Source organism: Bariatricus massiliensis (genome assembly GCF_900086725.1).
GTDB lineage: Bacteria > Bacillota > Clostridia > Lachnospirales > Lachnospiraceae > Allocoprococcus > Allocoprococcus massiliensis.
Map to the genome: position 1 here is coordinate 374,986 of NZ_LT574838.1, position 449,873 is coordinate 824,858.

The following is a 449,873-nucleotide window of genomic DNA, read 5'->3' on the forward strand; positions in this document are numbered from 1 at the left end:
CGTCCGAAAGTCCATAGTACCGAAGCTTTTCCCCCAGCATCCGGCCGCAGTCCTCCCCGCCAAGGAGCAGAAAGGTCTTTTCACTGTGGGCAATGGTGTGGATAAAGTTCTGTGTCCTGCCATGGGCGCTGACAAGGGCCGCATCCTCCCACGCGATTCCAAGCTTCGCCGCCAGATAAGCTACCGAAGAAATCCCCGGAAATGTCCCGGCCACATATTCCTTCAGCGCCTCTCTAAGTAACTTCGCCCCACTGTAGAAGCCCACATCTCCCGACAGCGCCACCACAATCCGCCGATACTGTGGATTGGCTTTTACAAATGCCAGAATCTCATCCGGCTTGTACGCGCAGAACACAGGCTTTTTAAATGCCCCAAGAGACTCGATTATCCGCTTTGCGCCTACGATACAGTCGCAGCGCTCCAGAAGCTCCTGTACCTCCACGGTGAGAGAAGCTTTGCTGCCCATGCCGATTCCCACCAAATATAATGCTGTTGTCTTATTTTCCTCGTTCCACATCCCGATACCCTCTCGGCGTCACCATCTTGCCGCCTATCTCTCTCGTCTGCTCGTTTCCAATAAATACCGTGGTGAACATATCCACCTCCGTCTCCCGCAATTCCCTGAGCGGCAGCACCCTTGCATACTGGCCGTCTCTACCGATATTGCGGACAATCCCGCACACCGTGTCCTCTTTTTTATAAGAAAGCAGCAAATCACACGCCCTTCTCAGATAATCCCGTCTCTTTTTGCTGGAAGGATTATAAAGGCAGATGACAAAATCAGCCATGGCCGCCCCCAGAAGCCGCTTCTCTATCTTCTCCCACGGTGTCAGCAGGTCGCTTAGGCTGATGACCGCAAAATCATGCATCAAAGGCGCTCCCAGCACCGCCGCGCCGCCTGTGGCGGCTGTAATTCCGGGTATGATTTCCAATTCCACTTCCGGGTATGCCTGTCCCACCTCATACATCAGTCCGGCCATGCCGTAGACCCCGGCGTCGCCGCTGCATATCATGGCAACGTCCACGCCCTTTTTTGCCTCCTCGAAGGCCATGCGGCATCGGTCCGTCTCCTTCGTCATAGGCGTCGTCAGATACCGTTTCTCCGGAAATGTTTCCCGAATCAAATCCACGTAAACCGTATAGCCTACCATCACCGGGCAGCGGGAAAGCGCCTCCCTTGCCTCCGCCGTCAGCTGACTCCTTGCTCCCGGCCCAAGTCCTACCACATAGATTTTACTCATCCCTGCCTCCTTTTGACGCCTGACGGAATTCCGTGGAAAAGGACGGATGATACAGCGCAGAGCGTTGGTATTCTCCTTCCAGCACCCGGCCTACCACAATCAACGCCGTCTTTTTGATTCCTTCATGCTCCGCCGTATGGGCCAGACTGTCCACCGTACAGCGGCACACCTTCTCATCCGGCCATGTGGCTTTGTATACAATGGCTGCCGGGGTATCTCCCGGATAGCCCCCCGCCAGAAGCTCCTCCTGAAGAGCGGGAAGCATCCCCGTACTCAGGAAGATGACCATGGTAGCCTGATGCCCGGCAAAGCTGCGGATAGATTCTGCCTCCGGCACGGGAGTCCGCCCTGCCATTCGTGTGATGACTACCGACTGGGAGATGCCCGGAAGGGTATATTCTGCCCCAAGCGCAGCCGCCGCCCCGCAAAAGGAGCTGACTCCGGGGCATACCTCATAGGCAATGCCCGCTGCTTCCAGCGCGTCCATCTGCTCCCGGATGGCGCCGTACAGGCAGGGGTCTCCGGTGTGAAGCCGTACAACCCGCTTCCCGCTCCGTTCCCCCTCTGTCATCACTTCCAGTACCTCCTCCAGCGTCATAAACGCACTGTTATATACCGCACAGCCTTCCTTCTTTTCCTCCAAAAGCCGTGGATTCACAAGGGAGCCCGCATACACGATGATATCCGCTTCCCGCAGATACCGCTGCCCCCTCACCGTAATCAAATCCTCCGCGCCGGAGCCTGCTCCTACAAATACAACCATCTGCCGCCTCCTACTCTCCGCCTTCCCCGGCGGGACTTCCTTGTTCCTTCACGATAATCAGCGAGTAATATCCCGCATCCTCGGGTATCTCCTCTGCCTTACGGCAGATTCTTTCCCCGGCCATTCCACAGTTTTCCACCATCCGCACTGCAAGCTTTTTTTCCGTCACCGCCTGCTTCACGAGCGGCATCTTCTTGCCCGCCTTCATCAGCACCTTCGTGCCCGGAAGCTCCAGACTCTCCTCCACTCCGTAGGAGGCCGGAATCACATGCAATTCTTCCCGGTTTTCCACAAGTCCCATATCCAGCGCCGCTGCCGCCGCGCAGAAGGAGGGAATCCCCGGTATCAGGCAAGTCTTCATCCCCCGCCGCTTCAGCCGCTTGTGCACATACAGGCAGGTAGAGTACACCGTGGGGTCTCCCAGTGTGAGAAAGGCAATTTGTTTCCCTTCCCGCAGCAGGCGCTCTGTCCGCTCCGCACACGCATCGTGAATCTGCCGAAGCGCCTCCTTGTCCTTTCGCATGGGCATGGGCAGATAGAGCTTCGGCTTTTTCTCAATCTCGGGCACAGCCGGAAGCACAATCTGCCACGCCACACAGTTTGCAAGATATGCGGGGCAGAAGCTCTCTTTGGCCTCCTCGTATACCGGCTCCGTAAGCTCCGGTGACGACACGGCAAATGCCACCACGTCGCAGTCCCTTATCACCCGCGCCGCCTTCAAGGTCAGAAGCTCCGGGTCCCCCGGCCCTACCCCCACGCCATAAAATATTCCTTCCATCTATGTCTCTCCTTTTTGTATCTGTATGCGAATCTCCTCCGCCAGCGGGGTAGCCCCCAGTATCCCCTCCTCTTGGGAAAATACAAGGGCTCCGATTTGCAGGCTTGTGCCTGCCCGCTGCCGCAGATAATACTCAATCCGCTCCATCACCGTCTCCATGACCGCAGAAAGCAGCCCTTCTTGCTTCAAGATATGGATGGCCTCCGCCGTGGTCACACATTTCATCAGACTTGCCGCCGTCCGGCTTGAGGCCCCCGCAAGTGCCGCGTGGGCGGTCAATACTTCCAAGCGGCAGTCCGCTTGGCGGGAATGGGTATTCATGACCCCCGCCGCAAGCTTAATCAGCTTGCCCACGTGCCCGATCAGGAGGATTCCCTGCATCCCCAGCGTGACCGCGTCGTCGATGGTCTCGCCGATATAGTTGCTGCATTTCACCGCCAGACCCCCATCATAGCCCAGCGTATGCGTGAGAAAATCGCTGCCGTAGTTCCCCGGCACCACATAGCACCAGTTGTGGCCGTTCTCCTTCAGCACCTTCATCTCCAGATAAATGGTATCCGTCAGCGCTTTTTCGCTCATTGGCTCCACGATTCCACTTGTCCCGAGAACGGAGATGCCGCCTGCAATCCCCAGTCTCGGATTGAAGGTCTTCTCTGCCAGCGCCTTGCCCTCCGGTATGGAGATAAGGATACGAAGTCCCCCCTCGTAGTGAAACTTCCTGCGCTGCTCCTCCACGGCTTCCAGAATCATCCTGCGGGGCACCTTGTTGATAGCCGCCTCGCCCACCGCCTGCTCCAGTCCCTTCTTCGTAACTCTGCCGATGCCCTCTCCGCCGTCCAGCCAAAGCCCGCCGCCCTCAGCAAAACTAACCTTCGCATAGACAAGGACTCCGTTTGTCACATCCGGGTCATCTCCGCTGTCCTTGCGGACGGCGCAGCATACCTCCTCAGACCCGTATTGTATCTCTTCCACATCCAGATACAGCCGCACCCCTTTGGGTGTGAGCAGGGATATTTGTGTCACCGTCTCCCTTGCCAGCAGCATATGAGCCGCCGCCTTGGCTGCCGCCGCGGCACAGCTCCCGGTGGTATACCCCGTCCTGAGCCGCTTCTGATTCTTCCATACCATGTTCTGCTCTTCCATGGGCCTACCGCTCCTTCGCCGCCTGCATATGTTCCATATAAAGCGCCCGGATGCCCGCAAGCTCTCCCAGCCCCTTTACTATCGTCTTCACCTCATATCCTGCCTCCAAAAGGATGGCCTTCCAAGAATCTTCCTCGCCCGCCATGTCATTCTTCGCATGGTCTCCGGCCACCACCATAAAGGGCAGCAGGGTCACCTTGCGCACGCCTGCAGTCTGAAGCTTTTTCATCACCTCCGCCAAGTCCGGGGAACCCTCCACCGTTCCCACCAGCACTTGAGCGTAGCCCAGATAATGGAACATATATTCCAGCACCGGGTAAGCCGCATTGGCCGGATGCTCCGTGCCATGTCCCATAAGTACCAGCGCTTCCCCCTCCGAAAGGGTAATCTCCTCCATAACCGCACGCACGCACCTTTTGTAGTCTTCCCCGCTCATAAGCAGCGGCTCTCCTACCGTAATCCTCCGGAAATCTTCCCCATAAGCCTTCACATCCGCAAGCATCTTCTCGTACTCCAGCCCGGGAATGATATGCGTCGGTTGTACGAGCACCTCCGTCACCTGCTCCGTGCGCATCTGCTCCATGGCCTCCCGCACCGTGCAGATGTGCAGGTTTTGCGTCCGCTGAAGCTTTCTCAGAATCATCCCGCTTGTAAAAGCCCGATAGACCGTATAGTCCGGAAACGTCTCCGCCGCCTGCCGCTCTATCACCGCAATATTTTTTTCCAATGTATCCAGATGGCTTGTGCCGAAGCTGACCATCAGGATTGCCTTCTTATCCCTGCTCCTGTTCATCGATATACCTCCCTAGCTGTGCCAGACTGCGCGGCACGTTTCCCTCTTGCTTCAATACACCCTTTTCTACCAGCTTCTTATAAAGCGTCAATACCGCCGGAGGCTCCTGATTGGCCATCTGAAGCGCCTCCTGATTCCGGCATACGGTGACCGGGTCTCCCTGCAAGAGTACACGCCCCTCCTGCATCAGCACTATCTCATCCGCCCATTCCAGCGCATAGTCTATATTGTGGGTCGCCATCAAAACGGTAATTCCCTCCGCCGCCATCTTATCCACGATCTCACGCACTATCTTGGCATGCTTTGCGTCCAAAGCGGCCGCCGGCTCATCCAAAATCACCACCTCCGGGTGCATGACCAGCACATCGGCGATGGACACCTGCTTCTTCTGGCCGCCGCTCAAGGCGTGGGCGGGACGCTCACGAAAGGGCGTGATTTCCAGCTTTTCTATGACCTGCTCCACTTCCCGTTTCACGTCCTCCTCCCGCATCCCCAGATTCATGGGGCCGAAGGAGATTTCCTGATACACACTGGCTAAAAAGAGCTGATTGTCCGGGTCCTGAAAGACGATTCCCACCCGCCTTCTCAAGTCCAGCAGACCCTGTTTCGTATACTCCACCGGCCTGCCGTCAAATAACAGAGTGCCGCTCTCGGGCCTGAAGATTCCATTACAGCATAAAAAGAACGTGGACTTTCCCGAACCGTTGGCCCCCATAAAAGCCACCTTGCGGCCTCTTTCAATCTTTAAGTTCACGTAATTCAGCGCCCGCTCTCCCCCTTCCTCATAGGAATAGCAGAGGTCTCTCGCCTCAATAATCACATCCTTCTCCCCTGATTTCATCACAGTTTCCTCCCTATCGTCATACCGAGAAGCAGCAATTCAAAGCATACGATAGCCCCCACCTCGCCGGGTTTCACGGAGCGCTGCTCTCTCAAGACACGGATGCTCCCAGCATAGCACCGGGATTCCATGGCATCATAAAGTGCGTTGGAGCGCTGAAATGCCTTCATCAAAAGTCCGGCTCCCATCCACCCGAAGGAACGAATAGAAGTCTTGAAGTTCCGGTGGCCAAGCCTTGCCTTCTGCGATATCAGGATGGCAGAAGCCGTATCCATGAGCACGAAAATAAAGCGGTAAATCAAGAGCATCAGCTCCGTCAACAGCCGGGGACAGTGGAGCCCCTCCAGCACGCCCAGTATATCGGTCATGGTCGTATGCAAAGAAAGAAAATACAGACAGGATACGGACGCCATCGCCGTCCCGATTAATTGCATGCCGAACAACAACGATTCCCTGCTCCCCGTAATATAAAAGGCGCCCACCGGTACCGCATACGCATCCAGCGGAACCTTTGACACATTCACGACCACCGCAAGTGTACTTAATATTAGAAACACAAGAGGCACGGACAGCAGACGCAGATACGACCCGAGTCCGATTCCTCCATTTTTCACTGTAAGAAGCCCATTTACCAAGAGCACAAGTACTGCCATGGACAGAGAACGGCTGAGAATAAGGAACAGCATAGTCAAGACAGAAAACCAGAACTTTTCCCCCGCATTTACATATCTGAGTTTGGAGCGATAGCAAAGCTTATCTGCCGCAATCATACCTCGTCCTCATCCTTCTGCCACTTCTTACGCTCTACAAAGCGTCCCATGAAAAAAGCGATAACCCCGACTCCGATTCCGGTCTGCAGGCAGAATATCAGGCTTTCCACCTCTCCGGGAATCTCCCCGCCAAGCACCGTCTCAAGCACCGGGGTGAACCAAGGCTCGTATTCTCCATGAACCTCTTCCACCATCACACTTCCCGCGTCATCCGATCCGCCGAACTCCGCCCCCTTTTTTACAAACAGCGGAATCACGGCAATCAGTACGGCAGCAATCAGTAGCACAATCACAGTCTTTTTATTTTTACTCATCTTACTTCGCCCCCTTCAAAAAACCGATGGCCTTAAGCTCCGGCTTCGCATACGTCTCCAGACCAATCACAATGACCACCGTCAAGATACCTTCGATAACCGCGAGGGGCAGCTGGGTCGGCGCAAACACTCCGAGAAACTTCACCGCAGAGGCCGCCACGCCGCCCGCTTCGGACGGGTAAGCCACGGCAAGCTGGATGCTCGTCACACAATAGGTAAACAAGTCTCCCAAAAATGCCGCCAGAAATACCGCTGTCTTTCTATTCACCTTGCATTTACTACAGAGCTTGTAGATACCAAAAGACAAAAGCGGCCCCGCAACTGCCATGGAAAAGGTGTTCGCTCCCAGCGTAGTAAGCCCTCCGTGGGCAAGCAGCACCGCCTGAAACAGCAGCACAATGATTCCCAGCACGCTGACAGCCGCCGGCCCGAACAGAATCGCGCCAAGCCCCGTCCCGGTCATATGGGAACAGCTTCCCGTCACCGACGGAATCTTTAGGGATGAAATCACGAAAATAAACGCTCCCGACATGGCGATCAGCGTAATGGATTTTCTGTTTTCATTTAACTTTTTCTTTAGGGAAATAAAGCCAGTCACCAAAAATGGCAGGCAGACTACACCCCATGCAACACAAAACGCAGCAGGAAGATACCCCTCCATAATGTGCATCGCGTTGGCAACGGGTGCTAAGGCGAACATCGCAGCAAATGCGATTGTCGCCCTCAGTAAGATTTTTTCTTTTTTAGACATGTTTTCTCTCCTTCTTTTGTGATAGTTTCTGAAATACTTCAGGCTCACCACAAAATCAAAAGAGATTTGCAGCAAACACCTGATCATATTCCCGTAATCATCCAGTTTCCTTTAAAAGTGAATATTCTGACTTAGGCATCAACACGATATTCCGCCTTCCCATAAGCACGCTTACAGTGACCTAATGGAATACCATTCCTCCAATACAGCAACGGGTATTGTGCAGGATTCTCACCTGACTTCCTCTGCCGCCTGTAAAGACGGCTTTCTTTTAAATTGTCTGCTGAAACTGAATCTACTTATATGTGAAAGGGCTGTCGTCCCTTTTACACCACAATCGTGTGGGACAGAAGCTAGTATTCAATCCCCTTTCTGGCCGTCACACCCCCGTCGAAAGGATGCTTTATCTTCCTGATATCAGAAACATAATCGGCCTGTTCCAGAATCTCTTCTGACGGGTCTCTGCCGGTCAGAACGACTTCCAGCTGCCCCGGCTTGTGCCGCAGAAAGGCAATCGCCTCTTCCTGTTCTATCAATCCATAACGGTATGCGGCCATAAACTCATCCATGACAAGCATGGAATAGGATTCCTTCTTAACCTTCTCAAGAATCGTGCGCCAGAGCTTCCTGTACATGCCGCGCACGGCCTCCTTCTCCTCTTCCTTGAGCGTCCAATAAAATCCATAGGATTTGTCAAGGTGAATCACCTCAATCTCCGGGATGGCGTCCAGAATCCGTAACTCCCCGGAATCTTCATTTTTTAAAAATCTTGCAAAGAGAACCTTCATGCCGCAGCCGGCAGCACGCACCGCAAGGCCTATGGCCGCCGTTGTCTTTCCCTTTCCTTCTCCGCAGTAAATATGAATCAGTCCTGTATCCATCTCTTCCACCTCGCAAATCAACTGAGTAGAATTTTATCACAACTCATACAATTATGCAATCAGAGAAGTCCTTTGATATATTCCACCGTCCCGTCGACGCTCATCCCCGTCTCCTCTGGCCTTCCAATCACAACAAGAACCGCCCCTGTGGCATTTGCCGCCTCTGCTTTTTCCAGAAATCCCCCGGCCTTTCCGCTCTCCTTTGTGACAAAGTATTTGGCCTTCGTCTCCCGCAGCATAAGCGTATTCATTTCCTTTGAGAAGGGCCCCTGCATGGCAATCAGATGGGCGCCCTGAAATCCCAGCGCCACACTGGCCTCCACCGCCTCTTTCGTGGACAGCACCCTCGCATAGCACCTCTCCCGGTAGTCCGGTATCTCCGTGTAACGCCTCAGCTCCTTACTCCCGGTAGATAGGAAGATATTGCCCTCCGTCGCCTTCAAATACTCCACCGCCTCGCCCACAGATTTTTTCCAGACCATGCGCTCCCGGGCTTTTCCGCCGATGCCGCCCTGTTCCCTCAGGCAGCGCAAATACGCCGTCCCGCAGGCCGTACAGGCGGCGCTGATATTTTTCGTCACCTCACAGGCATAGGGGTGGGTGGCGTCCACTACAAGGTGGATGTCCTGCTCTCTTATGAAGCTCTCTATCGCCTGCTCATCCATTCTGCCCGCGGTCACATGGATTGCCTCCGGCGAAGCGCCGGACAGGATACATTCCTTTCCGTATTCCGTGGCCGTGCTCACCCAGATATCCACCGGCAGTCCTGCCAGCTTTTCGCTCACAAGCCTGCCCTCCGTCGTGCCCGCGAAAATCAAAATGCGCAGACATTTTTTCACGAGCGCAAATGCAGCGCCTTCCGTGCACAGTTTCGGCTGTATCAGACGCCCCCGTGGGCAGGCAAGCCGCGCAGCTCTCTCGCACACATTGTCCACGCCCACCGTCTGACGCACGAACTTTGAGCGGCTGCTGACTTCCTTTACGGCCTGCAGTTCCTCCGCCGAATAGGTATAAAAGGGTATGCCATACTTGTCCACAAGCTCCAGAATTCCCGCCTCATCCCTTTTTAAGTCAATGCTGGCAAAGGCAGCCACGTCCTTTATCCCGGCGCCATTGGCTTCTAGCACCTTCCAAAGCCCGGCTTCCAGCAGTTCCTTCTTGGCGCCCCTGCGGCAGCCTATTCCCACGACGATTCCGGACGGACTTTGAGGCAGCTCATCTGATGCCAAAGTGTTCTCGCCTTCCTTCCACAAGAAAAGGATTCTTCTCGTACCTCCTTTTTCTTGAAGCGCTCTCGCAGTGTGGTAATCTGCCACAGCGATTCCGTACACATAATGCTCCAGCTCCTTCAGGGAACTGCAGATATACACTCCCTCTGCTCCCCAAGTCAAAAACTGCTCCTTCAAATCTCTGAATGGCTCTTCCTCATGGAAGAATATGCCCACCTCACTCCCATCCAGAATAGAGGCGGATATCTCTCTTGCAATCTTTCTATCGCTGATTGTCAGTCCATTCTTTGTGGCAAAAACGTCGACCGCGAATTTTTCCTGTACGTCTGTAGCTGTCGTGATTACAGGCACAGCCCCTGTACATTCCGCCGCTTTTCTTGCAATTTCCACCGCACCACCAACATGGCCTGACAGGAGTGGGATTGCAAACGAGCCTTTTTCATCCATCACGACCACCGGGGAATCCGTGAACTTATCCCGCACCCACGGTGCCGTATAGCGCACGGCAATCCCTGCGGCACCGATGAAAAGGAACGCTGCCCGTCCCCATAAACTGCCAATCCACGTACTTACATCCTCGGGAAGTTTCAAAAGCCCGTGTTTCTCCGCCAAACGCTCTATACAGTACCCTTCGCAGGCGTTTCCCCCACCGGCAAGCTTCCTGCACAATGTCTCGTTCAGCCGGCTGCCGGACTCTGTAAAGCTAATTATGATTATCGTTTTATCCACTTATCCACTTCCTTCATCCCATCCCCGCCAGATATTAAATATCCGGCTGCTGTCAGTCTATCCAGTGCCTAAGCACCTCGAGAAGCCTCTTAATATCCAAAGGCTTGGCTACATGCTCGTTCATTCCCGCCTGTCTGCTGCGATAGGCGTCATCCGCAAAGGCATTTGCAGTAAGCGCAATAATCGGAATGTCAGACGCGTCGGGTCGCTTCCCATCCTGTCCCATTTTCCGGATTGCCATAGACGCTTCGTACCCATTCATGACCGGCATCTGAATATCCATCAATATCAATGAATAAGTCCCCGGAGGATTGTCCCTGAACCGCTCTACCGCCTCTTTACCGTCTGACGCGCACACCGTTTGAAGTCCCGCTATCCCCAGCAGTTCCTGTGCAATTTCTCTGTTGATGTCGTTGTCCTCCACCAACAGGATGCAAGTATCAGGCTTAAATTCCGTTTTCTTGGTACTGCTGTTCCACTCTGTTTCTTCCTGTGCAGGCTTCTCCTCTCCCACAAGTTTTAAGAAAATAGTCACACGGAATTTAGAGCCACAGTCTATTTTGCTCTCGACTTCTATCGTGCCATTCATCATCTGAACCAGATTGGAAGTGATTGCCATGCCAAGCCCGGTTCCCTGTACTTGAGCCACACGGGAGTCCTCTGCCCGCTCAAAAGGAACGAACAAATTGTCTAAAAATTCGGGCGGCATGCCGATACCATTATCCTCCACCACAATCTCAAAACAACCGACTCCATTTCTGGCCGAGGTCTTCTCTGCCGCACTCAGCGTAATATATCCCCCATCCTGTGTATACTTCATAGCATTGGATAGAAGATTCAGGAGAATCTGCTGGACTCTCATCGTATCCCCGTACACCAAATCATTCTTTATATCAATCTTCACCGTAAGCTGCTGCTCTTTCGCTTCCATGTCAGGGCGCATAATCTGCTCTACTGTATGCACCATGTCACTGAAATAAAAACGATTCTCGGCTAAGCTGACATTGCCCGACTCAATCTTTGACATATCCAGAACTTCGTTAATCAACCCTAGCAGATGCTGTCCTGATACATGTATCTTACCGAGACAGTCCATAAGCTTCTCTCTGTTATCTAAATAATTTTCCGCGATAGTGGCCATCCCCATAATCGCGTTCATCGGCGTGCGGATATCGTGGCTCATTCTGGAGAGAAATTCCGACTTGGCAAGGTTGGCGTGCCTCGCCCCCTCATAGGCTTCCTCCAGCGCGCGCTTGGCAGCCCTCTCTTCTTCCCGGTACTCCAGCTCCAGTTTCTTTTCTTCACTGACATTGCGAAGCGTGATAATGGCCGTTCTAATGTCAGAATTTTCTATATTGATAGGTTGAATCTCCAGACGAAGCCATGACGTGCTGAGTCCGTCTTTGGCATCTTGCCTGAACTCCATCTGCATATCTCCGCTTATATCAGAAAACTGCCCAAGCAGACGTTCCCTGCCGCAGAGCTCCGCCATTTTTTCTCTTTTATCTTCCTCCGTATAATACAAAAGACGGCTGCATAAATCGGCAGAATACTTGCCTACCCTCGGAAATTCCATGCTGTCGCCGGCCTGAGGAAGTCTCACAGCATAATATTGGTCTTTATTCAAATCCACATAGAAGATACTGACAAACACTCCGCTGATTGCCTGAAGAGCCGATTGGCTCATATGCAGCCGCTCACTATTTTCAGAAAGTGTTTCCTTCATGCTGTGAATATTGCGGATTGTCCCCACCACACGGCCCGGCCTGTGCCCGTCGGCGATAAGCCGTCCGCTCACCCGGTGCCAGCGATAATCGCCCACGTCACTTTCCGGACGCTGAAGCCGGACCTCGAACATCTCAGCCCTGCCGTTACATATATTGTCCACCACTATCTGGACATCTTCAGGATGTATGATCACGCCCTGCGCTAATACATGGGTATATCCGGGAATCTCCCTCTGGATGACCCCCTGCCCCGGCTGGGGTTCATAAGCGATGAACCGGTCCTCATCCATCAGGTACTCAAACATGACGTCAGAGCTGGACTCCATTGCCACACGGTACATTTCCTGCTCCCTGTCCAACTGCTGTTGAAGCGTTTTCCGCTCAGTTATATCAATGATTGTCCGTTGGATAACCGCCTCTCCACTCTCGGTAAAATCCACGATCATATTTGTACATTCCAGCCAATGCAGCGAACCGTCACGCCACCTCGCCCTGTACTCTCTGTCCTGCCGGTCCCCCTCTTCGTGAAGCATATTATAAGTCTGCCTCAGCATATCCTGATCTTCCTCCAGAACGTTGCCCATCACCCCGCCATTCCAGTCTTTCATTCCCTCTTCACGGCTGCTGTACCCCAGCAGTGACAGAGCGGCACGGTTGATAGAAATCAATCTGTACTCTCCGTTATGGCCATGAACAAACCGGATAATACCACAAGGGATGGAATTGTAAATACTGTTAAGAAGCTGTGTCTGCTCCCTTAGACGCTGGGCGTCATTTTCGGCCTGTGTCACGTCCAGATACAGACTGTTGACCATCCAATTACCTTCCGAATCCTGTGCTTTTTTGCCGCTGTCAATAATCCATTTCAGACTGCCGTCCTTACAACGGATGCGGTAGCGCGTGGCATAGGAAAGGCCGCCGTCCCGGAAAGCCTCTTCACAGTCGGCAAGGGCATGTTCCAGATCCGGCGGATACACTGCCCCCACTGCCGTCCCGCCGGTAACCTCCATGAATTCTTCCACGGTATACCCGAACAGTGCCGCGGCTTCCTTGCTAACAAAAGCAAAGGAATAGGTGTCGTCATCGTTGCTGATTTTAAGCCCGCCCGCTATAGATGACATGATGACTTCCAGCTGACGGTTCTGCTGTATCGTTTCTGCCTCCAGCACCTTCAGCCGTTCTTGAACATAGTCGTAAGACTGTTTCCCTATTTTGTCAGGAAACGCTTCCCCGCCTATCATCTCCTGATACGGATTGGAACAGTGGATATGGGAGCACAACAGTCCCTCCTCAAATTCCTTAAATACAAAGGTCACTCTCTGATGTACCTTCAGGTACATTTCGACCCCCGGCGCCGTAGCAATCCACATACGTCCCGACACGACATAGATTCCCCGCTCCAACTCAATGGCCTCGTATTCCTCATCCCAGATAACACATTCCGGGATAGCCCCTTCAAATCCCGAGAAAGCTTCAACGGCATTATCACGCCCTGCTATATACTGTTCCTCTCCCGCGCCAATCCAAGTGAACTGAGGCGCAAATAACTCCGCCACACTATTAAAATCTCTGTCACAATAATGCAAATGCATCAAACGGCTGGCAAGTATTTTCACTTCCTCCGATTGTTGTATAGCTGTACTCTCGCTCCCTTTTACCAACTTGTCGCCCGCCTTTCTCCCATAACTTTATCTTTCACAGCCCAACTATTTCTGCTATTTCACAGTATAACAAACCACAATCAAAATATCAATTTTCCCAATCAAAAAAGCAGGAAACTGCCGCGCGAGCCGCCACAAAGTTTCCTGCTTGATAATAATCATATTGCTAGACCAATACATGAGCCATGTACAGTAGCCAGTACACCGTTTAAAACTTAAGTATCCGCCGGCTCCCCAGATAGGTGGTGATGAAATACACCAGATATACTATCCCAACAAGCAGTGCGCCCGCTCCTATGATAATCGCCATGGCGCGGATGGGAAACCCTTCAAAATATCGGAAGACAAGAGCTATCACTACCGCAGAATTGATGATTGCCACGAACATAGGCATCCCGAAGTGAACCCTAAGCTGCTTTGAAAGTGAACGCTTCATGTCTTTTGAAGAAACTCCTAATTTCCTCAGCAGACCGTACCGCTCTTCATTATCTGAAGAGTGTGTCAACTGCTGCAGCGCCAGAACCGCGCCGGACGTAATAAGGAATGTAATTCCTAGATACAAACCTAGGTAAGTCATTAGCAGATTGTCAGCTGTTATGGATACCGTCACTTCCTCTGCCGACATCAGATGGAAAGAATCCGAATTTGCTTTATACCACTTGTCATACAGCAATTCATTGCCAGTCTTCGTATCTCCTGAAAAATTGAAATTCAAAACCCAGTTCCTCGGCGTAAGGCCTTCTGTCAATTCCTGCGGCACTATGATAGTTCCCTGATCCACAAGTACATTCTTGTTTTCCAACGCCCGATGGTAAATTCCATTCTCTTTCAGAGACAGGCTTCTCTCTCCCAATATTAAAGCCCGAGGATTTTTTGCAAAGGCTTTAACGGCCTCCTCAATTGGCGGAAATGCATAAACTACTGCAAAGTTATCATTTTCCAGTTCAACCGGTTCCACGCCCTGCAACGCCATAATGCGGTTATAATCGTCCACCCCGATTATCGCAAGTGGATAATCCATAGGTTCATCTTCCATATTTTGCTTTCTATCCGGAGCTTCCTCTTTATCCCCTGTCAAAAAACTGGAAGTAACGGCAGGCGTTTGGTATATCCAGCTGGATTCGTAAGATTCAGACACATCTTCAATCTCAAACCCAGTGTTCCTAAGCGCCTCCATGGGATTACTATAAAGTGTTTCTGATTCTCCCAACGCATAATAAATCGTTCCGTCATACGGAGTGGCATTTTCAATACCATTCATAACATATTTTCCCAATCCCGGACCCAGAATCGTGAGAGACAGCGACAAGAACAAAAGTATAGAAATCATTGCCCCCGAGCGTCCCTCGGATTTTATGCGGGAAGCAAACTGGCTTGTGGTAAAAATATTGATTCCCTTGAAATAAGAGAATTTATTTTTCTTCATTATCACGACCATTACACTGAGCGCTGATGAAAAAAAGAATATAGTACCGACAATCAGCATAAGTCCACCCACGCCCAAAGCCGACGCCAAAGCTTGATCAGCCTTGATATAGATATAGGCATAACCCCCTAAAATCAACGCGGCAGCGAGGACTGCAGTCATAAATTTCCTCAAATATTTTCCTTCTTGATTGGTTTCATTTTTCCGTTCCGCATAGAGCATATCCAGCAGGCTCATTTTCTTCAATTCCCGCACGTTAAAAAGGTGGACGAAGAAAAATAGAACTCCAAAAAAGACTACGCTCAGTATAATTGCTTTGAATGATATCATAAACCGGTACGATTCAAGACTCAATCCAGCCAGTTTTGCCGTGATAAGCGATAAAACCTGTGCCGCGAACACCCCCATGACCAGCCCTGCAGCCAACGACATCACCCCTATCCGCAATGTCTCTTTCATGAGCAGCTTGTTCAACATACTGCGCTCCATCCCCAAAGTAGCGTAGATGCCCATCTCCTTTTTACGTCTTTTCAGCAGAAAACGATTGGCATATACTACAAGTGCTCCCATGATACAGCATACGATCAGAGAGAAGGCTGTCAATATACTGGAAGAAAAAGCGAGATAACTCAATCTGTCCTCCAGCCCCAATGAGGCGAACTGCGTACTGACGGAATTAAAACTGTAGAACAGACAGACGGAAAGCATCAGCGTAAAAAAGTAAATATTATAGTTTTTTGCGCTTTTTCTTACATTTCTCGCTGCTAATTCATCGAATATCGAAGAAGATACTGTATGTTTCACTTTCTTAGAAGGCATGACCTTTGTCACCTCCTAGAAATGAAATTACCTGCATGATTTCATCAAAAAATAATTTGCGGCTTTTAGCACCCCGCACAATTTCATTAAATATCTTTCCGTCTTTAATAAACAAGATTCTTTTACAATGACTTGCCGTAAACGCGTCATGCGTCACCATGAGAATCGTCGCTTCCTTTTTCTCATTCATCAGGCTCAGGCTATCCAGCAGCATTCCCGCCGACTTAGAATCCAACGCGCCGGTAGGCTCATCTGCCAAAATCAAAGACGGTTTGGTCACAATGGCACGGGCACACGCAATACGCTGCTGCTGCCCTCCCGACATCTCATATGGATATTTGTCCAGAATCGCGCTAATCTCTAGATCCGCCGCCACCTGCTCAATGAGCCTTGGTATGTTTCTTACCTCCACGCCATTTATGGCAAGCGCCAACGCAATATTATCTCTGCCGTTCAAGGTGTCAAGCAAATTAAAATTTTGAAAAATAAATCCTAATTCTTCTCTCCTAAAACGTGCCAGCTTCTTCTCATTCAAAGATGTCACATCACGGCTATTGATAAATATTCGTCCTGCCGTGGCGTGGTCGATTGTGGAAATACAGTTGAGAAGCGTTGTCTTTCCGCTTCCTGACGCCCCCATGATACCTATATATTCTCCGCGCTGGACTTCAAAGCTGATATTGTCCACAGCCTTTGTGACAGCGCCCTTTGTTTTATAATATTTTTGTAAATTTTCAACTTTTAAAACAGGATTCATTTACGTTTCCCTCCTTCATTTGATGGGTACATTCTATCACGTCAATAAATCCGTTTCCACGTCACATCCTAACAGAAATATTACAATTATGAAATATTACTATTGATTTCTTCCGGTGCCACCGCTAAACGAAGGGAGACTACCGTTCCCTCGCCTACTTTTGAGGAGACGATAAGTTCTGTTCCTAATTTACGGCATAACGTATCACAGATGTATAAACCCATCCCCGTGGATTTGCCGTACTTCCTGCCATTTTCCCCGGTAAATCCTTTACGTCTCACCCTTTCTATGTCTTCCGGCGGTATCCCAATCCCATTATCTGCTATGGATAAAGTAATGGTTTTACCGGTGCGTGACGCAGAAAAGACAAGTTCTGCTTTCCTTTCATCTGTATGATATTTTATCCCGTTCGCTATAATTTGATTCAAAATAAAGTGTATCCATCTGGAATCCGTAAGAACCTCATAATCTAAATTTTCAAATCTGGGCGTCACTTTTTCCGCAATCATATACTTAGCCTGTCCCTTGATTGCTTTCATTACTAAGTCTTTGAGTGGAATAACACGCATTCTATAATCACCGTTCAGACTGCTCCCCTTACTGTAATACAACATCTGCTCCACGAAGCCTTCCAATTTATCCATCTCTTCAGCAAGGCTCCTCGTTGTGTCGTCCCGGTTGTTTTCCATAATTAACCTGGATACCGCAATAGGAGTCTTTATCTCATGGGCCCAAGTCTCCACATAGTCCTTATATTCCTGAAGCTCCTGCTCATTAGCGGCAAGCCTGTCATTCATATATTTTTCATCTTTTTTTAATATCCGGCAGAGCAGCCGCCCCTCCAGAAAATTAGGCTCCTCCAGAAACTCCGATAGATAGGATATCTCTTCCACTCCTTCCGTCGCTTCTAAAAGCCTGTCGTAGAAGCCTCTTCTTGCTGCATAGTCCTGAATAAGGATAAGAAAAAAGCCTGCAGCGTAGAATCCCTCTACCACGCAGGCAACAGCAAAAGGAGTTTCTATCAGCATCAAGAGCCCTCCTCCGCATATAAACACAATCACAAATATGACAACGGACACCCACTTATCAGCAACATACTCTATAAATCTCATACCATATACCCCTGTCCTCTTTTTGTTGTCAGATAATCAGAAATTCCCACATCCGCAAGCTTTTTCCGCAGGCGGTTTATATTGACCGTCAGCGTAGAGTCCTCAACGAACTCTTCCATCTCCCACAGTTCCTGAATAAGTTCATCCCTCGATACGATAGTTCCTTTATGCTCCATGAGACACCGCAGAATCCCCAATTCATTTTTAGTCAAATCCACACTCTGCTCTTTATGGACCGCTCTGCTTTTTCCAATATCCAAAGTCAGGCCTTTGTGCGTCATCATCAGGCTTCCCTTGCGCCCATGGCTCCGAACGAGGACCGCGGCTATATGCGCCAGAAGGATGTGGATATTATAGGGCTTCGTTATAAAATCATCCGCCCCTAGATTGAGACTCATCAGCTCATCCATATCACTGTCCGAACTGGTCACTACTATCACCGGGACTTCTGATACCTGCCTGAGCTTCCTGCAGATATAAAAACCATCATAGACCGGCAGGCCAAGATCCAGCAATACCAAATCCGGCGCTGCCTTGACAATATCTTCTGTTATCTGCTCAAACTGTTCTGCGAGTATACATTCATAGCCATTCTTCTCCAGTACGCTGCCCAGCTCTTCCCGCAGCCGTGGTTCATCCTCGACAATAAATATACGTTCCATGTCACTCCTCCTGTCAGCTTTGCATTTAGGTCATGCCTGCAGAGCCCTGTCTCTCAAAAACCCCTCCAGAATCTGATACAGCCGCTCTGGATCAATAGGTTTACACAGATACCCGTTCATCCCACTGTCCATGGCCTTGTCAACATCCTCCCTGAATGCGTTGGCCGACAGGCCAATAATCAGCACCTTCTCCGCATCCGGGCGATTCAGCGCACGGATAGCACGGGCTGCCTCCATTCCATCCATGACCGGCATCTGTATATCCATCAATATCATCGTATAAGTTCCCTCTGGCGATTCCGCGAACTTTTCTACGGCAATCTCTCCATTGCAGGCCTGTTCTACGGCCGCCTTGCTCTCCTGAAGAAGTTCTGTCACAATTTCTGCATTGATTTCATTGTCCTCCGCCAGAAGGATTCGAACGCCGCTCAACTCATGCTGCTCCTCTTCTCTCTCGCTCTTATTACAGTTATATTCTCCGATTCTCTGTTGTTCATCCTCAATTACACGCGGAAAAGCAAGGTTTACCGTGAATTTGGTCCCTTCCCCCAGCCTACTCTCAACAGAAATCTGCCCTCCCATCATATTGACAAAACTACTGCTGATCGATAATCCCAGTCCCGTTCCGCCATATTGTCTGGCCGTATACTTCTCTTCCTGTTCAAAAGGCTCAAATATGCGGGCCTGAAATGCTTCACTAATACCAATGCCGGTATCGGTGACGGTGAATTCAAGCTCTACCTGCGTATCGGTCATGTTTTTCTGTCCCGCCTCCAAAGTAACGGTTCCGCCGGCCGGCGTAAATTTGATAGCATTTGAGACAAGGTTCACAAGAACCTGACTGAGCCTGAGTTTATCACCGACAATTTGGGCCGCCGACACACTGTCATACTTTATCACCAGTTTCACGCCGCTTTCCTCTGCTTTTCCTCTGAACATCACAGAAATCTGTTCAAACATTTCCTTTAATTCAAAGGCTTGGAATTCCAATTCCATCTTGCCGCTCTCTATCCGGGACATATCTAGCACATCATTGAGCAGCATCATCAGGTATGACGCCGACAGCTCGATCTTCTCCAGACAATCCGTAACTTTCTCTGAGTCTTGCGTGGACTTTTTTGCAATGGCAGTCATACCGATAATCCCATTCATGGGTGTGCGAATCTCATGGGACATTCTTGAGAAAAATTCACTTTTAGCGTGATTGGCACTCTCAGCGCGCTCCAAAGCTCCCTGAACCTTACTCTGTCTCCTTCTGGCCGCCCAATATAATATCCCTAACACAATAAAACCTACGTTCAGCCATATTAAAATACCGATGGAGTCGTTGACGGACTGCTCCGAATACCGCTCCGCGGCAGATACTGCCTGATCGGCCAGATTGAAATATTCCTCGCTCAGTTCAAACAGTCTTTGTTTATCTCCATCCTGACGTACATTTCTGATTTCTTCCTTTATATTCGTCCATGCTTCCTGCATCTGCGCTACAGTACTTTGGAATACTTCATCCGGAAGACGTGTAAGCTGGTTCTCTCCGTCCCCCGTAGACAGCTCCACCAAAAGGCTGTCCAGATAATCCACAAGTTCTTCATTGTCATATCCATACAGCTCCTGCTTGACAAGGCGCTGCGTAGCTCCCCGGACAATTCCTGTATAGTTGACGACCCGGGCATTCCCCTGCATATGAATCATGGAGATTAGTGCCACAATACTGATGAGACAAAACAAAATACTTAAAAATGCAGGAGCCAGTATTCCCAGCCATTTCTTCTTGATTTTCATTTGTGCTTTTGCGCCTCCTATATGCATTTTAAAGTTAATTTGTAGATACCTTAATGTAATTCTATATCAGAAAGGTAAATGTAGCAACAAATATCCTTATTTATTTTCAACAAAAAAGATGCCGCATCTGACATCGTCAGGCAGCATCTTATTAGGGCTCTATGAGCAATTATTTTAAAACTTGACAGTACTCCTCATCAAATAATCAAACAGGCGTCGCCAAAGCTAAAAAATCTATACTTTTCTTTGACTGCCTCTTCATAAGCCGCAAGCACATGTTCTCTTCCGGCCAGCGCGCTCACGAGCATAATCAAAGTGGATTCCGGCAGGTGGAAATTGGTAATCAAGCCGTCCAGTATTTTAAATTCATACCCCGGATAAATAAAAATCTCCGTCCATCCGCTGCACTCCTTAAGTCTGCCGTCATCCCCCGCCGCCGACTCCACCGTTCGGCAGCTGGTAGTTCCCACACAGATTACCCTGTGCCCGCTGTCCTTGGCATGATTGATTTTTTCAGCTTCTGAAGCCTCTATACGGTAGAATTCGGAATGCATATGATGCTCCAGAATGTCATCCGCCTTCACCGGGCGGAATGTCCCAAGTCCTACATGCAGTGTAACATGGGCAATCTCCACTCCCTTTTCCTTAATCTTCTCCAATAGTTCCGGCGTAAAATGGAGCCCCGCCGTAGGCGCCGCGGCAGATCCGGAGTGCTTTGCGTACACGGTCTGATAACGGTTCTTATCCTCGAGCTGATGCGTAATGTAAGGCGGAAGAGGCATCTGTCCAAGCTGATCCAATATTTCCTCAAAGATTCCTTGGTAAGAAAAACGAATCAGACGGTTGCCTTCTTCTACTACCTCCAGCACTTCCCCTGTCAAAAGCCCGTCGCCAAAACTGAGCCTCGCTCCCGGCTTCATCTTCCTGCCCGGTTTCACAAGTGTCTCCCACACATCGTTCTCTTTACGTTTTAGCAGGAGAACCTCCACCTTTGCCCCGGTTCCTTCTTTATTGCCGATGAGGCGGGCCGGAATCACCTTTGTATCATTGATGACAAGGCAGTCTCCCGGATTCAGATATTCTGTAATCTCACGAAAAACGTGATGCGTCACCTCTCCTGTATGTTTATCTAGGACAAGTAGCCGGGAACTGGAGCGGTCCTCCAGAGGATCCTGCGCAATCAGTTCCTCCGGCAATTCAAAATAAAAGTCCTGTCGTTTCATAGTCTATCCCTTCTTTATTTTTCTTGGGGCGCGCCTTTCGGCTCTGCCACATTGTAAGGTCCTGTCGGAACGCCCTGCCCAAATCCCGGACCATACGGAACCGGATTCTGATACTGAGGATATACTTTTATCTTTTTGGCATATATCACCCGTGTATCACAAAGAATATCATGCAGGCCCCGCTTTTCCCTGTCAAGGCCTGCCAGCAGATAACCGGTTCCTACCACGAATCCGCTTAAGAACCTTCCAACTGTTTCCCGATAAAGCACTTGAAAAAATGTGAGCTTCCCGTCATTTGTGGCACTGGCCACACGGAGGTTCATCAGCCTTTTTCCCACTGTTGTCCCCGTATAATATGTACAGAGAATAAAATACAAGACCCCACATATATACACAATAATGTCCTTCAGTGTAAAAGAGAACAGCAGCGCACCTCCTAAAAAGGTCCTATCCACAAGTGTCATAATCCCGGACATCACAATCTTCACGACCGCAAGCCCCAGCGCCACGATTATGCTGTCGATGGCATATGCGCCCAGACGCACCCAGAATCCGGCATATTCAGCCGGCTCTCTATTGTAGTCCCTCTGCATAATACTGCAACCCTCCATGCTTTTTCTCTGCCAGTTCCGACAGAATCTGTGCCTCAGATTTGGGGACAGCTTTTTTAATCTGGCTGAAAAGAGACGCAAATACAGACTCATTTGATTTCAGCTCAAAAAATGTACTGGTTCCCGCCTCGCCGGACACCACACTTTTTACTTGTTCATAGGACGCAATTTCATCCACCAGACCATTTTCGACCGCCTGTTTTGCCGTGTAGGTTCTCCCGTCGGCCAGTGCCCTGACGGAGTCGATATCCATTCCCCGGCCTTCTGAAACAACGTTCAAAAACTCTTCATACGTCTCGTTTACCTGCGTCTGGTAAATAGCGATTTGTTCTTCCGTAAGCTGGGAGGAGTCTTTATTTTCTCCACTTGTAATGCTTACATATTTAATTCCAAGCTTTTCGTAAAGGCCCGTCATGTCGTAGCCTGACATAATCACGCCGATAGAGCCGGTAACCGTGTTAGCGTTGGCATAAATAGTATCGGCAGCAGCAGAAATGTAATAACCTCCGGACGCCGCATAATGTGCCATATATCCCCAAATATGACGCCCGGTGATTTCCTTATACTCCGCCAGCTTTCGGTACATTTCGTCGGACTCATAGACGGTCCCTCCCGGTGAGTCCACATACAGCAGAATCCCCACATTATAAGGGTCATTTATCAAATGCTCCACGTACTCCATTGTAGTATTATGCTGGTACCCGGACGCGGTCTCAAAAATTCCTGTCTCTGTCTGCTCCTGAATGGTTCCCTCGACCTTCACCACCGCTACATAGTCCCTGTGAGGCGTATTCATGGAGTATCCTCCGGCGATTACCCGCTGAGCCGCATCCAGCACTCTCTGGTCTGCCAGCCGGTTGCTGAACACGCTGCTTATCCCCGTAAGGATAAACAGCACAGCAGCGACGGCCAGACCTATGATTTGTTTTTTATTCATATGCACCTCTACTTACGCAGCTCGATTCCCATAGCTTCCAGCGCCGTTAAAATATTCGTCATAGCGGCTGTCACGTCCGCTTCCTCCAATGTCTTATCGTTTGCCCGGAAAGTGATGGAATAAGCGACGGATTTGAATCCCTCTTTAATCTGTTCGCCCTCGTATAAGTCAAACAACTGATAGCTCTCCAGATAAGAACCGCCATTTTTCTCGATAATCTCTTCTACCTGACCTACCAGTATCTCTTTTGACATCACCATACTGATATCACGGCTCACTGCGGGATATTTGGCAATCCCTTTATATTTCCTGTCGAAAGTAGCCAGTTCCACAACCTCAGGCATATCGATCACTGCCACATAGGCACGCTCACCAATTCCATAGTTATCTGCCACAGCCGGATGAACCTCTCCAAGATATCCTACAACTTTACCACCGTAGATGATATTCGCCTGACGTCCCGGATGAAGGAAATTCTTTCCTGCTTTGGGGTCATAAGTTTCCTTTTCCCGAAGGCCGATTTTTTCGAAAAATTCTTCAATTACACCTTTCATGCTGAAGAAATCTCCGTCCCCGTACATTCCTAATGTAAACTGCATCCGCTCCTCCGGAAGCTCTGTAAGCGGAAGTGCTTTCGGCAGGTAAATGTTGCCCAGCTCATAAAGGCGTACATTTTTGTTTCTTCTGTTATAGTTTGTAGCAAGGGAAGTCAGCATACCGTTCAAAGATACCGTTCTCATGATACTGTAATCTTCTCCCAGTGGATTCATAATCTGTACCGTCTGTCTCGCCGGGTCATCTTTATCCAATAAGAGCTTGTCAAATACCTTTGGACTCTCGAAAGAGTATGTCATTCCCTGACTGAATCCACAGAACTCCGCGATGTCTCTCGCCACTTCTTCTATGCGGAGTTTGAAAGAAAGTTTACCGGTCGTTGCCTCTCCTCTTGGGAGTGTGGTTGGTATATTATCATATCCGTAGAATCTCGCCACTTCTTCTGCCAGATCCGCAAGACAGAACAAATCATGACGGAATGTCGGGGCAATGACTTCCTTGGACTCAGCATCGTAGGAAAGACCTATTTTTTCAAAATATCCAAGCATTTCCGCTTCCGGTATGTGGGTTCCTAAAAGAGCATTGATCTTGTCAGCGTCAAATGGCACTCTCACTGGTTCTTTCTTTTTGCCATAGACATCGACCGTGCCTCCAACTACCTCGCCTGCTCCCAGTTCTTCAACGAGCTGGCAGGCCCTGTCGATAGCCGCCTGTGCATTATTGGGGTCAAGACCCTTTTCAAACTTTCCGGACGCGTCGGTACGGAGTCCCACTTTCTTGCTTGATTTACGGATATTTGTTCCGTCAAAACATGCAGCTTCGAACAACATCGTCTTCACATCATCGGTAATCATAGAATTTTCGCCGCCCATGATTCCGGCGATTCCCACTGCTTTCTCTCCGTCGCAGATCATCAGGACAGTCTCATCCATCTCACGCTCCTGACCGTCCAGTGTGACAAATTTCTCCCCCTTCTCGGCTGTACGCACGACTATCTGATGTCCCGCAATGGTATCCAAGTCATATGCATGCATAGGCTGGCCATATTCTTCCATTACATAGTTGGTGATATCTACAAGATTGTTGATTGGGCGGATTCCTACGGAGGCAAGTCGTCTCTGCATCCATTTCGGGGAAGGTCCCACTTTGATGTTCTTCACGACCCGCGCGCAGTAGCGGGAACATAAATCCGCATTCTCCACTCTCACCTTAATATAATCGTTGACATCCTCGGTATTTCCCGTCTCCTTCACGACAGGAGGCACAAATTCTTTTCCAAAGGTAGCTGCCGCTTCCCGCGCGATTCCAATCACACTGTAACAGTCGACCCGGTTAGACGTCACTTCGTATTCAAACACCACGTCGTCCAACCCCAGCGCTTTCACCGCGCTCTCTCCTTCGACCGCGTCATCTTCGAAAATGTATATCCCATTGTCCGGTGACTCCGGGTACATTTCCTTCGTGGAGCCGAGCTCTTCGATAGAGCACATCATTCCACAACTGTCCACCCCACGGAGTTTTCCTTTTTTAATCTTGATTCCTCCCGCAACTTTCTGCCCCGGCTCATGTCCGCCTGCCACTCGTCCTCCGTCCAGAACTACAGGCACTTTGTCCCCCTCTTTCACATTCGGCGCGCCAGTTACAATCTGTACCGTCTCAGGGCCTACATTCACCTGACACACAATCAGTTTGTCTGCATCGGGATGCTTTTCAATCTTTTCAATCTGTCCAATTACTATATTTTCTAAATCTTTGTCCAGCTCAACATAGCCTTCCACCTTCGTGCCGGAAAGTGTCATTGCGTCTGTATATTCCTGTGCCGTCACATTCAAATCAGGAACATACGCTTTAATCCATGATAATGAAGTATTCATCGTTTTTCTCCTTCTATTTATATCTCATTAGAATTGCTTCAGGAATCTTATATCGTTCTCGTATAATAATCTCATGTCGTCAATCTCATATTTCAAAAGTGCAATACGCTCGAGACCAACTCCAAATGCAAATCCGGTATATTCCTCCGGGTCTATCCCGCACATTTCTAAAACATGGGGATGAACCATGCCACATCCTAAAATCTCAATCCAGCCTGAACCCTTGCAGAACCGGCATCCTTTGCCTCCGCATTTGAAGCACGTCACATCAACTTCCGCGCTCGGCTCGGTGAATGGGAAATGATGCGGGCGGAACTTTGTCTTCGTCTCTGGCCCGAACAGTTCTTTGGCAAATACTTCCAGTGTTCCCTTCAAATCCGCAAATGATATGTTTTTATCGATTACAAGTCCCTCTATCTGATGGAAGGACGGAGAATGTGTCGCGTCCACTTCGTCGGAGCGGAATACACGTCCCGGCGCGATCATACGGATTGGAAGTTTCCCTTCCTCCATGACACGGGCCTGAACCGGTGAAGTCTGAGTGCGCAGCACGATTTCTTTATTAATATAGAAGGTATCCTGCTCGTCCTTCGCCGGATGGTCCGCCGGAATATTCAACTTCTCGAAATTGTACATATCGTACTCTACTTCCGGTCCCTCTACCACCTCATATCCCATACCTACAAATATGCGCTCGACTTCTTCCAACGCAATTATATTCGGGTGACGGTGTCCTACCATATTTTTTTTGGCCGGGAGCGTGACGTCAATAACTTCCGCTTTCAGTCTGCCCTCGCGGATTGCGGCTTCCATCTTTTTCTTCGTGTCTTCCAGAATCTCCTCAATCGCTGCCCTTGTCTCATTGACAAGCTGCCCTACCTTCGGCCTCTCCTCGGGAGCCACGTCCTTCATACCCTTTAATACTGCGGTCAATTCCCCCTTCTTTCCAAGAAATTTGACACGTACGTCATTTAACTTTTCCGGAACATCCGAAGCCTCAATCTGACGTATCGCTTCCTCTTTGATGCTTTGAAGTTTTTCTTTCATGATTTCCTCCTTAAATTATAACCTTTTGTGATATCTTTACTGACTGCCAATGTACCACAGGATTCCCCTGTAATACAGCATTCTGCACACGAAGAAAGAGCACCTTATCCCTGAAAGGGACGAGATGCTCGCGGTACCACCCTAATTCCTGTTTTTGAACAGGCTCTTGATTCTGCGTAACGTGCAGTCTACGTCGTTTCTTACTCTGTGAAATATTTCGGAAACGCGGCTGGCGTGGGAAATTCGATTCCTGCCTGAACCTAAGGGAACTTTCAGCCCGGTGATTCCCTCTCTCTAATGGAAAGCAGTTCTCTACTGACACGGTCATTGCCTTTGCTGTATACCTATCCATTTTAAACAGAAGTTTCGGTAATGTCAAGCTATTTTATGCCTAATTTTTTTATATGTTGACTATAAAGAATAAAACGGATATAATATAGCAAACCACACCATTGATTAAAAATTTAGGTGTACTTAAGTAGAGGTGAGAGAATGATTCGAGATAAAGACATTGAGATATTGAGAAAGCTGTTTAGCCAGCATAACTATATTATGACTACCGCTGAACTTACAGCTTCAAAGTTATATTATGCAGATATAAAATTACTTATGGATAAAGGATTGATTGAAAAAGTGAAGCGTGGATATTATCATTGGCTTGACGACTTCGGAGAAAGTGAGATTGTAATTATCAATCGTCTATTCCCCGATGCAGTGCTTTGTATGGAAACAGCGCTCTTTTATTACAAATACAGTGATAGAAATCCTGCTGAATGGAATTTGGCTATTGATAAGAATGCTTCCAGACAGCGTACTAAAATTGATTATCCCTTTATTAAGGCATACCGTGTTGAGCCCACATTGATTACACTTGGAGAAACCTCAGGAAAGATTGATTCTATTGATGTTCGTATTTATGACCGTGACCGTACCCTTTGTGATGTGCTGCGAAATATGAGCAAGATGGATAAAGAGATTTTTAACAAAGCAATACAAGGATATATAAAAGACCAGCAAAAAAACATCCCTAATCTAATGGCATATGCAAAAACGCTGCGGGTACAAAGACGAGTTAAGGATTTGATTGGAGTGTGGTTGTAATGGCAGATATAGCAGCTTCTGTTCTTGCGAAACTTAAAAATAAAGCAAAGGCTTCTGGTATTAGTTATCAGCAGTGCTTACAGCTTTTTGTGCAGGAGGAATTCCTGCGAAGGCTTTCAAAATCGGGATATGAGGATAACCTCATCCTCAAAGGCGGCCTGTTTATTTACACACTTACCAATTTTGAAAGTCGAGCCACGATTGATGTGGATTTTCTTCTTCGGTCAGTGTCCAATTCGATGGAGGATGTAACAGAACTGATTAACAGTGTAATTAATACGCCAACGGGCAATGACTATATTTTTATGACTGCAAAAGGTTTTGAAGAAATCTCTCCACAGAGAAAGTATCACGGCATTAGTGCACAGATTATTGCTCAGATAAAGAATGTCCGTGTTCCGTTTAATGTGGATATAGGTGTGGGTGATGTCATCGTGCCTTCTGCTCAGGCACGAAGTATTAATACACAACTTCCTGACTTTGAAGCACCTGTTATCAAAACTTACTCTATCGAAAGCACTATCGCAGAAAAATTCGATGCAATCCTACAACGCTTTGAGCTGACGGGAAGAATGAAAGATTTTTACGATATTTACTATCTGGCTAGGACTTTTGATTTTGACGGTTCAAAATTGCAGACGGCAGTTTTTGAAACCTTGCAGCGACGTGGCACTCCCTATGATAGAGATAGTTTCAAACGTATTGTTGCCCTTTCCGAAGATGTGGATATGCAGAAACGGTGGGAATATTTCTTGAAGAATATTAAAGCTGATACGCTTGAGTTCACTGTTGTGATTGATAAGATACAGAAATTCCTTGAGCCCGTGTTTGATGCGATAGTGAATGAAGATGAATGGCAGACTGTTTGGAAAAGTAATGTAAAAAAATGGTCAAATCTGAATGGAGGTCTCAACGGTGACGATTAAGAATGCAAAAGCAGATGTTCCTTCAAAAAAGTTACTTCACTTAACCAATCACCATTACAAATACCTATAGACGCCGTAAGGGACACTTCCTTATCTGAAGTGTCCCTCGTGGAATTCTTTTTATTAATTCATTATTATTCTTATAACTGAGGGCCTGCGGAAACCAATGCTTTTCCTGCTTCATTTCCCTCATATTTAGCAAAGTTCTTCACAAAACGCTGTGCCAGATCTTTCGCTTTTTCTTCCCATTCAGATACTTCTGCGTATGTATCGCGAGGATCGAGAATCTTTGGATCTACGCCCGGAAGTTCTGTCGGAATCTCAAAGTTAAAGTAAGGCAGTTCTTTTGTCGGAGCCTCTGCAATAGAACCGTCCAGAATCGCGTCGATGATACCGCGTGTGTCTTTGATAGAAATACGTTTTCCTGAACCATTCCATCCAGTGTTCACAAGGTATGCCTTGGCGCCGCTCTGCTCCATCTTCTTAACAAGCTCTTCTGCATATTTTGTCGGGTGCAGTTCCAAGAATGCCTGACCGAAGCATGCGGAGAATGTAGGTGTCGGTTCCGTAATACCACGCTCTGTTCCGGCAAGCTTAGCAGTAAATCCTGACAGGAAGTAATACTGTGTCTGTTCCGGAGTCAGAACTGATACCGGAGGAAGAACACCGAACGCGTCCGCGGAAAGGAAGATGACATCCTTCGCCGCCGGAGCTGCTGAAACCGGACGCACGATTTTTTCAATATGGTCGATTGGGTAAGATACACGTGTATTCTCTGTAACGCTCTTATCGTTAAAATCAATCTTGCCTTCTTCGTCAAGTGTGACATTCTCTAAAAGGGCATTGCGCTTGATCGCGTTGTAAATATCCGGTTCAGATTCTTTGTCAAGATTGATAACCTTCGCGTAACATCCACCCTCAAAGTTAAAGATACCATTGTCATCCCAGCCATGCTCGTCATCTCCGATAAGAAGACGCTTTGGATCGGTAGACAATGTGGTCTTTCCTGTTCCTGAAAGTCCGAAGAAGATGGCGGTATTCTCGCCGTTCAAATCCGTGTTGGCAGAGCAGTGCATAGAAGCGATGCCCTTCAGCGGCAGGTAGTAGTTCATCATAGAGAACATACCCTTCTTCATCTCACCGCCGTACCATGTATTTACGATAACCTGCTCACGGCTTGTGATGTTGAACATTGCAGCCGTCTCAGAATTAAGGCCTAACTCTTTATAGTTTTCCACTTTTGCCTTTGAGGCATTATAAACAACGAAGTCCGGCTCAAAGTTCTCAAGCTCTTCAGCAGTCGGCCTGATGAACATATTCGTTACGAAATGAGCCTGCCATGCAACTTCCACGATAAAACGGATTGCCATGCGGGTATCTTTATTCGCTCCGCAGAATAAATCCACTACAAAAAGTCTCTTATTGCTAAGCTCTTTGAGTGCGATATCCTTTACCACATCCCAAGCTTCCTGAGTAGCAGGATGGTTGTCATTCTTATACTCATCGGATGTCCACCATACAGTATCTTTTGAATTTTCATCCATAACAATGAACTTGTCCTTAGGTGAACGTCCTGTGTAGATACCAGTCATAACATTAACTGCGCCGAGCTCACTTACCTGACCCTTTTCAAATCCTTCCAAGCCCGGTTTTGTCTCTTCTTCAAACAACATCTCATAAGAAGGATTGTGAATAATCTCTGTGGTTCCGGTAATACCATATTGGCTCAAATCAACATTTGCCATCTTTCATCAACCTCACTTTCATTTTTTCGAAATCTATTCTATTATCTCACTTTGTGAATAAAAAGTCAATGTCTTGAAACACTAAATTTATCTTCCTTTTCCTCCTGCCACAAGTTGTTTATTAGTCCTCCGACCAACATCACATACATGCAGAAATAAAGCCAGAGCATAACCATTACAATGGCCGCCATACTTCCGTACAATACGGTAAATCCTCTGAAAATCGTCAAATACATAGAGAATATAAACGAGATAAAGAGCCATCCTACTGAAGTAAATACAGCTCCCGGCAGCTGATTGCGTATACTGTCTCTTCTATTCGGAAGAAAACGGTATATCAAAAGCGAGAAGCCAAGCAGAACAATAAAGGAAATCATTGTCCTCATCTGCAGGATAAAGTCAATGGTTTCTTTCAATAAAGGAATACGTTCATTCACAAATATACTGATGCTGTTTCCGAATACAGACAGCACAAGTCCTAAAACAATAGAAACAATAAATATAACCGTGTAAATAGAGGCACGTATGCGGATAAAAATATAGTTCCTTGTCTCCCTGATTCCATATACGCAGTTCAGTCCATTGCTCATCGCAAGTACACCCTTGCCTGCCGACCACATGGCTATCACAGCCGTAATCGGAATGACGGTTCTTGACTGGTTATACACCTGATTCACAATCCCGACCATGAAGCCCTTCATGGATTCCTCCGGGAATACCTGTACGACCGCTGACATCACATCCCCTTTTGTGACAGGGGTATACTGCACAATTGTTAAAAGCAGTAAAATGATGGGAATCATGCTCAACATAAAAAAGTAGGCCGACTGTGCCGCGTATGCACCGGCGTGATTGTCTGCCAGCTGCCCTGTAAATCCCATGATTTTATTAATCAATTTTTTCATAATATGTCTCCGCGAATTTTTATTAGTATGTAGTTTACCATAAATTTACACATTTTTAAACTCTTTCTTATATTGCCGTAATCATTAGCCAATCCCCGAAATGTAAAAGGGCAGCTGCTTACGCAACTGCCTCTTATCATTGGTAACTTCCCCGGGATGCCGTTTTCCGTATTTTGACTCCTAGCCACAGCTAGGTGGGCGACCGCATCTGCTTTTCTGCCTTCCCCTGCGATACGGGGGCCTGACATATTACAGAGATATAGGAATCCCGTTTAAAGTTTTGTAGGTTCAAAATAACGGAATTATCGAGCACTCCAGGTTTCCTACACTTATTATAGCCTATAGTCTACCATTTTTCAACATTTATTATTCATATTAGCAGACTGGTATTATAATCCATGGACGGCTGGTCCTAACACATTGAGGGGCAGTACTCAATGAGCGGAGCCATTCATCGGCATTTTACACTTTTGCGACATTTTTCCTATTCAACCGCCTCCTCTTCTCATTCAAAATTTGGTCCTATTATGCCATTTTCACCAGTGAAAGTCAATACGTTTTTGAAAGTTATTCCATTTCCCCAATTCATTTATTCTGATTTTCCAAATTTTTTTATGCTGTTGCCGCAAAAAAGTGCAGGATTTCAATTCAAATCCTGCACTTCTTTCATCTCATCTCTAAAAATATGTTTTATTCAGCTTAGACACTGTTACAGAAAACCAAATCAATACCACGAACACAAGCACCAGTACAATCCAGAAAAAATTGCCCGTGGACATCACAAAAGTCTCACATAAATCCATCAGGCCATAGATTATCGTTGAAATACCGAGTATGGCCATCTTTGGCGCGACCGCCTTGATATATCCGTCCTTGTCTTTACATGTTTTCGGATTCACATCCTTCGGAAGAAGGATAGAACTAGTGATATCTCCGGTACTTTTCAGCTTATACAATGCATAGAAAATATACAGACCGCAGCCAACACCCAATATTCCGAATATTCCACCCATATTTTGCATCTTACTTTTCTCCTATGTTTTTATTTACTCCGAGGATCGCTTTTACCGTCTCCTCCATCTTATCCACATCACATTCTTCACAGTGGCATACCTTGGCGCTCCGAATCTCATCTATCGCCTTCGGTATCTCCGTTCCCGATATCCTGCTCAGCTCATCGAGCAATTCCAATTCATCCATGCCTTTATACTTATCGTCTATGGCCGACATCACGCTGCCCACAAACTTATACGGGCTGGCAGTCGAAGCGATGACCGTCTTTCTTGAATCTCCACTGTCTTCGGCATATGCTTTATAGACCCGTGAAGCAACCGCCGTATGCGTATCCACCACGTATCCTGTATTCTTGTATATATCATGAATCGTCTGTTTCACTTCCTCCTCTGTGGCGTACCCCGCCGCAAAATCTGATAGCTCCGCTTTCATCTCGCCGCTGACCTTATAGATTCCTTCCGTCTTCAGCTCTTGCATAAATCCCGAATTCCTCCGGGCGTCCTGACCGGAAATCAGATAAATCAGCCGCTCCAAATTGCTGGATATCAAGATATCCATGGAAGGCGATGTAGTGAGGATAAAATCTCTGTTCTTATCATAAACCCCTGTCTGGAAGAAATCAAATAATACTTTATTCTCATTAGAAGCACAGATTAATTTAGCTATGGGTATCCCCATCTGTTTGGCATAATAAGCCGCCAGAATATTGCCAAAGTTTCCGGTAGGTACCACTACGTTAATCTCTTCCCCTTCCGTAATCTCCTCATTCAGCAAAAGCTTTGCGTATGCGTACACGTAATATACAATCTGAGGCACGAGCCGCCCGATGTTGATCGAATTGGCGGAGGACAACTGATAACCAGCCTGCCCCAATTCTTCCGCAAGCTTTTTGTTCTCAAACATCTCCTTCACACCGCTCTGGGCATTGTCAAAATTCCCGTGAATCGCTACCACCGATGTATTGCTTCCCTTCTGTGTCACCATCTGCAGCTCCTGCACCCGGCTGACACCGTCCTTCGGATAAAATACAATAATCTTTGTTCCCTCTACGTCAGCGAATCCCGCCAGCGCGGCCTTCCCTGTATCCCCGGAAGTGGCCGTCAATATAACAATTTCTTTCTCTGCCTGATTCTTTTTTGCCGATGTGGTGAGTAGATGAGGCAATATAGAGAGCGCCATATCTTTAAACGCTATCGTTGCCCCGTGGAATAATTCCAAATAGTAGGCATCTTCCACTTTTGCCAGCGGAGCAATCTCTTCTGTGTCGAACTTATCATCATAAGCCTTTGCGATACAAGCCTTTAATTCCGCCTCCGTAAAGTCCGTAAAGAACTCTTTCATCACAGCGTAGGCAGTTTCTTGATAGGTCATATTTTTAAGGGTATCCAAAGACACTGAAAGCTTCGGTATCGCTGTCGGTACGAAGAGCCCTCCGTCGTCGGCAAGACCTTTTAGGATGGCCTCGGAAGCAGTCACAGTCTTTTCTGAGTTTCTTGTGCTTTTGTAAAGTAGATTCATGATTTCTCACCCTTCTCAAGTTTTTTCATTTACTTATCTAGCGATTATAGCATACCTTGTACCGTTACGCAATTTCATTTTCCCCATTCACAGACATTTGTCCACTTGTCACAGACATTACGCCTTTTCCTTCCGGAAAATTATAAATAATAATGCACTGGCCCCCATCAGGAAAGGATAATACAGATAGGGCATGACTGCAAAGGGCGTAAGGCCGGACAGCGATGCCGCCGCCAGAAGCTGCGCCCCGTAAGGTATCACTCCCTGCCCTACCGATGTAAATATGTCCAGAAGTGAGGCTGTCCTCCGCTTAGAAATCCCGAATTCACTGCTTATCTCCTTCGCGATAGGGCCGGCCATCACAATAGCCACCGTGTTGTTCGCCGTGCAGCAGTCCACCAGCAGGGACAACCCTGCGATACCTGCCTGCGCTCCCCTTGGCCCCTTGATTTTGCTGCGGATCAGATTGAGAATAAACTGAATTCCGCCGTATTCTTTCACCAGAGATACGATACAGGCCACTACAATAGAAATCACAGTAATGTCATACATCCCTGTCACGCCGCCTATATTTTCTCCGTTCACCACTCCTCCGCCTACCGCGAGGAAGATTTGGCTTACGGACAAGCTTCCGGCAGCTACCCCGACAATAAGCGAAACGACGGTCCCGCCAATCAGCACTACAAATACATTGATACCGGCTAATGCGCCGATCAATACGAGAATATAAGGTACTACCTTCCATATATTATAAGGAAGCGCCTCCGTAATCTGATAACTTCCGCCCCGGGTAACAAAGAGCAGCAGCACAATGGTGAGAATCGCTGCCGGGAGCACAATCAAAAAGTTCTCCCTGAATTTGTCTCTCATCTCACAGCCCTGTGTCTTCACTGCAGCGATGGTAGTGTCCGATATCATGGAAAGGTTGTCCCCAAACATGGCGCCGCAGACCACCGCCCCCACACAGACTGCCATGGCATATCCGCTCTTCTCGCTGATCTGTACTGCTATAGGTGACAACGCCGCTATCGTGCCGACAGAAGTACCCATGGACACCGAAATAAAACAGCCGATAATAAACAGTCCCACTACAGCGATATTGGACGGTAAAATGGACAGTCCTAGATTCACGGTACTCTCTGCGCCTCCCGCCGCCGTTACCGCGCCGGAAAATCCGCCGGCACACAGGAAAATGAGACACATAGTAATAATGTTGTCATCCCCGGTCCCTTTCGCGATAATCTTTATCTTCTCGTCAAAAGAAACCTCTCTGTTCTGTAGAAACGCAGTCAAAAGCGCTATCAAAAACGCCACGATTGCCGGCATCGCATAAAAATCCCCTGTCACGATTCCCGCGCCCAAAAATATAACCAAAAACACTCCTATCGGAAGCAGCGCAGCCGCCCTTCCTTTCTCTCTATCCTTTCCCATCCTACTCCTCCTCGAAAATATGTCTGACACCGCTGAAGTCGCTTCCCAGTTCTTTCTGCATCTCTTCCTTAAAGATACCCGCACTCTTATAGAAGTAGAAGTCATGCCGCACGCACTCGGCCGCCATCGCTATCATAGGTTTTGACTTCGTCCAGATAACTTCAGCCGTATGTTCCTCCACGATCTGTCCGAAGACGACCTCTGTATCATCCGACACAAGGGTGACGAACCTGCCCCCCATCTCTTCCTTTTTATCTTTTAACATACCATGCCGGCAGTACTTTTTAAATGGCAGAGTTCTGTCATTTTCACTAAAATATACCAGCCCGAGACGCCCCCCGCGCCCTTCAAGTTCCGTCAGTTCCTCTCTTATCTGCTCTAAATCTTCCTCCCATATCTGGACAAGAAGCTCTTTTTTTGTCTTCCTGATAATCTCCCTGCACTTGGCAAACACATTGTTATATTCCCGTATATGCCAGATATAATCCAAATCCGTTTTGGCTTCATAGCCCTCCAATTCCTTGTCCAGCTCTTTTAAATTCTCCTCCGTCTCATGCTGGATACGGACAGACACTTCTTTTATAGGAACCGGCGCATACCGATTACCGGAGTCCCCCTCCGTAAAAAGCACAAATCCCTTCGTGGTAAGATTCTCAAGAATATTATAAATCTTAGAACGGGGCACTCCCGCAAGCTTGCTGGCCTCATAACCGGAACAGCTTCCGTTTTTCAACAGAGCAAGATACACCTTCCCCTCCGCATCCGTAAGGCCTGCTTTATTCAGCAAATTAATAATGTACTCAGACATCTTCCTTCTTCTCCTCATTTTTATTTCTGTTCATTATAGCATGGGAAAACCGGAAAAGCCATGGGCAACCCCTCACCCACGGCTTTTCTATCCTAAAGTCATATCATATTGTCATTCTCAAGACCGCACTACCACGGCTGCATCGCTCCGCCTTCTTCTGCCGGACGGCAGTTCTTCGCAAAGAGGGTCAGGCACCCTTTCTGCTCTTTCAGCGGCGGGCACACCCAGTTTTTGCGGCGTTCTTCCAGTTCTTCTTCCGCTACGCACAGTGTGGCTTCTCCCTTAACTGTATCCAGAATAATCTCATCGCCCTCTTCCACCAGTGCGATAGGGCCTCCATCGTAAGCTTCCGGGGAAACATGTCCCACAATCGCTCCGAAGTTAAATCCGGAAAATCTTGCGTCTGTAATCAATCCCACGCTAGTGTGAAGTCCAAGTCCAATCAGTGCGTCGATGCTGAGCATCAGTTCCTTCATTCCCGGCGCACCCTTACAGCCTTCATAGCGGATAACGATAATATCACCCGGCACGATATTGCCTGATTCTATTGCCTCAAAGGCAGCTCTGTCCCCGTCAAACACCTTGGCTTTACCCCGCATGACTTTCACGCTCTCCGGCACTCCTGTCGGTCTGACAATGGCTCCGTTAGGCGCCAGATTTCCTCTCAGCACACGCAGTCCCGGCTCATGGAACAGCGGTTTTTCCAGTGAATGGATGACCTCGTTGGGCCGTGCTGTCAATTTGCCCAGATAGTCTCCCAGCTTAATGCCTGTCATCATCGGCACATCGGTGAACAGCTTGTCTTCCAGCATCTTCAGTACATTCGGTACCCCTCCCGCATAATGGAAGTCTACCACCGTATACGGCCCGCTTGGGATGACCGCATTGATACACGGAATTTCTTCTGCGTATTTTTCAAAATCTTTTAACGTAATATCAATCCCTAATTCATATGCCATTGTTAAGATGTGGAGTACCGCATTGGTAGAACCTGCCACAGCCATATCAAACATAATAGAATTCAAGAGTACTTCTTTCGTAATCAAATCAGAGGGCTTTCTTCCTGATTTCACCAATTCCACCGCATATTTCCCTGCGGCTCTTGCCTGTCTCAGCTTTTTATTGTCCGATGCGGGCACTGTGGCAGTCCCCGGCATGACGAGATTAAATACCTCGCCCAGCATCTGCATCGTGTTGGCCGTCCCCATGGATGGGCAGGCGCCAAAGGATGGGCAGACACACTCTTCCAGCTCGTCCAGATAAGCATCTCCCGCACCGGAGAAACGGGCAACATCAAGGTCTGCCTCCACCACGGCCTTACCGCAGTGATGCCCCGGCTGCATAGAGCCGCCGGTCACGACCATAGAAGGAATATCAAGCCTTGCCGCCGCCAGATAGCATCCTGCAATAATATTGTCACAGGACGCGACCATCACAAGCCCGTCAAAATTATGTACTTTCGTGACAAATTCTACAGACATAGCCACGATATCCCTGCCCACCTGTTCGTATTTTAATTCTTCCGCACCATTTGCGATATTTCCACAGGTCGCAGGAATTCCGAATTCCACCGGCACACCGCCTGCTTCCCATATTCCCTGCTTCACAGCCTCTGCTATCTGTCTCAGATGCGCGCTTCCGGGCGACCCTTCCATAAAGGAATTGGGCACGCCGATATGCGGCTTCTTCTTGATATCTTCGTCTGAGTAGCCTGCTGCTTTCATCATAACACGGCGATGAGCCGCTTCCGGTCCGTTCCAGTATGATTCCATAATTCCAATCCTCCTAATTCCACTTTGTTCCGACGCCCGCCGCGTCTGCTTTCTCATATATCGCCTTCGCCGTCAGCAGATCCTGTGTTCCGATTCCTACCGTCTTGAATACGATAATCTCTTCGTCATTCTCTCTTGCGCCGACTTTTCCAAGAATCACATCGCCCAAATCCCCGGTAAAATCTTCCTTGGTAATCGTGCCGTCCGCCAGAGGTATCAGGATATCCCCCGCCTCGGAGAGAACCGCCTCTTCGGAGTCAAAATATATCTTGGATGCCCGCTCAAGAACAGCCGGGCTCATCTCCTGCATATGCGGCTGATAAGAACCGACACAGCTCACCGTTGCCCCTGCTTTCACCTTCGTCCCGTCGAATACCGGTCTTGTAGACGGTGTCACACAGACAAGGAGATCCGCCTCCTCCACCGCATCATCAGAGCTGTCTGCGGCAAGAACCTTTGTCCCATACGCTTTCAGTTCTTCGTTCATCTGAGCCACAAAGGCCTCCAGACGTTCCCGGTTCAAATCGAACACCTTCACCGACTCCAGACTGCGTGCCACCATCATAGCCTCAAGCTGGGTAGCCGCCTGTCCTCCCGTTCCAATCAGAGCACCTTTCTTACATTCCTTTTTTGCCAGTAGATCGAATGCCGCCCCCGTCGCGGCGCCGGTGCGAAGCTGGGTCACATATGCCCCGTCCAATATGGAACATACGCTTCCGTCTGTCCCGTCTATGAGCATCATCTGTGACATCGTAGTTGGAAGTCCCTTATCAATGTTCTTCGGGAAAATATTGACCACCTTCATCGCCGCCATATCCAATTCTGCAACATAAGACGGCATAAATAGAAATGCACCGTCATGTGCAGGCGCCTGAATATTCGTACGGATAGGCGCGTCGCTCTTTCCCTCAGAGAACAACCGGAACGCTTCCTTCACAACCTCGATTGTCTCCTTCATTGTTATAACTTGCTTTATATCTTTCCTTGATAGTAACAGCATGATTCATCCTCCTTCGATATGCGTATACCCCTTTGGTAACTAATATAGCATCTGCCCATTGAAAAATCAAGACTTTTCTTACAACTGCCCGGCTGCTTTTAGGATAAACTGAAACAGTACTTCCACAGCGCCGCAGAGCACCATCACCCATACCGGATTAAGCTTCGTCTTTCTAAGTAAGAGAAAGCCTGCGGCAAAGTAGACTGCCGAGCGTATCCTTACTCCGTCGAATCCCAAAGACGGCGTACCCGATATCCACACTGCCGCTATAAGAATGGACAGGCCCGCCGTCGCTATCATAGATACTACAGCCGGTCTCAGGCTTCCTAAGACCCCCTGCATCATCTTTAAATTGCGGTACTTAAAATAAAGTTTTGCCAGCAGAGTAACCAGAATGCAGGACGGAAGCACGCACCCCGCCGTCGCCGCAAGCGCTCCGGGAAGTCCCGCAATCTGCGTCCCCACAAAAGTGGCGGCATTAATGGCAATGGGCCCCGGAGTCATCTGCGAAATCGTAATCAAATCCGTGAATTCGCCCACCGTCATCCAATGATGCAGTCCTACGACCTGCTGCTGAATCAAAGGCATAGCGGCATAACCGCCGCCAAAACTGAAAGCACCGATTTGCAGGAAACTTAAAAATAATTGCAGATAGATCATTTGCGCCCCTCCTTCCGTCCGGTCCAAAGAGTGCGGATAACGCCAAGCGCCGCGCACAGCAAAATAATATAGACTACATTGACATTCCAGACATAATTAGCCAGAAACGCGCCCAGCATAATCAGGCAGGAAAGTACGCTCTTACTCTTTAGCTCTGCTTTGCCCATATCGTAGACTACCGAGGCGATTACTGCCGCCACACCGGACTGCATCCCCAAGAGCATGGCGCTGACAATCTGATTATCCTTCATAACTTCGTAAACGCCGGATATCAGTGTAAGTATTACAAAAGGCGGAATCACAGCGCCCAGTACGGCCGCTCCGGCCCCTATGATTCCGCACAGTTTATATCCGATGACAATCGCCCCGTTCACCGCAATGGGTCCCGGTGAAGACTGGGCAATCGCCACCATGTCCAACATCTCTTTTTCCTCTATCCAGCCGAGCTCATCCACAAATTTATTTTTCATCAGTGTTACAATCACATATCCCCCGCCAAAAGTGAATGTACTGAGATAGAGTGTAGATACAAATAATTTCCATAGTATATGCTTTTTATCCTTCATCGGCGCTACCTCCTGTTTTTCAGTATAGTATGCCTTGATTTGGAATGCAATCCCTCCAAACAATTATGGCCCGGAAGGAAAGAATTCTCAGTTCTTTCCCGCCGGGCCTACCAACAGCTCATTTATTTAAGCGGAATCGTGACAACCGTATCTAATTTTTCTCTGGACGGCCCTTCCTGCCCATCGACACGTTTGTAAACAGCTGCCTCCAGTTCCCACTTATCAAAAGTTCCGACCTCCGCAAGCATGTTCCCGGTCAGAGGAATAAAAACGACTTCTTTATCAGATATTGGATATTCTTCAAAGAATTCCGTATGACCGTTTACCTCCCGGCTCCTGAGCGCGATCCGCCAGCCGTCCTCCTCAAGATGGCGCCAAGTTTTCTTATATTCTGCAAATATTTTCATGCCTAACGAATTATAAGTAAAGCGTTTGATAGTAAGCGTCTCCCCGTCGGGAAGCTCCAGCAGCGTATCCATCTGTATATCCTTTTCATTGGGAATTATCATATCCTCCTCCAGAACAAATTCAAATACCGCTCCCGGATGCTCCTGCTTGATATCCCGATAGACCTCCACCTTCACTTCTGCCGGAAATGTCAGATCAGAGACCGGAAAATTATATCGCGCCACATCCTGAATGACTCCTTTTTGAGTGGCAGTCCCCTCCCCCGTCACATCACACTTTAGTTCTTCGCCGTTAATCCAAACCCTTTGCACCGGAATACAGTCATCTTCATACTGCCATTCCTTATACTGGGGGCGCTCCGAAGTTCCCGTCTTCACCGGGACTGCTAAATTAGAACCTGTCTCCTTGAATTCATCGTTATATGCTCTTCCCCAGCTTGCCATAGAAAGTCTGGGGACTTTTCCCGCATCATCAAACACCTGTGTTGTATAGATTACAAGTTCTTCGTCATCCGCCGCCACTGTATTGAGTGTCACCGAAAGATCTTGAAGCCTCTGTATCTCGCCGATATGGAGCACCTGCTCCTCCAGTTCACCCGAGACCCCCAGCATGGCGCTGAGAGAATAGGTCACCGTACTTGTCGACGCCCTCATCCTCTGCGCCATCGGCCGAAAGTACACAAGCGTTATGGCAAGCGCGGCACATGCAGCCAATGCCAGCGCTGTACAAACAATCTTCCTGCGTTTATTTCCCATTCTTTTTTTCAGATTCTGCCGGTATCTATGTAACTCAGCCTCTGTCAATTTTGTGTCCGGATAGGAGGCGGTGTCAGTGGATACATCGTTCAGTAACATATAAATATTCTTCTTCATATCAATGCTCCTCCCCCTTTTCATTCCAAATCTGAATCTTCCGTTTCCCCCGGGAGACCCGGTTATAGATGATTTCCTTCTTAAGCCCCAGCTCTTGGCTGATTTCTTCCACATCTTTCTCTTCATAAAACAGTTTTAAAAAAATACCTCTGTCTTCCTGATTCAGGCAGGATAAAATAGACTCCACTTCCTCGGATATTTCCTCCTCCATGAGCTTCACGAGCTGTTCATCCTCTTTTCCTGCTTCTATGTCGTCCAGATTCATCTGCTCCAAATCCCTTATATGTTTCCTCAAATAGTCAATCGCCTGATATCTGGCTATTCCGGCAATCCAGTTTTTAAAGGAGCTTCTGTTTTCATCAAACTGGCCAATGTGTTTCCATATCTTAAACAGCACATCATTCATGCATTCTTCCTGAAGGCCCGGCAGGCAGAAGAGGTGCTTACGGATAATTGAGAGCAGCAGCCCGCCATATTCCTCCAGCACGAACTCCAGCGCTTTTTCGTTATGCCTGCGGAGCTGTGTAATATAATTTTCTTTGTTGATCCGCATCTTCCCCGCCTCCGTTCAAAAATGCCCCATCACCTTGTATTTTTATCTTAAATGTCATGCCTCATCTTTGCAAGCAGTTCCATCGGCTCTTCTCTTAAATTTCCGCTGACCATAATATACGCAGTCAGCCATGCCATGGCAAGAACCGCTGCGGCGGCAGACACCGGTATGGCAAACCGCGCCAATCCGCCTGTCAGGACCTCCGGAGAAGACGCTATTTCCTCTATTACAGCTTTTCCTGTACTGTACAACGAAGAGTATGTGGTACTTTTTTCTAAACTTCTAGCAACTGTGCCGGTAAGCAGCGAACCGGCACCCGCGCCCACGGCACACCCAATCGCCGCAGTCACCAGCATGCCGCTTAGGAGTGACGTCCTGCACTGCTTCTTTGTCATGCCAAGTGAACGCTCCACCGCAGTGCGGAGCTTCTGTTTTGCGATGAACATGTGGCAAAAAAACAATAAAATCAATATCGTAGTTCCTATGCCCGCACTCAAAAGGATTGCTGACATTTTACGGGTATTCTGAAAACTCTGTTCCAGCGCAGAGTACCCTTTATCATAAAAAGTGATTTTCAACTGGCTGCTTCCCTGCTTGTTCCAAACATCCCAGAAAGCATCTATCCTGCCGTTTTCAAGCTGAAAAACGGTATTGTAATCTTTCATGGGCCCATAGCCCAGAATATTATCCTCATCGCTCTCCGTCACGGATGCTGCGGGGATAATCACGCCGTTTTTGGCCGCCTCATGTCCGGTGTAAGTGTCCGTTCCGGCATACACTTTATAAATGCCGGCCACTTCATATTCTTCATCCCAGAACGGCGCGTACAATTCCCCTTCCGCATTGATCAGCTTAGCGGCTGCCGTCTGCGTGGACCACATGGGATAACTGAAGCTGGCACTCGCTGAATAGTCGGCATAATATAAAGGCAGCTCCAGTTTGTCTCCAATTTCCAGATGATTACTGGCCGCGAATTCTTCCTGCACCAGACATACTCTTTTTCCTTCCCTATATTCCTCGTCAGTTATATCCCTTCCCTCGACGATGCCTGCATCCTGATTATAAAAGTACATCAACAGATTCGTGGCGTCTGTAGGAATAACCGGGATACTATAGTCAGCTATCCGAAACCCCTCAATCATGTTAAGCCAGCGTTTTCCTTCCGCCGTCTCATAAAATCCGTCTGTGACCTCACTGTAAAACTGATTTTCATGTTGAGAATCGTCAATCTCTATCCCTTCCTTTGTGTATTGATATCCCTTGATGTCAATCCACGGCGTCCACACAGCGCTTACATCCGGATATTTATCTTTGTCAAGCACTCCCTGATATTCCAGACTAACATTATTAAATAACGCCATAATATACGTTTTACCCGCATACAGCGGCTGGGGCTCCGGATTCGTATAATCCCAGAACCAAATCCGGTTCAGCATACGGTCCGTTATTTTACCATAGAGAGTCTTCTTAAAATGCAGCTTTACCGGATGGTCGGGAACACAGTCTTCGAACGGCTCGACTTCTACAATGACGGAATCGCCGCCTATTCCCAGCCATGACTCATCTACTTCGCTGTGGGTATCCCTCACCACATATCCTTCCTTGAACGCGCCATAAAAAGGGCGCTGCTTTGGCTTGTGTACATACGGGATTCCTTCTAAGTCTAAAACCTCGTCCGATATCGGAGCGTCATACATCTTATTAGAATAATATGCATAATCCTGTGTCGCCGGATCCCAATATTTTTCCATGGATGTGCTGGACACCTTCTGCTCCACTGTTCCGATAGTAGAGAACGCTCCCTCAGCCGCTTCCCTTGTCTTGGAGCTCACATAGAATAGATTTGCCCCCATTGTCAAAAGAAACGCCGCACCCCCGATCAGGAGGAAAAACAATACCGCTTTTACCGGTGTCCGCCATAACTGTCTGATACTGTTTTTCATGACACTCCCACCTCCTGTGCGGTATTTCCAATCAGGCGTCCGTCACGCATGGTAAGTATCACGTCTGCCTGCGCTGCCACCTCCGGATTGTGGGTAATGACAATCACCGCATATCCACGCTCATGGGCAGATTCCCGCAGCAGTTTCACAATATTCTCTTCATTCTCCGAATCCAGATTTCCGGTCGGCTCGTCTGCCAGAATAATCTGCCCTCCCGCAGCAAAAGCCCTTGCTATAGCGACTCTCTGTTGTTCACCGCCGCTCATCATCTGAGGAAATTGCCTATAGCTCTGTTCAGCAAGGCCCACTTCCGCTATCAATTGCTTTGCTTTTTCCTCTGCCTGTTTCTTGGGAATGCCCTTTAGCTCCATGGGAAACATGATATTCTCCACCGTGTTTAAAAGGGGAAATAGATGAAAAGCCTGATAGACGACCGAAGCCTGCTCTCTCCGGTATTTGTCCCGGTCGATCTCCGCCATATCCTCCCCCTTTACAAGAATTCTCCCGTTCAAGGGCAGATCAAGGCCAGCCAGCAGCGACAGCAACGTACTTTTCCCGCTGCCCGACTCCCCTGTTATGGCATACAGATTTCCCGCTTCAAATTCGCAGGAAACGTCCTTCACCGCTTCAATCGTCTGATACTTTGTTCTATAAGAATAACTTACATGTTCTACTTTCAATATACACATCACTTCCACCCCCTAATCTGCCTTTGCCAGCACTTCTATTACACTCGTCCTTCCCAGCATGATAACCGCCACGAAGGTACCTGCCAGAAAACAGAAGAAAAATGCCGTAAATCCAATGGCCGACCATAGGAACTTCATCCTGACGATCCATACAGACAGTGCAGTGCCCAGCATTCCCCCCACAAGCTCAGAGACACCCTGCTCCAGCAGATAGATTCCTGTACAAGCCCGCTTCGCCACACCGAGAGACCTCATTGTCGCATATTCCTGCCTGCGCCCATTCGTCAGCAGATAGGCAGTGATAAAGCCCGTGCCTGCCAGAACAATACAGGTGACCGGCAGGAAATTTTTCATGGCACGGTATCCCTCTTCCAAGCTTCCCGATGCTTTGATGAACGTCTCATCCCTCACGACGAGCGCATGTCCTTCCAGCGCCGGCTGTGCCTGTGAAACTACTTCCATAAAACCGATTTCTTTCATCTCCTCTTTGAAATCATTTAATTTCAGCGGATTTTTTACATGGAACCTACCCGAATCTACATAAAACTTTACACCTTGATTGTGATAACTTTCCCTCAGCGTTTCCATTGGCACGACTACCTGCGGCAGGGCAGCCTCCTCTGAACCTCCCGCCGCCTCTTCCTCCAGCGTCCCTGTTATTGTTAAGTCCACGCGCTCCAAAGGACGCGCATAAATATCAACGTGGTCCACCAATTCAAAATACTGCAAATCTAATGTAATCTTGTCTCCAGCCTTTAACTGATGCTCCTCCATAAAATCTGTCCTCACAAGACATTCCTTGGCGTCGGATGAAAAAAATGACTCCGCATCCCCGGCGCTAAAGTGCAGCATCCTATCATGGATTCCCGTAATCGCTTTCCATGTATTTGCGGCAAGTACAGAGCACTCCGCCCCATTCATCCCGCCGATGACAGATAATGTAAACCTCGGCTCCTTTACCTCCTTAGCTTTCATTACCCCCTCATAATATGCCTCTTTGATAAAGATACCCGATTCCCTTCCCCCCTGAAGATTGGTAATCGTCGCTTCCACCGGTATCTTCTCCGGAAGGCTCTCAAGCTGTTCTCGGCTTTTTGACAAATTGCCCAAATACAAATTCAAAAGCAGTACTGTCAAAATACAAATCAGAATATTTAAAACACTTTTATGCCTATAACGCCATATGTTCGCAAACGCTGACCTCACATAAAACATGACACTCCCCCCTCCAAACATCACTCTTATCCGTTATTACGAAATTCAAAGGGGATTTCTATCCAAAAGTTTAAAAATTTAGATTTATTTTAAGCCGGAAGCAAAAAGCAGAAGAGAAAGCACCCTTCACTCCATAGCACTTTCTCCTCTGCTTTACCACATTGCTCAAAACATAAATCCTTCAACATTTTTTAAAATTCCAACTATCTTTTTAGCCCTTTCTTCTATCGTTCCATCCGTTGTAGTGAAATCATCTATTTCTTCGTAAGTTGAAACTATATGCTCCCACAAATCGTCACTCATTTCTTTCTTCGTGTCGTACCACCCCAATTCCACTTCCCGAATAGAGCATTTCAATCCTTTTATATAATGTCCCAACGCATCCACATATTGATTCTGCCAATTCTCATTTCCCATGTTCTTTTCTAACTCTCCAAGTTCAACCTCCGTGTTGCCTAAATCTTTTAAATTTGCAGCTACCTTACTTGAAATGTTCGCCTCTTTCCGCTTAACCTTAGATTGATATAAAGCATTATGCTGAACCGCCAAAGCATACCCCTCATCTACGGCATGAAGATATTGTTTATAATACTGATTCGCAAGTGCGGTCTCATCTTCATACGTTCTGTTATACATGCCATCCTCATCCTGATTTTCAAAATATTCCTTCAGAAGCTCTAATATATACTTGTCTTCCTCTTCCTCATTTATAGTTCCATCATAATATTTTGATATATCCTCTATAAAAACATCGTCTTCCCACACAAAATCATTATCATTTCTTTTCGGAGTGACCATTTGTGCTTTATCTTCATCTTCCCTTTCTTGTTTTTTCTTATCTTCTTCATTTGCTTCCGCATGCATGACATTCCATGCCGCTGCCCCCATTACCAAGCTCCCGTTTAGCAACATCAAAACTGCCGTCCACAGACAAAAAGAAGAAATAAGAATCCTGAATACGTCACTGAATTTACTGCACTTCAACAATGTCTTAATTTTTACCAATATTATCGTTCCCGATACCGCAATCGGCGCACCGGCTGCCCATTTTATGAACTCCACAGCTTTTGTGTCTTTTATATAAAACGTAGAAGCCGCAATACACAACATAACAAAGACGGAAATAATTCCTGTAACAATGCGTCTTTTATAATCCTGTCTCGTAAGTTTACCCGATTGTCCCCCTTTCTTCTTTCTGCGCATTGCTACTACCTCCACCCATATCTTTCACATACCCTCATCTATAACCCAAGCAATTCTCTTTTAAATTCCTTCACTCTTGTGCTGTTCCACTTTTTAAAGAGCACGGCATCCACATATTTCAACGTTCTGCAAAGGAAATCCTGCCGTCCATTTTCTTCCTCTGCATCTCCTCCTTCAACCAGCAAATATAAATGCATTTCAAGATTATTTATATTTCCGCCGTCTTCCTCATAGAAAACAGTCAGTAATATCGTACCGCTCCCCCAATCAGCCTTGTACGCTTTACATATCTGGCCGCTCCCGCATCTAAAACTTACCGCCGCTTTTTCAAATTGTATCTTTTCCTCAGGAGCTATCTGTTTCCATATTAGTTGCTTATTCTCCGTAATGTCATATATCTTTTCAAATATGCCCTTCTCTTCCAGGTTGGAATCCTCAGCGGCCCTGACAGTCCCCAATAACTCATCCAAGCTCACTTCCAGCTGGCTTGCCACAGTGAAAATCTTATCAATAGACGGACTTACTTTCGCCCATCTGCCTATGACTCCGTTACTCCATCCAAGTTCTCTCTCCAGACCAGATATCGTAATTCCCCGTTTTTTGCATATCTTTTTTATTTGTTCTGAAACATTAATGTCTGTATACATTCTACATTTCCCCTTATGCTATATGCATATTTGCCTATTTTCTTTAGACATATATGTAGAATTATATCATAAGCAAATACTATTTCAAGTATATATCATCAATATTTGGCACGAAATGATTTTTTACTGATTTCACATGTTTTTTACATGTAAATCAAGACATTTTTCTACATAATTAGATATTTTTAGACTTTATATATTAAAAAAAGACAGGAATCTCAACCAGATAATAATCTGGATTGAGATTCCTGTCTTATAAATTACTATGATAAATAAACATATTTGTTAAACTACGATATAAATAGCGTATACTGCGTATTACGGCCTTTTTTTAGATTCTGGCACAAATTCTAACTTCAATCTCATGCCCAATCCTTTTGCCAGCCGCTTCATCATATCCAGACTAGGATTCCTGCTTCCGTTCTCAATTCGGCTGATATCCGCCTGTGTAATCCCGGTTCTTTCCGATAATTCCTTTTGCGTGATATTCTGTTCCTTCCTCGCCTTAATCATAGTCCGGATAATATCAAATTCCGGTTCGAGAGCATCATACTCTGCTTTCACTTCTGGATCCTGTAACAACGTTTGCTTGAATTGACCGTATTCATTCATTCTATATATCTCCTCTCATAATCCAAACGGTATTTTATCAGTTCCTTGCTTTGCTCTGATTTCATAAATACCCTCACCCAAAGATTCTGAATACGAAAGACTAGCTAATGGCCCATATACCTCTCAATATATATTCATCATATGTTGTATTCAACATATTGTCAATGTCTTTTAACAATGGCTTAATAAAATTTATCTAAATCACAGGAGCCGCAGACCAGCACATTGTCTGGGTTGCGGCTCCTTTTGTCAAATCTCTCTTTTTGACTTTTTATTTTTTCTTACTATTTGTATAATTCACCAGACCGCCCGCTTTGATGAGCTTCTGCATGAATTCTGGGAACGGCTGTCCCTGAAACTCTGTTCCCTTCGTGCGGTTATAAATCTTTCCGCTGTCAAAGTCAACTTCTACCTCATCTCCTGCCTCGATTCCTCTTGCCGCTTCCGGACACTCGATAATCGGTAGTCCGATATTGATTGCATTGCGGTAGAAAATTCTTGCAAAGGTCTCGGCAATGACGCAGCTTACGCCCGCCGTCTTGAGGCAGAGCGGCGCGTGTTCTCTGGAAGAGCCGCATCCAAAGTTCTTGTTGGCTACAATCATGTCGCCCGGCTGTACTTTCGTGGCAAATTCCGGATCAATATCCACCATCGCATGGCTTGCCAGCTCCTGCGCGTCGAAGGAATTCAGATATCTTGCCGGGATGATTACATCGGTATCAACATTGTCACCATATTTAAACACATGTCCCATCGCTTTCATTACTTGTCACCTACTTTCTCAGGATTGGCTATGCAGCCTGCAATGGCGCTTGCGGCCGCCACCTCCGGGGATGCCAGATATATGAGAGAATCCACATGTCCCATTCTTCCCACGAAGTTCCGGTTGGTCGTAGACACGCACTTCTCGCCTGCCGCCATAACTCCCATATGTCCGCCCATGCATGGCCCGCAGCTCGGCGTATTGAACGCACATCCAGCGTCAATAAAAATGTCGACCAGCCCTTCTTTGATACATTCTTTGTAAATCTTCTGAGTCGCCGGCACCACCATGACACGCACATCCGGGTGTACCGTATGTCCCTTCAGTATGGCCGCGGCCCTTCTCAGGTCGGATATTCTTCCGTTGGTGCAGGAGCCGATTACAACCTGATCGATCTTAATGGGCTCCATAGCCTCTATCTCGTCAATCGTCTTGGCATTGCCCGGCAGATGCGGGAATGCCACCGTCGGACGTACCTCCGCCAGATTGATTTCTATCACTTCGTCATATTCGGCGTCTTCGTCCGCCTCATATATCTGATAAGACTTCTGGGTATGCTCCTTCATGTATGTCTCAGCCTGTTCGTCGACCGGGAAGATACCGTTCTTCGCCCCCGCCTCGATGGCCATATTCGCCATCGTGAAGCGGTCGTCCATGGTCAGGTTCGCGATTCCATCCCCCACGAACTCCATCGATTTATACAGAGCGCCGTCCACGCCAATCTTACCGATGATATGCAGTATCACGTCTTTTCCACTTACATACGGTCCCGGCTTGCCTGTCAACACAAACTTGACTGCAGAGGGCACCTTGAACCAAAGTTCTCCCGTGGCCATCCCCGTCGCAATATCCGTCGTCCCCACACCCGTGGAAAATGCGCCCAGCGCGCCATATGTACATGTATGGGAGTCTGCGCCGATAATACATTCCCCGGCTGCCACAACCCCTGCCTCCGGCAGAATCGCATGCTCTACGCCTGATTTCCCCTGCTCAAAGTACCACTTAAGTCCCTGTTCCTTTGCAAACTCCCGAATTGCTTTTGAGTTCTCCGCGGACTTAATATCTTTATTCGGTGTAAAATGGTCAGGCACCAGCACTACCTTCTCCTTGTCGTATACCTTGTCTGCCATCTGACTAAAAATCGGCAGTGCCATAGGTCCGGTAATATCATTTGCCATAACTACATCCAGCTTTGCTTCAATCAACTGTCCCGCTTCTACAGACTCTAACCCTGCATGCGCGGCAAGAATTTTCTGCGTCATCGTCATTCCCATGATGAAATCCTCCTTCATACTGCGTTTACTTTCTGTGTGATATTCTACCATATTTCGCGATCACAGCGCAAGAAAGAATCAGACAGAGGATAAGAACTATCAAGTTTGCGTTATCTCCGGTGGGGACTGACTCTGTTTTTACCGTCTTTTCCGGCTTCGGCTCATCAGGCGCCGGCTCCTTTGGCTTTTCAATCTCCACCTCCTCATCGTCAGACTCTTCGGGAGCGTTGCTGCCTCTTACCTTGGCGGTATTTTCTACCACTTCCATCTCATCGGAGATGACCAGAACCTGATATTCCACATAAAGCCTGTGCCCGTTTTCCACATATTCCAGAAAATCAAGCCCCTTACCGCCCGCAATATGAAAATCATTTCCCTGCACGGTAATCTCTGCATCCTGTATCACTTTCTTATCCTGATCAAGCAGGACGACAGAATTCTTCTGAAGTTTCACGCCTTCCGTGAGGATACTGTCCTCAATCACCAGATTCTTTGCCACCGCCTTTGGAATCTCCTGCGTAATCTCCAGATTATAAGTTATGAGCTCCCCCTTCTTATAAACTTTAGTCTCTCTGTCCGCATTTTTCACAATTCGAAGCTTAGGCGCCGGAAGCCAGCTTACCGCCAAAGATACCGGGACTGTCTGGGCGGGATAGAGCACTCCCATCCCCATATCCTGTTTATCCCCTCCGGTCTTAACAATAAGTGTAGCCCAGCTGTTGGTGATGGTACCGTACATCTCCCCGCTTTCGTATGTCTGGCCATTCAGCTCCGCCGCATCTGCCTTAAAATAGAAAGAATCCCCTCCATTGATAATTCCCCGCTCCATGCTCTCAGTTTTCTTCGTCTCATTGACAAGGACCATCCCTTCGGCCAGCGGTATCTCAATTTGGTTTCTGGCATCGCCGGCCAATGTCTGTCTCCGCGTCCTCTGCACGCCAAGACTGTTGTCAAAGTAGGCCTCCACAGACGGCGCGGCAATCGAAAGTCCGGGGTCGGGGACTCCCGCCTCCCCCTCCAGCCGTCTGATTGTTTCCGATATATAATTCTGCCACCAAGGCACCCAAGAGGTATCCTTTACTTCCCGATCCAGCGTATTGGCCGCGTCATAAATGTAACTCAGCACAAGGTGGGAGCGCAGGTATGCCCGTTCTGTATCCTGCGGGCAGTCCGGCACCCACAGTTCTGCCCGGTATCCCGGATTGCCATACGCATAATACATGGCCTTGCTCAAAAAAGAGTCCCTTGCATCCAGTTCCTGTTGAATCTCATAGACTGCATCCGCCGGTGTATCCTTGGAAGACTGCAGGCAGTAACCGATACCGCCATTGATGGTGAACCCTGTGTAGTAGATCCCATCTAGTTTTCTTCCTTCGGTGGCTGTGATTTCAGCCGATTCCACCCCGGAACTCTGCCCTATCGCCCGGACCGTGCCGCTCCACGCTTCCTGCTGCCGTTCAGGCTCCTGCATATCTTCTGTTTCCACGCTGCTTTCTTCTGTGGTTATTTCCGCTGATTCTGCGCAGACTGCCGCCATGCCGTTCGTACACAGGCACAGCGCCAAGCTGATAATGATTATGGTCTTTCTCCATAATTTTGAATTGTATTTCATAAGGTATTCTCCTCTCGCTATCTCACTTGCGAAAGAGAATACATAAGACGAGTACCCATATCATAAGATACGGGTACTTAAATGTCAATTCCTTAAAACCTTATTTTTTTCTTAAACGGCCTCCAGTACAAGCACACTTCTCGGGCCAGCCAGCACCGTATCACTGCTCAGTCTCACAGGCTTCCTGCATATCTCTCCGTCCTCTACCCCTGTATTGGCGGACGCATGCCAGTGGAGCGGCTGCGGCAGGGCAGGCAGTGTCACTTCCAGCGCTTCCCAATATGCATTGACAAGAAGGTACACGATATCTTCCCTGCCCTCCTTCTCATGGTATCCGGCAAACATCACTCCCACCACGGAAGCTCCTTCCTGTACCTGTTCCTGCCATGGCTGTATTCCATGAAAACTGACCTCCGGAAACCCTGTACGGCTCACCGAATCACTGCCCCAGATGCACGGATGTTTCTTTCGGAAACCTATCATGTGCTGGAAAAACCGGAACATATCGCTGTGCTCCTTCATCCTTCCCCAATCAATCCACGAAATTTCATTATCCTGACAATAGGCGTTGTTATTTCCATACTGTGTGTTGCACAGCTCATCTCCCGCATAGAACATAGGCGTTCCCCTGCTACACATCAGCACGGCACAGGCATTTTTCATCATTCGCTTTCTGAGCTTCATCACTTCGACGTCCTGTGTCTCCCCCTCCGCTCCACAGTTCCAACTGCGGTTGTCGTCGGATCCGTCCTGATTATTCCAGCCGTTCGCCTCATTATGTTTCCTATTATAAGCATACAAATCATACAGGGTGAATCCGTCATGGCAGGTAATAAAATTCACAGAGGCACTTTTCCCGCGTACATTGACGTCATAGATATCCGGTGAGCCCGCTATGCGCAGCGCCGCCCCGGCAGAAGCTCCAAGCCCGCCTTTTAAATATTCTCTCAAGTCATCTCTGTACCGCCCATTCCATTCCGCCCACCGCTTGAACGCCGGAAAGCGCCCGACCTGATATAACCCGCCCGCATCCCATGCTTCCGCAATCAATTTCGTGTCACTCAACAACGGGTCATATGCAAGCATTTTCACAAGGGGCGGATTCTCCATCGGTGAACCATCCTCATTGCGCCCCAGTATCGAAGCCAGATCGAAGCGGAAACCATCGATTCGATAATCGGTCACCCAGTATTTCAGGCACTCTACTATCATCTGCATCACTACCGGGTGATTGCAGTTCATTGTATTGCCGCAGCCACTGAAATTGTAGTAATATCCGTCAGGAGTGAGCAGGTAATAAACATTGTTGTCGAACCCTTTAAAGGAAATAAATGGCCCATTCTCATCCCCTTCTGCGGTATGATTAAATACTACATCCAGTATCACCTCTATATCGTTTTCATGAAGCGCCTTTACCAGCTCCTTGAGCTCCATTCCTTCCCGGTTGTATTCTTTGGAGGCGGCGTAGCTTGTATTCGGCGCAAAAAAGCTGACGGTATTATAGCCCCAGTAATTGATGACCTGCTTTCCGTCCACCACCCGCCGGTCCCGCAATTCATCAAATTCAAAAATAGGCATCAATTCTATCGCGTTCACGCCCAAGGACTTCAGGTAAGGTATCTTCTCCTTAATTCCGTCAAATGTCCCCGGACGTTTCACATCGTCGGAGAGTTTCGTGAAACCACGCACATGCATCTCATAGATAATCAGCTCATCCATAGGAATCTTTACCTGCTTTTCGTTGCCCCATAGAAAATCATTTCTCACCACTCTCGCCCGATAGCCGTCGTCATTGACCTTAATTCCCCAGACGCTCTGTCCGGTTACCGCTTTGGCATAGGGGTCCAGCAGCACATGGTTCTTGTCGAACAGCAGGCCTTTCTTCTTATCATAAGGGCCGTCCAGCCGGTATGCATATTCAAACTCCTCAATATTCAGCCCGAATACCATCATGGAAAACACATCCCCGATGCGATAATTATCAGGAAATGGGATGGACGCATAAGGCTCACTTTCTGTCCGGTGATACAACAGCAGTTCACATGTCCGTGCCCCCGCCGAATGCACGGTAAAGTTCACAGATTTATGAAACGCCGTAGCTCCGTTGTACCCGAATAACCCGGGACAAATATCAAAGCCCGACACCTTATCTGTCGGACTCCAGTTTCTCACCAATTCCTCTACCATATCAAACCTCCGTTTCTCATCTAATTATAACCTTTACCCATAGCAGGCGCAAGGATAATTGCCCTCGGCATTCGGCACACTTTCTGTAAAAATACACAAACTTCGGCTGTTCTCATTTACAGAATGGATTCTTGCCGTTATAATGAAACATATTTGATTTTTAAGGAGTGGGAAGTAAATATGGCTGTATACTATTTTATTTTATATTTTTTCGTCTATGGTATTCTGGGCTGGTGCACTGAAGTCGCCTTTGCCGCTTGGAAGGAACACCGCTTTGTTAACCGGGGATTCTTAAACGGTCCTATCTGTCCGATTTATGGGATTGGTGTCGGTGTTGTAGTACAATTTTTAAGTCCATACAAGGACAATCTTTTCCTGTTGTACATAACGAGCGTCATACTCGTGACTGCGCTGGAATGGCTGACAGGATTTATTCTGGAAAAGGTCTTTCACAATAAATGGTGGGATTATTCCAATATGCCCCTCAATTTGAATGGTTATGTATGCCTCCTTTTTTCTTTGATATGGGGCGTTGCCTGTGTTATCATTGTAGATTTCATCCATCCACTGATACACACTGGTCTGACCCACATCCCATTCATAATCGGCATTATTCTGATAGTAATCTTCGGAGGCGTCACATTTGCCGACCTGTATGTAACTGCGTCAGGTATCCTGAAGCTGAACAAGCGTCTGGCTAAAATGCAGGAGATTGCGGATGAGCTTCACGAAATTTCAGACAAACTAGGAACGAATATCTATAAGGGTACCATCACTGCCATGGAAAAGCAGGAAGAAATCAGCTCATCCTTGTCTGAAAAACAGGAAGAGGTGAAGAAGAACGTATCTGAAGCGGTAGAAACTGTAACCGTGGCCATGGAAAATGTGTCTCAGGAATTGAAAGAGCATATAGAAGAGTTGAAGAAATATTACAAAGAAACCGGGGAAAATACAACCCGGATACAGAAGCGGCTCTTCAAAGCCTTTCCTAAAATGGAAAGCCGGAAATACTCAGAGTCATTCAATGATCTCCGCGCAAAGCTGAAAGAGCTTGACAAAAATAGGCGAAAAAAATAAATAAAAGCAAGAGGTTCTGTCACGGAGTGATACCGCCCAGAACCTCTTTTTGATTACATAAATTTTTTAATCCATTTTAAATTTGAATCTTTAAAAGGAGCATACCTGAACGGTATATCAATCAGACAGGACTTCTTCATAATGCTTTTGTAATGAGTGAACGTATCAAAACTATCCTTGCCGTGATAAGCCCCCATACCGCTGCTGCCGACACCGCCGAAAGGCATATAGGATGTGGCAAGATGCGCCACTGTATCATTGATGCACCCGCCTCCGTAAGATACACTGCGAAGGAGCTTCGCCTCTCTGGCCCTATCCTTGGTGAAGTAATAAAGCGCCAGCGGTTTTGGCCGCGCATTGACCATCCGAATGGCCTCCTGAAGATCATAAAATGTGAGCACCGGAAGAAGAGGCCCGAATATTTCCTCCTGCATGACGGGGCTTTCCCAAGTCACATCCTCAAGTATCGTCGGCGCTATCTGCAGCGCCGCTCTATTGGCGCCTCCGCCACAGACCTTCCTGCCGCTTTCCATCAGCCCCAAAAGACGCTGGAAATGCTTTTCATTGATTATTCTGGGGTAATCTTCACTGAGAAGAGGTTCTTTCCCATACATTTTCTCAATCTGGTGTACCATCTGCTTGAGCAGCTTATCCTTCACACTCTTCTGCACAAGAATATAATCAGGGGCAACACAGGTCTGCCCTGAATTCAGCATCTTTCCCCATATGATTCTCTTCGCCGCAAGCCGGATATCCGCAGTCTCGTCCACAATACAGGGGCTCTTGCCGCCAAGTTCCAGACTGACGGGCGTCAGGTGGGCAGAAGCCTTCTCCATTACGAGCTTCCCTACTGTCACGCTCCCGGTGAAAAATATATAGTCAAACTTTTCAGAAAGCAGCGATTCGTTTTCTTTTCTTCCGCCCTCGATAACCGCCACATACTTCTCTTCAAATAGTTCCCCCAGCATACGTTTTAAAAGCGCCGATGTCTTTCCGGAGTAAGCCGACGGCTTGACTACGGCACAGTTTCCCGCACATATAGCTCCCACAAGAGGCGCAACGGTCAGCTGGAACGGGTAATTCCAAGGTGACATAATGAGCACGACCCCGTACGGCTCCGGATACCGGAAGGATTTTGCCGGAAACTGCGCTAACGGCGTCGGCACCATTTTCGGCCGTGCCCACTTCCGCAGATGCTTTATGGTATATCGAATTTCTTCCTTAACTATGCCGATTTCCGTCGCATAAGACTCCAGACGGGATTTATGCAAGTCGGCCCGAAGTGCTTCTGTTATCTCATCCTCGTGCCCGCTTATCCAGTCGTTCAGCCTCGTGAGCTGTCTTATCCGGAACGCAGTACTCCTCGTCGCGCCGGAATGATAAAATGCTCTCTGCGCATGAATCAAAGCCTTATACTCCATCTGCCCAGCACCTCCCAAATTAGTGTTTTCTTTTTATATTTTTCAGATAAGGAATCTCAATCGGGTCGATTGGATCTATCGGCTGTTCCGCCTGAATCTTATTTTTCCTGCGGTGCTTTCTCAGCAGCGCTCCACCCTTATTATAGAACCAGAAAGAATAGACCAGAAGTTTATTCACTTTTCCTATCTTATCCTTCGTCGTCTTCGTATAGAACTCGCCTTCCGCACGCGTACATGCCTTATTGCGAATCTGCATAATCAGATCAAGCTCCGTCTTGATCGGCTCCGGGAACACGGTGTATCCCATCCCCACGCACTCCAGCTTATGCGCGTCGCTTCCCCCTGTCTGAGGCTTATCATACTTTTCCGCCAGCAGTCTCGCCCCGCCGTTGGACTGGGCTGATTCGCAGGCATTGAATGTCTCCACAAAGTCAAATTTTGCCAGAAGATCCGGTGATTTCTGGAATCTCTTTGTATTTGTAAAGCTCATATACTTTTCTCCACACGGATGAGCGGGTCCGCAGATTCCTCCGTGGTGATGCACAAAATCAATCAGGAGCGAAATCGGAAGCCCTCTCAGCTCCAGCAGACGCATCTTCACCCCTTGAGGCATGATTATAAGAATATGTCCCGCATCCAGAGTGTCGTATTCTATCCCCTTCAGAACGACAAAATCCTCATGCTTCTTCCCCTTTATTGATTCCTTCCAATAACGGTATCCATTATACGTGTCGTGGTCGGTGACCAGCATACCGTCAATTCCCTTTTCTTTCAATTTTAAAATAAATTCTTCTATGGAGACCTTGCTGTCTATGGACCCTTCTTTCACGTGGCAGTGCATATCTATCTTCATAATTCCATCCCCACACTTTCCGAAATTAAATTCTATACAAGTATTATAACCTCTTTTTTCAAAACCCGCAATGTACAACCTTTCATTTCCATATCCACTGTTGTATATATTTTCCATTATCGGTAAAAAAAGGAGCATACCTCGTAGATATGCTCCTCTTATTATCCGTAATAATGATAGTCCTATTCCTCTTCATCATCCAAAAGCGCCCGCAGATGTTCTACTTCCTGCTCTTTCGATATCTCATCTTTTATCGCCTCTGCGTGACGTACTTCCTTTTTAGCTATTTCTCGATAACGCACCGAAAACTGAATCCCCATACCAACCAGCACCGCAGCCAGTGTTATGGCTAAAATGATATATATGTTAGTAATGTTCAAAAGTGATGCGGCGGCAGTACCCAATCCAGTCCCACCATTTATCGATGACACAATAATTACCAGCGGCTCAAAGATAAGCATCGCTATAATAGCGATAATCAAACCGATTCCACCGCACACTGCCACAAAAATCCAATCTTTTGGCTGTATGATAGTAACAGCCACCGAGAAAATACTCACGAGGCAGTAGACAAATACACCAAACTTTTTGAAAATCCCCCCCAGAATGGCCAGTATGAGCGCTGCCGCCACCGTGACAATGACAGCGGTCATATTTTCCAAATTCATCACCCAAGAAACCGCCAGCCCTGCTGCCGCGCCGGTAAGAAGCCCAATCAGTATATTCCAAATTCGAATCAACTTCAATCCCAGCACACACATAAGCACAGAAAGCACTATAGTCACAATCAACGCGGCAGTCACCGGTGTCGTTCTATCCTGCATCATTGCCGCCGGGTCCAGATTCAGCAGACTGTCTACAATATCTCCTACGTTTATCTCCATATTGTTTCCTCCTATTGTAATTTATACCTCTCCCACGGCTATGATTATAGCACAAAAATAAACACCCCTGCAATACTTTCCGGCTTCTGTCAAACTGCTTACACACACTTTTTACAAATTGTTCACAATTAAAGAGGAGTATCAAGCATACGTCTTAGCTGATACTCCTCTTTATATCACTTCTTCCATCATAAAACTTTACCTTTCTGGTGGTCTGTACCTTCCTTTCATAATAATTTAAGATATTTCACTTATGTTTTCGGTGGTCCGTACCTCCATTTCTTAGATTTTCGATAACTCAGTAAAATCAGACTTAATATTTATCTGTTTTTTTACTTTGTTCATCTTTCTTGTCATTATATTATCATACGTCACCAGTTATGTCAATATATTTAATTAGATTTTTTTAATATTCTGTTAATTTATTTCTACTGATACTAAACTACGTTAGAAAAAAGAGAATATCCCGGCACTTGCTTAACATGACCGTGACATTCTCTTTACATGTCTTACTTAGATTCCTCAGAACCGGTATCTTTGATTGTGACACCCTGTTTTACGAAATTAATCTTCTTCCACACGCTCTTATGAACAGTAACCTTCTCCTCATCGAGCCATTTTTCAATCTGTTCATTGAACATCGTCTGCTTTCTCTCAGATATGATACTCTCTTTCTTCGTGTCCGTGGCCTCTCTGTCCAGCAGGCTTGTAACCTTGGCTACATAATAACCTGACGGTCCTTCCACAACATCTGTAAGTTCTCCTTCCGCCAATGCGTCTGCTGCCTTGATTAATTCCTGAGCGGGAGACGTTGTACTGGAATCGAAGGTAAGATTGGCGGCCTCATATCCCTTTTCTGTCGCGTAAGCAGGAAAGTCCTCGGCATCCTCAGCGCCCTGCCTAAATGCCTCTGCATCCTTTTTCAGCGCTTCTTTTTCTTCATCTGTCATCTGCGTTGTGTTGCCGTCGTCGCCTGTTTTATTAAATGAAAAATATACATATTTCATGCTCTTCTGAGCCGCTTCTTCATCGGAGACTTCCGTATCCACATCTGCGGTTATTGCTTCCCTCATCTTTTCTTGAACAGTCAGCAGCCGCAATACCTCTTCTACCGTATCCGAGTCACCGGAAATCAATTCTTTGTCCTCCAGTGTATTGGCCTCTCCAAATGCGTCTGCCGCCTTTTTGATTGCAGCCTCGTCTTCTTCGGTGAGCGTGATATCATAATCTTTTTTATGCATATCCAGTACATACATGGACTGCAGGTTATTCATAATCGTCTCTTTTACACTGTCTTCATAGGTCTTGCCCTCTTCAGCCTCCCCTGACCACATGTCATTTCCAAGGAAGCTGCTGTAGTATGTCTCATACTGGGACTGCTGGAACCTTGCATAAAAATTCGCAACGCCTGCGGTAATCTTTGTACCTCCCACTTCCGCCACCACATCATCATTATCTAATTTACTGCAGCCGGTCACCGACACTGCCCCTATAACGGCAGCCAGTACCAGCCCAACTAACTTTCTCTTCATCTCAGAACTGTTCCTCCTTCTTGTATCCCTTAGCCATGCGTCTTCAAATTGGCCGCATGCACTTTTATAGTATAGCGTTTTTTTATCACACTGGCAATGATTTTCACAAAAATTGCACACATTGTTGAAGCTATTCAGTCAACGAGTGTATTTCCCCGATGACCTGTCTAACCAATTCCAATACTTGGGCATCCTTTACCTTCTGATTCTTCCTGAGCCTCCGGTATATAAAGTATGGGTTGGCGTCAGCCTTGAATGTCAGTGCCCCTCTATGTTTTTCTAAAAGGTCCGGAATTCTTTCTGCTCTTACCTTGGCACGCTCGTACATCGTAAAACGGTATTCCTCTTCTTTCTGCTCGATTGAAATGATATACGCTTTGTTTGCCGCCGCCTTTAATTCTGCGATCACCAAAAGCTGCTGTACCTTTTTAGGCGGTTCTCCAAAACGGTCGATCAATTCTTCCAGCATATCGTCCCGCTCTTCCTCCGTCTCTATGGCGGCAATTCTCTTATAAATATCGAGTTTTTGATATTCATTCGGAATGTAGGAAGCTGGAATGTAGGCGTCGATATTCAAGTCAATCGTAGTCGTATAGACATCTTCTGTGAGTTCCCCTTTTAGATGTTTGACCGCTTCATTCAGCATCTTGCAGTACAAGTCATAGCCAACTGCCTCCATGTGGCCATGCTGTTCTTCCCCAAGAAGGTTTCCTGCCCCACGGATTTCCAAATCTCGCATGGCAATCTTTACCCCTGAACCCAAATCAGTAAATTCTCTGATTGCGGCAAGGCGCTTTTCCGCCACTTCTTTTAGCAGTTTATCCCTTCGATACAGAAGAAACGCGTAGGCCATCCTGTTGGAGCGGCCCACTCTTCCCCGTAGCTGGTAGAGCTGGGAGAGGCCCATCTTATCGGAGTCATGTATGATAATCGTATTCACATTGGAGATGTCAAGCCCTGTCTCTATTATAGTAGTAGACACCAGAACATCGATTTCCCCGCTGATAAAGTCATACATAATCCTCTCTAACTGATGTTCCCGCATCTGACCGTGGGCAAATGCCACATTGGCCTGCGGAACAAGCTTTTGAATCTTTGCCGCCATCTCGGCAATATCTTTGACCCTATTGTATACATAGTAGACTTGGCCTTGACGTGAGAGTTCTCTCTCAATGGCTTCCCGCACCATTTCTTCATTGAATTCCATAACATACGTCTGTATCGGCATTCTGTCCATGGGCGCTTCCTCCAGCACACTCATATCACGGATGCCTATCAGACTCATATGGAGCGTTCTCGGTATTGGGGTCGCCGTGAGCGTCAGTACATCAATATTGTCCCTTAGCTTCTTTATCTTTTCTTTATGCTGAACACCAAATCGCTGCTCTTCATCTATGATCAGCAGCCCTAAGTCCTTAAATGCCACGTCCTTGCTCAGCACACGGTGGGTTCCGATTACAATATCCACCTGCCCTTTTTTCAAGTCTTCGATCGTCTTCTTCTGCTCTGAAGGCGTCCTGAACCTGCAGAGCAGGTCTACACGCACAGGGAACTCTTTCATCCGCTGGACAAAGGTATTGTAATGCTGCTGGGCTAAAATGGTCGTCGGAACAAGATAGACAACTTGTTTGTTCTCCTGAACAGCCTTGAACGCCGCACGTATAGCAATCTCAGTCTTCCCGAACCCGACATCGCCGCAGATCAGCCTATCCATGATTTTATGGCTCTCCATGTCTCTCTTGACCGATTCGATTGCCAGCATCTGATCGTCCGTCTCTTCAAAGGGAAACATCTCCTCGAACTCTTTCTGCCAGACAGTATCCTTATCGTAGACAAATCCTTCCTTTTCCTGACGCACCGCGTACAGCTCTACCAAATCCTTGGCAATCTCCCAGACTGCCCCTCTTACCTTTGTTTTCGTCCGGTTCCATTCTTGGCCTCCCAGCTTATTAAGCTTCGGCCTCTTTGCGTCCGCGCTTGCATACTTTTGTATCAAGTCAAGCTGTGTCGCCAGAATATAGAGATTCCCTCCATCCGCGTAGGAAATCTTCATATAGTCTTTTGTCACCTTGTCAACTTCAATCTTTTCAATTCCCCGGTAAATGCCAAGACCGTGATTCTCGTGAACTACATAGTCTCCCGGTTTCAAGTCGGAGAAGCTCTGTATCTTCTGCCCCTCGTAGGACCTTCTTTTCCTTTTCTTTCTCGACTTCCCAAAAATATCCGTCTCCGATATTACAATGAACTTTATCATCGGATATTCGTAGCCAACTTCTACATGGCCATAGGAAACCATGATTTCCCCGGGGGCCACTTCCCGTTCCATGTCTTCGCTGTAAAAACTGAATAAATTATAGTCCCTCAAGTCCTCGGCCAGACGCTTCGCCCTTGTTCTTGAGCCGGAAAGCAGGACAGCCCGGTATCCGCTCCTCTTCAAACGCTTCAAATCCGCGGTCAGCATATCAAAGCTGTTATTGTATGGGTTCACGCTTTTCGCCTGCAGATGCCATGTCTTAATGACATTGAACGGCCTGCATTTTGTCTCCAACGCAGAAAACCCAACGGAGGAAAATCTGTTGAGCTTCTTCACCACTTCCTCAGTAGTGTAAAATCTCGGCTCCGGCTTTAAATCAACATGTTCCTCAGTCTCCTTCGCCCGGTTCTCTCTGGCCTTCACTACTTCCGTCTCTATATCCTGCCCTTTTTCTAACATCCTTGCAGGCTCATCCAGAAACAAAATAGTATTTTCAGCATCAAAATAGTCGATGAAAGAAACTCTTTCTTTTTCTTCCGGGAACTCATCTGCAGGATATATCACGACTTCCTCTAAATTTTCGATGGAGCGCTGGCTGTCTACATCAAAAGTTCTGACCGAATCAATCTCATCTCCCCAAAATTCTATTCTTATGGGGGTCTCCTCGGTCAACGGATAAATATCAAGAATACCTCCCCGCACGGCAAACTGCCCCGGTCCTTCTATCTGTACTTCTCTGTCATATCCCAGCATGGCAATCTGCTTTTTTAATTCCTCGAAGTCAAGTGCGTCCCCGCTTTTCAGTGTGAGTATCCGTTCTCTTATTTTTTCCAGCGGCACAAGAGAATCCATGAAACCATCCATTGTCGTAATGACAGTGACGCCCTCGCCCTGCCTGTTATCCGACGATTCCAGCAATAACTGCAATACTTCCATCCGCTCTTTCACCAGCAGCTTGCCCCGGATGTCGGCCTGATAGAACAATAGATCCTTTGCGGGATAATAACACACATTGTCGCTCAGAAAACGGTACTCCTCATACATTTTTCTGGCTTTCTCCTCACTGGAAAGAGCGATGACTGTATAGGGACAGCCATCGCTTAACGCATACGCCATATGTGTCTTCTGGGAAACTACGCACCCGGACAGCAGCAGTGTGCCCGGCTTCTTATGCAGACTCCTTTTTATCTCTTCAAATTCAGCCAGCTCCCTCAAGGGAGCAGTGAATGATTCCATTTCTATTGTCTCCTTTATAGTTACTCTTTCTTTTTCTTATTAAACTCATTCATAGCCTGTTCTATTTCTCCGCAGACAATCTTCCCTGCGGCAGCCGCAGCTTCCAGATAGCAGTCCTGCATCAGTTCGCGCTCTGCCTTGCCGAATCTCCCCAGCACATAATCCGCCAAATCATATCCTTTGGGCTTCTCACCGACTCCTACCTTGATCCGTGGAAATACGCTCGTCCCCAGATGGGCAATAATGCTCTTAATTCCGTTATGCCCCCCTGCGCTTCCCTTTTTCCTGATGCGAAGCTGTCCAACGTCTAAACTGACATCGTCGTAGATGATGAGGATTTCCGTCTCTGGATCCACCTTGTAATAGTCCGTCAGACTCCGTATACTTTCCCCGCTCAGATTCATATATGTCTGAGGCTTTGCAAGTATGACCTTCTGTCCCGCAATCACGCCTTTTCCGATATAGGCCCTGTGTTTTCTAGTATCTACAGATATATTATATTTGTCTGCTATCACATCTATCACATCAAATCCCACATTATGTCTTGTCCCTTGATATCTTTCATCCGGATTCCCTAATCCCGCTATTATAAACATTGACTTCACCTCTTTATCGCCTGCCAGCTAAAGTTCTGGTCAGAATATCTTTTTTTATTCTACTAGAACTGCCCCCATTTGTCACGCAAAAGGGGGAATATTTTTACTTTTGAATTCATATATTATGATAAACAGCATCGATACTAAATCGAATTAACGCTGAATTCGGGAGGTTCTCATGAGTTCCAAAACAAAAATCGTAGTCCTGCATATGAAGGAAATCATCTATACAGTCGTGTTTGCCGTGCTCGGCATTCTCCTTATCTGTCTGCTATTTTTTATGTTTTCCTCCGGAAGCAAAAAGCATACTGGCTCGGAGAAGAAATATACTCCGGGAATCTACACCTCGACCGTAACGTTAAATAATACGGCTCTGGAAGTGGAAGTGTCTGTGGATGAATCCAGTATCCAATCCATACGGCTGAGCAATCTGGATGAAACTGTAACAACTATGTATCCTCTGATTCAGCCCACCATCGAAAATCTGGCGGAACAGATCTGTGAAAATCAATCTCTTGACAATGTAGAGCTGTCTGCCGACAACCCGTATACGTCTCAGATTCTCCTCAACACCATCGAAGAGGCATTAAAAAAAGCCGCGGCCAAATAGCCGCGGCTTTCTTCAATCTCTATCCTTCTACGATCAGATACTGACCATTGGGCAGGGGGAATACTTCGGATGCTTCTTCAAGCTCTTCATTACTCATACCTTCAACATCAGCACCACTTTCCTCGAAATATTCTCTCACTTCCTCAATGGATTCGACAACGACTGCCATGCAGTCCTCCAGAAATGCTTCCGCTTCTTCTAATGTCTCTGCCACAGGCTCATCAAACAATTGTGACTGCATTTTCAAAAACGTCCGCAAGCACTCCTCATCATACTCATACATATCGACAACCTCCCTTTGTCTATATTTGTGGTATTTGTTTCGCATATGCTATGCGTTAACATTATAGGAATCTTAACAATTCTTGTGCGTGGTCTATTGTTATGTCAGCCCCAGTCTCAACGAGAAGCTCTTTAGAACGGAATCCCCATGTTACGCCTACTGTAAATAGACCTGCGGCCTTGCCTGTCTTCATGTCGACATCAGAGTCTCCTACATAAATGCTTTCAGAAGGTTCGATTCCAAGCCCTTCCAGTATCTGAAAGACTCCTGCCGGATCCGGCTTTCGCGGAATCCCGTCGCACTGTCCCTGAACCACATCAAAAGTGTCTTTCCCAAATACAGACGTCACTACATCTACCGACTGCTGATGCGGTTTATTTGACAGTACCGCCAGTCTCAGCCCTTGCTCTTTCAAACTTTTAAGCATGGCAGTAATCCCATCATATGGCCCTACATGGTAAGTACAATTCTCCGCGAACACTCTGCCGTAGACTTCCATTCCTTCATCGATCCGGTTAAGCTCTGCGTCTCCGGCGGCGGCTAGCGCCTTCTCCATCAGACGTCTGGCTCCGTTTCCCACGAAGCTGCGGCACTGTTCACTGCTAATGGAGGGCATATCCATCTCCTCCAATGTCTTATTTACCGATACGGTCAGTGATTCCAATGTATCTGTCAAAGTTCCGTCTAAGTCAAATATACACGCCTTATACATTGCTGCCTCCTTTTCTATAGACTATCATAGTATGAACCTTGACAAATTTCAACTGCTAAAAGAATTTTTTTCACTCTTTATTCTGTTTTTAAATATTGGCGCATCATACGGAGCGCATTTTTTTCCAGCCTGCTCACCTGAGCCTGTGATATTTGGATTTCCTCCGCAACCTCCATCTGCGTCTTACCTTCAAAAAAACGCAGATTAATGATATAGCGTTCCCGCTCTCCCAGCCTTTCCATGGCTGCCTGCAGCGATAAGTCTTCCACCCATTTCTCTTCTTTATTCTTCTTGTCGCTGATTTGATCCATCACATAGAGCGCGTCCCCGCTGTCGTTATATACCGGTTCGTTCAGGCTCACCGGTATCTGGATAGCGTCCAGCGCATAGACGATGTCTTCCTTTGCAATACCTATCTCTTCCGCAATTTCCTGCACGGTAGGCTCCTTGAGATGCTGTTTTACATAATTTTCTTTTGCGTAGATTGCTTTGTAAGCAGTATCCCTCAGCGACCGGCTTACACGAATAGAATTATTGTCTCTCATATAACGCCGTATTTCTCCGATGATCATGGGTACTGCATAAGTAGAAAATTTCACTTCTAAATCCGGATTGAAATTATTGATTGCCTTTATCAAGCCGATGCACCCTATCTGAAATAAATCATCCGGATTCTCATTGCTGCTCCCGAATCTCTTGATAACACTCAGCACAAGCCGTAAATTTCCTTTGATATACTCTTCCTTCGCCGTCTCATCTCCGGCCTTTATGCGTGCAAACAAAGCCTCCTTCTCTTCATCTTTCAAGAGCGGAAGCTTTGCCGTATTTACTCCACATATTTCTACTTTATTCAATGCCATTACAAGAACCCTCCTAATAGAAATTTTCCTACTAGGAAGAATTCTCATAATCACTTCTTAATATTCTTATCTATGAAAAATTTAATAAACTTTTGCCCCTTGACAATAGCCTCTTATTTTTTATCAACCAGTTCATAACGGATTTCTTTCATTGAGGGACTGTATTTTCGGAATGTACCTTTTCCACTCATTTTTGATGTGAACAAAGCTACGTCCGCATTTCTGTACAGCTCATCAAACTCCTCGCCCTGCTCCGGTATCATAGCATAACCTGCAGAAGCCGTAAATATAATCTCTCGTCCTCCTTTCTTACAGGAAATTTTCATGGCCTTTATGACCTCGCCCAGCTTTCGCTCAATATCTTCTTCCCGTATATTTTTACACAGGACAAGAAATTCGTCTCCTCCTATCCTGCACACAATGTCATTTTCCCGAAAGAATCCTTTGAGCTTTTCCGCGCTTTTAGAGATTATGGCATCACCGTAAGCATGTCCGAACACGTCGTTGGCCATTTTGAAGTCATCCATATCAAACATTATCATAGCTGCCTGACTTTCTCTCTGTTCTTTCAGATACCGCTTGATTTTAGGAATAGCCGCCTGCCTGTTATATAGACCTGTCAATGCATCTCTCTGAAGTATTTTAATATCCTCTTTACTCCTCAAATACTCCTTCTTCTGCTCTGTGATGTCCATGTAATATCCTACGGCTCTCACAGGCCTGCCTTGTTCATTACAGATAGTCTCACAGGCTGCGCGAATCCATATCGGCTCTCCGTTCTTCCCGTTGATAGGAAACTCACATTGATGGCTTTCATGGTTTCCAGCACTGTAAATATCCTGTATGAATTTGACAATTCTTGGCCGGTATTTATCAGGTATCCGTAAGTTATCGATGCTGATTCCACCCTCATCCCCGACAGTGATATACCCATCTTTCATCATTGGAAAGAGCTCCTCTGCCAGCTCATTCTTAGCCGCATCAGAAAGAGTTATCGTCCGCTGCTCAATGTTCCAATCCCAGCAATTTATAGAAGCCTGCCTAAGAATACTTTCCAATTTTTCACTAGCGATCCACAGCTCCTGCTCCTTTTTCTTTATATTGGTGACATCGCCATAAACACATAAATATGTGACTGTATCTGAACTCTCGGATATGAACTTTGCCCTCATATTTAACCAGCTCACACTGCCATCCGGCATCTCCTTCTGAAAAACAGTATGGTAATCCTCTCTTCCCGCTATCGCTGCCTTAAGCCCTTGATCCATGCGCTCATAATCCTGTCCGCAGATGAATTCAATATACTGCCTCTCCGTCATCATACGCTGATATTCCGCTTCAGACCAGCCCCATTTCCGGTATAGCCCCGAGGCAAGCACGACAAATTCCACAGAAGATTTGCCCAAATTCAAAATCACAATATTCTCCGGCGCATACTCCCGCAAAAGCTTCATCTGGTTACGGAATTGGACCGTCTCTGTGACATCCATCACCACGCCTTGAATACATTTTGTTCCTTGTGTTTCCATGTATTTGCTCTGGTCAAATACCCAGATATAACCATTTTTGCCCCGCATGCGGTATTCCAGATTGTGTGCTTCTTTCCCCTCCACAATTTTAACACTGCTGGAGCCCACCTTCTCCCGGTCGTCAGGATGTACCATATTCATAAATTTGTCGTCAAACAACTCCTTTATCTCTTCCCGGGTATAGCCGAATATATCGAGAAACCGATTGCTTAAGTAACTAAACGGATAACCGGGTAATGGAAGACAGCGGTGATAGCCGCCCGGCATGTCATTGTTCAGATAATGAAGCTCTTCGTTCTGTTTCAACAGTTCTGCGTTGTCTTCTTTCAGCCTCCTCTGGATTTCCATCGGCTCTGAGATATCTGTACAGGCGCTAATAATAGCAAGCCTGCCGTCTTCTGCCCTGATGACCTTGCCCTTATCCAGAGTCCAGAACCAAGTTCCATCCTTCTTCGGCATCCGGTAAGAGGTAGTATATTCCATGCCGTCAAAATACTCCGGCCCAATGTCCTCGGCAACCTTGGCTCTGTCATCCGGATGAATCGTATTCTCCACTTTCCATTCAATCGCTTCCGCAAACTCTTCATAGGTGTCATAGCCAAGAAGCCTGACCATCTCATAATTGGCAAAATAAAGCGGAAATCCCTCCTCGCAATATCCGCCGATCATACCTCCCGGTGTCATCTGTGCAAATATCGACTCTGCCGTTCTTCGGTTATCCTGTGTAAGTCCCATAAAAGCAATATCATTATCGGCAATCTCGGCGACAGCCGCCAATGCTTTTTGGGAGGCTTCAAGCCGTTGCTTTTCATATGTTATCCGCCCGTAGCTCTTCCATTCGATTCCAGCAAATTCTACATTATTTTCATCCGCCAGCAGTGTTTCAAGAAGTGAAACCGGCATCGGGCGGTAAAAATGATATCCCTGCCCGTAAGCGCACCCTATATCAAGGAGCATATCCACCTGCTCCTTTGTTTCTACACCTTCCGCAATCATCCGCATTTTCATCAGATGCGCCATTCTTATGATTGCCTCCAGAATCTCCATTCCCTTGTTTTCGCTGCTCTTATCCGCCTCTAGAAACTTCATGTCTATCTTCAGGATATCTACATTTACATCTTTCAGCATATTGAGGGAGGAATACCCGCTCCCAAAATCATCCATCAGCACAGTAAAACCGGCCCTTTTCAGCTCGCTCACGACCTCTGATATCGCCTTGTGCTCCTCCGCATAGGCGCTCTCTGTAATCTCAACTTCAAGCAATCTCGGCTCAAGACCATACTTCTCCGTCAGCCCTTTAAAAACCGCGACTACATCCATCGTATACAAGTCAATTCTCGAAACATTCACTGAGATTGGTATTGCTTTATGCCCTGTGTCTATCCATCCTTTTATGCGTTTGCAGACTTCCTCCCAGATATACAGATCTAAATTGGTTATAAATCCATTGCTCTCTAAAAGTGGAATAAAGTCCCCCGGAGATATGATTCCCCGCTCTGGATGAACCCATCTGACAAGAGATTCAAGTCCTACAATCTTCCCTGTCTTCATATCACATTTAGGCTGCGCATAAAAGGTAAACTGCCCCTTATCAAGCGCCTGCTGGATTTCGGTCAAAAGCTTGTGGTCTTGCTCCATCTTTTGCATCATTCCTGAATCATACCAGCAGACACGCTGCGCAAAATTCCCTTTTATGGACGCCAGAGCCACCACGGCCCGATCATACATCATACTGACCGACAATTCCTTATCGTCTATCTCATATAATCCAAAAGCCGGCAGGAATCCCGCATTACCGGCATATTGTTTCACATACCCTAGAATTTGGTTCTGCAGATTTACAATTACAGCTTTATCGTCCGGAAGAATAATACAAAAATCGTCATCTCCCATATAACCGGCTATCCCCTGATGCCTCTCCTGCGCCGCTTTGAGATGCGCGCCTATATTTGCAAGAAATTTATCCCCCGCCGCTCTTCCATACCACTCGTTAAAAAGTTTAAAATGCTCAATGTCTATAGCCATCAGGCAGTATCGCCGCCCGTCGGCTCTTTTCAAAAATTCTTCAGCCCTTTCCAAAAATTCTGAGCGCCGGCAGAGACCAGCACCAAGTCCCAGATATAGTTCTCTTGTATTTTTCTCCTTTTTCACCTCATTCTCTTTCCGCTTCTTCTGATCAATATCCTGAATAAAACACATGATAATTTTATCATCACTGTCCCCTTGAAGCAGCGGCACTGCCCTTTGATCTACCCAGCAATAGCCTCCTGAGACAAGCTTCTTCCTGAACTGTCCGCTCAGTCCCTGCCCGTCAGTCTGGCTCTTTAGCCTTTCCAGTATTTTATCCAAGTCCCAGAACTCCAAAAATATTTCCCTGTCATCCGGGTGAATCATATGCTCCGACACATCAGCAAGCAACTCTGACAGACAACCCTCATATGCAGGAATTTCATATTTCCCATCCACATGACATAATATCTTATATGTATTATTCGTCAAATTAATCTCATACAGCTCATCATATGCAGTCACACTTGTAAGATTATAAAAAAGGTTTTTATTTTCTTCCTGCACCGCTCTGCAAAACACGATATTGGCGTTCCCTATCTCCGGCCATTCTATGACCCCCGTATTGACTTCCACCCAGCGCTGTACTACCTTATTATAAAACATCGTACTGACATTGTTGTTCTTTTGCAAAGGACAGTCCCTGCACGGCTCATTCTCCCCGCACAAAGCTTCATAACAGAAATCTCCTTTCCTTACATTGGGAAAGACCCTCTTAAGAGCTTTATTAAAATGAAGAATATGATATTTATTATCTGTGATATATACGGCAGCTTCCATGTTCCCTTTAATTTTATCCATATTTCAACCCACCTACAATTCAAATTACACTAGCTTATTTTATAGTATAGTACTATTTTGACGAATCAGTCAATGCAATTACCATTTATACTATGCACATTTCTGAATTTAACTTGATACAAGGTAAAATTTATATTAAAAATGCCGAAATCCTCCCACTATTTCAGACGAATATAGTATAATGAAATATATTAATCTATTGAAAAGGGGCTGACTATATGAAATTGTCATTTATCGGCGCTGCCCACGAAGTAACGGGAAGCTGCCATTACCTCGAAGCCTGCGGAAAACGTATTCTTATTGACTGCGGCATGGAGCAAGGACCTGACCTTTATGAAAATCAGGCTATACCCGTACCTCCGTCAGATATTGATTATGTCCTTCTGACACACGCCCACATTGATCATTCCGGTAATCTGCCGCTGCTGGCTAAGCAGGGATTTACGGGGGAAATCATCTCCACCTTTGCCACTTCCGATTTGTGCAGCATCATGCTGCGGGACAGTGCGCACATTCAAATGTTTGAGGCAGAATGGAGAAACAGAAAAGCCCGGCGCTCTGGCGCTCCATTGTACGAGCCAATCTATAACATGGAAGACGCAGTGGCGGCCATCTCACTTCTTGCCCCTGTTGAATACAATACCATGATAGATTTGTGCGACGGTATCCAAATCCGCTTCACTGACGTGGGGCATCTCCTTGGTTCCGCGTGCATCGAAGTCTGGATTAACGAAAATGGAATTGAAAAGAAAGTTGTTTTTTCTGGAGATGTAGGAAACACGAATCAGCCTATTATCAAAGATCCTCAGACCGTGGAGGAAGCCGATTACGTCGTGATCGAATCCACCTACGGAGATCGAATTCATGCTTCCGAAAGACCGGATTACATCAAAGATTTGGTACGGATTCTGCATTCCACCTTCGCCAAAGGGGGAAACGTCGTCATTCCTTCCTTCGCGGTAGGACGTACACAGGAACTTCTTTATTTTTTCAGGGAAATCAAAGATAAGAATTTGATACCAGAATATGCGGATTTTGAGGTGTATGTTGACAGTCCGCTGGCTATTGACGCCACCAGCGTATTCCAAAAGAATACTTATTCTTGTTTTGACGATGATGCTCTGGCACTGATCGAGCAAGGAATAAACCCACTCCTGTTCCGTGGATTGAAGACGACTATTACAAGCGATGAATCAAAATTGATCAATTTCGACGACAAGCCTAAGGTTATTATTTCCGCCTCAGGCATGTGTGAGGCCGGGCGCATCCGGCATCACTTAAAGCACAATCTATGGCGCAGAGAAAGCACCATTCTATTTGTAGGTTATCAGGCCATGGGCACTCTGGGGCGTAAGCTTATAGAGGGCGCCGACTGTGTGAAGCTTTTTGGAGAGAATGTGGAGGTTAACGCAAATATCGAAATCCTTCAAGGAATCAGCGGGCATGCCGATATGAACGGCCTGCTGAACTGGCTTGACGGGTTTAAGAAAAAGCCGTGTCATGTCTTCGTGGTACACGGGGAAGATACCGTGACCGACTCCTTCGCCCAGCTTGTGACAGAACACTTTGCAGTCCCTGCCTTCGCCCCCTATTCCGGCGGATGCGTGGACCTTACGACAAACACTATCTTGAGTGCCGGCGTTAAAGTGCCCAAAAGAGCCGTGGAAAAGCCTGCCCGCATGCGTGCTTCCAACGCTTTCAACCGAGTGGTCGCAGCGGCCAAACGGCTTATGGATGTAGTGCTTAAAAATGAAGGACTCGCCAATAAAGATTTGGCTAAATTCGAGACACAGATACAAAACCTCGCAGATAAATGGGATAGGAATTAGGAAGATTTGGATTGAGTTGTGTGGGGGGTATGGGGGAAGTACCCGGTCAGAAAAGAGAGGCGCAGGCGGAAAGTTTCCTATCACGGCACGTTCACGAGCTGCTAATCCCGGCCACGAATTGCTAAGTGCCTCGGTGACATCGTCCAATGGGACTCCGTCGCCGGTTCACTAAGCACTTCGGACAGTGTATCAGCGGCTCTCCACTTAACGCCGTGTACGGAATCTTTCCGCCTGCGCCTCTCTTTCCTGACCGGGCACTTCCCCCCTTCTATCCCTCTACACTCCTCAAGAGGGAAATCTTTGGAAATTGTATGTTTTATGTATGGATATACATAAACTTTTTGGTATAGGACGCTCTCGAACCGGCTTTGCCGGTTATGAATTGCTGTCTGTTGTTAGTAGTTTGCGTTTCATATAAGCACACATATTCAAATCACGTATTGTCTTGAGCAGCGTAGTGGGACGAGAGGGGAGGAGACGGGTTGCAGGGGGAGGGCGGCAGGGGAAAGCTTCCGTGCACGGCGTTAAGTGGAGAGCTGCTGATACACTGCCCGAAGTGCTTGGTGAATCGGCGACGGAGTCCCATTGGACGATGTCACCGAGGCGCTTAGCAATTCGTGGCCGGGATTAGCAGCTCGAGAACGTGCCGTGACAGGAAACTTTCCCCTGCCGTCCTCCCCCTGCAACCTGTCTCCCTCAATCTCCCTACCAACTCACACTATTCATACCTCACCATCTCCCGCCGAAGTCTCTGCATAATTTTCTTCTCGAGTCTGGATATGTAGGATTGGGAGATTCCGAGGAGGTCTGCGACTTCTTTCTGGGTCTTTTCTTCTCCGTCGGGGCTGCCTAATCCGAAGCGCATGTTGACGATGGTGCGTTCTCTGCTGGAAAGGCGGCTGATGGCTTTGATTAAGAGTTTCCGCTCTGCTTCGTTTTCCATATCCCGGTAGATTGTGTCTTCTTCCGTTCCCAATATATCGGAGAGAAGGAGTTCGTTGCCGTCCCAGTCTACATTCAAAGGCTCATCTATGGATACTTCCATTTTCGTTTTGTTATTGCGCCTGAGATACATGAGAATTTCATTTTCGATGCATCGGGACGCGTAAGTTGCAAGTTTGATTTTTTTATCAGGCTTAAAGGTATTGATGGCTTTAATCAGTCCTATGGTGCCGATTGATATCAGGTCTTCTACCCCGACGCCGGTATTGTCGAATTTTTTAGCGATATATACCACCAAACGAAGGTTATGTTCTATGAGAACTTTTTTAGCTTTTTCGTCATATTCTGTTCCAAGCCCGGCTATGGCCTCTGATTCCTGTTCTGCTTCCAGAGGGGCTGGAAGTACATCGGAACCGCCTATGTAATGGATATCCTTCTTCTCCGGGAAAAATATAGTGCGGAAAGTGGGCATCACTTTTAATTTGAATTGGTTGGGTACTGCTATTTTTATCATCATCTATAATCCTCCTAATAATTGTGCGGATGTAATATCAATTCATATGTTCCATCTAAAAACCCGTGCTGGCCGGAAATGCCAATCAGAGGTGATATCACTTCTTTCTCTTTCTTTCCGTGTATGCACATTCTGTCGATTGTGATTACCGGCAATACTCCTTCTCCTTTCTCAACCGTGCGAAAAGGAATATAGCGGACCTTCTGTATTTTTTCTGTTTCAGTTAATTTTTCCATTGCTTTCTTGTCAATAATATTTACAGGCTTACCCGTCAGAGTATCGTAAAGCCCATTTCCACTGTCTATTACAGCCTTTAGCCTCAGGGAATGTTCTCCAATATAAAGCGTAGCTTCACATTGGAATTCCTTCAGTTTCCATAAAGATTCTAAAAACCGCATTCCTCCGGTAACCAGAAACCAGCAGCCAATCAGTACCCCAAAAAACAGACATCCTATCCTAAAATATCCCCCTGTGTACTGGGCAATCCAATTCATTGCGCCTCCAAGCAGAAAACTTGTCAGGTAAAGCAAAATCATGGATTTCCAAAAGATACGATTTTTTATGGCTTTCAGGCCTATTATCACCATTAATGTATTTATCAAGGTGTGTAGACATATGATTTTTATAAACGAGGGCATGGGAATCATAATGACAGCACAAGTGCACACAGCCCCTGTCAGAGCTCCCAGCGCGACATTTCCATGTGTGGCAGAACATGAAAGCGCACGCCTGATAATCAAGAGCACCAGATAGTCCATCAAAAAATTCACAAGAAAAAATACGTCTATATATAATTCATATTGCACATGCGTCCTTCTTTCTCTTCAGATACTAAATCGATTTGGTACTTAAGCAAGACCTATTATAATCAACCTCTGTCTTATTTTTTGTCATATGTTGCGAATGAACCTTTTTTTCATTCGACACCGCTGTTTATGGGGAATCTCTGTGCTTTTGTCGAAATACGAATAGATATCTTCTGGAAATTGCTCGTGATTTGTCAGATAGATGAGAATAAAAATGTTTCTTATAACAAAAAAACAGAGACATGGAAACATGTCTCTGCTCTTTTTATTATATGCTATAGATATTTTTTTATTTCTTGAAGAAATCCGGAATCTTAATAGACTGCTCTTTTACCTTGCTGGATGGTGTTCTCGGCGTCTGAAGCGGAGGTACTGCCCCCTGCTGCTGGCTGGCCCGTGTACCATAGGCCGGACGTTCTGTCCCGAAATCCAGCTTTGGAGCGGACTGCGCATCCCCAAATCTTCCTGCACCGGCAACCATATTGCTCTTATGCTCCAGTCTGTTCTGAAGCTTCGATGCTGTGCCTCCTACATTGTGAAGACCGGTAGCGATAACCGTAATTGTCGCTTCATCGGACTTGCTGTCGTCATACATCGCACCAAAGATAATATTCGCCTCTTCTCCGGCAAGATCCTGTACATATTCCGCCGCGTCGCTCGCGTCCATAAGAGTGATATCACCGGAAATATTGATAATAACATGAGACGCGCCGGCAATCGTAGTCTCCAAAAGCGGGCTGGCAACAGCCTGTTTAACTGCTTCAAGCGCCTTGTCATCTCCCTTGCCCTGACCGATACCGATATGGGCAATTCCTTTGTCTGTCATTACTGTCTGAACATCTGCAAAATCAAGGTTGATCAAAGAAGGAACGTTAATCAAATCAGTGATACCCTGAATACCCTGCTGAAGAACCTCATCCGCCTTCTTCAACGCTTCCGGCATCGTAGTTCTTCTGTCTACAATCTCAAGAAGCTTATCATTCGGGATAACAATCAGTGTATCTACATTTTCTTTCAACTTTTCAATTCCTGAAAGAGCGTTATTCATTCTTGTCTTGGATTCAAAACGGAAAGGCTTGGTTACGACACCAACCGTCAAGGCTCCCTGCTCTTTGGCGATACGTGCCACCACAGGTGTCGCACCTGTACCGGTACCTCCACCCATACCACATGTCACAAAGACCATGTCGGCGCCTTTTAATGCCGCGGAGATTTCTTCTGCACTCTCCTCTGCCGCCTTCTCACCAATCTCAGGCTTTGCCCCCGCCCCAAGTCCTTTGGTAAGCTTGTCCCCTATCTGCATAAGCGTAGGAGCTTTACATAACTGCAATGCCTGTTTATCTGTATTAATAGCAATAAATTCAACACCTGCGATTTGTTCGTCGATCATTCGGTTTACCGCGTTATTTCCGCCTCCACCGACACCAATTACGATTATTTTCGCTGCTGATTCTGATTCGTTTGTTTTAATTTCTAACAAGAGTTTCTCCTCCTTTGTCACCTTATTATATTATACACCCTTTATGTCCAATATGCGTTTAGCTATATATAAGACTATAATATAGTCTTTTTCCCAAAATATCAATAGAATTTTCTATATTTTCTTATTTTTTTATTCACTTTATACAGCTTTAAGAGCCAAACGACAACAAATTGACAGGGCATTATAGTCCATCCTCATTTTCATCGGTCTGTCCACCCTCAGACGTCTCACCGTTCTCCTCCTGCGATTGTTCTTCCTCCTGCGTCTCATCCCCTTCTTCTGCCGGTTCCTGTGCGGCAGGTAATTCCGGAAGCACGTCTTTGTCGAAACTGACGGTTGTGTTCGTCTCACTGTAATTTTCCAGATGAAGTGTTCCGCCCTGTTCTCCAAGCTTCGCAAGAATCGGCGGTATCTGCGCAATCTTATCACCAAAATTATTATCGCCGAGGATGGCACATACCTTGCCCAAGAACAGATACAGCCCTTCTTCATTGCACACGATTCTGTCCGGCGTCAATTCATATTTCTTCAGCGACTGGCTCATCTCCAAAAGGTTCTCGAACACCTTTTTATTTTCCTTGCTGACCGGAAGTTCTTCATAAAGAGTGACCTTGTCCACGGCAAGCCCCTCGATACAGGGGACATCATCCCACCACTCTGTGGTCTGTGCCAGTACGATCCCGTCTTTATCGAAATAGACGCAGTCATCCCCGAACTCTATGTAACCAACGATCCGTTTCTCCGACACCGTCACCTTCATGGTCCAAGGATTCTTCATGCTTACCTTGACCCCTTCCATCGCCGGCAAAAGCTTATAGTCCGTCAGGTGGTATTTAATCATCAGATAGATGCTGTTGGTAGACAGCTCGTCCTCCTCCATCCAATCCGCTATTTCCTGATTGGACAAATAGCGGTTTCCTTGTATTTCTATTTTTCTCACTTGAAACAAAAGTAAAAAACCAATCATGAAAAGGCTTAGCAGCATAATAATCAGAATGACTGCATAAATCGTGCGCTTCCTGATGCGTCTTCTTCCTTTGTTCTTCTTATCGCTCATCCAATGCCTCCTGCTCGCCGTCTAAATCTCCCGTTGACACGGCGGCCAATCGGGGAAACAGGGCCACCCGGTGACCCTACTTCATTCTACCAGACTTGATACGTTTAGTACAAGCCCCATTTCTATAAGAAGGAACATGACCGACGTTCCTCCATAACTGATAAATGGCAGTGTGATTCCTGTGTTGGGAATTGTATTTGTAACTACCGCTATGTTCAATATTACCTGAATCATCATATGTGCCATCGCCCCCGCCGCAATGAGAGACCCGAACAAGTCCCTGCAGTGGGTCGCCACCAAAAAGAAACGCCAGATTAGAAGCAAGAACAGGAGTACGATGAAAGAGGCTCCCACCAGTCCCAGTTCCTCACATATAATAGAAAAAATCATATCATTCTGCGCTTCCGGGACAAACCCCAGCTTCTGTACACTATTGCCAAGCCCTGTGCCAAAGAGGCCTCCCGAGCCTATGGCATATAGTCCCTGCAGCGTCTGATAGCCCTTTTCGAACTTCTCTGGATTCCGCCATATGGCGAGACGCTCAAGACGGTAACTCTCAAGCGCAAGGAATACTCCCATAAAACTGATGCCCAATCCGGCCATCCCAATGAACTGTGCATATTTAGGGCTGGCCACAAAAATCAGGACTACACCGATTCCAAGGATAATGATGGCAGTACTCAAATTACTGGCTCCCACAAGCCCCACTATTGGTAAAATCCATATCATAATCCTGAGCATAGTTTTCATCTTGCCGATTGTTTTCGCATTGCGCATCACGAGCCAAGCCAGAAAGATAATCAAGGCAACTTTACAAAATTCTGAAGGCTGAAAAGAAAAAGGCCCCAAAGACAACCATCTTTTGGACCCGTTAATCTCTTTCCCGAACAGCATAACCGCAACCGAAAGTGCAATTGCAGCCACATATCCCCACACAGCGGCCTTCTGCCACACATGGTAATCTATATTCGCAACAAAAAGCATCATCACAAGCCCTAGTATTGTTGCAAACAATTGCTTTTTCAGGTAGTAAAAAGAATCATGAAATTTGACCTGACCGTTGTAAGCACTTGTACTGTAAAGAATGACAAGGCCGACTCCGACCAAAAGAAGTACGATTATAAGCAGCGTGTAATCCATCCCATGCCGCTTGTTTTTTTCTGACAATCTATCAACATCCTTCCTGCAAAGTTACAGTGCTAACACATATTTCTTGAATTCTTCTCCTCGTACTTCGTAGTTGCTGAACATTCCCCAGCTCGCGCAGGCCGGAGATAACAGAACCGCGTCTCCAGGACGCGCCAGCTCTACGCAGGCTGCCATCGCCTCCTCAAAGCTGTCCTTTAATATACAATCTGTAAAACCACATTCAGCAGCTTCTTTTTGAATCTGTTCTTTAGTAGCTCCGATCAGCACCAGATAGCGCACCTTGCCGTCAAAGCTCTGTATCCATTCATGGAAGTCGGACTTCTTATCATAGCCGCCTCCCAGCAGGACGGTGGGACGATTCATCGCTTGAATCCCCTTGATCGCTGCATCCGGATTCGTTCCTTTGGAGTCGTTGTAATAGACAACCCCGTTCTTCTCAGCCACAAATTCAATGCGGTGTTCTACACCCTGAAATTCTTTCACCGTTCTTCTGATAATCTCTATATCCACGCCATAGGCTGCCGCCATAGCCGCAGCCGCCATCACATTCTCATAATTGTGGACACCCAGAATCTTCAGTTCGTCTGTTTTACAGATTTCGATACCCGGCTCTCCCTTATGCGGTTTATAGACAATGCATCCTTCATCCAGATATATCCCTTGTTCCAGTTTATGCCGGCTGCTGAAATATAGAACGGACGCCCTCATTTTTTCTGCCATTGCCCTACAGGCCTCGTCTTCATAGTTCAGCACACAAGTATCTTCTTCCGTCTGGTTCTTTGTGATATCAAATTTTGCCCGCGTGTAGGCTTCCATCGTGTGATGTCTGTTGAGATGGTCGGGCGTAATATTCAAAATGGCACTGACTTTGGGGCGGAAAGTAATAACACTCTCAAGCTGAAAGCTGGACAGCTCAGCTACGATCACCGAATCCGCTCTTGTCTCAGCCGCCGCCTGTGTATAAGGGCTGCCTATATTTCCAACCACGAACGTACTCGCGAACGCATGCTTCATAATCTCTCCCAGCAAGGTGGTAGTAGTCGTCTTACCGTTGGTTCCCGTGATGCCCAGCACTTCTCCTTTTCCGCAGACGTAGGCAAGCTCAATCTCACCCCATATCGGAATTCCGGCTGCCTTCATACGTTCGATTACCGCAAGATCCGTGGGGATTCCCGGGCTTAACACTACCAAATCAAGCGAATTGACCGCCGTCTCCGGGAAATCTCCCAGACAGATCTCCACCCGGCTTTCCTCTCCCAGTTCTTCCTTCATCTTCCCCATATCCAGTTTGTCGTTGCCGTCGTGCAGTATCACACTTGCTCCTTTTGCCTCCAAAAGCCTGCAGGAACCAATGCCGCTGATTCCGGCGCCAAATACCAGCGCCTTCTTTCCATTCAAAACCATTTCCATTTCCTTCTTTCCTCTATCTGCCTGACGCTATTTTACAATGCCAGAAGCGCAATCAGACACAGAATAGCCGTAATTATCGCAAATACCGCGACGACCTTCGTCTCGCTCCATCCACACAGTTCAAAGTGATGGTGGATGGGAGCCATTTTAAAGATACGTTTCCCGCCAGTCTTCTTAAAGTAAGTGACCTGTATGATGACCGACAGTACTTCTACCAGATAAATCAGTCCCACTATCAAAATGAAGAGGGGCATCTGGAGCACGTACGCCGCAGAGGCCACAAAGCCGCCCAGCGCGAGAGACCCCGTGTCTCCCATAAATACACTCGCCGGATAGACATTGAACAACAGGAACCCCAGCAGCGCTCCTACGACCGCACAAGTAATAGGCTCAATGCCGCTTTTCGTGCCTATGGCTACCACCGTAAAAAATGTAGCGACAAGCACCGTCACGCTGGATGCCAGTCCGTCCAGTCCGTCGGTGAAATTCACACCGTTCACCGTACCGATAACGGCAATAAAAAGCACCGGTATCGCTACCCATCCAATATCCCAATATTTCCCTCCCGAGAAGGGAATTAACAGTGTAAGTGGAATCTTAGCCACCTTTACCATGTAAAAAGCAAACACAGCCGTCAGAAGGAACTGCAGCCCAAATTTCTGTGCGGGCATCAAACCGTCAGAACGCTTCAGGACAACCTTCAAGTAATCATCTAAAAATCCAATCAGTCCAAATCCCAGTGTGACAAAGAGTACCGGTATCACCTTGGGATACTCTCTTACATAGATCAATGATGTGACAACGATAGCAAGCAGGATAATGACACCGCCCATTGTAGGCGTTCCTGCCTTCTTCAGGTGGGACTTGACTCCCTCCTCCCGCTCTGTCTGCCCCATCTTAAGTCTTCTGAGAATCGGGATTATAATAGGTCCCATAACTACACTTATCCCGAATGCAATCAGCACCGGTATTACCATATTAAAGTCCATAATGCACCTCTTACCTTCTTTTGTTCTACGAAATAGTATAATGTATATGCTCCTTTTTGTAAAGCGGGTTACTCTGCGTTTTCCTCCGTATTTTCTTCTGTTTCGGGCACCGCCGCCTTCTCTATTCCCATATATGGCAGAACATTGTCGAATATATCCCGGATGACCGGAGCCGCGATCGTTCCTCCATAATAGACTCCCTGAGGATTGTATATAATACACATACCGATAATCTTGGGGTCGTCCGCCGGCGCAAAGCCGATAAAGGATGAAATGTATTTGTTGGCGCTTCTGGGAAGCGTCTGGCTTGTGGCTGTTTTCCCCCCAATACGGTATCCTTCGATATAGGCGTTTTTACCGCCCCCCTCAGAGACAACCGTTTCCAGAACTGCCCGCATGGTCGCAGAGGTCTCTGACGATACAATCTGCTCATCGCCGCCATAATCAAAAGTTTCTACTTTCTGTCCTTCCGCGTTGTAGGCACAGACGCCAAAATGGGGCGTAATCCTGCGGCCTCCGTTTATCAGCGAACTGACTGTGGCAGCCATCTGCATAGGAGTTATCTGAAACGATTGTCCGAAAGACATCGTAGCCAGTTCCACAAGTCCCACATTTTCCTTTTTATGCATAATCGTAGCCGCTTCCCCCGGCAGATCCACCCCGGTCTTTTCCAGCAGCTTGAATTGCTTCATATATTTATAAAAATTATCTACCCCTAACCGAAGGCCGACTTCAATAAACACCGGGTTGCATGAGTTCTGTACACCCTGCACGAATGTCTCCGAGCCATGGCCGCCCACCTTTGCACATCGTATTTTTCTGTCCTCCACAATCTTATAACCCGGACAGTGGAATTGATCGTTGAGGGACACCACCCCCTCTTCGAGCGCCGCCGACGCCGTGAAAACTTTAAATATAGAGCCCGGCTCATAGGTGTCGTTGATGCACCGGTTCCTCCACATCTGGTTCAAAAGCTCCTGCTTCTTCTCCTCATCCATCCCCGTTGTATCTGTCCCCGTATTTAACGTAAAGGGCTCGTTCAGATTAAATTCCGGCACATTCACGCAGGCATAGACTTCTCCGTTCTGGGGGTTCATAAGTAATATGGCCACCCCGTCGGCCTGCTTTTCTTCCATCACTTTTTCTGCCGCCTGCTGGGCATACGCCTGCAAGTTATAATCAATACTCAGCTGAAGCGTATCTCCAGCCACCGGCTCCACACGGTCTTCCGCTATACCGTCAAGCTCGACCCCTCTGGCGTCCGTGGTCGTCAATATCATACCGTTCTCTCCTTTGAGTATATCCTCATATTTGACTTCCAGACCGATAATTCCTTGATTATCCCCGCCGGTAAAGCCGAGGACCTTGGAAGCCAGTTCTTCATATGGATAGTAGCGCTTAAAATCCTCGTCCACCTTTACCCCGTCAAACTCATATTCACGGATGCGGTCCCCCACCTCTTTGGCCACATTAGTTTTGATGCGCTCCATCGAAGATACCTTTTCCACCCTCTTCCGCACCTCCGCCTCTGAGAGGCCGAGTTCTTTTACGAGCATGGAAATGACTGCCTCTTTATCCTTCACTTGATTATGTATTACAGAGATTGTACATACAGTTTTATTTGTTGCCAGAACCTCTCCGTTTCTGTCAACAATCTCTCCTCTGGCCGCCTTGATATCCCGCTCCCGCTCATGAAGATCCTCTGCTTTTTTCTGATAGTATTCGGCATCGAAGACCATCAGATAAATCAGGCGTCCGATCAGCCCAAGTATAAGAACCAGTGCACACAGAAAGACTACCAGCGTTTTTTTCTTATTATATGTTTTATTGCGCATAAAAACCTCGGGAAATGATAATTATTATACCTTATTATCATTCACCTGAGGTTATACCCTAAATCTTATATTTCCCCATTATTCCGAAGGAGTAGTTTTTGTTATATTCAAATAAGGAAAAGCCTCTGCCATAATATCTGCGGACAGCTGTGTAATCAAATTGCTGGATCTCCCCTGATTAGGTACGTTGGGTTCATCCACAACCACATAAATCATAATCTCAGGATTCTCCTGCGGTGCATAGCCGATAAACGACACAACGTTCTTGTTTTCCCCACGGGGGAGTTTTTCTGCTGTACCGGTCTTACCGCCGATATCATATCCTTCTACCTGTGCATAGCGGCCACTGCCGTTTTGCACGACGCTGTACATATAACTCTTTAATGTATCCGATGTCTTTTTGGATATTGTCTTCTTCTGCAGAATAGGATCCTTCGTCTCAATTACGTTTCCATTCTGATCCTGAATTTCCTTCACGATATGTGGTTTATAATAGTTTCCTCCGTTTATTAAGGAGCAGAATCCCGATGCCAGCTGTGTCATGGTGACATTGAAGTTCTGGCCAAATGAATTCGTGGCAAGATCTGTCTCTCCCATATTATCTACTTTATAGAGCAGTGCAGAGGTCGCCGCGTCGCCGGGCAGATCGATTCCGGTAAATTCACCAAATCCAAAAATATGCTGATATTTTGAAAATTCTTCTGCTCCGATGCCAAGGCCAATCTGCATCAAGGCAACGTTACAGGAGTTCTCCATGACCTGTGTCAGATTCTGCGTTCCATGGCCGCCCTCGTCGTAGGCGATACACTTGATATCGTAATCACCGACATGAAGCGAACCTCCGCAGTAATATGTCTCGTCCCCCTTTAAAGCGCCTGTCTCAAGACCCGTGGCTATCGTAAAGGGCTTGATAGTAGAACCCGGCTCAAAAGTGTCCGATACACAGAAATTTCTCCAGAGCTCGTTCAGCTTATTCAGCTTATCCTCCGAGGAAAGCGCGTTGATTTCCTCTTCCGTATAATATTGGGATAAATCCCTTGGATTGTTCAAATCAAAATTGGGATAAGACGCCATTGCAAGAATCTCTCCCGTATTGGGCCGCATCATGATGACTGCCGTATTCTTGCTGCCCAGCCCTTCCTCCGCCCCGTTTTTATGCTCTTCGTTAAACGCAAGGATATGTTTCTCTACGATAGACTGTAGATTCGTATCGATGGTACTTACGATAGAACTGCCATTCACCGGCTCTTTTACAGTCTGCTCCACTGCGGATTCCGCGTTCTGATATCCGTACTCTCTTCCGTCGGTTCCATTTAAAAGAGCATTATAGGATGCCTCCAGCCCCACTGTGCCAACGTTGCCGTCCGATGTAAATCCCAGAACATCTGAGGCCAATGTGCTGTATGGATAAGTCCGTACATAATCTTCCTCCAGCCATATACCCACTACATTGGCATCCTCCTTGGCCGCGGCCTCGTAAGCCTTGGCCGTATCGTAGTCTACACCCTTTTTCAAGACCGCATATCTACTGTCCGGCTTCTCGTCCAGCACGCCCTCCACCGTAGACGGTTCTATTTGAAAATACGTCTGCAGGGCCTCAATCGTTGCCTTTGTATACTTCTCCGCTTTCTTCTCATCGCTCAACAGCACTTTGGCGTCCAGTATCACATTGTACACTCTTTCGCTGGTGGCAAGCTTGGTGCCATTCGTATCTATGATGTCGCCGCGCTTGAACGGTATGGTCCTGCTGCTGTACTGCTGCTGGTCCAATACATTTTTCGTATAAGTTTCACCCTCTGATGCGTTGATATAGGTTATCCGGCCTATAAGAAAAACAAAAGCTAGTAAAATTGCCATAAAGAGCATTACTAGCTTTTTCTGCATTTTCTTTGTAAATCTTTGTTTTAAAGCCGGAACCTTTCTCTTTCTTCTTCCTGCCATTTGATTCACCTTTTACTTACTTGCTTTATCGGACTTTGCGAGAACCCCGCTCTCCGGAATGTCCTCGTATTGTTTCACATAATCATTTACCGGATTCTGATAGGTTATAATTTGATCCTGATTTGCGTAGACCATCCCCATCTCGTTAATCGCTTTGTCTCTCACCGTCTCCAGATTAATAGAATCCACTACCGCATTATATCTGGTATTATTTTCTTCTTTAGCCTGCGCCAGCTGCTGCTGAAGTAATGTAATATTCTCAGAGCGGCTTGTCAGTTCTGCTCTCACCTGCAAATACCATACACAGACTCCCAGCGCCAATACTGCCGCGATTGTAAGAAATGCGACATAAGCCGGATTCATATGAAGCGCTTTTTTGCGGTTCTTCTGAACCTGCTGGCTGACTTTCTTCTGCCTTTCAGGAGCCTCTTGTTCCCATTCCCGTCTTCTCGGCATTACCTCTGCCTGACGGACTGTGTTTCCATATATGTATGTGCTGCGTGCTGACTGGCGACCTGATGTACGGACTGTTGTGCTGCGCCTTGCTGCCATGCGGCTCACCCCTTTTGGTTTTATACTTCCCTACATAGTTCCATTTGCCAACCCACTCAAAACAAATTTTCAGCTAGCTCCGTTCAAATATACGAAGCTTTGCACTTTTTGAGCGGCTGTTGGTCTCCAATTCTTCCGCACTTGGAAGAATCGGTTTTCTTGTGATAACTCTCCCCTTTGAGACTTTTCCGCATACACATACCGGAAAAGTACTCGGACACGTACAAGGGTTTTCATTTTTCTTGAAAATCCCTTTTACAATTCTATCTTCCAGCGAGTGGAATGTAATAATACAAATCCTTCCGCCTGTATTCAACATATCAATCATCTCATCAAGTGAATCCCTGAGAACTTCCAGCTCCCTATTCAATTCAATTCGAATTGCCTGAAAAGTTCTCTTTGCAGGATGCCCTGATGTTTTTTGAATCTTCATCGGGATTGACTGTCTGATTATCTCAGACAACTGGGCCGTAGTTTCGATGGGACCCTTCCCGCGCGCCGCTACGATATGTTTGGCAATGTTCTTCGCGAACTTGTCCTCACCGTAGTCGCGTATAATGCGGAAAAGGTCCATCTCACTGTAGCCATTGACGATGTCCTTTGCTGTCATACTCTGACGTGTATCCATTCTCATATCCAAAGGTGCATCTGCCCGATAGGAGAATCCCCGGTCTGCCGTATCCAACTGATAAGATGATACGCCCAGATCGAGCACGATCCCATCTACTTTGTCAATGCCGATTTCATGGAGCCTTGACTTCATATCACAATAATTGCTCCTGATTATTGTAACTCTCTCCCCGAAGTCAAGTAGTCGGGCGCCTGCGGCCTCAATCGCCGCCGCGTCCTGGTCTATTCCAATAAAACTCCCCTTGTTGCTTAAACGTTGACATACTTCATACGCATGTCCGCCTCCGCCAAGTGTACCGTCGACGTAAATGCCGTCCGGCTTAATAGAAAGGCCCTCTATTGTTTCACTCAGCAATACTGATTTGTGTTCAAATGTCATAGTCTCCTCCTGAAATTTAGCTGCTAGATACAGGAACTCATACTTTCCTGTTGATATTAAATGCTAAGTCCCAAATCCTCCATGTCATTTGCAATATCTTCGATATTTTCCTCAACATCAGCAGTACGTGCTTCCCACGCTTCTTTGCTCCAGATTTCTACTTTGTCCAATACTCCTGCGAGCACGACTTCTTTTTCCAAATCTGCATAAGCACGAAGTGAAGAAGAAATCAAAACTCTCCCTTGTTTATCGAGTTCTCCTTCTACTGCGCTTCCTAAAAAGAAACGTTTGAAATCTCTGGCCTTTTTGTTAGTGAGTGGTAAGGTTCTTAGCTTTTCTTCAAAGGCTTCCCATTCGTTGTCAGGATACAGAAATAAGCAGCCGTCCATTCCCTTCGTAATTACAAAATGTTCTCCCAGACTATCACGTAATTTTGAAGGAATGATTAACCTGCCTTTTGAATCAATACTATGATTAAATTCACCTGTCAACATAGGAATCACCTTCTTTCAAAGTGGTCTGCCACTTCTCTACCACTTTGCACCACTATTCACCACTTTCTACCACTTGAAACCATTGTAACCCACTTAAGCCCCCTTTTCAACCCCTTTTTTGTATTTTTTTATTTTTACTTATATTGCAATTTTTCCTACCGTTGACGTTACGAATTTCTTACTTTTTCGTTAAAAACCGCGGTTTTTGGCCATTTCCGCGCACAGCCATGGAACCATTTTTACATGAAATATACTTTGTAGTGGTAAATTTTACCATTCTGATCAAAGTGGGGGATTTTCCCACTTTATTTCACGATATATAAAAAAGTGGGGAATCATGCATGCCGCATTCCCCACTTTTGAGCAAAAAAAATAGAATCCGTAAATATAATATTTACGGATTCCCCACTTCTTTATTATTACATAAGCTGGATTCTTATTCTGAAGCAGTCAGCGTGCCCAGATACGTATTCACTGCAGTATAATCTATCTCGGCCATCTTGCGAGGCTGCTTTGACTCATAAGAATCATATGCCGAATACCCAAGCCAGCCAATCAGAGCAACAGCAACGACTATCATCAAAGTACTTCTGACAGCGTGCATCATCTTCTGCTTTCTCATAATCTGCTTGCGGTTTGCTTTATTCTTCTTATACTGATCCACTTTTTCCTGACTCATATGCCCGACTCCTTTTCTTTGCGATAGTCATATTTTAGCATACTTCTAACCACAGTACAAGTATTTATCTGAAGGAACAGCAGCACGGCTTATACAACCACAATGATGCCGCCGTCATTAGCATACATACTTGAAATTCCTCTGGTATCTAAAATTATGATGTCTTTTAACTTCATTTTTTCTTCCAGCATTTTCTTCACACTGAGCGCTCTATCCGGGCAGTTACAATGGGAAATCGCCAAAGTCTTATGCTCACTGTCCTTTATGTCCTCCGCAATAAAACCTGCCATCTTCTGAAGCGCCTTGTTCACCCCCCGCGCCTGACTTAGCTGGCATATCTCACCTTTTAGGGTAGCACCCATGACAGGCTTAATGTTGAGCACCGTCGCCGCAATTGCCTTCAATCCGGTAAGCCGGCCGTTCTTCCGCAATGTCTCCAGCGATTCCAGCACAAAATAAGTATGCTGTCCGCGGATATACTCTTCCACCGCATTAATCACTTCCGGAAATGTCATTCCGGCTTTTTCACATTCCACAATCTTTTGGGCAATCAAAGTCTCTCCCACCGACGCCGAGCGTGAATTGAAAATATAAATGTCTTTATCTCCATATTCTTCGTGATACAAATTCTTGCCTAAAACGGCGCTATTGTAAGAACCGCTCAGCTCTGCCGACAGTGTCACGGCATATACATGTTCTGCCTCACAATTGAATCCTTCCATGTAAGTCTCAGGAGAAGGACAGCTTGACTTCGGACAATTAGGACTTGCCGCTACCTTCTTCAAAAAATCTTCTTGATCAAATGTTTCATCATCTATAATATGATAATCGTCCACCTGAATTTCCAGTGATGCAGTCGCAAAGCATCCTGACGCTTTCATTTCCTCTGTCAGCTCCCCACAGCTGTCTACGATTATTTTATAGCTCATAATCTTACCTCCCGAAATATGTCATCTATTTCTATAATATGTAGTTTTTAATACTACTTTGTTTATCATACCATATAACCGTTGGAAATAAAAGTCTTTTTTATGTCTATTCTTCCAGTTTTATCGTGCGGGAAACTCCCAGCGCGATTCCCATCTCAATCATCAAAAACACTATCGAGGTTCCCCCATAGCTGATAAATGGAAGCGTGATTCCCGTTGTAGGTATAAGGTTTATAACAACTGCCACATTTAGGATGACCTGAATCGCAATGTGGGAAAATATCCCTGTGACCACCAGTGAACCGTACATATCCGGAGCGTTCTGGGCTATGAACAGCAGCCGGTACAGCAAAAGCCCAAAGAGGACCAAGACCATAATCGCACCGAACACACCAAGCTCTTCACATATAATAGTAAGAATCATATCGTTCTGTACTTCCGGTATTATCATTTTCTGGGCGCTGTTTCCCAATCCCTTTCCAAAAAAGCCGCCGGAACCGATTGCGTAAAGTCCCTGCACCGTCTGAAACGCGCCCGAGGACATATACTTTTCAGGGTTCAGCCAGGCAAGAATACGGCGAAGGCGGAAATTCGTACTGCTTTCCAGGACCCTGCTCAAAATAACGGACGCGGCTACCAGTACTCCTATCCCGCCCCCAGCCGCTATCAAAAAGGGCTTTGTCTTCGGATGAACTACGAATACGATAAAGCAGCAGATTCCCATAACAATGATACCCGTACTCAGGTTGTCCGTCAGCTTATATACCCCCAGCGCGGCCACAGCTCCCCACGCCAGCACAATCAACGTACCCTTCAGAGTATTGACGCTTTTTCCTATCTTACACACCAGATACGGTATAAAGAGAATCACCGCGATCTTCATCACCTCGGACGGCTGAAGCCGCTGCCCCGCAGGCATGCGCAACCATCGCCTCGCTCCATATACTTCAATTCCCAGAGGTGTAAAGTAAACAAGAGCCATCAAAAACATGGCGAACCAATACAACGCCATCGAAAACTTTGCATAAATATGATAGTCAATTCTGGACACGAACAGCATGATTCCCAAACCGGCCGCACTGAAAACAGCCTGACGTTTGAAAAAGTACATCCCGTCTCCGAACTTTGTCAGTCCTTCATAAGAGCTGGTACTATATAGCATAACCAGTCCAAAACAAATCAAAAACACCATAACGGCAAGCAGGCTGTAATCAAAATACCTGATTGCCACTTTCTTTTTTTTTCTAACTTTCCGTGCTGCCATCTGTCTACACTCCCACCTGCGCGGACGAACCGCCTTGTCAATACTTGAAAAGTATACCATATCTTTCTTCAAAGGTACAAGGTCAGATAAAGAAAAATGAAGATTTGCTTATTTTATGTTATATTAGAAGAAAGGAGGGTCTGCTATGACAAGAGAAGAACTATATCAGTCTATTTTTACCCATGATACTATTTATATACCTCCTCACGAGGAAGGCAGCGCACCGCTGGAAGTGGCGCTGGGATGCAGCTGGCACAAATGTACTTTCTGCGATTTCGCCAAAGACAAGTTTCTAATTCATCCTTTGGAGCGCATCGAACAAAACATGAAGATTCTAGGCATGCTTCGTCCAGATGCCGAACAGCTTTTTCTGCTGGGCGAGAATGCTTTTGTTATGAGTACAGACTATCTATGCCGGATACTGGAATTGAAAGAACAATATATGCCCCGGATAAGGCAGTTCGCCATGTATTCCCGCATCGATGACATTCTTCATAAGACCGACGGCGAGCTGCGCCTGCTGCACAGCAAAGGTCTCCGCGCCCTCCATATCGGTGTGGAGAGTGGAAGTGATTCTATATTAGACGCCAGAAACAAAGGAATTACCTCCGCCCAGACAATAACAGCGCTCCGCCGTCTTGACGCTGCCGGAATCGACTATTACCTAACTGTCATTCTTGGTCTCGGAGGGCGCACCTTCTCCCGCCTCCACGCGTTGGAAACCGCCTCCATGCTCAATAAGGTGCATCCAAAAAACATCTGGTGTCTCAAGTTAAAGCTCTGGGAGGACACTATTTTATATAGGGAAGAAAAGCAAGGCCTCTTTGACATGATGTCCGCAAAAGAGATGCTGGCCGAAGAATATCTCCTGCTGAAAAATTTGGCCGTAGAAAACTGTCTCTTTGAAGATACTACCGTGCTCGACAAGTATACGCTTCGAGGCATCTTGCCACAGCAGAAGCAGCAGCTTTTAGACGCTGCGAGTTATCTGTTCCATAATGAATAATTATGTCGAAAACTATATTGCAATTTAAAATGCCCAACAGTATAATATAGACAGAATTCACACGGGAGGATACACAATATGGCGACAACTTATCTGGTCGGTGAGCAGACGAAACGTAAAATTTTCAAAATCAGCCGGCAGTTATTTTACAAAAAGGGATATGACGAGACTACATACGATGACATCAGCAAGCTGGCCAAGGTAAATCGTGCTTTGATTCCATATTATTTTAAGAACAAGAAGAATCTGGCCTTGCTTGTGTTTCAAAAATTTATAGAAGACTACTATGCGGTATGTGATAAGACTATGGAGGGGCTCGACATGAGCGGTGAAGTGCGCACCGCTGTCTATATGTTTGGTTACTATCGCCTGCTCCGCAACCGGAATCTCGCCAAGTTCCTTATCCAGTTCCACAGCGATGTGGATTTCAACGAGCGTATGGTCACCAGCCAGAAGAAGTTTTTTGACGCTATTAATATGAATTTCTGTAAAGTTCCGGAATACGATTACGGCGTGCTGTCTCAGATGGATTATGGAATTGAAAAAGAGCTCATCCGCATGGCCTACTACGACGAAAATGTAGACATCGACCGTCTTTCTTCGATTGAATTTCATTTAATTCTTGGATACTTCGGGTATTCGAAAGAAAAAATTGACGAAATTATTACCGAAACCATGAAACATCTTGACAAATTCCAAATCATTTTAAAAGATCGTTTTAACTTTGAACTCACCGAAAAATAAAGCTTTTACGATAAGGGGAATTTCCCATAAGGGATTTTCTCCTTTTTTATGAACCATTCCGTTTTTGTGCATTATGTACAATCTATTTTTTCTACATCTTTTATCATTGACACTTTCCACAATTTTTGTTATTTTGACAATAGACCATGGTTTAGACTTTAGTCTACTATCGCCTGGGAACGATAGTAGGCTTAATGGCTGGGGAGCCATTATTTTGATATGATATGACTTTAATAACTTGGAGGAACTAAAAATGACAAACACAACTACAGTCTCGGCAAAGCAGCCGAAGGCCTTATATTTTTGCGGCTCAATTTTCACTTTCACTAACTTTTCCTACTATGGAATGAAGTTAGTGCTACTCTTATTTATCGCGGAAAAGACGTCCCGCGGTGGTTTAGGCTTAAGTAACTCAGAGGCCACCGCGCTTCTGGCAACTTTTATGGCGTTTTCTTATCTCTCTCCCGTGATTGGCGGCTGGATAAGCGACCGTTTCTTAGGCCCCAAACTCTGCGTGATTTTAGGAATGATTACTTCCGGCGCAGGGTATTTTCTGGCCTTCTCCGCGCACAGTAAGAGCGCGATTCAATTGACAATCCTTCTCTGCGTAATTGGGGGAGGACTTTACAAAAGCACTTCACAGACGCTGGTAGGCAACCTGTACGCTAACGACGACCCGCGAAAAGACGGTGCTTTCTCTATGACGTATACCTTCACCAACATCGGTGTTTTATTTGGTCCATTTCTCTGCGGCCTTGTGGCTAATCAATGGTTCGCAGTCAAAAAGGGCGGGGAGATTCTGGAATATGGTTACCGTACCGTTTTCCTTGTCGCCGCAATCGTTATCTGGATTGGGGCAGCATTCTTTGCCCTTGGACAGAAATTTTTCTTAAAAGATGTAAAAACCGCGGATAATGTTTCTGCAAAGGAAAACCTGAAAGTGAAAAAGGAGCTGGCAGCACAGCCGCTCACGAAGTCTCAGAAGCGCAGAATGGGCGTCATCCTGATTCTGGCCTTTTTTACAATATTCTTCTGGATTGCATACAATCAGGCTTCCATGTCAATCGCACTCTATATGCAGGAATTTATTAATCTTAAAATCGGGGGCTTCCAGATTCCGACAGCCTGGATTGACTCTTACAACGGCCTGCTCTGCGTTATCTTAGGGCCGGTGATGGCAGCCGTGTGGATGAAGCTCTCCCGCACAAAGGGCGGTGACTGGAATATTTCTAAAAAAATGAGCCTTGGATTCGTTTTCCTTGCAGCCGCTTTTGCTTTTATGATTGTGGCTGTTATGAAGACCGGCACGGTACCGGGCGAAGGCTCCAAAGCAAGTGTATTATTTATCATCGCTTTTATTACTTTCCAGAGTATCGGTGAGATGTGCTTCGCTCCGGTAGGATATGGTATGGTAAACAAACTGGCGCCTGCTAAATATGCTTCTCTTTTAATGGGTGTATGGTTTGCGAGTATGTTTGTGGCAAATAAGTTGTCCGGTTATGTGGAACTTGTAATCTCTAAGCTGGGAATGCTTCAGGTATTTATCATCATTCCTGCGTGCCTGCTGGTTATCGGATTTTTACTGTTTGCCCTCAATAAGAAATTAGAAAACATGGCAGCGGATGAACCGCAGAAAGGAGTATCACATGAACAAAGTGGAAAAATTATTGGATATACTGAAGGCTCAGAAGCTTGATGGTATCTACATCACAAAGGAATCAAACGTAAAGTATACGACTGGTTATCCGGACGAACTGGCATACGCAGTTATATGTCCGCAGGGTCAATATGTCATCACAGACAGCCGTTTTACAGAGCTTGCGGAGAGCTCTTGTCCCGGATTCGAGATTGTGAACTGGCATTTATTTGACAGAAGTATTCCCAAAGCAATTGAAAATATCTGCTCTAAGGCCGGCATCAAACGGCTCGGCTTCGAGGAGTGTTTTACAACTTATGACAAATATGCCGATTTAGAAAAGCGGCTCGGCGCCTATGGCATTGAACTTGTTCCTACCCAGAACATTATCGAAGAGCTGCGCTATGCAAAATCAGAAGAAGAAGTCGCCAATACCCGTATCGCCTGCGAAATCGCAGACAAAGCTCTGGAGGAGCTTATCCCATATATTAAACCCGGAGTTACCGAGCGTGAACTGTGCGCCCGCCTTGAGTTCAGCATGAAAATGCACGGCGCACATGATTTAGGATTCGAAACCATCCTTATATCAGGAGCAAAAACTTCTCTTCTCCACGGGAAACCGTCCGATAAGAAGATTGAAGAGGGAGATTTTGTATTAATTGACTTCGGCGCTAAATACAACGGTTATATTTCTGACATGACACGTACCTTCGTTGTCGGAGAGCCCAGCCAAAAGCAGCTTGAGGTCTACAATCTCGTGAAAGAGGGGCAGGAAACGGGACTTGAATACATGGGCCCCGGTATTCACGCCACAAAACCGGACGCAGAAATCCGCAAAAAAGTGGGCAGCTATGAAGAGTATTATTACGCCGGTATCGGACACGGGGTAGGGCTTGACCTTCACGAAGAACCGTTCCTTGGAAATTACGGCACGAAGACAATGGTTCCGGGATGTGTAATCACGATGGAACCGGGGATTTACATTCCCGGCTGGGGAGGGGTCCGCATCGAGGATACTGTCCTGATTACTGAAAATGGCAAAGAAGTGTTGACACATTTCCCAAAGGAGCTTATGATTCTTAAATAAAGGAAATGAAAAGGAGTTATGACTATGAACACAAAGTACACTGATTACATGCTGGAACAACTGCAGAATCTTCTGGCAATCGACAGCCCCTCTGGCTTCACGGCCAAAGCTGCCCAGTACCTTCTCGATGAATATACTCGTCTGGGATACGAGCCATATCAGGCAGTGAAGGGCGGCGTTATCGTAGACTTAGGCGGAAGCGACATGGATCACGCTGTCTTCATGGAAGCGCACGTTGACACTCTCGGGGCCATGGTTCAGGATATCAAGTCCAACGGACGCCTTGTCCTGTCCCCTGTAGGTGGATTGTCCCCCCTTAACGCATCCGGGGAGAACTGCCGCATCTATACCCGCACAGGAAAGAGCTACACAGGAACCCTGCAGCTCAACAATGCTTCTCTACATGTAAACGATGATTTTGAAAAAGCATCCCGCGCCTACAACAACATGGAAGTAGTAATCGACGCAGACACCTCTTCTAAAGAAGAGACAAAGGCTCTGGAGATTGAAAACGGAGATTTTGTGTGCTTCGATCCCCGCACGGTCATCACTGAGACAGGCTATATAAAAAGCCGTTACCTCGATGACAAGCTGAGCGCGGCCATCCTGCTCGGATACGCAAAATACTTAAAAGATAACCACATTGTCCCGGCAAGACAAGTATATCAGCATTTCACCGTCTACGAAGAAGTAGGACACGGTGGAGCCGCATCCATTCCGAGAAACGTGACCGAGGTTCTCTCTGTAGATATGGGATGCGTGGGCGATACGATTCAGTGTACAGAACGCCAAGTGTCCATCTGCGCAAAAGACAGCCGCGGGCCTTACACCTATCAAGTAGTGTCTAACCTGATCGAAGCTGCCAAAGCTGCGGACGTCGATTATTCCGTAGATGTATATCCACATTACGGATCCGATGCCGATGTCGCTTTGACCGCAGGTTACGATGTAAGCCATGGACTTATCGGAGCCGGGGTATACGCTTCCCACGGATACGAAAGAAGCCATGTGGACGGCATGAATAACACCTTCACCCTGCTGACAGAATATCTGAAATAGCCAATAGGGACAGGTCCCAACGCGTTGGGACCTGTCCCTCTCTACAATTCTCGCATAATTTTAATCATTTTCTGATATTTCTTGTATTTGTCTGTATAATTTTTTTGGGGTTGATACACTCTTCCCATCTTGGCAAATGTTTTTCCTGCATGTGATAAATCTGGGAAGGCTTTATCCTCAGCCGCACATAATGCGGCGAGTCCTAAAATACCTGCTTCTGGGCTTTCGAGAATCTGTATGGGCCGTTCCAGCATATCTGCCTTCATCTGCATGAACACATGGGATTGGGCGCATCCTCCGGTGGCGGTCAAATCGTTCATTTTTAATTCCAGCCTGCGCAGAACGTCGATGGCTGATTTTGTCTCAAAGCAGAGTCCTTCTAAAAGGGCCCGGTACATCATTCCTTTGTCACATGTCAAATCCAGCCCTGTAAAACATCCTTTTACTTGATTATATGCATCTCTGGTCTGGACGCTGGACAAATAGGGAATGCACATTAAATCGCCGCAGTCCTCGGGACATCCAAAATCTGCCTTTTCATATCTGTTCTCCTTTTCTTCCTGCCCCGGCACTCCAAAGTCTGCACCAAACTTATCCAAAAACCAGCGGATGCTTGTACCGTGTGCAAGGAAACCGATGGGAACCATGTACTGTCCGTCACGGATAAACGGCTCTGCGCACAAGCATGCTTCATAAAAGGAGTCTTTATAATCATTCTCGTCAATCAACAGGTTAATACTCTCTGAAGACCCTTCGCTGATGACGATATCCCCTCTTTCTGCACATCCCGCGCCAACCATTGCGCTGCATTGGTCATGGCACCCGAGAATGACCTCCACCTCCGGCGGCAGTCCAGTCCTTTCGGCTATCTCGGGCAAAATCTTACCCATATTAGTACCGGTAGGCCTGATCTCGGAAAATTTGTTTATCGGCACCGCAAATAAATCCGCAATTTTTTCTGACCACCGTCTGTTCTCAACATCCATAAAAAGTGTTCTGGAAGCGCTGGACGGGTCTATCATACGCTTTCCTGTGAGCTTGTAATTAATAAAATCTCCAAACAAAAAGTATTTGTCCGCATTCCGCTCAATCTCAGGGCAGTTTTTCCTTAACCAGAGCAGATTGTTAAGCGAGTATATATGGCTCAATGGCGCCCGTGTAATCTTATACAACTCTTCGGCAGAAATCAAGCCTAGGATTTCTCCCAGCGTGTCTTTTCCTCTCTCGTCCAGATAAACAATGCCATTCGTGAGAACACTTCCCTCTTCATCGAGGATGACCATCGTCTCTCCAATCGAGGATACCGCTATCTTTGTGATTTCTGTCCCGGCTGCCGCAAGCTCCGCCAACACCTCTTCCACCTGCTCCCAAACCTCGTTCGGATTCAGTTCTACATATCCCGTCCGGGGACTGTGCAGCCGGTATTCCCTGTGAGCCATATGTCTCATCGTCCCGTCCCGCTCCACGATGGCGGCTTTACATCCCGATGTCCCCACATCTAATCCAATATACGCCATAGCTGCACCTACACTCTGAATCTTGTCAATATATCAAGCTTCGCATCGGCCGTTACCCTGACCGCATCTCTGGCCGCCCTCATCATATCTATAATATCCGGCCGGCTATCCCCTTTCGTCATCTCCTTCACCGCATCTATATATGCTGTGAAAAATTCTGTGCCGACATTCAGCTTGGCAATCCCCAATCTGACCATCTTTTCCACATCTTCATCAGGAGTGCCTGAGCCCCCATGCACTACAATCGGGCATTCCACCGTATCCACCAGCTCTTTCAGCAAATCAAATTGAATCTTCGGCGCATATTTATACGCGCCGTGTGCTGTGCCAACAGAAACCGCAAGACAGTCTATTCCCGTATCTTTGACAAATCTGCGCGCCATCACAGGATCCGTGCATCCCTCCGCGATTACCTCCGGAGTTTCATCGGCCGTCACTATAGTTCCAAGCTCAGCCTCAACAGAAACCCCCACTTTGTGCGCAAGCTCTACCACACGCTTCGTCTCTCTTACATTCAGCTCATAATCCTCAGAGGCCAAATCAATCATTACCCCGGAGTATCCGCTCTCTATACATTTCTTCGCCTGCTCATAAGACCTGCCATGATCCAATCCCAGCGCAATTTTCACGTTGGAACGCTCCGCCGCAGTCTGGGCGATTGCCCGTATATAATCTGGCCCCGCATAATCCACATGTGCATGGTAAGTTTGTATAATCAATGGAGTCCGCTTATTTTCTGCGGCCGCCGCAACAGCCTGAACTGTCTCCATATTCATAGAATTAAACGCGCCTACCGTTATTTTGTGCTCCTTCGCATATTGCAGCACCTCTCTATAATTTACCAGTCCCATGATAATCCTCCTCATTCTACTCTTTTACTCTATGCTTACGCATGACATCAAAAAATACCGCAATTAAAATAATCAAACCTTTTGTAATATTCTGGATATACCAAGGTATCTGAAGCATACTCATGCCATTGGCAAGAACTCCCAGAACAATCGCTCCAAGCAGCGTACTTCCCATTCGGCCTTCGCCTCCAAGGTAACTGATACCGCCCAGATAACAGGCAGCCACCGCGTCGAACTCCATGGCATTTCCGGTGGTCGGCTGTCCAGTCGTCACCCTAGAACAGGATATAATACCACAGATAGCGGCCATCAGCCCAGAATACGCATATACAATCCATGTTACCTTTCGGATATTGATGCCGGAAAATCTGGCAGCCTCTTTGTTGCCGCCGATCGCGTATACATCCCGTCCAAACTTGCTCTTACTCAAAAGCAGCATACTGATCAAGAATAAGACAAGAAGGATAATTACCGGAATCGGTATAACATTGAGGAAATATCCATTCCCCAGCGCGCCAAAAGAAGCATCTACATTAATCATGTTTCCTCTTGTAATTACATAACACAACCCTCGGCCAATCAACTGTGTCGCCAAAGTCACTACAAAGGGCGGCAGTGGAAAACAGGAAAGGAAAAAGCCATTGAACACTCCGACCAGAAGGCCGGCTGCCAGACTTATCACGATCGCAGCTCCAAAAGGAAGCCCCGCGTTGGTGATGCTCCACGCACATAGGCAGGAGGTAAATCCCACCACGGAGCCCTGCGCCAAGTCAATTCCATTGATTATGATACACATCGTCATCCCAAAACCTAAGATACCAGTAATGGAAATAGATCTCATAATGTTGAACATATTCTTTACTGTACGGAAATTCGGCTGGAGTAAAGATATCAGTATACATATCGCTATCAGACCAATCAGCATGCCAAGATTATTGCGTATATAAATCATCACAGGATTTTGAGATTTTGTCTGCACGCGTTCCTTATTCATTCTCATTTCCTCCTATCGTATATTTCATAATCGCAGTCTCTGAGATTTCATCTCTGGAAATCTCCCCGTTTATTTTCCCTTCATATACCATATAAATCCTGTCGCACAGGTTGATAACTTCCGGCATCTCTGAAGAAATAAAAATAACGCCCACTCCCATATTCACAATCTCATAAACAAGCTTATATATCTCCTGCTTCGCTCCGACGTCAATCCCCTTGGTCGGTTCGTCCAGAATAAGAATCTTCGGGTTAGTAGCCATCCACTTGGCCAGTACCACCTTCTGCTGGTTGCCGCCCGACAGATTCCCGACTTTATTGTCGTAGGAAGAGGTTTTTATCCTGAGACGCTTTGCATATGTATCAAGAATCTCATCCTTTTTCTTTCTGTTCATCCTGATACCTTTGATCAGTTCTCCCAGAATCGGCAGTGTTATATTAAAATCTACCGTCTGTTTCAAAATCAGCCCCTCATGTCTTCTGTCCTCCGGGGCCAGAACAATACCCTCTTTCATGGCATCCTTCGGTGAGTTGATTTGAATTTTCCTGCCATCCAGAATCACATCACCCTTTTGGGCCTTATCGATTCCAAGAAGCGCCCTCATAATCTCAGAACGCCCGGCGCCCATAAGCCCGTAAAACCCGAGGATTTCCCCCTTCTTCAAGTGGAAGCTCACATCGTGCACCCGGTCGGAAGAAATATGGTTCGCCTCAAAAAATGTCTCTTGAATGTTGGTTTCATGGGGAGGATAAATATCCTGAATCTCCCTCCCCACCATCATACTGATCAGCTTGTCAGTCGTCATCTCGGCCGTCTTTTCAGTCGCCACATACTGCCCGTCCCTCAACACCGTTATGTTGTCACTGATTTCAAAAATCTCGTTTAATTTGTGGGAGACGAAAATAATCGCCACACCTTTACTCTTCAGCGTCCTCATAATCTCCATAAGACGCTCAACTTCCTCTGCAATGAGTGAGGTCGTCGGTTCATCCAAGACAAGAATTCTGTTCTCCCCCGCCAGTGAACGGCATATTTCTACCATCTGCTGCTGGGCAATACTTAGGCTGGCAACCTTTCTGTCGGGCGGAAAATGTTCCATCCCTATCATTGCAAGATATTTGGCCGCCTCCTCATTCATCCTTTTATCGTCTACCGCAAATCCCTTTTTAAGAGGATAACTGCCCAGAAATATATTTTCTGCAATGGTCATATTTTTGGCCAGACTAAGTTCTTGATGGATGATACTGATTCCCAGTTTCTTAGAAGACGCCACATCATCAATAACGACTTTCTCGTCATTTATATATATTTCTCCGCTGTCAGGCCGGTATATACCGGCCAGCACTTTGATCAATGTAGATTTCCCCGCACCATTTTCCCCGATTAATGCGTGAATCTCACCTTTTTTTAAATTTAAGTGGATATTGTCGAGCGCTTTGACTCCGGGGAACTCTTTGCTGATGCCCTGCATCCGTAAAACATAGTCACTCATTCTTGTTCAGCCCCTTTAGAATCCTTCATAGGTGGATACATTATCTTTGTTGATTTCTTTACATTCAAGCTTCACTGTTTTTTCCACTTCATCACCGTTCAGGTAAGAGAGCGCTTTCTCTACTCCCTGATATCCCAGTTCGTGGGGCAGCTGTGCCGCCGTTGCCAGCAGATATCCGCTCTCAATCAGCTCGCTTGCATTCTTTGTTCCGTCTACACTTGTAACTTTAACTTCGCCCGCCTCATATCCATTGGACTTTAAAGAGGAACAGATACCGATAGCAAATACATCGCCTGTTGTAAATACGCCGTTAACATCGGGATGGCTCTGCAGGATGTTGTCCATCAATGTAAGCGCTTCATCTGTCGTGGCATTCTGTACAATATCCTCTTCGACGATTTCTACATCCGGATATTCTTTCATCAAATCATAGAGCGCCTGTTTTCTGTCGTTTACTGCATCGCTTCCTGTCGTAGTGATAGTCGCTATCTTTCCTTTTCCACCAATTCCTTCCAACAGTGCTTTTCCGGCAATCTCCCCGGCGCTGTAGTTGTCTGAAATGACAGTGGACACTACCCCTGTGCTCTCGTCGGCGGGTGTATCGATACATACTACCGGAATTCCTGCTTCTTCCGCGTCAGATATTGCTGACAGCACCGCATTGGAATCGATAGGAATAAGTACAATCGCTTTTACCTTCTGGGCGATTAAATCAGCAAGCTGATCCAGCTGTTTTTGTGAATCCCCTGAAGCGTCTGATATGACAACAGAAGCATCTGCATCTAATTTCTTCACAGCGTCTTCCACACCGGAAACGCAGGTGGAATAATAAGAGTTAGCTACATTGGGCACGGAACATCCCCATGTGGATTTGCCCCCTTCAGCCTCCTCGCTGGTCTTTGTCTCCTCTTTCTTCTTGTCCTCTCCTTCCGACGCACCCTTTCCGCAGCCCGCCGCTAACGCACAAATCATCATGACACTCATCAACACCGCTAATACTCTTTTTTTCATTTTCTACCTCCTGAATGTGTTCCGAACATTTTTGTTCGTTTATGTTTGTTTGTTTCTTTATGTGTTTTATATTAACATATATTTTGTTTTAAATCAACTATTTTTGTTGATTTTTCTTCCAAATACACTTTTCCAATCTTTTCCGCACAAAAATAGCAGTTGATTTTTTAGTAAAAATCATTTACACTATACTAAAATGTAAGTTTTTGTTCTTTTTAGTTCTATTAAGGAGGCCATATTTTGTTAAAAGATAAAAGACGTGAAGAGATTTACAGTTTATTGTTAGAAAATGGACAGGTTCAGACAAAAGAGCTGTCAGAATTATTTCATACATCCGAGATGACTATACGGAGAGATTTGGACGACCTTTGTACCCGTGACGAAGTAATACGCACCCACGGCGGCGCTCTTCTCTCCCAAGAGTCTGATTCAGAAACCACTTCTGAACATGCGCCCAGCAGTACATTCGAACCTATGAAAGAAGCGATAGCTAAAAGCGCTTTAAAATTCACATCCGACGCACAGACTATCTATATTGATTCCGGCACTACGACCAGCTATATTGCCAAGCATCTGCCAAAAAACAGCCACAATGTGGTCGTGTCAAATAATCTCCGCATTGTACAGGAAGTTGCCTTAAGGCCCCATGTCTCCGCATTGATTATCGGCGGCACACTCCGGCCGGACCGCCTTTCCTGTTACGGCACACAGACCGAAGAACAGATTCGCCAGTACAAGGTAGATATCGCATTCCTTGGCGCTTCCTCCGTCGGTGAGGACGGTTATTTTTATGACAGTTATACCCCTGAGGCCGGTGTCAAAAAAGCTATCATCCAGTCCGCACGGGAAACGTATGTACTTGTGGATTCCTCAAAGTTCGAAAAATACAGTCTGATTGCCTACAGCCATGTAGCCGATGTAACCGGCCTTATTGTGGACAGTGGAATATCCCCCAAGATTCTGGAAAAATTCAGAGGCATGGGCGCCAATATAATTGTGGTGCCTTAAAATGCAAAAGGGGAATTGCAAAGGGGACAGGTCCCAACGCGTTGGGACCCGTCCCTCTCTACAATTCTCGCACAATTATATCATTTGTCTCACACATAAAAGTCTGCCTGCATATGAAACAGTTCTGCATAATATCCATCGATGTTCAAAAGTTCTTCATGAGTACCATATTCTCTTACTCGGCCGTTCTCAAATACCACAACTTTATCGCAAAACTTGGAGCTGGCAAGCCTATGTGAAACAAAAACCGCTGTCTTTCCCTCTACCATTTTATGAAATCGCTTATAAATCTCATATTCGGCCCTAGGATCAAGCGCTGCTGTAGGTTCGTCCAAAATAACAAATGGCGCATCCTTATACAGCGCTCTGGACAAAGCAATTTTTTGCCCTTCCCCTCCAGAAGGCTCAAACCCTTTTTCCTCAAAATTCTTATGTACATATGTATGTATGCCATCCTCAAGATTTTCCAGTTTGTCGCCAAATCCATTTTCTTTCAGAAGTCTTTCCACTTGTTCATCTGTCACTTCACCTGCACGGTCAAATACAATGTTCTCCTTTATCGTAAAAGATAATAAACGATAATCTTGAGATACGGTCGCCAGTAATTTTTGGTATTCATCATAGTCAAATCTGCGAATATCTATATTATTCAAAAGAATCGTCCCCTGCGTCGGATCATAATATCGGCACAACAATTTTATAAATGTAGTCTTCCCCGCACCATTTTTGCAGCACATCATTCATCGCAGCCGCAAACTGCGCCACCGCCCCGACATACATGGAAAAATCCCCGATAGAAATCGCCCCTTTTACCACATTATAAATTAAATATGCGTAAGAACCTCCTTCCCGAATCAGTGCAGTTGCCGTACTGAAATATACGGCCTTATTGTTCTCCAGCACTTGCTTTGTATAAAATTGGTTCGATTCGTCCAATGTTTTCCCAGTTCTCTGTAAAATCCAATTTTTCAATCCAAAAGTACGAATCTCTTTCCCATATGACGGATCTTCAATTATTCCCAACAAATATGCGGTACGTCTTTCTATCGGCACCTGTTCCATCTGCCATTCCACTGTCCTCTTGCGAACTCTCCCCTCCATCACCGCATTGAGCAAAATCAACCCAATAAAAATAAGCACAATCCAGATTCTAAACGTAGCGATAATCGCTATGAGTCCCGCAAATACAAATATTTTTCCAATTATATTCACGGCGCTGTCTAAAACGACACCGAATCCTTGGCCATTCGCAAATATAAATTTTTTAGCTCTCTCTTTTGTATCTAAGAATTCAGAACTTTCCAATCTCTCAAAATCACAGTCAGCCAGCTTTTCCGCCACCATTATCTGAAACTTATTAAATACCTCGCCCTTACATATAAGACTCCTGCCTCTAAAAAAAGCCGCCAGCATGTTGCCGAACATATTGACTCCAATAAGTATTATCGTAAAAACAAACAGGTAACTCCCTCGCTGCTCCCCCATCAATTCATCAATAATAAATTTAGGAAAGATAACGGCCACCAACGGAATCAACGCATAAACCACCTGATAAGCAAATACATAAAATACATATGACTTTTTAAATTTCCAACAATAATGAAGCAAAAACTTTAAACTTTTAAACACTATACATTCACCCCCTTTCCAGAGTATAACACACACACAAATACAAGTGAATGACATTACACGCATTTCTTCAAGCAACAGTTCATATTTTCTGTCTTGAGATTGTCGTATGTCTGCAGTAAAATATAGTTAACAAAAAAGACAAATCAAATGCGCTCTTGTTCGACTACAATCTTCTGAAAAAGGAACCACTTATGGCGATATACGAAATCTAATCTGCTTACTTTCTCATGTGGCCCGGGTATTTCCCGTGAGGAATACAGAATGACCGGGATGAATAGAAAACTGCAGATAAAGTAATCCCTTACATATCTAAAAAACGGCGAACTTTTGACCAGCCTGATGAAATGGGTCAAATGACGGATGTGTTCGCATTTGATTCTGTATTGCAAAAACTACCTGATAGGTGAATTGCACATGATGACGAGTTTGCCAGTGAGCTTCTGGAGGAATACATTTTTGCTAACAATGATGTGTGGCACATCTTACGGAGGAAATAAAATGAAAAACCAAATCACCAACAGAAATCTAAGACTAAAAAGAATTACCTGCGATACTGACAGAGTAAATATCACAAGGTCAATACTGGAATCATTGCCAGATTGGTTCGGCATCCCCGAAGCAACAGAAGCGTACATCTCAGGCAGCAAGGGCCAACCATTTTTCTGTGCATTTAAGGATGAAAAGCCCATGGGCTTTCTCTATCTAAAGGAAACAGGCAAGCACACGGTGGAGCTGGCTGTTATGGGCGTATTGCAGGAATATCACAGAACCGGGATTGGGAAAGCACTTTTCTGTGCAGCGCAGGAAGAAGCAAAACGACAAGGATACGCATTTATTCAAGTAAAAACCGTGCAGATGGGAAGGTATGAAATCTATAATGCCACAAATCAATTTTATCTTTCCTTGGGTTTTAAGGAGCTGGAAGTATTTCCGACTTTGTGGGACGAATGGAATCCCTGCCAGATTTACATCATGGCGCTATGATCTACCCTGCCCTGACTTCATCTATTGAAAGATGATGTTGGTGGGATTACTTTTTGCCTATCCTGTTCATAGTGGACGTGCTGCTTTTCAGTGAAAAAGCCGCTTTGCTGATTTCATTCAGCAAAACGGCCAATAAATCCTATTATTCCATAAACAGCTTTTTAATGAATCTTACTTAGAAATCGCTGCTGCTTTAATCTGCTTTGTAAGTTCCGGCACAATCTTATTCAAATCGCCTACGATTCCATAATCAGCCACGTCGAAAATCGGCGCTGTCTCATCCTTGTTGATCGCGATGATGACATCTGCCTCTTCCATACCTGCCACATGCTGAATCGCCCCGGAGATACCGATTGCGAAGTACACCTGTGGGCGCACCGTCTTACCGGTCTGACCTACCTGAAGATCTTTCGGTTTCCAGCCGTTATCTACTACCGCACGGGAGCAGCTCACTTCTCCGCCGAGAGCCTCTGCCAATTCCTCGAGTATACGGAAATTCTCCGGACTTCCCACTCCACGGCCTCCGGATACAAGAATCTTTGCATCCATGATATCCACCGTCTCAGAAACAGCCTTCACGACATCCATAATCTCCACATACTTATTATCTGGTGTAAACCCCGGATTGAATTCTTCCACCTCAGCTTTTGCGCCTTCGATTTTATCAATCTTCTGCATAACACCCGGGCGTACAGTCGCCATCTGCGGACGGTTATCCGGGCATGCGATGGTCGCGATTGTATTTCCACCGAACGCAGGACGTGTCATCAACAGCTGGTTATGCTTCTGCTCTTTGCCGGCCACAGGATTGATCGGGAAATCTCCGATTTCAAGCTGCGTACAGTCTGCCGTGAGCCCTGTCGCTACCCTTGCAGACACTCTCGGGCCTAAGTCACGGCCGATAGCTGTCGCGCCAACTAACATGATTTCCGGTTTGTATTTATTGATAACCTCGGACAGCGCATGCGCATATGGCTCTGTACGGTACACTTTCAGCTCCGGATCATCTACAACAATTACTTTCTCAGCTCCGTGTGCAGCCAGCTCATCTGCGAGCCCTTTGATTTCAGAACCGATTACCACTGCCGCCACATATGTATCCAAATCCCCGGCAAGATCCTTTGCTTTTCCAAGAAGCTCAAAAGCGATTCCACTCAGCTTATTATCTACCTGTTCAGCAAAGACATATACTCCTTTATATTCTTCTAAATTCATCCTATTCACCACTTTTCCTTTATATTAAATGATATGTTTTTCCGCCAACTTGCCCATAAGGTACACAACAGACTCTTCCGGGTCAAGAGTAACCTTCTCTCCGGCACCCTTTCTCACCTTGTCAGAAGCCTTTGCAATCTTAGTCGGAGAACCCGCAAGACCAATATTGGCATCGTCAAGGTCCTTTAGATCTGCTCTCCCCCATGTTGTAATCTCAGCTTCACAAGCATCAAAAATACCGCCCGGCGTCATATAACGTGGTTCATTTAATTCAGAAAGAGCAGTGATCAGACAAGGCATCTGAGCCTTCAATACATGGTATCTGTCTTCAAACTGGCGCTCTACGATAACATGGCCGTCTTCAATCTTAATATCCTGCGCATAGGAAATGACCGGAATATCAAGATGCTCTGAAATCTGAGGCCCAACCTGTGCAGTGTCTCCGTCAATAGCCTGACGTCCTGTAATAATCAAATCATACTCCAGATTGCGGATAGCGGCCGCCAGCGTACTGGATGTAGCCCAAGTGTCGGCTCCTCCAAGCACCCTGTCCGTCACAAGGATTGCCTTGTCAGCCCCCATAGCCAGCGCCTCACGAAGGACATCAGAAGCCTTTGGAAGCCCCATTGTCACAACCGTAACCTCTGCACCGTACTGGTCTTTTAATCTAAGCGCCGCCTCAAGGCCTGCCTTGTCATCCGGGTTCATGATTGCAAGCATTGCAGCCCTGTTAAGTGTTCCATCCGGATTGAACTGAACCCCGCCCTTAGTATCCGGTACCTGTTTTACACAAACAACTATCTTCACGATTCGTACCTCCTATTTCAATAAGTCGCCAGAAATGACCATACGCTGAACCTCAGAAGTTCCCTCGTAGATCTCTGTAATCTTTGCGTCGCGCATCATACGTTCTATCTCATACTCTCTGATATATCCGTATCCGCCATGTAACTGTACAGCCTTTGTCGTCACTTCCATAGCAACCTCAGCCGCATATAATTTGGCTTTCGCAGCTTCCACACTGTAGGATCTCTGCGTCGCCTTAGCCATAGCAGCCTTGTACACCAGAAGTCTGGCAGCCTCTACTTTTGTAGCCATATCGGCAAGCTGGAACTGTGTATTCTGGAATTGGGCGATAGAACGTCCGAATTGCTTTCTCTCTTTTACATAGGCAACCGTTCTCTCCAGTGCGCCCTCCGCAATACCAAGAGCCTGCGCCGCGATACCAATACGTCCTCCGTCCAGCGTATGCATGGCAATACCAAATCCTTTGCCCTGTGCGCCAAGGATATTTTCCTTCGGGATACGGCAGTCTTCAAAAATAAGTTCATAAGTAGATGAACCACGGATACCCATCTTCTTCTCTTTTGTGCCGAACGAGAAGCCCGGTGTACCTTTTTCTACGATAAATGAAGAAATCTCTTTCATTTTTCTTCCACGTTTTTCAATGATGCCCGTAACCGCGATGATAATATAGACATCAGCCACCTTACCGTTTGTGATAAAGCATTTGGAGCCATTCAATACCCACTCGTCCCCGTCAAGAACCGCCTTTGTCTGCTGCCCCTGCGCGTCGGTACCTGCTCCCGGCTCTGTCAGTCCGAAAGCGCCAAGCTTTCTCCCTGACGCAAGGTCCGGAACATATTTCTGTTTCTGTTCTTCTGTACCATATGTCATAATCGGGTCGATACAAAGAGATGTATGTGCCGAAACGATAACTGCAGTAGTACCGCATACCTTAGCAAGCTCTTCTACGCACATCGTATAGGTAAGCGGATCACAGCCCTGTCCGCCGTACTCTTTCGGTACAGGAATTCCGAGAAAACCGTATTTTGCCATTTTTGCCACAGTCTCTGCCGGAAATTCTTCTGTCTCATCCACATCTTGTGCAAGAGGCTTTACTTCGTTTTCGGCAAATTCTTTGAAAAGAGCTCTCGCCATTTCATGTTTCTTATCTAATGCGAAATCCATTTATTCTTCCTCCATCTTCCATATTGAAAGCCGGGAATGCCGAAGCATCCCAGGCTTTATCTGCATTATTTATTTGCTGTAGTCATAGAAACCTACACCTGTCTTCATACCAAGCTTTCCGCCTCGTACCATCTTCTTAAGCAGTGGATGTGGACGGTACTTCGGATCGCCCGTCTCCGCCTGAAGTACTTCCATAATTGCCAGCACGATATCGAGTCCAACCAAATCGCCCAGCGCAAGCGGCCCCATCGGGTGGTTCGCTCCCAGCTTCATGGCAGCGTCGATGCCTTCTACTGAAGCAACACCGTCTGCGTAGATACCGATTGCCTCATTAATCATCGGGATAAGGATTCTGTTTACTACGAACCCTGCAGCTTCCTCTACCTGTACAGGAGTCTTACCGATTTCTTCGGAAATAGCTTTAATCTTAGCCACTACCTCGTCCGGTGTGTTAAGTCCCGCAATGACTTCTACCAGCTTCATGACCGGAGCCGGATTGAAAAAGTGCATGCCGACAACCGGTCTGTCAAGTCCAGCGCCGATTTCTGTGATAGACAGAGAGGATGTATTTGTCGCAAAGATACAATCCGCCTTACAAATGTCCTGCAGTTCTTTGAAGGTCTGCTTTTTGATTTCCATGTTTTCAATCGCTGCTTCTACCACCAAATCACAGTCTGTGCAAATATCCTTCACGCCTGTTGTGATTTTCCCAAGCACGGCGTCAGCCGCTTCCTGTGTCATCTTGCCCTTGGCAATTCTTTTTTCAAATCCCTTGGCAATTTTTTTCTTTCCGTTTGCCGCAAATTCTTCATTAATGTCACAAAGGACTACTTCATATCCTTCTGTCTGTGCAAATGCCTGCGCAATACCGGAACCCATGGTTCCCGCTCCAATAATTCCAACTTTCATTTGTCCTACCTCCTGAATTTTACTGGTTTTTATTTATTTAAGAATGCTTCTACTTTCCTTTTTTCAAGAAATGCCGCCATGCCTTCCTTCTGATCATAGGACTCGAAACAATCTCCAAAAAGCTTTTCTTCAAGTACGATTGCCTCATCCATAGTTACTTCCAGTCCGTCATTGATAGCCTTTTTACAGTTCCGCACTGCTATCGGTGCATTCTTCGCGATTCCCGCCGCCATCTTCTTTGCGGCCGGCATCAGCTCTTCCTGTGTATAAACAGCATTTACAAGGCCGATTCTCAGCGCCTCATCGGACTTGATATTTCTTGCGGTATAAATCATCTGCTTAGCCATACCCGGGCCTACCAGTCTCGCCAGTCTCTGTGTCCCGCCGAATCCCGGCGTAATGCCAAGGCCCACTTCCGGCTGGCCGAACACGGCGTTATCTGAACAGATCCTGATATCACAGCTCATGGATATCTCGCATCCACCGCCCAGCGCAAAGCCGTTCACAGCCGCGATGACCGGAATCGGAAGTGTCTCAAGCTTACGGAAGATATCATTTCCTTTCTTTCCAAATGCTTCCCCCTCCGCTTTCGTGAGCGTGCTCATCTCACCGATATCCGCACCTGCAACAAAAGATTTCTCTCCTGCGCCTGTTAAAATCAAACATCTCACCGCGTCAGTATCCACACTGTCAATCACTTCGTTCAAATCATCCAAAACTTGGCTGTTCAATGCGTTCAAAGCCTTTGGGCGGTTAATTGTAACGATTCCTACCTGCCCTTCTATTTCATATGTAACAAATTCCATAATCATTCTCCCTTCCGTCGAGCTATGTGCCCCGGTTTTAGCGTTCTACTATTGTCGCGCATCCCATTCCGCCGCCGATGCAAAGAGTGGCAAGACCCTTTTTCGCGTCTTTTTTCTGCATTTCATGAAGCAGTGTGACAAGGATACGGCAGCCTGATGCACCTACCGGATGTCCGAGCGCGATAGCTCCTCCGTTGACATTTACTTTACTCATATCGAATTCCAAATCCTTGGCCACTGCAAGGGACTGCGCCGCAAATGCCTCGTTTGCCTCGATAAGATCCATATCAGCCACAGAAAGTCCCGTTTTAGCCATGACCTTCTTCGTAGCCGCAACAGGGCCTACCCCCATGATTGTCGGGTCAACCCCGGCCAGCGCTCCTCCTACCCATGTAGCCATCGGCGTCACGCCAAGCTCTTTCGCTTTTTCTTCACTCATTACTACAATTGCCGCAGCACCGTCATTGATGCTGGATGCATTCGCTGCAGTAACAATACCATCCTTCTTAAATGCCGGACGGAGTTTTGCGATGCCTTCCGCTGTCGTCCCCGGACGCGGTCCTTCATCTGTATCAAATACAACGGTTTCTTTTTTCTTCTTGATTTCGACCGGAACAATTTCGTCTTTAAATCTGCCGGCTTCAATTGCGGCGCACGCCTTCTGCTGGCTGGCTGCCGCGAATTCATCTAACTGCTCACGTGTGAGCCCCCACTGCTCTGCCACATTTTCAGCTGTGATTCCCATATGATAGTCGTTGAACGCATCCCACAGCGCGTCATTTACCATGGTATCTACCATCGGTGCATTTCCCATTCTATATCCATAACGAGCATTCTTTAACGCGTAGGGTGCCATTGACATGTTCTCCATTCCACCTGCAACAACAATGTCAGCATCCCCTGCCTGAATCATCTGCGCAGCCATATTGACACAGTTCAGACCGGAACCACACACTACATTGATAGTTACCGCCGGCGTCTCTACCGGAAGTCCTGCCTTGATGGAAGACTGACGTGCAACGTTCTGACCCAGACCAGCCTGAATAACACAGCCCATGTATACATGGTCAACCTGTTCCGGTGCGACCCCCGCTCTGTTCAATGCTTCTTTAATAACGATAGCACCCAATTCCGGAGCCGGTGTTGTACTGAGTGATCCCCCCATGCTTCCGATTGCTGTGCGGCATGCGCCCGCTAACACGATTTTTTTTGACATAATCAATTTCCTCCTTTTCATGTCGTTATTGTTAAGTGTCACTTTATTCAAATGCTTTTACTTTCTTTAATATACTCCCGCAGGAACCTTTTGTCAAATAATTATCAATCCTGTATTTGCTAAAATACAATTTTTGTTATTTTGCCCAAACTCCCATGTGTATCAACAATATCCTTCGTCACTTTTACCTTGTGCTTTCTATATTGACCTTTTAAATATTCAGTGTTAAACTTAAGATTGTTAAAAAACTGTTTATCAAAAATAAGAAGGTGTGAATATGAGTAAAAGTTTCGATGAATTAATCTCAAAGGCAAGTGGATGTACATTAAAAAAGGTATCTGTCTCCAACGCGCAGGATGCGCCCGTCTTGGAGGCAGTCAAAGCCGCAAGAGAACAGAACATAGCAACGGCAGTCCTTGTCGGAGACGAAGGGAAAATACGTGAAATAGCGGAATCCATCGGCATGGATCTGAATGAGTTCGAAATCATTCATGAACCGGACACCGAGAAAGCTGCGTTGAAAGCGGTAGAGCTCGTACATAATGGGGATGCAGATATTCTTCTCAAGGGGATGCTCGAGACGAAAACGTTCTTAAAAAGTGTCCTTAATAAAGAAGTCGGCCTTCGTACCGGTAAGATGATGTCTCATGTCTGTGTTTTTGAGATAGAAGGAATCGACCGTCTCCTCTTCCTGACTGATGTCGCATTCAATACTTACCCCACGTTGGAGGAAAAAGCAAACATTATTAAAAATACCGTGGAGGTGGCACATGCCTGCGGAATCGCCTGTCCCAAAGTCGCACCGCTCTGTGCGGTGGAAACAGTGAACCCCAAGATGCCTCCCACAATGGATGCGGACGCGCTCACCAAGATGTCCGAAGCCGGTGAACTCCCGGGATGCGAAGTGTTCGGGCCGCTGTCCATGGATCTTGCGATCGACGAGGAGGCCGCTGTCCATAAGGGTGTGTCCAACCCCGTAGCCGGCCACGCAGACGTGCTTTTGTTCCCAGATATCGATGCCGGGAACATCACCTACAAGACACTGGTGCGGACGGCAAAGGTAAAAAACGGGAATGTCCTAATCGGAACAAGCGCCCCAGTCGTATTGACATCACGCTCAGATGACTTCGAGACTAAATTATATTCCATCGCGCTTGCAGCCGTAATCGCAGGCTCCATTACCAATTAAAGGAGGAACAGGAAAATGAGTTATAAGATTCTAGTGATTAATCCGGGCTCCACTTCCACCAAAATAGGTGTATATGAAGACGAAATTTTATTGTTCGAGGAAACGCTCAGACATTCAACGGAAGAGATTTCCAAATACCCGTCCATCGTTGCGCAAAAGGATTTCCGAAAGAAACTGATTGTCGATATTCTTGCTGCCAATGATTTTGATATTAAGACACTGGACGTGGCAGTCGGCCGGGGCGGCCTCCTAAAACCTATTCCCGGAGGGACTTATCCCGTCTCCGACGCTCTTTTGGCAGATTTAAAAGTTGGTGTTCAGGGACAGCACGCCTCTAATCTCGGTGGGATTTTAGCACGTGAAATCGGAGACGAAATCGGCATTCCCTCTTACATCGTTGACCCGGTCGTTGTCGATGAACTGGCCCCCGTGGCAAGGTACTCCGGCGTGCCGGAACTGCCCCGCATCAGCATCTTTCATGCACTGAACCAGAAAGCAGTGGCCAAGCGCTATGCCAAAGAGCACGACACTCCCTATGATTCTCTTAGCCTTATCGTAGTGCATATGGGCGGTGGTGTTTCTGTCGGCGCACACAAGAACGGTAAAGTAATCGATGTAAACAATACGCTGGATGGCGACGGGCCATTTTCACCGGAGCGCTCCGGCGGCGTGCCCGCCGGCCAGTTGGTTAAACTATGCTTTTCCGGAGAGTATACTCAGGATGAAATCTATAAAAAAATTAACGGCAAGGGCGGCCTCAACGCATACTTAGGAACCAATGATATGCGTGAAGTGACAAAAATGGCCTTTGAGGAAGGTCACAAAGAAGCCGAGGCCGTATTCCACGCCTTCACCTATCAGGTCGCCAAAGAAGTCGGCGCTATGGCCGCCGTACTCGACGGAAAGGTTGACCAGATTATTCTCACCGGAGGGATTGCCTACAGCGAACAGGTAGTTGATGAAATCAAGTCAAAAATCGGCTTCATCGCCCCCCTTACCATCTATGCCGGAGAAGACGAACTGCTGGCCTTGACGCAAGGCGCGCTCCGTGTGATGACCGGCGAAGAAAAAGCTCTGGAATATTAATCCACAAAAAAAGAAGACGTTTAGGCGTCTTCTTTTTCTATTCCAAATATCTTATTCTCCGCGTCTTCGGCCAGTTTCAGCCTATATTCTCTCTGAGGCTTTGACAGCCCTTCCAGCTTCTTTGAGGCCTCTATCACTTTCTCATAGCGCAGATAGGTGAAATCCGCAAACAGCTCATATAACCGCTGCATACTCTCTTTATTTTTCCCCTTTAATCGCAAAATGGCCTGTTCGAATCTGCCCAGCGCTTCGATGCATCCCCCTCTGTCAACCATTCCTTCCCTGCAGATCCACTCATATTGGATGAAATATGCCTCCATTTTCGCTGGCCGCCTCAATGTACGCAGCAGCTCCTCCGCCTGCCGGTACGCCCCCTGATGACAAAGAGCGGGAACCACGTTCAGCAGTATCAAGGAGTCTACACTGTCGGCTTTACAATTTGCACACGCATAATAGGCCGCAAAGAATCCCAATAAACTTTTATCTTTTCCCTCTTTTATAAGCGTTACCACTTTTCCTGCTGTTTTTATGGCGAGCCAGAGCTTTAAAAGATACATGCACACCAGCGCTATCACAACAATTACAACCGTCATGAAGCGAAGCCGGGAGATATTTAAAAGGGCCGACATACACAGGGCGAAGATAAATCCTGCACTCGTCTGTATGCTGTTCTTACACTCCAGAACATAGGCATCGAGCTTCACGGAATCCTCGTCATAGACTATATAGCCTTCCCAGTCTCCGGCCGCCGTTTGCGCCTGCAGCCGTTTCTGAAATTCCTGCTCTTGCAGGTGCGTAAAGGACGAGACTCCCCGGATGGCCCACAGCAGAAGCATTTGGAGTGCGAACATGCCCCCGGCGCAAATCACCGTCGTTGTCAGACTGTAGAACCGCATCTGATATGACACAATTCCAGCCAGCCCAAGGCCAAACGCCACATATGCAATGACTGCGTCTCTCACTTGCGTCCTGCGTCTCTTTTCCAGCTTCTCTTCCGTGTCCGGCAATGTCCGCAGGCTCTCGCAAAAGCTCCACAAGAAAGAACAGCCCGCCGCGATTCCCGCCGCCGATATCAGCAGTCCCATCCTGCGGTCACGATACACGAAAAGCAGTTTCCCACCCTCGTATAAAAAAAGTCCAGCAGTCAAAGACATCCCTATACTTGCCGCAATCCAAAGTTTTTTCAACATAATCTTCCTGCCTCCTAGCCCGCTTCTTCCGGCGTGTTGTCAACCTCCGACACAAAGGTGAAATTGACGCCGTCCTGTGATTGGTACAGCCCCTTCACAAGCTTCCCGTCTTTCGCGTAATCTCCGTCGTCCCCCTGACCGACAATCATGTAAGTCAAACCGTCCGCCTCATATATCTGCTCCACTGCATCAAAGGGATTATACCCGAGCGCCGCCACCGTTTCCTGTGCCTCAGGGAAAGAAAGCGGCACAAAGGTTCCGCCGCCATCCTCGGTTAGATACAGGCTCTCCCCTTTTGCGTAGTACCCTTTGCCGCCGGCCGTCCAGTAAGCACATCCCAGATTCGACCAAAACATATCCGGCAGGGTCATCTGGGACCATTCCTGCAAATCCGCCGAGTAGAAGGTGGCATAATAATCACTTCCCAGCGACCGGTCTACGGCAACGGTAACGTAACACTGATTCTCCGTTTTCGACAAAAATGTATTTGCCCGGAAGCCGCCTTTGTATATGAGGCTCTCCTGCCATGTTCTTCCCTCATCCGTACTGTACAGTAAGTTGGTTCCTTCACCGTATGCCACGAAGGCGGTGAATGCCGGAGTCACGATATAGCTGCCGCCCGCGAGGAGCTCATCATACCGCCCATTGCTGTCCTTACAGACCTTCTCATACCCGTCAGGTACTTCCAAATAAGTATTCCCGGAATCGTAGGTCACATAGAGCGTCTCGTCCGCAACATAGTACGTCATCGTCTTATCCTGCTCCAATTTGTAATGCTTTGTCTGGGGCTCCTTGATTTCTTTCTGCATCTCCGGCGTGCGAAGCTGATACTGGACAGGGCTGAGCTTCTCTGCCAAAACCCATTCATTCTCAGCTTTTTCCTCCCATCTGAGAACCATCTGTCCTTGATAGATGTAAGAATACCCGGTGTCGATCAGCTCCAGATTCCTGACAATCTCCGCATTATCACTGGCGGGATAGATTACATAATCAAGCTGTACATATGGCTGTTCCAAATCCGTCAATAGCTGTGTCCCGGTAATCTTCGCTCCCCGGATTTGGTAGCCATAAGGCACCCGCCAATCCTCCAGCTTCTCCGTATACTTCTCGAACCACTCCCTGCTCAGGGCCTCCATATCCCCCTCCCTGCTTTGTATGACATCCCCTACGACTTGAGGCTGCTCGAATGCATGCCATATGTATTCCTTCACAGCTCCCGCTATCACAATGGCAGCAATCAGTCCTGCCGCTCCCATCCATATTTTTTTCATAACGGCCTCCTCTCTGCCCTGCAAATATACGGCTCGTTCTTCTTTTCTTACATTTGTAAGAATTATTTTATCACATGGAAAATAATATAACAAGCCTAACCAGCTTTTTTACAATAACATTTAGAGGAGGGTATGGCCGATATCGGTCACACCCTCCCCTCATTTAAGTCTGTCACTATTTTCTCTTTGCCTACATTTCTGCATTCTCTTTGGCAATCTTCTCCTTCAGTTCCAAAAGCCGCACCTGTGTCCCGGTCAAAGTCTCGGTCTCATCCTGCGTATATGCCAAAGGCCGCCTCACATAGCGAAAGCCCGCCTGATACGCAGAATCCACAGTGACTCCATTCTTCCCTGCATTACAGTGAACTGCAACAAGAGAGCCGTCATCATTGCGCCCAACCACAATGCCTACATGGTTGATGCCTGCTGCGCCGGGCTGCTGCAAAAATACCAAATCTCCCGGCAGCGCTTCCTCTTCCTTGATTTCTTCCGACATCGCCCACTGCGCAGCCGTGCCGTGTCCAATCAAAGAAGCCGCCGCCGCATTCTCATATCCGTTCACAAAAGACCATGTGACAAATCCACTGCAGTCCAGCCCATAGTTCTGTATAGTACCGCTGGAGCTTATCCCTGATGCCGTCACTTCCATCGGGCTGCCCCATCGCTCGTCCCAGCCTACCACAGAGGACTTTCCGCCCCAAAAATACGGAATCCTGCCCACCAGACTATAACCCGCCGCTACCACCTGTGCTCTCTCCGCAGAAATATCCCCGCCAAGGCTCTCAAGTATAAATCCCTCTGCTCCGGTAGCTGCCGCACACAAGAGCGAAAAACCTGATGATGAATATTTATTCAGAAATGCAGCCTCACTCTCCGTAAGCGCTTCCCGGTTACGCTCAATGTAGTCATCTATATACTGCGGTTCACAGACAATCGCATCCGCAGTAACCGTCGGTGTATTCATCTCGCCGAGAAGCTCCACCAGCCGCCCCTTGGCAGAATCGCCAAGGCGAAACTCTGCCACGCCCGCGCGGCTCTGCTCCAAAAGATAAACTGCAAGCACATCCTGCCAGTTCTTAACAGTCGCTTTCAGCTCATCCGGCTGAGTCTCCTCTGGCTTAACCTCCGCAAAGACCGCCGCCGCATACTCACGTTCAATCTCAGTAAGCATCTCCGCAAAATCATCCGCAAATCTGAGGTGATAGACAGCTTCCAGCTCATCCACATAGAATCCAATCCCCGCTTTAAGGGCAGGTGCGGCAACGTTGAAAGCCGGCGTCCTGTCCGCATCTTCCTCCGAACGGAAGACATCCGGTGTCTCAGAAGGCACAGGCACTGCTATTGTCCCGCCGGAGGTATCTGCCTCCCCGGCGCCATCCTCTTCGGGACTCTCCGTCCCTGCAGCCTCATCTTCCTTGGGACTCTCCGTCCCCGCAGCCTCATCTTCCTTGGGACTCTCCGTCCCCGCGGCCTCATCCTCCTTAGGGCTCTCCGTCCCCGCAGCCTCATCCTCCTTGGGGCTCTCCGTCCCCGCGGCCTCATCCTCCTTGGGGCTCTCCGTCCCCGCAACCTCATCCGCTTTCGGAACCTCCGCCTCCCCGGCGCCACCCTCTTTTGGCGGCGCTGTCTCCGGAACCGTCTCTAAAACCGGCGTCTGCTCCGGTTCCGTCAGAATTTGGCAGTCACGGAGGGAGATTATCTGCCCATCCGGGAGAATCACCTGCTCCCCGTTGACCGTCACTGTCACCTGTTCCCCTTTATATACGGCAATGCGCGTCTCCCCGGCTTCACCCGCTGCCAACACCCCCGTATTTGACACGAGCATGGCTGAGACTATACAAACACACAGTACCCTTATTCCACCTTTTCGCCTCATCTTTTTCCTCCAACGCAAAATACGTCTATTTAGTCTTTCTATCTTAGTCTTTCTCTTTTGTACTTCCTTTCACCAAAGGAATGCTCATCTGTTTCAGTTCCTCCTTCAGCCTCCCGTATCTGCTGCGGCTGACCGCCACTACAGTCCCGTCATCCAGCACGGCTTCATAGGTCTGCCCAAACTTTCCGGAACCCACCTCCCTGATATTATCAAGGGGAATAAGGAAGGACTGATGGCAGCGGAAGAAACGGTAGCCTGAAAAAATACGCTCAAGCTCTTCTAACGTAAAGGAGGTCTGATAGCATACCCCATCCCTCATATGTATCAATATCTTTCGCTTTTCCTTGCATATATAAAGAATCTCTCCCACCGTAAGAAATATATAGTCCGCTCCCGTCCGCACCGCGATTTTCTCTTCCTTGCCTGAATCTGCCTTCCTTTCCAGCCTCTCGAAAGTGCGGCCCATCCTCTTGATATCCACTGGCTTTGTCAAAAAATCCAACGGCTCGTACTCATAGCTTTCCAGCGCAAAATCTGCGTGCCCGGTGAGGAAGACGTAAGGTAATCCATTATAGTGTTCCTCAATATAGGAAGCCAGCCAAAATCCGCCCTCGTCAGGCATCTCTATATCAAGAAATGCAAGCTGTACAGGCCGGGTACGAAGTATCTCCCGGGCCGTCTCCACATTCTCCGCAAACAGAACCTGCTCCGGCTTCACATAACAGGAAAGCGCCGCAACGGAGTCCTCCGCCGCTATTGGCTGGTCGTCCACCAACAGTACATATCCCTCAAACATTATGATTTCTCCTTAACTACTCTCAATGGAATCTTTGCAACAAAATAGATAATATTTCCCTCCATCCTCGAATAGACCACGCCCCCATACCGGGATGCAAGAGCCTGTATGGACGCGATTCCAATTCCCTCATGCCCGATTTTGGATGACGTCCCTGCCTTGTACCCTTCCATAGGATTCTCCCGGACCGTTTCATTAGATACACTGATGAGGGCAAACTCGCCTCTTTTAAGAATCGTCAGATGGATTCCGTAAGACTTATCCGGCAGTGTTTCCGCCTCGTCCAAAGCATTCTGCAGCAGATTCCCGATAATCTTATTTGTCTCATATACTTTAGTCGCAATCTGCGACAGATTATTCTCGATAGATACCGTCAGGCCAATGCCCTCCTGAGCCGCCTTTCTTTGGAAGGAAAGAATCAGTGCACTTACCGCCGCGTCCTCAATAGTAAGCAGACTGTTGACAGCCACCGAGTCTTCCAGCAGCTCATCCAAATACCGCTCACAGCCGGCATAATCCTTTTTCAGCAGAAGGCCATGGAGCGTCTGCACATGAAAATTGTAATCATGGCGCTGGGAGCGTATCACACTCATATACGTCTGCATCTCATCCCGGTATTGTTTTTCCGTCGAAATAAGCACCTCGCCCTTGTAATTGCGAATCATCAGGCTGAACAGGCTGAGTCCGGCAAAAAGAGCGAATACCTCCAAAAGCGCAGCCGGCAGTGTGCAGTCACCAAACATCGGCAGGCTAAGGCTGACGCCAAAAACGGGAAACATCCACATCTTTCTCTCCGGCTCCATAAAAGCCTTCTCCCAGCCTGCGCCGGGCAGATTTTTCAGTATCTTCCCGGCAAAGGCGGCCACCCCGGAATACGCGGCAACCGTCAGCATCACGCGGAAAAACAAAGAGAGTACGCTCAGCCCTATAAACGCACCGGCCAAGACACGGAGTACGCCAAAACAGGCGCATGCTATACATATCACCGCTGTTGTATCGGCTCTTGTCCCCTCCGGCCGCATAATATACTGCATCACAACCAATATGTACACGATAAGAAAAAGGACGCATGCTCCCTCCGTCAGCACAAGGTCTACATTCAGACACCATGACAAGCCGCAGACAACACCGGCAATCAGGGAAAACACCACGCTGGGCCGCAGCCGTTTCTCCTCCCAGCCAAAAGCAACAAGGCAGGCAATGGCCCCACCCAATCCAAGAAATACATAATCGGCAATCAGCATGGTGTCTTCCTCCATTCAACTCATTTTTAATTTCTAAAGTATAGCACTCTCCCCTCTATTTTTCAACCTCTACGTCATGATATAAGAGCTCTGCAAGGTTCGCATATATCTGCTCCGCCTCCATTCCGCCCACAGACTCATGTACCAATTTTCCGTTGTGAAAATACTTAAACGCCGGAATTCCAAAAATTTTATACTCTCTGGCAAGCTTACGAAAATTGGATGTATTGACCTGCACAAAACGAATGAACGCCATATCATCCGCCACTTCCCGGTAATAAGGGGCAGTCGCCACGCAGGCGCCGCAGCTGTCGCCGTAAAAATCCACCATTACATACTCTGCTCCCTGCACTAACTCATCAAAATTACTCTCTGTCGCTTCTATTACTGCCATCCCTACACCTCCAAATATTTCTCAGCCTCTTTCATCAGGATATGAAACGTATGCTCCTGATACCGCTGTCCCTTATATAGTTCAAAGTCGCCCTGTTTCCTTAAGTTCTCTACACTTTCACTTCTCTGCGCCGCCATCTGCTCCAAAAGCTTCTCATAATCCTCCTCCGTCACAGCGAAGCCGTCCTTCTCACAGAAATAACAGTATATCACATTGGGGATATAATACCGCTCCTGCTCCAGCGCCATTTTTTCCAATGCCCCCTCCTTTGTCAAAACTGTCCCGTCCTGCTGCTTTCCCGGGTCTACGCCTGCCGCCTCAAATCCAAGGTACATCATTTTTGCACGGCTCTCGCACCATTCCTTCTTCTCCGCCTCATCCACGTAAAACCTGCTCTTTTCCATAATTTCTTCCAGCCAAAACTGGCAGATACGGATGCTGGCCTTATCTCTGTATTCCTTGTCATGCTCCTTGTGATACCAGCGTCTGTAATCTTCTTCCGTCCTCACATCCGGCAGATTCAGCATTGCGAAGAGCTTCTCATCCCCTGCCTCCACCACATTCTTCTTCAGGACCAGCTCCACCCTGAGGCGAAGCTTTTTTCCCCGGATTACACAGTCGAACTCCTCTCCTTTTTTCCTTCCCAAAACAGCTTTTTCCGCTTCTTCTGCTCCCGGCAGGGATCTTCCGGGAAAGAGAAGCACCGTCCGGCCTTCCCGGCTTCCATCCTGATTCGTCACGCAGACGCACCGGACACTGTATCCGTTCTCTATGCCGTCCTCTGTCTCCTCCTCGGTAGAATAGTCTCTCGCCAACGCCTCCAGTTCCCTGTCAATGTCACTCTCCGGAAACCGCCAATGCCTCAATTCCTCCGGCACCTCAAGCTGCGTATAATCATAGCATTCCGTCATTTTTGATTTCATCTTCTACTCTTCTCCTTCTCTTTTACCTTCCGCCCGTCCGGGCAAAAGTTCTATAGTATGCGCTCGTCCGGAGTAATTCCTCCGGCGGACCGCAAGCCTGAATATTTCCGTCTGTCAGGACAATCACCTGATCGGCGAATACTGTCGCAGAATAATTGTGCGCGATAAGGATCGTTGTCCTGCCCTGCATCAGATTACTGAGCGCCTCTGTCACCGCCTTTTCACTCTTTACATCCAGATTGCTGGTGGCCTCGTCCAAAAGAAGATAATCGGGATTGCGCATCATGGCTCTGGCAATGGCGATACACTGCTGCTGGCCGCCCGAGAAGTTGGAGCCTCCCGGACCCACCTGCGCGTCAAACTGTCCCGGCGTGGCCATGACAAAGTCATAGACATTTGCCATCTTCGCCACATGAATCAGTTCCTCCTCCGTCACATTCCGCTCCACGCCATACAAGATATTTTCCCGGACAGTTCCCGACAGAAGCGGCTTATCCTGAGACACGATAGCAAAACTTTTCCGCCATGCAGAAAGCTTAAATTCTCTTATGTCCCTGCCTCCAAAGTAAATACTTCCCTCAGTCGGGTCATACATCCGCTCCAAAAGCTTGAAGACCGTTGACTTTCCGGCCCCGTTTGTTCCAACAACAGCCGTAATCTTCCCTTTGGGAATCGTGCAGCTCAAATCATGCAGCACCGGTGTACTCTTATAGGCGAAGTCCACATGAGAAAGGATAATATCCGCATCCGCCACATCCATCTCCCGGCCGTCCTCCTTCTCCTCCTGTGCCTCCAAAATCTGCCCGATTTTTTTAACGATACCTGCATTCTGTAAAAAACTCCCGATGCTTGTACACAGAGCGCCAAGTCTCCCTACTGCCAGACCACAAAGTGTGTAAAATCCAATCAGCTTTCCTGTTGTCAGCTCACCGGCGGCAAGCAGCCGGCTTCCCAGCACGAAGGAAATCACAATCGTGATACAACCCATGATCTCCATGCCCGAAAGCTGAATCATGGAGGTGTAGCTTAAGAGAATGTCCGCTTTGCACTGCTTTCCAAGGAGTCCGCCCGCCTTCTTTTCCTCCCTGTCTTCCATGCGGAAGGCACGCATCAGCTTCATCCCCCGCACATGCTCCGCCAAATAGCCCATCACGGCGGCCAGTCTCGTTCTGGCTCCCGCTCCGGCAATGTACGTCAGCTTTCCATAAAGCCATGTGAAGAGTATCAGAAGCGGAATCACTCCCAAGCTGGCCAGCGCCATCTTGGACTGGAAGCTGAACAGCTTTTGGTAAGCCACAATCCCTGCATAAACGGATGTGAAGATTTCAATCAAGACTTGAAAATAACTGCCCGCACTGTCCACATCTGTCGTCACACGGGTTACCAGCTCATTTGCATTATCTGTATCGTAATAGCTGGTGGGAAGATGCATCATCTTATTCCATACCCTCAGCCGCACCTCTAAATTCACCTTCTGCAGGAGCAGCCCTGTAAGATAGGTGAATGCAATGGTGATTGCTCCGGTAATGACCTGAAATTCAATATAACGAATCAGCTCGTCTGTCTTAATGGCGTTTTGCGTGCCGTCAATAATAGACGCGGTGATCGTGATGGCTTCCACCTCCACATGCGATTTGATCATAGAGATCACAAGCACCAGCGAAATAAGAAACCATGGCATCTTTATTCCCTTAAAGATTTTTGTATATCCTTTAATCTGTTTTATCATTGTGCCGCCTCCTTCTCTGACTGACAGACAGCAATAAGTTCCATGAAGGCCTCACACTTTCCATACAGCTCCCTGTAATTTCCGCAGCCCTCCAGCACGCCATTATGCAGCACCAAAATCTGATCCACTCTCTCCAAAAGGGACAAATCATGAGTGACGATAATCTTCGTCTTATCCGGAAATGTCTCAAAAATCGTATCCTGTACCATCTGAGCAGCCGCTGCGTCAAGCGCCGAGGTAGGTTCATCGAAAAGAATAATATCCGCCCCACGCATAAATTCCCTTGTAAGCACCAGCTTTTGTCTCTGTCCTCCCGACATGGAGGTTCCCCCGGGCGCCACAAGTGTGTCTAAACCCGCATCCCATTTTCTCAGAATATCCGCAAATCCTGTTTTTTCGGCTGCTTTCCAAATGTCCGCATCGGATACCGCATCGTGCAGTCCATAGGTGATTGCTTCCCGCACCGTACCGCTGAAAATATCGGCCCCCTGCTGCACGTACCCTATCTGTCCTCTCAGCCCGCCGAGCGCGAGCTGTGACGCCGGAATTCCCCCCACAGTCACCGTCCCGCCCTGCGGCTCATAAAACCGCTCCAAAAGGCTTAAGGTTGTGCTTTTCCCACTTCCGCAAAGTCCGATGACTGCCGTGGTCTTCCCTTCCGGTATCTTAAAGCTTATATCTGTCAGTGCCTTCTTGTCTCCATAAGAGAAAGATACCTGTTCAAAACAAATCTCCGTTCCCTGTATATCCGTCCTCCCTTTCCCGGGATCATCCTCTTCGGGCGCGCGTAAAAGCTTCGCCGTACGGACCAGTATACCTTGAATTGTCTTTAGCTGCATCCAGTAATCGATCACATTGGAAAATGCGGTGGACAGCGTCCCCGAGAACATATAGAATGCCACCCACTGCTGGATAGTTATCGTTCCTTTTTTCAAAAGAACAACGCCAAACACCATGACAATGATTGTCTGCGCCATTCCAATCAGTGTGCCCAATCCTGTAATCACACAATTCAGCTTATTCACCTTCATATTGGCATCAAACAAATGGTGGGACGCTCTTTCTCCGTTTTCCAGCTCATTTTCTTCATTCGTATAGGTCTTAATCAGCGTCAGGTTTCTTACTCTCTCCGCCAAGTAGGCCGTCAAGCCGCCAATCCGCTGAAACACGCCGAACTGTGTCTTATACTGCCACTTTCCAATAAAGACTGCATAAAGAATCTTTACCGGAAGAAGGAGAAATACGGACAGCATCAGCCAAATATTGTAGGAGGAAATCGTCCGCAAGGCCACCACCATATAATAGATGGTAGGCAGAAATCCTACCAAAAACCCTACCAAATATTCTGACGCTAGCGTTGCGTCGTTCGTTATTGTACTCATCAGATTGGAAGGGTCGTTTTGGTCGTAATACTCCATCCGCACATGGAGCATTTTCTTCCATATAACCCGCCTCACATTCCGCGCCGCCACGTGCCTTGCCGGAGAGCGCAGCGCCACATCCGCACAGAGCACTATGGTAAACAATACGTAAAACATAAGGGCATCCCACAGAACCTTGTTGTCCGTACTTCCGCTCATAAGCCCTGCCGTCACCGTGGGAAGAGTCAGCATGACCTTGTTATACAAAAAATTGCAGGCGAATGCGATGACAATCCAATGCCAGGGCAGACGCATTTTCCTGATCACATAAATAAAATCCTTCCAAACTCCCTTCCCTGACTTCTCTTTTTTTACTTTCTCACTCACTCGTGTCTCCTCTCTTCGCTATGTTGCTTCCCCGATTTCGTTATAGTTTTGGAGTCCTTTTGAAACAAAGTGGACAAGTCCACTTCAACTCCCTATATCCCTCACTCATGAGGGACTTGTACACTGTGTGCATCCCCGGAGGGTTTTCCTGTATAACAGGGAAAAGGCAGACAGAACAGTCTCTGCCTGCCTTTTCCGTAAAATACTAATAATCTGTCAAGCCATTCGAATCTTTCATCGTCTTGGCATAAGAGTCTATTGTCTCATCCGGCATCGCCCCATTTGATGCAAGGGAGATGAGCGTCGCCTGAAGCTGGTCCCCGTCCACGACAGAGAACAGCACGTTCCCTTCCTGAGTCACCTCTAATCCCTGTGAGGTATAGAACTCGGCCAGCGACTGCGCCATCGCTTCGTCGGGCGCAACGTAATAGTCATACTCTCTTGCCGCTTCCCCGTCCTTTGCGTAAATAATCATGTAAACCTTTGTAGCCTCATACCCAAAATTCTTCATATCGGTAAGCAGCTTACAGCCTTCCTCTCCTACCAGCACAAAGCGCTGGTCGAAGTCCAAATCCTCCGGGTCTGCGAAGGTGTAGTTTTCCGTCATTGCAAGGCTGAAATTCTTATCGACCGTTTCCTTCTTTTCCCCGGAACCATCCTCTTTCGTCCCCAGCCCGCAGGCCGTCATGGAAAGGCAGAGTCCCAGACAGAGAACCGCCGCTATGATCTTTTTCTTCATTATTTTGTCTCTCCTTCTTTTTCATTTTCATCGTTCAGCTGATATTTCTTCTTAGCCAATTCGATATACTCTGTTATAGACATCTCCGTCTCCGGCTGACTGCCTATTTGGCTGCCCATCAGTCTCAGACGCTCCTCCGGCTTCATCTCCCGGCAGATTACCTGTCCCTCTGCGACAGCACAATAATACTCTGTCACCATTTTATCTTCTTTGACGTAGATTATCAAATAAATCTCCGATATCTGTTTCTGCTCCTGTTCAGACAGCGCTTTCGCCAGCTCGCCTGCGCCATCGCCCTTTAGTATCACCCGACGGTCAAACTCCAGTTTCTCCGGGTTTTTGTAAAGGTACTCCGGAGTAATTTGAATCTCACAGAACGGATCGTCTGTGGACGGGTCGGTTTCCGTCAGACTGGTGTCTCCGGCCGTGGACGGGTCAAACGCTTCCTCTGCTTCTGTCTCCTTCGTTTCCCCGCTGTCTGCTGCCGCCTGATCCACGGAAGGAATCCCGTCATCCGGCGTTATCTCCGTCTCGTCCTTTATCTCTTCCTCCGCCACGGCTCCTGCCTGTGCCGGATCAAAACTCTCGTTCCCGCCGCAGTCCTCTTCTGTATCCACTTCAGGCGACTCCGCCTCAGCATTCTTTATCGTCTCTGTCAGTCCCTTTGCGTCAAAGAACAGTACGTCCGTGTACAGCCTCGTGCCAAATGTGGCTGCCCCTTCCCTGCCGTTCTTTGTCACCTCTGTCATGCTCATAGCCAAAAACATATCTTTTAAATATCCTTTTGGAGTAGGCTCCGACAGGAACGCTGCATACTGGTCAATCGTTGTCTGTATATCTGCATTCTTCAGCAATACCACATTTCCTTTGGCTTCACCCCCGGCGGCTGCTGCAAAGGCTTCGGCCTTTTCCTCATCCTCCATCACATAGGCCTTGACTTCATAGACAGCCGTCTCTCCTGCACAGTACATGATCTCGTAGAAATCTGTCACTTTATTTCCCGCTCCGCCCTGAGCTGCCCACATACAGTTCTCGTCTCCATAGAGAACGTAGCGCTTATCATAGGTCAATCCTCCGGGCAGTTCCTGTGCTTCCTCGTATGTATAACTGTCGCTCATCGTTACCGGGAACGCCCTCGCCTGTGAGGTGCCCGCAAGTGCACTTGGATTCGGATTCTTAAAGAAACGATAGCCTTCCAGCGTTCCAAGCGCCTCCATATACTCTTCGGGGGTTCCTGTCTCCGGCGCATAATACGGAATCATTTGATTCAGCATATTCATGTCCATTTTCATGACTGCGACTCTGCCCGTCACCGTAACCGTCCCCATCATAGAATCGTAGGTACTTTTAATGCTCTCTGCATTCTTTGTGTCAGCCGCATCATAGCAGCGGTAAGCTTCTGCAATCTGATCTCCTGAGAGATAATAGACATCATAGATCGCATTGGCCTGAATCCCGGCCATGCCGAGTCCCATGACAGCCCCACTATTCTTATCGGCATAGAGCACATATCTTTCATCATAGTCCAGTCCTTCAGGCTCCTCAAAGCTGTACAGATTGGTAATGGCAACCGGGAATACTGCCTCCGGATCTGTCTTTGCCTGTGCTATGTCACCTGTAAGCTGTTCCGCCTTCACCTCTGCGCTGATTTCTTCCACCGGTTCCTCCGGGGGATTGGGATTCTTGAAGAAACGATAGCCTTCCGTCGATATTATCGCCTTCATATATGCTTCTGGCGTCCCTTCCGGCGCATAAAACGGAATCATTTCGTTCAGCATATCCATATTCAGCTTCAGAACCGCGACTCTGCCCGTCACGGCAGCCGTCCCCATCATAGGGTCGTAAGTGTTCTTAACCTGCTTTGCATCTGCCTCGCCTGCCGCATCATAACAGCGGTACGCCTCCACAATCTTTCCCTCTGAAAGATAATAGATGTCGTACACTGCATTCAGTGTAGCTCCTATCTGTGAGCCCGCCTGAACCACTCCGCTGTCCGCCCCGCCGTATAATACATATCTTTCCTCATACGCCAGTCCTTCAGGATCTGTAAAGGTGTACTTATCCGTGAGGGAAACAGGAAACGTCGTTTTAACCGTCGCTTTTGCTTCCTCTGCTTTGTCTGTCAGCTGCTCCGCCGTAACCGGCGTGCTTTTCTCTGTCTGTACAGGCGGTGTATCCGGCGTGTCCGGTGTGTCCGGTGTATCCGGTGTACTCGGCGTGTCCGGCGTGCTCGGCGTGTCCGGCGTGCTCGGCGTATTTCCGCCGTTGTTTCCACTACTGCTGCCGGAGGAGGATGGCTTATACTCACTCATCCCGCCGAAGTAGAACTGCATTCCCAAATAGGCCTCCGCTGTTTCCGATTTGATGACCCCGCTTTTATAGTATGTAGAGATGGACTTCTGCACATAGCTTCCTGAGGAATATACATATGCCACATCGCCCCATCGTCCACAGCTTAAGCCGCCTCCGTTATAAGCTGACGCCCATTTGGACACCAGCCCCTGCGCATCCGATTCGCTGGACATCACATAGCATTCATACTGTCCGGCGGCCTTTCCGCCCTTGGTATACAGTACCACATATGCGCCCTTACAACTGCCGCCTGCCGCAGCCGCCTTTTTGGCCGGGATGCAGTCAGAGCCGCCATAGAGGACGTACCGCTTGTCAAAGCTCAGTCCCGACGGATCGGAGAAGGTACACAAATCACTCATCTTAATACTGTAGCTGTTTGAGGCGCTGGTGCCGCTCACCTGTGCGCCGCCAGAATCCACATACCCATTGGTTTGGGTTGCTCCGGCTCCGCCGTTGTCTCCGTCTGCACCGTCTTCTCCGCCTGTACCGCCTGCGTCCGCTGCAAATTCGTCCTCGTCGTCCGAGAGCCCGTCTACAATGTCGGCCAGCGGAGTCTTTTCCAGTAATTCCTTCAGTCCGCCATTTTTGGCAGTCAGCAGAACTACCGCCACAATTACGCACACAGCCAAAGCTCCTGTGACGCCTATTATTATCTTAGTTCGTTTCTTCATTTTGGGCCTCCCTTTTCCTCATACTTCTAAAACTCGCGCCATTTCATCTTTGTGATTCTACCACGAAGACATTTGTCCGTACAATACGGTATGTCTATTCCGCTGTTTTGGATGTCTGTTTGGCATTTCAGAGGGATTCTCTCTCATCCGGAAGGATATGCGCAGCGTCCAGCGCCTCCGCTCCTGCCAGTACGCACACTGCCGCTTCCGCACATATTTTATCCAATAGTATACTTGCCTGTTCCAGCTCCTCTTTCGTCGTATGAAGAATTTCCTTCTTTTCCTTTTGCCGCATCCCCTCTGTCACCCCGGCAAGATAATTTTCTGCAGCCTGCATTCCCTTTTGGCGGAGGCTGAGAAGGGGTTCTATGGAGGCAACGGCGCTGATAAGATAACGCTCTATTTTTTCGCCGCTTTCACACAGCTTCCGCAACGCCGCCCCGGCTCCGTCATAGACGTTCAGGGACGCTGCCGCATCCGGATCCCGGAAGCTGGTAAACATCACCTCTCCGGTTTGAGATACAGAAAGCCTTGTCCCATATGCCCCTCCTCTTATCCGGATGTTATCCCACAGATAACCATAGGACAGTATCTTTGCCGCAACCAGCATGGCGCCGTTTCTTTTGGCTCCCAGCATGCCCAGATGGCCTCCCTTAACGGCAAAACCAATCTGTGCCGGAATTAACAGCCCCCGTTTTGCCGGCCCGGACAGCGCGTATTCCGGTCTCTGTCCCGGAGCTTTTCCGTCAGGCAGCACAGAGAGTAATTTGGATGTCCACTGCCCGGATATGTGGCCCGTGACGGACAGCGTGACCCTTGCCTTTACAAACACTCTCCGGCAGAGCCGTTCCAGCTCCTGCACCAATTCTTCCCCCTCCTCTGCAAAATTCTTCTCCTTTTGTTTCAACCACCGCAGCATGCTGATTCCCCGCATTGCCTCTTTTGCTGCGCCCGGGGCAGAAAAACCGGCGGCCGCCTGCATACTTCCATAGCTGTCTCCGTACATCAGCACATGATTCTCCATGCTGATTGCAAACTGCCGTATCCGGTTATATATATAAGAAGAATTATGGAAAACCGAGTGATTCAGTACTTCGTCCGTCATCCTTACTGCGTCCTCCAGCTTTTCCTGTAAGACGGATACATACACGGCAAAATACGGATTGCACAGATTCAGATTCCCTTTTACGTCGAACACATCCGTACCCGTTTGGAACCGTCCAAGGTTTGCGTCCAATTCTGCCTGAAGGGAGAGGGTGTCAAAGTGCTCCGTCTCCGTCTGCCCCAGCAGTGTCTGCAAAAAGGTCAGGGCATGCAGCTCCTCCGGCGTCATATCTTCCAGCGAAAAATAATATGCAATATGCACAATCCCTTCTGTCTCCAAAGGGTGGTAAAGTACCTTTCTTCCCTCCATTTCTTTCACGATCTGTGGTATTGTGTCTCTCTCCTCCGGTATATCTGAAAGAGACAACGTCGGGAGTGTCGCCAGTTTCTCCCCGGCGTCGGGCGTCATCTGCTTTTGTCTCAGCCGGACGAGTTCCTGAATCACCTGCTCCTTCTCCCTGTCCGTCCAGCCTTTTTTCACTTCCTCCAAACGGCGCCTCTCTCTTTCCCTGTTTTCTTTTCCCACCATTGCGGAGGGTTCCAGCGCAACGCTTGCACAGTGATTATTTTCCAGCAGGTTTTCCCTGATGAATTTTTCAAAGTACCCTTCCTCCACCTTATGAATCAGGTCAGAAACCGGCTGTTCCAAACAGAGCTGCTGCGCCGGGTCTCCGCCATAGAGACAGCTGTCCAGCATTTTCAGCACATTACTGATGCCCGGTGTGAATCCTCCTGCTTCTTTTTCCTTTTCCATGAACCTCATGCGCTGCAGAACCGCTTTCAGCCTTTCATGCTCCAAACCACCTTCTGCCAGCTCCTCCAGCGTCCGCTGCACAGTATCCCATACCTCTTTCTCTTTTTCCGGTGTGGTGTTCCTGACAACCAAAAATGCACAGGGCTGAAGGATGCTTCCTCTCTCGGAAAATTCCACGTCTGCGGCCAACCCATTCTCCAACAGAGCTTTTTTTAATGGTGCGTCGTTTGAAGAGCAAAGCATCTGTCCAAGCGCGCGGCAGGCCAGCACCTTCTCCGGTTCGTCAAAACGCCCGTACACCCAGCCCTTAGCCAGCAGCATGCGGGAAACACCGTCTTCTCCCTCCCCAATCTCATAAGTGATTCTCTGTATGCCGGGGCTTACCGGGCTCTGCATGGGAATGCCGGCGTCTGTCTCCTGCCTGTCATAGCCGGAGACCGCGCCGCCTATTTTTTCAAGTACGGCCTCTATATCCACATCACCGTCCAAAATAAACCATGCATTGGACGGATGATAAAACTTCCGGTGCGCCGCCGTATACTGCTCATAGGATAATTGGGGAATCGCCTCCGGCGCCCCGCCTGACTGGAAGCGGTAACAGTTGTCCGGGAACAATCGTTTATTCAGCTCACTGTCAATTAATGTGTCCGGCGAGGCGTATACCCCTTTCATTTCATTGTACACGACACCGTTCAGGGTGAGCTCCTCTGCGCCCTCCGTCAGTTCATAATGCCAGCCCTCCTGCCGGAAGATTTCTTCTTTGGATACGCACAGTGGATGCAGCACCGCATCCAAATATACATCCATCAGATTCAGAAAATCCTGACGGTTCCTGCTGCTTACCGGATAAACGGTTTTATCCGGGAATGTAAATGCATTGATAAATGTCTGAAGGGAACTTTTTATCAACTCCACAAAGGGTTTACTTACCGGATATTTTTCTGACCCACACAGGACGGAGTGCTCCAAAATGTGAAAAACTCCCGTATCGTCGCATGGAATTGTTTTAAAGGCCGCCGCAAAGGTCTGATTTTCCTCCTCCCTCTCTAACCATAAAACGCGGGCTCCATTCTTTTCATAACACATCTCCCATAGAATGGCCTTTAGCTCCGTCAACTCTCTTCTCTTCTCCACGGTAAAACCATATTTGGCTGCCGCCTGTTCTGCCTGTTGTTTTTTCGTGCTTATACTCATGTCACATCTCCTTATGGTACATTCTTAATTGTAAGCATAAAAAAAAGGGAGCGCATGGTCAATATGCTCTGTTTATTCGACATATTTCTATGTCTGTTTGGCAGTTTCAACTAATCTTGCTTTTAGCTGCTTGACTTTTCAAAAAAATATGCTATATTAGTTGTATTCATACGACTGACGGAAGTGGAATTGACCACAGGAAGTATGAGATGATTATTTAGCCGACCGTCTGGGCATACTAAGCTCAGATGACGGCTTTTTTTATTCTTTTTTTATCATAGAAAGCAAAAGCCGCCTGAGCCCAAGAGTTACTGACAATGTACATGAACATTCCGACTCAGGAAATGTTCCACCCACTTAAGGAGGAAAAATAATATGATGCAGAAAGAACAATGGCAGGGTTTTGCAGGACGTCTTTGGAAGGAGGAAATCAATTTACGTGACTTCATTCAGAACAATTATGTCCCTTACGAAGGTGACGCTTCTTTCCTCGCCGGGCCTACGGAATCGACCAATCAGTTATGGGAGAAGCTTCAAGAGCTGCAGAAAGAGGAACGCGCCAAAGGCGGCGTACTTGACATGGACACGGAGATTGTCTCCACTCTCACCTCGCATAAGCCCGGATATATCAGCGAAGAGCTGAAGGACAAGGAAGCCGTGGTAGGCCTTCAGACAGACAAACCACTGAAGCGTGCTTTTATGCCTTTCGGCGGAATCAAGATGGCGGAGGATGCCTGCAAGACTTATGGCTATACCCCCAATCCGGATTTTCATAAAATTTTTACAGAATATCATACGACCCACAATCAAGGTGTGTTCGACGCCTATACACCAGAGATGAAAAAGGCGCGCCATAACAAAATCATCACAGGCCTTCCGGATACTTACGGACGAGGCCGTATCGTAGGTGATTACCGTCGTGTAGCCCTCTATGGAATTGACTTGTTAATGGAGATGAAAAAGGAAGATTTAACTAACTGCGGCTATGGCTCCATGCGTGACAGCGTCATCCGCCAGCGGGAAGAACTCTCCATGCAGCTCCGTGCACTTCAGGGAATGAAGGACATGGCCGCAGGCTATGGTTTCGATATCTCAGAACCCGCATCCAACGCAAAGGAAGCCGCACAATGGCTGTATTTCGGTTATTTGGCCGCAATCAAGACGCAGAACGGCGCCGCCATGAGCGTGGGACGTATCTCTACTTTCCTCGACATTTACATTCAAAGAGATATGCAGAAAGGCATCCTGACCGAATCCGAGGCACAGGAGCTGATCGATCATATGACCATGAAGTTCCGCATGGTCAAATTCGCCCGCATTCCTTCCTACAACCAGCTCTTCTCCGGCGACCCGGTATGGGCGACACTGGAAGTGGGCGGCCTCGGACAAGACGGACGGTCTATGGTCACAAAGACTGATTACCGCTTCCTTCACACACTGGAAAATATGGGGCCTTCGCCGGAGCCGAATCTGACCGTGCTGTACTCCGAGCGCCTTCCTGAGAATTTCAAGGATTACGCCGCCTATATTTCCATTGAGACCAGCTCTATCCAGTACGAAAACGACGATGTGATGCGTCCAATCTGGGGGGACGACTACTCTATCTGCTGCTGTGTGTCAGCCACACAGACAGGAAAAGAGATGCAGTTCTTCGGAGCCCGCGCAAATCTCGCAAAATGCCTGCTCTACGCAATCAACGGCGGAATCGACGAAAAATCAAAAGAGCAGGTGGGCCCGGATTATAGACCGATTTCTTCCGAGTATCTGGACTACGATGAAGTGATGAAAAAATACGATAAGATGATGGACTGGCTGGCCGGATTGTATGTGAACATTCTGAATCTTATTCAATATATGCATGATAAGTACTACTACGAATCAGCCTTGATGGCGCTCATCGACACAGACGTGAGACGTACCTTCGCCACCGGAATCGCGGGCTTCTCACACGTAGTTGACTCCCTGAGCGCAATCAAATATGCCAAGGTTAAAACGATTCGCGATGAGAACGGTCTGGTAGTTGACTATGAGACCATCGGAGATTTTCCAAAGTACGGAAACGATGACGACCGGGCGGATGATATCGCAGTATGGCTCTTACAAACTTTTATGAAAAAACTGAAAAAGCATCATACCTATCGGGATTCTGAACCTACTACTTCTATCCTGACTATCACTTCCAATGTGGTATACGGAAAGGCTACCGGCGCCCTCCCCGATGGAAGAAAGGCAGGAGCACCGCTGGCGCCAGGCGCGAACCCAAGCTATGGCGCAGAGCAGAACGGACTGCTCGCCTCTTTGAATTCTGTGGCGAAACTGCCTTATGAATGGGCCCTCGACGGAATCTCCAATACCCAGACTATCAATCCGGATGCAATCGGCCACTCAGAGGAAGAGCGGATACAGAATCTGGTACACATTATGGACGGTTATTTTAAACAGGGCGCCCATCACCTGAACGTCAATGTGTTTGGTGTAGAAAAGCTGATCGACGCCATGGAGCATCCTGAAAAAGAGGAATATGCCAACTTTACTATCCGCGTCTCTGGTTACGCCGTAAAATTCATCGACTTGACCCGGGAACAGCAGCTGGACGTTATTGCCAGAACCTGCCACACTACCGTCTAAGATGAGAGGGGCACTATGATGCAGTCAAATCAACTAAGTCACAAAAAGGGACTTGTCCATTCCACGGAAAGCTTCGGCTCCGTGGATGGGCCCGGTGTAAGATTTCTTATCTTTTTACAGGGCTGTGGCATGCGCTGCCAATTCTGCCACAATCCCGACACATGGAAGGCCACGGCGCCCGGCAGTGAACCGTCTCCTTCTACACTCTGCTCAAACTCCGGCTCCACATGGATGAGCGCGGATGAGCTCTTGTCAAAGGCACTGCGCTACCGCTCTTATTGGGGGCAAAAGGGTGGGATTACCGTAAGCGGAGGCGAGCCTCTCCTGCAGATTGATTTTCTTCTGGAGTTATTTCAAAAGGCGAAAGCTTCCGGCATCCATACCACCTTGGACACCTCCGGCGGCCCGTTCACAAAGAGTGAACCCTTTTTTTCAAAATTCCAAGAGCTGATGCAATACACGGATTTGCTTCTCTTGGATATCAAGCATATTGACGAGGAGCAGCACCGCATTCTCACCGGGCACAGCAATCAAAACATTCTGGAGCTGGCTTCCTATTTATCCGACATCGGAAAACCCGTGTGGATCCGCCATGTGTTGGTGCCTGAGCGAAGTGATTATGATAAATATCTGACACGTCTGGACGCTTTTATCCGTACGCTCAACAATGTACAGCGTGTGGAAGTTCTGCCTTATCACACACTGGGCGCTTACAAATGGAAAGAGCTGGGGTACGACTACCCGCTGGACGGTATCGCTCCCCCAACGGAAGAAAGGGTGGCAAATGCATGCCGCCTGCTTCATACAGAAACATACAAGGGATATCTGGACTAAGTCCGATATCCCTTGTATTGTTTATGCATGATTTTTATTTTTTATAACTTGACACATCCTTGCATGTGAGCATACACGCCGACTTTTCATTCCATGTAATCATAGAGCCGTCAATCAGCGTCCATAAATCAAAAATAGGATTATAGAACTCCATGCTGGTACTGCCTTTTTCCAGAACATTTCTCATTGGGCATATATCACACGGTGAGTTTCTATTCAAGGTCATCTCATAGCATTTACGTCCGATACACTCATGCTTTATCAAATCCTTCATTTTTTGATTCACATATTTCAACTCATAAGTGTCAGGATCGATTACATAGACCCACGAGTTTTGGTTATCCAGCATTTTCTCAAGATTAGTGAGCGCCTCCTGACTCTTCTGAGTGACCCTCCACTTCATTATAAAAACGGAAAGCATCTCAGATAAGAATCTCAACGTATCAATCTGTTCCTGTGTCCAAAGCCTCCGCCTTATGCAATCATCAAAACCAATAAATCCTTTGAATTGCTCTCCGTCCCTGATTGCGCACTGGAGAAGTGATTTGATATTCTGCTTTTCAAGCATCTCTCTGTGTGATCTTGGCAGTTCCGAGACATCGGGACAATAAAAAATATCTTTTTCTTTAAAATTGTCCTTGTAGTTGTCACCGTTGTTGATATACGGCATACTTTGAAGTTCACCTTTCTCTGCTTCGATTCCTTCTCCACACCATTCATATGTATTATTCACGTAGTCCCCGTCGGGGCTATCCTCGAAAATATAGACTCGGCTGACTTCAAACTGTTTTCCCACTGTCTCAAGAATAGAGTTGACCGCCTGATCAAAATCCGTTGTTCCGTATAATATATCAAAGGAGCAGCGTATCAAATCTGTTGTATCACACTCGTTTCTTTCATTGGATTCAATCCGGGTATTGGCGGCAAACATTTCTTCTTGATTGTCCTCCATGCTTGCCTTGTCATAAAATGCGTACTGGTTCTTGCCCAGTGATTTTGCCTGATACAGAGCCCGGTCGGCCAGCATGAATAATGACTTATAATCCACGCCGTCCTCAGGATACATCGCTATGCCGATACTGCAGGAGAATCCCTGAATCTGAAGATTCTCGTACATCATACGCTTGAAATCCTCGATAATGCGCTCTGCACGTACCGCTACATTTCTGCCATCCTGAACCTGACACATGTAGACCATAAATTCATCCCCGCCAATGCGTGCCACAGCATCACTTGAACGGAACATTCCCTTTATGATTCTGGCGAACTCCGTAAGGACCGCGTCCCCGAACATATGGCCATACCGATCATTGACCAGTTTGAAATCATCTACATCGATAATTAAGAGGGCCGAGTGCTCTGTCCTGTCTTCTTGTCTAAGGTACTCCTCAATCTTCCAGCGGGCCGCATTTTTATTCAGCAGTTTCGTCAAGCTGTCTGTTTCAGCCTTTTCCAAAAGTGCCTGAGTCTTTCTCTTGGCCTCATCGATATCAAGAATGACTCCGACGGATTTGATGGCTTTTCCCGATGTGTCAAACTGTGCCGTAGCCCGCACCCTGCACCACTTGTATGTCCCCTTATCGTCCGCCAGCCTGATTTCTGCCTCATCGTAGGGCGTCCCCGATGAAATCTCATTCATAAGCCTCATAAACTCTGGCATATCGTCGGGATAAATATGGGACGCTCTTGGTATTTCTACGCTGACTCGCTCACGAATCGGCTGATATCCGTACTTCTTCTCCCAATTAGAAGAGAACGTGAGTGTGTCCTTCAAAATATCCCACTCGAATATAATGTCATTTGTCTGATTCATGATAATCTGGTGCTTTTCAAGCGATAATCTCAGCTCCTCCTGCACCCTCTTACTGGAAGAAATGTCTGTCAGACTGCAGTATAAATACTCTTGCCCGTCTTCCTCCGTCACTACCTTGCTGCGGTCCAGAACCCAAATAATGTTTCCGTTTCTGGATATCAGCCGGTACTCGGCTTCTATGATATTTCCCTGATTCATCTGCCTCATGACGTCCGTGGCCAGTGCTTTGCGGTCCATAGGATGGACTAATTCAATAAAATGGTTATTGAATTTTTCTTCCAATTCTTCTTCTGTGTAATTGACCAGATGAAGAAATTCTCTGTTAATCTGGACAAGGGTGAACCACCGGTCAACACGGCATTTGTGCAGGCCGCCCACAATCCCGTTAAGGTCTTCGCGTTCTGCCTGCAGTCCGGCATTTTGTCCGCCTTCATATTCTCCTTTTCCCGGGGCCCAGACAATCATTACCTTGTGCTGATGAGGATACCCCACGTCAATACGCAACACAGTGACCCGCCAAGGGATATATTCTCCGTCGTAGCTGTCCCTTATCCGAAATGTCCACTGCTGTTTCGTCAAACCGTTTTTGAAAAAACTTTGCAGGCCCTCACCGAAGGCCAAGCGCATCCCCTCTTTATCCTCCGGATGAACCGACCTTTCCACGAACTGTTCAATCGCTACATCGAACTTTTCATCAAGATTGAAAAGCTGGAATCTTCCGTCCGGCATATAAATCAAATGAAAGATTCCCGTGTCCGCGTCCAATTCCATGATTCCCGCGTGAACATAGCGGAGCAGTGTAAAATATTTCATCTGGCCATATTCAAGGGTGCTCAGTTCTTCATCTCTGCTTTTTTTGCCTACCAGTTCCCCTGTATAGAAGTCCTTTTTAGGTGAGCGGCCGTCAGCATATTCCTGTGACAATTCCGCAAACTGCTCCTTCACATTCTTAAAACATTCCAGCAGTTTTGGGGAAAATTCACCACACTCGCCATTTAAAATCATAATATATGCCTGCTCCGGAGGAAGGGCTTTTTTATAGACCCGGTCCGATGTCAGTGCATCATATACATCCGCCAGCCCTACGACCTGCGCGCAGATGGGAATACTGTCCCCCTTAAGTCCTTCGGGATATCCCAGCCCATCCCAGCGTTCGTGGTGGTATCTGCAGATGTTATATACATATTTTTGATATTCTTTATCTTCCAGCCTGCCAAGCCCGGAGAGTATCTCACACCCCTTTTCCGAGTGCATCTTAATTATTTCAAACTCTTCTGCCGTAAGGGGGCCCGGCTTGTTGAGAATCGCATCAGGAACCGCTATCTTTCCGATATCGTGCATGGCAGAAGCGCTGACAATCATTTCGATTGTCTTCTCATCAAGACCGTACTCCTGATAGCTCCTGCTTACATCTTCCAGCAGAATTTTGGTGAACATCCTGATTCTCAAAATGTGCTGTCCAGATTCCACACTGCGGTACTCTATGACAGACGAAAGCGTGTCAATCATCACTTCATTAGACTTCAAAAGCTTGATTGACTGCTCTTCCACCAATTCTTCTAGATTTTGCTTGTATCGGTACAGCTCTATGATATTTTCCACTCTGCGTTTTACCACATATGGCTCAAAGGGCTTCCCGATAATATCGGAAGCCCCCAGATCAAACGCCTTTAATTCGCTGTCGGCTTCGTTATCCGCTGTGATGATGACAACTGGAAAATCAGAAAGCATTCCCTGCTTTCCCATTTCCTCCATCACTTGATATCCATCTTTGACCGGCATGATAATATCGAGCAGCACCGCCACAATATTCTCCCGGTAATTATTGGCAAGCATCAGTGCCTGCTCTCCATTCTCTGCCTCCAGAATACGGTATTCTTTCCTGAAAACTTCCCTGAGAATAATCCGGTTAATCTCCATATCATCTACAAGCAGCAGGATGTTTCTCTCTTTCATATCTTATGACTCCGTCCTTACTTTTTAGCTTTGTATAACGCTTCCAGAGCATCAACAGCCCCATCTATGCCCATGGCACTGACATTCAGAAGCATATCGTGGGACTCAATACTGCCCCAGTCTTTGCCTGTGTGCAGTTCATAATAATAGCGGCGCTCTCTATCTATCTTCTTAATACGTTCAGCCGCCTTGCGCTCCGTCAGTCCGTACTTTTCTACTATTCTCTTCACACGGTCTTCCTTAGATGCAGTGATAAATACATTGATAAGATTCGGCTCATCTGCCAGCAGGCTGTCAGCGCATCTTCCGACAATTACACAGGAGCTTCTCCCTGCAAGTCTCTTGATAATCTCCGACTGCACTTGGTAGAGCTGCTCGCTCAAAGGTTGTCCCATCTCAATATTTGTCATATAGTAAGAGCTATAATCTACTGGGGCCGACGCGTAGTATGCAAGGAACCGGCTCAATCCGGTCTCATCCACTTCCTCGGCCGCGTCGGGGCTGATTTTCATCTGTTCTGCCGCCATATTTACCAGATTCCGGTCATAGAGCGGAATATCAAGCCTTTCTGCCAGCTTATTGCCAATCTCATGGCCGCCGCTGCCAAACTGCCGTCCAATCGTTACGATAATATGATTCGTCATATGAATCAACTCCTCTCTTTAATTGAGAAAGACCTGTTTGCTTCTTATTTTCATTATAACTCTTTTATCGGACAATTTATATATATTTAAGGTTAAACATGAAATTTTTTCTCCATCTCCTCCCGGAATTCTCTCCCTTTAAAAATTATGAGAGCAGCCAGAAGTATTACTGAAAAACCAATGCATATCACAGTGGGCACAGCCACCTTCACCGCCCCCGTGAGCAGGAGGATAAAGGGGAGTATAATACTGTATCCCGCAGCCATTATGAAGTAAATCATATAGTCTTTCGCCAGACGGTAGAATATTCTTGATATAATCACCATGGATACTTGAATGATAACGCCGACTATGGGGAGTACAAAATCAACAGACCAGCCCCGCCAGCCGGTGGCCCCATCCCATATGAAGCAGCCTATCGTTATGATCAACAGCTGCCACATGGCATTTTTCAGGAGATTATGCCTTTTGTAGAAGCCCATGGCCAAAGCCAGCCACATACTAAGCACCCCGCCGCTTACCAGTAACGAGAGATGAATTGGCTCCGAAGCATTGAGATAGTCGACGGAAACGGCTGCCACCACCGCCACAATACAGAGGAAGGAGAATATCTTGAATACTCTGAGCCCCAGATTTGCCTCCTTGGCCTCATCCGGGAACTCCGGCTCCAGTCTTTTAACAGGAACTCCCAGCTCCTCTAGGATACGGAAGAAATTCCGTTTGATATTAGTGCTGTCGTACCGTGAAGTAAATCCCAGATATACCATATCCTCAAATGAGCACATGCAGAGCTCTACCTTCGGTGTACTAGTATATACGCCGAACCGCTGAATGTAGGGTACATATTCTTCCGGCATATGGATGATTCCCATGTTGGAAAAAATTGCCGTCACATCCTTCTCGGAGAACCTTGCCCCTGCCGAAATGCAGAGGTTCTTGAATTCCAGCGGTGTGAAACGTAAAATAGGATTCATTTCAAAACGAATATAATCGTTCATTGTCCTCGTCATATTTTCTTTTGTCAAGTCTCTTTGGAAGATTTCGGCAGTCTTGGCAACTACATCTTTCAAAGTATCTTCTTTGTCTCCGAACTTATATCCCGGCTCTATCCAGCTAAAAAAATTGAGCAGCGAATCTGAGGGGAAATATTTGCGGAGATTGACAGGCACCATAAGAACCACAGGTTTCTCTTCCTGTCTCTTCGTCATCTTCTCGTGAATTGCGCAGAGGAATATAGCCGTCAACAAGACTGTCATGGATACCCCATACTCTTTTGCTTTGGCAGAAAGCGCTTTCACAGGGATTTCCGCCTCCGTCACTTCAAGGCTTCCCATCTGCCCCCGTGAGCGGCGGATTTGATAGGCTTTCGGTTTCTTTTTCTTTTCTCCCTTTTTTCTTAGGAACTGCTCCGAATAATATTTGGAAAAACTGTCGTCCTCCTGATCATCCACCGTGATTGTTTCTTTTGACAAAACAACGTCCTTCAGTCCTTCTTTTTCGTGGACGAGCAGCAGATAATTTTTTACCAGCTCCCTCACGAACTCCGAGGCGCCGGTCCCGTCGGTCAACGCGTGGAATACTTCAAAGTTTATTCTTCTTTTGTAATAAGTGACTTCAAATAGAAGCTCTTTTTTATCTCTCACATAAAGCATGCTGCATGGCTCTCTGTATTCCCGGCGCACTATAGGCCGCAGAGAGCTTTTCTCCAAATAATGCCAGAACAATCCTTTTCTCATGACAGAGAGGAAGATAGGATATTTTTCCAGCGTTATGTCTAAAGCCTGCTGTAATTTTTCTTCAATGACTTCTTCCTTCAATTCACAGTAAAACCGGAAAACCCGGGTATCTCTTTTATTGCTGGCAGCTGAAAACAGCTTCGCCGCATTGTCCAGTTTTCTCCAGTATGCTCCTTTTGACTGCTGCACTGCTTATGCCCCCTTTAAGAACTGATTAATATACTCAAAACTCTCCTGCACATAGAAGCTCTTGATTCCCAATGCAAAGAATCCATGGAGAGCGTCCCGGATCCGGTGGACTTCCGCCCGGGTGCCTGCCTCCATGAGTCTCCGCCCGTATTCTTCCCCTTCGTCTCGCAGAGGATCGAACTCGGCGGTAATAATGAGCGTTTCCGGCTGTCCGGTCAAATCTTTTGCCAAGATCGGCGCAAAATAGGGATTCTTCTTATCTTCTTCATTTGCCGCATATAAGTCTATATAATCCTGCAGTTTGCCTCTCGTAAGAAGGTAGTCCGTCCCATTCTCTCTTACCGACGGATAAGGGGAATCTTCCGAGTAGTCACCGCTCACTGCGGGATAGATCAATATCTGTCGCTTCGGCATGAACTCTCCCCGCGCCTTCGCCATAAGCGATAACGCCGCCGTAAGGTTTCCCCCGGCGCTGTCGCCTATCACGGTAATATTTTCCGGTTCCACATCAAAAATAAAACGGTTCGTAAACATAGCTCTGGCTACAGCATAGCAATCTTCAAGCCCCACAGGGAACTTATGCTCCGGGGCAAGCCGGTACTCTACCGCCGCCACTACATTTCCCGTGGCACTGGCCATCCGCGCACATACCCTTTCATAATTGTCGACATGTTCAGTCACCCAGCCACCCCCATGAATGAAGAGCATCATTTTCCGGCCGCCTTCCAACTTTCCCTGATAAGATTCCTCATCGGGAAAAAATAGTCTTACCGGTATCTCGTGTTCCCCGTTATATATCTTCTCATCCATCGTTTTATAAAATATCTTCATCGGATCCAGTCTCTTCAAATCTGCCAGATTCCGGGACGCCTCCACATCAATTCCCCCAAAAGACAACGCTTTCAGAATCGCTCTTGTCGCCTTACTAATCGCCATACAATTTCCCCTTTCCAAATAAGCTGTTGTCTCATTATACTCTATAACACAGCATAATGCAAAGGGTGCAAATAATTGAAAAAACGTTGAAGGGGACAGGTCCCGATGAGTTGGGACCTGTCCCCTTCGTAGTTTACTCGTTATGGAGTAGTTTGTGTTCTTTCCCTTTCAGCAATCCTTGATACAGGTTTTGTATAATTGGGTTTTCATTTGAAAGTTTAATCTGTGCCATATTGTCAATCTTATACAGTCCTTCCAACCTGGCTTTTTTGGTCCTTGGCCCAATGGGAACGGGCTGTCCGCCGCCGGTAATGCAGCCGCGTTTGCAGGCCATGACCTCCACAAAATCGTAGTGTGCTTCGCCTGTTTTTATGCGCTCCATCAATTCTCCGGCAGTCTTCAGGCCATTGACAACGGCAATCTTCACTTCTCGTTCACCCACCAAGACGGTGGCTTCTTTCAGGCCGTCCACACCGCGCACTCCTGTGTAGCTGATTTCTTCCAGAACTTCCACATTGCTGCTGTTCATCAGCCTTCTCAGCACTGCTTCTGTCACACCGCCGGTGACGCCGAAGATAGCTCCTGCGCCGGAGGAAATCCCGAAGGGCATATCCAGAGCTTCCGGCTCGATAACGGCTAGATCGATTCCTGTCTCTTGAATCATTCTCGTTACTTCCGTCGTTGTGAGTACATAGTCCACATCCTGCTCACCCTCGGTCATATGCTCCGGCCGGAGAATTTCCGCCTTCTTAGCTGTACAAGGCATGATAGATACCACAACTGTTCTCCGCTTATCCGCCTCATTCATTCTTGCTTCCTCTTTGAGCAGCGCGCCAAACATCTGCTGTGGGGAACGGCAGGTGGAGATATGCCCGCGGAGTTCCGGAAAACGATTCTCACAGAATTTGACCCAGCCCGGACAGCAGGATGTAAACAGCGGCAGATTCTGCCCGCTCTCCAGACGCTCCAGAAGTTCCTTGGATTCTTCCATAACTGTCAAATCTGCTCCAAAGTTTGTATCATATATCTCATCAAAGCCCATCCTTCTAAGCGCGGCAACCAGTTTGCCCAGAGAGTTCTCCCCCTTTGGTATCCCGAATTTATCCCCGATGGCAACCCGGACAGCCGGCGCAATCTGCACCACGACCCTCGTGTTCGGATCTGCCACTTCTCTCCATACAGGGCTGACATTGTACTTAATCGTAATCGCACCGGTAGGACAGACAGAACGGCACTGCCCGCAGCCCACACAGTCCGTCTCCGCCATTCTCCGGTTAAATGCCGGAGTCACCTGCATCTTAGAACCACGGAACGCAAAATCCAGCACACCGATTCCCTGAATCTCCTCACAGGTACGGACACAGTCACCACATAAAATGCATTTGTTCGAATCCAGAACAATACAGTCTGAAGTCTCATCTATAGGCAGCTGCGGCTTCGTATTCTCAAAACGCACATAATTGATTCCAAGCTGTCTCGCCAGCTTCTGCAGAACGCAGACGCCATTTTCCCGGCAGGTCGTACAATCCCGGCAGTGGGAGGCCAGCAGCAATTCCAAAATCATCTTTCTGTGATGCTGCAGCCTAGGGGTATTTGTATAAATCACCATGCCGTCTCTAGGTGTCTCGGAGCAGGACGCGAACACCCTCCCCCGGTCATCCTCCACCACGCACATCCGGCACGCACCGTAGGTAGATAATTCTGAATGGTAGCAGAAAGTCGGGAGGTCGATCCCTGATTTCCGGATTACGGAAAGTACATTCTTCTCATCAGTAAATGCCACCCGTCTATTATTAATCGTCATATAACTCATAATCAGCTTACCTCCTACCCTTCTATATGAATCGCACCAAACGCACAGGCACTCTCACAGGCGCCGCACTTGATACATTTTTCCGTGTCAATTGTAAACGGCTCTTTAATCTTGCCGCTAATCGCTCCAACAGGGCAGTTCCTGGCACACTTCGAACAACCCTTACACCGCTCCGGACTAATAATAAATTTCCGGAATGCAGTACAAGTATGTGAAACACACTTCTTATCCACAACGTGCTCTACATACTCGTCCCGGAAAAGCTTCAGAGTACTCATGACCGGAAGAGCCGCGCTCTTGCCAAGCCCGCAGAGCGCAGTTTCCGTTATCGTCTGCGCCAGCTCATCCAGTATATCCAAGTCCTCCAGTGTACCGTTGCCTGCCACAATCCGCTCCAGAATTTCAAGCATCCGCTTCGTCCCCTCACGGCAGGGCACACATTTGCCGCAGCTCTCATTCTGCGTAAAATTCATAAAGAAACGCGCCACTTCCACCATACAGGTATTCGTGTCCATGACGACCAGACCGCCGGAGCCAATCATCGCTCCCATTTTCTTCAAAGAATCAAAATCCAGACTTATATCCAGATGGGGCGTGACCAGACAGCCGCCGGAAGGCCCTCCAATCTGCACGGCCTTGAATTCTCCGTCATCCTTGATGCCGCCTCCGATATCGTAAATAACCTCCCGGAGAGTCGTGCCCATGGGAACTTCGATGAGCCCTGTATTTTTCACGCTTCCCGTCAAGGCAAATGCCTTTGTCCCCGGACTCTTCTCCGGTCCGATGCTCTTATACCACTGTGCCCCTTCCGTGATAATCATAGGCACATTGGCAAATGTCTCCACATTATTCAGCACCGTAGGCTTTCCGAACAGTCCCTGCTCCACCGTACGAGGCGGCTTCACACGGGGCATTCCCCTGTTCCCTTCAATCGACGCCGTCAAGGCACTGCCTTCTCCGCACACAAACGCGCCTGCTCCCCGGTTAATGTGCAGTCGGAAGGAAAATCCCGAATCCATAATGTTATCTCCCAGAAGGCCACATTCTTCTGCCTGTGCGATTGCCGTACGCAGACGGCTGATAGCCAAAGGATATTCCGCGCGCACGTAAATATATCCCTCCTGCGCCCCAACAGCATAGGCAGCGATCATCATCCCTTCAATCATCTTGTGTGGGTCGCCTTCCATGATACTCCTGTCCATGAACGCCCCCGGGTCGCCCTCATCCCCGTTGCAGACAACATAGCGGGCCGTCTCCTTCTGCCTCGCCACCTGTGACCACTTGTATCCGGTAGTAAAGCCGCCGCCCCCTCGTCCCCGTAGATTGGAATCCATGATTTCCTGCACCACTTCCTCCGGTTTCATGGTAAACAATACCTTCTCCAACGCGGAGTATCCGCCTGTGGATATGTACTCATTAATATGTTCCGCATCAATATGTCCGCAGTTTTTAAGCACCAGACGAGTCTGCTTTTTATAAAACGGAATCTCATCCTGCTTCTGGTATTCTAGACCGTCCTGCTTATATAACAGATGACGGATAATGTCTCCCTTTACTATCGTGCGCTGGAATATGGCCTCACAGTCCTCCGGCTGTACCTTTGTATACAGTATTCCCTGAGGTTCTATTCTCATTAACGGCCCCATCTCACAGAAACCGTGGCATCCACTTTTTTTCACCTCAACAGGGCCGTGTGCCACTTCCGGCGCAAATTCAACTTCCACGTCGGGATTGTCTTTTACAAGTTCACACATCCTTTGATATATCTCACCGGAGCCTCCCGCAAGGCATCCAGTCCCTGCACAAATCAATATTCTACAGCGGCTGTTCTTGATTGCTTCCTTCGCTTCTTCCCGGACTCTGTCCAGCACCTGTGCATTCCTTATTCTCTCCATATTACGCACCTCTCAATTCCCGAATCAACTCCGCTGCAGCATCCGGCGTCATAGCCGGATATACCTTATCATTCACCGTAAGTACCGGTGCCAGACCACATGCTCCAAGACAGGATACTGTCTCCAAAGTAAAGAGCATATCGTCTGTTGTCACCTTAGCCTTCGAGAGTCCCAGCTCACTGTACAGCCGCTCAAGAATGGGGATGGACTTCCTGACATGACAAGCCGTTCCGTCACATACCTTTATTATGTACTTTCCTTTCGGCTCAAAAGAAAAATTCTCATAAAAGGTCGCAACACTGTAAGCCTTGGCCTCGCTAATTCCCAGCTTCCCGGCTACATAGCTTAAAAGTTCCGGCGGCAGATAACGGTATTCACTCTGAATATCCTGAATAATCGGAATCAATGCCGCCTGCTCGGTTCCGTGAGACCCAATAATTTCATCGGTCTTGTCGTAGTAACTCTGTTCCAGCATAAAGTACCTCCTTTGGCAGTTTGATATTGTTAAATTTTTGTCATTTTCCTTATTATATATGGTTTTTATGCACTTTTCAACTTTGTACTTAAATTTATACATTATTTTCAGTAAAAAAGCTGGAACGCGAAAGCATCACTCTCACATTCCAGCTCTTTAAACCTGATTTCTCTTTTTATTCGAACTCTTTGGCTACATCCTTGAGCCATCCGGTTATTTCCAAATGCTGCGGGCAGATTCTCTCACACTTCCGGCAGCTGATACAGTCAGATGCCTTGCCATTCTCCTCCGTCAGTTTAGCGTATTCACTTCCCGCCATATCATTCCCCTGCTTAGCCGCATTATACAAAGAAAAATATTCAGGAATAGCTATATGATTGGGGCATCCGTCCACACAATAGCGGCATCCCGTACACGGAATCGTAACTGAGCCGTTGATAATCTTGACAGCCTGTTCAACAATCGTAGACTCCTTCTCTGTAAGCGGTTTGAAATCCTGCATGAACTCCGTGTTATCCAATAGCTGCTCCATATTAGACATACCGCTCAGCACCATCCCCACATGCTCATGACTTGCTGCAAAACGGACCGCCCATGACGCCACCGACATCTCAGGGTTTTCCCCTTTGAACATCTTTTCCACCGTCTCCGGCACCTTGGCAAGAGTACCACCCTTGACCGGCTCCATCACAATCACCGGCTTATGATGACGGACAGCCGTCTCATAGCATTTGCCTGACTGAATACTCTCACTGTCCCAATCCAGATAATTTAACTGTAACTGGACAAACTCGGTCTCCGGATGAGCGCTCAGGATTTCCTCCAGCAGTTCTGCACTGTCATGGAAAGAAAAACCGATATGCTTGATTTTCCCCTCTGCCTGCTTCTTCTTCACAAATCCAAAGGCGTCAAATTCCTCTACCGTTTTATAATATTCAGCGTTCAGGCTATGCAGCAAATAATAATCAAAGTAACCCGCTCCGGTCTTCTCAAGCTGCTCGTTGAAAATCCGCTCCATATCTTCCGCCTTCTTCAAATGTGAGATAGGAAGCTTTGTGGCGACGGTGAAGCTTTCTCTTGGGTGACGTTCCACCACAGCGCTTTTCAGCACTCTTTCGCTGATAAAATTATGATACATATAGGCGGTATCAAAATATGTAAACCCACGCTCCATGAACGTATCTACCATTTGATTCACCTGCTCATAATCGATGCTTTTCTGATCTTCCCCGTCAAAAAGAGGCAATCTCATCATACCGAATCCCAACTTTTTTTCTCCAAACATCACATTTCCTCCTTCTATACTGCCTATACGAACTTCACGGCAGTCCCATACGCCATGACCTCAGCCGCTCCCGCCATGACCGCCGCGGACGCATACCTGATGTTCACAATGGCATCGGCCCCCATGCCTTCCGCCTCTTCCACCATACGCTTTGTCGCCAGCGCTCTGGCGTCATTCATCATCTCATTGTAAGCCTTCAGCTCTCCTCCCACCAAGGTCTTGAACCCCTGCGTGATGTCTCTGCCGACATTTTTGGACTGTATCGTACTTCCCTTTACCATCCCAAGCATCTCCAGATTTTTACCGGAAATATAATCAGTATTTACTAAGATCATCCTCTTCACCGCTCCTTATCTCTTTAATTCTTTGAATACATACTCCCACAATCACGCCGGCTAAAGCTAAGGGAATCACAATTCCCAGCACACACACTGCCGCGGACGGGCTGAGCTTCCACACCACCACGCCGAACACAGCATAATATGCAATCATAATAACCGTAACAATTATGGGGGCCGCCATTTTCCTGCCATTTTTTTTCATGATTTTTACCTCTATCTTAAATTCTATCACACACATGGGAAAAAATATACTATTCTTTTCTCTCAGACTATTGTAAAATAAATATTGTTAGGAGATGATGATTATGTTGACTTCCGAAGATAAAACATTGATAGGCTCAGCCTTTCCTTTTTGGGAAAAACTGAGCCATATAGAAAAAGAGGAGTTTCTCCACCACGCTTCGCTGAATACTTACGCAAAGAACTCGCCCATTCACAATGCGGACTTGGAGTGTATCGGAATCCTTTATGTCAAAAAGGGCTCGCTGCGGGTATATATGATGTCCGAAGATGGACGGGAAATCACTTTATACCGCATAGGCAGCGGAGAAATCTGTGCGCTGTCCGCCTCCTGTGTCCTCAATTCCATTACCTTCGACGTATACGTGGATGCCGTAAGTGACTGTGAGCTGATCCAGATATGCTCCTCCTACTTTTCCAAATTGATGGAGCAGAATGTATACGTCGAAGTATTTACCTACAAATTGATCGCCGAACATTTTTCTGAGGTCATGTGGACGATGCAGCAAATTCTTTTCATGAGCTTTGACCGCCGTCTGGCAATTTTTCTTCTGGATGAATCCGCTTCGTCCAAAAAAAGTGAACTGAAGATGACACACGAAGAGATTGCCCGTCTGATGGGCAGCGCCCGGGAGGTCGTCACAAGGATGCTGAAATACTTTTCATCCGAAGGCTGGGTGGAGCTTGGCCGCGGCAGTGTAAAGATTGTGGACCGCAGTGCCTTGAGCGGCCTGATATAGCTTTACTGCAGATCACCCAGTCCGCCCATGACAGCCGCCATGACTTTAATCTCATCGACCCATGACTGTATATGCTGGTGTTCGTTGGGCGCATGGATTCCCGCCGTCTCGCTGGAACATCCAAAGGTTGCCACCGGAATATTCTGCTCCTTGCAGAAAACAGGCATCGGCGTTGTCCCGGTCATCATATTATGTACAACCGGTTCTTCGAACATTTCTGTCAGGACATTTTTTACAATCCCAAAGAAGGGAGAATCCTGACTGGTGCTGTAAGCCGGCATGACAGACAGCTTTTCAACCTCTACGTCCGAAAATCCGTGTCTGTCAAGATGCGCTCTCAACAATTCGAAAATCCGGTCCGGTTCCTGCCCCGGGACGAGACGGAAGTCCATCTTGGCGTCCGCGCGGCAGGGGACAATCGCTTTCTGTCCCTTCTCCGTATATCCGGAAGACATGCCGCAGATGTTGGCGGTCGGGGTAAAATAATATTTTTTCAGCATTTCTTCACCGGTGAGCCCGTTGATGAACCGGTCAACCCCAAACAGGTTTTTAACGTCTTCTTCTTTCAAGTTATCGTTTTTCAGATTTGCCAGTACATCTTCCCCCGGCTCTTTCACACCGTCATAGAACCCTTCAATCAAAATATGGTCATTTTCATCTTTGATTGTCGCCAAGGCCCGCAGAAGCCTCCATGCCGCGTTTTCCAAAATAGGGGCAAAACGGGAATGTCCGTCATTATCCGCTGTTTTCACATGGAATTCTACATACAGCATCCCCTTGCTTCCAAGCGCGATTTCCGGCGCACCCCCCACTTCTTTTGTGCCCGTTTCCCAGTTAAAACCGTCGCACGTTAAAAGGTCAGGGTGTTCTTTGGCAAAAGATTCCAAATGGGGACTTCCCACTTCTTCCTCCCCTTCTACAAAGAATTTCACACCGCACGGCAGGCTTTTGTACACCTTCTGCCACGCGTCTACCGCACAAAGCTTTGCCGCCAGCCCGTTCTTGTTGTCCGCGCATCCTCGTCCATACATCACACCGTCACGGATGACCGCTCCGTAGGGATCGTCCTCCCAAAGCGCATGGTCTCCCTCCGGCTGTACGTCATAATGATCGTAAAATCCAAATGTATGCTCATTCTCACCTTTCATTTCTGCATAAATGATCGGGTTCCCGTCATTTTCAAACAATACCGGCTGTGCTCCCAGCGATTTCAACGAATCTTCCACCAACTGAATCATCTCCGGGATTCCATGCCCGTTTGCCGCAATGCTGGGCTGGCGGACAAACTCCTGAAATTTACTGATATATTCCTGTTGATGTTCCTCAATATATTCAAAAACTTTTTTCACTCTGTCATTCATTTTCCATAACTCCTTTTAAAGCAGGCAGAATGCCCCCGGTCCAAGTGGAAGGTCAATCAGCATCCAAATTGCCAGCATAAGAATCCATGCCACTAATGTTGCGAGAGCGTACGGCATCATACATGACATCAACGTACCGAATCCACTCTTCTTATCGTATTTCTTTAATGTCGCAAGCATAAACGCAAGGAATGGGAAAGCCGGAGAAATGATATTCGTACTTCCGTCACCAATCCTGTATGCAAGCTGTGTAAGCTCCGGAGTAATGTTGAGCTGCATCAGCATCGGCACAAATACCGGCGCGAAAATTGCCCATTTTGCAGATGCTGAACACATTAAAACATTACACAGACAGCAGATTAAGATAAAGAGAACAATCAGCATAATCGGAGGCATATTCAGCGTTTTCAAGAAAGATGCCCCTCTAAGGGCGATAATCCTGCCCATATTGCTTGAGCCAAAATAATCAATAAACTGTGCCGCAAAAAACATGGTTACCATAAAGTTGGAGATGGAAGACATTCCCTTTGTCAGTGCGTTCACAACGTCATTACTGTTTTTAAAGACTCCTGAAAGGCGTCCGTAGACGATGGACGGCACTGCAAGCATGATTGCGATGAGCGGAACGACCGCCTGCATTAACGTAGAGCCTGCGATCAAATCACCTGTCTCCGGATTTCTCATAACAGAATTTTTTGGAATACAGATAATGACAAGGGCGGCAATCATCAGCAGAAGGACAATATTGGCAACCTTAAACGCGTGCTTCATCTGTGGTGTGATTTCTTTCTCCTCCAGCGGGTCGCTTCCGTCGCCGTCCGCCGGATTGTATACTCCAAGCCTCGGGGATACCATTTTCTTATCCACTAATGTTACAACAATAATCGTCACTATACAAGACGCCACCATAAAGTACATATTGGAAACCTGTGATACCGCGTAACCTGCGTCCACTGTGGATACGCTCGCCTGTGTCAGTCCGGTGAGGACAACATCTGTGTTCGCAATGATAACGTGGGATACGATACCCGCCGATACACCTGCAAATGACATGGCGATTCCCGCAACCGGATGCCGTTTCTGCGCTTTATAGATCATGGCCGCAAGCGGGACTAATACCAAAAATCCCAAGTTATCGGCAATGGAAGTCATAAGCCCGATAAAGATAATAAACGGCGTCACCAGCTTGGCCGGTGCCTTTCCAACACTTGTCCTGATCAGTGTTTCAATGTAACCGGATTCCTGTGAAAGCCCGATTCCAAATATAACTACGATAGTAGGCCCTATAATAGGGAAGTTAATAAAATTGGGAATCGCATTGTTGAGCATATAACGGATACCGTCTGCGCTCAGCAGATTAAATACTGTAAATGTTGTCATCTCCGTCTCGCCGGTGGCCGCGTTCAGCACCTCACCGGTGGCGTTCCATCCCATCAGGCTGCCAAGGCATGACAAAACAACAACGATGACTGCCAGGCCCAAAAAGATAATAGTCGGCGCCGGCAATTTGTTTCCGGCAGCTTCGATCGCGTCAAGCACCCGGAACATCAATGACTTTTTCGTGGTTTCTTTTGTAGCTTTTTGCATAACTCCTCATCTCCTTATCCTTTTATCTCTTCTTTTGAGAAATTCATACTATTCAAAGTGCGCCCGCACTTATAATAGTCCGTTTGATTTACTGCGGAAGCCATAGTAAGAAGGCTCTCCGCGATTGGCACCGCAATGTCCGCGGCCCTTGCCATGGAGACAAGCAATGCCGTCCCATATGGCGCGTCTTCCGAAATATAGCGGTGCTGCATGGAGGAAGGCCCTTTCAGGGATTTGAACAACCGCAGTCCCTCCGGCGTGTCTTCCTGCATCAGTGTGCGCATCAATACTTCGCAGCTCTCACTATTGTAAAGCTCGAGTCCATAAGCGGAAAGTACTGCATTCCGCTCCCGCTCCAGCAGACGGAAAACAGAGATTACGGTTTCTGAGAGCCCATCCTCAAACAGGGCAAACTCTTCTTTTTTCCGCTCTATGTCCGCCACATTTAAAAGTGTCCCCGCAAGATGTGTGATTAAATTAGGGGAATTCAACACGGCTTCTATTACATTTTTGGCAGGTTCTGCCTTTAAAAGTCCCTCAAAACATTCCACGGCTTTCCTTGTGTCAGCTGCCGGATAAGCAGCTATTTTTTGAACTGCGGCAGGGAGGGCCACCACCACACAGCCCGGCTTAGTTATCCGGCATGCCCACAAATTCCCAGAAGTTTCCGCCGAAATAATTGTCGGCTTCTTATCTTGATATCCTTTCTGTTCGTAAAAAGCATCTAGTATCCTTCTCAAACACACTGCACCCAAATTTCCCGGGGTGAACAGTACCGCCTGTCCATCCTTTAGGACCGGTGCAATCAGGCTGGAAATCTCATTTTGTCTTTTACCCGATACGCATACGATGATATATTCTGCCCCTTTTACCGAATCGCAAATGTCTGTCGTCATTCTATGTACCGGCACAGGTTCTGTAATCCCGAATGCCCCTTCACTTAAAATACCATGTTCTTCTATAAGCTTAAAATCTTCGAATTCTTCTTTCGCGTCACATAAAGTGACCGTTAATCCTTGCATTTCATACCATGCTGCCGTAGCCAGCCCGGTGGCCCCGCAGCCGATAATTGTTACGTTCTTCTTTGTCATTACTGTTTCTGCCTTTCTTCAAAGGTCATAAGCGGAAATATGTTTCTCTTTTCAAACAGCTGCCTGCATAATTCCCTGTCGCTGTCAACCATAGCATAGAGGGACGTATGTCCCATTAAATCAATGGATTTATCTGCGTTTTCCGCAAGAACTCCCTGATTATTGGCGAGCCTGACGCCTTTAAGCGCTAGGTCAGCCGCTTCCAGCGCGACCCCTGTGCCGGAAGAAATCCGCATTGCGCATGCCAGTTTTGCACCGTCACAGACCACTCCAAAGATGTTGGGAATCGTCATCTGAATCGCCGTCTCTGCCATCTCAAGACTGCCGCCTTGAAGAAAGACGCTTCCCGCCGCTACGCCCAGTGAGGCAGCCACCTCGCAGGAACACATGGCCGGTGATTTTCCCAGTCTTGAAATAACGGAAATTGCCGTCAGATAACTGAACGCACTCGCTCTGACCAGTTCACTCTCAGGAAGCTTTAAGTCTTCCGACAGAGCAGCCAGAGGCATAGACGCAGCAATTCCTACGTTTCCCTTATTGCCGCAAGTCATCGCCGGATAGTTGACACCCGACATTCTCGCTTCGCATCCAGCCGCCGCATATGCCTTCGCTTTTTGCTTTGTATTTCCTTCCGCAGTCTCATACAGCACGGCCCCGATTCCCGCCCCTAATCTGCGATTGATGGTTTCCATGGCCAAAGTCTTGTTTTTCAATGCGGCTTCTGCCATCAATGCAAGGTCTTCCTCTTCTGCCGTCTTTGCGAACTCGTAGAAATCCGCTATCCCATATTTTAAAATGGGAGCCGATGCCGTCTGCGCGGAAGGGTCCGCCTCGTGTTCCTCCAGCGCCACTCCGTCTCTTTCTTTCAGCACCAGCCCGTCGCTTCGTTCCATCACAACGGCTCTTCCTGTCCCGATATCTGTCTCGATGGCAACATCCAAAAAAAATCCCAAGGCTTTCCTGTCCCACTGGGGAATCATTTCCACCAGTTCCGCTACCTCACGTGCTTTTACTTCCATCTCAGGATCAACATCTTTTAATACTTCCAGTCCCTGCTTAGGGTCCCCGCAAAGTGCGCCCAGCGCTACGGCCATCTCTGCCCCTAACATTTCGGAGCCGGGAAATGCCACGTCATCGATCTTGCAGCCAAATCCCCAGTCAACTTTCGCTGTGATTTTTTTGATTTTCCCGCCCCTTACTGCATCATACGCCTCCGCAGCCCCATAACAGATTCCGATAGGCCCTGTACAGCCAAGCGCCGGCTTCACCTCCTTATGCAGGATTGAAAGCAGTTCCTGATACGTTTCTTTTTCCATATCCTATATTCCTCCATCTTTTTATGACATTCATTCTTTAAATGCGCCGTTCTCCCGCACAAATTGAAAATACTTTTTCATTTGGTTATAGGCGCGCTCGGAATCGTGTTCTTTGATCGCGTCGATAATCTCCCTGTGCATACTGTTGGAATTCCCTGCCAGCAAAAACATTGCGTCTTTACTTTCAATATTGGCGGCAATCACTTCCCGGAGTGCATTGAGCAGCTCCATCAGAACCACATTCCCGCTTGCTTTCGCAATCTCGGCATGAAACTCGATATCTCTCTTTTGCATAAACTCTGCCGTGATCCCGGGTTCTTTCATCTGCCATTCCAAACGTTCTAAATTTTGTATGACATTTTCATCCGCATATTCCGCCGCAAGCCGGATAGTCCCAAGTTCCAAAATTTCGCGGAGCTGTATCAAATCTTTTATTTTTCCAAATTCCATATCGATCAGTATATTGAGCGGGTCAACAAGACATTCATTTACATGTTCGGAGACGAAGGTGCCTTCATTTGTCCGTGTCACCAGCTTTTTAGCCACCAGAGCCGTCATGCTCTCCCGAATCGTAGAGCGGCCCACCGCAAACCGTTCGGCAAGTTCCATCTCCGTGGGAAGCTTATCCCCCGGATTGAGTTGTCCGGTAATCATGCTTTCTAATTCCCTGAGAACGTTATCCACAAGTTTTATTTTTTGAGCCATTTATCCTCACCCCCTTTTCATCGGAACGGTTCTCTTACAGCGGAATGACCCGTCCTTCCTTCATAACAAAATCACAGTCTCTGATTGCTTCCATGTCAGTTATCATATCTCTGTGCCATGCCGCAATATCCGCGGTTTTTCCAGCTGCGATCACTCCAATATCGTTTCTGTTGCAGATCTCTGCATTGACACTGGTGGCGGCCCGGAGTGTCTCAAGGGCGCTCACGCCGCTTTTCCTCCACGCTGTAAATTCTACCCAATGTTCATAATTATGGAATTTGTCAATTAAATCCGTCCCATATCCCTTTTTCAAGTTGGACTCGAGAATCAACGCTCTTGTCTCCTTCAGCTGTGCGCCGTACAGCAGAGATTTTCTCCTGCGCTGGGGGCTCATATATTCCAGTCCCTCTTCATTCGGGTGCACGACATCTTCCATTGGCCAATAGGTCGTCACAAGCTTCGTCCCGGCATCTTCCATCATCTTAATGGTCTCACGGTCAATCAAAGAGCCGTGTTCAATACATTCTATCCCGAATTTCACCAGCTTCTGCACAAGCCGGGGACCGTATGCGTGGGCCGTGACCGGACAATGCAGCGCTTTCGCCGTCTGGAAAATTGCCTGCAGCTCCTCGTCGTCAAGTTGAATGTCATGAGGACCGTCATGGGGCGTCGCAAATCCTCCGGTGGCCATGATTTTTATGAAATCTGCCCCATATTTCACTTCTTTTCTTACTCTCATCTTGAAGAAGTCCGCGCCGTTGCCGATATAAACGTCCGCGTTCTCCATCGCTTCTGAGAGATAAGGCGTATTTCTGTAAATAGATGAGAAGTCTGCGTGGCTTCCTGTTGTGCCAAGGCCATGGGGAGCGACAATCAGTCTGGAAGCGTCAAACTGCCCTGTGTTGATAGAGTTTTTCAGAGCGAGAGAGCCATACCCGTTCAGCGTCACCCCTACAAGGCGGAGTGTCGTGAATCCTCTTTTTAACGACTCCTCTGCATTGTAAAGCATGTTCAAAAGGATTTCCTCGTCGGACATCATCGGAACACTTGGAAATGCACAAATCTCTCTGTGCTCAATGTGGGAATGTGCGTCGATAAGCCCCGGTGTGACGGTAAGATGTGAAAGGTCGATGACTTCTGCCCCGTCAGGTGCCGCAAAGTCTCTCCCTACATCGATAATCTTGTCATCCTCCACAAGAATATTTACATTCTCCTTTAACTCAAGTTCCACACCGTCAAATAACTTTCCACATTTCAAAAAATACTTGCTCATGGGATTCCTCCTTTTACTTTTTTCTTTCATCGGACATCTATTCTTCATTATCATACAATGAATCTATTATGTATTACCATGGAAGTCAAGTGTTTTTCTGTGAAAAACAAAAAAATCCCCGGAGCTTCTGCTCCGGGGCGTTACATCTTCTTTATTGGTATATGTGGCTGCGCTCTAAATATGTTTCCATTGACTCATACGCTTTTGCTGGGTCATGCTTTTTAAGCGCATCTATGAGTTCTCCGTGAGACTCCAGCATGTCCGGAAGCACTTCCAGAACTCCATACGGATCTTCGGAATGCTGTACCATCACTTTTCTTACTGCATTTAAAAGTTCTACCAGCAGCTGGTTTCCCGTGGCTTCCACAATCTTATTGTGAAACTGTATATCAATATTCTGAAGTTTCAAGCCGTCTGCTCCCGGCTCGTGCATCTGCCAATTCAACTTTTCCAGCTCCTTGAGTTCCTCGTCTGTAATCCTCTCCGCCGCAATTCTTATACATCCTAACTCGAGCAGCTTTCTCATCTCCACCAGATTTTCAAGATTGCCAATCTCCATATTCACGAGAAGGCTTAAAGGCTCGATCAGGCATCTGTTCACTTCTACTGAGACAAATGTCCCCTCATTTCTCCGGACGATAATCCCCTTAGCTGTCAAGGCTTTCATACTTTCCCGAACCGTAGACCTTCCAACTCCAAACCGCTCCGCCAATTCCATTTCCGGCGGTATCTTGTCCCCCGGCCTGAATTTTTCTATAATCATTTTTTCCAGTTCTTCTGTTATGCTGTCTGACAATCTCTGTTTCTTTTTTGTTTCTTCCACTTGTTTCTCCCCACTATCTGCTTAATTTATGTATATCAACATTTTTCCATCAGCCGCACGTAAAATTCTACGGTCTTGACCAGCGTGTCCACCGGCACCCTTTCGTTATTCCCATGAATCATGCCCCGCTCTTCTTTGGACAATTTCATCGCTGAGAATTTATATACGCGGTCTGTGATATCGCAGTAGTGCCACGAATCACTGCATGCCATCATCAGATACGGTGATACGAGAGCCTGAGGCCATGTGTCGGCCACCGCTTTGCAAAGTCTCTTATATTCTTCGCAGTCCGTGTCAGACTCTGCGGAGGGGTTTCTTCCTTCCACAACTGCCACTTCAATATTCTTATTGTGTATCGTCTGTTCCAAATATGCCCGCGCGGATTCCACCGTGTCTTTTCCGAGCAACCGCAGGTTCATCCCCACAGACGCCACAGGCGGAATCACATTGTAAGCTTTGCCCCCTTCCATCTTTGTCATGGCGCAGGTGGTGCGCATCATCGCATTCAATTCTCCGCCGGATTTGCGGCAGATTCTATCGAACAATCCTTCAAAGCACCACAGATTGGCAAATACAATCTTGTACACGAAAGTAGAGTGCCTGCCCAGTGTGTCCAGCATCTCCCGCACTGGTTTGGTAAGCTGGCGCGGGAACGGGTGGTTCTCTACTTCTGTAACGGCCTGTGCCAGTTCTCCCACTATCGTGTGGACAGGGGGCATGGATGCGTGGCCGCCGGAGCTTTTGGCACGGAATTCTATATTGGTAAGCCCCTTTTCCGCAATGCCTATCAGGGCGCATTCCCTTTCCACGCCGGGGAATACATTCTCTACCACGGCCCCTCCTTCATCCACAACAAGGGCCGGTTTTATTCCTCTTTCTTTTAAAAGCTTCACCATCATCGGGCAGGTAGGGCCGTTGATCTCCTCCTGACCGGAAAAGGCAAAATAGATATCATGCGAGGGGGTAAATCCTTCTGCTATCAGCTTTTCCGCCGCTTCCATGATACCGCAGAGCGTCCCCTTCGTGTCCAGCGTCCCTCTGCCCCAAAGCACGCCGTCTTCTACGATTCCTTCAAAGGCCGGCTTTTCCCACTGGCTCTCTTCCACCGGAACCACATCGTAATGGGACATCAGAACTACTGGTTCTTCTTCACTTTTTCCTTTCCAGTGATACAGCATGCCATTGATTCCCGCGAACTCCCGCCGGCACGTCTCATGTACCTTTGGATAAAGCACTGGTAAGAGTTCTCTGAATTTTTCAAATTCCTTTTGCTCAATCAGTTTCTCGTCATTATAAGAGATTGTTCTGCAGCGAATCATCTCTGCCATGTGTTCCACGATTTTCTGCTCATCCAGTTCCGGTTTTTTGCCGGAAGGCTTTATCTCTTCTTTCGGTTTAAATGCAGCGGCCCGTGCAAGAAGAATCACGAGAAACACTGCGATTACCGCCAAAACTATCCACAATATAATCATACAAACACCCCTTTTTACAGTTTTCCTTTCTTATATAGGATTCTCGCCGAGCCGATCGCTATCAGAGCCCCCACCGGAACGAGCACGCCCACGGAGCCGGACAGTGACGGTACGAGCAGGAACAAAACGACCATAAATATAAGCGGCGCCACTGCGATCTTCCAATTTTTACTCACGTATACAACCGCCAGCCCTCCGAACAGGGCGGGTAGGATATTGTCAAATGCCGGTTTCAATGCCGGGGAATTCAAAACCGGGGTCAGCGGAACCAAGAGAAGTACTCCTGCCGCAATAATCAGGGTGGTGACAATGGAGGATGTGGCAACCGCAATGGTGGAGACCAGCTCCCCCTCCTCAGTTCCCGGTTTCACTCTCGCATTTTCCATGGCGGTCAGCGCCGCCGGCACTTTTAAGTTGGTCAGATTCCCGGTCACGAACGCCAAATAAGAGCCCGCCGTTCCCAGCATCGGCACAAAGGTCAGCACCTCGATAAAGCCTACCGTCCAAAATATGGGTGCCACTCCGATCAGGCCTTTCAGCACCGGGCCAATGCCGGGCCACGCGTGATAATAAAGGCAGGCGCCAATGGGGAAGGAGAAGATAACTGCAAGTGCGAGAAGAATCCAGATTCTCCCGTAAAAATGTGTCATGTCGTCATATGTTTTTTTATTTTTCCCCATAGAGCTACCCTCCTATCACCGGTGTGATTACCACCGCGAATATCATGGCTCCCAGCATGCTGATGGGAACCGCATAATTTTCCAGCCATTTTATGCCGCATTTTTTAATCAGCAGGCCGCAGACAGCCATAAGCAATGCGGAAAAGAGAAGGACGAAGATGGGAATCCATCCTTGCAGCCCCTGTCTGATATCCGCGAAGACCATGCCTAAAAAGGCGGATATCATTCCCAAAAACAGCGCTGTCATGACAATATCCCCCCATTTGTCATCCTTCTGTTTTATTTTCATAAGGCCGCCCTGTATCTTTTTAATAAAAAGCGGTACCCAGATAAGTCCCGGGAATATACCCAGCGTCATGACCCATGCAATGGCCGTGTACACTTTAGGGTCTGTCACCATCTCGGACAGCGAGACCTGCAGTGCATTCGCCGTTGATGTAGCCGCCGGCAGCTCATATGTAATAGCGCCCAAAACACTAAGTCTCATCCATGGAAGCGCAATTCCCAAAAACTTAGATAATGTGATAACCCCCAGCAGTATGGATACAGCCGGTGCAAACGTAAATACCGCCGTAGATATCATGGTCTTTTTCATCTGCTTCATATCCATCCCCAGCTCCTTCGCCCTGTGCCACGAGCGCACGAGAAAGAATAGGGACTGGGCAATGACAAATAAAATAATGAACCCCGCCATGACGAATAAAAATGTACTGTTCGGATTAAACTGCATAGACATCCACCTCTTTCCTTTTTTGATAACTCTTGTTGCTCTTATTTTACCACTATTTACACAAAGACGCAAAGGGGACGGGTCCCGATGCATCGGGACCCGTCCCCCTCTACAATTCAAAGAATTGTCAGTCTTCTCACTTTGATTTTTTACTAGAACATACTCATGATTTCAACTTTGCTTTTTGCTCCCATTTCTCTTTTGATGACTTTGCCATCTTTGAAAACTAGAAATGTTGGAATTGACATGACTTGGTATTGTCTGGCCAGTTCCATCTGCTCATCTACATTGACCTTGCATACCTTTACTTCGGACTCATCGTCAGCGATTTCTTCGATAATGGGAAGTACCATCTGGCAAGGCCCGCACCATTCTGCCCAGAAATCTACAAGTACTGGTTTGTCTGATTCTAATACCTCTTTCTGAAAATTTTCCTTGGTTATATGAATTGCTGCCATAATTTTATTCTCCTTTTCTATGCTTTTCTTGATGTGTATTATATCCATTTTTCGACTGCTTATCTGTGATTCGGTCACAATCCATTTCTATCTTCAAATAATTGTGTGGAAAAATACCTTTCGGCTGTATCCGGCAGTATAGTGACAACCGTCTTGCCTTTTCCGAGCTTTTTAGCCATCCGCAGTGCCACTGCCACATTGCTGCCACTGGAGATACCACACATCAGCCCTTCTTTTCCGGCCAATTGTCTTGCGGTTTCCAGCGCCTCTTCATCACTGATTCGTACAATATCCGAATAGATATGCTGATTTAGGATTCGTGGTATCAAGCCATCCCCAATCCCCATCTGAATATGCCCGGTCACTTCCCCTCCTGAGAGGATGGCCGCATGCTCCGGCTCCACCGCCCATATCTCCGTCCTAGGATTGGCTTCCCGCAGCGCTTCTCCGACACCGGTTATAGTGCCTCCGGTTCCGATACCGCAGCAGAAGCCGTCTATCCGCTTTCCCGCCTGCCTTATAATCTCCAGCCCAGTCCCTTCCCTGTGCGCCATGACATTCGCCGGATTTTCAAACTGCTGGGGGACAAATACGTGGGGATTCTCCTCGGCCATTTTTTCCGCCGCTTTTAAACACTTCCCAATGCACTCCCCGATATTGCCCTCGTCGTGGATGACACGCACCTCTGCGCCATAATGCTGTACCAGCTTTCTGCGCTCCTCGCTGACAGAATCCGGCATAATAATGATTGTACGATAACCTTTCACCGCCCCGATGAGGGCGAGGCCGATTCCTTGATTACCGCTGGTAGGCTCTACGATAATGGTATCCTTGTGTATACGTCCCGCTTTTTCTGCCGTCTCTATCATCTTCATGGCCGTCCTCGTCTTAATAGAACCGCCTATATTTACCGCCTCAAACTTGACCAGTACTTCCGCATCCTCTTTTCCTGTCATTCTATTCAGCCGGATAAGCGGGGTATTCCCTGCCGCCTCCAATACATTGTCTGCTATCATAATAATTGCTCCATCATTCTTCTTAAATATTATATTCCCCCTCTCCTATTACGTCCACCACGTTTTATTCTACCACAAACGCAGAAAAGGAAGCGGCGTGCAGCGACATTTCCTTTTCAAGTGGTGGCTTGCCGGTATAGTATGCCGCTTGAGCGGCATAAAGGCAATGCAATTGCCTTAATTGCACATATGTGCAATTATTATACCATAAACAAAGTTATATTTGTAGAAGCATAGGCAACGTGATAAAATAAATTCAACAACTTTTAAAGAAAGGCGCCTTCATTGGCAGCAGGAGAAAAAATGACACGAATACCCGATAAATATTTTGCCTCCTTCCAGCAAATAGGCACGAAAAAAACATTTAAAAAAGAGGAGCTTATCTACCTCCAGAATGACTCGGCCGACTTCCTATACCTGATTGTCGAGGGCAGGGTGCGTGTTTATACCATTTCTTCTTCCGGCCGTGAGACGACACTGGAAATACTGGAAAAGGGGAGAATCTTTGGCGAATCCTCCTTCCTCAGCGGACGGGTGCGCCCTACCACGGTAGCCGCGGTAAATAACGTGACACTTATCCTGTGCCATGTGCAGAACCTGATTCCACTTCTGTCCAGCTCACCGGAACTCATGACCTTACTCTTTCAACATTTAAGCGAGACCTGCAACCATCTCTGCCGGCAGATATACCGTTTGACCAATTTTAACCGTTACCAGCAGATAGCAGATTTTTTATTAGAAGAGACATCTGCTGCCAACATCGATAAGAATATCACGGAAAACACGCTTCCCTATACCCATGAAGAAATCGGAGGAATTCTCGGCCTCAACCGGGTTACGGTGTCCCGTGTCCTGTCACAGTTCGCCCGGCAGGGACTAATTCAAAGTGATTATGGGAAAATCACAGTGTTAGACCGGAATGGCCTCGAAAATGCAACAAAAAACGACGCCGAATTGTAATCTATGCTACAGTCCATACCTCCCCTCTTGTTTATAATTTTCGTGGAGGTGTAAAATAATGAAAAATAAGCTTTTATCCTACTTAGTCATTATACTTGGGGGAAGTATGACCGCCGCTGCATTCGCTTTCTTTGTTCTGCCCCAAGGTTTGGTCGCCGGAGGCGTTACGGGACTTTCTGTGATTCTTGCCCCGTTTCTCAAACTGCCGGTATCTTGGATTGTACTGTGTATCAATATTCTGCTCTTTCTACTGGGCTGGATATTCGCAGGAAAAGAATTTGTCTTCAAAACTCTGATCATGACCTTTTTGTTCCCTTTCCTGCTGGAAGTTTTCGGTAAGATTACATACTTTCAAGCGCTGGAATCCGATCCTCTTTTAAGCAGCTTAATTGCCGGCTGCCTGCTTGGAATCGGAAGCGGCCTGATTTTAAGGGCTAACGGGTCTAGCGGAGGATTTGATATACTGGGCGTCGTGCTCAACAAGAAATTCGGAGTCGCCATCTCCGTTGTCATGTATGTCTGTGACTGTACCGTCATCCTCTATCAGGCTCTTTACAAGCCACTTACGTCTGTAGTTTACGGTATTGTCGTTATTCTGTGCTGCAGCATCATGGTAAACAAAATCATTACACACGGGGAATCTAAGGTACAGTTGTTAGTGTTTTCTAAAAATCAGGAAGACATACGGCTGCAATTACTCAACTCTTTCGACACCGGCGTGACTCTTTTAAACGCAGAGAACGGCTATCAGCGCACGGATACTAAGATTATCCTTACTATTCTGCCATACAGCAAAGTCAACGCAGTCAAAAAGATGATATATACTGTGGATCCCTATGCATTTACCGTAATTAACGGTGTAAATTATGTGGGCGGCCGAGGTTACAGCATCGGCCGGTAGAAAGGAACATACGATGAAAAAGCTCTTAACCAATCATTGGTTTATAACATTCATCACACTGACGGCCGCTACCATTCTGGCCTTCGTATTCTTTTATCTAGTTCCGCAAAATTCTGCAAATATAGCTCTGCTCTATATTCTGGCCCTTCTCGTGGTCACTCTGCGCACCACAGGATACCGGTATGGTATCTTTGCTGCGCTTTTTTCCGTCATCTGCATTAATTTCCTCTTCACTTATCCCTACTTCCATCTAAACTTTACGTTGACCGGATACCCCATCACCTTTATTGGAATGCTCGCTATCACCTTGATCACAGCCACCACTGCTGCCCGTTTAAAAAAGCAGGCAGCAATTATTGCGGAACGTGAAAAAACAATCAAGGAAGCCGAGCGCGAAAAAATCCGTGCCAATCTGCTCCGCGCCGTATCCCACGACCTGCGGACGCCTCTTACAAGTATCATCGGGGCATCCTCGTCTTTTCTCGAAGGAGAAGACTATTTGTCAGAGGAAGAAAAACGGGAACTCATCACCAACATAAATAACGATTCAAACTGGCTGCTTAATATGGTAGAAAATCTGCTCAGTGTCACACGTATACAAGAAGACGGCCAGAAAGTTAAAAAGTCACCTGAAGTTGTGGAGGAGGTGGTATCAGAGGCCGCCGGCAGGCTGAAAAAACGACTCCCAGACGCCCAGTTCAATATCCACGTGCCTTTAGAATTTCTTATGGTTCCCATGGATGCGATTCTGATTGAGCAGGTTCTTATCAACCTTCTGGAAAATGCCGTCATTCATTCTGGCAGCGACCGTCCCGCCGAATTGGGCATAACAGAGAACGAGGAGACTATCATTTTTGAAATTAAAGATTACGGACGTGGGCTGGATGATTCCCAGCTTGACAATCTATTCCTCGGGACTTACTCTGCCAGCGAAACATCGGATGGACACAAAGGCATGGGTATCGGCCTCTCTATCTGCCGTACAATTGTCGAAGCCCACGGGGGACAGATATCCGCCCGCAACCATGAACACGGCGCTGTCTTCACGTTCACACTGCCAAAAACATAGGAGTATACAAAGACCATGCAGAAAAAAATAACTATTTTATTTATTGAAGACGAAAAAAATATATTGACCTTTGTCAGCACCATTCTTAAAAAACACAATTATAAAGTTCTGACAGCCTCGACGGGAGCGGAAGGTATACAGCTCATCAATTCAAACTGTCCTGATTTGATACTTCTAGATCTTGGGCTGCCCGACATGGATGGGCAGTTGATCATTCCCACTGTCCGAGAATGGACTAATTGTCCTATCATCGTCATTTCGGCCCGCACAAATGAGCGGGAAAAAGTAAAAGCTCTTGATTATGGGGCTGACGATTACATAACCAAGCCTTTCGGCACATCCGAATTACTGGCGAGAATCCGCACCTCACTCCGGCACAGCAGTCCTCTTGACACCGACGCAGGCCGAAACACGCACACTTATCAATGCCATGAACTTGTTCTCGACTTTCATAAGCGCACGCTTGCCATTAAGGGTAACCTTGTTCATCTTACGCCGGTCGAATACAAGATTGTCGCATATCTGGCCCAGAACTCAGGAAAGGTCATAACCTATTCCGCACTTCTAAAAAATGTATGGGGCCCCTATGCAGATGAAGACAATAAGATACTCCGTGTCAATATGGCAAATATCCGAAGAAAAATAGAAGAAAATCCGGCACAGCCTCAATACATCTTTACTGAAGTCGGCGTAGGCTACCGGATGAATGAAGATGACCGCTAAAATTCCGCTAAGAAACCTCAAAATTTATTGCATCTGACACGAAAAGGTATATAGTAGATATCAAAGAGGTGATCTTATGTTTGCATGGATGATGTTTCTTTTTAATTTAGTAAAACATGACGGCTACAAGTAAACTTACTGCACCTTTGTTGCTCTCGGACAGTCCTGCAATATGAAAATAAATTTCATATTGCAGGATTTTATTCATTTTATATGGAAAAACATGATAATCAACGCAAGAAATACAATAACCTAACGGTTCTTGTCAAGATAGGTTTTTTACACTGCTCTTCCTCTTTTCTTACCTCTAGACACTAGAAGTTATTTGTCATCCTTATTCCGCTTGTTGTGTCTATACTTAATAAAATAAGCAGCCGCCGCTGCACTGAACAGTAATGCACAGCAACAATGCAGCACTAATAAAATATCAAAGATTCCCCTATGGTTGTAGGTAAGGGGAATAGTAATGAGCCAAATCACCGCACCTATCGTAAATAGCATTGATGAAACCAGATATTCCTTTTTCCAATTCATAGTTTAGCCCTCCTTTCTGATTGTCGGCCAGAGACACTTCTGAACGTATTGAAGTGCCTCTGGCCATTAAAAATCATTTCATTTTAGCGCCCCTTGGTTTCGGTACTTTATTGCTTACGGGAGTAGCGTTTTAGCTTTTGGTATTCCCGTTCTACTTTATCACTATAACCTTTGTTGTTTGTAAAACGAATAACATCATTTAGTGGCTTTGAATTTCATCATTTGTATGCAAATAATTATTGTTCCTACTCCGTATCCCATCGGTGCAAAATACCATATGTTTTCGTTTATAAATACAGTGCCGAAAAATCCAAAAAGGCAGAAAATACCGCTGATTAGCAAGGTTGTTTTTATATTGCATTCTACTTTATCTTTATTCGTAATTGTTATGCCAATGCACAAAAAGGCAAGACCAGTGAAGAACCCCCATGCCAGATAGTCTATAGCCATTTCAACAGATGGCCAAAAACCAATTTGAAAATAGGTAGGAATATCTACCCCTTCACTTATAAGCGCTCTCGTAACTGTTATGTTTACTATATGAGTGGCACCTGTCAGCGCACAGGTGCAAGTCATAAACGCAAGCATAGCTTTTTTATATGTGGATGCTATTGACACGAGGGTGCTAAGTTCTAATAATACTATTCACTTAATTTTCTTTTTTATAATCCACATTGTTATAAGAATAGCCATAACAATAATAGCTGTAAGTATTACCCGAATCTCAATACCCACATACCACGGAGCGGATTGCGACGCGTATATATTAGGATGTGTTTTGTAATCATAGTACTGATAAATGCTGCTCCCTATAAAAACTCCGATGAAGCACAACAATACTATTTTCAAAATATTATATAGTTTCTTCATTGCTAGACCTCCATAGCCTGCTTTCACAACTATTCTTTCCATATCTTGGGTTTCATAGCACCGTTTTTAACATAAAAATGTTTTCTTCTGATCCTATCATCAATGTTTTCAGCATCCACATCACATCTTTCAATGGATACAATAATTTTATTATCTGGATATAAGAACTGGACTTTGCTTAAAATTTCACTTCTTTTATTTTGATTTGCATATCGAACTACTCCTTAAATTTCCGCTTTTTCTATGTAACCACTCTTTATCTTTTTTTGAATGGTAATACCATAAGATTTCCAATCAATGCAAATCCTCCATATACGAATGTATAAATCCAAGCACTCGAATTATAAAAAATAAAGATGGATGGGATAAACATGATTGCCACAATCAATGTATACCAATAGCGAAAATTATTTTTTATGCCATAAAAGATTGATGTAATTAAACAAATAAGTGGAATAACAATTAACATAAGTAATATTCCACTCCCTGTATCTTTTATCAATAAAGGACAACCATAATAGCCAAGAAATATAATCACATAAAATATTAAATTTTGCTTGAGACTATGTTTGCTCATCATGCATCCCATTTCATGTCTTAGCTTTTTACTATATTTCACTTTTATATAAACTGGAATTTTTAATATGATTCATCTCATGAATTATTTAAAATTGCTTCTATTTGAAAGATATATTTAAACTGTATCAAACTATCAGAATCTTTCTCCTGCCCTTCCAATTCTTCTTTCAATGAATTCTTTTCATCAATGATAAAATAGATACATTGACACCCATATTCAACTGCCTTAGGCATAAAATAGTCAGCAACCCATTTAGTATCTTCTGGTATGTTTTCAAATCCAGTTCTGGTATCCGCAACATAATTACATTTGTATTGCTTTATGACTTCTAATGCATACTCTAAAGGTTTTCTATAATTACCTTTACAACAAAACTTTTTCCACTTCACAAATACTACATTATAAGTCTCTTCATAATTCACATCGCAATATTCAGATAAATACATTTACACACCTCTCTAACTTCTAATTTTTACTATTTCTTATCACTTCTTTATCTGAAATTTCACTATTTTTTATCTTCAAATTTCTTTTTTTTATTAAAATATGATACAGCAAAGATAACAGCATATACTCCTGTATAGTTTAATGCAAAAATAGGATAAGGTGGTTTTTCGCCAATTTCAACAAAGAAACTTAAGCAAAAAATAAATAATAGGATGAGAAGTAATGAAACTATATAATGTACACATTCTTGTAGTAATCTATTTTTTAATTTTACGGTTCTAAAAAGACAGATAAAGCCTACACCTAGAATACAAATAGCTCCCCGTAATAAAATATGTGTATTGCTGTCATATCCTTTTTCCTGTATTGCAAGTTGGATAATACTGCTACAAAATGTTGTTACTGCAAACAATACACAAACAAGCAAGAAGTATTTTTGAGCTTCTTTTAACATTGTATATTACCCCCTCAAATTCAAATTCTTAAAGTTCTTTATTTACTTATACAAACTGGGATTTGTAGAGTTTCTAGCCTATGTTTCACTTGTACTTCCAATTTCAAGCAAATTCCCCTCTGGGTCAGCTACATAAAAATTGCGGATACCGAAAGGATAAGTGATGGGTTCTCCTGTGGGAAACTGCACACCCAACTTTGACAGACGCTCATACTCCAAATCTACCTCAGCAAAATTGGGTAGCCAAAGAGCGATTTCAAATGTCTGATTGATACCCTTTGGAAGTACATAGTCTTCTCCTATTGCCTTTACAAATTCTTTCCTGCTATACATAAATAAGGATAGTTCTCCACTTGCAGTTTCAAAATCCGCAAAAGGTCCACCACTCCATTGAGTTTGAAAGCCTAGTGTATCTCTATAAAATCGAACCATATTTTCCATGTCACCGACCAGCAGACTCACGCCGATACGTACATCTTTTCCATTCACTATCAATACCCCCTCTACAAATTCAAAGTTTCCAGAAAACTGATTACATTGGTTTTAGATTTTTATTGAGCCTGTCCACCATCCAGACAATTCGCTTTTCCCGTCCGGCATCTGTCTTTGCGTCAAAGTATGCCCGTGTATAAGTCTTCTTTACGGATGGAGACATGGCTTGAAAATTTGTGTGAGCGGGTTCGTACCCTTCCAACAATGCAGACAGGCAGGCAATCTGTTCCTCTGTAATGATTGCCAGAGGGTTTGAAGCATCCCACTGACCGTTCTTCTTGGCCTCATCTACCTTCTTCCTGCCAAAGTTAGTCATAAGCCCTTGTTCCTCAAGCTTTTTCACCAGCGCCTTGTTCTTCTCGGACCATTTGCTATTCTTTCTGCGCAGAGAAAAATACTTCTTGTATGTCTTATCATCAATCTTTTCCATCTGTCCATCAATCCAGCCAAAACAGAGAGCTTCTTCCCGAGCCTCTCCTGCTTTTATAGTTTTTGGCCCACCAGCCTTACCGAACAAGAGCCAAATACCATCATTTGTAAGACAATGTTCACTGAGCCATTCACGAAATTCTTTTCTATTGTCAAATTTCATTGTTTCGCTTATGATATATCCCTCCTTATCGTTTGCTTTGCTCGCCAAAAGCGTGCAATTACCAATTTTTCTACCGACTAAACGGGAATTTATCTTGATTTGACAATGCTGTTTACTATAGACTTAAACTGAGTGGAAAGCTCTTTTGGTGTACCGATTAAATCATTATTAGCAACCTCCATTATCTCTCGTAAGTCCACTAAATCTTCGCGCATAAACAATTCACATAAGTACCGCTTCATTCTGCCGTTGTTATACTTTTCTAAAGCTGTCATTAAAAGATTTTTTCGTTCTTTATATTCTTGATACCAGATATCAAATCCGTTTTCCAATATACAATGGCAAACCTTAGTATAATGTTCATTAGTATTTAGGTCACTAAAGTCTCCGATTTCTTTTACTTTTTCACAAGGAAATTCTTTACATAATGCACAATGAAGCATTTTCTTTTCCTTACAACATTTGGCAATCTTACATGGTGCAGAATAATAACCATCTTGAGAACAACCAGAACAAGCACTATCTCCATTCACAATATGACGATTACACAAAGCGCACATGATACCACAATAGCCATAAGGCAAATCGTACATTCCAGCACCTCCTTTAAAATTTCTATTTTTTCTCTCGGATAAACTGGAAATCACCATTTTCCTTTCTTTATCCATTAAAACCTCCGTCAATTCCGATTTGTCGCGCTGTTCAGCTTATTCATCGGAGCTAACATAAATTATCTACAACTACTTTTTTGCATAATTGTCTTTCTATATTAATTTCGATTTATCGAACAATCGCCTTACCGTTCAAGGCAAAAGTTTTATATAAATCTCTTTTTCCGCGTCAAACACAAAGCCGCAAGATAGCAGCAGACCGCAGGAAGCCTCGTTTTCCGGCTCCGGCTGCACCACAATTCTTTTGGCATCAGGGTGGAGGGCAATCCTGTCTGTTAAGTCCGCCACAATCATTTTGCCAAATCCATTGCGGAGGCAGTCGGATTCCCCAATCATGTAGTCAATGCTGTAAGACCCGCCCAACGCTGTGTATCCTCCCCATAGCTCATCGCTGTCTTTGCAGGCGTAATACTGGCAAAAACCGATGGGCTGACCTTCGTGCTCCACAATAAAGTGGTAAATCCAGTAAAACTCGCCGTCCTGCTCCTCAACTTCATGAATCCAATCCAGTGGATTGTGGTACCATCTGGCAACGTGTGGCGTATACAGCCATTTCTTGAAAACGGGCAAATCCGTCTGTTCCATTTTTCTAATCTTAAACATATATTTATCCTCAAAATGCATTTTATAGTCCTCATTCTGATTATACATTAAAATGAAGGTTAATGTCACCCAATCATCGGGAAAAGATACAGGGAATCAGTCCATCCGCTTTGATGTTGTATTCGCCCTTTTATTTTATGGATGGACCAGTCAAATTTATCAGTTTTAAGGATCGTATTCTGACTATAACATTTTGCGTAAGGTCCATAAAAATAACAGTTTTGCACAACCGTCACTTATTTGGTAACAGCCCGTCCACGATTCCCAGTTCATAGGCGGTCTCCTTTTCTCTAAGTGACATAGGGCGGCCTTGCTTTGTCAAGGCCGCCCTATGTCGCTCATCTAATTACCACGTATCTGGTTTACGGCTTCGAGAGGGTACATGGTACGTTTGGCAACTTCCTCAGACGACATGCCTTGAGCGAAAAAGCGTTTGAACACCATAGTCATATCCTCTGCGATTTCCACAATATGTTTATCCGGGTCATATACCCGAATGTTGCGCTGTCCCCAAGGATATTCCCTGATTTCATGTACCCACTGCAGATTAGGTATACATTTCAGCTCGGCGCACACCTGATCTAAATCTTCCACTTCAAAATATAACTGGAAGTTATGTGACTGCTCTTTCAGGCTATCGGAAGCTATGCCAACAATTTCAGCATACCCCTGCTGCAGGGAAAAACCTTCAAAGGCTACATGTTCGCCAATATCCATTACAGCGGTTTGATGAAGCACGGTTTCATAAAAGTTCTTAGCGGCGGATATATCCTTAACCGCCAAAAGGCAACCTTGATATTTCATGTTTTATTCCTCCTTCGAGGAAAGTATATGATAAATTTCCGTCCCATCATAGTAAAAATCAGACATGGTTTTTAAATAATTTTGAGGGCTGACACCGCTGATGGCCTTAAAATCTTTATCAAAATGGGCCTGATCGAAGTATCCGGCCTGCTGCGACAATGCAGCAAAGAAGCAGGAAGATGTTTGAATATGCTTTAGAACATAATTAAAACGGACTAAGCGCGCATAGTTCTTAACATTCATTCCGATTTGTGCGAGAAACAGACGGTTTAAGTGTCGTTCACTATAACCGCATTGCCGGGCAGTTTCCTGCACTTGTATTTGCCCGTGTCTATCAGAAATCAATGTGGTTGCAAATAGCAAAGCGTCCGAAACGACCTGCTTTTCCATGCGTTGGTATAATATTTTTTCACAAGCATTTACCAGCTCAGTTGTGGTTTCTGACATCACAAATACTTGATGCAATAATCTGTAAAGCTCGCAGTCAATGTCTACGAGCGAAAGGCGTTTGTCCGCAAATTCAGCTTGGCTTTGGCGAGTAATCTGATACAAGCCATATGGCGAAAGTTGAATAAGCAGCAGGATGCGATAGCTGTTTGGCTCCGCGCCTAACGGTATAGGTGTCAGGGACGCGCCCCATAGTTCGGCCTTTACTATGTCTCCATCGAAAGCAAGCGACAATGTTCCGCAAGCGTTAGGCATGAGCGTATATTGAGGAAGGAACGTATCCTTCTGCGGGAACACGACATCATAATACTGAATATAGTTTCTGAGGCCCATATGGGACGGCAAAACATTGAATTGCTTTTCCTTTTGAAAAATCATAAAGTTTTCTCCTACGTTAGTATAGCATCTCTCTATGTAAAAAGAGTATGAAAAAATTTATTTTTCGTTCACTAAATACTTTTTTGTTTTCTGAAATCGAAACATTCGCAATGCGCAGCTGATCCTCTTCTGTTGCTTCCGGATTTCCCATAAAAAGTCCATTCTATACCTGTGTGCTCAATTTTTAAATTGTGCAAGTATTTCTTCAAAGCCTGTACAGTCACGGATAAATGCGTATTCTTCCTTTGTAGATAATACGGCACAAAAGCTGTCTGTATCTCTGTTACTCCATTAAGCACTCGATGTTCCCAAATTTTTTCTGCATCTTTGTATCCCTCCTGCTGTTGAAAAATCCCCTCGATTTCGTGCATAGGAAATCAACATACTGGTTGTGGTATCTCTTATTTCTGGACCGTCTTATCGACTTCATTAACAAAATTTTCAATCTCTATATCTGTCAAATCATCTTTGAAAGACATTAACATATTTATTCCAAAAACAAAATGATAACTGCAATGAAACAAAGCATTTATGAGTATGGCATATTTTCCATAATTAGAATTTAACTGTCTTGGTAAAATGTATCCTCGCCACAGTATTTCTTCCCCTACATAATTGAAGAAAAAAACACAGGAGGAAAAATTGCATACCATAATTCACTTCCATGCAAAGGTGATACAGCATAATAATCCTGCAATTATTAAACCTATTACAATCCATAGATAGTCTTTTTTGCTTAATTTATGTAAATAAAGTGCACTCTGAATTGTTTTAAAATTCATCGCATACCCATCCTTTTTCAATAATATAAATGCAGTAGAAAATATTGGAATAAAAAGTAAAAATGTTCCTGCAAACATCCACACTATATATTCTGTTGTATTTAAACAATGGGATAACCAAGGGACAAAATTTTAATAACAACATAAAATTGTATTCCTGCTATCATAAATATAGAAAATGACTTTGATAATGATATAGTTTTAGGCTCATTATTTTTCATTAAATCACCTCTATTTGACTGATATTACTTTCTTCGCAAATAATTTCTTTTAATACGTCATCTAAAATAACCTCCATAATAACCTGTTGATTATCAGTATTATCTTTTTGTAGATTTAGAAAACTAATTGCTAATGTCTGCAATATTTTTGTTGTAATATCAATACTGCAATTGAAATGGATACCATATTCTTGCAATTTAATTATTTCAAGACTATCATCTTTTGAATGAGCTTCCATTACTTCACGTGGTAACTTACGAAATAAATATTCTGCCGTTTCACTATCAGCTCGTTTCAGCATAGGATATTTTTGTAATCCATTAAACATACAAAGAAAGCACTTCTTACAAAGCATTCTAGGAGGTAAGGAACTATTTTCATTTAAAAATTCATCCATTTCAGACCACATCTTTTTTTGAAGATTTCCAGCTATATCCATGTAAAGGGACTCTTTATTTGGGTAGAATGAATAGAAAGAACCCTTGGCAATACCAGTAGCTTTTACGATTTCATCGATAGATACTTTTTTATGCCGAATAATGTAAGTAATCTTTCGCCCTCTCGCAACATTTTTTCCCTTATTATTTCTTTTTCAGTTTCGCTAAACTTTGGCATAAACGTCCCCCCATTTTATATGACTATTAATATTTATTCGGTCATATAGATTGTGTCTCTTGTTTTATATCCTGTCAACAAAATTGACTCATATATACTAAAATTACCAGCTCTATTTTTCTTGTTTGATATTTGTTGTTATTTTTTGGCAAAGACCTGTAATCTACGAAATGTTTCAAAACAAGTACCATCTGGTTGTTGAGTTTTGGCAAGCATTTCTTCAATTATTTCTTTACGAAAAATGTTCTTTAATCTATCTGGAACACATTGGATAAATGGTATAATACTCGGTTGCTCTATCCACTTTATCATTTCATCGGCATTAGAAAAGAATCTATCTCTATTTACTTCTGTAATTGCATAGTCTGAAAAGCCGATTTTGGAAATAATTTCTTCATACTGAGATTTTGATGGCATAAACCAGGGCCATTCAAAATCCTTGAAAAATTCTACATATTTATCTTCAAATATTTTTCTGCGGATCACAGCAAAAAAATTAGCGCAGTTTCCCTCTCCCCCAAAATCCCATAATATTACACCGCCTGTTTTCAATGCTTCATAAGAATTATGCAAAAGTTGCTGGTGATTTTTAATCCAGTGTAATGCTGCATTGGAAAAAATGACATCAAACTCATTTGTAAAATTCATTGCATTAATATCCATTTGAACGAACTCAAGATTATCCTTTTTAATCTTTTGTGCAGTTTTAATCATTCCGATAGAAGCGTCAATACCTTTCACTTTTCCTTCTGATACGATTGAAGATAATTGCTCTGTTAGAACTCCATCACCGCATCCTAAATCCAATATCCTCTCATGTCCTTGTAAAGATAATTGGGATATTAGATTTTCTCCCCATTCTTTTTGGTGGATAGAAGCAGTTTTGTATTTTTCGCCGTCAAATTCAAATGTATTCATAATAATACCTCCTAAAAAATTATGATAATCAGGTGCTAAGATTCCGCTAAGGAAATGTCAAAACCCTTTTCTTTTATACTATCAAGAATTAAAATACTCCTATCGAACGATAAAGGAGTTGACGAGATGGATTTAGGTAATATTGGAATGATGATTCTCATGGTAATCGGAGGCTTGACCGGCCTCGTCACAACAATCGCTATCAGCCTTGGGCTGCCGGCTGTTATTATCTGGAAACTATACCGCCGCATCGTAAAAGGCATCCCATTCACACAATAGAAGCCATTCAGAAAAGAGACCCTGTTTTACATCAGCCTCGTACACAGGGTCTCTTGCTCTATCTCCATGTCATTTTCCAAAATCAAACGCTTCAGCTCGTCCAAATCTCCCGCATCTATCTTCTCCAGTTTTTCGCGCTTGCTCTCCTTCAGTGGAATCCCGACGCCCGCCTCGAGCGCCAGTTCATAATTTTCTCTATCCATATACAAGGGCCTCACTTCCGGAAAGATACTTCTCTTCACATAATTAAATATGCGTATGCCGCCATAATCCATATCGCCCCAATGGTAATATTCAGTCTGTGAGTCCAGCATCATTCTCAGTTTTCCCAAGAACCTTCTTTCTTTGGGTGAAAAAAATCCATGTGAGAAGATGAAAATCGTATCCCGAGCGAAAGCCGCCGCCTCATAATTCGCTTTATTTTCTATAGTAATTATTTTCTTTACATTTCCAGCATTCAGTGGAACTCCATGTTCTAAGGTCTGGGCATTGATCACCGTACCGTAAATCATATCCTTCGTATCAATACGGCATCCTTCCAGTTCATAGACAAGGGGTCCTTTCCACTCCAGCCTTTGTGAATAGGTCAATATACCATGCTCTGCAAGTACCTCATCATCCTCCATCTCAGGCAGGACAAACGGCGAATACTCCCTCAGGATTGTCAGAATCCGTCTCTCATATTTCAACTCGAACAGCTTGGAGTTCTTTAGAATCTCTGCGCTGAATGTCCTTTTCCAACTGTCTCTCTTCTGCCCCGGCAGCCGGTTCAGGCAAAGGAAAAGATTTTCATCTTGTGCCTGTGAGGGAATATTCCCTCTTTCAGTCATCCCCCACAGATAATCATAGTACGCTTTCTTCCAAGCACAGTCTGGCCCCTCCTGACCGCGCACGGCATCTTTTCTCCAATATGAGATGACTTCACGCACCTTCTGAAGCTGGATTTTAGGATTCTCTTCACCTGCAAATTCACAAAGCGAATCCATCTTTTCCATGGGAAAATGAATTTGTTTAACATCCTGACGGAATTCCCTCCAATCCACACGGAGAAATCCGAGCCGCTCCAATTCTCCTATCTGGGCAATCAGCTCCTGTTTACCAAACAAGTCAATGACATCCTGTGTTATTTCCTCGTGTTTCCACCCAGAAACCTTGCCTATCCGCCAATCTTTTGTATTATATTTTTGAATCAGCCACTGCGCTGCCGTTAAATCCGCCGTCTTCGTCTGCTGTGTGCCTTTCTTTTTCATCACTCTCTTCTGCCTCTCCCTCCATCATCTGGAGATATTGCCCTTTATCAATGTGCATCATGGTAATGTGGTTCTGATGTCTGCGGAAACCATATACACTGTCCACATTCTGAATCAAGGACTGGAGACGTTCATCCGGCACACAGACAATTAACTGAAGATTTAATTTGCGGGCATATTTCAGGCACACCTCACTGCGCTCCTGATCCATCTTCGAGAATGCTTCGTCCAAAAGTACAAGCTTAATTCTGGAATCCCGGTTGCTGTGGGACATATACAGCATGGCAAACCCTGCCATGAGCGCCACATACTTTGGATTCTGCCCCTCGCCTCCGGAGTCTCTTCCCGCCATCTCATCCACCATGTTCTCACGGACATTGCCGTTTTCATCTTCCACACGCTCATACATGCTGAAGGCGAGATAATTGCGGTAATCTGCGTAGCGCTCCATCTCCTGCCTGCGTTTAGCCACATGGGTCTCGTCCATATCCCGCACCGGCATGAATTTTTCTGTAAGGAGATTGATCTGCCGCTCGTATTTCTTGAGGAACGTGTCTTCTCCAAGGCTCAACTGTCCTTCTATCTCCTCATCAAAGGTAACCTTGCTGTCCAGCTCCTCCGCCATAAGCATCTCATAGAACTGTGCATTCTCGTTCTTGGCAGGCTCTATCTTTATCTGGTAGATACTGTCGGCAAAGTTCGTATCCCGAAGCATCCGGTTAATCTCGGCGGCATGGCGCTTGGCCGCCTTGATATCCCCGTGGATCGTCGCTATCACGTTATCCCTAAGGCTCTTATAGATTAAATCGCACTGCCTCTCGAACTCCTTCTGATACTCGGGTCTATAGTTGTTCAGATAGTCGCTGAGCAGACTGTCATAAGCGTCATTGGTCTTCTCTGTTCCACTCAAATTGCAGGACGGGTATGCAAAAATATATGCATTTCTGGCTCTTGCCAGCTCATCATCCGCCCGCTGCTCTTCTTCTCCCAACCGCTCTATCCGTGCGCGTATCCGCCCCTTTAACGCAAGTCCGCTCATCTTAGTAAGCGCTTCTCTCACTTCGGCTTCCACCTCTACGTTCGGCTTATAGCCGAGCTGCTGTGCCTCCAGCTCTTCCTGCTTATTCTGAATGTCTGTGAGAAGGCGGGTCTCTGCTCTTTGAAAATCATTCCACAGTTTATTATTCTGCTCAATGGCGTGTTCCACCTCGTCCGACTGTCCTTTCAGAACTGTGACCCGCTCCTCGAGCTCCTTATACTTCCCTTCCCGCAGCTCCCTGATGACCTCGAAAAGCCTTGCCTGTTCCTCTAAAGCGGCCTCCAGCTCCTCCTGTGCCATAGAAAGTTCTGACAGATACTCTCCGTCTGTATTCAGTATCTCGAATTCCATAGATGCGGTCAGGCATTCAAGCTGATAGGTAATCTCCTGTAATTGGGCGGATAATTTTTCCACATCTGCCTCATATTCCTGAAGCTTTGCCTTGGAAACCTTCCTTCCGATACAGGCGTTCCACGTATAGTCACGTCTTTTCAAATGCCGGAAGCGGAAATTACTGTAGGAATAGCAGTCCGGAGTGACTCCATCTTTGACCTCCTCCAGTTCCTCCACCGAATGGCATTTCACAATGTGCCCGAGAAACCGCCTCAGGCAGCTGTCCACATACGGAATATCCGTAGTCACTGCCTCATACAAAGTCCCTTCCAGCACCCGGGGTTCACTCTCCGCCAGCGCCTTCGTATTAATGACCTCTATCTCTTCAAACTCTTTCATAGAGCGGAATAAGACGGCAGCATCATGGGCAAATCTGGGTTCCGTAATCAGACACAGCTTTAACCGCCCCATGCGCCCTTCCACCGCGTCTTTCCACTCTTCCTCCCGGATATCGAACATATCTGCAAGAATATGTACCTCGACCCCATGTCCGTAAGAGGCGCTTAGACGCTCTTTCAACATGCGGCGGGCCTTGCGCACACGCTCATTCAAATCGCCATAAGACTTTCTGTCGTTTCTCAAGTCATCTACACGTTTCTTTTTCTCCTCATACTCTTTAAGGATTTCTCGCTTCTCTTCCTTCAGCTCCTCAATTTCTTCCCGAATCATTTCTCTGGCAGCGACAAGTCCCTCCCTGAGGCTTTCACACTGCCCGGCGCTGACACAGCCCTTTTGGAACTCCTCAATCTTATCCAGAGTAGGGTTGCTGACGTAGTCTGTCACCACATCTTCCTGCGCCCACCGGTTAAGGGCCGTAACCGTCTTTCTCCATTGTTTACTGTTTCTCGCCAGCAGCTCTGTCCGTTTGGAAAGCTCTGTGAGACGCTCCTTTTTGCTTCCGTAATCTGTGGATTTCAAGTCGGATTCTGCTTTGATCAGTGCATCCTTGACCTCTTCTCTCTTCCGTTTCAATTCCCGGTCTCTGGACAACAGCTCGCCGGATTTTGCCAGAGTATCCTCCAATTCCTGAGAATCGGCGGCAATTTTATTTCTAAGTGTATCAATATCAATATAGCGCAGGCAGGACTGTGCGCGGACCATATCGGCCTGCACCTTTACCAGTGACTTATGCGCGTCGCTGACCCGGGTCAGGAATCCGATACGTTTCTCCAAATCTTCCACTTGTTCCTTAATATCCCGGTAATCGCCCAGCTGCTCACTGATTTTTTCAATCGCCCGCCCTTCACTTTTGGGGAACATATAGTCTCGGATGAACTGTCCGGTTCCATTGGTCATCTTCAGCGCAATAGCGCTCTTCTCCATGGTCATGAACCGTGTCCCGTCAATATAACCGAGAATCACGTCATACAGCGTAGCCAGATAAGACTCCTTTGAAGTATAAATCCGGTTCACATCCCCCTTGCCCCGGTTATCCCCGGACTTCGCCCGCTCCTCTATCAGCTCCCGTATCTGGCGGTTGTCATAGGGAATCCCCTCACCGGTAAGATATCCTCCCTCCGGCATCTGTCCGGAATGACTGAAATAGATGAATTTACGGATTTCATTGTCTGTCCTGCGCACTTCAAAGGCAATGCCCGCACAAGTTACAATGTGGTTGGCCGTATCCTCTATCTCCAGCACAATCGTAGAACAAAAATCCTTTCCCTCACGGTTGGCAGTCCCGTCCTTCTGCTCGCCTCTCAGATAACTGAGTACACTCCTTCTATTTTTGGCATCGTCTGCCGCTTTATTTAAGAAGGAAGGAGAAAAGCTTCCGTAGAGAATTACTTGAATGGCATCCATCACCGTAGATTTTCCAGAACCGCTCTTCCCACTGAAAAGATTCACGTATTCATGAAATGTGAGTATTTTGTGTGTAATTCCTCCCCAGTTATTCAAGCACATTCTGGTGATAATTTTCTTCGCTTCCTTCACGTATATCCTCCTCTGACTGTACAAGCCTCTCGGCCTCCTCCTGATATTGACTGACCAGCTCATTGATATCCGCTGTTTTGCAGTAAATATTGACAGTACTGTAAATGTAAAGCGGCGTAGAATCCTCCACGTTTACAATGGCGCACGGTATCTCCAGCATCTGATGAACCTTCATCAGAGTCAGCGCTTCCTGCCATTCTTGATTGGTCAGCTTTCGGTTGATTAGATTCGTATTCTTTCCATATTCACGAATTTCCTCAAGGGTGGTGACTGTGGCGCGGAGGCCCTCCCCCATAATCTTATCTCGATATATCAGCTTCAAAATAAGCACCAGCAGAGTCGTAGTCATACTGAGCTTCTCAGTCATAACACCTTCACCGCTGATGCGGAAGATATACTCCTGTGGATCATGTAAAAGTTCACATCCTGTAACAGAAAGGTAGTCACGTATGAACTCCTTATGTATGTCACATATCCGGTATCTAGGATTATCCTTCTGTATCAAAGTGACCGGGTCATATTTTACTTTCAAAATGCACGTCTGCCGGAACAGTTCCCGTATCGTCCGCTTCAGCTCCTCCGCCTCTGTGACGGACAGCCTGTCCAGATATTCAATCATATCGCTCCTCCACTATCTTCAAATTGGTAAATGCAAATCCTGCGCCGGTCCGTATCTCCTCCCCCAGTTCTACCGTACATTGGCCGTCCCGGTCTTTCGTCATATACTGCCATACAAACAGAAGCTTCTCCAAATCTTCCATACTCTGTACGGACTGTTCATCAGCCTCAAACACACCGTTCTTTTTGTTGCGCTCTATGAACGCCTCTATCTGCCTCTTTGTATACAGCGGACGCGGTACAAAATCTTCCATCTGCTCTGCAGCATTTTCCTGAACATCTTCTGCCGGCTCAGGACGGAATTCATTCTCCTGCCTCTCTCTTCTGGCGTATAGGCTGCTCTCCGTAATCCCCCTATAAGGCGCCGAGAACGTCATCCTCCCGCCCAGCTTCTCAAGAATATCTCTTCTGTCTTCGCTCTTTGCCAAAAGATTGACTAAGACAATCGTATTGTCCTGATCTCCGGAGCCTTCCTGCAGAATATACCGGATTCTGGCCGCAGCCCGCCCGGCAAATATTGTCTTCTGCTCAATCAGCTTATTATATTTTTTCTCTATAAGATCAAACTCCCGCTCAATCAAATAGACGAGACGGCTGGCTTCCTCATGGCCCTGCAGGCGCTTCTGCATCCTTAGATAAGGCACACTGTCCTTCTCCAGCGTCAAACTTATTTTCTCATCTTCCATTTTCCGCAGCTCATTAGCTTCCAGTATCTTACTGATCAGCTCCTTTACGGCTTCCTTGTAGCGATAGAAACTGTCCGTCGTAGTAAGTATGGCATACTTTCTGCTGTCCTTATTATTCATCTCATCGATCAAGACCTTCTGAATACCGAGAAATTCTTTCTGCTTCGACAACTCATCAAAATACGCCCGCATCCCGTCCTGCATATTTGTAAGAAGCTGGCCCAAGCTTCTGGATTTCTGAAGCGCATTATTCAGAATATCATTATTTTTCTCCCGGTCCGATTCATAAGTATAGAGCGCACTATATACAGAAAGAATACTCTCCCGCTCCTGACTGTCATCCTCGCGCATCAGTTTTCGGAAAAGCTCCACATATAATTGACTATACTCCGGAAAAGAAATGACGTTTGCATTCAGCTTCTCATCATAATCACTTCGCAGCCAGCCCCAGCTAATCAGCCTGTTCAACACAGAAGCCCCATTGACCCCCACCGTCATCTCCTCCGCGTCCTCCTCCACCTCTACGACCCAATCGGCCTTGATGCGCGTAAGTTCCTCGTTGATGAGGGCCCTGCACTCATGTTCCGTAAGTCCAAGGGAGGTATAATATTCACTGTTTTCTTCATATACCGTGACTAGTACCTGCATAAAACAATCCATATTCTGAGTGCGGAATAATTTATAAAACCCCTGTGGAATTCTATTCTTTAATATCATCTTTTTCACTCCTTAAAGCAGATTATACCAGACACGCCGTATTCATAGCAACCGTTTCCGCCGACATGCCCGGAGGACGATTGATTCGCCATTTTTTAGTTAATAAAAATTTGTTATTAGTAAATAATAATATATAATTTTACTTTATGCTTTATTCATGTTATGTTTTTCAATAGCTGTAAACATATAAATGTTCATTTAAGGAAAGGATGTATAAAATTCTATGTACGATATTATCATTATCGGCGCCGGCCCCGCCGGAATCAGCACCGGGATTTACGCAGTGAGCCGGGGTAAGAAAACATTAATTATTGAAAAGAAAGAAGTGGGCGGAATCATCGGAAAAGTTTCCACGGTCACACACTATTCTGCCATTATAGAGAACGAAACAGGGGCCACCTTCGCCGAAAGGCTGAAATCGCAGGCCCTCAATGCCGGGGTGGAGATTCTTTATGAAACTGTTACGAACGTAAAGCTGGATGCAGAGACAAAATTAATCTACACGGACAGCTCTTGCTACGAAACGAAAAAAGTGATTCTGGCAAACGGGAGCACGCCCCGCACACTAGGAATCCCCGGTGAAAAAGAGTTCACCGGCAAAGGAATTGGCATGAATGCCGCCAAGGACGGTGAATCATATCAGGGTAAGAACATCTATGTAATCGGCGGCGCGGACGGCGCTGTCAAGGAAGCGCTGTACCTCGCCCGCTTTGCAAAGGAGCTGTCAATTATCCATTTTGAAGATAAGCTGGGATGTATTCCTGAATTTGCGGACAAAGTCCATCAGACATCCAATATTAACGTCCGCCTGAACGCAAGATTACACGCCGTTTCAGGTAATGGGCAGGTTGACCGCTTAGAGATTATCAGCGAAAATGATGGATGGATTGAAACCGTCGACGCTCCGGGATGCGGCATTTTTGTATACGCAGGAGCCACGCCTAATACAGAGCTCTACTCAGAGCTTGACCTTGTAGACGGTTTCATTCCGGTGAATGAAAAGATGGAGACAAAGCTTTCAGGTGTCTACGCCGCCGGGGATATCCGCGTAAAGCAGGTACGCCAAGTTGCCACCGCGGTCTCAGACGGCGCCATAGCCGCAATCAACGCCGCGTCCGCATGTTAATATTTCCTTTATGCCAAAAAAGTCCGCGTAATCAATGTTACACGGACTTTTTTGTCATCTGAGTCAATCTCTATGCGATTTTAAACGGCTTGTGAATCGCCACATTCATATCCCATAATCTATATTCTCCGCCCCAGTAATATGCCGGGCGGCATCCACCGCTCTTAAATACCCGTATGAATTCCTCCATCGTCCTCACATCCTCCGGAAAATAAGTCGCAAATATCCCCAGCTTTTCCGGTATGTGGCAGTCGCTGGCCCCCACTGTCACAAGCCCCAAAGCTCTTGCATAGTCAGCCGCTTTCTGATTGGCCTCCGGAAGTGTGCTGCCATTTAACACTTCCACACCGTCCAGCCCCTTGACCGTCATCAGCTTTTCTTCCAGTCCCCGGTTATTGTTGCGGAACGGATGGGCGCTGAAGCAAATCCCTCCCTGCGCCCTCACACTGTCAATAAATACTTGTGCGCTCACACGCTCCTTGGGATAATCATGGATTCCGAAGGCTACGATATCTCCCTGCAGAGAATAATATTCGATACCAACAAAAATCGGAAAGCCTGTCTTGTCCGCATATGCTTCGGCATATTTCTTCAGTCCCATATCATCATGGTCTGTAATACAGATAGCCCCCAGCCCCCTCTGCTTTGCAAGACTGACCATCTCCTCCAACTTCAGATTACTGTCCTTTGAATACGTTGATTCATGCATGTGCATATCTATAAACATCTCAGTTCTCCTTCAAAAACGGATTTCCCTTGTTATAAATATGCTACCATTAACAGATGATTTTTACTAATAAAAATTATTTATAAGCTATGGATGCTTATAGGTGACATCTATGACTATAAATCTAAAAACTGCAGCATGATTTCTGCCTTTAGTCTGGACATATACTGCTCCCAATCAATATGAAGGACTTGATTCACCTTGTCAATCCTTTTTCGTATTGTGTTGACATGCACGTACATTTTTTCGGCCGTAATACTATAGTTCATATTATTTTCCAAGTACACTTTCAGCGTCCGCAGTAATTCGATATTCTTTTCATCATCCAGTAGATTTTGATACTCTTGTAATAAAATTTCCATTTCTTCATCCGGTATCTGAAGCCATGTAAAAGGGCCAATCATATCATAATCCCAGATATATGTCTGAGGGAACAGGGCCTTTCCCATTCTAAGTATCCTTTTGCACTTCTCGACATTCTGTTTTAAATCCGCTAATTGTCTGCCCTCCCTGAGAACCGCAAACTCCAAGTCCATATCAGGACATTGCTCTTTCACACTCTTACGAAAATCTATGATCAGATTTTTCAAATACTCTTTCTCATACACTGTTTTTTCCGGTACTTCTATCAAAATAATTCCTTCATTTTCGTCCAAGAACGCAATCTTTGCGTTTTGTGAAATGGCGCTATTTTGAAAAGCATGCACATATTTTGTCCTCTCACCTCTCGCGCTCACATCTCCATTCTTCTGACTGAAGAGAATACAGATATAATGGGTATTCATAGACAGTCCCTGCTGGCTGGCCTGATAGAGAAGCCGGTCACGCTCCTTTTCTGAGACGTTCATGGCAAGAAGCACAAAGTTCTCAAATCCAATGTTCCCTGCATTGCGGGCAACTACAATCTGCTCATAGACTGCCTGAAGCAGCAAATAGGCTATGCGGATGGAATATTCATCATAATAATCTAAAAACTCTCTGGATTCCATCACCACAAAATAAGCCTGTATCTGCCCTCCGATACTGATTGGAATCAATATCCAGCTCACCCTTGGGTTATCCGGATGTTCCCGGTCAATCAGGCGTATTCTGGACATTCGAATGTAATCGCATAATGTATGCTGTGTATGTTCCCGCTGAGGGTTCCAGTAGTCATGCTCCTCCAATCCAAAAGCGTCCGATATTTTTTTAAAATTAGATGAGCTATAATACCCTTCCCCCTCACCCACGTCATAGAGAAAGGCCGGGAAGTTCATCTCAATTTCTACTGCCTGAAGAATCTTTTTAATTTTTTGCTCTCTATAAGTAATGTTCGCTAATTGAAACGTACTGTTCTGCTGTATCTGGAATCTCCGAATTGTGCGGTTCATTACAATCGTATTTATCTGTTTCATCACATCCATATACGGTATCTCAAAGGGCATACTGATCAATGGAATATTGTGCTCTTCAAACAGCGCGATAATCTCCTCCGGTATCCGGGCCAGATGCCGCTCCCTTTTAATCATCATCGCGGAGGACTTCTGCAGGCTCCCCTCCTCGAATGCCTGTCTGATACAGTCAGGTTCTTTGGCAATCACATAACCGGAACTCATAATCAATTCTTTTCCTTTAGACCATCGAAATGCATCCGGCGCGTCTGCCACCGCCACTCCCTGCACCTCCTTGTGAAGTCCTTTTCTTCCTGCCACAACAATAAAGTCACTGAAAAACTCCTGTGACAATAAGTCCCCCATCGATATTCCCATCTTCGAACCTCCTTCGTATGATTCCCTGAATCTGAAACAAGTGTATCACCTGTTTTTGATTTGTGTCAACAAACAAGGATACACTTTGCTTTACTTATTCTTGATACATCGGGGTGTAATCTTCTTTTTTAGTCTGGAACTCCTGCATAATCTTCTCACGTATCTGGGGCTTTGTGTATAGGTCATACGCAATTCCCGCAATGACCTGCGCCGCGCTGAGCGCCCCTTTTTCTCCAATCGGACTTCCGGCCGCGGCCGTAGACTGCCATGTGTGCGGCGAGCAGGCCGCCGGCCAGCAGGTGGTGGAAAATACACACATCGGCATCATATGGCTCACATCGCCGCTGTCCGAGGAAGCAGTGAGCGGGCTCTTTTCATATAAATTTCTGTCCGCCAGCTTCGCCGCCAGCGGAGCTCCCTCCGTCCCATAGAGCTTGTGGGCCTTAGCGACATCTGTTTTTACGATTGTCTCTTCTAATTTCCTTGCGAATGAAATATCTTCCTCATCAAATACCGGGAGCTCCGCCTCTTTCAAATTTTTATATGCTAAATCTGCGTAGGCATGGTTCTCCTGCATTTCACAGCATCCATAATCGATCTTCATTTCCACGGAAGTCTCCGTCATAAGAGCGGCTCCCTCCGCTATTTTGCGGACTCTCTCCAGTATTTCCTTGACATCAGATATATAGGGCGCCCTCACGAAATACCATGACCCCGCTCTTGGCGGCACGATGTTCGGCGCGAATCCGCCGCTGTCTGTCGTGTAATGTATCCTCGCTCTTGAGGACACGTGCTCCCTCAAATAATTGACGCCTACATTCATCAGCTCCACGCCGTCAAGCGCGCTTCTTCCAAGTTCCGGCGCGAACGCCGCATGGGAGCTTCTTCCCTTGAATTCAAAATGTGCGGATGCGCTGGAAAGATAACCGCTGTCATATACCATATTCCCACTCATGGGATGCCAGCTTATTGCGATGTCGCATCCGTCGAACATATGGTGATATGCCATCTTCACCTTTCCAGAAAGCATTTCCTCCTCCGGGCATCCATAGAAACGTACGGTCCCCTGTATTCCTTCTTCTTCAAGGAAACGTTTCACGGCGATGGCTCCCACTGCCGCGGCGGCTCCCAATAGATTATGGCCACAACCGTGTCCCGCCCCGCCTTCCTGTACCGGCTTCTTGGACTCTGCCACCGTCTGAGACAAGCCGGGAAGTGCGTCGTATTCACCTAAAATTGCGATGACCGGAGAACCACACCCGTATTCCGCGTAAAATGCATGTTCCAGTTTCTCTTCATTTACGAGTACAAAGCCTTCGTCCGCCATCACCTGCCTATAATAATCCGCGGATTCCTTCTCCGCTCCGCCAAGCTCCGGATGATTCCAAATAAAACGGCAGCTATTCCGACATAGCGGCTCCAGATTTTTTACCATCTCAAACAGTTCTTTCTTAGTCATGCCGAAACCTCCTTACGCCTTACTCTTAGCCGCATTTTTCATTGTAGCAAACCCAATTGCAATGCTGAGGAATACACAGCCCAATGTTCCGAGCCAGTTCGACGCCCCCGGAAGCCAGTTGAAGACTCCCATTCCAATAGCTGTATATAACACAAGTGCAATGATTACCATGACTAAGCTGTGCTTTTTCATCTTCAGCCCGAACTGTATCAACAATGCTCCAAAAAGCGCTGGAAGAAGATAATTAAGCGCTGATTTCACCGCTTCCGGAAGAAGGGAGAGCACAGAACTGCCAAGAATTGCTCCAATGGTCAGCACGGCCACATTGATTACAATCGACACCGCCATCCCAATGGTGGCGATGATAGAGCCTTTCTCTGTTCCCGGCTCCACTTCCGCCGCCACCTGTGCCATACTCGCACAAGGAATTCTCATATTAGAAATATTTCCGGAGAGAAATGCCATATAAGTCCCGGCCGGCCCTACCACCGGGAAATAGGAAATAGGCTCCACGAACCAAAGTACGCCAAAGGCGCTGGCGCCGCTGATGAAGGCTGTCAATAATGCCGCCGGTTTTGGAACAATCCCATAGACCACTGTTAAGAGAAGCGCCGGTGTAAAGGCTAAAACCACACCTAAATAACCCGTAATCTTTCCAGTCCTATTAACTTTTGGCACATACTCGTCTTTATAAAAATTCTTATCCATAACCCAATCCTCCTTTATATTACCGCCGTGATAATCATGGCCGACAAAATGGTAATAGTGAGCGACCATTCCTTTAACCAGCCGATATTTTTTTTGTTCGCGGCCGTTGTCAACACATACATGATTACCGCGCCCAGCACACATGCCAACGCGTTCTTATACGCACCGGACATCACTGCCGCGTCTGCTTTCTGCATCAATGAATAGATAGGCTTTGACAAATGGCTGGCTACCATGGCAGAAAATACACCAATGATAGCCGCGGAAGCGATGGCCGTCAGCGTTCCGGCATTTCCCTTGGAAAGCTTGTGCTCAATCTTGTCCATCTTGTTCGCCGCGAATGTCCCGAAGAGCACCCAGCCGATAGAACAAAGAATCATAGTCCAGACCGCCATTCCAAGCGCTTCCCTCGTCATAACATCGGTGCCAAGCGTCACCCCTACCGCCGATGTGCCAAGCCCTGCCGCAATGGACTCAAACATAACTGAGCCAATCATGGATAGCCGCATCCATCCGACCGGAGCTCCCACCGTTACCAGCAGTGACAGCATACCGCTCAACACAACAATCGAAGGCCCAATCGAAGTGACCGCACTGCTTTTCATTGCTTTCTTCATCTGTGTCTCTGTTAATCCTACCTTTTTCCCCGCCCCATAGGCACCTTTTGCAAACAAAACTGCCTGTAAGACTACAAACGCTACCGGGATACCACATGCTATCCACATCGGCAGACTATTTGCCAGCTGCATTGCATCCATCTTATTTCTCCTCCTTTGTGTTACGTTAATGTTTTAAATTCATTGCGGTCATTATACTTATTTTGCGCAAAATAAAAAATGAAAATATTTTCACTTTTCAAATTCCTTTTCTATCAAGTGAAAATATTTTCATTTTTAGAGTTAATTCTTGCTGTTAAACTACACTTTTTCCTTTTTTAAAGTCTTATATAGGGCCGCACACGCCGCAAACATTATAAAAATAAATGGAAAAGCAGCCGCCAGAGAGATGGTCTGCAGCGGTTTCAATCCCCCTGCCATCAAAAGTCCGATTGCCATAACGGACTGGATAATTCCCCATAAAATCTTTTTGCTGTTAGGCGGGTTAATATTTCCGTCGGTAGTCAGCATTGACAGTACATACACACCAGAGTTTGCCGATGTGATGAAGAAGGCACATAAAGATACAATCGCAATGATAGACAGTACAAACCCGAGCGGATATTCCTGAAGAACCATGAACAGGCCTACTTCTGGATTTGCGACCACCTGCTGAAGCTCTTCAACGGCAAGGATACCTTTTTCTGCAAGATTGATGCCCAGATTGCCAAATACAGCTCCCCAGATACAAGAGGCCATCGCCGGTACAAGCACGACTCCCATCACGAATTCCTTGATAGTACGGCCTTTTGAAATCCGGGCAATAAATACTCCCACAAAAGGCGCCCACGCGATAAACCATGCCCAGTAGAACAGCCGCCAGCTGCCCAGCCAGCTATTGTCCCCGTAGGTACTGACTCTCAACGCATCCGGAATAAAATCTCCAATATACTGTCCCATCCCGTTCACAAAACTGTTCAATATCTCAATCTTCGGCCCAACTAGGAAGCATACAGCCATAAGGCCAATCGCAACATAGAGATTAGCGTCAGAAATAATCTTGATTCCCTTTTCAATCCCCGATACTGCTGAAGTAATATATATGACAGATACTATGGCAATGATTGCAATCTGAACGGTCAAATTCACGGGCAGTCCGAACAAACGGTTAAAACCAGCGTTGATCTGCATTGTCCCAAGCCCAAGAGATGTGACGATCCCCGCTACCGTAGCAAACACGGCCAGTATATCTATTAGTTTGCCAAGCCAGCCGTTCGCCAGCTTCTCGCCGATCAGCGGCTCCAAAATACTGCTTATAAGTCCCTTTTTATTTTTGCGGAACATAAAATAGGCCAGCGCAAGCCCGATAATGGCATAATTCGCCCAGGGGAGAATTCCCCAGTGCGTAAAGAACGACTTCATCGCAAAGTCCGCCGACTCTGCCGTAGCCCCTTCCATCCCCTGTGGATTCAAGTAATGGTTCAAAGGCTCAGCGACACCCCAGAAGACAAGTCCTACCCCCATGCCGCAGCCAAAAAGCAGTCCAAACCATGTCATATTACTGTATTCCGGCTTGGAGTCATCACCTCCGAGACGTATCTTCCCAAATTTACTGAATGCTATAAAAACAATAAATACCAAGAACACAATCATTGCCAGAAGATACAGCCACCCAAAATCAGTCGTAAAAAAAGCAAACGCCGCGTTTGACACAGCAGTAAAACTATCGTTAAACGCCACCGACCAGACTGCCATGACGGCTATGATAATCAGGGAAATATAAAATACGATTTTTTTTGTTTCCTTTTTCTCCCCCATACAGTTCTCCTTTCCACACTTCTCTTATGAACTCCCGCCTTATACAGGCGGGAGCGGCTATATTTCAAAGAACCTATACACGAAATACCGTCTGCTCTTTAACGTCAGTAGCCAAAGCTTCCAGAGCCACTTTGGTTCTGTGATATCTCAGTTTCCACTGTTCCTCTTTTGAGGTAGACGGATCGCCAAGGGGATACGGTATAGAAATAGTAGGAACGATTCTGTTGGAGCCCACTGTCTTTGCGACCGGAATCAAGTTACACATCTGAACAATAGGGAAACCTGCCTTCTCAATCTCTTTTACCATCGTTGCACCGCAACGTGTACAGGTACCTCATGTAGAGACCATGATCACGGCGTCCACATTGTCCTCTTGAAGATAAGGAATCATCTCCTGAGCCATTCTCATCGCTTCAGCCTGTGTGGTTCCGGTACCTACCGTCGAATAGAAATACGGGTGCAGGCTGCCATAAACTCCCTCGTCCTCTAGTTTTCTTAACGCATCCACCGGAGTGATGACATTTGGGTCTGCGTCTGCCGCTGCCGGGTCAAAACCGGCGTGAATCGTTTTGTAAACTCCACCTTCCAGACGTTCTGTGCCCTCAATACTGTAGCGCCCCCATCTGGTAGCAGAAGCCGACTGGATTCTGTCCGGATTGTCTACCGGCACAATCCCCCCAGTATTCACCAGTGCGATTTTCGCCTTCTTCAAGTCTTTCACCGCCGGCGCGATCGGGACTCTATCAAGTTTTGGAATAGGAAGCTCTGTCTGGAATGTCTCTCCGTTCAGCTTCTTCACAAGCATATCTACCATTCTAACAGAGGCCGGCGTCCCGTCGGAAAGCCATGTCTGGCGGCGGATTCCCCTTGCAAAGTAGCCTTCCTCCTCCGAACTGCCAATCTCTTCCCCATTTAAAATCTTATTACTCAATTGTACCATAGCTTTGACGTCAGTCCGCATTTTTGAGGCGATATTTCCACCTTTTAATATGTACATCTCTTTTTTGAACATCTCGGCGCCGGGATTCTCAACGTTGATGGATGTCACTACCGGAACATGGAAGCGCTCCTTGACTGCTTTGCAGATAGTACCGCAGGCCACCCCATATCTGCCTGCCTGAAAGGCCGGGCCGGCAAGAAAGATATCGAATTCTTTGTCTTCCAGCATTTTTAAGATTCTGTCGATAGCTTCTTCCGTATGTGAACCCATAAAATTATCGCCGCAGATGATTGTGTGAGTAATCTCTGCCTCCAGAGACTTTGCAAATTCTAATGCAGGACCGACTTTCCCTTCCCTGATTTCTGGTTCGAAGTCCGCTTTGTCCTCTCCGCCAATTTGACCAAAGAACTGATTAATATATAAAATCGCTTTTTTCATTCTTCTATACCCCTTCCTAAAATTCTTTCATGGTCTTCGGAGACCAGCCGCACACTTGATCACCACAGAACATAGAGTTATTCTCCATAATAATGGAGCCGTCCTCTCTCACTGACGGTCCCAGCAGCTCATCATCGGCCCAGCCGCCAGATAATCCATCTCTTGCCAATGCCTGTAGTTCTCCGAGAACCGTCTCCATCGGCGGAAGTTCAATCAATTCAGAAACATTACCGCAGGACACTATCGCGTCGCATTTCTCATCCAGAGTAACCAAGGGCTGAGACTGCCCGTCACGGCCTGTACATTCGTTTGTAACGCCAACCGTCTTCACGCCCGCATCCTCAAGAGCCACTATACAGCCTACAAAGTCGGCATCCGGATTGCCATATCCCTCTTCTGCCACGACCGCGCCGTCGGCTCCCAAAGATTTTGCGATTTGTGCTACGAATAAGGCTGAGCGCTCCTTCTGCTCCAAGGCAACATTTAAGTTTGACATAATCACACCGAGAAAATTGATTGTCTTCCCGTGTTCTTGATACAGCGCCTTGATATTCGGGCAGTTCTGGAAATCGTAGGTGGACCACTTGGAGGAAACCGGCATAAAACTTCCTGATACCATGGCTCCGTCCAGAATCTCGTTGGGATGCATAACGGTGGGGACTACATGATTCATATCCCAGCCGTAGACCAAATCATTGTATCCCATCTCCTCCATCTGTGACTGAGGCTGCATGACATAGACGACGGAAGGGAGTTTCTCCACCGTACTGTCCCTTTTTATCATGCCATCCAGCTCAAAAGTCTCTGTCTCCTCCGGCGTCATCTCTTTCACGCAGGCCCCTATATACTCTGCGAGCCTGTGCCCTGCCCTGCGGAGTGCATCATTCTTCTTCTGCTGTTCTCTCTGCTCAAACTCCTCGTTCGTATCCGCAACAAGTACTATATTGTTCAATTCACCAAAGTATGTATATTTTTGTCCTTCCCCGCTCATATCGATAACGCCGTCCTGAAATCCGCCCCAGTGTCTGCCAACTACCAGTACGCTGCAATTCTTCAGTGCATAAGTCGTACCGTCACCTGCCGGCGCGAGATCCCCTGTATACCCCGGAAACGCACTCCTGCCGTCTGGCCTGAAACGCGGCTCAATTGCTTCCTTCACCGGACACATACGAATCTTATCACCGGGCTTTGCGATATAAAGCTCCGCCTCTGTTATTCTCTCATCCTGTCTGATAAACGCTAAAGCCTCTTCCTTATCAATCGTCAGTACGCCATTGTTATACGATAGTTTATCACCGAATACAATGTCGTTCACATAGAAATTACCAATTTCCAGTCTCATTACAATTCCTCCATTCATGAAATAGTGTGTTTGCGCGTTTATCTCTGCCTTTACACATTATAGTCATTTTATACAAATATCCCTTTTAATAATCGCGCTTATTTTTATTATTGTACAATTAAAGTACCACTAATCGCGCTTATTGTCAATTGCTTTTTTGAATTCGATTATAGATTATTTCTATATGCCATCAAATCTGTAAAATCTAGAACCAACTCTTGAATTCTAAGTTTATCTTGTGTTATACTCGCATCAGTATTTATATCTAAGGGAGAATGTACCAATGATCGATTATCATAGCGATATGCAAAAACGAGAAAATTTGATTCATTTTATAAAAGTAACGCAGAAGATTATTGAAGAGGAGGGCATCCAAAAGGTATCCATCCGTAAAATTGCGGCCATGTCCGGCTTTCACAACTCTACAATCTATCTGTATTTCAGTGATTTAGACGAACTGACTATGCTGGCTTCCATCATGCGTTTCCAGCAATACAGCGCCGCACTGGAGAAACAGAGCGAAAAGCACGCAGACGCCTACGACAACTTTTTCAATATTTGGGAATGCTTCTGTGAGTCGGCCTTTCAATATTCCTGTGTATTCAACAATTTCTTTTTCGGTAAATACAGCGACGATCTCCTTCGTTTCTTAAACGTATATTATGATTTATTCCCCGAGGAGAAAAACAAATATACAAAAGATATCGAGGCCATGTATTTCGGGAAAAATTACACCGAGCGGTGTATGAAGATACTGCTCCCTCTGGTGGATGATAAGCGCACTCGTGTCACTAAGGAAAATGTGGATACTATCAATGATTTGACCGTCAGTTACTGCCAGTATCTGCTGGGGCAAAAATGTGCCAACGATGAGATGGACAGCAAAGAACTTCAAAACAAATTAATGAATGCAATACACTTTCTGGTGGAAAAATGCAATTGACATTGTGTGCATCCCCCGGATGTTTTATAACATAGGGAACAAGGTTCCCTATGTTATAAAGCAAAAATGACACATCCATACATGGGACGTGTCATTTTCCTTTTATACAATTCTCTAATACTGTTATTTTACATAGTGGACTCTGCTTTCCTCATACCTGTCCTGCTGTGGGTTCACGTTCACCGGATAACCGCAGGGGATAATGGCAAACGCCTCCAGCCTATCCGGGATATCCAGCACCTTCCTCACTTCATCCATGCGCTCTCTTATGGGCGCAATGCCGAGCCATACTGCCCCCAGCCCAAGCGCATCCGCCTCCAGCAAAAGATTTTCCACAGACGCGCTGAGATCAATCTGTGCGTAGTCCGGTCTAAAACATTCTTTCCTCCAGCATGCGACAAAGGCCAGCGGCGCTCCTTTCGTACATCCAGCAAAAGGACTTGCCTCTGACAGCTTTCCCAGTATTTCCTTGGACGTCACAACATAATATTCCCACGGCTGCTGATTTCTGGCCGACGGCGCCGCCATGGCCGCCCGCAGCATTTTCTCAATTTTCTGCTCCTCCACCGGCTTCTCCAAATACTGCCTGACACTCGTTCTATGAAATATACTATCCATATCTCCTACCATCCTTTCTTCCTAATCTTCCCGGCAAACGACATAAAGGCAATGCAATTGCCTTAATTGCACGTATGTGCAATTATTATACCAAATCCCCTAGGGAATGACCAGCTTTTATACTCTATCACAGAAAGTAAACTCTCGAATATGATATAGTAACTCTTTATAAAGGACAGATATTATGACTACTGTATTGATTATAATTGCTGTTATCTTCCTTGCAGCATTACTGCTGCTCTTCTCTGTATGGCGCGTCCGAACCCGGCATTTTCGGCCAAGCAGCGATAAGCAGCGCCAGCAAAATGAATTAAACGCCGAGCTCGAAGAGACCGGCTTCGCATACGAACTAAAAGGAGACTATTTTTATTCCCTTATGGACTGCTGGCAGCGGGAAACCGGCTATTGCCGGCTCTATGACGAGGCTGCGCCATTGTTCAATATGATAATGGACTGTGAGCCTGTCACCTTCTTCTATGCCGGAAAGCGCTGGCTTATCGAATTGTGGAAAGGCCAGTACGGCATCACAACCGGAGCTGAAATCGGCGTATACCATACGGCCCGGGAGGATATGGACACAGATAAATTTAAAGGTACTTTCTATGAAGCTATACAAGACAATGAAATGCTTAAAATGTCTTTCGTACTCCGCAGAAACGGCAAGAAAATATTGCAGCGAAGTGCAGTTCACTGGTGGCTTACAGGATTTAAACTTGGATTATTTTCGGAGACAGATGCCCTCACAATGGACGCCAAAATTACTTTTCCAACTGTAGAGATGCGAAATGCATTTACAGCAGCCTTAAAGGAACTTGGCTACAGCAGGCGGGAATTTTCCACGAGGCAGCGCACGGTTTCTATCCATTATACAGCCCCTCACTCACCACAGCCAGAATCCCGGAATAGAGCAAGCGAAAGTATTGTACAACAGACAAACAGCAGCAACTGTAAACTCTATAATTTTGCAACCGGTAAATACAGCGATACTCTGGATAAACTAGAATACGTGAAAGCTATGATGCCCGAACTGTATACTATTTTTGTAAAATCACTTTATGCCCGGGGAATATATGAAGCATTCGGCTGGATCAAGGATTGGCTGGACGGACAACATCCCAAACCCAAACCGATTCCCCCTTGTCCGCCGCCCAAACCACCGATTTGCCCTTGCCCACCGCCCGAAACACCTTGTCCACCGCCCGAGCGGCCCAAACCACCTTGCTGCCCGAATCGGAACTGCTGCCCATGCCCCTCTAATTGTCCCGGCAGTTGTAATGACAGACAGCCCTAGCCCTCATGCAAGAAGCATCTCTCAGCAAAAAACTGGATAAGGTCTACAGAAATGCGCAGGTGGTAACATTTGATTCAGATTCCAAGATTATTTTAATGAGTGACTGCCATCGGGGTCAGGGGAATGCCGGAGATAACTTTTTAGCAAATCAGACGGTTACTTTCGGCGCTCTGGAATATTATTTCCAGAATGGATTCACTTATATCGAATTGGGCGACGGCGATGAACTTTGGGAAAACCGGCAGCTAAAACAGATTATTGAAGTACACAGCGATATTTTCTGGATGCTTTCTAAATTTTATAATGAGGCACGGCTTTATCTGCTTTATGGAAACCATGACATTGTAAAACGGCGTCCAGAATATATGAAACAACACGGAAGTAGTTATTATTGCGAGGCATCCCACTGTGAGAAGCCACTGCTAAACGATATTACTGTTTCTGAAGGTTTAATCTTAAGAAATTGTTTAGATAACAAAGAAATATTTTTAATACACGGCCATCAGGGCGATCTGCTAAATGATACCCTTTGGCCTCTGGCAAGATTTTTAGTGAGATATGTATGGCGGCGCTTAGAGCTGGCCGGATTTCTGGACCCTACAGGCGCCGGACGGCCTCGAAAAGCGAAGGAGCGTATAGAGAAAAGGCTGGCCGCCTATGCAAAAGAACATCACAGTATCCTAATTGCAGGCCACACACACCGGCCCGTATTTTCCAGCCCCACAGAAGGATATTACTTCAATACCGGCAGCTGCGTACACCCTCGTTGTATTACAGGCATTGAGATAGAAAACAATCATATCACATTGGTAAAATGGTCGGTGAAAGCCAGAAAAGACAGAACACTGTCTGTGGAACGCGAGGTTCTTGAAGGACCGGCTGCATTATCAGATTATACAAATATATAATTCCAGATGGGGAATGGTTCGGTGAGACACGTTCTAGTATAGTATGTTCACCGCATCCATTCCCCTTTTTAGGAAAAGTTTGACTTTTCTTCTTCGGTCATACGTTTACTTCATTTCCTTATAGCGCAGCACATGCAGCAGAAAGAGTACGCCGCACGCCCCGGTGAAAACTGCGCCGAGAGGATACGCCCACGCCTGTGAAATACGGAACCCTTCGTCCGCCATCAGGATGTATGTGCTGCTCACACCTGACATAAACAGCGCCGGAAGCGCCGCCATCAGGCAGGCGGGACCGGGCCGTTCCCGGCTAATATAGACTGCCGCCGCCCATAGCGCAATCATGGCAAGGCTCTGGTTCGCCCAAGAAAAATAGCGCCATATCACATCAAAGTTTAATTGGGTCAGCAACGCGCCGACTGCCAGCAGCGGAACGGTCAAAAGCAGCCTCTTTTGGATTTTGCTTTGGTCAATATGGAACCAGTCGGCCAGTGTCAGCCGCGCGCTGCGGAAGGCTGTGTCTCCTGATGTGACCGGACAGGCCACCACGCCGACCACCGCAAGAGCGCCGCCGACAATCCCTAGCAGAGAGGTGGAAATCTCATACACCACGCCAGATTGCCCCAGAGAACTGAGCGCCTTTTGCAGCCCGCCGGCCGCGCCATAAAAGGCCACGCCCGCCGCCGCCCAAATCAATGCAATCACTCCCTCGGCAATCATCGCGCCATAAAACACTTTCCGGCCATCACTTTCTTTTTTCATGCACCGAGCCATCATAGGTGATTGTGTGGCATGAAAACCGGAAATCGCGCCGCAGGCCACGGTGACGAATAAATACGGCCACACAGGTTTACCGTCCGGATGGAGATTTTGCAGTGTCAGCTCCGGCAAAGCATAGCCTTTCGCAATCAAACCGCCCGCAATCCCCACTACCATGACAATCAGCACCACGCCAAATACAGGGTACAGTTTTCCAATGAGCTTGTCGATAGGCAGCAGCGTCGCCAGCAGGTAATACAGCAGAATGGCCGCCACCCAAAACGGAACGCCCAGCCTTTCCGGTGTGAGCATGGCCAGCAGCGTTGCCGGGCTGGTGACAAACACCGTACCGACCAGAACCAGCAGCAGGACGGAAAACACCCTCATGACCTGTTTCATGCCGCGTCCCAAGTATTTTCCCACAATTTCGGACACACTTGCCCCACCCATGCGCACAGAAATCATGCCAGTGAAGTAATCATGCACCGCGCCGCCCAAAATGCAGCCGAACACAATCCAAAGGAATACTACTGGCCCGAACACCGCACCCATCAGTGCTCCAAAAATCGGGCCGGTTCCCGCGATGTTGAGCAATTGGATGAGAAACACCTTCCATGTTGGCATTTCCACATAGTCAATGCCATCCGTCATACTCACGGCAGGGGTAGGCCGGTTATCCGGCCCAAAAACCCGCTCTGCAAGTTTGCCATAGAAGAAATATCCACATGCCAGCAGCACGAGCGAAACTACAAAAGTTATCAATCACATCACCTCTTTATTATAATTTGACTTAAAATATACTTTTTGTTATAATTACCCAAAATCTGTCACAAGTATAAATTTACGATTCTATTATAATAGATGATTTTCTATTCGTGGGGTCAATCACTTAATCGACACTCCACATCACTTAATCAACACAAAATCAAAAAACGGGAAAGGGAGGTTGAAAACGATGCTGCAAATCGCAATCTGTGACGACGATGAAAAAGAGCTAGAGTATATTTATAGGCTGACAGAGGCATACCGTGATATACATCCCGAACTGGATATTGCCGTTCGGAAATTCCAGAACGGCTATGACCTGCTGGAAGCCGTGAACGCCCGGAGCCGGTTCAATGTTTATCTTTTGGATATTCTCATGCCGGTGGTCAATGGCATTGAAGTCGGCGCTGTCATCCGCCAAAAGGACAGCGCCGCCATTCTTATTTATCTGACCTCTTCCCCTGATTTTGCCGTGGAATCCTACACGGTGGAGGCACAGGGGTATTTGTTAAAACCATTTATAAAGCAACACCTGTTTGCAATACTAGATAAAAAAATCGCCCATTTGGACGCAGATGACGATCGCCGGCTGGTGATTCAAACGCCGGACGGCGGTGTGGAAGCCATTCCGTATTGCAGACTGCTTTATGTAGAATACACTCAGCATCGCCTCATTGCCTATCGGCTGGACGGACAAATATCAAAAAGCGTTTATCAGAGGGAATCCTTTAAACAGCTTACCGCACCGCTGATAACTGACGGCCGCTTTGTGAAAATTTCCGCCGCACATATCGTCAACATGCAGCATGTAAGCGCCGTGACTTCCCGGCAGTTCGAGCTGGCAAACGGAAAAAAGCTGCCCTTGTCCCGCATTTATAAAGAAGCAAGGAAAACTTATCTTGATTACCTGCTGGAAAGAGGAGTGTCGAACACCTAAACGTATAAAAAAGACCTTTGGCGGTCAGGCCAAAGGTCTTTTGATTTTTGCAGCGGCAGGATAAACGCCTTTGCATCATAACAAATCTCTAATTACGCATTCTTTGCATTGATTGCAGCCTGAGCAGCAGCCAGACGAGCAATCGGTACACGGAACGGTGAGCAGGATACATAGTTCAGACCAATCTTATTGCAGAATTCTACAGAAGAAGGATCTCCGCCGTGCTCTCCACAGATACCGATATGAAGATTCGGATTAGCCGGCTTACCTAACTTGATAGCTGTTTCCATCAGTTTGCCGACACCAATCTGGTCAAGTCTTGCAAATGGATCGCTCTCGAAGATTTTAGCGTCATAGTAAGCATCTAAGAACTTACCAGCATCATCACGTGAGAATCCGTATGTCATCTGTGTCAAATCGTTTGTACCGAAGCAGAAGAAATCAGCTTCTTTTGCGATTTCGTCAGCTGTAAGAGCAGCTCTCGGAATCTCAATCATAGTACCAACTTCGTATTTTAACTCAATGCCAGAAGCTGCGATTTCAGCGTCTGCTGTCTCAACAACGAACTTCTTAACATATTTCAGCTCTTTGATATCGCCAATCAGCGGAATCATGATTTCCGGGCATACATTCCAGTCCGGATGAGCCTTCTTAACATTGATTGCCGCACGGATAACAGCCTTTGTCTGCATCTTAGCGATTTCCGGATAAGTTACAGCAAGACGGCATCCACGGTGTCCCATCATCGGGTTGAACTCATGAAGAGAATCAATGATTGTCTTGATCTGCTCTACAGTTTTGCCCTGAGCGTCAGCAAGTTTCTTGATATCTTCTTCTTCAGTCGGAACGAATTCATGAAGCGGCGGATCAAGGAAACGGATAGTAACCGGATTTCCTTCCAGTGCTTCGAACAATCCTTCAAAGTCTCCCTGCTGTTCCGGAAGAATCTTCTCCAGTGCAGCTTCTCTTTCTTCCAAAGTCTCAGAACAAATCATTTCACGGAATGCATCGATTCTGTTTCCTTCAAAGAACATATGCTCTGTACGGCAAAGACCGATACCTTCTGCGCCAAGCTCGCGGGCTTTTCTAGCGTCTGCCGGTGTATCTGCATTTGTGCGGACATTCATTGTTCTGAACTTGTCAGCCCATCCCATGATTCTTCCGAATTCACCTGCGATTGTAGCGTCTACTGTCGGAATCAATCCATCGTAGATATTACCTGTGGAACCGTCAAGAGAAATTGCATCTCCTTCATGGTACTCTTTACCTGCAAGTGTGAATTTCTTATTTGCTTCGTCCATAACGATGTCGCCGCATCCGGATACACAGCATGTACCCATACCACGTGCAACAACGGCAGCGTGTGATGTCATACCGCCACGTACTGTCAGGATTCCCTGTGCAGCTTTCATACCTTCGATATCTTCCGGAGATGTCTCAAGACGTACAAGTACAACTTTCTCTCCCTTAGCAGCCCATGCTTTTGCGTCTTCTGCTGTAAACACGATCTTACCGCATGCAGCTCCCGGAGAAGCTCCAAGTGCTCTCGCTACCGGCTCAGCAGCCTTAAGTGCAGCAGCGTCGAACTGCGGATGCAGAAGTGTATCAAGGTTTCTCGGGTCAATCATAGCAACAGCTTTTTCTTCTGTAATCATGCCTTCATCTACAAGATCGCAGGCAATCTTCAGAGCAGCCTGAGCTGTTCTCTTACCGTTACGTGTCTGCAGCATGTAGAGCTTCTTATCCTCGATAGTGAACTCCATGTCCTGCATATCTCTGTAATGGTTCTCCAGTGTATCGCAGATTTCTACGAACTGGTTGAATACTTCCGGCATAACTTCTTTTAACTGGTCAATCTTCTGAGGTGTACGAACACCGGCAACAACGTCTTCGCCCTGTGCGTTCATAAGGAACTCACCCATCAGCTTCTTCTCACCTGTAGCAGGGTCACGTGTAAACGCTACACCTGTACCAGATGTCTCGCCCATGTTACCAAATGCCATCATCTGTACGTTGACAGCTGTTCCCCATGAATACGGGATATCGTTGTCACGACGGTAAACATTCGCTCTCGGGTTGTCCCATGAACGGAATACGGCTTTGATAGCTCCCATCAGCTGTTCCTTCGGATCAGTCGGGAATTCAGCGCCGATCATTTCTTTATATTCTGCCTTGAACTGGTTAGCAAGCTCTTTCAAGTCTTCTGCTGTAAGGTCAACATCCTGTGTTACACCTTTTTCTTCTTTCATCTTGTCGATCAGTTCTTCAAAGTATTTCTTACCAACTTCCATAACTACATCAGAGTACATCTGGATGAATCTTCTGTAGCAGTCCCAAGCCCAGCGCGGATTGCCTGATTTGGCAGCTAATACTTCAACTACTTCTTCATTTAAACCAAGGTTAAGGATTGTATCCATCATACCTGGCATGGAAGCTCTGGCACCGGAACGTACAGAAACAAGAAGTGGATTCTCTTTGTCACCGAATTTTTTGCCGGTGATTTCTTCCATCTTAACGATAGATTCCATAATCTGTTCCATAATCTCGTCATTGATTTTTTTGCCATCTTCATAGTACTGTGTACAAGCTTCTGTTGTGATTGTGAAGCCCTGTGGTACCGGAAGACCTAAGGATGTCATTTCAGCAAGGTTAGAACCTTTTCCACCAAGCAGGTTTCTCATGGTAGCGTTACCTTCTGTAAACATATAGACCCATTTTGTTGCCATTTTACAATTCCTCCTCGTATTTGTTTGTGATGTATATAAAATATGAAAAGCTAGCGCTCTTCTCATCTTATAACCTTCATTTAGATGCGGATTTTCCGCACTAATATTGTAATTGTTTTATCAAAGTTCGTCAAGCATTTTCGGGGTTTCAGACATTATTCAGAACTTTCTACATAAAATTTACTATTTTAGGCTCCGCTATACACAATGCGCCCAATTATTGCATCCAAACCGTTCCAGTTGCCACACGCTCACAAAAAGCACGGTCATGCTCCACGAACAGAAGTGTAGGCTTATACTCTGTCAAAAGTTCCTCTATTTGCATTCTTGAAATCACGTCAATGTAGTTGAGCGGTTCATCCCAGATATACAGGTGCGCTGGCTGGCAGAGGCTTGCGGCTATCATCACTTTCTTTTTCTGCCCTGCGCTGAAATATTCCATATCCTTATCGAACTGCTCTCTGGAAAAATCCAATTTCCTCAGTATGGCTTTAAAAAGAGTCTCATCTATCCCACTGTTCACAGCATAATCTTTTAGATTCCCCCTAAGCCCCGAAGTATCCTGAGATACATAAGAAATCTTAAGCGCCGGATTTTTCCTCATGGCTCCGGTATAATTTCCGCCCTCTACTTGATGTCCGTCTTTTGCCTTTTCAGAGATTCTCTCTCCGCAGATTAGTCTCAGTACACTGGATTTGCCGCACCCGTTTTTACCTCTGAGCGCCAGACGCTCTCCTTGGCAGATTGTCAGATTCATCTCCTTTACTGCCTGCGTATCGCCATAGAAAATAGAAATCCCCTCAAGCTCTACAAGCTTCTCTGTCTGAAATTTCAAAGGATGAATCTTCAGTTCTTCCTTTTCCTCCAGATTTTTCAAAAGCTTTGATTTATCCTCCAGCTGTCCCTGCCTTCTTTTCTCCAATGTCTTAGCTTTCTTCATCATCTTGGCAGACTTATGTCCGATAAACCCCCGATCCGGCCGAAGTCCCGCTATTCTCGTTCCCTTTTTAGACTTTTCCACCTGCTCAGACCATCCGGCGGCTCTTCTTGCCGCTCCTTCCAGCCTCCTGATATCCTTCTTGAGCTTTGCATGCTCCGCCAGTTCATGCTCATCCTGAAGCCTCCTGTTCTCCCACCACGAAGAAAAATTCCCCTTCTGTATCTCAATATCAGACCGGTTAATAGAAAGGACATGGTCTATACAATTATCCAGAAACATCCTATCGTGGGATACGAGTATAAAACTTCTCTTTTTCCTCAGATACTGTGCCAGTATATCCCTCCCCTCCATATCCAAATGATTTGTAGGCTCGTCAATCAGCAAAAAGGTGTTTTCCTTGAGAAACAGACCGCACAGCAGCGCCTTGGTGCGCTGGCCTTCCGACAAGGTATCGAAGGGCCTGTAGAGCGCCTCCGCCTCCATCTGGAGCATAGAAAGCTCCCTCATAATTTCCCAGTCCTCAGCCTGCGGACATATCCTCTTAATTACATCAAGCGTGAGTTCACGCATATCCTTCACCTCGTAAGGAAAATATTCAAATTCCAGCCCGGCTGCGGCAATGGTACCGCTATACTCGTATTTTCCCAAAAGCAGCTTGAGGAATGTCGTCTTTCCCCGTCCGTTCCTCCCTATAAATCCCAACTTCCAGTCAGTGTCGATCTGAAAGCTCACGGACTCAAAAATATTGTCATAGCTGCCTTCATATGCAAAAGTCAAATCTACAACATTAATTAAAGCCATATGATAATCCTCCTTTATCCGCGTGTCATGCAATCAAACAGTTTTCCTATGATATAAAAAGCCGCAGAAAAGGTACATTTCCTGCGGCTTAATAAATGCGGAATAATCCTGCGACAGACTATCGGCTTTCATTACAAGGCGTAAAAGAATGCAACACTTTCCTGCTTGGGCACAACAAAATAAAGGCAGAATATTCTGCTCCTGTCCTTCTATGTTACTGCCCTTAACTAATTAGCAAGAAATTGATGACATCCTTTCACCTCCTAAATATTCATTCTTATTACTGAATATATCAAAAAAGAACGCAAATGTAAAGACGGATATCAACCATTTTATTGACACCCGCCTTTACTTTGATTCTTTGATCATTCTTTTACCTCTTTCTTATAGATTTTGGTAATTGTAAATAGTTTAATTTTTTGGTGGTCCGTACCTTCCTTTCTTAAACTATGTCCCGCTTCTTAGCGCCTTACGTTACGGGAACTTCTCCAACACTTATGTTGAATGTAATAACAAATGGATGTTAACAGCTCGCGTCTGTCTTACAATTCCTGTTTGTTATTTGTTAAATAAACTATAGCATATCCGGCTCCATTTTGTCAATATATTTTTTAATTTTTATTTTATATTCTGATTATTTCGTTTATATCCTTCTATTCGCAGTCTATATGGCATTTCTATTATTCGGAGTCAGACCCTCCTGTTTTGGTGTCAGAATGGGAATCGTCCTCTGCACGGTTATACAATAGTGCATATTCCCTCTTATCCACAATCCCTAAGATTATCCGCAGAATAACCGCCACTATGCCTATGATTACGACAACTTTCCACACGGAAACGATCGGCATACGGTCTACGAGCTGACCCAGTCCCCTGTTTCCCAGAGAATAAAAAATAGTATAGAAGATAATATTGATACTAAAAATCCTTCCTCTGTGGGTGGATGGCACTCTACGGGTCAAAAATGGCATATTGGCCAGTACGTCCAGAATCTCTCCGACCGTGAGCAAAATCATAGAAACAAAGTACATGGGTATCATCCCTTGGACAAAAATATACATCCCCATCGCCACAACTACGCACACCTGCCCCAATATCATCTTTTGAATATCTCTGAGGCCTTCCAGTAATTTGGTCAGGACCGGCGTCCCGAAAATCACAATGGCAGCATTCGTACTGGTCATCATACCGAAGAGGGTCGCCCCCTTGGCTCCGTAAAGTAATTCCAGATTCAGCGGAATCATAAAATTGAACTGCGAATATACAAGCCGTCCCACGCCGGAAAGAAATATGTACAGTATCAGCGTTTTCTTAGAGAAGATAATGCCCAGCGCGCTCTTACTGCTATTCATTGTCTCATAGACATTCACCTGCTCATCTTCTGTCTTTTCTTTCTTCAAGTCCTTGACGAACAGCGCAATCAATATGGTGGAAGAAAGCGTGCACACCGAATTGATGATAAAAGCCAGATTTAAGTGATTCTGGAACAACAGGCCGCCGAGCGTGGGCGCAAGGACCAATCCTAGATTTGTCCCCAGATAGCTAAGGCTGTAAGCTTTTTCCCTCTCTTCCCCGCTTGTAAGATCCGCCACAAGTGTGTCATAGGCGGGCGCCTCCATCGTGGCGAAGGCAGATGCCGTATAAAACAGAACAATAGATACATATGACAATGGTATGAATCCACAAATCAGATAGCAGATTACGGTAACCAAATCACAACAGATAATTATTTTCTTCTTATTGAGTTTATCCGCAAGCTTTCCGCCCAGCAGATTTAAAGGCAGCTGCACGATGCTCATTAAAAGTACAAGTGAGGCAATCGTTCCGGCGCCCAGCCCCATCTTATTCTTTAAAATCAGAGTCACCAATGGCCAGATAAGTGAACCCATACTGGTCACGATCCGGCCATAGAAAAGTATATACATCTCTCGCTTTAATCCTTTGTACTGCTCAAAAAAACGTCTCATTCCGCCTGTGCTCCCCCTGCATCAGTATTTTCTTTCATCATACCACGGATTTTCTGTTTTCTCAAACTTATTCAGATATTTCTGTACAGTAAAGACCTAAAGCCCTCCCTTTTTACTTGCGGAACTTATCTAATTTGATGACCGCCCCGCCGTTTACCCTTGATTCCTCGGCTGCCAGCGCACAGTAGTGGCTTTCTAAAGAGCGGTCAAGCGAAGTCACATATGGACTCTCCGCCTTCTCTCCGCTGATAATATCCAAAAATTCTTCCACCATCTTATAGTCGCCGCCTCCATGTCCTGAGAAATCATCTGACAATGTACTTACATCGATAGTCTCACTATCCACATCAGAATTGAACTTGCGGATTGTAATTTCATTCGCCTCCATCGTATTTACATCCATGTTGACATACATCTCGCCCTTCGTTCCCATAAATTTGGCATAGCGGGAGATATCCGCCGTCATACCACACATAGTGAAGCTCATTGTCGTACCGTCCGTCATATTCAGATTGACTACCTGATGATCCACTACATTATTGTCACAATGATAAACACATCTTCCGAAGCGGCCGTTTTTTATCGCTTCTCTGATATTCTCCTCTGTCGGTGTCTCATTGACCAGAACATCTAAAGGCCATGTTCTGTTGCCTGTATGATATCCGATGTATTTATTATTCATATAGATTTCTTCCGCATCAAAGGGACACTCTTCCTTTACTTTACAGCCGCCGAGACAGCGCTCTGTACATCCTTCAGGAGCATTCTCTTTTTTAAACAGATGCGTGCTGCCAAAAGAGGAAATAGAATCGCAGGTTTTTCCTGCAAGCCAGAGGTACAGATCCATATCATGGCAGCATTTCTGCAGAATCATAGGACTTGTCTCATCGGAATTCGCCCAATTCCCCCGGACAAAACTGTGTGCCTGATGGAACCAGCCTACGTTCTCTACTGCCATGATGGACACTATTTCACCAATCTCACCTGCGTCCAACAGCTCTTTTACCGTTTTATAAATCGGAGTATAACGGAGCACATGGCACACTACCACTTTGCGGTCATATTTCTTTGCCGCAGCGGCCAACTCCTCACATTCCGTAATCTCCGGTGAAATTGGCTTCTCCAATAACAAGTGATATCCCTTTTTCAGGGCAGGAATCGCATGTCCCACATGCTGACGGTCCTGTGTCGTGATAAACATGACATCCGCCAGTTTATCCTCCTTCAGCATTTCCTCCGCACTCGTGTAACACGCTTCCTTAGGAATCCCATATTCCTCAGCTGTAAGCGCTACTTTTTCTGGATCAATGTCAGCGACAGCAACAATCTTCATTTTATCCGGATACTTTTTTGCTGCCTGTGCGTATACTTCTCTTCCTCGGTTCCCCAGCCCTGCAAGGGCCACTGTAATACATTTTCCCATAATTTCCCTCCATTTTTGGCAATAATGCCCACCGCCGGTACTGCTTACTGTCAGCCAATAATATTAATACATATCAGTCCCGCCCCGATTAAGCCCGTGGCGGCATACTGCCTGCGGCTCAGTTTCTCTCGGAACACCACAAAATTTATAATATTGACCAGCAGAATCAGTCCTGCACTGTAGGTCGGATATACGATATAAGCGGGCAGTTTCATAGATGCCCACAAAATAAAAAGCGTTGTCAATTGATTGGGAATGCCTACCCCAATCCCGATAAGCACATCCTGAAGCCTCATCTTCTGTTTCTGTCTAAAAAACATCACGGTGCTGACAATGCATGCGGAAAGAAATGTGTAGAGTACAAAATATTTCTGATTCTCACCGCCAAAATAACGGCTGTATATTTTTGACATAAAGTCCACCATACCGCCAAGTATAAAGATAAGTAGAAGTCCTGCCGCGAACGCCGGTCTTTCTTCTTCCTTCCCTGTGTTCATATAGATAATCGCAAACACACACAGCAACAGGCCGAGAACCTGCACCCCTTCCGGTATCTCGCCGAACAAAACCGCCGAAAATACGGTAGGAATTAAAATTCCCAGCCTGTTAAATGTAGTAGTCAAAGGCGCGCCGTTTCTTAAGATGCTCTTTTGAATCATGACCAGCGCCGCCACAAATAGAATTCCATTAAATGCGGCAAGCCCCAGTGTGACGCCTCCGTCTCTTACTATCAATCTGCTTTTATCTTTGAGAAGAAGAAAACTTACAATCGTTCCGGTCAGATAATTCCATATATTCAGTGCATACCGGTTACCCTGATGTGTCTCCGAGTATTTCATCAGAAAGGTCATGCACACATTGGCGCCGATGGCCGCCGCAAGGAATATCATACCCCGTCTCCCTCTCTTTCTATCTATGCTCTTTTCAAGAATGCACGGTATCCTTTTACTGCCTCATAAACATCGGCCTTACTGCTGATTTCATAAGGTGCGTGCATGGAAAGTACAGCGACACCGCTGTCTATAACTTCCATACCGTAGTTTGCCATAATGTAAGCGATAGTTCCACCGCCGCCTACATCTACCTTGCCAAGCTCTGCGAACTGGTAAGCCACATTCTCATCATCCATGATTCTGCGGATATCTGCCAAAAACTCCGCATTGGCATCGTTGGAGCCATTCTTACCACGGCTTCCTGTGAATTTATTGAAGGAAAGCCCCTTTGTGAAGAATGCGGAGCTGCGCTTCTCAAACGCCTCGGCGAACATCGGGTCGTAGGCCGCGCTGACATCAGAAGAAAGCATTCTTGAACGTTCCATTGCCCTGCGCACTTTCAACTCTGATTCCCCTTCATTGAGAGCGATTAATTCAGCCACTTTATTTTCAAAGAAGCGTGAGTGCATGCCTGTAGCGCCAACACTTCCGATCTCTTCCTTGTCCACGAGCAGACAGCAGGAAGTACGTTTTGTGTGCTCAACATCAATCATCGCGAACAGAGAAGTAAATGCGCACACTCTGTCGTCCTGTCCGTATGCAAGAATCATACTTCTGTCAAGTCCACAGTCTCTGGCCTTTCCTGCCGGAACGATTTCCAGCTCTGCAGAACAGAAATCCTCCTCCGCGATATCATAAGACTCCTTAAGAAGCTTAAGTACATTGGCTTTTACCGCATCCTTGTCTTCCTTATCCAGACCCTCAGCCTGTTCAATCGGACGGTTGCCGATCAGAAGATCGAGCTTCTCGCCTTCGATTACTTCACTGGCCTTCTTGCCCATCTGGTCTCCTGCCAAATGTACCAGAAGATCGGTAATTACAAATACTGGATCAGACTCTTTCTCTCCGATGCTGACCTGAACCCTTGTACCATCCTTCTTAGCCACTACGCCATGAAGAGACAATGGCCCGGTAACCCACTGATATTTTTTGATTCCGCCATAATAATGTGTATCAAGATATGCAAATCCTTCATTCTCATACAGCGGATACTGTTTTACGTCGATACGCGGGGAGTCGATATGCGCCCCTAAAATATTCATACCATTTGAAATCGGCTCTTCTCCCATACGGAACATAGCAAGCATCTTTTCCATGCACACAGCATAGACTTTATCGCCCTCTTTAAGTGGCTTTCCCTCTGCGAGGACTTCGTTGATTTCACGGTAGCCTGCAGCCTTTGCCATGTCCACTGCCACGCTCACACATTCCCGCTCTGTCTTCCCCATATCCAGACAGGATTTGTACTTTTCGCTGATAGCGTCAAGCTCCTTTAACTCTGCTTCGCCGTAAGTATTCCAGATGTTTTTGTTTTCCATTTCTAACCCTCTCTTTTTTTGAAATTTAATACCGTAAGTCATCGGTATCACACTGCTCTTAGTATACCTCAGGAACACACTATAGTCAAACATTCTGCTTAACTTACGATATCAAAATTTATACCTCTAATTTGCCAGCCTCTCTAGCAATGCTACAAGAAATCTCCACATGTTCTCGACAGACTGCTTCGACACCCTTTCTTCCGGTGAATGTACGTCGTACATATCCGGTCCCATAGAAATAATGTCCATGCCCGGCTTTTTGTCATCCCAGTAACCACATTCCAGACCAGCGTGGATTGCGGCAACCTCTGCTTTTTTCCCGAACAATTCTTCATAAATTTCCACGGACAAGTCCCGGAGCATAGATTCCCTGCGGAACTCCCAGCCCGGATAGTCATTTTCAAAAGTGCAGTCATCGCAGAAGGTTTGCGCGATGATGTAGAGCTTATCCCGCAATTCATACTTTCTTGATGCCACAGAACTTCTTATCATGGCAAGAAGCATCATGCGTCCGTCTTCCTCCGACAACGCCCCCAGATTCATAGAGGATTCTACCAGTCCCTCCATAGACTGAGAATAAGTAAACACACCGTTCGGCAGAAGCACAAGACTATTAATTAGTTTCTCCTGCAACTCTTCCGTATATGTCTCCGGGTTCTCGACTACCGCTTCTTCCATCTTAATTGCGATAGTATCTGTATATTGCAGTTCCTTTTTGAATACGGCCTCCAGCCCGGCCAGTTTCTTTTCCACCGCTTCCCGCTTTTCCGGCTCTGCGTAAACGCACAAGCTTCCCATACTCGGTATTGCGTTGGCCTTCCCCGGGAAATGAATCTGTGCGGTCTTTACATCCAGCTCCCGCAAACCTTGAAGTATCCTCCCCAAAAGCACGATGGCATTGCCGCGCCCCATGGAGATATTCATGCCGGAATGTCCGCCTTTTAACTCATGGAGAGAAACTTTCCACATATGGTACGTTCCTTCCTGCCGCTTCGTCTCGATATCCCAGTACATCCTGCACCGCAGTCCGCCCGCACAGCTTGCGTAAAAGATTCCTTCCTCTTCCGAATCTAAGTTAATGAATTTGTTTCCTTTTAATGTGGAAATGTCCATGGCATCAGCTCCAGCAAGTCCCACTTCCTCCTGTGCGGTAAATATCACCTCCAGATTTGGATGTTTCAACTCCTCACTGTCGAGAACGGCCAGACAATATGCTACCGCGATTCCATTATCCGCCCCCAAGGTGGTATCTCCCGCATAATAAAATTCCTCATTCTCTTTTATCTTGATTCCATCCTCATACCGGTGGGTACTGTCTTCCGTCTTCACGTACACCATGTCCAGATGCCCTTGAAGAATTACGGTCTCATCGCATCCAGACTCTGTCGCCGGCTTCTTGACAATCACGTTATTCATACCGTCTCTCACCGCTTCCAATCCGCGTTCTTTCGCAAACTCCATGATATAATCACTGACCGCCTGCTCGTCCCCCGACATTCTCGGAATAGAAGAGATTGTTTTAAAATAAGAAATAACCTTTTGACAATCCATTTTATTGTATCTCCTTATGTAAAAATATTTGCTCATGCCTAATTATCATAGTCCCTCGCCGCCGTCAAAGTCAATAGGGTATCTCTTCTTCCTCATTGGCAAGCCGGCATACCGCACGGCCCTCTTTTTCATCCAGTATCAGTCTGGCATCTCCCTGCGACACATCATAGACTTCGATAATTTTCGACAAATCACTCTCGCCGTTCCACATTTCTCCGAACACATTAGGATATTTTTTCAACAGCCTTGGCTGGTATATCTTGGTCTTACTGTTCTCATTTATGGCTCCATAATATACATCCGCCTCCACCATATCCTGAAACATGTGGCTTCCGTAGGAGAGGTCCGGGTGATATCCGGCCTTGCCGTAAGCCACTTCACAGATGGCGATAAACTGGCTGATATCCGCATAGACGACGGGAACCCCAAGCTCCGGCGAAGAAGTCCCGATTCTTCCCGGCACGAGCAGCATGGCTTTCTTGTCGTTTTCCTCAAAATACTGGTTGATTCTGCTTATGACACGTGCCACCTGAAACTTTTCCGCATAAGGGTGCTCGTAATAATGCTGTGGGTCCACCCTCACGATGTATTCTAATTTTTCCGTCTTAGAGCGGCGCATGGACGTTCTGCGCACATCAAAAAGGATTTCACTCTCCACCCCCTCGGGAATACTGATTTTCTCCGAGACAGTCTTCTGCAGCGGACGGCATTGGAGCAGATTGATGCGCATCCCTTCCTTCCCTTTATCGGACACCGCAAATTCGATATCCACCGGACGCATATACGCCTCTTCCAGCACTTTCAGAATATGCTTCATCGGCTCTACAAATTCTTCTCTTTCCACAAAGCCTTGACAGTCGGCAAAATAGACTTTCCGGTAATCCCGCCTTTGGGCCAGTATATATTCCGCATCCGTATCACGGCTCAGCACCAGCTTCTTTTTTTCTTCGTCTAAAAGAGGAATAATATCCTTCAGAAGCTTTGCCGCAACTTTACCTTCCTTCAAGTCCAGCACATCCACATGTCTCTGAGAAAACTTGTGCCGCTCGGCAATGGTAGTGCGCATATTTGCCTGAGGCCTGTCCAGCCCTACAAGCCTCGGATAATCTCCCGGCGTACGCTCCACCGCCCTAGTGCCCAGTCCCATGACCATGCGGAGCATCCCCGCGTCCGGATTCAAATGCTCCATCCACTTATAGGGATTGTAAGAGCATCCCATGCCTGCCGCCACCGGAAAATAGTAATCGTCATACCGAGTACCAGCTACCCGCTGTACTAGAAGCCCCATCTGCTCGTCCGCGCCCAAAAGCTTGCGCTTCCTCCGGTATTCTATGGCCGCCGGATTGACGGTGCTGACATAGACCTTTCGTATGGCACGGATAAGCTCCTCCAGATTCTCCTCTTCACTCCCTTGGTTCGTGCAGAATATAGACTCATACTTTCCGGAAAAGGCATTGCCGTACCCATCTTCCAGAAAGCTGCTGGAACGGATAATCATAGGTGTATCTCCATATTCTTCCACAATACGGCGAAGCTGCCTCCTGATTTCCTCCCGGAACTTTCCATGACGGATTCTATATTTGAGAATCTCATATTCCTGAAACTTCTCTTTTTCTATCTTCATCTTTTCCCGCAGTTCCCGGCATCCGCTGTCTTCCAAATAATCAAGAAATACATCGGTTCCTATAAAAAAAGAATCGTGGGGCTCCAGCACATCCGCATATTCCGGCAGATTCACTTTTATAATCTTTCTGGCTGCCAGCAGGCCGCATGCCTTCCCGCCAATCAGTCCGGTTCCGATGCGCCTTCTGGCAACATTTCTAAAATCTTCCACATCAAAATATTTGACGATCAGAGTCTGCATCCGCTCTTCTGAAGACATAAATTCACTGCAGAGCAGTTTCTTGTCTCCGGCTGTAAGCTTCTCTTTCTCGAGCAGCGTCTTCCATTCTTCCATCTCTTCTTCCTCCTATATTTTTTGCCGCGCCATATAACCGGCCGTCTATATCCCCCATAACCTTTTGTCTATACCGTCTCGTCCGCAACCGCCAGATTCATGAATTCCACCATGCTTCTTGTGAGATATTTATTTTTTCTGTAGTAGAGGCATACATCTCTCACTGCCTCCGGATCATCAATTTTATAATAGATAACATTTGGATTCGGGGTCATACATTTGACAACAGTATCGCTGATAAATGAATTCCCCATTCCGCTCTCTGTCAGGTGGTAAGTGGTCAGAAGCTGGTTCAGCTTAAGTGACATGTTCAGATTGACTCCCGCCCGTTTGCAGATGGCCTCCACCCGCTCACGGGTATCATTGTGCGCGCGCAGGACAACAAACGGGTCATTCTCAAAGAGTTTCAAGGGCACACCGGGAAATTGAGGCTTCAGATGCCTTCCCGCTCTCACATCCTCCGCGCTCAGCCGCCATGAAACCGCCCCATCGTTGCTGGGGAATGAGGCAGGAACTGCCAGCAGCAGGTATTCTTTCATCAAAAAGTGCTTTTCATAAATCTCTTCATCCAGAAGGTAATTGTCAATAATCATATCCAGTTCCCCGGAGAACAGCTTCTTCTCCAGCTGAGGCGTATGCCCCTCAAACAAGCTGACTTTCACATGCGGAAACTGTTTCTGGAACTTCTGAATAATGTCCGGAAGTATGAAGGCGGAAAAAAGATAAGAGCCTCCGACAGCTAAATGTCCGGTTTTTAATTCATTTAGATTGCCAACGTAATAGGCAAACTCTTCCTCCAGATCCATAATTTTCTCCGCTGTTTTCATATATTTTTTCCCACAGTCCGTAAGCTGGATAGGGCTGGTGCTTCTGTCGAACAACGGCATCCCGACCTTGGCCTCGACCTTTTTGACCATTGCGCTTAAGGCCGGCTGAGATATGTAAAGGTTCTTTGCCGCCTTAGAAAAACTCCCTGCCTTATATACTTCATACACATAACGCATGTTAGTAAACATGGTTTCCTCCCTTGACATAATTATTTGATTATATTTTGTATATAAATATAAGTATTTGCTTCTATTCTAATTGCTTTTTATAATAATGACAAGCAAAAAAATAACGAAGGAGAAAGTTATGGCAGCATTAGAAACGCAGTTGACCGAACTGCAGAAACAGTATGACGATTTCAAGACTCTAGGGCTTCAATTAAATATGGCCAGAGGAAAGCCGGGCAGCGGACAGCTTGATTTGAGTGCAGGGCTTTTGGGCGCATTTCCTTCCTATAAATTGGAAGACGGCACGGACGCCAGAAACTATGGTATCCTTAACGGAATCCCGGAATGTAGAAACCTCTTTGCCGGACTGCTCGGTATCAATGCAGACCGGATTATCGCGGGGGCCTCTTCCAGCCTGAATGTGATGTTCGACACGATGGCATCCCTGTGCCTTTTCGGTACAGGCGGTGGTAAACCATGGCATTATTACAAGTTTGAAGGTACGCCGGTCAAATTTCTCTGTCCGGTACCGGGATATGACAGACATTTTACAATCTGTGAAGAATTAGGAATTGAAATGATTCCCGTTCCTCTTCTGGAAGATGGGCCAGACATGGATATGGTCAGTGAGCTGGCCGCTAAGGATCCATTGATTAAAGGTATCTGGTGCGTTCCGCTCTATTCCAACCCAGAAGGCGTCTGCTACAGTGACGAGGTAGTCGACCGGCTGGCCTCCATGGAAACCGCTGCCGAAGACTTCCGTATCTTTTGGGATAACGCTTACGGCGTGCATCATTTTGAGGAGCGGACACCGCTGAAGGATATTCTCGCCGCATGTGAATCCGCAGGACATCCTGACAGAACATATTATTTCTTTTCAACCTCCAAGATAACCTTCCCGGGCGCCGGCGTGGCACTGGTAGCCTCTGGAGAAAAGAATATTAATGAGTTAAAAAAGCACATGTCCGCACAGACAATCGGGCACAATAAATTAAATCAGCTTCATCATGTACAGTTTTTCAAAACACCGGAAGGAATCCGGCACCACATGGAGCTCCATGCCAAGGAGCTGGCGCCCCGCTTCCAGATGGTGCTTGACTGGCTCGAACGTGAAATCAGCGGCACCGGCTATGCGCGCTGGACCTCTCCAAAGGGAGGATATTTCATCTCTCTGTACACAAAGCCGGGCTGTGCTTCCAGAACAGTAGAACTGGCAAAAAATGCAGGACTGACCTTGACACCCGCAGGAGCCGCTTACCCTTATGGGAATGACCCGGAAGACTCCCATATCCGTATCGCTCCTTCCTACCCTTCTCTTGAAGAGCTGGAGAAGGCAATGAAGTTATTCTGTATCTGCATTAAGCTTGCCGCAACCGAACATTTATTAAAAGAAGAAAAGGAGAACTAACATTATGGGAACAACTTACAATCCATATGACAACGTACTTGCAGTTGTAAAAGAAGCAGCCGATCTTTTGGGCTACTCAGACAGTGATATCGAAGCTATCAAATATCCGGAGCGCGAATTAAAGGTGGCAGTTCCGGTGGAGATGGACGACGGGACGACTCACGTATTTGAAGGCTACCGCATCCAGCACTCTACATCCCGTGGGCCTGCAAAAGGTGGAATCCGCTTCCATCCGGCAGTAAATCTGGACGAAGTAAAAGCTCTGGCGGCATGGATGACTTTCAAATGTGCCGTTGTCAATATTCCTTACGGCGGTGGTAAAGGTGGCGTCGTATGTGACCCTTCCAAGCTCTCCGAGCGTGAAATCCGTGCAATTACCCGTCGTTTCACAGCGGCTATCGCACCTCTTATCGGACCAGATCAGGATATCCCGGCTCCAGATGTAGGAACGAACGCAGCTGTTATGGGATGGATGATGGATACTTACAGTATGTTAAAAGGACACTGCGTCCATGGTGTTGTCACAGGTAAGCCTATTGAGCTGGGCGGCGCTCTTGGAAGAAATGAAGCTACCGGCCGTGGTGTTATGTTCACCGTAAAAAATATTCTAAGCAAGCTTTCCCGTCCAATCGAAGGTGCGACAGTTGCTGTTCAAGGTATGGGAAATGTGGGCAGCGTGACATCAAAACTGCTCTATCAGGAAGGCATGACCATCGTGGCAGTCAGCGACGTATCCGGTGGTATTTACAAAGAAAGCGGCTTAAATATCCCTGCTATCCTTGAATTCCTTGGAAAAGACAGACGCAACCTGTTAAAAGATTACGAAGAAGAAGGAATGAGCAGAATTTCCAATGAAGAGCTTTTAGAGCTTCCCGTTGACGTTCTCGTTCCTGCCGCTCTGGAGAACCAGATTAACGGAAGCAACGCAGACGCAATCAAGGCTAAAGTTATTGTAGAAGCTGCCAACGGCCCTATCGCTGGCGAAGCTGATAAAGTACTTAACGAAAAAGGAATCGTCGTTGTACCTGACATCCTGTCAAACGCAGGTGGTGTTGTCGTTTCTTACTTCGAATGGGTACAGAATATCCAGTCTGTAAGCTGGACAGAAGATACAGTAAACGAAAAACTGAAAGGAATCATGGATTCCGCTTTTGACGCGGTATATAATATCGCTGAAGAAAAACATGTGTCACTTCGTACCGGAGCTTACCTCATTTCCGTAAAACGCGTTGTCGACGCAAAGAAGGCAAGAGCTATCTGGCCGTAAAATTATTAAAGGAAACTTCAAAGGGGACAGGTCCCAACGCGTTAGGGACTGTCCCCAACGCATCGACCTGTCCCCTTATTATCTGTAATTTTCATAGCAGATTCCCCACCGAATCGAATCAGATAATAACCCTCAATCTTTTTCAAATCCTCCCATGTGGTGAGAAGAATCTCTATTTTTAGTTATACAGATTGGTTCACTTCTTTCTCTTGCCAAATTAGATATGGAAGCATAATCATTTCTCAGTGTTGCCGAAACTTTATTAAACTTTTGTAAGATGAATTGTCGAATTTTTGAGTTACCGTTTTTATTTGTTCATTTGTTAATAATTCTAAGTATTCATCCGTAGCGCCTACTGATTTCAAATAACTAACACACTTCTCATTATTCATACCACTAGTTTTTCAACGGTACATCATTGACATTTCGAATCCATGTAATATCCGTAATCACATAACTGTTATCTACCACTTGAATATGACCTGACAAAAAATGCCCTATTACACATTCGTCAACACTAAAAGCAGTATCATACCCTGACCCATAGTTTAATGAATAATCCAATATGACCACGTCACCACTACTTAAACGAACACCATTTACAGAGTCAATATCTTTTTCCAGTTCAATTTCAATATGTTTGTCTTGAGGACGGACATCTAGAACTCTTCCCTGAAATTCTTCCATAGTTATAGAATCCACATTGCCCTCCAATTGCTCAAATGCCCATTTTCGGTACACCCAGATACCTAAAATTGAAACTAGTATAATAAGCAATATTGTCAGACCTATAACTTTAAATTTTTTCATTTATTTTACTTTAACTCCTGTCCTTCTTACACCATTGGTACGAAAATCCTTTCCCGCTGCTTGTGTTAATTTAGCAAAAAAGTCACATCGTATACCAGAAGATTTCATTGGCCGCCAGCTCAATGCAGAAGCTCGAACCGTCTCCTCTGTACACGGTGGTGGTCTGCGGTTCATATGTATTGTTTACGACACAATATTTCCCGTTTTTCACGTAAGCATGAACCTCGACGTTATAATTGCTGCTGAACCATTTGTTAAGATTCTTCTCGTCACCGGCAGCCCAGATTACAGAGCGGTAAAGTATCCTGCTGTTCTCAAAGCTGTACGGCAGGCCGCTTATATAGACGCCTCGTCCTTTTCCGAATTCTCTCACCGCCATCTGCACTTCCTTGTCCGTCTGCTTCAAAATCGTGGTGCCATCCAGCGCATAGATATTTTTCTTTCCTTCGCCAAAGTCAATTTCACCCTTACAGTCTTCCGTGATAAAGTGGCTGTGCTCTTCCCAATTGTATTTATCCTTGTTCAAGTTGAATCCGTTCTCTTCTTCCACACCGAGGATGTCTGATAACTGGAAGAACCGTCCCTGCCACTGGCATGTGGCCGGCTCGCCTACTCCTATGAATCCGCCGCCGTTATATACGAATTTCTTGACAGCTGTCACGATGGCCTCATCTTTCCAATTCTCGCCGCCGCTGTATGCAGTATATGCGTCACCCACATTCAGAAGCACATCAATATCATTCAACAAATCGGGATTCTCTCTGATATCGTCAAAACTGATGAACTTCACATCAAAGGGCGCGCCGCTCAACGCCTCGATGATTCCCGCATAAGAATAGTTCTGTTTGTAGTATAGCGCATGATGTACCATGTGGTTTCCCCACGCACGCATTTTTCCCCAGCTGTTAAGAACCCCGACACGTTTCACACAGTAAGGCGTAGTTCCTTTGATATTATCATACAGCTCACGGAACTCATCGCATACAGTCTCTACATAATCGATAAATTCCGGGAACTGGAGCGCAAGCTTCAAATATCCGCCGTATCCAATCCGGTCGATAGGCTTTCTCAGTATGGCTCTTCTCGCCGTCACCCAATTGTATTTTGCTTCCTTCACCGGGTCGCCCCCTTCATGGAAGGTATCCGGGAAAAAGTACGGAAGCAGTCTTCCCTCCGTATACTTCACTCCCGGGATATCGCTGATCAGACGGAGGGTGGAGCCATTTCCCACACTGCCCACTACTGCGTCCACTCCGATTCCCTTGAAGTCATCCATGAACGGCTCTGTTCCAATCCAGTGGTCGCCGAGGAACATCATGGCCTCCTTACCATATTCGTGGGTGATATCCACCATCTCCTTGGCAAGTTTGGCTACCTCCCTCATCTGGAACTTCTGGAAATCCTGAAATTCCTTAGACGGAATACGGTAAGTATTGTTCATATAGCCTTGGTCGATGATATATTCCGGACGGAACTTATATCCTGCCTCTTTTTCAAACTGCTCTAAAATATAAGGGCTCACTGATGCAGAATATCCGTACCAGTCCACATATTTCTCTCTGGCCAGCTCGTCGAATATCAGAGTGAACTGGTGGAAAAATGTAGTATAGCGAATGACATCTACGTGCGGATTTTCCTCCAGATACTTTCTCAGGCGCTTCATAGAGTATTCGTGGGTTTTCGGCTGTCTCACGTCAAATGTAATCTGATGCTCCACGTCCTTCCAGTCATTGGTGACCGCATTATACATATGTACCGGATCCCACATAATATACGCCAAGAAGCTGACTGTATAATCGTGGAACAGCTTTGCCGGACGGATTGTAACATTTCCGCTCTCTTCGTCGTAGCTCCACTCTGTTACCGGCACCACTTCCCCTGTCGTCCGGTCGATGACTTCCCACCATCTCGTGATGTCATCCCTGCAATTCACCTTCAGCATGTCCGGATAGAGATGATCCATCAGATGGATAGACAGTTCTTCCTTGTCCGCATTGTGGAAGCTTGTCATAATATACATCTGCTGCACCTCGTCAGGATTCGCTTTTGCCCACTCATTGTCCTTTCTCGTCGTATAATAAGTGGAATATACTTTAGCATCTACTTTCTTTAACTCCTCCGGATAATCGGTACCGTCACAGTCCCGTATTGCATCCGCTCCCCAGCGTTTGGATAATTCTATCGTTTCTTTTACTACATCCACATCGGTAGGTATTGTGACCCTGCCTGTCGATTTTTGTTTAGACATAAAATTACCTCCTTGTAATTTATTCTTGTAAGTTAAATATAAAAATTCTTCCCAGCCACTTCAACCTATTTGTTGTGATAAAAGTTATATATATTGTCTTTGTTTTTAAAAAATGTTAAAATGCATGAGTAAACATATGGCAGACAGAAAGGGAGAAACTATGGCAAACAGTCACTATTACCTTCAAGGAGTTACAGATTGGCAGCCCTCCGGAAAACTTCTATATATTTCCTCCACGTCCTATGGCAGGGATTGGCTCAGTATTATGCATTCACACAGCTTTGCGGAGCTGTTTTATGTGTTGGACGGCGAAGGTTATTTCTGTACGGAATCCAGCAAAATCCCCCTCAGGAAAAACTCACTCATAATCATCAACCCCAATACACGCCATACAGAAAAATCATCCTCCGCAAATCCGCTTAAGTACGTGGTACTTGGAATCGATGACGCACGTTTCGCTTCATCCTCCCAAAATATAGAGACCTACTACAGTTATGATTTTCACTCACACCAAAATAGTATTCTGCCTATTTTTGAGGAAATGCTCCGCGAAATTCGCAACAACAATATCCATCATGAGGAAATCTGCAGGCACTATTTTTCCATTTTGATGCTTCGGATTCATCGCATAACCGGAGATGATTTTGTATTGTCACCCCCGGTCAACATTCCGCCGGAATGCGAAAATCTGAAAGAATATATGAATACTCATTACAGGGAAACGATTACCCTCGATACGCTGGCAGAGGTATCTCACTTAAATAAGTATTATCTCTCCCATATATTCTCCCGTACCTTCGGAATCTCCCCCATCAATTATCTGCTGGAGAGGAGAATTCTTCACAGCAAGGAATTGTTGAAAAACTTTGATTACACGGTGACGCAAATCGCCCATCAGAGTGGTTTTTCATCGGCAAACTATTTTACACAATCATTTAAAAAATATACCGGACTCACGCCCAAGGCTTACCGCAATAAATATAGGAATCCTCTTCCTTGAGCCAAAACAGAAGAAAAGCGCATGAGGCACCGCCCCATGCGCTTTACTTTTTTTATATTCTTACCATTCAAACTTCTTTTCAAAATATGCTTTGAGATCTTCGATTTTCACTCTCTCCTGCTCCATAGAATCGCGGTCACGTACTGTCACTGCGCCGTCTTCTTCGGAATCGAAATCATAGGTTACGCAGAACGGTGTACCAATCTCGTCCTGACGGCGGTATCTCTTACCGATGTTGCCTCTGTCGTCAAACTCGCAATTGTAATATTTGCACAGCTCTGTGTAGACCTTCTCCGCGCCTTCGTTCAGCTTCTTAGAAAGCGGAAGCACACCAATCTTGATTGGCGCCAGCGCCGGGTGGAAACGAAGAACTGTACGCATATCTCCGCCCTCCAGCTCCTCCTCATCGTAAGCGCCGCAAAGGAACGCGAGAACCATACGGTCGGCTCCCAGTGAAGGCTCGATAACATACGGAATATATTTTTCCTTAGACTCGTCGTCAAAATATGTCATATCCTGTCCTGACGTGTTCTGGTGCTGCGTTAAGTCGTAATCGGTCCTGTCCGCGATTCCCCACAGTTCTCCCCAGCCGAACGGGAATAAGAATTCTACGTCTGTTGTAGCCTTGCTGTAGAAAGAGAGCTCTTCTTTGTCATGGTCTCTGTAACGTACTTCTTCTTTCTTAAGTCCCAGTGTATAGAGCCAGTTCAGGCAATAGCTCTTCCAGTAATCGAACCACTCAAGGTCAGTGTCCGGCTTACAGAAGAACTCTAATTCCATCTGCTCAAACTCACGGGTACGGAAAGTAAAGTTACCCGGTGTAATCTCGTTACGGAAGGACTTACCAATCTGACAGATACCGAAAGGAAGTTTCTTTCTTGAAGTACGCTGTACATTCTTAAAGTTTACAAAGATACCTTGTGCTGTCTCAGGACGCAGGTAAACTACGTTCTTCGCGTCCTCCGTAACACCCTGAAATGTCTTGAACATCAGGTTGAACTCACGAATATCTGTGAAATTATGTTTGCCGCAGGTCGGACAAGGAATCGCATTTTCATTCACAAATGCTTCCATCTGTTCGTGAGACCAGCCGTCCAAGCTGTCCGGAAGCTCTATGCCATGTTCTTTTCCAAAATCCTCGATTAATTTATCTGCACGGAAACGCTCGTGACATTCCTTACAGTCCATAAGCGGATCGCTGAATCCACCCAGATGTCCTGAAGCAACCCATGTCTGCGGATTCATCAAAATCGCACAGTCTACACCTACATTGTACGGATTCTCCTGTACGAACTTTTTCCACCAAGCTTTTTTTACATTATTTTTCAATTCCACACCAAGATTACCGTAATCCCATGTGTTGGCAAGCCCACCGTAGATTTCAGACCCAGGATATACAAAACCTCTTGATTTCGCCAGAGCTACAATTTTGTCCATTGTCTTTTCTACCATAATACCCATCCTCCTCTTGTTAATGTACCTTATTATACATATAGATACCATATTTTTCAAGCACTAACTGCGAAATTTTTAACAATCTACTGATAATGCTGTTAATTGTTTCAAAACTTCCAGCGATTTGAATCTTTTATCTATATAAACATCCGTGTAGCGCTCCATTATCTTCGCAAATTCCTTCAGGACTTCCTCGCTCAAAGTAAAGGTATACAGCTTCTCCACCGGAGAAGACACCACGTACTGCATCGCGTAGAGTGTAGATGTGTTCAGTATCATCCCATCCGCCACATCACCGCCGCATTCTCCGCACACAAGCCCCCCTTTTTTCACGCTGAATACGCAGGGACGCTCTCTATTCCCACACACCACGCATTGAAATACCTGAGGCCCTTCCCCGTTGATGCTGACCGCCTTGAGCTCAAATATGTAACGGATCAGCCGCAGCGGAATCCTTCTCTTTGTCAGCGCCCGCATGGTCTGATACAGCAGCTTAAGCATCGCGCTCTCGTCGTTGGCTTCTCTGGTATAGTAAGCCGCGAATTCCAGAAAATAGAAGGCATAATACGCCGCCTCCACATCATTTCTAAGCTCTGCAAAATAATTGGATATCTCCACTGACTGTATCGTGTTGGCACTCCGCCCTTCATACAGCATGAATGTGCCGAAGGAACAGGGGGCGCAGACGCCAGAGAGCGGACTCTGCGGGCGCCTTGCCCCCTTTGCAAAGGCAGATATTTTACCTTGTTCTCGTGTCAATAATACAATTCGTTTATCGTACTCCCCGATAGGTGATGCCGACAGCACCATGCCTGTTACTGCAATTACCTGATTCACTGTTCTTATCCTCGTACTTATCCATCACTTTCCGGCAGGTTTCCACACCTTTATAATAAAGATAGTCGTCCACACTGCCGGTGTGCATAAACTGCTCCCAATAAGTCTGCTCCATCTCGGTCACCCCAATCTTTTTTCATCACCTTTTATAAGGTCTTTGTATACTGATTAGAGTCTCCCAAGACGGGAACACTATACTGCATAATTTCTGCCAGCGAAAGTTTACCGGAAAGCCTTGACATGCTAATTTTCGTCCTGATAACCAAAATTTTTAATCAGATAATCGCTGTCGCGCCAGTCCTTTTTCACCTTCACCCACAGTTGAAGATTGACTTTTGTATCCAGCAGGCGCTCAATCTCATAGCGGGCCGTACTGCCGATTTTCTTCAGCATTGCCCCCTGCTTTCCTATAATAATCCCCTTGTGGGAATCCCGTTCACAGACAATTGTGGCGTCGATATCCATGATATTTTTACGCTGTTTCATCTTATCAATGTAGACTGCAATCCCATGAGGAATCTCTTCATTCAGGCAGTGCAGCGCCTTCTCCCGGATAAGCTCCGCCACAATCTGGCGCTCCGGCTGGTCCGTAATCGTATCCTCGTCATAGAACTGGGGGCCATAGGGAAGGTATTTCATGATGACCTTCAAAAGCTCCTTAGTGTTATCCCCGGTTCTGGCAGATACGGGGACGATGTCTGAAAAGTCATGAACCTCACTGTATTTTTTAATGCACGGAAGAAGCTCCTCTTTTTTCACAGTGTCCGACTTGTTGATGACCAGAACTACCGGCGTATTCACCCTCTTTAGCTGCTCTGCGATATGCTGTTCACCGGCTCCGATAAAGGTCGTAGGCTCTACCAGCCAAAGCACCACGTCTACCTCATTGAGCGTCCGCTCCGCCACGTTCACCATATATTCTCCCAGTTTATTTTTTGCCTTATGAATCCCCGGCGTATCCACAAACACAATCTGCCCCTCCTCGGTGGTGAGCACCGTCTGAATACGGTTCCTTGTAGTCTGCGGTTTATTGGACGTGATTGCAATCTTCTGTCCGATCAAATAGTTCATTAATGTAGATTTCCCCACATTCGGCCGGCCAATCAACGTCACAAATCCTGATTTAAAATCTGCCTTCATCTTTTCTCCTCTATCATGCTGAATTTTTCTTTCGTTTAAAACAAATCTTTCACCTCGGTGAACAGTTCTTTTTCGTCTTCGATTACCGCTTCATTTCCAATCACACATATCTGCCGGTTGGCGAGCACGGCCTCCGCCACCTTATAAAGGGCACGGATATCTTCCTGCTGTGCGGTCAGTATCTCCATCCGCTCCTGCTCAATCATCTCCCGGCTCACATGATTCATATACAGGTTCAAAGAACGCTCTCCCTTGGCCGCCGGTGTCATAGGCTGGTCAATGCCGCTGATAGTTCCAATAATATATTTGGTCATATCCCGCTCGCTGACGGTGAAATTCTTCAAATACTCCGTCACACCGTCATAGGTCTCCAATGTCTTTCTTAGGTTCGGGTCACGGTAAGAGACAAAATATCCTTCTCCAATCCGGTTAAAGCTGCTCATGCAGCCGTAGGCTCCGCCCTTTACCCTGATATTCATCCAAAGATATTCATAGCTCATAATTACCTTGAGTATCTGAAGCGCCCCGGTATATTTGGCGCCGCCGTCAATGAAGTTTCCTGCCTCCGCGACGAACTGAACCTTGGATGATGTCTTAAATCCTTCGTTCTTCTGCACACAGTGAATCACGCACGCCGTCTCTGGCTCTCTTTGGCTGTACAGCGCTTCTTGAAGTCCTGCTATTTCCTTCTCCAAGCCTTCAAGGCCTTCCTTCGCTGCTGTGTAGCTGAGCATCATATTTCCTCTGCGGAATAAAAGCTCTGTCAAATACTTAAGATTCTTAATCAGCGCTCCCTTTTCCTCGTCAAAATGCTCCTCCATGCGGCTTATATTTTCATAGAACTCTATGCCATTTGTCATATCCTTAAATTTGGACAGAGGTGATTTATAGGACATGGCACGTACCGTTGAGACGGAATGTCCCGCCGATAAAAAGCGCATCTGAAGCCTTGTTTTCACCATAGACAGAATCTCTTTCAGCCGCTTTTCATCGTCCAGCTTCGAGCAAGTCAAGATTTCCTGCACCATACGGATTGCGATAGGCAGCTTCTCATATAACGCCTTTGTTTTCACCTCAAAAGTAGCCTTAAAAGCTTTTTCCTGCACTTTGGTGACATCCGGGTACATCTCAAGTGATGTGCCGATACCTCCGGTATGGACATTGATTTCATTGAACAGTTCCCCGTACTCATAGTGTTCGGTGTCAATGATCCCCAGTACCGCCTGCAGTACTCCCACATAGGGAAGCAGCTCTTCCGGCACGTCGGACAAGTCAAAGAGAAAATCAAGATAACCGATTCCGTTTGTCTCGATCTCATGATAAATGACCGGCACACCTGACAAAGCCATCTCTTCATTATAAATTGGCGCGATGTCTCTGGAAATGTCCTCTCTCGTGAGCATTGGTATCTTCTCCAAGTCTTCCTGCGGGCTTGGTTCATCTTGATATCCCTTCAGCAGGGCAGTCTTCTCTATGAGCTGCTGAACCTCTGCGTCACTCAAACTTTCTTTGTATTTCTGCAGTTTTTGCCGCAGCTGGGCATCCATTCTTGCTGTCCTGCCCTTATCCGGCACCACGGTAATCACAGAGCCGTGGCTGTTATCCAGAAGATAGCTCTGAATCAGCCCTTCAAAATATCCGGTACTTACCTGCTCTTTGAGGAATTCAAAAGTATGCAGCGCTTCTACATGAATAAATGGCTTTGTCTCATCATAGAGCCAGCTGTCATATATCTGAAGGCCATACATGAGTCCCTTCGGATATCCGCCGAAATCCGCTTCCCGGAATCGGAATTCATGGTAATTAATTCCTGCCTCCAGCGCCTTTTTATCTATCCCATTCTCAACGATATTCTGTAATGTTCCTTCAATCACTTTGATAAAGTCTTGTTTCTGAACCGCATTCGCATTTTTCGCAATGATAGAGAAAATAGGCTGGTAGATTCCATTGTCATAGGAACCGCTCACATCCTTGCCGATTCCAGCATCGACCAGCGCCTTTTTTAGCGGCGCTCCCGGTGCAGACAAGAGGGCATAGTCAAGAATCTGAAATGCCAGATAAAGCTTTTCATCCAGACTTGTACCTACTACCTTATTGTACGCCAGATAAGTATTGTCCTCCTCCGATTCACTGCTGGCAATAGAATATTCCATGGTAATGTCACGCATCTCATCAAAAGGCGCCTGCAGCTGTATCTCTGAATCCACCTCCTGCGCATCATAAGCAGAGAGATAAGCCCGGTCAAGCCACTCCAGCTTCTCTGTCATATCCATATCCCCGTACAAGTAAATATAACTATTGGACGGATGATAATACTTTCTATGGAAATTCAAATATTGCTCATAAGTCAAGTCCGGTATGAATTCCGGGTCTCCACCGGATTCGTTAGCATAAGTGGTATCCGGAAACAAGGAGTTCAATATGGCCCTGTCCAGCACGCCGTCCGGAGACGAAAAGGCTCCTTTCATTTCATTATATACCACTCCATTATACGTCAGTTCTGCATCCTTATCTTCCAGCTCATAGCTCCAGCCTTCCTGACGAAAGATTTCCTCATGCTTATAAATATTGGGATGCAGCACCGCATCCATATACACGTCCATTAGATTTTGGAAATCCTTTTCATTGCAGCTCGCCACCGGATATACGGTCTTGTCCGGATAGGTCATGGCGTTCAAAAACGTGTTCAAAGACCCCTTCACTAACTCCACAAAAGGATCCTTAGCCGGAAATTTCTCAGAGCCACACAGCACAGTATGCTCCATAATATGCGGAACTCCGGTACTGTCCGTCGTCGGTGTACGGAAAGCAATATCAAACACCTTGTTGTCATCGTCGTTGGAAATTAAAAGAATCCGCGCACCGCTCTTTTTATGCTCTAGGAGCGCTCCCTCGGATTTCAAATCGTTCAATGTCTTCTGTTCTATCACTTCGTATGCCGTCAGCTTACTAAAATCCATATACTATATCCTCCATAATGAATTTTCTGCCTCATGGCAGAATAATTGTCCATATAGATATCATTTTACACAGTTCTGCCTTTCTATACAAGGGTTTTAAAAATAAAATAAATCTGAACAGTAACAAAGAGGCTGTATTCTTACAGCCCCTTTGTTCAAAGTTCCCTATGTTATTTTCATTATGCTGCTGCTTTTTGACCCCTCATCTTAATTACCAGCAATGTTCCAATCATCAACACGATTCCAATCGGAAGTGATATCCATGCGGATTTCACAAATCCTGCGATTATGTATGTAACGAAGGACACTACCGCAGCCGTAATCGCATACGGAAGCTGTGTATTCACATGGTTAATGTGGTTGCACTGGGCCCCCGCCGAAGCCATGATCGTCGTATCAGATATCGGTGAGCAGTGGTCTCCACACACAGCGCCTGCCATACAGGCAGAGATTGCGATGATCATCATAGTTCCGTCTTTTCCGGAAAATGCGTCTACTACGATTGGAATTAATATTCCGAATGTCCCCCATGATGTTCCGGTTGCGAACGCCAAGAAACATGCTACTAAGAAGATAATCGCCGGAAGCAGATTCATCAAGCCCTTCGCGCTGGAATCCACCAATGCCGCCACGTATTCCTTCGCTCCAAGGCTGTCTGTCATGGCCTTCAACGTCCATGCAAATGTCAATATCAAAATCGCCGGTACCATGGCCTTGAATCCTTCCGGAACGCATGACATACATTCGTTGAACTTCAGTACTCTGCGAACCATGTAGAGAATTATAGTAATCACCAGTCCGAAAAAGCTTCCCAGTACCAGCCCTACTGAAGCGTCACTGTTGGAAAATGCCTCTATGAATCCGGCGCCCTCGAAAAATCCACCCGTATAGATCATGCCGATTACACAACAGATAATAAGGGAGATGATCGGAATAACTAAGTCAATAACCTTTCCTTTGCCTTGTTCTGCCCCCTCTTGTTCCGCCGCTGCATATGGCCTGTCAGGCGTTGTATAAATGTCGCCTTTCTCTGCATTTATCTCATGTGTTCTCATGGAGCCGTATTCCATTTTCATCAGCACCATGGCTACCATCATGACAATCGTAAGGAGCGCATAGAAGTTATATGGAATCGCGCGTACAAAAATGGAAAGTCCGTCTTCCCCTTCCACGAATCCAGTTACGGCCGCCGCCCAAGAAGAAATCGGAGCTATAATACATACCGGCGCGGCTGTAGCGTCAATTAAGTAGGCAAGTTTTGCCCGTGAAATATTATGCTTGTCTGTTACAGGGCGCATTACGCTTCCTACCGTAAGACAATTGAAATAATCGTCGATAAATATCAACACACCCAGTACAATCGTAGCCAGCTGTGCCCCAACACGGCTTTTAATATGTTCCGATGCCCAGCGTCCAAAAGCGGCGCTTCCCCCGGCCTTATTCATGAGGCAGACCATAATGCCAAGAATAACAAGGAACACGAGTATCCCCACATTGTAAGCATCTGACAGCACACCTATGATTCCATCTTGAAAAATGTGGGTGATAGTCCCCTCAAATCCAAATCCTGAGTAGAAAAGTCCCCCCACCAGAATTCCGATGAATAAAGAGCTGTACACCTCCTTAGTTATCAGTGCAAGAATTATGGCTACGAGGGGCGGAACTAAAGCCCAAAAAGTAGCATACATAGCCGGTTCAGGCGCCTCCTCCGCAGCAAACACAGTAAGTGGACAGCAGGCAGCCGCCACCAGCAGGACCGTGATAAGTCCCATAAACCTTCTCATCTTTCTCTTCATAAACATTCCTCTCTTCCTTTGTTCACATAACAGAAACTAATTTGCTGTTAAAATAAAGAATGCCATGGTCGCGTTCACGCAAAACGCACCCATGGCATAGTTCTTCCGACATCCGGACTACTCTGCACCGATAGCGCTCCACAACAACCGTGACAGTCCGGTGCATCTTATGCACCGTCCCAGAAATTGCCTTTGGGATGACAATCTCTTCGGCGGTATCCCCTTTCTCATATGACAGCCTCCCAGCCTGTCGTCATATGGTACTGATGAACCCCGCGCCTCTATCTTAATTCTTTAGTTATATATTATATATATTTATCATCTTTATAAATAAATGTCAACGTATTTATTTATAAAGATGCCAAATCCATTGTTTTACGCTACTTAATCTACTGTTTTTCACGTTGTACTGCCAATGCGGATAGCACATATTATCACAGATTCTGCTTAATGTAAATCTGTAAGCTTGTATAGATTTTATCCTTCTGTGGCATACTCCCCAAAACCAGATAATCATAAAGCATCTGAATCGGCAGCGTTCCCTGCACATCAGGCTGCTGACCGATCGTCGCCGTTATAATCCCTTTTTTCAGCAGCTGCCTTTGCTTTTGCAGCAAGTCATTTGTAATAATCTTTAAATCCTTATTTGCCGCCCGCGCCATCACTTTTTCAAAAATACTGCAGTCTCCCGGATTAATCACATACAGAGCCTTCATCTCCGGGTGTTTTTCCACCAATTCTAAAATAGCATCACAATTATTTTCCTGAAAAATGTAGTCCGCATCTTCGTTGATGATTGTGATATCCGGATTCTCCTTTTTTATCTCCTTCCGAAAGCCCATCAAACGCTCGTAAGAACTGGGGGACTTTTCGTCCAAAACTGTAGCAATGCCGATCGGGCCCTTATTATTGATACTTAAGGCGGTCAGCCCTGCCGCCACCCTGCCTGATTCTTTGTAATCACATCCCACATAGCTCAGTCTGCTGCCTTCGTCATTATCAACATTATAAAAAACTGCCGGTATCCCGCTTTTCTCTATCCGTTTAAGAAATTCACTGAAAACCGGCAGATGCAGAGGCGCCAGAATAAGACCATCCAGATGATCCTTTTCCACCTGCTCCAGTACTCCTGCAAGGTATTGCTCATCCAGCTGTTTAGCTTTATAGAATTTCACGCTGATTCCGAGATTGTCCATCTCTAATGCCTTTTGTTTGGCCGCACTATAGACATCACGGAAAAACAAGGCAACCGGCGTATCAAATACAAGAAAACCAATTTTTATTTTCTTTTTTTTAGCCGCCAGCATTTTCCCGGGAACACTCGGTTTATATCCCAGTCTTTCTGCAATTTCCCTCACCCTTTTCTCCGTATCCGGATTAACACCCTGACGGTAATTGATGACCCGGTCTACCGTTCCCCTTGATACTCCTGCTTCTTCCGCTATCTGTCTAATAGTAACCATCTGATAACACCTCTGCAAATTTAGATTTTCCATATCTTACCATTTACTCTTTTCCCATTCTATCACGACCACAATATTCAAAACAACTAAATTCTGCGGTTTTTCTCTGTCCGGAAACGTCCTGACAACACAACACGATGAATGTCCCGGTAAATCGTAAACCCGTCGTATCTTCTTCATAATAATCGTCCGACAAATGTGTCACATCCACGGCTTTTCCTATTTGTCTAAAAATCTTTTTATCAGCAGACCACGCAAATACCGCAGTTGAATTTTCTACATTTATTCTTAATGCTATTTCTTTTTGCGGAGAAACCGGTACGGATTCCGCCCTCTGTCGGATGACGCCCTGATCACACTCCAGAAGACCCACACATTTACCTTTCGTTTCATTCCAGGTGACATTTAGATAAATGTAATTCGATGTATCATAATATAATGCAATACCCGCCATCTGCTGGAAATTTTCAGGTTCAAAGTCCAAAACAACATCAGAGGAAAAGTAAAAATCCTCCCTTCTTCTTCCCACAAGACTTTGACAATATAACGATTCCAAAGACTGCCGTCCGGTTAAAAGCAATGACTTTTTTTCATGATTAAGTGACATCCACGAGACATCTGCCGGCTCTCTCAAAGTCTGAAATTCATCGGCAAGCTTTCCGTCGAATGCTCCTCTTTTCGCTGGCGGAGTCGGATTCCAGTCCTTTAAATAAGGAGCCGGCACTTCTGTCTGGGGAGAACGCCCTCCAGCCCACAATTTCAACCACCCATCATCCGTTTTAACAAGCTTCTGTATTGCAGTCTCCCTGCCGAGCATACACCGCTTCTGATTGTCCTTTGGACGCGCACACAAATGTGCCATATACCATTCACCATTCTGTGTTTCAACCAAACTGCCATGACCACTTTTTTGCAGCTCCAAGTCTTCCTGTCCAGCAGATGTTAAAATGGGATTATCCGGGCATATCTCATAAGGCCCCCAAATATCTTTCGTCCTCGCTTCCGTAACAGCATGTTCATAGAACGTACCTCCCTCTGCGCATATCAGATAATAATAACCGTCTATTTTGTACAGATGGGGACCCTCAGTAATCCCAAGTCTGGAACCGCCAAAAATCCTTTTAGGCGCTCCGACAAGTCGTTCTTGAACTGTATCATACTCCTGAAGTACAATTCCCAAGAACTGTTTACCCTTATCCCGGTGATTAAACAACTGGTTCACCAAATACTTTTTTCCATCTGTATCGTGGAACATAGACGGGTCGAACCCGCTGCTATTCAAATACACTGGCGCAGACCATGGACCGCTTATATCCTGTGCCGTCGTCAAATAATTATCCACATCTTTATAATAGTTCCTGAAATTCCTCACTATGGAATAAACCAGATAAAAGAGACCGTTGTCGTAAGTGAGGCACGGCGCCCATACTCCGCCCGAGTCCGGGATTCCCGTCATATCAAGCAATATCTTATTGTCCAAAGGCCTTCCGAGAAATTCCCACTGCACTAAATCTTTGCTGTGATAAATCTGAACACCGGGAAACCATTGGAAGGTAGATGTTGCTATATAATAGTCATCACCAACACGCAGTATGGAAGGGTCGGGGTTAAATCCGCGTAATACAGGATTGTGAATCACTTTTTTCATTCGTAATCTCTCCTGTTCATTTTATAGTTTGTTTCACGATTTCGTCAAAATCAAATGTATGGTATCTGTCCATAATAAAATCCAGATTATACAGGGCCTGCCCATTCACCAAACCATTACATGTGTCATTGTCATCCCCTTTATTTTTAGCGGAAGCGCCCGAAAAATCTGTATATTCTGTGTCAGCCAGCCATAAAGAAGTCATATACCCTTCACACTGAACTCCCGGCATGGCATATCCATACATATTCTGCGGCATTGACAAGCCATGGTGCATTCCCCGTGTCACGATTCTTGCGAGGACAGCAAGCTTTTCATCCTTACAGTATTCTGCCACTTTCAGAAGGTCGGGTACAAATTCGGCAAATTCATCATCCACATAACTGCAGGCCGGTATCACATCACAGCCCGCCCATCCTGTTGTTTTAAATCCATGTTTTCCCAGTACCGTAGAGGAGTCAAAAGGAATATCCCACATATATGTCCACGTAGCCAGTACTCTCGCCGCGTCCCGCGCACCTGCTATCAACTCTGGCGCTTTAGTCACCTCATACACAGACAGCATGGTCCTCATTGCAAACATAACACCTACCGCATCTATTTTCACAGATTTAATATGCGAAGTATCGTTTAAACCACCAATATACGTAATATCTTTCACATAACTCTGCCGCACAAATTCTGCTGCACGCTCTGCCGCTTTCAGATACTTCTTGTCTTTGGTATAGTTGTAGACCGGTACCAGCAGTTCCGCCGGAAAAATAGCTCCCGAGCCCCACTCTTTTTCACTTGCACCAAACCATTCCTCCGGCTCCAGCAGCGCTTTTCCATCCATAGTATACGCCCGGTTCCAGGAGCCATTGTCATTCTGTATCTCCAGCATTTTATCGCAGAATGTTATCACCGCATCCAGCCATGTATTATGTTCCGTTCCTTCCTCCTTCTCTGACAGGTAACACAGAAACAAATAGTACATAGTATCTATCATCGTCCTGCAGTAGTTGCCTTCTACCTTTTTCAATTTTTCAGCAATAGGCATAAGACTGCTTACTAATTGATTCCCAAGATAACCTTCCAGAGTTTTCCTGTCATCCGAATATTGGAAAGGATACAAAATCCCGGTCCACCAATAAACAAATTTTTCTTTATCAATGTTATACATCGCATTTGGAAGGCCCGACTCGTCTATACAGCAGTTGACAAAGAAATCCATTGTTTTCACGGCGCGCACTTTGTACTCATTATTGCGATAATCTTTCGCGGCTGACAGCATCGTATACGCTAGCAGTGACTGCTGCCCGCAAAAGCCATATTCCAGAATATTTTGACTGCCATATGTTTTTCTTGGTGAAAAATGGATAAAGAATCCTGAAGGATGTCCTTTTTTATCCGGAAATTCACGAAAACTATTAAATATGAGTTCCCTGCGGTATTTTCTTGCCTCTTCCAGCGTAAATGGCAATTTTACCTCCGGATCTAATATACGGTCCATCTGCAGACTCGCCATTCTCCATGCCGCTTCTGTTAAGTCTTCTGCATTGCCTGCGCACAGTAGATAAGACATACTGAATTCACTGCCCGCGCTCACTTTTTTATAAGCCGCCCATTCAGAACCATCTACATTCAGGCAAAAAGATGCCCGCTCATAAAAGGGATAATCACATCTGAATACAAATTCCTTCCTGTGATACTGGGAGATTCCCATTCCCAACGAGCCGATATCTGTATCGTGCACAAAATGCCTTTGTTTCATCTGCTCTCTTGTAACAGTGACATCCTTTTGCGGTAAATCTGCACGGATAAGAGACACATAGCTTTTACTTCCGGGACAGTATTCCAATATAGACAGCAACGGATTCCTGTCATCTTTATAATCCTGACAAAATGTTCCTAAATAATCATCGCAGCCATCTTTATCTGTATCATTCTTGTTATAAAACGAACCCGGTATTATAAATTGATAATCATCAAAGCTGTCTGATTGTCCGTCTCTCCCCCGCCATTCTGTCGTCAGCCGGACTGCCGTATCCTTCTCTGCCGTTACACATTTAACCTGTCTGTCTAATTGTACCGTATCCTGACAGACCGTATATGTATCCATTATTTTTAACCTGCATCCCATTATGTCGGCAATACATTCCGCCTCATAATTATCGTTATCCCTTCTCACGGAATCGTAACGGAATATTTTCTTCCTTCCATTAAGTAAGGTTATTTCTATCGGTGCTTCACTGAAGATATGTATGTAATTCTTTTCATCGGAAAGTGTAACCGATATTGTGTATTTTTCCATCTTTTGAGGAAATTCTATATCTGCCCTCATGCCCTATCCCTCCTGTTTTTTGATTTTCAGCCTTTTTGATTTTTTTAATGTATCTAAATATACTGCAACCAAAATGACAAGTCCTTTTGCCACCATCTGCCAGTATGAAGATACCTGCATCATATTCAGCCCGTTATTCATAAATCCTATGACCAGTGCGCCCAGCATAACACCGCCCGCACTCCCAATACCGCCGCTGAAGCTTACGCCTCCCAGTACTGCCGCCGCAATCGCATCCCCTTCATATCCTTCTCCTGCCCCCGGCTGTGCAGAATATACTCTGGCCGCCAAAATAATCCCGGCCAGTGCAGCGTAAACTCCCGGTATGATATAAGAGCCAAGAACAATCCTTCTCACATGGATTCCCGAATAAATTGCTGCACTTTTATTTCCTCCGATTGCGTACATTCCCCTGCCAAATTTAGTATGGCCCAATAATATTATCGTAAAAGCCAGTATCATAACTGTTATCACAACTAAAAACGGAACCGGGCCTACCGATATTGTTCCAATGGAGCAGAACACTTCATCATAACTGCTTATGGCTTTCCCTCCTGTCATCAGAAACGCAATGCCGCGGAAACACTGTTGTGTCGCCAGTGTAATTATAAATGCCGGAATTTCTGTAAAGGCGGCTATCACCCCATTTAAAAATCCACACAAAGCTCCAGCAAGCAATGCCAAAATGATTGCCGGAATAGCAGGGACACCATTATTGATAATCTGTACACACAGACACCCTGTCAATGCCATTACACTTCCTACAGACAAATCTATTCCGCCGACAATCAATGCCATAGCCATTCCAAATGCCAAAATACCGTTGATACTGATTTGCCTTAATACTGACATAATATTTTTGCCGGTCATAAAAGAGTCTGTACCGACAGCCAGTATAAGAAACATAATAAGAAGTGCAATCAGTATCATTAGATTTTTTTTAATAAATTTATAAACAAAATTATTTTTAATATAACTGTTTTTATTAACTGACATCAGCATAACCCCCTGTAGCATAATGCATCACCATTTCCTGACTGACTGTTTCCTTTTGCAAATCGAAAATCTTGGTCAGCCGTCCCTCACACATCACACCCAATCTTGTACTTAAGTTTATGACTTCCGAAAGCTCCGATGAAATCAGGATAATCGCGACACCTGACGCTGCGATTTCATTCATAAGATGATATATCTCCATTTTAGCTCCCACGTCAATTCCGCGCGTAGGCTCATCCAAAATCAAAATTTTAGGCTGGGTGGCCAGCCATTTTGAAAAAATGACTTTCTGCTGGTTTCCCCCGCTTAATTCCACAGCTAACTGCTCCTGACCTGCCATTTTAATCGACAGCTTATCAATAAAATCATCCACGATTGACTGTTCTTTTTTCTTGTCCTGATGTATGAACTTAATAAATCTGTCCATAATGGCAATGGTCATATTAAATGCAATCGTATTTTCCAAAAACAGTCCATTCCGTTTTCGGTCCTCCGGCACAAGCGCCATCCCGTTTCTTATAGCGTCCCTCGGACTCTTCCCGACATACTTTTTACCCTGATAACTTATTTCACCTGATTGAATCTCATCAATTCCAAATATAGCATTGGCAAGTTCTGTTCTTCCTGCACCTACCAGCCCTGCCAATCCAAGTATTTCGCCCTTGTGAAGCGTCAAATCAACATGGTGGATTTTTTCATTACTGACATCCGACAACCTCAGTATTTCTTGGCCAACCTTTTCTATATGTGGGGGATAATACTCCGAAATCTCCCTGCCTACCATGTTTTTAATTATTTCGCTGTAGGTTACTCCTTTGATATCTTCTGTCTTAATATGCTGTCCGTCCCGCATGATCGTAACGCTGTCCGCTATTTCAAAAATTTCATCCATCCTGTGTGAAATATATATAATGGCAACACCCTGATTTTTCAATCTTCTAATCTGCCTGAAAAGTAAATTTACTTCTTTTTCCGTGAGTGAAGATGTTGGCTCGTCCATGATAATGACTCTTGCCCTCTTAGATAATGCGCGGGCAATTTCAACCATCTGCTGCTGGGAAATACTAAGCTCTCTTACCAGCGTGTCCGGAGAAACTTGTTCCATGTCCAACTGCGCCAGTAAATCTTTGGTTTTTTTCCTCATCTCAGAAAAATCAACCGTCTGAAGCAACGTTTTGGGTTCACTTCCCATAAATATATTTTCACTTATTGGCAAATCCTGCACCAACACAATCTCCTGATGTATCATAACAATACCTTGTCTGGCCGCTTCCGGAATGGAATAATTTTTAATATCTACGCCGTCCATCATAATGCTTCCGGAATCTTTTTCATATATACCGCATAATATTTTCATCAAAGTCGATTTCCCCGCGCCATTTTCACCTACCAGAGCCCGTATTTCGCCTTGTTTTACAACAAAATCCACATCATGCAGCACCCGTACTCCGGAAAAGCTTTTATTAATTTTCTGCATTTTTAAGATATTGGATTCTCTCATCTTGTCTCCTGTCCTGCTCTTATTACAGTTGTGGGATATCCTTTCGGATTTCCCACAGCTTCCACCTAGTTCATTCCCCAGTATTCCTTCCATTTATCTAAGTTCTCTTTTGTACATAAAGAAAACTGCAGCTTGGGATCTTCTTTACACTTTCCCGTCTCCAAAATCTGTTTTGCAGCTTCCGAAGTCTCTTCCGCCAGTTCCAAAATAGGTCCTACTGCTATCACGTCAACCGCTCCGTTTTCCATGTTTCTTAAATCTGCAGGCTGTCCGTCCACGTCACATACGAGAATACTCTCCTCCAAACCGGCTGTTCTGAGCGCTGCCGCAATTCCTGTTGCTGCGTTTGTGTTACTGCCATAAATTGCATCTATCTGACTGAATTGCTGAAGCCAGTCTTCCGTTTTTTTCATCGCTTCATCTTCTGTACAAATCCCGTCAAATGATTCTAGCACTTTTATCCCTTCATATTGAGCCAGAGCATCCTTAAAACCGTTGCTGCGCTCCCTGCAGACATACGCCACATCATATGTAATCACGCAAACACTGCCTTCATAATTCATTTGTTTTGCAACTTCTTCTCCAACAATCCAGCCACCTTTGTAATTATCAAGTGTAAAAACTCCTGTTGGCAAATCGGCTACCGTTTCATCAAGAACCTGACTCACACTTATGGTGGGAATCCCTGCATCACGGCATTTTTCATATGCTGATTTCACGCCCACAGAATCACATGCTTCTATTACAATCAAAGACGCATCTTGACTGATAAAATCTTCTATCTGACTGGTTTGAAGAGCCTGATCGAAATTCGCGTCACTTATTTGTACCGTATATCCTTCCGCCTCCATGTTTTCTGCAATGATATCACACATTCTTCCAATGGCTTCGTTCGTGTACATAGAGGTAGTGATTCCAATAAACCCTTTGCTTCCCTTCGTTTCAGTTTTTTCTGTTTTAGCATCGACGTTAGATTTTTCACTTTTACATCCGGCAAAACACGCTATCAGTAATGCCACACAACAAATTATACTTATACATTTTGACCTCTTTTTCATAGTTTCTCCTTTCATTCATCTACAAAGCTTTTCATGTTACAAAATCAATATTGTCTCTCCGTCCTCCTCTCTTTGTGCTCGAGCACGAACCCCCGATAAAAAAATAGTGCTCGAGCACATACTTTGTTTACATTTAAAATACCACTATTATTTATGTTTGTCAATCCTTATTATTTTCTGGCGTCAAATGCATACTCATGCTATTTTAAACGCCGTGTAGAAAGTTGTCATTAAAATTTGTTTTCATTCCAAACTGTCTAATCAACTTCCTACACTTCTAAGATATTGTTCGTAGATTTTATCATCCCTATTTATTAAAAATCCTATATAAGCTCATTATTCTTTCTTGTACTGCAGACCTTCTTTAATTTATGAGATGCCAAGGCAATCATAAGGGAGCTGCACTTGCGTGCATGGACCGGACAGACCTGAATACAGCGCATGCAGGATATACACTTCTCCTTCTCTGTCACATTCGGACTGTCCACAGGTATGGCCCCTACAGGGCATCTCCTTGCGCATACACCACAGCTCACACATTTACCGGATGCTTTCGGTTTCATGGGCACACCTGTGTAGTCCCTGTAAGGCCTATTTCCGGGAACCTCTATGCTCTGTGGGCTTTCCGCCCCTTCAAGCCTTCTTTGAATCTGCCCCGAGATTTGTCTCAGCTCTGCCTCGTCTGTCTGATCCGGCCTTCCTGCACCGTAACGGTGGGCAATCGAGTGTTCCGTGACTGCCGCCACCGCAGCTATACATACAAACCCCGCAGCTTCCACCGTATCCTTTAATTCCAAAAAAGCATCATCATAGGCCCTGTTTCCGTAGGACACTACAAGTACCGCCGGCGTGCCGTCTCCTTTCATCTGTGCAAGATGTGTCAGCGCCACATTGGGCACCCTTCCGCCGAAGGAAGGGACTCCGATAATACACAGCTCGTCCGGAGTGAACTGGTATCTGCTATAGTCTGCCCCAAACACAGATAAATCAATATCCTCACTTTTTGGCCATGCACTCCCCACTAAATCTACTGCTTTTTCCGTCCCTCCTGTGGGACTAAAATACATAGTATATACTTTTTTTATCGTCAATCTACTCAGTACCTCCCTGCATCTATTCACATTCAAACAAATATTCTCTGCACTGAAACTCTTTCTTCCCGTCCCGGCTGAGATAACTTCCATCTCTCCAATAAACAAATCCAGCCTTTTCCATAACCCTGCCTGACGCAGGATTATCCTTTGCATGGCAACAATATAATTTCTTTATTCCGAGATTTTGAACACTATATTTTACAATACACCGGGCTGCCTCCGTTGCCAGTCCCATCCCCCAATATTTTCTCATAATATTGTATCCCAGTTCAAACAACTCATACTCCTCGGTGAAACATAGCCCGCCAGAGCCAACCAGCTCTCCCGTCTCTTTCAGAACAACCCCCCAATCATATACAAGGCCTTCTTCAATCGCCAACTGCTCCGCCTCAATCCAAGTCCTCGTCTCCCCTGAATTCTGATGCACATCCCATCGCATGAATTTGGCCACCTCCGGATCCCCGGTCCAATTAGTGAAAATCTCCTCTGCGTCCTGCACGGTAAGCGGCCTCATGATTAAACGCTCCGTCTCTAAGACTGGTAACTTACTCTTCATTCCTTTTCCCTCCATCCTTATGTCTCCTTTCTTCTTTCAGCCTTCCCAACAAATAGTCCAGCTGCTTTTGATTGTGAACCACAAATACTTTCTCCCCATACCTCTTTACGATATCACGGAAGTGTCCCTTAACCGCCCGGCTTCTCTGATGGATGAGTATCCACTTGAAAAATTCCCAATCAAACTTTTCCTCGCATCCCTCTGCCCTGCTCTCCCTCTCCTTCCCTCGAAAACGGAGATAACGTCTGCCAGCCCGGCAGAGACACGCAAGTCTGGGAAAATCCAAAAATACAATATAATCGGACTGCTGCAAACGCTCTTTTTGTGCAAAAGCAGTGTAATTCCCTTCTATGACCCAATCCTCTTTCTCCATAAAATCCCGGGCAATCCGAAGCGCCTCCTGCCGTTCCCGCTCCTCCCATCCCTCCACAAATTGGACGGTGTCCAAGAATAATACAGGAATCTGGTAAAGTTCTCCAAGCTTAGCCGCCAAGGTAGATTTCCCACTGCCACTGTATCCTATAATACTGATTTTCATATACTCTCCTTATTCATTCCCTGCCAGAATATCCCATATACTGGTTACTATATGGCGGCTGACCGATGCATCCATAGGCATAACAGCGCTCCACATTCTTACTCCCTGATATGAATAAAGTATTAAATCCGTCACCTGTTCTTCATCTACCTCCTTAAACTCTCCCCGGTCAATACCATAGCGGATAAACTGCATCCACTTCTCTTTTCCTTTTCTGTTCAATTCCACAAAAAATTCATTGCTGACTGCCTGAGAATATTCAAACATGGCAAGGCTAAGTGTCCTGTCCCTTTCCTGCATCTCATTTTGGCGCTCCTCCAAAAGATATTTCAAGATTACCCTCGCGTCCAGACCGTCCGCCATCCCTTTTTCAAATTCATTTCCCGCATCAGCCGACATTTCTAAAAAGATAGCTTCAAATATGGCCGCCGTACTTGGGAAATACCGGTACAGGCCGCCCCGGCTTAACCCGGTTTCCAGACAGACATCTTTCATTGTAACCTCTTTAAATCCCTTTCTTGCAAATAAGCCATAAGATTTCTCTTTGATTAATTCTCTTGTTCTTTCTCCCTTCGCTGCCATAGTACCTCCACATTTCAAAAGCGACATATATGTCTTTTTTATATTTTAAGACACACATGTCGCTTTGTCAAGCACATTTATTTTAAACCTGTCTTTTCTCCGGTATCCTCTCCTCACAGGGTACCTTGGTCTGGCACAATCCGCAGCCATATCTGGGCGCATATATCTCCCGCGTTTTATTCAGCCATTCTCCACAAATATTGTGGTCTTTGCCCTTGTCAAGAGAAATGGCGTCCACCGGGCAGCGCCTTACACATGCGCCACATTTTGTGCAATAATCATAAATTCCTTTATATGGCCTCTCATCAGGTTCCAGAGCCGCATCAATGATAATGCTGCCGAACCGTCCTGCCATGCCCTTTCGGGTGATGATTCCCTTGGAAAGTCCGAATGTTCCCAGACCGCACACATAAGCCGCATGCCGCTCAGACCAGTTACTTCCGAAAATATGCTCATCCAAGTCAGGATAAGCAGCCATGCCTTTACCGGACATCACCTTCTGAAAGCGGTCATCCGCTGCCGGAACACAGTTCTTCACTCCCTGTGCTGTAAACCACAGAGAAAGCTCTTTCATATAGGCAGCTATATATTCCTGCCCTTCAATCCTTCCGTGAAGCCATGCCGGAGCCGGGCCGTCACAGGATTTGCGGTTATCTTTCCTGACCTTTTCTGTAAATGGGAAGAACAAGGAAATGACCGTTACGGCCTCTGGCAGCCATTGGCAAGGTGTCATGTGCCACGGGCCAATCACTCCTTCTTCCTTATATCTTACAAACAATGTATCATCCGCCGCGCCAAATCCCACTATCGGTTCCTCAAACATCTGCAATCCCGCCATTTCCGGGCAAACGGCAGTCTCCGCGGCGATTATATTGCCTTCGCAGTCTCCAAATATAGTGTGAAGTTCCCTTTTGATTGTCTCTTTATCCATTTCCACTTATCTCCTGTCTTTTATATGACAACTATAAAATTTCTGCTACTCAAGTTCAACATGCAGTTCCTCATTCTCCTCCTGTGCGTCCAGCATGACATCCAGCACTCTGGTGAAATACGCCCCCGCCTCTTCACTGTTCCTTATGGTCAATGTGGCGCTGCATTCATCGGTCAGACAGTCATAAAGCGCATCCAGATTAAATCCATAGCATTCTGGTAACTTTAACATTTCTTTTAAGTATTTATGTGTTGCTTCTGCTTCTTCCATCATCAATGCATCCAAGATAATCTTTTCCATATTACTCCTCTCCATATAGAAGTTCAAACGTCTTATAATGGTCTCCGGTATAATACACTAAACCATCATTTGAGTAAATGATTCTTTCAGCGCCCCGGTAACTTCCATCTGAATTGATGTCACATTCATAATACTTTCTCCCCTCTTTTTCCGGGAGTGCTCCTTCATAATTGCCGAACTTGTCTCCGCCGATACTTTTACCCGGCGCAGCTTCCGCTAAATTTCCCTCACGGCTTACCCAGCCCAGCTTTTTCGCCTCATTCTTCGTGATAAAGTTGGCGGGCAGGTGTCCGTATCTGTGCAAATATTCCGCCACTTCTTCTTTCGAAGTATATTCTCCATTTTCTTCTATCTTTCCTGACGGGCTGCTTTGCTCCGTCTGGTTTTCCTGTCTGGACGCGTTGACGCTGTCCCCCGTTTCCAGCGCTTCCCCCGCACATCCCGTAATCAGGCAGACCGCCATGATAAATGTAAGAATCAGATATTTTAATTTTGTCTTCATAATATGCTCCCCTTTTCTATGTCGGACTCAAAACGGCAGGTCTAAAAATCAGACCTGCCGTTCAAATTAGAGTATCTCTATTTAGTTCTAGTCTTCTCCGTAAAGAGTTACAAGTTTCTTCAGATATGCATATCTTTCCTTAGCTTCTGCTTCGTTCTTAGCGAACATCACTTCTGCTTTCTCCGGATTGAATCTTGCAAGAGCATTGTAACGAACTTCTCCGTTCAAGAAGTCTTTGTATCCTTCCAGATTCGGCTCTTTGCTGTCCAGAGTGAACTTAGCGCCCTCTGCAGCCGGGTTGAAACGGAAGTTGTTCCAGTATCCACATTCTACTGCTAACTGCTCTTCAGTCTGAGCCTTGCTCATACCCTTCTTGATACCATGGTTGATACATGGAGCGTAAGCAATGATAAGTGACGGTCCCGGATAAGCTTCTGCTTCTGAGATTGCTTTTACAGTCTGGTTGAAGTCAGCGCCCATAGCAATCTGTGCAACGTATACATAGCCGTAGCTCATAGCGATAGAAGCAAGATCTTTCTTCTTCACATCTTTACCGCCTGCCGCGAACTGTGCAATCGCACCTGTCTTTGTAGCTTTGGAAGACTGTCCGCCTGTGTTGGAGTAAACTTCTGTATCGAATACCATGATGTTGATATCTTTTCCACTTGCGAGCACGTGGTCAACACCACCGAATCCGATATCGTAAGCCCATCCGTCACCACCGAAGATCCACTGGGATTTCTTAGCAAGGAAGTCTTTGTTGTTCACGATATCTTTGCAGGTATCGCAGTCACATCCTTCTAATGCAGCAACCAATTTATCAGTAGCTGTTCCGTTTGTAGAACCACATTCGAATGTGTCTAACCATTCCTGACAAGCAGCTTTTGCTTCTGCGCTTGCTGCCTCGGAAGCCAGAACAGATTCAACTTTTGCTTTCAGTCCGTCTCTGAGTGCTCTCTGAGCAAGGAGCATACCATAACCGAACTCAGCCGCATCTTCGAACAGGGAGTTGGACCATGCAGGACCTTGTCCTTTTTCGTTTACTGTATACGGTGTAGACGGTGAGGAGTTGCCCCAGATAGAGGAACATCCTGTCGCGTTGGAGATGTACATTCTGTCTCCGAACAACTGTGTGATCAATTTAGCGTAAGGTGTCTCTCCACATCCTGCACAAGCTCCTGAGAACTCAAGCAGAGGCTGTTTGAACTGAGAACCTTTTACTGTATTTTCTTTAAATTTAGCAACTACTTCCGGTTTAACAGGAATCTCTGTACCGAAGTCAAAGTATACCTGCTCTCCTGCGTTTGCTTCCATGTTTTCCATAACAAGGGCCTTTTCACCCTTCTTGCCCGGACAAACATTTGCACAAGAACCACATCCTGTACAGTCATATGCAGAAACTGTGATAGCAAACTTCATTCCCGGCATACCAATCATATCGATTGCTTCCAGACCTTCCGGTGCATTAGCCATCTCTTCTTCTGTGAGAGCTACTGGACGGATAACTGCGTGCGGACATACATATGCACAACGGTTACACTGGATACAGTTCTCCGGCTTCCAGTTCGGGATATCTACAGCGATACCACGCTTCTCATATGCGGAAGAACCGGACGGTGTAGAGCCGTCTACATAATCCTTGAATGCAGATACAGGCAGAGTGTTACCTTCCTGTGCGTTTACTTTTGTCTGGATATTCTTAACGAAATCAACAACGTCTGTTCTGCTGCCTTTTACTTCTGCTGAGAACAATCCTTCATCCTCGCAGCTCTTCCAGCTTTCCGGAACTGCTACTTCGTGAACCTGTTTTGCACCAGCGTCGATAGCATCATAGTTCATCTGTACAATCTTGTCGCCCTTCTTGCCGTAAGTTGCCTTAGCAGCCTTCTTCATCAGGTCGATAGCTTCTTCTTCCGGAATGATGTTGGCAAGCTTGAAGAATGCAGACTGAAGAACGGTATTGATACGTCCGCCAAGTCCAATCTCTTTACCAATCTTGATACCGTCGATTGTGTAGAACTTAATATTGTGGTCAGCGATGAATGCCTTTACCTGTCCCGGCAAATGCTTCTCAAGCCCTTCCATATCCCATGGGCAGTTCAGAAGGAATGTTCCGCCGTCAACTAATTCCTGAACCATGTTATATTTGTTAACATAAGACGGGTTGTGGCATGCCACAAAGTTTGCTGTCTTAATTAAGTATGTTGACTTGATCGGTTTCTTACCGAAACGAAGGTGGGACATTGTAACACCGCCGGACTTCTTAGAATCATAGTCAAAGTAAGCCTGTGCATACATGTCTGTATTGTCACCGATAATCTTGATGGAGTTCTTGTTAGCGCCGACAGTACCGTCAGCTCCAAGTCCCCAGAACTTACAGTTGATTGTTCCTTCCGGTGTTGTGACAATCGGAGCTCCTACTTCAAGAGAAAGTCCTGTCACGTCATCCACGATACCGATTGTGAATTCTTCTTTTTCTGTATTGTTAAATACTGCAACAACCTGTGCAGGTGTTGTATCTTTGGAGCCTAATCCGTAACGTCCTGAGTTGATCTTAACGCCGTCGAATTTTGAGCCCTTCAGAGCTGCAACAACATCTAAGTACAATGGTTCACCAAGTGCTCCCGGTTCTTTTGTTCTGTCTAATACATTGATGCATTTAACAGAATCCGGAATTGCGTCGATTAAAGCCTGTGCGCAGAATGGTCTGTAAAGACGAACTTTAACCACACCGACTTTCTTGCCTTCTGCAAGTAAGAAATCGATAGTCTCATCGATGGTGTCACATACAGAGCCCATAGCGATAATTACGCTCTCTGCATCCTCTGCTCCATGGTAGTTGAAAAGCTTATAGTCTGTACCGATCTTAGCGTTAACCTTGTCCATGTATTCCTGAACGATTGCCGGCATAGCATCATAGTACGGATTACATGCCTCACGAGCCTGGAAGAAGATATCCGGGTTCTGGGCAGAACCTCTCTGGCACGGATGATTCGGATTCAGTGCGTGCTTACGGAAAGCATCGATTGCATCCTTATCTACCATATCTTCCAAATCTTCGTAATCCCATGTCTCAATCTTCTGGATTTCGTGGGATGTACGGAATCCGTCGAAGAAGTTGATGAACGGGATACGTCCCTTGATTGCTGCACAGTGAGCAACCGGTGTTAAGTCCATAACTTCCTGTACGCTGGATTCACAGAGCATTGCACATCCGGTCTGACGACAGGCATATACATCTGAGTGGTCCCCGAAAATAGATAAAGCGTGGCTTGCAATCGCACGTGCAGATACGTTGAATACACCCGGAAGCTGCTCACCAGCAATTTTATATAAATTAGGAATCATAAGAAGTAAACCTTGTGAAGCTGTGTAGGTAGTTGTAAGTGCACCTGCGGAGAGAGAGCCGTGTACAGTACCTGCCGCACCTGCTTCTGACTGCATCTCTGTTACCTGTACAGTCTGTCCAAAAATATTCTTTCTTCCTTGAGTGGCCCATTCATCTGTAGCTTCAGCCATAACAGATGACGGTGTGATCGGGTAAATCGCCGCGACGTCTGTATATGCATATGACGCATGTGCCGCTGCATGGTTACCATCCATGGTCTTCATTGATCTTGCCATTTCTTGTTCCTCCTTATTTGTGTCAATGTTTTCACATATATTTTTATTATAGTCCGTCCATTTTGAAAAGTCCAGCGATTCTTGGCTTTAGATTGTTCCTTTTGAGGTACAAATGCCTTTACTTTTCCTTATACTTTTTGATTTACTTTACACTTGTTTTCCTTTTATGTTAAGATAGCTGTATCAGATACAGTATACACAGGGAGGGGAGCCGGCATTGAAGGACAAACCTTATATTTCCAGAAAAGAACAGGCTGTTTTAACGAAGAAAAAAATTTTCGACACCACGCTTGTCCTTATCAAAAAGAAAGGCTATAACAAGATAACTATCCGGGAAATCTGTCAAAATGCCGAGATTTCCGTGGGGACTTTTTATATTTATTTTCTTTCCAAGGATGATATACTTCTGGACATTTACAAGCGGCTGGATAATGACCTTGCGGAGCACTATGCTCTTGATGCTTCTGCCTCCGCCGCAGACGAATTGTCACGCCTCATGGGGTGTCTGTTCGACTTGCTGGGAAGCTCTTTTGACAAAGACCTGATCCGGGAAATCTACCGTATCAATCTGTCTTTCGAAAAAGAACCTCTGTTTTCCGAAGAGACCTTCTTTTACCGGACGCTTGATCAGATTGTCCGGGCCGCTGACAGCAGACATTTGTTAAAGGATATTACACCTGAGATGTTATCCAAGCGGATTCTTATTTTTGTATGGGGGTATCTTTTTCATTGGCTGATCGACGAGGATTCGGAGCTTGACACAGTAAAGGACGACTGCCTGCAGGAGTTGAACCGATATACGGATATATATTTGAACAAATAAAAAGCAAGTGGCATGCACTTGCTTTTTTATACTTTATGAAGCCTCAGCAAAAATCCGGATTAAATTCACAATCACCTGTGTAGCCTTCTCCATCGTCTGTACCGAGATAAATTCATACACACTCTGCCCGTTCTGTTCTCCGGAAAAAATATTGGGGCAGGGCATTCCCATGAAGGATATCGTCACCCCGTCCGTACCGCCACGCACCGGGATGCATTTTGGCTCAATACCCGCAAGGCGTATTGCTTTCTCCGCATTTTCCATCAATTCCGGATAAGCGTCTACCTTCTGTTTCATATTCAGATAGTAATCTTCCACCTGAACTTCAAATGTCCCTTTTCCATAATATTCATTTAAAAATTCCGCCGTCTTTTTGATGCGCTCCTTTCTAAATGAATAATTTTCCGGATTAAAATCCCTGATATTGTATGTCATGATACACTTTTCAATGCCGCCGCGGATATCACTGATATGATAATAGCCTTCATAGTTTTCCGTGCTCTCCGGGGTTTCATTTTCCGGAATGCAGCTGATAAATTTCTGGGCTAGGAGAACCGCATTCTTCATCTTATTGCGGGCCGCCCCGGGATGAATATTGCTGCCGTTTACCCTGACCGTAGCGGTGGCGGCATTAAAGTTCTCATAATTGATTTCTCCTACGCTTCCGCCCTCCACGGTAAACCCAAATCTGGCAGGCACACGTTCCATTGAGATAAAATCCGTACTGTATCCCAATTCTTCATCCGGTGTAAATACAATGTAAATCTCCCCGTGTTCAATCTCGGGATGCTCGCTCAGATGTTTGATTGCCTCCATAATCTCAGTGATTCCAGCCTTACCGTCCGCTCCCAAAACCGTCGTCCCGTCCGTCACGATCAAGTCTTCGCCTTTATGCTCCAACATGGCAGGAAATTCTTCCGGGCTCAGGATAACACCAAGCCTTTTATTCAGCAGGATACTGCCCCCGTCATACTTTTCTACAATGCGGGGCTTTACATTCCCTCCGGGGACTTCAGGACTCGTATCAAGATGGGCAATGAAGGCGAGTGACGGAACCTCTCTTTCCACATTGGAAGGTATCCTCGCATACAGAAAACTTTTTTCATCGATCATCACCTCTTCGACTCCGAATTCCTGCAACTCATCCATGAGAAGTTCTGCTAAGAATCTCTGATTCTCACTGCTTGGGCAGACATTTTCCTGCGCATTTCCCTGTGTGTCAATAGAAACATATCTGAAAAAACGATTCGCGATTGGTATCATATTCATTCCCCCATCTGCATATCAGCTATTTATGAAACATATTCCTGTCAGCGCTTCTCCTTCTCGCTTCCTTGGCGCGCATTCTTCTCATCCGGTTCCTATCGGATTCTCCGCGATTATAAATAATCAGCAGGACAGCGGCCACCACCACAATTCCGGAAAGGACCTGAGACACCGGCCATTTAAGTCCCGGTATCAAGAGCTGGTCTGTGCGCAGGCCTTCAATCCACAGTCTCCCTGCCCCATAGCCACAGAGGTAGATTAAAAATAGTTCTCCGTCAAACTTTTTATGGCTCCGATATAATAACAGCACAATCAAGACGAGAAGGCACCAGATAGATTCATATAAAAATGTAGGATGTACTTGAATATACCTGACTCCGTCCACCGTCTCAATATGGTTTCTCATCCTGTCAGTAATATCCGAGATACGCACCGCGTCGATGGGCAGTCTCATGGCAAAAAGACTGTCTGTATATTCTCCGAACGCCTCCCGGTTGAAAAAATTCCCCCAGCGTCCAATCATCTGTCCCGCGATAAGTCCGATGCATGCAGTATCCAAAAGAAGAGGCCACGAAAGATTCTTTACCTTCGCAAATATGACAAGCGTAATGGCGCCCGCGATGATTCCTCCGTAGATAGCCAGTCCGCCCTGCCTGATATTAAAGATACTCAGCAAATCATCCTTGTACATATCCCACGCAAATATTACATAGTAAATCCTCGCCCCAATTATGGAAAATATCACCGCAAAAATAGCCAGATCAAGATAGTCCTCCGGATTCTGCCTTGTCCTTTTTGCCTCCGCAGCGGCAAGAAAAATTCCAATCAAAATACCAACGCCTATAATAATACCATAATAAGCAATATCAAACCCAAATATGGATATGGCCTTTCCTACGTGTTTCAAATGAATCCCTAAATGCGGGAAGCTGATTGCCTCTGTCATAGATTTGTCTCACTTTCTTTTGTTCACTCATAATTTCCATTTTTCTGTATTTTATACGTTAAACCGGAACAAAATAATATCACCGTCTTGTACTACATATTCCTTGCCCTCCAGACGGACAAGCCCTTTTTCTCTCGCTGCCGCGTAAGTTCCACATTCCATCAAGTCTGTATAAGATACAATTTCCGCGCGAATAAATCCCCGCTCAAAATCCGTGTGTATCTTTCCTGCCGCCTGAGGCGCCTTAGTCCCTTCTTTGATAGTCCAGGCACGCACTTCAGGTTCTCCCGCCGTCAAGTAGCTGATCAGCCCAAGAATACGGTAACTAGCTTTTATTAATTTTTCCAACCCGGATTCAGACAATCCCAAATCCTCCAGAAACATCTTCTTCTCATCGTCGTCAAGTTCTGCAATCTCCTGTTCAATCTGCGCACAGACAACGAACACCTCACTCTTTTCTCTGGCCGCATAGTCTCTTACCGCCTGTACCTTCTCATTGCCCGCTCCGTCGTCAGCCAAGTCGTCCTCCAGCACATTGGCCGCAAAAATAACAGGCTTGTAGGTCAGCAGATTGTACCCGCAAAGCCATTCCGCCTCCTCGTCATCCGCTATATCCTCAAAACTCTTGGCCATTTTCCCCTCTTCCAGATGGGCCTTGATTTTCTCCATCAACGCCACCTCTTTGGCGATGGCCTTGTCATTTCTCGCCGCTCTCGCCGCCTTAGCAATCCGGCGCTCCAATATTTCAATATCAGAAAAGATTAATTCCAGATTAATCGTCTCAATATCTCTCAGCGGGTCGATGCTTCCGTCCACATGGACAATATTGCTGTCCTCGAAACAGCGGACTACATGCACAATCGCGTCTACCTCACGGATGTTTGCAAGAAACTGATTCCCAAGTCCCTCGCCCTTTGACGCCCCTTTAACCAATCCGGCAATATCTACAAATTCAATAGCCGCCGGTATGATTTTCTTTGTATGATACATCTCACCAAGAACATTCAGCCGCTCATCCGGCACCGTCACCACCCCCACATTGGGGTCAATCGTACAGAACGGATAATTGGCAGACTCTGCCCCCGCTTTTGTAAGTGAGTTAAATAATGTACTTTTTCCTACGTTTGGTAAACCAACGATACCTAATTTCATTTTATCTTTTACCTGTTCAAAACCCCTTGATTTATGGAGGGCTTCTGCCTTTCGTGATATTTTTATTACAACTCTTTGTCTTTTAGATTTTTTCCCATTTTGGACTCCTTTCTTTTCAAAAAAAAAGAGTCTAACGCAAATATAAAGTATAGCACAAAGACTCTTTTTTTTCAATAAAATCCCACAAAATGGCGGCGATTAAAAGTTATATGATAAGCTCTCTGCGGATATAATTTGTTTTCTTCATTTTTATCTATCCGTAATACTTAATGTTTCAACAGCAACGCTGCCTCCGCGTACAATTTCAATTCTATTTACATAACATTTTTCTAATAAAGCAATTAGGTCATTGTTACGGTTCTCTGTCTGTACGCTCTCAATCAGTACAGTCGCTGGTGTATAATCAATGACAGATATATTGAATATCTGGGAAATTCTAAATATTTCATCAATATCCTTATCAGAACAGTTATTTATCTTTACAAACATTAACTCTTTCATGTGTATAGCAATATCAGTATAATCAACTACTTTGATTACTTCGACACTTCTATTGAGCTGCTTTTTTACCTGTTCAAATGTCTTATCATCACTTGTCAAACTAATCGTCATGCGGGAAATTGCTTTATCTTCCGTTACACCTACAGTCAAACTATTAAGATTGTAAGATTTCCCGGAAAACAATCCAGAAATTTTGGCAAGCACACCTATATCGTTTTCTACAAATAAACATATCCACCTTTTTTTCATCTAATTATCCTCGCTTTCCAAAATCATGTCCTCTAAAGAATTTCCCGGCGGGACAATAGGCATAACATTTTCTTCACGCTCAATGATAAATTCGATAACAGTAGGAACTTTTAATGTATCTTTTGCAGTTTTAAGGGCAACAGAAATTTCTGATTCTTCTGATACTCGAATACCTTTCGCTCCATAACTTTCTGCTAATTTAATAAAATCTGGTGTGTATGGCGGGCAACATTCGGTTGGAGAATTACAGCTATTGATACAGCTCTTTCTATAACGCATACAGGTACTTGAATATCGTTTGTCAAAAAACATTTCCTGCCATTGCCTTACATTTCCTAAATAACCATTATTAAATATACAAATGGTTATCGGAAGCTCATAACAAATAGCAGTTGCCATCTCTTGAATATTCATTTGCATACCGCCATCTCCTGAAATAACGATAACGTCTTGTGAGGGATTTCCAATTTTAGCACCAATAGCAGCAGGAAAACCGTATCCCATTGTGCCTAAGCCTCCAGAAGTCAGCATTTGTTTTTTTCCGCTTAATTCAAGAAATTGTGTCGCCCATAATTGATTTTGCCCTACGTCCGTAGCGATAATTGCACTTTCAAAAATTTTATTGATTTGCCTTATTATTTTTTCTGGGGTCATTCCTGTTGCTTTCATAGATAAAGGATATTGCTTTTTCCATCTGTCAATTTGCGCTAACCAATCACCTGTATTTAATGCCTGTGCTTTTTCAAGCAATGCGGAAATTGCCAATTTTGCATCTGCAACAATCGGAATATCGACCTCAATATTTCTGGAAATAGAAGCAGAATCTATATCAACATGGATAATGGTTGCATGAGTAGCAAAATGTCCCATTTTTCCTGTTATGCGGTCATTAAACCTGGTTCCAATGGAAAAGAGGACGTCGCAATTACTGATAGCAGTATTTGCCGCATAACTCCCATGTATACCGATATTACCAATGTATAAATCATGTGTTGTAGGGATTACTCCTTTTCCCATAATAGTAGTAATAACTGGAACACCTGTTAGTTCTGCAAGTTTCAACATCTCAGACTGTGCATGGCTGATATTCACACCTCCACCAATCAAAAATACTGGTTTCTTAGCATTATTTAATGTTTCTAAGGCTTTCTTAATTTGTCCTGCATGAACGGAAAGTTTGGGTTTATATCCTCTGATTTCAATTTTTTCTGGGTATTCATCACTTCCATATTCTCTTTGAATATCTTTTGGTAAATCTACTACAACAACTCCCGGTTTCCCTGTTCGGGCTATGTAAAAGGCTTTCTTGATTGTTGCTGCTAATTCATCACGATTGCGAACGGTTACGGCATATTTGCATATACTTCTTGTAATACCGACAATATCGACTTCTTGAAAAGCGTCATTACCGATAAGTCCAGTAGGTACTTGTCCAGTAAAACACACAAGAGGAACACTGTCATAGTTTGCTGTTGCAATTCCAGTTACTAAATTTGTAGCCCCCGGCCCACTTGTAACTAAGCAAACTCCAACTTTTCCAGTTGAACGTGCATAACCGTCTGCGGCGTGAACTAAGCCTTGCTCATGTCGGGGTAAAATAACGTCTATATCATTTTCACCGTAAAGAGCATTAAACAGGTCAATTGCCTGTCCACCCGGATAAGCAAATAATGTGTTTACATGCTCTGCTTTGAGAGCTTTAACAAATAATTCTGCTCCTGTAATCAACATAATAACCTCCTTGTATGCATGTACTTGCATGCATAATTGATATTATAAAATGGTACTGAAATATACAGTACCATTTTTTAGCATTGAGAAATACCTTTAACAAATACGGCTACGCTATTTCTGATGAACTCATTTTGCTCAACTTTACTTAGCTTCCGGTCAAAAGACGCTGTTAAAAATGTATAACCAAAAGTTGATGAAAAGATAGTCATTGCTAAACTTGCAAAGTCAGTATGTGCTATTTTACCCATTTGTTCCATTCTTTCAAAATATTCAACTAAAGAAGATATAAATGCCTGTGGTATTTTCATAATCATTGGGGCTGTTTCATTATATAGCTGCGGTGCCCTCAATCCAATAGATAAGTTCACGAAATCGGGAGTAATCCGTTCCATGTATTTAGTCATAAACATTTCTAAATCTGGTTGAAGTTCCCATACAACATTTTGAAATATGTCTGGGGTAATATTAGCACGCCACTTTTCTTGTGCAACGCCATTTAGTACAATATCTTTTTTATTTTTGAATTTCCTGAATAACGTACATTCGTTTACTCCGGCTAAATGTGCTATGTCTTTTGTTGTAGTGGCAACATAACCTTTATCACGCACTAAAGACATTGTTGCGTCAATAATTTTTTGGCTTGTGTCGTCCATTCTTCACCTCCATGCAAGTGCTTGCTATCATTCTATAGAATTTTGGCATAAATGTCAATAAAAAGTCAAAGAAAAGCAGCGTTCCTATTCTTCCGGTGTGGAAGTAGAAACGCCGCTTGTAAGGCAAAGTTACAACGATGCCTAATTTCATCTGTTATTCCTCTTTATCTTATTCATCCCTTGTCTGCATGATTACAAGAAGTCCCTCCGGGAAATCAATCTTCACCTTCTCGTCCTCAAACTGGTTGCTGACGGTAAGGCTGTCACAAGGTTTTAATATATGATGCCTCAACGGCCATTTGGTCCCTGTCAAATTAAAGTCATAGACCTCTCCGTCCAGCGGAAAGATAGACAAATATGGCCCGTATGCCTCTGATTTTTTTAGCTCACAAGGCCTGTCCGTCACCCAAACTTTATTTCTTTCATCTAAGATATACGCTTTCACCCCGGTCTTACAGGCTACGGCCAAAGTCTGGATATTGGCCCAGAGATGGTCTATCCGGCCGCCTGTAGCGCCCAGTATATAGATTTCCCTGCTGCCCAATGTGATACTGAGCCTGATAGCGATCTCCGTATCCGAGGCATCCTTGATAGGATTGTACTCCCGGATGGGAACGTTTGTCTCATTGCGGTAATATTCAATAATGTCTGCGTCGATACTGTCAAAATCTCCTACAATATACTGCGGCATAATCTGATGCCTATACAGATAATTCACCCCTCGGTCTACACCGATAATGCAGGCTCCCTCGTTTTCTTTCAGTATCTTCTCGGCAAACCCCTCGTCAAGTGTACCCCCGCTTATAATCACGGCTTTACTCATAACGTTTTAAAATCTCCATAAATTCCTTTGTATTTTGTAAAGGACTGCCCTTGAACACAGCAGACCCAGCTACAATCACATTAGCTCCTGCTTTCAGTGCCATTTCCACATTGTTTGTATAAATGCCGCCGTCCACCTGAATGTCACGCTGAAGCCCCGCGTCATCCAGCATCTGCCGGATTTCCGCCACCTTCTCAAGCGTCTCCGGTATCAGTTTCTGCCCTCCGAAACCGGGATGGACGGTCATTACCAGAATCATTTCCACCTCTTCAAGCAGATCCTTCAACACATCTGCCGGCGTATCCGGACAAATCGAGATTCCGGCCTTTGCTCCGCACTCATGTATCTTTCTGATTGTGGCCTTCACATCTTCGCATGCCTCATAGTGCACCGTGACAATATTGGCCCCCGCTTTCACAAATTCTTCTACATAACGGATAGGCTCTGTAATCATCAAATGGGCGTCCATGACCTGCTTTGTGGCATTCTTTATAGAAGCGAGTACCGGCATCCCAAATGAAATGCTGGGCACGAACACACCATCCATCACATCAAAATGAAGATATTCCGCACCTCCAGTCTCTGTCGCCTGAATCTGTCTTCCCAGCTCCGTAAAATCTGCGGCTAATATAGATGGTGATAATATATACTTCATCTCAGTACCTCCTCTTTTCCTTCTCCTCTAACTCCCGGTACATCTCCAGATAATTCTCATATCTTACCGGATGTATCTTCCCAAGTTCCAGCGCTTCCTTCACTGCACATCCCGGTTCCTTCACGTGGCTGCAGCCGTTGAACCTGCACTGGCCCTCGTATATCCTGAATTCGGGAAAATAATATTTCAAATCTTCCTTGTCAAAGTCATTGGTATAGAGAGAGGAAAATCCGGGTGTATCCATAATATAGGAATTGTCCTCCACCAATATCAACTCAGAATGTCTGGTAGTATGTCTGCCTCTTTCTATCTTATCACTGATGCTTCCGGTCTCCATGCTGACCGCTTCCTGCAGGCAGTTAATGAGTGAGGACTTGCCCACACCGGACGGCCCCGCAACAACGGTGGTCTTCCCACGAAGCACTGCTTTAATCTTCTGAATGTTCTCCCCCAGAAGGGCGCTGGTAAAGATGAGCTTGTACCCACAGCCTGCATAGACCTCCTGAAGCGCTTCTATCTCCGTCATCCCGGCGATGTCCTGCTTGTTAAAACAGATTACCACCGGTACATCACAGCGCTCCATCATCACAAGAAAACGGTCCAGCAGATTAAAATGGGGCTTCGGCTTTGCCACCGCGAACACGACAAGCGCCTGATCGATATTGGCCACTGCCGGCCGGATAAGCTGATTCTTGCGCGGCAGGATATCCGTGATATTCCCCTTCATCTCCTGTGCGTCCAGCACATCGAATTCTACCATATCCCCCACCAGAGGCTTTACCTTATCTTTTCGGAAAATCCCTTTGGCTTTACATTCATAAACAGTGAATTCTACTACGCTTATCACGTAGTAGAATCCTGCAATTCCTTTTATTATTCTTCCCTGCATTCTGCCTATCCTTTTCAGATGTTACTGTGTATCCGTTCCGGAATTGTCTCCCGGTTCCTGCCCGCCTCCGGCTTGTGAGGCATTGCTTATATAGAGAGTCACCGTACTGCCGACCTCCAGCTTCTTGCCCACGCCCGGGTCACAGTTTACAACAATTCCATAGTCAGCGTCGCTGTCAACATAAGATTCTGTATAACTGAGCCCTACGTTGGAGAGCATGCTTCTGGCTTCGCTCAATGTTCTTCCTGTTATCTGTGGTACAGTCACCGTATCAGCCGGCTTCTTTCCCTTGCTCACAGTATAGCTTACGCTTGTTCCTTCATCAACCTTTTTACCCTTTTTGACACTCTGTGACATTACTTGGCCTTCCGGCACCGTATCACTGTAATCGGAAGAACTGATGCCTCCGTCGGCGAGTCCTGCATCCGCCAATGCGCTTTGTGCGTCGCTGACTTTCATGCCCACGATATTAGGCACTGTCTTCTTTTCCGCACCCTTGCTGATATACAGTGTAATCTTCGTATCTACCGTCACGGTCTCTCCTGCCGCTGGGTTCGTTCTTATCGCGTCTCCCTCGGCCACATCACTGCTGTTCTCGAACTGTACACTGATATTTCCGTCCTCGAATCCCTGATCGAGCAGCGCTTTCTTCGCTTCACTCTCGCTCATATTGGCAACGTCCGTAATCTGTACTTCCTCCGCGCCGGAGCTTACCACTACTTCGATTACAGTCTTCTTCTTCACCTTTTTACCGGGTTCCGTCTTCTGCTCAATGACATATCCGGCGTCATATTTGTCAGAAGTTTCCTTCTTAATGACCTTCATGACCAGATTCTTCTTCTCGCACATCTGCTTAGCAACCACCTCAGTCTCCCCTACCAGCTTCGGAACCTCAACTTTACCGGTCGTGGTCTCCTGCGTTGTGGCGCTTGGGAACTTGAACACGCCAGCCGCCTTGCCAATGATAAATATCAGTACAAATACAATAATGACCGCTACCACAATGGTAAGAATCTTCATCATCTTGTTCATGCGGGGATTCATCTCATCGCTCTTGCTCTTTTTGCGGTTCTCCCTGCCGTCATAGTCGTCATAGTCTTCGTCATCATATTCGTCGTCGTCATATTCATCATCATACTCGTCATCGTAATCTTCGTCATCATACTCATCGTCATCGTAGCCATCGTCGTCATATTCATCACCATAGCCACGCTTGATGCGGCTCATCTCCTCCGAAGATATCATCACGGTATCCCCGATACTTCTAATCGGAACCGTGTCTACAAAATCTCCGTCCGGATCGACCAGCGCCCTCTTTAAGTCCTGAATCAGCAGACTGACATCTTGGTAACGTCTGTCCGGGCTTTTCTGCGTACATTTCAGAATAATCTTCTCCAGTGCCGGCGACATATCCGGTGCAAATTCCGACGGCGGCGTAATGATTTCCTGCAGATGCTTCATCGCCACTGCAACCGTAGAATCGCCGTCAAACGGCACCTTCCCTGTCACCATCTCATAGATGGTAATACCGGCAGAATAAATGTCACTCTTCATATCACAGAAGCCGCCTCTGGCCTGCTCCGGTGAAACGTAATGGACAGAACCCATGGCGTTGGAACTGATAGTATTAGAATTAACGGCCCTCGCGATTCCGAAGTCCGTCACCTTTACTTTTCCTTCTTTAGAAATAATGATATTCTGTGGTTTGATGTCTCTGTGGATAATATGATGTCTGTGTGCCGCCTCGATTCCGGTGCACATCTGTATCGAAATGCTGATTACCTCCTTGGTAGACAATCTACCCTTTTTCTGGATATACTCCTTCAGCGTAATTCCTTCTACCAACTCCATAACCATATAATAAAGTCCGCGGTCCTCCCCAACGTCATATACATTGACGATATTCGGGTTCATGAGGCCGGCTGCCGCCTGCGCCTCAGAGCGGAACTTCTTTACAAAATCTTCATCTTCACGGTATTCCTTTTTTAAAACCTTAATAGCCACATACCGGTTCAGCATGTGGTCCTTCCCCTTATATACATCTGCCATACCGCCGGCGCCAAGTTTGCTCAGCACCTCGTATCTCTCGCCTAAATAAATCCCATCTTTTACCATATACTCACCTCATCTGAATATGGCTGTGCCAAAACCACACCAATGTTATCCTTCCCCCCATTGGCGTTCGCTCTGTCGATCAGAGACTGGCCAGCCTCAACAATATCTCTTGCACCCTTAATAATCGCAAATATTTCTTCATCATCTACCATATTGCAGAGCCCATCTGTACACATCAAAATGATGTCCCCCTTTTTCAGATGATGCTCAAAGAAATCGGCTTCTACATTTTCCTTTCCACCGATCGCCCGCGTGATAATATTCTTATCCGGATGATGCTTTGCTTCTTCTTCATTGATTCCGCCCAGACGCAGCATCTCTTCCACAAGTGAGTGGTCTCTGGAAAGCTGCCGGATTTCCTGATTGATCAAATACAGCCGGCTGTCCCCTACATTGACAAAGTATAAGCTATGGTCAATGACCGTCGCCGCCACAAGGGTAGTCCCCATACCTTCCAGCTTAATATCCTTGCCCGCCGCCTCGATCAGCTTGTGATTGGCAGTGCGCACGGCATCCCGGAGAATCTCTTCCGGATTCTCTTTTAATGTATGTTTCAGCTCTTCCTCCAGAACTTCTACCGTATATTTTGAAGCGAAATCCCCAGCTTTATGTCCGCCCATTCCATCGGCCACGACCAAGAGGTTCGGAAGCGCCCCCAGAGGCTCATCTGTGGCGAATACATAATCTTGGTTAATTTCTCGTTTTCTTCCCACATCTGTCATGGAAAATGTCTTCATACTTTATACTCCTTGCATATGTTTGCGTCTTAGCTGTCCACAGGCCCCGTCGATATCTGAGCCCATTTCTCTTCTTATAGTAACATTTATCCCATTTTTTTCAAGTTTATTTTTGAAATTCTCCGCACTTTTTTTGTCAGGTTTCTCGTAATTACGCTCCTTGATCGGATTGACCGGAATTAAATTCAAGTGGCAGTTACGTGGCTTCAATATGCCGGCTAACTCTGCGGCATCCTCTTTCGTATCGTTGACGCCGTGTACCAGACTATATTCAAAGGTAATTCTCCTGCCCGTCTTGTCGAAGTAGGCGTCGCAGGCCGCAAGCACCTCGGAAAGCTCATACTTGTTGGCCACCGGCATAAGGGAGCGGCGTTTTTCCTGATTGGAGCCGTGCAGGGACAGCGCCAGTGTAATAGCCAGTCCCTCTTCAGCCAGTCTGTAGATTGCGGGAACAATTCCGCAGGTCGACGCAGTCAAATTCCGCTGGCTGATGTGAAGCCCGTGGGCATCGCTTATCATATGTACAAATTTCACAAAATTGTCGTAGTTATCAAGGGGTTCTCCCGTTCCCATCACCACAATATTGTGCACCCGCTCTCCACTGATTTTCTGAATCTGGTATATCTGCCGAAGCATCTCGGACGTCGTAAGATTGCGCTCCAGCCCGTCCAGCGTAGAGGCACAGAACCGGCAGCCCATCCGGCAGCCCACCTGAGAAGAAATGCATACCGAATTGCCATGCTTGTAGCGCATAAGGACGCTCTCCACCATATTTCCGTCCTGCAGGCAGAATAAAAACTTATTCGTTCCGTCCTGCACGGAAATCTGACGGTCGGCCATCTCCACCTTACGGATTTCGTAATTCTCCTCCAGCCGTTCTCTTAAGGCCTTGGAAAGATTGGTCATCTCATCGAACGTGTCCACAAGTTTTACGTGAAGCCATTCGTATATCTGCTTGGCCCGGAAAGCCTTTTCCCCCAGCGCCTTCATCTCTTCCTGTAATTCTTCAAATGTATACGAACAAATATCCTTCTTCTCTGTCATCATTCTCTTTCCCTACCGGATTCTTTTAAATTTTGCAAGGTAGAATCCGTCACTTTCTCGCGAAGGAAGCGTCTGCTTCTCAAACTCCAGCGCAAAATCCGGAGATGCCTCCGCGAACCAAGCCGCATTCTCTTCATTTTCCTTTTTGTTGACTGTACAAGTGCTGTAGACAAGCGTCCCTCCCGGCTTTACATAGCTTTTCACCACGCCCAGAATCTGCCGCTGCAGCTCTACAAGCTCTTCCTGCTGCCTTTCCGTAATGTTGTATTTTAAATCTGTTTTCTTGGCCAGCACGCCAAGCCCGGAACAGGGCAGATCCGCAAGCAGGACATCCGCCCGCTCCACAGAGTCCGTGTCGAAACAGGTGGCATCCATCTGAACCGCTTCAATATTTGCAAATCCCATTCTTGCTATATTGTCACGTATAAGCTCCACCTTCTGCTCCGTCAAGTCTCTGGCCTCCACATGTCCCGTCCCCGCCAGCAGCTGGGCGGCATGCAAGGCCTTCCCGCCCGGGGCGGCACAGACATCGATCACATAATCTCCCGGCTTGATGCCCGCGCACTTTGCCACTTCAATAGATGAGACGTCCTGAATCTGGTAATCTCCATCCCGGAAACTTTCCAAGCTGCCCAGATAGTCATAGCCGGAAATCAAAAGCGCCTCCTCCGAAAGGGGATGTTCCTTCACTTCAACGCCTTCCCGCTTAAGCTTCTCCTTCAAGGCTTCCCTGTCCGTCTGCCCGGAGTTGACGCGAACCGTTGTAGGATGTTCCTCATACATACTTTTCAGAATTGCCTCCGTCGTCTCATATCCATAGTCCGACAGCCATTGCCTTACAATCCAGTCCGGCATGGAGTAGACGACCGACAGATAACGCAGCGGCTCCTCCTTGGAAGGATAGGGAATCCCGTCCAGATTTCTGGAAATGTTCCGCAGCACCCCGTTCACAAATCCCCGCAGGGAGCCGAATCCCTTTTTCACCGCCAGCTTTACCGCCTCATTGCAGGCTGCCGAGGCGGGCACGTTATCCATATATTTCAACTGGTACACCGCGCTTCTGAGAATGTTCAATATCACCGGTTTCATTTTATTGGTCTTCACCTTGGAAAACTGGTCGATAATATAATCAAGCTCCAGCATCCGCTCAATGGTGCCCTCCGAAACTCTTGTGATAAAGGCCCTCTCCCGTTTATCCAGATACTGGTATTTTTCCAGCACGCTGCGTATCACGATATGGCTCTTCTGCCCCTCTTTCGTGACTTCCAGCAGAATGCCCAGCACCAATTCTCTTTCGTTTATCTCTTTATTCATCGTTTCCTCTTCTTCCCCCTGTCAGGATAATAAGCCGCAAGAGCTGCAGAATCGCAGACGCCGCACTAGCCACATAAGTCAGCGCCGCAGCCGTCAGAACCTTTCGCGCCTGCCGTACCTCCTCGTCATAGAGCAGGCCGGAATTGCCCAGAATCTTAAGCGCCCTCGAAGAAGCGTTGAACTCTACCGGCAAAGTCACTATCTGAAACAGCACTGCAGCCGAAAACAAGGCAATCCCCATATTAATCAAAAATGAGGACATATTTCCCTGAATAAACAGGCCGATTATGATTAAAGGCCAAGCCATGCCGGAACCGAAATTCGCCACGGGAACCAGTGCGCCACGTATCGTCAAGGGCGCATAGTTGTTGGCATGCTGAATAACATGGCCGCATTCATGGGCCGCAACTCCCAGCGCCGCCACAGATGTGGAGCCATAGGTGGAGTCCGACAGCCTCACCACCTTTTTTGACGGGTCGTAATGGTCGGAGAGCTTCCCCGATACCCGTTCGATCCTCACATCATAGATTCCTGCCTGCCGCAATATCTGCTCAGCCGCGGCCGCGCCTGTAATCCCTGCGTGATTTCTCACTCTGTCATACTTGGCATAAGTAGAATTCACCCTTGCCGAAGCGAGCATACAGACGACCACACCGATGAGAACTAAAAAATATGTGGGGTCAAAATACATTGGATAATACATAAGCTAAATCCTCCTTCATTCTTACACAGTATGCTCCGCCCTCAACTTCTCTATCCCAATAACATTCCGGCGCTCAATGGATACCCTCTCAGGAATGCGTCTGCCTCCATCCTCTTTTTTCCGGGTATCTGCAGCGATTTTACCTGCAGAAGACCTTTTCCGGTCTGCACGGCAAATCCATTCTTTGTCACTTCCACGACCGTTCCCGGTTTCTTGTCAGAATCTTCATGAACCACATCGGCCTCCCATATTTTCATGGTCTTGCCTTCCCAGTCCGTGTACGCGCTCGGCCACGGATTCAGTCCCCGTATCAGCCGTTCGATCTCACATGCCGGCCGATTCCAGTCGATGCGGCCCAGCTTCTTATCCAGCATGCGGGCGTACTCGGTTGTACTTTCTCCCTGCTTTTCCGGTGTCAGCTCATGATTCGCCAGTTTTTCCAGAGTGGACACACACAGGCACGCCCCCGCCGCAGCGAGCTTATCGTGCAGGCTCCCTCCGGTTTCCTTGGCGTCTAACACAATTTCCGTCTTCTCCAGCATGTCTCCGGTATCAAGCCCCTCGTCCATCTGCATGGTCGTCACTCCGGAAACTTCTTCCCCATTAATGACCGCCCATTGAATCGGCGCGGCCCCACGGTACTTCGGCAGAAGGGAGGCATGGACATTGATACATCCAAAGGGTGTCATCTGCAGAATCTCTTTTGGCAGAATCTGTCCGAACGCAATGACGACGCAAACGTCCGCATCATACTTTTTCAACTCTTCGATGCATTCCGGTTCGCGGATTTTCTTGGGCTGAAATACCGGGATGCCGTGGGAAAGGGCACACTCCTTTACCGGTGGAAACTGCATCTCCTTCCCTCTTCCTTTCGGTTTGTCCGGCTGTGTGACAGCCAGCACTATCTCGTGGCCGGCTTCAATCAGAGCCTCCAAAGTTCCCACTGAGAATTCTGGAGTTCCCATAAATATAACCTTCATCTAGTCCTCGTCCTCCTCGTCCTCATACCCCACATCGTGGAGTTCTCCTTCCACTTTCTCTACATATAAGTGTCCGTCCAGATGATCCAGCTCATGGCAGATTGCCCGCGCCAAAAGCTCCTCTCCTTCAATAATATACTCTTCCATATCCTCGTTGTATGCTTTCGCTTTTACATAGTTTGGGCGTGTCACTATTCCTGATTTTCCCGGAACACTCAGGCATCCCTCATCTCCGGTCTGCTCTCCTGAAGTCTCCAAGATCACGGGATTGATCATGACGATGGGGCCTTCCCCAACGTCGATGACAACAATACGCTTCAACACCCCTACCTGCGGCGCCGCAAGCCCCACACCCATAGCCTCGTACATCGTATCCAGCATATCGTCAATCAATACCCTTGTCCTCGGTGTTACTTTTGTGACCTCTTTACAGACCTTCGTCAAAACTTCGTCGCCCATTTCTCTTATCACTCTGGTTGCCATTTTCTTCTTCCTCCTAAAATACTTTCATCGGATCAAAATCAAACTGAATCCTCATCTTCGCAAAACCACTGTTCACTTCAATATACTGCTCCATTTTATTCTTCATATCAATCAAAATATGTGCATCCGCCTGTTTCAGATAGATCACTCTGCGGTACACATCCTTCACTTTCCCGACTGACGGGCTGGCTGGCCCGATAATCTGGACCGCTCTGCTCCTCCCGACCATTTGGGCATATTCCTTCAAGTAATGTGCGCCCTTTTCCAGCAGCGTCTCTTCCTCACAGGCAATCAAGACTGCCAAAAGATGCTCTGCGGGGGGATAGCCCATCAACTCCCGAAAATGCATCTCTTCCTCATAGAAGGACGCATAATCTTGTCTCGACGCAGACACGATACTGTAATGCTCGGGGCTGTAAGTCTGTATCACCACTTCCCCTTTTTGGGTCCCTCTTCCGGCACGCCCCGCCGCCTGTGTAAGCAGTTGGAAGGTGCGCTCCGCCGCCCGATAATCCTCCGCATAGAGGGACATATCCGCCGCCAGAACGCCGACCAGCGTTACATTCGGGAAATCATGTCCTTTTACAATCATCTGGGTCCCCACGAGAATATCCGCCTCTCCCCCCGCAAAGGCAGAGAGTATCTTTTCATGGCCATCCTTCTCACGGGTGGTATCCATGTCCATCCGCAGAACCCTAGACTGCGGAAATTCCCTTTTCACAAGTTCCTCTATCTGCTGGGTCCCTGCCCGGAAGCCCCCGATATGAGGGGAGCCGCAGGACGGGCATATTTTCACCTGAGCGGTTTCATAACCGCAGTAGTGGCAGACAAGCCTGCCATTTTTGTGTGCCGACAAAGAGACATCACAATGAGGACATTTTACTACATATCCACAGGACCTGCAAGAAAGGAATCCCGCATACCCCCTCCGGTTGATGAACAGCATGACCTGCTGCTTTTTCGAAAGCCTGTCCTCTATCAAAGATTTCAGGCAGTCACTCAATATGGAGCGGTTCCCGTTTTTCAGTTCTTCCCGCATATCGACGGTATGCACCTCCGGCAAAACATGCTCCGTGGCGCGGTTTTTCAATGTCAAGAGCCGGTACTCCCCATTCTTACACCGGTAGAAAGCCTCCAGAGACGGGGTTGCCGACCCCAGCACCACACTTGCTTTCTCAAGCTCCGCTCTCCTCACCGCAGTCTCCCTCGCATGATACCGGGGAACCTGTTCGCTCTTATAAGTCCCTTCATGCTCTTCATCTATCACAATCAGTCCCAAATTCGGAAAAGGTGTGAACAGCGCAGAGCGGGGGCCTATCATGACATCCAGCTCCCCTCGTTTCGCCCGCATCATCTGGTCGTACCGCTCTCCCTGAGAGAGGCGGGAATTCATGATTGATACCCGGTCGCCAAATCTGCGGTAGAACCGCATGACCGTCTGATATGTCAGCGCAATCTCCGGAATCAGGACCACCGCCTGCCTTCCCCGGCTCACGGCCTCCTGTATCATTTCCATATATACTTCTGTCTTGCCGCTGCCTGTAATTCCATACAGCAGGTACGTCCTGTAAATATCCTGTTCATAGTCTTGCCGGAACGCCCGGATTGCATACTCCTGCTCTTCGTTATATGCCAATCCTTTCCTGCTGTCATCCACCCTTTTTATCGGATTTCTGTATATCTGCTCCGACTTGACGGCCAGTACGTTCTGTTCTTCAAGGGCACGCACCACCTGCAAGGTAATGCCCAGCTTCTCCCTGACAAGTTCATACTCTATCTCCACACTGTCGAGAAGCGCCGCCATGAGCCTTGCTCTGGCCTTCTGGTTCTTACGAAGATATTCCTCCAGCTTTTTCTTTCCCTCTTCTTCCCCCATTAGGCGCTGCAAGATACGGTGCTCCTTTGCCTTCTCCGTCCTCTTTATTGGAAGCACCGTCTTCAAGGCTTGAATCATCGTCCCCCCGTACTGCTCCTTCATCCATGCCGCCAGACTGACCAGCCGTGACTCAATAGCCTCTCTGCCGCTGGCAGGCCGCAGGATTTCCTTGAGCTTGTCCTCATCGTAACTGCAGGTCTCTGAGAAACCAACTATATACCCGCTGGTCTCCCGATTCCCCCGCCCGAAAGGTACGATCACTTCCATCCCGGCCTCAAGCTCTCCCTCAAGTTCCGGGGGAATCCGGTACTGAAAGATTTTATCTAGTTTTTCATGTGTGATATCTATTATAATGTCTGCGTACATCTAATCTCCCTTACTTTCCTCTGTCAGTCCTGCAGCGCGCTCTCCACGAGCAGGCGGTCATCCATCGGATAACGTGCTCCCCGTATTTCCTGATAATCTTCATGCCCTTTTCCGGCTATAAGTACAATATCCCCCTGACGGGCCATATGTACGGCCAGCCTGACGGCCTCCCTCCGGTCTTCTATCATGTGGTACGCTCCGCCGGTGCCGAGAATCCCTTCCTCGATGTCTTTCATAATCTGAAGCGGCTCCTCAAATCTGGGGTTATCCGATGTGATTATCGTCACATCCGAACATTCTCCGGACACTCTGCCCATCTGTAACCTACGGCCTTTGGAGCGGTTCCCCCCGCACCCGAACACGGTGATGATCCTCTGCGGGCGGTACATCCTCAATGTTTTGAGGACGTGTGCAAGACTCATGGCATTGTGAGCGTAATCTACATAGCATGCGATGTTTTTTTCATTGTCTACGCGTTCCATTCTTCCTCTGACCGAAACGTCATCCAGAACTCCAGCAAGCCTTTCTTCCAGCCCTTCCCCGCCGATTCCGTACTCCTCCGCAAGGCAGAATACCGTCTGCAGCGCCGCCAGTGCATTATAAACATTGAACGCTCCCGGCATGGCCAGTGTATACAGTTTCCCGCCGGCTTCGAACTCGGTGGCCGGTCTTCCGGCCTTCATAAGGAACCTGATATGCTCTGCACGGAGAACTCTTTCTTCCTGTGCACAAGGCCTGTTGATTCCGAACCCATACCGCACACAGTCCGCGTGCTCGAACATTTGCCCGTAGGCTTCATCATCTACATTTCCAATACCGATTCGGCACTGCCTGAACAACAGTGACTTGCAATATCTGTATTCTTCCAGACTTTCATGCTCCCCTGGCCCGATATGGTCTTCCCCAAAATTGGTAAAAATCCCTGCCGTAAAGGCTATCCCCTCGGCACGCTTATATTTCATCCCCTGAGAGGATACCTCAACCACTGCATATTTACAGCCTGCTTCTACCATTTTAGCAAAATACTCGTGAATGGTAAAGGACTCCGGCGTAGTATTCTTTTGGGAATACGAAGTTTCCCCCACAACCGCCCCTAAAGTCCCTATATAGCCGCAAGGCTCCCCTGCCGCCTCCAGCATTGCTTTTATCATCCATGCCACCGTCGTCTTTCCCTTTGTTCCTGTGACACCGATGACGTTCAGCTTTCTCGCCGGCCACCGGAACCAAGCAGCCGAGAGATACGCCAGCGCCTCTCTTGTATCCTTGACGAGGAGTACCGTCAGCCCTCTGGGAAAATCCAATAACTTTCCTTCTGCGGTCAGAGTTTCTACCAGCACTGCGGCCGCGCCGTTTTGTGCCGCCTCACGTATATGTGTGTGCCCGTCGCTCTCGTATCCCTTGAGGCATACAAAAATTTCTCCCTTATTTACATTTCTAGAATCATAAGCGATTCCTTTTATTTCCATCATTTGCAGCGGTAGTTCTGTCTGTATCAGGGCATACTCAAGACAGGCAATCAGATTCAGAAGTCTCATGGAACATCCTCTTTCTTTTTATATTCTTGCTATAAGGAAACGAATTTGTTATACTTGGTACATTGAGTCATATTTTTGTCAGGAGGTTTTTTATGATACACACATACGGCTGTCCTATGCACCTTGGGGTAGGTGACACGGGGCTGATAAAAAGTCTGGACTATTTAAACAATCGTTTTGACCAGCTTCAGATTCATGTAATTCCGGAGATACAAGAAAAGGAAGAGAATCTTCCGAATCTAAAAAATTTAAACAGTGTAGCGTCAACCTGCCAATCTATTGCGGCATATGCATATCAGGTACTGCAGAATCAAGAGACTCCTCTGTTCATCGCAGGGGATCACAGCGCTGCCATGGGCTCCGTCTCCGCCTCTTCCGTCTATACGCAGGAGATGTATGGCGAAGAGACCGGACTTATCTGGATAGACGCACATCCGGATATCAACACAGACTCCACAACGGCGACAGGCAACATCCACGGCATGCCGGTGGCCGCACTGCTCGGCAAAGGGGAAAAACGACTGACACAGTTCCTGACGGAACAGCCCAAGCTGAAGCCGCGCAATGTTGTCATGCTGGGACTACGTGACATCGACCCACCGGAACAAGTGACACTGGATACGCTCGGCATACGCTATTATACGTACGATGACATATGCCGGCAGGGCCTTACAGCCTGTTTGAAGGAAAGCATTGCATACCTTTCCCATCTGACGGCTGTCCATATAAGCTTTGATATCGACTCCATGAATCCCAAGTGGATGCCCGGGGTATCGGTACCGGTTCCTCATGGTTTTACACCCGAAGAGGTGCATCATATTTTTGACGCCCTTATCCCTGCACTGCCGGTAATATCCTACGATATCGTAGAATTCAATATGGTGCACGACAGAGAAGACAAAACCGCGGACTTCGTCATGGAACTGGCATCCCAAATCCATAAGCTCCATGTACCGTCAGTATCCTCGGAAAAGTCAAAACGTTTTGCATAATATATATATATGGGGGAAATTTCAGTTGGTGAAATTTCCCCCTTGCTTTTTTCGAAAAGGTGTTATATGATGTCTACAGAAATATTCCGCAAAGCGGATAGTTAAGGAGTTATTTTATGACGAAAACGAAGATTGTGATGGTGGCTTTCTGCTAAAATCGAATATTGTATACACAGCAGTGGATGAAGTACATTTTATCCGTTTTATTTTGCTGTGTCTTCAGCACCTTTCGTGAATACTGCCCCGTGATATTATACACATCGCAGACACGTCCGGCGTGTCTTTTTTTGTGCCCAAAATCCCGCAGAGACAGACTGTCAAAGGTTCTGTTTCCGCGGGATTTTTGCGTCCATGAAACCGTGGCCTCGAATGCTCGAGAAGACAATATTGTATCGATAATTTGCAGAAAGCTCGATTTGAAAGGAGATTGACTTGAAAATGAATGATTTGAACTATTTGGAGGAAACAAAAAATGAATATAGCATCCTATGGATTACACGAAACAATGATACCTGAAAACGCTTCCGGTATTCCGGCACGTATTACCGCTGTCTATCGGGGCCGTTTTGAAATCGTCTGCGAAAACGGCGCCGGATTTGCCTGTTTAAAGAAAGCATCCTACTATTCCGGCGGGGAGCCTTTCCCTGCCACCGGGGATTTTTGCATGATCGACTGGAATGGGAGCGGTGAAAGCCGTATCCTAAGTACACTGCCACGCCGCACTTATTTTGCGCGTCTGGATCCCTCTTCATCGGGCCACAAGGAACAGGCCGTGGCAGCGAATTTTGATTACGTCTTTATTCTTCAGTCACTGGACCGGGATTTTAACCCCCGCAGGCTGGAGCGCTATCTGACTCTAGGCTGGCAGTCCGGCGCGATTCCTGTAGTTGTGCTTACGAAAGCGGATCAATGTACAGACCCGGACTCTTATCTGCACACTGCAAAGTCACTGGCGCCCGGTGTAGATGTGCTGGCAGTGAGCGCACGCACTGGGGACGGCCTGACTTCTCTGGAGCGCTTCCTCAGACCCGGCAATACCATTGTATTTCTCGGCTCGTCGGGCGTAGGCAAATCCAGCTTAATCAACGCCCTTGCCGGGGAAGAAATCATGAACACCGGAAATATCCGGGAAAAGGACGGCCGTGGCAGGCATACAACCACCCACCGTCAGCTGCTCATGCTGCACAACGGCGCTATGGTCATCGATACCCCCGGTATGCGCGAGCTTGGCATATGGGACGCCGAGGAAGGGCTGAGCCAGAGCTTCGGCGATGTGGAAAAATACCTTGGGCATTGCAAGTTCAGCGACTGCCGGCATCAAACCGAACCGGGGTGCGCCATTAAAAAGGCCATCCAGAACGGGGAGCTCGCGCCGGAACGCTGGGAATCTTACCTCCGTCTTCACACGGAGTCGGAATATACCGATGACAAGGCTGCTTATCTGCGCAAAAAACAAAAGAAAGAAAAAAATATTTCTAAAATTTTGAAACAGCGCAGCAAGACAGACTACCGACACGAACCTTGTACCGAAAGCTTTACCTGTAAGGTATGCGGCACACTGGTAATCCCCGATTATGCAGGGAGCAGCCACCGCAACCATTGTCCCCATTGTCTAAGCAGCCTTCATGTAGATAACCGGCCCGGCGACCGCGCCTCCCTGTGCGGAGGCATTATGGAGCCAATCGGTGTCTGGGTGCGCAAAAACGGAGAATGGGCGCTCATACACCGCTGCCGCACCTGCGGCGCGCTAAGCTCTAACCGAATTGCGGCGGACGATAATCCTGCGCTTCTCGTGTCTATCGCTGCCAAGCCTCTGGCCGAGCCGCCTTTCCCGCTCTGGCAGCTGGCCGAAAGACGGGAAGACTTTATTGAATAACTAAAAATGAGCTATTGCCAACAGACGCATATCCGTCTGTATAGCAATAGCTCGTTTATACTTAGCAGCGGGCGTCGTATTCCGCCAGCAGTTCTTTCACATACTGTACGTCGGACTTGCAGTCCAGATATTCACACCCGTACTTCTGCCGGGTCTCATTCCCTTTTCCGGTAATCAGCAGGATGGTCTTGCCCTCCGCCTCTTCTATGGCGGCCTTGATTGCCTCTCCCCGGTCTTCAATCATTGTGTAGGGACAATTCTGCGCCTCCACATACTGTGCGATATCCTTCGAGATGTCCTCCACCGGTTCATATCCCGGATCCTCCGCGGTCAGATACACCTTCTTGGAGTACTGCCCTGCCACCGTCCCCAAATCCCGGCGGCGGATGAAGGCCTTTTTGCCCGGACAGCCGAAAATTGATACAATCTCATAGTCCGGGTACTCGTCCCTTGTGGAAGAGAACAACTTTTCAAAGCTCAGCTTGTTGTGTGCGTAATCTACAACGGCGATTATCTTTTTATCTTTGCTCGCATACAGCTCCATGCGACCGCTTGACCGTGCCCGGTAGAGCCCGCTCTTCATATACGCAAGCGGTATCCCCACAAGAATGGATGCTGCGATAACAGCCAGTGCGTTTTCCACATTGAAGAGTCCCGGCATGGTCAGGCGGAATTCTTCATCGAAATCCTTTGTACGCACGGTAAACACCGTCTCATGGCCGTCCTTCTGGATATCATATCCATAGACATCCGCCGTCTCGTCCTTGATGCTGAACGTCAGTACCTTCTTGCTGCACTTTGCAGCCTCCAAAATACGCTCCGCGTAATCTGCGTCCAGATTGACCACCGCATTGTCAGAAGAAGCGAAGATTCTTAATTTGGACGCGAAGTAGTCCTCAAAATCTTTATGCTCGATAGGGCTGATGTGGTCTTCCGAAATATTCAGGAAAATCCCCACATCCAGTCTCATGTTGTCTACCCGGTTGTATTTCAGCGCCTGAGAAGATACTTCCATCTCCGCAAACGTGATGCCGCTGTCCACTGCATGGCGGAAATGCTCCTGCAGCTCCACCGCCTCGGGCGTGGTGATATGGGATTCTTTTGTAATCACACCGTCGTAAATATCAATGGAGGAAATAACCGCGCTTTCCTTTCCTCCGGTCGCCTTCATATAATCATCCACAATCGCTTTCATATAGTAAGCGGAAGTAGACTTGCCCTTTGTCCCGCCAATGCCGATGATGGTAAGGTCTTTCCACGGGGCATTATGAAACTTCTCTGCCAGCGGGGGCATCGCTTTCCTGATATCGTCTACCAGCAGATAAGGCACATCCTTTTTCGTGTCGAACTTCTGCTCGCTCACATAGGCCACCGCGCCCTTCTCAACAGCCTCATCCAAATACTCTGCCTTAAAAGCAGCGCCCTTGCAGATGAACAAGGTATTCTTTGTCACTTGTTTAGAATCATAGGTCAGATAATCGATGACGATATCGTCCTGCCCGTCAGAATAGAATTCCTTCATCATACGGACGTTTTCCAACAACAGTGCATATTCTCCCAATGTATACTTTTTCTGTTCCATGTTCTTCTCCCCTGCTATTCTTTGTATGCCGCTCCGGAGCGGATAATCGATTCACGTACGAGCACGTCCATGGCATCGATACAATCCGCCGGAACCGGATAATATTCTTTGAATACTGAAATCTCTGTACAAGCCAGAATCACCGCGTCACAGCCCTGCTCCTTCAAGTCCTCGTAGGCCTGATCGAACTTCGCCCTGTCCCCCGGCCTTCCGCTCTTGATATCGTCATAGATCAGGGACATCACCAGACGCTGTGCATCTTCTCTGGGGGCGCAGGCGGCAATCTGGTATTTGTCGCAGGCGCGGGAATATGTTCCGGCCTGAATCGTACCATCGGTTCCCATGATACCGATTTTTTTCACATCCGGATAGCCTTCTTTCACGTAACGGACGCTCTCCCCCACCATATCGATGACCGGAACCTTCGTCACGGCCTGAATGTCCTTAAGGAAATAGTGGGATGTATTGCACGGGATCGCAATGTTTTCCACGCCAAGTTTCTCCAAATCTCTCGCATCCTTTTCAATGGCCGCAAGAAATTCCTGCTTATGTCCGGTGAGAATAGCCTTTGTCCTGTCCGGCATAGTGGCATGGCTCAATATCACCATATCGATATGCTCCTGATCGGTCGAAGCCACAGTCCGCGCAATCACTCTTGCGTAATAAAAACTGGTTGCTTCCGGCCCCATTCCGCCGATAACGCCTAATTTTTTTAACATGTTTTTTCTCCGTAACTTAGCTGTAGTATTTTTTGAACTTCACAAAGTGGCTGAAATGTGTTTTTACCATGGCAAGAAAACGCTTCGGCTTTAAGTCTCCCCTCATAAATACGGGATTGACCATCTTCTTTTCCCGGATCAGACGCCGCATCTTCGCCTTCATCTCTTCGTCTTTTACATATTTAAAAGCGACCTTCTTCGGCACTACCATCCACAGATGCTCTTCCTCTGCAGTCTCCAGTTCCTGTTCCTTGCCGTAAATGTATTCTTCTACAATATATTTTGCCACATTGAACCCAGAGCCGGTCACATAGTAGTTGCTGCGCCCCTGCCGGGTATTAATTTCAAAAAATTTGTATTTACCGTCCCTGCGGTCGTATTTGATATCAAAGTTGGAAAATCCAATATAATGAAGATCCTCCAGCAGATTCTTGACATGTTCCATCAGGGCTGTGTTCGGCTCGGTCACGATCAGCGCATGGTTGCCCAGACCGTGGGGCGTATGCTCCTCCAGAAGCACATGTCCCAGACACATCATCTTGACCTTTCCGTTCTTATCGGAATAGCAGGTGAGCACCCGCATGTATTCGTCGTTGCCCGGAATCATGTCCTGAATGATGAGCTTGTCTGTATATCCCGCGCCGTAGATATCCTGAATGACCTGCTCCAGTTCCTTACGGTCCTTGATTGTATATACCTTATTCTGGGTCTCAAATGGATGTTCCCAGTATGAAATACTGTCCGACGGCTTCAAAATGACAGGGAACGGGAAATCCATCTGAAAATCCATTCCCATAGACGGGTCATAAATCAGCGTACCCGGATAATCTACCTGATGTTTCTCACAGAGGCTGTAAAAGGTATCCTTCTGCTGCAGGCTGTTCATCAAGTCAAACTCAATGTACGGCGCGATGATGTTGACGGCAAGCTCTGCCTTGTGCTTGCTTATCAAGGCCACATAGCTGTCTCCACACCCGATAAGAATCACTTTCTTATCCCCGTACTTCTCAGCGAACCCATTGACCGTCATGAGAAAATAATCGTCCGTATCAATCTTCGGATTGGCTTGGTATTCAATAATCCTGCTGTTGTAACTTGGCCCCGTAGGGAACTTTCCAAATATATATGTCTTTACCTGATACTGCTCATAAAAAGCACGCGCCACACTATAAGTGTTAATATCACCGCCGAGCAGTACCGGAATAAACTCTCTCTCCTTAAATTCCATAATAATTAAGAGACTCCTTTCCATAAAAGCAATGCAATTGACTTTGGTTGCACGCATGTGCAATTATTATACCACAAACGCAGAAAAGGAAGCGGCGCTTCGCGCCATTTACTTTTCAAGTGGTGGCTTGCCGGTATAATATGCCGCTAAAGCGGCATAAAGGCAATGCAATTGACTTTGGTTGCACGCATGTGCAACTATTATACCGCACCCGTTCTTTTTGTGTCAAGGTTGGAAACTTTCATCCTCCTTTTCTTCTTCCGGCTTGAGCATCGTACCTCTTATGACCGCATCCTTTCCATACTTACTGCGGATTTCATCCAATGCCTTGCTCAATTTCCTATGTTTTTCGTCCTTGGCCTGCTTCTGTATCTTACCTCCGGGCTCCTCGTCTTGCTCCGGGGACGTCGGTGACAAGTCAAAGATGTTCATCTGCTCGGGTTCTCCCGCCTCCACAAGCTTGGAAGTGCGGATTCCAAGAAGTCGGATTGGCTCCTGTGTCCATAGTTCATCAAACAGCTCGCAGGCGGCGCTGTACAGGATGGTATCTGCCGCGGACGCGCGCCGGAGCTGCTTCTGGTGGGAAGCCGTCTGGAAGGTGCTGTACTTAATTTCCACGCTGACCATATTTGCCTTCTGCCCTGCCTTTCTCAGACGTCCTCCCACGCTCTCTGCAAGCCAGAGCAGTACTTTTTTGGCCTCCTCCGCAGTCTCGGCATCTTTGGGAAGGGTCGTGGAATTTCCGATTCCTTTGGCCGCCGCTTCCTCCGACTGTACCTCCGAATAATCAATGCCGTTTGCAAATTCCCAGAGCATACGCCCGTGGCTCTTCATGTGTAGCTCTAAAAGCCGGGGATCTGTCTGTGCCAAATCACCGATTGTATAGATTTCCAGTTTCCTCAAGGTGTCCACACTGGAATGCCCCGCCATATAAAGCTCCGACACCGGCAGCGGCCACATTTTCAGCTTTATCTCCTCCTGAAACAAAGTATGAATCCGGTTTGGCTTTTCAAAATCCGACGCCATTTTAGCCAAAAGTTTATTGCCCGCTATGCCTATGTTTACAGTAAAACCAAACTTATCATATATTTTGTTCTTCATTTCCAGCGCAGCCTCCACCGGTGAGGGAAAGCGGTGCGCAATACCAGTAAAGTCCAGATAACATTCATCCACGCTCACCTGTTCAATATCCGGCGTGTAGGTGTGCAGGAACTCCATCAGCCGGGTGCTGTATGCGTGATACAGGCTGTGGTCCGGCGGAAACATACGCAGTATTGGACATTTTCTAAGTGCGTTGGCCACTGGTTCTCCCGTACGAACTCCGTATTTCTTTGCCGGAATCGACTTGGCAAGTACGACACCCCTGCGTGACTTCTGGTCTCCGCCTATGATTGCCGGTATCTCCCGGATATCAATACTGGCTCCATTTTTCAATTGTTCCACTGCCGTCCAGCTTAGATATGCCGAATTTACGTCAATATGAAAAATAATACGGGACACTAGTCCTCTCCCTCCTTCACTTTGCAAACCAGCTCCAAGAATGTTCGAAGCGGAGCGCTGAAATACTTTTCCTTGTGCCATACAGCCGTCATATGATTGGTCAACTTTAACTGCTCGATTTTTACCTCGTCCAGCGTGCCCTTTTCCAGTTCTTCCGCCGTCAGCAAATCCGGCAGAACAGTGATGCCAAGTCCTGCCTTGGCGGCGCTTATGAGCGCAGGTGAATTTACGCTCGTCCAGACGGGATGTACCTGCTGCCCGGCAAGATAAAGGGCGCTGTCCATCACATCCCGTATAGCGCTTCCCTTTTCCCGCAAAAGCAGATTTTCCTGACAGAACTCTTTAACTGACAGAGAACGTCCTGCCGCGTGGTACGTTGGCGCACATACCGCTCTGAGTCCGCATGATGCGAACACCTTCCCACAATATGGCTCTTCCGGCTCCACGCCCTCCGCCAGAGCAATATCCGCGTCTCCATTTTTTAAGGATTCCATAGCTGCCGCCGCACTGACAACTTCCACCCGCACCTCGGCTTCCGGCCATACTTTTTTAAATGAAGTAATGATTTGAGGAAGATAATACACAGCTATCGTTATACTGGACACTATGTGGAGGATGGTCTCCTTCTCCAGATGAGGCAGCTTTTTCTCCAGCTTCTCACTGGCCGCCAGCAGAGGAGCCGCCTCCTCAAGCAGAAGTTCTCCGGCTCTAGTCAGTTGAATCGACTTGGACATCCGGTCGAACAGCAGTACCCCTGCCTCTTTCTCCAGCTCTCCGATGGCATGGGAGACAGCGGACTGAGTCAAGAACAGCTTTCTGGCCGCGTGGGTAAAATTCCCTGTTCTTGCCGCTTCTTGAAAAATTTTCAAATGCCGTAACGTCATAGTATCCCTCCGATTTGCTCTGTGCAAGTTTTATATCATGAACAAAATTTATTACTATAATATAATTATATCATTTTACGCATAGCAAGGCGAGAACTATAATAAAAAGGAAGTTGAAATCTACTTTCAGCTTACAAGGAGGAAATTATTATGAATCTAAAGAACTTTAAAACGCTTCTCTGGCTCTTTTGGATTAACCTATTTATAAGCGCTTTTACTTTTGGCGGTGGATATGTAGTCGTCCCCATGGTACGCAAATACTTTGTGGAAAGAAAACAACGCTTCTCAGAGGAAAAGCTAATGTCCATGGCGGCCGTGGCTCAATCCTCTCCGGGGGCGATTGCGGTCAACCTTTCCGCTCTGGCGGGGCTGTACTGTGCCGGAATCGGGGGCCTGATCGTAAGCGTGGCAGCGGCCGTGCTCCCTCCGCTGGCTGTCCTTTCGGCCGTATCCTACTGGTATGCCGCTTTTTCCCAAAGCCCTCTCATTGCAGCCGTTCTCAAAGGGATGCTGGCTGGCGCGGCTGCGGTAATCGTGGACTTTATTGTGGACATGGTACAAATGATTGTAAAAGAGCGCTCCTTTTTACTTACCGCTCTGATTCCGGCTGTCTTTGCTGCCAGCTTTTTCTTACAGATCCATGCCGCCTTGCTTCTTCTCTTCAGCTGCTTTATCTGTCTTATCAAATTACAGTTTGCTGCACACAAGGAGGAAATCCCGTCATGAGTCTAAATATCCGGTTGTTTTTTACCTTTTTCCAAATCGGCCTTTTCAGCATTGGGGGCGGTTATGCCATAATACCCTTGATACAACAGGAAATCGTAGAAAAAGCCTCTTGGATTTCCCAAAAGGCTTTTACCGATATGATTACAATTTCCCAGATGACTCCCGGACCGCTGGCCGTCAATGCCTCTACCTTTGTAGGACTCCAGACGGCGGGGCTTCCGGGCGCCATACTTGCCACCACCGGGTGCATCTTGGCAGGTGTCTGCATTTCCGCCGGACTCTACAGTTTCTTTCTCCGCCACGAAGATTCCCGCCGTCTTTCCGCCGCCCTCAATGGTCTGAAATCAGCCTCCCTCGGATTGATTGTCTCCGCCGCTGCCTCCATCCTGCTGCTGGCATTTACCGGGTCCTCGGACTGGACGGGCCCTGCCGCCGTAGACCTTCCGGCTGTCATACTATTTGCAGCATCTTTCTGGCTGCTGCGGAGACGAAAATTCAATCCCATCCTTGTCATGAGCATCGCCGGAATCGCCGGAGGCCTTCTCTACCGCTAGAAAGCTATGACTTGATTTCTCTGAGGCTCTGCTTTACCCGCGCCTCAAGCTTTCCGTCCGACACCGCAATGAGAATGGTATCACCGCTTCCCACGTTTCCTCCCAGTATCAGCTTGGCTGCCAGCGTTTCCACATGCTTCTGGAGGTAACGTTTCAGCGGCCTTGCTCCGTACATCGGGTCATACCCGCTGTCGGCAATAAATTTCTTAGCGTCCTCCGTCAGCTCAATCCGCAGTTCCTTGTCGGCGAGACGCTTGTTCACATCATCCACCAGAAGATTGATGATGGCAGAGATGTTGGCCTTAGTCAGTGGACGGAACATAATTGTCTCGTCCAGACGATTGAGGAACTCTGGCCTAAAGTGCGCACGCAGCTCATTCATGACCATCTCCTCCACCTCCGGCTTAATACTACCCTGTGCGTCAATCCCTTCCAACAAAAATGCGGAGCCGATGTTGGAGGTCATAATCAGAATCGTGTTCTTAAAATCTACGGTGCGCCCCTGTGAGTCGGTAATACGCCCGTCATCCAACACCTGAAGCAGCACATTGAATACATCAGGATGGGCTTTCTCCACTTCATCGAACAGGACAACCGAGTATGGCTTTCTCCGCACCGCCTCGGTGAGCTGTCCTCCCTCATCGTATCCCACATATCCCGGAGGCGCTCCAATCAGACGGGAGACGGAATATTTCTCCATATATTCGCTCATATCGATTCTTACCATATTGCTTTCATCGTCAAACAGGCTTTCTGCAAGTGCTTTGGCAAGCTCCGTCTTTCCCACACCGGTGGGTCCGAGGAAGAGGAAGGAGCCGATAGGCTTGCTTGGGTCTTTGATGCCGGCCTTAGAGCGGATAATGGCCTCCGTCACCTTGGTGACCCCTTCGTCCTGCCCGATGACTCTCTTGTGCAGCTCCTCGTCAAGGTGGAGCGTCTTGCTGCGCTCGCTCTCGTTCAGCTTAGAAACCGGAATTCCGGTCCATCTGGAGATAATCTTGGCGATTTCATCATCCGTCACACTCTCGTGCACCAGAGACAGTTCTTCGTCTTTCACCCGCTCTTCTTCCGCCTCCAGCTGCTTCTGAAGCTGGGGAAGCCTTCCGTATTGTAACTCCGCCGCCTTGTTCAAATCATAATTTCTCTGGGCCGCCTCTATCTCACGGTTCAGTTGTTCAATCTGTTCTCTTATTTTCTGCACATGCTCGACAGAGTGCTTTTCATTGTCCCACTGCGCCTTCTGTTTGGCGAATTCTTCCTTTTCCTCCGCCAGCTCTTGCTGCAGACGCTGCAGACGCTCTTTGCTGAGCCTGTCATCCTCTTTTTTCAATGCGGCTTCCTCGATTTCCAGCTGCATGATCCGCCGGTTCAGCTCATCCAGTTCCGTCGGCATAGAATCCAGCTCCGTCTTAATCAAGGCGCAGGCCTCGTCTACCAAGTCGATTGCCTTGTCCGGGAGAAAACGGTCGGATATATAGCGGTTGGAAAGAGTGACCGCCGCCACCAGCGCGCTGTCTGTAATCTTCACTCCGTGGAAGACCTCATAGCGCTCCTTCAGCCCACGCAGAATGGAGATGGCGTCCTCCACTGAAGGCTCATCTACCATGACGGGCTGGAAGCGCCGCTCCAGAGCCGCATCCTTCTCTATATACTGCCGGTACTCATCGAGTGTGGTGGCACCAATACAGTGAAGCTCTCCTCTGGCAAGCATGGGCTTTAACATATTGCCCGCGTCCATAGCGCCGTCCGTCTTTCCGGCTCCTACAATGGTGTGAAGCTCGTCGATAAACAGGATAATATTTCCTTCACTGTTTTTCACTTCTTCCAATACCGCTTTCAGACGTTCCTCGAACTCTCCACGGTACTTGGCCCCTGCAACAAGGGCTCCCATATCCAGCGCAAATATTTTTTTGTCTTTCAGCGCTTCCGGCACATCCCCCCGCACGATACGCTGTGCAAGGCCTTCTACCGCCGCCGTCTTTCCTACGCCGGGTTCTCCGATCAGAACCGGGTTGTTCTTCGTTTTACGGGACAAGATGCGGATAACGTTGCGAATCTCCGGGTCACGGCCGATTACCGGATCCATCTTCTGCTCCCTCGCCTTTTCCACAAGGTCTTCCCCGTACTTATTCAGTGTGTCATAGGTCGCCTCAGGATTGTCCGATGTCACTCTCTGGTTGCCCCGCACACTGGATAATGCCTGCAGAAACGCGTCCCGGGTGATACCAAGCTCTTTTAAGATAGCTTTCATATCCCTGCTGGCGTATTTTATAAGGGACAGGAATATATGCTCCACAGAGACATATTCGTCCCCCATCTGTTTGGCTTCGTCCTCCGCGTGGACAAGCGCATTGTTCAAATCCTTTCCGATGAACATCTGCCCGCCTTGAACTTTCGGCCGCTTCCGCAGCGCCTTTTCCACTCGGTTCATGGCAGTCTCTTTATTGATTCCCATCTTCTCAAACAACTTAAGAATCAGGCTGTCCTCAATGGTGAGCAGCGCATACAGCAGATGCTCCTGCTCCACTTCTTGATTTCCATAATCAAGAGCAGTCTTTTCACATCCCTGAACTGCCATCATAGAATTTTGTGTAAATTTATTAATATTCATGCCGCATACCTCCTTAATTTTACATATGCCTTTGTGAATAATAGACATTTTTCTTTGTTCTATTCGAACTATAACACCATTCATTAGCACTGTCAAGCCTTGAGTGCTAATCATTTTGCAAAAATTTTGTGAAGCCTTGATTTTACTGACTTCACAGGTTTCTAAAATCTTTATAAATCGCATTTTGGGGGTTACTACACCATTACTACACCATTTTTTCTTGTTTTGGTGTAGTTAAATCTCCACCACTTTTTCATATCTTGCAATTTCTTCTCTTACATCTGACATATCTGCTATATGGTTGTATACATCCATAGTCACATCACTGTGAGCATGACCCATGATGTATTGTAAAATTTTAAGATTCATTCCACGCTTTGCCATGTTGGTACAAGCGGTATGCCGCAGATTATGAGCGGAAATCTTCGGGAGCAGTAAAGCCTTGCGGTGTTCTTTCTTTGCCTTGATAACTTCTTCTTTGTTGTATGTATCAACGATATTATAAAGAATATTGTTGACCGCACTAGGCATAAGCGGTCTGCCTGTCTTTGCCAGAAAGATAAAATCCGAGTAACCGTCAACCGTTTCTGTACTGTGTCTGCCGAGCATGAAATTCAATTTCCGCTGTTCTGTAAAGGCTTTCTGCACCGTCTGTGACAGGGGGATTGTCCGTATTCCGGCATCTGTCTTTGTATCGCTTGCATGAAATTTATAGCCATCCCCGAAATCCTTATAAATCAACTGATGGTTTATAAAAAGGTCTTTCTTTTCCATGTTCACATCAGACCACGTTAAACCTATCAGTTCCCCACACCTTAAACCTACCTCTAACATAATTGTAAGCATTGGAACGTATACGTTATATACATTGCTCTCACAGATAAAATTGAATAGCCTTTGCTGTTCATCAAAGGTCAGCACATCCTTTTCCTTAGCGGCTTCTCCATAATCACTTGACAAAGCATTTCTTGCCGGATTCTTGCGGATAATATCATCATCAACCGCCATTTCCAACGCCGGATATAAAAGCGTGTGAATCAGCTTGATTGTGCTGTGTGAATACTCTGCCTTTGACATCTTGGCATAAAAGGCTTTAACATGTGAAGAACGAAGCTGAACCACCTTTATATTGCCTATATCGTCTTTGGCGTGACCGTTCCACATATTCACATAATTGATACGTGTTGTCTCTGCTAATTCTTTTGTCTGCATATACCGTCCAAAAAGTGTATTGACCGTCATTTTCTTTATTGCGGCATCCGTCAGAATATTATCGTCCATATCCTTTGCAATCTGCTTTTCTTTCTCACGAAGTTCCGGCAAATCTCCTGCATAAACCGTCTGACGCTTACCACTTCTTGTATCGGTATAGCGATACATATAAAGACCGTCTATTTTTCTCTGTGATTCTCCTGTATGTAAATTTCTTCCTTTATTGTCTTTCCTTGCCATAAAAAACCATTCCTTTCGTATGGCACTCCTTTCTCTGTTCTGGAATGATTTCCGGCTTGCTTCATAAGTATATTATACCAGAAAATCATTCCAGATAACAGTAAATTGTAGCTTTTATTCAGCCAAACAGTCCAGATAATACCGCACTTTTTCAACGGAATACAGCACCCTACGCCCGATAATAATTCTTGCGCCTGCCTGCTCTCCGATTTTCTTTGCAGTAGCATGACCGCAGGAGAGCATAGCAGAAAGATTTTCAATATCCACAGTCAGCGGCTGTCCGGTCTGCCTTATTTTTGTTTTGTTCAAATAATTCACCTCACTTGTTGTCAAAAGGCAATCGGCATTGTTCCGATTCAGACAACGTATGGAATCCGGTATCTCTTTCAAGATATTCTTTTACCGAATTATAAACCATAACCTCTCCTGTATCTTCGTAATGAACAACTTTATGTATCCGTCTTAAAAATGCCTGCCATGATTCCTTATCCTCTCTCTGTATCTCTGAATATTGCTTTTCTAAAACCCAGTTTGATATTATGTAAATCTTATTGTAACACGCAAACTTATTTGAGTATCTGGATGGTAATTCTATCGGGTAGATATCACAATACAATAGCATTTCCTTTAATTTAAGTGATGAGCGAAATTCATCGAAAGCAATTACCGACTGACAATTATAACTATCAAATGGATGTAAATAATCGGTCACTCTATATACATTTACATATCCATTCTGCTCTAATACTCCACGGGTTTTTCCTGTGCCAGTTGCCCCACTGATATACACCACTTCTAAATCAAGACGAACCGTATTTTTGAACCGTTCTGTTAATATTGTTGTACGCACCTTGTCCAGTTTATCAATCTGTAAAATATAATCTTGATTCACAGCAAGTATTTCAGCATTTGTCATATCATCTAATACCATCTGATACAATTCCGACATATCATGCCTTTTCCCTTTGCTGTCCGGTGGTTGTGTTCCAAATTCTTCAAAAGAACCTTCTATTTTCGTGCCATGCTTTGAATCATGCTCCCATTTCCCCGTCTTATTTATGTATGCAACAGAATCTGAAATCGTACCTCTGCACCTATCCACATGGGCTTCTGGAAAATATCGTTTTATCATGCTAAAACGAACTCTTGAAGAAAATACAGCTAAAATATGTGTATGAAACAAAGAACCTTTTTCATCAGCCATACAGAGATAGACCAATGTTTTAAAATTCCTATGGAAAATTTCAAATATATGTTTATGTATATACCCTTTTCTAATCGGGTCATTGATTGTTAATAGATACATAAGTGATTGTGTGTCTGCTATGATAAATCAACTCCTTTTGTGCATTTTGTTCCTTATTATGAACATGATGTAAAGCCTTGTATTTCCTAGTGTTCATCATGTTTGTGCCCTGTTGGGTAATACTATACCAACAGGGCGGTTCAAAGGGCTTGCGGCTTCGCCGCCGCCCTTTGCCCGCCTTTGGACATATTAAGACAATGCTTTGATACAAATTTCCTGCATTTTCTTCACATCCTGTACAACTGGCACTTTAATAAAATGTAGTTCTGTCCCTTGAAGTAACAAAATACCTTCACCTACGCTAAATTGTCTATCCTCTATCATTTCAATGTATTCTTTCGGTATAAGCATTTCATAGATACTTCGTATAGGAGCACCTAAAACCATGATAATACCATAGTTTATACGACTTCCATCTGGAAAAGCCTTTGCATCCGGACGCTGACAGGTGCAAATCATCCTAACAGCCAGCCCTCTGCCTATCATAAGAATTTCAGCCACCTTGCTCATTACGTCATCAGCCTTTTTCTTATCTTTACGCTGTAAGTCTAAAATGTTTGCTATGTATTCATCCCACACGAGCGTAACTGGATATCTTTCCATCTCTGATCCAGATTGACGCCTTTGTAAAATATCATGAACAGCTTCTAATGCTTCGATTGATTTCTTGTATGGGTAATAACGGGAACATCCGCGCATAAATACAAAACAGTCTTCTTGTTTAAAATCGGCAAAGAAGATTTTCGATTGCGGTGATTCAGCTAAACTAAGCATCTTTATACACCGGATAAGTGCATAGGACTTCCCACTTCCAGACATTCCGCATAGTATGAGGTGGCTATTCGTTTTTAAAGATATATCAGTAAAAAGTGGTTCGCTCTTTCCGTAGTCATACCATAAGTCATAGTCATAACCGAGCATAAGACGATTATCATTCTCTATCATACAACATCCCTCTTTCAGTGCGTTTTCTACCTTTTGCAGTATATAGCAAAATTCTTTTCCCGTTATCCCTATTCTTTCCACCATACTCTATATGTGGTGTAACAAAATGAACATTCATCGAATCCTCTATTTCATTTTTACTTTCTAACCACCTTTTCAAAGGAGTATTAGAGTAAAATTCTCTTATTGTAACCTCTGTTTTTTTGTCCTGTATTTTTTTCATTAAGATTGGACATCCGTTTTGTAAGTCTTTTTCATTAAAAGCAATGATTAAATCGCCCTCATCACGCCTTGCAGTTAATTCACCAATCATATAAACAATAAATACAAATATAAATAAGAAAACAGAAATTCCTAAAATATGCACCATACTACGCCATATTGGAAGTATCAGCTTTGGCGTGTGTGAATATAAGTCTGATTTTTCTTTCCAAAACAAAATAAACCCAACCAGTACGGCAACAAAAAGGCTATTGAGATATGGCTTAAAAATCAACTGCTGAACACCTAAGCGAAACCTCAGATAACGCTTTATCCTCTTATATTTTTTATGTAAATATTCACTTTTCTTTAACATATCTACTTGTCTCCCTTATTCTTTTGTCAGAGGGAATATTATATCCCCTCTGACAAGGCATAATCATATTTTACGCCTTTGTAATGGCTTCAATTTTCCCTTTACGATTAAAGGAAATTTCAAGAACATCATTGATTTTGGTTTGCTCCGGTAATGCAATCTCTGGCTTTATAAAGAATCTTTCTGCACACATACCCTGTACATTTTCATCTTTAAAAACGCAAAAGATATTAGTTCCATTGATTATCTCACCATTTTTGTTAGTGAAGTTCATAGGCTGAATACCAACTAATTTAGTCTGCATATGTTCTTCCCCCTTTCTTAAATATTCGGTAGCGCTCCGTACTGTTAGTATACTCTAAAATACATATGATGTAAAAGTAAGTGTATTACTATTATTATTTTTGACAAAAAGTAATATAAATACTTTTATTTTTGCATAAGTATTGATATTACTTTGATTATGTATTATAATTATCACAAAATACATTTAAAGAAAGGGATGGAATCAAAAATGGATTTTGAAGAAATCAAGAATAATGTTGGGTCAAATATTAGAGCGTTAAGAAAAAGCCATGAAGAGACACAGGAAGATTTAGCAAATGCCATTAATATTTCAAAGGAAAGTATAGCTAAAATCGAGCAGGGAAATGTCTGCCTAACTCTTGAAAATCAATGCAAAATTGCTGAACATTACCATGTTTCTCATGACTATATTTTGAAAGGTGATGGTTATGGAACTATTTTAGAATCATTAGAATCATTTATCTCCTTTAAGCTCCAAGACTGTACTGTTGGCAACCAAAAATTACAATATCCGCAACTAGAAATAAATCAATTCTTATTTAATTATCTATTACAATCTGCTCGTGCAGAACAAGCCAAAAATATTCCAGATAAAATCAGAAAACTTTGGCATGACGAGGAAAAAAAGAACTTTTTTGATAGTATGAAAAACAATGTTCAAAAAACAATTAGACTTGCTCTAGTTAAAACAGAACTCATATTTCCCGATAGTAATAAGGAAGATTGGAAACAGACCGATTTATTACGAGAAATAGATAAGAGTATAGATAGCTTGTTCGTTGAATCAAACTCACCGAATGATTAGACATAGGACTAGCGTATTTACGTGGTAATTTTAGTTCTAATCTTATCCGAAGTAACACAAAAAGGATATTCCAATGTTTGTTTCGGAATATCCCTTTTCCTATTGCAGTGTTGGGAGTTTTTACTTAGTACCACACAGGGTCATTGGGGTCATAATCTGGTGGGGTCACATCATTTCCATCCTTATCATAAAAATGAATATCATTTCCAGAACTAGAATCGGATGAACCAGAATTGGATGAACCAGAATCATAATACCCACTTCCAGAACCAGAATCAGATGAACCGCCCCCATAATAATTACTTCCAGAAGAATCACTACTTGATGAAGCTTGCGCTTCTTGTACCGCTTGTGCTGCTTCTTCGGCTACTCTTTTTGCTTCGGCTTCCTCAGCCACCTTTTTAGCCGCCGCTTCCTCTGCTTCTTTCTGCTCTATCGCTTTAATTCGAGTATCATATGAAGCGATTATTTTATTGACAGATTGACTATATACTTCGGCTTCTTTCTCTGTACAGACAATACCTGTTTCATCTTCAATAGTTTTTAGTAATGTTTCAAGGTTCGTTTTGGTTGTTGAAATTTTATTTTTATCAGTTATTTCATTCACCTTTTCTAATGTATTATCTGAAAGTGTCTTGTCATATACATCTGTGAAATAGTGCTGCATTGTTTCAATTTCTTTTTCATATTTTACAGTGATTTCATTGATTACCTTATCAGATTTTTTGTATTGTTCATAATCCTTTATAAAAGATTTAAGCGAATCTAGTTTCTCACTATGTTCTTTTTTCTTTGAAAAATTCTCCTGTACCTGTGAAATCTGCTTTTCATAATTGCGAATTTGTTTTTGCTTTTCATATGTGCGATATGTATTGATACCAATCATCACAGCAATTACAAGAACAATCACACCGATTATTACACCTATTACTTTACCTTTTTTTGTAATATTAAATTTCTTCATTTATCATCCCTCTTCTCATGGTATTAGATATTCATATTTTACCAGAGTGTGAGGAACATTACAATACTTGCATTGCAATTTGCAATGCATACTTATTAGTTTATTTGCAATACCATTATATATACAGGAGGTATTGCTTATGAGTTTTCAACTAAAACCAAACAGAAAAGAAACAGAAAACAAGACAATCAGATTTCCTTTACCGTTAATTGAAAATATCAACAAGGCTATCGAAAATCAAGATGTGACTTTCTCTCATTTTGTTATACAGGCTTGCGAATATGCTTTAGAAAATATGAATACAGATGAAACTACTCTAACAGATGATACTGAATAGTAATCAAGGGATATTCCAAAATAGTGAATTGGAATATCCCTTTTGCTAGTATGGGTTTATCAAATAGATTAACTACCGCCAGTAAATCCCCACTCTTACGAGTGCCTACGGTAAAGGGATTGACAGGCTATTGGCTACACCATTTACTACACCATTTTCAAATCTAAAGACACTTTTTGATGAACGCTGATAAAAAGTCAAACATTACATAAAGCCTGTAAATAAGGCGTTACGCCACTTGATGAAGCAAGTCGGAAACCATTCGCAGATAACAAGACCTGAGTGCTAATTTTTTGTTTATTCTTGTCTCTTATTACTTCGGCACAGCTATTTGCAAAAAATCAGAGTATAAGCATAACAATGAGTGTGTCTGCTTGTAATTCCGCCTTCACACTCCCGCCTAGTTTTTCTGTGAGCACTTTTACAACAGCAAGTCCTAACCCGGTACTTCCGTTATTCCTTGACTTATCAGCGGTATAAAACCGTTCAAATAAACGCAAAACGTCGATTTCTTCCGCACTGTCCACCGTATTTTTTATGAGGAACGTGATTTTCCCTGCTGCCTGCTGTTCCAGACTCATTTCTATGATACCGGCCGAATAACGGATTGCATTTGTCAACAGATTTTGCAGAATCCTCTCAACCATGCTCCGGTCCGAACAGAGGAAAACGGAATGCTCCGGCATTCTTATTTGCGGCCGGATGTTTTTATGCTCCAATGCGGGATAATTTTCTGTCACAAGGTTCATTAACAAATTGGAAAAGTTAAAGGTTTCTTTTTGCGGATTTACCTGCTCTGTGTCCAAGACAGAAAGACTGTAGAAGGTTTCTACCAGTTCTTTCATTCTTTCGGCTTTACTTAGAACCGTTTCTACACGCTTCATCTGCTCCGCCGACATGGTTTCTTTTTTTAATAACTGTAAATGTCCAAGAATGACTGTCAGGGGGGTGCGTAAGTCATGGGATATATTCGCAATTGATTCTTTCAAATGCTCTTCATGCTGCAATGCGCCTGATACAGCCAGTCTTTGCTTCGCATTATACTGGTTCAGTACCCCCGCAAGACACTCCAGATCTTTATCAATAAGGGAAATGTCCAACATTTTTTCTGTATTACCACAAGTCAGGTCTTTCATTTGCCCAAAAAGACTTCGGATTTGCTTTTTCAGTCTTATATACTTATACAGCATGAGCAGAAAAAGTCCTGCTGAAATATATGTCAATAATTCTATGTCGGACACCCCCTTTATTGAAGATCACATTGATGAAACTTTATCCACGCCGGAACTATCAGCAGGCTTCCCCATACCACTCCGTTCAAGACTGCCGTTAACTGAAAAAACGCGTCCGTACTTACGGCCATTCTGATTTGATAAATAGGTAAAAAATCCACCGGTAATTCCAGCATCATACCGTAGCCAAGGTAAAGACTCAGTACAAAGGTAACAACCACAGTAACAGCAACCGCCTTAACAGAGCTGCGTAAACAGCAGCAAACAAGTATTGCAATCAGAAATACAGCGCTGTTCAATAAGCAGGAGTAGACAACTGCCTTCACTACATTATAAAAAATTACTCCGCCGTCATCCATTCCAAATCTGAAAAATTCTCTGATACACCCGGCGAGCGGGTAGATAAGCGCCATGATATGAAACGCAGCCAGATAGGTAATGATCTTGCTTGCAAAAATCGCTTTTCTGGAATGTCCGGCGCTGATTTCCAAGTCAATCGTCCGATGAGAAAATTCCTGCCCCAAAATCAGGGACAGGATACCCGATATGATAATGAGAAGGAAGGTAGAATCATAAACCATTCCGTTAAATATATCCGCGAGAGACGCGGCTTCCCCGCCCGACGGCCCCATGACCTCCGAAACGTAAGTATCTGCGGTTAAAAATCCCATAAGAAATATGCCGATGATTCCGCACCAATAGAAAAAATTATGTGATAATTGGTATCTCTCCATTTTCAATAAATTACCCACGCAAAACACCCCCTATTATTTCAAATCCGAGAAACAAAACCCAAAGTATGCGCCCAAACAGGAAAAAGAAATCCATAAAAAGTCTGTCACGATAAACTGTAACGATTGTTGGCCTAAAGATACAAGACGAAGCTGCCCCATCGGCAATATTTTTGTGATTATCTGTGCCTGTTCTCCGTTCATCAAAAAAATCATCAGGAAAAAGAGAACCATCGGAACGACTAAAGTTCTTCCTATGTCACGAAAGAGAAAGGAAAACAAAAGAGGAAGCATGCACATTGCCGACACGGAAAGGGCGATTATAGCCATGTTAATCCATACATCACTGGAAAGGGCAAGCGTTTCGTCCAAGAAAAGAACGCCTGCCAAGCCATGGATAAGAAGCGGGAACACCAAAATCACAAAACAAGCAATTTCATACACCAAAGTTTTCGCAAATACCACATGACTTCTTTTGTGTCCGGCACTGATATAGGAATATAAGGTTCCCTGTTCAAAATCATTTCCTACGAATAATACAGAAAAAACAATTGTCAGAAAAGAAAGCAGCGGGGTATTATACAAGGATGCCGAGAACAGATTCGCGGTTTCCCCATTGCTGTCTAACAATAAGATACTGCTTAAAAAGAAAGTAAACAATCCTGTCACCCCAAAATACCGGCTGTGGAAAAGCTTATAAAATTCAGCTCTTAGGAGATTTGCCATTGTTCGTTCCTCCTATTTTCCCTAAAAAATAATCTTCCAGCGTATCGCCGGATATAGACAGGCCTGTGACAAGAATATGGGCATCTGACAGAACGGCAGCAACCTTTTCCACATCATTTAGATAATCGTACAACCGAATCGTATCATCCGGCATCAGTTTAAAATTATCTGTATGAAGCCTTTCTTCCAAAACCAGCATCGCTTTTTGCACATCTGCCGTCTTCACCGCAATATGCCGTTTACACCTTTCATTTAACTCATGCTCCGGTATTTCTTCTATAATTCTCCCTTTATCAATCAAAATGAACTCGGATGCCGTTTGGTATAGTTCCTCTAAGATGTGGCTGGAAATCAATATGGTCATCCCATATTCTTTGTTTAAAGATTTCAACAGATTTCTGACCTCCACGATACCGGCAGGGTCAAGGCCATTGATTGGTTCATCCAATATTAGGAATTCTGGCGTATTGAGAAGCGCAATGGCAATGCCAAGGCGCTGCCGCATCCCCAGCGAAAAATTGCGGACGTTTTTTCTTCCGGTATCTCCTAGACCGACCAGCTCCAAGGTTTTTTCAATTACCTGCTTATCCGGGATTCCCCGTTGAATACGCTGTACTTCCATATTCTGATATGCAGTCATAGTCGGGAACAGCGCCGGTGTTTCAATCATACAGCCAATCCGTTTCCGCTGCTCCTGCAATTCCTTCATCCCCGACTTTCCCCACAAAGCCAACGTACCGCTTGTCGGGAAAGCCAAACCGGTAACTAATCTTAAAAATGTGGTTTTTCCTGCACCATTCTGACCGATAAATCCATAAATTTTCCCTTTTTCAATCTGCAAATCGATATGCTCTAATGCCGTCGTTTGTCTATACATTTTCGTTAAAGAGCGTGTTTCTAAAATCACTGCACTCATGTTCAAAACCTCCTTTACTTTCCCCAGTATAATGGAAACTCTTAAAGAAAATCTTAAATGATGACCGAAAAACATAAAGAAAGCATAAAGACGAGAGATTATCCCTTGTCTTTATGCAGACGATAGCCAATGCCCCAGACCGTATCTATAAATTCTTTTTCCGGGCAGATATTCTTTAATTTATTTCTTATATTACTGATATGTACATTCAGGGTGTTATCCTCATTGAAATATTCCGTTCCCCAAACACTTTGAAATAGATTTGCTTTTGAAAAAATCTTATCCGGATACTTCATCAGCAGTTCCAATATAGAAAATTCCTTTGCTGTCAAAGATAATTCAATCCCTCGTACAGAAGCCGTATTCTTTTCAAAATCCAATGTCAGCTCTTCATATTGTAAGATGTCCTGTGTGTTGCTCTGATACCGCACCCTGCGCAGGCTGCTCTCGATTCTGGCAAGCACTTCTTCCATATCAAATGGCTTCGTAATATAATCATCTGCGCCCAAACGCAATAAATCAATCTTATTCTGCGTCGTTTCTTTGGCAGATATAATAATAACCGGAGTTGTAAAATGTTTGCGTATATCCGACAGAACAATATCACCGCTCCTATAGGGGAGCATAATATCCAAAATAAGCAAATCTATTCTGTTCTCACGCAGAAATTCTGATACATGGAGCCCGCCATATTGACAGAACACCTCATATCCATTTTCTTTTAAGAAGTCAGCCAACAGTCTATTGATTTCTAAATCATCTTCAACAATCAATATCCTTTCCATTGCAGTTTCCCTCTTTTCTATTCCTTGAACCGGTATCCGACTCCCACCTCTGTCAGGATGAACCTTGGATTGGTCGGCTCTTTTTCAATCTTTCTTCTCAGCGCCGCCATGAACACGCGCAGATTCCCGGACTCTACCCCTTGAGAGCTGCCCCATATCTCACTGAGAATATAATTATGTGTCAATACCTTCCCTCTATTGTCAATCAAAAGATTCAATATCTTATATTCCATCGGCGTTAAATGTATCTCTTTTTCATCCACCGTCACCAGATGCTTTTCCCGGTCGACACACAGATAATCAAACTGATAGACTTTCTCCGGATTCTCATTCTGTATAATCAATGATTTTCTTAATCCTACACGTATCCGGGCCAGAAGTTCTCCCATATAGAAGGGCTTGGTTACATAGTCGTCCGCCCCCATGTCCAGCGCTTGAATCTTCTGCTGCTCTTCCTGCCTCGCACTGACAACGATTACAGGTATCTGGGAAATCTCTCTTATCGTCCTTAAAACTTCTATGCCGTCCCCGTCCGGGAGGCCTAGATCCAGAATTACGATATCCGGGCGGTTTGCGTAAAACAGGCTCAGCGCTTCCTCCACGGACTTTGCCACATAGTAGCCATAATTCTCCTTCTTTAAGCTCATTGAAATGAAATTTATAATGTATTTATCGTCCTCTACTATCAAGATATATTTTTTATCGTCCATCTGCCTCTACCTGTTCTGCATTCAGCCAGAATACAAACCGTGCTCCGCCTTCCTCTCTGTTTTCTGCGTATATCTGTCCTCCGTGAGCCTCCACTACTGCCTTGCAGATTGCAAGGCCTAAGCCGATGCCCCGCTGGCCGTCTTCCTTTCCGTCTGATCTGGAAACAAACTCGTCAAATACCTGTGACTTAACCTCTTCTGCAATGCCGTCTCCGTCGTCCTCCACACAAAAGTATACCTTTTGCTCAGCAAATGTGACTGTCACAGTGATACACCCGCCCTCATTCGTATGTTTCAGCGCATTGTCCAAAAGATTAATAAGCACCTGCACCATCATTTTGCCATCCATGGGCGCCACGACCAGTTCTTCCGGCAGATACACTTCAAATCTGCGCTTATCCCTCAGACCGATCACATGTGTGGCCGCTTCATAGATAATGTCATCCACGACCTCCGGCTGCTTTTTTATATAAAACTGGCCGCTGTCGATCTTAGTCATGCTCAAAATATTCTCTACCATCTTCATCAGCCAGACTGCCTGTTCCTGTATATCCCCCGCCAATTCTTTCCTTGTCTCTGTGTCCAGCTCTCCCGCGTCGGACAGGAGGCCACAGTCTCCCAGAATCCCGGTGAGCGGCGTTCTAAAATCATGGGATATGCTGCGGAGCAGACTGCTTTTGAGCCGCTCTCGCTCCATCTGTGCTTTCGTATCCTCCGCGATCTTCATCTGGGTCCGGAAACGGACAGTGAGGCTGGAGGCGATAAACGCCGTCATCAGGAAAAATGCCATCAAGACAACATCGTTTTGATTCATAATTGCGAAAGTATGCAGCGGCACCGTAAAAAAGTAATTGAATACCAGTACACTGATGACCGCGCCTGCCGCGCCGTAAAAGTACCCACTTGTACACACAGTTATCAGCAGGACTCCCACGATATACACCATTAAGATATTCTCTTTCCCGATACCCGTTCGTTTTAATACAACAGAGACGCCTGAAGCGGCAGTCAGAATTGCGGCAGAACGTATTATGTATTTTAATATATCTCTCTTTTTATTCATTTTCTTGTCTCTTTAGTTTTTTATTCTTAGCTACTATCATACTCTACATTCTGTTTTTCCGTCAACCTTTTCTCACGGTGGAAAATTTAGTTTTCTATGACGGAAAAAAGTGCCGTATATTCTTTCATACGGCACTAAAAAACATGTAAATTATTTGATACTCGCAAGCATTTTATCGATATCCTTTGTAAGTCCGACTACCATCAAATGATCATCTCTCCCCATCACATAATCGGTTCTCGGAAGTACAATCAGCTCAGAACCTGTACGGATGCCGAACACACTCACATGATAAATGGCTCTGATATTCGCCTGTCCGATTGTCTTTCCTATCCAGTCCGTCCGCGGCTGAATCTCAAAAATGGAGTAATCTTTGCTCAGTTCAAAATAGTCAAACACATGGTTGGCACTGTATTTGACTGCCAGACGTTCCGCGATATCCCGGTCCGGATAAAACACCTCGTCCGCGCCATTTCTCAGAAGAAACTTGGCATGAATATCTCTGTTCGCCTTACTCACTACATACTTTGCCCCAAGCTCTTTCACAAGACTGGTTATCTCAAGGCTGCTCTGGAAATTGGCCCCGATACACACAAAGCAGATATCGAAGTTGCCCACACCCAGGCTCCGCAGTACATCTTCATTGGTGCAATCCCCAACTTTTACTGCCGTCGCATAGGCAAGCAGATCCTCCGTAGCCGCCTCGCTCTTGTCAATTATCATGACTTCATTTCCAAGTCTCGTCATCTCTGTACACAGATGATGCCCAAATCTCCCCAAACCGATAATTAAAATCGACTTCATTTTTCTGTTCCCTCTCTTTAACCTATCATAATCTTTTCGGCCGGCTGTTTCACCGGAGCGTCGTGTTTATGCCCGCGTAAGGAAAGCGCAAAGGTCAAGCTTCCTATTCTTCCGCAGTACATTAAGAATATAAGAACCACCTGTGAGAATGCACAGATATCACGGGTAATCCCCGTGGACATTCCCACCGTGCCCATAGCTGAAATCACCTCGAACAAGGTGTCCGTCAGCCCAAAGGACTGTAATGACATCAGAACCATTGTGGCCGTGATCGTCAAAAACAAGTTGGTACAAAGCACCGTACTTGCTTTACGAATCGCACCGTCGTCCAGCCTTCTGTTAAATACATTACAGCAGGCCTGCTGCTTTAAGTTGGCTTTTACATATACAGCCAGCACGACCAACGTAGTCGTTTTGATACCGCCGGCCGTGGAACCGGGGCTTCCCCCGATAAACATAAGTATCATAGTGAGGAACTTGGAGCTCTCTTGAAGAGCCGCCGTATCCGTCGTATTGAACCCCGCAGTACGTGCCGTGACAGAATTAAAGAATGAACTAAATATCTGCTCTGTCGTCGACATATCTGCCAATATGTGATTTCTCTCTATAAGATAGAACAACGCAGCCCCTGAAAATATCAAGATTCCCGTCGTCAAAAGCACTATTTTTGTGTGCAGGCTATATCTTTTTATATCGAACTTGTGGATAGTCACATCATTCCAGACAAAAAAGCCGATACCGCCTATTATAATCAAGGCCATAATAACGAGATTGATTATCCAGTCACCCGCATAAGCGGTAAAGGAACCGTACTGCTCTTCACATCCCATCAAGTCAAACCCTGCGTTGCAGAATGCCGACACGGAATGGAAAATCCCGTACCATACCCCTCTCCAGAAACCAAATTTGGGAATAAATCTAAGGGCCAGCATAAGCGCCCCCACAGATTCAAACAAAATGGTTCCTTTCATAATTTTTTTGGCCAGTTTTACGATGCCGCCAATCTGCATGCTGTTGATGCTTTCTTGGAGAATCCCTCTCGTTCTCAAGCCGATTTTCCGGCGCAGTACAATGGCCACATAGACCCCCAAGGTCATAAATCCCATGCCGCCGATTTGTATCAGAACCAAAATCACAACCTGACCGAACAAAGACCAGTGCGTCCAAGTGTCCACCACTATCAAGCCTGTCACGCAGGCGGATGATGTGGATGTAAACAGGGCATCTAAGAACGGCGTGCCCACTCCTTCTCGCGAAGAAATGGGGAGCATCAAAAAAATGCTCCCTAGTAAAATAATCAACACATACCCAATCACTATCATCTGCGTCTGCGTCAGTTTCTTATATAACAACTGCATTATAAATCCCTCTTCTTACTCACTCTTTATGCTTCTGCTCCTGCTGCTGATGCTCCACGTACCTGTCAAGTTTTTTCATCAGATGCATGCCGAAAACAAATAAAAAGACTGCTATTATTAAATATATTATAATCTCTATAATCGAAAACATACTCTCACCGCCCTAGTTCATCCACGCAGCATTCCGCATGAACACTATGTTATAGCCATTTTTCCCCAAATATCAGGTTACATACATGATAGTACGTTTTCCGTTAAGATTGTGCTAATATTATCATTTTTCATATTAAATTGTCATTTAGATTGTATGTTGCAGTGTTAAGATTGTGTTAAGATTTTTTGTACCTGATAATAACTCCGGCCGCCATTAAAATTATCCCTGCCGCCAAGAGCCAGTATTTGGTCTGGAAGTCGCTTATCATCCCAAATGGATAGAATTTTTTCAGATATTTTGCCCCCATCCCGATAGCGGCCGCGTAGTATACCAGCGGGGCCATATAGCCGATAATCAGGTTGTCGCTCAGTCCATATGCAAAAACTCCAAGCCCGCCAAATGCTATGATTTCCGCCATAGTTCCGAAGTAATATTTCCCAAACTCCATCTCGCATCTGCCACTCTTCATAACTGTCATATATGTGGCCACCATCAGCACGGCAGCCGTCAGGCTCAACAAGATGCGTATACAATAAATCTCTGTAATCCGCGTATATTTTGACGTTATCAAGTCCCGCAGGTCACGGTTTTGTTCTGGCAGGAACACCGGTGTAAAGAGTATGATTCCTATCAATGCGACATAGGTCTCTAACACCTTAGCGCTCTGCACTTGGTCAAGATTTTGTATTCCAAGCACCAGCGGTGAGAAAAGCAGCATCGCCGCGCAGACTAAGATATGGAGCCAGGCATTATGCCTGAGTTGGTTTTTTCCGATTGCGCAATATTTTTCCACGTCTCTTCAAGTGCCCCTTTCTCTTTTTTTCATAGATCCATATGGTTGCAGCTATCAAGGCAGCCGCCAGCAGTGTGTAAAAAGCCCGGTTCATGGCCAGCTGCGTAAACCCTTCTTTAAATCCGCTGTAATTCATCTCCGTGTTGTGCCGTGGAATCAGATTCCACCCATATTGGCCGCCGTATATTCCTGCCACACCGATCTGAAGGCTGATGAACCACCATGCCGCCTGAACAAGTACTCCAAGCGCTGTATCTGTAAGCTCCGTAAAGAACATTCCCACAGCGGTGACCGCCAGAACTGTAGGTAAGAGCCAGCCGAAATCGTATTTTAAAAATGCCAGATAGTCTAAGGAGATTTGGCTTCCTTTTGTAAAAATCATGCTGTCCACCGTTGGAACAAGCGATAAAATTATGATTGGCGCCATCATCATAACTGTCATGGCAGCAAAGCGGCTTGTGATGATAACCGCCGAGGATGCGCGTCTGGCATAGATTAAATCCTGCATCTGGGCTCTTCTGTCTCTCAGCATCCGGGTAGCCACGACAAAAATCGGTAGAATACCCGCCATAATTCCCATGTAATCGCAGAACAGCCGTGTATATCCTCCGGTATACCCGTCTTTGTCCGTCAGATTTTCGTATGCCTTCACAGCGCCCTCATAGTCTAGGCTGAGCCGGGTCTCGCTCTTCAGGCTTTCCTCTGTAAACGAAGAGCCGGGGCCTAACATGTCGGTCACCTTCTCCATTTCATTCAAAAAAGCCTCATATGTCAGCCCTTTTTTCGGCTCGATAAGATAAGGTTCCGTTGTCACGTCATGTTTTTCGAAGTAGGCCGCAAGATGCTCCTCTATTTTGTCAGGCTCTATTCCAGTGGTCTCATTGATAATACGTCCCACTTCTTCTTGTTCACTCTCACTCAGCCTGACATCCTTGGCATAGCCTACCGGATAAGTAGTAAAAGAACCATAGTAATATCCCCACGCCAGCTCTCCCAGCGCCTTGCGCATCAGATCCTGTTCCGTAACGTCTTCTTTAAATCCATATGCCTGATAATTATCCTGTCCTCTTTCCGGGGGCTGCAGCATATTATCCTTCATACTTCCCATCTGGCTGCTAAAGAATACTACAAGGCACACTACGTAAAGCCAGTAAATCAAGCTCTTGCCGACTTGGGCACATTCTTTTTGAAATAGTCTTAAGAACATGTCCCTTCCCCCCTTCCCTGCATCAGATACATGTAAGCATCCTCCACACCTGCCTCACAGAGAGAAGCGCCTGCAAAGGGCTGTTTTTCCGCAATAAAACGAACCATTACGTTGTTGCCGAGAGCCAGCATGCTTGTGACAATATACTTCTGCTTCAACTCCGGAAGCTCCTTCTTGCTGATTTCTGCCTTGTAAACTTTGGATTCCACCATGTGGAGCAGCTCTTCCACCGTCCCTTGAAAGAGGATTCTCCCATCGTCCAGCACGGCGATATTCTCGCAGGTGGCTTCGATGTCCCCTACAATATGAGTAGACAGGATAACAATCCGTTCTTGTGCGATCTCACAGAGTAGATTACGGAAGCGGACTCTTTCCTCGGGGTCAAGCCCGGCCGTAGGTTCGTCTACAATCAAAACTCTCGGATTATGGAGGATTGCCTGTGCGATGCCCAGACGTCTCTTCATTCCGCCAGAAAGTGCTTTGACCTTTGTGCGGTAATTGTCCTGAAGGTTCACCTGCCTTAGCAGGCCGGGGATTCGCTTTCGTCTCTCCTCTTTTGTCAGGCCTGATAAAACGCCCAGATAATCCATCGCCTCATAGACAGACATGTTAGGATACATAGAAAAGTCCTGCGGCAGATATCCTGTGATTTTGCGGATCGCCGAAGCGTGCTCTACCGGTATTCCGCATATACTCACCTCTCCCCCCTGCTTCTCGTGGAGGGTGGCCAGCACTTTCATAAGCGTAGTCTTCCCTGCCCCGTTCCTGCCCAGCAGCCCGAACATGCCCTTGTGGATGGTCAGGTTCACATCGGTTAAGGCCTGCTTCTTTCCATAATATTTATCCAAATGCCGTATCACGATTTCTGTATTTTTACTCATGTTTCTCTTCCTTTCTTTGTTGATAAAGAAATTCTATCCACAAATTCTCTACACTTTTCCTAGAAAGTTTTAAGATTTTCGATAGGAAAAAGAAACACTTACCAAAGCGCCGCCATACATGCTGTTGGCAAGGCTCAGACTGCCGCCGTGTCTGGCGCAGAGCTGCTGTGCGATATGGAGGCCGATTCCGAAATGCTCTTCTCTCTGCCCTTCCCCGTGGAAATAGGGAAGTACGGCCTTTTTCAATTCCTCCTCGGTAAAGCCCATGCCGTCATCTTTCACGTAAAGAATCAAAAGTTCTTTTTCCGTTTCTATATCCATGGATATTTCAACCATGGAGTGTGCAAATCGGATTGCGTTGGAAAGGATATTGTCAAATACTTCCATAATCATAATTTCATCTATCCAAAGGATGTGGCTGCCGTCCTCGGTGTTTGTCCCGTGTGCCTCTGTGAAACAAATTTTTATATCCCCAATTTCATCCAGTGCGGCGGCTGTCTCCGAGAGGCGGCTCTTCAGTCTGGCGGCCGTAATCTCCGTCTTCTGGGGCTGCATTTCCTCGAAGCTTCTGATATTTTTCATGGTCCGGCTGTAGGCTGTGAGCCGCTCCAGATGCTGAGACATCAGTTTCAGTGTGCCGGTCAGCTTTTCTTCACTTACTTTTCCTTCTGGAATGTACCGGTAAAGGAAGTCGGTATACCCTTTGAGGACGGTGAGAGGCGTACGCAGGTCATGGGCAAAGGCGGCATTGATCTTCTTCTGTTCCTCTATCAAATTCCAGAGTTCTTCCTTGTTGGACACCAGTTCCTGCCTCATGTCTTCAAATGAACTGCACAATTCCCCCATCTCGTCTTTGTTTTCATAAACAATCTCAAAATCCAGATTGTTGCATTTTATCTCCTCGGTGCTCTTCCTCAATATATCAAAAGGCCCTCGCAGCCTTGTCTTATAAAATCTAAACGCCGCAAGAACCATGAATAGCCCCACATAAATGAGCGGAGAGAAGGCTATGATTGTGTTTAATACTGCCACGATATTCTGGTCCCTCTGCGGCATTTCCTCCACCATGCTCTGGGGATAGGCCAGATAATTTTCTCCCCGGATTGTGTAGACTTGACCGCCGCTTTCCTGATTTCTGCGGAATATCATAGAACTCCATCTCTCACAGAACACGTTGGTCACACGTGCGCAGATAAAACCTGCCAGCAGAGCCGCCAGCAGATAGAGGAGAAGCGCCCGTCTTATGGGAAGGTCCGCTGCCCTGCGCCTCAAATGCTCCAGTTTTTCGTTTATCCAATCCATCGATATCCCACTCCCCACACAGTCTCAATGATTTCCTGCTCCGTGAACTGATTTATTTTCCCTCGTATTCTCCTGATATGCTCTGAGATGATGCTGCTGTCGCCTCCCGCATCATAGCCTCTCGTCTTCTCGTAAATACTGTCTTTGCTGAATACCTGTCCGGGATGTAAAGATAAAAGCTCCACAATTTCGTATTCCGTTTTCGTGAGCACCACCTTTTGTTTTTTACAGTAAACCGTTCTTTCACTATAATGAATGGCCACGTCACCGCAGATTTTGACAGAACCGTCTCCCCTGCGGCGCTCCTCCCGCCTCAAGTGTGCCATGACTCTGGCTCCCAGCTCCTCGATGCTGAACGGCTTCATAATATAGTCGTCCCCGCCCATGACAAACCCATTCACCCGGTCCTCCTCCTCAATCTTCGCCGTCAAAAATAAAATAGGGCAGCTGACATGCTCCCTTATTTTCCGGCATACCTCCAGACCGTCCAAGTCCGGCATATTGATATCCAGAAGAATCAAATCCGGATTCAGGCGCACCTTCTCAAGCGCCGCAAGCCCCCCGCCCGCAGTGATCACCTCATATCCCTGTATTTCAAAATAATCCCGAAGAAGAGAAACAATCCCCTCCTCATCGTCCACGATCAATATTTTCTGAGCCATGCATACCCTCCTTTTTCACTAGATTATAACACGAAATTGTCTACAAAATTCCTACAAATTCTTAATGGGGACAGGTCCCAACGCGTTGGGACCTGTCCCCATTAAGAATTTAGTACTTTTTTTAAGATAATTTGCTCGAATTGTTGTACAGGTATGGGACGTTCAAAGTAATATCCCTGCAGATAGTTGACGGGCACTTTGTCCATTATATCTAAAATCTCTGCCGATTCTACGCCTTCTACAACTACATTGATTTGTAATTTTCTGCAAAGTGAAACTACACTTTCTATGATTGCCAGATCTACTGTATTTTCTCTGGACAATCCGCGCACGAAGGAATGGTCGATTTTGATAGAATCTGCGGGGAGGTTTTTCAGCAAAAGCAGTGTGGAGTATGCTATTCCAAAATCGTCCAGTGAAATCCTGAACCCAAAGTCCCGAAGCTGTTCAAAGCATTTTGCCAGATAGGTAAAATCGTCTACCTTGGAGCTTTCTGTCAGTTCTATGCTGATGAGTGCGGGATCAATCTGATATTCCTTGGCCTTTTCTATCAAATAGTCTACGAAGGAGCTGTCCTTAAACTGTATATATGAGACATTGAATCCTACCCGAAACATTCCATACTCGCGCTGCCACTGTCTGGCTTGTCTAAACGCTTCTTCCCCCACCCAGCGTCCTACCTCGTTTATCCTGCCGCTCTGCTCGAGGATTTTTATGATTTCTCCGATATTTCCATAAATCCCCTCTTCTGTCCTCCATCTAAGCAAAGCCTCACAGCTGGCAGCCTGAAAATCAGACTTGTTGACTATTGGCTGAAAATATAGTTCGAATCCTTGAAAATTCTTTCGTACACACCGGTCCACCTCTTGAATGAGTCTGGCCTTTCTATTGTGATGCTCAGCAATCTCTCTGGAGAAAAACACTAGTTTCCCGCGCTCATACTCTTTGGCGTGTTCCAGCGAATGCTCCATATTTGTTATCAATATATCCCTTTTCTCTCCGTCCTGCGGATAAAATACCGCCCCGCCTGACACCTCGATGCTGATCAGCAGGTTCCTCTGCTGGCCCAAGCCTATGCCAAGCCTCTGAATCTCCGCAAAAAGTGCTTCGGTATCCCCCCTTGTACTGCCGGGGGACACAATAATGAACTCATCCCCCTCCAGCCTGTACAGATACCTCTTCCCTTCGCAATAATCCTGCAGCCTTCCACAGAATTCCTGTAGTATTACGTCCCCGGAACTGTAGCCGTAATTATTGATGACCCTGCGGAAATTGTCAATTCCAATCAACAGCACGGTGCCAGAATGACTGGAAAAGTCCAGATTATTGAATTCATAAAATGTCTTGAGATTGGTCAATGGATCATACTTGTTCCTCGCGTCCAGTCTTGTCATCATCCCGGCGAAGATTTTCGGGCGGCGCGCGTCGTCGTAGACCATAGTCCCCCGGCACTCCAGCCAGACATAATCTCCGAATCGATTCATTGCCCGGTATTCGCATTTATGCTTTTGCTGCTTTCCAGAAAAGACGGCGTCAATATCTGCCAAATAGCGCGCCCTGTCCTCGGGATGAATCTTCTCCATCCAGATATTGGCCGCCCCTTTCATGTACTCGCCCGGCAGTCCAAAATACTCGACAGCATTTAGGGACCAGCGGGACAAATCCTGACTCACGTCACAAACATAAATATATACATGGTCAGATGCCTCCGCGAATGCTTCAAACAAATCATTTTCCAAAATCAAATTCATTTTTTCGCCTCTTTTCTCTTCCACGACAATTTCTTCTTATTGTATAATATTTTACCTATTGAAAGAGTAAATAACAAGGCAGCTTAACAAAATGACCAATATCCCGATGAAATTTACAAATTGTTTTATCCTTTCACAAATATCACAAACCGAATCAACGTATACACGGTCAAAATGCCGGCAATGATTGTCTCAATCAGTACGACATACTGCAGAAATGGCAGCGGCTGTCCCATATTTGCCAGACATGCCATCGTCATTTTCATGGCAATGGCGGAAATGACAAAGGGAAAGGTAAATGCCGCGCAGCTCGGATAAAATTTGAGCTTTAAGAATGCCGGCAGCTTTATCAGCACCACCACATAAATGACACTTGAAAGAACCGCCATAAACCCGATGAGACCGATTGATTTGGGCATGACAGATTGTATATATCCGGCCAGACACAGGCTCACCGGTGCAGTATAGATGCAGAACAGGGAACGTGCCGGCTCCGGGATTTCCCTGCACTTTACATAGCGGACAGTCACGAGGACTAGTAACAGCAGTGCGCAGACAAATCCAAACCAGAACGCCACCGTGCCGATTCCGGTCTTTTCAAATACCGGCGCCGTCACCGCCGCCACGGCAATCCCTACATATACAATAAAATAGCTGGCAAACACGGTGGGCAGCTTTAATTTCAGCATGAATTTTGTGGTAAAATATAAAATAAGTACAATATGCAGTATTATACCTGTATACCAAATGATGACAGCCCCGCCCTTTATATAGGGTTTTGCGTAGCCGGCTAGAAGCATAAGGGCCATAGAAAAGGTTCCGCTTACGCTTGCCATGATTGGGTTTTTCATTTCTTCTGCAAACTGTTTCGGGACAAGGATGACTCTGATGACGAACAGTAAGCCTAGCAGTGCGGAAATGGCGCCGCACACAAGCCGTACCCCCTCTGAATACGACTGTAACAGATTGCCGAGAGCCGCCATACCGAGCATGACTCCGGTGACTGGGAGGGGTATTTTCTTTATGAATTTCATAGCCGCTCCTCCCTACTCATCGATATTTTTAAGACCTTTTTCCCGCACAATCATCTCTGCCACTTTCCCTGCCACCATACCGGTAAAGCGTATGCACTGCTCCTTATGCTCGCCCGCACCCATATCGAATTCCTTCGTCAGGATGCGGCAGCACAGGGCGTTCTTTCCGTTAGCCTCCTTGAACCAGTCATGCAGCTCCTTAGAAAGCGCAAGCGTCTGCTCTACCTGCGGATCCTTCTGGACGGTGCGGCCAAATATAAGGCCAATTGCCATTACGCCGCCTGATACGGCCCCGCAAAGACATTTGGAGCGGCCGATTCCTACCGGGAACCCGCTGGCCATGGCGATTACCTCTTCCGGTACGTCCAACTCAAAATTGCTGCGGATAGCGCTCACTACCGCCTCCGAACAAAAAAATCCTCCCCGGAACAAGTCCTCTGCGTCCTTCGTAATTTTCTTAATACTCACTTCGTTTTTTAACTTCATGTCTCTTCTCCTTTGCATCTGTTATTTTTATCCATTAAATCTCTTTTATTTTACTGAATATATGTCCCCTTGTCTCATTCGTTTTTCACATGTATGGACCAGATATATCGATATTTTCTATAAGCCGTGTCCTACCTGCCTGACACTCAAGAAATCTTAAGAATTCCCGATTCCCAACCGTTGACTCTTGGAATAAGAAAACGTATAATGATATTGTTTAGAACAGCTCATATAGAAAGGGGAACAATTATGAGAGCGTATGAAAGACTTTTGAACTACGTTGTAGTTCGCACACCGAGCGACGAGAACAGCACGACCTTCCCGTCATCAGACTGCCAGTTCAATCTGGCAAAATTGTTAGTGGAAGAAATGAAAGAGTTAGGTATCGAGGACGCACGTGTAGACGAACACTGTTACGTATACGGAACGATTCCGGCAACTCCGGGATATGAAGATAAGACGAAAATCGGTTTTATCGCACATATGGATACCGTTTCCGATTACTGTGACCACGATATCACACCGGTTCTGCATGAGAACTACGACGGCGGCGATTTGGTATTGGGGACAAGCGGCCGCTCACTGACAGTAAAAGATTTTCCGCATCTGCCGGAACTTGCAGGACGTACATTAATCACCACCGATGGGACAACCGTACTGGGGGCGGACGATAAGGCCGGAATCGCTGAGATACTCACGATGGTTGAGCGTATCAAAGAAGAAAATATCCCGCACGGTACTATCTGCATCGCATTTACACCGGACGAAGAGATTGGAACCGGAACCGAACATTTCGACGTAGAAGCATTCGGCGCAGAGTACGGCTACACACTGGACGGCGATACAGAAGGCGAGATTCAGTTCGAGAACTTCAACGCATGCAAGGCTGATTTCGAAATCACAGGCTTCGGCGTTCATCCGGGCTCCAGCAAGGACACCATGATCAACGCATGCCTCGTTGCCGCTGAAATCAACAACATGCTTCCAGGATGCGAGACTCCTCGTGGAACCGAAGATTACGAAGGTTTCTATCATCTGGTAAGCATGAGCGGAGACGTCACAAAGGCCGAGCTTCACTATTTAGTAAGAGACCATGACAAGACTTTCTTCGAGGCACGCAAGAATACACTGCGCCTGATTGCAAAAGACCTCAACGAAAAGTGGGGCGAGGGGACAATCAAACTCACCATCTCAGACCAGTACAAAAATATGGCTGAAATCATCGCAACCTGCATGCATTTGATCGACAACGCCAAAAAGGCTTGCGAAAACGCAAACGTCGCACCTCAGGTAATGGCAATCCGCGGCGGTACAGACGGCTGCCAGTTGAGTTTCAAAGGCCTGCCATGCCCGAACCTCGGAACAGGCGGACACGCTTATCACGGACCATACGAACATATCACAGTAGAAGGAATGGATAAATCCGTAGATGTTATCATCGAATTAGTAAAACTTTACGCTGAGTAAAACCTTGATGGGGACAGGTCCCAACGCGTTGGGACCTGTCCCCGTCTACAATTCCGAGAATTTTCTGTCAATTATAGTTGTAGAATTCTTTGATTTGGTCTAATATGATATTCATCAGTTTGGTTCTGGCTTCCACGCTGGCCCATGCTATGTGGGGGGTAATATACAGTTTTCGGCTGTCTTTGATCTGCAGCAGTGGATTATCCGGGGTCATGGGCTCCTGACAAAGTACATCCAAACCGGCGGCTTTAATTTTATCTGCCGTCAATGCTTCATACAAGTCTTGTTCATTTACAATCTGTCCCCTTCCAAGATTGAGGAAGATGCAGGTTTTTTTCATTTTAGAAAAAGCTTCTCGATCAATCAGTCCTTCTGTGCGTTCGTTCAGCGGTGCGTGGACGGAGATGATGTCGGAAGTTCGAAGCAGTGTATCGAAGTCTACTTGCTCATACCCCTCTTGGGCCGGGTGTCCGGATGCGGAATAGTAGACCACCTCGGCTCCGAAGGCTTTCGCGATGTCTGCAACTCTGCGCCCGATATTGCCGAGACCTATGATTCCCCACCTTTTCCCGCATATTTCTGTGAAATGCTCGGCAAAATGGGTGAATACCGTATCATTTACATAGCGCCCTTCTTTTACGTACTCATCGTAATAGCGCAGCTTTTCAAGCAAATAAAGCAACATGGCAAAGGTATGCTGCGCCACGGTCTCGGTAGAGTATCCGGCCACATTCCTCCATGCGATTCCCTTATTATCCAGATATTCTTTATCCAGATTATTCGTCCCCGTAGCAGTCACGCAGACAAGCCTCAGATTTCTTGCCTCTCCCACGGTCTTCTCATTCACCTGCACCTTATTCAGCACGATTACGTCTGCATCTCTGACACGCTCCGGCACCTTCTCATCGCTGGAAAAGTCATATTTTACCACCTCTCCCAATGCGTCGTAACCGGACAAGTCAATATCTTCTCCGATTGTCTTCACATCCAAAAATACAATCTTCATTATAAGACATTCTCCTCTCTATGGCTCTTATATATACTCTGTTTTGATTATATCAGCTTTCTAACCTATAAGGAATTATTTTTTAATACGGTGTTGACATTTCGCAGAGCAAAATAGTATACTAACTTGTGGAAGAGCATTTGCGATTATATTCAGTATAATTTGCAGGTGTTTTTTTATGTTTAAAGGATAAATTTGCACATACATACGAATTCTTAAGATTGGGGGTAATTATTATGAACAAAAATAAAACACTTGAACTTTCCAAAGACATTGCCATCGACATTATCGGCGGAATCTGTATCGCCATAGGTACTTACAATTTTGCCGCTATGGCTAAATTCCCAATGGTAGGGCTGAACGGTATCGCTTTAATATTCTACCACCTGTTCGGTTTTCCCATCGGTACCACAGCCATGCTCTTGAACATACCGATAGCTCTCTTTTGTTTCCGCATATTGGGCCGCCGTTTCTTCCTGCGCTCCGTCCGGACCATCATCATCACTTCACTGATTATGGATGTTGTAGCCCCACTGTTTCCGGTCTATGAAGGAAACCGCATGCTGGCCGCCATCTGCTGTGGTGTCCTCTCCGGACTTGGCTATGCTATGATTTATATGCGTGAATCCTCGACCGGAGGCGCCGACTTTATCATGCTTTCCATCAAGGCCAAAAATCCTCATCTGACTTTAGGCAAAATCGCCTTCGGCATGGACGCTTTTATCGTCGTTATCGGTACAGTCATGGTTTCCAAAGACGTAGACAGTCTGATATACGGTATTATTATCACCTATCTTCTCTCCATGGTCGTGGACAAGGTGATGTACGGAATCGATGCCGGTAAAGTTACCCTCATCGTCACCGACCATGGTCAGGAAGTCTGTGCAAAAATTGACGAAATTCTCGGACGCGGCTCTACAATTTTAAAAGGCGTGGGCAGTTTTTCTAAGCTGGAAAAGGACGTTGTCCTCTGTGCCTGTGACAATAAACAGATGTACGGAATCCGTAAGCTGATTAAAGAAATCGATAAAAAAGCCTTCCTAGTCATTATGGAATCAAATGAAGTGGTCGGAGAAGGCTTCAAAGAAGAGTAAATTGTGTCTAAATTGTAGACGGGGACAGGTCCCAACGCGTTGGGACCTGTCCCCATTACATTATGTTAAATCTTCTGTAATAGATTTTAGGTTCAGGAAATTGGTCAAGTAGTCGCTTGTTCCTGTCTTTGCGTCTGTTCCTGACATGTTAAAACCGCCGAACGGATGCTGCAGGACAACTGCGGCCGTTGATTTTCTGTTAAAATATAGATTTCCTACATGGAACTGTACTTTCGCCTTCTGGATATTTTCTCTGTCCTCGCTGTATACAGAACCTGTAAGTCCGTATTCTGTCTGGTTAGCAATATCAAGTGCTTCGTCAAAGGACTCTACTTTGATAACAGCCAGCACAGGCCCGAAGATTTCTTCGTTGGCAATGCGGGCGTCTCTTGTAATGTCTCTTACAACAGTCGGTTCAATATAATACCCTTCCGCATCGCTGTAATTGCCGCCGTAAACAATATTGCCCTCCTGTCTTGCAATCTCAACATATTCGGTAATGCTCTTGTAAGCATTTTCATTGATGACGGGTCCCATGGGCGCATTACTTCTGCCGCTACCCTGATTTTCTTTTAATTCCTTTGCGCAGTCAACAACTGCGTCTACCAGTTCATCATAGACATCGCACATAACGATAGCGCGGGAGCAGGCGGAGCACTTCTGTCCTTGGAATGTAAATGCTGAATTTACAATTCCCTGCGCTGCTTTTTTGATATTCGCTGAGGAGTCAACGATAATCGCATTCTTTCCGCCCATCTCGGCAACGACGCGCTTGATCCATCTCTGTCCTTCGGAAATCTTTGCAGCACGCTCGTTAATTCTGCATCCTACTACTTTAGAGCCTGTGAAATTGATAAATCTGGTCAATGGATGCTCTACGATATAATCTCCAATATCAGAGCCGGAACCCGGAATATAATTCACCGTTCCAACCGGGAAGCCAGCCTTTTCACACAATTCAATAAATTTGTACGCTACAATCGGCGTGTCGGAAGACGGCTTACAGATTACGGTATTACCCGTCACAAGCGCTGACGCCACCATGCCTCCACAGATAGAAAGCGGGAAATTCCACGGCGGAATAATCGCTCCAACACCAATCGGTATATATGTACATTTGGTATCCTCGTCGGTCGGTACCAGCTCCAGTCCTTCTGCCAATTTCCTCATGTGCATTGCATAAGAATTGAAGAAATCCAGCGCCTCGCACAGCTCACCGTCCGCTTCTCCCCAGTTCTTTCCACTCTCTTCCACATTCCAAGCATCCAGAATGTAACGGTTCTCTTCTAATAACGCAGTCAGTCTTCTCAGGCAGCGGATCCTCTCTTCTACCGGCGCTACGCTCCAAGTCTTGAAAGCTTCATTTGCTGCCTGAACTGCCTTGTCGGCCAGCTCCTGACTGCAGGAACACGCGTATCCAAGTACTTCTTTTGTAGACGGTGAAATAGATGTAATCTTCTTTTCCGTTTCAATACGTTCTCCCCCGATAATCAACGGGTATATTTTTCCCTTTTCAGCGTCCACCTGACGGAATGCTTCCTCAATTTTCTTGGCGTTTTCTTCCAATGTAAAGTCCAGTTCTGCGGCGTTCTTAAATCCCTTAAGCATTCTTTGTACCTCCTTTAATTATTTCTATTTTCAAGTATTGTATCAGTTCTTTTTCACCGCGTCAATCCTTTAGCAGGTAAAAATGTATTTTTGTATACAATTATACTTTCGTGAAAACGACCGTAACTTTCATCTCTCCATTCTCACTCACCGCAAAAATCTCACCGCCCATCTTTTGCATAAGCTGTCTGCATATATAGAGCCCAAGCCCGCTTCCTCCGCTGCTTCCAGTATTGGAACCCCTCCAAAAGCTGTCAAATATGTGCGGCATCTCCGAATCGGGGAGCGTACATCCACTGTTGGTAACAGTGATAAGCCGGCAGTTCTCCTCATCGTCAAAGGTAATCCGAATCCAATGTCCGTCTCCATACTTTACCGCATTTTCCATGATATTCTGCAATACCTCCACCGCACGGTCCCCATCCCCTTTTACAATACAATCCGTATACTTATCGATTTGGAATCCAATTTTCAGGAACTCCAGTTTCTCCTTATAATATCCTTCAATCTTATGAACGATCTGGGAGACATAGATTTCACCGTCCTCCACGCTCAGCTTAAGAAAATCATCTCTGGATGCCTGAATAATCTGTGTGACAAAGCCCTCGATCTGATCTGCCTTAGCATTGATATTATCCGCGATCTCCCGCTGTCTGTCGGGATTGTCATAAAGATTTTTGGACAGCGCCTTGGCGTACAATTTTATCGCGGAAAGCGGGGTCTTTATGTCATGGGACAGCGAGAGAATCAACGTCTTCTTCTCCTTCTGCATCTCCATCCGCTCTTCCTTCTGCTGCTCCAGATTCTCCCGCAGCAGATCCACCCCCCAGAGAAAGCGCCCGAAGAACTGGTTTCTGCCTTCCTTCTGGGGCGCGGTCAAGTTCCCCTTCGCCAGCTCATAGGGTACCTCCTGCAGCTGATAAAAGGGTCCAACGAGCCTTACCCGGATAAAAATAAGTACGGCAAACACAATGACCGATATGGCCGCCAAAGACAAATTTACAATCTTAATAATATGCTTCTGGTATACCCGGTCATCCGCCTGATACGAAAAACGGTAATAGATACCGTCTATCTTTCTAATCAGATAGTCTTCATTGTCCCCCTCAAAAAATTCCTGTTCCCTTTGCCCGTCCGCCTCCGTCAGACCTACTATGCTGACTAGCGTAGGGTAGCGGGACATATCCACCTGCTCCAGCCCTGCGGCGGCGATATCAGAAGCCGCACGCTCAGCCTCCACCCGGTAGCTGCGCCCCTCTTCACCCTGTATCTTATTTAGATATAGGTTCGTACCTGCAAAAACAGCGGCGATGATTATAAGCACCGCCGCAAATGTTCTGTTAAACGCTTTCATATTCACTCCTCAAACCGGTATCCCACGCCCCACACCGTCTGAATGTGCATGGGCGCTTTCGGTAATTCCTCTATCTTTTCTCTCAGCCGCTTGATGTGGACCGTCAATGTCTGCGGCTCTGAAAAACTGTCAAAGCCCCATATTTTATTAAAAATCATATCCTTTGACAACGCCTTACCCGCATTTTCCACAAGCAACAAGAGCAAGTCAAACTCTTTTGCGGTAGTCTGGATAAGCTCATCCTTTTTGTAGACGGCCCTTCTTGTCTTATCCAGTCTGATATCTCCGCATATGAGCACATCACTCTCGTATCTCCGCTTAAAGATTCCGCCTATTTTTGCCAGAAGGATATCGATATCATAAGGCTTTTCCACATAATCGTCCGCCCCCAGAAGCAGGCCGTTCAACTTATCCTCCTTTTCAATTTTGGCACTGACGATAATAATCGGCGCATTAGAGCTCATGCGGATACTCCTGCACACAGCAAACCCATCCATACCCGGCAGCATAATATCCAGCACCACAAGCCGTGCCCCCTCACTGAGGAAATACGCCTCCCCTTCCTCACCGGTTCTGGAAAGATGAACAGAATACCCCTCGGCCTTCAAGAAATCCACAAGAAGGCCTCCCAGCTCTTCATTGTCCTCGACTAACAAAATGTCTATCATCCTTTATCCTCTCATTACCAGCCAAGCTCCATCAGCCAATTATTCAGTATCCGTTCACGCTCACGGAGCTGGCCCGCATTTTCACATCTACCTATTTTATACTCTCCTTTTATGCTGCCGTCAACTATATACATGACTCTGGTACATTTTGCCGCCACCTTCACATCATGGGTGACCAGCATGACCGTAGTGCCCTCATCGTTGATTTTCATCAATTCCTGCATGACTTCGTCGGAAGACGTCCTGTTGAGGGCCCCTGTCGGCTCATCTGCGAATATCATTCTGGGATGGTTCATCAAGCTCCTGCAGATACATGCTCTCTGAAGCTGTCCGCCGGACACCTCATTGATGTCATTATCCGCCACTTCGATAATCCCCAGCTTTCTCATCAAATCCTGCCCGTACTGTACCTTTTCCTTCTTTCCCGCCTTATTCTTCTTAGACTGGCAGGCCGGTAAAATGATATTATCCAGAACAGTCAGATTCTTCAGCATATACATCTGCTGGAAAATAAATCCCATCTCGTCCAGCCTCATATCCGCAAGCTCCTTCTCTGAAAGTCCGGACATATCCCTTCCCCCGAAAAACACCTTGCCGGCGGTGATATCATCCATGCCGGAGACAGTGTACAGCAATGTGGATTTCCCTGAGCCCGAAGGCCCCATGACCGCCACCATCTCACCGTCATGGACTGTGAAATTTACATTTTTCAACACATTATTCTGCCTCTTATTTATTATATAGGTCTTACATAAATCCTTTACTTCAAGCACGTTTCCCATTATAACGCCTCCTATTTTATTCAATGTTCGATGTCTCTGATGCTGAAATTTTCTTAAGCTGCCTTGCTGTGAGGAAGGCTGCCAATATTGTGGTACTAAGGATGACGAGCGGATAAATCACATAGACTTCCAGCGGAACAATGTCAAATTCCACAGTGGACGCTCCCATAATCTTAAATACCTGCCCTGCGGTCAGTTTGGATATAGGTGCGGACAACACCGTCCCAATAAGAACCGAGACTACCATGACAATGCCTATCCGCATGGTCTGCCAAAGCATCAGTTTCGTATCCCGGAAGCCAATCGCCTTCATCATGCCGATCTGCCCCTTTTCTTTCGTGATGAAACTCTTTACCATCAATACGGTGACCAGCAGATTGATACAGATGACCACTCCCAGAATTAGCTGCTTTGTCCCCTGTATTTGCCCTGCCACATCCCCCATCATATAGCTTAAATACTCTCCCAATGTATAAATTTTATATTCCGGGAACAGTGTTTTCAACGTCTCTTTTCTATGTTCCAGCTCTTTATTGTCCGGCTCATCTGTATACTTGATCTGCGTCGCAAACGAACCTGCCGCATATTGATAGTCCAAATCCTCATTCTGATAAAAACGGATTCCCTCTCCCATATTGTTCATGGTCTGAAAGAGCGCGGTGACCGTATACTTTCTTGCCTCATTGCCCACATTGATCTCCACGGTATCACCTATGTCTGCTCCAATCTTATCTGCAATCACACGGGAAATTCCCACTTCATGCTTATTTTCAGGCGCTGACCCCTCCAGATACGTGTATTGGTCCGCGGTGACATCACCAACTCCTTGAAACGCCAGCGACGAACACTTCTTTTCGCCCAAGGAAATGTTCATGCGAAACATCATTTCCATAAAGACGTCGGCTTTCATCCCTTTCTCTTCCAACATTTCTTTGACATCCCTCAGCTTATTTTCCACTTCGGTCTTGTGTTTGTTGTCATTATTGAGCATCAGCTCTCTGTTCAGGACATGATCCGCAGAAGCCATGCTGAACAAGGAAACCAGTTTATCGGACTGCAGGGTATTGATTGTATTCACGGGAACGATGACCAGCAGCACGCCCAGTGTAAAAATCACCATCATAATTCCAAATCTTCGGAAACTGCTGAGGATATCATTCAGGGCCATAAAAGGCACTGCTGTAAGGCGGGTTCTGCTCAGTCTCAACAATCCCTTGCGCTTATAGCGGATTCCCCGCTCCCCGCTCCGCAGGGCGTCCATAGGCGTCACTTTATTGATTCTCCTCGTACAAAGATAACCAAAGAGAAAGACTATCCCTATGACCAGAACTGCGCAGAAAATATTAATCAGATAATTCTCGGTCTCCGGAATGATAATATTTTGGGAGACATTCTCTATCAGCATACGGCCGAAGGGAATGCTTGCCACAAGTCCGGCCCCTCCCCCCACAATGGATATAGCCAAATATTTCACCAGATAAAGGCTGCGTATTTTTCGGCTCGCGATTCCGATAGCCTTCATGACTCCTATTTCCCTGAACTCTTCGCTCATTGTAAATTGTATTGTAAATCTAAGTATTACTAACGAAATTAAAATAAGACATATACTTACTATTAAAACAACTGCCGCATTTACCATATCCATTATATACGTGGTCTTAATTGTACTTTGTGGATTACTGAATATGGTATTGAAGTCTCCCTCAAACAAATCCTCGGTAAACTTCTCAACGTCGTCCGTGAACACTCCTATAGACTGAATCACTACATCGTCATGCCCGGTCATGGCTTTATAATCAGAAGTACTGATCAGCAGGCGTGTCATCCCCATAATCGGAGAGGCGAACAGTGCATCTTTCGTACTGCCCATAAGTGTAAACTTTTTTGTTGCTCCATTTACCTTAATCTCGATATTATCGCCCTCATGCAGGTCAAATCTGCTATAAATCTCGGCCGTGACATATATCTCTCCGTCATTTACCTTCGTTATCTTCTTATTATTTTTATCAAACAAATTCACCGTATGCTTGATATCGGACAACGTGACTGTGTTCGAGTAGTCGAACTCTTTTCCATTAATCAACACGTTCTTCGGCTCTATCTGGAGTAAATCCTGACGGAACATTTTAAGATTCTTACTTTCGATAAATCTCTCCAGCCTGTCAGCTTCTTCTTCCCCCGAAGTGCAGAGCCAGTAATCAGGTACCCCGGCTTTCTCAAAAAAGCTGTCCAGAGCTGTGGTTACTGAGATTACGTTGCTTACACTGCTGGCGATAAAGGTGACTGCAAGAGTAATGAAAATCAAAAGGATGATATTCATGGTCTTCTTTCGTTTTAAATCCTTTTTTAGAATGGCTGCGTACATTGTTGTTCCCCTTTCCTTACTATGCTTGCAGTATAACAGGTAAATTATGAACGAATCCTTAACTATATAAAATTTATTTTTTTCTTGCAAACATGCACAATGCATGTTAATATACATGTAACATGCATGTATGAAGGAGGTATTATATTGCCCAGAAATAAATACCCTGAAGAAACTGTACAGAAAATACTGGACGCCGCACTGAAACTATTTCTTGAAAAGGGATATGAAGAGACTACGGTTCTCGACATTATCGGAGAAATGGGCGGAATGACCCGGGGAGCCTTTTATCATCACTTTAAATCAAAAGAAGAGGTATTCGATGTGTTGTCCGAAAAACTTTTTGCGGGCTCTAATCCATTTACAGACGCCAAGTCCCATACAGAGCTGAATGGATTACAGAAAATACAATTTCTTCTAAAAAAGTCTATTACCGACACACAGACAGACAGCCAAAAGCTAAGTCTTTCCGTTTTGAATCTGCTCGAGAGCCCTACCTTTTTAAAAAAGCTAATCGACACCAACACTTCCTTGGTCCCTTATTATCAGGAGTTCATATCGGAGGGTATAGATGACGGCTCTATTGCGCCGAACAATGCAAAACTTCTCTCGGAACTTTTTACTATGTTCACTAACTTCTGGATGATCCCCACACTCTTTCCTTCTACAGAAAAAGAGACTTGGGAGCGCTTTATGATGATCAAGGAGATAACCGACAGTTTGGGATTCCCGGTTATCGATGAAGAACTCGCCGAGTTGGGGCGACAACAGCTTGAAGCGCTGGATAACGCTGACTGCCAGTCACAGGATGCCGAAACGGATTAAAATTGTCAACCTATATCACATAATAAAATTGCCCTTACCCGGCAATTTTATTTAAACAATTATACATACATGTTACATGTATAAAAAGGAGATTCATATGAAACATTATTTAAAACAGAATAAGCTCTTTATGTTTTTTACTATTTTATTTACTGCCTTCAGTTCACTTTCCTACGTTTTTATGGCCATACTTTTACAGAAGCTGCTGGATGCAGTAATCCAGAATAATATGTCTGAATTCCGGCGCATTGTCTGCTTTTCCATTCTCTATTTTAGTTTGATGGGACTGTTTGCTTTTATTCAATCTCTTTTAACAAAAAAGCTGATTTGCCGTGTTATAAAAAGTGTCCGCACCTCAACATTTTCCGGAATCCTTCACCATACTATGGAGGATTTCACGAAAAAAAATACGGCAGACTATCTCTCCGCAATGACAAACGACATAAAAATTTTAGAAGAAAATTATTTACTCCCCCTTTTTGAAGTTATTCAATACACTATTATTTTTGGTGCTTCACTGGTAGTAATGATTTATTTTGATTTCATTGTGACTGCCTGTGTCATTGTATGCATTTTATGTATGCTTTTGATTCCCGGTCTCTTCGGTAAAATTCTGGAAAACCGTCAATCAGAATATTCAAAAGCACTTTCTAAGTTTACAATAAAAGTCAAAGATTTCTTGTCCGGTTTTGAAGTTATGAAGTCTTATCGTCTTAAAGCGTATATCTTATCCAGTTTTGGACAGAACAACGAAGAAACAATCCGTGCCAAATATGCAGCCGACAAGGTCATGGCTGCCAACGAGGCTGTCTCGATGATACTGAGTCTGTCGGTGCAGATAGTAGTCCTCTTCCTGTCGGCTTATTTTATCCTCATCGGTCGGATTACGGCCGGCGCGCTGTTGGGTATGATTCAGGTCAGCAGTAATTTGGCAAATCCGCTGCTTATGATTTTTAATAATCTTCCGAAAATGAAAAGCATCGAGCCTATAGCGGAGCACCTGAACCAGCTCAGAGACTATACAAGTACAAGTTTCAATGGAACGCTTTCTCCTGTATTTAACCAAACAATATCTGCCGAACACTTAAGTTTTTCCTACGATAAAGCAGTGCCTGTACTGACAGACATTTCCTTAGAGATTCAAAAAAACAAAAAATATGCTATCGTAGGAAAAAGCGGCTGTGGGAAATCCACTTTAGTGAAACTTCTGACCGGCTATTATGCTGATTACGAAGGCCGTATCCAATATGACGGAAATGATATCCATACTTTGGACATTGGCCAGACCCTTGCGCTGTCCTCAACCATACATCAAAACGTTTATCTTTTTGATGAAAGTATCTATGACAATATCTGCCTCCATCAGTCATTTACACAGGAGCAGCTAGAGTATGCGCTGCAGGCAAGCGGCCTCTCCGCCTTTATCCACAATTTACCGGAAGGAATCAAAAGTCCCGTGGGGGAAAACGGCTCCAGCCTCTCCGGAGGCCAAAAACAACGCATCGCAGTGGCAAGGGCCCTCATCCGCAAGAAGCCCCTGCTGATTCTCGACGAAGGAACCTCGGCTATCGATATGCAGACCGCCTATGACATCGAAAGTCATCTGCTTCATAAAAAAGATCTGACCCTGCTGACAATCACACACCACATGAGCAGCGATATACTAAAATTATATGATGAAATTATCTATATGGAAAATGGTCAAATTACAGAAAAAGGAAGGTTTGAAGATTTAATAAAAGATAATAAGCAATTTTGCAGTTTCTTTCATGCAAAAATAAATTGTTAGAAAATATCGAGAATTGTAGAGGGGGACAGGTCCCAACGCGTTGGGACCTGTCCCCCTTAACTTTAAAGTTTCTTTCCGGTTAGCATTTCGTATCCTTGGAGATACTTTTCAATCGTCTTGTCTACGATGTCTTGTGGAAGTGTCCAATCGTTGTCCGGATTAGCTTTCAGCCAGTCGCGGGCGAACTGTTTGTCAAAGGACGGCTGTCCGTGTCCCGGCTCGTAGCCTTCTGCCGGCCAGAAGCGGGAGCTGTCTGGTGTGAGCATCTCATCACCGATTACGATGTTGCCTTCTTCATCCAATCCAAACTCGAATTTGGTGTCTGCGATAATGATGCCTTTGCTCAGTGCATACTCTGCACACTTTTTATACAGTGCGATTGTGTAATCGCGAAGCTTCTCCGCATATTGCTGTCCCTTGCCCGGAAAATATTTTTCCAGGTGATCCACGCTCTGCTCAAAAGAGATGTTCTCATCGTGATCTCCGATTTCAGCCTTCGTGGACGGTGTATAGATAGGCTCCGGCAGCTTGTCGGACTCCTTCAGGCCTTCCGGCAGTGTGATGCCGCATACTGTGCCGTTCTCTTTGTAACTTGCCCAGCCGCTTCCTGTTATGTATCCACGCACGATACATTCAATCGGCAGCATCTCTAACTTGCGGCACATCATCGACTTTCCTTCATACTTTTCCTGCCTGAAATATTCCGGCATGTCATTTACATCTACTGAAATCATATGGTTCGGCAGGATGTCTTCTGTCATATCAAACCAGAATTTAGACATCTGTGTCAGTACAGCGCCCTTTTTTGTCACTTCATTTTTCAAAATGACGTCAAAGCAGCTGATGCGGTCTGTGGCAACCATAATCAGACTGTCACCATTGTCGTAAATCTCACGTACTTTACCTTCTTTGATTGGTTTTAATTCCTGCATATTCTTGCACCTCAATGTTCTGTAGTATATTGATATAATATCCACAGTAAACGTACCACTATTTACACTACATTGTCAAGATACAATTCGTTAGTCCTCGACCCTCAAACGCTCTGTCAGCGCCTGTTTCTGGAACCCTTTCAATATAATTCCCGAGACGAGCATCGGTACAATAACCAGCACGAGCAAATATCCTAAATAGAACCATAACGGGAACTTATAATGCATATAATCCGCGGCCAGCTCTCTCATGATCTGGATGCCGGCATACCCAAAGACGGTCCCGAATATAAGGGTTATGACCGCATTTCCCGCCGACAAAAGGAGGCCCTCAAGACACACCATGCGGTTCAGCTGCTTCCGGCTCATCCCCACCGACTGCAGCATAGCGAATTCCTGCTTGCGCGTCACTACATTTGTTATCAATGTATTCACAAGATTCAGCATACTGAATCCTATAATGAAAATACTGAGCCCTAAAATCACGGTATATACAAGGGTAAAGCTCTTCGTATCTTCAAGCTTTCGTTCTCTCAGTGTATACAGCACCAAATCCGGCTTCTCCTTTAAAATATCCTGAATCTGGCTTTCTATAGCCTTTTCTTTACGCTCATCCGTATCTACAATATACTCGTCATTCAAGTTCAAATTGCCGGACACTTCATCGACTAGCGCTTGCGGCATACAGAACCATCCGATTGCAGGCGCTTCTTTGTTATATCTCCAATTTTCCACAAATCCGGCTATGGTATACTCTTTTTCAAGGGTTTCGCCACCATTATCAAAAGTCACCTTCACCTTGTCACCGACCTCGAATCTCCAGCCAAATACCTCTTCCACGACAGAATTCCCGGCAACGAATATCTGCCTGTTCTCCACCATCTCGTTATAGCTTATCCCTTTGAGCGGTGAATCCTTGTCGACAAATTTATCCTGCACCTTTTTATATTCTGCTTCATCAAATGGATGCACATAGTCAGTTGAGGCTTCCCCCCTCGCCTCCCACTTCATTTCCATTCTGGTGAACGCACGAACCTTCTTTACTCCGTCTATGCTTAAGAGTTGTTCCTTTAACTCTTCATTCAACGGATTATCCTTCTGTAAACCCGACATCCCATGCTCATTCGTCTCCGCAGCATTGTTGGAGAGGATAATGGCATATTCTCCCCACGCAAACTCACCTTGACGAGAATACTCATCCAAGTTGGTGGCAGTAATAAATGTGGCCGCCAGCATAAATAAGATACCGCCGATACCTAGTGACAGCACGGTAAGAAATGTCTTTTTCCGATTGCGCCCGGCACTGATTTTCGCCAGCCCCATCGGAGTCATAGAGCGCTTCAGTTTCTTCGCCTCCTGAATCTCCCTTTTCTTCCCTGCCTTTTTCCGCTTCTTCTCCTTCAGCTCACCAGTAAATTTAGCCGCTTCAATAGGAGAAATCTCAGCCGCCAGCATGGCAGGTTTATAGATAGACATCCACACAGTAATCACATCTGCCACCATAATAACAGCCCCGATTATAAGCGTCCGCATCCAGTCCCATCCGGATTTCTGAATAAAATATCCGATTGTCCCGCCAATCAAAAGCCCGATAGGAATACCGATTCCACTTAGCATCAGTCCCTCCCGGGTCACCATCCTGCGTATTTGCTTCTTCGTCATACCCAGCGTTCTGAGCTGTCCGAACTGCCGTATCCTTCCGATGACAGAGAGGTAAAAAACACTGTAAATCACCAAGATACTGATAAATAAAATACCAACACAGATTGCAGTGAATACAATACGCTCCTGAGAGCGCAGCGAATCTCCCTCCAGCGTCCCGGTAAAATAATTGTTGGGATTCACATCGCTCCGCTTAACACCATAGGCTTTGCCAAGCTCTACAATCTTCTCCTCAAACCGACTCTGCTGCATGTACCTCGCGTCTTTTATCTTTACCACCGCTTTATATGGCGTGCCTGCGAGCATGGCCCCGTTATCCGCATATTCTTTGGAAAAGATAATCGGATAAATACTGGCGTTCTTCCAGTCGCCTTTCAAAAGCCCACATATCACAAATTCCTCAGTGGTGCCGTCGATTGCAGTGACCATGATAGTGCTGCCGACCTTAGGCTCTACTCCTATCAATTCACAGTATTCCTTCGTGACAGCCACTTCACCAAGCTTCTCAGGAAATGTGCCCCCCTCTTCTATCTCATTGACCGCAATCTCCCCTACTTTCCCCTTTACAGGCGTCTCATCGTAATAATTCGGCTGAATAATCTTACTTCCTAGCTCTATCCCGATACCGCTCTTCATCCGCATGAGGACACTTACTTCCTCTTCTTTGGCCATGGCAAGCGCCTGTTCTTCCTCAATGGCCTCATAGATGACATGCTGCATATGTTCCACCTGACGCATCTCAGCCACTTTCCGGCCGGAGATGTACAAACTAATAACCGCAAGAAGGCTCACCGATAGTGCAATTGCAAAAACAGTAAAAAAGTTCCTCAATTTATTGGATTTCACACTGCTCTTGGCAAGGTGAGAAATCACGTTCCTATTGTCGTTAGAAGCCAGATTCATTATCTCCACCTGCCTTCCACAATCTTTCCGTCCTCAATACGGATTCTGCGGTCCGCCAGCTGTGCAATCTCTTCGTTATGAGTAATCATGACAATAGTCTGCTTCAATTTGCTGCTGGTCACCTTCAGAAGCCCAAGCACATCCTGACTGGTACGCGAGTCCAGATTCCCGGTAGGCTCGTCGGCCAGAATGATAGACGGCTTTGTGGCCAGCGCCCTCGCGATGGCCACCCTCTGCTGCTGGCCGCCCGATAGCTGATTGGGCATATTTTTGAGCTTCTCCTCCAGCCCCAGCATCGTTATAATTTTCTGCAGATAGAGCTGATCCTTCTTCTTACCGTCCAACTCAAGAGGGAGTACGATATTCTCATACACATTGAGCATAGGAACCAGATTGTAATTCTGAAATATAAATCCTATCTGCCTCCGTCTGAACACCGTCAGCTTCTCCTCGTCCATTTCAGAAATGTCTTTGCCCGCAACAATAATCGTTCCCTCGGTAGGATTATCAAGCCCTCCCAGCATATGCAAAAGCGTAGATTTCCCACTCCCACTGGTCCCTACTATCGCCGCAAATTCTCCCTCCTCTATATCCAGTTCGACCCCGTCCAGCGCCCGGACAATATTGGGCTCACTTCCATAATATTTTTTTAAACCTCTAGTCTTTAATATACTCATTCTATTTTCCTCCATCACTTTTAAGCTAGTGACAGTATAAACAATAAATGTCTCAAAAATCTCTCAAACATTGAAAAAACGCTGTAACAGTTCTAAAGTTACAGCGTCCCCGCCTTCTCCGACGGCAGATACAAGGAAAAACAGCTTCCCTCTCCGGGTATCGATTCCACTTTCACATATCCGCCCTGCCGTGTAAGAATCTCTCTTGTCAAATACAGACCTATGCCAACCCCTTCATTTTCATGTACTTTCGCCTCTCTCCAAAACCGTTTAAAAATATCGCTATAATGCTTCTCCTCGATTCCAATACCGTCATCTTCTATGTCCACCCGTGTAAACATCTCAAGTGGATTTACGCGAATGTAGATATGCCCTCCCTGCCCCGTATACTTGACGGCATTGTCAAGTACATTGCCGATGGCCTCCACCGTCCACTTCTTGTCCACCCATACCAAAGATTCTTCCGGACACTCTATCTCCATATGCAGCCCTTTTCTCTCCGCCGCCGCGGTAATACCCGCCACTGCCTGTGCCAGACACTGGTACAGATTCTCGGGCCCTTGCTCCAGCACGATCATCGCACTTTCCATCCGGGACATTTTCACCAGATCCTGTACCAGAATATGGAGCTTCTCCACCTGCGCTCTCATAATCAAGAGATATTTTTCTTCCTCGTCCCGCTCCAGTTTCCGTCCCAGCACCATGTCATTGTACATCACAATATTGGCGATGGGAGTCTTGAGCTGATGGGAGATGTCGGAGACAATCTGCTGGACCTCTTTCTTCTGTGAAACACTGGTATTCTCCGCGTGGTGATATGCCTTGCACAGCTTTGCCAATTCCGCATTAATCTTCCCTTCCAGCGAATCCTCATTCACATTCTCCAGTAAAGTCTCCCCATTCTCTATGAGGCGGATAGAATTCAATATGTTGTCTGAAAAGCGGATAAACCTACTTCTCGTATACATCCACATTCCCACACAGACGCACAGGCAGATGAATATAACGCCTGCCAATATCAGCCATAACGTCCAATCACTCATGCTTCTCTCCTATCCACTGATATCCCATTCCATACACCGTCTTAATATAGGAATATTCATCGTCACTTATCTTGCTTTTCAGACGGCTCATCTGCACAGTCAATGCATGTTCGTCCACAAAATTCTCCTTCGCGTCCCATATTTCTTCCAGCAGCACCCGTCTGGTCAGTACGATGCGGGGATTGCGGCAGAGCTTAAAAAGAAGCTTGAACTCTGTAGGCGTGAGCGTGAGTGGAGTTCCCTTCTTCTTCACTACATACCCCTCAAAATCAATCATCAGGTTCCCACAGAAATATCTCTCCCCGTTCTGCCCCTCCCTTGGCTGCTCCTGATACCGCCGCAGCACTGCCCGGATACGCTGCATTAATATTTTCACATTAAAGGGCTTGGTCATGTAGTCGTCAGCCCCTGCGTCAAATCCCTTCATGATATCTGCATCCATATCACAGGCAGTCAAAAAGAAAATCGGGGTACGGCTTCTCTCCCTCACATATCCGGCAAATTGAAATCCATCGCCCTCCGGGAAATTGACATCTAGCAAAATAAGCGCAAATTCCATTGCTGAAAATGCGCTCTGTGCCTGTTCTAGATTATAAGCAGAAACCGGTTCATAACCTCCCTCCCGGAGATTATAACACAGCCCTGCGTTCAACACTTGATCGTCCTCCACCACAAGAATCTTCTGCATACTATTTTCCACCCTTACCACCGGTAAACGCACCGAAAAGCGCCAGAACGGCCCCGGCAAAAATAGAGATATCTGCCAGATTGAACGTCAAGTCCGTTATCTTTTTATGTCTTGTTTTCACAGCCATATAATCCACAACATATCCCCGGCGCAGCCTGTCGTAAGTATTGCTGATCGCCCCTGCTGTCATCAGCGCAAGTCCCAGCTTCTCCTTCTCCTGCCCCGGCTTCTTGAGCAGCGCTGCCTGACAGATAAGCAGGACCCCGCCTGCAAACACACTTGCCAGCTGGACGAACAGCGGATGCTGCTCAAGCCTGTTCATCATCATACCCCGATTGTGAACCTTGCGCAGGATTCCCCGTTTTCTCCAGATGCTGCGCTCTTCTTCCTTCTTTACGTATTTCTCAACATACTGCTTGATTCCCAAATCGATGCCTGCAACGGCAATGACGGTCAGAAAACAAACTATTATCATCCGCCTATTCTCCTTTTATCTTCTCAATCTCCTGCTTATACTCTTCCATTTTCTCTTCCCTCTCTTCAATCCCTTCACATAAAGGAACGAAATCCAGATCCACGATATCGCCCTCCTTGAAACGGGCATAGACCTGCCTTCCTATCTCGGCATAGTCCCTCTCATTCCCCCTCTTCAAAGTGTGAATCTCATTTTTATATTTTTGGATTTCCAGCGTATCCTCCGCTTTCTTCCCCATCTCATCAATCGTTTCTCCTATTCGTTTCCCTAACCCGTCAAAAAAATCCTGCATTCTGATGCACTCCTTTCTTCGTATTGTTAAAATCTTCTGATTTCCTCAAACGTCCGGTATAAATCCAGTGTGCCGTACCCCCATTCCCGGTTCGGATAAGTAAGGTCCGGCCTTCTGCTCGTTCCCAGAATCAAAAGATTTTTAATCTGTACAGTATCTACAAATGCCCTGCGGCGCACGACCAGCCACTCCAGCATTAAGGCGCCCGCGCCCGCAGCTATGGCCGTGGCAATACTAGAACCTGATCTGGCAGTAAACTGGCCTCTGGCATTCAGTCCTGTAACATTGATGCCCGGCGCTGCAAAATCAGGCTTTATCCGCTCTCCTCTAGTATACCCTCTTCCCGAACTTATAGCAATACTATTGTCCGCCCCGTTATAATACCCGCTCGTAATGGCCGACACGGTATTGCCCGGTTCCGTAATCGTATAGTCTGGGTTCGACCTCAAAAAATATACCTCCCCGGTCAAAAATTCCTGAACCGGCAGCCAGACATGAAACCGCCCCGAACCAAGCTGGACCGCCTCCACAATCACCTTCCAAATCCCGGCTGCCGGGCGGTCGAACTGCAGTGATATCAATTCCGAACTTGTACCTTCCACCAATATTCTGGAAAGTACATAGACATCTGTCTGCTCAAATACAAACGTAAAAAACCCGTCCCCTTGACGCACCGGAACTCTCCCCACCCGCTCACCGGTAGGCGATACAATCGTCACCTCAAAAATATTGGGTATCTCGGTCCAAAGCTCCATCGTAAATCCTCTTGTATTATTGCCCACTCGTACCTCTATCTCTTCCTGCTGTATCTCTGTGGAAAGCTGTCCTAAATAATGATGCCGTTTGTCCGCTTCATTTCCCGTCCCCAGCGCGACAACAACGCCGCTTGTATTGGAGAGTCCCTCCAGCAATTCAGAAAGTGGGGATTTCCCGTCATGCCCTCCCATATTCGTCCCCATAGACAGGCAGATGACTAGTGGTTTCATCTCCATCATAGACACCTCTACCAAGTAATGTACCGCTGCCATAATGTCATTCTCCTGATAGCAGGCAGCATCCGCATCTACAAAATAGAATTCCCTTAAATATTGTTTTGCTTCCTTCAGCTTAACAACCGCGATTTCCGACTCCGGAGCCGCTCCCACAAAACGGTTCTCCACATCTGCCCCGCCACAGGCAAGGCTGGCCACAAAGTTTCCATGGCCGTTAGTATCCGTACTTGGCACTATGTCGAAAGGATTCTCAGACTTAAGGGCCTCATCAATCTGCTCCTTTGTATATTCTGTTCCATAGTTAAAATTGTCCGGTGGGTTTCCGTCCTGCACCGTCTGGTCCCATATATTTATGATGCGGGTGCTGCCGTCTAGATTTCGGAATATCTGGTTTGTATAATCCACCCCTGTATCTATGATTCCCATGATCACGCCGTCCCCCATAAGCTGCAGGTTAGGGTAATTTTGAATCTGTATAATCCCGGCCTGATTCATAGCCTCTACATCCAAAAGCGTATAGCATTTAGGGACGGAAAAATAAGGGAATTGATTCAACGCCCTCCTGCCACCCTCTATTCTCGGCAGATATATCCCATGGAAATTTCCTCCAAGAAATGTCCTGCAGACGGAATCCTGCATAGATATACTGTCCACAAAGTTATTTCTTCTCCAGTTTGATATAAAATCCATATAGTCCTCCGACAATATAGATTCCTTGCAGCTCTCGCTATCCGGCATAAAAATACCTCATATACTTTTTCAAAAGTATATGAGGTATTTTATTCCTTTATACCGAGTCTGCCGCATCAAAACTGTATTTGCCCCGAAAGATTACTGTCCCTCTCCCCGGACTCTGGCCACATCCTCGTAGAAAGAAGTGACTTCCTGCTCTTTGGGCAATGTACTGATATTCGGCCCTTTCTTAAATATCCATTTTAACAGCACGGGAGTGATAATTGTAGTAAATACGACCACAATGATGACCGGCCCTAAGAAATTCGCTCCCATCAGTCCCAAGGCCTCTCCCTTGCTGGCTACGATCAAGGCCACCTCGCCTCGTGAAATCATGCCGACTCCGATGCGCTGGCACTGATAATTTTTGTATCCGCAGGCTTTGGCTCCCAATCCACATCCTATAATCTTAGTCAGCACCGCGACTACTGTCAGGACGACGGCAAAAGATACGATAGCCACACTCATCTTTGGCAGCTCCACCTTCAGTCCTATACTGGCAAAAAACACGGGAGAGAGAAGCATATATGAAAGTGTGTCAAATTTCTTTTCCAAAAAGCTGGACTTATCTGTGTTGGAGATAATAAGTCCCGCGATAAACGCTCCGGTGATATCCGCCACGCCGAAAAACTTTTCTGCTATGTACGCCATCAAAAGGCAGAATACAAACGCCATAATGACGTGTCTCCTCAGTCCCTTCTCAGAATGGGCAGTCCATGCCTTGTAGCCTTTGTAGAACAAAAATCCCACCACTCCGGAAAACACGAAGAATCCCACAATCTTCAGGAGTACCGTATATATATTCACAGAAGAGTCTGCCATACTGGTCACCAGTGTCAGTGCGATGATACCAAGCACATCATCGATGATTGCCGCGCCGAGGATAGCATTGCCTGAGCGCGTCTTAAGCTTGCCCATCTCTTTCAAGGTCTCCACTGTAATACTAACACTCGTAGCCGTCAGGATAATACCGATAAATATATTCTGCAGGAACGTGCTGCAGGCGGCGTTTGATTCGATAATCCCCGGCTTATTGAAAAACCACGCGGCGGCGAACCCTCCTGCCAGCGGCACGGCCACACCGCACAAGGCGATGACGAAGGATGCCTTTCCACTGGCCTTCAGCTCTTGTATGTCAGTTTCAAGACCTGCACAGAACATCAATACGATGACGCCAATCTCTGCCACCTCATGTATAAAATTCGTCTCTGTCAAAATCCCCATCATAGCCGGTCCCAAAATCACCCCTGCCAGCAGGGCTCCCACTACCTGTGGCATCTGCACCCGTCTTGTAAGAAGACCAAGCGCTTTGGTAAATAATAGGATTATGGCTAAATCCAATAAATATCTATAAGTTTCCATCTTTTTCCCTCTGTCTTTCATCTATTCAGCTCTATCTATTTTACACCTCCAACTTTTTTTTACAATAAAAAATATTCACAAAAATCCTAGGTTTTTGTGAATATTTTTGTCGTATTTTTATGGATACTATACATTCTACTGACCGGACTGACCGATTCTTGGTACCTCCTGACCTCGCAGCTGAATCACAGGGCCTCCGGTTCCCTCGATATATGCCTGCGTGATTGTTACCTGTCCGATATTATCGTCCTTCGGTATCTCGTACATGATATCCAGCATAAATTCTTCGATAATCGCCCGTAGCGCTCTGGCCCCCGTGTCCTTCTTAATCGCTTTCTTGGCGATTGAATGGAGCGCTCCTTCGTCGAACTCCAGCTTCACCTCATCCAGCGCCAGAAGTTTTTGGTACTGCTTCAAAATTGCGTTTTTAGGCTCTTTCAATATCTTCACCAGCATGTCTTCATCAAGCCCTTGAAGCGTAAAGACAATGGGAAGCCTTCCGAGGAATTCTGGAATCATTCCAAACATGCGTAAATCTTCAATGGTAACTTTCTCAAGTATGGCTTTATCGTGGTCGTATTTGTCCTTCAAGTCAGCGCCAAACCCCATGGAAGCCTGTTTATTCAGCCGCTCCTTGATGATGAGCTCTAAATCAGGAAATGCCCCGCCGCAGATAAAGAGAATATTCTTCGTATTAATCGTCGTAAGCGGAACCATGGCATTCTTGCTGTTGGCACCTACCGGGACTTCCACCTCACTTCCCTCTAAAAGCTTCAGCATCCCCTGTTGTACCGATTCTCCGCTGACATCCCGCTGGCTGGTATTTTTCTTCTTCGCGATCTTATCAATCTCGTCAATAAAGATGATGCCCTGCTCTGCCTTGTCCACATCATTGTCCGCTGCAGCCAAAAGTTTGGAAACTACACTTTCAATATCGTCTCCTATGTAGCCAGCCTCCGTAAGAGACGTGGCGTCTGTGATGGCAAGCGGCACATCCAAAAGCTTGGCCAGCGTTTTTACCAAATAGGTCTTACCTGACCCGGTCGGTCCAATCATCAGCATATTGGATTTTTCAATCTCAATCTCATCCAGCGTATCCGTCGCCACCCTTTTATAGTGATTGTATACAGCCACAGACATCGCTTTCTTGGCGTATTCCTGCCCGACCACATATTCGTCAAGCTGTGCCTTTATTTTGTGGGGCGCCGGAATGTTCCGGATATTGAGTACCGGCTCCTTTTCTTCCTCTGTTTTTTTCTTTTTGACCCGCTGGCTTTTCGGAATCTGGTTCTCCATATCTCCAAAATTCATATTCATGCCGCCGGGCATATTCATGAACTGGCTGTAATCGAACCCGCCGTTGTTCATGGCGTCAAAGCTTCTCTGCATGCAATCAGAGCATACAGAGATGTGGTTGGGGAGGTCGATCATCTTTCCCGCCACACTCTCCGGGCGGTGGCAGATAAAGCAGAGCTTTTCGTATTCATCCTCTTTCTTTGTTTCTTCCACCTTGCCGCTTACATTCTCTATGCCATTTTTCTTGTCTTCATTCTCTGCCATAATCTGGCCCTCCTTTTCTGCCGGGACTACACGCCTGCCAGCTCTATAAATTGTTCTTCTGATATAATAGGAATTCCAAGTTCCCTTGCCTTTTTATTTTTTGAGGAGGAGAACTCCACATCGTTGTTGATCAGATAGTTTGTCTTCCCTGTGACAGAGCCCGTCACCTTGCCGCCTCTGGCCTCTATTAATTCCTTCACCTCATTACGGTTGGCGAAATGCTCCACGCTTCCTGTGATGACAAAGTTCATTCCTTTTAAGTTCTGCTCTATATCCTTCTCTTCCCTTTGAATATGCAGCTCCTCCAGAAGGTTCCGGAACTCCTGACGATTCGTGTCCTCTGCAAAATACTGTGCGAAAGCCGATGCAAGCACGCCGCCAATCCCATGAATTTCAGCGAGGGATTCTTCGTCCGCGTCAAGAAGCCGCTCCACATCATAGTCGAATTCTCTGCAGATTACTTTGGCGTTCGCCAGCCCGATTCCCGCAATCCCCAGTGCATAGATCACCTTGGGAAGTGTGGTCTCTCTGGCCTCCTCCACACTGTGAATCAGATTCGTATAAGACTTCTCGCCGAAGCCTTCCATCGTTTTAATCTCTTCTTCATAGCGGTCCAGATGAAAGATGTCGCTGTATTTGTGGATAAAGCCTCTCCCAATCAGCTTTTCCAGTGTAGCCTCCGACAGGCCTTCTATATTCAAGGCATCTCTGCTCGCAAAGAGGGCAAATGATTTGATATGTTTGGCCTGACATCCCGGATTGATACAGTACAGCGCTTTTGCGTCCCCTGCCTGACGTACCTGCGTACTGCCGCCGCAGACGGGACAGGCTTTTGGAATTTCAATGTTTCCGCTTCTGGTAAGATTTCTGGCAATCTGAGGAATAATCATGTTCGCCTTATAAACCTCTATCGTATCACCAATACCAAGCTCCAGCTCCTCCATAATGCTTAGGTTATGCACGCTTGCCCGGCTGACCGTCGTCCCCTCAAGTTCCACCGGCTCGAAAATAGCCACCGGATTGATCAGCCCCGTCCGTGAAGGACTCCATTCCAGCTCCGTAAGCCGGGTCTGCCGGATTTCGTCCGCCCATTTAAAAGCGAAAGAATCACGGGGGAATTTAGCGGTACGTCCCAGTGACTGGCCATATGCTATATCATCATAGACAAGTACCAGACCGTCTGAAGGAATGTCATTAGCCTCTATTTTCTCCGCGAAATAGGCCACCCTGTCCTCCAGAGTGTCGGACGTCACGGTATAATGTTCCACCACATCGAACCCCTGCTCCGCCAGCCATTCAAGCTGTCTGGCCCTGGAATTAGCAAAATCCACACCATCCGCTTTCACAAGCGTAAAGGCATAGAACTGGACATTGCGTCTTGCGGTAATCTCATTGTTGAGCTGGCGGACCGAACCGCTGCAGAGATTCCTAGGGTTCTTGTATTTGGCGTCTACATCCTCAATGCTTTCGTTTATTTTTTCAAAATCTTTATAACTGATGACTGCCTCCCCGCGGAGAATCAACTCTCCCTGATAGGCAATCTGCAGCGGCACATTCTGAAATACCTTTGCATTGTTGGTGATGACCTCCCCCACCTCTCCGTTTCCTCGTGTGACCGCCTTATAGAGCACGCCGCCCCGGTAGGTCAGTACGATAGTGAGGCCATCCAGCTTCCACGATATCAAAGTCTTCTGGCTCCCCACGAACTCCTGCAGCCGGGATACTTCCTTCGTCTTGTCCAGAGAGAGCATCGGTGTATCGTGCCGCTCTTTCGGCAGCTCGCTCAGCACCTCATATCCCACATTGACCGTAGGACTCTTCCCCAGTACGATTCCGGTCTCTGCCTCCAGCGCCTTCAGCTCATCATAGAGAGCGTCGTACTCATAATTACTCATGATTTCACGAGACTCCTGATAATAAGCCTTCCCCGCCTCGTCCAGAAGCTCCACCAGTTCCTGCATACGCTTTTTCTTATCCATCTTTCTTCCTGTCTGTTCCTTTCCATGTCTCGTTGGATGAATCCTTTATCTGCTCATAAAGCTCATTCAGCTCCTCATCCGTGAGCTTTCTATATTGTCCGGGCTTTAAGCCGCCCAGTTCTATATTCATGATCCGTGTCCGCAGCAGCTCCTTCACTTCATAGCCTAGCGCCTCGCACATTCTTCGTATCTGGCGGTTCAGCCCCTGAGTCAGGACAATCCGGAACTTATATTTCCCAATCTGCTCTGTCCTGCACGGTCTGGTCACCGTGTCAAGAATCGCTACTCCCGATGACATTTTTGCAAGAAAGTCTGCCGTCACAGGCTTGTCCACAGTCACCTTATATTCCTTCTCATGACGGTTCCCCGCACGCATCATCTTATTGATAATGTCTCCGTTGTTCGTCATGAGCAGCAGCCCTTCCGAATCCTTATCGAGCCTGCCAACGTAAGTGATGCGCCGCGGATAGTTGAGAAAGCGGACGATACTGTCCCGCTCTCTGCGCTCCTCTGTACAGACGATGCCCCGGGGCTTATTGACTGCCAGCACGACCATCTCTTCCTCTCTGGCCACCGGCTTACTGCCCACCTTCACCACCTGCCCGGGCAGCACCTTCATCCCGGTCTCGGCCCGCCTGCCGTCCACACTGACCAAGCCTTTCTCAATCAGCTTATCCGCCTCCCGTCTGGAACAGATCCCGGCCTCGCTCAAATACTTGTTGAGCCTTACCGGCCCTTTATTTTCTCTGTTTTTAAATTCTTTCTCAATCTTATTCGCCACGTCTTTTACTCCGTCTCACTGCCGCTTGGCAGAACTCCGGATAACATCCGGTCCTCAAAAAAAGTATTTGCATTATATAAAAATAATACACTGGTTATTTTATTTTCTTCCATCAATTTTTCCATATCACCCGTGTAATACCTTGGATCTACTACCAGAATTTCCCGGTAATACGGCGCCAAAAAGGGAAGGAAACAATTGGCGTAGGAGTCCTTGATCACAAGCAGCCGCTCATTCCTCCCGGTATCAGACTTGATATCTACCAGCGCATGATTGCCCCCGAGGAACATGGCATATTTATCCTTCTGCTCCAATTTGGACGAATCATACAGTGATGCTGTCTTTTTCTGCTCTTCCACATAGTTTACCACAATCTGCGGCGTCTGTTCACCCTCCGGCAGATAAATATACATCGCCTCTTTATATCCGGTCCGGTAGCCGCTGACTGCGGACAAGGTTCCGTTAAAATTGTTAGAAATTCCGTAAGCTTTCATGGGAATCTGCCCATCCTCAGGAATCCCGAGCGCTTCCGCCGCATCCTGAAACGCATAATATGCGCCAAGAGTCGTCCAGTGATGGTCCGTGCGGTAATAGATATCCTCATCCGCATGGTTTTTCATTGTCTTCTCCACATCAATCCAGTTGAACTCCGCCCCCAATTCGGAGCGTACTTTATTCATAAGAGCGCTCTGGTCTGCGGTGACCGCGAAAGCAGGAAGATTTTTCTTTAAAATATTAGCCGCGTTGGGCACCAGCATAACATGCATTTTCTTATCACTGTATTTTTGCTGAAAGGCCTTCATCGCCTCCAGATTATCTTTCAAATCTTCCTCGTCCGGCTCCTTAATATCCTCCAGCAGATAGCCGCTCCTGCCGTTGAATACACCGTTTTCCTCTTTCTTTCCCGAGAAACTATCCACCAGCGTCTTGATCTGCACCCAGAAATCCCGCCCGGCAAATTGGTCGGAGCGGTATTCCTCATACTGTTCCATAAAACGCCCGTCCGCTATATTTCCAAGCGCAGCCTGCGGCTTCTGTGCAAGCATCCGGTTTTCCTTTTCAGAAAACTTTTTATCCTTGCTAAACAAGTTTACTGCGGTAAAGGCAAACAGCAGGACGAAAAACAGGAGTCCCACCACAAGATATACCCGGCCTGCCCCTCGCGGAAGCTGGTCTATCACCGCTTTATATATTTGCTTTTTTTCTCTTTTTCGTTCCTTACCTGTTTTCTTATCTGCCATATTTTGTCCTTAAAATCTAAAATATAAAAATGGGTTATATGCTTCGGCAACCAAAAAAGCCACACAAATCAAAAACATGCCGCCATATAATACGGCGCAGACGCCCGGCCGCGGCTGCTCCTCATCATAAAGCAGCAGGCCCGCAATCCGGTGCATAATGGGCGTACTTCCAATCACTGCAGCCAATATCAGCATCCAATTACTTTTGATGAAATATAATGCCTGCCGGTCAATAAATCCTGCCGCCGCCACCCCGAACATCCTTCCCAGATAAGAAAGGGCGGACGCGATATCCGGACTGAAAAATATGACCCAGCCAATCATCACGAGCAGCATGTTGTAAATCATCCGAACCACTTCCGGAAGTTTTTCCAAAAAGCGTCCGGTCAAATACTTTTCTATCACCAGTATGAGACCATAATACACTCCCCATACTACAAACGTCCAGTTCGCGCCATGCCACAGGCCGGTCAAGAACCACACAATCAAGAGGTTCAATAGATGTCTGGGCACTCCCACCCGGTTGCCCCCAAGAGGGATATAAACATACTCTCTGAACCAGCTCCCCAGTGAAATGTGCCATCTGCGCCAAAACTCCGTCACACTTCTGGAAATATAAGGATAATCGAAGTTCTTCCTGAACTCAAAGCCGAACATCTTGCCCAATCCTATGGCCATATCCGAATATCCACTGAAATCAAAATAGATTTGAAACGTAAATGCCAGACACCCAAGCCATGCCGTCACCACCGACACGCGTGTCCCAGGCATCGCCGCAATTTCACTGTACAATGCCCCGATTGTATTGGCAATCACTATCTTCTTTGACAGTCCCACCAGAAAATACACGGCCCCCTGCCCAAACTTTGACGCCGTCTCCTGCCGGTTCTTAAGCTGTTCCTCCATATCCGCGTACCGCACGATAGGTCCCGCGATCAACTGTGGGAACATGGTGACATAAGTCCCAAAGCTGATGAGATTCGTCTGCACTTCCACCTTCCCTCTGTATAAATCTACAAGATAAGAAAGTGTCTGGAAGGTATAGAACGAAATCCCTATAGGCAGCGCCAGACTTCGGTAAGGTATATGAACCGGAAGAATCATGTTCAAGTTCTCTATCAGAAAGCCATAATATTTAAAAAAGCCTAAAATCAAAAGGTTGACCGCCACCGCATAGAGCAGGCTCCGCCTCACAGCCTTCTTTTTCCCCCGTTTTCTCGCAATGTCCAATCCACTAAAATAGTTAAAGAGAATGGAAATTATCATTAAAAAAATATATACCGGCTCCCCCCACGCATAGAAAACAAGGGAGCACAAAAGGAGCACCAGATTCTTCCCTTTTCTTGGCACCAGATAATATAGTAGTAATGTAATTGGCAAAAACGTAAACAAAAATACAAGGCTGCTAAATACCATTGTCCTAGGTCCTTCTCCTTCATCCTATGTGCTACAAACTTTTTGTAAATGCTTTTTCAAACTTCTGTGCATTGGGTGAAACAACAAAAAATACGTAATTTCCTCTTATTTTCCAGACGGCGCTTTTTAAAAGCTTCACCTGTCCGGCTCCATAGCCTTCGAAATTATTTATCTGTATATCCAGCCTCTCTTTGACTGCATCTTCCACCATTCGGACATCCGCCTCCGATTTGGCCTTTACGAGCAGAAGCTCTTCCACTCCCATGGTCTGATTCGTATAGTACAGCATCACATCCTCAAAATCCTTGGCGTTCAGCTTATAGTAACGCTTCAGCTCCCGTTCTGAACCCTTTGTCATACCGCTGATATCCGCCGCTTCCCGCACCGCCTGAGACACCTCTTTGAAAGAAGCGCTGCTTCCGCCTTTATAGGCCAGCAGAATACCTATATACAGAACCAGCACCGCCAAAATAACATATCTTATGATATTCAAAATATCTCTATTCTTTTTTCGTCTCTGCGTCATAGGCCTGCCACCTCCGCCATATGTCCGCCCCATTCAGGATAGAAATCCGCTTTCATATGCTCACCGTCCGGCTCGTAGTACTCCTCCTTCACCAGATCAGTGTTATCAATATACAGGAGCTCTTCCTCCTCACACAAGGCTTTCAATGTATCGTTGTAGCCGCTGATGCCAGCATACTCCGGCCGCTCGTCGATGGCCTTCTGCTGTACGGGCAGAATACTGTTGATACATATCTTCGCGTCCGGAAGACGCTCCCGCAGTCCGGCGATTACAGCTCTATACTGTTCTTTGAACAGCGCGGTGTCCCCCTCTGTAGCCGTAATGTCATTCAGCCCCAACGCCAGAAAGACCGTGGCCGGATTCAATCCCGCCGCAGTATCCAGCAGCCCGTCCAGCTCCGTCAGCTCAACTCCCACCTCTGCCACGACAGAGGACGCATTCAATATCTCATAATCTACGAATCCCGTAGTAATAGAATCTCCTATGATGACCGCACTGGCAAACTTTTCCGACAGCGGCCGGCTGGCATACGCTTCATCCGCCTGCCGCTCCTGCTCTTCCAAAGCCGCAATCGCCGCCTCCGCGTCCGTGATGTCCCGGCCTTCCAGCTCCTTGATTTTCGCGATTCCTTTTTTCGTATCCACATTGCCCACCGCCATCTGTGATAATGCAATACAGATTATAACTGTAACCACTATGATGACCGCGGCAATTCTAAGAAGCATCTTTTTACGCTTCACATCTTCCAGACGTTCTTTATCCGTAATCTGTCGTTTCATTCTTTATCCTCTTTGTTATCGGAAGTATACCTCATTTTACTGTTTTCCCAGTGAAAAGTCAAATCTTAGGGGTGCATTGCTCATCTGCGTATGTTATACTTAAATTTATAACAATTCTTACCATTCAGGAGGTTTCCATGCTGATATTTTCACTTGATACTAAAAAATGTATGAATAAGCTTCTTCTCCAATCCACCTTTGATTCTTTCTTATTTATAGAAGGCGAAATCACCACATTCAACACATTTCATATAGACGGCCGTCTGAAAAAGGAATTCTTCCGGCAGGATGAAGAAGCATCCGCCTCCGTCATGGAACGCGAATATTCCCTCTGGAAGGATGTCCGGGAATACTGTTTTTCTCTCATCAAGGGACGGCGCACACCGCTTGGCTTCAAGCTTGTATTTTCTCTCTCTGCCCCTAATATCGAACGGCTTCTTGCACAGGAGGATATCCCCTTCACACTTTCCGATGTACAGGGCCTGTACCTGAATTTCAAATACAACGGCACCGTCCTCACCTGTACTACCGGAACCTCCATGCATACCTTCACCATGGATAAGTCACTGGAGCAGGCTTGGGACAAAATGGTACAAAAATTCCTCACAAAGCATGAGATTCCTTATGAGGGGATTTAGTTTTGAAAGAGGGACGAAAGAAATGCGCAATAGTCAGAAATAGAAAAAAGGCCCTTCCCGTCACTGGAAGGGCCTTTTTCTATTTTGTCCCTCTTATAATTTATTATTTAGTTTTCAGATGTCAAGAGCAGCATTATCTTGTTGCTGCGGTTTACAAAGGCTGTCATCTCTTCAGAGCTGAGCGGCTTATGTGCCAGAACAGCCAAATCGTATAGCTGGTGGCAGATAAGGTCTGTGTTGTCCCCTTCTTTGTGGGCCGCTAAATACTGTACCAGCGGATGGTTCGCATTGAGTGTCAATGTGAAATCTGTACCGAACATGGACGGATCCATACCTGCCATTCCGTACATCTTCATCATTTCCTGCATACGGCGTGACTGCTCAGATAAGGTAATCATGGCCGCCACACTATCGTCTTTCATCTTTTCCACTTTGACGTCGAGTTTGTCGTTAGAGAGGATTTTGCGGAAAGTCTCTGTCAAGCTTTCTTTCTTCTTCTCGAATTCTTCTTTCTCTTCCTCGGTCACTTCTTCTTTGAAGTCATCCGTTAAATCGGCATCGATTCTCTGGAAGGCCACCTTTTCATTCCTCTGCTCGAGCTGGGTGATAAATGGTGAATCTATATTATGGGATAGGATAACCGCATCCTTTCCTTCCTTTTTAAACAGATTAATATACTGGCTCTGCTGCTGTTCATCTGTGACATAGTAGATGGTGGTCTTCTTCGGCTCAGTTTCCGCCTCTTCTGCCGTGGTATCCTCTCCCTTGGCTTCCTCTGTCTCCGCCGGTGCGTCCTCTTCTTCGCTTCCACCGTTTACTTCTATACATTCTTTCAAGGTCAGATACTTGTGGTCCAGATTCTTAAAGAGGATGTAGTCGCTCATCTTATCGCAGAACTTCTCATCCTTCAAACATCCGAATTTGATGAACGGACTGATATCATCCCAGTACTTTTCATAGTTCTCTTTGTCAGTCTTGCACATACCGGACAGTTTGTCCGCAACTTTCTTTGAAATATACTCGGCAATCTTCTGCACAAATCCATCATTCTGAAGCGCACTTCTTGACACGTTGAGCGGAAGGTCCGGGCAGTCGATGACGCCCTTCAGTACCATCAGGAATTCGGGAATCACTTCTTTAATATTGTCTGCTATGAACACCTGATTATTGTAGAGCTTGATCGTACCCTCAATGGAGTCGTATTCCGTATTGATTTTCGGGAAATAAAGAATTCCCTTCAAGTTGAACGGATAATCCATGTTCAGGTGAATCCAGAACAGCGGCTCTTTGTAATCTAAAAATACTTTGCGGTAAAATTCGATGTAATCTTCTTTTGTACATTCATTCGGGTGCTTTGACCAGAGTGGATGAATGTCGCTTATGGAAACAGGCCGCTTTACAATTTTGACCTTTTCCTTGGCAGGAGAAACTTCCACCATCTCCTTCTCGCCGTTTTCATTTTCCTTTTCTTCCATCTTCGCTTCTTCGTGGATATGTTCAACTACTTCGTCCGTATCCAGAAGTTCGCTCTCTTCAATCGTCTCATATTCTGTCTCTGCGTTTGCTTTGGATAGGAAGATTTCTACCGGCATGAAAGAGCAGTACTTCTCCAGCACCTCACGTACACGGTATTCATTGGCAAACTGTACACTCTCTTCGTTCAGGAACAAGGTAATCTCTGTACCTACCGTATCTTTGCTTCCGTCCTGCATCTCGTACACTGTGCCGCCCTCGCATGTCCAGTGAACCGGCTCCGCCCCTTCCCGGTAGGAGAGGGTGTCAATGTGTACCTCGTCCGCGACCATGAACGCAGAGTAGAAGCCCAGACCAAAATGTCCAATCATATCGTCTTCGGTTGTCTTGTCCTTATATTTCTCCAAGAACTGGGTCGCTCCGGAAAACGCGATCTGTGTGATGTATTCTTCCACCTCGTCGGCGGTCATGCCGATTCCGTTATCGATGAACTTTAATGTTTTTTCTTCCGGGTTGACAATCACCTGAATCTTAGCCTTGTAGTCGTCCGGCATAGAATACTCTCCCATCATGTCCAGCTTTTTCAGCTTTGTGATGGCGTCACATCCGTTGGAAATCATCTCACGCACAAAAATGTCGTGGTCGGAATACACCCACTTCTTGATAATCGGGAAAATATTCTCACTGCTGATAGAAAGACTGCCTTGTTTTGTAGCCATATATAATCACTCCTTATATTAATTTATGTTCTTTTATTTGCCTATCCATTATCTTAATACCCGCTTTTTTAATTGTCAATAGAAAATTAGCACTCTTTTGACAAGAGTGCTAATAATTCTGTGAAAAATATTAACTTTTTATAAACAGGTCTGGTTACTCCACGCTCTTCAAGGACTCAACCATGTCAATACGCCTGAGCTTAAAGAACATTACCCAGTTGACAAAGAGTGAGAATCCCACGGTGAAAAGCAGGCTGTATACATAGCTTGGCCAGTGGATGTCGCGCCCGAACATGGCTTCATTTACTTCTACCGTCACAACTACGAACTGCAGGAGAATCTTGCCCAGTCCCATTCCGGCCAGCGCCCCGATCAGTGTGAGCAGAATATTCTCCCGGTAAACGTAGGACGCGACTTCTATATCATAAAAGCCCAGCACTTTAATAGTCGCAAGTTCTCTCTTTCTCTCAGTTATATTGATATTATTCAAATTATAGAGAACAACGAATGCCAGCATTCCGGCGGAAATAATCAACACCACGATCACAAGATTCAGGCTTCGGAGCATATCATCCATCCGCTCTTCCAGACTACTTGTATAGCTTACATTCAGCACATTATCATAATTGAGCAGATGTTCTCCCACATCCTCCGTCCGGTTCTCCTGACCTTCCTTCATCATATAGAGAAGACTGTTGTCGCGGGCCGGCGCTCCGAACAGCTCTTCGTATAATTCCGGCGTTATGTATAGATAATGTCCGATATAATTTTCGCAGACAGCGCCGATTGTTACTTCCCGTTCTCCCCGGTCCTCATCTTTGATAGTAATCTTGTCTCCGGCCTTCACGTCCAAAAGCTGTGACATCTTCTCCGTCAGAATCACCTGATCCTTCTCCAAAGAATACACGTCATCGCTTGTTCTGCTTCCAAAGTTTACAAGCTTTTCGAATTCTTCCACATTCTGAGGGACGGTCAGATACAGGCTCTCCTCCGCCTTATCCGACTTCGCCTTAATCTTCTGCATCCTCGCCTGTGTATACTTGGAAACAGCATTCTGATTTTTCATGTAGCTGAGGATTTCCTCCCGCTCCTCACCGGTGATCGCGTCGTCAAAATAGACTGACGCATCGTAGAACTGTATCTTTTCGTACTGTATCTCCACAATCTCAAAAATACAGTCTTTCAGTCCGAAGCCTACCAGCATAAGCGCCATACATCCTCCGATTCCAAAAACAGTCATAAAAAACCGCTTTTTATACCGGATAAGATTACGAATGGATGACTTCCAGATAAAGCTCAGCCGCTTCCAAACCGGCTTCACACGCTCCAGAAGAATCCGTTTCCCCTGCTTCGGGGAGGGCGGCCTCATCAATTCTGCGGGCTGGGACGCCAGCTCTTTATAACAGGAAAGTACCGTTGCCAGAAGTGTGCAGAGCACCGCCAGCGCCGTGGCCTGTACCGCGTATTCCAAATGGTAGGGAACCAGAATATCCGGTATATGCTGGTACATAATCTTATATGCGTAAATGATAATGAACGGAAATACCTTCTCCCCCACAAGCACTCCGAAGACACTTCCGCCAAAGGTAGCTAAAAGTGCGTAGTAGATATATTTCTTGGCAATCAAAAGCTTGCTGTAACCGAGCGCCTTCATTGTGCCGATCTGCACCCTCTGCTCCTCCACCATTCTTGTCATGGTCGTGAGGCTTATCAGCGCCGCCACCAAGAAAAACAGCACCGGGAACACTCTCCCTATGGAGCGCATCCTGTCTGCATTTTCACCATATCCCTTGTATTCTTCCAGCGCGTCCTCCCGGTTCTGTACATACCACTTGGGATTCTCTATCTTCTCTATCTCCGCCTTGGCATCCGCGATATCCTGCTTTGCCTCCGTAAGCTTCGCCTCGCCGTCTGCAATCTGCTCCTCACCGTCCGCAATCTGGGCTGCGGCATCAATGACAGCCTGCTCATATTCCGAGCGTCCGTCCTGCAGCTCCTGCTCTCCGGACGCCAGTTGATTCTTCCCGTCTTCCAACGTCTGCTCTTTTCCCCGCACCGTCGCCCACGCCGCATCGATCTGCCGCTGTCCGTCGTCGATCTGTGCTTTAGCCCGCGCAAGCTGGTTCTTTGCCTCCACAAGCTGGCTCTTGCCATCCGCGATCTGCTGTCCTGCTGCCAACAGCTCCTGCTCCTTAGCCAACAGACCTTCCTCTGTTTTCAACAGTTCCTGCTCATTGTTGAGAATCTCTTGATATTGCGTATCCAGCTTCGCCTTTGTAGCCTCCAGCTCCTTCTTTTGGTCCAGAAACTCCTCCGACTTTAAATAAGCGTCCAATTCAGCCTGTGTGGCAAACCCGGCCGCCTGCATCTGGACGGTCAGCTCGCCCTGCTTCGCTTCAAGCCCCGCTTTCGTGTCCTCCAGCCCCTTCTTTGTGGCTTTCAGATTTTCCCAATCCACAAGAAACTGCTTCTCTTCCTCCGTCCGCTCTGCTTCCGGGATGAGAGAAATCCGCTCATACTCAGGTTTCTTTTCTAAGAGGGATTGTTCGGCCGCCCCGATAGCATTGGCCACATCCGTAATTCCCTTTTCCACCTCAATAAGACCGCTGTTCAGCGACTCCAATTGTGTAATCTGTGTCAGCCCTTCCTCAATGGGCGCAAGATACTGTTCTATCGTCTGCTTCCCTTGCGCAATTTCTTCCTTCCTTTTTGCTATTTCCTCCTTGCCGGAAATAATCAATGGCATATACTGGGCATAATTAGCCAAATACTCACTCTCGGCATTATCCAAATTGGTTTCGTTCTTCTTCACCTCCGCCAGACCGCTCTCGTAGTCCTTCCGTCCGCTGTCCAACGTGCTTTGCTGTGCCGCAAGCTGCTTCTTTCCCTCCGCCAGCTGGGCCTCACCGTCCTCAATCTGCTGTCTTGACGAGGCAAGCTGGGCTTCGCCGTCCTCCAGCTTCTTCCGTGCCGCCTGCAATTCTTTGGCAGCCGTACTCTTGGCATCCTCCAGCTCCTGCCTTGCATCCTCCAGCTTTCCGGACTCTTCCGCCAGTGTCTCCTCGGCATCTGTCACTTCCTCGCTGGCTTCATCCACAATATTCTGTCTGCGGATACTGCATTGCTGCTCTTTGATATCCTCAAGCGCGGCCACGGCTGCATCCGACAGCTCGTTGAACTTATCCGTATACGCGATTTCACGGCCCGCGTCCTCCACCCGGACATAGGCTTCTGTGAATACATCCATATCGAAGGACTCCTTGCTCACCACGACAAAACCGCTCACTTCGCCGTTTCCTATAGTGCTGTTCCCGCGCCCGAAGGAAATATAAAGGGGGCTGTTGCCGAATCCTACTATGGTAAACGTATCGGTGACAAGACTCTCCTTCAAGTCTTCACCATTTCCTGAGCGGAATGTAATCTTATCACCAATCTTATAATCTCCATAACCAAGAAAGTCCTCGTCAATCAGACATTCCCCCGCTTTTTCCGGAAGCCTGCCTTCACTGACCTGTACTTTATTAAAAGATTTCTCCATAGAAATCATGTGTACTACTTTTTCCGCATCCTCCACCGGGCACAATACATCCTTACTGTAGCTTCCTTCTACCTGCTCGATTCCGTCCACAGCCTGTATCGCGCGGATATCATCCTCCGTAAGTCCCATAGTTCCCATCACTTTAATATCCATCAGCTTCAGCTTATCAAAGTAAGAATCACCCGACAGCCTCATGCTGGGCTCGGAAGAACGGATTCCCGAATAGAAAGCTACGCCCAGAGCGACAATAAAAAAGATAGAGACAAAACGCCCCAGCGTCTTACGGATTTCCATATAAAAATCTTTCCGCAGCATATTTTTCTTCATCACATCACTACCATTCTATTGTTTCTACCGGAACCGGCTCTTTATTTTCAGTCATCTTTGAAACTTTTCCGTTCTTCATCTTGATAACCCGGTCGGCCATAGGCGCAATCGCCGAGTTATGAGTAATTAAAATCACTGTCATCCCCTGCTTCCGGCATGTGTCCTGCAGAAGCTTTAAAATGGCCTTGCCCGTATTATAGTCCAATGCGCCAGTAGGCTCGTCACAGAGCAGCAGCTTTGGATTCTTCGCGAGCGCTCTGGCGATAGACACCCTCTGCTGCTCCCCGCCGGAAAGCTGTGCCGGGAAGTTGTCAAATCTTTCCCCCAGCCCTACATCGGTGAGTACAGCCTCTGCATCCAAAGGATTCTTACATATTTGAAGCGCCAATTCTACATTTTCCAGAGCCGTCAGATTGGGAATCAGGTTATAGAACTGAAACACAAAACCGATATCATCTCTCCGGTAAGAAGTCAGCTGTCTTGCATTGTATTTCGCCACATCCGAACCGTCAATCCACACTTCTCCGCTGGTGGCCGTATCCATTCCTCCCAAAATGTTGAGAACTGTTGTCTTTCCTGCGCCGCTGGGCCCTACTACGACCGCAAACTCTCCCTTTTTTATCACAAAATCAATTCCGTCCGCGGCGGCGATATCTATCTCCCCCATATGATAAATCTTCCGCACGTCCCTAAGCTCTACAAATTCACCCATATCTAAACCTCTCTATTAGAATATCGTTAATTCTGTCTCTTGTTTCTCAAAACTATATCTTCTATAATAAATATCTGTATAGTTATATATTAACATAATAACATATGGTTAAAAGAAAACAAGAGAGGGATGAAAATATGGAAAATTTTAAAGTTGTTCCTGCGGCAACAGACAGCGCAGTCGGTGAAATAGCATCTCTGGCCGAGGTCATATGGCATGAGCATTTTACACCCATTATCGGTGAAGCGCAGGTCAGATATATGGTAGATAAATTCCAGTCTTTTCCGGCGCTAAAAGAACAGATAGCCGGGGGCTATGAGTATTTCCAAATCTTCAACAATGATATCTTTTCCGGATATATCGGAATACACGAGGAAAACAATGAATTGTTCCTGAGCAAACTATATCTGGCAAAGGAAAGCCGAGGCCAGCATCTCGCCACCAAAGCCTTCGACTTTCTCAAAAATCTATGCCGTGAGCGGGGGCTCGAGAAAATCTGGCTCACCTGCAATAAATATAATACCCATACTCTGGATGTATATCATCATCTCGGCCTGTCGACAACACGCACACAGGTCGCTGATATCGGAGAAGGCTACGTCATGGATGACTATATCCTTGAATATGAGATATAAAACAAAATACATAGAATTCCCACCTAAATCCTCAGTCTTTTGTTTATTTTGATTTTTGATTGTGTTTTTGCACAAAATCATTATTCATTTTTTGTGTATTTTGTCTTTTTTGCGAATTTACGAATCACTGGCACCATGGTATTATAATATCAACTTGAAGATAACTTACTAGATTACATAACACTTATATAACACGTTATCTTCTATCCATAGTGAGGCTGACATCTTAGTTTTAACATTATAATAATACGGCAGTCATTTTACATCCTAGTCTTATACATCTTTGCGGCTGCCCCTCGCTTATCGGATTTTTAATTATGACGTTTTCAGTATTTTGATACTTTTTATTTTCATTTCTCCTTTAATGAAATTATTAGAAAAAACAGCTTACAACATTTCCCCCGATTATATGTTGTAAGCTGTTTTTTCTATGTCTTGAGGAATGGAGAGGCAAAACTGATGGGAAAACAGAGGTGACGGGAACCAAGAAACGGCAAGCTTCCGCACACGGCACGTTTTTCAAAAAAGAAAATATCGACAATTGCATGTTTTAATAATTAGAAAAAGATAGAAAATTTACATACGAGTGTTATAATGTGTATATGGCACAAGTTGGAAGGCTGATTCTACCTAAATTCTCTAGATGGGGGCTGTTATTTTATAGAAAGAAAGGTTATTCTTCCATTATAATCGATGGAGGTGAAAAAAATGAACCAATTAACTACGGGAAAATTCATTGCAGTAAAAAGGAAAGAAAGGAATATGACGCAGGAACAGTTGGCGGAAAAGCTTGGTGTTTCTAATAAAACTGTTTCAAAATGGGAAACGGGCAAGTGTATGCCTGATTACAGTGTCGTGAAAAACTTGTGTGAAGAATTAGAAATCTCTGTCGCCGAACTGTTGGACGGTGAGAAGGCAGAGGAAAAAAGTGTCCGTTTATATGATGAAGAACAAATTATAGATTTGTTAAGGCGGACTCACGAACTAGAAAAACAAAAAAATCTGCTATATGGCATTCTGTTGATAATAATGGGCATTGCTTTGCTCTCACTCTCGTATATGATTGACGGCTCCGGTATAAAGGACTTCTTTTCTGGGCTGCTGCTAGGTTTATCAATCGGCGAAATGTTGATTGGTGTCTATATAATCGGCAGGAATATCGTAAGCCGGTAAATTCAACTTTTATAGATAATAAAGAAAGGGCCTGCCTATTAATGAAATACAAAAATCTAATCAATCCCGAATTAAGACAAGCGGCAAGAAAGGTACCGTATAATAAGACAGTTATAAAGTGTGCCAATATCTATCAGACTATATCCTTTCACTTTACAAAGGTTCCTGAGGAAATTAATAATAGACCGATTATTATTGAGGGATATAACGGACTAAAATTAAAAGTGGAAATATTTGAGCCGTCAAATATAAAAGAAAAACTTCCTTGTTTAATCTATATACATGGAGGCGCCTTCAGCTATAAGGCTTCATCCCACCACAAAAAGCTTGCGTGCGTCTATGCGGTGAAAGCAAAATGCAGGGTCTATTTCCCAGATTATCATTTGACACCTAAATATCCTTATCCAGCCGCATATAATGATGTTCTGTCATTATATAAATACATTATGGAAAATTCAGAAGAATTGGGAATTGACACTGAAAAGATTGGCTTGGCCGGAGATAGTGCCGGCGCGTTGCTGGCCGCGTCAATTTGTAATAATTATGAACAGGAAGATTTAAAACGGCCATGTATTCAAATGCTTGTATACCCTGTAACTGATGTGGCGATGCGGACGGACTCCATGAAAAAGTTTTCAGATACCCCAGTATGGAATTCCAAAAACAACAAACGGATGTGGTTATATTATTGTAAGAATTTAAACGCCGAAGAGACTTATAATGTTTCTCCGATGTACAGCCGCCTGCCTCAAATCATTCCGGATACATATATAGAAACTGCAGAATATGACTGTTTACATGATGAAGGCATTATATATGGAGAAAAACTGCGTGAAGCAGGGGCAAATGTAGAAATAAATGAAACAAGAGGAACCTTTCATGGATATGATTCCTCCTTAAATACGAAAATAGCAATTCGTAATATTGAAAAACGCATTTTATTTTTGAAAAAGGGATATACTTTCAATCGCTGACAAGGGTGGGCGGTTCTGTTACTTTATGCTTTTATTCAGATTTTTATAATGTTCCAGATGGATTCCAATGTGTCCGATTCCTAGAACAAGCACGGCAATCAGCATCCAGACCACCTTTCCGTATATTCCTAGTAAAAGGAATGCCATCACAGGTAATGTTGCCCCCGCAAGTGGAATACACATAATACCGGTATAAAAATCTTTCAGTTTCCGTTCACTGCGAAAGTATCTTATCCACCAAATCTCATATAAAATCATCAGAGCGATTGCTGCGGCTAACCACCATGTCCATACCGTTAAACCGTGAAAATTAAAATCCGAAAATATTAACGAACAGCAGCAGACCAGCACTTCACCAACCCGCTCAAACAAAGCTAAAACCTTATTTTCCCCATCAGCAGAATAACCCTCCGGCATTTTCTTTGTCCAAATAATGTTCGGTATAAATAACATAAGCAAAAAAACAAGTCCAATATACGAAAAACCAAAATGTCCCATATCGCCACCTCCATCAAAAAGAGCCAGAAAACAAGCCGTTTTTAGTAAATACGTCCCCCAAGCAATTTATCGTGGGGAGATATCAGGCAACGATTAAGCTCTTTCTCATATCTTTCATAAAGTACTTTCAAAGCTTTTCCATAATTCTCCTTTGTGTCAAATTCCCAAACAAGAGCATACTTTACGCATTTTACGATCTTAGTGAGTTTGTGAGGCGGAAGTCCCTCCCTAATCTGCGCATAGTCAATATTGTATTCCCTTTTGACATATTTCAAATCCAAAAGTCCTGTCTGTTCCTTTTGAGTGGCAACAACCTCATTAAGCAAGTTTTCAAATTCTTCAACCTTTGTTGGCTTTACCTGATATATTGCAATCTCAATAAAACTATTATCCATTCAACTTTCTCCAATCCCTATGTTTGATAAAAATTATATCAAGAATCCAGCCCCCATTCAACCCCGCAGAACAACGTACAACACACAATATCGAGTCATCCCTTAACTGCGATGTCCTTACCTCTGGAACATTCTTCAACACACAATGTCGAGGATTTCCGTCTTGAATAGTATAAGAAAAACAGGGAAAGATTTCCGTACACGGCGTTAAGTGGAGAGTCCCCGATACACTGTCCGAAGTTCTTGAATCGTCGAGAATGGAGTCCCCTTGGACAATATTCTCGAGGATTCTAGTAATTCGTGACCGGGATTGGGGAATCGGGAACGTGCCGTGGTAGGAAAACTTTCCCTGTTTTTCGTATCCTAGTCTAGAAATCCCCCTACATACACTGCTTCAGCATCTCGTTGACCATCGCTGGATCTGCTTTTCCTTTCATTGCTTTCATGGTCTGCCCTACCAGCGAACCGAGTGCTTTTTCTTTGCCGCCTTTGTAGTCAGCCACTGCCTGCGGGTTGCCGGCAATCACTTTTTCTATGACCTCCCGGAGCGCCCCCTCGTCATTGACGGTCTTCAGTCCATGTTCTTCTACATATTGTTCTGGGTCGACGTCTTCAGCAAATACTTTTTCAAACACTTCTTTTGCCACAGAGCTGTTGATGATGCCCGCCTCTGTCAGATTTACCAATTTTGCAAGATTCTCCGGGGAAAAGGGGATATCCTCTGGTTCCCGGTTGTTTTCATTGAGGAGCCGCATCGTCTCACCCATGAGCCAGTTGGATACTTTTTTTGGCTGTCCGCATAGCTCGGCGGCCTGTTCAAATAAGTCTGCCATCTTTTTAGAGTTCGTGATAATCTCTGCATCGTAGCGGGGCAATTTATATTCTTCTTGATACCGGCTTATTTTCTCGGTCTGGAATTCCGGCTCTTTTGCCTTTACTTCCGCAATCCATTCATCACTTATGATAATCGGCGTCAGATCAGGCTCTGGAAAATACCGGTAGTCCTGTGCGTCTTCCTTGGAGCGCATGGGGTATGAGTATTCTTTATTGTCATCCCACCGCCTTGTCTCCTGAACAACCGGCTTCCCCTCTTCCAGAAGCTCTATTTGGCGCATCCGCTCTCCTTCAATAGCCCTGCTGATGGCCTTGAAGGAGTTGAGGTTCTTCATCTCTGTCCTCGTCCCGAATTCTGTGCTCCCTGCCTCCCTCACCGAGAGATTGACATCGGCTCTCATAGAACCCTCCTGCAGCTTACAGTCCGACACGCCGAGGTATTGAAGGATTGTTCTCAGTTTTTCCAAATAGGCGATGACCTCCTCGGCGGAGCGCATATCGGGTTCGGAGACTATTTCAATAAGGGGCACGCCGCTCCGGTTATAATCGACCAGCGAGCAGTCCTCCCACTCATCGTGTACCAGCTTCCCTGCGTCTTCTTCCATATGCATTTCGTGAATACGCACTTTTTTCTTTTGTCTGTCCGTCTCAATTTCTACATAACCGTCTCTGGCAATCGGAAGATAGAGCTGGGATATCTGGTAGTTCTGTGGATTATCAGGATAGAAGTAATTCTTCCTGTCGAATTTACATCTCTGTGTAATCTTACAGTTTGTGGCAAGCCCTGCTGCCATAGCATATTCCACTACCTGCCTGTTCAAGACGGGAAGCGCTCCCGGCATCCCGGTGCAGACTGGACAGGTATGGGTATTCGCCTTCCCTCCAAACTCCGTACTGCAGGAGCAGAAAATTTTTGTCTTAGTTGCCAATTCCACGTGGACTTCCAGACCGATCACGGTCTCATACTGTTTCGACATCTTGTTTCCCTCCTTCTTCCTGCGTTTGGAATCTGCCTGAGCAGACCCCGGCCACATACCTTCTATTTGTCGCACATTCAAACGAATACGCTGCCCGAATCAATTTCTTTTCCGCAAAGCAGTTCGCGATCAACTGCATCCCAACCGGAAGCCCGCGGGAATCCTTCCCCACAGGAATACTGATTCCGGGAAGCCCCGCAAGGTTGACAGAAATTGTATAAATGTCGCTGAGGTACATTTTCATCGGGTCGCTCAAGCTGGCTCCAAGCTTCGGAGCCGTCGTGGGGGCCGCAGGGGCCAATATGATATCATACCGTTCAAATACCTTATCAAATTCTGCTTTTATCAACGCCTTTGTGCGGAGCGCCTTTAGGTAATACGCATCATAATAGCCGGAGCTTAACACAAATGAGCCCAGCATAATACGGCGCTTGACCTCTGCCCCGAAACCTTCGGCCCGTGTCGTTTTATACATGCCGTGGAGTTCCTCGTACCCCTGCGCCCGGTATCCATATTTGACACCGTCAAACCGCGCCAGATTGGAACTTGCCTCCGCGGAAGCGATGACATAATAGGCGGGAATCGCATATGGAACCAGCGCAAGATCAAATTCTTCCACAACGGCCCCCTGAGCCGCCAGTGTCCGGGCCGCCTCCATTATCCTCGCCTTTACTTCCTCGTCCAGCCCCTCTCCAAAGTATTCTTTCGGAATTCCAATTCTCATCCCCTTGATATCCGCCGTCAAAGCGCCAGTAAAATCCGTATCCTTCCTCTCCACGCAAGTGCTGTCCTTTTCATCGTGAGACGCGAGCGTCTGGAGCGCCGCCGCGCAATCCGCCACGTCTCTGGCAATCGGGCCGACTTGGTCCAAGGAAGAGCCGTAGGCTATCAGCCCATAGCGGGAGACCGTGCCATAGGTGGGCTTTATTCCCACCACTCCACAATAAGCGCTTGGCTGCCGGATAGAACCGCCGGTATCGGACCCGAGGGCTAATGGCGCTTCAAAAGCCGCCACGGCCGCACACGAGCCGCCGGACGAACCGCCCGGTACATGCTCTGTATTCCATGGATTCTTGGTAGGCCCGTACCAAGATGTCTCACTGGTACTTCCCATGGCAAATTCATCCATATTTGTCTTTCCAATGACCACTGCCCCGGCCCTCTCCAGATTTGCCACCGCCTCCGCGGTATAAGGCGGAATAAAGTCCGACAACATTTTGGAGGCACAGGTCGTCAGCAAATCCTTTGTACACAGATTATCCTTGACCGCCACCGGAACTCCTGCCAACGGCCCTGTAAGCATTCCTTGATCTATATGCCGCTGTACTTCTTCCGCTCTCTTTAACGCCCCTTCCCGGTCAACGGTCACGAAGCTATTTATCTCGGAATCCACGGCCTCAATCTGTGTCAGATATGCCTCCACCGCTTCCTTTACCGTTACCTCTTTTTGCCTGATTTTCCTGCCCAGTTCAACAGCCGTAAGACTTCTGATGTCCATTCTTTTCTCCTCCTATACAATGGTCTTCGGTACTTTGTAACTCTGCTCCTTCTGCTCAGGGGCATTGGCAAGCATCTCTTCATGCCTGTCGTCGTTTTTCACCACGTCCTCACGGAACACATTGGATATGGGAAACACATGGGACATAGGCACAATCCCTTCTGTGTCTAGTTCATTCAGCGTATCTATATAATCCAGCATTCTTTCCATATCCGCCTTCGCGCTCTCCTTTTCCGCCTCCGAAAGCTCCAGCTTTGCCAGAACTGCCACATAATCTATTGTCTCATCCGATATTTTGTTTGTCATTTCATCCTCCTTCAGTAGTTACATATCAGAATAAAATTTATCGTAATCTACCGACTCTATTATCTCACTTGGTGTAAGCGTTACCTTCATGCCAGTAATCGTCACCTCCACGCCGTCTGGCAGTACAACATTCTTAAAGGTGCGGGGAAATGTGGACTGGCTGTCTCCGATAAGCTTTCCCTCATAAGAATCATATCCGTCCATTGGAATATAATACTCAAAAATGCCGGAGCCCTCCTCGCAGTATACATCATACACTCCGGCCGGAATGTCCTTGCCGACTACAAACTGCTCTTCCAGTGTCCGGCTCTCCGTGTTAGGATTGGCGATGCCGCCAAGCTCCATCTGTGCATTCTCTGTCTCGAAACGCAGGGTCACATTATCTAAAATAGTCACAAGCGCCCCTTTGTAAATGCGGACATCATCCGCCTCTCTTATCTCCTCAATCTCAGAGTCACTTCCAAAACTATAGAACAGAGAAATATAATTCACTTCATCTTCAACGTTCAAACTCCCCGAGCCGCCTTCCAGCGCAACACGGTACACTCCCTCGGGAATGTGCACGCCGCATTTGTACAGCCCGGCGCCCAAGGTCACGGAATACGGTTCCCCGGTCTCGGGAATTTCTCTTGTAATGCCAAAATAGGGGTCCTGCTGCATGACTGGCTCAGATGACCATACTTCCTGCTCAGGTTCCTGAAACTGGGTTATCTTTTCCCCTATCCATGGAATTACGGCGCCGCCGATAGTTACAATAAATACCAGCACAGTAAGAATTTGTGCGGGAGTATTTTTCTTACTTTTATTGTCATATCCGGCCCTCTGTTTTTTCTTAGTCTCGGCTGCGCGTCTGGCATCCTCTGTCATTGTTTTTTCTGCGAGGGGGTCTTCCTTCTCATCGTGAACATGTGTCATCGGTTTTGTCTCGCAGGTGCTTTTCCCCCATGTGTAACTGTCGTCACTCTTAGAATTGTCCAGCCCACATTCTACACACACGTTATCTACTAGTTTACCTCCACATAATGAACATCTCTTTCCCATCTTTTGTCCTTCCTCCACTCAAGGGGACTGCCGTCAGCCTTATGGTTCCAGCCTGCTCAAATCTCTCGGAAACAGCGTTGTCTCTCTTACATTCTCTTCTCCCAAAAGCTGCATGGCCAGACGCTCCATCCCAATCCCCAGCCCGCCATGAGGCGGCATTCCATGTTTAAAAGTATCTAGGTACTGCTCCATACCTTCCTCTGACATTCCCCGCTTTTTTAACTTTTCTATCAGCATAGTATAATCATGTATACGCTGACCGCCTGTGGTCACCTCAAGCCCTCTGAAAAGCAGGTCAAAACTTAATGTAAATCTATCGTCCTCCGGATCATCCATCGCATAAAAGGGCCGCTTTTTAGACGGATAATGTGTGACGAACACAAAATCGGACTTCCATTCTTCTTTTGCGTACTGCCCGATCAGCAGTTCTTCCTCCGGTTCTAGGTCAAAAGGATTCTTAATCTTACGGCCATATTTGGCCGCCACCTTTTCTTTTATTTCATCGAACCGGACAGCCGGAATCCGATTGGTCTCCGGCAGGGACACCTCCAGTATCTGAAGCGGACTTTTGTAGTTCTCCCTAAGAAAATCCATTGCGAACTGCAGAAAGCCGGTTTCCATGGCCATCACATCCTCGAAGCCGTCGATATACCCCATCTCAAAATCAAGACTGGTATATTCGTTCAGATGACGTTTCGTATTGTGCTTTTCCGCCCGGAAGACCGGCCCCGTCTCGAACACTCTGTCGAAGACCCCGACCATCATCTGCTTGTAGAACTGGGGGCTCTGCGCCAGTACTGCCGGGCGGTGAAAATAGTCCAGCCGGAAAAGGTTGGAGCCTCCTTCCGCTCCCTTTGCCCCAATCTTGGGCGTATGAATCTCTGTAAAGCCCTGCTGATAGAGAAACTCGCGAAAGCCTCGCACCAGACCCTCCTGTATTTGAAATTTGGCTCTTTCCCTTACGTTGCGCAAGGAAACAGAGCGATAGTTAAGCTTTGCCTCCAGAGAAGTATTGAGCTTCCACTTGGATATGGCCAGTGGGAGGCTTGCCGCCGGCATGCTCAAAATCCGTATCGCCTCCATGCGTATCTCGATACCGCCCTTTGCCTTCTCCGACGCCTCCAGCCTTCCTGTTACTTCTACTGTAGCCGCTTCTCTGACATCTTTCAAGGCAAATCTCGCAGTTCCTTCTTCATACACACATTGAATCAGTCCTTCTCTTTTTCTCAGTATCACAAAGGCTACTGTTCCCATATCACGAACCGCATGTACCGCTCCATTTACTTTGACCGTGGAGCCTATTTTCTCTCCTGTCAGCTGACTCAGTTCCCATGTGTCTTTCTCTTTTAAACCTGATAAAAATTCCATGTGTCCAATCCTCCTGCTATTATGATTTCTCATTGCTGCCTTGTATTCCGATGGACCTTGATTTATCTTCATCAACGACAAAAAGTCCCGGAATACAATCGTATTCCGGGACGGATATTCTAGAATCCGCGGTACCACCCGCATTGCTCCTCACCTGCTGGGCAGGAAGGAACCTCTTTGACATGTGATAACGTACATGAGACGTATTGGCCTACTGTAAGTTCAGCCAATCTGCTCCAGAGTGTTCCCTTCGTCTTATTCCTCAAGCAGCGCTCTCAGCCGGTGACGCCGCATTTCTGTCGAGTTCCAAAGACAAGAGTCTCTTTCATCGCTTTACTTTTGTAAATTATTTTTCAATAGTAGCACAGTCCCTTTCATTTTTCAAGGGGAAAATTCATCACAAAACAAGATGTTCCGGATGTTCTTTACAGATTTTCTCCATTTTCTCATATACAGTGCCGCTGTCACGCTCATCTGTCATCGTTATAATCACGTCACTTGGCTGCAGCACAGTCTTGCCCTTGGGGATGATCTCTTCTCCATTCCTCTGAATCGCTACCAAAAGACAATTCTCCGGCCACTGCACATCCTGTATTGCTTTGTTGGCAGCCGGAGAGCCGAACATGACCGAAAAACGGTCCAGAATCTTCTCTCCCCGCTCTTCTCCTGCCGGCATTCCATTCTTCTCCAGCAGCCGTTCCAGAAGGCTTTCATAGATTGGCTTGGACTTCATAAGCGTAGCAACAATGTACGCCACAATGGAAATCACAGAGAGGGAGAGCATCTGGCTGACAGAACCGGTCATCTCAAAAATAAGGATAATTCCCGTCAGCGGCGCCCGCACAATTGCGGTAAAATACCCCGCCATGGCCAAGAGAATAAAATTGTTGATATAGTCGGGGTCAAGACCAAAGAACTGTACACCGACCATTCCAAAGACTCCCCCGATAAACGCTCCAAGCACCAAGAGCGGGAAAAATATTCCCCCCGGCGCGCCCGAGCCAAAGCTGACTGCTGAAAATATAAACCGAACTGCCAAAATCAGCACTACCATTCCCAATACATATTCATGGCTCGTTATGGCTTCCACCAGATTGTGGCCACTCCCCAGAACCTGAGGCATCACAAGTCCAAGAACTCCAGCCGTCATAAAAGGTATCAAAAGTTTCCCAAAAGTGCCGATTCCGGCCAGCTTTTTATATAGTGACTGGACAAACAAGGTGAACCAATTATAGAAAGCGCCCAAAATTCCCAGAATCACACCGAGTATCACTATGAGCCAGTAATAGCTTGGGGGGAGCACATTGCCGATATCAAATTGAAATACCGATTCCATCCCCAAAAAATTGGAAGAAATATAATCTGCGGTGAGAGACGCCGTCATAACGGAAATCAGTACCGATACGGAAAAATTCTTATGTACCTCCTCCAGCGAGAACATAACTCCTGCCAGCGGAGCGTGGAAAGCGGCGGACAGTCCTGCGCTGGCTCCGCAGGTCAGCAAAAACTTCTCCTCTGTCTTCCCCCTGTCCAAGGCCTTGGATATCCCCTTTCCGGCCATGGCTCCAAGTTGGATGGACGGGCCCTCCCGCCCCAGCGCCAGACCTCCCAGAAGGGAGAGGAATCCGCCCATAAATTTGGCGGGCAGCACCCTCAGACAGTTCTGTTTCATTTTACCGGACATCTCACCTTCCAGCTGTGGAATACCGCTCCCTGATATCATGGGCTCCCAGTCTACAAGCTTCGCCACGACAAACGCAAGCAGAACGAGGATGCCAAACCATCCTGCTATTTTGATTGGCGAGCCTTTTATGAACTTCAGAATCATATTCAGCCAAATCCCTGCCTGCCCTAAAAGTATTCTATATAAAAGTACAATCAAACCGGCTACAGCCCCCACAAGAAGTCCTTCTCCAATCAGAATGACTTGAAAACGCTCCGCACGTTTGATTGTATGCGATGTATCCTTCTTCACATTCTTCCTCCTCCACTCAATCCTCTTCTGTTATTTGGCCGACACATCTGCAGGAAATCTGTGTCACATATTCCTCTTCGCTTTTCTGTGTCAGCCCATCCAGTATATAATCTTCATAACAAACGCCTTCAAGGGCTATTCCATTCTCGCTGGCATACTGAAGCATCCGCTCATAGGCTTCGCCGATAGTCTGCCAGCGGCCCTTATGATAACCGACTAAATAGGTTCCTGCGGGATGCACAATATACGCACATCCTTTAGGCGGCTTTTTCTCTGTCATCACGTAAGAAGCCGTGTAGGTGTCGATGTTTCCCTTCTGCACCTCCGAAAGCTTTTGACAGTAACCGACCCCATAAATCCCCCGTACACCGGCTTTGTCGCACTTTTTCAGCAGCTCCCCTATCTCCATCGCCCATGTCTTTTCATCTTCCGCATGCAATTCCTTTACCACACAATATACTTCCGGCTGTTCTATGAGACTGATACTCCCAATATCTACCTCAACTGCCGCCTGAATCAGACTCTTCTTCTTCTCCACCCATTCTTTCATGCGCCTCAGCTGCTGCATCTCCTGCGTAATAATTTGCAGCTCATCCTCGAAGAGCCTAACAAGAGATTCCGGCGTCCGCTCATCCAGATATGCCTTAATCTGGGAAAGCGGCATGTCCAATTCTCTCAGAGTAATGATTACCTCAAACACATCCAGCTGTGCCAGCGTATAATAGCGGTATCCATTATTTCCCTTTGCCTCAGGGCAGAACAAGCCTATCTTGTCATAATGAAAAAGGGTATGCTTTGTCACCCCTTCAATTTTAGCAAATTCTCCTATCGTCAGAAGTTGTTCCTTTTTCATTACCCAGTTGTATCCTCCCTTGTTTTTATTTCTATAAATATGTTTATTTATATTATAGGCGTATTTCCCTTTTTTTACAACTCAAAAAAGTGGTTGACTATAGGGTAACCCTATACTTTATGATAGATAGTACTGAAATTACATTGTAAAAAGGAGGATATGAAACTATGTCAACGTCAATTGCTAAAGACTTTAAATTTTTCTCCCTGCTGCGTTTCGCACTGCCGACCATGGTGATGATGGTCTTCATGTCATTATATACAATTGTGGATGGAATCTTTATTTCCCGTTTTCTGGGCAGTCAGGCGCTCTCATCATCCAATATTGTCTACCCTGTGCTGAATCTGGTGATTGCTGTAGGCGTAATGTTCGCCACCGGAGGAAGCGCGCTGATTGCAAAAAAGCTGGGTGAAAAGAAGGAGCAGGAAGCCAAAGAAGATTTTTCTCTGATCGTCCTTGTATCTACGATACTTGGATTTGTAATCATGCTCGTCGGCAATCTGGGGATTGAACCTATTGTACGCGCCCTTGGCGCCACCGATGTTTTGACAGCCAACTGCGAGGCCTATCTGAGCATTCTTCTGTACTTTACACCGGCCTGTATTTTACAGCTCTTATTCCAGACTTTTTTTGTGGCGGCAGGAAAGCCCCAGCTCGGGCTAATCCTTACCATCTCCGGTGGAGTCGCCAATGTGATACTCGACTATCTGCTGATGGGCCCTCTCAACATGGGTATCAGGGGCGCTGCCCTCGCTACCGGCATGGGACAGCTGATTCCCACAATCGCAGGCCTCTTATACTTTTCCCTCAGCAGGGAATCGCTTCATTTTGTAAAGCCACGCTTCAGAGGCCGCACACTTACCAAGAGCTGTTCCAACGGCTCTTCCGAGATGGTCACCAATATATCGACCGCGATTGTGACCTACCTGTTCAATATTGTGATGCTTAAATTTCTGGGGGAAGACGGCGTGGCCGCCATGACCATTGTCCTCTATGGGCAATTTCTATTTAACGCGATGTATATGGGATTTTCGATGGGCGTCGCCCCGGTCATCAGTTACAATTATGGCCGGAACAACCTGCCCCTTCTCAGACGGATATTTAAGATTTGTATTGGATTTGTGGTGAGTTCTTCTATCATAGTAACACTGCTCGCCCTGCTGTCTTCCCCTTATATTGTGGAAATCTTTACGCCGAGGAGCACTTCCACCTACGAGATTGCCAAGAGTGGATTTTTTCTTTTTTCTTTCAACTATTTGTTTGCGGGAGTCAATATTTTTGCTTCCTCCATGTTCACCGCCTTTTCAGACGGCGCCGTCTCAGCGGGCATCTCATTTGCCAGAACCTTTATCTTTATTGTGGCAAATATCCTGCTGCTGCCCAAATTTCTAGACGTCACCGGAATCTGGCTGTCCGTGCCGGCGGCTGAATTTATGACGATATTCCTATCCGTCTATTTCTTCGTAACAAGGCGGAAAAAATACCACTATACAATGGGATAATCTTCCTACTCTACGTCCAGATATGTGTTTTTGTAGGCCTCTCTGATTTCCTGTGGTACCAGACTGCCTCCCGTCGCCCAGGCAATATGTACCGCCTTATCCATCTTATCCGTGAGCCCTTGCTCGGCTATGTAGCGCCCTGCCTCTTCTTTGTTATTGATGAAGGCCGGCCCTGCAAAAGCGGCGCAGGCACTGGGCTCCAAAAAGATATCCTGCGTCTCCAGCATGTCGCGCATATACTCATACAGACGGCCGTCCTTGACGGTGAAAATTCCTCCAAGCAGCGGCTCCATCACCTTTCCCACAAAACCGGAAGGGCGTCCTACAGCCAGACCATCCGCATGGGTCATTCCTGTAAGGCCGATATCCTGCACCGAAATCTCATTATGGAGTCCTGTCGCCATGCCCAGAAGCATGCTCGGAGCCTGTACAGGTTCTACAAAGAAGCAGTGTACATTGTCGCCGAACAGCTGCTTTAATCCGAATGTAATACCGCCGGGCGCGCCGCCTACTCCACAGGGGAGATACACGAACAAAGAATGTTCGCCATCCACAGTAATTTGCTGCTCCTTAAGCTGCGCTTCCAGCCTTTTAGCCGCAACGGCATATCCCAAAAATAAATCCTTCGAATTCTCATCGTCTACGAAATAGCTCTTCGGATTCTCATCGGAAAGTTTCCTCCCGTGTATGACTGCCTCACTATAATCAGAGTCATACTCAATCACAGTCACACCGTGGGAGCGCAGTAACTTCTTCTTCCACTCTTTCGCATCTGCAGACATATGTACGACCGCCTGATATCCCAGCGCCGCGCTCATAATCCCGATGCTCATGCCAAGATTGCCTGTAGAACCTACTTGAATAGTATATTCACTGAAAAAGCGGCGGTTCTCCTCAGAGGCCAGCCTTTCATAATCGCCTTTTCCTGTTATAAGTCCATGGGCCAGCGCCAGCTCCTCGGTATGTTTTAACACTTCATAAATACCGCCCCGTGCCTTGATCGAGCCGGCGATTGCAAGATGACTGTCCTGCTTCAGAATCAATTTCCCTTTTATCCCGGCGTGATACTTTTCATTCAGAAGCTTCTGCATCTCCGGTATGGGAGTCAGCACAGACTCAATCAAGCCTCCTTTGTCCTTCGTCTCCGGAAAGCACTTCATAATAAGAGGGGCAAACCGCGCAAGCCTTTGCTCAGCCTCCTCAATGTCCTTCATCGAGAGCTCCTGTCCCGCTCTTTCCTCCGTGAGGAGTTCCATCTTTGGATTTAACCAAAACACCTCTTCCCCTGCCGCCAAAGATTTCACGATTTCATTCTTTACTTCCATCTTGCTTTTTTCCTCTCTTCATATCATATTTTTGAATCCTCAAATCATTCAATTGCGTGCAAGCATGCATTGTATGATCTTTTGATTCTTGTATATTGTCATATGGTTATAATACATCAAAACCGGCTCCGGCGCTATCCCCAACTTAACAATCACAATTTAAACTCAATAATTAATATTTTAAATATTTTAATTAAATATATTAATTTATATATTGACATTTTTAAGCTTTGGTATTATATTTAGAATCAGAAAGGGAGTGATTGGATGAAAAAGATTATTAGCCGCTGTCCGGTATGCGACGGTGAGCTGACCGTAGCCAGATTAAAATGTGATTCCTGCGACACTGTAATCGAAAATAATTTCAGACTCAGCAAATTTGATTATCTTTCTGAAGAAGAGCTGTACTTTACCGAGACATTCCTCCGCTGCAGAGGCAATATCAAAGAAGTGGAAAAAGAACTCGGCATATCCTATCCCACCGTACGCTCTAAACTGGACGCTGTTATCAAAAAGCTAGGCTATGACGCCGGCGCAGACGAACAGGCTGCAAAACGGGAGGAAATATTGAAGGCGCTGGAGAGCGGAACAATCACAGCCGAACAGGCGATTGCCCAATTAAAGAAGGAGTATTGATTATGGATGAAAAGTTAAGAATTTTAAAGATGGTGGAAGAAGGAACTATTAACGCAGAGCAGGCGGCTGAACTGATGTCTGCCATGAATGTGGAGCTTCCGGCGGAGCAGGATGTCATCGTGAAAAGCAATTATGACAAAAAGATGTTCCGTATTATAGTGGACAGTGTCACTGGCGACAAAGTAAAAGTACAATTTCCTGTGGGCGCCATAAAAAAGATATTAAAAGTGACCGGCAAACTTCCCATTCCCGAAAACCAGCTGCAGGGCATAGACCTCTCCAGCATGATGGACGCGGTATCAGAATGTCTGGAGGATGAGATGGAAGGCGATTTTGTCAATGTAGAAGCCACCGACGGCACGACAGTAAGAATATTTGTCGATAAGTAAAAGGAGCCTGTATGAAAGTAAAAATCCGAACAAAGGATGTACACTTTTCCATGCCGGTCCCGATTGGAATGATTGGCTTCGTGGTCAAACTGCTTCCCGACAGATTGTTCGTCCAAATGAGGACAAATGTCCCCGCCCCTTATGATGCCTTGCTGACAAAAGATACCGTCAGCATGATACTAAGTGAATGTCTGGATATTCTGAAAGAACACAAAGGACTTGAGTTTGTCCATGTGGAGGCGTCCGACGGTACGTTTGTATCCATACGATTATAGCAAGGTAATTACAGGTTATGTTTGTGCGGTTTGTTGAATTTTGAGGGAAAAGCTGTTATGATAAATGTAGTAGCACTACAAACAAAATGGAGGTACGATCTGTGTCTGAAGTAGAAATCCTTGAGAAAGAAGAACTCGACGATAAAGTTATGGAATCCGCTGCCGAAGAGGAAAGTGATGCTTCCCCTTCCAGTGAACCGACTCCGGAGGAAGTTGCCGACGCAATTCCTGATTTCGAAGAACCGGAAGAGCCTTACGTGTTCCCCAGTGAAGAAAAACCGATGCATAAATTTTTACACTATAAGCCACACGAAGAGAAAGAATTTTCAAGAGACGAATGGATTTTTTCTCAGCTGGACAAAGAAGATTTGATGGAATATCTTGCACTGGAGCAGACACGCAGCGAACTGGACAGACAACTCAAAGAGACCCGGGAAAAACGGCTTTTCTGCGCCTTTCAGCTGACGGTGTCACTGGCAGCCGTAGTTGCGGTCGTCTATCTTCTGCGGGACAACCCTACTATTCTCGTGAACATCCTATACATAGCAGGAATCGTTGCCGGCCTTTGGCTGTGGAAAAACCCGAAGAATAAGAAATAACCTATGTAATGACAAGCAAAAATACGGATACTGATATCCGTATTTTTGTTTTTGTGTATAATAATTTTTCTACGCCGCAGCATGTTCTTTCACTGCTGATGTGTTCTTTTCCATATTTTTCTTTCTTGCCACAAGATAACTGATACCTAGAAATCCAAGTACACACATGACCAGCATAATAATGAATATATAAGAGTAACCTTGTTTTCCGTATGTGTCTATGAACTTTCCGTACATGGTATGAATAAACATATCCGGAATATACGCGACCACAGACACGATACTGATTGCCGTACCCGCCACTTTTGCCGGTACATTGCATTCCCCTATAATAGAGAACATGACGCTGTACAGGCCGCACATGAAAAATGATGTCACAAGGGTCAGCCCCATTATCAATGTGGCTGAAGCCGAACTGCCCATAAGATACATCCCTCCGATAACCGCAAATACTATAACGAGGCCTACGCGGAACCACTTTAGTGTAGAATGGAACAGTTTGTCAGCCACAAGCCCGGTCAGAGGAGCCAGCGCCATGAACAAGAACTGCCGGACGATGCTCAAATTCCCGGAAAGGCTCTCGGAAATACCAAAAACACTAGTCAAGTAGGGGTTGAAGTAGGTGATGGATATATATACACCATACACAAAGAATAGTGTCATCGAAATAATCCACACAGTTGGATTCATCAGCGCTGCTTTTACATCTGCTGCTTTCGGCTTCTCTGCCGCTGTGGCAGCAGTCGGCTCTTTATAATCATGAAGCAGGGCCATCAATACAAATGGAATAATCAGTGTAAAGGCCGCTATGACGATAATCGCCCAGAAAAAGCCTTTGTCAGGTGAGTCAAAACCACCATATACGCGCAGCGCCAGCATGTTGACAAGGCCTCCCGTCAGTCCGTTAACGGCATAATATATGCCGTAGGCAGTGCCTCCTCCGATGTCTTCGCCTAGAAACCGGATTGTCTTCATAATAGCCGGCCAGCATAAGAAAATCGTTGTAAACGCCATACCAAACCAAATCGCCAGTGACATTCCATAATTGGATGGCATAAACGCATACAAAATAGTAAGCCCCGATGTAATCAGCAGCGACCAGAAGATAGACAGTTTGGAAGATACCCTGTCAGAAATGATTCCGCCCGGTATCTGTATGATTGTACAGGCCAGCGAGTATACCGATATCATCAGTCCCAGCTGGGCGTCAGAAATATGCATCGTCTGAATCATCTGATCATAAAAAATATATTTCAAATACGGGAGGCAGTATATGGAGCCTCCGGCCATTCCAAGAACAAAAATTGTGATAATGCTTTTAACTTTTTTATTCATTGTAATCTTCCTTTCCCTTACTGAACTCTTCTTTTATCTTTGTCAGCTTCTGTGGATCGCTCATGATTTCCAGCACAGTATACCCCATTATCCGAGCGCCCAAGTCAATAATCTCATTGGCTTTTGGGCTCTTCATAATATCTACTACTTCCTGTGTGTGAAGCGCAAAATGTTGATTGGAAATGGCCAGCATCGGTGAAAAGGCCGGGCATTCATAGCTGACATTGCCGATGTCGGAGCTTCCCATCATAGAATGGTCATCCATCTTATAAGGCACATGCAACTCATCCATGACTGAGCATATGGTCTCGATTCCCGTCTGGTTCTGAAGCATGTCGGAATATTCGTAGCCGATCGTTTCAATCTCGTAGGTCGTATCCGTTGCCAGACACGCGCCCTTTACACAGTTGCGCATTCTTTCCACTACCTGATTCAGATAACTTCGTTTTGAATTTCTTAAAAGAATCTCTAATTCCGCATAGTCAGGGATTACATTCGATGCTTCCCCACCGTTTACATAATAATAAGATATCCTTGTATCTGGCTTCACCTGCTGACGCATCATATCCAGCGCCTGAACCGTTAACCCAGCCGCGTTCAAGGCATTGCGACCTTCCCACGGCGATGCGGAGGCGTGTGCCGTCTGTCCGTGGAATTTTACACGGTAGCCTCCAAGGGCAAGGAAGTCTAAGGCCGGGTAAGTGACATCCGAATTCATATGAATCATCATGGCAAAATCATATTTCTTAAAGACACCCTGATTCACCATCTCGGCTTTCAATCCGTGCAGCTCCTCATCCGGCGTTCCAATCAAATCAATATCAATATTCAATTCTTCAGCCATATCGCAAAGGGCGAACGCAGTCAGAAGGCTCAGGCTTCCGCTGGCACTGTGCCCGCACCCGTGGCCTAGCTGGGGAAGAGCATCGTATTCCGCCAGCAGTGCAAATCTGGCTTCTGGTTTCTCCCTGCGTACAGCCGCTGCCTTGAAAGCAGTGGGAAGTCCACAAAACTCTTCTTCTGTCTCCATCCCCTTCTCGCGGCAAAGGCGTACATATTCTTTACAGGAATGATACTCCTCCCCAGATATCTCAGGATGATTGGCCAGATTAGAATTCAGCGCATGCGCAGTTTCACTATTTTTAAGAAGAGCGTGGTCAAATGTCTTTTTTAATTCTTCAACTTTTTTCATATGAATACCTCCAACTTTTATTTCGTTCCCTATTATAATCACTTTTTGTAAATAGAATTTTCCATTTTGTAAAACACAATTTCCTTTCCGGAATAATCCGCCGATGAGACAGGGTAAATAAAAGAGCATACAGTTGAATTAATCTTCTTTACTCGTTATAATCATTTGTATGGGATAAACATATCTATATAGAGAAGGAATGAGAAAAAGATGGATTTAAAACATTTACAGACATTTGTCGTTCTTGCTGAAAAAGGCGGAGTCATCAAAGCCTCTATGCATTTGAACTACTCACAATCCTCTGTGACCAAACATATACAAGCACTGGAAAAGGAATTTCAAGTACGCCTCTTTGAGAACAATAAAAGCCAGCTGACCGCCGCAGGTGAATGCCTCTATCATTACGCCAAGAAAGTGTTATTTGAGTATGACTCTATCTTGAAGGAAGTCAGGCTGGAAGATTATTCTCACTGCTCTATGAGCGTCGCCGGGCTGGAACAGCACTGCTACAGCTATTTTATGCCGGTATTTCACAGCCTTTATCAAAGGTACCCTGATATTAAGGTGACGATCAGCACTTCGGACATGGAGGAGAATTATAAAAAGCTTCAGGAAGACAGCGTCGACTTCGCCATTATCGCCGACTATTTTATATCAGATGAATACGAGCGGTGTCTTTTGGGATATGAAGATGTGGGATTATTAATGTCAAAGGATGTGTATGATAAGGACTCTGATAAGGATACTATCATGGAGCGTTATCCGATTTTCGTCCATCATTTCAGAAAGCTCAATTACCACTTTTTCCAAAAAGAGCTGGAGCACCCTCATGTAGTAGAGTGCAACAGCCCGGAAGTAATCTATAAAAGCGTCTTACAGTACGGCGGCATCGGTGTTGTGGGAACAGCCCGGTATCAAAAAGAGCTGGCGGAGGGTACGGTTATCATGCTGAAAGCATTGGATTCTCATGTGCCGGTAGAATTAGTCGCAAAAAGGAGTACGCTGGCCCATTCCATAAAGCGGGAGCTATTCGAGATGTTCCGGAAAAAATATACGCAATAAGGGACCTTGCCCGCAAGGTCCCTCTTTTCAATCTTCTCGCTATGATTCCATCCCACATCTCTTTTTGGACTCCGCTATAATTTCTGCCGGGAACCCAACTGCCTCCAGAAGCCGGATTGCATTTTGTGTATTGCTGATTCCTTTCCGCAGTTTATAATCGAATACGACGTCCCCGTCCTGCACCGACTCACAGAAATAATAGTTATCGCAAGGCCCATCCAGCGCAGTCGCCAGTTCCAGATCATGAGTAGCGACCATCACCATACAATTCTTTTCACACAAATAACTTAGAATCGCAATCGACGCTGCCACACGTTCCATTGTGTTTGTCCCGCGTAGAATTTCATCGATGCCGCAGAATACCATGCGCTCTCCGCTGCTTTTCTCAATCATTCTCTGTAAATATTTAATTTCCTTGATATAGTAGCTCTCCCCCGACAAAATGTCATCTCTCACCGCCATCGAAGTAAGCACTCCAGCATTGGGAAGCACCATGCTTCTTGCCGTACAGGTATGTATGCACTGGCCAAGAATGATATTGATTGCCGCCGCTTTTACAAAGGTTGATTTACCTGACGCATTGGAGCCGGTCAGAATCATATTTTTTTCCATGGTAAAACTGTTCTCTACTGCGTCCTCGATCAAGGGGTGGCAGATTCCTTCCATAGAAAACTGCTTTTCACTAAACTCCGGCTCACACCAGAAAGGCAGGCTCCGGCGGAAAGAACCGACCGCTATGCTCAAATCAAGCTCCCCTACATATCTATATACCTGCATGAATTCCCGCTGCCGTCCCGAAAGAAGGCGGATCAGTTTATCATATATGGTAAAGTCCCACAGAAATGCCCCAATAATATAGTCATATATAAGCGCCAGAATATCTCCGGCAACACTGCCTTGTTTTTTTCTCTCTAAAATCGAAACCAGCTTTTTAACCTTCTCCAGCTTTTTAAGATTATCCTTTACATCCATGCACTCCAAATCATCCGCACAGCACAGTACGTCCGCTGTCTTCACCGTGCGTATCATCGCGTAGAGTGATTCCAGTAAAAGTTCGTATTTATTCTTCCCCATGGCATAAATCGCAATATTTATAAGAAAATTAGCGGCCGCCGCGGTCACAAGAACCGGATTCATTGTAATGACCGCCGCCGGCATGAGAAGGACAAGGGTTATCTGCAGTATTCTACAGAGGCTCGTAAAGGGAAGTCTCTGTGACTCCAGCGTATCCATGAATACCGGAATATAGTAATTGTAGTCTTCTTTTCGAAGCTGAAGGAGCCGGGCCTGTGCTTCTACCCGTTCCTCCGGGTGCTCATCGTAATACTTGATGATTTTCTCCCGCTCATAAAGCCAGTTCTTCTCCTTGGGCAGTCTGTGCAGCGCGGCGAAAAGTACCTGCTCTCCGATGAAAGATTTCGTCGTGTTCATACGGCAGAAAATATTGTCCATCTCCAAGTCATCCCATGTGATATCATCTAACAGCTCGTCCTCGGGAATCGTTTTCTTTATGACATTATAGTAAAGCGCCGCCAACTCTCTGCGGTCAAATTCTTCGATGCTGCCGTCGGCCTTCTTGCCATAGCTCTCTTTTAACTGGAGTTTCATCCTTTTGTTGTTTGCCACTCTCTCCAAAAAGGAAATCAGTGTAATTGCTATAATAAGTGCCAAGATTATAAATACCTTCATATCATCTCACCTGTCCTTTTTGAAGCCTTTATTGTACTATTACATTAATACAAATCCCTCAAACTGTCAAGTGCCTCGGAAAGCAGTATTATTTAGCCTGTTCCGGCCATAATAAAGAGCCGCCCACACAGATAACAAGACACAGAATTCCCCCTAGAATGACGCCGTCCAGCTGCAGCCCCAGTGGGATCTTTAAAAACAAGTCAAATCCAAAAGACACGATCAAGCCCGACAGCATGCCAATATTGACCGCACTTACATTGGCCTTCTTCCAAAAGCATCCCAGCACAAGAGGAATAAATATCCCCGCGCCATACGCACTGCCTCCGGTCTTGAGGCACTGGTATACTTTTCCGAAATACAATGCCATAATACATACCAGACAGGCCGCTGCGATACACGAAACCCGATTGAGAACCATAATCTTCTTTTCACTTGTATCCTTTTTCAGCCTTGGCCGTATCATGTCATCCATGATTGTGGAAGTCAGTGTCAGCAACTGGCTGTCACCGGAGGTCAACATCATGCTGAGCAGGAAACTAAGCATCAGCCCCCGAATCACCGGCGGCATATATGTGAGAAGAAATTTGGGCGTAAACTGGCTGCCCACCGTCATCTCGGGAAATATAGTTTGGATAGCCAACGCAGGGAGCGCACAGATGATTCCGGTCACAAATATAGTGACCAGCCACGCCGCAAATTGACTGCTGACCGCCGTCTTTGTATCTTTTGCCGAAAAGATACGCTGCGCAAATACAGGGTCGGCTCCGGTCGCGAAAATATGATAAAAAAACCAGCCGGCCATAGTGATTGGAGCCATTCCCCGAAAGAATGAGAGTTCCTCTGCGGTATGGCTTGCCACAATAGGGTCCCATCCGCCTGCTGTCCGGAAAACTGCTATGGGGAAAATAATTCCAAACGCAATCAACAGAAATACAGCTTGAAAGGTATCCGTAATCGCAACTCCCCATAGACCGCTGAACACAGTAAATAGAACAATAATAACCGCGCTGATCCACACACCGGTCTTACGTCCACATATCCCCAGAGCTTCCAGAACATTTCCAACCGCCAGAAATTGTGCCGCCGTAAGCGATATTGTGGAAATAAGAACGCATACCGCACCAATTTTTCTCGTTTTTTCTCCATACCTCATCTGCAGAAAGTTTGGAATGGAATATGCTCCAGACGCACGCAAAGGTTTGGCCAGAAGCAAGAGAAACAGCCAGCCGATCCACCAAAACCAGCTTGCGACGATTCCTGATACTCCGCTTTCCAGAATAACCTCATATTTTCCAATGACAACATTTGCCCCGATCGCACTGGCAATACAGCTTCCAGTACAAGTGAACCAGGATAACTTCTGACCTGCAGTAGTAAAATCTCTGGCAGTCTTCATTTTTTTTGACGCCCTTGCGCCAATTCCTATAATCACCGTCAAAAATAGCAATATCACAACAAAATCTATTGCTGGCACATCTCCAAACCGCATGCTATCCCTCCTCTTCATTGCGCATGTCTTTTTTTGTCGAATTAAAATAATTATAACATTTTTCAAAATCCGCTTTATTGGGCATCAACGACATATTTATTGTGTGTCGTGCACATAATGTACAATCTTGGGTCAATGGGTGTTGATTGGTATGTTATATATGTTATACTTTTTATTGAAAATCTATATAACAGGAGGTATAACCATGACAATTGAAAAACTTCTACTGACTCTGGACAGCGGCATTAATTATTACTTTTATGGTTCTACTGATATCGAAGTCTATGCGGCAGAGAAGCTGGAAGACACAGAAACCATGACCCCGGACATCCTTTATGTGACAGACGCCTATGCCTCTAAAGATTCGCCGGGTAACGTCCTCTATGCATCGTCCAGTGACATTCCCATTATCTTGAAACAGCTGCGCTGCTCCATTTCCAGAGACTATCAGATAACTTCTGAATTAAATCATCTGAACCAAAAAGTCTTGAACAATGTTTCTTTACAGCACATTTCTGATACCTGCCGTGCCCTCCTTAACACAACAATCTTCCTTCTTGATGAACAATTTTCCCTGCTTGCATTTAGTGGTAAAAACGAAGCAAAACGTTTTCTTGGCTCGATATCGGCCAATAATATTATCGGGAAAGATACCAGCATAACCTATCTCCCTGCCAATCATATATGTCCCTATGACGCGGTACTTGCGCCGATTAATAATAATGGAAAGCTGCTCGGGTATATCCTTTCTTCCGCGTGGGAAGGTGCGGGCAACATCAAAGGCATATCCGATGTTCTACATGAAATCAGCAAAATCCTGTCAAATTGTAAAGGCTTTTCATCCAGCCGTACGCCCATATCTAAACGTCAGCAGTATTTGACTGAATTATTACAGCTTCATAGTATAGACGCGGTAACCGCTAAGCAAAAGCAAAAAGAACTTAATTTCCCAGAACACGATAAATACTTTGTGTTGTCCTTCAAAATCAACACCGATAAAAAATTAATCTTTATGCGCGACACACTGCAGACTATCCTGAAAGAAGAAGTCTATGAATATAATCATTATTTTTTCGCGATTGTCGGCTGTCAGATACATAAACGTATCAGCGAACAGACCTACCCTAAGCTGCTTCTCTTCCTGAAGGAAAATGATATGTACGCCGGAATGAGCAACGGCTTTTTAGATTATTCCCTTCTGAGAACAGCGTTTGAACAAAGTATCACCGCTCCGTCCCTCCGGCAGTATATATCCGGTAAAGAAATCCGTTTCTGCCGATACGAGGATTTAATCTTGAGCCACCTTCTTGAAATGGCGTTCCAAAAAGGGATTCCTTACCGTTCCTTCTGCCATCCGAATGTGGTAAATATTGAGCGGTACGATCAGGAGCACGGAACCGAATATTTAAAGACTTTGAGCGCTTATGTATACAATAATTTAAGGCTCTCAGAGACAGCCAGCAAACTCTATATCCACCGAAATACGCTGTATCACCGCATCAATATTTTACGGGAGCAGTTCGGGATTGATTTTGACAATCCAAGAGAATTTATGAAACTGCAGATATCATGCACTGCCTATGGTTTTATCGGAGAAGTCAAAAACGCCAATCAAATCTTTGGCCCCATGGATTAACTTTGAAAAGGGGGACACCAAGTTTTGATATTGTTGTCCCCCTTATTCCCCATCTCATAAATTTGCTTATTCAAATACCGTTTGTTCTTTTATGTCTGTATTTAAAATCTCCAGCGCACGGCTCATCAGATTATAGCGCTGCTGCCGCTGAATTGCCGGTGTGGCATTCAAGTCTGCCATGGCCGCCGGTATAGAGTAGGCTTTCAATATACGGTTCGCGCCTATACTTTTCGATACCGCCGTCATATTGGCAACATGTACGACATCAATGCCTGCGCGTTCTATTTCTTTCACCATCATTGCACCGCAACGAGTACAGGTGCCTCATGCAGAGCCAAATATAACGACATCGACATTGTCTGCTTTTAAATACTCCACAATCTCCTTTGCCATACGCACTGAATTTACCCGGTTTGTCTGATTGCCTGTCGTAGTATAGAACCATGGATGCAGGTAACCGATTTTCCCTTCCTTCTCCAATCTCCGCAGTGCGTCAAGGGGCATTGCCAGCATGGGTTCTTCATTGGCATAGGACTGGTCATATCCTCCATGCACACTCTTCCACTCTCCCGGCTTCAGTACGGTCTGGCCGGATAAGTCATAGCGCCCAAAACGAGTAGACGACGCCGACGGAATATGGTCTGGATTGTCGATCGGCACTAAGCCGCCTGTTGACACGAATGCAACCCTTGATTTAGCCCCGTCCCTCGGAGGAGCAATGGGAATTTTTTCTTCCACACTGATGGGAAGCTCCGTATGATAGTCCTCTCCGGCTATCTTTTTCTTTAACATATCAACCGCCCGTTTTGCGGATGTCCGTTCTTCAGGGAGTACTATCTGCCAGCGGAATCCTCTTGGAAAATATCCCTCTTTTTCAGCCCACAGAATTTCTTCGCCTTTCATGAGCTTATCAGAAAGATTTGTCATCTGCTTTAAATCTTTGCGCATCCCGGCCCCATTGTTGTGCCCTTTCACAATATACATATCCTTGTCCTGCTGGCAGAGCTCCCTTCCGGGATTCTCTTCATACATACAGGTGACCGTTGGTTTTTGATAGCGTTTATGGATATAATTACAGACTTCGGCGCAAGACACCCCATAGCGTCCAGACATGAATGCCGGACCGGCCGCTAATAAATCGAATTCTACCCCCTCCAGAAGTTCCCCGATTTTGTCCAGCGCCGCTTCGGTGTGGCTGGCCATATACCCGTCGCCGCAAATAATGGTATAAATAACCTTTCCTTCCTCCAGCATCTCGCTCAAAGCTATCGAAGGGCCGACTGTGCCTTCCACAAGCTCTGGCTCATAATCCGCTTTTTCTTCTCCCCCTACTCCGCCATAAAATTGATTCAGATACATGATAACTTTTTTCATTTCGCTCACCCTCCTTTAGTAGCTCATGCACACTTTGTTCGACCAGCCCGCATTGCCATCATGTCCCGCAATCATCAATGAGTCTATGACCAAAGAGCCATCCTCATGTAAGGAAGGGCCATATTCCGGGTCATATGCCCATGCGCCAGGATAAGGATCTCGTCCGATTGTCCCCAAGTGGCCGACAATACGTTCTTTGGCAGGCAGGTTTAGGATGACATGGTCCGCACCGGTGGATATGACTGCGTCTACGCGTTCATCCAGCATAATCTTTGACTGCATGCCTCCGCCATGCCCCGGACTTTCCATGCAGTGCCCGACGCATTTTATGCCCTCTTCTTCCAGCTTGATAATAGTTGTGAAGAAATCAATCTCACTGTGTCCATTCGCCGTATTTACTACAATTGCCGCATCTATATTCATCATCTCCGCCATGACCGCAATACGCTCAGAAGCACGTGTCTTCAAATCAGCGACAGGCGGGTTGACATCAAGGAACACTGCCGCAAAATTCAGTGATTTTCCATGTTCGGCATAAAGTTCCTTAATCAGTGGTAAATTTTGATAATCATATGTATACAATTTCATTGACCCGAAGAACAGCGTGTCTCCGCATAATGCCCCGTCTAAAATTTCATTTGCATGCAGCATCGGCGGAACAAGCTGAACCGCATCCTGCCCGTATAGCCGTGTGACAAGTCCTTCCCCCATGGCCGCAGACACTTGGAGTACCAGAGCAGTCCGCGGCAGTTCCGATGATGTCGTGGCAGCGTCGTCATAGACTTCCCATTCTTCCGGCATCTGTCCTGTCACAGCCCTGCCTATATACTCTGCAAGAAGATGTGCTCCCAAGCGGTAATGCAGGTTCTTCTTAAAAGTCGCATCATTGTCCTCTGACGGATCCACATTCTTAGCAGTAAAGCACAGGTGAATCAGTTTTGAGAAATGTGTCAGTCCCGCCGCTTCTCCATCCATGTCCAGCATGGCGTCGCCGCATCCCGCATACTCTCCGACCGCAGTGACCGCCATTCCCTTGAGAGCGTAAATTTGTCCCGAACCGCTCCGCTCCATTCCCCCAGTATATCCGGGAAATACCGCGCGCCCGTCTGGTCTCATCCTCGCCTCTACAATGTCCTTGATTGGCAGGATTCGGGCGTTTTCTCCCGGATGTACTATCTGTAGTTCCACTTCTTTTAAGTTGCCTTCTGGATTGAGCGCCTCAATGGCCTCCTTCTCATTCACAGTCAAAATCCCCTCTTTAAATGTCGTCTCCCTGCCGAATACAATATCTTTTACATGAAAATTTCCAATTTCCAATTTCATTTAATCACTTCCTTTATCATTTTAAGATACCTATCAATAAATTACTCTGCCCTTCCTTATGACATGCACTGGCTTTTTATACATAGCCGCAATGTCTTCGGCCGGATTGCCGTCAATAACCACAAAATCTGCACATTTACCTATTTTTACCGTTCCGATTTCATTATCCAGACAAAGAAGTTTTGCACTGTTGATTGTCATCTGCTTTAAAATATCAATATTGGAAAAGCCTAACTCATTCTTTCTCGTCTGTATTTCAATGTATGGATTCTCCTCATAGCTGTCTAACGCGATATCCGTCCCCCAGCCGATCAGTACATTGTGATTGTGGTACGCATTCCCAATACACTCATATACCTGCCGGATAGTTTTTACCCTGCGGTCCTCATTGTCCACATAGGAGCCTTTGCCATGCTTGGTCAGATTGTGTAGGATACCTACCGTTGGCACAATCCCCATGTCAGTTCTCCCCTCCAGCCTCTGCAGCGTCTCTTCTGTAATAAAGCTGGCATGCTCAATGGTACGTACTCCGTTGCGCACTGCCGCGTCAATCGCTTCGCTTCCATGTGCGTGGATCGCGCAGTAGGTTCCCCTTGACGTGGCAATCTTCACAACTTCATCAATCTCATCCTCCTCAATAATCTTAATATTGGGGTCGTTCCCTTCTGTCATCAAGGAGCCGCTGCCATATAGCTTAATAAAATCGGCGCCATAACATATATTATCCCGCACTAAAGCCCTCACATTATCCCTTCCTGCTATTACATGGTGAAACTGTCTGCAGGGGAACGTATTTAGATTTGCAGGAAGGAGCGTCGGCCCGGCACAGATAACACGGGGGCCCTCTATATAACCGGCCTTCTCTGCATCCCGTACCGCCTCAGAAGCCAGACATTTGTCGTCCCCACAGTCCCGCACCGTTGTATATCCATTTTCCAACATGAATCTGGCATAGTGATATTCATCAAAGGAGCGCCAGCTTGGCCGGACATCTGTAACCCAGCTGCTCTCTTCCAGCCAGCGCAGGTGTACATGTGCATCTATCAGTCCCGGCATCAAGGTTGCATGGCCCACATCTATTGTTTCACTGATATCCTCGAATACAGTCCCCACCTCAGCTATATCAGCAATCCTGTCCTCCTCGATCAAGACATCCGCTTCCGAAAGTCCTGTCCCTTCCGTTAACTCCGGAATCAATTTACAATTCTTTATTACATATCTGTTCATTTATTTCACCCCTTTTGCTTTCTTTGCTAATTTCTGAAACATGAAAATCGCGCCTACGCCAATCATGCCAATGACTAAGAAAACGATGTATATGACCTGATAACCTCCTCGCGAATTGTTATACTGTGTCAGTATACGTCCGAATGCAGTTCCCATAAATGTTCCCGGGATAACCATCGCTACAGATAGAAGTCCGCAGATCGTACCACGGCATTCTGTCGGAAGCCCGCACTCGTCGATCATAGACTGTCGCCCCGGTTTGCAGATAGAGTTTACGGCACGGATAAAGCAAAGCGCCGCCACCACTACAAAGACAAACTTTGCCTGCCACGGTACCGCAAGTACCATTGCACATCCGACGAACAAGCATCCCAAGCTTATCAAAATTACTTTCGTGGCCGAACCAATCTTATCTACAAGCACACCTGTGAAGACGGACAGAACCAGCAGAGTCGCCTGATTTGTCCACGTGGAAATCATCGTTACCGTCTCCGTAGAAAGTCCGAACTGTGTCTGCAAAAGCGGCTGTGTATAGGTAATCAGGATTGTTGTACAGTTTGTACATGCGCCCACAAGAAGCAAAAGCCACACCCGTGGGCTGGAAAGGACTTCTTTAAGCAGTGAAATGGTAAAACCACCTGCATTCTTTCCTTTTGTGTCCTTCTTTGCAAGAACTTCCGCTTTTGTAAGCTTTTTAGGGAATGTTTCATCCTTTTCAAAAAACCGCAGTCCAATCTGTCCTACCAAGAGCTGCCCACAGCTAAAAATCAAAAGGACATTTAAACTGAAAGTAGCTGAATATGCCGCAATCATCTTAGAAATAATGGTTCCCTCGACCAGCATAATAAGGCCCTGCAGCGCATAAAAGTAACCCAGCGCCCTGCCGTGCGCCGCTGCGGGTCCGAAAATCCCCACCAAGTTCAATGCTGCTGTCGCGTAGAATACCATACCGCTGGATACCATGATGATACAGGACAGGAAGGCCATCCTTCCGCTGGGCATTATGACCAAAAGAACCACCCCAATAATCATGAGAACCGTCCCAATATCCATACTTCGCTTCGGCTTAAGCCAATCGGCAACCGGCCCGCTGACAAGATATCCCCAAATGCCCATCCCTTCTGTAATGCTGACCAAAATTCCCATGGCTGCATCACTCACACTCAGCGCATCCTGCGCAAGAGCGTAGTAGGACGTAAAGAGCCATCCGGTGTTCAAAATCCCGACCCAGCCAATTGCCATAACAACGATAAACGACATGTGCCTCGCTGACATTTTTTCCTTCATATTTTTTCCTCCGCATCCTTAAATTTTTATATTCCTCCCGGTTGGAACATTGTGGTAAAAGCATGCTCTTATTTACCTTTAAATTTATTCTATTAAACAAGTCACGCAATTACAATGTGTGCGGATTACACATAAGCTTAAGCAAAATGTGCAACGGACACAGTTTTCTGTACCATAAAAAGAGCCGATAACCATAAGGTTTTACCTCATGGGTTATCGGCTCTGCATCTTATCTTCTGGCTCTTTGATAACATATACATTCAATATTATTCATAAATCACCTATACATATTGAAATCCTTACTTCTCTAAAATTATTGCGATTGTATCACTTTCAGATTGATAGATACTACCTGCAACATCACCAAACAGCCCACACGTCTTAAAACCAACGCTTTCAGCTTCTTGCATTAAATCTTCTTTTGAAAAATAGGTATTCCACAAATAATAGGGGGTTATTTCCTCTTTTGAAACAATTGATATTAAGTCCAGTGTTACATTATCAGAATATTTATAAAAACCACTTAACACCATATGTTCTTCGGGCCGCCAAAAACCACCATTGGGACATATCTCCCAAATTTGTTGTTCTTGAAAATTACAAAACTTTGTCATAGAAAACACATCTAATAACACTTTTCCACCCGGTTTAAGATGATGATAAATCTTGTTCATAATTACTTGTCTGTCTTTAGTTGACAATGCTCCGTAATCACAATATATCATGGTACAAAAATCAAAACACTTATCCAAATCCATTTCTAAATAGTTTTGATACACGTAAGAAATATTTAGCTTTTTACTGATAGCTGATTGTTGCGCATAAGCTATAGAACGCTTTGAAAAATCCACTCCGGTAACTTGATACCCTCTTTGGGCAAATTTTTCAGCATATATCCCCGGACCGCACCCAACGTCAAGAAGCGAAGGGTAATCGGCAGGCGAAATAAGTTCCGTTATCCATGTGACAGATTTCTCAATAAAGTCCAATTTTCTACTTGCCCCGTCAAAGTTCGGGTCTAAGTGTGCTTTGAGCATTTGTTTTGATATATATTCATCATTCCAAAACTCAACCGTTGATTTTGTGTAGATAGGGGGCTTCCTTAAAGATGTAATAAAATCACTGTTCATGATTTCTCCTTTCTTGTCTTATGCAAAAGAAAAAGATATTCTACACGCGGACCGCTGACAAAGCTAACGTTATGTGTTATTTCCATGTCGGTGGATACTCCAAATGATAGGGTAATTTTGTATTACGATTTCCTTTTGCAGAATTAACCTGTCCTTGCGTCAAAAATACAGCTTCACTTAGATCTGCATTCTTAAAGTTGGCGTCTCTGGTGTCAGCTCCTAAAAAAACGGTTCCATGAAAACGGCACTTTTCAAAATTTGCCGCTATTAAAAGCTTTGTGCTAAGGTCTGCCCCGCTCATGTCTTGTCCCTTAAAATTGCCTCCAAGAAGGTTAGCCGGAACTTTTTTATTTGCACTAGGAATGCCTTGCTGAAGCAGCCTGCAAGCCTGCTTTAAAATATGATTCGCCCTCTGTCTGTATTCCTCTATGTCTAAGGATAAGATACTATCGGGACGGTAATGGCACATTTCTACATTTTCCTCAATCAAACACTTGATAGATTTTTCCAATGGACGTGCTGAAATGAGCGACAATGCCTCTATCAAATAATATCTGATTTGATAAAGATGAAACACAACTATAAAAACATCGAAAATTTCCTTTGATTGGTTTGGTATCTCATTCCAAGTCTGGCCTTGATAAATAACTTGTGTCACCTGCTGCCCGGCGCCAAAACAGTCATAACCGATACAGCCTTTCATTTTCTGCTTTTCAAGCTGCGAATGTATTTTACACCGGTAATCCTTTAACAAATTTACACATGGCTGTCCGGATGCTTTATCTTTTGGAAAGCCATCCATTTTTGAAAAAAACAGAGCGGTACAACACAACCCTGAACATTTTGAACAATCCGACTTCATGTGCTCCCATATTTTATCATTTCTTTCATGTATCATCATATACTTTTTTCACCTACAATTCCAAATTTGTTGATATACACGTTATTCTACCATACCCCGGTAACCCTGTCTATCACGTTACCGTCTCTTCCCCCGCTGGCCGGCTGTGTCTGGGCAATGCTTAATTATGCGGAAAGACCGTTTAATTTACATCTATTTAACGGAAATGTGGTAGCGGTACTAAAGGAACTCATGATATGTTTATTCTGTATTAAATCTATGCGTATGGCAGGGGGTGTAAATTGTTGAAATGGACAGTAATGGATATCATAATCATAGCTGCTCAAATGTTATTGGCAGGATTTTATAAAAGCTTTGTAGAATCCAAAAGAAAATTAAAATTCAGTATACGCTGTACCCTTAACAGACTGTTTGTACTTGGCGCAATAGGTATTTTCCTTATGGAGCGGCTCGGTGTTTTTGGTGAACGGTATTCTATCGTGTTTTTTGGGATTGGAGTTTTTTGGTTTACTTTACTGTTCGCCACCATGCTGTTTTCTGACGGATGGTGCTGTGACAAATGCGGAAAAAGAATCGGCATTAAGGTTTTATATGTAAATAAATGTCCGTATTGTGACAGGCTGTAGGTTTTTTCTAAAAAAATAAAATGTTAGTAATTTTTTCCCTTGAATAATCTACCATTCTCCAGAATATAAGATAATACTAAGTAACGAAAAAACACCTCAAAGCCTACATCTATAAGGCTTGAGGTATCTCAAAATGAATCGGAGTGACAGGATTTGAACCTGCGGCCTCTACGTCCCGAACGTAGCGCTCTACCAAGCTGAGCCACACTCCGATAAAATACCGGATATCTTACCAGAAGATATCCGGCTTGTCCTATTCAATTAGGAGCTACGGATAGAGGACTCGAACCTCTACTAACAGAGTCAGAGTCTGCTGTGCTGCCATTACACCAATCCGCATTATTTGGTGTTCTGCACCGTCCGCTCTTAACAGCGAACAATGTTATTATACCAGAACTTAACCAAATTGCAACCCCTTTTTTTTATTTTCTTAAAGAAAGTTTTCTTCCAAGGCAGGCACATATTTTTCAGACTTTTTTAGGACGCGGTTCCAATACCAGTAAAGCATTCCCCCTGTCAAGAGCAGACAGATTCCTTCTGCCAAGATTGGCGACCACCAAATCCCCTCACCGCCGAATACGGATGTCAAGAGCATCAGGCTGGCTACGAGCGCCACAAGACTTCGAGTCAATGAAATCATCGTTGCGAATCCCGCACGCTCCACAGAAGTAAAATATCCTCCTATTACAACGTTAAATCCTGCAATCAAGAACGACAAGATAAAAATCCGGAACACCCGCACTGAATACAGCCGTAGTTCCTGATTATCGGCCGATATGAACATGGAGACTATAATATCGGCCCCCAGCCAGCAGAATGCAGTGGCGGCGGCAGATAATACCGCTCCAAAAATAATTCCATATTTCAAAAGCTTTATGCACTTATTAAAAGTGCCCTTCCCATAATAATAGCTGATCAGCGGCTGGCTTCCCTGCGCGATTCCGGCCATGGACATAATGACAATCGTATTTACATATGAAATAATCGTATAGCTTACCAGTGCTCCTTCTCCGATGTAGGCAAGTATCGCCTGATTGAAGAAGAAGATAATGATTCCACTGGAGAATTCCGTAATCCCGGAGGACATACCGTTTCTCACCTGCCGCCATAAAACAGACAGGTCAAAATGGAATCTGGCAAACTTAATCGTCCCTTTGCTGCTAAGGAAATGATGAAGGTACAGGACAATGACTGCGGCCTGAGATATGCCGGTGGCAAAAGCCGCGCCCGCCACACCTTTATGGAGAACCATGACAAAAATATAGTCAAGTATACAGTTCAGCACTGCGCCGCAGGTTACATAAATAGTAGCAAGTTTCGGATATCCGTCTGTCTTGATCAGCGTCTCAAACGAATAGGATAACACGTATGCGATGGCGAACGGCGCGATAGTTCCTATATACTCTTTTGCATAGGGCATGATATTATCTGTTGCCCCGAGAAACCGTGCAAACGGCTCCAGAAAGATTAGGACCAACGCTGTGATGATAACAGCGATACCGCACAATACCACAATATTCTGGGTGAATACTTGGTTTGCCTCTTTCTTTTTTCCTTTTCCCAGCAGAATCGCTACAATGGTAGAGTTGCCCACCGCGAAGAGAATGGATATGGAGAACATACCCACCGAGAACGGCATAGAGATATTGACGGCCGTTAGCGCCACCTCAGATACTCCCCGTGCCACGAAAATCCCGTCCACCATCGTGTAGAGAGAAAAGACCCACTGTGCGATAATAGACGGAATAACAAACCTCAAAAAATCACTTTTTAAAGACTTCCCTTCAAGTCTCATGCTAAAACCTCATTTCTTTTCTTCTATGTTTCTATACAACAAGTCTAAACCTTGGTATAATACTAAGGTCAAGTGATTTTCGGAATTTAATTTATCTTTATGCAAAATGGGGGTTTTGTCATGAAACAATATTATAAAATTGGAGAAATTTCAGATTTATACCAGATTGGTCCTGATTCACTACGCTATTATGAAAAGCTGGGCATTTTGACACCCAAGCGAGGCAGCAATGATTACCGCATGTATAGTCTGGACGACTTGTGGAGGCTGAACGTTATCCGCGACTTGAGGCGGCTGGATTTCCCTATGGAAAAAATCAAAGAATACTTGAATAACCGAAGTATTGAAACTACCAATCAACTTCTTGTAGAAGAGCTGTCCGCCATTGATGCCCAGATAAAGGAGTTAAATCTTCTTCGGGAAAATGTGGAAGAGCGGCTTCTCACTCTGGAGGACGCTGTCCGCCAGACTCTGGAGGCCGTGACTGTAAAGTACTTCCCCCAGCGCCGGTGCCATACCATAATGTCAGCTTATCATACGGATGAAGAGATGGATATGCTGATTAAGCAGCTGCTGAATAAAGATAAAAAGAATCTCTATATTATCGGCAATAACAAAATCGGCTCCTTCCTTTCCCTGTCCGCCGCCGAAAGCGGTAACTTCGGAACTTATGAAGGCGTCTTCATCATAGACCGCAATGGCAGTTCCTCTCTTGAAGCCGGGAACTATCTGTCGGTCAGCTACAGCGGCGATTCTCACCAGAACAAGGATATCTTCCCACAGCTTCTGAATTATGCAGAAGAACATTCCCTAAGGCTGGCCGGGCCCGTTCTGGAAATTCTATGGGTCGATATCCATCAAGCCGAGGATGTGAAAGAGCATATCACCGAACTGCAGATACGCTGTACAGCCGGGAAATAATCCACTCCCTATCGGGACAAGTACGCTGCCAAAAGCCGCACCGCATTCTCCAGATCTTTTTCGTCTGCCACCTCAGCGGGACTGTGCATATAACGTAAAGGGACGGATACGAGCGCTACGGGAATGCCGGTACCGGAGATATGAATCTCGTCGGCATCTGTACAGCTTCTTCCGCCATTCACCTCTGTCTGATATGGAATCCCTTCTTTTTCAGCGATTTCCATCAATGCACGAGTTATCTGTTTGTCGCAGATTGGATTCACTCCGATAGCGGGTCCCTTCCCTAATTCTATCTCTCCCCATTCCGCGTGTTCCACACCCGGATAGTCACTTGTATAAGTCACATCGACAATGATTGCTTCGTCCGGACAGGTTCTCGCTGCCGTCCAGCTTGCGCCGTGTTGTCCAATCTCCTCGCCCACGGTAGCAGCGGCTAGAACTGTATTGGGCGTCTCCTGCCTCTTCAGCCGCTTCAAGGCCTCCATAATCACATACACCCCAGACTTATCATCCAATCCCCTTGCCATGAGCCGGCCGCCGGCAAGCTTCCTTAACCCTGCGTCAGGCACCGCCGTATCCCCAATCCTGATGAGCTTTAAGGCTTCCTCCTTGGAGTCCGCACCAATATCGATCAGCAGGTTCTTTGCGGTAAATTCTTCTTGCTTCAACGCTTTGGCTTCCAGAATTACACTTCCGTATATGATTCCCTGTTCCGTCTGAATCCGCACACCATGTCCGGGATAGGTTCTTGCATGAATCCCTCCCACATTGATCACCCTCAAATACCCCTGCGCCGTGACTCCGGTAATCATAAGTCCGATCTCGTCGATATGGGCGGCCAGTAAAATACGTTTCCGTCCCATCCCCTTCACGAAATAGACTCCATTTCCGATAGAATCTTTGTCCATACTGTCTGACACAGATTCCATATGAGCCGCCAGCTTATCTTGAAGCGCGAATTCCTCACCTGACACCGACATTTCCGACAGCAGCATTTCTAATAAATTCTGTTCCATACTCCTTCTATTCTCCTTCTTTATCTGATACGTTTGACACAGTCCCTCCCTTATGGCATTGGTACTGCATATTCTTTATAAGTATACCATAATTCCACTAAAAAAGGGGCATTATCTGCCCCTCAACTATACGTTTCTATTTCAAATATTCCCCGTAAATGCAACCCGCATCATTGTCATAATCAACGCGATACCAGCCGTTTTCGTAATCAATCACTGTGACCTGTGCTCCCTTTGGAACAACCTTGATTACACGTGCAGAGGTAGAGCTGTTGGTTCTCATGTTGACGTTGGCTGTCGTTGTCAATACTTTTCCTTCCGCAGTAGTATCCGCTCCCTGTATACCCGGTGCCAGGAAGTTATTCCATACATAGCCTGTCTTACCGTTATAGTTCACGACATACCAGCCATTCTCTGTGCCTGTGGATGTAATCTTCTCGCCCTTGTCGAGCACTCCGATTACGGAACCACTGTTGCTTGCTGCGCTTCTGACATTAACTGCTGTTGTAGCGATCATGTCCGTCCCGGATGCCGTCTGGCCTTCGCTCGCAGCTCCGATAAAGTTCAGATAATGTGCGTAAACGAATCCCGGATTGCCGTTATATTTAACCTTGTACCATCCGTTTGCCTTGCCGGTGACCTGTACCTTCTCTCCTGCTGAAAGCACGCCCAGTACGCTGCCGTTCATTCCCGCCGCATTTCTCACATGTACATTGACGGTTGCCTGCATATCTGTCTCCTTGCCATCCGCCACATCTCCGTCAGCCTTGCTGCCCTCGAAGTTAAGATACTCCTGATACACATACGCCGTCTGGTCTTTATATTTGACCTGATACCAGCCACTCTTGATTCCGGTGACCGGTATTGATTCTGCCGGACTAAGCACGCCTAAAATGGTGCCATTCATCCCCGCCGCATTTCTGACATGAACATAATCGGTAGCCGCCATAGTTGTCTGCGCCGCATCTGCCGCATTGCTGGCAAACCCAATTCCCGCTGCTATACAGAGCGAACTTGCCAGCACTGTACCCAGCTGCGCGATTCTTCTTCTGAGATTCATAATAAATATCTCCTCCTCTTTACTGTAAATTTATACAGTAATATTATAGCATCTGTCATCTTTTCATTGTTGACATCTAGGGAAAATCCACCAATAACAATCTGTTTTTACCAATAAAAAAGCGGGGATTTATGCATCCCCGCCCCGTATGTTCTCTAGATATTTTTAATGCGCTCCAAAGCCGCAATTGTATTTTCATAAGTTCCAAATGCAGTCAGGCGGAAGTAGCCTTCTCCGCTTGGCCCAAATCCTGAACCCGGAGTCCCCACTACATTGGCCTTCTCAAGAAGGAAATCAAAAAACTCCCATGAAGTCATCTTATCCGGAGTCTTCAGCCAGATATAAGGAGAATTGACAGCACCGGACACACTGTATCCCGCGCTTTTCAATCCCTCAAATATAGTCCTTGCATTTTTCTGATAATAAGCAATCTGCTCCGCTATCTGTACCTTTCCGGCCTCAGAGTATACGGCCGCACCGGCTTTCTGTACGATGTACGGCGCTCCGTTGTATTTTGTACCGTGCCTTCTGGCCCACAATGAATGAAGCGTTACCTCCCCGCATTTCAAATCCTTAGGAATCACAGTCGCCCCGAGTCTCACACCTGTAAATCCCGCCTTCTTAGAAAAACTCCTCAATTCTATGGCACAAGTTCTTGCTCCTTCGCACTGAAAGATAGTATGCGGAATATTCTCTTCTGTTATATAGGCCTCATAAGCGGCATCATAGATGATGACAGAGCCTTCCTTGTTCGCATAATCCACCCATTTCTGAAGCTCATCCGTTGTCACGGCCGCTCCGGTCGGATTATTAGGGAAACATAAATAAATAATGTCAGGTCTTTCTTTCGGGAGCTCCGGCGCAAAATTATTTGCCTCGGTGCATGGCATGTAGATTACATCGCTCCATGTCTCGGTATCCGGATTGTATGTACCCGTCCTGCCTGCCATAACATTGGTATCTACATATACCGGATATACCGGATCGCACACAGCAATTTTACTGTCCGGCCCAAAAATCTCCTGAATATTCCCCGAGTCGCATTTAGCTCCGTCGGAAATAAAAATCTCATCTGCGGAAATATCGCACCCTAGCGCCTGATAGTCATTTTCAGCCATAGCGCTTCTCAGGAATTCATACCCCAAATCTGGCGCATAGCCATGAAACGTCTCTGCGTGGGCCATCTCGTCCACCGCACTATGCAGCGCCTCGATAATCGCGGGCGCAAGGGGCTGTGTCACATCTCCGATTCCAAGCCGGATAATAGATTTATCTGGGTTCGCCGCTGTATACGCCGCTACTTTCTTGGCAATATTTGAAAACAAATAACTTCCCGGCAGCTTTAAATAATTTTCATTGATTTTATACATATCTTGCTATCTCCTTTATCTGTTTACAGTACTCCGTCAAATACACGGGCAGCAGGCCCCGTCATGTATACACGGTTCACTGCCCTGTCCCATCTGACATTTAACTCTCCTCCTAATAATGTAACGGTAACTTCCTCGTCTGTCAAGTCATTCAGCACAGAAGACACTGCCGCCGCACAAGCTCCGGTACCACAGGCGCAGGTTTCTCCCGTCCCTCTTTCCCACACACGCATCTCAATATGGCTGCGGTCTATGACTTTACAAAATTCTACATTAATTCTCTCTGGGAACCTTGGGTGCATTTCAAAAACCGGGCCTATTGCTTTGACCGGATAATCCCACACATCCTCCACGTAAACTACCGCATGCGGATTCCCCATTGAGATACCGGTCATACGGTATACTTTCCCTGAAATTTCGATGGGTTCTTGAATAATCATATCCTTTTCGCTCAGTATAGGAATGCTGTGGGCATTATACCGGGGTGCTCCCATATCTACGCACACAGCCTCCACTTTTTGATTCCTGACATAGAGACACAGAGGCTTTATACCGGATTCGGTCTCCACGGTAATCTCTGTCTTATCGGTAAGTCCATAATCATATACGTATTTCCCCACACACCGAATCCCATTACCGCACATTTTAGCCGCAGAACCGTCCGCATTATACATCTCCATTTTAAAATCGGCGGCACTGGAAGGGCCAATCAGCACCAACCCGTCCGACCCAATGCCAAAATGCCTGTCGCTTATCCTCTTTGCAAATTCCGATGGAAAATCTATCGTTTCTCTGAAGCAATTCACATACACATAATCGTTCCCAAGTCCGTGCATTTTGGTAAATTCCATATTGCTTCCGCCCTTTTTGCTTTTATTCTGCCATAATACTAAGTATCATCTGTGCTGTTTCTGTCATACTGCTGCCACTGTCCATACTGCATTTCTGCAAATAGTAGTGAGCCTCTTCCTCTGTCATATGATTGCGGGCTGTCAGCAGCTCTTTTGCCTGCTCCACCAACGCCTGCTGCCTCGGATTTCTGTTCTTTAATTCTGCCTTCCTCTTTTTTCTGCGTCTGTCCAGTGACCGCATCATCATTTCCATTGTATTGATTAAATCAAAAACTTTAATTGGCATCGGAAGCCCGACCACCCCTTGAAGCCCGCCGTCATCCCACCGCTGGGGCGAGGCTATCAGCAGTATTTCGAATGTATCCGGCAGATATCCTCTCAATTCAGTATATAACATATCCTGCATTTTATAACCACATACGATAATTCCCTCCTCGACAGTGTCCGCATATTGGACTGCCTGTGCCCCCGTGGTACAGACCCATGTCACATCAATTCCGTTTCGTACCAGTATATTGCGGATATTAACTGCGTTCTCCTTTTTTGGAAATACAACAATTATGCTTCTCATATATACCAGCCTCCTGATTTTATGCCGTCTCCACGCTGCGTCATTTGGCTGCTCTTAATATTTCTGCAGGTATTCGTTAAGCTCCCACTCCGTGACCTGTGCCCGGTAAGCCTTATACTCGGCCTTTTTGGCAGCCACATATTTTCCCGCCAAATCTTCTCCCAGAACTTTCTGGATAAATTCATCTTTTTCGAACTCTCTCGCCGCCTCCAGAAGACTGCCCGGAAGGGCCTCAATGCCAAGCTCCCTCCTCTGCGGTTCAGTCATTTCAAACACATTTTGGTTGACCGGATAGGGCGGCTGAATCTTTTCCCGTATTCCCTGAAGCCCTGCCGCCAGACAAACCGCCAGCGCGAGATATGGATTGGCTGCCGCATCCGGGCTCCGCAGCTCAATTCTCGTCCCTTCACCATGTACTGCCGGAATCCTTATAAGGGGCGTCCGGTTCTTGATAGACCACGCGCTGTAGACCGGGGCTTCATATCCCGGGACAAATCTTTTATAGGAATTGACCAGTGGGTTCGTAATGAATGTGATGGCTTTAATATGCTTCATCAGGCCGCCTATAAAATAGTACGCCTCCCTGCTCAATCCGTTCTCGTCCGCTGGGTCACAGAAGATATTCTTCCCCTCTCTGGAAAGAGACATGTTCAGATGCATGCCTGAACCATGCATCTTTTCCTTGGGCTTAGGCATAAATGTGGCGTGTAGTCCGTGTCTCTTCGCGATTGTTTTGACCACCATTTTAAATGTCATAATATTATCTGCCGCAGCCAAAGCTTCATCATACTCGAAGTCCAGCTCATGCTGTGCCGGAGACATCTCATGGTGGGAAGCCTCGATTCCATACCCCATTTCTTCCAGAGTCAGCACCATATCCCTCCGCGCATTTTCGCCCAAGTCAAGCGGCCCCACGTCAAAATATCCTGCCCGTTCATGGGAAATAGTGGTGGGCAGCCCTTCCTCATCTGTATGAAACAGGAAGAACTCGCATTCTGGCCCTATCTGGAACTCGTACCCGTCCGTACTGGCCTCTTTTAACACCTTTTTCAGTATCTGCCGCGGGTCGCTCTCGTAAGCCGTACCATCCGGCCGGTATACGTCGCAAATCAGCCTTGCCACCTTACCCTGCTGCGGCCGCCAAGGAAATATATCAAATGTGTTCAAATCCGGATACAAAAACATATCCGACTCTTCGATACGGACAAATCCTTCAATAGACGAACCGTCGAACATGCACCCGTTGTCCAAAGCCTTTTCCAGCTGGCTAATGGTGATGGCTATATTTTTCATCATCCCAAACATATCCGTGAACTGAAGCCGGATAAATCCCACATCCTCTTCCTCTGCAAGACGCATGATATCGTCCCTTGTATAACTCTTCCTCATCCAATATACCTCCTGTTCCATACCTTCTGAAAATGAGAAAAGGGCATTCTCATACTATATGAAAACGCCCTCGTTTGTTCCATTATAATAATATCACTTTTGTTTGTCAACGTATTATTATGACAAAGTTCTCCTGAAAATCTAAAACCTACCTATTTAGACATAGTCCTCATCGGCATATCCTTCACATTCACAGGTGGTATTGTTACTGTTAACGGTAATTCCGCGTTTGATCGGTGACCAAATAAATCCAAGAATAATTCCTGCCAACAGACAAATGATTCCCAGAACTACCTTTTCACTGCGTGACCAGTCCTTCTCCAAAAATTGTCTAATCTCTTCCCACATATCATTTCCTCCCGTTCTGCTTATTATTGATTACATTTATTATACCCTTAATAAGTATGGAGGACAAGGGAATTATTTACAATGAACGGACAATTACGCTTCTTTCTCTTCTACAAGAGCTGCAGTGATAATCGCCATTGAGTAAACCTCTTCTGCGTTGCATCCACGGGAAAGATCGTTGATCGGCGCATTGAGTCCCATGAGGATCGGCCCATAAGCTTCAAAGTTACCAAGACGCTGCGCAATCTTGTATCCAATGTTGCCCGCATTGATATCAGGGAACACGAACACATTAGCCTGTCCTGCTACCGGGTTGCCCGGGCATTTCGTTCTTGCCACACGCGGAGAAACTGCGGCGTCAAACTGTAACTCCCCTTCAATAGGGAGTTCCGGATATGCTGCCTTTGCCTTTGCCGCTGCATTTCTTACTTTATCTACATCCTCGCCCTTTCCTGAGCCTAACGTAGAGTAGCTCAAGAAAGCAACCTTAGGCTCGATTCCGAAATGTGTTCCGCACTCTGCAGTTGTAGCGGCGATTTCGACAAGTTCATCTTCAGACGGCTTCAGGTTAATCGCACAGTCTCCCATAGCCAGAACTTCATTTTCTCCTGTCGCCGACGGACGTACAAGAATAAAGCAGGAAGAAACAATCGTATGCCCCGGTCTCGTCTTAATCAATTGAAGCGCCGGGCGCACAGTGTCCGCTGTAGAATAAGTAGCTCCTCCAAGCAGGGCATCCGCGATTCCCATCTTCACCAACATAGTTCCAAAATAGTTACCTTGCTTTAAAAACTCACGTGCCTGTTCTGGTGTAACGCCTTTGCTCTTTCTCAGCTCGCAGAACATCTCTATCATTTCATCTATTCTGTCAAAATTCTCCGGGTCAATAATTCGTCCGCCACGGATGTTAAAACCATACTCTTCCGCCGCAGCCATCACTTCTTCCTCACTGCCCACCAGAATCGGTGTAAGGAAATTGGATGCCAAAAGTCTGGAAGCAGCTTCCAGAATCCTCGGGTCTGTGCCCTCTGTAAAAACTATTGTTTTCGGGCTTTTTTTCAGCTTCCCGATCATCATGCCGAAACCTTTAAAATTATCCATTTTTCTTCCTCCTAAAAACTTCTTATCGATACTCTCAATTGTATACTTTACCACGTTTTTACAAGATTTCAACGCCAAAACCGATAATTAATTTTTTAACGAGGATTGTACTGAAAAATAAGCAATTTAACCGCAGAAATACTCCTTTAGCAGCATTTGAAACGCCTGAAATTCCCCTTCCGCCGGAGGTATCGGTATTCCCGCCTCCATGAGCGCACTCCCTTCATATACTCGGCCGGAAATCTCATCTTTGTAGGCCGACTCCCTCTTCAGCCCTTGGAGCTTCACGTAATTCGCTGTCATATTGCCGTGTATTTCCAGCATGATTCCCTGTACAAGAACTTCGCTCCCATCTTCCGCCACAAAGGCCCACGCTCCCACCGGCTCCTCATACGGATTAGACAGCCGGTAATAGAGGCCATTTTGAATCAAGGGCGCGTATTTGTGGTATTCCTCAATCTGCCTGCGGATTTCCAGCTTATCCTCCGGAGACAGTTCAGCCAGATTCAGCTCATAGCCGAAAGTCCCGGCCATGGCAACTGTCCCTCTCGTACTGAGAGGCGTCTTCCTCCCCGTCTGATGATTGGGTACTGCCGATACATGTGCGCCCACCGCCGATATGGGAAATCCAAAGGATGTCCCGTACTGTATGTGTACGCGGTCTACCGCATCCGTATTGTCACTGCACCATATCTGAGGCGTATAGTACAGCATGCCGGCATCGAACCTTCCGCCTCCTCCGCTGCAGCCTTCCAGCAGAATGTCCGGATACCGCTTTACGATACGCTCCAAAAAATCGTATAATCCCTTCACATAGTCATATAGAACTTTTCCCTGTTCCTTCGCTGCGTGGGAATAAACGTCTGAGATGCTGCGGTTCATATCCCACTTTATATATTCAACATTCCCTTGGTCAAGTATGCCGCATATCTTCCCATAAATATAATCCACCACTTCTTTTCTTGAGAAATCCAGCACCAATTGATTTCTGGCCCGCACCGGCCGGCGCTCTGGTATCGTCAGCGCCCAGTCCGGATGCTGCCGGTACAAATCACTGTCCTCATTCACCATCTCCGGCTCCACCCATATGCCGAACTTAAGCCCCTTATCATTGACACGCCTTATCAGTTCTTCCAGACTCATGCCCAGCTTTTTCTCATTGACGTACCAGTCTCCCAGCCCACTGTTATCGTCGTCTCTTTTGCCAAACCATCCGTCGTCCATGACCAGAAGCTCTATCCCCGCCTCTGCCGCATGTTCTGCCAGCTCACAGATACTCTCCCCTGTAAAGTCGAAATAAGAGGCCTCCCAGCTGTTGAGCAGCACGGGCCGAATCTTCGTTTTATATTTTCCTCTACACACATGATTTCTAATGCATTTGTGCAGATTCTGTGACAGCTTATTGAACCCTTGGTCCGAATAGCTCAAAATCACCTCCGGCGCCCAGAATACCTCCTGTCCTTCCAGCGGATAGCGGAACGCTTCATCCTGCAAGCCCATAAGAATCCGGGTCTGATTAAACTGATCCCTTTCAGCCTCCCCGCGGAAACCACCGCTGTATACAAAATTCATCGCATAGCAGCTGCCGCTGCGTTCCGTCGCGTCCGATGATGCGATTATCATAACCGGACTATATTGGTGGCTTGAAGTCCCTCTGCGGCTGCCAATGCTCTGACTTCCATGACTGATAGGCGTCCTCTGGAAATTGCGCTCCATACAGTGTCTCCCATAAAACTGAATCAAATCATATGTCCCTGTCAGAAAATCAAGACAGGCCGACTGGACCTTTTCCAAATATAGCTTCCCTCTGCCCTCATTTACAAGCTTAACGCTTCTGGTGATAATATCCCCCTCCGGCAGCACCCCGTAGAGCAGATAAACCTGAAGGCCTGATACCGCATCCTCCAGCAGTATCTCCAGCGTCTCGGCTCCCCCCTCATCCGCGTAGACAGCCGGAAGCCCCGGAATGCCATACTTTCCCGCCTTTATAGTATGACTCTTATACCGCAGGTCACACCCAAAACTCCCGTCTGGATTCTGAACGATCAACGCTGTACTGCGGTAGTCCCCTGTACCCATGCAGGGGAACTCCTGCGGCAGGGCATCCAAGGAATACGTACGGTCTTCTCCCGCATCATACGGATTTCCTGAAAAGCCACGGTCCGCGTATGTGAGCAGATAATCCATACAGCCGTTTACTTTCTTTCCATAGTACAAATGCAATAGAAAACCATAGGAATCCACCTGCATTTGATAGGTTGATTCCTTCGTGTGCAAGGTGAAGGTTCTGCTCATTTTATCAAAATAAATTCCCATATTCTAAATTCCTTTCTCACTTATTTGACTGATTTCTTTAGTTTCATTATATCACGGCTGTACTTGTGCTCAAATACCTATGCTTTTGCACTTTTATTCCTTTATGCTTTCTTTTTGTATGTAGCAAAAAGTAATCTAGCATTTTGGTATATTTTATGCTATTCTGAACGTAAGAAAGGAGCTGGCACTTTATGGACAATCTATTGTTTTCTGTCTTCCCAAATGAAAATTTCATAGACTTGGGGCTCTATCAGTTCGGCTGGGAGCATTGTAGACCTTCCCACTCCTTCGGCCCCGCCGTCCGCAACCATTATGTTTTTCATTATGTAATATCAGGGGCAGGCACACTGGTGGCCGAAAATCAAAAAGGAACCGCACACACCTATCGCTTAGAGAAGGGACAGGGATTCATGCTGCTCCCCGGCCAGATTACGACCTATACTGCCGATAAGGAATTTCCTTGGGAATATACATGGCTGGAATTCGACGGGCTGCGTGCGAAAGAGGCGGTAGAAGCGGCCGGCCTTCATCTAGGCCATCCCGTCTATGACGCTGGCTGCGAAGAGCTGCGGGATTCTATGGCAAATGAAATGCTCTATATCGTACAGCACGCAGAACAGACGCCCTTCCATCTGATTGGACATTTATATCTGTTTTTAGACTGCCTGACCCGCTCCTCTGTCTCCGCAAAACCCAGAAAAAGCGGGCGGATACGGGACTTCTATATAAAAGAATCGCTGTCCTATATTGAGCAGAACTTCCAGTCACAGATTTCCGTCGAAGATATGGCCGCGGCCTGCGGCTTGAACCGCAGTTATTTCGGCAAAATTTTCCGAGATACTGTGGGATGTCCGCCGCAGGAATTTTTGATGAAATACCGCATGACAAAAGCCGCAGAGCTTTTGAAGCAGACCACCCTATCCATCAGTGATATCGGCAATGCAGTAGGATATCCCAACCAGCTGCATTTCTCAAGAGCATTTAAAAATATCTATGGAGTATCGCCAAGAGAATGGCGGAGGCAAAATAAAATCATTAGCACAAAATAATCAACCCCGCATTTTATTGAATTATAAAATGCGGGGCTGTTCTTTTATGATTCGTACATAATGTATGCAGGATTATGTAATACTGTTGTTCTTTCCTTTTTTCCACCGTTTTCTTTCACATAAGATACGACGCCAAGAACTGTAAAAAATGCAACAGCAGCAAGAATTTCTGCGATAGACATTATAGCCATTTTCAATAACCTCCCTGAATAGACTGCGTTCTAGTTTTCCATTGGCTATTGTAGTACTATCCTTCCTAATTGTCAACTGCCAGTTTTTATTATGCATGCCTGATATCTGTGTACTCAGATATCTCCCTGCTGATTGTACATAAATCATCCACACTCAAATCATGAATATCCTCGTGTCCCGTGATTCTCGCGAAAGTCTTCAGCTCCGCAAAGGTAGCCTTGAAGTAATTTGCCACCCTCTGTGCCGCGGCATCTTCCTTGAGCCGCGCCCTGAGCGCCGGATCTTGAGTGGCCACCCCTACCGGGCAGTTTCCACTGCCGCAGATACGATACTGCTGGCATGCCGCCGCTACCATTCCGGCCGAAGCCAGCGCAACGGCATCCGCCCCCATGGCCAGAGCTTTCGCAATATCTGACGAAATACGGAATCCCCCGGTAATGACAAGATCAATATCCGCTCCTACGCTGTCCAAATATTTTCTTGCGCGGTGAAGTGCATAGATTGTTGGGACACTTGTCGCATCCCTTATAATCTTCGGGCTCGCCCCGGTGGCTCCTCCGCGTCCGTCTATCGTAATAAAGTCCGGCTCTGCGTAAACGCAGAACGCCAAGTCTCTCTCTATGCGTCCCGCTGCTATCTTAATACCTATCGGCCTTCCCTCCGACGCGAAACGAAGCTGGAAGACCAATTCCTTTAAATCTTCCCGGGTGCGCACATCGGGTATTGTGGACGGGCTTATAATGTCCTTCCCTATCGGCTTTTCTCTGATCGACGCAATCTCGGCAGTCACCTTCTCCCCCGGAAGATGTCCTCCCATCCCGGGTTTTGTCCCCTGTCCTATTTTAATCTCAATGGCGTCAGAGTTTTTAAGGTTTTCCGGTGTCACACTGTACTTGTTGGGCACATACTCAAAAATATATTTGTGGGCAGCCGCCATTTCTTCCGGCAGAATTCCACCTTCCCCGCTGCACATGGCCGTGCCTGACATCGCCGTCCCCTTGGCTAGTGCTACCTTGACTTCTCTGGACAAGGCTCCGAAAGACATGTGGGAAATATAGGCCGGTCCCTCCAAGACCATGGGCTGCCTTGCATGTTTTCCAATGACGGTCTTAATGCAGACCGGCGCGTCAGCCTCCAACGGCATTGGATCCAACTGGGCGCCCAATATCAGCACGTCCTCCCAGCCCGGCATGGGCATAGTCGTCCCCATTGCTTCAATAATAGGTTCCCCTGTCAGTGCCATCTGATGAATCTCCTTCATGCACCGATAGGGCGAATCCGATTTTACATATTCCGGGGGATACGCCAATGGATTCCCCTCTACTTTCTCAAGATCAATTTGTTTTTCATTCTGCCCGTCCTCCTTTAACAGGTGGAAGGCACTGACCGGCTGTGCACATACCGGGCACTTTTCAATGTCAGAAAAAGGGTTTCCCATCTTTTCCTCATCAAAAATATATCCACAGGTTGAACATTGATACTTTGCCATCTTATTTCCTCCTTTTCCACTGCAATTACTTTCATTGTAAACTCTTTCTTTTGTTTCTACAACAAAGAGTTTTATAGTGTGGAGATACTGTTTCCTATACCACGAAGAGGAGCCCGCCTCACGGCGGGCCCCCCTTCTGCATTATATTTGAGGGTCTGTTTTAAGAAAATTACTGAATAAATCCAAATACGTTGAGCAGGATAATGATCATAAATGCCGGTACCACTACCATAGTAAGCGCTTTGGAGAAGCTGGAGAGCTTGCCGTCACGCCCGTTAGATGTAAGCTCTTTCTCGTATGCCTTGAATCCCCATACCTTCCATACGAAGATACATGTCAAAAGACATCCTGCCGGAAGCAGCACATAACCGGTGAAACAATCAAACCAATCATACAGTCCATAATACTCTACTCCTGTGAAATACGGCCAAGGAAGCTTGAAGTTCTTCATGATTCCAAAGCCCAAGGATACGAGCACATTACCTGCAAGGATGATTCCTGATACAACGCCAACAGCTTTCTTACGTCCCATATTGAGCTTGATTTCAAAGGTTCTCATCGTAATCTCAAAGAATGAGAAGAGAGAAGAAATAACCGCAAATGACAGTGCTAAGAAGAATACACTACCAATAATTCTTCCTCCCGGAAGTCCGCTGAAAATGTTCGTCATAACTTCAAATACAAGGCTGGGTCCTTTCTGTACGTCAAAACCGCCTGCGAAAGCAGATGGAATGATTACGAAACCTGCCAGAACCGCAGCAGCAGTGTCACATACACTTACTAAAATCGCGTCGGATTTCAGGTTGTTCTTATCCGGTATGTTGGCGCCCAGTGTTGTAAAGATTCCCCAGCCGATACCAACTGAGAACAGTACCTGTGTAGCCGCGTCGGCAAATACTTTGACATTCATCTTACTAAAGTCAGGAATCAAATAATATTTAAGCCCTTCAATAGCCTTGGGATCGATCGTCAACGCCCATATACCACATACAATCAAGAATACAAACAACAAAGGCATCATAACTTTCGTAACTTTTTCTACTATATTCGTAATACCGAATAACAAAAGAATTGATACGAAGGCCAGCAATAAAACGGTCCATACAATTGGTTCTACTGTTGAGCCGGTAAAATCTGTAAAGAATGCCCCTTTATCTTCGCCAAAATCTCCACTCACGATATACGTGAATGCGTATTTTAATACCCAGCCGCCTACTACAACATAGTACATGTTGATCATAAGCGTACAAAGATTGGCCATCCATCCAACAAAGCCCCATTTTTTGTTTATTTTTTCAAATGCCGTTACTGTGTCCGATTTTGAGTGCCGGCCAATCGCCGTTTCCATCTCAACCATCGGATGAGCCATGATTGCTATAATTATAATATACACGATGAGGAAAATTCCTCCACCGCCACGATACGCGAGATACGGGAATTTCCAAATATTACCTAGACCAATTGCTGCGCCTGCCGCCACCATGATATATCCGAATCTTGAATTCCATTGTGCCGTTCCATTCCCTTGATTATTATTGCTCATAAAACACTCTCCTTCCCCAGGATTCTCTATTTTTCCGGGCGGATTGGTTCTATCCGCCCGGTTTGGAACATAATAACTTTATCATCTGCTAATTTCTATTCAAATACTGTCTGCTCGTCAACCGGTGTCTGAAGTGCTTTAAGTGCACGTTCCACCAATTCACGGCGAATCTGTTTACTCTTCTCTTCCGGAAGGTTCGGATCACCCAGAGGATATGGGATACCGATTGCCGGTACGATACGGTTTGCGCCGATTGTGAGGGATATCGGAACTACCGTTGCTATATGAACTACAGGGATGCCTGCACGCTCAACTTCTTTGACCATCGTTGCACCGCAACGTGTACAGGTACCTCAAGTAGAGGTGAGAACAACTGCTCCCACACCGTCTTCTTTTAATTTCTTAACAAAGTCTTCCCCGAAGCCTTTGGCATTTCCTGTTGACGTTCCTGTACCTGTGGTCGTGATAAAGTAATTAGCCAGCTCGCCGATTACGCCTTCTCTTTCCAAATCCCTCATAACATCCAGAGGAACAACAAGGTTTGGATTTTCTGTTACGAAAGCACGATCATATCCACCATGAATGGTCATGAAATCTTTTTTGTCCATCCGGTCCATGCCTTCAATGCTGTACACGCCGTATTTAGTAGCACTGGAGGATTCAATGTGATCCGGATTGCCCTGCGGAACAATACCACCGGAAGTAATCATTGCCACCTTCACTTTAGACATGTCAGCTACCGGCGGATTCGGCGGTACACGGTCGAATTTTGGCATTGGGTATTCCGTCTCTACTGCTTCGCCGCGGCATTTCTTCACAAGGAGATCTACGCCTCGCTCAGAGCCACGTTTTTCATGGAAATAGTTAACTCGGATTCCACGCTCTATGTATCCTTCAATACTCGGCCCTAAGATTTCCTCGCCTTTTACCATCTTTTCACCGATAGTCTTGATATGCGGAACCGCATCTTTCATGCCTGCCGCTGAATTCTTAGTTTTTACAATAATCAAATCCTTCTTGAACATGTCAACGCCCGGATTCTCTTCGTACATACCGGTAAGTACCGGGATGCCAAGCTCAGCTTCTACAGCCTTACACATTGTACCACAAGCTACACCATAACGTCCCGCGTTAAAAGCAGGGCCAGCGATAAAAAGTTGTGGGTCGTATTTTTTGATCATCTCAAGAAGTTCTGCCTTAGCCGCGTCTGTCTTTTCACCAAAGTAGTTGTCACCGCACACAACGGTCGCTACGATTTCATAGTCATCACCGAAAGCTGCTTTAAGCGCAAGTCCCGGGCCCATAGCGCCTTCGTGAAGTTCCGGTTTCATACCGGCTGCCTCTTCTCCGCCTGCCCCTGCGAAGAAGTTATTGATATAATGAACAATTTTATATTTTGCCATTTTGTTTATCCCCCTTTCTAATATGTGCGGGCTGCAAGTTTATTGAAGCCGTTTGCAATCGTAGACGCGATGATAATCTGAAGTTCCGCGTCAAAGCTGCCATCCGCCTTGATACATCCTTCATATCCACCAATCATTGTCTCTACAAAATCCAATGTACCAATTACGTGATCCATAGCCGGGAAGTGAACAATGATATTGCCTTGTCCACAGGATACCATTGTATCCGCTTCCGGAACCGCATCAGCGAGGGATTGGGATTTTCCGTCACGGCCTGGGAACTCATCGGTTATGATGACAACCTTCGTTCCGGCCTGAGTCACTTTCTTACAGTTCATCATAAGGTCCGTATCCGGGTTGCCGTATCCCTCTTCTGTGATAAGAAGGCCATCAAGTCCGATAAACTGGGCGAGCTTAGCGACCATATCGGAACAGCGTTCTTTGTCTGCAAGGAATACATTTTCATTGGTCAGAATAACGCCGATGAAGTTCAGGTCTTTTCCGTGACGTTTATACAAATCTTCGATAACCGGGTTGTTGAGATGGTGATAAGTGGTAACCTTATCGCATGGGGCTACGCAGTTACCACTGACAATCGCACCATCCATAATTTCGGTAGGATACATAAGAGTCGGGATGAACTTCTTAGCATCTACCCCATAATAAAATGTATCATGTAACAGTCCCTGAGACTGGAGCATGTGAACATAGCCAATCTTCGGAAGATCCGGATACTGAGCGATCTGCTCAAGGAGAGGTTTCGTCTCATAAGTCACAATTTCATCCGGTTCTACATTTCTTCCTGCTTCTCCCACATAAGTTGCCACTTTAAGTCCTGCCATTCTTCCAGCAGCCTCATAGTCATGAGTCTCAAGCCCTTCCTTCGGCTCAATTACTACGCACACATTGTATGTCTCAGAAAATGGTGTATATTTAGCAGTAGGGCCTGACATGTCAATTACACCTTCCTGAAATCCTACAATACGGCCGCAAGTGATAACAGTAGAGCCTACCAGTGCATGTGTTCTGCCTTCTCCGACTTGTTTAACTTTATTGATAACGCCCGGGAAAATAGCTCCAGGGCCGTCTACTTTAACACGTGGTTCAATGACATCCTTTACCGGGGCAATTCTTACAGATTCACCCGGTCTGGCCAATTCCACTCTTGCAGAAATCAGTCTGTCGTCTTCCAGCACTAATTTCTCAATTTCTTCTTTACATACAAATAATGTTCCGTTTTCCACATATGTTTTGTCCGCAAACTGAACATCATGGATGTAAATTTTACCTAACTCCAATTTCATAATTGCTGCACCTCCTGATTTTTTTACCTTCTATTCATAATAGGGTTCGAAACCACACCTTCCATCAGTGACAAATCGACAGTCCGGAAATCTTCTCTGGATTTTTCGGGCCAGTCGGGAAGCGGCTTACCTTTGATGAACTTGTGATAAGCTGCAATACTGTCCTCGATAAGTACCAAATCCCTGAACTCCTCGGCATCCTCAAGTGTGTCCTTGGAAAGGATGATTGATTTAAAAGGCGTCTGATTTGGTTTGACACTTCCTGCCAGAGGGTGGGTCAACAGATGATAACCCTGATGTATATAGTCTCTTGCTTTTGTAAGAACATCCAGATATGTCCAGCCCTCCTCAAACTCCATCTGGAATATGTCCTTCCATTTTTCAAAACATCTGCAGTTATTTGTAACCATGACGTTATCCATTTTGACCCTCCTTACCGTCTTTTTGATTACCCGAAAGATATGTGATTTTCTTTCTGCTTATATATAACAGCAACCCCTGTGCCAATTTTTTATCAATAATCTATTTTTTAACTCAAACACCGCAATCTATAGGAAAACTTTAACAAAATATTTTACTTATAGGTGATGTCTATAGCTATTTTGACGGTACACCACATATATCAGGCATTTTTCCGGGAACTTTTTTTCTTGATTGTGTAATTTTTTTCATGTATAATAAGATTATATTTTAACAATATCAGCCACTTTAGGAGGTTAAATCGTGAATGTAAAGCAAAAAGAAGAGATACAAAAGGAATTTTTCCTGCAGACAAAAAGCCCTGCGTTTCAAAAATCTCTGGATTATTGTGCTCAGGTTGCTTCCGCCAATTCCAACGTACTGTTAATCGGAGAATCAGGAAGCGGTAAAGAAGTCGCGGCCAAATATATCCATGCATTGAGCAGCCGTGCGGAAAAGCCATTGGTCTCCGTAAACTGTAATGCATTTACGGAGACTCTTTTGGAGGCAGAACTTTTCGGCTATGAGCAGGGAGCATTTACCGGGGCCTCGAAAAGCCATACCGGAAAATTTGAGCTGGCCGATCAAGGAACATTTTTTTTGGATGAAATCGGTGACTTAAATGTAACGACTCAAATCAAGCTTTTGCGCACGATCGAGACGAAGATGGTGGAGCGTATAGGAAGCAATAAGAAACGTCATATTGAATTCCGCCTGATTTCAGCGACGAACCGCGATTTGTCCAAAGCTATCATAGACGGTCTCTACCGAGAAGACTTTTTTTATCGAATCAGTACAATCGTAATCAAGATTCCTGCCCTTCGTGAGCGGAAGGAAGATTTAAAGGATATGATCATGTATTTTTTGGATGAAATGCAGCGGGTGAACCGCATTGAAATTACGCACATTGAGCCGGTGGTGTGGGACTTTCTGATGAATTATGAATATCCGGGCAATATCCGGGAATTGAAAAACTTGGCAGAGCGGATGGTCGTTCTGTCAAAAGACGGAATCATCACGGAATCAGCGCTTCCAGTTATGTATAACATCGGCAAAAAACCGATTCATGATGTCGTGGACCGGGATTCTGTGGATGACATTGTGAGCTGGAAGGAGTTTAAAGAGCGGACCGAGAAGGAGTATCTGCAGCATGTACTGCATGTGGTGAATGGGAATGTGGCCGAGGCAGCAAGGAGACTGGGGATTAGCTCCCGGCAGATATTTAATAAAATTGGGGAGTATGGAATCCGGTAAGAGGGCAACTGAGTGTGCGAAGTATTTAAAAAGTCTGGCAACCGAAACTGCCAGACTTTTTGTCTCATACCTTCTTCTTAATTTACTCATATTACTGTCATTTAGACACCTGTGCTACACCTTCAAAGCATGCACTTCCACCCAATCAGACTCTAGATTCTCATAAACTGCGCGGATATGGAATACGCCCGGACGGGTCAGACTCATCTGATTATGCAGAACCTGAATCCCTCGAGAATAAGATTCCTGCGCCTCCCAAATAACGGGAACCGGTATCTCCCGTTCTCTCTCGTCATACACCATGACCGTCAGTGTTTCAACCGCCTCCAAGTTGATTACCGCCCCATCTGCTGAAGTCCTCACCTCTCCGCTTACTGTAATATGTCCTTCCAAAGGCCTTGGATGTACCATCACTTTCACAATCACGGTATGAATGGTATTATTCGTAATCGGTTTCTCTTCCGCACTGGTATAATAATTATCTCTAATCAGGTATTTGGCATAGACCGTACCTTCTCCGTTTCCTTGAATAAAAGGCATGTTTGTAAGCGGCTCATGCTCAATCGACGCAACAGATTTATCCAATAGCTTTTCCCCATTCTCATCCACCAGAATCCACTCTCCAAAGCTGCTGTCAAAGCCATAAAATGGTACATTTAATAAATTATACCCCTCTATCTCCCAGTTCTCATGATAAATTCTGTCATCGATACCGATATTATATTCCGGACTACCGTTAATCAGACGTAGTTTGTCAAGTGTGTAAAGAGGTATGGCCCTCTCAATCTTACTGGAAACACCGATTCCTGTTTCCGTTAATTTAGCGCCCGCTGGAGACATCGGTCTCTTTGTAGTCAAATTCTCTATCAGCTTCTCCGGCTCCATTTTAGGCTTCACAGGAATAGTTTCTGTCTTCCCATAATTTGATTTTGCCGCACCCTGCTTCAATATGGTTTCCCAGTTCAGCTCCGTACTCAGTACTCCTTTATTTTTACTTTTTACTTTCGTAAATCCATAAGTCTTTTCGTATCCACTGACTTTAGAATAATTTTTGTTTCGCATATAAAGATTCTCTGAGGCATCCTCCCCGGCATCCCCCGCCGCCGACGGTGCAAACAGTGTAATAAAGGAGCGCTGGTCATATCCAGCCGTGCTGAAAGTATGAACGGCAGCATTGTCATCATAGCAAGTCCCGCACATTGAGAATACTGCCACATCGAACTGTATCATCACTGGGCAGTCATAATTCAATGTCGTAACCGTATTGGTTTTCTGCTGCCGAATCGCCAGCTTCGTGTGCGGGGGCATCACCGTCGTGACACTGGAGCTGTCGTTGATTCCTTTGCTCACGGACTCCTCTTTCGAATATGCGGTCCCGATGACCTGCCCAGCCGTAAATTGCAGCTGAAGCGCTGTCTCTCCTCCTTTTAGTACATCTCCAAATTTGTATGAGGCGCCAATCATCTCGCTGAAACTATACTCTTTTGAATTGGTTATTGTATTTGCCTCTGTCTCTACCTGCGACATTGTAAGCGTCACTGTCTCACTCGAAGCTTCTCTCCCAGCATTGCAGGCATCATAGTACCTCGCTTCTCCTGAACCGTTATTGGTATATGTAAATCCCGGAATACCTCCCCGCTCAATCGCCTCTTCGATGGTCATATTTCCGATTGCCGTATTATACGGCGTACCATCAGACACTACCTTCAGCCTGAAGTTATAGAATGCAAGTCCCAGAACAGTATAGCCGAATTGGTAAGTCTTCCCGTACCGGTCTCTAATTCCCGCAATTGTATAAAATACTGTCTGCTGCTCCTTCTTATCATGAAACGGTTCCAAAGTCGCCTGATTAATAAAGCTCTGTGCTTTCAGCTTTCTTCCAATTAAATCTTCCGCCAGCTTGCCCGCTGCCTGCTCCACTTCATTAAGCGAACTCGTGAGCACTAGTCCAGTACTTCCATATTTATCATCACCACTGGTAATACCATGTTTGTTGCAAAGGCATTCAATCATATCGATATAATGCCCTTCTCCATAATCCTTATCCCAGCCGTTCCCCGCATGATCCCAATAACTGTCAGAATTACTTTTAAAAATCTGGTATGCAAGCTGTGCCCAATTAAAAAGTTGATCACAATTTATCAGAGCGTCCTGTAAAAAAACGTCCTTCTGGTCCGTGTCTCCCCGTTCCTTACTGTCCTTGTAAAAATCATAACATTCCCGCTCCGGCAGCTGTCCTTCCGCTGGCAGCTTAATTGGAGTGACCTCTCCATACTTTCCATATGTTCCCATGTACGTCCTCCTTTCATGCAATTGTTGATAGGTTATGCGCGCATTTTATTTGGTTAGTACATTATATGAAGGTTGTCCGGAAAAATGTATGTGGCATGGAGAATTTATGCTGAAAATCTTGGAAAGATGATAACAGAATACTGAGAATATAGATAAGGAATGGTTAAAAATTATTGTACATTTGCTGCCCCATAATTGGTATTGAAATATGTTTGGTAATATAATGAACTTAATTTTTTGTTCTTCTGTGCAGATGGGTTGACCGGTATCAAAGAAGCGATTGGGACAGCGTATCCGAAGACTGAATATCAGCGCTGCATCGTGCATCAGATTCGTAATACCATGAAGTATGTGGCAGATAAGGACAGAAAGCCGTTTTGTGCAGACCTTTAAACAATCTATCAGGCGCCAACAGAAGAGAATGCACTGGATGCAACTTATCGGAAGCTGAACCGCCAGAGAAGTGCATTCCCAAGCGACACATCTCAAAATATGTCCCCGACCATCCAATCCTAAAACACTCTCTGCCGCATTGTCCATAGTACCAAATCTTGGACTTGGACAATCATCAAATGTAATATCAATATCGGGAAGAAATAAGAAGTTATTTGCAAACCTTACGCAGGTTTCAAATATCGAAGCTTTCTCATTCACTAATTTCATTTGTTCTTCTGTTAACGTAGTACTTCCATAAAAAAATCATGTTAAAACAGCGGCCTCTTATATACGCCATCGCTTACCAGTTTCTTAAAGCTGTCGGCCACGGATGCCTTGTCCACTACATTAGTGAAACCAATCCAACGATTTCTTGTTTCAAGCATCTTCACGTATACAGTGCCTTCCTTGATCAGGTTATTGATGATAATTGGCAGTAAGTACTTGGCTTTCTGAGGATTCATTCCGCTCTCGGAATCCTCCATTGCTTCGAGGAACTACGCAAAGCCAGTCTTCAGGATATCCGAGAACTTCAGTGTCAATCCCCACATATTCATTTCTATCCTTTTTTACGAAATCCTGAAATATATTTTGTAATATAACTTCTAAAAGCCCACAAGAAACTAATAAATCCAATAACAATTATTGCATATCTCACACGCATATACTTATATGTGGCAATAAGAATTGCTACAGCAATTCCTGTAACCAAAAGTGCACCAAACATAAATAAATCATTGTAAATCTCTACTTTCAATACTTTAGTTGTAATAAAATAATGCAAAAAAAGTAACATAATATAACTACACAAAGTTGTGTACGCTGCAGCGGTAAATCCGTATATCGGTATAAATATAGCATTTAGTATAATATTCATAACAGCCGCAAGAACAGTTCCGTATGATGTATATTTTGTTTTCTTAAGGTGCATTTCAACATTTACATAGTGTGTATATACATATTGGCACAATACACCCATTACAATAGGCGCAACGCAATATACACCCGAAGCGTATTTTACTCCGCCCAAGATTGCTATGGCTTCTGGTGCTAATGCCACACAAGCTAATGAGACATAGCACCCTAAAATAATTACCCACTTTACATTCCTTCTTATCTCCTCGTACTTTTTTGCATAGAACGTATCATGAAACCAAGGAAGCCATCCATCAGCAACGGCATTAGTAATTATGGAAATCATCACCCCATAATTATACACAAGACTGTATATACCGGCATCTGATGAACCACAAATTTTGGTGATAAATATCCTATCCGATTGAGCAAGTATATTCAGAGATACCGTGTGAATTATAAGTGGACCAGACAGTCTTGCACCATATTTCCAGTATTCCTTATTTACATGAAGATTTCCTCGTTTTAAAGATAATATCCAAAACACCGAAGAAAGAATAACAGTAGGGATAACAATTCCGATCATTCGATATGTAGCCATATCCCCATCAAAAGTAAACATCAAAATCAGCGATAGTATAACGGTTGACAATGCTATATACCAAGCTATAGCTATGTTTTCTTTATATTTATACCGGTAACGACATCCATTTTGATAAAAATTAATCGCTGGTGTAAAAAAAAGATATAAGATTAGAAATACAACCCCAATAACACTTATTTCCAGAAAATTAGAAATTGATTCTACAAAAAACAAAGTGATTATACTCAAAATTCCAGTAACAAGAGCTGATAAAAGCTGCATTGAACCAATATAATCATCTAATTTATCCGGATAATCCAGTTTTGCTCTCCCTATACTATAGGTTAAATTAAGGGTACAGAACGTCAGTAAAATGGAATACCATGAAGTAAAATTTGAAACTTGACCGTATTCCGATGTGGACATGATTCTTGCAAAAATTGGAGTTGTGATGATTGAAATAGCCTTTACCATAACAGAAGAAACCACATACCAAACACCAGCCTTCAGAGCTGTCCCCTTGCTCGTATCCTCACTCAATTCTACTTCGACGCCTCCTGCAAAATCTTTTCTACAACCTCTCTAATAACTCCTCTCCCTCCCTTAGCTTTGGTTACATAATCCGCAGCTGCTTTCACTTGCGGCATTGCATCGGCAGGCGCACATCCTAAACCAACCATTTTAATTGTATCCAAGTCATTTATATCGTCCCCCATATAAGCGACATTCTCTAGTTCAACATGAAACTGTTCACAGAGTCTCTTTACAGCGTACACCTTATCCTTACACCCCGCTTCAAATATATCCAATTTCAGTTTCTCTGCCCGCCGCCTATTAAGGTCAACAGATTCTGATGTAACAATTCCAGTAATGATGCCTTTTCCATGAAGTAACGCAAATCCCATACCATCTCTGGTATTGAATTTCTTTAACTCATCTCCATGCTCGGAGTAGTACATTCCTCCATCAGTTAGACACCCATCGCAATCCGTAAGGAACATCTTGATTTCAGGAACATCTTTCTTTTCTTCAGCAATTATCTTCTCTTCAACCAAACCATTCTTCTGCATCAACGCTTCAATAATGATCCAGTCACTTGGCTCATCGATTTCAAATGCACTGTCCTCGCACATCTCATAAGCCTTAATGTTGCCAGATACACGGTTCTGATATTTAAGCACATCAAACTTTGAGGAGATATAAAACGCACCGTTCTCCATCATATACCCGTCAAACTCTTGCCGGCGAGGACGATGGAATACATCGTAATTACTTGGGGAGACATTTCCCTTCTCATCCTTATCCCATAGGAATCTATACTGGCGAACGACCGAGAGTACAGAATCCGTCCCCTCGGTGTTGAACAGTTCAAATCCACTATCAAGATCGGCAGCGGTCAACATAGGGGAGGTAGCCTGAACAAGTATGACATTGTCAAACTCATAATTAGCTGCAAACTCAAGCATAGCAAATTCTGTGGAGGCTGTGTCTGATGCCGACTCCGCACTTCTTCCAATTACCTGTGCCTTAGAGAAAATTTCTGCCTCATCGCCGCACTTGAACGTTTCCACCGTTTCCTTAATCTTATCACTGTCCGTGGCAATATACACAACATCTATATACTTACATTGGCATGCAGCCTTTACAGTCCAATAAACAAGCGGCTTACCACAAATAGGCTTTATGTTTTTCAGAGGTATTGATTTACTTCCGCCCCTTACCGGAATAAATGCTACATTCATATGGCACCTCCACTAAATTACTCATTTAAATTGAAAACTTTATAAAATCTTGACATCACAACGTCATATACCTTCTTCAGCCTTTCATTCGACAGTAACTCTGTAATAACTACTGCACCCAAAACAGCAACAAAACAAAACTGTGTATTCCATATCACATTCATTTTTTCAAGCACTACCTTCAAAACATCTACAACAAATGGATGAATCAGATATACCAGCAAAGAATTTCTTCCCCACCTTGTCAAAAACATCCTCTTGTTTGGAACAAGTACTGCGAGTCCTGAAAATATACCCATCGTAAAAAACATAAAGACATACTTGAGCAGACACTCCATTGCAGTAATAGGATAGTCATGTGAAGCCCATGTAATATCTGTTATATTATTTTTCAGTAAGAGCAACTCACCAAATACGCATACGCTCATCATGATTATCGCAGTGCTCTTTTTTACACGAATTTTACCCACAAATTCATTTGAACAGCTTCTTCCCAAATAGAAAATCGGATACAACAATGCAACTCTTCCAAGTGATAGCACCAGCCACATATTCTTTCCGATAAACGGTGAAAAGATTGTCAATCCAACGCTAATTGGCAGGAAAACCTTATCAAAAACTGGAATAAAAGCAATAATCCTCATTATACCTAAGCATAAAATGTACCAGTACACATAAGTCGGAATCAAAACATTCAACGCAACCACTGAAACAGTTCTGCGAATTAACGAATATACTACCCACAGCAAATTAAAAATAAGATATGGTAGGATATAATTTCGCAATATCTTCTTCCATGTCCACTTTTTCTTGCTCAGATACCCGGAAATTAAAATAAACATCGGCATGTGAACGCTGTAAATCAAATAATGCAGCATTCCGTATATATTAAGCTCCTTCGATGACTTGCCACCAATCAAGTGACCAAAAACAACTGCCAGAATCAAAATGCCCTTAATATTATCTAACCATATAATTCTGCTCTGCTCTACTCTGCTCTTAAAGCTTGTCCCAAATTCTCTCATACATTGTCAACTCTTTTTTGTTCTTCTATAATCTGGACGTCTTTTAAAAAATGCCAACGTCCTTACCTCACGCCTCTATTTTTATGTCAAACTCAGAATGCTAATCCCATTTAAATTATCATCTGAATCTTTGACCAGTTCACCTTAGAAATTTCCCACAATCGATTCTGTGTCTCCATTAGACGCAGACGTGTTCTTTCCGCTTCTTGAATCTGTGTGATCTCAAATGCCGCTACAATTCTCTCAGTAATTTTTCCATCAGGATCAGTAAGACTGATATACCAATCTGTTGCTTCAATATCTTCCAAAAACCATTTCATTTTATCATGCGTTCCCAAAGAAAGAATACCGCAATTTAAGCCAAATGGTATCATTTGAGCATGTCCACGCATTCCAATCACGCAATGCATAGCATTATAGAACTCATATACCTTCATCGGAAATGCATGCGTAAGATCACAAACAGAATAATGGACCCCCTCTGAATCCATGTAAGGCACAATTTCATTATCGGATGTCGCATGAAGGACAATCACAATTTCATACCCCTTATTCTCAATGTCTTTTGCAGCTCTTGCCACTTCTGTACAGATTGTTCTCTTTTTATCACCAAATCTACGTTCACTTCGGTCAAACGCCATATTTATGGCCACTTTATTTGATATCTTCTTCGGTTTAATCTCATTTCCATAAATTCTACGTATTAGAGTGGTCGTGCATGGCTGATACACCACCTTTTCTTTTAATTCTTCAGGCAGTAAATTCTTAACTGCATTCACAGATCCCATATTTCGTAAGCCGATAAACCTAGCTTTCTCACACAAAGCAACTAAATTGTCAATAAATAATTCACTAGGTTCCTGCCCTTTAAAATAATTGTATCCCACAGAATATAGTAAAACAGGCACAGTAATGTTCTGGAGTTGTTCTTTGCATATTGACCACTGCCAACCACTAATCCTGTTTTCATTGGTGTCTGGAAGAAACAATCCACCACCACCAATAATCAATGCGTTTGACTTATTGATTCTCTGAATAGTCTTCTCAGTCACAGGTTTGTTGATTAAGATAATATTCCAGCCAGTGCGCATATATTTGTTAAAATAGCGTCGAACACATTGTGATAATACGGTATCTCCAACATTTCCTACATATGGATAAGTAACATGACTAAGTCTCGGAGATACTCCCGTATACGATTCCTTCTGTACATATACCTTCCCACAAGCTTTGATTGTCATTCGTTTTATCTTATTATATATCTTTCGAGGGGTAATTTTCCTCATGTTAATCTCCTCTTATATATCATAGTCAAATTATACTATCATCCTAAATGATATCTCTTTAAATTACTATACTCAAATACCGTAACTGGAATCAATTGAGATATCTATACGCCCATTATATGTACTACTTTATCGTTTTCTATACTTCAACTTATTTCGCTGAACTTTCTCAATGGGCAGAATCTCTTCAGACTTATATCGAAGGGACTCATAAACAGCATTGAGATTTCTGACCAGCTTGCGGATTCCATCTGGCTCAAGAGAGGCCGCATGATCAGTCCCTTTCCATGTACGATCAATCGTATAATGGCGTTCAATTACACTGGCACCAAGCGTATATGCCGCCACATCCACAGCAATCCCCAAATGATGACCAGAAAATCCAATTGCCTTTACCCGATTTTCAAACTGCTCACGCATTCTGCAAATTTCAAGCAAACAAACATCCTTGAATGGAACCGGATAACCAGAAGTACAGTTATACAACACGAGATCCTTTGCACGTCCATGTTTCTCAAATAACTGTACAATCTCTTCCTCTTCTTCATGTGTCGTCATTCCAAAGGAAAGCTGGACCTCTCCCTGATAGTTTTCGCAAAGCCACTCCAACATCTCAAAATGATTGTTACATGCAGAAGGAATCTTGATAAATTCAGGATTCAAAGATGCAATTTCCTTTGCACTCGTTATATCCCACACGGAAGTGGAATAAGTGATTCCTACCTCTTCGCACCATTTTTTTAACTGAGCGTGCTGCTCAACAGTAAATTCCAGATACTCTCTATGTGCACCATAGGTATCTCCATAAGAGTTGGCAGGGTTTGGATGAGGTGCATTATACTGTTCTTCAGTTAAAAGCTCTTTGGGACAACGTTTCTGAAATTTGATAGCATCTGCCTTGCAAAAATATGCAGCAGTATTGATCAAATCATGAGCTATTTCCATCTGCCCCATATGGTTACAACCCGCTTCTGCGATAACGTACGGTTTCTTATACATGTTTCATTCCTCCATATTCTTTATAATAATAAATCAATGATTAATACCTATCCGTACTGGCTGGATAGATTACTGCGTTCTTCAACCTGAAATAGATTGACGTCTTGCCAAAATGCCTAAGGCTTCTAGCAATCGTTACACAAGATTCATTTTGTCAGCATACATATGATTAACACATCGATTCACTAAAATCACTTTGTTCTACTAAGTTACTTCTTGCCAAAATATCCGGCGCATAAAAGATTGTAAAATATATAATATATTGAAAATAATGATATATCCATCCTTCCGTCGTATACATGATGAGCATTGCAAAGAGCATGCCAACTATCACTTTAGTAATTTTCTCATCTTTTATTGACTTAATCTTTGCTCCACATGCTATTATGATGCCAATTAGACACATCAGCCCCAAATAACCTGACTGAAGTACCCATTCCAAAAAATAACCATGTGCAGAAATCGCATCCATGCCAGCCCATACTTTATAAATCGTTAATCGGCCCAATTCATTGATTCCGTACCCAATAAACCCGTTTTTAAGAATATCCTGAATAGCCATCGGCCAAACCAACGTTCTTCCCGATAGTGTCATATCCTTGCCCAAAACACCTTCAATAAAGAACGAGAATACATCAAAGATGTTGAATACTACTACGCTAAGGAAAATTACAATGTACAGTATGATGCTACGTTTATATGTAAAAAAATCAAAATCCAGCTTGTAAGCGACAACATTAAAAATCATAATCAGCATTCCGATAACGCATGCGCCACTCCATGCAATAATAACGCTCAACACTGTTAGTGCCAAATACATAACACTCTTTTTATCAATGGTTTTCGTTTCGGCATAACGCGAAAGAAATGTTGTCAACAAAAATGGAATATATACATACCCTATTTCATTATCCGTTGCCCAAAAATTGTAGAAATTGCCACTTAGTTCGGCTGCTCCAAATATCCCTCGAGCAAAAATCTGAAACAATAAGGTGATAACCAATACTGCACCATAAAACTTTTCTATAAATCTAATTACAAATATCGGGGTTTTTCTAAATCCTCTGTCTATATGCAAACAAAATGCAGACAAAGAAATACACAAATACACATTGTATAATTGCATAGCACCATTCATATAAGTAAAAATCATGACCAGCAAGCAAAATAGTGAAATAAGCTTAGCAATAATTGATACTTTTTTTATTTCCAACAAGTTTGTCAATATAATTACTACACTATTAATCAGTGTAATTCTCATGAATAGGCCTAAGGAAATATTATTCTGAATTGCACTTAATTCAATAAATGGTAGAAATTGTATCAACCATATCAAATTAATTCGCTTAATAGACCATTTCAAGCTAACCTGTTTAGTGGACATTCTCTTTTCCCTTCCTTTATACTAACCTCTCCCTTAATTGACACATCCTTTTGTCAAACGGGTTTTGTCCTCTTACTTTGAAATACGCATTTACCATAATGTAAACATGTCGGCACAATGAGCGAAGCAACAACTCCTACAATCACAGAAATTTTCTCTCCCGTTATCCGATATGCTATTGTTGAAAGACCAACGCACAGGACCGGCTGATGAAGTATGTATATATCAAATGACCTACACCCAATAAAGGCTAAAACCTTATTCCACCATGTACCACACCTCTCACTAATTCCTGTTAAACCAATGATAATCGACCAAATCATTAGCACTTTTATTAATGCGTGTGCTCCAAAAAGTACATTGTGTTCGACTGTCGGTATAAACAAAAGATCTACGGTTACATATGTTAGTCCCAACACCAACATTGTTGTCCTATGTCCTGTTTTCATCCTGCGAACAGCTTGCATATGCAGGCGCCCCATTTCAAACCATATCCATAAACTGCAAATATCTTTTAATACATATAATGATCCAGAATTGAAAGCAGTACGGTATATATTTCTAATTATATAAACAAGTACTGCCCCCCCTGTACTCAATAATCTACTATTCCTACTTAAAACGCCCGAAAGTACTTGGATGCAGAACAGAGCATATAAATACCATAAGTGAACAGAATATGTACCATATCCCTTAAAAATTTTTAGACATTCTTCTACTACACTCATTGGCTTCAACCCTAGCTTTTGTACGAAAGGAGCATAACTCAGTAACAGCATCCCTCCATTATTTAAAATCGACCAAACAATATACGGACACATGAGCCTCTTGAATTTTTTTGTAACGAAGGTATTTAATGATTGTTTTTTCGTACTCTCAAATTGTTCATATGCAGCTCCTGACAAATATATCATGAATGGCATATGAAAATAGTAAATAATGTTAAAGAGAAATAGTGAAACACTTCCTGTATTTCTAATTGGTGTAATAATAGCATGTCCCAACACAACAAGGATGATTCCAATACCTTTCGCAGCATCCAACCACTCAATCCTTTTCTTCTCCATTTCCTTCATTTCCCTCGTTTTCTCTATAACCAGACTGATATCAGGTGCTTAGATATTCTTCAAACTCTTCCCATGTTTCGGGGATCAAAACATAATCATAAAACGTCTCTGCAAAGGCACGAAAATCATGCTGCATAGATCTACAAACATTGCTGCTATCAATAAACTTGATCATAGAAATTGTTTTGATTCCTTCAAATACATTTTCGCTGACTAATGTTGTACTGGAAAAACCGATGATTGCTTTGGGTTTATTCTCAAGATTTGCAATCAACGCTTCCTGAGATATATCCTGACTCTGATCGACTATGCATTTTAAATGATCATATCGACTGATTGTCTTTTCTCGTGGATGCAGCTTCAACACAGGCCGAATACTATGCTGATTACAAATATTCACTATATGCTCAATCACTCTCAAATCTGCATCATCAAACACTTCCTTATTGTCATAAAACGGCTGCGTATTAATAACCACCGCACCATCAAAAATTGATTTTGTTGACTCTTCAATCCAATTTGCTGAAGCCCGAATTGCCTTTGCATAAAAAGTACAAACCTGATTATTCTTTTCAAGTGTTATTTTGTTTTTTGAAAACAAACTGAAATACTCAAGTTCGTCTTTTGTTTTTAGATAACGAAGCATAAGTGGACCGTAAACAATGTCGCAAATGACTGCTTTCATTTTATCCTTTGTACTCTTTGTAACAGCTAAATGCTCCGATAACCAGTCCATAGGACTTCGCATATACATAGCCAAGCCCTCATCAAGAATAATGTTTTTAATTTTAATTTCAGGGATGAAATGCTTAATCTTTTTTATTAATCGGCTGTCAGGAGCAGATTGTCGGAGTATATATAGTTGTCTGCATTTTCTTCTCATTTCTGATTTTGCAACCTGCATTTCAACAATATACTGTGTATCAATCCGGTCAAATTCAAAAAGCTGGACAAGAGCACTTTGAGAAATTGATGCAAAATGCTTTTCAGAAAGGATATAACCAGCCTGTGGGTGTTTTAGGATACCAATAAATCCTCGTACAGCTTTACCTTGATCAAGCAAATAATTAATATATGCAATTACTCCATGGGCAGCCCATGGGGTTAAAGGAAACGCAATAAAATTTATATTTTCGTCTTTTTGTATTTTGTGAATCAATTCAAAGGTAGTTAATCTAACCATTAGCTATTCTCCACGTTTTTACTAATCCTTTGCTTACCTATCCTTAGCAGACAATTGTCATTCTATTTTGAAAATTCCCTTTAGTATCCCCTCAAAAACCTGCGAATACTCATTACCGTATTTTTCGTTATAATGACTAATATTTCTCCGGCAAGTTTCATAGAAAGAAACATCTTCCATCAAGTATTTCATCACACTTGACAAGCTGGCTTCATCTCCTGTTTTATACAACATCCCCAAACCATTTTTCACTATATCATCGGCAAAACACACATTATCGCTGGCTATAACCGGAATACCCAGCCCGAGGCAATCCATAAAACTTGTAATACCCAGCGGTCCTATCTTCTTTTTCCTGCTCATTGCAACCGGAATGATCTCCGCCTTATACTTCATGATTCTCTTAATCATCGCAATATCATCTTTGAGATCCACTTCATAAGGTCGTGCCCAACCGTCTTGTCCATTGTATTCCCCAGCATAATCGACCCTAATCTTTGTGTTTTCCGCAGCTTGCATCAAAGTTTTCCTATCTCGTCTGGATTTTCCAGTGTCAATGTAAAATGTATCTTCACTTTTGATATCCGATGCCTCATAGATTTTTTGGTACCATTCCATATCAGGACGCCATTCGTTCACAAAATAATGATCTATTTTCCGAGGTTCTGCCTTCGCTGCAAGCAGTTTATAATTCTCGTTAAAAAAAATGTATGCATCTGAATCTGAAACTGCCAGCTGAATATCATAAGGAGGATGGTGCATCACGGTCACCAAATTGGACTTGAAAAGTCCAACTTTCTTCAGTGCACCTAAAAAAATACTACAGCGATTCAGTTGATCATAAATCACATCGTATTCCCTACTCTTTTTCATAAGTTTCCTAACTTGAGAAGCAATATGCTGTTTCCCAGATTGCCATAAGAAAAAATCAACATACCCGCCATCCAATATTTCCTTTTTAAAAATACCTCGAATCGAATCTCCATATGGCTCATAATGATCGACCAACTCATGGACTCCAAACAAATGGAAAGAAGGCATCAAGCCCTTTGGAACCTTTTCCCATGCTGGGTATCCGCTTACCACCAACATTCTCATCGTCTTTCCTCCTTAACGCCCTTGACAAGAGCGAATGTATGCATAAAACCCTTGTACTAAATTTCCTTTACATATAAGAGAAATAATCTGCCTAACTTCACACAAAATAACTACCAGCCATCTCCTATACCAAGGAATGTTGGATTTGTACTTCCTATAAAACTGTCTTCTGGAACGTGCGCTCCATTCAATGAAAAAAGGAGAATCTGCACCACCGCCAGCTGCCCCCACACAATGATAGATTACCGCTGATGGGATATATACTAGTTTCGCTCCGCACTCTCTTGCATGCTGACAGTAATCCATATCCTCATAATACATGAAGTATTCTTCCGGTAGCATCCCATTTTGCTCAATGAATTCCCGGGAAATCATCATACAACATCCAGAGATAAACGAAACCTCCTCTGGCTTATTTTCACATAAACTGTATGTTTTGTTGATTTTACGATGGATAGCCCTTAGATTATTCCAATCTATATCCCCACCTGCATACCACACCTTGCTGCGATCGTCATTGTACATGATTCTGCAGGTGGTAATATCACCTTTAGCTTGATACACTCCTTGTCCAATCATTATGGACAAGAAATCGGGTTCAACAAGCGTATCGTTGTTGAGCAGCAATACATAGTTAGCGCCGTTTTCCAACGCATATCGAATCCCTATGTTGTTTCCGAAAGCAAATCCACCATTTCTTCCACTGTCAATGACATGAATATTGCCCTCCTCCAGCTTTTTCAATTCTGCGAAGGACGTATTAGGCGAATGATTATCAACTATAACAATAACCCAATTAGAATAATCAATTCTCCGGAGTGTTTCGACACAAGCAATTGTGTCTTGATAATTATTATAATTGAGCAAAATGATAGCAACACACGGTCTATTTCTCTGCAAATCGTCCCTCAGCATAATCCTCTCCAATTTTATTCTATTGCATAAACGAATTCAATTTTTTCCCGATGACATCCACCGAATATGCATTCTCAAAAACATGCTTTCCACCCTCGCCAATCTGCTTTATCAAAGTTCTATCAAAGCACTTGTCAATATGAGCTTTAAAGCTTGCTTCATCATCTGCAATAAGAATCGTTTTTTCATCTTCATACTGCAATCCTTCAGCTCCAATTGAAGTAGAAATCACAGCATATCCTCTTGCAAATGCTTCAATAATCTTCACACGCTGACCACTGCCAATAAACAAAGGAACAACCAGCACATCATAAGCATCATAAACCGCATCCAGCGACTCCACATACCCCATTAATTTCACATTGTCATACATAGCGCATAGTCGTTTTACCTCATTGCTTGGATTTTTCCCCACAATGGCAAGTTCATATCGATTTGCATCTTTGCAGAGAGGCATTACTTTTTCTAAAAACCACATAATTCCTTCATTATTTGGTGTCCATGTCATAGTTCCAACAAAAAGCATTTTCACCTTATCTGTTCGTTCTAAACCATACCGTTTCACATGCTGCGCCGGTGCAACACCAATCGGAATCACTTTGCATGTTTCTAACGATGCTCCCAATTGTTTCCTATCTTCTTCACTTAGAACAATTAATCGATCCACATCACTAATTGCTTTCTGTTCAATTCTTTCCAATTTCATTGTCTCAATCTTCAAGAATATTTTCTTAAAGATATTCTTTGTCTGATTAAAATAACGTCTGTATATTTGCGCTTCACAGTTCTGCTCGTACAAAACCACTTTTATATCCGAATCAATACTTTTTATAAAATCAAAATAGCCATACATGGACAGAATATTTAAAAAAACGATATCATACTTTTTCTCCGTCATCCGTGTTTTAATCAGCTGTTTCATTTCCGGTACAATATATTTTGATATGCCCAAAGGCAACCGTGAAAACATGCTTTTGCCTGCATTTACCATCATATATGGCATATTTTCTCTAGTCGTCACTCTGATTGGTAGCACTTCTACAGATGCACAGTACTTCTCTAGCGCTTTTTTCCCCTTGACAATGTCTTCATGCTCATAAAAGCACACCATATCAATCATATGAAACTTACTAAGGGCCTGAAGCGTTGAATACGTAAATATCTTCCCGCCGCCATCTAACGGATATGGTATCAAATTTGCTATATACAATATATTCATGCACTGACCTCTTCTCTTCGAGAGTATTTCCAAACAATGGGAATAATTTTGACCATATCGTTCCAGTAACGCTTAATCAGTCGCTTCGGATCCTGAGTTATCCTGAACAGCCACTCTAATCCATTATTTGCCATCCACTTCGGAGCTCTTTTTACATTGCCAGCTTCAAAATCGATGGTAGCCCCAATTGAGATTCCTAGAGAAACACCATATTTCTTAAGATGTCGATAAACAAACTTTTCTCCTTTTGGGGAGCCCAAGGATACAGCAAGAACATCTGGTTTTGCCGAGATAATAAAATTCTCAATCTTCTTTAGCTCCTTTTCATCCTTTTCAAAACCAAATGGAGGTGAGTATGTCCCAGCGATTTTTAACCCATTATACTTACCACACAGTTTTTTTGCAGCAGTATCTGCAACGCCTTCAGCTGCACCTAGTATAAATACAGAAAAACCTTGTTCTGCACACATCTTGCACATTTGAGGGAAAAAATCAGAACCTGATATTTTCTCTTTAATAGGATTCTTGAGAATCTTAGAAATCCAAATCAGGGGCTTTCCATCAGCTAAAATCAAATCAGCATTCGCATAGGTTTCAGCAAACTCTAAATCTTCTTCCAACATTACTATATGATCCAAATTAGGCGTAACTATATATGAGCACCCTTCTTTGGACATTAACCGTGCCGTTTCGTCTATTGCTTCCTGCATGGTTAAATTATCAATAAAAGTATTCAAGAATCTTATTCTAGCCATAGTTTCCCCTACCTAATTAACATTTATAGTATTCAAACATTTCCTTTAGCGTATCAAAGATGCTGTACTCGGGCTCCCACCCCAGTTCCGCTTTGATATATCCATAGTCACAGCATATGACAGGCGTATCTACCGGACGGAACCGCTCCGGATCAACTTCTACTGTAATCTGCTGACTACTCAGTGACACAATATACTCCAGCATCCTCCTCAAACTATATGTTCTACCCGAACCGACATTATAAACCTTCGTACAGTCATCACTTTCAATAATCATTCTGTATGCCCGCACAATATCACGAACATCACTAAAATCCCGATGCGCAGTCAGGTTACCGACTTTGATAATGCCTGATTTTCCTGATTTCTCAATCTCAGCCACCTGCTTACAGAAGCTAGGTAAAACAAAAGTATCCCTCTGTCCAACCCCAGTATGATTAAAGGGGCGGACACAATATATTTTCATCCCATACCGTTCCCGATAGATCTCTGCAAAACGCTCCTGCGCCATCTTTGAAATACCATAGGGATTGTTGGCATTGAGAGGTGTTTTCTCACTTATAGGTTCATCTGACTCCTCATATTCCTCACTGGAGCCAATAAACATTACTTTTGGCATCGGTGCACACTTTCTTGCCGCTTCCAATACATTCAATGCACCAACCACATTAATGAACATCGTCGTCTGTGGAATTCCCCAAGATGTGCCCACGCTACTGATTGCTGCCAAGTTGATAATCATATCCGGATTGACCAGTTCCACCAATTCTTCTACAGCTTTTGCGTCTAATAAATCAGCTTTATAAAACTCGACATCCGGCAGTTCCCTATGACCAATATCGGAGCCATACACAATATATTCATGTTGTTGGAGCTCTTTTGCTAGATACGCTCCAACAAATCCTCCGGCTCCAAATATCAGCACTTTACTCATTACAAATCCTCCATACATAGGTAAGCATAGGGCAGCATCAAACGCGCCAGACTCGTTACTGCCCTAATGCAATCTAATTACTTCAAGCCAGCTTCCTTCTTTGCCAGCTGCAGGTCATGCTCTGCCATAATGGCACAAAGCTGCTCATAGCTGGTTTTCTGAGGATTCCAGCCCAGCTTGGTCTTCGCCTTTGTAGGATCCCCCCACAGGTTCACAACATCAGTAGGACGGAACCACTGCGGATTCACACAAACCACCATCTTGCCAGTTGCCTTGTCGTAGCCCTTTTCTTCCAGACCTTCGCCCTTCCATTCAATCTCTATACCGTCATTGGCAAAGGCCAGAGTGGTGAACTCACGGACAGTGTGTTGCACACCGGTAGCAATGACATAATCATCCGGCTCGTCCTGCTGTAGGATCAGCCACATACACTCCACATAGTCCTTTGCGTAACCCCAGTCACGCAAGGAGTTAAGGTTACCCAGTTCCAAATGATCCTGAAGTCCACAGGCAATACAACCGGCAGCCAGCGTGATTTTACGGGTAACAAAGTTCTCACCGCGGCGTTCAGACTCATGGTTGAACAAAATGCCGTTGCAGCAGTACATTCCATATGCTTCACGGTATTCCTTCATCATCCAATAGCCATACTGTTTTGCAACAGCATAAGGGCTGTAAGGATGGAACGGAGTATTCTCGTTCTGAGGGCATTCCTCAACCTTGCCATACAGTTCGGACGTAGATGCCTGATAAATACGGCAGGTCTTTTCTAACCCAGCAATGTGTACAGCCTCCAATACACGCAGAACGCCTAACGCATCCACATCACCGGTGTACTCTGCAGCATCAAAAGAAACACCAACATGACTCTGTGCTGCCAGATTATAAATCTCATCAGGCTTTACCAGCAGAACAATGCGGATGATGCTGGAAGAGTCAGACAGATCGCCCTCGTGAATATGCAGCTTATCCATGATGTGGTCGATACGGGCAGTTGTAGAAACGGATGCCCGGCGAATGATGCCGTGTACCTCGTAGCCCTTTTCCAACAGGAATTCCGCCAGATAAGAACCATCTTGACCAGTAACGCCAGTAATCAATGCTTTTTTCATTTTCAATTCTCCTATCTTTACTTAACGCAAATTCATTATGTTTTGTGTTTGTTGTGTATTTTTTTGTGTCATTGAAGATAATTGCTTTTGCGACTAGCACCGCACCTTGAGTAACTCTGTTTCCCCCAGAAGGTGGCACCGCCCTATCCCCGCCGGGATGAAAAGGCAGTCACCTTTACGAAACCTCACTGGTTTCCTTCGTTCGTCTACCGTTTCCACCTGACCTTCGCCATCCAAGCAGAGAAAAATCTGATAAGATTCCTCCCTTGCCGTAAAAGAGAAGCCTTTTCGTACACAGATATGCTCTGTTTCAAAATATTTACATCGGCATACAATTTCTCTGGAACAACCAGGATAATAACGGACAAATCTATTTTTCTTCTGCACTACTTTTGCGGGCTGCATATCCATTACAGATACAGCTTTCTCGAAATGAAGCGGTCTTTTTTGTCCATTCTTGTCAACACGGTCGTAATCGTAGACACGGTATGTAACATTGGAGCTTTCCTGTATCTCCGCAATTAATGCTCCCGCTCCAATCCCATGTACAACTCCTGCTGGAACATAAAAACAGTCGCCTTTCTGTATCTGTACCTTATGCAGATGCTTATCCAGTTCTCCGTCTGTTATAGCTTTTCGCAGTAGTTCCTCCGTGACAGGATGCTCAAAGCCATAAATCAGTCTTGCACCCTTATCGGTTTCCAGCACATACCACATTTCTGTTTTTCCGTTGTCACCCTCGTATTCTCTTGCATAATCATCATCAGGATGAACTTGTACGGACAAATCCTGTTTTGCATCAATGAATTTCACCAAAATGGGCAGTTCCTTCTTTTCTCCGACCTTCGTACCAAGATATTCCGGTTTTCTGCAAAACACTTCTGCCAACGTCATTCCGGCAAAACTTCCATTAACCACGATACTCTGCCCATCCGGATGTACAGAACATTCCCATGTTTCTGCCAGCGGGTTCAAATTAATCTGCTTTCCAAAGTTTTCTTGTAAACGAGTCCCGCCCCACAGATAATCCTTACCCACTGGCGCTAACTTTAATATCTCCATATTAGGACCCCGCTGTTATTGTTTCAGTTCATGTTTCTTTTTATCTGCGACACTGATGCTCTCGCCAATCTGTACTTCGATCAGTTCCAGCTGTGTTGTTGCAGCGATTGTATGCTTACATCCCGCCGCCACCATAATGACATCACCAGCTCTCAACTTCTGCTCCATACCATCCACAACAGCTTCGCCAGTACCTGCAACCACCGTCCACACTTCGTCACGATAGTCATGGCTGTGATAGGTCATGTGCTCACCTGCACGGATGGAAACCTTAACGGTCATGGAACCCGGCTGAACATCCATAACGGTATAGGTACCCCATGACTTTTCAGCAAACATGGCATCCGTACTGACTTTTTCCACATAAGGCTTCATATAGCCGCTGCGTTCCTTGTCAGATACCAGAATTCCATCTCCGCTGGCAGCAATCACCATATCCTTGCACCCCATGCATATGATAGGAATGTTCAGTTCATTGACAATCTGCGTGTTTTCACAGGCAACATCCATGATGGCCTTCCCCTTGATATTGTCGGCCATAACCTCCGCCATCATGTTCCATGTGCCGACATCCTTCCACTCGCCGTTGTAGCGAACAACTTGGCTGGAGGCTTCCTTCTCCACCACAGCATAGTCAAAGGAAATCTTGGTCAGCGTTTCGTACTTTGCATAGAGATCACGGTAATCCGTGAAGTCCACCATGCTATGAACTTTTTCCAGCAGGTAACCCAACCTGAAAGCAAATACACCCGCATTCCAAAGCGCATTCTGCGCTAAATACTTCTTTGCAGTTTCGGTATCCGGCTTTTCCTTAAACTCCTTTACCTTGCTGACCTCTCCGTTATCTTCTGGGATGATATATCCATACTTATCACTAGGATAAGTTGGCGTAATCCCCATAAGCGTGAGATTTACATCTCCTTGTTTTACGGCATCCTCCAGCTTTTTCACACACTCGTAATAGGAATTCTCCACATACGGGTCAACAGGACAAACTGCAACGCCTTCATCCTCTCCAACGCCCAGTTCATCATGAAGATATACTGATGCAAGAAGAATTGCAGGGAATGTATCTCTTCTGCAGGGTTCTACACAAATCGAAACCTTGTCTCCCAACTGATTGTGAATAGCACTTGCCTGAGACTTGCTGGTTGCAATTGTCACCTTGGCATCGGCATCCACAGCCGTAATCTGACGGTACACTCTCTGCACCATAGACTCGTAGTTTCCACCCTCATCCTTAAACAGCTGGATAAACTGCTTGGATCTCACTTCATTAGACAATGGCCACAGACGCTTTCCGCTGCCGCCAGACAGTAGAATAATGTTCATTCGGTATTCCTCCCTTACAGCCCCAATCTTTCTTTAATTGTGGACTGTATCTGCTGTAATCTGATTTCAGCAGCGTCTTGATCAGCATCCTTGATGCTGTAATAGATCTTTATCTTCGGCTCTGTGCCAGACGGACGTACTGCAATCCAGCTTCCGTCTACCAGAATGTATTTCAATACATCCGATGCGGGCAATTTGCCAAAGCCCGGCTCTGCATCCACTGAAATGCTATAATCTATTTTCTGAACGGTATTCTCAAATGGAGAATCTCCGTCCTTAAGCTCCACCATCACAGATGCAATACGTTCCAAACCATCCTTACCCTTCAGCGTAAAGCTGTCCAGTGCATCCCGATAGTAGCCGTACTCCTTGTAGAGTTCATTCATTCGATCCAGTAATGTCTTTCTCTGTGCCTTTAGCTGCGCTGCCATTTCACAGATCAGCAGGCTGGAAACCACTGCGTCCTTATCTCTTGCATGTGTTCCTGCAAGATAACCATAAGACTCCTCATAACCAAACAGGAAAGTATAATCTCTGGTGGTATCACCGGATTCTCTTGCCTGCTCAAACTGCGTAATCTTTTCACCGATAAATTTAAATCCAGTCAGTGTGGAAAACACATTCAGTCCGTGCTTCTTCGCAATCTCAGCGCCAAGTTCTGAGGTAACTACAGTTTTGACCACAGCGGGTTTGTGGATAGAATTGATATCTGTATTAGAAAGCACAAAGTCCATCAGCAGGGCACCAATCTGATTGCCTGTGAGCAGCTTAAACCCATCATCTGTTTTCACCGCTACACCAACTCGGTCACTGTCTGGATCTGTTCCAAGTACAATGTCAGCACCAGTCCGTTCTGCCTGAGCGATACCCATTTCCAGTGCTTGTCTGTCCTCCGGATTTGGTGAAACAACCGTTGGAAAATTACCGTCTGGGATAACCTGCTCTGCAACGCTGTCCACATTGTTAAATCCTGCCAACCATAGGCACTTCTGTACAGGCACGTTGCCCGTACCATGCAACGGTGTGTATATAATATGAAGATTCTTGTCTTCGCTGTATCGGCTCTGCTTCATCACGGCGGCAACAAAGTTATCCGTAACATCCGCTGTGTAGATCAGTTTATCATTTCCTATATGAATGCTGTGGTAATCCGTAACAGCATTCATATAGGAAATAACCTGCTTCGCCTGATGGGGCACAAGCTGACAGCCATATTCGTCGTACACCTTATAGCCGTTGTATTCCTTCGGGTTATGGCTTGCCGTAAGTACGATACCGGCAACTGCATTCCAGAATTTCACAGAGAAACTCAACTGCGGTGTGGGTCTTGCATGCGTATGGAGATATACTTTAATTCCCATTCCACTCAATACATCTGCTGCGGTCTTGGCAAAATATTCGCTATTATTTCTGGTATCATAACCAATGACCACACCACGCTCGAAACAGACATCTGCACCATATATAGCAAGGAGATAGTCACCGAGTCCTTTAGTGGCTTTACCCACCGTGTACTTGTTCATGCGGTTGGTTCCAGCACCCATCACGCCACGCAGGCCACCAGTACCAAACTCTAAATCCTTGTAGAATCGATCCTCTATTTCTTTTTCATCGTTGATTGCCAGCAGTTCTTTCCGAGTTGTTTCGTTGAAGAATTCGTCGGTTGTCCACTGTTGGTATCTAAATTTATAGTCCATAACTACCACCCTTTAGTTCATAAGGTTTAACCGTTTCAATCTAAGATGTGGTTCTCCACATCTGCTCATATATGTTCAAAACCGACAACACCCATTAACTCTGCAATTGTCGATTCGATTTCAGTTTTCAAATAAATATGTGATAATGCAATGTCTGGTAATAACCTACGGAACGTGTGAATGTATAAAACATTTTCGTATCGTGTAGACGCGTCAAGGTATACGCATGTTTGTTGCTTTTCACACATTCTTTTCGACCACTGCATCCCGCTGTCACTTATTGTAGAATTCAATCGTGTTTCTTACATATTTTCCTTCCAATCACCGATTGCCCCCTATTATGTAGGTGTACACTTTACGAAAATGTTTTAATCCTCGCACTGATAACTACATCCATACAGGTCTGCCCTTCATCAAAATGTTTTACCCCATGTGCAAAACCCATCTCATTTCAAAACACTTTCCAAAGCCAGACATTGCTCAGTCCACTTTTCTTATATCTTTGTTACAAACACTAAGCCTTTATATCATTAATTTTATGAAAATAACTTCGAATACTCTCTGCCCACACTCAGGACAACTCTTCGCCGACCCAGTCTCCAGAGCCAACCGGCGGTATTCAACCAAAAAGCAAAAGCCTGTAGCTTCCGCCCTTCCCCACGGTTTCCCGCAGGCTCTATAAAACCAGTGGTCATCCCACCTGTTTTCCAAAACTCTTCAGGCATTTCCTTCCCAAATTTATTGCGGCATTCAGATACCGGTTGCCGCTATGCCCTTCCGGACAGACAAACTCCGCATCCTTTTTCCGTATCTGCTTCCCGCACACGGCACATTGGGAGCTAACTCCCGCCGCATCGGTCTCAAGCACCACTATCCCGGCCTTCCATGCCTTATACTTCAATTTTTCACGAATCTGATTACTCAGATGCAGCGCCGACCAGTTCCCCGATGCCTTCATCACATACTTGCTGTAATCCTCCGAATACACCGGCAGGACCAGCACACTCGCCTGATGCTCCACACAATACTCCACGATTTCACGGCTGAACTTATGGGAATAATACTCATTCAGATATTTCAGCTTCATCCAATACTTTTGGTTGCTCCGGCCTCCAGTCTGATTCCCCGTCGCTTTCTGTGAGCGTTCGAGCGTTTCCTGCACCTTCCTGCATAGATGAGCATACTCCGCACCGCCTTTTATAAAGCGCACCGTCTTCTGCTCCCCTTCACTGTCCATCACGCACAAAACAGCCAGCCTGTCCCTGTTCGTGAATTGGACGGCTGCAATGTTCTCCCCATCTGCAATACGCTCCTTAGCCTTCCTGCCGTCCGGAACCTCTTCCCGCACCGGCACATGGAGCTCAACCTGCTCTCCCTTTAATATCACCGAAGGAGAAAGACATTCTTCCGTTGGACTAAAGGTGTTGCCGGATAATCTGCAGTGCAACCAGCGCCATGCCTCGCCATCCCAGACCTTCAGCTCCACAGACTTTTCATTCAGGTCCTTATACATTCCTTTATAAAAGGTGACTGATGCCGCAAAACTCTCCGTCTGTTTCCACTGTCTGTCCCTTGCCAGATAGCTTTTCCCCGCCGCAATCGCCGCATTAATGGCAGCCCTGCGAAAATACAAAGGAATTTTCTTCCATGGCAGGGGAAACGGTACTTCTTTCTTATCTCTTCCCACAATGGTCAGCTGCTCCAGACTTCTCATGACCTGCTGGCTGCCAGCATTCAATTGCGCCTGCTGATTCAAATACAGTTCATAGTAGAACTGCAGCACTTCGTTGTAGAGCATCCGCGTCCTCTCAAGCCACTCCTGGTGATTGCAGCGGAGTATAAACTTTCTAGTCGTGACTGTATAATATGTAGGATTCTTCATTTTTCGGATTTTTTCCTCGCCAAATTTCGTAGAGTACGATACTTCACGAGATTATTAGGCATTATTCCAGTTTTATTAACCATAGCTTTTATGACTTTTTGCTGAAATTTGTAGAAACTCATATAAATGTAAACAATATTAGACAAGAAAGTTCTCTCCTCTTTACTTTTCTAATTGATTGTGCTAAGATATTTAAGAATTTGATAAAAAAGCACAAAAAAATATCGTGAAGTATCGTACTTCACGATATTTTTTCTATCTTTAATTTTAGAAATAAATAGAATAGTCCTGCATATTAGCGACATCTATTTTTAAAAATTACCTTTATTTTATCTATTAATTCTGCTTCCATTTCTAAAACAAGCTTATATTTTGCTTTTGTCAACGTCAATATGTATATCATAAAAAACAATATCATGGAGATTAAAAGGGTAAAAAAAGGTATAAGATCAAGTAATTTAATAGTTGAAGCTAAAGCACCGCTCAAGACTAATGCTACAAAAATTTTTACAAAATACATATTTTTATATATTTCTTTCATGATGTTTTTCAAGGCAGCGTATTGTACCGCAAACACCGCCAACTCTGCTGCTAAAGTTCCTACCGCTGCTCCCACTGATGCATATTGGGGGATAAGAATCAGATTAATTATTAAATTAACAGCCGCCCCCACTATCTCTGAATAAAGCACATATTTCTCTTTACCTAATGGAATTAGTATTTGTATTCCCATAATGTTTGTCAGTCCAACGAGAAAAACTGTTGGCATTATAATCTGCATTGGCAGTATAGCGCCATTAAACGCTGAGCCTGATAAAAAGTAGATTCCCTGTTTCGCGAATAGGATAAAATATACCGAAACAGCTGCAGATAATATAAGAACAAAAGAGAACGCTTTCTGTATAATATTCTTAAATGCTTCTTCATGTCCATGCTCTATATAGTAAGATGTTCTTGGCAACAACACGGTTCCCAAGGAGGTGACAAAACTTATTAATATCGTTTTTATCTTTACTGCCGCATTATAATAGCCAACATCAGTGTCTGTTTTCATAAACCCTAACATCACTGTGTCGAGATGTGTATAGATTGTGGTAGCAACAGACATCGCAAAAAAGATAAAAATTGCTTTTATATGCTTTTTCAGTTGTAGTCTATAATCACTTTTTTTTCTCTCAATAAATTTCCTCATATTTATGAAATTTAATAAGTTAGAAGCTGAAGCGGCAAAAATAGATATTGCTCCATATAAAATATAATCATTTTTATCATGAATTAAAATAAACATAGCCACAATAGCTATTATTTTAAACACCATAGAGCGTATAGTTATATAGGCATATTCTTCCAGTGCTTTATACAGCCATTCAACACCAAATGTATTAAATAACATCGTTAAACTGACAATTATCATTAGTTCTTTTTCTTCTGCCAATTGTGGAATATTATAAAGAGAAATGAAAAAGAATACATAAGATATAATAGTTGTACATATATTAATAAGCATTATTTCTCTGACTGTGTTTGTTAATTCCTCTTTTTTATCCCGAACTCTTGCACAGGCCCGGATTCCATATGTTGGTATACCCAATTGAGCAAATACATTAAAGTAATAAATTACAGACGTTGCAAATGAAACCTTGCCCGTCCCATCCGGCAACAGAATTCTGGAAATATACGGGAATGTTATCAAAGGAAATATTAAATTTGATGCGGTGAGAATACTATTGAAAATAAAATTTAATTTAAGTGATTTTTTAGTTTTCACTTTCTGTTCCCTTTCTATATGAAAATTTCCTTAATTAACATTTTTTTTCATTTGTTTTGTTACAAACGCCAGAATTGGATAAAGACAGAATCTGCTTTTCACTAATAACCTTATTCTCTTATTCTTACTTACACTGAACACTTCCGGACAAAGGTTATTGACTTTTTCATAAAATTGAAGCATTTCTTGTTTAACTTTTATATTACTATCCATTAAAAAGTATATGTTGAATTGAACACTGAGCATTTTTGTTACGGCAAATAAAAAATATTCTATTTTATTCCGACTCATTTCTTCTTTCTTTTGATTCAGGAACTCAAGAAGAGAGAAGATAACCTCCTCATGCATCTTTCGATTTTTGCAAAAATTATTTCTGCTTACGCTTTGTGACTGATTAAATATCCTGTATTGATAGATACAGTCTTCATAAAAAACTACAGATTTGATGTATGGTACCGGAAATAAATTATACTCCTGATCCACATAATATCTATTTTCATCAATATGTATGTGGTGCTCTTTTAGCAAAGAAGTCAAATAGGTTATCGCCGGCATTCCAAATACAGTATCCAGAGAACATATCTCATCAAAACTATATTCATAATTAAACTTAACCCCTGAAAACTCTTTTCTTTCTTTTGCTCCTGTATTATTATTCACAGTTTCAAATGGATTTATAATCAAATCATATTGACTATTTTTTTTCAGCTTTTCTACAAGTTTCTGTATCCCTATTTTGTCTACCCAGTCATCACCATCAAGAATTTTCACATATTTCCCTGTGGCATTCTGAATTCCACAGTTTATCGCTGAGCCATGCCCACCATTATTTTTTGATATGATGCGAATACTATCGGGATACTTCTCCTCATACACTAATGCCTTTTGTTCCGTTGTATCCAATGAACCGTCATTTATGATAAGTATCTCAATATCATCCAGTATTTCAGGTATTATCAAAGATTCTATTGTTTTTTCTATGTAGTTTTCAACATTGTATGCCGGTATTACAATTGTAAGAATTTTATCCATCTTTATGTTCTCCTCTTCTCCATGAAAATGTCTTTTTATTCAGAGTCTTAAATAAATTAGTTCCTATTACAAACCAAAATGTATTGTAATGCATATATAATATTAAATCATCAACCATTCCATGGCCTGCCATAAAAAATAATGCTATTACCAAATAGTATTGTTTTTGGCGATAGCACTGTACAAGAGTAGCCGTAAACAGTGCTAAAAATAGTACTGTAAATACAATTCCATAATGTTGCAATATCTGAATATACAAATTATCAACATATGTATACGTACCTAAGTTTTTATTTCCATATGCATCAAGACCGTTTCCCACCCAATTGATTTCATCTCCAAATAAGGATACACCATTCTCTAATAACGACGCTTGTCCTAGAGACAATCGTTTTTCAAATATCATGTTTAATTCATTCTGCCATTTTATATTGGGGTTAAAAGTAATGGTTAAATACATACTGCCTAAAAAAGTGATAATGAAAGAAAAAATCATTAATCGATAAATTATTTTTCCTTTTGTTATTAGCATAGGTTTGTATTTTAAGACAGCTGAGCCCACAATCAGCAGTACCGCTAAATAAAAAGCAAGCCGTGAATTCGTCTTTTCAAATATCCAAAAGTTTACCATGAAATAGAATAACAATTTTTTCCATTTTATTGCAGTTTTGTTTATACATATATCCAATGCTGTAATATTGAAAATAAGTGCAGGCCCAAATAATGCATAGCGAAAGCCAAGATATTCTCTCACACGTCCTAAACTTGAAATAGATATATGATTATCAATAATTCCAATATAACTACTAATTATAATAAATGCCACTAAAAACGTTGTAAGTATAATTGTGAATCCACCAATCTTATCAAAAGAAATATGTCTTGCGCAAAAAACATAAATAAGTATACAAATTACAGTATTCTGTGTAGCCCCCGTACTCACTCTCCATATAGTCAAAATAGAAATGATACATAGAACGGCGCCTGCCAAACTTTTTAATGTATATTTACCAAAAGTAATCTCTTGATAAACAAGAAGAACGACACATAAAACTAGTATTAATTTAAAAGGTGTTCCGATAAAATACTTAAAATAAAACGAAGAACTCAATATAGAAAAAGTCATAAATATACCATAAGAAATAAAAAATGGACGTTCAGATGACCGAATTTTGGGTATACTAATTTTCATATAATCTCCTTCTCCCCTTTAATTTACAAGGACATATTTAGTATTTTATCCACAATCTGGTCCATACTATAATACTGGTACTCACCCAGTCTTCCTATAAATGCGATACTGTCGTCTTTACTTAAGGCTTGATATTTATGATATAAATCTCTATTCTGCCCGGTCGGTATCGGATAAGAACTATCCCCATTCCAACTTGGATATTCCTTAGCTATTACCGTAGCGTGCGTATAGTGCGGAAGAAAATGTTTAAACTCTGTAATGCGAGTATATTCGTAATCATTAGGATAATTGATAACTCCTGCGGATTGATACCACTCTTTTTCATACCGTTCAAATTTAAATTTCACACATCGATATGGCAATTTTCCTAACTTAAAGTTGTAAAACTCGTCAATCGAACCGGAATAATACAATTTACTGTAAGTAATTTGTGACTTTATTTCTTCAAATTCTGTATTCAACATAATTTTAATATTTGTATGGTCCAAGATTTTTTTAATCATTTCAGTGTAGCCGTTAACCGGAATTCCTTGATATTTAACCGTAAAATAGCGGTCGTCACGATTGCTTCTAATTGGAATTCTGGAAACAATTTCCGGGGGTAATTCCTCCGGGGCGACGCCCCATTGTTTCTGCGTATAATTTTTGAAAAAATTATCATAAAATAATGTTCCAATCTGGCTCTCTACAACTTCTTTAACATTAGTTATTTCATCATATTTTTTCTTTTGCCTTTCGAAATACTGACTAAGCGTTTCAGCCGTGAAATTTTCGTTTAAAAAGCTATTGACCGTATCTAAGTTAATAGGCATTGGATACAGTTTACCACCAATATAGATTTTCACCTTGTGCTGATAATCATACCAATCAGTAAAACGCGATAAAAAAGACCAGACTTTTTCATTATCTGTTCTAAAAATGTGAGGCCCATATTTATGAATGATAATCCCATCTTGATTTCTATAATCAAAACAAAAGCCGCCTACAAAAGAATTTTTGTCAACTATGAGTATAGATGCATCTTTCTCTTCAGCCAGCCTCCTTGCCATAACGGCGCCGGCAATCCCCGCTCCTACAATTACATAATCAAAATACATGATTTTTCTCCTTTTATTAAACATCTTTCCAAAAGCTTTATTTAACTGTCTTAGAATAAATCTCCCGAAGTCTTTGTGCTGAAGCCTCTATGCTGTAGCCCTTTTTATCCACTTTTTCTGCATAGCTCTTTCTGTCGTATTCAATTTTGTCCACATGTTCAATAGCCTCCACCCACGGTTCTACGCCTTTATCTATCGGACAATATTGAACCAAATCCGTAAGTTTTGCCTGTGCTGATATTTTATCGGACAGTACGCACTGTGCTCCAGATGCCTGAGCCTCGACCGCAACCAGCGGAAGACCTTCAAAACGGGACGGCAATAAAAACACATCCATTGCTTTCATATAATTGCTCACTTCATTTGTACTAGTAATATGCTTAATGTGATTTTCCAATCCCAACTGTTCTATTTGGCACGCTACCTCTTTTTCCAGTTCTCCTTGTCCTATCATCAAAAGTCTTGCATCTTTATTTCTTTTAAAAACTGCAGCAAACACCTTTATTAAAAATTCATGGTTTTTTTGATAGGAAAAATGTCCGATATGTGCCAATATATATTTATCTTCCCACCCCAGCGCTCTTCTTACTTTTATCCTTGTGCTATCCTCAAAACAGTATTCTGATATTTCTATGCCATTATTAATAATCTCAAATGTATTATTCCTTATTATTTTTTTCGGGTACATCCATTTTGCTGCTTTTTCAGAACATGCAAGATAATCTGTTGCAACAAAAGGGAAAAATAGCTTACTTATATTATGATAAAATATTTTTCTGTGCTGTTTTTTATTATCGATTCCCGACGAATGGGAATGTATGATAATCCTTTCCACCCCTACCAATTTAGCTACAAACGCAAAGATAATTGCATTTTGTGCTCTATCAGCATGAATATGGACGAATTTATACTTGTTTTCTTTTATGATTCTTTTTAAGTATCTCGCCCGTTGAAACCATACAAGAATTTTATTATTTTTGTTGCTTATAAAGTTAAAAATCCTGCCTTCATTATTAAGTATCGATTCCGTGTAAATAGACTTCGGTATAGGTTTCCAGCCGCAGTAATCAAAAATATACTGTTGTCTTTCCAGCTTCATCCCCAAATTATAGACAATCGTTGACAACCCTCTTATCCCAAAATTGTATACATTTACATTAAGTATATGCTCCGGTCTATTTTCCATCTTAATCACTATCTCCATTCATAATTATAGCCTTCAGCCCATGATGATTCCGTTCTTCTTCTGCCGGAGGCTGCATGTAATCACCATACAGCTGACGGCACACAGTATCAAAGTCTACCGGTCCACATATCTCTATATCTTCAAATGCATACAAAGAGCCTTCTCCATAAACTTTTTTATGAAACATCTCTTTAAACTTGTATGCTCCCATTGCGTTTACAAGATAGTTTGACTGCTCATATGGAAATTTGGTAAGTGCTTTCTCCAATTTGTTCAAACAATCTTCAGTGTTCAGTAAAGTCTGGATTGAAAAATGACGCCCCACAAAAATCAGCGCCTTCTCATACCACGGACGATTCTTTTTATTTACATTTACCAGTGTGTCAAAACAAGAGAAGCGGTAAATCATCCTTAAGAAAAGTACATACAATTTCCAAATAGTACGAAGTATCATATTATTTGGCATACCATCTAATGGGAAAATATCAATCCAGGCAAAAGAATGTTCTTCTTTCATATTATCGTGACGGATTATTTTAATACTTGTATCTTCTAGCCTTCCAAAATATCTTATATATTGGGGGTCACTATGAAAATCGTGAAAATGAATCGTGTTGTCCAACTCTTTGGAAAATATAGCGCTCAATCTGTCATAATCAGGTCTTGGAACGCCTATGTCCATGTCATCATCCCAAGGGATGAATCCTTTGTGGCGTACCGCTCCCAGCAAAGTTCCACCCAAGGCATAATAAGTTATTCCATATTGCCTGCATATTTCATCAAATTTTTTAAACAAACGTAATTCTGTAAGCTGTAGTTCTCTTAACTTATCGCTCATGATTCTCCTCTAATTCCATATCATTAGATTCTCACTCTATTAATTGTGCCGCATGTACATTTTTTTCAGCGTCATCTGGAATCCTCATATAATTCCCATACATCTGCTTTAACACAAAATCAGCATCAACCGGCCCCCAAAGCATCAAATCCTCAAATGGATATAATTTCCCTTTACCATAATACTTTTTCAAAAACATTTCTTTAAATTTGTACTGTCCCATAAAATTAATGATCCATCCCGTTTTTTCGATACTGTATTCCTTTAGCAGAGTATCCAGTTTTTCCAGCAGCTTTTTCGTATCCCCGTTTCTTCCCCATCCAGTAAGTTCAACGAATTTGATAATCACCTTTTCGGACAACGGCCTATTTGGACGCTTTAAATTAACTTGTTCAAAACAAGATATATGATATCGGGTCCTGACCCAAAGAAGTCTGGCCATATGTATTTTTCGAAGAATCACATTATCCGGCATGCCATCCAATGGAAAGATATCAATCCACACATTTTCTTCCCTTTCGAGCAAACTTCCGTTTCTTTTGACTGCATGTCTTCGGTCTACAATACGTGAAAAATAATAATGATGTGCTGTTTGATTTTTAAATGTCTGTAACTCTAGATAATCCGGCAATCGTTCCGCTACGGTAACAAGCAGTCTCTCATAATCTTCCCGTTCTATTCCTATATCAATATCATCATCCCACGGGATAAATCCCTGATGTCTTACGGCACCTAAAAGTGTACCTCCAAGCATATAGTATTTTATTCCCTCTTCTTCCAAGATATCTTTGATGATTCTAAAATTATCAAGGATAACACTTTGAACTACTGAAAGCTTATGTTCTTCAGCATCTGTTTGGATGGCCTTCATATTCCCTGTCTCCTCTATTTTTCTTCCTTTTTGACATTTAAATCAGCCTTTATCTGTGTCGTACTGATTTCCGGTGTTCTTGGCAAATATACAACTTTAACCCCTTCTTCTTCCAAGAAATCAAATTTCCCACGCCAATCATCTCCCATCACAAAAGTATCAATATAATACTCATGGACATCAGTGCGCTTTTGCTCCCAATTATTTTCTGGAATGACCAAATCCACAAAGCGAATAGACTCTAAAAGCATTTTCCTCTGTTCGTATGTAAAATAACATTTTTTATTTTTTTCTTTTAAATTGAATTCATCCGATGAAAGGACAACTATCAAATAATCCCCAAGCTCCTTCGCTCTTCGAAGTAAATTAATGTGTCCATAATGTAATAAATCAAATGTCCCATATGTAATTACACGCCTCATTTTATTCTGCACACCCTTTTCTTATATAATCTAATATTCTATAACTTCGAATACTCTCTGCCCACACTCTGGACACCTCTTCGCCGACCCAATCCCCAGAGCCGACCGGCGGTATTCAACCAAAAAGCAAAAGCCTTTAGCTTCCACCCTTCCCTACAGTTTCCCATAGGCTCTATAAAACCAGTGGTCATCCCACCTGTTTTCCAAAACTCTTTAGGCATTTCCTTCCCAGATTCAACGCCCCGTTCAGATACCGGTTCCCTTCATGCCCTTCCGGACAGGCAAACTCCGCATCCTTTTTCCGTATCTTCTTCCCACACACGGCACATTGGGAGCTGACTCCCGCCGCATCGGTCTCAAGCACCACTATCCCGGCCTTCCACGCCTTATACTTCAATTTTTCACGAATCTGATTGCTTAAATGCAGAGCCGACCAGTTTCCGGATGACTTCATCACATATCTGCTGTATTCCTCCGAATACACAGGCAGCACCAGCACACTTACCTGCCATTCAGCACAATAGTCCACGATTTCACGGCTGAACTTATGGGAATAATACTCATTCAGATGTTTCAGCTTCATCCAATATTTCTGATTGCTCTGGCCTCCAGCCTGATTCCCCGTCGCTTTCTGTGAGCGTTCGAGCGCTTCCTGCACCTTCCTGCATAGGTGGACATACTCCGCACCGCCTTTTATAAAGCGTGCGGCTTTCTGCTCTCCTTCACTGTCCAGCACACACATAACAGCCAGCCTGTCCCTGTTCGTGAATTGGACTGCGGCAATGTTCTCCCCATCTGCAATACGCTCCTTAGCCTTCCTGCCGTCCGGCACCGCTTCCCTCACCGGTACATGGAGCTCAGTCTGCTGTCCCTTTAATACCACCGAAGGAGAAAGACATTCTTCCGTTGGACTAAAGGTGTTGCCGGATAATCTGCAGTGCAACCAGCGCCATGCCTCACCGTCCCAGACCTTCAGCTCCACAGACTTTTCGTTCAGTCTCTTATACATTCCTTTATAAAAGGTGACCGATGCTGTAAATTTCTCCGTCTGTTTCCACTGTCTGTCCCTTGCCAGATAGCTTTTCCCCGCCGCAATCGCCGCATTAATGGCAGCCCTGCGAAAATACAAAGGAATTTTCTCCCATGGCAGGGGAAACGGTACTTCTTTCTTATCTCTTCCCACAATGGTCAGCTGCTCCAGACTTCTCATAACCTGCTGGCTGCCAGCATTTAATTGCGCCTGCTGATTCAAATACAGCTCATAGTAGAACTGCAGCACTTCGTTGTATAGCGTCTGCGTCCTCTGAAGCCACTCTCTATGATTGCAACGGAGAACGAACTTTTTTGTTAAAACTGTATAAAATGTTGGATTTTTCATATTTTAGGAACTTTTGCCCTTTACTGAATTTCGTAGAGTAATATACTTCACGAGAAATTTAGACAAATAATTACTGTAAAAAATTTACAGTATGATTTTTGCAATTATATTTTTTGATAATTTGAGGAAAATTGTAGAATTTTTTGTATATGTAAACAATATTAGACAAAAGAAAGGTTTAAAACTTTACTTTTTTAATCTGGTGTGCTAAGATAAATAAGGATTTTTAGAAAATATGCAAAAAATATCGTGAAGTATATTACTTCACGATATTTTTTCATTTACTCACTGAAATACATACCACACGATTATAAAAAAGACCTCTGACCGAGCATGTTTTCCACCATTCTGGCTTCTCATCCTGCTCCTACAGAGGTCTTTCATCGCTTCAAATTCTAATGAAAATTCAACTCCATCTTCGTCCCCACGCCGACTTTGCTCTCCACCTGTATATCCACCTCATGAAGCAGTGCCCCATGTTTTACAATAGAGAGTCCAAGCCCTGTTCCTCCAGTATCCCGTGAATGGCTTTTGTCCACCCGGTAGAACCGTTCAAATATTCGCTCCTGATGCTCCTCGGGAATGCCGATTCCGGTATCTCTGACACTGACTAAGCGGCCACGCAGCGTATTGCCTGCCCAAATACTCACTGTTCCGCCTTCAACATTATACTTAATAGCATTTTCACAGATATTATATATCATCTCATCCACGATTTGACGGATTCCCCGGAAAGTGACATGCTCACCGGACACTTCGATTCGAACCTTTTTCTTCTCGGCCTGAGGTGCCAGACGGCTCACCACTTCTCTGGCAAGGGCATACAAATCCACCTCTTCCTTCTCCAGCTCAATACTTCCCTCGTCTAATTTGGACAACTTGATAATGTCTCCTACAAGCGTTATCATCCGGCTGGCCTCGTGGTAGATCCGCTCCGAGAATCCCTGCATATCCTCCGGGCGCACCAGTCCATTCATCATAATCTCCGCATATCCAGAAATAGAAGTCAACGGCGTCTTCAGCTCGTGGGATACATTGGCAGAAAACTCCCGCCTCATCTGCTCTATTTTGTCTTTCTCCTTGTTCTGACGGTCAATCCGCTCCAGAAGCGGAGAAAGTTCCTCGTAAACGTCATTCTCCAGCGGCTTCTCCAAATCCAGTGTGTTGATAGGCCTTATTAGGCGGGCTACCTGATGGCGAGCTAGTATCCAGGACAGTATTCCCATGATAAGTCCAATTCCTATCATATAAGGAAGTACATTCAGTGCCGTGCGCCACACCGTATCCATTGTTTTGGATACCCGAAGAATACTGGAATCTTTCATTTTTATGGCATAGTAAAACATTTCTTTGCCAACAGTATCCGAAAGGCGGACATCCTTCCCGCTCCCAAACGCAGCGGCCTGCTCCACTTCTCTGCGGGATGCATGATTTTCCAGCGTCTGTGCATCATCCCCTGAATCATACAAAACGTTCCCGTTTTCCGCAATGAGCGTCACTCTCGTGTCCTTCCGGACATTATCCATATCTTCCAGATAGTATTTCCCCGAAATCTCCACGGCAGCCTTAATATACTCTGCCTCCTGTGCCAGCTCCCCTTCCATAATATTCAAGGTCTGCTGATAAACCACAACAGTAAGCAGTAAATAGGATATTAAAAGTGCCCCTGAAAGTATCAGGAGCATACTTTTTTGAATCTTACGCCTCATTGTCATCCCCCATCCGGTATCCAACGCCCCGTACCGTCTCGATATATTCTCCTGCTTTTCCCAGCTTCTGCCGCAGGGTTCTTACATGAACGTCCACCGTTCTCGTTTCCCCGTCGAAGTCGTACCCCCATATTTCTTCCAAAAGCCGGTCTCTGGTGAGCACAATGTTTCGATTCGTCATCAGCCTTTTTAACAACTCAAATTCTTTCAATGTCAAGGCGATTCCCTGTCCCTCTACCGTCACTTCATGTTTCTTCACATCCATACAGAGCTCTCCAAGCATATAGATATCCGCCTCGCTTTTTTTACCTGCGCGCCGCATTACTGCACGGATTCTTGAGACCAGTTCCATCATGCCAAAGGGCTTTGTCACATAGTCGTCCGCACCAGAATCCAGCCCCATGACCTTATCATACTCTGCTCCCTTAGCTGTCAGCATAACCACTGGTATATCCCGGGTTCTGGATGATGCCTTTAATTTTTTCAATATCTCCATACCGTCCTCGCCCGGCAGCATGATATCAAGCAGAACAAGCTCTGGCAATTCCTCTGCCAAAGCTTCAAAAAACTGTCTGCCATCTTCAAAACCACGAGCCGAGAAACCCGTAGTTTCCAGTGTATACACTACCAGCTCCCTGATATTTCCGTCATCTTCCACACAAAATATCATACTCTTATTTTTCTCCTTTTATATCGTTTTCACATCCGGGCGCTTGTTATATTTTCACACCGCCCGCATGGATTCCGGTGATAGAAAATTCCACCCACTCTGCAATATTCGTTGCGTGGTCACCGATGCGCTCCAAATATTTAATTATCATAATCAAATCAATAGCCTGATCGCCGTCATGTCCCTCATTCTCAGCTATAAGCCTGACCAGCTTACATTTGATTTCTTCAAACATCTGGTCAACCGCATCGTCTGCCTCCATCACTTGTCTGGCAAGCTCCAAATCCTTCTGTACATAGGCCGTCACGCTGTCACGTACCATCTTGGCCGCGGCCTCGGACATCACTCCGATGCAATGAATGTCCTGACCGGACGGAATCTGCGCCGCTATAACTATATCGGCAATGTCCGCCGTCTGGTCGCCGATTCGTTCCATGTCGGTTATCATCTTAAGCGCTGCCGATATCTGGCGCAGATCTCTGGCTACCGGCTGCTGCTGAAGCAGCAGTTTCAGGCACAGGCCTTCAATATCCTTTTCCATCTGATCAATTTCTTCATCTGCCGTAATCACGGCTTTGGCCCGGGCCGTATCGCCCTCCTCCAGCGCTTTAGTAACTTCTTCTATCGCCGTCTCGCACAGGCCTCCCATATGGGAAAGCTGCTTATTCAAAAGCTCTAATTGTCTGTCAAACTTATTCCGCATTTTAACCAAACCTCCCTGTAATATAATCCTCTGTCCGCTTGTCGGACGGTATAGAGAACAATTTTTCTGTATCATTATATTCGATAACCTCGCCGAGAAGGAAAAATGCGGTATTGTCGGACACACGTACGGCCTGCTGCATATTATGTGTTACCATGACAATAGTATAATCTTTTTTCAGCTCTGTCGCAAGGTCTTCAATCTTGGAAGTAGAGATAGGATCCAGCGCAGACGTAGGCTCATCCATCAATAGAACTTCCGGCTGCACCGCCAATGCTCTCGCAATGCAGAGACGCTGCTGCTGCCCCCCGGACATGCCGAGGGCGCTTTTTTTCAATCTGTCCTTGCACTCATCCCAAATCGCCGCATCTCTCAGTGATTTTTCCACGATATCATCAAGCCTTGACTTTGAATGGATTCCGTGGGTTCTCGGCCCAAAAGCGATATTATCATAAATGCTCATGGGAAATGGATTTGGTTTTTGAAATACCATCCCCACTCTCTTTCTCAATAAATTCACATCCATGTTTCCATAAATATCCTCGCCATCCAGCAGTACGCTGCCTTCAATCCGGCATCCTTCCACTAAATCATTCATACGGTTCAGAGATTTAAGAAGCGTGGATTTCCCGCACCCACTGGGTCCGATAAAAGCAGTGATTTTATTCGGCTCTATATCCAGACTGACATTTTTCAATGCCTTAAAGTCATCATAATACAAATCCAAATTTTTAACTTTAATTTTCTCCATTTCCGTTTCCTTTCGTAAGCTTTTTAGCCACCCAGCCGGACAGCATGTTGATAAGTATGACAACCACCAGCAGAATAACCGCCGTCGCATATGCCTTATCCATATGCAGTCCCTCGCTGGCCAGATTATACATATGTACCGCAAGCGTTCTTCCTGAACTCATAATATTCTTTGGAACTTCCGCCACAGTGCCTGCCGTGTAAATAAGCGCTGCGGTCTCCCCTACAATACGGCCGATAGCCAGAATCACACCTGCCAGAATTCCCGGTACAGCCGAGGGGAGTACAATGCGGAACACGGTCCTCAGCTTGCCTGCCCCAAGGCCGAAGCTGCCTTCCCGAAAGCTGTCTGGTACCGATTTCAATGCCTCCTCCGTGGTACGCATAATCAGCGGAAGAATCATAATTGCCAGTGTAAACGCACCTGCCAGAATGGACATTCCCCATCCAAGTGTAATGACGAAGAACAACATGCCAAAAAGTCCATAGACAATGGACGGTATTCCGGACAGCGTTTCCGTGGTCAGCCGTATCACATTGATAAACCGATTCCCCCTGCCCGCATATTCTACCAAAAAGATAGCAGAAAAGATTCCGAAAGGAACAGCGATCACAAGAGAAAGTCCCGTCATTATTATGGTGTTAAATAGTGCCGGTAACAGCGACACATTGTCTGTCGTGTAGTTCGGCGAAAATAAATCTAATGAAATATGAGGGATACCGTTTATTAATATGTAAGCAATTAAAAACAATAGTACGGCAAATGTGGCGACTGTGGCCAGTAATACGAGAACGGCCATGAGTGCCGAAAGCGGCGCATTTTTATAGGAAATCAATTTTTGTTTCATTTTTTTACTCATGCTGTGACCTCCTATTCAGTAAGGCTACGCAGAAATTAATAATCAGTATAAACACAAAGAGTACTACTGCCGTTGCAATCAGCGCTTCACGGTGCAGCCCTGCGGCATATCCCATCTCTATTACAATGTTCGCAGTCATTGTACGGACACCCTTGAATATACCTTGTGGCATTCTCGGCTGGTTTCCGGCCACCATAATTACTGCCATTGTCTCACCTATCGCCCGGCCTACGCCTAGAACAACACCCGCTACTACTCCGGATTTGGCGGCCGGCAGCACCACTCTGAAGATACTGCGTTCATGGGTCGCCCCAAGTGCCAGCGCACCTTCATAATAATGTGCGGGAACCGCTCGGATAGCAGACTCGGTCACCCCGATAATGGTCGGCAGAATCATCATGCCTAAAAGCAGTGACGCAGTCAATATACTGCTCCCGTTACCGGCACTTTTCAAAATATCAGCTTCTTTCAGCGAACGTCCGATTTGCCGCACAATCGGCACCAACACGACTAATCCGAAAAATCCATACACGACCGACGGAATTCCCGCAAGAAGCTCCGTTGCGCCTTTCAATACAGGATAAATCTTCTTAGGACAATATTTTGCCATAAAGACCGAGGTGAGAATGCCTATTGGTACTCCTATAATAATGGCTCCCGCCGTCACATAAATACTGCCCAGAATCATTGGGAAAATACCATAGATGTCGTTGTTGGGCCGCCAGGTTGTTCCATTTAAAAACTTCAAAAAACCAATCTCTTTCATTGCCGGGATGCCGTTTGCAAAAAGAAACGCACAAATGAGCGCTACCGCCAGTACCGAAGTACAGGCGGCAATGAAGAACACACCCCGCATGATTTTTTCGTTCCATGCTTTCATTTATTTTCCCTCATATATTCCAGAACCGTCTTTATTCCAGAGCCTCTTCCCATGTGAGTGCTTCGCCTGTAAAGATTGCCTTTACCTGCTCGCTTGTCAAATCGTCTACCGTGCTGTCATTATTTACAACTACGGCAATACCGTCGGTTGCGATGACAATCGGTGTCAATTCTGCTGCTTCTTCTTCCTTTAATTCACGGGAAGCCATACCAATATCACAGATTCCGTCAATCGCGGAAGTCATGCCTGTTGTAGAATCGCTCTGCTGAATCTCAATCTCTGCCTCTGTATTCAATGCCAGATATGCTTCTTTCAATTTCTCCATGACCGGTGTCACGGAGGAAGAGCCGGCTATTACTATCTTTCCTGTCGCTCCATTTGACTCATATGGCTTCACATCATCCAGAGAGATATATCCATTGTCCGAAACTACCTTCTGTCCTTCTTCACTCAAAATGTAATTGATAAAATCCTGAGCAACTTCTGAGCCCTCTCCCTTGGTTGCAATATTAAACGGTCTGGAAACTTTATATGTACCGGATTTGATATTTTCCTCGGTCGCCTCGGCGCCGTCAATCTTCACTGCTTTTACCTTATCATTCAAAGAACCGAGAGAAACGTATCCGATTGCATACTCATCTCCAGCCACAGTTGACATCATGACCTCGGTACTGTTTGTGATGTTGGCATCTACGGTTGTATTATCTACCTTCTCACCGCTTGCATCTTTTTCTTCGATACCGAAGAGTTCAATAAACGCCCCTCTCGTGCCAGAACCATCTTCTCTTGAAATCACGGAAATATCGTTGGTCGGATCCCAGTCTGACCCCGATTCTGTCTTCGTATCTGTATCATTATTTGTACTGTCTGTTTCATCTTTCTTACTTCCGCATCCTGTAGCCAATGCTACTGTCATAACTGCTGCCAATGTCATTGCCATAAACTTCTTCATTTTCATAATTACTAATTCCTCCAAACTTTAATTCTTTTATTTTTCCTTGTCTTCACAATCATTATCATACGGGAGGAATGTAAAATCTGAAATCTTCACAATGTTAAATCTGTGTAAAGTGGGATTTATTTGAGAAAGGGACGAAAAGACGGAGGGAGGTGTCCCCCATAACGATGACCACCGGGAGCGTCCTGACACGGCACGTTCTCAAAAGGGAAATCCTTGAGGTCGTATGTCGCACATTATTCCTGTCTTTCAAAATTAGACTGTTCCCGTTAGAACAAATAAAAATACGGGAGCAGAGCCTTCACATCACTGAACGACTCTGTTCCCGTATTTATGTTTAGCACATTCAACCTTCAAAGATTTCCCATTTGAGAAAAACAGAAAATCCGTGATAGGAAGCTTTCGACTGTCGCCCGCTATGTGGCGCGCCTCCTCACGGATCTTCGTCCCTTACTCAAAAAATCTCACTATTTGTGTATCATAGGATTGTTCTTAATCTCTGGGTCTTCTTTTTTTACTGCCTGTTCTTCTTGTTCGCGTATACATTTGAGAATTGCTTCATTCAGGGACAGCATCTTCTCATCCAAAGCCGATACCATCTCTGCACACTCGCGAAGTTCTTTACTGATGTACTCTGGCGCCTGCCCTTCAAACTTATAATAAATCTTATGCTCCAGACTGGCCCAAAAATCCATAGCAATGGTTCTGATTTGAATCTCTACCTTGGTATCTACGACACTGTCCGAAAGGAAAATCGGAACTGAGACAAGCATATGATAACTCTTATAACCGCTTTCCTTCGGATTCTTAATATAGTCTTTAATAGATAGAACCTTTAAATCACTCTGATTGCCAATCATCTCTCCCAGACGGTAAATATCGGAAGTAAAGGAGCATATCAGCCGGACCCCAGCAATATCATTTACGTAGCGTACCATATTCTCAATGGATGTCTCATAGCCATTTCTTTTCAGCTTCTTGACAATGCTCTCCGGTGACTTGATTCTGGTCTTTATATGTTCTATCGGATTGTATTGATGCACATGCTGAAACTCATCGTTAAGTATCTCCAGCTTGGTCCCCACTTCCTTTAGCGCTGAATTATACAAAAACATCACAGTCTTCCAGCTGTCCACATCATCGTAGTTCTTAATCGCTGCCTGCATCTATTTTTCCCCTTTGCTAATTACTTCTTTTAGTATAGCATGGAGAATTTAAAAAATCTATAAACCCAAAAAGAGTTTATAGATTTTTAAGTCTTCCAATTTCTTCCAAAAAAGAGTGCATACTATCCTCTGATTACATCGACTTGGCACATTTCCATCGTCTTTAACGCGGCTTCATGACTGTCTCTTGTGACGCCAGCACAGCATGATGCATCTACACTGACTATTGCCTCCAGTGATGCAGCTTTTATAAGTAGCGCATTGGATACCACACAAATATCCGTACACAAACCGACGAGTTCTATCTCGTGATAGCCTTTAGCCGCAACATAGGAAGCCAGCTCCAGACTTCCAAAGGAGGGCTTATCTATAATCCTTGTCTCATCCGCATAAGGTTTCAGGCTGTCGATAATCTCCCACCCCGTTGTCCCCGCAACACAATGAACGACCGGAAGCTTTGCCCCTTCCTGTGTATTCAGATACTCCTCTGTATGTGTATCCCGTGTAAATATAATATCTATTTCATCTTCTTTTGCATCTTTTACCTTTTCCAGCACACCTGCCACAATCTCCTGTGCCTCCGGGCTCCCAAGACTCCCCGACACAAAATCATTCTGCATATCCACCACGATTAATACTTTCTTCATTTAACGTACCTCCGCTGACTCATTAAAAACTTCTCATAGTATGTATCATATCCACAATATCATATCCGTAATTCAATCCTGTTGCCCATCCGTAACCTTCCGGATTCTCGTTCTGTCCAAGCCATTCCACAAAAGGCGCACACCCTTTGGTGACATAGGTATACCGGTCATCCACACATTCCTGACTTAGAGACTGGTCCGTGGCATACGCCTTCAGATGCTGTATCTGGGCCCGCACCCCCGTCCTTACATCGGCATAGCTGTTTCCCGGTACTCCACCGCCTGTCGTCCCCAGCCCTGCAAAGTTGAACTGTGCGATGGACGCGTCTCCTCCATACTGCAGCCATCCGGTTTCCTTCATGGTCTGCGCAAACGCGACCTCCGGTCTCACGCCTTCCGCCACCGCCTCATCATAATATATTTGGCAAAAGGTCTCTATATCCGGCGCTCCACCGCTCCCCAACTCTTCCGACGGATAATTTGCTCCATTAGTATTAAAAAAGGCTACCATCTGTTCCACCTGAATGCTGCTCTCCCCCATAATAGGATACTGCCCGGGAAGGATAGATGCCTCAATGGCCTCAATCTCTTTGAGATGAGCCTCCTGCTCCGTCAGATTCTGAATACCGGCTGCCCCCGTCTCCTGCGCTGCATTCTCATTGACTGACCGCAGGCGCTCTATACCTTCTATGGCCATCTGCCTTTTCATTCCAACCATTGATTCCGCTTCTTGTGTTAGCGTTTTACCGGAGCCACTTCCATCTTCCAAGTCTTTTTGTTCTGCTGCCATTACCCGAGAAGCCTTTGTTCTCAAACCATTCTGTACAGTACAGACACTCACGGCCGCTATAAGCAGAACTGCTGTGACAGTCAATATTCTCTTTCTCTCAGGGTGATACAAAAGGCTTTTCACTCTTTGAAACATGTCCTTCTCCTTTTTCCATTCCAAAATCTATATACGTATTTATTATTATACCAAATAATCACCATACTTAGAACCGTTCTTCATGATTTTATTTATTGTGCTGAAATCACATATTTACTTTTTAACAGGGCAATGCTATACTCAGATTTACACAGACAGCTTTTTGACAAATAATGCACTAAAGAGAGGTACACATATATGTTCCGTTTATGGGCAAAAACATTCAAAGACAACCATATGTTGAGAGATACTACTATCTGTAATGACAGTGACGATACAAGGACTCACAAAATCTTCTCCGCATTGGAGGAAGTCTGCTATGAATTTGATTTAAGTAAACCAATCTGGCTTGATTCTACCGTTGCAGAGTTCAAGCGCCACTCAAAAGCAAGATTCTACCAAGATAACTTCGTGGATTCCATAGATTTTGATTTTCTTGAAATCCATGTGATCGAGGAATAAAAAAAGGCCTTTCGAACAGATAGCCATTTCTGTCCGGAAGGCCTCTTTTATCTTATAGATAATATTTCTTTTCGCTCTATTCGTTCCGTATAGCGGCAAGCGGACTCAGCCTCATCGCCCTGAGCGCGGGAAAATATCCTGCCACCATTCCCACCAGCACGGCAAATCCCATGGATACAAGCATCAGCCAAACTGGTATGTAAGATATATTCCCGGCAAATCCCATGGATTCCCCAGAACTTCCTACAATAAAGTTTATAGCTCCTGATATGGCAAAGCTGAATATATTTCCAATGACGCCGCCCAAGAACCCGATGAACGCGGCTTCCATAAGGAACATCTGCTTAATGTTCTTCAGACTGCATCCAAGCACCTTGATAACACCGATTTCTTTTGTTCTTTCATATATAGACATCATCATTGTATTGGCAATGCCAATGGCCGCTACAAGGAGCGACACTGCGCCAATTCCTCCGAGCACTGCTTGAATAATGGCAAACTGGCTTTTCATACTCTCCACATATTCCACATTGCTCTGAACATTATATCCCATATCCCGGAGCTGCTGTGACACAGCATCTACTTCATCCAGATCATCTACTTTTACGGATGCACTCGTATAAGCAAAGAATTTGTAGGGCTTACCGCTCTTCGTCTGCGGCTGTCCCGGAATGGCAGTACCCGCGAACTCACGTTTGAGCATCATTTTTAATGTGTCAATATCACAGTACGCATTATAAAAATGGGTATTGTAACTGTCGGGGCCTCCGGCAACTACACCGCTGGAATGTACTACATATTTCTGAGCCGGTTTTGCTTTCCGTGTCCCCGGCTGTTCGCCCCCATCCCCGGAGCCAAAACCAGAACCACTCCGGGCATTATCGTATGCCTGCGTATTCAGAACCAGAAACATTTGATCCTTCTCTAAATCCACATCTGGCATTTCTCCGGTATCCCAGTAGCCTTTACCGCTGTTCTTCTCGTAAAACTGAGTCTGCAGACCATTGCCGAATACGAATTCCAATTGACCCGAATTTTCCGCCGGAAGACTCCCTCCCGGACGCAGCTCTATATTCTGATTCTCCAATGCTTCTCGCGTAGTCCCTACAATCTGAATATATCCAATATAGGGGCCTTTCAATAAATATCCACTCATCTGATACATCGGGGCCGCCAGTTTCACGTGTTCTATCTGACTAAATTCTTTGATAGTGTCATCCGTGATATATTTTGTGGGTTCGTCAGAATTCTGGCCGTCATAGCCCATCATGGTGTCTCCACTGCTCTTACCTGTTACCGTAAGTGTGGTCAGGCCGCCAGACTGCTCCACCTCCTGATATATCGAGTTCTGCATTCCAAGTCCGAGGGAAATCATGACAACGATTGACGCCGTACCGATGATGACACCTAAAACCGTCAAAAACGTCCTGAGTTTACGCCTTTTAAGGTTCCCGAGGCTCATCCTCAGTAAGTCTGTCAAATTCATCGACTAATCCCTCCTCCTCTTCTTCTAATTTTCTTTTTTTCTTCTTTTTATAAATGATAACCCCTGCCACTATTCCTGCAATTACCACTATAACGATCACTACCGGGACAATAGGAAATCCTTTTTCCGCTTCATCTATCGGCATATCCGTCATGTTCACGCCGTCTTCCATACCCTCAGTAATTTCAAGCTGAAATTCTTTTTCTATTGTAGAAACTTTTCCTCCTTCATCTTCGTAGCTGAGAGTCATCTTCATCTTTTCCGCTCCGGCCGTTGGGCTTTCCGCCGTCACCATCCCGTCTATATTTGCCGTCGCTCCTGATTCCACATTGCCGACAAATGTCTCTGCCGTCTTAATTCCATTTCCTTCAAATTTTGCCTTTACATTATATAATTTCACACGGCCCAGATTATAAAGCTCACACATAATGTTAGCTTCGCTTCCCACAGAAACGCTTTCAGGACTTATCTGAAATTCTCCAAACTCAAATCTGGCATCCTGTTTGACCGGAATAGACACTGCCGACGCGCTCTCGAACTGTGTAGCCTGTGAATCTTCGTATTTCATAGACAGCTGAACGCTGTACGGTTTCTGTACCAAATCTGACTTTGCGTTTAATTCTATGGAGATATCCTTCGTCCCGTCAGCCTTAATTCCGTCGAGATAAATAGAACTGCTTCCGGACGCCGGGAGAAATGCCGGGGCAGACGTGTTTTCATCCGCGCCTTCTGTGGGTGAGCTCAAATCAAAGAGCATGTTGCTGACCGCCGTTTTTTTGGATGTGTTTTTCAAATGAATGGTCAATTTGAAATTGCTTCCTGCCTTCACTTCTGCCGGATCTGTTGTAAATCCTGTGACAATTACTCGAGGGACAGAACCGTTTCCTTCACTTCCTCCGCCGGCACCGCCGCCGCTTGTCATCATAGGCTCGGAATTGGCCACGCCGCCTCCTGTGTCAAGAGGGATGCCCTGACCGCCGTCTCCTGTATTCCCGCCTTGATTGTTATTGTCATTTAAGCCGCCCTGACCGCCGTCATCCTTTTTAGGCTTCGCCACCGTCTTTACATAAAGGCCGTATTCTCCGTCACCCTGTACTCCGCCGTCATCCGCAGACACATATGTATAATCAAAAGCCAGTTTATAATACTGTGTTTTCACCTTTTCTCTGGCTGTAAACTCGAATTCAACATTAACCGTTTCCCCGGCAGCAAGTGTGTCGATTGTCTGTGTATAGTCTTTATTTGCGATTTCAAACGGCCACGCGTCGATATTCTCGCTGATTCTCGGCACAATCTGGATGTTTTTAGCATTTACGCCTCCTAAATTAGCGACCTTAAGGGACAATTTTTTAGTCTCCGAATAGTTGTAGCTCAGTGTTCCTTCATCTGCTGCCTGCACGCTTACCAGCAGGCCTTCTGCCGCCCGGACCGGCTGTGCAGGTATGGTGGCCGCCGCCAATACTATGCAGATGACAGCTGCCCATAATTTCTTAATTCTTTTCATTTTTAGGTTCCTCCCTGTTTTCCTGATAGTTGTTATCTATTTTGACGATTTGCCCGTCAATAATATGAAATACCCGGTCAGCATAAGTTGCCAAATGATCGTCGTGTGTAACCATGACTAATGTCTTCTTTTGTTCACGCACTACTTTCTGCATCAATTTCATCACATCTTCCGAGGTATGTGAGTCCAGATTCCCGGTAGGTTCGTCTGCAAATATAATCTTTGGGTCTACTACTAAGGCACGCGCGACCCCGACTCTCTGCTGCTGGCCCCCTGACATCTGATTGGGTATATGTTTTTTATGTTTTCCCAGATTGACCAAATCCAACATTTTATCTGCCTTCTTCAACCTGTTCTCCCTTTTCTCTCCCCTGAAACTCAATGGAAGCGCTACATTTTCCAAAGCGTTCATTGTCCCCAGCAGATGGAAAGACTGGAAGATGAACCCAACATTATCCCGCCGAAAGCTGACCAGTTGGTCCTCTGTTAGTTTTTCAATATGCTTTCCACTGATAACAATCTCACCTTTAGTAGGTTTCTCAAGACCTGCCAGCATATTTAATAATGTTGACTTTCCTGAGCCAGAAGTTCCTACAATGGCGCAGAATTCGCCTTGGTAAATTTCAAAATTCAGGCCGTTCAGCGCCCTGACAATGCTGTCCCCGACACGGTAGTATTTATATAGATTGTGTACTTCAATAACTGATTCCACCCTGCTCCTCCTTTCCGAACTCTAATACACAGTATTATATAGAAAAATTAGGAAGTTTTTACTATGCAAATAATTAATCTTTTCTTAAGGTTTTTTATTGAAAATTTATGCAAAAAGGGAATGAAACGCCAATCGCTTTTCATTCCCCTGTTGTAGTTTAAATCTTATTCTGTGCTTATCTTCTGGCACGATACATGGCCGCCAGTATATCCACCACATCACTAATATTTAATAGGCTCACATTGAACAGCATTTGATGGGATTCTATGCTCCCCCATGTGCTGCCCGTATGTGCTTCATAATACAGCTTTCTGGCATTATCTACTTCTTTGATCTTGGTCCAGGCTTCTTCCTCAGTCAAATTATAGATTCGCATAATACGCCGGATACGGTCTTCAATCTCTGCATAAATAAAAGCATTGATGCATTGGAACTCATTCTCCAATATGTAATCGGCGCACCTTCCCACGATAATGCAGGAACCCCGCCGCGCCAGTCTTCTGATTATGTCGGACTGGGCCATGAACAGCTTGTCACTTAAAGGTTTTTCCCCGTGTTCGCCTTCCGTGTGCATTGTATAATCTCCGGAACCGACCACATAGGCAGACAAGAATTTGCCAAGAATAGTTTCATCTACTTCCTCCGCCTTCTCGTGGCTGACTCCCAGCTCCTCCGCCGCCATCTGAATCAGGTTACGGTCGTAGAACGGGATGTCAAGCCTGTCTGCCAGACGCTTCCCCACTTCGTGTCCGCCGCTTCCAAACTGTCTGCCAATTACAATAATTGTGTTATTTGCCATACCGACCGCCTCCTCAATTCTTGTTAAGGTTCATTGATAGGATATCTTGTGTTACCTGATATTATACAATACTCTGGCTTAATCTTCCAGTACTTCCTCTGCGATATTTCTTGCATGGTCCGAAATACGCTCCATGCAGACGAGTGTATCAAGAAATACGATGCCGGCCTCTGTGTTGCACTGATTATTCGTAAGTCTCTTTATGTGCTTACTTCTAAGCGAAATCTCAAGACCATCGGCCTCCGTTTCCTTCTCCACTGTCCTGAGAGCGCTTTCCTTGTCGTTGGATTCAAACGCTTCCAGTGAATAGAGATAACTTTGGGTACAGACATCCATCATTTCTTTTAGATGACCTTCCCCTACATCTGAGAATGCGACCTTCTTTTCTACCAATGTCTCAGCAAACTCGGATATATTTTCACAGTAATCACTGATCCGCTCCATGTCGGATACAACCTGAAGCATGTGGGAAACTGCCTGATGCTCACGTTCACTGATTTGAAGTCCTGAAAGCTTAATGGCATACTCTGTGATGCCTGCACTCAGGCGGTCTACTTTATTTTCCTCCTCTTTCAAGAAGGTAATCTGTTCTTGATCCTGTGTGAACAGTACTTCCTTCGCCACCTTTAAGGAGTCGGCCACAATATGGCCCATGCGGACAATCTCGGAGATTACGGACTGAATGGCGATAGTAGGTGTCTCCAGCATACGGTCATCCAGATGTACCTTGCTGTCGTCCACTTCGGTGTCTTCCACGCGTCCGATTACTTTGGCCAGCTTGATAATTAAGTTGGATGCCGGGAACAGCAGCACCGTCGTGGCAATGTTAAATATAGTATGCGCCAAACTGATTTGGGTCTGGCTGATCATTCCATGTCCCCATACCGGATTTGCAATCTTCAAAAACAAGATTGCGCCGACACTGAAAATCACTGTTCCTATTATATTGAAGAGAAGATGCATAAGAGCCGCTGTCTTAGCATTTTTCTTTGCGCCCATACTTGACAAAATAGCTGTAACACAAGTTCCGATATTCTGTCCCATAATGATATAGATGGCTGCGCTGAAAGGTACAAGACCCGCAGCCGCCAAGCTCTGGAGAATACCTACCGATGCGGATGAACTTTGTATAATAGCGGTTACCGCTGCGCCGGCTAATATGCCTAGGAAAGGATTGTGCCCCAGCCTTACAAAAATGTTGCAGAACGCCTCAGATTCTTTCAGCGGAGCAACTGCCGAGGACATGGTGGAAATTCCCACAAATAAAAGCCCAAACCCAATGACAATGCTTGCTATATCTTTGGCGGAGCGGCGCTTCCCTGTCAGCATGATGATGACACCAATCATGATGGCAATCGGCGCTAACGTCGACGGACTCAAGAATTTTGCCCATTCGACGGAGGAAACGAGCCAGCCTGTAACGGTGGTTCCCACGTTTGCTCCCATGATAACGCCCATGGCCTGCTGCAGGTTCATAATTCCCGCATTTACAAAGCCTACCACCATGACTGTGGTGGCGGATGAACTCTGGATAACTGCTGTGATAAATGCCCCCAGCAGGACGCCGAAGAATTTGTTCTTCGTCAGCACTTCAAGCAAAGATTTCATTCGGTTTCCGGCCGCGTTCTCAAGCCCCTGCGCCATAATCTGCATTCCGTAGATGAACATACCGAGACCGCCGACAAATGGGATAATTATACTTGTGTATTCCATATCTTTTCTCCTATTATGTACCCTCTCATTTTTAGAATTTGTTGTTTTCTTTCGGACATTCCGGTACTATCTGTATCCCGTCCAACACTGCCAGTTTGAGTGTGTCTCCTTCATAACTGAGTTTCAGGGAGAAGAACGGCGCTTCTTCATTTAGCAGCCGGAAAAATATCTTATCGCCTTCCCATAGATTCAGATTCTCAATCTCTGACTTTTTCACCCACTCCAGTGTCCCTTCCGGGCACTCGCCAATCGTGCCTTCATAGCCGTCGGCAGTATAAAGAAACATGTACTCCGACTCCCATCCGGCACATAAAAACGTAATGACTCCCCGAAGCCGCCATGACGTCAGCGTCAAACCGGTTTCTTCCTTTACTTCCCTAAAAAGACATTCCTCCGGACTCTCGTCCGCCTCGAATTTGCCTCCCACCCCAATCCACTTGTCCTTGTTGACATCATGAGATTTTTTAATGCGGTGGAGCATTAGATATGAGTCTTCATTTTCAATATAGCATAATGTTGTCAATACCATCTTTTTGTCCTCTTCAAATCCGGCGGCTTTACAAGCCGCCTAAACTTGATTTTAACATTGTTTTTACGAGAACACAACCGCTATTTCTTCATCTTTGGCTCAAAAATCAGCGAGGAAAGATACCCGAAAATAAGCGCCGCACTGATTCCGACCGCGCTGGCCTTGAAGCCTCCCATAAAGATTCCGATAAATCCATTCTGCTCCACCGCTTCTTTTACGCCCTTCCAAAGCGTGTTGCCGAATCCCAAAAGCGGAACACTGATTCCCGCACCGGCAAAGTCCTGAATTGGCTTGAATATGTGTATGAACCCCAAAATCGCGCCGCTCACTACAAGCAGCACCATCACACGGCCCGGCATCATTTTCGTTCTGTCCAGCAATATTTGTACCAGCGCACATACCAGTCCGCCTACCCAAAAAGCATTCAAATAATCCATAGTCTCCTCCATTGGGGACAGGTCCCAACGCGTTGGGACCTGTCCCCCTCTACAATTTAGATACAATTAGCAATGTTCTAACACAATTCCATGTGCAATTCCCGGCACGCTTTCGCCTTCGTTAAAGCTGACTGTCGACATCAGCGCTCCGGTGGGTACGAAGAGAATCCGCTTCCATTCTCCGGATTCTAACTTGGGCAGAATATATGCGGACAATGTGGTGGCGGCGCAGCCGCAGCCGCTTCCTCCTGCATTGGTATTCTGTGTTTTCTGGTCGAAGATGACCATCCCGCAGTCCATATGATTGTCTTTAATGTCCCTGCCTTTTTTGCGTATCAGATCAAATAGGATAGACTGCCCCACATAACCTAAATCCCCGGTAATAATGCGGTCATAATCGCTTTCCTGACGCCCGAAATCCTCCAGATTCTGTACGATGGTATCACAGGCAGCGGGAGCCATGCAGGCTCCCATGTTCTGGGAATCCTTGAGTCCGTAATCGACTATTTTACCAATTGTGACGCCGCTTATCCTTACATGGCTTTTCTTCTTTCCGACAAGAAATGCTCCGCTTCCGGTCACAGTCCATGTGGCGGACAATGGGCGCTGGTTTGCATACCCCAATGGAAATCGAAACTCTTTTTCGGCGCTTCCAAAATGGCTTGACGTCACTGCCAGCATGTAGTCTCCATATCCTGCTGCCACGCTCATTGCCGCGAGGGCAAGCGCCTCGCCGGATGTGGAGCAGGCGCCAAAAAGGCCGAACATCGGAATCTGCAGCGCCTCCACCCCCATAGAAGTGGCAATCCCCTGCCGGAGCAAATCTCCCCCGAATAGGAACCTGACCTGCTCAGGCTGCATAGACGCCTTGTTGAGCGCCAGACCACAGGCTTTTTTCTGCATAACTCCCTCTGCCGCCTCCCAAGTCTCCTCTCCAAACAAATCATCTTTGGATATCATATCAAATTTTTTACCCAGCGGCCCCTCGCTCTCTTTTTTTCCTACAACGGAACCGCTGCTCACCAAAAACGGGCTTTCGGCAAATCCGATACTCTGCGCCCCTTTTGTATGGTTCATATTGTCACCTCTCATCTTTTCAGAAATATTTGTCCTGCCCCAGTCCGTCCACCAGACGTTCCATCTCTTCCTTTGACTTTACCTGACGGCTCTTTTCCACAATTTCATCCCGCTCGGCATCTCCCATTCTTGTGTAAACGTCCAGCGCCTCCCTGTTCATAGCAAGGCTCAACGCAAATCCAATCGGTATTTCACTCATTCTGTCATCACTCATGATATCTGCTCCTCTCTTTCCATACAATTCACTACACAATACCTATACACATACCAATCCAGTATATAAGCCCCAAAAGCCAGCTGGTAAATATCCCGTACAGGATAACCGGACCGGCTATTGTAAAAATCTTACAGCCAATACCGAATACCTGACCTTCCTTTTTATATTCAATTGCCGGAGCCGCCACAGAATTGGCAAATCCCGTGATTGGCACAAGTGCTCCTGCGCCTCCCCAATTGGCAATCTGAGGGTAAATGTTCAATCCTGTCAGAATGACACTTAAAAGCACCAGAATCAGAGAAGTCCACCCTCCGCTGGTATCCTTATCCAGCCCGATTTTTTCACAATAATTCAAAATCACCTGACCGATTACACAGATGACCCCGCCTGTCACAAACGCCTTCGCCATATTGGGAACCAGCTTGTGAACAGGGGTTTTTTCCTTGACATACTTTTCATATGCCTCCTGCTTTTTCTGTTTATCCTCCATATTTATCAAATCCTCCTGTTTCTCTTGCTTTAGTATTTGAAAAAGTTTGGAAAATATACTTATTATTCAAATCATAATAAAAAAAGGAATCTGCCCAATCACAGATTCCCTCCTTACTCTTTACCACCGCATATAAAAATGGAGCAGCGCCCCAAAACCTTTCCCCAATGCCATTCCCAGTATCAAATAAGGTATCACCTTCAGAAGCTTGACTCTTCTAATAAAAATCGGGAAAATATTAAGCACCTCCGCCAAAGCCATAGACCAGCATCCTACAAAGATGCCTCCGAACAAGCCGAACAGAGGGACGAGCCAGCCCCCATACGGGATAGAAATGTGGTATACCCAGAAAATGTTCCCCAAAATTCCACCCACCGCAATACAATCTTCATAAAAAAGGATATGCTCTCCCGTGTGCGTCCTGTCAGCAAAGTCGGATACAACGCCAAGTCCGATGATAAAGGAAAAAAGCCCTGCCGCTATGGCCGTCCCAAAGCTAAGCCCCAGTATTGCCAGCAGAATTTGTTTGACCACCCACATCCAGCTCCTTCTCCTTCCTTGCATATGCCTCAATCAGTGTAGATTGAATATCATTCTCATACAGACGCATCTCCACCTCCATAGGTGTCGGATCCACGGAGAAACGCTTTTTCCCAAAATGATTGAAAAATACTAAAATTCCTACAATCAACCCGATACAATAGGTTAACTCAAGAATCGTAAAGCCGTCAGACGAATGTCCCATCAAGAGCTCATACACCTGACCGAACATTTTTGTGATCCCAACGTCGTTATTAAAAGACATAATTGAAAATGCCGCTCCCAAAAAAGTAATTCCTGCGATTACAATCACCTTTACCCAATGGAAAAACATGTTAGGCTTCTGCGGCTTTTCATAAGTTATAATAAGGTCGATTTCTCCCTCGTTCTGAATGTCTAGGTTTGGATATTCTTTGTGTATACATTCAATAATCTTCAGAATAGAGACGACGAATCTATGCTGTCCCTTCTCCGGTACCCTCAGAAGGCGCAGAGATTTCACTTTATTCGTTATATTTTGGTTGCTGCATTCCATGCTCAAAATATCTCCCAAAGTGACATCCAGCTTTTTGACTTCTACATTCTTATCGCCCTTTATATATAGAATCTCATTACTTGAAGCCATAGTGCACCAGCCTTTCCAAGCCAGTCCCTATATTGGCTATTAAAGTGCCTTCCGTGATGCTGTCCCCGCCCTTTATATTATAGCAGTAATAGACAATTCCAATGCAGACTGCCGCCAACACAACGACAAGCAGGCAGACACGTATTCTTCTTTTCGCTTTTTCCACAACATAACACCAACCTTTCTTGCTGGTAGTATGCCGGATTTTATTTACAATATACATGCCTGCCACAATTTCATTTTTAAAAATTAATACAACTAAGTCACCTTTTCCCGCAGCGACTTCAGAATCCGCTTTTCCATTCTGGATACTTGCACTTGGGATATTCCCATCTCTTTTCCAATCTCTGTCTGTGTTTTATCCGCGAAATAACGCATATAGAGAAGCTGCCTCTCGTCCTTCCCAAGCTCTCCCAGCAATTGGTTGAGAAGCATATGGTTCAAGACCTCCTCTTCCTTTCCCTCCTCCTCTGCCAGCTTGTCCATCAATTGAATCTCGTTTCCCGCCTTCTGCTTGATAAGTTTATGGAGGGATTCCACTTCACCGCCCG

General features: G+C 45.6%; 394 protein-coding genes, 2 tRNA genes, 1 other RNA gene, 2 pseudogenes, 3 riboswitches and 2 other annotated features. Of the genes and pseudogenes, 58 read left to right on the top strand and 341 right to left on the bottom strand.

Features of this window, described 5'->3' with window-relative positions:
- From cbiE to pheS, 23 genes are all read right to left on the bottom strand, one after another.
- Positions 1-517: precorrin-6y C5,15-methyltransferase (decarboxylating) subunit CbiE (cbiE, locus tag BN6465_RS13420; protein WP_066736113.1), on the bottom strand; the 517-nt coding region annotated here is incomplete at its 3' end.
- The gene (cobJ, locus tag BN6465_RS13425; RefSeq protein ID WP_066736114.1) at positions 498-1,241 is read right to left on the bottom strand and encodes a precorrin-3B C(17)-methyltransferase; all 744 of its coding nucleotides are present in this window, start codon (positions 1,239-1,241) and stop codon (positions 498-500) included. The genes cbiE and cobJ, both read right to left, overlap by 20 nt.
- Positions 1,234-2,004: a precorrin-4 C(11)-methyltransferase gene (cobM, locus tag BN6465_RS13430; RefSeq protein WP_066736117.1), complete on the bottom strand. Its 771-nt coding sequence runs from the start codon at positions 2,002-2,004 to the stop codon at positions 1,234-1,236. The genes cobJ and cobM overlap by 8 nt, the downstream gene beginning before the upstream one ends.
- A gap of 10 nt (positions 2,005-2,014) precedes the next feature.
- Entirely contained in the window at positions 2,015-2,782 is a 768-nt protein-coding gene (gene cobI / locus BN6465_RS13435; protein ID WP_066736118.1) for a precorrin-2 C(20)-methyltransferase, read from the bottom strand.
- Positions 2,783-3,925, bottom strand: coding sequence for a cobalt-precorrin-5B (C(1))-methyltransferase CbiD (cbiD, locus tag BN6465_RS13440; RefSeq protein ID WP_066736119.1), 1,143 nt, complete (start codon positions 3,923-3,925; stop codon positions 2,783-2,785).
- A gap of 4 nt (positions 3,926-3,929) precedes the next feature.
- The gene (locus tag BN6465_RS13445) at positions 3,930-4,718 is read right to left on the bottom strand and encodes a sirohydrochlorin cobaltochelatase (RefSeq protein WP_066736120.1); all 789 of its coding nucleotides are present in this window, start codon (positions 4,716-4,718) and stop codon (positions 3,930-3,932) included.
- Entirely contained in the window at positions 4,699-5,559 is an 861-nt protein-coding gene (locus BN6465_RS13450; RefSeq protein WP_066736125.1) for an energy-coupling factor ABC transporter ATP-binding protein, read from the bottom strand. Before BN6465_RS13450 ends, BN6465_RS13445 begins: the two co-directional genes overlap by 20 nt.
- Entirely contained in the window at positions 5,559-6,329 is a 771-nt protein-coding gene (cbiQ, locus tag BN6465_RS13455) for a cobalt ECF transporter T component CbiQ (RefSeq protein ID WP_066736127.1), read from the bottom strand. The genes BN6465_RS13450 and cbiQ overlap by 1 nt, the downstream gene beginning before the upstream one ends.
- Complete coding sequence (locus BN6465_RS13460) at positions 6,326-6,643, bottom strand: energy-coupling factor ABC transporter substrate-binding protein (protein WP_066736129.1); 318 nt, start codon at positions 6,641-6,643, stop codon at positions 6,326-6,328. The genes cbiQ and BN6465_RS13460 overlap by 4 nt, the downstream gene beginning before the upstream one ends.
- Before the next feature lies 1 nt (position 6,644).
- Positions 6,645-7,394 (bottom strand): energy-coupling factor ABC transporter permease, encoded by a 750-nt coding sequence (locus tag BN6465_RS13465; protein ID WP_066738661.1) that lies wholly within the window; start codon positions 7,392-7,394, stop codon positions 6,645-6,647.
- Positions 7,395-7,493: 99 nt separating this feature from the next.
- Positions 7,494-7,682: riboswitch (cobalamin riboswitch) on the bottom strand.
- 65 nt (positions 7,683-7,747) lie between these two features.
- Entirely contained in the window at positions 7,748-8,275 is a 528-nt protein-coding gene (locus tag BN6465_RS13470; protein WP_066736131.1) for a cob(I)yrinic acid a,c-diamide adenosyltransferase, read from the bottom strand.
- Between the two features lie 59 nt (positions 8,276-8,334).
- Complete coding sequence (gene cobK / locus BN6465_RS21470) at positions 8,335-10,233, bottom strand: precorrin-6A reductase (protein ID WP_082891714.1); 1,899 nt, start codon at positions 10,231-10,233, stop codon at positions 8,335-8,337.
- 52 nt (positions 10,234-10,285) lie between these two features.
- Entirely contained in the window at positions 10,286-13,621 is a 3,336-nt protein-coding gene (locus BN6465_RS13480; RefSeq protein WP_066736133.1) for a hybrid sensor histidine kinase/response regulator, read from the bottom strand.
- A gap of 208 nt (positions 13,622-13,829) precedes the next feature.
- Positions 13,830-15,866: an FtsX-like permease family protein gene (locus tag BN6465_RS13485; protein ID WP_066736135.1), complete on the bottom strand. Its 2,037-nt coding sequence runs from the start codon at positions 15,864-15,866 to the stop codon at positions 13,830-13,832.
- Positions 15,856-16,623 carry an ABC transporter ATP-binding protein gene (locus tag BN6465_RS13490; RefSeq protein ID WP_066736137.1) on the bottom strand — a complete coding sequence of 256 codons (768 nt, stop codon included), beginning with the start codon at positions 16,621-16,623 and terminating at the stop codon, positions 15,856-15,858. Before BN6465_RS13490 ends, BN6465_RS13485 begins: the two co-directional genes overlap by 11 nt.
- Positions 16,624-16,709: 86 nt before the next feature.
- Positions 16,710-17,735: a sensor histidine kinase gene (locus BN6465_RS13495; protein WP_066736139.1), complete on the bottom strand. Its 1,026-nt coding sequence runs from the start codon at positions 17,733-17,735 to the stop codon at positions 16,710-16,712.
- Positions 17,732-18,397: a response regulator transcription factor gene (locus BN6465_RS13500; RefSeq protein ID WP_066736141.1), complete on the bottom strand. Its 666-nt coding sequence runs from the start codon at positions 18,395-18,397 to the stop codon at positions 17,732-17,734. The genes BN6465_RS13495 and BN6465_RS13500 overlap by 4 nt, the downstream gene beginning before the upstream one ends.
- A gap of 30 nt (positions 18,398-18,427) precedes the next feature.
- Entirely contained in the window at positions 18,428-20,179 is a 1,752-nt protein-coding gene (locus BN6465_RS13505; RefSeq protein WP_066736143.1) for a hybrid sensor histidine kinase/response regulator, read from the bottom strand.
- A gap of 197 nt (positions 20,180-20,376) precedes the next feature.
- On the bottom strand, positions 20,377-21,402 hold the full coding sequence (queA, locus tag BN6465_RS13510) for a tRNA preQ1(34) S-adenosylmethionine ribosyltransferase-isomerase QueA (RefSeq protein ID WP_066736145.1): 1,026 nt from the start codon (positions 21,400-21,402) through the stop codon (positions 20,377-20,379).
- Between the two features lie 14 nt (positions 21,403-21,416).
- Complete coding sequence (locus tag BN6465_RS13515) at positions 21,417-21,995, bottom strand: RDD family protein (protein ID WP_066736147.1); 579 nt, start codon at positions 21,993-21,995, stop codon at positions 21,417-21,419.
- Positions 21,976-22,950 (bottom strand): signal peptide peptidase SppA, encoded by a 975-nt coding sequence (sppA, locus tag BN6465_RS13520; RefSeq protein ID WP_066736149.1) that lies wholly within the window; start codon positions 22,948-22,950, stop codon positions 21,976-21,978. The genes BN6465_RS13515 and sppA overlap by 20 nt, the downstream gene beginning before the upstream one ends.
- 8 nt (positions 22,951-22,958) lie before the next feature.
- Positions 22,959-25,379 carry a phenylalanine--tRNA ligase subunit beta gene (gene pheT / locus BN6465_RS13525; RefSeq protein ID WP_066736150.1) on the bottom strand — a complete coding sequence of 807 codons (2,421 nt, stop codon included), beginning with the start codon at positions 25,377-25,379 and terminating at the stop codon, positions 22,959-22,961.
- 27 nt (positions 25,380-25,406) lie between these two features.
- Positions 25,407-26,426 carry a phenylalanine--tRNA ligase subunit alpha gene (gene pheS / locus BN6465_RS13530; RefSeq protein ID WP_066736152.1) on the bottom strand — a complete coding sequence of 340 codons (1,020 nt, stop codon included), beginning with the start codon at positions 26,424-26,426 and terminating at the stop codon, positions 25,407-25,409.
- Positions 26,427-26,538: 112 nt separating this feature from the next.
- Positions 26,539-26,763, bottom strand: a binding site (T-box leader).
- A 155-nt stretch (positions 26,764-26,918) separates the two neighbouring features.
- Here pheS and BN6465_RS13535 point away from each other — a divergent pair.
- Together BN6465_RS13535 and BN6465_RS13540 are read left to right on the top strand one after the other, a co-directional pair.
- Positions 26,919-27,527, top strand: a complete 609-nt coding sequence (locus BN6465_RS13535) for a type IV toxin-antitoxin system AbiEi family antitoxin domain-containing protein (protein ID WP_066736156.1) — start codon at positions 26,919-26,921, stop codon at positions 27,525-27,527.
- A complete protein-coding gene (locus tag BN6465_RS13540) occupies positions 27,527-28,453 on the top strand; it encodes a nucleotidyl transferase AbiEii/AbiGii toxin family protein (RefSeq protein WP_066736161.1) in 927 nt (308 codons plus the stop codon). The genes BN6465_RS13535 and BN6465_RS13540 overlap by 1 nt, the downstream gene beginning before the upstream one ends.
- A gap of 140 nt (positions 28,454-28,593) precedes the next feature.
- Here BN6465_RS13540 and pckA read toward each other — a convergent pair whose 3' ends face one another.
- From pckA to glgX, 23 genes are all read right to left on the bottom strand, one after another.
- The gene (pckA, locus tag BN6465_RS13545; protein WP_066736162.1) at positions 28,594-30,198 is read right to left on the bottom strand and encodes a phosphoenolpyruvate carboxykinase (ATP); all 1,605 of its coding nucleotides are present in this window, start codon (positions 30,196-30,198) and stop codon (positions 28,594-28,596) included.
- Positions 30,199-30,263: 65 nt separating this feature from the next.
- Entirely contained in the window at positions 30,264-31,103 is an 840-nt protein-coding gene (locus tag BN6465_RS13550; protein WP_066736163.1) for a YihY/virulence factor BrkB family protein, read from the bottom strand.
- Positions 31,104-31,247: 144 nt separating this feature from the next.
- Positions 31,248-31,427, bottom strand: a non-coding RNA gene (ssrS, locus tag BN6465_RS13555) — 6S RNA.
- Positions 31,428-31,780: 353 nt separating this feature from the next.
- Positions 31,781-32,125 (bottom strand): hypothetical protein, encoded by a 345-nt coding sequence (locus BN6465_RS13560; protein WP_066736166.1) that lies wholly within the window; start codon positions 32,123-32,125, stop codon positions 31,781-31,783.
- Position 32,126: 1 nt separating this feature from the next.
- The gene (gene thrC / locus BN6465_RS13565; protein WP_066736168.1) at positions 32,127-33,635 is read right to left on the bottom strand and encodes a threonine synthase; all 1,509 of its coding nucleotides are present in this window, start codon (positions 33,633-33,635) and stop codon (positions 32,127-32,129) included.
- Positions 33,636-33,752: 117 nt separating this feature from the next.
- Positions 33,753-35,066 (bottom strand): Na+/H+ antiporter NhaC family protein, encoded by a 1,314-nt coding sequence (locus BN6465_RS13570; protein ID WP_066736170.1) that lies wholly within the window; start codon positions 35,064-35,066, stop codon positions 33,753-33,755.
- Position 35,067: 1 nt separating this feature from the next.
- Positions 35,068-35,874: a TrmB family transcriptional regulator gene (locus BN6465_RS13575; RefSeq protein ID WP_066736172.1), complete on the bottom strand. Its 807-nt coding sequence runs from the start codon at positions 35,872-35,874 to the stop codon at positions 35,068-35,070.
- A gap of 128 nt (positions 35,875-36,002) precedes the next feature.
- Positions 36,003-37,646, bottom strand: coding sequence for a dihydroxy-acid dehydratase (gene ilvD, locus BN6465_RS13580; RefSeq protein WP_066736174.1), 1,644 nt, complete (start codon positions 37,644-37,646; stop codon positions 36,003-36,005).
- A 13-nt stretch (positions 37,647-37,659) separates the two neighbouring features.
- Entirely contained in the window at positions 37,660-38,646 is a 987-nt protein-coding gene (locus BN6465_RS13585) for an ornithine cyclodeaminase family protein (protein ID WP_066736176.1), read from the bottom strand.
- Between the two features lie 78 nt (positions 38,647-38,724).
- A complete protein-coding gene (locus tag BN6465_RS13590) occupies positions 38,725-39,306 on the bottom strand; it encodes a chromate transporter (RefSeq protein WP_066736178.1) in 582 nt (193 codons plus the stop codon).
- Positions 39,303-39,872 carry a chromate transporter gene (locus tag BN6465_RS13595; RefSeq protein ID WP_066736179.1) on the bottom strand — a complete coding sequence of 190 codons (570 nt, stop codon included), beginning with the start codon at positions 39,870-39,872 and terminating at the stop codon, positions 39,303-39,305. Before BN6465_RS13595 ends, BN6465_RS13590 begins: the two co-directional genes overlap by 4 nt.
- Before the next feature lie 122 nt (positions 39,873-39,994).
- Positions 39,995-41,152 (bottom strand): hypothetical protein, encoded by a 1,158-nt coding sequence (locus tag BN6465_RS13600; protein WP_066736180.1) that lies wholly within the window; start codon positions 41,150-41,152, stop codon positions 39,995-39,997.
- 1 nt (position 41,153) lies between these two features.
- On the bottom strand, positions 41,154-41,705 hold the full coding sequence (locus BN6465_RS13605) for a sigma-70 family RNA polymerase sigma factor (protein ID WP_066736181.1): 552 nt from the start codon (positions 41,703-41,705) through the stop codon (positions 41,154-41,156).
- A gap of 47 nt (positions 41,706-41,752) precedes the next feature.
- Complete coding sequence (locus BN6465_RS13610) at positions 41,753-43,648, bottom strand: FtsX-like permease family protein (protein ID WP_066736186.1); 1,896 nt, start codon at positions 43,646-43,648, stop codon at positions 41,753-41,755.
- Positions 43,645-44,337, bottom strand: a complete 693-nt coding sequence (locus tag BN6465_RS13615; RefSeq protein WP_066736188.1) for an ABC transporter ATP-binding protein — start codon at positions 44,335-44,337, stop codon at positions 43,645-43,647. The genes BN6465_RS13610 and BN6465_RS13615 overlap by 4 nt, the downstream gene beginning before the upstream one ends.
- A 12-nt stretch (positions 44,338-44,349) precedes the next feature.
- Positions 44,350-45,552 carry an ABC transporter permease family protein gene (locus BN6465_RS13620; protein WP_066736190.1) on the bottom strand — a complete coding sequence of 401 codons (1,203 nt, stop codon included), beginning with the start codon at positions 45,550-45,552 and terminating at the stop codon, positions 44,350-44,352.
- Between the two features lie 165 nt (positions 45,553-45,717).
- Complete coding sequence (locus tag BN6465_RS13625) at positions 45,718-46,755, bottom strand: hypothetical protein (protein WP_066736191.1); 1,038 nt, start codon at positions 46,753-46,755, stop codon at positions 45,718-45,720.
- A gap of 38 nt (positions 46,756-46,793) precedes the next feature.
- Positions 46,794-47,402 carry a helix-turn-helix domain-containing protein gene (locus BN6465_RS13630; RefSeq protein ID WP_066736193.1) on the bottom strand — a complete coding sequence of 203 codons (609 nt, stop codon included), beginning with the start codon at positions 47,400-47,402 and terminating at the stop codon, positions 46,794-46,796.
- Between the two features lie 318 nt (positions 47,403-47,720).
- The gene (locus BN6465_RS13635) at positions 47,721-48,014 is read right to left on the bottom strand and encodes a helix-turn-helix domain-containing protein (protein WP_066736196.1); all 294 of its coding nucleotides are present in this window, start codon (positions 48,012-48,014) and stop codon (positions 47,721-47,723) included.
- 271 nt (positions 48,015-48,285) lie between these two features.
- Positions 48,286-48,777, bottom strand: a complete 492-nt coding sequence (gene leuD, locus BN6465_RS13640; RefSeq protein WP_066736198.1) for a 3-isopropylmalate dehydratase small subunit — start codon at positions 48,775-48,777, stop codon at positions 48,286-48,288.
- Entirely contained in the window at positions 48,777-50,051 is a 1,275-nt protein-coding gene (gene leuC / locus BN6465_RS13645; RefSeq protein WP_066736200.1) for a 3-isopropylmalate dehydratase large subunit, read from the bottom strand. Before leuC ends, leuD begins: the two co-directional genes overlap by 1 nt.
- 25 nt (positions 50,052-50,076) lie before the next feature.
- Entirely contained in the window at positions 50,077-51,663 is a 1,587-nt protein-coding gene (locus tag BN6465_RS13650) for an isopeptide-forming domain-containing fimbrial protein (protein WP_066736201.1), read from the bottom strand.
- Between the two features lie 111 nt (positions 51,664-51,774).
- Positions 51,775-53,850, bottom strand: coding sequence for a glycogen debranching protein GlgX (gene glgX, locus BN6465_RS13655; protein WP_066736203.1), 2,076 nt, complete (start codon positions 53,848-53,850; stop codon positions 51,775-51,777).
- A 180-nt stretch (positions 53,851-54,030) separates the two neighbouring features.
- Here glgX and BN6465_RS13660 point away from each other — a divergent pair, with 180 nt between their 5' ends.
- On the top strand, positions 54,031-54,927 hold the full coding sequence (locus tag BN6465_RS13660) for a putative ABC transporter permease (RefSeq protein ID WP_066736206.1): 897 nt from the start codon (positions 54,031-54,033) through the stop codon (positions 54,925-54,927).
- A gap of 53 nt (positions 54,928-54,980) precedes the next feature.
- Here the strand turns inward: BN6465_RS13660 and BN6465_RS13665 are convergent, their stop codons facing one another.
- From BN6465_RS13665 to pth, 6 genes are all read right to left on the bottom strand, one after another.
- A complete protein-coding gene (locus BN6465_RS13665; RefSeq protein WP_066736209.1) occupies positions 54,981-56,348 on the bottom strand; it encodes an aldehyde dehydrogenase in 1,368 nt (455 codons plus the stop codon).
- Positions 56,349-56,367: 19 nt separating this feature from the next.
- Positions 56,368-57,201, bottom strand: coding sequence for a PHP-associated domain-containing protein (locus tag BN6465_RS13670; RefSeq protein WP_066738665.1), 834 nt, complete (start codon positions 57,199-57,201; stop codon positions 56,368-56,370).
- 182 nt (positions 57,202-57,383) lie between these two features.
- Entirely contained in the window at positions 57,384-58,085 is a 702-nt protein-coding gene (locus BN6465_RS13675; RefSeq protein ID WP_066736211.1) for a hypothetical protein, read from the bottom strand.
- Positions 58,086-58,594: 509 nt separating this feature from the next.
- Entirely contained in the window at positions 58,595-59,617 is a 1,023-nt protein-coding gene (locus BN6465_RS13680) for a peptidyl-prolyl cis-trans isomerase (RefSeq protein WP_066736214.1), read from the bottom strand.
- A gap of 130 nt (positions 59,618-59,747) precedes the next feature.
- Positions 59,748-63,107: a transcription-repair coupling factor gene (gene mfd, locus BN6465_RS13685; RefSeq protein WP_066736216.1), complete on the bottom strand. Its 3,360-nt coding sequence runs from the start codon at positions 63,105-63,107 to the stop codon at positions 59,748-59,750.
- A gap of 20 nt (positions 63,108-63,127) precedes the next feature.
- The gene (gene pth / locus BN6465_RS13690) at positions 63,128-63,703 is read right to left on the bottom strand and encodes an aminoacyl-tRNA hydrolase (RefSeq protein WP_066736218.1); all 576 of its coding nucleotides are present in this window, start codon (positions 63,701-63,703) and stop codon (positions 63,128-63,130) included.
- A gap of 178 nt (positions 63,704-63,881) precedes the next feature.
- Between pth and BN6465_RS13695 the strand changes: the two genes are divergently transcribed.
- On the top strand, positions 63,882-64,313 hold the full coding sequence (locus BN6465_RS13695; protein WP_066736219.1) for an FMN-binding protein: 432 nt from the start codon (positions 63,882-63,884) through the stop codon (positions 64,311-64,313).
- 19 nt (positions 64,314-64,332) lie between these two features.
- Here the strand turns inward: BN6465_RS13695 and BN6465_RS13700 are convergent, their stop codons facing one another.
- The 4 genes from BN6465_RS13700 to BN6465_RS13715 form a co-directional block, all read right to left on the bottom strand.
- Complete coding sequence (locus BN6465_RS13700; protein WP_066736220.1) at positions 64,333-64,596, bottom strand: glyoxalase; 264 nt, start codon at positions 64,594-64,596, stop codon at positions 64,333-64,335.
- A 61-nt stretch (positions 64,597-64,657) separates the two neighbouring features.
- On the bottom strand, positions 64,658-65,308 hold the full coding sequence (locus BN6465_RS13705; protein ID WP_066736222.1) for an HAD family hydrolase: 651 nt from the start codon (positions 65,306-65,308) through the stop codon (positions 64,658-64,660).
- A 77-nt stretch (positions 65,309-65,385) separates the two neighbouring features.
- Positions 65,386-66,168 carry an RNA polymerase sporulation sigma factor SigG gene (gene sigG / locus BN6465_RS13710; RefSeq protein ID WP_066736224.1) on the bottom strand — a complete coding sequence of 261 codons (783 nt, stop codon included), beginning with the start codon at positions 66,166-66,168 and terminating at the stop codon, positions 65,386-65,388.
- A gap of 113 nt (positions 66,169-66,281) precedes the next feature.
- Complete coding sequence (locus BN6465_RS13715; protein WP_066736232.1) at positions 66,282-70,565, bottom strand: EAL domain-containing protein; 4,284 nt, start codon at positions 70,563-70,565, stop codon at positions 66,282-66,284.
- A gap of 218 nt (positions 70,566-70,783) precedes the next feature.
- On the opposite strand from BN6465_RS13715, the gene BN6465_RS13720 reads away from it, so the two are divergent.
- A complete protein-coding gene (locus tag BN6465_RS13720; protein WP_066736233.1) occupies positions 70,784-72,394 on the top strand; it encodes an MBL fold metallo-hydrolase RNA specificity domain-containing protein in 1,611 nt (536 codons plus the stop codon).
- Positions 72,395-73,112: 718 nt separating this feature from the next.
- Here the strand turns inward: BN6465_RS13720 and sigE are convergent.
- From sigE to BN6465_RS13795, 15 genes are all read right to left on the bottom strand, one after another.
- Complete coding sequence (gene sigE / locus BN6465_RS13725; RefSeq protein ID WP_066736234.1) at positions 73,113-73,853, bottom strand: RNA polymerase sporulation sigma factor SigE; 741 nt, start codon at positions 73,851-73,853, stop codon at positions 73,113-73,115.
- 11 nt (positions 73,854-73,864) lie between these two features.
- The gene (locus tag BN6465_RS13730; RefSeq protein WP_066736242.1) at positions 73,865-74,656 is read right to left on the bottom strand and encodes a sigma-E processing peptidase SpoIIGA; all 792 of its coding nucleotides are present in this window, start codon (positions 74,654-74,656) and stop codon (positions 73,865-73,867) included.
- A gap of 289 nt (positions 74,657-74,945) precedes the next feature.
- Entirely contained in the window at positions 74,946-76,136 is a 1,191-nt protein-coding gene (ftsZ, locus tag BN6465_RS13735) for a cell division protein FtsZ (RefSeq protein WP_066736244.1), read from the bottom strand.
- 184 nt (positions 76,137-76,320) lie between these two features.
- Positions 76,321-77,196 (bottom strand): cell division protein FtsQ/DivIB, encoded by an 876-nt coding sequence (locus tag BN6465_RS13740; protein WP_066736246.1) that lies wholly within the window; start codon positions 77,194-77,196, stop codon positions 76,321-76,323.
- Between the two features lie 81 nt (positions 77,197-77,277).
- Positions 77,278-78,336: a putative lipid II flippase FtsW gene (ftsW, locus tag BN6465_RS13745; protein ID WP_066738671.1), complete on the bottom strand. Its 1,059-nt coding sequence runs from the start codon at positions 78,334-78,336 to the stop codon at positions 77,278-77,280.
- A gap of 51 nt (positions 78,337-78,387) precedes the next feature.
- Positions 78,388-79,749: a UDP-N-acetylmuramoyl-L-alanine--D-glutamate ligase gene (gene murD, locus BN6465_RS13750; protein WP_066738673.1), complete on the bottom strand. Its 1,362-nt coding sequence runs from the start codon at positions 79,747-79,749 to the stop codon at positions 78,388-78,390.
- A 38-nt stretch (positions 79,750-79,787) separates the two neighbouring features.
- Positions 79,788-80,744, bottom strand: coding sequence for a phospho-N-acetylmuramoyl-pentapeptide-transferase (mraY, locus tag BN6465_RS13755; RefSeq protein WP_066736247.1), 957 nt, complete (start codon positions 80,742-80,744; stop codon positions 79,788-79,790).
- Between the two features lie 68 nt (positions 80,745-80,812).
- The gene (locus BN6465_RS13760; RefSeq protein WP_066736248.1) at positions 80,813-82,579 is read right to left on the bottom strand and encodes a peptidoglycan D,D-transpeptidase FtsI family protein; all 1,767 of its coding nucleotides are present in this window, start codon (positions 82,577-82,579) and stop codon (positions 80,813-80,815) included.
- A 78-nt stretch (positions 82,580-82,657) separates the two neighbouring features.
- Positions 82,658-84,520: a peptidoglycan D,D-transpeptidase FtsI family protein gene (locus BN6465_RS13765; protein WP_066736250.1), complete on the bottom strand. Its 1,863-nt coding sequence runs from the start codon at positions 84,518-84,520 to the stop codon at positions 82,658-82,660.
- A gap of 12 nt (positions 84,521-84,532) precedes the next feature.
- On the bottom strand, positions 84,533-85,072 hold the full coding sequence (locus BN6465_RS13770) for a hypothetical protein (RefSeq protein ID WP_066736253.1): 540 nt from the start codon (positions 85,070-85,072) through the stop codon (positions 84,533-84,535).
- Positions 85,073-85,145: 73 nt separating this feature from the next.
- Positions 85,146-86,081 carry a 16S rRNA (cytosine(1402)-N(4))-methyltransferase RsmH gene (gene rsmH, locus BN6465_RS13775; protein WP_066736255.1) on the bottom strand — a complete coding sequence of 312 codons (936 nt, stop codon included), beginning with the start codon at positions 86,079-86,081 and terminating at the stop codon, positions 85,146-85,148.
- Positions 86,082-86,137: 56 nt separating this feature from the next.
- Positions 86,138-86,575: a division/cell wall cluster transcriptional repressor MraZ gene (mraZ, locus tag BN6465_RS13780; RefSeq protein ID WP_066736260.1), complete on the bottom strand. Its 438-nt coding sequence runs from the start codon at positions 86,573-86,575 to the stop codon at positions 86,138-86,140.
- A 436-nt stretch (positions 86,576-87,011) separates the two neighbouring features.
- Positions 87,012-87,254: a hypothetical protein gene (locus tag BN6465_RS13785; RefSeq protein WP_066736262.1), complete on the bottom strand. Its 243-nt coding sequence runs from the start codon at positions 87,252-87,254 to the stop codon at positions 87,012-87,014.
- A gap of 89 nt (positions 87,255-87,343) precedes the next feature.
- The gene (locus BN6465_RS13790) at positions 87,344-88,183 is read right to left on the bottom strand and encodes a DegV family protein (RefSeq protein WP_066736264.1); all 840 of its coding nucleotides are present in this window, start codon (positions 88,181-88,183) and stop codon (positions 87,344-87,346) included.
- Between the two features lie 106 nt (positions 88,184-88,289).
- Entirely contained in the window at positions 88,290-89,447 is a 1,158-nt protein-coding gene (locus BN6465_RS13795) for an FtsW/RodA/SpoVE family cell cycle protein (RefSeq protein ID WP_066736265.1), read from the bottom strand.
- A 145-nt stretch (positions 89,448-89,592) separates the two neighbouring features.
- On the opposite strand from BN6465_RS13795, the gene BN6465_RS13800 reads away from it, so the two are divergent.
- From BN6465_RS13800 to BN6465_RS13820, 5 genes are all read left to right on the top strand, one after another.
- The gene (locus BN6465_RS13800; RefSeq protein WP_066736266.1) at positions 89,593-90,453 is read left to right on the top strand and encodes a radical SAM protein; all 861 of its coding nucleotides are present in this window, start codon (positions 89,593-89,595) and stop codon (positions 90,451-90,453) included.
- Positions 90,454-90,531: 78 nt separating this feature from the next.
- A complete protein-coding gene (locus BN6465_RS13805; RefSeq protein WP_066736267.1) occupies positions 90,532-91,197 on the top strand; it encodes a TetR/AcrR family transcriptional regulator in 666 nt (221 codons plus the stop codon).
- A gap of 253 nt (positions 91,198-91,450) precedes the next feature.
- On the top strand, positions 91,451-92,893 hold the full coding sequence (locus tag BN6465_RS13810) for a peptide MFS transporter (protein WP_066736268.1): 1,443 nt from the start codon (positions 91,451-91,453) through the stop codon (positions 92,891-92,893).
- Positions 92,844-93,920: a M24 family metallopeptidase gene (locus tag BN6465_RS13815; RefSeq protein ID WP_066736269.1), complete on the top strand. Its 1,077-nt coding sequence runs from the start codon at positions 92,844-92,846 to the stop codon at positions 93,918-93,920. Before BN6465_RS13810 ends, BN6465_RS13815 begins: the two co-directional genes overlap by 50 nt.
- A 24-nt stretch (positions 93,921-93,944) precedes the next feature.
- A complete protein-coding gene (locus BN6465_RS13820; protein WP_066736272.1) occupies positions 93,945-94,979 on the top strand; it encodes a M42 family metallopeptidase in 1,035 nt (344 codons plus the stop codon).
- A gap of 41 nt (positions 94,980-95,020) precedes the next feature.
- Here the strand turns inward: BN6465_RS13820 and BN6465_RS13825 are convergent, their stop codons facing one another.
- The 5 genes from BN6465_RS13825 to BN6465_RS13845 are packed head-to-tail and all read right to left on the bottom strand — an operon-like array spanning position 95,021 to position 100,844.
- The gene (locus BN6465_RS13825; RefSeq protein ID WP_066736276.1) at positions 95,021-96,496 is read right to left on the bottom strand and encodes an FGGY-family carbohydrate kinase; all 1,476 of its coding nucleotides are present in this window, start codon (positions 96,494-96,496) and stop codon (positions 95,021-95,023) included.
- An 8-nt stretch (positions 96,497-96,504) separates the two neighbouring features.
- Positions 96,505-97,347 (bottom strand): class II fructose-bisphosphate aldolase, encoded by an 843-nt coding sequence (locus tag BN6465_RS13830; RefSeq protein WP_066736280.1) that lies wholly within the window; start codon positions 97,345-97,347, stop codon positions 96,505-96,507.
- Positions 97,348-97,363: 16 nt separating this feature from the next.
- Positions 97,364-98,341, bottom strand: a complete 978-nt coding sequence (locus BN6465_RS13835; protein WP_199882842.1) for an ABC transporter permease — start codon at positions 98,339-98,341, stop codon at positions 97,364-97,366.
- A complete protein-coding gene (locus tag BN6465_RS13840) occupies positions 98,334-99,833 on the bottom strand; it encodes a sugar ABC transporter ATP-binding protein (RefSeq protein WP_066736289.1) in 1,500 nt (499 codons plus the stop codon). Before BN6465_RS13840 ends, BN6465_RS13835 begins: the two co-directional genes overlap by 8 nt.
- A 15-nt stretch (positions 99,834-99,848) precedes the next feature.
- Positions 99,849-100,844 carry a sugar ABC transporter substrate-binding protein gene (locus tag BN6465_RS13845; protein WP_066736290.1) on the bottom strand — a complete coding sequence of 332 codons (996 nt, stop codon included), beginning with the start codon at positions 100,842-100,844 and terminating at the stop codon, positions 99,849-99,851.
- Between the two features lie 240 nt (positions 100,845-101,084).
- Between BN6465_RS13845 and BN6465_RS13850 the strand changes: the two genes are divergently transcribed.
- Positions 101,085-101,852 (top strand): DeoR/GlpR family DNA-binding transcription regulator, encoded by a 768-nt coding sequence (locus BN6465_RS13850; RefSeq protein WP_066736292.1) that lies wholly within the window; start codon positions 101,085-101,087, stop codon positions 101,850-101,852.
- A gap of 89 nt (positions 101,853-101,941) precedes the next feature.
- On the opposite strand, the gene BN6465_RS13855 is transcribed toward BN6465_RS13850, so the two are convergent.
- Positions 101,942-102,592: an ATP-binding cassette domain-containing protein gene (locus BN6465_RS13855; RefSeq protein WP_074017795.1), complete on the bottom strand. Its 651-nt coding sequence runs from the start codon at positions 102,590-102,592 to the stop codon at positions 101,942-101,944.
- Positions 102,528-103,481, bottom strand: a complete 954-nt coding sequence (locus BN6465_RS13860) for an ABC transporter ATP-binding protein (RefSeq protein ID WP_066736297.1) — start codon at positions 103,479-103,481, stop codon at positions 102,528-102,530. The genes BN6465_RS13855 and BN6465_RS13860 overlap by 65 nt, the downstream gene beginning before the upstream one ends.
- A 501-nt stretch (positions 103,482-103,982) precedes the next feature.
- On the opposite strand from BN6465_RS13860, the gene BN6465_RS13865 reads away from it, so the two are divergent.
- The gene (locus tag BN6465_RS13865; protein WP_066736298.1) at positions 103,983-104,468 is read left to right on the top strand and encodes a GNAT family N-acetyltransferase; all 486 of its coding nucleotides are present in this window, start codon (positions 103,983-103,985) and stop codon (positions 104,466-104,468) included.
- 171 nt (positions 104,469-104,639) lie between these two features.
- On the opposite strand, the gene BN6465_RS13870 is transcribed toward BN6465_RS13865, so the two are convergent.
- The 6 genes from BN6465_RS13870 to BN6465_RS13895 form a co-directional block, all read right to left on the bottom strand.
- Complete coding sequence (locus BN6465_RS13870; protein ID WP_066736302.1) at positions 104,640-105,683, bottom strand: electron transfer flavoprotein subunit alpha/FixB family protein; 1,044 nt, start codon at positions 105,681-105,683, stop codon at positions 104,640-104,642.
- Between the two features lie 24 nt (positions 105,684-105,707).
- Positions 105,708-106,490: an electron transfer flavoprotein subunit beta/FixA family protein gene (locus BN6465_RS13875; protein ID WP_066736303.1), complete on the bottom strand. Its 783-nt coding sequence runs from the start codon at positions 106,488-106,490 to the stop codon at positions 105,708-105,710.
- Between the two features lie 12 nt (positions 106,491-106,502).
- Entirely contained in the window at positions 106,503-107,654 is a 1,152-nt protein-coding gene (locus BN6465_RS13880) for an acyl-CoA dehydrogenase (RefSeq protein ID WP_066736304.1), read from the bottom strand.
- Positions 107,655-107,723: 69 nt separating this feature from the next.
- A complete protein-coding gene (locus tag BN6465_RS13885; protein ID WP_066736305.1) occupies positions 107,724-108,563 on the bottom strand; it encodes a 3-hydroxyacyl-CoA dehydrogenase NAD-binding domain-containing protein in 840 nt (279 codons plus the stop codon).
- Positions 108,564-108,592: 29 nt separating this feature from the next.
- Positions 108,593-109,369, bottom strand: a complete 777-nt coding sequence (locus tag BN6465_RS13890) for an enoyl-CoA hydratase-related protein (protein WP_066736313.1) — start codon at positions 109,367-109,369, stop codon at positions 108,593-108,595.
- A gap of 37 nt (positions 109,370-109,406) precedes the next feature.
- The gene (locus tag BN6465_RS13895) at positions 109,407-110,585 is read right to left on the bottom strand and encodes an acetyl-CoA C-acetyltransferase (protein ID WP_066736314.1); all 1,179 of its coding nucleotides are present in this window, start codon (positions 110,583-110,585) and stop codon (positions 109,407-109,409) included.
- 277 nt (positions 110,586-110,862) lie between these two features.
- Here BN6465_RS13895 and ptb point away from each other — a divergent pair, with 277 nt between their 5' ends.
- Positions 110,863-111,774: a phosphate butyryltransferase gene (ptb, locus tag BN6465_RS13900; RefSeq protein ID WP_066736315.1), complete on the top strand. Its 912-nt coding sequence runs from the start codon at positions 110,863-110,865 to the stop codon at positions 111,772-111,774.
- A gap of 15 nt (positions 111,775-111,789) precedes the next feature.
- The gene (gene buk, locus BN6465_RS13905; protein WP_066736316.1) at positions 111,790-112,860 is read left to right on the top strand and encodes a butyrate kinase; all 1,071 of its coding nucleotides are present in this window, start codon (positions 111,790-111,792) and stop codon (positions 112,858-112,860) included.
- A gap of 20 nt (positions 112,861-112,880) precedes the next feature.
- Here the strand turns inward: buk and BN6465_RS13910 are convergent, their stop codons facing one another.
- The 12 genes from BN6465_RS13910 to BN6465_RS13965 form a co-directional block, all read right to left on the bottom strand.
- Positions 112,881-114,050: a hypothetical protein gene (locus BN6465_RS13910; protein ID WP_066736321.1), complete on the bottom strand. Its 1,170-nt coding sequence runs from the start codon at positions 114,048-114,050 to the stop codon at positions 112,881-112,883.
- 14 nt (positions 114,051-114,064) lie between these two features.
- Positions 114,065-115,321: a beta propeller repeat protein gene (locus BN6465_RS13915; protein WP_066736323.1), complete on the bottom strand. Its 1,257-nt coding sequence runs from the start codon at positions 115,319-115,321 to the stop codon at positions 114,065-114,067.
- A gap of 190 nt (positions 115,322-115,511) precedes the next feature.
- Positions 115,512-117,197, bottom strand: coding sequence for a C40 family peptidase (locus BN6465_RS13920; protein WP_066736325.1), 1,686 nt, complete (start codon positions 117,195-117,197; stop codon positions 115,512-115,514).
- Between the two features lie 43 nt (positions 117,198-117,240).
- Entirely contained in the window at positions 117,241-117,993 is a 753-nt protein-coding gene (locus tag BN6465_RS13925; RefSeq protein ID WP_066736328.1) for a LytR/AlgR family response regulator transcription factor, read from the bottom strand.
- A complete protein-coding gene (locus BN6465_RS13930) occupies positions 117,993-119,237 on the bottom strand; it encodes a sensor histidine kinase (protein ID WP_066736330.1) in 1,245 nt (414 codons plus the stop codon). Before BN6465_RS13930 ends, BN6465_RS13925 begins: the two co-directional genes overlap by 1 nt.
- Before the next feature lie 55 nt (positions 119,238-119,292).
- Complete coding sequence (locus tag BN6465_RS13935; protein WP_066736332.1) at positions 119,293-119,631, bottom strand: thioredoxin family protein; 339 nt, start codon at positions 119,629-119,631, stop codon at positions 119,293-119,295.
- A 2-nt stretch (positions 119,632-119,633) separates the two neighbouring features.
- A complete protein-coding gene (locus BN6465_RS13940; RefSeq protein ID WP_066736335.1) occupies positions 119,634-120,554 on the bottom strand; it encodes a trigger factor in 921 nt (306 codons plus the stop codon).
- A 22-nt stretch (positions 120,555-120,576) separates the two neighbouring features.
- Positions 120,577-122,283, bottom strand: coding sequence for an ABC transporter ATP-binding protein (locus BN6465_RS13945; RefSeq protein ID WP_066736338.1), 1,707 nt, complete (start codon positions 122,281-122,283; stop codon positions 120,577-120,579).
- Positions 122,280-124,031, bottom strand: a complete 1,752-nt coding sequence (locus BN6465_RS13950; protein ID WP_066736340.1) for an ABC transporter ATP-binding protein — start codon at positions 124,029-124,031, stop codon at positions 122,280-122,282. Before BN6465_RS13950 ends, BN6465_RS13945 begins: the two co-directional genes overlap by 4 nt.
- 205 nt (positions 124,032-124,236) lie before the next feature.
- The gene (locus BN6465_RS13955) at positions 124,237-124,770 is read right to left on the bottom strand and encodes a hypothetical protein (protein ID WP_066736342.1); all 534 of its coding nucleotides are present in this window, start codon (positions 124,768-124,770) and stop codon (positions 124,237-124,239) included.
- On the bottom strand, positions 124,770-127,793 hold the full coding sequence (locus BN6465_RS13960; protein WP_066736348.1) for a hypothetical protein: 3,024 nt from the start codon (positions 127,791-127,793) through the stop codon (positions 124,770-124,772). The genes BN6465_RS13955 and BN6465_RS13960 overlap by 1 nt, the downstream gene beginning before the upstream one ends.
- Positions 127,794-127,920: 127 nt before the next feature.
- The gene (locus BN6465_RS13965; protein WP_066736350.1) at positions 127,921-130,845 is read right to left on the bottom strand and encodes an insulinase family protein; all 2,925 of its coding nucleotides are present in this window, start codon (positions 130,843-130,845) and stop codon (positions 127,921-127,923) included.
- Positions 130,846-131,005: 160 nt separating this feature from the next.
- Positions 131,006-131,087: riboswitch (ZMP/ZTP riboswitch) on the top strand.
- A gap of 133 nt (positions 131,088-131,220) precedes the next feature.
- On the opposite strand from BN6465_RS13965, the gene pflB reads away from it, so the two are divergent.
- Together pflB and pflA are read left to right on the top strand one after the other, a co-directional pair.
- Positions 131,221-133,473: a formate C-acetyltransferase gene (gene pflB / locus BN6465_RS13970; protein WP_066736351.1), complete on the top strand. Its 2,253-nt coding sequence runs from the start codon at positions 131,221-131,223 to the stop codon at positions 133,471-133,473.
- Positions 133,474-133,488: 15 nt separating this feature from the next.
- The gene (pflA, locus tag BN6465_RS13975) at positions 133,489-134,307 is read left to right on the top strand and encodes a pyruvate formate-lyase-activating protein (RefSeq protein WP_154670263.1); all 819 of its coding nucleotides are present in this window, start codon (positions 133,489-133,491) and stop codon (positions 134,305-134,307) included.
- 34 nt (positions 134,308-134,341) lie between these two features.
- Here the strand turns inward: pflA and BN6465_RS13980 are convergent, their stop codons facing one another.
- The 10 genes from BN6465_RS13980 to BN6465_RS14025 form a co-directional block, all read right to left on the bottom strand.
- Positions 134,342-138,076 (bottom strand): diguanylate cyclase domain-containing protein, encoded by a 3,735-nt coding sequence (locus BN6465_RS13980; protein ID WP_066736353.1) that lies wholly within the window; start codon positions 138,074-138,076, stop codon positions 134,342-134,344.
- Positions 138,077-138,093: 17 nt separating this feature from the next.
- Positions 138,094-138,720 (bottom strand): cytidylate kinase-like family protein, encoded by a 627-nt coding sequence (locus BN6465_RS13985; protein WP_066736355.1) that lies wholly within the window; start codon positions 138,718-138,720, stop codon positions 138,094-138,096.
- 92 nt (positions 138,721-138,812) lie between these two features.
- Positions 138,813-140,645 carry a DUF6320 domain-containing protein gene (locus BN6465_RS13990; RefSeq protein ID WP_066736357.1) on the bottom strand — a complete coding sequence of 611 codons (1,833 nt, stop codon included), beginning with the start codon at positions 140,643-140,645 and terminating at the stop codon, positions 138,813-138,815.
- A gap of 3 nt (positions 140,646-140,648) precedes the next feature.
- Positions 140,649-141,581, bottom strand: a complete 933-nt coding sequence (locus BN6465_RS13995) for an alpha/beta hydrolase (RefSeq protein ID WP_066736359.1) — start codon at positions 141,579-141,581, stop codon at positions 140,649-140,651.
- A 133-nt stretch (positions 141,582-141,714) separates the two neighbouring features.
- Complete coding sequence (locus BN6465_RS14000) at positions 141,715-143,394, bottom strand: [FeFe] hydrogenase, group A (protein ID WP_066736361.1); 1,680 nt, start codon at positions 143,392-143,394, stop codon at positions 141,715-141,717.
- Between the two features lie 14 nt (positions 143,395-143,408).
- Complete coding sequence (locus BN6465_RS14005; protein WP_066736363.1) at positions 143,409-145,289, bottom strand: NADH-quinone oxidoreductase subunit NuoF; 1,881 nt, start codon at positions 145,287-145,289, stop codon at positions 143,409-143,411.
- A 1-nt stretch (position 145,290) separates the two neighbouring features.
- Positions 145,291-145,764, bottom strand: coding sequence for a complex I 24 kDa subunit family protein (locus BN6465_RS14010; protein ID WP_066736366.1), 474 nt, complete (start codon positions 145,762-145,764; stop codon positions 145,291-145,293).
- A 175-nt stretch (positions 145,765-145,939) separates the two neighbouring features.
- Complete coding sequence (locus tag BN6465_RS14015) at positions 145,940-147,049, bottom strand: aldo/keto reductase (protein WP_066736367.1); 1,110 nt, start codon at positions 147,047-147,049, stop codon at positions 145,940-145,942.
- Between the two features lie 23 nt (positions 147,050-147,072).
- Positions 147,073-147,384, bottom strand: coding sequence for a YbjQ family protein (locus BN6465_RS14020; protein WP_066736371.1), 312 nt, complete (start codon positions 147,382-147,384; stop codon positions 147,073-147,075).
- Positions 147,365-147,592: a hypothetical protein gene (locus BN6465_RS14025; protein ID WP_066736373.1), complete on the bottom strand. Its 228-nt coding sequence runs from the start codon at positions 147,590-147,592 to the stop codon at positions 147,365-147,367. Before BN6465_RS14025 ends, BN6465_RS14020 begins: the two co-directional genes overlap by 20 nt.
- Before the next feature lie 103 nt (positions 147,593-147,695).
- Between BN6465_RS14025 and BN6465_RS14030 the strand changes: the two genes are divergently transcribed.
- Positions 147,696-148,370 carry a Crp/Fnr family transcriptional regulator gene (locus tag BN6465_RS14030; protein ID WP_066736374.1) on the top strand — a complete coding sequence of 225 codons (675 nt, stop codon included), beginning with the start codon at positions 147,696-147,698 and terminating at the stop codon, positions 148,368-148,370.
- A gap of 2 nt (positions 148,371-148,372) precedes the next feature.
- Here BN6465_RS14030 and BN6465_RS14035 read toward each other — a convergent pair whose 3' ends face one another.
- The 12 genes from BN6465_RS14035 to cysK form a co-directional block, all read right to left on the bottom strand.
- A complete protein-coding gene (locus BN6465_RS14035; protein WP_066736375.1) occupies positions 148,373-149,731 on the bottom strand; it encodes a M20/M25/M40 family metallo-hydrolase in 1,359 nt (452 codons plus the stop codon).
- Positions 149,732-149,746: 15 nt separating this feature from the next.
- The gene (locus BN6465_RS14040) at positions 149,747-151,318 is read right to left on the bottom strand and encodes an AbgT family transporter (RefSeq protein ID WP_066736377.1); all 1,572 of its coding nucleotides are present in this window, start codon (positions 151,316-151,318) and stop codon (positions 149,747-149,749) included.
- Positions 151,319-151,332: 14 nt separating this feature from the next.
- Complete coding sequence (locus tag BN6465_RS14045; RefSeq protein ID WP_066736380.1) at positions 151,333-152,409, bottom strand: NAD/NADP octopine/nopaline dehydrogenase family protein; 1,077 nt, start codon at positions 152,407-152,409, stop codon at positions 151,333-151,335.
- Positions 152,409-153,725 (bottom strand): L-serine ammonia-lyase, iron-sulfur-dependent, subunit alpha, encoded by a 1,317-nt coding sequence (locus BN6465_RS14050; RefSeq protein ID WP_066736382.1) that lies wholly within the window; start codon positions 153,723-153,725, stop codon positions 152,409-152,411. The genes BN6465_RS14045 and BN6465_RS14050 overlap by 1 nt, the downstream gene beginning before the upstream one ends.
- A 30-nt stretch (positions 153,726-153,755) precedes the next feature.
- Positions 153,756-154,430 carry a FadR/GntR family transcriptional regulator gene (locus BN6465_RS14055; RefSeq protein WP_066736388.1) on the bottom strand — a complete coding sequence of 225 codons (675 nt, stop codon included), beginning with the start codon at positions 154,428-154,430 and terminating at the stop codon, positions 153,756-153,758.
- Positions 154,431-154,464: 34 nt separating this feature from the next.
- Positions 154,465-155,703 (bottom strand): amidohydrolase family protein, encoded by a 1,239-nt coding sequence (locus BN6465_RS14060; RefSeq protein ID WP_066736390.1) that lies wholly within the window; start codon positions 155,701-155,703, stop codon positions 154,465-154,467.
- Between the two features lie 151 nt (positions 155,704-155,854).
- Positions 155,855-156,526 carry a FadR/GntR family transcriptional regulator gene (locus BN6465_RS14065; protein WP_066736392.1) on the bottom strand — a complete coding sequence of 224 codons (672 nt, stop codon included), beginning with the start codon at positions 156,524-156,526 and terminating at the stop codon, positions 155,855-155,857.
- Between the two features lie 35 nt (positions 156,527-156,561).
- Complete coding sequence (locus BN6465_RS14070; RefSeq protein WP_066736393.1) at positions 156,562-157,998, bottom strand: M20 family peptidase; 1,437 nt, start codon at positions 157,996-157,998, stop codon at positions 156,562-156,564.
- A gap of 14 nt (positions 157,999-158,012) precedes the next feature.
- Complete coding sequence (locus BN6465_RS14075) at positions 158,013-158,678, bottom strand: hypothetical protein (protein ID WP_066736394.1); 666 nt, start codon at positions 158,676-158,678, stop codon at positions 158,013-158,015.
- Between the two features lie 4 nt (positions 158,679-158,682).
- Positions 158,683-159,408 carry a DUF5058 family protein gene (locus BN6465_RS14080; protein ID WP_066736396.1) on the bottom strand — a complete coding sequence of 242 codons (726 nt, stop codon included), beginning with the start codon at positions 159,406-159,408 and terminating at the stop codon, positions 158,683-158,685.
- 152 nt (positions 159,409-159,560) lie between these two features.
- The gene (gene trxA, locus BN6465_RS14085) at positions 159,561-159,914 is read right to left on the bottom strand and encodes a thioredoxin (protein WP_074017798.1); all 354 of its coding nucleotides are present in this window, start codon (positions 159,912-159,914) and stop codon (positions 159,561-159,563) included.
- 26 nt (positions 159,915-159,940) lie between these two features.
- The gene (gene cysK / locus BN6465_RS14090; protein WP_066736397.1) at positions 159,941-160,882 is read right to left on the bottom strand and encodes a cysteine synthase A; all 942 of its coding nucleotides are present in this window, start codon (positions 160,880-160,882) and stop codon (positions 159,941-159,943) included.
- Positions 160,883-161,185: 303 nt separating this feature from the next.
- On the opposite strand from cysK, the gene BN6465_RS14095 reads away from it, so the two are divergent.
- From BN6465_RS14095 to BN6465_RS14110, 4 genes are read left to right on the top strand one after another with little or no spacing between them, the layout of a single operon-like run.
- The gene (locus BN6465_RS14095) at positions 161,186-161,842 is read left to right on the top strand and encodes a Crp/Fnr family transcriptional regulator (protein ID WP_066736398.1); all 657 of its coding nucleotides are present in this window, start codon (positions 161,186-161,188) and stop codon (positions 161,840-161,842) included.
- Positions 161,843-161,900: 58 nt separating this feature from the next.
- A complete protein-coding gene (locus tag BN6465_RS14100; protein ID WP_066736400.1) occupies positions 161,901-162,743 on the top strand; it encodes a YitT family protein in 843 nt (280 codons plus the stop codon).
- Between the two features lie 13 nt (positions 162,744-162,756).
- Positions 162,757-163,812, top strand: a complete 1,056-nt coding sequence (locus tag BN6465_RS14105) for a sensor histidine kinase (protein WP_082891719.1) — start codon at positions 162,757-162,759, stop codon at positions 163,810-163,812.
- Positions 163,813-163,827: 15 nt separating this feature from the next.
- A complete protein-coding gene (locus BN6465_RS14110; RefSeq protein ID WP_066736404.1) occupies positions 163,828-164,535 on the top strand; it encodes a response regulator in 708 nt (235 codons plus the stop codon).
- A gap of 321 nt (positions 164,536-164,856) precedes the next feature.
- Here BN6465_RS14110 and BN6465_RS14115 read toward each other — a convergent pair whose 3' ends face one another.
- The 14 genes and pseudogenes from BN6465_RS14115 to BN6465_RS14190 all read right to left on the bottom strand — a co-directional run bounded on the left by BN6465_RS14115 (position 164,857) and on the right by BN6465_RS14190 (position 173,944).
- Positions 164,857-165,069, bottom strand: a complete 213-nt coding sequence (locus tag BN6465_RS14115) for a hypothetical protein (protein WP_066736406.1) — start codon at positions 165,067-165,069, stop codon at positions 164,857-164,859.
- Between the two features lie 645 nt (positions 165,070-165,714).
- Positions 165,715-165,939: a hypothetical protein gene (locus tag BN6465_RS14125; RefSeq protein WP_066736413.1), complete on the bottom strand. Its 225-nt coding sequence runs from the start codon at positions 165,937-165,939 to the stop codon at positions 165,715-165,717.
- Between the two features lie 654 nt (positions 165,940-166,593).
- Positions 166,594-166,965, bottom strand: a complete 372-nt coding sequence (locus BN6465_RS14135) for a hypothetical protein (protein ID WP_066736417.1) — start codon at positions 166,963-166,965, stop codon at positions 166,594-166,596.
- Between the two features lie 62 nt (positions 166,966-167,027).
- Positions 167,028-167,420, bottom strand: coding sequence for a DUF6608 family protein (locus tag BN6465_RS14140; RefSeq protein WP_066736419.1), 393 nt, complete (start codon positions 167,418-167,420; stop codon positions 167,028-167,030).
- A gap of 78 nt (positions 167,421-167,498) precedes the next feature.
- A complete protein-coding gene (locus tag BN6465_RS14145; RefSeq protein WP_066736421.1) occupies positions 167,499-167,909 on the bottom strand; it encodes a VOC family protein in 411 nt (136 codons plus the stop codon).
- 43 nt (positions 167,910-167,952) lie between these two features.
- The gene (locus tag BN6465_RS14150) at positions 167,953-168,504 is read right to left on the bottom strand and encodes a YdeI/OmpD-associated family protein (RefSeq protein ID WP_264466687.1); all 552 of its coding nucleotides are present in this window, start codon (positions 168,502-168,504) and stop codon (positions 167,953-167,955) included.
- A gap of 89 nt (positions 168,505-168,593) precedes the next feature.
- Positions 168,594-169,172: a DUF3795 domain-containing protein gene (locus BN6465_RS14155; RefSeq protein WP_066736423.1), complete on the bottom strand. Its 579-nt coding sequence runs from the start codon at positions 169,170-169,172 to the stop codon at positions 168,594-168,596.
- A gap of 135 nt (positions 169,173-169,307) precedes the next feature.
- Positions 169,308-169,778 (bottom strand): GNAT family N-acetyltransferase, encoded by a 471-nt coding sequence (locus tag BN6465_RS14160; protein WP_066738683.1) that lies wholly within the window; start codon positions 169,776-169,778, stop codon positions 169,308-169,310.
- A gap of 342 nt (positions 169,779-170,120) precedes the next feature.
- Positions 170,121-170,582, bottom strand: coding sequence for a VOC family protein (locus BN6465_RS14165; protein WP_066736425.1), 462 nt, complete (start codon positions 170,580-170,582; stop codon positions 170,121-170,123).
- A gap of 3 nt (positions 170,583-170,585) precedes the next feature.
- Positions 170,586-171,407: a helix-turn-helix domain-containing protein gene (locus tag BN6465_RS14170; protein ID WP_066736427.1), complete on the bottom strand. Its 822-nt coding sequence runs from the start codon at positions 171,405-171,407 to the stop codon at positions 170,586-170,588.
- Between the two features lie 401 nt (positions 171,408-171,808).
- The gene (locus BN6465_RS21610) at positions 171,809-172,060 is read right to left on the bottom strand and encodes a CPBP family intramembrane glutamic endopeptidase (protein ID WP_227183360.1); all 252 of its coding nucleotides are present in this window, start codon (positions 172,058-172,060) and stop codon (positions 171,809-171,811) included.
- Between the two features lie 349 nt (positions 172,061-172,409).
- Positions 172,410-172,850 carry a TetR/AcrR family transcriptional regulator gene (locus tag BN6465_RS14185; protein WP_227183358.1) on the bottom strand — a complete coding sequence of 147 codons (441 nt, stop codon included), beginning with the start codon at positions 172,848-172,850 and terminating at the stop codon, positions 172,410-172,412.
- Between the two features lie 39 nt (positions 172,851-172,889).
- Positions 172,890-172,961, bottom strand: a pseudogene (locus tag BN6465_RS21725) (hypothetical protein); the annotation flags it as partial.
- Between the two features lie 203 nt (positions 172,962-173,164).
- Positions 173,165-173,944 (bottom strand): class I SAM-dependent methyltransferase, encoded by a 780-nt coding sequence (locus BN6465_RS14190; protein ID WP_066736432.1) that lies wholly within the window; start codon positions 173,942-173,944, stop codon positions 173,165-173,167.
- A gap of 126 nt (positions 173,945-174,070) precedes the next feature.
- Between BN6465_RS14190 and BN6465_RS21025 the strand changes: the two genes are divergently transcribed.
- Positions 174,071-174,223, top strand: coding sequence for a hypothetical protein (locus tag BN6465_RS21025; protein WP_199882844.1), 153 nt, complete (start codon positions 174,071-174,073; stop codon positions 174,221-174,223).
- Positions 174,224-174,249: 26 nt separating this feature from the next.
- Here BN6465_RS21025 and BN6465_RS14195 read toward each other — a convergent pair whose 3' ends face one another.
- The 4 genes from BN6465_RS14195 to BN6465_RS14210 are packed head-to-tail and all read right to left on the bottom strand — an operon-like array spanning position 174,250 to position 180,861.
- Positions 174,250-175,473 (bottom strand): Wadjet anti-phage system protein JetD domain-containing protein, encoded by a 1,224-nt coding sequence (locus BN6465_RS14195; protein ID WP_066736433.1) that lies wholly within the window; start codon positions 175,471-175,473, stop codon positions 174,250-174,252.
- A complete protein-coding gene (locus tag BN6465_RS14200; RefSeq protein WP_066736435.1) occupies positions 175,400-178,840 on the bottom strand; it encodes an SbcC/MukB-like Walker B domain-containing protein in 3,441 nt (1,146 codons plus the stop codon). The genes BN6465_RS14195 and BN6465_RS14200 overlap by 74 nt, the downstream gene beginning before the upstream one ends.
- Positions 178,797-179,459, bottom strand: coding sequence for a DUF4194 domain-containing protein (locus tag BN6465_RS14205; RefSeq protein ID WP_066736437.1), 663 nt, complete (start codon positions 179,457-179,459; stop codon positions 178,797-178,799). The genes BN6465_RS14200 and BN6465_RS14205 overlap by 44 nt, the downstream gene beginning before the upstream one ends.
- Positions 179,452-180,861 carry a Wadjet anti-phage system protein JetA family protein gene (locus BN6465_RS14210; RefSeq protein ID WP_066736439.1) on the bottom strand — a complete coding sequence of 470 codons (1,410 nt, stop codon included), beginning with the start codon at positions 180,859-180,861 and terminating at the stop codon, positions 179,452-179,454. The genes BN6465_RS14205 and BN6465_RS14210 overlap by 8 nt, the downstream gene beginning before the upstream one ends.
- Positions 180,862-181,084: 223 nt before the next feature.
- On the opposite strand from BN6465_RS14210, the gene BN6465_RS14215 reads away from it, so the two are divergent.
- Positions 181,085-181,987 (top strand): NAD(P)/FAD-dependent oxidoreductase, encoded by a 903-nt coding sequence (locus BN6465_RS14215; RefSeq protein ID WP_066736441.1) that lies wholly within the window; start codon positions 181,085-181,087, stop codon positions 181,985-181,987.
- 70 nt (positions 181,988-182,057) lie between these two features.
- On the opposite strand, the gene BN6465_RS14220 is transcribed toward BN6465_RS14215, so the two are convergent.
- From BN6465_RS14220 to BN6465_RS14260, 8 genes are all read right to left on the bottom strand, one after another.
- Complete coding sequence (locus BN6465_RS14220; protein WP_066736442.1) at positions 182,058-182,714, bottom strand: PHP domain-containing protein; 657 nt, start codon at positions 182,712-182,714, stop codon at positions 182,058-182,060.
- 116 nt (positions 182,715-182,830) lie between these two features.
- Entirely contained in the window at positions 182,831-184,462 is a 1,632-nt protein-coding gene (locus tag BN6465_RS14225; protein WP_066736443.1) for a PucR family transcriptional regulator, read from the bottom strand.
- A 94-nt stretch (positions 184,463-184,556) separates the two neighbouring features.
- Positions 184,557-185,921 carry an amidohydrolase gene (locus BN6465_RS14230; RefSeq protein ID WP_066736444.1) on the bottom strand — a complete coding sequence of 455 codons (1,365 nt, stop codon included), beginning with the start codon at positions 185,919-185,921 and terminating at the stop codon, positions 184,557-184,559.
- Between the two features lie 12 nt (positions 185,922-185,933).
- Positions 185,934-186,629 (bottom strand): hypothetical protein, encoded by a 696-nt coding sequence (locus BN6465_RS14235; protein ID WP_066736445.1) that lies wholly within the window; start codon positions 186,627-186,629, stop codon positions 185,934-185,936.
- Positions 186,630-186,643: 14 nt separating this feature from the next.
- A complete protein-coding gene (locus tag BN6465_RS14240) occupies positions 186,644-187,387 on the bottom strand; it encodes a DUF5058 family protein (RefSeq protein ID WP_066736451.1) in 744 nt (247 codons plus the stop codon).
- Positions 187,388-187,546: 159 nt separating this feature from the next.
- Positions 187,547-189,043 (bottom strand): BCCT family transporter, encoded by a 1,497-nt coding sequence (locus BN6465_RS14245; protein ID WP_066736453.1) that lies wholly within the window; start codon positions 189,041-189,043, stop codon positions 187,547-187,549.
- Between the two features lie 73 nt (positions 189,044-189,116).
- Positions 189,117-190,421: a betaine reductase selenoprotein B gene (grdH, locus tag BN6465_RS14255; RefSeq protein ID WP_082891721.1), complete on the bottom strand. Its 1,305-nt coding sequence runs from the start codon at positions 190,419-190,421 to the stop codon at positions 189,117-189,119.
- A 16-nt stretch (positions 190,422-190,437) separates the two neighbouring features.
- Positions 190,438-191,763, bottom strand: coding sequence for a glycine/sarcosine/betaine reductase component B subunit (locus BN6465_RS14260; RefSeq protein WP_066736455.1), 1,326 nt, complete (start codon positions 191,761-191,763; stop codon positions 190,438-190,440).
- A gap of 283 nt (positions 191,764-192,046) precedes the next feature.
- On the opposite strand from BN6465_RS14260, the gene BN6465_RS14265 reads away from it, so the two are divergent.
- Positions 192,047-192,706: a TetR/AcrR family transcriptional regulator gene (locus BN6465_RS14265; RefSeq protein WP_066736457.1), complete on the top strand. Its 660-nt coding sequence runs from the start codon at positions 192,047-192,049 to the stop codon at positions 192,704-192,706.
- Positions 192,707-192,829: 123 nt separating this feature from the next.
- Here the strand turns inward: BN6465_RS14265 and BN6465_RS14270 are convergent, their stop codons facing one another.
- Positions 192,830-193,324 (bottom strand): nitroreductase family protein, encoded by a 495-nt coding sequence (locus BN6465_RS14270; protein WP_066738688.1) that lies wholly within the window; start codon positions 193,322-193,324, stop codon positions 192,830-192,832.
- Between the two features lie 184 nt (positions 193,325-193,508).
- Here BN6465_RS14270 and BN6465_RS14275 point away from each other — a divergent pair, with 184 nt between their 5' ends.
- Together BN6465_RS14275 and BN6465_RS14280 are read left to right on the top strand one after the other, a co-directional pair.
- Complete coding sequence (locus tag BN6465_RS14275) at positions 193,509-194,615, top strand: DUF4474 domain-containing protein (RefSeq protein ID WP_066736459.1); 1,107 nt, start codon at positions 193,509-193,511, stop codon at positions 194,613-194,615.
- Positions 194,616-194,620: 5 nt separating this feature from the next.
- Positions 194,621-195,523, top strand: a complete 903-nt coding sequence (locus BN6465_RS14280) for a metallophosphoesterase (RefSeq protein ID WP_066736461.1) — start codon at positions 194,621-194,623, stop codon at positions 195,521-195,523.
- A 105-nt stretch (positions 195,524-195,628) separates the two neighbouring features.
- Here BN6465_RS14280 and BN6465_RS14285 read toward each other — a convergent pair whose 3' ends face one another.
- A complete protein-coding gene (locus BN6465_RS14285) occupies positions 195,629-197,041 on the bottom strand; it encodes a carbon starvation CstA family protein (RefSeq protein WP_066736463.1) in 1,413 nt (470 codons plus the stop codon).
- 193 nt (positions 197,042-197,234) lie between these two features.
- Here BN6465_RS14285 and BN6465_RS14290 point away from each other — a divergent pair, with 193 nt between their 5' ends.
- A complete protein-coding gene (locus tag BN6465_RS14290; RefSeq protein ID WP_066736466.1) occupies positions 197,235-197,981 on the top strand; it encodes a LytR/AlgR family response regulator transcription factor in 747 nt (248 codons plus the stop codon).
- Positions 197,982-198,073: 92 nt separating this feature from the next.
- Here BN6465_RS14290 and ppdK read toward each other — a convergent pair whose 3' ends face one another.
- The 9 genes from ppdK to BN6465_RS14335 all read right to left on the bottom strand — a co-directional run bounded on the left by ppdK (position 198,074) and on the right by BN6465_RS14335 (position 212,676).
- Positions 198,074-200,707: a pyruvate, phosphate dikinase gene (gene ppdK / locus BN6465_RS14295; RefSeq protein WP_066736468.1), complete on the bottom strand. Its 2,634-nt coding sequence runs from the start codon at positions 200,705-200,707 to the stop codon at positions 198,074-198,076.
- A 217-nt stretch (positions 200,708-200,924) separates the two neighbouring features.
- The gene (abc-f, locus tag BN6465_RS14300) at positions 200,925-202,448 is read right to left on the bottom strand and encodes a ribosomal protection-like ABC-F family protein (protein ID WP_066736470.1); all 1,524 of its coding nucleotides are present in this window, start codon (positions 202,446-202,448) and stop codon (positions 200,925-200,927) included.
- 680 nt (positions 202,449-203,128) lie between these two features.
- Positions 203,129-204,415, bottom strand: coding sequence for an MFS transporter (locus tag BN6465_RS14305; RefSeq protein WP_066736472.1), 1,287 nt, complete (start codon positions 204,413-204,415; stop codon positions 203,129-203,131).
- 112 nt (positions 204,416-204,527) lie between these two features.
- Positions 204,528-205,838 (bottom strand): Gfo/Idh/MocA family protein, encoded by a 1,311-nt coding sequence (locus BN6465_RS14310; RefSeq protein WP_066736474.1) that lies wholly within the window; start codon positions 205,836-205,838, stop codon positions 204,528-204,530.
- Between the two features lie 50 nt (positions 205,839-205,888).
- Entirely contained in the window at positions 205,889-206,728 is an 840-nt protein-coding gene (locus tag BN6465_RS14315; RefSeq protein WP_066736475.1) for a hypothetical protein, read from the bottom strand.
- Between the two features lie 23 nt (positions 206,729-206,751).
- Positions 206,752-208,149 (bottom strand): aminopeptidase, encoded by a 1,398-nt coding sequence (locus BN6465_RS14320; protein ID WP_066736477.1) that lies wholly within the window; start codon positions 208,147-208,149, stop codon positions 206,752-206,754.
- Between the two features lie 126 nt (positions 208,150-208,275).
- Positions 208,276-209,703 (bottom strand): beta-Ala-His dipeptidase, encoded by a 1,428-nt coding sequence (gene pepD / locus BN6465_RS14325; RefSeq protein WP_227183356.1) that lies wholly within the window; start codon positions 209,701-209,703, stop codon positions 208,276-208,278.
- A 70-nt stretch (positions 209,704-209,773) separates the two neighbouring features.
- On the bottom strand, positions 209,774-211,660 hold the full coding sequence (locus BN6465_RS14330; protein WP_066736480.1) for a PEP/pyruvate-binding domain-containing protein: 1,887 nt from the start codon (positions 211,658-211,660) through the stop codon (positions 209,774-209,776).
- 68 nt (positions 211,661-211,728) lie between these two features.
- Positions 211,729-212,676 (bottom strand): LysR family transcriptional regulator, encoded by a 948-nt coding sequence (locus tag BN6465_RS14335; protein ID WP_066736482.1) that lies wholly within the window; start codon positions 212,674-212,676, stop codon positions 211,729-211,731.
- Positions 212,677-212,794: 118 nt separating this feature from the next.
- On the opposite strand from BN6465_RS14335, the gene BN6465_RS14340 reads away from it, so the two are divergent.
- Together BN6465_RS14340 and BN6465_RS14345 are read left to right on the top strand one after the other, a co-directional pair.
- Positions 212,795-214,063 (top strand): aminotransferase class I/II-fold pyridoxal phosphate-dependent enzyme, encoded by a 1,269-nt coding sequence (locus BN6465_RS14340; RefSeq protein ID WP_154670265.1) that lies wholly within the window; start codon positions 212,795-212,797, stop codon positions 214,061-214,063.
- A gap of 4 nt (positions 214,064-214,067) precedes the next feature.
- On the top strand, positions 214,068-215,330 hold the full coding sequence (locus tag BN6465_RS14345; protein ID WP_066736486.1) for a Glu/Leu/Phe/Val family dehydrogenase: 1,263 nt from the start codon (positions 214,068-214,070) through the stop codon (positions 215,328-215,330).
- Between the two features lie 396 nt (positions 215,331-215,726).
- Here BN6465_RS14345 and BN6465_RS14350 read toward each other — a convergent pair whose 3' ends face one another.
- Positions 215,727-216,140 (bottom strand): hypothetical protein, encoded by a 414-nt coding sequence (locus BN6465_RS14350; protein ID WP_066736488.1) that lies wholly within the window; start codon positions 216,138-216,140, stop codon positions 215,727-215,729.
- Between the two features lie 82 nt (positions 216,141-216,222).
- Entirely contained in the window at positions 216,223-218,388 is a 2,166-nt protein-coding gene (gene gnpA / locus BN6465_RS14355; protein WP_066736490.1) for a 1,3-beta-galactosyl-N-acetylhexosamine phosphorylase, read from the bottom strand.
- Positions 218,389-218,524: 136 nt separating this feature from the next.
- Here gnpA and BN6465_RS14360 point away from each other — a divergent pair, with 136 nt between their 5' ends.
- Complete coding sequence (locus tag BN6465_RS14360; RefSeq protein WP_082891722.1) at positions 218,525-219,388, top strand: AraC family transcriptional regulator; 864 nt, start codon at positions 218,525-218,527, stop codon at positions 219,386-219,388.
- A 60-nt stretch (positions 219,389-219,448) separates the two neighbouring features.
- Here BN6465_RS14360 and BN6465_RS14365 read toward each other — a convergent pair whose 3' ends face one another.
- The 20 genes from BN6465_RS14365 to nifJ all read right to left on the bottom strand — a co-directional run bounded on the left by BN6465_RS14365 (position 219,449) and on the right by nifJ (position 244,692).
- A complete protein-coding gene (locus tag BN6465_RS14365; protein WP_066736492.1) occupies positions 219,449-220,840 on the bottom strand; it encodes a glycine--tRNA ligase in 1,392 nt (463 codons plus the stop codon).
- Positions 220,841-220,918: 78 nt separating this feature from the next.
- On the bottom strand, positions 220,919-221,680 hold the full coding sequence (recO, locus tag BN6465_RS14370; protein ID WP_227183354.1) for a DNA repair protein RecO: 762 nt from the start codon (positions 221,678-221,680) through the stop codon (positions 220,919-220,921).
- A complete protein-coding gene (locus BN6465_RS21035) occupies positions 221,616-221,795 on the bottom strand; it encodes a hypothetical protein (RefSeq protein ID WP_074017800.1) in 180 nt (59 codons plus the stop codon). The genes recO and BN6465_RS21035 overlap by 65 nt, the downstream gene beginning before the upstream one ends.
- Positions 221,796-221,923: 128 nt before the next feature.
- Positions 221,924-222,820, bottom strand: coding sequence for a GTPase Era (gene era, locus BN6465_RS14375; protein ID WP_066736493.1), 897 nt, complete (start codon positions 222,818-222,820; stop codon positions 221,924-221,926).
- Positions 222,821-222,855: 35 nt separating this feature from the next.
- Entirely contained in the window at positions 222,856-225,780 is a 2,925-nt protein-coding gene (locus tag BN6465_RS14380; RefSeq protein WP_066736495.1) for an insulinase family protein, read from the bottom strand.
- Between the two features lie 179 nt (positions 225,781-225,959).
- The gene (locus BN6465_RS14385) at positions 225,960-227,564 is read right to left on the bottom strand and encodes a Na+/H+ antiporter NhaC family protein (RefSeq protein ID WP_408605615.1); all 1,605 of its coding nucleotides are present in this window, start codon (positions 227,562-227,564) and stop codon (positions 225,960-225,962) included.
- Positions 227,565-227,699: 135 nt separating this feature from the next.
- Positions 227,700-227,868, bottom strand: a riboswitch (Lysine riboswitch).
- Positions 227,869-228,010: 142 nt separating this feature from the next.
- Positions 228,011-229,039 carry a LacI family DNA-binding transcriptional regulator gene (locus tag BN6465_RS14390; RefSeq protein ID WP_066736497.1) on the bottom strand — a complete coding sequence of 343 codons (1,029 nt, stop codon included), beginning with the start codon at positions 229,037-229,039 and terminating at the stop codon, positions 228,011-228,013.
- Positions 229,040-229,082: 43 nt separating this feature from the next.
- Positions 229,083-230,687 carry a glycoside hydrolase family 43 protein gene (locus BN6465_RS14395; RefSeq protein WP_066736498.1) on the bottom strand — a complete coding sequence of 535 codons (1,605 nt, stop codon included), beginning with the start codon at positions 230,685-230,687 and terminating at the stop codon, positions 229,083-229,085.
- Positions 230,688-230,703: 16 nt separating this feature from the next.
- Complete coding sequence (locus tag BN6465_RS14400) at positions 230,704-233,010, bottom strand: hypothetical protein (RefSeq protein WP_066736501.1); 2,307 nt, start codon at positions 233,008-233,010, stop codon at positions 230,704-230,706.
- Positions 233,011-233,013: 3 nt separating this feature from the next.
- Positions 233,014-234,006, bottom strand: coding sequence for an ABC transporter permease (locus BN6465_RS14405; RefSeq protein WP_199882846.1), 993 nt, complete (start codon positions 234,004-234,006; stop codon positions 233,014-233,016).
- A complete protein-coding gene (locus BN6465_RS14410) occupies positions 233,996-235,600 on the bottom strand; it encodes a sugar ABC transporter ATP-binding protein (protein WP_227183352.1) in 1,605 nt (534 codons plus the stop codon). The genes BN6465_RS14405 and BN6465_RS14410 overlap by 11 nt, the downstream gene beginning before the upstream one ends.
- On the bottom strand, positions 235,573-236,565 hold the full coding sequence (locus BN6465_RS14415) for a sugar ABC transporter substrate-binding protein (protein ID WP_066736504.1): 993 nt from the start codon (positions 236,563-236,565) through the stop codon (positions 235,573-235,575). The genes BN6465_RS14410 and BN6465_RS14415 overlap by 28 nt, the downstream gene beginning before the upstream one ends.
- Positions 236,566-236,888: 323 nt before the next feature.
- Complete coding sequence (locus BN6465_RS14420) at positions 236,889-237,656, bottom strand: EFR1 family ferrodoxin (protein WP_227183350.1); 768 nt, start codon at positions 237,654-237,656, stop codon at positions 236,889-236,891.
- A gap of 22 nt (positions 237,657-237,678) precedes the next feature.
- Entirely contained in the window at positions 237,679-238,215 is a 537-nt protein-coding gene (locus BN6465_RS14425; RefSeq protein WP_066738700.1) for a GNAT family N-acetyltransferase, read from the bottom strand.
- On the bottom strand, positions 238,205-238,753 hold the full coding sequence (locus BN6465_RS14430) for a DNA topology modulation protein (protein WP_066736506.1): 549 nt from the start codon (positions 238,751-238,753) through the stop codon (positions 238,205-238,207). Before BN6465_RS14430 ends, BN6465_RS14425 begins: the two co-directional genes overlap by 11 nt.
- Before the next feature lie 9 nt (positions 238,754-238,762).
- Positions 238,763-239,335, bottom strand: a complete 573-nt coding sequence (locus BN6465_RS14435) for a TetR/AcrR family transcriptional regulator (RefSeq protein ID WP_066736507.1) — start codon at positions 239,333-239,335, stop codon at positions 238,763-238,765.
- 82 nt (positions 239,336-239,417) lie between these two features.
- Positions 239,418-240,266, bottom strand: coding sequence for a DUF362 domain-containing protein (locus BN6465_RS14440; RefSeq protein WP_066736509.1), 849 nt, complete (start codon positions 240,264-240,266; stop codon positions 239,418-239,420).
- Positions 240,267-240,311: 45 nt separating this feature from the next.
- A complete protein-coding gene (locus BN6465_RS14445) occupies positions 240,312-240,566 on the bottom strand; it encodes a barstar family protein (protein ID WP_066736511.1) in 255 nt (84 codons plus the stop codon).
- A 1-nt stretch (position 240,567) separates the two neighbouring features.
- Entirely contained in the window at positions 240,568-241,068 is a 501-nt protein-coding gene (locus BN6465_RS14450) for a ribonuclease domain-containing protein (RefSeq protein WP_066736513.1), read from the bottom strand.
- A gap of 87 nt (positions 241,069-241,155) precedes the next feature.
- A complete protein-coding gene (gene nifJ / locus BN6465_RS14455) occupies positions 241,156-244,692 on the bottom strand; it encodes a pyruvate:ferredoxin (flavodoxin) oxidoreductase (protein ID WP_066736515.1) in 3,537 nt (1,178 codons plus the stop codon).
- A 217-nt stretch (positions 244,693-244,909) separates the two neighbouring features.
- Here nifJ and BN6465_RS14460 point away from each other — a divergent pair, with 217 nt between their 5' ends.
- The gene (locus BN6465_RS14460) at positions 244,910-245,515 is read left to right on the top strand and encodes a TetR/AcrR family transcriptional regulator (RefSeq protein ID WP_066736516.1); all 606 of its coding nucleotides are present in this window, start codon (positions 244,910-244,912) and stop codon (positions 245,513-245,515) included.
- 33 nt (positions 245,516-245,548) lie between these two features.
- Here BN6465_RS14460 and pepT (BN6465_RS14465) read toward each other — a convergent pair whose 3' ends face one another.
- The 18 genes from pepT (BN6465_RS14465) to BN6465_RS14550 form a co-directional block, all read right to left on the bottom strand.
- Positions 245,549-246,778, bottom strand: coding sequence for a peptidase T (gene pepT, locus BN6465_RS14465; RefSeq protein ID WP_066736518.1), 1,230 nt, complete (start codon positions 246,776-246,778; stop codon positions 245,549-245,551).
- Between the two features lie 25 nt (positions 246,779-246,803).
- Positions 246,804-247,727: a prolipoprotein diacylglyceryl transferase gene (gene lgt / locus BN6465_RS14470; RefSeq protein WP_066736520.1), complete on the bottom strand. Its 924-nt coding sequence runs from the start codon at positions 247,725-247,727 to the stop codon at positions 246,804-246,806.
- A gap of 51 nt (positions 247,728-247,778) precedes the next feature.
- Entirely contained in the window at positions 247,779-248,879 is a 1,101-nt protein-coding gene (gene ychF, locus BN6465_RS14475; protein WP_066736521.1) for a redox-regulated ATPase YchF, read from the bottom strand.
- Positions 248,880-249,128: 249 nt separating this feature from the next.
- Entirely contained in the window at positions 249,129-249,629 is a 501-nt protein-coding gene (gene ilvN / locus BN6465_RS14480) for an acetolactate synthase small subunit (protein ID WP_066736522.1), read from the bottom strand.
- Positions 249,630-251,360 carry a biosynthetic-type acetolactate synthase large subunit gene (gene ilvB / locus BN6465_RS14485; protein WP_066736524.1) on the bottom strand — a complete coding sequence of 577 codons (1,731 nt, stop codon included), beginning with the start codon at positions 251,358-251,360 and terminating at the stop codon, positions 249,630-249,632.
- Between the two features lie 77 nt (positions 251,361-251,437).
- Entirely contained in the window at positions 251,438-252,016 is a 579-nt protein-coding gene (locus tag BN6465_RS14490; protein WP_066736526.1) for a TetR/AcrR family transcriptional regulator, read from the bottom strand.
- Positions 252,017-252,185: 169 nt separating this feature from the next.
- Positions 252,186-252,839 (bottom strand): thiamine diphosphokinase, encoded by a 654-nt coding sequence (locus BN6465_RS14495; protein WP_066736532.1) that lies wholly within the window; start codon positions 252,837-252,839, stop codon positions 252,186-252,188.
- Entirely contained in the window at positions 252,832-253,494 is a 663-nt protein-coding gene (rpe, locus tag BN6465_RS14500; RefSeq protein ID WP_066736533.1) for a ribulose-phosphate 3-epimerase, read from the bottom strand. The genes BN6465_RS14495 and rpe overlap by 8 nt, the downstream gene beginning before the upstream one ends.
- Position 253,495: 1 nt before the next feature.
- The gene (rsgA, locus tag BN6465_RS14505) at positions 253,496-254,383 is read right to left on the bottom strand and encodes a ribosome small subunit-dependent GTPase A (protein ID WP_066736534.1); all 888 of its coding nucleotides are present in this window, start codon (positions 254,381-254,383) and stop codon (positions 253,496-253,498) included.
- A 21-nt stretch (positions 254,384-254,404) separates the two neighbouring features.
- Positions 254,405-256,498, bottom strand: a complete 2,094-nt coding sequence (pknB, locus tag BN6465_RS14510) for a Stk1 family PASTA domain-containing Ser/Thr kinase (protein ID WP_066736535.1) — start codon at positions 256,496-256,498, stop codon at positions 254,405-254,407.
- Entirely contained in the window at positions 256,492-257,235 is a 744-nt protein-coding gene (locus tag BN6465_RS14515; RefSeq protein ID WP_066736536.1) for a Stp1/IreP family PP2C-type Ser/Thr phosphatase, read from the bottom strand. The genes pknB and BN6465_RS14515 overlap by 7 nt, the downstream gene beginning before the upstream one ends.
- A gap of 3 nt (positions 257,236-257,238) precedes the next feature.
- A complete protein-coding gene (gene rlmN / locus BN6465_RS14520) occupies positions 257,239-258,282 on the bottom strand; it encodes a 23S rRNA (adenine(2503)-C(2))-methyltransferase RlmN (RefSeq protein WP_066736538.1) in 1,044 nt (347 codons plus the stop codon).
- Between the two features lie 9 nt (positions 258,283-258,291).
- The gene (gene rsmB / locus BN6465_RS14525; RefSeq protein ID WP_066736540.1) at positions 258,292-259,593 is read right to left on the bottom strand and encodes a 16S rRNA (cytosine(967)-C(5))-methyltransferase RsmB; all 1,302 of its coding nucleotides are present in this window, start codon (positions 259,591-259,593) and stop codon (positions 258,292-258,294) included.
- On the bottom strand, positions 259,586-260,296 hold the full coding sequence (locus BN6465_RS14530; RefSeq protein ID WP_066736543.1) for a zinc metallopeptidase: 711 nt from the start codon (positions 260,294-260,296) through the stop codon (positions 259,586-259,588). Before BN6465_RS14530 ends, rsmB begins: the two co-directional genes overlap by 8 nt.
- A 50-nt stretch (positions 260,297-260,346) precedes the next feature.
- Positions 260,347-261,276, bottom strand: coding sequence for a methionyl-tRNA formyltransferase (fmt, locus tag BN6465_RS14535; RefSeq protein WP_066736544.1), 930 nt, complete (start codon positions 261,274-261,276; stop codon positions 260,347-260,349).
- Positions 261,277-261,759, bottom strand: a complete 483-nt coding sequence (def, locus tag BN6465_RS14540; protein ID WP_066736545.1) for a peptide deformylase — start codon at positions 261,757-261,759, stop codon at positions 261,277-261,279.
- Positions 261,760-261,772: 13 nt separating this feature from the next.
- Positions 261,773-264,001 (bottom strand): replication restart helicase PriA, encoded by a 2,229-nt coding sequence (gene priA, locus BN6465_RS14545; protein ID WP_066736547.1) that lies wholly within the window; start codon positions 263,999-264,001, stop codon positions 261,773-261,775.
- 23 nt (positions 264,002-264,024) lie between these two features.
- On the bottom strand, positions 264,025-265,536 hold the full coding sequence (locus tag BN6465_RS14550) for a UDP-N-acetylmuramoyl-L-alanyl-D-glutamate--2,6-diaminopimelate ligase (RefSeq protein ID WP_066736549.1): 1,512 nt from the start codon (positions 265,534-265,536) through the stop codon (positions 264,025-264,027).
- A 92-nt stretch (positions 265,537-265,628) separates the two neighbouring features.
- Between BN6465_RS14550 and BN6465_RS14555 the strand changes: the two genes are divergently transcribed.
- Together BN6465_RS14555 and rsgA (BN6465_RS21730) are read left to right on the top strand one after the other, a co-directional pair.
- Positions 265,629-266,528, top strand: a complete 900-nt coding sequence (locus tag BN6465_RS14555) for an arginase (RefSeq protein ID WP_066736550.1) — start codon at positions 265,629-265,631, stop codon at positions 266,526-266,528.
- A gap of 472 nt (positions 266,529-267,000) precedes the next feature.
- On the top strand, positions 267,001-268,404 hold the full coding sequence (rsgA, locus tag BN6465_RS21730) for a ribosome small subunit-dependent GTPase A (protein ID WP_066736552.1): 1,404 nt from the start codon (positions 267,001-267,003) through the stop codon (positions 268,402-268,404).
- 61 nt (positions 268,405-268,465) lie between these two features.
- On the opposite strand, the gene BN6465_RS14565 is transcribed toward rsgA (BN6465_RS21730), so the two are convergent.
- From BN6465_RS14565 to BN6465_RS14585, 5 genes are all read right to left on the bottom strand, one after another.
- Entirely contained in the window at positions 268,466-269,986 is a 1,521-nt protein-coding gene (locus tag BN6465_RS14565; protein ID WP_066736554.1) for a Mur ligase family protein, read from the bottom strand.
- 14 nt (positions 269,987-270,000) lie between these two features.
- Positions 270,001-270,705: a cysteate racemase gene (cuyB, locus tag BN6465_RS14570; RefSeq protein ID WP_066736556.1), complete on the bottom strand. Its 705-nt coding sequence runs from the start codon at positions 270,703-270,705 to the stop codon at positions 270,001-270,003.
- A gap of 16 nt (positions 270,706-270,721) precedes the next feature.
- The gene (locus BN6465_RS14575; RefSeq protein WP_066736558.1) at positions 270,722-271,933 is read right to left on the bottom strand and encodes a carboxylate--amine ligase; all 1,212 of its coding nucleotides are present in this window, start codon (positions 271,931-271,933) and stop codon (positions 270,722-270,724) included.
- Between the two features lie 225 nt (positions 271,934-272,158).
- Positions 272,159-273,433, bottom strand: a complete 1,275-nt coding sequence (locus tag BN6465_RS14580; RefSeq protein WP_066736560.1) for a DNA polymerase Y family protein — start codon at positions 273,431-273,433, stop codon at positions 272,159-272,161.
- On the bottom strand, positions 273,433-274,317 hold the full coding sequence (locus tag BN6465_RS14585; protein WP_066736565.1) for a LysR family transcriptional regulator: 885 nt from the start codon (positions 274,315-274,317) through the stop codon (positions 273,433-273,435). Before BN6465_RS14585 ends, BN6465_RS14580 begins: the two co-directional genes overlap by 1 nt.
- A 150-nt stretch (positions 274,318-274,467) precedes the next feature.
- Here BN6465_RS14585 and BN6465_RS14590 point away from each other — a divergent pair, with 150 nt between their 5' ends.
- Together BN6465_RS14590 and BN6465_RS14595 are read left to right on the top strand one after the other, a co-directional pair.
- The gene (locus BN6465_RS14590) at positions 274,468-275,043 is read left to right on the top strand and encodes a chromate transporter (RefSeq protein WP_066736566.1); all 576 of its coding nucleotides are present in this window, start codon (positions 274,468-274,470) and stop codon (positions 275,041-275,043) included.
- Positions 275,040-275,597, top strand: coding sequence for a chromate transporter (locus BN6465_RS14595; RefSeq protein ID WP_066736567.1), 558 nt, complete (start codon positions 275,040-275,042; stop codon positions 275,595-275,597). The genes BN6465_RS14590 and BN6465_RS14595 overlap by 4 nt, the downstream gene beginning before the upstream one ends.
- 4 nt (positions 275,598-275,601) lie before the next feature.
- Here the strand turns inward: BN6465_RS14595 and clpB are convergent, their stop codons facing one another.
- From clpB to BN6465_RS14630, 7 genes are all read right to left on the bottom strand, one after another.
- The gene (clpB, locus tag BN6465_RS14600; protein WP_066736568.1) at positions 275,602-278,208 is read right to left on the bottom strand and encodes an ATP-dependent chaperone ClpB; all 2,607 of its coding nucleotides are present in this window, start codon (positions 278,206-278,208) and stop codon (positions 275,602-275,604) included.
- 234 nt (positions 278,209-278,442) lie between these two features.
- On the bottom strand, positions 278,443-279,660 hold the full coding sequence (locus BN6465_RS14605; protein ID WP_066736569.1) for a site-specific integrase: 1,218 nt from the start codon (positions 279,658-279,660) through the stop codon (positions 278,443-278,445).
- Positions 279,661-279,774: 114 nt separating this feature from the next.
- Complete coding sequence (locus tag BN6465_RS14610; RefSeq protein ID WP_066736572.1) at positions 279,775-279,969, bottom strand: hypothetical protein; 195 nt, start codon at positions 279,967-279,969, stop codon at positions 279,775-279,777.
- Positions 279,970-279,979: 10 nt separating this feature from the next.
- On the bottom strand, positions 279,980-280,864 hold the full coding sequence (locus BN6465_RS14615; RefSeq protein WP_154670266.1) for a P-loop NTPase family protein: 885 nt from the start codon (positions 280,862-280,864) through the stop codon (positions 279,980-279,982).
- Positions 280,865-281,155: 291 nt separating this feature from the next.
- Positions 281,156-281,911: an FtsE family protein gene (locus BN6465_RS14620; protein ID WP_066736576.1), complete on the bottom strand. Its 756-nt coding sequence runs from the start codon at positions 281,909-281,911 to the stop codon at positions 281,156-281,158.
- The gene (locus tag BN6465_RS14625; RefSeq protein WP_066736581.1) at positions 281,898-282,488 is read right to left on the bottom strand and encodes a hypothetical protein; all 591 of its coding nucleotides are present in this window, start codon (positions 282,486-282,488) and stop codon (positions 281,898-281,900) included. Before BN6465_RS14625 ends, BN6465_RS14620 begins: the two co-directional genes overlap by 14 nt.
- 70 nt (positions 282,489-282,558) lie before the next feature.
- Positions 282,559-282,792 (bottom strand): hypothetical protein, encoded by a 234-nt coding sequence (locus tag BN6465_RS14630; protein WP_066736583.1) that lies wholly within the window; start codon positions 282,790-282,792, stop codon positions 282,559-282,561.
- A 210-nt stretch (positions 282,793-283,002) separates the two neighbouring features.
- Between BN6465_RS14630 and BN6465_RS14635 the strand changes: the two genes are divergently transcribed.
- Positions 283,003-283,599 carry a helix-turn-helix domain-containing protein gene (locus BN6465_RS14635; protein ID WP_066736585.1) on the top strand — a complete coding sequence of 199 codons (597 nt, stop codon included), beginning with the start codon at positions 283,003-283,005 and terminating at the stop codon, positions 283,597-283,599.
- A 124-nt stretch (positions 283,600-283,723) separates the two neighbouring features.
- Here the strand turns inward: BN6465_RS14635 and BN6465_RS14640 are convergent, their stop codons facing one another.
- Positions 283,724-284,563, bottom strand: coding sequence for a hypothetical protein (locus BN6465_RS14640; RefSeq protein ID WP_066736586.1), 840 nt, complete (start codon positions 284,561-284,563; stop codon positions 283,724-283,726).
- A gap of 139 nt (positions 284,564-284,702) precedes the next feature.
- On the opposite strand from BN6465_RS14640, the gene BN6465_RS14645 reads away from it, so the two are divergent.
- Positions 284,703-284,900, top strand: coding sequence for a YlcI/YnfO family protein (locus BN6465_RS14645; protein WP_066736587.1), 198 nt, complete (start codon positions 284,703-284,705; stop codon positions 284,898-284,900).
- Between the two features lie 341 nt (positions 284,901-285,241).
- Here the strand turns inward: BN6465_RS14645 and BN6465_RS14650 are convergent, their stop codons facing one another.
- The 17 genes from BN6465_RS14650 to BN6465_RS14730 form a co-directional block, all read right to left on the bottom strand.
- Positions 285,242-286,090: a sensor histidine kinase gene (locus BN6465_RS14650; protein WP_154670267.1), complete on the bottom strand. Its 849-nt coding sequence runs from the start codon at positions 286,088-286,090 to the stop codon at positions 285,242-285,244.
- 56 nt (positions 286,091-286,146) lie between these two features.
- Positions 286,147-286,884, bottom strand: a complete 738-nt coding sequence (locus tag BN6465_RS14655; RefSeq protein ID WP_154670268.1) for an ABC transporter permease — start codon at positions 286,882-286,884, stop codon at positions 286,147-286,149.
- A gap of 15 nt (positions 286,885-286,899) precedes the next feature.
- Positions 286,900-287,589: an ABC transporter permease subunit gene (locus tag BN6465_RS14660; protein ID WP_066736588.1), complete on the bottom strand. Its 690-nt coding sequence runs from the start codon at positions 287,587-287,589 to the stop codon at positions 286,900-286,902.
- Positions 287,567-288,505, bottom strand: coding sequence for an ATP-binding cassette domain-containing protein (locus BN6465_RS14665; protein ID WP_066736589.1), 939 nt, complete (start codon positions 288,503-288,505; stop codon positions 287,567-287,569). The genes BN6465_RS14660 and BN6465_RS14665 overlap by 23 nt, the downstream gene beginning before the upstream one ends.
- Positions 288,506-288,603: 98 nt before the next feature.
- Entirely contained in the window at positions 288,604-289,290 is a 687-nt protein-coding gene (locus tag BN6465_RS14670; protein WP_066736592.1) for a response regulator transcription factor, read from the bottom strand.
- A gap of 17 nt (positions 289,291-289,307) precedes the next feature.
- On the bottom strand, positions 289,308-290,000 hold the full coding sequence (locus BN6465_RS14675) for a response regulator (RefSeq protein WP_066736594.1): 693 nt from the start codon (positions 289,998-290,000) through the stop codon (positions 289,308-289,310).
- Complete coding sequence (locus BN6465_RS14680) at positions 289,990-291,063, bottom strand: sensor histidine kinase (RefSeq protein WP_066736596.1); 1,074 nt, start codon at positions 291,061-291,063, stop codon at positions 289,990-289,992. The genes BN6465_RS14675 and BN6465_RS14680 overlap by 11 nt, the downstream gene beginning before the upstream one ends.
- 150 nt (positions 291,064-291,213) lie before the next feature.
- Positions 291,214-291,867, bottom strand: a complete 654-nt coding sequence (locus tag BN6465_RS14685) for a potassium channel family protein (RefSeq protein WP_066736598.1) — start codon at positions 291,865-291,867, stop codon at positions 291,214-291,216.
- A 17-nt stretch (positions 291,868-291,884) separates the two neighbouring features.
- Positions 291,885-293,225 carry a TrkH family potassium uptake protein gene (locus tag BN6465_RS14690; RefSeq protein WP_066736600.1) on the bottom strand — a complete coding sequence of 447 codons (1,341 nt, stop codon included), beginning with the start codon at positions 293,223-293,225 and terminating at the stop codon, positions 291,885-291,887.
- A 329-nt stretch (positions 293,226-293,554) separates the two neighbouring features.
- The gene (locus tag BN6465_RS14695) at positions 293,555-294,172 is read right to left on the bottom strand and encodes a hypothetical protein (protein WP_066736602.1); all 618 of its coding nucleotides are present in this window, start codon (positions 294,170-294,172) and stop codon (positions 293,555-293,557) included.
- Entirely contained in the window at positions 294,129-295,379 is a 1,251-nt protein-coding gene (locus BN6465_RS14700) for an ABC transporter permease (RefSeq protein WP_066736604.1), read from the bottom strand. The genes BN6465_RS14695 and BN6465_RS14700 overlap by 44 nt, the downstream gene beginning before the upstream one ends.
- A complete protein-coding gene (locus BN6465_RS14705; protein ID WP_066736605.1) occupies positions 295,370-296,260 on the bottom strand; it encodes an ABC transporter ATP-binding protein in 891 nt (296 codons plus the stop codon). Before BN6465_RS14705 ends, BN6465_RS14700 begins: the two co-directional genes overlap by 10 nt.
- A 69-nt stretch (positions 296,261-296,329) precedes the next feature.
- Positions 296,330-297,562, bottom strand: a complete 1,233-nt coding sequence (locus BN6465_RS14710; protein ID WP_066736606.1) for a HAMP domain-containing sensor histidine kinase — start codon at positions 297,560-297,562, stop codon at positions 296,330-296,332.
- Positions 297,550-298,224, bottom strand: a complete 675-nt coding sequence (locus tag BN6465_RS14715; RefSeq protein ID WP_066736608.1) for a response regulator transcription factor — start codon at positions 298,222-298,224, stop codon at positions 297,550-297,552. The genes BN6465_RS14710 and BN6465_RS14715 overlap by 13 nt, the downstream gene beginning before the upstream one ends.
- Before the next feature lie 101 nt (positions 298,225-298,325).
- Positions 298,326-299,975, bottom strand: a complete 1,650-nt coding sequence (locus tag BN6465_RS14720; RefSeq protein WP_066736610.1) for a putative bifunctional diguanylate cyclase/phosphodiesterase — start codon at positions 299,973-299,975, stop codon at positions 298,326-298,328.
- A gap of 125 nt (positions 299,976-300,100) precedes the next feature.
- Positions 300,101-301,009 carry a TDT family transporter gene (locus tag BN6465_RS14725; RefSeq protein WP_066736612.1) on the bottom strand — a complete coding sequence of 303 codons (909 nt, stop codon included), beginning with the start codon at positions 301,007-301,009 and terminating at the stop codon, positions 300,101-300,103.
- A 12-nt stretch (positions 301,010-301,021) separates the two neighbouring features.
- A complete protein-coding gene (locus BN6465_RS14730; protein ID WP_066736614.1) occupies positions 301,022-301,495 on the bottom strand; it encodes a C-GCAxxG-C-C family protein in 474 nt (157 codons plus the stop codon).
- A 249-nt stretch (positions 301,496-301,744) separates the two neighbouring features.
- Here BN6465_RS14730 and pepT (BN6465_RS14735) point away from each other — a divergent pair, with 249 nt between their 5' ends.
- On the top strand, positions 301,745-302,962 hold the full coding sequence (gene pepT, locus BN6465_RS14735; protein ID WP_066736615.1) for a peptidase T: 1,218 nt from the start codon (positions 301,745-301,747) through the stop codon (positions 302,960-302,962).
- Positions 302,963-303,029: 67 nt separating this feature from the next.
- Here pepT (BN6465_RS14735) and BN6465_RS14740 read toward each other — a convergent pair whose 3' ends face one another.
- Positions 303,030-303,968: a D-2-hydroxyacid dehydrogenase gene (locus BN6465_RS14740; protein WP_066736616.1), complete on the bottom strand. Its 939-nt coding sequence runs from the start codon at positions 303,966-303,968 to the stop codon at positions 303,030-303,032.
- Positions 303,969-304,204: 236 nt separating this feature from the next.
- Here BN6465_RS14740 and BN6465_RS14745 point away from each other — a divergent pair, with 236 nt between their 5' ends.
- Positions 304,205-305,062 (top strand): YitT family protein, encoded by an 858-nt coding sequence (locus BN6465_RS14745; protein ID WP_066736618.1) that lies wholly within the window; start codon positions 304,205-304,207, stop codon positions 305,060-305,062.
- Between the two features lie 60 nt (positions 305,063-305,122).
- Here BN6465_RS14745 and BN6465_RS14750 read toward each other — a convergent pair whose 3' ends face one another.
- The 5 genes from BN6465_RS14750 to BN6465_RS14770 all read right to left on the bottom strand — a co-directional run bounded on the left by BN6465_RS14750 (position 305,123) and on the right by BN6465_RS14770 (position 311,839).
- The gene (locus tag BN6465_RS14750; protein WP_066736620.1) at positions 305,123-306,670 is read right to left on the bottom strand and encodes an L-glutamate gamma-semialdehyde dehydrogenase; all 1,548 of its coding nucleotides are present in this window, start codon (positions 306,668-306,670) and stop codon (positions 305,123-305,125) included.
- 100 nt (positions 306,671-306,770) lie between these two features.
- The gene (locus BN6465_RS14755) at positions 306,771-308,024 is read right to left on the bottom strand and encodes a HAMP domain-containing sensor histidine kinase (RefSeq protein ID WP_066736621.1); all 1,254 of its coding nucleotides are present in this window, start codon (positions 308,022-308,024) and stop codon (positions 306,771-306,773) included.
- A gap of 2 nt (positions 308,025-308,026) precedes the next feature.
- Complete coding sequence (locus BN6465_RS14760) at positions 308,027-308,692, bottom strand: response regulator transcription factor (RefSeq protein ID WP_066736624.1); 666 nt, start codon at positions 308,690-308,692, stop codon at positions 308,027-308,029.
- A 14-nt stretch (positions 308,693-308,706) separates the two neighbouring features.
- On the bottom strand, positions 308,707-309,474 hold the full coding sequence (locus BN6465_RS14765) for an ABC transporter ATP-binding protein (RefSeq protein ID WP_066736626.1): 768 nt from the start codon (positions 309,472-309,474) through the stop codon (positions 308,707-308,709).
- Positions 309,475-309,490: 16 nt separating this feature from the next.
- Complete coding sequence (locus BN6465_RS14770) at positions 309,491-311,839, bottom strand: ABC transporter permease (protein ID WP_066736629.1); 2,349 nt, start codon at positions 311,837-311,839, stop codon at positions 309,491-309,493.
- Positions 311,840-311,986: 147 nt separating this feature from the next.
- On the opposite strand from BN6465_RS14770, the gene BN6465_RS14775 reads away from it, so the two are divergent.
- On the top strand, positions 311,987-312,664 hold the full coding sequence (locus BN6465_RS14775) for a TetR/AcrR family transcriptional regulator (protein WP_066736631.1): 678 nt from the start codon (positions 311,987-311,989) through the stop codon (positions 312,662-312,664).
- Positions 312,665-312,761: 97 nt separating this feature from the next.
- On the top strand, positions 312,762-314,453 hold the full coding sequence (locus BN6465_RS14780) for an ABC transporter ATP-binding protein (RefSeq protein WP_066736633.1): 1,692 nt from the start codon (positions 312,762-312,764) through the stop codon (positions 314,451-314,453).
- Positions 314,454-314,515: 62 nt separating this feature from the next.
- Here BN6465_RS14780 and BN6465_RS14785 read toward each other — a convergent pair whose 3' ends face one another.
- From BN6465_RS14785 to BN6465_RS14860, 16 genes are all read right to left on the bottom strand, one after another.
- Positions 314,516-315,385 carry a phosphoribosylaminoimidazolesuccinocarboxamide synthase gene (locus BN6465_RS14785; protein ID WP_066736635.1) on the bottom strand — a complete coding sequence of 290 codons (870 nt, stop codon included), beginning with the start codon at positions 315,383-315,385 and terminating at the stop codon, positions 314,516-314,518.
- Positions 315,386-315,475: 90 nt separating this feature from the next.
- Positions 315,476-317,950: an ABC transporter permease gene (locus BN6465_RS14790; protein ID WP_066736637.1), complete on the bottom strand. Its 2,475-nt coding sequence runs from the start codon at positions 317,948-317,950 to the stop codon at positions 315,476-315,478.
- The gene (locus BN6465_RS14795; protein ID WP_066736639.1) at positions 317,950-318,627 is read right to left on the bottom strand and encodes an ABC transporter ATP-binding protein; all 678 of its coding nucleotides are present in this window, start codon (positions 318,625-318,627) and stop codon (positions 317,950-317,952) included. The genes BN6465_RS14790 and BN6465_RS14795 overlap by 1 nt, the downstream gene beginning before the upstream one ends.
- 98 nt (positions 318,628-318,725) lie before the next feature.
- Entirely contained in the window at positions 318,726-319,670 is a 945-nt protein-coding gene (locus BN6465_RS14800; protein ID WP_066736640.1) for a sensor histidine kinase, read from the bottom strand.
- Entirely contained in the window at positions 319,663-320,358 is a 696-nt protein-coding gene (locus BN6465_RS14805; RefSeq protein ID WP_066736642.1) for a response regulator transcription factor, read from the bottom strand. The genes BN6465_RS14800 and BN6465_RS14805 overlap by 8 nt, the downstream gene beginning before the upstream one ends.
- 1 nt (position 320,359) lies before the next feature.
- Complete coding sequence (locus BN6465_RS14810; protein WP_066736644.1) at positions 320,360-320,833, bottom strand: signal peptidase II; 474 nt, start codon at positions 320,831-320,833, stop codon at positions 320,360-320,362.
- Between the two features lie 4 nt (positions 320,834-320,837).
- The gene (locus BN6465_RS14815; RefSeq protein ID WP_066736646.1) at positions 320,838-321,125 is read right to left on the bottom strand and encodes a hypothetical protein; all 288 of its coding nucleotides are present in this window, start codon (positions 321,123-321,125) and stop codon (positions 320,838-320,840) included.
- Positions 321,126-321,151: 26 nt separating this feature from the next.
- Complete coding sequence (locus BN6465_RS14820; RefSeq protein WP_066736648.1) at positions 321,152-322,855, bottom strand: S8 family peptidase; 1,704 nt, start codon at positions 322,853-322,855, stop codon at positions 321,152-321,154.
- A 93-nt stretch (positions 322,856-322,948) separates the two neighbouring features.
- Entirely contained in the window at positions 322,949-324,211 is a 1,263-nt protein-coding gene (locus BN6465_RS14825; protein ID WP_066738707.1) for a cation:proton antiporter, read from the bottom strand.
- 135 nt (positions 324,212-324,346) lie between these two features.
- Positions 324,347-325,771: an ATP-dependent Clp protease ATP-binding subunit ClpX gene (clpX, locus tag BN6465_RS14830; protein ID WP_066736650.1), complete on the bottom strand. Its 1,425-nt coding sequence runs from the start codon at positions 325,769-325,771 to the stop codon at positions 324,347-324,349.
- A gap of 26 nt (positions 325,772-325,797) precedes the next feature.
- Positions 325,798-327,750 carry an NAD-dependent DNA ligase LigA gene (gene ligA, locus BN6465_RS14835; protein WP_066736652.1) on the bottom strand — a complete coding sequence of 651 codons (1,953 nt, stop codon included), beginning with the start codon at positions 327,748-327,750 and terminating at the stop codon, positions 325,798-325,800.
- Positions 327,743-328,531, bottom strand: a complete 789-nt coding sequence (gene rluF / locus BN6465_RS14840; RefSeq protein ID WP_066736654.1) for a 23S rRNA pseudouridine(2604) synthase RluF — start codon at positions 328,529-328,531, stop codon at positions 327,743-327,745. Before rluF ends, ligA begins: the two co-directional genes overlap by 8 nt.
- 5 nt (positions 328,532-328,536) lie before the next feature.
- Positions 328,537-329,772 (bottom strand): DHHW family protein, encoded by a 1,236-nt coding sequence (locus BN6465_RS14845; RefSeq protein ID WP_082891734.1) that lies wholly within the window; start codon positions 329,770-329,772, stop codon positions 328,537-328,539.
- 9 nt (positions 329,773-329,781) lie between these two features.
- Positions 329,782-331,188 carry an MBOAT family O-acyltransferase gene (locus BN6465_RS14850; RefSeq protein WP_066736656.1) on the bottom strand — a complete coding sequence of 469 codons (1,407 nt, stop codon included), beginning with the start codon at positions 331,186-331,188 and terminating at the stop codon, positions 329,782-329,784.
- 31 nt (positions 331,189-331,219) lie between these two features.
- A complete protein-coding gene (locus BN6465_RS14855) occupies positions 331,220-331,714 on the bottom strand; it encodes a DUF4358 domain-containing protein (RefSeq protein WP_066736657.1) in 495 nt (164 codons plus the stop codon).
- Positions 331,711-332,493, bottom strand: coding sequence for a GDSL-type esterase/lipase family protein (locus BN6465_RS14860; RefSeq protein WP_082891736.1), 783 nt, complete (start codon positions 332,491-332,493; stop codon positions 331,711-331,713). The genes BN6465_RS14855 and BN6465_RS14860 overlap by 4 nt, the downstream gene beginning before the upstream one ends.
- Before the next feature lie 137 nt (positions 332,494-332,630).
- Here BN6465_RS14860 and BN6465_RS14865 point away from each other — a divergent pair, with 137 nt between their 5' ends.
- Positions 332,631-333,131: a DUF5721 family protein gene (locus BN6465_RS14865; RefSeq protein WP_066736662.1), complete on the top strand. Its 501-nt coding sequence runs from the start codon at positions 332,631-332,633 to the stop codon at positions 333,129-333,131.
- Between the two features lie 107 nt (positions 333,132-333,238).
- On the opposite strand, the gene htpG is transcribed toward BN6465_RS14865, so the two are convergent.
- From htpG to BN6465_RS14880, 3 genes are all read right to left on the bottom strand, one after another.
- Complete coding sequence (gene htpG, locus BN6465_RS14870; protein ID WP_066736664.1) at positions 333,239-335,323, bottom strand: molecular chaperone HtpG; 2,085 nt, start codon at positions 335,321-335,323, stop codon at positions 333,239-333,241.
- 154 nt (positions 335,324-335,477) lie between these two features.
- Positions 335,478-339,188, bottom strand: a complete 3,711-nt coding sequence (locus tag BN6465_RS14875; RefSeq protein WP_066736666.1) for an ABC transporter permease — start codon at positions 339,186-339,188, stop codon at positions 335,478-335,480.
- A gap of 7 nt (positions 339,189-339,195) precedes the next feature.
- The gene (locus BN6465_RS14880) at positions 339,196-339,900 is read right to left on the bottom strand and encodes an ABC transporter ATP-binding protein (protein ID WP_066736668.1); all 705 of its coding nucleotides are present in this window, start codon (positions 339,898-339,900) and stop codon (positions 339,196-339,198) included.
- A gap of 137 nt (positions 339,901-340,037) precedes the next feature.
- On the opposite strand from BN6465_RS14880, the gene BN6465_RS14885 reads away from it, so the two are divergent.
- The 3 genes from BN6465_RS14885 to BN6465_RS14895 all read left to right on the top strand — a co-directional run bounded on the left by BN6465_RS14885 (position 340,038) and on the right by BN6465_RS14895 (position 342,682).
- Positions 340,038-340,535, top strand: a complete 498-nt coding sequence (locus tag BN6465_RS14885; RefSeq protein WP_066736670.1) for a GNAT family N-acetyltransferase — start codon at positions 340,038-340,040, stop codon at positions 340,533-340,535.
- A gap of 708 nt (positions 340,536-341,243) precedes the next feature.
- Entirely contained in the window at positions 341,244-341,708 is a 465-nt protein-coding gene (locus BN6465_RS14890) for a helix-turn-helix domain-containing protein (RefSeq protein ID WP_066736672.1), read from the top strand.
- Positions 341,709-341,749: 41 nt separating this feature from the next.
- A complete protein-coding gene (locus tag BN6465_RS14895) occupies positions 341,750-342,682 on the top strand; it encodes an alpha/beta hydrolase (protein ID WP_066736674.1) in 933 nt (310 codons plus the stop codon).
- 18 nt (positions 342,683-342,700) lie between these two features.
- On the opposite strand, the gene BN6465_RS14900 is transcribed toward BN6465_RS14895, so the two are convergent.
- The 9 genes from BN6465_RS14900 to BN6465_RS14940 form a co-directional block, all read right to left on the bottom strand.
- Positions 342,701-343,180, bottom strand: coding sequence for a hypothetical protein (locus BN6465_RS14900; protein WP_066736676.1), 480 nt, complete (start codon positions 343,178-343,180; stop codon positions 342,701-342,703).
- Positions 343,181-343,221: 41 nt separating this feature from the next.
- On the bottom strand, positions 343,222-343,575 hold the full coding sequence (locus BN6465_RS14905; protein WP_066736678.1) for a hypothetical protein: 354 nt from the start codon (positions 343,573-343,575) through the stop codon (positions 343,222-343,224).
- A 380-nt stretch (positions 343,576-343,955) separates the two neighbouring features.
- Positions 343,956-345,386, bottom strand: coding sequence for an Asp-tRNA(Asn)/Glu-tRNA(Gln) amidotransferase subunit GatB (gene gatB, locus BN6465_RS14910; protein ID WP_066736680.1), 1,431 nt, complete (start codon positions 345,384-345,386; stop codon positions 343,956-343,958).
- A complete protein-coding gene (gatA, locus tag BN6465_RS14915) occupies positions 345,370-346,884 on the bottom strand; it encodes an Asp-tRNA(Asn)/Glu-tRNA(Gln) amidotransferase subunit GatA (protein WP_082891737.1) in 1,515 nt (504 codons plus the stop codon). Before gatA ends, gatB begins: the two co-directional genes overlap by 17 nt.
- 12 nt (positions 346,885-346,896) lie before the next feature.
- On the bottom strand, positions 346,897-347,190 hold the full coding sequence (gene gatC / locus BN6465_RS14920) for an Asp-tRNA(Asn)/Glu-tRNA(Gln) amidotransferase subunit GatC (RefSeq protein ID WP_066736682.1): 294 nt from the start codon (positions 347,188-347,190) through the stop codon (positions 346,897-346,899).
- An 18-nt stretch (positions 347,191-347,208) separates the two neighbouring features.
- The gene (locus BN6465_RS14925; protein ID WP_066736683.1) at positions 347,209-348,231 is read right to left on the bottom strand and encodes a hypothetical protein; all 1,023 of its coding nucleotides are present in this window, start codon (positions 348,229-348,231) and stop codon (positions 347,209-347,211) included.
- A gap of 39 nt (positions 348,232-348,270) precedes the next feature.
- Entirely contained in the window at positions 348,271-349,599 is a 1,329-nt protein-coding gene (gene aspS / locus BN6465_RS14930; RefSeq protein WP_066736685.1) for an aspartate--tRNA(Asn) ligase, read from the bottom strand.
- A gap of 103 nt (positions 349,600-349,702) precedes the next feature.
- Positions 349,703-349,937: a binding site (T-box leader), on the bottom strand.
- 59 nt (positions 349,938-349,996) lie between these two features.
- Positions 349,997-351,574: a ClC family H(+)/Cl(-) exchange transporter gene (locus tag BN6465_RS14935; protein WP_066736687.1), complete on the bottom strand. Its 1,578-nt coding sequence runs from the start codon at positions 351,572-351,574 to the stop codon at positions 349,997-349,999.
- A gap of 16 nt (positions 351,575-351,590) precedes the next feature.
- The gene (locus BN6465_RS14940; RefSeq protein WP_066736689.1) at positions 351,591-352,427 is read right to left on the bottom strand and encodes a MerR family transcriptional regulator; all 837 of its coding nucleotides are present in this window, start codon (positions 352,425-352,427) and stop codon (positions 351,591-351,593) included.
- Between the two features lie 167 nt (positions 352,428-352,594).
- Here BN6465_RS14940 and BN6465_RS14945 point away from each other — a divergent pair, with 167 nt between their 5' ends.
- Positions 352,595-353,929 (top strand): MATE family efflux transporter, encoded by a 1,335-nt coding sequence (locus BN6465_RS14945; RefSeq protein WP_066736691.1) that lies wholly within the window; start codon positions 352,595-352,597, stop codon positions 353,927-353,929.
- Between the two features lie 5 nt (positions 353,930-353,934).
- Here BN6465_RS14945 and BN6465_RS14950 read toward each other — a convergent pair whose 3' ends face one another.
- Positions 353,935-355,254 (bottom strand): D-serine ammonia-lyase, encoded by a 1,320-nt coding sequence (locus BN6465_RS14950; protein WP_066736693.1) that lies wholly within the window; start codon positions 355,252-355,254, stop codon positions 353,935-353,937.
- Between the two features lie 267 nt (positions 355,255-355,521).
- On the opposite strand from BN6465_RS14950, the gene BN6465_RS14955 reads away from it, so the two are divergent.
- From BN6465_RS14955 to BN6465_RS14970, 4 genes are all read left to right on the top strand, one after another.
- On the top strand, positions 355,522-355,890 hold the full coding sequence (locus tag BN6465_RS14955) for a DUF2089 domain-containing protein (protein WP_066736695.1): 369 nt from the start codon (positions 355,522-355,524) through the stop codon (positions 355,888-355,890).
- Positions 355,891-355,892: 2 nt separating this feature from the next.
- Positions 355,893-356,279: an SHOCT-like domain-containing protein gene (locus BN6465_RS14960; RefSeq protein WP_066736696.1), complete on the top strand. Its 387-nt coding sequence runs from the start codon at positions 355,893-355,895 to the stop codon at positions 356,277-356,279.
- A gap of 11 nt (positions 356,280-356,290) precedes the next feature.
- On the top strand, positions 356,291-356,554 hold the full coding sequence (locus BN6465_RS14965) for a hypothetical protein (RefSeq protein ID WP_066736697.1): 264 nt from the start codon (positions 356,291-356,293) through the stop codon (positions 356,552-356,554).
- Positions 356,555-356,655: 101 nt separating this feature from the next.
- Entirely contained in the window at positions 356,656-357,153 is a 498-nt protein-coding gene (locus tag BN6465_RS14970) for a hypothetical protein (protein ID WP_066736701.1), read from the top strand.
- Between the two features lie 69 nt (positions 357,154-357,222).
- Here the strand turns inward: BN6465_RS14970 and BN6465_RS14975 are convergent, their stop codons facing one another.
- On the bottom strand, positions 357,223-358,488 hold the full coding sequence (locus tag BN6465_RS14975; RefSeq protein ID WP_066736704.1) for an MFS transporter: 1,266 nt from the start codon (positions 358,486-358,488) through the stop codon (positions 357,223-357,225).
- Positions 358,481-359,680, bottom strand: coding sequence for an amidohydrolase (locus BN6465_RS14980; protein ID WP_066738713.1), 1,200 nt, complete (start codon positions 359,678-359,680; stop codon positions 358,481-358,483). Before BN6465_RS14980 ends, BN6465_RS14975 begins: the two co-directional genes overlap by 8 nt.
- Before the next feature lie 210 nt (positions 359,681-359,890).
- Between BN6465_RS14980 and BN6465_RS14985 the strand changes: the two genes are divergently transcribed.
- On the top strand, positions 359,891-360,742 hold the full coding sequence (locus BN6465_RS14985; RefSeq protein ID WP_066736706.1) for a LysR family transcriptional regulator: 852 nt from the start codon (positions 359,891-359,893) through the stop codon (positions 360,740-360,742).
- 39 nt (positions 360,743-360,781) lie between these two features.
- Here the strand turns inward: BN6465_RS14985 and BN6465_RS14990 are convergent, their stop codons facing one another.
- A complete protein-coding gene (locus BN6465_RS14990) occupies positions 360,782-362,431 on the bottom strand; it encodes a MutS-related protein (protein WP_066736711.1) in 1,650 nt (549 codons plus the stop codon).
- A gap of 88 nt (positions 362,432-362,519) precedes the next feature.
- Entirely contained in the window at positions 362,520-363,923 is a 1,404-nt protein-coding gene (locus tag BN6465_RS14995; RefSeq protein ID WP_066736713.1) for a sodium:solute symporter family protein, read from the bottom strand.
- 205 nt (positions 363,924-364,128) lie between these two features.
- On the opposite strand from BN6465_RS14995, the gene BN6465_RS15000 reads away from it, so the two are divergent.
- Positions 364,129-365,559 (top strand): PucR family transcriptional regulator, encoded by a 1,431-nt coding sequence (locus tag BN6465_RS15000; RefSeq protein ID WP_066736715.1) that lies wholly within the window; start codon positions 364,129-364,131, stop codon positions 365,557-365,559.
- 66 nt (positions 365,560-365,625) lie between these two features.
- On the opposite strand, the gene BN6465_RS15010 is transcribed toward BN6465_RS15000, so the two are convergent.
- From BN6465_RS15010 to BN6465_RS15035, 6 genes are all read right to left on the bottom strand, one after another.
- Positions 365,626-366,933, bottom strand: coding sequence for a glycine/betaine/sarcosine/D-proline family reductase selenoprotein B (locus tag BN6465_RS15010; RefSeq protein WP_199882847.1), 1,308 nt, complete (start codon positions 366,931-366,933; stop codon positions 365,626-365,628).
- A 15-nt stretch (positions 366,934-366,948) separates the two neighbouring features.
- A complete protein-coding gene (locus tag BN6465_RS15015) occupies positions 366,949-368,256 on the bottom strand; it encodes a glycine/sarcosine/betaine reductase component B subunit (protein ID WP_066736719.1) in 1,308 nt (435 codons plus the stop codon).
- 33 nt (positions 368,257-368,289) lie between these two features.
- The gene (locus tag BN6465_RS15020) at positions 368,290-369,483 is read right to left on the bottom strand and encodes an amidohydrolase family protein (RefSeq protein ID WP_066736721.1); all 1,194 of its coding nucleotides are present in this window, start codon (positions 369,481-369,483) and stop codon (positions 368,290-368,292) included.
- Positions 369,484-370,770, bottom strand: a complete 1,287-nt coding sequence (locus tag BN6465_RS15025; RefSeq protein WP_066736723.1) for an MFS transporter — start codon at positions 370,768-370,770, stop codon at positions 369,484-369,486.
- Between the two features lie 299 nt (positions 370,771-371,069).
- Positions 371,070-371,900, bottom strand: a complete 831-nt coding sequence (locus BN6465_RS15030; RefSeq protein ID WP_066736724.1) for a class I SAM-dependent methyltransferase — start codon at positions 371,898-371,900, stop codon at positions 371,070-371,072.
- Positions 371,901-371,976: 76 nt separating this feature from the next.
- The gene (locus BN6465_RS15035) at positions 371,977-372,801 is read right to left on the bottom strand and encodes a pentapeptide repeat-containing protein (protein ID WP_066736725.1); all 825 of its coding nucleotides are present in this window, start codon (positions 372,799-372,801) and stop codon (positions 371,977-371,979) included.
- 245 nt (positions 372,802-373,046) lie between these two features.
- Between BN6465_RS15035 and BN6465_RS15040 the strand changes: the two genes are divergently transcribed.
- On the top strand, positions 373,047-373,388 hold the full coding sequence (locus BN6465_RS15040) for a hypothetical protein (protein WP_154670270.1): 342 nt from the start codon (positions 373,047-373,049) through the stop codon (positions 373,386-373,388).
- 138 nt (positions 373,389-373,526) lie between these two features.
- Here BN6465_RS15040 and BN6465_RS15045 read toward each other — a convergent pair.
- The 3 genes from BN6465_RS15045 to BN6465_RS15055 form a co-directional block, all read right to left on the bottom strand.
- A tRNA-Pro gene (locus BN6465_RS15045) sits at positions 373,527-373,600 on the bottom strand.
- A 56-nt stretch (positions 373,601-373,656) separates the two neighbouring features.
- Positions 373,657-373,727, bottom strand: a tRNA-Gln gene (locus BN6465_RS15050).
- Positions 373,728-373,818: 91 nt separating this feature from the next.
- Positions 373,819-375,183: an MATE family efflux transporter gene (locus BN6465_RS15055; protein ID WP_066736730.1), complete on the bottom strand. Its 1,365-nt coding sequence runs from the start codon at positions 375,181-375,183 to the stop codon at positions 373,819-373,821.
- Positions 375,184-375,303: 120 nt separating this feature from the next.
- Here BN6465_RS15055 and BN6465_RS15060 point away from each other — a divergent pair, with 120 nt between their 5' ends.
- The gene (locus BN6465_RS15060) at positions 375,304-376,104 is read left to right on the top strand and encodes a MerR family transcriptional regulator (RefSeq protein ID WP_066736731.1); all 801 of its coding nucleotides are present in this window, start codon (positions 375,304-375,306) and stop codon (positions 376,102-376,104) included.
- 8 nt (positions 376,105-376,112) lie between these two features.
- On the opposite strand, the gene BN6465_RS15065 is transcribed toward BN6465_RS15060, so the two are convergent.
- The 9 genes from BN6465_RS15065 to BN6465_RS15105 all read right to left on the bottom strand — a co-directional run bounded on the left by BN6465_RS15065 (position 376,113) and on the right by BN6465_RS15105 (position 386,126).
- The gene (locus tag BN6465_RS15065) at positions 376,113-377,120 is read right to left on the bottom strand and encodes a M20/M25/M40 family metallo-hydrolase (RefSeq protein ID WP_066736732.1); all 1,008 of its coding nucleotides are present in this window, start codon (positions 377,118-377,120) and stop codon (positions 376,113-376,115) included.
- A 136-nt stretch (positions 377,121-377,256) separates the two neighbouring features.
- A complete protein-coding gene (locus BN6465_RS15070; RefSeq protein ID WP_066736733.1) occupies positions 377,257-378,180 on the bottom strand; it encodes an SH3 domain-containing protein in 924 nt (307 codons plus the stop codon).
- Between the two features lie 155 nt (positions 378,181-378,335).
- Positions 378,336-379,550 carry an LL-diaminopimelate aminotransferase gene (locus BN6465_RS15075; protein ID WP_066736735.1) on the bottom strand — a complete coding sequence of 405 codons (1,215 nt, stop codon included), beginning with the start codon at positions 379,548-379,550 and terminating at the stop codon, positions 378,336-378,338.
- Positions 379,551-379,573: 23 nt separating this feature from the next.
- On the bottom strand, positions 379,574-380,401 hold the full coding sequence (gene dapF, locus BN6465_RS15080; protein ID WP_066736737.1) for a diaminopimelate epimerase: 828 nt from the start codon (positions 380,399-380,401) through the stop codon (positions 379,574-379,576).
- A 22-nt stretch (positions 380,402-380,423) separates the two neighbouring features.
- Positions 380,424-380,972 (bottom strand): ANTAR domain-containing response regulator, encoded by a 549-nt coding sequence (locus tag BN6465_RS15085; protein WP_066736739.1) that lies wholly within the window; start codon positions 380,970-380,972, stop codon positions 380,424-380,426.
- A gap of 54 nt (positions 380,973-381,026) precedes the next feature.
- Positions 381,027-382,361: a type I glutamate--ammonia ligase gene (glnA, locus tag BN6465_RS15090; protein WP_066736741.1), complete on the bottom strand. Its 1,335-nt coding sequence runs from the start codon at positions 382,359-382,361 to the stop codon at positions 381,027-381,029.
- A gap of 156 nt (positions 382,362-382,517) precedes the next feature.
- Positions 382,518-382,709 carry a hypothetical protein gene (locus BN6465_RS15095; protein WP_066736743.1) on the bottom strand — a complete coding sequence of 64 codons (192 nt, stop codon included), beginning with the start codon at positions 382,707-382,709 and terminating at the stop codon, positions 382,518-382,520.
- 93 nt (positions 382,710-382,802) lie between these two features.
- A complete protein-coding gene (pta, locus tag BN6465_RS15100; protein ID WP_066736745.1) occupies positions 382,803-383,810 on the bottom strand; it encodes a phosphate acetyltransferase in 1,008 nt (335 codons plus the stop codon).
- A 126-nt stretch (positions 383,811-383,936) separates the two neighbouring features.
- Positions 383,937-386,126, bottom strand: a complete 2,190-nt coding sequence (locus tag BN6465_RS15105; RefSeq protein WP_066736747.1) for an alpha-galactosidase — start codon at positions 386,124-386,126, stop codon at positions 383,937-383,939.
- A 191-nt stretch (positions 386,127-386,317) separates the two neighbouring features.
- On the opposite strand from BN6465_RS15105, the gene BN6465_RS15110 reads away from it, so the two are divergent.
- The gene (locus BN6465_RS15110; protein WP_066736749.1) at positions 386,318-387,175 is read left to right on the top strand and encodes an AraC family transcriptional regulator; all 858 of its coding nucleotides are present in this window, start codon (positions 386,318-386,320) and stop codon (positions 387,173-387,175) included.
- Positions 387,176-387,219: 44 nt separating this feature from the next.
- Here the strand turns inward: BN6465_RS15110 and BN6465_RS20825 are convergent, their stop codons facing one another.
- The 6 genes from BN6465_RS20825 to BN6465_RS15140 all read right to left on the bottom strand — a co-directional run bounded on the left by BN6465_RS20825 (position 387,220) and on the right by BN6465_RS15140 (position 393,528).
- Entirely contained in the window at positions 387,220-387,366 is a 147-nt protein-coding gene (locus BN6465_RS20825) for a hypothetical protein (protein ID WP_154670271.1), read from the bottom strand.
- An 89-nt stretch (positions 387,367-387,455) separates the two neighbouring features.
- Positions 387,456-388,856, bottom strand: coding sequence for a glutamate synthase-related protein (locus BN6465_RS15115; RefSeq protein ID WP_066736753.1), 1,401 nt, complete (start codon positions 388,854-388,856; stop codon positions 387,456-387,458).
- A 169-nt stretch (positions 388,857-389,025) separates the two neighbouring features.
- Complete coding sequence (locus tag BN6465_RS15120; RefSeq protein WP_066736754.1) at positions 389,026-390,399, bottom strand: sodium-dependent transporter; 1,374 nt, start codon at positions 390,397-390,399, stop codon at positions 389,026-389,028.
- A 95-nt stretch (positions 390,400-390,494) separates the two neighbouring features.
- Complete coding sequence (grdF, locus tag BN6465_RS15130) at positions 390,495-391,802, bottom strand: sarcosine reductase complex component B subunit beta (RefSeq protein ID WP_082891741.1); 1,308 nt, start codon at positions 391,800-391,802, stop codon at positions 390,495-390,497.
- A 17-nt stretch (positions 391,803-391,819) separates the two neighbouring features.
- Positions 391,820-393,106, bottom strand: coding sequence for a sarcosine reductase complex component B subunit alpha (grdG, locus tag BN6465_RS15135; protein ID WP_066736757.1), 1,287 nt, complete (start codon positions 393,104-393,106; stop codon positions 391,820-391,822).
- A 23-nt stretch (positions 393,107-393,129) separates the two neighbouring features.
- Positions 393,130-393,528: a GrdX family protein gene (locus BN6465_RS15140; protein WP_066736758.1), complete on the bottom strand. Its 399-nt coding sequence runs from the start codon at positions 393,526-393,528 to the stop codon at positions 393,130-393,132.
- 301 nt (positions 393,529-393,829) lie between these two features.
- Here BN6465_RS15140 and BN6465_RS15145 point away from each other — a divergent pair, with 301 nt between their 5' ends.
- A complete protein-coding gene (locus BN6465_RS15145; RefSeq protein WP_154670272.1) occupies positions 393,830-394,819 on the top strand; it encodes a sigma-54 interaction domain-containing protein in 990 nt (329 codons plus the stop codon).
- 114 nt (positions 394,820-394,933) lie between these two features.
- Here the strand turns inward: BN6465_RS15145 and BN6465_RS15150 are convergent, their stop codons facing one another.
- The gene (locus BN6465_RS15150; protein WP_066736759.1) at positions 394,934-397,111 is read right to left on the bottom strand and encodes an aerolysin family beta-barrel pore-forming toxin; all 2,178 of its coding nucleotides are present in this window, start codon (positions 397,109-397,111) and stop codon (positions 394,934-394,936) included.
- Positions 397,112-397,354: 243 nt separating this feature from the next.
- Here BN6465_RS15150 and BN6465_RS21785 point away from each other — a divergent pair.
- Positions 397,355-397,501, top strand: a pseudogene (locus BN6465_RS21785) (transposase); the annotation flags it as partial.
- A gap of 314 nt (positions 397,502-397,815) precedes the next feature.
- Here the strand turns inward: BN6465_RS21785 and BN6465_RS15155 are convergent.
- The 38 genes from BN6465_RS15155 to BN6465_RS15340 form a co-directional block, all read right to left on the bottom strand.
- The gene (locus BN6465_RS15155; protein WP_066736760.1) at positions 397,816-398,010 is read right to left on the bottom strand and encodes a hypothetical protein; all 195 of its coding nucleotides are present in this window, start codon (positions 398,008-398,010) and stop codon (positions 397,816-397,818) included.
- Positions 398,011-398,105: 95 nt separating this feature from the next.
- A complete protein-coding gene (locus BN6465_RS15160; RefSeq protein WP_066736761.1) occupies positions 398,106-399,524 on the bottom strand; it encodes a lipopolysaccharide biosynthesis protein in 1,419 nt (472 codons plus the stop codon).
- Between the two features lie 2 nt (positions 399,525-399,526).
- Entirely contained in the window at positions 399,527-400,726 is a 1,200-nt protein-coding gene (locus tag BN6465_RS15165) for an N-acylneuraminate cytidylyltransferase (protein WP_066736763.1), read from the bottom strand.
- A gap of 17 nt (positions 400,727-400,743) precedes the next feature.
- Positions 400,744-401,751, bottom strand: a complete 1,008-nt coding sequence (locus BN6465_RS15170; RefSeq protein WP_066736766.1) for an acyltransferase family protein — start codon at positions 401,749-401,751, stop codon at positions 400,744-400,746.
- Positions 401,752-401,861: 110 nt separating this feature from the next.
- Positions 401,862-403,037 carry a polysaccharide pyruvyl transferase family protein gene (locus BN6465_RS15175; RefSeq protein WP_066736768.1) on the bottom strand — a complete coding sequence of 392 codons (1,176 nt, stop codon included), beginning with the start codon at positions 403,035-403,037 and terminating at the stop codon, positions 401,862-401,864.
- 129 nt (positions 403,038-403,166) lie between these two features.
- Positions 403,167-404,036, bottom strand: a complete 870-nt coding sequence (locus tag BN6465_RS15180) for an N-acetylneuraminate synthase family protein (protein ID WP_066736770.1) — start codon at positions 404,034-404,036, stop codon at positions 403,167-403,169.
- Between the two features lie 169 nt (positions 404,037-404,205).
- Positions 404,206-405,420: an O-antigen ligase family protein gene (locus BN6465_RS15185; protein WP_066736772.1), complete on the bottom strand. Its 1,215-nt coding sequence runs from the start codon at positions 405,418-405,420 to the stop codon at positions 404,206-404,208.
- 53 nt (positions 405,421-405,473) lie between these two features.
- A complete protein-coding gene (locus BN6465_RS15190; RefSeq protein ID WP_066736774.1) occupies positions 405,474-406,487 on the bottom strand; it encodes an acyltransferase family protein in 1,014 nt (337 codons plus the stop codon).
- Between the two features lie 40 nt (positions 406,488-406,527).
- Positions 406,528-407,670 (bottom strand): polysialyltransferase family glycosyltransferase, encoded by a 1,143-nt coding sequence (locus BN6465_RS15195; RefSeq protein WP_066736776.1) that lies wholly within the window; start codon positions 407,668-407,670, stop codon positions 406,528-406,530.
- Between the two features lie 57 nt (positions 407,671-407,727).
- Positions 407,728-408,768 (bottom strand): glycosyltransferase, encoded by a 1,041-nt coding sequence (locus BN6465_RS15200; protein WP_066736777.1) that lies wholly within the window; start codon positions 408,766-408,768, stop codon positions 407,728-407,730.
- A 12-nt stretch (positions 408,769-408,780) separates the two neighbouring features.
- Positions 408,781-409,683: a glycosyltransferase family 2 protein gene (locus BN6465_RS15205; RefSeq protein ID WP_066736778.1), complete on the bottom strand. Its 903-nt coding sequence runs from the start codon at positions 409,681-409,683 to the stop codon at positions 408,781-408,783.
- Positions 409,684-409,702: 19 nt separating this feature from the next.
- A complete protein-coding gene (locus tag BN6465_RS15210) occupies positions 409,703-410,902 on the bottom strand; it encodes a glycosyltransferase (RefSeq protein WP_066736781.1) in 1,200 nt (399 codons plus the stop codon).
- Complete coding sequence (locus BN6465_RS15215; protein ID WP_066736785.1) at positions 410,899-411,657, bottom strand: WecB/TagA/CpsF family glycosyltransferase; 759 nt, start codon at positions 411,655-411,657, stop codon at positions 410,899-410,901. The genes BN6465_RS15210 and BN6465_RS15215 overlap by 4 nt, the downstream gene beginning before the upstream one ends.
- A 16-nt stretch (positions 411,658-411,673) precedes the next feature.
- A complete protein-coding gene (locus tag BN6465_RS15220) occupies positions 411,674-412,591 on the bottom strand; it encodes a GDP-mannose 4,6-dehydratase (RefSeq protein ID WP_066736786.1) in 918 nt (305 codons plus the stop codon).
- 77 nt (positions 412,592-412,668) lie between these two features.
- On the bottom strand, positions 412,669-413,703 hold the full coding sequence (gmd, locus tag BN6465_RS15225) for a GDP-mannose 4,6-dehydratase (RefSeq protein ID WP_066736787.1): 1,035 nt from the start codon (positions 413,701-413,703) through the stop codon (positions 412,669-412,671).
- A gap of 93 nt (positions 413,704-413,796) precedes the next feature.
- Positions 413,797-414,765: a type I phosphomannose isomerase catalytic subunit gene (locus BN6465_RS15230; RefSeq protein WP_066736788.1), complete on the bottom strand. Its 969-nt coding sequence runs from the start codon at positions 414,763-414,765 to the stop codon at positions 413,797-413,799.
- 15 nt (positions 414,766-414,780) lie between these two features.
- The gene (locus tag BN6465_RS15235; RefSeq protein ID WP_066736789.1) at positions 414,781-416,097 is read right to left on the bottom strand and encodes a sugar phosphate nucleotidyltransferase; all 1,317 of its coding nucleotides are present in this window, start codon (positions 416,095-416,097) and stop codon (positions 414,781-414,783) included.
- Between the two features lie 14 nt (positions 416,098-416,111).
- A complete protein-coding gene (locus BN6465_RS15240) occupies positions 416,112-417,794 on the bottom strand; it encodes a phospho-sugar mutase (protein ID WP_066736791.1) in 1,683 nt (560 codons plus the stop codon).
- A gap of 691 nt (positions 417,795-418,485) precedes the next feature.
- Positions 418,486-419,676, bottom strand: a complete 1,191-nt coding sequence (locus BN6465_RS15245; protein ID WP_066736793.1) for a zinc ribbon domain-containing protein — start codon at positions 419,674-419,676, stop codon at positions 418,486-418,488.
- A 295-nt stretch (positions 419,677-419,971) separates the two neighbouring features.
- Positions 419,972-421,444: a flippase gene (locus tag BN6465_RS15250; protein WP_066736798.1), complete on the bottom strand. Its 1,473-nt coding sequence runs from the start codon at positions 421,442-421,444 to the stop codon at positions 419,972-419,974.
- Between the two features lie 30 nt (positions 421,445-421,474).
- A complete protein-coding gene (locus BN6465_RS15255) occupies positions 421,475-422,476 on the bottom strand; it encodes a glycosyltransferase family 2 protein (protein WP_066736806.1) in 1,002 nt (333 codons plus the stop codon).
- Positions 422,469-423,668 (bottom strand): hypothetical protein, encoded by a 1,200-nt coding sequence (locus BN6465_RS15260; RefSeq protein WP_066736811.1) that lies wholly within the window; start codon positions 423,666-423,668, stop codon positions 422,469-422,471. The genes BN6465_RS15255 and BN6465_RS15260 overlap by 8 nt, the downstream gene beginning before the upstream one ends.
- A gap of 23 nt (positions 423,669-423,691) precedes the next feature.
- Positions 423,692-424,768, bottom strand: a complete 1,077-nt coding sequence (glf, locus tag BN6465_RS15265; protein WP_066736813.1) for a UDP-galactopyranose mutase — start codon at positions 424,766-424,768, stop codon at positions 423,692-423,694.
- 37 nt (positions 424,769-424,805) lie between these two features.
- Complete coding sequence (locus BN6465_RS15270; RefSeq protein ID WP_066736816.1) at positions 424,806-425,954, bottom strand: glycosyltransferase; 1,149 nt, start codon at positions 425,952-425,954, stop codon at positions 424,806-424,808.
- A 1-nt stretch (position 425,955) separates the two neighbouring features.
- Positions 425,956-426,792 (bottom strand): LicD family protein, encoded by an 837-nt coding sequence (locus BN6465_RS15275; protein WP_066736817.1) that lies wholly within the window; start codon positions 426,790-426,792, stop codon positions 425,956-425,958.
- A 31-nt stretch (positions 426,793-426,823) separates the two neighbouring features.
- Positions 426,824-427,663, bottom strand: a complete 840-nt coding sequence (locus BN6465_RS15280) for a LicD family protein (protein ID WP_066736819.1) — start codon at positions 427,661-427,663, stop codon at positions 426,824-426,826.
- Positions 427,664-427,677: 14 nt separating this feature from the next.
- Positions 427,678-428,085, bottom strand: a complete 408-nt coding sequence (gene tagD, locus BN6465_RS15285; protein WP_066736820.1) for a glycerol-3-phosphate cytidylyltransferase — start codon at positions 428,083-428,085, stop codon at positions 427,678-427,680.
- 187 nt (positions 428,086-428,272) lie between these two features.
- Positions 428,273-429,463 (bottom strand): zinc ribbon domain-containing protein, encoded by a 1,191-nt coding sequence (locus BN6465_RS15290; RefSeq protein ID WP_066736821.1) that lies wholly within the window; start codon positions 429,461-429,463, stop codon positions 428,273-428,275.
- A gap of 395 nt (positions 429,464-429,858) precedes the next feature.
- Positions 429,859-431,172 (bottom strand): sensor histidine kinase, encoded by a 1,314-nt coding sequence (locus BN6465_RS15295; protein WP_066736822.1) that lies wholly within the window; start codon positions 431,170-431,172, stop codon positions 429,859-429,861.
- A complete protein-coding gene (locus tag BN6465_RS15300) occupies positions 431,162-431,842 on the bottom strand; it encodes a winged helix-turn-helix domain-containing protein (protein ID WP_066736824.1) in 681 nt (226 codons plus the stop codon). Before BN6465_RS15300 ends, BN6465_RS15295 begins: the two co-directional genes overlap by 11 nt.
- Positions 431,843-431,888: 46 nt before the next feature.
- Positions 431,889-432,545 carry a phosphate signaling complex protein PhoU gene (gene phoU, locus BN6465_RS15305; RefSeq protein ID WP_066736827.1) on the bottom strand — a complete coding sequence of 219 codons (657 nt, stop codon included), beginning with the start codon at positions 432,543-432,545 and terminating at the stop codon, positions 431,889-431,891.
- A 1-nt stretch (position 432,546) separates the two neighbouring features.
- Positions 432,547-433,296, bottom strand: a complete 750-nt coding sequence (gene pstB, locus BN6465_RS15310) for a phosphate ABC transporter ATP-binding protein PstB (protein WP_066736829.1) — start codon at positions 433,294-433,296, stop codon at positions 432,547-432,549.
- Positions 433,283-434,155, bottom strand: a complete 873-nt coding sequence (pstA, locus tag BN6465_RS15315) for a phosphate ABC transporter permease PstA (RefSeq protein WP_066736831.1) — start codon at positions 434,153-434,155, stop codon at positions 433,283-433,285. The genes pstB and pstA overlap by 14 nt, the downstream gene beginning before the upstream one ends.
- On the bottom strand, positions 434,148-435,035 hold the full coding sequence (gene pstC, locus BN6465_RS15320) for a phosphate ABC transporter permease subunit PstC (protein WP_066736833.1): 888 nt from the start codon (positions 435,033-435,035) through the stop codon (positions 434,148-434,150). The genes pstA and pstC overlap by 8 nt, the downstream gene beginning before the upstream one ends.
- Positions 435,036-435,066: 31 nt before the next feature.
- Entirely contained in the window at positions 435,067-435,993 is a 927-nt protein-coding gene (locus tag BN6465_RS15325) for a substrate-binding domain-containing protein (protein ID WP_066736838.1), read from the bottom strand.
- Positions 435,994-436,460: 467 nt separating this feature from the next.
- Positions 436,461-437,159, bottom strand: a complete 699-nt coding sequence (locus BN6465_RS15330; protein WP_066736839.1) for a GTP pyrophosphokinase — start codon at positions 437,157-437,159, stop codon at positions 436,461-436,463.
- Positions 437,160-437,281: 122 nt separating this feature from the next.
- Positions 437,282-437,806, bottom strand: a complete 525-nt coding sequence (locus BN6465_RS15335) for a cysteine hydrolase family protein (RefSeq protein ID WP_066736840.1) — start codon at positions 437,804-437,806, stop codon at positions 437,282-437,284.
- A gap of 22 nt (positions 437,807-437,828) precedes the next feature.
- Positions 437,829-438,731, bottom strand: a complete 903-nt coding sequence (locus BN6465_RS15340; protein WP_227183312.1) for a glucosaminidase domain-containing protein — start codon at positions 438,729-438,731, stop codon at positions 437,829-437,831.
- A 198-nt stretch (positions 438,732-438,929) separates the two neighbouring features.
- Between BN6465_RS15340 and BN6465_RS15345 the strand changes: the two genes are divergently transcribed.
- Positions 438,930-439,193 carry a hypothetical protein gene (locus tag BN6465_RS15345; RefSeq protein ID WP_066736842.1) on the top strand — a complete coding sequence of 88 codons (264 nt, stop codon included), beginning with the start codon at positions 438,930-438,932 and terminating at the stop codon, positions 439,191-439,193.
- A 76-nt stretch (positions 439,194-439,269) separates the two neighbouring features.
- On the opposite strand, the gene BN6465_RS15350 is transcribed toward BN6465_RS15345, so the two are convergent.
- The 14 genes from BN6465_RS15350 to BN6465_RS15415 all read right to left on the bottom strand — a co-directional run.
- The gene (locus BN6465_RS15350) at positions 439,270-440,679 is read right to left on the bottom strand and encodes an ABC transporter permease (RefSeq protein ID WP_066736844.1); all 1,410 of its coding nucleotides are present in this window, start codon (positions 440,677-440,679) and stop codon (positions 439,270-439,272) included.
- A complete protein-coding gene (locus BN6465_RS21040) occupies positions 440,636-442,183 on the bottom strand; it encodes a COG1361 S-layer family protein (protein WP_066736847.1) in 1,548 nt (515 codons plus the stop codon). The genes BN6465_RS15350 and BN6465_RS21040 overlap by 44 nt, the downstream gene beginning before the upstream one ends.
- Entirely contained in the window at positions 442,170-442,895 is a 726-nt protein-coding gene (locus BN6465_RS15360; protein WP_066736849.1) for an ABC transporter ATP-binding protein, read from the bottom strand. Before BN6465_RS15360 ends, BN6465_RS21040 begins: the two co-directional genes overlap by 14 nt.
- Positions 442,896-443,070: 175 nt before the next feature.
- A complete protein-coding gene (locus BN6465_RS15365) occupies positions 443,071-443,694 on the bottom strand; it encodes a cytidylate kinase-like family protein (RefSeq protein WP_066736850.1) in 624 nt (207 codons plus the stop codon).
- A gap of 78 nt (positions 443,695-443,772) precedes the next feature.
- Positions 443,773-445,407 carry a Na/Pi cotransporter family protein gene (locus BN6465_RS15370; RefSeq protein ID WP_066736851.1) on the bottom strand — a complete coding sequence of 545 codons (1,635 nt, stop codon included), beginning with the start codon at positions 445,405-445,407 and terminating at the stop codon, positions 443,773-443,775.
- Between the two features lie 31 nt (positions 445,408-445,438).
- Positions 445,439-445,936: an NUDIX hydrolase gene (locus tag BN6465_RS15375; RefSeq protein WP_066736852.1), complete on the bottom strand. Its 498-nt coding sequence runs from the start codon at positions 445,934-445,936 to the stop codon at positions 445,439-445,441.
- Positions 445,937-446,016: 80 nt separating this feature from the next.
- Positions 446,017-446,373, bottom strand: a complete 357-nt coding sequence (locus BN6465_RS15380; protein ID WP_066736854.1) for a SpoVA/SpoVAEb family sporulation membrane protein — start codon at positions 446,371-446,373, stop codon at positions 446,017-446,019.
- A gap of 66 nt (positions 446,374-446,439) precedes the next feature.
- Complete coding sequence (locus BN6465_RS15385) at positions 446,440-447,450, bottom strand: stage V sporulation protein AD (protein ID WP_066736855.1); 1,011 nt, start codon at positions 447,448-447,450, stop codon at positions 446,440-446,442.
- A 19-nt stretch (positions 447,451-447,469) separates the two neighbouring features.
- Positions 447,470-447,664 (bottom strand): hypothetical protein, encoded by a 195-nt coding sequence (locus tag BN6465_RS15390; RefSeq protein WP_066736857.1) that lies wholly within the window; start codon positions 447,662-447,664, stop codon positions 447,470-447,472.
- Between the two features lie 31 nt (positions 447,665-447,695).
- Positions 447,696-448,157 carry a SpoVA/SpoVAEb family sporulation membrane protein gene (locus BN6465_RS15395; protein ID WP_066736859.1) on the bottom strand — a complete coding sequence of 154 codons (462 nt, stop codon included), beginning with the start codon at positions 448,155-448,157 and terminating at the stop codon, positions 447,696-447,698.
- A gap of 120 nt (positions 448,158-448,277) precedes the next feature.
- Positions 448,278-448,697, bottom strand: a complete 420-nt coding sequence (locus BN6465_RS15400) for a stage V sporulation protein AB (RefSeq protein WP_066736861.1) — start codon at positions 448,695-448,697, stop codon at positions 448,278-448,280.
- Positions 448,654-449,322 (bottom strand): stage V sporulation protein AA, encoded by a 669-nt coding sequence (locus BN6465_RS15405; RefSeq protein WP_066736862.1) that lies wholly within the window; start codon positions 449,320-449,322, stop codon positions 448,654-448,656. Before BN6465_RS15405 ends, BN6465_RS15400 begins: the two co-directional genes overlap by 44 nt.
- Entirely contained in the window at positions 449,309-449,488 is a 180-nt protein-coding gene (locus BN6465_RS15410) for a hypothetical protein (protein WP_074017815.1), read from the bottom strand. The genes BN6465_RS15405 and BN6465_RS15410 overlap by 14 nt, the downstream gene beginning before the upstream one ends.
- A 92-nt stretch (positions 449,489-449,580) precedes the next feature.
- Positions 449,581-449,873 (bottom strand): sigma-70 family RNA polymerase sigma factor (locus tag BN6465_RS15415; protein ID WP_154670304.1); only part of this gene is annotated, 293 nt, incomplete at its 5' end.

Bases quoted from the DNA above. Each gene is read 5' to 3' on its own strand.
- BN6465_RS14270 (WP_066738688.1), bottom strand. From the start codon at position 193,324: ATGGATAGTATATTTCATAGAACGAGTGTCAGGCAGTATTTGGAGAAG.
- BN6465_RS13935 (WP_066736332.1), bottom strand. From the start codon at position 119,631: ATGGCAGTAATAGAAGCGACAGAGAGTAATTTTGATGAGTTAGTGCAG.
- BN6465_RS14045 (WP_066736380.1), bottom strand. From the start codon at position 152,409: ATGACAAAGAAGAACGTAACAATTATCGGCTGCGGGGCCACCGGGCTG.
- pstA (WP_066736831.1), bottom strand. From the start codon at position 434,155: ATGAGTAAAAAAATGAAACAAAAATTGATTTCCTATAAAAATGCGCCG.
- BN6465_RS13880 (WP_066736304.1), bottom strand. From the start codon at position 107,654: ATGGATTTCGCATTAGATAAGAAACATGAAATGGCGAGAGCTCTTTTC.
- BN6465_RS14845 (WP_082891734.1), bottom strand. From the start codon at position 329,772: ATGGCAGATAAGAAAACAGGTAAGGAACGAAAAAGAGAAAAAAAGCAA.
- ppdK (WP_066736468.1), bottom strand. From the start codon at position 200,707: ATGGCAACAAAATGGGTCTATATGTTTACAGAAGGTAACGCTACCATG.
- BN6465_RS15330 (WP_066736839.1), bottom strand. From the start codon at position 437,159: ATGCAGGCAGCGATTAAGAACTACGATGATGTGGACAGCTGGAAGACT.
- BN6465_RS13760 (WP_066736248.1), bottom strand. From the start codon at position 82,579: ATGCGCAATAAAACATATAATAAGAAAAAAACGCTGGTAGTCTTTCTG.
- BN6465_RS14685 (WP_066736598.1), bottom strand. From the start codon at position 291,867: ATGAAGTCGATTTTAATTATCGGTTTGGGGAGATTTGGGCATCATCTG.
- dapF (WP_066736737.1), bottom strand. From the start codon at position 380,401: ATGGAATTTACCAAAATGCACGGACTTGGGAACGATTATGTGTATGTG.
- BN6465_RS14645 (WP_066736587.1), top strand. From the start codon at position 284,703: ATGAGTTTTCAACTAAAACCAAACAGAAAAGAAACAGAAAACAAGACA.
- BN6465_RS15085 (WP_066736739.1), bottom strand. From the start codon at position 380,972: ATGAGAAGCATAATTGTTGTATTTCCAAAAAAGGAGAACGCAGTTAAT.
- glgX (WP_066736203.1), bottom strand. From the start codon at position 53,850: ATGGTAGAGGAATTGGTGAGAAACTGGAGTCCGACAGATAAGGTGTCG.
- BN6465_RS13540 (WP_066736161.1), top strand. From the start codon at position 27,527: ATGGCAGATATAGCAGCTTCTGTTCTTGCGAAACTTAAAAATAAAGCA.
- BN6465_RS15060 (WP_066736731.1), top strand. From the start codon at position 375,304: ATGAAACAATATTATAAAATTGGAGAAATTTCAGATTTATACCAGATT.
- BN6465_RS13765 (WP_066736250.1), bottom strand. From the start codon at position 84,520: ATGGCAGGAAGAAGAAAGAGAAAGGTTCCGGCTTTAAAACAAAGATTT.
- BN6465_RS14265 (WP_066736457.1), top strand. From the start codon at position 192,047: ATGATCGATTATCATAGCGATATGCAAAAACGAGAAAATTTGATTCAT.
- BN6465_RS13845 (WP_066736290.1), bottom strand. From the start codon at position 100,844: ATGAAAAAAAGAGTATTAGCGGTGTTGATGAGTGTCATGATGATTTGT.
- BN6465_RS15345 (WP_066736842.1), top strand. From the start codon at position 438,930: ATGTTCCGTTTATGGGCAAAAACATTCAAAGACAACCATATGTTGAGA.
- rpe (WP_066736533.1), bottom strand. From the start codon at position 253,494: ATGAAGTATATATTATCACCATCTATATTAGCCGCAGATTTTACGGAG.
- BN6465_RS15095 (WP_066736743.1), bottom strand. From the start codon at position 382,709: ATGTGGGAAGAGATTAGACAATTTTTGGAGAAGGACTGGTCACGCAGT.
- BN6465_RS14260 (WP_066736455.1), bottom strand. From the start codon at position 191,763: ATGAGACTGGAAATTGGTAATTTCTATGTGAACGACATTGTATTCGGT.
- BN6465_RS13815 (WP_066736269.1), top strand. From the start codon at position 92,844: ATGAACAAAGTGGAAAAATTATTGGATATACTGAAGGCTCAGAAGCTT.
- BN6465_RS14400 (WP_066736501.1), bottom strand. From the start codon at position 233,010: ATGAGGGCAGATATAGAATTTCCTCAAAAGATGGAAAAATACACAATA.
- BN6465_RS14995 (WP_066736713.1), bottom strand. From the start codon at position 363,923: ATGCGGTTTGGAGATGTGCCAGCAATAGATTTTGTTGTGATATTGCTA.
- BN6465_RS14290 (WP_066736466.1), top strand. From the start codon at position 197,235: ATGCTGCAAATCGCAATCTGTGACGACGATGAAAAAGAGCTAGAGTAT.
- BN6465_RS14170 (WP_066736427.1), bottom strand. From the start codon at position 171,407: ATGATTTTTCAAAAGGAAAAGCAATTCAATGTTTTGCCGTCCCATATG.
- BN6465_RS13665 (WP_066736209.1), bottom strand. From the start codon at position 56,348: ATGGAGTATAAGGCTTTGATTCATGCGCAGAGAGCATTTTATCATTCC.
- BN6465_RS14925 (WP_066736683.1), bottom strand. From the start codon at position 348,231: ATGGGAAAGAGATGTTCATTATGTGGAGGTAAACTAGTAGATAACGTG.
- BN6465_RS13790 (WP_066736264.1), bottom strand. From the start codon at position 88,183: ATGAGCTATAAAATAATCGTAGACAGCTGTGGGGAGCTGACAGAGGAA.
- BN6465_RS15350 (WP_066736844.1), bottom strand. From the start codon at position 440,679: ATGAATTTGACAGACTTACTGAGGATGAGCCTCGGGAACCTTAAAAGG.
- BN6465_RS15140 (WP_066736758.1), bottom strand. From the start codon at position 393,528: ATGGATAACGTCATGGTTACAAATAACTGCAGATGTTTTGAAAAATGG.
- BN6465_RS14135 (WP_066736417.1), bottom strand. From the start codon at position 166,965: ATGTATTTATCTGAATATTGCGATGTGAATTATGAAGAGACTTATAAT.
- BN6465_RS14555 (WP_066736550.1), top strand. From the start codon at position 265,629: ATGATACACACATACGGCTGTCCTATGCACCTTGGGGTAGGTGACACG.
- BN6465_RS21040 (WP_066736847.1), bottom strand. From the start codon at position 442,183: ATGAAAAGAATTAAGAAATTATGGGCAGCTGTCATCTGCATAGTATTG.
- BN6465_RS14345 (WP_066736486.1), top strand. From the start codon at position 214,068: ATGGGAACAACTTACAATCCATATGACAACGTACTTGCAGTTGTAAAA.
- BN6465_RS13835 (WP_199882842.1), bottom strand. From the start codon at position 98,341: ATGAATAAGGAACGCGTGCAGACAAAATCTCAAAATCCTGTGATGATT.
- BN6465_RS14080 (WP_066736396.1), bottom strand. From the start codon at position 159,408: ATGCAGTTTAATCCGAACAGTACATTTTTATTCGTCATGGCGGGGTTC.
- BN6465_RS13450 (WP_066736125.1), bottom strand. From the start codon at position 5,559: ATGAAATCAGGGGAGAAGGATGTGATTATTGAGGCGAGAGACCTCTGC.
- cobM (WP_066736117.1), bottom strand. From the start codon at position 2,004: ATGGTTGTATTTGTAGGAGCAGGCTCCGGCGCGGAGGATTTGATTACG.
- BN6465_RS14625 (WP_066736581.1), bottom strand. From the start codon at position 282,488: ATGTTAAAGAAAAGTGAATATTTACATAAAAAATATAAGAGGATAAAG.
- BN6465_RS14890 (WP_066736672.1), top strand. From the start codon at position 341,244: ATGAACCAATTAACTACGGGAAAATTCATTGCAGTAAAAAGGAAAGAA.
- BN6465_RS13550 (WP_066736163.1), bottom strand. From the start codon at position 31,103: ATGAAAAAATTGATTAATAAAATCATGGGATTTACAGGGCAGCTGGCA.
- BN6465_RS14050 (WP_066736382.1), bottom strand. From the start codon at position 153,725: ATGGAAAAAGAAACGTATCAGGAACTGCTTTCAATCCTGCATAAGGAG.
- BN6465_RS13915 (WP_066736323.1), bottom strand. From the start codon at position 115,321: ATGAAAAAAATATGGATGGGAGCGGCAGGACTGATTGCTGCCATTGTG.
- mfd (WP_066736216.1), bottom strand. From the start codon at position 63,107: ATGGAATCATTCACTGCTCCCTTGAGGGAGCTGGCTGAATTTGAAGAG.
- BN6465_RS13870 (WP_066736302.1), bottom strand. From the start codon at position 105,683: ATGAATTTAGAAGAATATAAAGGAGTATATGTCTTTGCTGAACAGGTA.
- BN6465_RS14390 (WP_066736497.1), bottom strand. From the start codon at position 229,039: ATGGTTACTATTAGACAGATAGCGGAAGAAGCAGGAGTATCAAGGGGA.
- BN6465_RS14945 (WP_066736691.1), top strand. From the start codon at position 352,595: ATGTCAACGTCAATTGCTAAAGACTTTAAATTTTTCTCCCTGCTGCGT.
- BN6465_RS13910 (WP_066736321.1), bottom strand. From the start codon at position 114,050: ATGTTGAAAAAACTTTGGATTGCGGCAAGTATAGGGATGTCTTTGACT.
- BN6465_RS14110 (WP_066736404.1), top strand. From the start codon at position 163,828: ATGCAGAAAAAAATAACTATTTTATTTATTGAAGACGAAAAAAATATA.
- BN6465_RS13560 (WP_066736166.1), bottom strand. From the start codon at position 32,125: ATGCAAAATATGGGTGGAATATTCGGAATATTGGGTGTTGGCTGCGGT.
- BN6465_RS14395 (WP_066736498.1), bottom strand. From the start codon at position 230,687: ATGAAAAAAGTGATTCACAATCCTGTATTACGCGGATTTAACCCCGAC.
- BN6465_RS14985 (WP_066736706.1), top strand. From the start codon at position 359,891: ATGGATTTAAAACATTTACAGACATTTGTCGTTCTTGCTGAAAAAGGC.
- pheS (WP_066736152.1), bottom strand. From the start codon at position 26,426: ATGAAAGAAAAACTTCAAAGCATCAAAGAGGAAGCGATACGTCAGATT.
- BN6465_RS14705 (WP_066736605.1), bottom strand. From the start codon at position 296,260: ATGAGTAAAAATACAGAAATCGTGATACGGCATTTGGATAAATATTAT.
- BN6465_RS13605 (WP_066736181.1), bottom strand. From the start codon at position 41,705: ATGCGGATCAACAAAGAAAATTATATTACACAGCTCCGCAGGCATAAC.
- BN6465_RS13885 (WP_066736305.1), bottom strand. From the start codon at position 108,563: ATGAAAGTTGGAATTATTGGAGCGGGAACCATGGGTTCCGGTATTGCG.
- cobI (WP_066736118.1), bottom strand. From the start codon at position 2,782: ATGGAAGGAATATTTTATGGCGTGGGGGTAGGGCCGGGGGACCCGGAG.
- BN6465_RS14245 (WP_066736453.1), bottom strand. From the start codon at position 189,043: ATGGGGGAGAAAAAGGAAACAAAAAAAATCGTATTTTATATTTCCCTG.
- gatB (WP_066736680.1), bottom strand. From the start codon at position 345,386: ATGTCGAAACAGTATGAGACCGTGATCGGTCTGGAAGTCCACGTGGAA.
- BN6465_RS14745 (WP_066736618.1), top strand. From the start codon at position 304,205: ATGAACAAAAATAAAACACTTGAACTTTCCAAAGACATTGCCATCGAC.
- BN6465_RS14100 (WP_066736400.1), top strand. From the start codon at position 161,901: ATGAAAAATAAGCTTTTATCCTACTTAGTCATTATACTTGGGGGAAGT.
- BN6465_RS14640 (WP_066736586.1), bottom strand. From the start codon at position 284,563: ATGAAGAAATTTAATATTACAAAAAAAGGTAAAGTAATAGGTGTAATA.
- BN6465_RS14730 (WP_066736614.1), bottom strand. From the start codon at position 301,495: ATGAAGTTAAAAAACGAAGTGAGTATTAAGAAAATTACGAAGGACGCA.
- BN6465_RS14770 (WP_066736629.1), bottom strand. From the start codon at position 311,839: ATGTACGCAGCCATTCTAAAAAAGGATTTAAAACGAAAGAAGACCATG.
- BN6465_RS15375 (WP_066736852.1), bottom strand. From the start codon at position 445,936: ATGGTATTGACAACATTATGCTATATTGAAAATGAAGACTCATATCTA.
- BN6465_RS14015 (WP_066736367.1), bottom strand. From the start codon at position 147,049: ATGTTTGGAGAAAAAAAGTTGGGATTCGGTATGATGAGATTGCCTCTT.
- BN6465_RS15270 (WP_066736816.1), bottom strand. From the start codon at position 425,954: ATGGAAAATAGACCGGAGCATATACTTAATGTAAATGTATACAATTTT.
- cobJ (WP_066736114.1), bottom strand. From the start codon at position 1,241: ATGAGTAAAATCTATGTGGTAGGACTTGGGCCGGGAGCAAGGAGTCAG.
- BN6465_RS14440 (WP_066736509.1), bottom strand. From the start codon at position 240,266: ATGGATAAAGAGACAATCAAAAGGGAACTTCACACTATATTTGGAGAC.
- BN6465_RS14070 (WP_066736393.1), bottom strand. From the start codon at position 157,998: ATGATTATATTGTGGATAGTTTTGGCGGTAATCGCAGTGTTTCTCGTG.
- BN6465_RS14320 (WP_066736477.1), bottom strand. From the start codon at position 208,149: ATGGAAAACAAAAACATCTGGAATACTTACGGCGAAGCAGAGTTAAAG.
- BN6465_RS14725 (WP_066736612.1), bottom strand. From the start codon at position 301,009: ATGAAATTCATAAAGAAAATACCCCTCCCAGTCACCGGAGTCATGCTC.
- cysK (WP_066736397.1), bottom strand. From the start codon at position 160,882: ATGATAGCAGACAATGTATTGGAGGCGGCAGGGAATACCCCGCTTATC.
- BN6465_RS14720 (WP_066736610.1), bottom strand. From the start codon at position 299,975: ATGAATTTGATTTTGGAAAATGATTTGTTTGAAGCATTCGCGGAGGCA.
- pepD (WP_227183356.1), bottom strand. From the start codon at position 209,703: ATGGATTGTCAAAAGGTTATTTCTTATTTTAAAACAATCTCTTCTATT.
- phoU (WP_066736827.1), bottom strand. From the start codon at position 432,545: ATGCGGAATAAGTTTGACAGACAATTAGAGCTTTTGAATAAGCAGCTT.
- BN6465_RS13820 (WP_066736272.1), top strand. From the start codon at position 93,945: ATGAACACAAAGTACACTGATTACATGCTGGAACAACTGCAGAATCTT.
- pheT (WP_066736150.1), bottom strand. From the start codon at position 25,379: ATGAATACTTCATTATCATGGATTAAAGCGTATGTTCCTGATTTGAAT.
- BN6465_RS13700 (WP_066736220.1), bottom strand. From the start codon at position 64,596: ATGTATGAGTATGATGAGGAGTGCTTGCGGACGTTTTTGAAAATGCAG.
- BN6465_RS14115 (WP_066736406.1), bottom strand. From the start codon at position 165,069: ATGAATTGGAAAAAGGAATATCTGGTTTCATCAATGCTATTTACGATA.
- aspS (WP_066736685.1), bottom strand. From the start codon at position 349,599: ATGGAATTTTTATCAGGTTTAAAAGAGAAAGACACATGGGAACTGAGT.
- BN6465_RS13495 (WP_066736139.1), bottom strand. From the start codon at position 17,735: ATGAGATTTATAGAGTATGTTGCTGATAAGTGGGTGTCCGTTGTCATA.
- BN6465_RS14605 (WP_066736569.1), bottom strand. From the start codon at position 279,660: ATGGCAAGGAAAGACAATAAAGGAAGAAATTTACATACAGGAGAATCA.
- ligA (WP_066736652.1), bottom strand. From the start codon at position 327,750: ATGGATAAGAAAAAGCGTATGCAGGAACTGGTGGAGCTTCTGGACGAG.
- BN6465_RS14550 (WP_066736549.1), bottom strand. From the start codon at position 265,536: ATGAGACTTCTGAATCTGATTGCCTGTCTTGAGTATGCCCTGATACAG.
- pepT (WP_066736615.1), top strand. From the start codon at position 301,745: ATGAGAGCGTATGAAAGACTTTTGAACTACGTTGTAGTTCGCACACCG.
- BN6465_RS14430 (WP_066736506.1), bottom strand. From the start codon at position 238,753: ATGAAAATCAGTATTATAGGATACAGTGGCAGTGGGAAATCTACCTTG.
- BN6465_RS15075 (WP_066736735.1), bottom strand. From the start codon at position 379,550: ATGTATAAAATCAATGAAAATTATTTAAAGCTGCCGGGAAGTTATTTG.
- BN6465_RS15170 (WP_066736766.1), bottom strand. From the start codon at position 401,751: ATGAGAGAATTTGGGACAAGCTTTAAGAGCAGAGTAGAGCAGAGCAGA.
- BN6465_RS14230 (WP_066736444.1), bottom strand. From the start codon at position 185,921: ATGACTAAGAAAGAACTGTTTGAGATGGTAAAAAATCTGGAGCCGCTA.
- BN6465_RS14660 (WP_066736588.1), bottom strand. From the start codon at position 287,589: ATGGCAAATCTCCTAAGAGCTGAATTTTATAAGCTTTTCCACAGCCGG.
- BN6465_RS14650 (WP_154670267.1), bottom strand. From the start codon at position 286,090: ATGCTGTATAAGTATATAAGACTGAAAAAGCAAATCCGAAGTCTTTTT.
- BN6465_RS14040 (WP_066736377.1), bottom strand. From the start codon at position 151,318: ATGCAAAAAGCTACAAAAGAAACCACGAAAAAGTCATTGATGTTCCGG.
- ilvD (WP_066736174.1), bottom strand. From the start codon at position 37,646: ATGGAATCATACTGGAACGGACCGGAAGCGGCTCATCGCCGTGTTATG.
- BN6465_RS13945 (WP_066736338.1), bottom strand. From the start codon at position 122,283: ATGATAAAACAGATTAAAGGATATACAAAAATCTTTAAGGGAATAAAG.
- BN6465_RS15275 (WP_066736817.1), bottom strand. From the start codon at position 426,792: ATGAGCGATAAGTTAAGAGAACTACAGCTTACAGAATTACGTTTGTTT.
- BN6465_RS13590 (WP_066736178.1), bottom strand. From the start codon at position 39,306: ATGATCTATCTGCAATTATTTTTAAGTTTCCTGCAAATCGGTGCTTTC.
- BN6465_RS13470 (WP_066736131.1), bottom strand. From the start codon at position 8,275: ATGGATACAGGACTGATTCATATTTACTGCGGAGAAGGAAAGGGAAAG.
- BN6465_RS15385 (WP_066736855.1), bottom strand. From the start codon at position 447,450: ATGAACCATACAAAAGGGGCGCAGAGTATCGGATTTGCCGAAAGCCCG.
- BN6465_RS14590 (WP_066736566.1), top strand. From the start codon at position 274,468: ATGAATCTAAAGAACTTTAAAACGCTTCTCTGGCTCTTTTGGATTAAC.
- BN6465_RS15025 (WP_066736723.1), bottom strand. From the start codon at position 370,770: ATGAAGGAAAAAATGTCAGCGAGGCACATGTCGTTTATCGTTGTTATG.
- BN6465_RS13610 (WP_066736186.1), bottom strand. From the start codon at position 43,648: ATGAAAAACAGTATCAGACAGTTATGGCGGACACCGGTAAAAGCGGTA.
- BN6465_RS14530 (WP_066736543.1), bottom strand. From the start codon at position 260,296: ATGTATTATCCAATGTATTTTGACCCCACATATTTTTTAGTTCTCATC.
- BN6465_RS21025 (WP_199882844.1), top strand. From the start codon at position 174,071: ATGGATTTAGGTAATATTGGAATGATGATTCTCATGGTAATCGGAGGC.
- BN6465_RS14150 (WP_264466687.1), bottom strand. From the start codon at position 168,504: ATGAAATTTGACAATAGAAAAGAATTTCGTGAATGGCTCAGTGAACAT.
- BN6465_RS14105 (WP_082891719.1), top strand. From the start codon at position 162,757: ATGAAAAAGCTCTTAACCAATCATTGGTTTATAACATTCATCACACTG.
- BN6465_RS13695 (WP_066736219.1), top strand. From the start codon at position 63,882: ATGAGTTCCAAAACAAAAATCGTAGTCCTGCATATGAAGGAAATCATC.
- BN6465_RS14680 (WP_066736596.1), bottom strand. From the start codon at position 291,063: ATGAATAAAAAGAGAGATATATTAAAATACATAATACGTTCTGCCGCA.
- BN6465_RS14360 (WP_082891722.1), top strand. From the start codon at position 218,525: ATGGCAGACAGAAAGGGAGAAACTATGGCAAACAGTCACTATTACCTT.
- BN6465_RS13660 (WP_066736206.1), top strand. From the start codon at position 54,031: ATGGCTGTATACTATTTTATTTTATATTTTTTCGTCTATGGTATTCTG.
- BN6465_RS14630 (WP_066736583.1), bottom strand. From the start codon at position 282,792: ATGCAGACTAAATTAGTTGGTATTCAGCCTATGAACTTCACTAACAAA.
- def (WP_066736545.1), bottom strand. From the start codon at position 261,759: ATGGCAACCAGAGTGATAAGAGAAATGGGCGACGAAGTTTTGACGAAG.
- leuD (WP_066736198.1), bottom strand. From the start codon at position 48,777: ATGAAAGCGATGGGACATGTGTTTAAATATGGTGACAATGTTGATACC.
- BN6465_RS13985 (WP_066736355.1), bottom strand. From the start codon at position 138,720: ATGACGAATCATATTATCGTAACGATTGGACGGCAGTTTGGCAGCGGC.
- BN6465_RS15255 (WP_066736806.1), bottom strand. From the start codon at position 422,476: ATGGATAAAATTCTTACAATTGTAATACCGGCATACAATGTTGAAAAC.
- nifJ (WP_066736515.1), bottom strand. From the start codon at position 244,692: ATGGCAAGATCAATGAAGACCATGGATGGTAACCATGCAGCGGCACAT.
- BN6465_RS14030 (WP_066736374.1), top strand. From the start codon at position 147,696: ATGTTGACTTCCGAAGATAAAACATTGATAGGCTCAGCCTTTCCTTTT.
- rsgA (WP_066736534.1), bottom strand. From the start codon at position 254,383: ATGCAGGGAAGAATAATAAAAGGAATTGCAGGATTCTACTACGTGATA.
- BN6465_RS14195 (WP_066736433.1), bottom strand. From the start codon at position 175,473: ATGAAAAAGAAAGGCACACAGCAGACGAAGACGGCGGATTTAACGGCA.
- BN6465_RS14825 (WP_066738707.1), bottom strand. From the start codon at position 324,211: ATGGAAACTTATAGATATTTATTGGATTTAGCCATAATCCTATTATTT.
- BN6465_RS15055 (WP_066736730.1), bottom strand. From the start codon at position 375,183: ATGAGACTTGAAGGGAAGTCTTTAAAAAGTGATTTTTTGAGGTTTGTT.
- BN6465_RS15185 (WP_066736772.1), bottom strand. From the start codon at position 405,420: ATGTCCACTAAACAGGTTAGCTTGAAATGGTCTATTAAGCGAATTAAT.
- BN6465_RS15210 (WP_066736781.1), bottom strand. From the start codon at position 410,902: ATGAATATATTGTATATAGCAAATTTGATACCATATCCGTTAGATGGC.
- BN6465_RS13600 (WP_066736180.1), bottom strand. From the start codon at position 41,152: ATGAAGAAGAATATTTATATGTTACTGAACGATGTATCCACTGACACC.
- BN6465_RS14780 (WP_066736633.1), top strand. From the start codon at position 312,762: ATGAAACATTATTTAAAACAGAATAAGCTCTTTATGTTTTTTACTATT.
- BN6465_RS13490 (WP_066736137.1), bottom strand. From the start codon at position 16,623: ATGAATCCTGTTTTAAAAGTTGAAAATTTACAAAAATATTATAAAACA.
- BN6465_RS15015 (WP_066736719.1), bottom strand. From the start codon at position 368,256: ATGAAATTGGAAATTGGAAATTTTCATGTAAAAGATATTGTATTCGGC.
- BN6465_RS14075 (WP_066736394.1), bottom strand. From the start codon at position 158,678: ATGGGGAAAAATAAAAAAACATATGACGACATGACACATTTTTACGGG.
- clpB (WP_066736568.1), bottom strand. From the start codon at position 278,208: ATGAATATTAATAAATTTACACAAAATTCTATGATGGCAGTTCAGGGA.
- BN6465_RS13705 (WP_066736222.1), bottom strand. From the start codon at position 65,308: ATGTATAAGGCGTGTATATTTGACTTAGACGGAACTTTGACAGATACA.
- BN6465_RS15175 (WP_066736768.1), bottom strand. From the start codon at position 403,037: ATGAGGAAAATTACCCCTCGAAAGATATATAATAAGATAAAACGAATG.
- BN6465_RS13825 (WP_066736276.1), bottom strand. From the start codon at position 96,496: ATGGCGTATATTGGATTAGATGTGGGGACATCGGGATGTAAAGCCGCC.
- ilvB (WP_066736524.1), bottom strand. From the start codon at position 251,360: ATGTTGATTACAGGAGCAGAATTATTTGTTAAAGCTCTCAAAGCAGAG.
- BN6465_RS14565 (WP_066736554.1), bottom strand. From the start codon at position 269,986: ATGGAACAGAAAAAGTATACATTGGGAGAATATGCACTGTTGTTGGAA.
- BN6465_RS15370 (WP_066736851.1), bottom strand. From the start codon at position 445,407: ATGGAATACACAAGTATAATTATCCCATTTGTCGGCGGTCTCGGTATG.
- BN6465_RS13805 (WP_066736267.1), top strand. From the start codon at position 90,532: ATGGCGACAACTTATCTGGTCGGTGAGCAGACGAAACGTAAAATTTTC.
- BN6465_RS14815 (WP_066736646.1), bottom strand. From the start codon at position 321,125: ATGCAGGATTTTTTTGACGGGTTAGGGAAACGAATAGGAGAAACGATT.
- BN6465_RS14790 (WP_066736637.1), bottom strand. From the start codon at position 317,950: ATGAATCTGGCTTCTAACGACAATAGGAACGTGATTTCTCACCTTGCC.
- priA (WP_066736547.1), bottom strand. From the start codon at position 264,001: ATGTACGCAGACATTATAATAGATATCACACATGAAAAACTAGATAAA.
- BN6465_RS14410 (WP_227183352.1), bottom strand. From the start codon at position 235,600: ATGGAAGGAATACTGGGGAATGAACTAGGTGGAAGCTGTGGGAAATCC.
- BN6465_RS15300 (WP_066736824.1), bottom strand. From the start codon at position 431,842: ATGATATTTTGTGTGGAAGATGACGGAAATATCAGGGAGCTGGTAGTG.
- BN6465_RS14035 (WP_066736375.1), bottom strand. From the start codon at position 149,731: ATGAATGACAGAGTGAAAAAAGTTTTTGAATATATTGAGGAACATCAA.
- BN6465_RS14190 (WP_066736432.1), bottom strand. From the start codon at position 173,944: ATGAATACATTTGAATTTGACGGCGAAAAATACAAAACTGCTTCTATC.
- BN6465_RS14010 (WP_066736366.1), bottom strand. From the start codon at position 145,764: ATGCTGGAACAGAGTTACTACGACAAGACCGATGAAATTATTGGGTCT.
- tagD (WP_066736820.1), bottom strand. From the start codon at position 428,085: ATGAGGCGTGTAATTACATATGGGACATTTGATTTATTACATTATGGA.
- BN6465_RS15035 (WP_066736725.1), bottom strand. From the start codon at position 372,801: ATGATGATACATGAAAGAAATGATAAAATATGGGAGCACATGAAGTCG.
- BN6465_RS14905 (WP_066736678.1), bottom strand. From the start codon at position 343,575: ATGGATAATAGTTTTATTGAGATTGCAATATATCAGGTAAAGCCAACA.
- BN6465_RS13960 (WP_066736348.1), bottom strand. From the start codon at position 127,793: ATGAAGAAACGAACTAAGATAATAATAGGCGTCACAGGAGCTTTGGCT.
- BN6465_RS14615 (WP_154670266.1), bottom strand. From the start codon at position 280,864: ATGGCTGATGAAAAAGGTTCTTTGTTTCATACACATATTTTAGCTGTA.
- BN6465_RS14340 (WP_154670265.1), top strand. From the start codon at position 212,795: ATGGCAGCATTAGAAACGCAGTTGACCGAACTGCAGAAACAGTATGAC.
- BN6465_RS14960 (WP_066736696.1), top strand. From the start codon at position 355,893: ATGGATGAAAAGTTAAGAATTTTAAAGATGGTGGAAGAAGGAACTATT.
- BN6465_RS13445 (WP_066736120.1), bottom strand. From the start codon at position 4,718: ATGAACAGGAGCAGGGATAAGAAGGCAATCCTGATGGTCAGCTTCGGC.
- BN6465_RS14795 (WP_066736639.1), bottom strand. From the start codon at position 318,627: ATGAGTATATTAAAGACTAGAGGTTTAAAAAAATATTATGGAAGTGAG.
- BN6465_RS14220 (WP_066736442.1), bottom strand. From the start codon at position 182,714: ATGTTTATAGATATGCACATGCATGAATCAACGTATTCAAAGGACAGT.
- BN6465_RS14060 (WP_066736390.1), bottom strand. From the start codon at position 155,703: ATGAGCAAGTATTTTTTGAAATGTGGAAAGTTATTTGACGGTGTGGAA.
- BN6465_RS15235 (WP_066736789.1), bottom strand. From the start codon at position 416,097: ATGAACATTATTCTACTGTCTGGCGGCAGCGGAAAGCGTCTGTGGCCA.
- thrC (WP_066736168.1), bottom strand. From the start codon at position 33,635: ATGAATCTACTTTACAAAAGCACAAGAAACTCAGAAAAGACTGTGACT.
- BN6465_RS15105 (WP_066736747.1), bottom strand. From the start codon at position 386,126: ATGGGAATTTATTTTGATAAAATGAGCAGAACCTTCACCTTGCACACG.
- abc-f (WP_066736470.1), bottom strand. From the start codon at position 202,448: ATGGCTTTAATTAATGTTGTAGATTTGACTTTTGCATATGAAGGCAGC.
- BN6465_RS13830 (WP_066736280.1), bottom strand. From the start codon at position 97,347: ATGGGACTGGTAAATTATAGAGAGGTGCTGCAATATGCGAAGGAGCAC.
- BN6465_RS15260 (WP_066736811.1), bottom strand. From the start codon at position 423,668: ATGAAAATTAGTATACCCAAAATTCGGTCATCTGAACGTCCATTTTTT.
- BN6465_RS15280 (WP_066736819.1), bottom strand. From the start codon at position 427,663: ATGAAGGCCATCCAAACAGATGCTGAAGAACATAAGCTTTCAGTAGTT.
- mraY (WP_066736247.1), bottom strand. From the start codon at position 80,744: ATGGACTTTAATATGGTAATACCGGTGCTGATTGCATTCGGGATAAGT.
- BN6465_RS14205 (WP_066736437.1), bottom strand. From the start codon at position 179,459: ATGATTGAATATCTGGACAGGCTGTCCGTCACAGAGGCGGAGGAGCTG.
- BN6465_RS15230 (WP_066736788.1), bottom strand. From the start codon at position 414,765: ATGGAGATATTAAAGTTAGCGCCAGTGGGTAAGGATTATCTGTGGGGC.
- BN6465_RS14940 (WP_066736689.1), bottom strand. From the start codon at position 352,427: ATGAAAAAGGAACAACTTCTGACGATAGGAGAATTTGCTAAAATTGAA.
- clpX (WP_066736650.1), bottom strand. From the start codon at position 325,771: ATGGCAGAGAATGAAGACAAGAAAAATGGCATAGAGAATGTAAGCGGC.
- sigE (WP_066736234.1), bottom strand. From the start codon at position 73,853: ATGATGATAAAAATAGCAGTACCCAACCAATTCAAATTAAAAGTGATG.
- BN6465_RS15190 (WP_066736774.1), bottom strand. From the start codon at position 406,487: ATGGAGAAGAAAAGGATTGAGTGGTTGGATGCTGCGAAAGGTATTGGA.
- rsmB (WP_066736540.1), bottom strand. From the start codon at position 259,593: ATGAATAAAGAGATAAACGAAAGAGAATTGGTGCTGGGCATTCTGCTG.
- BN6465_RS14690 (WP_066736600.1), bottom strand. From the start codon at position 293,225: ATGCAGTTGTTATATAAGAAACTGACGCAGACGCAGATGATAGTGATT.
- BN6465_RS13890 (WP_066736313.1), bottom strand. From the start codon at position 109,369: ATGGAATTTGTTACATATGAAATAGAAGGGCAGGTAGGAATCGTTACA.
- BN6465_RS14515 (WP_066736536.1), bottom strand. From the start codon at position 257,235: ATGAAGACATTTTCCATGACAGATGTGGGAAGAAAACGAGAAATTAAC.
- cuyB (WP_066736556.1), bottom strand. From the start codon at position 270,705: ATGTTAAAAAAATTAGGCGTTATCGGCGGAATGGGGCCGGAAGCAACC.
- pflA (WP_154670263.1), top strand. From the start codon at position 133,489: ATGATGCAGTCAAATCAACTAAGTCACAAAAAGGGACTTGTCCATTCC.
- BN6465_RS14975 (WP_066736704.1), bottom strand. From the start codon at position 358,488: ATGAATAAAAAAGTTAAAAGCATTATCACAATTTTTGTTCTTGGAATG.
- BN6465_RS15400 (WP_066736861.1), bottom strand. From the start codon at position 448,697: ATGTGGGTGGTCAAACAAATTCTGCTGGCAATACTGGGGCTTAGCTTT.
- BN6465_RS13785 (WP_066736262.1), bottom strand. From the start codon at position 87,254: ATGAGTCAGGAAAAAGTGGATCAGTATAAGAAGAATAAAGCAAACCGC.
- pth (WP_066736218.1), bottom strand. From the start codon at position 63,703: ATGTTTATAATAGCGGGATTAGGGAATCCGGATGAAAGATATCAAGGG.
- BN6465_RS13515 (WP_066736147.1), bottom strand. From the start codon at position 21,995: ATGCAGAGGGACTACAATAGAGAGCCGGCTGAATATGCCGGATTCTGG.
- ychF (WP_066736521.1), bottom strand. From the start codon at position 248,879: ATGAAATTAGGTATCGTTGGTTTACCAAACGTAGGAAAAAGTACATTA.
- BN6465_RS13460 (WP_066736129.1), bottom strand. From the start codon at position 6,643: ATGAGTAAAAATAAAAAGACTGTGATTGTGCTACTGATTGCTGCCGTA.
- sppA (WP_066736149.1), bottom strand. From the start codon at position 22,950: ATGAATAAAAAACAAATCATAGGTCTGGCCGTCGCTGCTGTGCTGTTT.
- BN6465_RS14715 (WP_066736608.1), bottom strand. From the start codon at position 298,224: ATGGCTCAGAAAATATTGATCGTGGACGATGAGGAGGGGATTGTTTCT.
- BN6465_RS15065 (WP_066736732.1), bottom strand. From the start codon at position 377,120: ATGGAACAGAATTTATTAGAAATGCTGCTGTCGGAAATGTCGGTGTCA.
- BN6465_RS14860 (WP_082891736.1), bottom strand. From the start codon at position 332,493: ATGAAACGACAGATTACGGATAAAGAACGTCTGGAAGATGTGAAGCGT.
- BN6465_RS13485 (WP_066736135.1), bottom strand. From the start codon at position 15,866: ATGCCTTCTAAGAAAGTGAAACATACAGTATCTTCTTCGATATTCGAT.
- fmt (WP_066736544.1), bottom strand. From the start codon at position 261,276: ATGAAGGTTATATTTATGGGAACTCCAGAATTCTCAGTGGGAACTTTG.
- BN6465_RS15070 (WP_066736733.1), bottom strand. From the start codon at position 378,180: ATGAATCTCAGAAGAAGAATCGCGCAGCTGGGTACAGTGCTGGCAAGT.
- BN6465_RS14155 (WP_066736423.1), bottom strand. From the start codon at position 169,172: ATGGATAAAGAAAGGAAAATGGTGATTTCCAGTTTATCCGAGAGAAAA.
- BN6465_RS15180 (WP_066736770.1), bottom strand. From the start codon at position 404,036: ATGTATAAGAAACCGTACGTTATCGCAGAAGCGGGTTGTAACCATATG.
- grdG (WP_066736757.1), bottom strand. From the start codon at position 393,106: ATGAAATTGGAGTTAGGTAAAATTTACATCCATGATGTTCAGTTTGCG.
- BN6465_RS13965 (WP_066736350.1), bottom strand. From the start codon at position 130,845: ATGAGTATAAGCACGAAAAAACAACAGGCAGAACAGGCGGCAGCCAAA.
- BN6465_RS14875 (WP_066736666.1), bottom strand. From the start codon at position 339,188: ATGAAGAAAAATATGCTGCGGAAAGATTTTTATATGGAAATCCGTAAG.
- BN6465_RS14675 (WP_066736594.1), bottom strand. From the start codon at position 290,000: ATGGACGATAAAAAATATATCTTGATAGTAGAGGACGATAAATACATT.
- BN6465_RS14330 (WP_066736480.1), bottom strand. From the start codon at position 211,660: ATGGAAGAATGGAAGACGCTGCTCGAGAAAGAGAAGCTTACAGCCGGA.
- BN6465_RS15395 (WP_066736859.1), bottom strand. From the start codon at position 448,157: ATGGAGGATAAACAGAAAAAGCAGGAGGCATATGAAAAGTATGTCAAG.
- BN6465_RS15295 (WP_066736822.1), bottom strand. From the start codon at position 431,172: ATGAGGCGTAAGATTCAAAAAAGTATGCTCCTGATACTTTCAGGGGCA.
- BN6465_RS14700 (WP_066736604.1), bottom strand. From the start codon at position 295,379: ATGTTCTTAAGACTATTTCAAAAAGAATGTGCCCAAGTCGGCAAGAGC.
- BN6465_RS14020 (WP_066736371.1), bottom strand. From the start codon at position 147,384: ATGATCTTAGTAAATACTGATTATATTTCCGGTAAAAATCTGGAGATG.
- BN6465_RS14670 (WP_066736592.1), bottom strand. From the start codon at position 289,290: ATGGAAAGGATATTGATTGTTGAAGATGATTTAGAAATCAATAGACTG.
- BN6465_RS13505 (WP_066736143.1), bottom strand. From the start codon at position 20,179: ATGAAAATCAAGAAGAAATGGCTGGGAATACTGGCTCCTGCATTTTTA.
- mraZ (WP_066736260.1), bottom strand. From the start codon at position 86,575: ATGTTGACAGGTGAATTTAATCATAGTATTGATTCAAAAGGCAGGTTA.
- BN6465_RS15240 (WP_066736791.1), bottom strand. From the start codon at position 417,794: ATGGACTATAAATTTAGATACCAACAGTGGACAACCGACGAATTCTTC.
- BN6465_RS13895 (WP_066736314.1), bottom strand. From the start codon at position 110,585: ATGTCAAAAAAAATCGTGTTAGCGGGCGCATGCCGCACAGCAATCGGA.
- BN6465_RS13675 (WP_066736211.1), bottom strand. From the start codon at position 58,085: ATGGAGATAAACGTAGGAGATATTGTAGACAGTCTGCTGAATCTGGAC.
- BN6465_RS15155 (WP_066736760.1), bottom strand. From the start codon at position 398,010: ATGAATCCTCAGAAAGCCAAGTACTTACTGCCAATTATCATCAATAAC.
- BN6465_RS21610 (WP_227183360.1), bottom strand. From the start codon at position 172,060: ATGGTATGCAATTTTTCCTCCTGTGTTTTTTTCTTCAATTATGTAGGG.
- pflB (WP_066736351.1), top strand. From the start codon at position 131,221: ATGATGCAGAAAGAACAATGGCAGGGTTTTGCAGGACGTCTTTGGAAG.
- pta (WP_066736745.1), bottom strand. From the start codon at position 383,810: ATGGATAATTTTAAAGGTTTCGGCATGATGATCGGGAAGCTGAAAAAA.
- BN6465_RS14990 (WP_066736711.1), bottom strand. From the start codon at position 362,431: ATGAAGGTATTTATAATCTTGGCACTTATTATAGCAATTACACTGATT.
- ptb (WP_066736315.1), top strand. From the start codon at position 110,863: ATGAGTAAAAGTTTCGATGAATTAATCTCAAAGGCAAGTGGATGTACA.
- BN6465_RS14125 (WP_066736413.1), bottom strand. From the start codon at position 165,939: ATGAAGAAACTATATAATATTTTGAAAATAGTATTGTTGTGCTTCATC.
- BN6465_RS21035 (WP_074017800.1), bottom strand. From the start codon at position 221,795: ATGGAGCAGACTTATTGGGAGCAGTTTATGCACACCGGCAGTGTGGAC.
- BN6465_RS14595 (WP_066736567.1), top strand. From the start codon at position 275,040: ATGAGTCTAAATATCCGGTTGTTTTTTACCTTTTTCCAAATCGGCCTT.
- BN6465_RS14350 (WP_066736488.1), bottom strand. From the start codon at position 216,140: ATGAAAAAATTTAAAGTTATAGGTCTGACAATATTGCTTATTATACTA.
- BN6465_RS15390 (WP_066736857.1), bottom strand. From the start codon at position 447,664: ATGAGTGATGACAGAATGAGTGAAATACCGATTGGATTTGCGTTGAGC.
- era (WP_066736493.1), bottom strand. From the start codon at position 222,820: ATGAAGGCAGATTTTAAATCAGGATTTGTGACGTTGATTGGCCGGCCG.
- pknB (WP_066736535.1), bottom strand. From the start codon at position 256,498: ATGGTAAAAGATGGGATTTATTTAGGCGAGAGATACGAGGTGCTGAGC.
- BN6465_RS13920 (WP_066736325.1), bottom strand. From the start codon at position 117,197: ATGAGGCGAAAAGGTGGAATAAGGGTACTGTGTGTTTGTATAGTCTCA.
- BN6465_RS14365 (WP_066736492.1), bottom strand. From the start codon at position 220,840: ATGGTAGAAAAGACAATGGACAAAATTGTAGCTCTGGCGAAATCAAGA.
- BN6465_RS13940 (WP_066736335.1), bottom strand. From the start codon at position 120,554: ATGAAATCAAAAATGACGGAATGCTATGATTATACGCAGCTTGAGGTG.
- BN6465_RS15220 (WP_066736786.1), bottom strand. From the start codon at position 412,591: ATGAGTAAAGTGCTGATATTTGGAGCCGGAGGATTTGTTGGAGCGTAT.
- BN6465_RS14165 (WP_066736425.1), bottom strand. From the start codon at position 170,582: ATGAAATATCAAGGTTGCCTTTTGGCGGTTAAGGATATATCCGCCGCT.
- gmd (WP_066736787.1), bottom strand. From the start codon at position 413,703: ATGAAAAAAGCATTGATTACTGGCGTTACTGGTCAAGATGGTTCTTAT.
- BN6465_RS13620 (WP_066736190.1), bottom strand. From the start codon at position 45,552: ATGTTTTATGTGAGGTCAGCGTTTGCGAACATATGGCGTTATAGGCAT.
- murD (WP_066738673.1), bottom strand. From the start codon at position 79,749: ATGGTTTTGAATGGAAAGAAGGCGCTGGTATTTGGCGCCGGAATCAGC.
- BN6465_RS14765 (WP_066736626.1), bottom strand. From the start codon at position 309,474: ATGGGAAACGTGCTTGAAGTAAAGGATTTATGTAAGACCTATATAATA.
- BN6465_RS15000 (WP_066736715.1), top strand. From the start codon at position 364,129: ATGACAATTGAAAAACTTCTACTGACTCTGGACAGCGGCATTAATTAT.
- gatC (WP_066736682.1), bottom strand. From the start codon at position 347,190: ATGACAAACAAAATATCGGATGAGACAATAGATTATGTGGCAGTTCTG.
- BN6465_RS14750 (WP_066736620.1), bottom strand. From the start codon at position 306,670: ATGCTTAAGGGATTTAAGAACGCCGCAGAACTGGACTTTACATTGGAA.
- pepT (WP_066736518.1), bottom strand. From the start codon at position 246,778: ATGATACCAATCGCGAATCGTTTTTTCAGATATGTTTCTATTGACACA.
- BN6465_RS13855 (WP_074017795.1), bottom strand. From the start codon at position 102,592: ATGATGTGCTGCAAAAATGGTGCGGGGAAGACTACATTTATAAAATTG.
- BN6465_RS14405 (WP_199882846.1), bottom strand. From the start codon at position 234,006: ATGTCAGTTAATAAAAACAGTTATATTAAAAATAATTTTGTTTATAAA.
- BN6465_RS14225 (WP_066736443.1), bottom strand. From the start codon at position 184,462: ATGGGAATATCGATGGGGGACTTATTGTCACAGGAGTTTTTCAGTGAC.
- BN6465_RS14980 (WP_066738713.1), bottom strand. From the start codon at position 359,680: ATGAAAAAAGTTGAAGAATTAAAAAAGACATTTGACCACGCTCTTCTT.
- BN6465_RS14415 (WP_066736504.1), bottom strand. From the start codon at position 236,565: ATGAAAAAGAGGTCAAAATGTATAAGTATAATTTGTTGTGTGGCATTA.
- BN6465_RS14895 (WP_066736674.1), top strand. From the start codon at position 341,750: ATGAAATACAAAAATCTAATCAATCCCGAATTAAGACAAGCGGCAAGA.
- cbiD (WP_066736119.1), bottom strand. From the start codon at position 3,925: ATGGAAGAGCAGAACATGGTATGGAAGAATCAGAAGCGGCTCAGGACG.
- BN6465_RS14955 (WP_066736695.1), top strand. From the start codon at position 355,522: ATGAAAAAGATTATTAGCCGCTGTCCGGTATGCGACGGTGAGCTGACC.
- BN6465_RS14095 (WP_066736398.1), top strand. From the start codon at position 161,186: ATGACACGAATACCCGATAAATATTTTGCCTCCTTCCAGCAAATAGGC.
- BN6465_RS13680 (WP_066736214.1), bottom strand. From the start codon at position 59,617: ATGAAGAGAAAGTTAGTTGGGCTGGTACTGGCTGCCGTTATAGGGGCA.
- BN6465_RS13585 (WP_066736176.1), bottom strand. From the start codon at position 38,646: ATGCTGTTACTATCAAGGAAAGATATAAAGCAAGTTATAACAATGAAG.
- BN6465_RS14280 (WP_066736461.1), top strand. From the start codon at position 194,621: ATGCAAGAAGCATCTCTCAGCAAAAAACTGGATAAGGTCTACAGAAAT.
- BN6465_RS14900 (WP_066736676.1), bottom strand. From the start codon at position 343,180: ATGGGACATTTTGGTTTTTCGTATATTGGACTTGTTTTTTTGCTTATG.
- lgt (WP_066736520.1), bottom strand. From the start codon at position 247,727: ATGACAGAGGCAATCAGCTTCCCGCATTTAGGGATTCATTTGAAACAC.
- BN6465_RS14585 (WP_066736565.1), bottom strand. From the start codon at position 274,317: ATGACGTTACGGCATTTGAAAATTTTTCAAGAAGCGGCAAGAACAGGG.
- BN6465_RS15245 (WP_066736793.1), bottom strand. From the start codon at position 419,676: ATGAAGAATCCTACATATTATACAGTCACGACTAGAAAGTTTATACTC.
- BN6465_RS13670 (WP_066738665.1), bottom strand. From the start codon at position 57,201: ATGAAGATAGATATGCACTGCCACGTGAAAGAAGGGTCCATAGACAGC.
- BN6465_RS15110 (WP_066736749.1), top strand. From the start codon at position 386,318: ATGGACAATCTATTGTTTTCTGTCTTCCCAAATGAAAATTTCATAGAC.
- pstC (WP_066736833.1), bottom strand. From the start codon at position 435,035: ATGAAAGCATGGAACGAAAAAATCATGCGGGGTGTGTTCTTCATTGCC.
- rlmN (WP_066736538.1), bottom strand. From the start codon at position 258,282: ATGATGACAGAGAAGAAGGATATTTGTTCGTATACATTTGAAGAATTA.
- BN6465_RS14575 (WP_066736558.1), bottom strand. From the start codon at position 271,933: ATGGAATTTAAGGAGAGAGAGTTTATTCCGGTACTGCTCGGCGGTGAT.
- sigG (WP_066736224.1), bottom strand. From the start codon at position 66,168: ATGGCATTGAATAAAGTAGAAATATGTGGAGTAAATACGGCAAAGCTT.
- ftsW (WP_066738671.1), bottom strand. From the start codon at position 78,336: ATGGATTACACGCTGCTTATAATCGTACTTCTTTTGGTCGGAGTCGGC.
- BN6465_RS14665 (WP_066736589.1), bottom strand. From the start codon at position 288,505: ATGAGTGCAGTGATTTTAGAAACACGCTCTTTAACGAAAATGTATAGA.
- BN6465_RS15165 (WP_066736763.1), bottom strand. From the start codon at position 400,726: ATGAATGTAGCATTTATTCCGGTAAGGGGCGGAAGTAAATCAATACCT.
- BN6465_RS13925 (WP_066736328.1), bottom strand. From the start codon at position 117,993: ATGTTTGAGGGATATGTACTGTTGGTGGACGACCAGCCAATAGCGGCG.
- BN6465_RS15200 (WP_066736777.1), bottom strand. From the start codon at position 408,768: ATGAGAATGTTGGTGGTAAGCGGATACCCAGCATGGGAAAAGGTTCCA.
- BN6465_RS13800 (WP_066736266.1), top strand. From the start codon at position 89,593: ATGACAAGAGAAGAACTATATCAGTCTATTTTTACCCATGATACTATT.
- BN6465_RS15325 (WP_066736838.1), bottom strand. From the start codon at position 435,993: ATGAAAATGAAGAAGTTTATGGCAATGACATTGGCAGCAGTTATGACA.
- BN6465_RS14850 (WP_066736656.1), bottom strand. From the start codon at position 331,188: ATGGTATTTAGCAGCCTTGTATTTTTGTTTACGTTTTTGCCAATTACA.
- BN6465_RS14855 (WP_066736657.1), bottom strand. From the start codon at position 331,714: ATGACGCAGAGACGAAAAAAGAATAGAGATATTTTGAATATCATAAGA.
- BN6465_RS13795 (WP_066736265.1), bottom strand. From the start codon at position 89,447: ATGGCAGCACGGAAAGTTAGAAAAAAAAAGAAAGTGGCAATCAGGTAT.
- BN6465_RS15365 (WP_066736850.1), bottom strand. From the start codon at position 443,694: ATGGCAAATAACACAATTATTGTAATTGGCAGACAGTTTGGAAGCGGC.
- BN6465_RS14885 (WP_066736670.1), top strand. From the start codon at position 340,038: ATGGAAAATTTTAAAGTTGTTCCTGCGGCAACAGACAGCGCAGTCGGT.
- BN6465_RS14635 (WP_066736585.1), top strand. From the start codon at position 283,003: ATGGATTTTGAAGAAATCAAGAATAATGTTGGGTCAAATATTAGAGCG.
- BN6465_RS14495 (WP_066736532.1), bottom strand. From the start codon at position 252,839: ATGAGTAAAGCCGTGATTATAAGCGGGGGTACACTTGACGAGGGGTTT.
- BN6465_RS14235 (WP_066736445.1), bottom strand. From the start codon at position 186,629: ATGGATAAGAATTTTTATAAAGACGAGTATGTGCCAAAAGTTAATAGG.
- gnpA (WP_066736490.1), bottom strand. From the start codon at position 218,388: ATGTCTAAACAAAAATCGACAGGCAGGGTCACAATACCTACCGATGTG.
- BN6465_RS13635 (WP_066736196.1), bottom strand. From the start codon at position 48,014: ATGAATGAATACGGTCAATTCAAGCAAACGTTGTTACAGGATCCAGAA.
- BN6465_RS14315 (WP_066736475.1), bottom strand. From the start codon at position 206,728: ATGATATTCCTTGCGGCGGCCATCGGCGCCAATGTGTGCATGACCTTT.
- rsgA (WP_066736552.1), top strand. From the start codon at position 267,001: ATGAATATAGCATCCTATGGATTACACGAAACAATGATACCTGAAAAC.
- BN6465_RS14490 (WP_066736526.1), bottom strand. From the start codon at position 252,016: ATGGACGACACAAGCCAAAAAATTATTGACGCAACAATGTCTTTAGTG.
- BN6465_RS13930 (WP_066736330.1), bottom strand. From the start codon at position 119,237: ATGCTGATTGCCGATTATGTATTTCTTGGATTGGGTGGGGCCATTGCC.
- glnA (WP_066736741.1), bottom strand. From the start codon at position 382,361: ATGAGGAAGAGTTATACAAGGGACGATATCATGCGTCTTGCAGAGGAA.
- BN6465_RS14865 (WP_066736662.1), top strand. From the start codon at position 332,631: ATGCTGATATTTTCACTTGATACTAAAAAATGTATGAATAAGCTTCTT.
- BN6465_RS14305 (WP_066736472.1), bottom strand. From the start codon at position 204,415: ATGAGACGTTTTTTTGAGCAGTACAAAGGATTAAAGCGAGAGATGTAT.
- BN6465_RS13570 (WP_066736170.1), bottom strand. From the start codon at position 35,066: ATGGGAAAGGATAGAGAGAAAGGAAGGGCGGCTGCGCTGCTTCCGATA.
- BN6465_RS14240 (WP_066736451.1), bottom strand. From the start codon at position 187,387: ATGGATGCAATGCAGCTGGCAAATAGTCTGCCGATGTGGATAGCATGT.
- BN6465_RS14800 (WP_066736640.1), bottom strand. From the start codon at position 319,670: ATGAGTGATTGGACGTTATGGCTGATATTGGCAGGCGTTATATTCATC.
- BN6465_RS15195 (WP_066736776.1), bottom strand. From the start codon at position 407,670: ATGGTTAGATTAACTACCTTTGAATTGATTCACAAAATACAAAAAGAC.
- BN6465_RS14755 (WP_066736621.1), bottom strand. From the start codon at position 308,024: ATGAAAGCGTTTAACAGAACATTTGCGGCGGTGCTTATAATCATCGCC.
- BN6465_RS14620 (WP_066736576.1), bottom strand. From the start codon at position 281,911: ATGATAGAGAATGATAATCGTCTTATGCTCGGTTATGACTATGACTTA.
- BN6465_RS14880 (WP_066736668.1), bottom strand. From the start codon at position 339,900: ATGGGTGAATTTGTAGAGCTTAGGGACGTGCGGAAGATTTATCATATG.
- BN6465_RS13810 (WP_066736268.1), top strand. From the start codon at position 91,451: ATGACAAACACAACTACAGTCTCGGCAAAGCAGCCGAAGGCCTTATAT.
- BN6465_RS14760 (WP_066736624.1), bottom strand. From the start codon at position 308,692: ATGATAGACATTTTGTTAGTCGAGGACAATGAAGAGCTGGGAGGCCTT.
- buk (WP_066736316.1), top strand. From the start codon at position 111,790: ATGAGTTATAAGATTCTAGTGATTAATCCGGGCTCCACTTCCACCAAA.
- BN6465_RS14185 (WP_227183358.1), bottom strand. From the start codon at position 172,850: ATGGATATAGCTGGAAATCTTCAAAAAAAGATGTGGTCTGAAATGGAT.
- BN6465_RS13740 (WP_066736246.1), bottom strand. From the start codon at position 77,196: ATGAGCGATAAGAAGAACAAAGGAAGAAGACGCATCAGGAAGCGCACG.
- BN6465_RS15340 (WP_227183312.1), bottom strand. From the start codon at position 438,731: ATGTTTCAAAGAGTGAAAAGCCTTTTGTATCACCCTGAGAGAAAGAGA.
- BN6465_RS13840 (WP_066736289.1), bottom strand. From the start codon at position 99,833: ATGAGTGACTATGTTTTACGGATGCAGGGCATCAGCAAAGAGTTCCCC.
- BN6465_RS20825 (WP_154670271.1), bottom strand. From the start codon at position 387,366: ATGGCTATAATGTCTATCGCAGAAATTCTTGCTGCTGTTGCATTTTTT.
- BN6465_RS14950 (WP_066736693.1), bottom strand. From the start codon at position 355,254: ATGGAAGTAAAGAATGAAATCGTGAAATCTTTGGCGGCAGGGGAAGAG.
- ilvN (WP_066736522.1), bottom strand. From the start codon at position 249,629: ATGAAAAAAAGGTGGATATGTTTATTTGTAGAAAACGATATAGGTGTG.
- BN6465_RS14435 (WP_066736507.1), bottom strand. From the start codon at position 239,335: ATGGCAGCGAAGGGAGAAAGAACAAGAGAATTAATCAAAGAGAAATCT.
- BN6465_RS14025 (WP_066736373.1), bottom strand. From the start codon at position 147,592: ATGAAAAAAAATGGCAGGAAAATGGCGGCCCCCATAATTGTTACGGTT.
- BN6465_RS14005 (WP_066736363.1), bottom strand. From the start codon at position 145,289: ATGGAGAGAATAAGGAATGCACAGGTGCTGGACAGAGTCCGGGAAGAA.
- pckA (WP_066736162.1), bottom strand. From the start codon at position 30,198: ATGGCAAATGTTGATTTGAGCCAATATGGTATTACCGGAACCACAGAG.
- BN6465_RS14810 (WP_066736644.1), bottom strand. From the start codon at position 320,833: ATGATAATAGTTTGTTTTCTGACCGTCATTGCCGTTGCAGGCATCGAT.
- BN6465_RS14740 (WP_066736616.1), bottom strand. From the start codon at position 303,968: ATGAAGATTGTATTTTTGGATGTGAAGACAATCGGAGAAGATATTGAC.
- BN6465_RS13715 (WP_066736232.1), bottom strand. From the start codon at position 70,565: ATGGATAAAATTAAAGGGAACATGGAAGCTGCCGTATATATCACAGAT.
- BN6465_RS14785 (WP_066736635.1), bottom strand. From the start codon at position 315,385: ATGCAGGAATTAAAACCAATCAAAGAAGGTAAAGTACGTGAGATTTAC.
- BN6465_RS15290 (WP_066736821.1), bottom strand. From the start codon at position 429,463: ATGAAAAATCCAACATTTTATACAGTTTTAACAAAAAAGTTCGTTCTC.
- BN6465_RS14965 (WP_066736697.1), top strand. From the start codon at position 356,291: ATGAAAGTAAAAATCCGAACAAAGGATGTACACTTTTCCATGCCGGTC.
- BN6465_RS14140 (WP_066736419.1), bottom strand. From the start codon at position 167,420: ATGTTAAAAGAAGCTCAAAAATACTTCTTGCTTGTTTGTGTATTGTTT.
- BN6465_RS14000 (WP_066736361.1), bottom strand. From the start codon at position 143,394: ATGAGTTATATGACGATTAATAATAGACGGGTGGCATTTACTGATGAG.
- cbiQ (WP_066736127.1), bottom strand. From the start codon at position 6,329: ATGATTGCGGCAGATAAGCTTTGCTATCGCTCCAAACTCAGATATGTA.
- rsmH (WP_066736255.1), bottom strand. From the start codon at position 86,081: ATGACATTTGAACACAAATCAGTATTGCTGAGTGAAACAATAGAGGGC.
- BN6465_RS14380 (WP_066736495.1), bottom strand. From the start codon at position 225,780: ATGGATTTTAGTAAGCTGACGGCATACGAAGTGATAGAACAGAAGACA.
- BN6465_RS15380 (WP_066736854.1), bottom strand. From the start codon at position 446,373: ATGGATTATTTGAATGCTTTTTGGGTAGGCGGACTGGTATGTGCGCTG.
- BN6465_RS13595 (WP_066736179.1), bottom strand. From the start codon at position 39,872: ATGAAGGATAAAAAGCATATACTATGGAAATTATTTGTATCTACACTC.
- gatA (WP_082891737.1), bottom strand. From the start codon at position 346,884: ATGGACATCAGAAGTCTTACGGCTGTTGAACTGGGCAGGAAAATCAGG.
- queA (WP_066736145.1), bottom strand. From the start codon at position 21,402: ATGAAACGACAGGACTTTTATTTTGAATTGCCGGAGGAACTGATTGCG.
- BN6465_RS15115 (WP_066736753.1), bottom strand. From the start codon at position 388,856: ATGGCAAAGTATCAATGTTCAACCTGTGGATATATTTTTGATGAGGAA.
- BN6465_RS13500 (WP_066736141.1), bottom strand. From the start codon at position 18,397: ATGGAACGTATATTTATTGTCGAGGATGAACCACGGCTGCGGGAAGAG.
- BN6465_RS15150 (WP_066736759.1), bottom strand. From the start codon at position 397,111: ATGGGAACATATGGAAAGTATGGAGAGGTCACTCCAATTAAGCTGCCA.
- BN6465_RS14215 (WP_066736441.1), top strand. From the start codon at position 181,085: ATGTACGATATTATCATTATCGGCGCCGGCCCCGCCGGAATCAGCACC.
- BN6465_RS13980 (WP_066736353.1), bottom strand. From the start codon at position 138,076: ATGAAAGAGAGAAACATCCTGCTGCTTGTAGATGATATGGAGATTAAC.
- BN6465_RS15205 (WP_066736778.1), bottom strand. From the start codon at position 409,683: ATGCTGAGGGACGATTTGCAGAGAAATAGACCGTGTGTTGCTATCATT.
- leuC (WP_066736200.1), bottom strand. From the start codon at position 50,051: ATGGGAATGACGATGACGCAGAAAATTCTTGCCGCGCATGCAGGGTTA.
- BN6465_RS14385 (WP_408605615.1), bottom strand. From the start codon at position 227,564: ATGAGAAGGTTTATGGGACTTATCACGGTCCTGCTGGTGGCGGCTGCC.
- BN6465_RS13955 (WP_066736342.1), bottom strand. From the start codon at position 124,770: ATGAAGAAAAAGATCATAGCGGCGGTTCTCTGTCTGGGACTCTGCCTT.
- glf (WP_066736813.1), bottom strand. From the start codon at position 424,768: ATGTATTTTGATTATGTAATTGTAGGAGCGGGGATTGCCGGCGCCGTT.
- BN6465_RS15030 (WP_066736724.1), bottom strand. From the start codon at position 371,900: ATGAACAGTGATTTTATTACATCTTTAAGGAAGCCCCCTATCTACACA.
- BN6465_RS14710 (WP_066736606.1), bottom strand. From the start codon at position 297,562: ATGGATTGGATAAACGAAAAACTGGAGCATTTGAGGCGCAGGGCAGCG.
- BN6465_RS13995 (WP_066736359.1), bottom strand. From the start codon at position 141,581: ATGGCGATTAGTAAGGCGACAAGAGCGATTCTGAAAGCGTTGTCTTTT.
- BN6465_RS14160 (WP_066738683.1), bottom strand. From the start codon at position 169,778: ATGTTTAAGATTAGAAAAATGGAACAGACGGATTTGCCCGTTTTCAAG.
- BN6465_RS15215 (WP_066736785.1), bottom strand. From the start codon at position 411,657: ATGGCTAGAATAAGATTCTTGAATACTTTTATTGATAATTTAACCATG.
- BN6465_RS14820 (WP_066736648.1), bottom strand. From the start codon at position 322,855: ATGCCGGATAGCGAGAGCTGCAAGGAATCTATATTGTCGGAGGACTAT.
- BN6465_RS13465 (WP_066738661.1), bottom strand. From the start codon at position 7,394: ATGTCTAAAAAAGAAAAAATCTTACTGAGGGCGACAATCGCATTTGCT.
- BN6465_RS13615 (WP_066736188.1), bottom strand. From the start codon at position 44,337: ATGTGTATATTGAAAGTAGAACATGTAAGTTATTCTTATAGAACAAAG.
- BN6465_RS13625 (WP_066736191.1), bottom strand. From the start codon at position 46,755: ATGCGCAGAAAGAAGAAAGGGGGACAATCGGGTAAACTTACGAGACAG.
- BN6465_RS13770 (WP_066736253.1), bottom strand. From the start codon at position 85,072: ATGGCAGCAAGGCGCAGCACAACAGTCCGTACATCAGGTCGCCAGTCA.
- BN6465_RS14275 (WP_066736459.1), top strand. From the start codon at position 193,509: ATGACTACTGTATTGATTATAATTGCTGTTATCTTCCTTGCAGCATTA.
- BN6465_RS14310 (WP_066736474.1), bottom strand. From the start codon at position 205,838: ATGGGAAAATGTATTACAGTGGCCCTTGCAGGGCTGGGGAACCGAGGA.
- BN6465_RS14335 (WP_066736482.1), bottom strand. From the start codon at position 212,676: ATGTTTACTAACATGCGTTATGTGTATGAAGTATATAAGGCAGGGAGT.
- BN6465_RS13535 (WP_066736156.1), top strand. From the start codon at position 26,919: ATGATTCGAGATAAAGACATTGAGATATTGAGAAAGCTGTTTAGCCAG.
- BN6465_RS15120 (WP_066736754.1), bottom strand. From the start codon at position 390,399: ATGAGCAATAATAATCAAGGGAATGGAACGGCACAATGGAATTCAAGA.
- BN6465_RS13650 (WP_066736201.1), bottom strand. From the start codon at position 51,663: ATGAAATACAATTCAAAATTATGGAGAAAGACCATAATCATTATCAGC.
- BN6465_RS15405 (WP_066736862.1), bottom strand. From the start codon at position 449,322: ATGGCTTCAAGTAATGAGATTCTATATATAAAGGGCGATAAGAATGTA.
- BN6465_RS14210 (WP_066736439.1), bottom strand. From the start codon at position 180,861: ATGATATTAAAGAATAGAATTCCACAGGGGTTTTATAAATTATTCCGC.
- BN6465_RS14055 (WP_066736388.1), bottom strand. From the start codon at position 154,430: ATGGCTCAAAAAATAAAACTTGTGGATAACGTTCTCAGGGAATTAGAA.
- BN6465_RS15020 (WP_066736721.1), bottom strand. From the start codon at position 369,483: ATGAACAGATATGTAATAAAGAATTGTAAATTGATTCCGGAGTTAACG.
- BN6465_RS14805 (WP_066736642.1), bottom strand. From the start codon at position 320,358: ATGCAGAAGATTCTTGTGGTGGAGGACGATCAAGTGTTGAACGCAGGG.
- BN6465_RS14445 (WP_066736511.1), bottom strand. From the start codon at position 240,566: ATGGAAAAGATTATCTTGGATGCATTGATGATGGAAGAAGCAGAAGCA.
- BN6465_RS15335 (WP_066736840.1), bottom strand. From the start codon at position 437,806: ATGAAGAAAGTATTAATCGTGGTGGATATGCAGAATGATTTTGTGTCG.
- BN6465_RS14425 (WP_066738700.1), bottom strand. From the start codon at position 238,215: ATGAAGAGTAAGTTACCAGTCTTAGAGACGGAGCGTTTAATCATGAGG.
- BN6465_RS14450 (WP_066736513.1), bottom strand. From the start codon at position 241,068: ATGAAGACAAAATTAAAATATCTGATTCTTACATTTATCATGGCGGTC.
- BN6465_RS13720 (WP_066736233.1), top strand. From the start codon at position 70,784: ATGAAATTGTCATTTATCGGCGCTGCCCACGAAGTAACGGGAAGCTGC.
- htpG (WP_066736664.1), bottom strand. From the start codon at position 335,323: ATGGCTACAAAACAAGGCAGTCTTTCTATCAGCAGTGAGAATATTTTC.
- BN6465_RS13575 (WP_066736172.1), bottom strand. From the start codon at position 35,874: ATGTCTGAGTACATTATTAATTTGCTGAATAAAGCAGGCCTTACGGAT.
- BN6465_RS13865 (WP_066736298.1), top strand. From the start codon at position 103,983: ATGAAAAACCAAATCACCAACAGAAATCTAAGACTAAAAAGAATTACC.
- trxA (WP_074017798.1), bottom strand. From the start codon at position 159,914: ATGGATATAATACACATCAAGAAAAGCATAGAAAAGGAGAATAAAATT.
- BN6465_RS13630 (WP_066736193.1), bottom strand. From the start codon at position 47,402: ATGTATACAGACATTAATGTTTCAGAACAAATAAAAAAGATATGCAAA.
- pstB (WP_066736829.1), bottom strand. From the start codon at position 433,296: ATGGAGAAAATTAAAGTTAAAAATTTGGATTTGTATTATGATGACTTT.